At 66.4% G+C, this 359,510-nt stretch carries 314 protein-coding genes and 4 pseudogenes (1 of these 318 cut by a window edge); 168 read left to right on the top strand and 150 right to left on the bottom strand.

What is annotated here, in order from left to right:
- The 9 genes and pseudogenes from AC3FJ6_RS18400 to AC3FJ6_RS18360 all read left to right on the top strand — a co-directional run.
- Positions 1–1,919: pseudogene (locus AC3FJ6_RS18400) on the top strand (type VI secretion system Vgr family protein); the annotation flags it as partial.
- Between the two features lie 64 nt (positions 1,920–1,983).
- On the top strand, positions 1,984–3,249 hold the full coding sequence (locus AC3FJ6_RS18395) for a hypothetical protein (protein ID WP_488773153.1): 1,266 nt from the start codon (positions 1,984–1,986) through the stop codon (positions 3,247–3,249).
- A complete protein-coding gene (locus tag AC3FJ6_RS18390) occupies positions 3,246–6,761 on the top strand; it encodes an ImcF-related family protein (protein WP_488773152.1) in 3,516 nt (1,171 codons plus the stop codon). Before AC3FJ6_RS18395 ends, AC3FJ6_RS18390 begins: the two co-directional genes overlap by 4 nt.
- Positions 6,762–6,779: 18 nt before the next feature.
- Positions 6,780–8,348 carry a type VI secretion system protein TssA gene (gene tssA / locus AC3FJ6_RS18385; protein WP_488773151.1) on the top strand — a complete coding sequence of 523 codons (1,569 nt, stop codon included), beginning with the start codon at positions 6,780–6,782 and terminating at the stop codon, positions 8,346–8,348.
- A 16-nt stretch (positions 8,349–8,364) separates the two neighbouring features.
- Positions 8,365–10,185 (top strand): type VI secretion system baseplate subunit TssF, encoded by a 1,821-nt coding sequence (gene tssF, locus AC3FJ6_RS18380; protein ID WP_488773150.1) that lies wholly within the window; start codon positions 8,365–8,367, stop codon positions 10,183–10,185.
- Positions 10,186–10,253: 68 nt separating this feature from the next.
- Positions 10,254–11,270, top strand: a complete 1,017-nt coding sequence (gene tssG, locus AC3FJ6_RS18375; RefSeq protein ID WP_488773168.1) for a type VI secretion system baseplate subunit TssG — start codon at positions 10,254–10,256, stop codon at positions 11,268–11,270.
- Positions 11,271–11,295: 25 nt separating this feature from the next.
- The gene (gene tssJ / locus AC3FJ6_RS18370; RefSeq protein WP_488773149.1) at positions 11,296–11,802 is read left to right on the top strand and encodes a type VI secretion system lipoprotein TssJ; all 507 of its coding nucleotides are present in this window, start codon (positions 11,296–11,298) and stop codon (positions 11,800–11,802) included.
- Between the two features lie 54 nt (positions 11,803–11,856).
- A complete protein-coding gene (locus AC3FJ6_RS18365; protein WP_488773148.1) occupies positions 11,857–12,603 on the top strand; it encodes an interleukin-6 family cytokine in 747 nt (248 codons plus the stop codon).
- Between the two features lie 140 nt (positions 12,604–12,743).
- Entirely contained in the window at positions 12,744–13,844 is a 1,101-nt protein-coding gene (locus AC3FJ6_RS18360) for a M14 family metallopeptidase (protein WP_488773147.1), read from the top strand.
- A gap of 58 nt (positions 13,845–13,902) precedes the next feature.
- Here AC3FJ6_RS18360 and AC3FJ6_RS18355 read toward each other — a convergent pair whose 3' ends face one another.
- From AC3FJ6_RS18355 to AC3FJ6_RS18295, 13 genes are all read right to left on the bottom strand, one after another.
- Entirely contained in the window at positions 13,903–14,805 is a 903-nt protein-coding gene (locus AC3FJ6_RS18355; RefSeq protein ID WP_488773146.1) for a LysR substrate-binding domain-containing protein, read from the bottom strand.
- Between the two features lie 214 nt (positions 14,806–15,019).
- The gene (locus tag AC3FJ6_RS18350) at positions 15,020–16,246 is read right to left on the bottom strand and encodes a metal-dependent hydrolase family protein (protein ID WP_488773145.1); all 1,227 of its coding nucleotides are present in this window, start codon (positions 16,244–16,246) and stop codon (positions 15,020–15,022) included.
- A 6-nt stretch (positions 16,247–16,252) separates the two neighbouring features.
- On the bottom strand, positions 16,253–17,557 hold the full coding sequence (locus tag AC3FJ6_RS18345) for an MFS transporter (protein ID WP_488773144.1): 1,305 nt from the start codon (positions 17,555–17,557) through the stop codon (positions 16,253–16,255).
- A gap of 148 nt (positions 17,558–17,705) precedes the next feature.
- Entirely contained in the window at positions 17,706–19,241 is a 1,536-nt protein-coding gene (locus tag AC3FJ6_RS18340) for a mannitol dehydrogenase family protein (protein ID WP_488773143.1), read from the bottom strand.
- A 51-nt stretch (positions 19,242–19,292) separates the two neighbouring features.
- The gene (gene manD / locus AC3FJ6_RS18335) at positions 19,293–20,504 is read right to left on the bottom strand and encodes a D-mannonate dehydratase ManD (protein WP_488773142.1); all 1,212 of its coding nucleotides are present in this window, start codon (positions 20,502–20,504) and stop codon (positions 19,293–19,295) included.
- A gap of 28 nt (positions 20,505–20,532) precedes the next feature.
- Entirely contained in the window at positions 20,533–22,071 is a 1,539-nt protein-coding gene (locus tag AC3FJ6_RS18330; RefSeq protein ID WP_488773141.1) for a UxaA family hydrolase, read from the bottom strand.
- Positions 22,072–22,087: 16 nt separating this feature from the next.
- Positions 22,088–22,843: an SDR family oxidoreductase gene (locus AC3FJ6_RS18325; protein ID WP_488773140.1), complete on the bottom strand. Its 756-nt coding sequence runs from the start codon at positions 22,841–22,843 to the stop codon at positions 22,088–22,090.
- Positions 22,844–22,897: 54 nt separating this feature from the next.
- The gene (locus AC3FJ6_RS18320) at positions 22,898–24,001 is read right to left on the bottom strand and encodes a mandelate racemase/muconate lactonizing enzyme family protein (protein ID WP_488773139.1); all 1,104 of its coding nucleotides are present in this window, start codon (positions 23,999–24,001) and stop codon (positions 22,898–22,900) included.
- Positions 23,998–25,401, bottom strand: coding sequence for a TRAP transporter large permease (locus AC3FJ6_RS18315; RefSeq protein WP_488773138.1), 1,404 nt, complete (start codon positions 25,399–25,401; stop codon positions 23,998–24,000). The genes AC3FJ6_RS18320 and AC3FJ6_RS18315 overlap by 4 nt, the downstream gene beginning before the upstream one ends.
- Positions 25,402–25,412: 11 nt before the next feature.
- Positions 25,413–26,036 carry a TRAP transporter small permease gene (locus AC3FJ6_RS18310; protein ID WP_488773137.1) on the bottom strand — a complete coding sequence of 208 codons (624 nt, stop codon included), beginning with the start codon at positions 26,034–26,036 and terminating at the stop codon, positions 25,413–25,415.
- A 78-nt stretch (positions 26,037–26,114) separates the two neighbouring features.
- Positions 26,115–27,113: a sialic acid TRAP transporter substrate-binding protein SiaP gene (locus AC3FJ6_RS18305; protein ID WP_488773136.1), complete on the bottom strand. Its 999-nt coding sequence runs from the start codon at positions 27,111–27,113 to the stop codon at positions 26,115–26,117.
- A gap of 70 nt (positions 27,114–27,183) precedes the next feature.
- Positions 27,184–28,209: an L-idonate 5-dehydrogenase gene (locus AC3FJ6_RS18300; protein WP_488773135.1), complete on the bottom strand. Its 1,026-nt coding sequence runs from the start codon at positions 28,207–28,209 to the stop codon at positions 27,184–27,186.
- On the bottom strand, positions 28,209–28,946 hold the full coding sequence (locus tag AC3FJ6_RS18295) for a FadR/GntR family transcriptional regulator (protein WP_488773134.1): 738 nt from the start codon (positions 28,944–28,946) through the stop codon (positions 28,209–28,211). The genes AC3FJ6_RS18300 and AC3FJ6_RS18295 overlap by 1 nt, the downstream gene beginning before the upstream one ends.
- Positions 28,947–29,665: 719 nt before the next feature.
- Between AC3FJ6_RS18295 and AC3FJ6_RS18290 the strand changes: the two genes are divergently transcribed.
- Positions 29,666–29,905: an RcnB family protein gene (locus AC3FJ6_RS18290; protein WP_488773133.1), complete on the top strand. Its 240-nt coding sequence runs from the start codon at positions 29,666–29,668 to the stop codon at positions 29,903–29,905.
- Positions 29,906–30,411: 506 nt separating this feature from the next.
- On the opposite strand, the gene prmB is transcribed toward AC3FJ6_RS18290, so the two are convergent.
- The 7 genes from prmB to AC3FJ6_RS18255 form a co-directional block, all read right to left on the bottom strand.
- Positions 30,412–31,305: a 50S ribosomal protein L3 N(5)-glutamine methyltransferase gene (prmB, locus tag AC3FJ6_RS18285; RefSeq protein ID WP_488773132.1), complete on the bottom strand. Its 894-nt coding sequence runs from the start codon at positions 31,303–31,305 to the stop codon at positions 30,412–30,414.
- 37 nt (positions 31,306–31,342) lie between these two features.
- Entirely contained in the window at positions 31,343–32,494 is a 1,152-nt protein-coding gene (gene dapE / locus AC3FJ6_RS18280) for a succinyl-diaminopimelate desuccinylase (RefSeq protein WP_488773131.1), read from the bottom strand.
- A gap of 40 nt (positions 32,495–32,534) precedes the next feature.
- The gene (locus AC3FJ6_RS18275; RefSeq protein ID WP_488773130.1) at positions 32,535–32,882 is read right to left on the bottom strand and encodes an arsenate reductase; all 348 of its coding nucleotides are present in this window, start codon (positions 32,880–32,882) and stop codon (positions 32,535–32,537) included.
- Between the two features lie 22 nt (positions 32,883–32,904).
- A complete protein-coding gene (locus tag AC3FJ6_RS18270) occupies positions 32,905–33,294 on the bottom strand; it encodes a hypothetical protein (RefSeq protein ID WP_488773129.1) in 390 nt (129 codons plus the stop codon).
- A gap of 66 nt (positions 33,295–33,360) precedes the next feature.
- The gene (dapD, locus tag AC3FJ6_RS18265) at positions 33,361–34,185 is read right to left on the bottom strand and encodes a 2,3,4,5-tetrahydropyridine-2,6-dicarboxylate N-succinyltransferase (RefSeq protein ID WP_101684181.1); all 825 of its coding nucleotides are present in this window, start codon (positions 34,183–34,185) and stop codon (positions 33,361–33,363) included.
- 106 nt (positions 34,186–34,291) lie between these two features.
- A complete protein-coding gene (gene dapC / locus AC3FJ6_RS18260) occupies positions 34,292–35,491 on the bottom strand; it encodes a succinyldiaminopimelate transaminase (RefSeq protein ID WP_488773128.1) in 1,200 nt (399 codons plus the stop codon).
- A gap of 99 nt (positions 35,492–35,590) precedes the next feature.
- Positions 35,591–36,430 (bottom strand): ferritin-like domain-containing protein, encoded by an 840-nt coding sequence (locus AC3FJ6_RS18255; RefSeq protein ID WP_488773127.1) that lies wholly within the window; start codon positions 36,428–36,430, stop codon positions 35,591–35,593.
- 461 nt (positions 36,431–36,891) lie between these two features.
- Between AC3FJ6_RS18255 and smc the strand changes: the two genes are divergently transcribed.
- Genes smc through def form a run of 4 tightly spaced genes read left to right on the top strand, consistent with a single transcriptional unit; the run spans position 36,892 to position 44,491 of the window.
- Complete coding sequence (gene smc / locus AC3FJ6_RS18250) at positions 36,892–40,407, top strand: chromosome segregation protein SMC (RefSeq protein ID WP_488773126.1); 3,516 nt, start codon at positions 36,892–36,894, stop codon at positions 40,405–40,407.
- 1 nt (position 40,408) lies between these two features.
- On the top strand, positions 40,409–41,791 hold the full coding sequence (locus AC3FJ6_RS18245) for a cell division protein ZipA C-terminal FtsZ-binding domain-containing protein (RefSeq protein ID WP_488773125.1): 1,383 nt from the start codon (positions 40,409–40,411) through the stop codon (positions 41,789–41,791).
- Between the two features lie 13 nt (positions 41,792–41,804).
- Positions 41,805–43,961, top strand: a complete 2,157-nt coding sequence (gene ligA / locus AC3FJ6_RS18240; protein ID WP_488773124.1) for an NAD-dependent DNA ligase LigA — start codon at positions 41,805–41,807, stop codon at positions 43,959–43,961.
- The gene (gene def / locus AC3FJ6_RS18235; protein ID WP_153947798.1) at positions 43,958–44,491 is read left to right on the top strand and encodes a peptide deformylase; all 534 of its coding nucleotides are present in this window, start codon (positions 43,958–43,960) and stop codon (positions 44,489–44,491) included. The genes ligA and def overlap by 4 nt, the downstream gene beginning before the upstream one ends.
- Positions 44,492–44,512: 21 nt before the next feature.
- Here def and AC3FJ6_RS18230 read toward each other — a convergent pair whose 3' ends face one another.
- Positions 44,513–45,973, bottom strand: coding sequence for an MFS transporter (locus AC3FJ6_RS18230; RefSeq protein ID WP_488773123.1), 1,461 nt, complete (start codon positions 45,971–45,973; stop codon positions 44,513–44,515).
- Between the two features lie 115 nt (positions 45,974–46,088).
- Between AC3FJ6_RS18230 and AC3FJ6_RS18225 the strand changes: the two genes are divergently transcribed.
- Entirely contained in the window at positions 46,089–47,015 is a 927-nt protein-coding gene (locus tag AC3FJ6_RS18225; protein ID WP_488773122.1) for a helix-turn-helix transcriptional regulator, read from the top strand.
- Positions 47,016–47,077: 62 nt separating this feature from the next.
- Here AC3FJ6_RS18225 and AC3FJ6_RS18220 read toward each other — a convergent pair whose 3' ends face one another.
- The 3 genes from AC3FJ6_RS18220 to map form a co-directional block, all read right to left on the bottom strand.
- A complete protein-coding gene (locus AC3FJ6_RS18220) occupies positions 47,078–48,967 on the bottom strand; it encodes a pseudouridine synthase (protein WP_488773121.1) in 1,890 nt (629 codons plus the stop codon).
- A gap of 36 nt (positions 48,968–49,003) precedes the next feature.
- A complete protein-coding gene (locus AC3FJ6_RS18215) occupies positions 49,004–51,577 on the bottom strand; it encodes a [protein-PII] uridylyltransferase (protein WP_400393335.1) in 2,574 nt (857 codons plus the stop codon).
- A gap of 82 nt (positions 51,578–51,659) precedes the next feature.
- Positions 51,660–52,478, bottom strand: a complete 819-nt coding sequence (map, locus tag AC3FJ6_RS18210; RefSeq protein WP_488773120.1) for a type I methionyl aminopeptidase — start codon at positions 52,476–52,478, stop codon at positions 51,660–51,662.
- Positions 52,479–52,817: 339 nt separating this feature from the next.
- Here map and rpsB point away from each other — a divergent pair, with 339 nt between their 5' ends.
- The 16 genes from rpsB to AC3FJ6_RS18130 all read left to right on the top strand — a co-directional run bounded on the left by rpsB (position 52,818) and on the right by AC3FJ6_RS18130 (position 68,824).
- Complete coding sequence (gene rpsB / locus AC3FJ6_RS18205) at positions 52,818–53,561, top strand: 30S ribosomal protein S2 (RefSeq protein WP_092600039.1); 744 nt, start codon at positions 52,818–52,820, stop codon at positions 53,559–53,561.
- 167 nt (positions 53,562–53,728) lie between these two features.
- The gene (tsf, locus tag AC3FJ6_RS18200) at positions 53,729–54,607 is read left to right on the top strand and encodes a translation elongation factor Ts (protein ID WP_092600036.1); all 879 of its coding nucleotides are present in this window, start codon (positions 53,729–53,731) and stop codon (positions 54,605–54,607) included.
- A gap of 304 nt (positions 54,608–54,911) precedes the next feature.
- Positions 54,912–55,622 carry a UMP kinase gene (gene pyrH / locus AC3FJ6_RS18195; protein WP_066735314.1) on the top strand — a complete coding sequence of 237 codons (711 nt, stop codon included), beginning with the start codon at positions 54,912–54,914 and terminating at the stop codon, positions 55,620–55,622.
- A 108-nt stretch (positions 55,623–55,730) separates the two neighbouring features.
- A complete protein-coding gene (gene frr / locus AC3FJ6_RS18190; protein WP_153947791.1) occupies positions 55,731–56,291 on the top strand; it encodes a ribosome recycling factor in 561 nt (186 codons plus the stop codon).
- Positions 56,292–56,343: 52 nt separating this feature from the next.
- Complete coding sequence (uppS, locus tag AC3FJ6_RS18185; protein ID WP_400393329.1) at positions 56,344–57,114, top strand: undecaprenyl pyrophosphate synthase; 771 nt, start codon at positions 56,344–56,346, stop codon at positions 57,112–57,114.
- A 39-nt stretch (positions 57,115–57,153) separates the two neighbouring features.
- Positions 57,154–57,975, top strand: a complete 822-nt coding sequence (locus AC3FJ6_RS18180; RefSeq protein ID WP_400393328.1) for a phosphatidate cytidylyltransferase — start codon at positions 57,154–57,156, stop codon at positions 57,973–57,975.
- A 24-nt stretch (positions 57,976–57,999) separates the two neighbouring features.
- Positions 58,000–59,178 (top strand): 1-deoxy-D-xylulose-5-phosphate reductoisomerase, encoded by a 1,179-nt coding sequence (ispC, locus tag AC3FJ6_RS18175; RefSeq protein ID WP_488773119.1) that lies wholly within the window; start codon positions 58,000–58,002, stop codon positions 59,176–59,178.
- A 49-nt stretch (positions 59,179–59,227) separates the two neighbouring features.
- Positions 59,228–60,625, top strand: coding sequence for an RIP metalloprotease RseP (gene rseP, locus AC3FJ6_RS18170; RefSeq protein WP_488773118.1), 1,398 nt, complete (start codon positions 59,228–59,230; stop codon positions 60,623–60,625).
- 138 nt (positions 60,626–60,763) lie between these two features.
- Positions 60,764–63,094 carry an outer membrane protein assembly factor BamA gene (bamA, locus tag AC3FJ6_RS18165; protein WP_368086169.1) on the top strand — a complete coding sequence of 777 codons (2,331 nt, stop codon included), beginning with the start codon at positions 60,764–60,766 and terminating at the stop codon, positions 63,092–63,094.
- 20 nt (positions 63,095–63,114) lie between these two features.
- A complete protein-coding gene (locus AC3FJ6_RS18160) occupies positions 63,115–63,645 on the top strand; it encodes an OmpH/Skp family outer membrane protein (RefSeq protein ID WP_092600018.1) in 531 nt (176 codons plus the stop codon).
- Between the two features lie 49 nt (positions 63,646–63,694).
- Positions 63,695–64,801, top strand: coding sequence for a UDP-3-O-(3-hydroxymyristoyl)glucosamine N-acyltransferase (gene lpxD, locus AC3FJ6_RS18155; protein ID WP_488773117.1), 1,107 nt, complete (start codon positions 63,695–63,697; stop codon positions 64,799–64,801).
- Positions 64,798–65,250 carry a 3-hydroxyacyl-ACP dehydratase FabZ gene (fabZ, locus tag AC3FJ6_RS18150; RefSeq protein WP_061958372.1) on the top strand — a complete coding sequence of 151 codons (453 nt, stop codon included), beginning with the start codon at positions 64,798–64,800 and terminating at the stop codon, positions 65,248–65,250. The genes lpxD and fabZ overlap by 4 nt, the downstream gene beginning before the upstream one ends.
- A gap of 43 nt (positions 65,251–65,293) precedes the next feature.
- A complete protein-coding gene (gene lpxA / locus AC3FJ6_RS18145) occupies positions 65,294–66,097 on the top strand; it encodes an acyl-ACP--UDP-N-acetylglucosamine O-acyltransferase (protein ID WP_153947785.1) in 804 nt (267 codons plus the stop codon).
- A 28-nt stretch (positions 66,098–66,125) separates the two neighbouring features.
- Entirely contained in the window at positions 66,126–67,319 is a 1,194-nt protein-coding gene (gene lpxB / locus AC3FJ6_RS18140; protein WP_488773167.1) for a lipid-A-disaccharide synthase, read from the top strand.
- Complete coding sequence (gene rnhB / locus AC3FJ6_RS18135) at positions 67,319–67,981, top strand: ribonuclease HII (RefSeq protein ID WP_488773116.1); 663 nt, start codon at positions 67,319–67,321, stop codon at positions 67,979–67,981. The genes lpxB and rnhB overlap by 1 nt, the downstream gene beginning before the upstream one ends.
- A gap of 60 nt (positions 67,982–68,041) precedes the next feature.
- Positions 68,042–68,824, top strand: coding sequence for a TrmH family RNA methyltransferase (locus AC3FJ6_RS18130; protein WP_488773115.1), 783 nt, complete (start codon positions 68,042–68,044; stop codon positions 68,822–68,824).
- A gap of 10 nt (positions 68,825–68,834) precedes the next feature.
- Here AC3FJ6_RS18130 and AC3FJ6_RS18125 read toward each other — a convergent pair whose 3' ends face one another.
- On the bottom strand, positions 68,835–69,443 hold the full coding sequence (locus AC3FJ6_RS18125) for a hypothetical protein (protein WP_488773114.1): 609 nt from the start codon (positions 69,441–69,443) through the stop codon (positions 68,835–68,837).
- Between the two features lie 86 nt (positions 69,444–69,529).
- Complete coding sequence (gene ppsR, locus AC3FJ6_RS18120) at positions 69,530–70,342, bottom strand: posphoenolpyruvate synthetase regulatory kinase/phosphorylase PpsR (protein WP_092600258.1); 813 nt, start codon at positions 70,340–70,342, stop codon at positions 69,530–69,532.
- Positions 70,343–70,720: 378 nt separating this feature from the next.
- Between ppsR and ppsA the strand changes: the two genes are divergently transcribed.
- From ppsA to AC3FJ6_RS18105, 3 genes are all read left to right on the top strand, one after another.
- On the top strand, positions 70,721–73,105 hold the full coding sequence (gene ppsA / locus AC3FJ6_RS18115; RefSeq protein ID WP_488773113.1) for a phosphoenolpyruvate synthase: 2,385 nt from the start codon (positions 70,721–70,723) through the stop codon (positions 73,103–73,105).
- 179 nt (positions 73,106–73,284) lie between these two features.
- Entirely contained in the window at positions 73,285–73,710 is a 426-nt protein-coding gene (locus AC3FJ6_RS18110) for an NfeD family protein (RefSeq protein ID WP_488773112.1), read from the top strand.
- Between the two features lie 51 nt (positions 73,711–73,761).
- Complete coding sequence (locus AC3FJ6_RS18105; protein WP_153947777.1) at positions 73,762–74,700, top strand: SPFH domain-containing protein; 939 nt, start codon at positions 73,762–73,764, stop codon at positions 74,698–74,700.
- Positions 74,701–74,774: 74 nt separating this feature from the next.
- Here the strand turns inward: AC3FJ6_RS18105 and smpB are convergent, their stop codons facing one another.
- Positions 74,775–75,224: an SsrA-binding protein SmpB gene (gene smpB / locus AC3FJ6_RS18100; protein WP_092599990.1), complete on the bottom strand. Its 450-nt coding sequence runs from the start codon at positions 75,222–75,224 to the stop codon at positions 74,775–74,777.
- Positions 75,225–75,409: 185 nt separating this feature from the next.
- Here smpB and AC3FJ6_RS18095 point away from each other — a divergent pair, with 185 nt between their 5' ends.
- On the top strand, positions 75,410–75,850 hold the full coding sequence (locus tag AC3FJ6_RS18095; protein WP_066735285.1) for a type II toxin-antitoxin system RatA family toxin: 441 nt from the start codon (positions 75,410–75,412) through the stop codon (positions 75,848–75,850).
- On the top strand, positions 75,834–76,193 hold the full coding sequence (locus AC3FJ6_RS18090) for an RnfH family protein (RefSeq protein WP_488773111.1): 360 nt from the start codon (positions 75,834–75,836) through the stop codon (positions 76,191–76,193). The genes AC3FJ6_RS18095 and AC3FJ6_RS18090 overlap by 17 nt, the downstream gene beginning before the upstream one ends.
- A 32-nt stretch (positions 76,194–76,225) precedes the next feature.
- Here the strand turns inward: AC3FJ6_RS18090 and AC3FJ6_RS18085 are convergent, their stop codons facing one another.
- On the bottom strand, positions 76,226–76,768 hold the full coding sequence (locus AC3FJ6_RS18085) for a DUF4124 domain-containing protein (protein WP_488773110.1): 543 nt from the start codon (positions 76,766–76,768) through the stop codon (positions 76,226–76,228).
- A 92-nt stretch (positions 76,769–76,860) separates the two neighbouring features.
- Positions 76,861–77,832 carry a DMT family transporter gene (locus tag AC3FJ6_RS18080; protein WP_488773109.1) on the bottom strand — a complete coding sequence of 324 codons (972 nt, stop codon included), beginning with the start codon at positions 77,830–77,832 and terminating at the stop codon, positions 76,861–76,863.
- A gap of 115 nt (positions 77,833–77,947) precedes the next feature.
- Between AC3FJ6_RS18080 and guaB the strand changes: the two genes are divergently transcribed.
- From guaB to guaA, 3 genes are all read left to right on the top strand, one after another.
- A complete protein-coding gene (guaB, locus tag AC3FJ6_RS18075; protein WP_400395062.1) occupies positions 77,948–79,411 on the top strand; it encodes an IMP dehydrogenase in 1,464 nt (487 codons plus the stop codon).
- Positions 79,412–79,505: 94 nt separating this feature from the next.
- Positions 79,506–80,171 carry a hypothetical protein gene (locus AC3FJ6_RS18070; RefSeq protein ID WP_488773108.1) on the top strand — a complete coding sequence of 222 codons (666 nt, stop codon included), beginning with the start codon at positions 79,506–79,508 and terminating at the stop codon, positions 80,169–80,171.
- On the top strand, positions 80,146–81,765 hold the full coding sequence (guaA, locus tag AC3FJ6_RS18065; protein WP_488773107.1) for a glutamine-hydrolyzing GMP synthase: 1,620 nt from the start codon (positions 80,146–80,148) through the stop codon (positions 81,763–81,765). Before AC3FJ6_RS18070 ends, guaA begins: the two co-directional genes overlap by 26 nt.
- Before the next feature lie 125 nt (positions 81,766–81,890).
- Here the strand turns inward: guaA and AC3FJ6_RS18060 are convergent, their stop codons facing one another.
- From AC3FJ6_RS18060 to AC3FJ6_RS18050, 3 genes are all read right to left on the bottom strand, one after another.
- The gene (locus AC3FJ6_RS18060) at positions 81,891–83,066 is read right to left on the bottom strand and encodes a GGDEF domain-containing protein (protein ID WP_488773106.1); all 1,176 of its coding nucleotides are present in this window, start codon (positions 83,064–83,066) and stop codon (positions 81,891–81,893) included.
- 129 nt (positions 83,067–83,195) lie between these two features.
- On the bottom strand, positions 83,196–84,428 hold the full coding sequence (locus AC3FJ6_RS18055; RefSeq protein ID WP_488773105.1) for an amidohydrolase family protein: 1,233 nt from the start codon (positions 84,426–84,428) through the stop codon (positions 83,196–83,198).
- Positions 84,429–84,513: 85 nt separating this feature from the next.
- On the bottom strand, positions 84,514–86,037 hold the full coding sequence (locus AC3FJ6_RS18050; protein WP_488773104.1) for an MFS transporter: 1,524 nt from the start codon (positions 86,035–86,037) through the stop codon (positions 84,514–84,516).
- Positions 86,038–86,247: 210 nt separating this feature from the next.
- On the opposite strand from AC3FJ6_RS18050, the gene AC3FJ6_RS18045 reads away from it, so the two are divergent.
- The 3 genes from AC3FJ6_RS18045 (at position 86,248) to AC3FJ6_RS18035 (ending at position 87,941) form a co-directional block, all read left to right on the top strand.
- Positions 86,248–86,757, top strand: a complete 510-nt coding sequence (locus tag AC3FJ6_RS18045; RefSeq protein WP_488773103.1) for an endonuclease/exonuclease/phosphatase family protein — start codon at positions 86,248–86,250, stop codon at positions 86,755–86,757.
- A gap of 137 nt (positions 86,758–86,894) precedes the next feature.
- Positions 86,895–87,293, top strand: coding sequence for an exonuclease/endonuclease/phosphatase family protein (locus tag AC3FJ6_RS18040; protein WP_488773102.1), 399 nt, complete (start codon positions 86,895–86,897; stop codon positions 87,291–87,293).
- Positions 87,294–87,431: 138 nt separating this feature from the next.
- A complete protein-coding gene (locus AC3FJ6_RS18035; RefSeq protein ID WP_153947767.1) occupies positions 87,432–87,941 on the top strand; it encodes a DUF1993 domain-containing protein in 510 nt (169 codons plus the stop codon).
- Between the two features lie 92 nt (positions 87,942–88,033).
- On the opposite strand, the gene AC3FJ6_RS18030 is transcribed toward AC3FJ6_RS18035, so the two are convergent.
- Complete coding sequence (locus AC3FJ6_RS18030; protein ID WP_488773101.1) at positions 88,034–89,242, bottom strand: MFS transporter; 1,209 nt, start codon at positions 89,240–89,242, stop codon at positions 88,034–88,036.
- A 256-nt stretch (positions 89,243–89,498) separates the two neighbouring features.
- Here AC3FJ6_RS18030 and queE point away from each other — a divergent pair, with 256 nt between their 5' ends.
- From queE to creD, 9 genes and pseudogenes are all read left to right on the top strand, one after another.
- Complete coding sequence (gene queE / locus AC3FJ6_RS18025; protein WP_488773100.1) at positions 89,499–90,134, top strand: 7-carboxy-7-deazaguanine synthase; 636 nt, start codon at positions 89,499–89,501, stop codon at positions 90,132–90,134.
- Positions 90,135–90,137: 3 nt separating this feature from the next.
- The gene (locus tag AC3FJ6_RS18020) at positions 90,138–90,614 is read left to right on the top strand and encodes a 6-pyruvoyl trahydropterin synthase family protein (RefSeq protein ID WP_092599951.1); all 477 of its coding nucleotides are present in this window, start codon (positions 90,138–90,140) and stop codon (positions 90,612–90,614) included.
- A 7-nt stretch (positions 90,615–90,621) separates the two neighbouring features.
- Positions 90,622–91,230: a tRNA adenosine(34) deaminase TadA gene (tadA, locus tag AC3FJ6_RS18015; RefSeq protein WP_488773099.1), complete on the top strand. Its 609-nt coding sequence runs from the start codon at positions 90,622–90,624 to the stop codon at positions 91,228–91,230.
- A gap of 45 nt (positions 91,231–91,275) precedes the next feature.
- A complete protein-coding gene (gene ldcA / locus AC3FJ6_RS18010) occupies positions 91,276–92,196 on the top strand; it encodes a muramoyltetrapeptide carboxypeptidase (protein WP_488773098.1) in 921 nt (306 codons plus the stop codon).
- Positions 92,197–92,395: 199 nt separating this feature from the next.
- Positions 92,396–94,018 (top strand): ABC-F family ATPase, encoded by a 1,623-nt coding sequence (locus AC3FJ6_RS18005; protein ID WP_249641082.1) that lies wholly within the window; start codon positions 92,396–92,398, stop codon positions 94,016–94,018.
- Between the two features lie 206 nt (positions 94,019–94,224).
- Positions 94,225–94,653 carry a hypothetical protein gene (locus tag AC3FJ6_RS18000; RefSeq protein WP_488773097.1) on the top strand — a complete coding sequence of 143 codons (429 nt, stop codon included), beginning with the start codon at positions 94,225–94,227 and terminating at the stop codon, positions 94,651–94,653.
- Between the two features lie 297 nt (positions 94,654–94,950).
- Positions 94,951–95,700, top strand: a complete 750-nt coding sequence (creB, locus tag AC3FJ6_RS17995; RefSeq protein ID WP_488773096.1) for a two-component system response regulator CreB — start codon at positions 94,951–94,953, stop codon at positions 95,698–95,700.
- Positions 95,701–95,716: 16 nt separating this feature from the next.
- Positions 95,717–97,160, top strand: a pseudogene (gene creC, locus AC3FJ6_RS17990) (two-component system sensor histidine kinase CreC).
- Positions 97,161–97,323: 163 nt separating this feature from the next.
- Entirely contained in the window at positions 97,324–98,694 is a 1,371-nt protein-coding gene (creD, locus tag AC3FJ6_RS17985; RefSeq protein WP_488773095.1) for a cell envelope integrity protein CreD, read from the top strand.
- Between the two features lie 72 nt (positions 98,695–98,766).
- On the opposite strand, the gene AC3FJ6_RS17980 is transcribed toward creD, so the two are convergent.
- A complete protein-coding gene (locus AC3FJ6_RS17980; RefSeq protein WP_488773094.1) occupies positions 98,767–99,474 on the bottom strand; it encodes a hypothetical protein in 708 nt (235 codons plus the stop codon).
- 203 nt (positions 99,475–99,677) lie between these two features.
- On the opposite strand from AC3FJ6_RS17980, the gene AC3FJ6_RS17975 reads away from it, so the two are divergent.
- The 4 genes from AC3FJ6_RS17975 (at position 99,678) to AC3FJ6_RS17960 (ending at position 105,190) form a co-directional block, all read left to right on the top strand.
- A complete protein-coding gene (locus AC3FJ6_RS17975) occupies positions 99,678–101,108 on the top strand; it encodes an aldehyde dehydrogenase family protein (protein ID WP_488773093.1) in 1,431 nt (476 codons plus the stop codon).
- A 103-nt stretch (positions 101,109–101,211) separates the two neighbouring features.
- Complete coding sequence (locus tag AC3FJ6_RS17970; RefSeq protein WP_488773092.1) at positions 101,212–103,677, top strand: penicillin acylase family protein; 2,466 nt, start codon at positions 101,212–101,214, stop codon at positions 103,675–103,677.
- A gap of 65 nt (positions 103,678–103,742) precedes the next feature.
- Positions 103,743–104,462 carry a glutamine amidotransferase gene (locus tag AC3FJ6_RS17965; protein ID WP_488773091.1) on the top strand — a complete coding sequence of 240 codons (720 nt, stop codon included), beginning with the start codon at positions 103,743–103,745 and terminating at the stop codon, positions 104,460–104,462.
- On the top strand, positions 104,459–105,190 hold the full coding sequence (locus tag AC3FJ6_RS17960) for an MOSC domain-containing protein (RefSeq protein WP_488773090.1): 732 nt from the start codon (positions 104,459–104,461) through the stop codon (positions 105,188–105,190). The genes AC3FJ6_RS17965 and AC3FJ6_RS17960 overlap by 4 nt, the downstream gene beginning before the upstream one ends.
- Positions 105,191–105,239: 49 nt before the next feature.
- Here AC3FJ6_RS17960 and AC3FJ6_RS17955 read toward each other — a convergent pair whose 3' ends face one another.
- Together AC3FJ6_RS17955 and AC3FJ6_RS17950 are read right to left on the bottom strand one after the other, a co-directional pair.
- Positions 105,240–107,624, bottom strand: coding sequence for a hypothetical protein (locus AC3FJ6_RS17955; RefSeq protein WP_488773089.1), 2,385 nt, complete (start codon positions 107,622–107,624; stop codon positions 105,240–105,242).
- Positions 107,625–107,761: 137 nt separating this feature from the next.
- The gene (locus tag AC3FJ6_RS17950) at positions 107,762–108,016 is read right to left on the bottom strand and encodes a DUF1289 domain-containing protein (RefSeq protein ID WP_487523741.1); all 255 of its coding nucleotides are present in this window, start codon (positions 108,014–108,016) and stop codon (positions 107,762–107,764) included.
- Between the two features lie 173 nt (positions 108,017–108,189).
- Between AC3FJ6_RS17950 and AC3FJ6_RS17945 the strand changes: the two genes are divergently transcribed.
- Entirely contained in the window at positions 108,190–108,624 is a 435-nt protein-coding gene (locus AC3FJ6_RS17945; RefSeq protein WP_228770891.1) for a PaaI family thioesterase, read from the top strand.
- Positions 108,625–108,678: 54 nt separating this feature from the next.
- Here the strand turns inward: AC3FJ6_RS17945 and AC3FJ6_RS17940 are convergent, their stop codons facing one another.
- The 5 genes from AC3FJ6_RS17940 to prpB form a co-directional block, all read right to left on the bottom strand.
- Positions 108,679–109,800: an asparaginase gene (locus AC3FJ6_RS17940; protein ID WP_153947753.1), complete on the bottom strand. Its 1,122-nt coding sequence runs from the start codon at positions 109,798–109,800 to the stop codon at positions 108,679–108,681.
- A gap of 290 nt (positions 109,801–110,090) precedes the next feature.
- Complete coding sequence (prpF, locus tag AC3FJ6_RS17935) at positions 110,091–111,284, bottom strand: 2-methylaconitate cis-trans isomerase PrpF (protein WP_488773088.1); 1,194 nt, start codon at positions 111,282–111,284, stop codon at positions 110,091–110,093.
- Positions 111,285–111,304: 20 nt separating this feature from the next.
- Positions 111,305–113,902 carry a Fe/S-dependent 2-methylisocitrate dehydratase AcnD gene (acnD, locus tag AC3FJ6_RS17930; RefSeq protein WP_488773087.1) on the bottom strand — a complete coding sequence of 866 codons (2,598 nt, stop codon included), beginning with the start codon at positions 113,900–113,902 and terminating at the stop codon, positions 111,305–111,307.
- A gap of 81 nt (positions 113,903–113,983) precedes the next feature.
- On the bottom strand, positions 113,984–115,141 hold the full coding sequence (prpC, locus tag AC3FJ6_RS17925) for a bifunctional 2-methylcitrate synthase/citrate synthase (RefSeq protein WP_153947750.1): 1,158 nt from the start codon (positions 115,139–115,141) through the stop codon (positions 113,984–113,986).
- Between the two features lie 115 nt (positions 115,142–115,256).
- A complete protein-coding gene (gene prpB / locus AC3FJ6_RS17920) occupies positions 115,257–116,165 on the bottom strand; it encodes a methylisocitrate lyase (protein WP_488773086.1) in 909 nt (302 codons plus the stop codon).
- Between the two features lie 380 nt (positions 116,166–116,545).
- Between prpB and prpR the strand changes: the two genes are divergently transcribed.
- Positions 116,546–118,486, top strand: a complete 1,941-nt coding sequence (prpR, locus tag AC3FJ6_RS17915; RefSeq protein WP_488773166.1) for a propionate catabolism operon regulatory protein PrpR — start codon at positions 116,546–116,548, stop codon at positions 118,484–118,486.
- 240 nt (positions 118,487–118,726) lie between these two features.
- Complete coding sequence (locus AC3FJ6_RS17910) at positions 118,727–119,875, top strand: Fic family protein (RefSeq protein WP_488773085.1); 1,149 nt, start codon at positions 118,727–118,729, stop codon at positions 119,873–119,875.
- Positions 119,876–119,892: 17 nt separating this feature from the next.
- Here AC3FJ6_RS17910 and egtB read toward each other — a convergent pair whose 3' ends face one another.
- Together egtB and AC3FJ6_RS17900 are read right to left on the bottom strand one after the other, a co-directional pair.
- Positions 119,893–121,191: an ergothioneine biosynthesis protein EgtB gene (egtB, locus tag AC3FJ6_RS17905; RefSeq protein WP_488773084.1), complete on the bottom strand. Its 1,299-nt coding sequence runs from the start codon at positions 121,189–121,191 to the stop codon at positions 119,893–119,895.
- 287 nt (positions 121,192–121,478) lie between these two features.
- Positions 121,479–122,099: an FMN-dependent NADH-azoreductase gene (locus tag AC3FJ6_RS17900; RefSeq protein WP_153947746.1), complete on the bottom strand. Its 621-nt coding sequence runs from the start codon at positions 122,097–122,099 to the stop codon at positions 121,479–121,481.
- A gap of 113 nt (positions 122,100–122,212) precedes the next feature.
- Between AC3FJ6_RS17900 and AC3FJ6_RS17895 the strand changes: the two genes are divergently transcribed.
- From AC3FJ6_RS17895 to AC3FJ6_RS17860, 8 genes are all read left to right on the top strand, one after another.
- On the top strand, positions 122,213–123,211 hold the full coding sequence (locus tag AC3FJ6_RS17895) for a LysR substrate-binding domain-containing protein (RefSeq protein WP_488773083.1): 999 nt from the start codon (positions 122,213–122,215) through the stop codon (positions 123,209–123,211).
- A 111-nt stretch (positions 123,212–123,322) separates the two neighbouring features.
- The gene (locus AC3FJ6_RS17890) at positions 123,323–123,736 is read left to right on the top strand and encodes a DoxX family protein (protein ID WP_153947744.1); all 414 of its coding nucleotides are present in this window, start codon (positions 123,323–123,325) and stop codon (positions 123,734–123,736) included.
- Between the two features lie 38 nt (positions 123,737–123,774).
- Entirely contained in the window at positions 123,775–124,377 is a 603-nt protein-coding gene (locus AC3FJ6_RS17885) for a DUF4136 domain-containing protein (RefSeq protein ID WP_488773082.1), read from the top strand.
- 89 nt (positions 124,378–124,466) lie between these two features.
- A complete protein-coding gene (locus AC3FJ6_RS17880) occupies positions 124,467–127,811 on the top strand; it encodes an FtsK/SpoIIIE family DNA translocase (protein ID WP_488773165.1) in 3,345 nt (1,114 codons plus the stop codon).
- A gap of 29 nt (positions 127,812–127,840) precedes the next feature.
- Positions 127,841–128,188 (top strand): cupin domain-containing protein, encoded by a 348-nt coding sequence (locus AC3FJ6_RS17875; protein ID WP_153947742.1) that lies wholly within the window; start codon positions 127,841–127,843, stop codon positions 128,186–128,188.
- A gap of 101 nt (positions 128,189–128,289) precedes the next feature.
- Positions 128,290–129,816, top strand: a complete 1,527-nt coding sequence (locus AC3FJ6_RS17870) for a glycine betaine ABC transporter substrate-binding protein (RefSeq protein ID WP_488773081.1) — start codon at positions 128,290–128,292, stop codon at positions 129,814–129,816.
- A gap of 16 nt (positions 129,817–129,832) precedes the next feature.
- Positions 129,833–131,137 carry a c-type cytochrome gene (locus AC3FJ6_RS17865; protein ID WP_488773080.1) on the top strand — a complete coding sequence of 435 codons (1,305 nt, stop codon included), beginning with the start codon at positions 129,833–129,835 and terminating at the stop codon, positions 131,135–131,137.
- Between the two features lie 4 nt (positions 131,138–131,141).
- Complete coding sequence (locus AC3FJ6_RS17860; protein ID WP_488773079.1) at positions 131,142–132,998, top strand: flavin monoamine oxidase family protein; 1,857 nt, start codon at positions 131,142–131,144, stop codon at positions 132,996–132,998.
- Between the two features lie 111 nt (positions 132,999–133,109).
- Here AC3FJ6_RS17860 and AC3FJ6_RS17855 read toward each other — a convergent pair whose 3' ends face one another.
- Complete coding sequence (locus AC3FJ6_RS17855; RefSeq protein WP_249641081.1) at positions 133,110–133,550, bottom strand: MarR family winged helix-turn-helix transcriptional regulator; 441 nt, start codon at positions 133,548–133,550, stop codon at positions 133,110–133,112.
- Between the two features lie 500 nt (positions 133,551–134,050).
- On the opposite strand from AC3FJ6_RS17855, the gene AC3FJ6_RS17850 reads away from it, so the two are divergent.
- Complete coding sequence (locus tag AC3FJ6_RS17850; RefSeq protein WP_488773078.1) at positions 134,051–134,833, top strand: hypothetical protein; 783 nt, start codon at positions 134,051–134,053, stop codon at positions 134,831–134,833.
- Positions 134,830–136,065 (top strand): BamA/TamA family outer membrane protein, encoded by a 1,236-nt coding sequence (locus AC3FJ6_RS17845; RefSeq protein ID WP_488773077.1) that lies wholly within the window; start codon positions 134,830–134,832, stop codon positions 136,063–136,065. The genes AC3FJ6_RS17850 and AC3FJ6_RS17845 overlap by 4 nt, the downstream gene beginning before the upstream one ends.
- A 37-nt stretch (positions 136,066–136,102) precedes the next feature.
- On the opposite strand, the gene AC3FJ6_RS17840 is transcribed toward AC3FJ6_RS17845, so the two are convergent.
- Positions 136,103–136,645, bottom strand: a complete 543-nt coding sequence (locus AC3FJ6_RS17840; RefSeq protein WP_488773076.1) for a carboxymuconolactone decarboxylase family protein — start codon at positions 136,643–136,645, stop codon at positions 136,103–136,105.
- A gap of 173 nt (positions 136,646–136,818) precedes the next feature.
- Here AC3FJ6_RS17840 and AC3FJ6_RS17835 point away from each other — a divergent pair, with 173 nt between their 5' ends.
- The 4 genes from AC3FJ6_RS17835 (at position 136,819) to AC3FJ6_RS17820 (ending at position 141,397) form a co-directional block, all read left to right on the top strand.
- Positions 136,819–137,811 (top strand): AraC family transcriptional regulator, encoded by a 993-nt coding sequence (locus tag AC3FJ6_RS17835; protein WP_488773075.1) that lies wholly within the window; start codon positions 136,819–136,821, stop codon positions 137,809–137,811.
- Between the two features lie 95 nt (positions 137,812–137,906).
- A complete protein-coding gene (gene ku, locus AC3FJ6_RS17830) occupies positions 137,907–138,821 on the top strand; it encodes a non-homologous end joining protein Ku (protein WP_488773074.1) in 915 nt (304 codons plus the stop codon).
- Between the two features lie 16 nt (positions 138,822–138,837).
- Positions 138,838–139,683: a tetratricopeptide repeat protein gene (locus AC3FJ6_RS17825; RefSeq protein ID WP_488773073.1), complete on the top strand. Its 846-nt coding sequence runs from the start codon at positions 138,838–138,840 to the stop codon at positions 139,681–139,683.
- Between the two features lie 112 nt (positions 139,684–139,795).
- The gene (locus tag AC3FJ6_RS17820; RefSeq protein ID WP_488773072.1) at positions 139,796–141,397 is read left to right on the top strand and encodes an EAL domain-containing protein; all 1,602 of its coding nucleotides are present in this window, start codon (positions 139,796–139,798) and stop codon (positions 141,395–141,397) included.
- An 18-nt stretch (positions 141,398–141,415) separates the two neighbouring features.
- Here the strand turns inward: AC3FJ6_RS17820 and AC3FJ6_RS17815 are convergent, their stop codons facing one another.
- A complete protein-coding gene (locus tag AC3FJ6_RS17815; protein WP_488773071.1) occupies positions 141,416–142,714 on the bottom strand; it encodes an Nramp family divalent metal transporter in 1,299 nt (432 codons plus the stop codon).
- Positions 142,715–142,965: 251 nt separating this feature from the next.
- On the opposite strand from AC3FJ6_RS17815, the gene AC3FJ6_RS17810 reads away from it, so the two are divergent.
- Together AC3FJ6_RS17810 and AC3FJ6_RS17805 are read left to right on the top strand one after the other, a co-directional pair.
- Positions 142,966–143,316 carry a toxin gene (locus AC3FJ6_RS17810; RefSeq protein WP_487523754.1) on the top strand — a complete coding sequence of 117 codons (351 nt, stop codon included), beginning with the start codon at positions 142,966–142,968 and terminating at the stop codon, positions 143,314–143,316.
- A complete protein-coding gene (locus tag AC3FJ6_RS17805) occupies positions 143,306–143,620 on the top strand; it encodes a helix-turn-helix domain-containing protein (protein WP_487523755.1) in 315 nt (104 codons plus the stop codon). The genes AC3FJ6_RS17810 and AC3FJ6_RS17805 overlap by 11 nt, the downstream gene beginning before the upstream one ends.
- Before the next feature lie 35 nt (positions 143,621–143,655).
- Here AC3FJ6_RS17805 and AC3FJ6_RS17800 read toward each other — a convergent pair whose 3' ends face one another.
- Entirely contained in the window at positions 143,656–143,901 is a 246-nt protein-coding gene (locus AC3FJ6_RS17800) for an FmdB family zinc ribbon protein (protein WP_488773070.1), read from the bottom strand.
- Between the two features lie 224 nt (positions 143,902–144,125).
- On the opposite strand from AC3FJ6_RS17800, the gene AC3FJ6_RS17795 reads away from it, so the two are divergent.
- Complete coding sequence (locus AC3FJ6_RS17795; RefSeq protein ID WP_153947730.1) at positions 144,126–144,569, top strand: MarR family winged helix-turn-helix transcriptional regulator; 444 nt, start codon at positions 144,126–144,128, stop codon at positions 144,567–144,569.
- A gap of 12 nt (positions 144,570–144,581) precedes the next feature.
- Here AC3FJ6_RS17795 and AC3FJ6_RS17790 read toward each other — a convergent pair whose 3' ends face one another.
- Positions 144,582–145,958: a sensor histidine kinase gene (locus AC3FJ6_RS17790; RefSeq protein ID WP_488773069.1), complete on the bottom strand. Its 1,377-nt coding sequence runs from the start codon at positions 145,956–145,958 to the stop codon at positions 144,582–144,584.
- Complete coding sequence (locus AC3FJ6_RS17785) at positions 145,955–146,656, bottom strand: response regulator (RefSeq protein ID WP_153947728.1); 702 nt, start codon at positions 146,654–146,656, stop codon at positions 145,955–145,957. Before AC3FJ6_RS17785 ends, AC3FJ6_RS17790 begins: the two co-directional genes overlap by 4 nt.
- A gap of 201 nt (positions 146,657–146,857) precedes the next feature.
- On the opposite strand from AC3FJ6_RS17785, the gene AC3FJ6_RS17780 reads away from it, so the two are divergent.
- The 6 genes from AC3FJ6_RS17780 to AC3FJ6_RS17755 all read left to right on the top strand — a co-directional run bounded on the left by AC3FJ6_RS17780 (position 146,858) and on the right by AC3FJ6_RS17755 (position 152,328).
- Positions 146,858–147,922, top strand: coding sequence for a porin (locus AC3FJ6_RS17780; RefSeq protein WP_488773068.1), 1,065 nt, complete (start codon positions 146,858–146,860; stop codon positions 147,920–147,922).
- Between the two features lie 205 nt (positions 147,923–148,127).
- Positions 148,128–149,174 (top strand): porin, encoded by a 1,047-nt coding sequence (locus AC3FJ6_RS17775; protein WP_488773067.1) that lies wholly within the window; start codon positions 148,128–148,130, stop codon positions 149,172–149,174.
- 245 nt (positions 149,175–149,419) lie between these two features.
- Entirely contained in the window at positions 149,420–150,247 is an 828-nt protein-coding gene (locus AC3FJ6_RS17770) for a methyltransferase domain-containing protein (protein ID WP_488773066.1), read from the top strand.
- The gene (locus AC3FJ6_RS17765; protein ID WP_488773065.1) at positions 150,247–150,624 is read left to right on the top strand and encodes an OsmC family protein; all 378 of its coding nucleotides are present in this window, start codon (positions 150,247–150,249) and stop codon (positions 150,622–150,624) included. The genes AC3FJ6_RS17770 and AC3FJ6_RS17765 overlap by 1 nt, the downstream gene beginning before the upstream one ends.
- A 39-nt stretch (positions 150,625–150,663) precedes the next feature.
- Positions 150,664–151,854, top strand: a complete 1,191-nt coding sequence (locus AC3FJ6_RS17760) for an NAD(P)/FAD-dependent oxidoreductase (protein ID WP_488773064.1) — start codon at positions 150,664–150,666, stop codon at positions 151,852–151,854.
- Positions 151,855–151,899: 45 nt separating this feature from the next.
- Positions 151,900–152,328 carry a DUF1641 domain-containing protein gene (locus tag AC3FJ6_RS17755; protein WP_488773063.1) on the top strand — a complete coding sequence of 143 codons (429 nt, stop codon included), beginning with the start codon at positions 151,900–151,902 and terminating at the stop codon, positions 152,326–152,328.
- Between the two features lie 76 nt (positions 152,329–152,404).
- Here the strand turns inward: AC3FJ6_RS17755 and AC3FJ6_RS17750 are convergent, their stop codons facing one another.
- Both AC3FJ6_RS17750 and AC3FJ6_RS17745 read right to left on the bottom strand, forming a co-directional pair.
- Complete coding sequence (locus tag AC3FJ6_RS17750) at positions 152,405–153,709, bottom strand: PQQ-dependent sugar dehydrogenase (protein ID WP_488773164.1); 1,305 nt, start codon at positions 153,707–153,709, stop codon at positions 152,405–152,407.
- Positions 153,710–153,895: 186 nt separating this feature from the next.
- Positions 153,896–154,381 carry a GFA family protein gene (locus AC3FJ6_RS17745; RefSeq protein ID WP_488773062.1) on the bottom strand — a complete coding sequence of 162 codons (486 nt, stop codon included), beginning with the start codon at positions 154,379–154,381 and terminating at the stop codon, positions 153,896–153,898.
- A gap of 251 nt (positions 154,382–154,632) precedes the next feature.
- Here AC3FJ6_RS17745 and AC3FJ6_RS17740 point away from each other — a divergent pair, with 251 nt between their 5' ends.
- Positions 154,633–154,980, top strand: a complete 348-nt coding sequence (locus AC3FJ6_RS17740; RefSeq protein WP_153947721.1) for a hypothetical protein — start codon at positions 154,633–154,635, stop codon at positions 154,978–154,980.
- Positions 154,981–155,056: 76 nt separating this feature from the next.
- Here the strand turns inward: AC3FJ6_RS17740 and AC3FJ6_RS17735 are convergent, their stop codons facing one another.
- From AC3FJ6_RS17735 to AC3FJ6_RS17715, 5 genes are read right to left on the bottom strand one after another with little or no spacing between them, the layout of a single operon-like run.
- Positions 155,057–155,995, bottom strand: a complete 939-nt coding sequence (locus AC3FJ6_RS17735; protein ID WP_153947720.1) for a LysR family transcriptional regulator — start codon at positions 155,993–155,995, stop codon at positions 155,057–155,059.
- A 5-nt stretch (positions 155,996–156,000) separates the two neighbouring features.
- Entirely contained in the window at positions 156,001–156,903 is a 903-nt protein-coding gene (locus AC3FJ6_RS17730; protein WP_488773061.1) for a 2-hydroxy-3-oxopropionate reductase, read from the bottom strand.
- A gap of 24 nt (positions 156,904–156,927) precedes the next feature.
- Positions 156,928–157,719: a 2-dehydro-3-deoxyglucarate aldolase gene (garL, locus tag AC3FJ6_RS17725; RefSeq protein WP_488773060.1), complete on the bottom strand. Its 792-nt coding sequence runs from the start codon at positions 157,717–157,719 to the stop codon at positions 156,928–156,930.
- A gap of 15 nt (positions 157,720–157,734) precedes the next feature.
- Positions 157,735–158,829: a malate/lactate/ureidoglycolate dehydrogenase gene (locus AC3FJ6_RS17720; protein WP_488773059.1), complete on the bottom strand. Its 1,095-nt coding sequence runs from the start codon at positions 158,827–158,829 to the stop codon at positions 157,735–157,737.
- Between the two features lie 2 nt (positions 158,830–158,831).
- On the bottom strand, positions 158,832–159,827 hold the full coding sequence (locus AC3FJ6_RS17715) for a Bug family tripartite tricarboxylate transporter substrate binding protein (RefSeq protein ID WP_488773058.1): 996 nt from the start codon (positions 159,825–159,827) through the stop codon (positions 158,832–158,834).
- A 276-nt stretch (positions 159,828–160,103) separates the two neighbouring features.
- Between AC3FJ6_RS17715 and AC3FJ6_RS17710 the strand changes: the two genes are divergently transcribed.
- Positions 160,104–161,780, top strand: a complete 1,677-nt coding sequence (locus AC3FJ6_RS17710) for a thiamine pyrophosphate-binding protein (protein ID WP_488773057.1) — start codon at positions 160,104–160,106, stop codon at positions 161,778–161,780.
- A 116-nt stretch (positions 161,781–161,896) separates the two neighbouring features.
- Here AC3FJ6_RS17710 and AC3FJ6_RS17705 read toward each other — a convergent pair whose 3' ends face one another.
- The gene (locus AC3FJ6_RS17705; protein WP_488773056.1) at positions 161,897–162,220 is read right to left on the bottom strand and encodes a CppA family protein; all 324 of its coding nucleotides are present in this window, start codon (positions 162,218–162,220) and stop codon (positions 161,897–161,899) included.
- Between the two features lie 184 nt (positions 162,221–162,404).
- On the opposite strand from AC3FJ6_RS17705, the gene AC3FJ6_RS17700 reads away from it, so the two are divergent.
- From AC3FJ6_RS17700 to hglS, 3 genes are all read left to right on the top strand, one after another.
- Positions 162,405–163,295 carry an RNA polymerase sigma-70 factor gene (locus tag AC3FJ6_RS17700; protein ID WP_488773055.1) on the top strand — a complete coding sequence of 297 codons (891 nt, stop codon included), beginning with the start codon at positions 162,405–162,407 and terminating at the stop codon, positions 163,293–163,295.
- Between the two features lie 46 nt (positions 163,296–163,341).
- Positions 163,342–164,253, top strand: coding sequence for a LysR substrate-binding domain-containing protein (locus tag AC3FJ6_RS17695; protein WP_488773054.1), 912 nt, complete (start codon positions 163,342–163,344; stop codon positions 164,251–164,253).
- A 138-nt stretch (positions 164,254–164,391) separates the two neighbouring features.
- A complete protein-coding gene (hglS, locus tag AC3FJ6_RS17690) occupies positions 164,392–165,756 on the top strand; it encodes a 2-oxoadipate dioxygenase/decarboxylase HglS (protein ID WP_488773053.1) in 1,365 nt (454 codons plus the stop codon).
- 213 nt (positions 165,757–165,969) lie between these two features.
- On the opposite strand, the gene AC3FJ6_RS17685 is transcribed toward hglS, so the two are convergent.
- Positions 165,970–167,076 carry a porin gene (locus tag AC3FJ6_RS17685; protein WP_488773052.1) on the bottom strand — a complete coding sequence of 369 codons (1,107 nt, stop codon included), beginning with the start codon at positions 167,074–167,076 and terminating at the stop codon, positions 165,970–165,972.
- Between the two features lie 239 nt (positions 167,077–167,315).
- Between AC3FJ6_RS17685 and AC3FJ6_RS17680 the strand changes: the two genes are divergently transcribed.
- Genes AC3FJ6_RS17680 through AC3FJ6_RS17670 form a run of 3 tightly spaced genes read left to right on the top strand, consistent with a single transcriptional unit; the run spans position 167,316 to position 168,812 of the window.
- A complete protein-coding gene (locus AC3FJ6_RS17680; protein ID WP_488773051.1) occupies positions 167,316–167,882 on the top strand; it encodes a PAAR domain-containing protein in 567 nt (188 codons plus the stop codon).
- Positions 167,879–168,478 (top strand): hypothetical protein, encoded by a 600-nt coding sequence (locus tag AC3FJ6_RS17675; RefSeq protein WP_488773050.1) that lies wholly within the window; start codon positions 167,879–167,881, stop codon positions 168,476–168,478. The genes AC3FJ6_RS17680 and AC3FJ6_RS17675 overlap by 4 nt, the downstream gene beginning before the upstream one ends.
- Positions 168,453–168,812, top strand: coding sequence for a hypothetical protein (locus AC3FJ6_RS17670; RefSeq protein ID WP_488773049.1), 360 nt, complete (start codon positions 168,453–168,455; stop codon positions 168,810–168,812). Before AC3FJ6_RS17675 ends, AC3FJ6_RS17670 begins: the two co-directional genes overlap by 26 nt.
- A 36-nt stretch (positions 168,813–168,848) precedes the next feature.
- Here AC3FJ6_RS17670 and AC3FJ6_RS17665 read toward each other — a convergent pair whose 3' ends face one another.
- The 6 genes from AC3FJ6_RS17665 to AC3FJ6_RS17640 all read right to left on the bottom strand — a co-directional run bounded on the left by AC3FJ6_RS17665 (position 168,849) and on the right by AC3FJ6_RS17640 (position 175,650).
- Complete coding sequence (locus tag AC3FJ6_RS17665; protein WP_488773048.1) at positions 168,849–170,936, bottom strand: acetate--CoA ligase family protein; 2,088 nt, start codon at positions 170,934–170,936, stop codon at positions 168,849–168,851.
- Between the two features lie 30 nt (positions 170,937–170,966).
- A complete protein-coding gene (locus tag AC3FJ6_RS17660; protein ID WP_488773047.1) occupies positions 170,967–171,335 on the bottom strand; it encodes a Zn-ribbon domain-containing OB-fold protein in 369 nt (122 codons plus the stop codon).
- Positions 171,332–172,501 (bottom strand): thiolase family protein, encoded by a 1,170-nt coding sequence (locus AC3FJ6_RS17655; RefSeq protein ID WP_488773046.1) that lies wholly within the window; start codon positions 172,499–172,501, stop codon positions 171,332–171,334. The genes AC3FJ6_RS17660 and AC3FJ6_RS17655 overlap by 4 nt, the downstream gene beginning before the upstream one ends.
- On the bottom strand, positions 172,498–173,721 hold the full coding sequence (locus tag AC3FJ6_RS17650; protein ID WP_488773045.1) for an ABC transporter substrate-binding protein: 1,224 nt from the start codon (positions 173,719–173,721) through the stop codon (positions 172,498–172,500). Before AC3FJ6_RS17650 ends, AC3FJ6_RS17655 begins: the two co-directional genes overlap by 4 nt.
- Before the next feature lie 81 nt (positions 173,722–173,802).
- Positions 173,803–174,861 (bottom strand): cyclase family protein, encoded by a 1,059-nt coding sequence (locus tag AC3FJ6_RS17645; RefSeq protein WP_488773044.1) that lies wholly within the window; start codon positions 174,859–174,861, stop codon positions 173,803–173,805.
- A 3-nt stretch (positions 174,862–174,864) separates the two neighbouring features.
- Positions 174,865–175,650: an IclR family transcriptional regulator gene (locus tag AC3FJ6_RS17640; RefSeq protein WP_488773043.1), complete on the bottom strand. Its 786-nt coding sequence runs from the start codon at positions 175,648–175,650 to the stop codon at positions 174,865–174,867.
- 304 nt (positions 175,651–175,954) lie between these two features.
- Between AC3FJ6_RS17640 and AC3FJ6_RS17635 the strand changes: the two genes are divergently transcribed.
- Positions 175,955–176,485 (top strand): riboflavin biosynthesis protein RibA, encoded by a 531-nt coding sequence (locus AC3FJ6_RS17635; protein WP_488773042.1) that lies wholly within the window; start codon positions 175,955–175,957, stop codon positions 176,483–176,485.
- Positions 176,486–176,533: 48 nt separating this feature from the next.
- Here AC3FJ6_RS17635 and AC3FJ6_RS17630 read toward each other — a convergent pair whose 3' ends face one another.
- The 10 genes and pseudogenes from AC3FJ6_RS17630 to AC3FJ6_RS17585 form a co-directional block, all read right to left on the bottom strand.
- Positions 176,534–177,691 carry an AI-2E family transporter gene (locus AC3FJ6_RS17630; RefSeq protein ID WP_488773041.1) on the bottom strand — a complete coding sequence of 386 codons (1,158 nt, stop codon included), beginning with the start codon at positions 177,689–177,691 and terminating at the stop codon, positions 176,534–176,536.
- A 359-nt stretch (positions 177,692–178,050) separates the two neighbouring features.
- Positions 178,051–178,203: a hypothetical protein gene (locus AC3FJ6_RS17625; protein WP_194946509.1), complete on the bottom strand. Its 153-nt coding sequence runs from the start codon at positions 178,201–178,203 to the stop codon at positions 178,051–178,053.
- 212 nt (positions 178,204–178,415) lie between these two features.
- Positions 178,416–178,853, bottom strand: a complete 438-nt coding sequence (locus tag AC3FJ6_RS17620) for a hypothetical protein (RefSeq protein WP_400397530.1) — start codon at positions 178,851–178,853, stop codon at positions 178,416–178,418.
- Positions 178,854–179,154: 301 nt separating this feature from the next.
- On the bottom strand, positions 179,155–180,792 hold the full coding sequence (locus tag AC3FJ6_RS17615; RefSeq protein WP_488773040.1) for an MBL fold metallo-hydrolase: 1,638 nt from the start codon (positions 180,790–180,792) through the stop codon (positions 179,155–179,157).
- Positions 180,793–180,964: 172 nt separating this feature from the next.
- Entirely contained in the window at positions 180,965–183,334 is a 2,370-nt protein-coding gene (locus tag AC3FJ6_RS17610) for a DNA polymerase II (protein ID WP_488773039.1), read from the bottom strand.
- A 92-nt stretch (positions 183,335–183,426) separates the two neighbouring features.
- Positions 183,427–183,656: pseudogene (locus AC3FJ6_RS17605) on the bottom strand (anti-sigma factor domain-containing protein); the annotation flags it as partial.
- Between the two features lie 47 nt (positions 183,657–183,703).
- Positions 183,704–185,479, bottom strand: coding sequence for an efflux transporter outer membrane subunit (locus AC3FJ6_RS17600; RefSeq protein ID WP_488773038.1), 1,776 nt, complete (start codon positions 185,477–185,479; stop codon positions 183,704–183,706).
- Between the two features lie 22 nt (positions 185,480–185,501).
- A complete protein-coding gene (locus AC3FJ6_RS17595) occupies positions 185,502–187,490 on the bottom strand; it encodes a glycosyltransferase (protein ID WP_488773037.1) in 1,989 nt (662 codons plus the stop codon).
- Between the two features lie 2 nt (positions 187,491–187,492).
- On the bottom strand, positions 187,493–188,830 hold the full coding sequence (locus AC3FJ6_RS17590; protein WP_488773163.1) for a hypothetical protein: 1,338 nt from the start codon (positions 188,828–188,830) through the stop codon (positions 187,493–187,495).
- Between the two features lie 73 nt (positions 188,831–188,903).
- On the bottom strand, positions 188,904–190,244 hold the full coding sequence (locus AC3FJ6_RS17585) for an HlyD family secretion protein (RefSeq protein ID WP_488773036.1): 1,341 nt from the start codon (positions 190,242–190,244) through the stop codon (positions 188,904–188,906).
- A 1,136-nt stretch (positions 190,245–191,380) separates the two neighbouring features.
- On the opposite strand from AC3FJ6_RS17585, the gene AC3FJ6_RS17580 reads away from it, so the two are divergent.
- Positions 191,381–192,613: an MFS transporter gene (locus tag AC3FJ6_RS17580; RefSeq protein ID WP_488773035.1), complete on the top strand. Its 1,233-nt coding sequence runs from the start codon at positions 191,381–191,383 to the stop codon at positions 192,611–192,613.
- Positions 192,614–192,810: 197 nt separating this feature from the next.
- Complete coding sequence (locus tag AC3FJ6_RS17575; RefSeq protein WP_488773034.1) at positions 192,811–193,092, top strand: hypothetical protein; 282 nt, start codon at positions 192,811–192,813, stop codon at positions 193,090–193,092.
- Here the strand turns inward: AC3FJ6_RS17575 and AC3FJ6_RS17570 are convergent.
- From AC3FJ6_RS17570 to AC3FJ6_RS17515, 12 genes are all read right to left on the bottom strand, one after another.
- Positions 193,082–193,960 carry a carbohydrate ABC transporter permease gene (locus tag AC3FJ6_RS17570; protein WP_092599712.1) on the bottom strand — a complete coding sequence of 293 codons (879 nt, stop codon included), beginning with the start codon at positions 193,958–193,960 and terminating at the stop codon, positions 193,082–193,084. The two genes, AC3FJ6_RS17575 and AC3FJ6_RS17570, sit on opposite strands and share 11 nt — an antisense overlap.
- Positions 193,957–194,856, bottom strand: a complete 900-nt coding sequence (locus AC3FJ6_RS17565) for a carbohydrate ABC transporter permease (protein ID WP_153947834.1) — start codon at positions 194,854–194,856, stop codon at positions 193,957–193,959. The genes AC3FJ6_RS17570 and AC3FJ6_RS17565 overlap by 4 nt, the downstream gene beginning before the upstream one ends.
- Positions 194,857–194,926: 70 nt before the next feature.
- The gene (locus tag AC3FJ6_RS17560) at positions 194,927–196,249 is read right to left on the bottom strand and encodes an ABC transporter substrate-binding protein (protein ID WP_488773033.1); all 1,323 of its coding nucleotides are present in this window, start codon (positions 196,247–196,249) and stop codon (positions 194,927–194,929) included.
- Between the two features lie 34 nt (positions 196,250–196,283).
- On the bottom strand, positions 196,284–197,384 hold the full coding sequence (locus AC3FJ6_RS17555) for an ABC transporter ATP-binding protein (protein WP_153947695.1): 1,101 nt from the start codon (positions 197,382–197,384) through the stop codon (positions 196,284–196,286).
- 64 nt (positions 197,385–197,448) lie between these two features.
- Positions 197,449–199,185 (bottom strand): IlvD/Edd family dehydratase, encoded by a 1,737-nt coding sequence (locus AC3FJ6_RS17550; RefSeq protein ID WP_488773032.1) that lies wholly within the window; start codon positions 199,183–199,185, stop codon positions 197,449–197,451.
- Between the two features lie 219 nt (positions 199,186–199,404).
- Positions 199,405–200,712: a DUF445 domain-containing protein gene (locus tag AC3FJ6_RS17545; protein WP_488773031.1), complete on the bottom strand. Its 1,308-nt coding sequence runs from the start codon at positions 200,710–200,712 to the stop codon at positions 199,405–199,407.
- Between the two features lie 7 nt (positions 200,713–200,719).
- A complete protein-coding gene (phaZ, locus tag AC3FJ6_RS17540) occupies positions 200,720–201,562 on the bottom strand; it encodes a poly(3-hydroxyalkanoate) depolymerase (RefSeq protein ID WP_488773030.1) in 843 nt (280 codons plus the stop codon).
- Positions 201,563–201,624: 62 nt separating this feature from the next.
- Entirely contained in the window at positions 201,625–202,071 is a 447-nt protein-coding gene (phaP, locus tag AC3FJ6_RS17535) for a TIGR01841 family phasin (RefSeq protein ID WP_488773029.1), read from the bottom strand.
- A 61-nt stretch (positions 202,072–202,132) separates the two neighbouring features.
- Positions 202,133–203,854, bottom strand: a complete 1,722-nt coding sequence (locus AC3FJ6_RS17530; RefSeq protein ID WP_488773028.1) for an alpha/beta fold hydrolase — start codon at positions 203,852–203,854, stop codon at positions 202,133–202,135.
- Between the two features lie 14 nt (positions 203,855–203,868).
- The gene (locus tag AC3FJ6_RS17525; protein WP_487523782.1) at positions 203,869–204,339 is read right to left on the bottom strand and encodes a MaoC family dehydratase; all 471 of its coding nucleotides are present in this window, start codon (positions 204,337–204,339) and stop codon (positions 203,869–203,871) included.
- A gap of 254 nt (positions 204,340–204,593) precedes the next feature.
- Entirely contained in the window at positions 204,594–207,326 is a 2,733-nt protein-coding gene (locus AC3FJ6_RS17520) for a winged helix-turn-helix domain-containing protein (RefSeq protein ID WP_488773027.1), read from the bottom strand.
- Positions 207,327–207,771: 445 nt separating this feature from the next.
- Positions 207,772–208,761 (bottom strand): zinc-dependent alcohol dehydrogenase family protein, encoded by a 990-nt coding sequence (locus AC3FJ6_RS17515; RefSeq protein ID WP_488773026.1) that lies wholly within the window; start codon positions 208,759–208,761, stop codon positions 207,772–207,774.
- Between the two features lie 107 nt (positions 208,762–208,868).
- Here AC3FJ6_RS17515 and AC3FJ6_RS17510 point away from each other — a divergent pair, with 107 nt between their 5' ends.
- The 4 genes from AC3FJ6_RS17510 (at position 208,869) to AC3FJ6_RS17495 (ending at position 213,010) form a co-directional block, all read left to right on the top strand.
- Positions 208,869–209,768 (top strand): LysR family transcriptional regulator, encoded by a 900-nt coding sequence (locus AC3FJ6_RS17510; protein WP_488773025.1) that lies wholly within the window; start codon positions 208,869–208,871, stop codon positions 209,766–209,768.
- A gap of 209 nt (positions 209,769–209,977) precedes the next feature.
- Entirely contained in the window at positions 209,978–211,471 is a 1,494-nt protein-coding gene (locus AC3FJ6_RS17505) for an alpha/beta hydrolase (RefSeq protein WP_488773024.1), read from the top strand.
- 215 nt (positions 211,472–211,686) lie between these two features.
- Positions 211,687–212,364, top strand: a complete 678-nt coding sequence (locus tag AC3FJ6_RS17500; RefSeq protein WP_488773023.1) for a VIT1/CCC1 transporter family protein — start codon at positions 211,687–211,689, stop codon at positions 212,362–212,364.
- Positions 212,365–212,506: 142 nt separating this feature from the next.
- Positions 212,507–213,010, top strand: coding sequence for a hypothetical protein (locus AC3FJ6_RS17495; RefSeq protein WP_488773022.1), 504 nt, complete (start codon positions 212,507–212,509; stop codon positions 213,008–213,010).
- A 95-nt stretch (positions 213,011–213,105) separates the two neighbouring features.
- Here the strand turns inward: AC3FJ6_RS17495 and AC3FJ6_RS17490 are convergent, their stop codons facing one another.
- Complete coding sequence (locus AC3FJ6_RS17490; RefSeq protein WP_488773021.1) at positions 213,106–213,588, bottom strand: aminoacyl-tRNA deacylase; 483 nt, start codon at positions 213,586–213,588, stop codon at positions 213,106–213,108.
- 274 nt (positions 213,589–213,862) lie between these two features.
- On the opposite strand from AC3FJ6_RS17490, the gene katG reads away from it, so the two are divergent.
- A complete protein-coding gene (gene katG / locus AC3FJ6_RS17485; RefSeq protein WP_488773020.1) occupies positions 213,863–216,118 on the top strand; it encodes a catalase/peroxidase HPI in 2,256 nt (751 codons plus the stop codon).
- A gap of 116 nt (positions 216,119–216,234) precedes the next feature.
- Here katG and AC3FJ6_RS17480 read toward each other — a convergent pair whose 3' ends face one another.
- From AC3FJ6_RS17480 to AC3FJ6_RS17470, 3 genes are all read right to left on the bottom strand, one after another.
- Positions 216,235–216,933, bottom strand: coding sequence for a TetR/AcrR family transcriptional regulator (locus AC3FJ6_RS17480; protein WP_488773019.1), 699 nt, complete (start codon positions 216,931–216,933; stop codon positions 216,235–216,237).
- A 61-nt stretch (positions 216,934–216,994) separates the two neighbouring features.
- Positions 216,995–217,585 (bottom strand): septation protein IspZ, encoded by a 591-nt coding sequence (locus AC3FJ6_RS17475; protein WP_488773018.1) that lies wholly within the window; start codon positions 217,583–217,585, stop codon positions 216,995–216,997.
- Positions 217,582–219,048, bottom strand: coding sequence for a carotenoid oxygenase family protein (locus tag AC3FJ6_RS17470; RefSeq protein ID WP_488773017.1), 1,467 nt, complete (start codon positions 219,046–219,048; stop codon positions 217,582–217,584). Before AC3FJ6_RS17470 ends, AC3FJ6_RS17475 begins: the two co-directional genes overlap by 4 nt.
- Positions 219,049–219,247: 199 nt before the next feature.
- Between AC3FJ6_RS17470 and AC3FJ6_RS17465 the strand changes: the two genes are divergently transcribed.
- Complete coding sequence (locus AC3FJ6_RS17465; RefSeq protein WP_488773016.1) at positions 219,248–219,814, top strand: GNAT family N-acetyltransferase; 567 nt, start codon at positions 219,248–219,250, stop codon at positions 219,812–219,814.
- Between the two features lie 66 nt (positions 219,815–219,880).
- On the opposite strand, the gene AC3FJ6_RS17460 is transcribed toward AC3FJ6_RS17465, so the two are convergent.
- Positions 219,881–220,315: a nuclear transport factor 2 family protein gene (locus AC3FJ6_RS17460; protein ID WP_488773015.1), complete on the bottom strand. Its 435-nt coding sequence runs from the start codon at positions 220,313–220,315 to the stop codon at positions 219,881–219,883.
- A 332-nt stretch (positions 220,316–220,647) separates the two neighbouring features.
- Entirely contained in the window at positions 220,648–221,874 is a 1,227-nt protein-coding gene (gene ampC, locus AC3FJ6_RS17455) for a class C beta-lactamase (protein ID WP_488773014.1), read from the bottom strand.
- A gap of 174 nt (positions 221,875–222,048) precedes the next feature.
- Between ampC and AC3FJ6_RS17450 the strand changes: the two genes are divergently transcribed.
- Together AC3FJ6_RS17450 and AC3FJ6_RS17445 are read left to right on the top strand one after the other, a co-directional pair.
- The gene (locus AC3FJ6_RS17450) at positions 222,049–223,797 is read left to right on the top strand and encodes a Na/Pi cotransporter family protein (RefSeq protein ID WP_488773013.1); all 1,749 of its coding nucleotides are present in this window, start codon (positions 222,049–222,051) and stop codon (positions 223,795–223,797) included.
- On the top strand, positions 223,794–224,216 hold the full coding sequence (locus AC3FJ6_RS17445; RefSeq protein ID WP_488773012.1) for a VOC family protein: 423 nt from the start codon (positions 223,794–223,796) through the stop codon (positions 224,214–224,216). The genes AC3FJ6_RS17450 and AC3FJ6_RS17445 overlap by 4 nt, the downstream gene beginning before the upstream one ends.
- Before the next feature lie 6 nt (positions 224,217–224,222).
- Here the strand turns inward: AC3FJ6_RS17445 and AC3FJ6_RS17440 are convergent, their stop codons facing one another.
- On the bottom strand, positions 224,223–224,585 hold the full coding sequence (locus tag AC3FJ6_RS17440) for a glyoxalase superfamily protein (protein WP_488773011.1): 363 nt from the start codon (positions 224,583–224,585) through the stop codon (positions 224,223–224,225).
- Positions 224,586–224,748: 163 nt separating this feature from the next.
- Here AC3FJ6_RS17440 and AC3FJ6_RS17435 point away from each other — a divergent pair, with 163 nt between their 5' ends.
- The 8 genes from AC3FJ6_RS17435 to AC3FJ6_RS17400 all read left to right on the top strand — a co-directional run bounded on the left by AC3FJ6_RS17435 (position 224,749) and on the right by AC3FJ6_RS17400 (position 233,204).
- Positions 224,749–225,912, top strand: a complete 1,164-nt coding sequence (locus AC3FJ6_RS17435) for an ATP-binding protein (protein WP_488773010.1) — start codon at positions 224,749–224,751, stop codon at positions 225,910–225,912.
- A gap of 144 nt (positions 225,913–226,056) precedes the next feature.
- Positions 226,057–226,515 (top strand): carboxymuconolactone decarboxylase family protein, encoded by a 459-nt coding sequence (locus AC3FJ6_RS17430; protein WP_488773009.1) that lies wholly within the window; start codon positions 226,057–226,059, stop codon positions 226,513–226,515.
- Positions 226,516–226,681: 166 nt separating this feature from the next.
- A complete protein-coding gene (locus tag AC3FJ6_RS17425; RefSeq protein ID WP_153950151.1) occupies positions 226,682–227,377 on the top strand; it encodes a FadR/GntR family transcriptional regulator in 696 nt (231 codons plus the stop codon).
- A gap of 28 nt (positions 227,378–227,405) precedes the next feature.
- Positions 227,406–228,818, top strand: coding sequence for an FAD-binding oxidoreductase (locus AC3FJ6_RS17420; protein ID WP_488773008.1), 1,413 nt, complete (start codon positions 227,406–227,408; stop codon positions 228,816–228,818).
- Between the two features lie 97 nt (positions 228,819–228,915).
- Positions 228,916–230,124, top strand: a complete 1,209-nt coding sequence (locus AC3FJ6_RS17415; RefSeq protein WP_488773007.1) for an efflux RND transporter periplasmic adaptor subunit — start codon at positions 228,916–228,918, stop codon at positions 230,122–230,124.
- 3 nt (positions 230,125–230,127) lie between these two features.
- A complete protein-coding gene (locus tag AC3FJ6_RS17410; protein ID WP_488773006.1) occupies positions 230,128–230,856 on the top strand; it encodes an ABC transporter ATP-binding protein in 729 nt (242 codons plus the stop codon).
- Positions 230,857–230,867: 11 nt separating this feature from the next.
- On the top strand, positions 230,868–232,022 hold the full coding sequence (locus tag AC3FJ6_RS17405) for an ABC transporter permease (RefSeq protein ID WP_488773005.1): 1,155 nt from the start codon (positions 230,868–230,870) through the stop codon (positions 232,020–232,022).
- 15 nt (positions 232,023–232,037) lie between these two features.
- Positions 232,038–233,204 (top strand): ABC transporter permease, encoded by a 1,167-nt coding sequence (locus tag AC3FJ6_RS17400; protein ID WP_400394300.1) that lies wholly within the window; start codon positions 232,038–232,040, stop codon positions 233,202–233,204.
- A 39-nt stretch (positions 233,205–233,243) separates the two neighbouring features.
- Here the strand turns inward: AC3FJ6_RS17400 and AC3FJ6_RS17395 are convergent, their stop codons facing one another.
- Together AC3FJ6_RS17395 and AC3FJ6_RS17390 are read right to left on the bottom strand one after the other, a co-directional pair.
- Entirely contained in the window at positions 233,244–234,188 is a 945-nt protein-coding gene (locus AC3FJ6_RS17395; protein WP_488773004.1) for a YihY/virulence factor BrkB family protein, read from the bottom strand.
- Positions 234,189–234,267: 79 nt separating this feature from the next.
- The gene (locus tag AC3FJ6_RS17390; protein ID WP_488773003.1) at positions 234,268–235,158 is read right to left on the bottom strand and encodes a LysR family transcriptional regulator; all 891 of its coding nucleotides are present in this window, start codon (positions 235,156–235,158) and stop codon (positions 234,268–234,270) included.
- 124 nt (positions 235,159–235,282) lie between these two features.
- Here AC3FJ6_RS17390 and AC3FJ6_RS17385 point away from each other — a divergent pair, with 124 nt between their 5' ends.
- Entirely contained in the window at positions 235,283–237,193 is a 1,911-nt protein-coding gene (locus tag AC3FJ6_RS17385) for an FUSC family protein (RefSeq protein WP_488773002.1), read from the top strand.
- A 158-nt stretch (positions 237,194–237,351) separates the two neighbouring features.
- Positions 237,352–237,654 carry a hypothetical protein gene (locus AC3FJ6_RS17380; protein ID WP_488773001.1) on the top strand — a complete coding sequence of 101 codons (303 nt, stop codon included), beginning with the start codon at positions 237,352–237,354 and terminating at the stop codon, positions 237,652–237,654.
- Positions 237,655–237,741: 87 nt separating this feature from the next.
- Here AC3FJ6_RS17380 and AC3FJ6_RS17375 read toward each other — a convergent pair whose 3' ends face one another.
- On the bottom strand, positions 237,742–238,323 hold the full coding sequence (locus AC3FJ6_RS17375) for a J domain-containing protein (RefSeq protein WP_488773000.1): 582 nt from the start codon (positions 238,321–238,323) through the stop codon (positions 237,742–237,744).
- A 391-nt stretch (positions 238,324–238,714) separates the two neighbouring features.
- Here AC3FJ6_RS17375 and gdhA point away from each other — a divergent pair, with 391 nt between their 5' ends.
- Positions 238,715–240,058, top strand: coding sequence for an NADP-specific glutamate dehydrogenase (gdhA, locus tag AC3FJ6_RS17370; RefSeq protein WP_092599559.1), 1,344 nt, complete (start codon positions 238,715–238,717; stop codon positions 240,056–240,058).
- A gap of 201 nt (positions 240,059–240,259) precedes the next feature.
- The gene (locus tag AC3FJ6_RS17365) at positions 240,260–241,075 is read left to right on the top strand and encodes a hypothetical protein (RefSeq protein ID WP_488772999.1); all 816 of its coding nucleotides are present in this window, start codon (positions 240,260–240,262) and stop codon (positions 241,073–241,075) included.
- Between the two features lie 56 nt (positions 241,076–241,131).
- Here the strand turns inward: AC3FJ6_RS17365 and AC3FJ6_RS17360 are convergent, their stop codons facing one another.
- The 3 genes from AC3FJ6_RS17360 to AC3FJ6_RS17350 form a co-directional block, all read right to left on the bottom strand.
- Positions 241,132–243,147, bottom strand: coding sequence for an alkaline phosphatase D family protein (locus AC3FJ6_RS17360; protein ID WP_488772998.1), 2,016 nt, complete (start codon positions 243,145–243,147; stop codon positions 241,132–241,134).
- Between the two features lie 242 nt (positions 243,148–243,389).
- A complete protein-coding gene (locus AC3FJ6_RS17355) occupies positions 243,390–245,030 on the bottom strand; it encodes a hypothetical protein (RefSeq protein WP_488772997.1) in 1,641 nt (546 codons plus the stop codon).
- Entirely contained in the window at positions 245,014–245,718 is a 705-nt protein-coding gene (locus AC3FJ6_RS17350) for a glycoside hydrolase family 25 protein (RefSeq protein WP_487523807.1), read from the bottom strand. The genes AC3FJ6_RS17355 and AC3FJ6_RS17350 overlap by 17 nt, the downstream gene beginning before the upstream one ends.
- Positions 245,719–246,224: 506 nt before the next feature.
- On the opposite strand from AC3FJ6_RS17350, the gene hpnI reads away from it, so the two are divergent.
- The 4 genes from hpnI to AC3FJ6_RS17330 are packed head-to-tail and all read left to right on the top strand — an operon-like array spanning position 246,225 to position 250,657.
- On the top strand, positions 246,225–247,430 hold the full coding sequence (gene hpnI, locus AC3FJ6_RS17345) for a bacteriohopanetetrol glucosamine biosynthesis glycosyltransferase HpnI (RefSeq protein ID WP_488772996.1): 1,206 nt from the start codon (positions 246,225–246,227) through the stop codon (positions 247,428–247,430).
- Positions 247,427–248,848 (top strand): hopanoid biosynthesis associated radical SAM protein HpnJ, encoded by a 1,422-nt coding sequence (hpnJ, locus tag AC3FJ6_RS17340; protein ID WP_488772995.1) that lies wholly within the window; start codon positions 247,427–247,429, stop codon positions 248,846–248,848. Before hpnI ends, hpnJ begins: the two co-directional genes overlap by 4 nt.
- Before the next feature lie 19 nt (positions 248,849–248,867).
- Positions 248,868–249,674: a hopanoid biosynthesis-associated protein HpnK gene (gene hpnK, locus AC3FJ6_RS17335; protein ID WP_488773162.1), complete on the top strand. Its 807-nt coding sequence runs from the start codon at positions 248,868–248,870 to the stop codon at positions 249,672–249,674.
- Entirely contained in the window at positions 249,671–250,657 is a 987-nt protein-coding gene (locus tag AC3FJ6_RS17330) for a lysylphosphatidylglycerol synthase domain-containing protein (RefSeq protein ID WP_488772994.1), read from the top strand. The genes hpnK and AC3FJ6_RS17330 overlap by 4 nt, the downstream gene beginning before the upstream one ends.
- 65 nt (positions 250,658–250,722) lie before the next feature.
- Here the strand turns inward: AC3FJ6_RS17330 and AC3FJ6_RS17325 are convergent, their stop codons facing one another.
- Together AC3FJ6_RS17325 and AC3FJ6_RS17320 are read right to left on the bottom strand one after the other, a co-directional pair.
- Positions 250,723–251,697: an SRPBCC family protein gene (locus tag AC3FJ6_RS17325; RefSeq protein ID WP_488772993.1), complete on the bottom strand. Its 975-nt coding sequence runs from the start codon at positions 251,695–251,697 to the stop codon at positions 250,723–250,725.
- A complete protein-coding gene (locus AC3FJ6_RS17320; RefSeq protein WP_092595571.1) occupies positions 251,663–252,037 on the bottom strand; it encodes an ArsR/SmtB family transcription factor in 375 nt (124 codons plus the stop codon). Before AC3FJ6_RS17320 ends, AC3FJ6_RS17325 begins: the two co-directional genes overlap by 35 nt.
- A 234-nt stretch (positions 252,038–252,271) precedes the next feature.
- On the opposite strand from AC3FJ6_RS17320, the gene AC3FJ6_RS17315 reads away from it, so the two are divergent.
- The 7 genes from AC3FJ6_RS17315 to AC3FJ6_RS17285 are packed head-to-tail and all read left to right on the top strand — an operon-like array spanning position 252,272 to position 259,620.
- On the top strand, positions 252,272–252,952 hold the full coding sequence (locus AC3FJ6_RS17315) for a CDP-alcohol phosphatidyltransferase family protein (RefSeq protein ID WP_488772992.1): 681 nt from the start codon (positions 252,272–252,274) through the stop codon (positions 252,950–252,952).
- 8 nt (positions 252,953–252,960) lie between these two features.
- Positions 252,961–253,782: a HalD/BesD family halogenase gene (locus AC3FJ6_RS17310; RefSeq protein WP_488772991.1), complete on the top strand. Its 822-nt coding sequence runs from the start codon at positions 252,961–252,963 to the stop codon at positions 253,780–253,782.
- A gap of 8 nt (positions 253,783–253,790) precedes the next feature.
- On the top strand, positions 253,791–254,852 hold the full coding sequence (locus AC3FJ6_RS17305) for a lysylphosphatidylglycerol synthase domain-containing protein (RefSeq protein ID WP_488772990.1): 1,062 nt from the start codon (positions 253,791–253,793) through the stop codon (positions 254,850–254,852).
- Between the two features lie 34 nt (positions 254,853–254,886).
- A complete protein-coding gene (locus tag AC3FJ6_RS17300) occupies positions 254,887–255,642 on the top strand; it encodes a phosphocholine cytidylyltransferase family protein (protein ID WP_488772989.1) in 756 nt (251 codons plus the stop codon).
- Positions 255,639–257,345, top strand: a complete 1,707-nt coding sequence (gene aepX, locus AC3FJ6_RS17295) for a phosphoenolpyruvate mutase (RefSeq protein WP_153950136.1) — start codon at positions 255,639–255,641, stop codon at positions 257,343–257,345. The genes AC3FJ6_RS17300 and aepX overlap by 4 nt, the downstream gene beginning before the upstream one ends.
- Positions 257,342–258,529, top strand: coding sequence for a phosphonopyruvate decarboxylase (gene aepY, locus AC3FJ6_RS17290; protein ID WP_488772988.1), 1,188 nt, complete (start codon positions 257,342–257,344; stop codon positions 258,527–258,529). The genes aepX and aepY overlap by 4 nt, the downstream gene beginning before the upstream one ends.
- Positions 258,530–258,552: 23 nt before the next feature.
- The gene (locus AC3FJ6_RS17285; protein WP_488772987.1) at positions 258,553–259,620 is read left to right on the top strand and encodes a 2-aminoethylphosphonate aminotransferase; all 1,068 of its coding nucleotides are present in this window, start codon (positions 258,553–258,555) and stop codon (positions 259,618–259,620) included.
- A gap of 108 nt (positions 259,621–259,728) precedes the next feature.
- Here AC3FJ6_RS17285 and AC3FJ6_RS17280 read toward each other — a convergent pair whose 3' ends face one another.
- A complete protein-coding gene (locus tag AC3FJ6_RS17280) occupies positions 259,729–261,312 on the bottom strand; it encodes a phospholipase D family protein (protein ID WP_488772986.1) in 1,584 nt (527 codons plus the stop codon).
- A gap of 129 nt (positions 261,313–261,441) precedes the next feature.
- Here AC3FJ6_RS17280 and AC3FJ6_RS17275 point away from each other — a divergent pair, with 129 nt between their 5' ends.
- Entirely contained in the window at positions 261,442–262,521 is a 1,080-nt protein-coding gene (locus AC3FJ6_RS17275) for an alkene reductase (RefSeq protein WP_488772985.1), read from the top strand.
- Positions 262,522–262,599: 78 nt separating this feature from the next.
- Here AC3FJ6_RS17275 and AC3FJ6_RS17270 read toward each other — a convergent pair whose 3' ends face one another.
- The gene (locus AC3FJ6_RS17270; RefSeq protein WP_153950131.1) at positions 262,600–263,751 is read right to left on the bottom strand and encodes an aromatic ring-hydroxylating oxygenase subunit alpha; all 1,152 of its coding nucleotides are present in this window, start codon (positions 263,749–263,751) and stop codon (positions 262,600–262,602) included.
- Between the two features lie 324 nt (positions 263,752–264,075).
- On the opposite strand from AC3FJ6_RS17270, the pseudogene AC3FJ6_RS17265 reads away from it, so the two are divergent.
- Positions 264,076–265,978: pseudogene (locus tag AC3FJ6_RS17265) on the top strand (PAS domain-containing hybrid sensor histidine kinase/response regulator).
- Between the two features lie 355 nt (positions 265,979–266,333).
- Here the strand turns inward: AC3FJ6_RS17265 and pdeM are convergent.
- The 5 genes from pdeM to AC3FJ6_RS17240 are packed head-to-tail and all read right to left on the bottom strand — an operon-like array spanning position 266,334 to position 272,789.
- A complete protein-coding gene (pdeM, locus tag AC3FJ6_RS17260) occupies positions 266,334–267,026 on the bottom strand; it encodes a ligase-associated DNA damage response endonuclease PdeM (protein ID WP_488772984.1) in 693 nt (230 codons plus the stop codon).
- On the bottom strand, positions 267,023–269,719 hold the full coding sequence (locus AC3FJ6_RS17255) for a ligase-associated DNA damage response DEXH box helicase (RefSeq protein ID WP_488772983.1): 2,697 nt from the start codon (positions 269,717–269,719) through the stop codon (positions 267,023–267,025). Before AC3FJ6_RS17255 ends, pdeM begins: the two co-directional genes overlap by 4 nt.
- A complete protein-coding gene (locus AC3FJ6_RS17250) occupies positions 269,716–271,407 on the bottom strand; it encodes an ATP-dependent DNA ligase (protein WP_488772982.1) in 1,692 nt (563 codons plus the stop codon). Before AC3FJ6_RS17250 ends, AC3FJ6_RS17255 begins: the two co-directional genes overlap by 4 nt.
- Positions 271,404–272,498: a ligase-associated DNA damage response exonuclease gene (locus AC3FJ6_RS17245; RefSeq protein WP_488772981.1), complete on the bottom strand. Its 1,095-nt coding sequence runs from the start codon at positions 272,496–272,498 to the stop codon at positions 271,404–271,406. Before AC3FJ6_RS17245 ends, AC3FJ6_RS17250 begins: the two co-directional genes overlap by 4 nt.
- An 18-nt stretch (positions 272,499–272,516) precedes the next feature.
- Positions 272,517–272,789 (bottom strand): hypothetical protein, encoded by a 273-nt coding sequence (locus tag AC3FJ6_RS17240; protein ID WP_488772980.1) that lies wholly within the window; start codon positions 272,787–272,789, stop codon positions 272,517–272,519.
- A 285-nt stretch (positions 272,790–273,074) separates the two neighbouring features.
- On the opposite strand from AC3FJ6_RS17240, the gene AC3FJ6_RS17235 reads away from it, so the two are divergent.
- From AC3FJ6_RS17235 to AC3FJ6_RS17210, 6 genes are read left to right on the top strand one after another with little or no spacing between them, the layout of a single operon-like run.
- Positions 273,075–273,926 (top strand): STAS domain-containing protein, encoded by an 852-nt coding sequence (locus tag AC3FJ6_RS17235; protein WP_488772979.1) that lies wholly within the window; start codon positions 273,075–273,077, stop codon positions 273,924–273,926.
- Positions 273,927–273,940: 14 nt separating this feature from the next.
- Positions 273,941–274,300 carry an STAS domain-containing protein gene (locus AC3FJ6_RS17230; RefSeq protein WP_153948243.1) on the top strand — a complete coding sequence of 120 codons (360 nt, stop codon included), beginning with the start codon at positions 273,941–273,943 and terminating at the stop codon, positions 274,298–274,300.
- 1 nt (position 274,301) lies between these two features.
- The gene (locus AC3FJ6_RS17225) at positions 274,302–274,712 is read left to right on the top strand and encodes an anti-sigma regulatory factor (RefSeq protein ID WP_249640873.1); all 411 of its coding nucleotides are present in this window, start codon (positions 274,302–274,304) and stop codon (positions 274,710–274,712) included.
- A 28-nt stretch (positions 274,713–274,740) separates the two neighbouring features.
- A complete protein-coding gene (locus AC3FJ6_RS17220) occupies positions 274,741–275,733 on the top strand; it encodes an ATP-binding protein (RefSeq protein ID WP_488772978.1) in 993 nt (330 codons plus the stop codon).
- A gap of 34 nt (positions 275,734–275,767) precedes the next feature.
- Entirely contained in the window at positions 275,768–276,733 is a 966-nt protein-coding gene (locus tag AC3FJ6_RS17215) for a sensor histidine kinase (RefSeq protein WP_488773161.1), read from the top strand.
- On the top strand, positions 276,723–278,693 hold the full coding sequence (locus tag AC3FJ6_RS17210) for a hybrid sensor histidine kinase/response regulator (RefSeq protein WP_488772977.1): 1,971 nt from the start codon (positions 276,723–276,725) through the stop codon (positions 278,691–278,693). The genes AC3FJ6_RS17215 and AC3FJ6_RS17210 overlap by 11 nt, the downstream gene beginning before the upstream one ends.
- 42 nt (positions 278,694–278,735) lie before the next feature.
- On the opposite strand, the gene AC3FJ6_RS17205 is transcribed toward AC3FJ6_RS17210, so the two are convergent.
- From AC3FJ6_RS17205 to AC3FJ6_RS17190, 4 genes are all read right to left on the bottom strand, one after another.
- The gene (locus AC3FJ6_RS17205) at positions 278,736–278,963 is read right to left on the bottom strand and encodes a hypothetical protein (RefSeq protein ID WP_488772976.1); all 228 of its coding nucleotides are present in this window, start codon (positions 278,961–278,963) and stop codon (positions 278,736–278,738) included.
- A 227-nt stretch (positions 278,964–279,190) separates the two neighbouring features.
- Positions 279,191–280,231 (bottom strand): lipase family protein, encoded by a 1,041-nt coding sequence (locus AC3FJ6_RS17200; RefSeq protein WP_488772975.1) that lies wholly within the window; start codon positions 280,229–280,231, stop codon positions 279,191–279,193.
- Between the two features lie 37 nt (positions 280,232–280,268).
- Positions 280,269–281,540: an LssY C-terminal domain-containing protein gene (locus tag AC3FJ6_RS17195; RefSeq protein WP_488772974.1), complete on the bottom strand. Its 1,272-nt coding sequence runs from the start codon at positions 281,538–281,540 to the stop codon at positions 280,269–280,271.
- Positions 281,537–282,829 carry an LssY C-terminal domain-containing protein gene (locus tag AC3FJ6_RS17190; RefSeq protein ID WP_488772973.1) on the bottom strand — a complete coding sequence of 431 codons (1,293 nt, stop codon included), beginning with the start codon at positions 282,827–282,829 and terminating at the stop codon, positions 281,537–281,539. The genes AC3FJ6_RS17195 and AC3FJ6_RS17190 overlap by 4 nt, the downstream gene beginning before the upstream one ends.
- A 259-nt stretch (positions 282,830–283,088) precedes the next feature.
- Between AC3FJ6_RS17190 and AC3FJ6_RS17185 the strand changes: the two genes are divergently transcribed.
- From AC3FJ6_RS17185 to AC3FJ6_RS17160, 6 genes are all read left to right on the top strand, one after another.
- Positions 283,089–283,649, top strand: a complete 561-nt coding sequence (locus AC3FJ6_RS17185) for a lipid-binding SYLF domain-containing protein (RefSeq protein WP_153948238.1) — start codon at positions 283,089–283,091, stop codon at positions 283,647–283,649.
- 434 nt (positions 283,650–284,083) lie between these two features.
- Positions 284,084–284,998: a dihydrodipicolinate synthase family protein gene (locus AC3FJ6_RS17180; RefSeq protein WP_488772972.1), complete on the top strand. Its 915-nt coding sequence runs from the start codon at positions 284,084–284,086 to the stop codon at positions 284,996–284,998.
- 97 nt (positions 284,999–285,095) lie between these two features.
- Positions 285,096–285,740 carry a TRAP transporter small permease gene (locus AC3FJ6_RS17175; RefSeq protein WP_488772971.1) on the top strand — a complete coding sequence of 215 codons (645 nt, stop codon included), beginning with the start codon at positions 285,096–285,098 and terminating at the stop codon, positions 285,738–285,740.
- A gap of 4 nt (positions 285,741–285,744) precedes the next feature.
- On the top strand, positions 285,745–287,010 hold the full coding sequence (locus AC3FJ6_RS17170; RefSeq protein WP_488772970.1) for a TRAP transporter large permease: 1,266 nt from the start codon (positions 285,745–285,747) through the stop codon (positions 287,008–287,010).
- Between the two features lie 56 nt (positions 287,011–287,066).
- Positions 287,067–288,068 (top strand): TRAP transporter substrate-binding protein, encoded by a 1,002-nt coding sequence (locus AC3FJ6_RS17165; RefSeq protein ID WP_488772969.1) that lies wholly within the window; start codon positions 287,067–287,069, stop codon positions 288,066–288,068.
- A gap of 74 nt (positions 288,069–288,142) precedes the next feature.
- Complete coding sequence (locus AC3FJ6_RS17160; RefSeq protein ID WP_488772968.1) at positions 288,143–288,829, top strand: GntR family transcriptional regulator; 687 nt, start codon at positions 288,143–288,145, stop codon at positions 288,827–288,829.
- A gap of 35 nt (positions 288,830–288,864) precedes the next feature.
- Here the strand turns inward: AC3FJ6_RS17160 and AC3FJ6_RS17155 are convergent, their stop codons facing one another.
- The 3 genes from AC3FJ6_RS17155 to AC3FJ6_RS17145 all read right to left on the bottom strand — a co-directional run bounded on the left by AC3FJ6_RS17155 (position 288,865) and on the right by AC3FJ6_RS17145 (position 292,309).
- On the bottom strand, positions 288,865–290,028 hold the full coding sequence (locus AC3FJ6_RS17155) for a CaiB/BaiF CoA transferase family protein (RefSeq protein ID WP_488773160.1): 1,164 nt from the start codon (positions 290,026–290,028) through the stop codon (positions 288,865–288,867).
- 98 nt (positions 290,029–290,126) lie between these two features.
- Positions 290,127–291,116, bottom strand: a complete 990-nt coding sequence (locus AC3FJ6_RS17150; RefSeq protein ID WP_488772967.1) for a Bug family tripartite tricarboxylate transporter substrate binding protein — start codon at positions 291,114–291,116, stop codon at positions 290,127–290,129.
- Between the two features lie 35 nt (positions 291,117–291,151).
- Entirely contained in the window at positions 291,152–292,309 is a 1,158-nt protein-coding gene (locus AC3FJ6_RS17145; RefSeq protein ID WP_488772966.1) for an acyl-CoA dehydrogenase family protein, read from the bottom strand.
- A gap of 136 nt (positions 292,310–292,445) precedes the next feature.
- Between AC3FJ6_RS17145 and AC3FJ6_RS17140 the strand changes: the two genes are divergently transcribed.
- From AC3FJ6_RS17140 to purT, 4 genes are all read left to right on the top strand, one after another.
- Positions 292,446–293,231, top strand: coding sequence for an IclR family transcriptional regulator (locus tag AC3FJ6_RS17140; protein ID WP_488772965.1), 786 nt, complete (start codon positions 292,446–292,448; stop codon positions 293,229–293,231).
- Positions 293,228–294,052 (top strand): IclR family transcriptional regulator, encoded by an 825-nt coding sequence (locus tag AC3FJ6_RS17135; protein ID WP_488772964.1) that lies wholly within the window; start codon positions 293,228–293,230, stop codon positions 294,050–294,052. The genes AC3FJ6_RS17140 and AC3FJ6_RS17135 overlap by 4 nt, the downstream gene beginning before the upstream one ends.
- 218 nt (positions 294,053–294,270) lie before the next feature.
- Entirely contained in the window at positions 294,271–296,451 is a 2,181-nt protein-coding gene (locus AC3FJ6_RS17130; RefSeq protein WP_488772963.1) for a TonB-dependent siderophore receptor, read from the top strand.
- A 41-nt stretch (positions 296,452–296,492) separates the two neighbouring features.
- The gene (gene purT / locus AC3FJ6_RS17125; RefSeq protein ID WP_488772962.1) at positions 296,493–297,695 is read left to right on the top strand and encodes a formate-dependent phosphoribosylglycinamide formyltransferase; all 1,203 of its coding nucleotides are present in this window, start codon (positions 296,493–296,495) and stop codon (positions 297,693–297,695) included.
- 36 nt (positions 297,696–297,731) lie between these two features.
- Here purT and AC3FJ6_RS17120 read toward each other — a convergent pair whose 3' ends face one another.
- Both AC3FJ6_RS17120 and AC3FJ6_RS17115 read right to left on the bottom strand, forming a co-directional pair.
- Positions 297,732–299,069, bottom strand: a complete 1,338-nt coding sequence (locus AC3FJ6_RS17120) for a mechanosensitive ion channel family protein (RefSeq protein WP_488772961.1) — start codon at positions 299,067–299,069, stop codon at positions 297,732–297,734.
- 104 nt (positions 299,070–299,173) lie between these two features.
- A complete protein-coding gene (locus AC3FJ6_RS17115; RefSeq protein ID WP_153948225.1) occupies positions 299,174–299,491 on the bottom strand; it encodes a DMT family transporter in 318 nt (105 codons plus the stop codon).
- A 108-nt stretch (positions 299,492–299,599) separates the two neighbouring features.
- Between AC3FJ6_RS17115 and AC3FJ6_RS17110 the strand changes: the two genes are divergently transcribed.
- Complete coding sequence (locus AC3FJ6_RS17110; RefSeq protein ID WP_488772960.1) at positions 299,600–300,493, top strand: LysR family transcriptional regulator; 894 nt, start codon at positions 299,600–299,602, stop codon at positions 300,491–300,493.
- Positions 300,494–300,511: 18 nt separating this feature from the next.
- Here AC3FJ6_RS17110 and AC3FJ6_RS17105 read toward each other — a convergent pair whose 3' ends face one another.
- Positions 300,512–301,702 (bottom strand): HD-GYP domain-containing protein, encoded by a 1,191-nt coding sequence (locus AC3FJ6_RS17105; RefSeq protein WP_488772959.1) that lies wholly within the window; start codon positions 301,700–301,702, stop codon positions 300,512–300,514.
- A 433-nt stretch (positions 301,703–302,135) separates the two neighbouring features.
- Here AC3FJ6_RS17105 and AC3FJ6_RS17100 point away from each other — a divergent pair, with 433 nt between their 5' ends.
- The gene (locus tag AC3FJ6_RS17100; protein ID WP_488772958.1) at positions 302,136–303,212 is read left to right on the top strand and encodes a J domain-containing protein; all 1,077 of its coding nucleotides are present in this window, start codon (positions 302,136–302,138) and stop codon (positions 303,210–303,212) included.
- Positions 303,213–303,264: 52 nt separating this feature from the next.
- Here AC3FJ6_RS17100 and AC3FJ6_RS17095 read toward each other — a convergent pair whose 3' ends face one another.
- The 7 genes from AC3FJ6_RS17095 to mltG form a co-directional block, all read right to left on the bottom strand.
- Entirely contained in the window at positions 303,265–304,008 is a 744-nt protein-coding gene (locus AC3FJ6_RS17095) for an ankyrin repeat domain-containing protein (RefSeq protein ID WP_488772957.1), read from the bottom strand.
- Entirely contained in the window at positions 304,001–304,798 is a 798-nt protein-coding gene (locus AC3FJ6_RS17090; RefSeq protein WP_153948220.1) for a TatD family hydrolase, read from the bottom strand. Before AC3FJ6_RS17090 ends, AC3FJ6_RS17095 begins: the two co-directional genes overlap by 8 nt.
- Before the next feature lie 17 nt (positions 304,799–304,815).
- Positions 304,816–305,325 (bottom strand): GNAT family N-acetyltransferase, encoded by a 510-nt coding sequence (locus AC3FJ6_RS17085; protein ID WP_488772956.1) that lies wholly within the window; start codon positions 305,323–305,325, stop codon positions 304,816–304,818.
- A 43-nt stretch (positions 305,326–305,368) separates the two neighbouring features.
- On the bottom strand, positions 305,369–305,770 hold the full coding sequence (locus tag AC3FJ6_RS17080) for a PilZ domain-containing protein (protein ID WP_488773159.1): 402 nt from the start codon (positions 305,768–305,770) through the stop codon (positions 305,369–305,371).
- 147 nt (positions 305,771–305,917) lie between these two features.
- Positions 305,918–306,937, bottom strand: a complete 1,020-nt coding sequence (locus tag AC3FJ6_RS17075) for a DNA polymerase III subunit delta' (protein ID WP_488772955.1) — start codon at positions 306,935–306,937, stop codon at positions 305,918–305,920.
- 86 nt (positions 306,938–307,023) lie between these two features.
- Complete coding sequence (tmk, locus tag AC3FJ6_RS17070; RefSeq protein WP_488772954.1) at positions 307,024–307,626, bottom strand: dTMP kinase; 603 nt, start codon at positions 307,624–307,626, stop codon at positions 307,024–307,026.
- 4 nt (positions 307,627–307,630) lie between these two features.
- The gene (mltG, locus tag AC3FJ6_RS17065; RefSeq protein ID WP_488772953.1) at positions 307,631–308,629 is read right to left on the bottom strand and encodes an endolytic transglycosylase MltG; all 999 of its coding nucleotides are present in this window, start codon (positions 308,627–308,629) and stop codon (positions 307,631–307,633) included.
- A 266-nt stretch (positions 308,630–308,895) separates the two neighbouring features.
- Between mltG and ygfZ the strand changes: the two genes are divergently transcribed.
- From ygfZ to AC3FJ6_RS17050, 3 genes are read left to right on the top strand one after another with little or no spacing between them, the layout of a single operon-like run.
- Positions 308,896–309,906 carry a CAF17-like 4Fe-4S cluster assembly/insertion protein YgfZ gene (gene ygfZ, locus AC3FJ6_RS17060; protein WP_488772952.1) on the top strand — a complete coding sequence of 337 codons (1,011 nt, stop codon included), beginning with the start codon at positions 308,896–308,898 and terminating at the stop codon, positions 309,904–309,906.
- A 19-nt stretch (positions 309,907–309,925) separates the two neighbouring features.
- Positions 309,926–310,216 carry a DUF4936 family protein gene (locus AC3FJ6_RS17055; protein ID WP_153948213.1) on the top strand — a complete coding sequence of 97 codons (291 nt, stop codon included), beginning with the start codon at positions 309,926–309,928 and terminating at the stop codon, positions 310,214–310,216.
- A 33-nt stretch (positions 310,217–310,249) separates the two neighbouring features.
- Positions 310,250–311,107, top strand: coding sequence for an NRDE family protein (locus tag AC3FJ6_RS17050; RefSeq protein ID WP_488772951.1), 858 nt, complete (start codon positions 310,250–310,252; stop codon positions 311,105–311,107).
- 105 nt (positions 311,108–311,212) lie between these two features.
- Here AC3FJ6_RS17050 and AC3FJ6_RS17045 read toward each other — a convergent pair whose 3' ends face one another.
- Positions 311,213–311,683: a DUF3597 domain-containing protein gene (locus AC3FJ6_RS17045; protein WP_488772950.1), complete on the bottom strand. Its 471-nt coding sequence runs from the start codon at positions 311,681–311,683 to the stop codon at positions 311,213–311,215.
- Positions 311,684–311,776: 93 nt separating this feature from the next.
- Positions 311,777–312,433, bottom strand: coding sequence for a GntR family transcriptional regulator (locus AC3FJ6_RS17040; protein ID WP_488772949.1), 657 nt, complete (start codon positions 312,431–312,433; stop codon positions 311,777–311,779).
- A gap of 78 nt (positions 312,434–312,511) precedes the next feature.
- Between AC3FJ6_RS17040 and AC3FJ6_RS17035 the strand changes: the two genes are divergently transcribed.
- The 3 genes from AC3FJ6_RS17035 to AC3FJ6_RS17025 all read left to right on the top strand — a co-directional run bounded on the left by AC3FJ6_RS17035 (position 312,512) and on the right by AC3FJ6_RS17025 (position 315,532).
- Complete coding sequence (locus AC3FJ6_RS17035) at positions 312,512–313,273, top strand: enoyl-CoA hydratase/isomerase family protein (RefSeq protein WP_488772948.1); 762 nt, start codon at positions 312,512–312,514, stop codon at positions 313,271–313,273.
- A gap of 64 nt (positions 313,274–313,337) precedes the next feature.
- The gene (locus AC3FJ6_RS17030) at positions 313,338–314,342 is read left to right on the top strand and encodes a tripartite tricarboxylate transporter substrate binding protein (RefSeq protein ID WP_488772947.1); all 1,005 of its coding nucleotides are present in this window, start codon (positions 313,338–313,340) and stop codon (positions 314,340–314,342) included.
- 35 nt (positions 314,343–314,377) lie between these two features.
- Complete coding sequence (locus tag AC3FJ6_RS17025; RefSeq protein WP_488772946.1) at positions 314,378–315,532, top strand: CaiB/BaiF CoA transferase family protein; 1,155 nt, start codon at positions 314,378–314,380, stop codon at positions 315,530–315,532.
- Positions 315,533–315,556: 24 nt separating this feature from the next.
- On the opposite strand, the gene AC3FJ6_RS17020 is transcribed toward AC3FJ6_RS17025, so the two are convergent.
- Entirely contained in the window at positions 315,557–315,991 is a 435-nt protein-coding gene (locus AC3FJ6_RS17020; protein ID WP_488772945.1) for a GNAT family N-acetyltransferase, read from the bottom strand.
- 188 nt (positions 315,992–316,179) lie between these two features.
- Between AC3FJ6_RS17020 and AC3FJ6_RS17015 the strand changes: the two genes are divergently transcribed.
- From AC3FJ6_RS17015 to denD, 7 genes are all read left to right on the top strand, one after another.
- Positions 316,180–316,923: a FadR/GntR family transcriptional regulator gene (locus tag AC3FJ6_RS17015; RefSeq protein ID WP_400395460.1), complete on the top strand. Its 744-nt coding sequence runs from the start codon at positions 316,180–316,182 to the stop codon at positions 316,921–316,923.
- Positions 316,924–316,944: 21 nt separating this feature from the next.
- Complete coding sequence (gene ltnD / locus AC3FJ6_RS17010; protein WP_488772944.1) at positions 316,945–317,844, top strand: L-threonate dehydrogenase; 900 nt, start codon at positions 316,945–316,947, stop codon at positions 317,842–317,844.
- Between the two features lie 4 nt (positions 317,845–317,848).
- Complete coding sequence (gene otnK / locus AC3FJ6_RS17005) at positions 317,849–319,159, top strand: 3-oxo-tetronate kinase (protein ID WP_488772943.1); 1,311 nt, start codon at positions 317,849–317,851, stop codon at positions 319,157–319,159.
- Between the two features lie 8 nt (positions 319,160–319,167).
- Positions 319,168–319,809 carry a 3-oxo-tetronate 4-phosphate decarboxylase gene (otnC, locus tag AC3FJ6_RS17000; RefSeq protein ID WP_153948202.1) on the top strand — a complete coding sequence of 214 codons (642 nt, stop codon included), beginning with the start codon at positions 319,168–319,170 and terminating at the stop codon, positions 319,807–319,809.
- Positions 319,810–320,000: 191 nt separating this feature from the next.
- Positions 320,001–321,359: an MFS transporter gene (locus AC3FJ6_RS16995; protein ID WP_488772942.1), complete on the top strand. Its 1,359-nt coding sequence runs from the start codon at positions 320,001–320,003 to the stop codon at positions 321,357–321,359.
- Between the two features lie 28 nt (positions 321,360–321,387).
- Positions 321,388–322,170 carry a 2-oxo-tetronate isomerase gene (otnI, locus tag AC3FJ6_RS16990; RefSeq protein WP_488772941.1) on the top strand — a complete coding sequence of 261 codons (783 nt, stop codon included), beginning with the start codon at positions 321,388–321,390 and terminating at the stop codon, positions 322,168–322,170.
- A gap of 30 nt (positions 322,171–322,200) precedes the next feature.
- Entirely contained in the window at positions 322,201–323,172 is a 972-nt protein-coding gene (gene denD, locus AC3FJ6_RS16985) for a D-erythronate dehydrogenase (RefSeq protein ID WP_488772940.1), read from the top strand.
- Between the two features lie 169 nt (positions 323,173–323,341).
- On the opposite strand, the gene AC3FJ6_RS16980 is transcribed toward denD, so the two are convergent.
- From AC3FJ6_RS16980 to AC3FJ6_RS16970, 3 genes are all read right to left on the bottom strand, one after another.
- Positions 323,342–323,779, bottom strand: coding sequence for a YbgC/FadM family acyl-CoA thioesterase (locus AC3FJ6_RS16980; RefSeq protein ID WP_488772939.1), 438 nt, complete (start codon positions 323,777–323,779; stop codon positions 323,342–323,344).
- A 61-nt stretch (positions 323,780–323,840) separates the two neighbouring features.
- The gene (locus AC3FJ6_RS16975; protein ID WP_400391915.1) at positions 323,841–324,824 is read right to left on the bottom strand and encodes a tripartite tricarboxylate transporter substrate binding protein; all 984 of its coding nucleotides are present in this window, start codon (positions 324,822–324,824) and stop codon (positions 323,841–323,843) included.
- A gap of 117 nt (positions 324,825–324,941) precedes the next feature.
- On the bottom strand, positions 324,942–325,940 hold the full coding sequence (locus AC3FJ6_RS16970) for an alpha/beta hydrolase (RefSeq protein ID WP_488772938.1): 999 nt from the start codon (positions 325,938–325,940) through the stop codon (positions 324,942–324,944).
- Positions 325,941–326,226: 286 nt separating this feature from the next.
- Here AC3FJ6_RS16970 and AC3FJ6_RS16965 point away from each other — a divergent pair, with 286 nt between their 5' ends.
- On the top strand, positions 326,227–326,748 hold the full coding sequence (locus AC3FJ6_RS16965; protein WP_488772937.1) for an O-acetyl-ADP-ribose deacetylase: 522 nt from the start codon (positions 326,227–326,229) through the stop codon (positions 326,746–326,748).
- Between the two features lie 63 nt (positions 326,749–326,811).
- Here the strand turns inward: AC3FJ6_RS16965 and AC3FJ6_RS16960 are convergent, their stop codons facing one another.
- From AC3FJ6_RS16960 to AC3FJ6_RS16910, 11 genes are all read right to left on the bottom strand, one after another.
- Complete coding sequence (locus AC3FJ6_RS16960; RefSeq protein WP_488772936.1) at positions 326,812–327,732, bottom strand: alpha/beta fold hydrolase; 921 nt, start codon at positions 327,730–327,732, stop codon at positions 326,812–326,814.
- Between the two features lie 66 nt (positions 327,733–327,798).
- A complete protein-coding gene (locus AC3FJ6_RS16955) occupies positions 327,799–328,701 on the bottom strand; it encodes an SDR family oxidoreductase (RefSeq protein WP_488772935.1) in 903 nt (300 codons plus the stop codon).
- Between the two features lie 117 nt (positions 328,702–328,818).
- Positions 328,819–329,754 (bottom strand): glutathione S-transferase family protein, encoded by a 936-nt coding sequence (locus AC3FJ6_RS16950; protein ID WP_488772934.1) that lies wholly within the window; start codon positions 329,752–329,754, stop codon positions 328,819–328,821.
- A 45-nt stretch (positions 329,755–329,799) separates the two neighbouring features.
- Positions 329,800–330,642 (bottom strand): class II aldolase/adducin family protein, encoded by an 843-nt coding sequence (locus tag AC3FJ6_RS16945; protein WP_488772933.1) that lies wholly within the window; start codon positions 330,640–330,642, stop codon positions 329,800–329,802.
- Between the two features lie 32 nt (positions 330,643–330,674).
- A complete protein-coding gene (locus AC3FJ6_RS16940) occupies positions 330,675–331,688 on the bottom strand; it encodes an NADP-dependent oxidoreductase (protein ID WP_488772932.1) in 1,014 nt (337 codons plus the stop codon).
- A gap of 84 nt (positions 331,689–331,772) precedes the next feature.
- Entirely contained in the window at positions 331,773–332,204 is a 432-nt protein-coding gene (locus tag AC3FJ6_RS16935) for a PaaI family thioesterase (protein WP_488772931.1), read from the bottom strand.
- A gap of 119 nt (positions 332,205–332,323) precedes the next feature.
- The gene (locus tag AC3FJ6_RS16930) at positions 332,324–333,106 is read right to left on the bottom strand and encodes an SDR family oxidoreductase (protein WP_153948188.1); all 783 of its coding nucleotides are present in this window, start codon (positions 333,104–333,106) and stop codon (positions 332,324–332,326) included.
- 39 nt (positions 333,107–333,145) lie between these two features.
- Positions 333,146–335,005 carry an acyl-CoA dehydrogenase gene (locus AC3FJ6_RS16925; protein WP_488772930.1) on the bottom strand — a complete coding sequence of 620 codons (1,860 nt, stop codon included), beginning with the start codon at positions 335,003–335,005 and terminating at the stop codon, positions 333,146–333,148.
- Between the two features lie 182 nt (positions 335,006–335,187).
- The gene (locus AC3FJ6_RS16920; protein WP_153948186.1) at positions 335,188–336,366 is read right to left on the bottom strand and encodes an acetyl-CoA C-acyltransferase; all 1,179 of its coding nucleotides are present in this window, start codon (positions 336,364–336,366) and stop codon (positions 335,188–335,190) included.
- Positions 336,367–336,447: 81 nt separating this feature from the next.
- Positions 336,448–337,113 carry a bifunctional nicotinamidase/pyrazinamidase gene (pncA, locus tag AC3FJ6_RS16915; protein WP_488772929.1) on the bottom strand — a complete coding sequence of 222 codons (666 nt, stop codon included), beginning with the start codon at positions 337,111–337,113 and terminating at the stop codon, positions 336,448–336,450.
- A 50-nt stretch (positions 337,114–337,163) separates the two neighbouring features.
- Complete coding sequence (locus tag AC3FJ6_RS16910; RefSeq protein ID WP_488772928.1) at positions 337,164–339,245, bottom strand: 3-hydroxyacyl-CoA dehydrogenase NAD-binding domain-containing protein; 2,082 nt, start codon at positions 339,243–339,245, stop codon at positions 337,164–337,166.
- Positions 339,246–339,799: 554 nt separating this feature from the next.
- Here AC3FJ6_RS16910 and AC3FJ6_RS16905 point away from each other — a divergent pair.
- From AC3FJ6_RS16905 to AC3FJ6_RS16895, 3 genes are read left to right on the top strand one after another with little or no spacing between them, the layout of a single operon-like run.
- The gene (locus tag AC3FJ6_RS16905) at positions 339,800–340,444 is read left to right on the top strand and encodes a 4Fe-4S dicluster domain-containing protein (protein ID WP_488772927.1); all 645 of its coding nucleotides are present in this window, start codon (positions 339,800–339,802) and stop codon (positions 340,442–340,444) included.
- Between the two features lie 12 nt (positions 340,445–340,456).
- Positions 340,457–342,106, top strand: coding sequence for an FAD-binding protein (locus AC3FJ6_RS16900; RefSeq protein ID WP_488772926.1), 1,650 nt, complete (start codon positions 340,457–340,459; stop codon positions 342,104–342,106).
- Positions 342,103–343,359 carry a complex I 51 kDa subunit family protein gene (locus tag AC3FJ6_RS16895; protein ID WP_488772925.1) on the top strand — a complete coding sequence of 419 codons (1,257 nt, stop codon included), beginning with the start codon at positions 342,103–342,105 and terminating at the stop codon, positions 343,357–343,359. The genes AC3FJ6_RS16900 and AC3FJ6_RS16895 overlap by 4 nt, the downstream gene beginning before the upstream one ends.
- A gap of 43 nt (positions 343,360–343,402) precedes the next feature.
- Here the strand turns inward: AC3FJ6_RS16895 and AC3FJ6_RS16890 are convergent, their stop codons facing one another.
- Positions 343,403–344,908 (bottom strand): DASS family sodium-coupled anion symporter, encoded by a 1,506-nt coding sequence (locus tag AC3FJ6_RS16890; RefSeq protein WP_153948181.1) that lies wholly within the window; start codon positions 344,906–344,908, stop codon positions 343,403–343,405.
- Between the two features lie 379 nt (positions 344,909–345,287).
- Here AC3FJ6_RS16890 and AC3FJ6_RS16885 point away from each other — a divergent pair, with 379 nt between their 5' ends.
- Positions 345,288–346,637, top strand: a complete 1,350-nt coding sequence (locus AC3FJ6_RS16885; RefSeq protein WP_487523831.1) for a dicarboxylate/amino acid:cation symporter — start codon at positions 345,288–345,290, stop codon at positions 346,635–346,637.
- A gap of 43 nt (positions 346,638–346,680) precedes the next feature.
- On the opposite strand, the gene AC3FJ6_RS16880 is transcribed toward AC3FJ6_RS16885, so the two are convergent.
- The 6 genes from AC3FJ6_RS16880 to AC3FJ6_RS16855 all read right to left on the bottom strand — a co-directional run bounded on the left by AC3FJ6_RS16880 (position 346,681) and on the right by AC3FJ6_RS16855 (position 353,581).
- The gene (locus AC3FJ6_RS16880; protein WP_153948179.1) at positions 346,681–347,394 is read right to left on the bottom strand and encodes an ABC transporter ATP-binding protein; all 714 of its coding nucleotides are present in this window, start codon (positions 347,392–347,394) and stop codon (positions 346,681–346,683) included.
- The gene (locus AC3FJ6_RS16875) at positions 347,391–348,167 is read right to left on the bottom strand and encodes an ABC transporter ATP-binding protein (RefSeq protein ID WP_153948178.1); all 777 of its coding nucleotides are present in this window, start codon (positions 348,165–348,167) and stop codon (positions 347,391–347,393) included. Before AC3FJ6_RS16875 ends, AC3FJ6_RS16880 begins: the two co-directional genes overlap by 4 nt.
- Complete coding sequence (locus AC3FJ6_RS16870; protein WP_488772924.1) at positions 348,164–349,477, bottom strand: branched-chain amino acid ABC transporter permease; 1,314 nt, start codon at positions 349,475–349,477, stop codon at positions 348,164–348,166. Before AC3FJ6_RS16870 ends, AC3FJ6_RS16875 begins: the two co-directional genes overlap by 4 nt.
- Before the next feature lie 3 nt (positions 349,478–349,480).
- Positions 349,481–350,428 carry a branched-chain amino acid ABC transporter permease gene (locus tag AC3FJ6_RS16865; RefSeq protein WP_249640875.1) on the bottom strand — a complete coding sequence of 316 codons (948 nt, stop codon included), beginning with the start codon at positions 350,426–350,428 and terminating at the stop codon, positions 349,481–349,483.
- A gap of 105 nt (positions 350,429–350,533) precedes the next feature.
- Positions 350,534–351,793, bottom strand: a complete 1,260-nt coding sequence (locus AC3FJ6_RS16860) for a branched-chain amino acid ABC transporter substrate-binding protein (protein WP_488772923.1) — start codon at positions 351,791–351,793, stop codon at positions 350,534–350,536.
- Positions 351,794–351,955: 162 nt separating this feature from the next.
- Entirely contained in the window at positions 351,956–353,581 is a 1,626-nt protein-coding gene (locus tag AC3FJ6_RS16855) for a 3-(methylthio)propionyl-CoA ligase (protein ID WP_488772922.1), read from the bottom strand.
- 322 nt (positions 353,582–353,903) lie between these two features.
- Here AC3FJ6_RS16855 and AC3FJ6_RS16850 point away from each other — a divergent pair, with 322 nt between their 5' ends.
- The 7 genes from AC3FJ6_RS16850 to AC3FJ6_RS16820 all read left to right on the top strand — a co-directional run bounded on the left by AC3FJ6_RS16850 (position 353,904) and on the right by AC3FJ6_RS16820 (position 358,624).
- Complete coding sequence (locus AC3FJ6_RS16850; protein WP_488772921.1) at positions 353,904–355,454, top strand: protein adenylyltransferase SelO; 1,551 nt, start codon at positions 353,904–353,906, stop codon at positions 355,452–355,454.
- A 38-nt stretch (positions 355,455–355,492) separates the two neighbouring features.
- On the top strand, positions 355,493–355,900 hold the full coding sequence (gene msrB / locus AC3FJ6_RS16845; RefSeq protein WP_153948173.1) for a peptide-methionine (R)-S-oxide reductase MsrB: 408 nt from the start codon (positions 355,493–355,495) through the stop codon (positions 355,898–355,900).
- 94 nt (positions 355,901–355,994) lie between these two features.
- Positions 355,995–356,549 carry a septation protein A gene (locus tag AC3FJ6_RS16840; RefSeq protein WP_153948172.1) on the top strand — a complete coding sequence of 185 codons (555 nt, stop codon included), beginning with the start codon at positions 355,995–355,997 and terminating at the stop codon, positions 356,547–356,549.
- Positions 356,550–356,596: 47 nt separating this feature from the next.
- A complete protein-coding gene (locus AC3FJ6_RS16835; protein ID WP_092595714.1) occupies positions 356,597–356,881 on the top strand; it encodes a BolA family protein in 285 nt (94 codons plus the stop codon).
- Positions 356,882–356,916: 35 nt separating this feature from the next.
- A complete protein-coding gene (locus tag AC3FJ6_RS16830) occupies positions 356,917–357,711 on the top strand; it encodes a peptidylprolyl isomerase (protein ID WP_092595716.1) in 795 nt (264 codons plus the stop codon).
- A 201-nt stretch (positions 357,712–357,912) separates the two neighbouring features.
- Positions 357,913–358,254, top strand: a complete 342-nt coding sequence (locus AC3FJ6_RS16825; protein ID WP_488772920.1) for a hypothetical protein — start codon at positions 357,913–357,915, stop codon at positions 358,252–358,254.
- Between the two features lie 229 nt (positions 358,255–358,483).
- Positions 358,484–358,624: a hypothetical protein gene (locus tag AC3FJ6_RS16820; protein WP_487523835.1), complete on the top strand. Its 141-nt coding sequence runs from the start codon at positions 358,484–358,486 to the stop codon at positions 358,622–358,624.
- A 66-nt stretch (positions 358,625–358,690) separates the two neighbouring features.
- Here the strand turns inward: AC3FJ6_RS16820 and purL are convergent, their stop codons facing one another.
- Positions 358,691–359,510 carry the end of a phosphoribosylformylglycinamidine synthase gene (gene purL / locus AC3FJ6_RS16815; protein ID WP_488773158.1) on the bottom strand. 3,155 nt of this gene lie beyond the right edge of the window, so the window shows 820 of its 3,975 coding nt (coding positions 3,156–3,975); its start codon lies beyond the right edge, outside the window; its stop codon occupies positions 358,691–358,693.

The raw sequence follows: 359,510 nt of genomic DNA, 5'->3' as shown, positions 1-359,510 counted from the left end.
ATCCTGCGCAGCCACGACCTTGAAGGCCATCAATTCGCTTTCCGGCTACGGCGCGAGTATCCCGAGCACAAGTTCCGCCTGCAGTACCAGATGTCCGATTGGGACTACGTGCGCCTGCTAATGGAGCAGGAAGGCATGTACTGCTACTTCGCGCCCGGGAAATTTGGCGAAATTGTGGTGTTCGGGGACGACATCGATCACTACATCTATCAGCCGGAACTGCGAGTGCCCTATCGGGAGACGGCCGGGCTGGAGTCGGGCACCGAAGCCGTCTTTGCGATTCGTACCCATACGAGAACCGTCGCCAGATCGGTCCTGGCATCGGACTACAACCCCGCGCACGCCTACGAGCGGCTCAAGGCCGACGCCAACATTGCATACAAGGATCGGACGACTTATGGCGAGCCATACATCCATGGCACCCATCACCTGGATATGGCTGGCGCGAAGTGGGAGGCGCTGCTGCGCCACGAGGCGCCATCGCCGCGCAGGTTGTCTATCAGGGTGAAAGCAACGTGCTGGCGTTGCGCCCGGCGCGCATCCTGCGCATGGATGCGACGCTGCCCGATGCGCCGAACGGCCAGGTCATCACCGAAGTCATCCACACGGGCGCCCGCGATCAGGCTTATCGGAATACCTATCAGGCGATTCCGTCGGACCGGCGCTTCCGTCTGCCGGTCGACGACACGAAATGGCCACGCATCGCTGGCACGCTGAGCGGTCGCGTCACCTCGCCCGGCCAATACAAGTATGCCTACCTGACGCAGGACGGCCATTACACCGTCCGCTTCGACCTCGACTTCGATGAATGGCCGAATGGCCAGGAAAGCGTACCGCTGCGGCTGGCCAAGCCGTTCGCCGGCGCCGTGCAGACCGGCTTCCACTTCCCGCTGCTGGAAGGCACCGAGGTCGCCATCGCCTTCCACGACGGCAACCCGAACCGGCCCTATATCGCCCACGCGCTACACAACAGCCACAAGCCCGACCTGATCATCGGCCGGGACGGCTGGCAATCGCGCAACGTGATCCGGACGCAGCGCAACAACAAGCTGCGCTTCGAGGACTGGGAGGGGCATGAGGGGATCAAGCTGTCGACCCCTTACGGATGGCGGACGCAACTGAATCTTGGCTATTTGGTCGACCGGGAAAGACAGAAAAGAGGATCCGGCTTCGAACTAAGGACGTCCGAGTTCGGGGCGTTGCGTGGTGGCAAGGGTCTATATCTGACCGCTGCAGACCAGCCGAATGCGGAAGGCAAGCAACTCGACATGGACGATGTGGCGGAAACCTTCAGGCAGGCCACGGAGGTCCTGCAATCGCTTTCGAAATCCGCAAACGCTGCAAAGGCTTGGGCAGCTGAAGTAGACAGGCAGCGTGCTCTGGTCGAAAAACGGCTGCTAGGCCTGCAGAAGGCCTGTCTGGTTGCGACAGCTCCACATGGGGTAGGCCTGGCAACCGGTAGCGATCTGCAAATTGCCGCGCGTGCACACGTCTTCTTGACAGCAGGTGGCGGTTTCGACGTAGGTGTCCTAAAGCGGATGTCTGTCGCCGCAGGCGAAGCGATATCTCTATTTGCTGCAAAGCTGGGTATTCGAATATTCGCATCGAAAGGAAAGGTGGAAATACAAGCCCAAGGCGATGGTTTGGACCTGATGGCGTTGAAGGATATTGCTATCACTTCGTCGGAGGGAAAGTTGACCCTTGCCGCGTCGCAGGGCATCCGGCTATCGGATGGCACTGGCGCGTACATCGAGGTTCGCAACGGCAGAGTCATCTTGGCCAGTCCCGCGGGCGCGGTAGAGGTGAAAGGACAGTTGCGTATTGAAGGCGCGGCAGGAGGCGCCGTTTCGTTCCCGAGTTGGTCAAGCACTCCGCCGGAAGGCGTCAAATACAGTGGGCGGTTCGGATTTTCGGAATAGGAAAGGATGCCACACGAGCTTTGCTGCTCGGCCATTTGTTCGCAGGCTTATCGTCTGAACCTTAATGAGAGATTTTGAAGCTGTTGGTGAGTTGATGCCTATTGATTTCGCTAGGGTACCGCCACGTGTCGTTGTTCCGAAGCCGCCCCGAATATGTGCTTTGCGATGGGGAGCCTTGCTTGTCATATTTGTCGCCGTTGGTACTAGTATTGCCGGCATTCTTTGGTGGCAAGCAGAGTCCGAGCAGTGGATGCTATGGGTAGGGGGCATCGGGTACGCGGTCGCCTGCTGGCTGTTGGCCTTGGCCCTGCGACTCGGCCTAGGGCATCTTGCCTGCAGCCAGGCGATTGTGGAAAACGAAGTGCGAGACCAAATTGAGGAGGCTTGCCATGATCGAGCCAGCAGACCCCTCGCGGTGATCGGTCATGCCCAGCGCACCGCCACGGAGGAGATGGCGCGCGCCGTTCGCATCGATCTCGGTGCCGATCCACATGATCATGCACCCGGCCCTGATACGACGGACCGAGCGGTTCCCGCGCCACGCGCACTGAGGATACCGAATCGTCCGTTCTACCCTAGTAACGTACTGGGTGAACACGTACGCCATCGGGAAATCTGCGCCTGGCTCCTTGTAGACCTGGTCCGTGAAATCGCATGTGGTCTTTGCGCATTGCCTTCGGGATGCGTACTGGATGTTCGGCTTCGGCTCGCTGCACGTGTTGATCCTGAAGAGACTTGCCGAGAGCTGGAAGCGCTATTGTCGTCAAATGCCCGTGGCTTGATAGTGCGTGTGACACCCTGTGCGGGCAGCTTTGGCATATCGGAGCTGGAGCAATGGCTCGACAGCATGGCAGTGAATGAAGCGAAACTCGTTGTTGTGGTTCAACTTCGAGACGCCATAAGCGACGGTATGGAATGTGCGCATTCAGAAGGGGCCGCAGCGATGCTGCTTCGCCGCATGGATGCATCGGACCGATCAGCGGACCTTAAGTCAGCGTTGCGCATTCATCGACCAGGACGTGGAACGGTGGATTCGATGCCTCGGACTGTGGAACTGGCCGCGAAGTGGGGACAAACTGCCGTGGACCAAGTCGAGACGATATGGATGCAAGGACTTTCGACAGAAGCATGCCATCAGCTCAATAAGATGCTTGGGGACGGCGTAAGGCTAAGGGATCTCGACGCGATGCTGGGGGATTGCGGTGACGCTAGTCCCTGGCTCGCCGCCATTCATGCATTGGAAAACGCTGGGCGCCTGGCGCTACCGCAACTTATCGTTGCTCAACATGGGAGCGGCATTATCTCCCTCGTTTGCAGGAATCAAAAATGAGGGAGAAACCGCAAGGGAAGCTCGCGATGCTATATCTCGGCATCGCTTTATTCATTCTGTATATCGTTGTAGCGTTCACGGCTGGGGCGGTCTTGCTGCGTTATGAAAAACCAGCTGAACAGATAGCGATCATCGAGCTATGCCTATTCAGTGGTTTTCTGGTCGGGCTGATTTTCTTGAAGCATCTGCAAGCGGTCGTCCTTCTGATAGCCAGATTGAAGTCAACGGTATTGTCGCCCAGGCCAGAAATTTTGACGTCGTCGAAAACGAAAGGGGGCGAAGCTTCGGGGCCGACACCGTGGACGGAACTTCGATCCGTGCAAAGGGCCTTGCGAAGGAGGCACGGAAGAGGTTGGCGACGTCGCGCGCCTTGGTTACTCGTGTGTGGCGACGACAAGACCATCAACACAATTGCGCCGGGACTAGATGCAGTCGGCATTGTCGATGCAAAGGAAACGGTTCTAGTCCATGCAACGCCAATCGGTGTTGATGCGATCCTGTGGCGGAAGGAGATCCTGACGGCGCGCCCGCGTCGGCCGATCGATGCACTGGTATATGTGGTTGCCGAGGGTGACGGTCTAGACAAAGAGAGTGATGTGCTACGCAGGTTGGCTGCGATGGAGGAAGAATTTCGTTGGAGCTTCCCGGTTGTTCTGTTATGTCCGTCGGTAGCGCCGGGTCAGTCGGGGCAATGGGAGCTTGCCGGCGTCTATTTTCGCGGGCGGTTGCAAGATAGTACCGAGGAGGCCAATCATCTGGTTGTCGGTGCGCTGGATTCGCTGGAACGTCGGCAGGCACTTGACGCCATCTATGCGCGGCGCATCATCGACCGATGGGGGGCTGTCAAGCTTTCGGCTGTCGTCGGCTCGATGCGCGGAATGCTTGGGCACGTTTCCAAAGTATGGCAAACGTCAGACTGGATGAAAGGGCGTTTGAGCGGTGCGGTGTTCACCCTGGCTCGGCCGCCTGGGTCGAGTCATGCGGATTCCGATAACGGCTGGAGGTGTTCGTCTTCCTTGTCACCGGTATGGCGGGAGATTAGTGCGCAGTCAAGGGCATTTTGTGTTCGCCCAATAGGCGTACGTCGAGCAGACGTTTTTCTTGCGATTGCGATCGCAGGTATTTGTGCCTGGACTTCTGTGATGATTGTCTCAGGCATGCAAAGTTCAAGAAGTTTGAGTATGGCCTCAGGTGCGATGCAAGGCATTCATCGCTCCACAAGCCCTGCGGACAAGCTCAGATCTTTGGTTTTGCTCCAACAACAAATTGATCTTTACGAGCAGCGGATATCGAAGCACTCGAGTTGGTTGGCCCGCGCCACCCTCAACCGCGACGCCGAAATCCTTGGTGCGCTACGGAAGCCATACAGCCAAGCCGCTCGCCAGCTTCTGATCACTCCCATCCAGCACGACCTCGAGGCCTCTCTCGCGGACCTGTCCCAACTTCGGACTACACAACTCGACGACCAGACCACTCGCTGGGCGATGGGGGGTCGCGACACGCTCAAGGCGTATCTGATGATGGCGAATCCCGCTCGCGTCGAACCCGATTTCCTTGCGGCGCAGATGGCGGCACACTGGACCACCGGTGCGCGCCTGACGCCGGGTGAAAGGATGGACATGGCCGAGCGCATGGCCAACTTCTATGCGCGGCACCTGAAAACGAATGAAGCCTGGAAGATTGACGCGCGAGAGGATCTGGTCGCCGGCGCCCGCAGGACCTTGCTGGCCGTCATCGGGCAGACCAATGCGCAGGACACGCTCTACCGGGGCATCCTCGATGGTGTCGGCAGCAAGTATCCGGACCTGACGTTGGCGCAGCTTGCCGCCGGCACCGATACGCGTGGACTGTTGCGATCGTCGGCGGTGGTGCCGGGGGTCTTTACGCGACAGGCGTATGAAGGTTATGTCGCGGACGCGATCGATGCGGCCGCCAAGCGGCGGGATATTGCCGCGGACTGGGTGTTGTCCGACGATGGGGCAGACGGTCAGGCTGGCTTCGGCAAGACGGAGGGGCGGGACTCCGCCGATGCGATGCGTGTCGCGCTGACTGCGCAATACTTCTCCAACTATGCCGAGCACTGGCAGGCCTTCATGAACGCGTTGCAATGGGAGGCGGCCCCGACGTTGCCGGCCTCGATTGCCCAACTCAAGCAGATGACCGATGCGCGTCAGTCGCCCGTGGTTGCGTTGATGAAGTCGCTGGCGTACCAGGGCGGGGCCGGGGTGCAGAAGGCTTCGTTGGCCGAAGCGCTGGTGGACAAGACCAAGGCCATCCTTGGCGGGAAGGCAGAGGGGGCGAGCGCCGAGGGAGCGAACGGGCCGCTTGATGCGGCGTTTGGACCGGTGTTGCGACTTGCCGGTCAGCCGGGGCCGGGTGGGCCGAGTATGTCCGTGGGCAGTGGCGATCTGAGCCTGCAGCGATACTTCGATCGTGCGACGGCGTTGCGCCTGCGCCTGCAGCAGATCACGCAAAGCGGCGATGGCGATGGCCAGGCGCGGCAGCTGGCGCAGGCGCTATTTCAGGGCAAGGGGTCGGAACTGGGTGACACGCAGGCCTATGCGCAGTTGATGGCCGCCAGCCTTGGCGCCGAATGGGCCGGCATGGGCGAGGCGCTGTTCGTGCGGCCGGTTGCGCAGGCCGCACAGGCTGTCCTGCGGCCGGCCCAGGCCAGTTTGAACGAGGCCTGGCGTCAACACATCGCGATGGCCTGGGGGAGGGCGTTCGCAGGGCGCTATCCATTTGCGTCGACCGAGAATGACGCTTCGCTGCCTGAACTAGCGCGCTTTCTGCGGCCGCGGGACGGGTTGATCCATGCCTTCCTGGGCAGTCAGCTTGCCGGCGTGCTGGAACTGCAGGGCGACCAATGGGTGCCGGTCGCGGCGGCTGCGGAAGGGCTGAAATTCGATCCGAATTTCCTCAAGGGGATCAACGCTCTGCAGCGGATTGGGGCCCGACTGCTGGTGCAAGGCGAACCGCAGTTTCAGTTTGCGCTCAAGCCGATCCCGACGCCGGGCCTGACTGACACCCTGATGACCGTGGATGGCCAGACGCTTCACTATTTCAACCAGCGCGAAGCGTGGCATGCCACACGGTGGCCGGCCAACGATCTTCAGGCGCCGGGCACGCGCCTGCAGTGGCAGACCGAGACGGCCGGGACGAACAAGCACTATGAATTCGACGGGCGCTGGGGATGGATCAGGATGCTGGAGCGCGCGGATGTCGAGCCCATCGACAGCGCAACGTTCCAGCTGACATGGCAGGGGGCGCCAGATACTGGCGCTGCCGGCAAGCAGGCAGTGACTGCCGACCCGGATAGCCTGACCGCGCGCGAAGCCCATACGCCGGTGCCGGCCGCGATGGCGTATCCCATCCGCTACCAGATGCGGACCGAGGCGGGTCATGGGCCGCTTGAGTTGCTGGCCTTGCGAGGCTTTGTACTGCCGTCTCGGATCTTTGCCGATTCCGGGCGGCATTCGCTGGCGCAGGCCAGTGCGACGGCATCCCACTGACGAATCCGACTCCCCGTAATGTTCAATCAACTACTCAAGGCGCTGTTTGGCGCCGACACGCCCTTGGCGCTCGTATCCTCCACGCAGGCGGAATGGGGGCCATGGCTGCAGGACATTCGCCCGGAGATGCCGGTTGGCGACGACCCAGGCTATGAGGACGAATTCCTTGCGATCAAGGACGAGGTGGCCAAGCTGTCCGGCGTCGACGACGCCCTGATCGTGGAGTTGTCCGAGCGGTTGCTGAAAACCCATGCCAAGGATGTACGGCTGGCGGTCTACTACCTGTACGGTCGCATGCGTCGCGATGGCGCGGAGGGCGTAGCGGCAGGATTCGAGCTGTTGTCGGCGCTGATCGATCGCTTTGGCAACCAGCTGCTGCCCACCCGCGAGGAATCGCGCAAGGCGGCGCTCGAATGGCTGGCGGGCACGACGTTCGCCGACAGGCTGGATCGCGTGCATGGACTGAACGGAGACACCCTGGCGCGTACGCTTTCTGCGCTGGCCTTGATCCAGGCGCGGACCGCGCAATGGTCCGATGCCGGCCGTCCGGCGCTGGACGGTCTGTGCCGGCGCTTCGAGAGCCGGATTGAAAACCCGCTACCGGCGGCAAGCGACGACCGGCTGGTCAAGCCAGTGGAGGCACCCGAGTCGCTGACATACGGCGCGGTGACGTCGGCACGGGAACTGTTGGACCGTGCTCGCCAGATGGCGCGTTTCCTGCGCGAGCAGCCCGATGGATATCTGGCCGCTTACCGGCTCATACGGTGTGTGCGCTGGGATGTCCTGGTCGAGGTGCCCCCTCACGATGCCGGCGGTCGCACCCGGCTGGCAGCACCGCGCGCGGAGTTGCGCGCGCACCTGAAGCGGCTGTCCCTGCAGAAGCAATGGCCGGAATTGCTCGAACGCGTGGAGCAGGCCTTCGCGGAAGGCGCGAACCATTGCTGGCTGGATCTGCAGTGCTACGCGTTTGTTGCCCAGGAGCAGGCCGCCGGGCCATACGCGGCCGTGCGAGACCTGCTGGCCACGGACTGTGCCTTGTTGCTGGAGCGGCTGCCGGGGCTGGACCAGCTGTCTTTCGCCGATGGCACGCCGTTCGCGGACGATGCCACGCTGGAATGGATCGGTCGCCATGCCACGGTACGTGACCTGGAGCGCGGTGGGCCGATCGCACCCGCCGTGGTGTCCGAGGCCAGGACCGACTGGACCGAAATGGAGGCCCAGGCCATCGACATGGCTGGGGAGCGGGGCATCGAAGCGGCCTTGTCATGGTTGCAGGGGTTGCCGGCGCGCAGCGGCGAGCGTGAACGCTTTGTCCGGCAGTTGGTCATGGCAAGGGTTGCCGAACGGGCTGACCGGGCCGATATCGCCGCGCACCTGCTGACCGTACTGGACCAGGACGCGCAGCGGTTCCAGCTGGCGGCCTGGGAACCGGCGCTGGCCTTCGACGTCAAGCAGCAGCGGCTACGGCTGCTCAAGTCGCGCATTCTGCGCAAGGACGCGAACAAGCCCGTGCTGGCGCATCGCATCGACGTGCTGCTGGGCGAGCTGACCGCCATCGACCCGGCACGGACCCTGACCCTGGCATGACGACTACGCTGACACGATGAGCCATTCCCCCCAAGACAATGACATCCTGCGTTACTACGAAGCCGAGATGCGCTATCTGCGTGATGCCGGCAAGGAGTTCGCGCAGGCGTTTCCGGACCGCGCCCGCATGCTCAACATCGATCGCGTCGGGGAGCGCGATCCCCATGTCGAGCGCCTGTTCGAGGGATTCGCGTTCCTGATGGGGCGGCTGCGGCAAAAGCTCGACGACGAATTGCCCGAGATGACGGAGGGCCTGGTCAGCATGCTGTGGCCGCATTACCTGCGGATGATCCCGTCGCTTTCGATCCTGGAACTGGCGCCAGAGCCGGCCGGGCTGCATCGCCACGAAGTGCTGCCTGCCGGGCTGGAGGTGCTGTCCGATCCGATTGCCGTGGAGGACGGCCGCGACGGCACGGGCCAGGTCGAGTGCATCTACCGGACCACGCAGGCCGTCGATCTGTATCCGCTGCGGCTGACCGATGCCGGGATCGATACGCGCGAGGACGGCCGCTCGGTCGTGCGGTTGCGGATGGCGTTTGAGGGGCCGGCCACGCGGGAGCCGTTCGCGGTGCCGCGCCTGCGGATATACCTGCATGCCGACCGGCCGCTGGCGTTGGCGATGCGGGCCGCGCTGACGGCGCCGCCGGTAGCGGTCCAGGTACGCGTCCCGGGGTTTCCTGCAGACCGGCCCGGAGCCGCGCAGCCCATGGCGCGGCTGCGCATCGAACCGGCGGGATTGGGTGCCGGCGAACGGCTCTGGCCGAAGCCGGACAATGCGTTCGGCGGCTACCAGCTGCTGCTGGAGTATTTCACGTTTCCCGAGAAGTTCATGTTCGTGGATCTGGTCGGCCTGGACATGACGGCGATCCCGCCCGGTGTCGATCACTTCGACGTCGAGGTCGTCCTGGAGAAGGCGTTGCCCGCCGATCTGCGGGTATCGGCCGACAACTTCCGGCTGTACTGCACGCCGGTCATCAACCTGTTCGAACTGGAGGCGGACCCCGTTTCCGTGACCCACCGGGAATCCGAGTATCGCGTGCGGGCCACCGAGCGGCATGGCTGGCATGTCGAAGTCTATTCGGTGGACACCGTGCGGGGCTTCGAGGCGGCGACGGGCGGGCGATTCGAGTATGCGCCGTTCGCTGCGTTCCGTCATCGCGGCGGCATGTTGCGTCACGAGATGCCGGAACGGTACTTCCACACCCGCGTGCGACGCGGGCCATCGGGCCGCTTCGATACGTGGCTCGTGCTGGGCGGCCATGCGTGGGAACAGCACGACAGCCTGCCCGAGGAGACGCTGTCGCTGTCGGTGACGGGCACCAATGGCATGCTGCCGCGCAAGGCGCTTGGACAGGCTGGCATCCGCCGCATGCGCAGCGGCTTCGCCCACGTCAGCGCGGTCCGGAACCTGACCGCCCCGACCTTGCCGGTCTATCCGCCGACGCGCGACAGGTTCCACTGGCGCGTGCTGTCGCATCTGGCGCCGAACTACCTGTCGCTGCTCGATGCCGAGATGCTGCGCGGGTCGCTGGCGCTCTATGACTGGACCGATGGCGAAATGAACCGGCGCCGGATCGGCGCGATCACCGCCGTGCAACACCGGCCGCTGCGCAAGCTGGTCAAGGGCGGTTTGCTGCGTGGCGTCGAAATCGCGGTCACGGTTGACCGGACCCGCTTTGCGGGCGATGGCGATCTGGCGCTGTTTGGCGACATGCTGAATGCGTTCCTGTCGCTCTACGCCACGCTGAACCTGTATACGCGCCTGGCAATCATCGCCCAGCCGGATGGCGCTCGGCTGGTTTGGCCCGATAGCAAGGCCGAAGGAGCGCCATTTTGAGGGAGGTCGAATCCCACGCGAAGGCCGGTGGACGGCTGCTGGCTGCGTTGCTGGCCAATGCGCCCCGGATGAATTTTCTACGCTTTTGCGAACTGATCGAGCTGGCGGCCCCCGATCATCCCCCTTTGGGCTCCACGAACCGGCTTGCCGATGATCCGGTGCGGTTCCGGTCTGCGGCGCAGCTTGGCTTTCCGGGGCGCGAGATGGCGGCGGTCGAGCAGGGTGCCGGCGGGCTCGGTGACGTGCCGACAGTGCGAACGACTTTTATCGGGCTATACGGCGTGGATGCGTTCATGCCATCGTATTTCGTCGATGAAATCGCGCAGCGTCGCGATGGCGCCGAGCCGCTGGCCGCGTTTCTGGACCTGTTCCATCACCGGATGGTCACCCAGTTCTACCGTGTGGCAAGCAAGTACCGGTATCCGGTTGGTTTCCGGCGCGAGGGGCGCGACAAGATTTCGCAATGTCTGTTGAGCCTGGTGGGCCTTGGCATCGGCGAGCCGGACGTACGACGCATAGTAGAAACGCCAAAGCTGTTGTCGATGCTCGGCCTCGCCGGCCAGCGCACACGCACGGCCGAGGGGTTGGCCGGCGTATTGCGGCACGCGGTGCCGGATGCCTGTATCAAGGTGGAGGAGTTTCACCCGGTGTGGGTTCGCCTCGATGACCCGCGCGACCAGGACGCGCAGCGCGCCCAGCCGCTTGGCGACCACTGCGTGCTCGGGCGCGGCTTCGTGGATCGGACCAATACCGTCCGCGTCGTACTGGTGCCGCAGACCGGCGAGGCGGTGCTCGGGCTGTTGCCGGGCGGGGCGATGCATCGCGCGGTGCTGGCGTTGCTGGGCTTCTATCTTGGATACACGGTCCAGGCGTGCCTGGAAATGCACGTGCGGCCCGCACTGATGCCCGCGCCCCGGCTCAATGCCGGAGATGCCAGGCTGGGCTACTCGATACAGCTTGAGCCCGTCAAAGACGCGCAGCGGCCCGCTACGGCTGCAGGCAGGCTGACTCGTGTGCAGCTTGGAACGTGGACGGGTCACCAAACCACGCACCATGGCATGCGCCCCGCGCAAGCCATTTCTTAACGTATGGGATAGGAGGCAGGGCACGATGCGATGTCTGAAGCGCAGTGCAATGGTCGCGCTGGCCAGCGCCGGGCTGGTTGGATGCGGCGTGGGGCAGGCGGTCAAGGACGGCACCGTGGACGCGGCGAAATGGGCGTTCACGAGCCAGGTGAAGACCATGAACATCGACCTCGCCGGCCGGGCGTCCGTGAATCCCGATGCCGCCGGCAAGTCGCTGTCGACGGTCGTGCGGTTCTATCAGCTCAAGGACGCGCAGCGGTTCGAGCAATCGAGCTACGAGCAACTGCAGGCCAATGACCTGGAATGGCTGAAGCCGGACCTGCTGGCCACGGGGGACGTGGTGCTGCGCCCGGGCGCAGCCGCCAGCATCAGCGAGCCGATGAAGGACGGCAGCGAATACGTTGGCGTGGTGGCGTTCTTCCGGGACACCGGCGGCGATGCGGTGTGGAAACTCGTCATCCCGCGAAAACAATGGAAGAAAAGCGATCCGGTCAGGATCGAGGTGCGCGGCAATACGCTCGAAATGACTTAGCAGCCGCTGAAACAGTGGGACAATAGCGGCCGATTTCCCCACCCGCACTGCCTCATGACCCTACCCCTGCCCGGGAGCTGGATTCCCGTCCGCAAGGATTTTGTCGATCCGTCCGCCACCCGCTGCCACGCGCGCAGCGCCCTGGGTGGCCGGCACCATGGCTTTCCGGAAGGCCATGCCTGGATCCTGCGCGGTCCCGATGGCCATGAATACCCGTTTGGTCTGGAATGCGCGCGCGCCGCGCTTGCCGTGCCGGGCATGCTCGACCAGGTGCCGGACTACACCGAACGCGACGCGGTCAAGCGCGTGGACGCCGCGTTTGCCGATCTGCCGCGCCGCAAGCCCACGGCGGCCGAACTGGAGCTGCAGCGCCGCAACTTCGCTACGCGATATGTGGTGCTGCGGATGGAAAAGGTGGCCGGCGTGCCGCGCGTGCAGCCGACCGTGCGGTTTCCTGCGCTGGAAGACCTGTACCAGCAGATCATGGCCGGCCGGCCGCTGACGCATCCCCAGGTGCAGCGCGTGCTGGCGATCGAGCGCAGCGCCGCCACGCCGCCCAAGCTCAAGGCGCTGAACCTGCTCGATGTCTACACCGCGCACACCAAGCTGGAATGGCTGACGGCCAGCGCCAATCGCGAGGATCGCATACGTTTTCTGCGCAGCCTGCATGACTGGCTGGCCAGACATCTGGTGCTGTCCGCCGCGCAGATCGAGGCGGCCGGCATTGTCATGCATCCGCATGCGTTCCGTTCCGCCTGGCCGAAGGAAGGCGAGCCCGGCGGGCCGGGCGAACTGTTCTGAATCGCTCCTGAATCGGTCCGGAATCCGTCCTGAAGCCGTTCCAAGGCCGTTCCAGACCCAATATGCAAGACGCTGGCATCGGACGGCCGATTGGCGTTACATTGGGCGTACCTTCACCCGGCCTAGGCCAACTCCCCGCCATGCCTGCCAGTCCGATGTCGCCCGTTGCGCGCCAGTTCGCGCGCAGCTATGCCGAAGCCCGCCAGAAGTTTCTAGATGCCGCCCATGGTTGCGGCGCCACGCTGACCGAGTTCCCCCATCCGACCGAAGTCGGTCGTGACGGCGAGACGTTGGCCATGGACGTCGCCTGGCTGGGCGCATCCGACGCGACCCACGTGCTGCTGGTGACATCGGGCACGCACGGCGCCGAAGGCTACTGCGGATCGGGCGCCCAGGTGGCCATGCTGCACGATACCGCCCTGCATGCCGATTGCCGCCGCGCGGGCTGGGCGCTGATGTTCGTGCATGCCGTGAACCCCTATGGGTTCTCGCACCTGCGCCGCGTCAACGAGGACAACGTCGATCTGAATCGCAATTTCATGGATTTCGACCGGCCGCTGCCGCTGAACCCGGCCTATGCCGAGGTGGCGCCGCTGCTGCTGCCGGCACAATGGCCGCCGTCCTGCGAGGCACAAACGGCGTTGATGACGACCGTGGCCCAGAAGGGGATGGACTGGTATCAGGCTGCGGTCAGCGCGGGCCAGTACCAGGACGCCGCCGGCATGTTCTTCGGCGGCCACAAAGCCACGTGGAGCAATTACACGCTGCGGCGCATCCTGGCCCGGTTTGGCGCGGGCCGCACGGTGCTGCGCTGGATCGACGTGCATACCGGCCTGGGCCCGTGGGGCTATGGTGAACCGATCTACATGGGGCCGGACGCGCCCGAGCCGCTGGCCAGGACGCGTGCCATCTGGGGCCGCAGCGTCACATCGATCTACGACGGTTCCTCGACCTCGGCCAACCTGACGGGCCTGGCGTGGCAGGCGGTGCCACAGACCCTGCCGTCCATCGACTATGCCGGCATTGCGCTCGAATTCGGCACGCTGCCGCTGGCCGAAGTGCTGGACGCTCTGCGGGGCGATCACTGGCTGTACTTGCATCCAGAGGCTGACGAGAACCAGCGTGCCCTGATCAAGCAGACGGTATGGAACGCGTTCTATGGCGATACCGACGACTGGCGCGAGGGCGTGGTGGCGCAGGTGACCGACGCCGTGCGCAAGGCGCTCGCTTCCGCCCCGTAGCCGCCCCCGTCAGGCGCGTCGTTCGTCCGTCCCCCGACATGCCGAGGCCCGGCCGGACCTAGGCCCCGGCGTCGCTTTCCTCGATCAGCCATTGACGGAACGCACGCGCCGCCGCCGGTTCGGCCCGGTCGCGCGGCCAGACCACGTAGTACCCGCCGCCCAGCGACGCACTGGCGTCGCAGGCGCGCACCAGCAGGCCCGCCGCCAGGCATCGGTCGATCATATGGCGCCACGCCAGCACGATGCCCTGGCCTTCGATGGCCATCTGCACGAGCACGGGGTAGGTATTGGCCACCAGCTCGCGCTCGAAGCGGGTTTCACGCAAGCCGTTGCGCGCGAACCAGGCCGGCCACGACATCCAGATGCGCTGGGCATCCTCCAGCACCAGCAGCGATTCCCTGGGCAGGTCCGGCACCTTCAGCGCCCGGCCGCCCAGGTACGACGGCGCGCAGACCGGAAACACTTCCTCGTCGTAGAGACGCTGCGCGGCAATGCCGCTGGGCGCGCCTTCGCGCAGGTAATACAGGCCGACATCGAAATCGGTGCCCGACAACGACGCCAGGCTGTCGTTGACCACCAGCCGCACATGAAAATCCGGATGCCGCGCCCGGAAGGCTGCCAGGCGCGGCGTGAGCCAGAGCACGGCCACGCCGGAGGAGCAGGCCACGGTCAGCTCGACCTGGCCCTTGCGTTTCATCACGTCTTCGGTGGCTTCGGCGCAGCGCACCAGCAGCCGCTGCACCTGCTCGGCGTACTGCTGGCCGCTGACGGTCAGCCGCAACGCACGCGGCTCGCGCACGAACAGCTTCTTGCCCAGGAATCGCTCAAGCTGGGCCACCTGGCGGCTGATGGCACTTTGCGTGAGATGAAGTTCGGCCGCGGCCTTGGTGAAACTGCCGTGCCGCATCGCGGATTCGAACGCGACCAGGCAGGGCAATGGGGGAAGGGGGGTGATGCGCATCGGGGGCTTGTCATGGGCAGGTGACGATGCCAATGATAGTCGCAAGCCTTGTGCCAGAGGGTGGCAGGACGGGGGTGTCTCGAGAGGCGAGGGGCTTGATTTGCAATGCCGTGCCCTCTCCCCCGGCCCCTCTCCCGCAAGGGAGAGGGGAGCAAACCGTTGGGGCTATCGATGCCTGCGGGTTGTCCGGGGAGAGGGCTAGCCTGCCGTGGCCTCAAGCGTGATGGATCTTGCCCGCCTGCATCACCAGTTCGATGCGCGACGCCGGGCCGGCCAGTACCTCGATGTCCTGCAGCGGGTCGCCATCGACCACCAGCACGTCGGCGATCGCGCCGGCCTTGACCACGCCAAGCTCGCCGTCGCGCTGCAGGATCTCGGCGGCGATCGACGTGGCCGAGCGTACCGCCTCGGCGTTGCCCAGGAGTTCGGCGCGGATGCGGAATTCCTCGGACTGGTACTGGTGCATTTCGCCCAGCAGGTCGGAGCCGAAGCCCATCGGTACGCCGGCTTCGGCGTAGATGGCCAGCGAATCGCGGCCGGCCTGGCGCACGGTTTCGATCTTGGCCACGGAGTCGGCTGGCAGGCCCAGGCGCGCGCCGTCGCGGGCCAGGGCGTCGTAGGTGATCAGCGTCGGCACCACGTAGGCGCCGTGCTCGCGCATCACGCGGGCGGCCGCCGCATCGACAAGGTTGCCGTGCTCGATGGTGCGCACGCCGCAGCGAATCGCGCGGGTGATCGCCCGGCCCGTGTAGGCGTGGGCCATCACATACGTCTGCGCGGCCTCGGCCTCGGCCACGATGGCGCGGATCTCGTCTTCGCTGTACTGGGTGTTGCCGATGGGGTCGGTGGGCGATGCCACGCCGCCCGACGCCATGATCTTGATCTGCGTGGCGCCTTTCTGGATTTCCTCGCGCACGGCCAGCCGCACGGCGTCCACGCCGTCGGCCACGCGGGCGATGGCGCCGGCCCGGAACGCGCACGAGCACGGCTCCAGCGTGTCCGAGCGCGGGCGGAAGTCGCCGTGGCCGCCCGTCTGCGACAGCGCCTTGCCAGACGGGAAGATGCGCGGGCCGGGGATCAGCCCCGTGGCCACGGCCTGCGACAGGCCCCAGTCGGCGCCGCCGGCATCGCGCACGCTGGTGAAGCCGCGTTCCAGCATGCCGCGCATGATCGGCATGGCGCGGAACGCCACCAGCACGTTCGGCTGCACCGCATTCAGGCCCAGGTTGGCCAGCGACGCCAGCACGTGCACGTGCAGGTCGATCAGGCCCGGCATCACGGTCTTGCCGGTGACGTCGATCACGCGGGCCTGGGGCGCGTGGATCGGCGTGGCGCTGACGTCGACGATGCGTTCGCCGTCGATCAGCACATCATGGCGCGGCAGCAGCGCGCCGTGCACGGGGTCGAGGACGTTGCCGCCCTGAAGCAGGATGTGGGTCATCTTCAATTACTTCGATTGCAGGTAGGCGGGCTCGCGCACCAGGCGCGTGCCGCAGAAGCTGATGGCCGCCGCGATCATCACGTAGATGGCCGGGGCCATGGTGCTGCCCGTGCTGGCGATCAGCCATGTGATGAAGAACGAGGCGAAGCCCCCGAAGATCGTCACGGCCAGGTTGTAGGCCACCGACAGGCCGGTGGACAGCACCTTGGCCGGGAACAGTTCGGCAAACGCGGCCAGGATCGGGCCCGTGTAGGCGGCAATCAGCACGCCGAAGACAATCTGGAACACCAGCAGCGAAGCCAGCCCCGGCGCGTGGTTGATGTAGGCGAACATCGGCCAGGCCAGTACGAAGATCAGCGCGGCGGCGCCCGACAGCAGGCCGCGGCGGCCCAGCCGGTCGGCCATCATGCCGACGATGGGCGCGAACACCATGATCGCCATGCCCCCGGCCATGCCGGCGATGAAGCCGGTCGATTGCGGCACCTTGAGCACCTTGATGGCGTAGGTCGGCATGTAGAACAGCAGCACGTAGGTGCATACCGTCCACAGGATCACCATCGAGAAGCTGGCGGCGGTCTGGCGCGGATAGTCGCGCAGCACTTCCTTCAGCGGCGAATCGGTCTTGTCGGTGGTCGCCTGGAACGTGGGCGTCTCTTCAAGGTTGTGACGGATATAGAAGCCGACCGGGCCGATGATCATGCCGATCAGGAACGGCAGGCGCCAGCCCCAGCTGTTGAGCGCCTCGGGGCTCAGCGACGCGGTGACGAAGGTGCCCACGGCGGCACCCAGCAGCACGGCCACGCCGATGCTGGCCTGGATCCAGCTCGAATAGTAGGCACGCTGGCGCTCGGGCGCGTACTCGGTCAGGAACGCCGTGGCGCCACCCATCTCGCCGCCGGCCGAGAAACCCTGCATCAGGCGCGCGATGACGATGAGCAGCGGGGCGAACACGCCGATCTGGTCATAGGTGGGCGCGATGCCGATCAGCGTGGTGCCGGCGGCCATCAGCAGGATGGTCAGCGACAGCGCCGCCTTGCGGCCCACACGATCGGCGTAGACGCCCAGGATGATGCCGCCCACGGGCCGCATGAAGAACCCTACGCCGAACGTGGCCACGGCCAGCAGCAGCGATGACAGGTCGTTTCCGGTGGGGAAGAACAGTTTGGCGATGATCACGGCGAAGAAGCTGTACACCGTGAAGTCGAACCATTCGAGGCCGTTGCCGATCACCGTGGCGATGATGGCGCGGCGGCGTTGACTGGCCCCGATCTGGGGCGCGGTCTCCGCAAAGGCGGGGGCGCTGGCTTGCATGTCTCTCTCTCCCTGTTTGGCAGAACGCTGGGAAGCCCTTTTATGACAGGCTCTGGCCGATGGTAGGGGCGCCCCGGCAAGAGAGAGAAACGATATCTGCGCATGCTGGCATGACGCCAGCGCATGCGTGGCCTGCGCTGGCGTCGGGCTAGGCGGTGCTGTTGACGCGCGTGAGAGCACCCGTCACGCCGTGCGCGCACAGCAGTTCCAGCTGCGTGGCCACGCTGTCTACAAACACCGCCGACTGCCCCAGGTCGCCAAACACGGGCGCAAAGCCGGCGATGGTCCGCACGCGCGTCTGCTCGCGTGTGCGGGCATCGAACAGTTTTTCGGTCTGGCGCGCGGCGTCGGCCATCGCGGCGGCCAGCGGCTGCGCCAGCGGGTCTTCGATCGGGAAGGCGTTGCCGGCCTCGTCGTACCCGCGCAGGAAGTGCAGCCACGCGGCCACACCCAGCGCCAGGCGCGGAAACGGCTGGCCGGCGGCAATGCGGTCGCGGATCGGCGCCAGCAGCCGCTGCGGGATCTTCTGCGACCCGTCCATGGCGATCTGGCGGGTGCGATGCCCCAGCGCCGGGTTCGTGAAGCGCGGCAGCAGGCTGGCGCGATAGGCGTCCACATCGAGCCCCGGCAGCGGCGGCAGCGTGGGCTGGGTTTCGCGCGCCATGGTGTCCGAAATGAACGCATGCACGGGAGGCTGGGCGATCACGCGGTCGGTGGTGGCCCAGCCGGCCAGCACGCCCAGGTACGCCATCATCGACTGGCTGCCGTTGACCAGCCGGTGCTTGAGTACCTCGAACGGGCGCGCCTCGGCGACGAACTGGGCGCCGCCGGCTTCCCATGCGGGGCGGCCCGCCGCGAAGCGGTCCTCGATCACCCACTGGAAGAACGGCTCGCCCACCACGGGCCACGCGTCGTACAGGCCCAGCGCCGACGAGACGTGCGCCACGTCGTCGATGGTGGTCTTGGGCACGATGCGGTCCACCATCGTGTTGGGGAACGTGCAGCGCGCCGCCACCCAGTCGTGCAGCGCCGGGTCGATCTCGGCGCAGAAGGCCAGCAGCACGCGGCGCAGCGTATCGCCATTGCTGGCCAGGTTGTCGCACGACAGCAGCGTGACCGGGCCCAGGCCGCGCTGCATGCGCCGCTGCAGGCCCAGCGCCAGGTAGCCGATGGCGGTCACGGGGTGCGATACGGCGGACAGATCCTCGACGATATCGCGGTCGGCCCGGTTCAACTCGCCGGTGGCGGGATCGTGGCAATAGCCTTTCTCGGTGACGGTCAGGCTGACGATGCGGGTGTCGCGATGGGCGATGCGGTCCAGCACGATCTCGGGGTCTTCCTCGGCCACCAGCACGCCAAGCACGGCCCCGATGACCTGCAGCGTTTCGGCGGTGGCGCTGCGCAGGGCCAGCGTGTACAGGCCTTCCTGCGGCTTGAGCGCGTCGCGCGTGTCGGGCCGGCGCAGCGACACGCCGATGATGCCCCAGCGCAGTCCGTCTTCCCCCATGGCCGCGATGGCGGCTTCAGTGATCTCGGCCTGGTGGCCGCGATGGAAGGCGCCGATCCCCAGGTGAACGATGCCCGCCCGCAGGGCGTCGCGCGCATAGCCGGGACGCCGCACGTCGGGCGGCAGCGCGCCGAGCCGGGCAGGATGCAGACGCGGCAGCTGTTCGATATCGCTCATCGTGGTCTCCTTGTCAGGCCTTGCGCTCAACGCCGATCGCCACCCGCCGCGCTACCAGTGCCACAGCGTGCCGTCGTGCGCCAGCCGGTTCACCGGCAGGTAGGCGCGCTGGTACGGGTACTTCGCGGCCAGCGTCTCGTCGATGTCCACGCCGTGGCCCGGTACGTCGCCGGGGTACATCATGCCGTCCTGAAACGTGTATGCGTGCGGGAAGACGGCATCGGTCTCCTCGGTATGGCGCATGTATTCCTGGATGCCGAAGTTGGGCACCCAGATATCGAAATGCAGTGCCGCGCCCATGCAGGCCGGGGACAGGTCCGTCGCGCCGTGGCAGCCCGTGCGCACCTGGTGCAGTGCCGCGAAGTCGGCAATACGGCGCAAATGGGTGATGCCGCCGGCATGCACGACCGTGGCTCGAATATAGTCGATCAGCTGTTCCTCCAGCAGGGCCTTGCAGTCCCAGATGCTGTTGAAAATCTCGCCCACGGCCAGCGGCGTGACCGTGTGCTGGCGGATCAGCCGGAACGCGCGCTGGTCCTCGGCGGGCGTTGCGTCTTCCATCCAGAACAGCCGGAACGGCTCCAGCGACTTGCCCAGCCGGCCCGCTTCGATCGGCGTCAGCCGGTGGTGCACGTCGTGCAGCAGGTGGATGTCGGGGCCCACCGCTTCGCGCACCTTGTCGAACAGCTTCGGCGTGTGATCCAGGTAGCGTTCGGTGCTCCAGTCGTGTTCGGAGGGCAGGTTGGCATCGGCCGGCTCGTAGAACAGCCGGTCGCGCGACACCCCGTACACCTTGTTCAGCCCCGGCACGCCAGATTGCGCGCGAATCGCCTTGTAGCCCATTTCCTTGTAGCGCAGCACCTCTTCCACGGTGTGGCCGATGTCACTGCCGTTGGCGTGGCCGTAGACCATCACCCCGGTCCGGCTCTTGCCGCCCAGCAGCTGGTACAGCGGCAGATTGGCGGCCTTGGCCTTGATGTCCCACAGCGCCGTGTCCACGGCGGCAATCGCACTCATCGTCACCGGGCCGCGCCGCCAGTAGGCGCCGCGGTACAGGTATTGCCAGATGTCCTCGATCTGGTGCGCGTCGCGCCCGATCAGGCACGGGACGACGTGGTCTTCCAGATAGCTGGCCACGGCCAGTTCGCGCCCGTTGAGCGTGGCGTCGCCGATGCCGGTCAGCCCCTCGTCGGTTTCGATCTTGAGCGTGACGAAGTTGCGTCCCGGGCAGCAGACGATAACGCGTGCGTTGGTGATCTTCATGCAGGTCTCCGGCAATGCGGGGGGGTGGTTACATCACGGCGCCAAGCGCCCAGGGCACGAATTCGTTCTGGCCGTAGCCGTGCTGCTCGCTGCGGGTGCGGCGGCCCGAGGCGGTTTCCAGCATCAGCCGGAAGATGGCCGCGCCCTTGTCGGCGATGGTGGATTCGCCGTCCAGGATGTCGCCGCAGTTGATGTCGATATCCTCCGACTGGCGCTGCCACAGCGCAGTGTTGGTGGACAGCTTCAGTGACGGCGACGGCGCGCAACCATAGGCCGACCCCCGGCCCGTGGTGAAGCAGATCAGGTTGGCGCCGCCCGCCACCTGGCCCGTGGCCGACACGGGGTCGTAGCCCGGGGTGTCCATGAAGACCAGCCCGTGCGCGCGCACCGGTTCGGCAAATTCGTAGACATCCACCAGATTGGTGGTGCCGCTCTTGGCCACGGCGCCCAGCGACTTTTCCAGGATGGTGGTCAGGCCGCCTGCCTTGTTGCCGGCGGACGGGTTGTTGTCCATGCTGCCGGCGTTGCGGGCGGTATAGGCCTCCCACCAGCGGATGCGGGCAATCAGCCGGTCGGCCACCGCCGCCGACACCGCGCGGCGCGTCAGCAGGTGCTCGGCGCCGTAGATTTCGGGCGTTTCCGACAGGATCGCCGTGCCGCCCTGCGCCACGAGCAGGTCCACGGCCGCCCCAAGCGCCGGGTTGGCGGTAATGCCCGAATAGCCGTCGGAGCCGCCGCACTGCAGCCCCACGATCAGGTGGCTGGCCGGTACCGGCTGGCGCGTGACGCGGTTGGCGTCTTCCAGCAGCGCCTGCACCACGCCCACGCCGCGCGCCACGGTCCTGGCCGTGCCGCCGGTGTCCTGGATGTTGAAGCTGTGAAAGCGCGGCCCCTCGGCCAGCGCCGACAGGCCTGGCTCGGCCAGCAGCGCATCGATCTGGTTGGTCTCGCAGCCCAGGCCCACCACCAGCACCGCCGCAAAGTTCGGATGCCGGGCGTAGCCGGCCAGGGTGCGGCGCAGCACGCGCAGGTTTTCGCCGTCGCTGTCGGTGGCGCAGCCCGCGCCGTGCGTCAGCGCCACCACGCCGTCCACATTGGGGTAGGGCGCCAGCGCCTCGGGGTGGATTTCGCGCCGGAAATGGTCCGCAATGGCACGTGCCACCGTGGCCGAGCAGTTCACCGAGGTCAGGATGCCGATGTAGTTGCGCGTGGCGATGCGGCCATCGACCCGCACGATGCCGTCGAACGTGGCCGGGGCGGTGGCCTTCGCCGTGTCGTGGACGTCGGTGCCGGCCGCGTAGTCGCGCGCGAAGTCGCCCATGGCCAGGTTGTGGGTATGCACATGCTGGCCCGGCGCGATGGCCTGCCGCGCGAAGCCGATGATCTGGTTGTAGCGCCGCACGGGCGCGCCTTCGGCAATGGCGCGCACGGCCACCTTGTGGCCTGGCGGCACCAGGCTGGCGACGGTGACGCCCTCCTGGTGCAGCACCGTGCCGGGCAACAGCTGGCGGCACGCGATGACGATATCGTCGGCGGGATGGATCCGGATGACAGCCGGTGCGGACATGCGCGCCTCCCGTGGGTCAGTTGGACCAGCCGCCGTCGATCACCTGGGCGGTGCCGGTGGTGAAGGCCGATTCGTCCGATGCCAGATACACGGCCAGCGCGGCGATCTCGGCAGCCGTGCCGATGCGGCCCATCGGCTGGCGGGCAATGAAATCGGCTTCCACCTGCGCCAGCGTGCGGCCGCTGGCGGTGGCCTGGTTGCCGATGCGCTGGCGTAGCGACGGCGATTCCACGGTGCCAGGACAGATCGCATTGCAGCGGATGCCGCGCGTGATGTAGTCGGCCGCCACGGCCTTGGTCATGCCGATCACGGCAGCCTTCGAGGCGCCGTAGACAAAGCGGTTGGGCGCGCCCTTGATGCTGCCGGCCACCGAGGCCATGTTGATGATCGACCCGCCGCCCGCGTCGAGCATGGCCGGCAGGAACGCGCGCATCATGCGATACATGGCGCGGACGTTCAGGTTCATCGAAAAGTCAAAGGCGGCCTCGTCGCAGTCCAGGATGGTGCCGTGGTGGACAAAGCCGGCGCCATTGAACAGCACGTGGATGCGGCCGATCTCGCGTGCGGCGGCGTCCACGGCCGCGCCATCGGTGACGTCGAGCCGCAGCGTCCGGCAGCCGGGCAGGGCAGCCAGCGCCGCCAGCGGTTCGGGATTGATGTCGGCGGCGATGACCTGGGCGCCTTCGCGCAGGAACGCTTCGGCCGTGGCCCGGCCGATGCCCTGGCCGGCGGCCGTGACCAGCGCGATCTTGCCGGTGAGTCGTTGCGACATGGATGGCTCCTTATCGGTTCAAGCGGGTTTGTGTTCTCAGTCCTGTCAGCCAGGTCAGGAAACGGTGGCGCGCGCCATGGCGCGGCGGTCGATGGCGGCCCAGTCCCAGTCGATGCCAAGCCCCGGCGACGCAGGCGGCACGGCGTGGCCATCGGCAAACGCCACGCGGCTGTGCGTGATGGCATCGAGCTGCGGGATGTACTCGACCCACGGGGCGTTCGGCACCGCCGCGCAGAGCGACACATGCAGCTCCATCAGGAAGTGCGGGCAGATCGGGACGTTGCAGGCCTCGGCCAGGTGCGCCACCTTGAGCCACGGCGTGATGCCGCCCACGCGCGCCACATCGGCCTGCACGACCGAACAGGCGCCCTGGCGCAGGTAGTCGGCAAACTGGCCGGCGGAATAGAGCGATTCGCCCACGGCAATCGGCAGGGGGGTGGCGGCGGCAAGCCGGACGTGGCCGGACAGGTCGTCGGCGGGCAGCGGTTCCTCGAACCATGACAGGCCCAGGCCTTCATAGTGGGGCGCGCGCCGGATGGCCTCGGCCGACGTGAAGCACTGGTTGGCGTCGATCATCAGCGCGAAATGGTTGCCCACGGCTTCGCGCACCGCGTAAAGACGGTCGAGATCCTCGGCCAGATGCGGCTTGCCAACCTTGAGCTTGACCCCCTGGAAGCCCGCCTGCCTTGCCGCCAGCGTGGCCTGGACCAGTTCGGCAGGCGACAGGTGCAGCCAGCCGCCTTCGGTGGAGTACATCGGCACGCGCTGCTGCGCACCGCCGGCGGCGAGCCACAGCGGCTGGCCGTCGCGGCGGCAGCGCCAGTCCCACAGCGCCGTGTCGATGGCCGCCAGTGCCAGGCTGGTGATGGCGCCCACCGAGGTGGCGTGGGTGCTGAACAGCAGGTCGCGCCAGATCTGCTCGATGCGGGCCGGGTCGCGGCCGATCAGCCGCGGCGCCAGGTGGTCGCGCAGCAGCGCCATGACCGACGAGCCGCCTGTGCCGATCGTATAGCTGTAGCCCGTGCCTTCGCTGCCGTCGTCGCAGCGCACGCGCACCATCGGCGTTTCCTGGGTAACGAACGACTGGATCGCATCGGAGCGCGCAACGGGGGGTGGCAGATCGACCTGCAGCAGTTCAACGTGCGTGATCGTCGTCATTTGCTGCCTACCAGGTTGGGCAGCCACAACGTGATCTCGGGCACGTAGGTGATGGCGATCAGGGTCAGGAACAGCGGGATCAGCCACGGCAGGATGGCCACCGTGGTGCGCTCCACCGACAGCCTGGCCACGCGCGCCAGCACGAACAGCACCATGCCCAGCGGCGGGTGCAGCAGGCCGATCATCAGGTTCAGCGTCATGATCAGGCCGAAGTGGATCGGGTCGATGCCGAGCTTGAGCACGATGGGCAGCAGGATCGGCACCAGGATCGTGATGGCCGCCGTGGTGTCGATAAAGCAGCCGACGATCAGGATCAGCACGTTGGCCAGCAGCAGGAATACCCACTTGTTGTGCGTGAAGCCCAGGATGGCGTCCGTCAGCGCCTGCGCGGCCTGGCTCGTGGTCAGCAGCCAGGCGAAGATCGACGCCGCCGTGACGATGAACAGCACCGACGCGGTGGTTTCCACCGTATCGAGCGTGGCGCGGGCCAGCGCCCGCATCGTCATCGACCGGTAGCGCACCAGGCCCAGGAACAGGGCCCAGATGACCGCGGCCACGGCTGCCTCGGTGGGCGTGAACCAGCCCAGCGTCATGCCGCCGATCAGGATCACGGGCGCCATCAGCGCCATCACGGCCGAGAAGTCGAAGTACCAGTCCAGCGCCAGCAGCACCACCAGGGCAATCATCGCCGCCATGTTGGTCGACATGCCGGCCGACACGGCCAGCCAGATCGCCATCGGGAAGGCCAGCACCACGATGATCTCCACCGTGGCCGAGCCGAGCAGCTTCCACGAGAACGCCGTGTCGCCGCCCCAGCCGCGCCGGTGCGCGATCCACGCCACGGTGGCCATCATGAACAGCGTCAGCACCAGCCCAGGGACGATGCCGGCCAGGAACAGCGAGCCGATGGACACGTTGGCCATCATGCCGTAGATCACGAACGGCAGCGACGGCGGGATGATCGGGCCCAGCGTGGCCGATGCCGCCGTCACGCCCACGGCGAATTCGGTCTCGTAGCCGTGGTCCTTCATCGCCTTGATCTCGATGGTGCCCAGGCCGGCCGCATCGGCAATGGCCGTGCCGCTCATGCCCGAGAAGATCACCGAGCCGATGATGTTGACGTGGCCCAGGCCGCCGCGCATCCAGCCCACCAGCGCCACCGCGAAGTTGTAGATGCGGCCCGTGATGCCGGCCACGTTCATCAGGTTGCCGGCCAGGATGAAGAACGGCACGGCCAGCAGCGGAAAACTCTCCACGCCGGCGATCATGCGCTGGGCCAGGATCACGTCGGGCACTGTGCCGCTGGCCCAGATATAGAACAGCGACGCCAGCGCCATCGACACGGCCACCGGCATGCCCACCAGCATCAGCAGCAAGAACGAAGCAATCAGGATCCACATGCCCGGGCTCCTTAGTCGTCAAACGATTCGAAGGCTTCCGGGCGTTCCAGAATCGAATAGCCGTTTCGCCAGTTTTGCCAGGTCACCTGGATCGAGCGTCCCAGCATCAGCACAAAGCCGAGCAGCGCCGCCCAGTACACATGGTTCTTGTTCCAGTCGATGGTGGTCATCGGCTCGTCGCCCACGATGCCGATGTACTTCCAGACCAGCCACGCGGCGTAGCCCAGGAACGCCGTGCGCAGCACGTCGACCAGCGTGGACAGCACGCGCGCCGCGCCATGCGGCAGGTAGCGATAGATCAGGTCCACCTGGATATGCCGGCTCTTGCGCACGCACATCGACGCGCCGATGAAGACCACGCCGATCAGGCAGTAGGTGGCCAGTTCCTCGGTCCAGGCCAGCGAATCGTTCATCACGTAGCGCGTGAAGAACTGCATGAAGACCAGCAGCGTCATGATCCAGAACAGGCCCACGGTGAACCAGTCCTCGGCGGCGTAGCCGGACAGGTCCACCGGCTGCGCATCGGCGGCCTCGAACGTGTGGACGATTTCCTCGACCGAAGTCATGTGCGGGGCGCCGTCGGCGGGCGGGGTGTCCGTGGACCGGTCGGGCAAGGCCTGGGAGCGCAGTTCCATTGGAAGTCTCCGGTTCGTGTGGTGGTTTTTCTCCGCTCTCCCGTGTACGGGAGAGGGGAGCGGGATTGCGAGTCGGGCTTACTTCACCGCCTGGATCTTTTCCCAGTCCGCCTTGCGATAGCCCTGCGACTCGACGCTGACGTTCTTGAGCACGGCGTCGCGATACTCGGGGATGCTGACCTCTGTCACCGTGATGCCCTTTTGCTTGAACACCGCCACGAGTTCCTTTTCGCGCGCCACCACGTCGGCCGTGGCCCTGGCAGCGGCTTCCTGCGCCACGTCGAGGAACATCTTGCGCTCGGGCTCGGACAGCTTCTTCCAGAGCGCGCCCGAGACAATCGTGTTCAGGTGATCGACGATATGGCCGGTCAGCACGATGTACTTCTGCACCTCGTAGAACTTCTTCGCCTCGATGGTGGTCAGCGGATTTTCCTGGGCTTCCACGGTGCCGTTCTGCAGCGCCAGGTAGACCTCGGCAAACGCGATCGGCGACGTATTCACGCCGCAAGCCCGGGGCATGGCCAGGTAGGCCGGCACGTCAGGCACGCGCATCTTCAGGCCCTTCATCTCGGCGCAGTGCGAGAACGGCTTGTTCGACGTGGACTGGCGCGTGCCGTAATACGTGGTGGCCACGATATGGTTGCCGGTCTTTTGCTCGTAGCCCGCCGTCAGTTCCTTGTAGATGTCGCTCTTCGTGTAGGCCAGCAGGTGGTCGGGGCCCCGGAAGATGTATGGGTAGTACGTCACGCCGATGCGCGGGAACGACTTGGCCGCGAAGCTGGAGCCCGAGATGATGATGTCCACCGTGCCCATCGCCAGGCCCTGGTTGATATCGTTCTCCTTGCCCAGTTGCGACGCCGGGAACACGTCGATCTGATACTTGCCGTTGGTGCGCTTCCTGATCTCGTCGGCGGCCCAGACCGACCATTTGTGGAACGGCTCCGAGGTTTCATAGACGTGCGCCCATTTGAGCTTGATCGGGGAAGCCTGCTGGGCCAGCGCGGGGGTGGTCAGGGTGGCGGCGAACAGCAGGGCCGCACCGAGCGTGGACGAGAACTGCCGGCGACGTAGCATCATGGGTCTCCTTTTTCGGTGAAAGATCCGCCGGTCTTATAGAGGTGACCAGTCGGCATGCGAGGGCAAAACCTTATCCGGTCAACTGCACCTTGGTACTGCGGGATTTGTCGGCGGCCAGCTGGAAGGCCTCGACCGCCTGTGCCAGCGGCAACTGGGCGGACAGCAGCGGCCGCACGTCGAGCCGCCGGCTGGTCAGGTACTGCACCGCCCAGTCGAATTCGCGGCCGAAGCGGAACGCGCCCACGTAATCGAGTTCGCGCGCCATGATGCTGTTGGCGGGAAAGTGCAGCCCTTCGGCCGGCAGGGTGCCAACCTGTACGATGCGGCCGCCCCGGCGCGTGGCCGTCAGGCACGTGCTCAGCGCGGCGACGCTGCCGGCGGCCTCCAGGCTCACGTCGGCAATGTCCTGCAGTTCGCTGGCGTGCACCTGCGTGGTCAGGATGGTGCGGTCTGCGCCCACCGCCGCCGCCACGTCGAGCGGCCGCTGGGCGATATCGCACACGATGATCTGCGCCGCGCCGGCCAGTCGCGCGGCCATTACGGTCAGGCTGCCGATGGTGCCCCCGCCGGTCACCAGCACGGTCTTGCCGAGCAGTTCGCCGGCCCGGTTCACGCCGTGCAGCGCCACCGACAGCGGTTCGGCAAAGGCCAGTTCGCCCAGCGAGATATCGGCGTGCACTGGCGTCAACTGCCGCTCATGCATCGGGAAGTGCTGGCGGAACATGCCCTGCACATGCGGAAACACGCTGGCGCTGCCCAGGAAGCGCATGTTGCGGCACAGGTTGTCGCGGCCGGCGCGGCAGTAGTCGCACTGGCCGCACGCGTGCGACGGATTGATCGCCACCTTCATGCCCGGCGCCACGCGCGTGACGGCGCTGCCCACCGCCTCGACGATGCCGGACGCTTCGTGCCCCGGCGTCAGCGGTTCCTGGATGACGAACGCGCCGACCTTGCCGTGGAAGTAGTAGTGCAGGTCCGACCCGCAGATGCCGGCCGCGCCCAGGCGCACCAGCACATCGTGCGGGCCGGGGGCGGCCGGTTCCACTTCGGTAAAGCGCAGGTCTTCGCTGGCGTGGATATGGCAGGTCAGGGACATCACGACTCCTCGCTGTGGGCTTTCACGTCTTTGCCATGGCCCGGCCACGCCGCATAGAAGCGGTGATGCGACAGTTCCAGGTGGTCGCACATCGCGGCCCGCGCCGCATCGGGCGAGCCGGAATCGATGGCGTTCACCACGGCACGGTGTTCGGCAATGGCGGCGGCCCAGCTTTCGGCATTCTCGAAATGGTTGCCAAACTGCGCGAACAGCGGGTTATGGCGCTCGTCGAAGAGCTCGGCCACCAGGCGCAGCAGCACGGCGTTTTCCGATACCTCGGCAATGCGCAGATGAAACATGCGGTCGCCGCGCACGGGGATATGGCCGCCGCCGGCTTCCTCTTCCATCAGCGCGATCGATTCGGCCAGCGCCTCCAGCAGTGCCGGCGTGCAGTGGCGCGCGGCGCCGGCGGCCATTTCGCCTTCGATCACCTGGCGGGCGCGGATCACGTCCAGCGGCGTCGCCGCCACGATGCCGCCCCCGTGCACGGTGGGGGGCGTGGCATCGGCCGCGCAGGCATAGATGCCCGATCCCATGCGGACCTCGACCAGGCCTTCCACCTCCAGCGCAATCAGCGCCTCACGTACCGACGGACGCGACACGCCCAGTTGCACCGCCAGGTCGCGCTCGGGCGGCAGCCGCGCGCCAACGGGGAACTCCCCGCTTTCGATCAACCGGCGCAGCTGGTCGGCAATCTGGCGGTACAGGCGACGCGGTTCGATCTGCTGAAGCGGCATGGGGTATCCCGGGCAGGCAGCGGACAAATGGTCAAGCGGTCTGACCAATTTCTAGGAGACTTTGCGCGCCGCTTCAAGAAAATGTTATGGCGCGGCGCAGCAGGGCATCGCACCGGTGAAGCGGGGACCACGAGGAGGGCCGCGCGGGAAGATATGACACGGCTGCATGCCAAAACTACCGGCGATCGACGCCCCTCTGCGCGTTTTCTTCAGTCCGGGCATCCGCCGCACGCGCGTCCCAAATCGTTGAAATCATTGGAGAAAGCCAGCCCGGGAGACGCCCGGTCGACATCGGGCCGTCATGCGGGCCCTGCATTTGCTACTAAGCTTTCTTGGGACTGCCCTGGTTCTGGGACAGTCTGCCGTGTTCCGTCTGTGAGGAGATCACGATGCAAACAAAGACGTTAATACCCGCTGTACTGGTCGCCGCCGGCCTGCTGTCCGTGCCGCTCGCCCAGGCCCAGCAACAACAACCGATGCCCGGCCAGACCCAGCCGTCGGGTCCCACCCCCATGCCATCCCCGGGCCAGGCAGGCGCGATGCCACCCAATGCGACTCCGATGCCGCCAGCCACCAGCGGCAGGCAGCCCCAAGGCATGTCGAACAAGGGACAGAGCTCTGGTTCCCAAGGCGGCATGTCTCAGGGCGGCATGTCCTCGGGCGGGTCCCAAGGCGGTATGTCCTCGGGCGGGTCCCAAGGCGGCATGTCGCAGGGTGGCATGTCCTCCGGCCAGTCTGGCTCGGCGCCGATGGGCGCCCAGTCGCCTTACTCGCCCAAGAAGTGGAACAAGGGCGAAAAGCTGCCGGCAGAATTCCGCGACCGGCAGTACGTGATCGACAAGTACAAGGACTACAACCTGCCCGCGCCCAAGAAGGGGTATCACTGGGTAGGCGTCGGCGCCGACTACTATCAGGTGTCGTCGAACGGCACGATCTATTCGGTCGGGCCGGGAAGCTGATCCGGGTAGGAGTTTTCCTAAGAAAAACGCCGCGGGGTCGCGGCGTTTTTTTGTTTAGCGGTGCGTATCGGCGTCGTCGGCCTCAGCAAAAAACACCGCCTGGACGGCATGTTCGATGGCGTCGAACGTTTCGGGCCGGACCCGTGTGCCAAGCTGCGGGAAGTGGATACTTTCATCGCCACGATGGGCAAAGACCTACCTGGTCGCGCGGTGAAGTGGGCCTACCTCAGCTGTTCACGCAGCCGGGCATATCCAACCAATCGCATACTGTGCATGGCGACCCCTTAAAGTGATGTTTGGGGCGCAAATTTTTATTAGGCAGGCGAAGGATTTTTATGTTTTTCGGGCTACTCGTCTACTTTTTATTAGGCGATGCTGTTTACGTCACTCAAAACGCACAGTGCACCGCCATACGCCACACCAAATTGGCGCTGGCCGAACTTTTTATATATTTCGACCCCAAACCACCCACCAAATCTTGGTGGGTTTGGGGCCCTGGCTTGCACTCAATCCGGCAACGCGTCGTACGTCACCAAAAACACCTGGTCATCGCCCGCGCTAACGGACAGCCAGACGATATCGAGATCGGGGAAGGCCGCTTCCACGTTGTCGTGTTCGTTGCCGATTTCCACCACCAGCACGCCGCCCGGGTTCAGGCGCTTTTTGGCGCCAGCGACGATACGGCGCACCACGTCCATGCCGTCGTCGCCGCCGGCCAGTGCCAGGCGCGGCTCGGCCAGGTACTCGGCCGGCAGTTCGCGCATCGACTGCTCGTTGACATAGGGCGGATTGGTCAGAATCACGTCGTACGTGGCGCCCGAAGGCAGCGGCGCGTACAGGTCGCCCTCGAACAGCGCGATGCGGTGTTCCATCTTGTAGTCCGCCACGTTGCGGCGGGCCACGGCCAGTGCGTCCGGCGAAATGTCCACGGCGTCGATGCGCGCATTGGGCCAGACATGCGCGGCGATGATCGGCAGGCAGCCCGAGCCGGTGCAAAGTTCCAGCACCGGGCCGATCTGCCCGATGTCGCCCAGCCATGGCTCCAGGCCGTCCTGTAGCAATTCGCCGATAAAGCTGCGCGGCACGATCACGCGCGAATCCACGTAGAAGCGCAGGCCGTGCATGAACGCTTCGTGCGTGATGTACGCGGCCGGCACGCGTTCCGTGACGCGGCGGTCTATCACCTTGAGCACGGCGTCGACTTCCTCGGGCAGCAGGCGCGCGTCGAGGAACGGATCGAGCGTGTCCAGCGGCAGGTTCAGCGTGTGCAGCACCAGGTAGGCCGCTTCGTCATAGGCGTTGGCGCTGCCGTGGCCGAACGACAGCCGGGCGGCCGTAAATCGGGAAACGGCCAGGCGCAGCAGGTCGCGGACCGTCTTCAGGGGGGAGGGGGTAGCCATGGCGGTGGGTCGTTCCAATGGTAAGTCGATCAGCCGATCAGGCGATCAGGCGTTCCAGCACGCCACGGTAAACGTTCTTGAGCGGCTCGATGAAGCGCACTTCCACGTGTTCGTCGATCTTGTGGATGCTGGCGTTCGGCGGGCCGAATTCAATGACCTGCGGGCAGATCTTGGCGATGAAGCGGCCGTCGGACGTGCCGCCCGTGGTCGACAGCTCGGTCGTCACCCCGCACTGGGCGGCAATGGCGGCCGCCAGCGCGTCGGAAAGATCGCCGCGCGGCGTCAGGAACGGCTCGCCGCCCAGTGTCCAGTCCAGCGTGTATTCCAGGCCGTGCTGGTCCAGGATCGCATGCACGCGCTGCTTCAGGCCGTCCGGCGTACTGGCCGTCGAGAAGCGGAAATTGAAGTCGATGGTCACGTGGCCCGGAATCACGTTGGTGGCGCCGGTGCCCGCATGGATATTCGACATCTGCCACGTGGTGGGCGGGAAATACTCGTTGCCCTGGTCCCACGTCTCGGCCACCAGCGCGGTCAGCGCCGGCGCGGCCAGGTGGATCGGGTTGCGTGCCAGGTGCGGGTAGGCGATGTGGCCCTGCACGCCCTTGACCGTGAGCTTGCCCGACAGCGACCCGCGGCGGCCGTTCTTGACCATGTCGCCCAGCGTATCGACCGAGGTCGGTTCGCCCACCACGCAGTAGTCCAGCCGTTCGCCACGTGCCTTCAGGGCTTCCACCACCTTCACGGTGCCGTCGTGCGCGGGGCCTTCCTCGTCGCTGGTGATCAGGAACGCGATGGAACCGGCGTGGTCGGGGTGCCGGGCGACGAATTCCTCGCAGGCCACCACGAAGCCGGCAATCGACGTCTTCATGTCGGCCGCGCCACGGCCGTAGAGCTTGCCGTCGCGCTGGGTCGGTTCGAACGGGTCGGACGACCACTGGTCGAGCGGGCCGGTCGGCACCACGTCGGTGTGGCCGGCAAAGGCCAGCAGCTTGCCCGCCGTGCCCTGCGTGCCGCGCCTGACCGCCCACAGGTTGGTCACGCGGAAGCTGTCAGGGCCGCTGACGATGTTCTCGCAGGTAAAGCCAAGCGCGCTCAGGCGCGCTTCCAGCACGGACTGGCAGCCTTCGTCGGCGGGGGTGACCGAGCGGCGGCGCATCAGGTCTTCGGTCAGGGCAAGGGTCGGATTCATGGTGCGGGCAGGTGCGACGAATGGTGCGAAATGCGGGTCTTCAGAACAGCGAGGCGTACGTGTCGGCGGAAAACCCCACGCTGACCTGGCCATCGCGATCCAGTACCGGGCGCTTGATCAGCGACGGGCTGGTCTGCATCAGGGCCACGGCGCCGGCTTCGTTGTCCGCCTTGGCCTTGTCGGCGTCGGACAGCGCGCGGTACGTCGTGCCTTTCTTGTTCAGCAGCGTGGCCAGCGGCACGTGCTTGAGCCAGGCGCGCAACATCTTCTCGTCGACGCCTTGCTTCTTGAAATCGTGGAACGTGTAATCGACACCGTTCGATTCCAGCCAGGTGCGGGCCTTCTTGACGGTGTCGCAGTTGGGAATGCCGTAGAGCAAGACGGTCATGGTGCGCGGAATCGGGGTGAAATTAACGGAACAGCAGGTTGATCGCGATGATCAGCCCGCCCAGGCCAAATGCCACGCCAGCCATGGCCACGGCTGTCATCAGGCGCAGCCGGCGGTCCAGCCGCGCGGCCTCGCGGCGCAGCGCCTCGATCGTGATCGCGTGCTGCTCGGCCAGCAGCTTGACCGCCTCGGCCTGCTGCATGGCGGCCGCTTCCAGTTCCGCGATGCGCGCGGCCGGGTCGCGCGGCGGCTCGGCGTCGGGCTGCGTGGTTTCGCTGCCGTCCTTGCGCTTGCCCTTCTTGAGCTTCTCGATGGTCTTGTTGGCCTGTTCGAGGATGGTGGGCAGCAGGGATAGCACGGTACTGACGGTGGCGGGGTCGAGGGCCATGAATCGCTTGGCAGAGGATGGCATCGGCGGGGCTGTGATCCGCCGCCGGGACGGGCCCGGCGGCTGGGTGCGGCTCGACAGATCCGTGGATCAGTCGCGCAGCAGGTCGTTCAGGCTGGTCTTGGCGCGGGTTTGCGCGTCCACCTTCTTCACGATCACGGCGCAGTACAGGCTGTACTTGCCATCCTTGGACGGCAGGTTGCCCGCCACCACCACCGAACCGGCCGGCACGCGGCCATAGTGGATCTCGCCCGTTTCGCGGTCGTAGATCTTGGTCGACTGGCCCAGGTACACGCCCATCGAGATCACCGAATTTTCTTCAACGATCACGCCTTCCACCACTTCCGAACGGGCGCCGATGAAGCAGTTGTCCTCGATGATGACCGGGTTGGCCTGCAGCGGCTCCAGCACGCCGCCAATGCCCACGCCACCCGACAGGTGAACGTTCTTGCCGATCTGGGCGCACGAACCGACGGTGGCCCAGGTGTCGACCATCGTGCCTTCGTCCACGTAGGCGCCGATGTTCACGTACGACGGCATCAGCACGGCGTTCCTGGCGATGAACGAGCCACGGCGGGCCACGGCCGGCGGCACCACGCGGAAGCCGGCCTTGGCGAAGTCGTCCTGGCTCCAGTTGGCGAACTTGGTCGGCACCTTGTCGTAGAACTGGGCAAAGCCGCCGGCGCTCATCGGCGCGTTGTCTTCCAGACGGAACGACAGCAGCACGGCCTTCTTGACCCACTGGTTGACGATCCAGTCCTGGCCTTGCTTCTCGGCCACGCGCAGCGTGCCGGCGTCCAGCTGCGAGATCACGTTGGCCACGGCTTCGCGGATATCGTTCGGCGCGGACTTCGGCGACAGGCTGGTGCGGTCTTCCCAGGCCTGGTCGATCAGGGCTTGCAGAGCTTGCGTCATGATGGTGTTCTCAGTGGTGATTTGTGTAAGAGGCGGCGCCGGTGGCAGGTGCCCCGGCGCCAGGGCATTCGATCGGTGAAGCAGGTGAAGCGTGGCGCCGGGTCTGTCAGCCCAGCGACTTGCAGAATTCGACAATCCGGCGCGCACCTTCCAGGCACTCGTCGGGCGTGGCCACCAGCGCCATGCGCACGCGGTTCTTGCCGGGGTTGGCACCGTGCGCGTCGCGCGCCAGGTAGCTGCCCGGCAGCACGGCCACGTTCTGCTCGGCCAGCAGGCGAACGGCGAACTCGGTGTCGCTCAGGCCCGTGCGCGACACATCGGCCCACAGGTAGAACGCCGCGTCGGGCAGCGCCACGTCCAGCACCTGGGCCAGCAGCGGCGTGACCTCGGCAAACTTGCGCACATAGGCGGCGCGGTTGTCGCGCACGTGCGCCTCGTCGCCCCAGGCGGCCACGCTGGCGGCCTGCACGGCCGGGTTCAGCGCGGCACCGTGGTAGGTCCGGTACAGCAGGAATTTCTTCAGGATGGCCGCATCGCCGGCCACGAAGCCCGAGCGCAGGCCCGGCACGTTAGATCGCTTGGACAGGCTCGAGAACATCACCAGGCGCTCGAAGCCTCGACCCAGCTTGTGGGCGGCCTCCAGCGCGCCCAGCGGCGGCGTGGCTTCGTCGAAATAGATCTCGGAATAGCACTCGTCCGACGCAATCACGAACCCGTAGCGGTCCGACAGTTCGAACAGCTGCTTCCAGTCATCCAGCGACAGCACGGCGCCCGTGGGGTTGCCCGGGGAGCATACGTAAAGCAGCTGCACCTTCGGCCAGACATCGGCGTCGATCTGGTCGAACGCGGGGGCGAAATTGCGCGCCGGATCGCTGTTGGCGAAAACCGGGCGGGCGCCGGCCAGCAGGGCCGCGCCTTCATAGATCTGATAGAACGGGTTCGGGCACAGCACCAGCGGATCGGGCCGGCTGGCATCGATCACGGTCTGCGCGAAGGCAAACAGCGCCTCGCGCGATCCGCTGACCGGCAGCACCTCGGTGGCGGCATCGACGTTCGGCAGGTGGTAGCGGCGCTCCAGCCAGCCGGCGATGGTCTGGCGCAGCGCGTCGGTACCGGCCGTGGCAGGGTATGTGGCCAGCCCGGACAGCGACGCGGTCATCGCGTCCTTGATGAACTGCGGCGTCGGATGCTTGGGCTCGCCAATGCCGAAACTGATGGCCGGCTTGTCGGCCGGTTTCACATCGGCCACCAGCACGCGCAGTTTCTCGAAAGGGTAGGTCTGGAGCAGGTCGAGGCGCGGATTCACGGTGGCAGGGCGGCGGGGCGGTTGAAACGCAGCAGTATATCGCGCCGGGCACATGACCGGAAAGCGCGGGCGGGCGCAGGTACCTCGTACAGGCGCCCGTCAATACAGCATCACCCGCGACACCATTGCGACGATGGGCCGACGCACCAGGTCTTCCAGGCGCGCATGCAGGTGCAGGGGGCGCAACAGCATCTTGACCGTCATCTCGATCGGCAGGTGGCGCCGGATCACGGCGCTGCAACGCGAATTCAGGGCGCGCACCTCGCGATCCGGCACGTCTTCGCGGTTCTGCTCGATGCGCAGCACGTTCCGGAGGGCGATTTCGGCGTCCTCGTTCTTGATTTCCAGCAGCCGGCGCGCCAGGGCGGCCAGTACCTTGGCCCGGCCAAGCCGCTCGTCGCTGCTCAAGTCATTGAAATAACGGAAGAAATGCTTGTAGTGACGCACTTCGTCATTGGCGATGCGGCGCGTCAGGTTGCGCAGCACGGGCTCGTCGCTGGCTTGTTCCAGTGCCCGGTAATAGGTGGCAGTGCCGGTTTCCACCACGCAGCGCGCGGCCATTTCCAGTGCCGGCGTCCGCTCGAAATTGTCGACGGAACAGGTCTTGCTGTACTCGTCAAAGAACCGCCGGTACCCGCGTTCCCAGTCGAATTCGGGCCAGACATGCTCGACATAGCGGCGCAGCGCCAGGCCGTGCTGCAGTTCCTCGGATTCCCAGTGCTGCGACAGCCACTCGGCCGCGTCGGGCACGTCGGCGTAGTACTGCGCCAGATTGCCGGCGTAGGTGTCGGACCCGCTCTCGATGAACGAGGCGCCGGTCAGCAGATAGAAGAGCGTGCGATCGTCTCGGACCTTTGCGACGTCGATGGCGTTGTAGTTGATCTCCGCGATGGACCACGGCAGGTCACCCGGCGTCTCGACCGGTGGGGTTGGGGTCATGCTCAGTCCTCCAAAACTGCTGCGCTGCAGGCAATCAAGCTTCAGACTGGCCGCGCGCGCCATGAGGACAGCGGCAGGCATGGCGGAGCGGCGGGCCCGGCGCATGGGGAGTGGGACCCCGGGATCACGCCGGCATCTCCAGAGACTAGCACTAACCCTAAGAAGTTTCCGGGGGCTTTGCCAGCGTGACGTTTTCATGAAACAACGGCAGGGGCTAGAAAGTGCATGCAGCATCGCCCGCAAGTCTCGGAAGTACAACGATTTTTCAAGTCAGGCAACGACCGCTTCGTGGGGGCCGCAACGGTGGCGAAAACGGCCGGTCAATGGATTGGCGATGGTATGATGAGCGCCAATCTATCGGGCACCGGGGGCAGTTTGCGGCGCAGGCGTCACGTCTTGCCGTGTGCTCCGGCGTGGGCCCGGCATTTCCCATTTCGTATCGCCCAAACCACACGACAACCGTGCGACTGTCCTCGATCAAACTGGCGGGCTTCAAGTCCTTCGTCGACCCCACCAATTTTCAAGTGCCGGGCCAACTGGTCGGCATCGTAGGTCCTAACGGCTGCGGTAAATCCAACATCATCGACGCGGTGCGCTGGGTGCTCGGCGAATCACGCGCGTCGGAACTGCGTGGCGAATCCATGCAGGACGTGATCTTCAACGGCTCCACCGCACGCAAGCAGGCGGGCCGGGCCAGCGTGGAACTGGTGTTCGACAACGCCGAGGGGCGTGCCGCCGGGCAGTGGAGCCAGTACGCCGAAGTGGCGGTCAAGCGTGTGCTGACCCGCGACGGCACGTCTTCGTACTACATCAACAACCAGCCGGTGCGCCGCAAGGACATCCAGGACATCTTCCTGGGCACCGGCCTGGGGCCGCGCGCCTACGCCATCATCGGGCAGGGCATGATCTCGCGCATCATCGAGGCCAAGCCCGACGACATGCGGATCTTCCTGGAAGAAGCCGCCGGCGTGTCCAAGTACAAGGAGCGCCGCCGCGAGACCGAAAACCGGCTGGGCGACACGCGCGAGAACCTGACCCGCGTGGAAGACATCCTGCGCGAACTGGGCAACAACCTCGACAAGCTGGAAGGCCAGGCCGAGGTGGCACAACGCTTCCGGCAACTGCAGTCCGAAGGCGAGGAAAAGCAGCACCTGCTGTGGCTGTTGCGCAAGCGCGAAGCCCAGGCAGAGCAGGAACGCCATGCCCGCGCCATCGAGCAGGCGCAGATCGACCTGGAAGCCCAGACCGCGCAATTGCGCCATGTCGAGGCCGAACTCGAAACCATGCGCGCGGCGCACTATGCCGCATCCGATGGCATGCACGCCGCGCAGGGCGCCCTGTACGAGGCCAACGCGGAAGTCAGCAAGCTCGAAGCCGAAATCCGCTATGTGGTGGAGTCGCGCAACCGGCTGCAGGCGCAGATTGCCGCGCTGACCGCCCAGCGCGAGCAGTGGCAGGGCAAGGCCGACCAGGCCAATGACGACATTGCGCAGGCCGAGGAAGACCTGGCGCTGGCCGAGGCCCGCACGGTCGAGGCCCAGGACGCCGTGGCCCAGAAGAGCGAAGAGCTGCCCACCCTGGAAGCCCAGTGGCGCGACGCCCAGCAGAAGCTCAACGACCAGCGCAGCGCCATCATGCAGGCCGAGCAGGCACTGAAGCTCGAAGCCGCGCACCAGCGCAACGCCAACCAGATGCTGCAGCAGCTGGAGCAGCGCAAGGAACGCCTGAAGGCCGAGGAGCAAGGGCTCGACCGTCCCGACGAAGTGCGGCTTGAAGAGCTGCGCATGGACCTGGCCGAGCAGGAAGCCACGCTTGACGAAGCCCAGGCGTCGCTGATGGATGCCGAGGAAGCGGTGCCGCGCCTGGACGCCGAGCGCCGCGCGGCGCAGGAGCGCGTGCAGCGCGAGACGGCCGCGATTGCATCGCTGGACGCCCGCCTGGCCGCGCTGCGCCAGCTGCAGGAAAGCGTGCAGACCGATGGCAAGGTCCAGCCCTGGCTGGAGCGCCATGGCCTGGCCGAACTGCCACGCCTGTGGAAGAAGGTCCATATCGAGCCGGGCTGGGAAAACGCGCTCGAATCGGTGCTGCGCGAAAAGCTCGCGGCACTGGAAGTGTCGAACCTGGACTGGGTCAAGGGTTTCCTGTCCGACGCCCCGCCGTCCAAGCTTGCGTTCTACACGCCGCCGCCCGCCGCGCGTCCGGTGGAAGCCCCGGCCGGGCTGCGTCCACTGATGTCGCTGGTGCAGATCACCGAGCCGGGCATCCGCGCGGTGATGCAGGACTGGCTGGCCGACATCTATACGGCCACCGACATGTCGCAGGCCCTGGCGGCACGCGGCACGCTGCCCGAAGGCGCCCAGTTCGTGGTGGCCGAAGGCCATCTGGTGGGCCGCAACGCGATCCAGATCTACGCGGCCGATTCCGAGCAGGCCGGCATGCTGGCCCGCGAGCAGGAGATCGAGAACCTGCAGAAGCAGTCGCGCGCGCAGATGCTGCTGTCCGACGAGGCCAGGTCCAATGCCGTGCGCGCCGAGACCGCGTACACGCATGCCAGCACGACGCTGATCGAGGCGCGTGCGCGCGCCGAGCAGGCCACGCGCCGCGTGCATGCGTTGCAGATGGACGTGCTGAAGCTGTCGCAGGCCATGGAGCGGTTTTCGGCGCGTAGCAACCAGATCCGCGAGGAACTTGGTGAAATCGACGCGCAGATCGACGAGCAGCGCGCCATCCGTGCCGAATCCGAAGCCAGCTTCGAGCAGCACGATACAAGCCTGGCCGAACTGCAGGCGGCGCACGAAGACCAGCAGATGGCCTTCGATGCCCTGGATACCCAGCTGACCCACGCGCGGCAACAGTTGCGCGACCTGGAGCGCGGCGCGCAGGAAGCGGTGTTTGCGGAGCGCAATCTGGCCGGCCGGATCGACGAACTGCGCCGCAATATCCAGATGGCCGCCGACCAGCGCGAGCGCGTGGCGGAATCGCTGGAAAACGCCCGCGCCGAGCTTGAAACGATCAACGAGCAGACTGCCAATACCGGCCTGCAGGAAGCGCTGGAAGTGCGCGCCGAGAAGGAGCAGAAGCTGTCCGCCGCGCGCATCGAGCTCGATGCCCTGTCGGCACAGCTGCGCCAGTTCGACGAACAGCGCCTGGCGGCCGAACGCAGCCTGCAGCCGCTGCGCGACCGCATCACCGAATGCCAGCTCAAGGAACAGGCCGCCCGCCTGAACCAGGAGCAGTTCACCGAGCAGCTGGCCACGGCCGAGGTGGACGAAGTGGCGCTTGCCGAAAAGCTGACCGGCGACCTCAAGCCGTCGTACCTGCAGGGCGAGGTGACGCGCCTGAACAATGCCATCAACGCACTGGGCCCGGTCAACATGGCCGCGCTGGACGAGCTGGCCGCCGCCCGCGAACGCAAGACGTTCCTCGATGCGCAGTCGGCCGACCTGACCGACGCCATCAACACGCTCGAAGACGCGATCAACAAGATCGACCAGGAAACGCGGGCGCTGCTGCAGGGCACGTTCGACCAGGTCAACCATCACTTCGGCGAGCTGTTCCCGGCGCTGTTTGGGGGTGGCCAGGCCAGGCTGATCATGACGGGCGAGGAAATCCTGGATGCCGGCGTGCAGGTGATGGCGCAGCCGCCGGGCAAGAAGAACTCGACGATTCACCTGCTGTCCGGTGGCGAAAAGGCCCTGACGGCGATTGCGCTGGTGTTCGCGATGTTCCAGCTGAACCCGGCCCCGTTCTGCTTGCTGGACGAGGTGGACGCGCCGCTGGACGACGCCAACACCGAGCGTTACGCCAACATGGTGGCGCGTATGTCCGACAAGACACAGTTCGTATTTATTTCCCACAACAAGATTGCGATGGAGATGGCCCACCAACTGATTGGCGTGACGATGCAGGAGCAGGGTGTCTCGCGGATCGTGGCAGTGGACATGGATGCAGCCGTATCGATGGCGGAGGCCGCTTAAGATGGAACTGCAGAACGCACTGATCATCGCGGGTGTTGTATTGCTGCTGTTGCTGGTGGCCTATAACCGCTGGCAGATCCACAAGGCGCGCCGCGTGCGGCCGCTGATGCCCGAGGACGACCTGCCACCGATGCGCGAGCCGGTGGTGGGCAAGACCACGCAGCCCGAAACGCAGGCCAAGCTCAAGGAAGCGCCGCCCGAGCACGTGAGCCGGCGCGAGCCGACGCTGGGCGAGGCCGGCAAGGGCCTGAAGCGTGACGCGCCGGCCGACGTTGCCATGGCCACCGCCGCCGCCCATGCCGCCGCCAGTTCGGCAGATGCCGACGACATCGTGGCCGACGAGGTGGCCGTGGCAGCTGCCCCGGCTGCCGGGCATGCCGATGCTGACGCCGAAACCCACGCCGAAGCGCACGCGGAAGCCCATGCCGGGACCCATGCCGACGCACTGGCGGACGCCGGGCGCGAAGCCGGCGGCCAGGTCGCCGATGAACCCGTCGCAAAGGCGGCCCCGGCGGCCCCCGCCACCGTATCCGTCCCGGACGGCCAGCCCGCCGCCGCCGTCATCGATCCGCTGATCGACTGCATCGTGCCGATGCACCTGGAGCGCAAGGCGTCCGGTGATCGCATCCTGCCGCTGACGGGCCGTCTGCGCCGCGCTGGCACGAAGCAGGTGCATATCGAAGGGCTGCGCGTCGAAGCCAATGCCTGGGAGCCGGTCACCGCCGGTCACCAGTACGAAGACCTGCAGGTGGCCGTGCAGCTGGCCAACCGCAGCGGCCCGCTCAATGCGCTGGAATTCTCCGAATTCGTCAACGCGGTGGAAGCACTGGCCGAGGCGCTGGATGCATCGGCCGACCTGCCCGACATGACCGAGACCGTGGCCAACGCACGCGAACTGGACGGCTTTGCGGCCGGTGCCGACGTGCAGCTGGGCGTCAACGTGATTTCGGACGGCGCGCCTTGGTCGGCGGCCTATGTGCAGACCGTGGCCACGCAGGACGGCCTGGTGCTGTCGCGCGACGGCACGCGGTTCATCCGCTACGAACCGGGCGCCGATGGCGTGCAGAAGCCGCTGTTCACGCTGCAGTTCGGCGACACGAACTTCCTGCGCGACGACCTGACGCTGAACGCGGGCCGCCAGATCACGCTGCTGCTCGACGTGCCGCAGGCCGCGCAGACGATCAAGCCGTTCAAGACGGTTTGCGAGTACGGCTACAGCCTGGCGCAGCGGATGGGCGCCCAGCTGGTGGACGACAATATGCGTCCGCTGACAGAAGCGTCGTTCGTGGCGATCTTCAACCAGCTCGAAAAGCTCTACGAAAAGCTCGAAGCGCGCGGCATGCCGGCCGGATCGCCGGTGGCCCAGCGCCTGTTCAGCGTATAACGACGGAGCCCCCATGACCGCCAAGCATCCAGGCGCGCGGGCTCCGGCCCCCGCGCCCGCCGCCCCGTTGCCGGCCCATGCGTCCCCCGCCGAGCGCGTGCAGTGGCTGCGCGCCGAACTGGAGCGCCACAGCTACCAGTATTACGTGCTCGATGCGCCGACCATTCCCGATGCGGAATATGACGCGCTGTTCAGCGAGCTGCAGGCGCTGGAAACCGAGCATCCCGACCTGCTGACCGATGACTCGCCGACGCAACGCGTGGGCGGGGCGCCGCTGGCCGCGTTCGACACGGTGCGCCACCGCGTGCCCATGCTGTCTCTGAACAACGGCTTCGAGGACGAGGACGTGGTCAGTTTCGACCGCCGCTGCGCACAGGGGCTGGGCAAGGCCGCCGTGGCGGCGCCGGCCGATGACCTGTTCGGTGCCGCCGAAGCGGCCGAAAGCGCCGTCGAATACGCGTGCGAACTGAAGTTCGACGGCCTGGCCATGTCGCTGCGCTACGAGGACGGCAAACTCGTGCAGGCCGCCACGCGCGGCGATGGCGAGACCGGCGAGGATGTGACCGCCAATGTGCGCACCATCAAGGCCATTCCGCTGAAGCTGCGCGGCAAGGCCCCGGCCGTGCTCGAAGTGCGCGGCGAGGTGTTCATGTACCGCGCCGATTTCGACCGTCTCAACGCGCGCCAGGCCGAGGCCGGCGAAAAGACGTTCGTCAATCCGCGCAATGCGGCGGCAGGCAGCCTGCGCCAGCTGGACCCGCGGATCACGGCCAGGCGGCCGCTGTCTTTCTTCGCCTACGGCCTGGGCGAGCTGCAGGGCGCCGACCGTCCGGCCACGCACAGCGTGATGATGGACGGCTTCGCCGCGCTGGGTTTGCCGGTCTGCGACGAACGCCGCGTGGTCAAGGGCGCGCAGGGGCTGCTGTCGTTCTATCGCGATATCGGCGCGCGCCGCGACCAGTTGCCGTACGACATCGACGGCGTGGTCTACAAGGTCAATGCCATCGCCGAGCAGGAACAGCTGGGCTTTGTCTCGCGCGCCCCGCGCTTTGCACTGGCGCACAAGTTTCCGGCGCAGGAGATGACCACCACGGTCGAGGACATCGAGGTGCAGGTGGGCCGGACCGGCGCCATCACCCCCGTGGCGCGGCTGGCGCCAGTGTTCGTCGGCGGGGTGACCGTCACCAATGCCACGCTGCATAACGAGGACGAGATCCGCCGCAAGGATGTGCATATTGGCGATACGGTGATTGTTCGCCGTGCCGGCGACGTGATTCCCGAGGTGGTGGCCGTGGTGCTGGAGCGCCGGCCTGCCGACGCCCGCGCCTTCGTGATGCCCACCGCGTGCCCGGTATGCGGGTCGCATGTGGAAAAGCTCGAGGGCGAGGCCATCGCCCGTTGCACGGGCGGCCTGATCTGCGCGGCGCAGCGCAAGCAGGCGCTGATCCACTTTGCCCAACGGCGCGCGATGGATGTGGATGGCCTGGGCGACAAGATCGTCGAACAGCTGGTGGATATGGGCATCGTCCGCACGCCGGCCGATCTCTACAAGCTCGGCGTGGCCAAGCTGGCCGCGCTGGACCGCATGGCCGACAAGTCCGCCACGAACCTGGTGGCGGCCATCGACAAGTCGCGCGAGACCACGCTGAACCGGTTTATCTTTGCGCTGGGCATCCGCCACGTGGGCGAGGCCACGGCCAAGGACCTGGCCAAGCACTTCGGCAAGCTCGACAACCTGCTGGCCGCCGACGAGGCCGCGCTGCTGGAAGTCAACGATGTGGGGCCGGTGGTGGCGCAATCGATTGCCAATTTCTTCGCCGAGCCGCACAACGTCGAGGTGATCGAGCAGTTGCGTGCCGCAGGCGTACACTGGGTCGAATCGGAACCCACGGCACGGGCGCCGCTGCCGCTGGCCGGCAAGACCATCGTGCTGACCGGCACGCTGCCGACGCTGTCGCGCGAGGACGCCAAGGAAAAGCTCGAAGCCGCCGGCGCCAAGGTGGCGGGCTCGGTATCGAAGAAAACCGATTACGTCGTGGCTGGCGCCGAAGCCGGCAGCAAGCTGGAAAAGGCGCAGGCGCTGGGTGTGCCGGTGCTGGACGAGGACGGCATGCTCAAGCTGCTGGCCGACGCCGGGGCCGAGGCCCCCGACAACGGAGAACCGCAATGATCCGCGAGATTCTGAAGATGGGCGATGCGCGGCTGCTGCAGAAGGCGCGGCCGGTGATCGAGTTCAACACGCCGGAACTGCGGCTGCTGGTCGACGACATGTTCGACACGATGGAGCATGCCAACGGCGCCGGCCTGGCTGCGCCGCAGATCGGCGTGGACCTCCAGGTGGTGATCTTCGGCTTCGATCGCAACCCGCGCTATCCCGATGCGCCGACGGTGCCCAAGACCGTGCTGATCAATCCGGTGCTGGAGCCGCTGTCCGACGACATGGAAGACGGCTGGGAGGGTTGCCTGTCGGTGCCCGGCCTGCGCGGCGTGGTGCCGCGCCACACCCGCCTGAAATACTCGGGCTTCGACATGCTCGGCAACCCGATCGAGCGCGTGGCGGATGGCTTTCACGCGCGCGTGGTGCAGCACGAGTGCGATCACCTGATCGGCGTGCTGTATCCGATGCGGGTCAAGGATTTCACGCGCTTCGGCTTCACGGAAGTCCTGTTCCCCGAACTGCCGCCCAACTACGACGACTGAGCGGGGCGGCGGGCGGGGCCGTCATGCGGCACCAGTGGCCAGCACCGGCTGGCCGTGGCGGGCGTGATAGATCGCGGCCGCCGCCACCAGCATCGTCATCAGGATCAGCTCGGCCGCCAGGCTCGTGAGCGTGGCATCGAGGTAGCTGCCGCCGTGGTGGATGCGCTGGGCGAACACCGTGCCCAGCAGCGCCGAACCGAGGCCCAGCGACGCCTGCTGTACCGTGGCCAGCGCCGCGCTGCCTGCGCCGGCGTGATCGGGCGGAATATCGGCCAGCCCGATGCGATAGAAGCAGCCCACCACCAGCGCGTTGCCAATGCCGATCAGCATGGTTGGCGCGGCCAGCGTGAGCAGGTCGGGATGCGGCCAGACATGGCGCAGCGTCCAGGCCAGCGCCGCCATGCCTGCCATCTGGATCAGGCAGCCGATCAGCAGCACGCGCGTACGGCCCCACAGCCCCACCACACCCGGACTCAGCAGCGAGGCCACCGAGAACGCCACGCCCAGCGGAATGAACGCGTTGCCGGCCATCGTCGGCGTCATGCCGCCACCGCCCTGCAGGGCCAGCGCCAGCACGAACATGAAGCCGCTCCAGCACGCGTAGAACAGGATGGCCACCACAAAGCCGAAGCGCACGCTCGGCAGCCGTAACAGCGACGGCGGCAGCAGCGGATGCACGCCGCGCCGTTCCTGGCGCTTTTCAACCTGCCACAGCCACAGCGTCAGCGGGCCCGCCGCCGCCAGCGTGGCCAGCACGGGCCAGGACCAGTGGAACATCGGCCCCATCGCCACGGGCAGCAGCACGGCCAGGATCACCATCGCCAGCAGCGCCGTGCCGGGGACATCCACACCGGCCGGATTGTCCCGCCGCGTTTCCGGGATCACGCGCGGCGACAGCCACAGGATGGCCGCGCAAACGGGCAGGTTGATCAGGAACGCATTGCGCCAGCCCAGGCCGCCGATATCGGCATCCACCAGGAAGCCGCCCAGCACCTGCCCGATGATGAAGGCCACACCGCCCACCGACGCGAACAGCGCCAGCGCGCGGGAGTGCGCGTGCCCGCGCAGGCCCACGTGGATGGTGGCCAGGATCTGCGGCACCAGCAGCGCGGCGGCCGCGCCCTGCAGCAACCGGGCGCCCAGCAGCACCAGCATCGACCCGGCCACGCCGCACAGCAACGAGGCAATGCCGAACAGCAGCACGCCGGCGTTGAATACGCGGCGGCGCCCGAAGTTGTCGCCCAGCCGGCCGCCCATGGCCAGGCAAACGGCGAATGCCACGCCGTAGACGGCCACCATCAGTTCCAGTTCGGCCGGCGAGGCGCCCAGCGAATGTTCAATGGGGTGCAGCGCCACGTTGACGATGGAAAAGTCGATCTGCGGCAGCAACTGACCGGCCAGCAGCACGTACAGGCCGGTACGGCCCAGTGACGGTGTGGAATCCGGTGCGGAAGTATGGATGGAAGGTGCGGGGGCTTTCATGGCATGCGGACCTCGACAAGGCGTGAGGCTGGGAGTATGGTCATGCATCCAGACTGGTACAAGAGTCCAGTTAGACTGGTATAAACAGTGTCAGGCTACGCAGGAGTGATCGATCATGAACGCCCGTCAGGAACCGAGTGCGCTGTGGAACCCGGGAACCGGCCTGCCCACGGACAACGACGCGCCTGAGTTCGCAGCCCATGCCGGCACCGGCAGGGAGGCCGAATTAGGCGCCTTCCTGCGCGCCCGCCGCGAAAATCTCGATCCGGCACGGATCGGCCTGTCGCGTGCCGGCCGACGCCGCACGCCGGGCCTGCGGCGCGAGGAAGTGGCCGCGATGGCCGATATCGGCATCACCTGGTACACCAAGCTGGAGCAGGGCAGGCCGATCCGCGTGTCGCCGAAGGTGCTCAATGCGGTGGCCGCCGCGCTGCAATGCTCGCCGACCGAGACCGAGCACCTGTTCACGCTTGCCGGCCTGCAGCGGCCCGCCGCCCTGGCCGGCACGTCGGTTTGCGAAACGGTGTCGGTGACCACGCAGCGCATGCTTGACCAGCTCGACCCGATCCCGGCGCTGGTGCAGAACGCCCGCTTCGACATCGTGGCGCACAACGACGCCTATTGCCGGCTGCTGGGGATGAATGTCCCGAGCCTGCCGCCGGAAGACCGCAACTGCATCTATCTGGCACTGACGCACCCGGGCTGGCGCAAGGCCGTGCCCGACTGGGAAAGCATGGTCTGCAACATGGTGGCGATGTATCGGGCGGCGATGGCCGAGCATGTCGACGATCCGCTGTGGGAAGCGCAGCTGGCGCGCTATATGGCGGTGTCCGAGACCTTCCAGCAGCTCTGGCAGAGATACCAGGTGCGCGGCATCCAGAACCACGTCAAGCGTTTCACCCATCCGGAAACCGGGGATTTCCAGCTGACGCAGACCAATTTCTGGACCGCGCCGCGCAATGGCGCGCGGCTGCTGGTCTATGTGCCGGCCGACGAGCAGGCCGAGGCCGCGCTAAGGAAGCTGCCGGCGGTGCATGGGTGAGGGGTGTAGCCCCCACCCGCTTGCGGGATAGGGGCCGGCGAATCAAGGCTGCCCGAGCCGCCTCAGAACTTCTCGAACTGCCCCAGGAAGCGCCACTGGCCCGGCGGCAGGTCGCCCAGCGCGATACGGCCCATGCGCACGCGCTTGAGGCCCACCACCTTCAGTCCCACCTGTTCGCACATCCGGCGGATCTGGCGCTTGCGGCCTTCGCGCAGCACGAAGCGCAACTGCTCTTCGTTCTGCCAGCTTACCTTGGCGGGCTTCAGCGCCACGCCGTCCAGCGACAGGCCAAAGCGCAGGCGCTCAAGCTGGTCTTCGGGGAAGACGGCGCTGATGTTGCGGTCGACCAGACCCTGTGGCGATTCCCACTCCACGCGCACCAGGTATTCCTTTTCGACGGTGGAATCGTCGCCAATCAGCGCCCGCGCCACGCGGCCGTCCTGCGTGAGCACCAGCAGGCCGGTGGAGTCGATATCGAGCCGGCCCGCCGGGGCCAGGTTCTTGCGCTGCCACGGCGCGAAACGCTTGCGCGTGGGGTCTTGCTCCCACTGGTTCTCGGCCGTGAACAGTACGGCGGCCGGCTCGTAGCCATCTTCGGCCTGGCCGGAGACATAGCCGACCGGCTTGTTCAGCAGCACCGTCACGCGCTCGCCTTGCTCAGAGCGCGCTTCCTGCCGGATTTCGATTTCGGCGTCCGGGCGGATGCGGGAGCCGAGTTCGGTCACGGGCTCGCCATCGACCAGCACCCAGCCCAGCGGAATCCATTCGTCGGCTTCACGGCGCGAGCACAGGCCCAGTTCGGACATGCGCTTGGACAGACGGACCAGGCCGTCTTCACGCGGCTCGGCCGGGGCCTGCGGGGCCGGGCGTTCCGAGCGTTCGAACCGTTCGCCGCGGTCGCCGCGCACCGGGCGGGCGCGGTCCGACGTGTCGCTGAAACGGCGTGCCGGTGCATCGCCACGGCGCGGCGCACCATCATCGCGGCGCGGACGGTCCGTCCGCGCATCGTCGCCAAAGCGGCGCGGGCGCTGGCCACCTTCGCCTTCGAAGCGACGCGGACGATCCGTGCCCTGTCCTTCGAAGCGACGCGGGCGATTCGAGCCCTGGCCTTCGAAGCGACGCGGACGATCCGAGCCCTGGCCTTCGAAGCGGCGCGGACGATCGGACCCTTCGCCTTCGAAGCGACGCGGGCGATCCGAGCCCTGGCCTTCGAAGCGACGCGGACGATCCGAGCCCTGGCCTTCGAAGCGACGCGGACGGTCCGAGCCTTCGCCTTCAAAACGGCGCGGGCGGTCGGAGCCCTGGCCTTCGAAGCGACGCGGGCGATCCGAGCCCTGGCCTTCGAAGCGACGGGGACGGTCCGAGCCTTCGCCTTCAAAACGGCGCGGACGATCGGAGCCTTGGCCTTCGAAGCGACGCGGGCGATCCGAGCCCTGACCTTCGAAGCGACGGGGACGGTCCGAGCCTTCGCCTTCAAAACGGCGCGGGCGGTCGGAGCCCTGGCCTTCGAAACGACGCGGGCGGTCGGAGCCCTGGCCTTCGAAACGACGCGGGCGGTCGGAGCCTTCGCCTTCGAAGCGACGCGGGCGATCCGAGCCCTGGCCTTCAAAGCGGCGCGGACGATCCGACCCATGGCCTTCGAAGCGACGGGGGCGGTCCGAGCCTTCGCCTTCAAACCGACGCGGGCGGTCGGAGCCTTGCCCCTCGAAGCGGCGCGGACGCTCGGTACGCTCGCCCTCGAACCGGCGCGGTGCACCTTCGGCCGGCGCCGGCTTGCGCTTGTCTTTCTCGGCCGCGCGATCCTTGGCCTGCTTGATGCCGGTCACGACATCCTGCACGCGCTTGCGGTTCAGGTCCGACACACGCACCGGGCGGTTCGCCTTGCGCGGTGCGCCCGTCGTGGAGGTCTTGATGCCCAGCGTCTTGCGGCCGGGGTTGTTGCTATCTGTCATATCTTTCCAAGCGCCCGCGCGCCGGCCATCGGGGAGTCAGATGGCCAGTGCGTCGAGCAAATCCTGTTCCACTTGAATCTGCAATCGGTTGTCGGCGGCCAGCGGCGAGCCGTCGACCAGGAACACGTCTTCCACGCGTTCGCCGAGCGTGTTGATGCGCGCCGAATGCACGGACACGCGATATTTGGCCAGTACGCGGGCCAGCGCGTAGAGCAGGCCGGTGCGGTCGTTGGCCGACACCGACAGCAGGTAATACTGGCCCCGTTCGTCGGGACGCAAGTCCACGCGCGGCTTGATCGGGAAGCTGCGCGACTGGCGCGACAGCCGGCCCTGCGTCGGCTCGGGCAGCGGGCACTCCAGCCGCACGCGCTCGGCCAGTTCATGCTCCACCAGCGCCAGAATGTCGCGGTAGCCGCCGTCCAGGCCGGGGTCCGTGATCTGGAAGGTGTCCAGCGCGTAGCCGTCGCGCGTGGTCTCGATCTTGGCGTCCTGGATCGAGAACGCCTTGCGCTCGAAATAGCCGCAGATGCGCGCAAACAGATCGGGCTGGTCCTTCACGTAGACCACCACCTGCAGCCCTTCGCCCGCGGGCGACACGCGGGCCTTGACCACCGGATCGACGCTGTTCACCTTGTTGAACAGGTGCCGCGTCACCCAGGCGATGTCGCGCGCATCGTGCCGCATGAAGAACGACATGTCCAGCCGGCTCCACAGCGGCTTGGCCAGTTCGGGATCGAACGCCTTCAGGCGCAACTGCGCGATGGTGTCGTCGCGCTTCTGCGCCCAGAGGGAATGCTGGTCGATCTTGGCGCCGCCCAGTACGCGCAGCGTGATGCGGTACAGGTCTTCCAGCAGCTTGCCCTTCCAGGCATTCCACACCTTCGGGCTGGTGCCGCGGATATCGGCAACGGTCAGCAGGTAGAGCGCCGTCAGGTAACGCTCGCTGCCCACCACCTGGGCGAACCCCTTCACCACGTCGGGGTCGGTCAGGTCCTGCTTCTGGGCCACATGGCTCATGGTCAGGTGGTTTTCCACCAGCCAGGCGATCAGGTCGGTGTCCTCGCGCGCAATGCCGTGCTGCTTGCAGAAGCGGCGCGCGTCGACGGTGCCGAGCTTCGAGTGGTCGCCACCGCGCCCCTTGGCGATATCGTGGAACAGCGCCGCCACCCACAGCACCCACGGCCGCTCGAAGCCGGCCATCAGCTGGCTGCAGAACGGGAATTCGTGCGTGTGCTCGACAATCGCGAAGCGGCGCATGTTGCGCACCACCATCAGGATGTGCTGGTCCACGGTGTACACGTGGAACAGGTCGTGCTGCATCTGGCCGACGATACGGCGGAAGTTGATCAGGTAGCGGCCCAGCACGCTGGTCTGGTTCATCAGCCGCAGCGCGTGCGTGATGCCCTGCGGTTCCTGCACGATGGCCAGAAACAGCTTGCGGTTGACGGGGTCGTTGCGCCAGCTGGCATCCATCACCGTGCGCGCGTTGTACAGCCCGCGCAGCGTGCGCGGCGACAGGCCCTTCACGCCCGGCGTGCGCTCGTACAGCAGGAACGTTTCCAGGATGGCGTGCGGGTTCTGCTCGTACAGGTCGTCGCTGGTGATCTCCAGCATGCCCTGGCGCTCCACGAAACGGTCGTTGATCACGCGCGTGACCTTGGACTCGCTCGGGAACAGCATCGCCTCGATGTTCAGCAGCAGCACGCTGTTGAGCTGCGTGACCGCCTTGGCGGCCCAGTAGTAGCGCCGCATCAGCTGTTCGCTGGCGCGCTTGTGGGCCGTCTGGCGATAGCCGAAGGACTCGGCCAGCGCGGTCTGCAGGTCGAAGACCAGCACGTCCTGCCGGCGGCCCGCCAGCAGGTGCAGGCGCGCACGGATGGTGCGCAGCAGACGTTCGTTGCGGGCCAGTTCCTGTGATTCGCGCTCGGTCAGCAGGCCGCGTTCGAACAGTTCCTTCCAGCTGTCGCCCAGGTTCGCCGCCTTGGTCATCCACAGGATGACCTGCAGGTCGCGCAAACCGCCGGGGCTTTCCTTGCAGTTCGGCTCCAGCGCGTAGGGCGTGTCCTGGTACTTGGCATGGCGCTGGCGCAATTCCAGCAGCTTGGCCTGGAAGAAGTCGGCCGCGTCCATGTCGGCCTGGTAGCGTGCCAGCAGCGACGCGAGCAGCGTCTTGCTGCCGGTCAGCAGGCGCGCCTCAAGCAGCGACGTGCGGATGGTGATGTCGGCGGCCGATTCGCGGATGCAGTCGTCCACGGTACGCACCGACGAGCCGATTTCCAGCCCCAGGTCCCAGCACAGGCCGATGAAGCGTTCCAGTTTGGCGGCCGTCTCGCTGTCGGGCTCGGCCGGCAGCAGCAACAGCACATCGACATCGGAATACGGGAACAACTCGCCACGGCCATACCCGCCCACGGCCACCAGCGCGGCGGAGGCCGGCAGTTCCAGGGCGGTCCAGGCCTCGATCAGCGCGGCATCGACGGCGCGACGCAGCTTCGTCACCAGAGGCGTGACCAGATTGTTGGCGTCGAACTCGGCAAACAGCGCCTGCTTGTCGGCCTTGAGCCTGTCGCGAATGCGCTGGCAGAGCAGCAGTTCCGGCGTGGTGTCCATGGGCGGCGGTTCGAGGGTGGGCGTGGGCACGGCTGGAAGAAGAAAGGGCGCCTTGGTGGGCGCCCTGGCGTTCGGTGCGGGATCAGGCCGCCACGGTGTCGGTGATGAACGCGGGCGGTACGGGCGAACCTTCCGACAGCGTCAGCACTTCGTAGCCGGTGTCCGTCACCAGCACCGTGTGCTCCCACTGGGCCGACAGGCTGCGGTCGCGCGTCTTGACCGTCCAGTGATCGGGCATCGTGCGGATATCGCGCTTGCCGGCGTTGATCATCGGCTCGACCGTGAAAATCATGCCCGACTTGATTTCCATGCCGGTGTTCGGGCGGCCGTAATGCAGGATCTGCGGGTCCGAGTGGAACACCTTGCCGATGCCGTGGCCGCAGTATTCGCGCACCACGGTGTAGCCGGCGGCTTCGGCGTGGGTCTGGATGGCGTGGCCGATATCGCCCAGACGTGCGCCATTGCGCACTTGCTGGATGCCCTTCCACATGCACTCGTAGGTGATTTGCGCGAGGCGCTTGGCCAGGATCGATGCCTCGCCCACCACGAACATGCGGCTGGTATCGCCGTAGTAGCCTTCCTTGGTGATGACGGTGATGTCAAGGTTGACCACGTCGCCGGCCTTGAGCACGCGGTCGCCCGGGATGCCATGGCAGATCACGTCGTTGACCGACGTGCAGATGGCGCCGGGGAAGGGCGGGTAGCCCGGCGGCGCGTAGTTCAGCGGGGCGGGCACGGTGCCTTGTACATCACGCATGTAGGCGTGGCACAGGCGGTCGAGTTCGCCGGTGGTGACGCCAACCTTGACGAAAGGGGTGATGTAGTCGAGGACCTCGGAGGCAAGGCGGCAAGCCACGCGCATTTGGGCGATGTCTTCGGCGGTATTGATATGGATGCTCATGCTGCTTCGCCTGAAATGTGATGGCCCAGCCGCAGCTGCGCCTTTACTGTTCGCAAAGCGGGATTATCTCACCTTCGTGACGAGAAAGCAGGGAAATACGGTAGCAGGCCGGGCCGGCGCCGCCGGGCGGTTCGTTCGCATGCCTTTGCGAAGGGGCTTGAGGGAAGGGCTGCTTTGTTGCTACAATCGCGGGCTGACTTGCTGATGGGCCGGAAACGGGCCGCTGCGGGTCGGGAATGATCGCTGTTTTTTGTAAATCGCTGGTCCGCTCATCCGGGGTGTTCCTTTTCAGGAATGTCGGGGCGGACTTCAGAACCTAACCCTTTTGGAGTTATTCACATGTCCGTGACCATGCGCGAAATGCTGGAAGCCGGTTGCCACTTTGGCCACCAGACCCGCTTCTGGAACCCGAAGATGGCCCCCTTCATCTTCGGTCATCGCAACAAGATCCACATTATCAACCTCGAAAAGACCCTGCCGATGTTCCAGGACGCGCTGAAGTACGTGCGTCAGCTGGCAGCAAACCGCGGCACCGTGCTTTTCGTGGGTACCAAGCGTCAATCGCGCGAGATCCTGGCTGAGGAAGCCGGCCGCGCTGGCATGCCGTACGTCGACGCCCGCTGGCTCGGCGGCATGATGACGAACTTCAAGACCGTCAAGATCTCGATCAAGCGCCTGAAGGACATGGAAGCCGCCAAGGAAGCCGGCGCGCTGGAAACCATGAGCAAGAAGGAAGCGCTGATGTTCGAGCGCGAGATGGAAAAGCTGGAAAAGTCCATCGGCGGCATCAAGGACATGGGCGGCGTTCCTGACGCCATCTTCGTGGTGGACGTCGGCTACCACAAGATTGCCGTGACCGAAGCCAACAAGCTGGGCATCCCCGTGATCGGCGTGGTCGACACGAACCACTCGCCGGAAGGCATCGACTACGTGATCCCGGGCAACGACGACTCGAGCAAGGCCGTTGCCCTGTACGTGCGCGGCGTGGCCGACGCCATCCTGGAAGGCCGTGCGAACGCGGTGCAGGAAGTGGTGGAAGCCGTGCGTGGCGACGACGAATTCGTCGAAGTCCAGGAAGGCTGATTGCCCGCTGGCGCCTGAGGCCGGGACACACCGGCCGCCGGCGCCCGCCTGACGGCAACCAAGAAAAGGGGGCACATCTGGCGCCCCCTTTTTGCAAACAGATTCAGTTGTCATCCGCCGTGGATATGATTCGCCGCGGATGAAGCCAACCAATCAAGGAGTGACAAATGGCGGCAATTACCGCAAGCATGGTTGCAGAACTGCGCGCGAAGACCGACGCGCCGATGATGGAATGCAAGAAGGCCCTGACCGAGGCCGACGGCGACCTGGACAAGGCTGAAGAACTGCTGCGCGTCAAGCTGGGCAACAAGGCCAGCAAGGCCGCTTCGCGCGTGACCGCCGAAGGCATCGTGGCCACGTACATCGACGGCACCACGGGCTCGCTGGTCGAACTGAACTGCGAAACCGACTTCGTGTCGAAGAACGACGACTTCCTGGGCTTTGCCGCCAAGGTTGCCGAACTGATCGCCAAGCAGGCTCCGGCCGACGTGGCAGCCCTGTCGGCCCTGGAAATGGACGGTTCGACGGTTGACGCCGTGCGCTCGGCCCTGATCGGCAAGATCGGCGAGAACATGACGATCCGCCGCTTCGTGCGCTACGCCAACGGTGGCAAGCTGGCTTCGTACCTGCACGGCACCCGCATCGGCGTGATGGTCGAGTTCGACGGCGACGAAACCGCCGCCAAGGACGTTGCCATGCACGTGGCCGCCATGAAGCCGGTGTCGCTGTCGTCGGAACAGGTGCCGGCCGAGCTGATCGCGAAGGAGCGCAGCATTGCCGAGCAGAAGGCTGCCGAATCGGGCAAGCCGGCCGAAATCGCCGCCAAGATGGTGGAAGGTTCGGTCCAGAAGTACCTGAAGGAAGTGTCGCTGCTGAATCAGCCGTTCGTGAAGAACGACAAGCAGACGGTCGAGCAGATGCTGAAGGCTGCAAACACCAATGTGAAGGGTTTCACCCTGTACGTGGTGGGCGAAGGCATCGAGAAGAAGCAGGACGACTTCGCTGCTGAAGTGGCTGCCCAGGTGGCTGCCGCCCAGAAGGGCTGATGTCCGGGTGGCCGGGCGGGTTTCCCTGGCGGGATGCCCGGTCTGCCACCGTATAATGCCGAGGGGCGCCGCAAGGTGCCCCTCTGCACAAGTACGGTTGCCATGTGCGCCGTGCCAGTCAGTTTTCGCAGTCACCTGCAAAAAGCGCGCCTTTAGCGGCGTGATGCCGGCAGATGACGGCGAAAACCGGCTTTCCAGCTGTCAAGCAGTCCAAATTCATGCGCGGCCGGTGCGCAGTTGCGTCGTGCCGCCCGCGCCCATCCATCCGTTCAAACGAGCGACTAGAACCTGCCCGAGGGTGAACATGCCAGCCTACAAGCGCGTCCTTCTGAAACTGTCCGGTGAAGCCCTGATGGGCGACGATGCCTTCGGCATCAACCGGGCCACTATCGAAGGCATGGTCAATGACATAGCCGAAATCGTGAAGCTGGGCGTCCAGGTGGCGGTTGTCATCGGCGGCGGCAACATTTTCCGCGGCGTTGCCGGCGGTGCGGCCGGCATGGACCGTGCCACGGCCGACTACATGGGCATGCTGGCCACGATGATGAACGCCCTGGCGCTGCAGGACGCCATGCGCCACGCCAATATCGAAGGCCGCGTGCAATCGGCGCTGCGCATGGACCAGGTGGTGGAACCGTATATCCGCCCGCGTGCCATCCGCCAGCTGGAGGAAGGCAAGGTCGTCATCTTTGCCGCCGGCACCGGCAACCCGTTCTTCACCACCGATACGGCCGCCGCGCTGCGCGGTTCGGAAATCGGCGCGGAAATCGTGCTCAAGGCCACCAAGGTGGACGGCGTCTACACGGCCGATCCCAAGAAGGACCCGAGCGCCACCCGCTACACGACGATCACGTTCGACGAAGCCATTTCGCGCAACCTGCAGGTCATGGATGCCACCGCGTTCGCGCTGTGCCGCGACCAGAAGCTGCCGATCAAGGTGTTCTCGATCGTCAAGCCGGGTGCCCTGAAGCGTGTGATCCTGGGCGAGGACGAAGGTACGCTAGTGCACGTTTAAGCAGTCCGGACCGCATCAAAATGCGGATTCGGTCTGGCCTGAGAGTAGAATGTTCCATTTTCGATCCCGCCTGACGGGATCCTGTCTGGCTGTTTTCCGGAGGTAATCATGACCGTCGCCGACACTAAGAAGAGCGCCGAGCAGAAGATGCAGAAGTCGATCGAAGCCTTCAGGGCCGATCTGGCGAAAATTCGTACCGGCCGTGCGCACACCGGCCTGCTCGACCACGTCCAGGTGGATTACTACGGCTCGCCGGTGCCGATCAGCCAGGTGGCCAACATTGGCCTGGGCGACGCCCGGACGATTACCGTGCAACCGTGGGAAAAGAAGATGGTGCAGGCCGTGGAAAAGGCAATCCGCGACGCCGACCTGGGCCTGAACCCCGCCACGATGGGCGACGTGATCCGCGTGCCGATGCCTCCGCTGACCGAAGAGCGCCGCAAGGAGCTGATCAAGGTGGTGAAGAGCGAGGCCGAGGGCGCCAAGGTAGCCGTGCGCAACCTGCGCCGCGACGCCAACGAGCAGTTCAAGAAGCTCGTCAAGGACAAGACCATTTCGGAAGACGACGAGCGCCGCGGTACGGACGACGTCCAGAAGCTGACGGACAAGTATGTCGGCGAGATCGACAGGCTCGTCGCCGAGAAAGAGAAGGAGATCTTGACGGTGTAAGGCCGTCCCGGCGGCGCGTCCGCCGGGGTTGTCCCAGCCCGTCCGCGAATCCATGCAGCATATCAGTTCGACGCTCGGCGTTCCCGATACCACCTATGTGCCACGACACGTTGCCATCATCATGGATGGCAACGGCCGCTGGGCGACCAAGCGTCACCTGCCGCGCGTGGCTGGCCACACTCGGGGTCTGGATACCGTGCGCGAGATCGTGCAGGCCTGCGCCGCACGCGGCGTCCAGTACCTGACCCTGTTCGCATTCAGTTCCGAGAACTGGCGCCGGCCTGCGGACGAAGTCTCGTTCCTGATGCGCCTGTTCATGACCGCCTTGCGCCGCGAGGTGGTCCGGATGCACGCGAACAACATCCGCCTGCGCGTGGTGGGCGACCTGGCGCGCTTCAGCCCGCGTATCCAGCAGATGATCAAGGACGCCGAGGCGCGTACGGCAGGCAACACGGGCCTGACCGTGACCATCGCCGCCAACTACGGCGGCCGCTGGGATCTGCTGCAGGCCATGCGCAAGATGCTGGCGCGCGCGCCGATGCTCGATGCGGAATCGATCGACGAATCGTTGCTGGCGCCGCACCTGGCGATGGCCTATGCGCCGGAACCGGACCTGTTCATCCGTACCGGCGGCGAGCAGCGCATCAGCAATTTCCTGCTTTGGCAGCTCGCCTATACCGAGCTCTATTTCACCGATACGTTCTGGCCCGATTTTGACGCCGCGGAACTCGACAAGGCCTTTGCGTCGTACCGCCAGCGAGAGCGCCGATTCGGCCGGACCAGTGCCCAGGTCGTGGCGCCGGGCCTGTCGGGAACGGCCTGAGGCCGGTCGTACCTTCATATCAACGGGAATCGCAGCCGCATGCTTCTGACCCGCGTTATCACCGCCGTATGCCTGTTGCTGTTGATCCTGCCGATCCTGTTCCTGGCGCCCCCCACGGCGCTGGCGGTGCTGGTGGCAGTCATCGTGCTGCTGGGCGGCTGGGAATTCGGTCGCCTGATCGGCCTGCCGCGCCAGTGGCCATATGTCTATGCCGTGGCATGCCTGGTGGCGTTGCTGGCGTGGCACCTTGCGCCGTCCGGATTCGCCATCGACTGGCTGCTCGAGGCTTCGCTGGTGGCTTGGGGCGTGGCGCTGGTGTTGCTGGCGCGCGGCGTACGGAAGGCAACGCCCGGATTCACCGTACTGGGCGTCGTGCTCGGACTGATCATGCTGCCGGCGTTCGGCCATGCGGTCATGGCGCTGCGCGTGGCCGGGGTGGGTGTGCTGCTGACCGCCGCCGTGCTGGTCTGGGCCGCTGACATCGGTGCCTATTTCGTCGGCAAGGCCATCGGCAAGCGCAAGCTGGCGCCGACCATCAGCCCGGGCAAGTCCTGGGAAGGTGCGATCGGCGGCTGGTTGCTGGCGATGATCGTCGCGCTGGGGCTGGCGGCTAGCCATGCCTTCGCGCCTACCTGGTATTCGCTGATCGCCGACAAGGTAGGCCTGGGCGTGCTGGCCATGCTGACCACGCTGCTGGTGGCGGCCAGCGTGGTGGGCGACCTGTTCGAGTCCTTGCTCAAGCGCCAGGTCGGCATCAAGGACAGCAGCCGGCTGCTGCCGGGCCACGGGGGCGTTCTCGACCGCATCGACGCGCTGATCCCGGTATTTCCGCTGGCGGCGCTGCTGCTGTCCTGGGTCTGATCACAACTGAATTCGTCTGGTTATATGCAACGCATTACGATTCTGGGCGCCACGGGTTCCATCGGCGAAAGCACGCTGGACGTGGTGCGCCGACATCCCGACCGCTACACGGTGCACGCGCTCAGCGCCCATCGTCAGGTGGACAAGCTGGCCGCTGCGTGCGCCGAGTTCCGTCCGGCACGGGCGGTGGTGGGTTCGGCCGAGGCGGCGCGCGAGCTCGAAGGCAAGCTGCGTGCGGCCGGCATTGCGACCGAAGTCGGCTACGGCCCGGAATCGCTCGAATCGATCGCCGCGGATGCACAGACCGATGCCGTGATGGCTGCCATTGTCGGCGCCGCGGGCCTGCGCTCGTCGCTGGCCGCGGCGCGGGCGGGCAAGCGCGTGCTGCTGGCCAACAAGGAATCGCTGGTGATGTCGGGCAGCATCTTCATGGATGCGGTGCAGCATCACGGCGCCACGCTGCTGCCGATCGACAGCGAACACAATGCCATCTTCCAGTGCCTGCCGACCAGCGACCCGCGCTATGGCGCAGGGGTATCGAAGGTGCTGCTGACGGCATCGGGCGGCCCGTTCCGCACCCGCGACCCGTCGACGCTGCACGACATCACGCCCGACCAGGCCTGCGCGCACCCGAAGTGGGTGATGGGTCGCAAGATTTCGGTGGATTCGGCCACGATGATGAACAAGGGGCTCGAGGTCATCGAAGCCCACTGGCTGTTTGGCGCGCCGGCGGACAAAATCGAGGTGCTGATTCACCCGCAGAGCATTGTCCATTCGATGGTGGCCTATGCCGACGGTTCGGTGCTGGCGCAGCTTGGCAACCCAGACATGCGTACGCCGATTGCCTACGGCATGGCCTATCCGGAACGGATCGACTCGGGCGTGACCCCGCTGGACCTGACCGTGGCTGGCGGGCTTCATTTCGAGACGCCGGACCTGGGGCGCTTTCCGTGCCTGGGCCTGGCTTTTGACGCACTGCGCGCCGGTGATGTGGCCCCGGCCGTGCTCAATGCCGCAAATGAGGTGGCCGTGGACGCGTTCCTGGCCGGCGGCATCCGGTTCACGGACATCGCGCGGGTCGTGGCCGGTGTGCTGGAACAGCCCGCCGAAGGTGAAGCCGGGTCGCTCGACGGCGTGCTGGCCGCCGATGCCGCGGCACGCAAGGCCGCCCTGGCGCTGCTGAAACAACTGGCCGGCCGCTGATCGTCATCACGATCGCGGTGAGGCCCGGATCTGGAAAGAGGTGATTGCCATGCAAACCGTTATCGCGTTCGTTGTCGCCCTCTGCATCCTGATCTTCGTTCACGAGATGGGCCATTACCTGGCCGCGCGTGCGTGCGGGGTCAAGGTTTTGCGATTCTCGATCGGTTTCGGCCGTCCGCTCGCCCGCTGGGTCAGCAAGGGGCGTGACCGCACGGAATGGACGCTGGCTGCCATCCCGCTGGGCGGCTACGTCAAGATGCTTGACGAGCGGGAGCGCGACCCGGACGCGGATCCGGCCATCGATGCGGCCGACTTGCCGCGTGCATTCAACCGCCAGCCCGTGGGCAAGCGGTTTGTCATCGTGGCCGCTGGCCCGCTGGCGAATTTCGCGCTGGCCATCGCCCTCTATCTGGTGCTGTTTGCCGGCGGCATGCGCGAGCCCGCCCCCGTGCTGGCCGCGCCGGCGTCCAATACGGCGGCGGCGCAGGCCGGCGTCCGGGACGGCGACCGCGTGCTGTCGCTGAGCGCGAATGGCCAGACCGAGCCTGTCCGGTCCTGGAACGATCTGCGCATGGCCGTGTTTGCCCAGGGTTTTGGCGAGGCGCGTGCCGTCATGCACGTCCGTGGTGCCGATGGTGCCGAGCGGGACGTCGCACTGGGCCGGCTTCCCGATACCGGCGGGAACCCCGATCAGGACCCGCTGGCCACACTGGGCCTGGCCCTGAAGGGCGGGCCGGTCACCATTACCGAGATCGTCGCCGAGTCGGCGGCACAACGGGCGGGTCTGCGCGCCGGCGACAAGGTGGTGGCCTGGCAGGGCCAGCCGCTGACCCAGGCCGGCGAACTGATTCGCGGGGTTCGGGCGCGCCCGGGCCAGGACGTCACGCTTGGGATCGAGCGCGCCGGCCAGCGCATTGACGTGACGGTCAAGCTCGATGCCGCACCGGGCGGCAAGGCTGGTGCCGATGGCGAGCCCGCGCCGCTGGTTGGCAAGCTGGGCGCCGCGCTGAACCAGGCCGTGCAGACCGAAATCGTGCGCTACCCGTTTACCCAGGCCCTGGCCCGTGCGGCCGATCAGGTCTGGAACACCAGCACGCTGTCCTTGAAGCTGCTTGGCAAGATGCTCGTCGGCCAGGCATCGCTGCAGAATCTGAGCGGTCCGCTGACCGTTGCAGACTATGCCGGCCGGGCCGCCAACATGGGCTGGCAGCCGTTCGTGAGCTTCCTCGCATTGGTTAGCGTCAGCCTCGGTGTACTGAATTTGTTACCTATTCCGGTGCTGGATGGGGGGCATTTGCTGTATTATTGCGTGGAATTTTTGACTGGCAGGCCTGTACCAGACCACTGGCAAGCGATGCTGCAGAAGGTCGGCATCGCATGCATCTTGCTCCTGACCTCACTCGCTTTGTTCAATGACGTCAGCCGACTGTTTCTTGCGCGCGGCTAGTTTCGCGCAGCCGGAAGCGCCAGTCGGACGGGGGCGGTCGTATCCCGGGGGGATTTTCTCCGTCGGGAAGGATCGGTCGTGCCGGTATTGTCAGGCGCAGCGGCAATCGGCGCTGGAGCCACACCCTGCATGAAATCGATGAGGAAGAGGGGATCGACTTTGATCAGAAATAAGCGCATCTCGCTGGGCTTGCTGACGAGTGCCATTATTGCGGCCTGGAGCCCGGCGGGCTGGGCCGCAGATCCGTTTGTGGTCAAGGATATTCGCGTGGAAGGCCTGCAGCGTGTGGAGCCGGGTACCGTCTTCGGTTACCTGCCCGTGCGCGTCGGTGAAACCTTCACCGATGACAAGGGCGCCGACGCCATCCGTGCGCTCTACAATACCGGGTTTTTCAAGGACGTGCAGATCCGCGCCGAAGACGGCGTGCTGGTGGTGCAGGTCGAGGAACGCCCGGCGATTTCCCAGCTTGAATTCGTCGGCATCAAGGAATTCGACAAGGACACGCTGCGCCGGTCCCTGCGGGCCGTGGGCGTGGCCGAAGCGCGTTACTACGACAAGGCGCTGATCGACAAGGCAGAGCAGGAGCTGAAGCGCCAGTACGTGGCCCGCGGCTACTACGCCGCCGAAGTCCAGACCACCGTGACGCCGGTGGACCGCAATCGCGTGTCCGTGGTGTTCAACGTGGAAGAAGGTCCGGTCGCGAAGATCCGCCAGATCAATATCGTTGGCAACAAGGCGTTCAAGGAAAGCACGCTGCGCGACGAAATGCAGCTGTCCACGCCCAACTGGCTGTCGTGGTACACCAAGAACGACCTGTATTCGAAGCAGAAGCTCACGGCCGACCTGGAAGCGCTGCGCTCGTTCTACCTGAATCGCGGCTATCTGGAATTCCAGATCGAGTCGACGCAGGTCTCGATCACGCCTGACAAGAAGGATATCTACCTGACGCTGAATATCGCCGAAGGCGAGCAGTTCAAGGTGTCGGATATCCACCTGGCCGGCGAACTGCTGGGCAAGCAGGAAGAAATGCAGAAGCTGCTGCAGCTGAAGAAGGGCGATATTTTCTCGTCCGAAAAGCTGACGGCCAGCACCAAGGCCATCACCGATCTGCTCGGTACGTACGGCTATGCGTTCACCACGATCAACCCGCAGCCGCAGATCGACAAGGAAAAGCGCGAAGTGGCGCTGACCCTGATGGTCGATCCGGGTCGCCGCGTCTATGTGCGTCGCGTGAACGTGGTGGGCAACAGCAAGACGCGCGACGAAGTGGTGCGCCGCGAAATGCGCCAGATGGAAAGCTCGTGGTTCGATAGCGAGAAACTCCAGCAATCGCAGGCCCGTATCAACCGTACCGGCTATTTCACGGATACGAACATCACGACCGAGGACGTGCCCGGCGCGCCCGACCAGGTGGATGTGAACGTAAATGTGACGGAAAAGCCTACCGGCCAGATCAGCCTGGGTCTCGGCTTCTCGTCGACCGACAAGCTCGTGCTGCAGGCCGGCCTGCGCCAGGACAACGTGTTCGGCTCCGGTACCAGCCTTGGCCTCGATGTGAACACGGCCAAGTCGTTCCGTACGATCGCGCTGACCCAGTACGATCCGTACTTCACGGTGGACGGCATCAGCCGCTCGACCGATATCTACTACCGTACGTCCCGCCCGCTGTACTACACGGGTGACCAGGACTACAAGATCGTGTCGGCCGGTGGCGGCTTCAAGTTCGGCGTGCCGTTCTCCGAGAACGACACGGTGTTCTTCGGCATTGGCTACGAGCGTACCCAGGTCTATACCTCGGTCAATACGCCTAGCCAGTACACAGCCTGGCTGCAGAAGATCGGCAAGGCAAGCGGCGACCCGATCAACAACTTCCCGTTTACGGTCGGCTGGGCGCGTGACCGCCGGGATAGTGCGCTGATCCCGACCAAGGGTCCGTACACTCAGGCCAACCTGGAAATCGGTGTGCCGGGCGGCGATACGCAGTACTATCGCGCCAGCTTCCAGCAGCAGTACTTCTATCCGATCTCGAAGGCCTTCACGCTGGCCTTCAACGGTGAGGTGGCCTACGGCCACGGCTACGGCAATACGCCGTTCCCGGTGTTCAAGTACTTCTACGCCGGTGGTATCGGTTCGGTCCGCGGCTACCAGACCAGCACGCTGGGTCCGAAGGACCAGAACGGCAACCCGGTGGGTGGTGCCTCGAAGATGATCGGTAACGTGGAATTCGTGTTCCCGCTGCCGGGTTCGGGTGTTGACCGCACGCTGCGTCTGTTTACGTTCTTCGACTTCGGTAACGTCTATCAGGAAGGTGCGCCGATCACGGTTAGCGACCTGAAGTACTCGACCGGCTTTGGTATGTCGTGGCTGTCGCCGATCGGCCCGCTGAAGGTCAGCATGGGCTTCCCGCTGAAGAAGGACGAGAACGACAAGGTTCAGCGGTTCCAGTTCCAGATTGGTACCGCGTTCTGATCCCCAAAAGGATTTGTTTGATGAAACTCCACACTCCACTGATCAAATCCCTGAGCGCGGCCGCGCTGGCCGCTGCGGCCCTTTGCGCGGCGGCCCCGGCGATGGCTCAGGAGGCGCGCATTGCCGCGGTGAACTCGGAGCGTATCCTGCGTGACTCGCAGCCCGCCAAGGCCGCCCAGGTCAAGCTCGAGCAGGAATTCTCCAAGCGCGACCGCGAACTGCAGGACATGGCCCAGAAGATCAAGGCCATGGCCGACAAGCTCGACAAGGACACCGCCGTGCTGGCCGACGCCGACCGCCAGCGCCGTCAGCGCGAAGTGGCCGACCTCGACCGTGAATTCCAGCGCAAGCAGCGCGAATTCCGCGAAGACCTGAACCAGCGTCGTAACGAAGAACTGGCCCAGGTGCTGGAGCGCGCCAACCGCGTGATCCGTCAACTGGCCGAGCAGCGCAAGTACGACCTGATCGTGCAGGAAGCGGTCTACGTCAATCCGCGCATCGACATCACGGACGACGTGATGAAGGCGCTGAACGCCAGCTCCGGCAAGTAAGCGGCGGGCGCTCGCGCGCCGCTTTACGATTTTTCAAGGAAGTACCGCCATGCAGACACCCACACTGGGTCAGCTCGCCACCGAGAACGGCGCGCAGGTTGTGGGTGATCCCGACCTGGCCGTGGGCGGTCTGGCACCGCTCGACCAGGCCGGTCCCGGCGATCTGTCGTTTCTTTCCAATCCGCTCTACCTGGCGCAGGCGCTGGCTTCGAAGGCCGGTGCCGTGATCGTGTCGCCCGCGGATCTGGAGCGCATTCGCGCGGATGGGCAGGCTGACGGCCGAAACTGGTTGGTGGCGCGCAATCCGTACGTCTGCTTTGCGCGCGTGGCCCAGCGTTTCGATCGCGTCGCCAATGCCGATCCGCGTACCGGCATCGACCCGCGTGCCACGGTAGCGCCCGACGCGGTCGTGCCTGCGTCGTGCTTTATCGGTCCGAACGTGGTCATCGAGGCCGGAGCGCGGCTGGGCGAGAGGGTCCGCGTCCTGGCAAATGCCTTTATCGGCGCAGGCGCGCAGATCGGCGAAGATACGCTCATCTACGCCAATGTTTCTGTCTATCATCGTTGCGTGGTGGGCGCGCGCAACATCCTGCACAGCGGTGCGGTGATCGGGGCCGATGGCTTTGGCTTTGCGCCCGATATCGGGCCGGGCGGGGTCCAGTACGTCAAGATCCCCCAGGTGGGGCGGGCCGTGCTGGGCAACGATGTGGAGATTGGCGCCAACACCTGCGTGGACCGCGGGGCCATGGCCGATACCGTCATCGAGGACGGTTGCAAGATCGACAACCAGGTGCAGATCGCCCATAACGTCCATGTTGGCGCGCACACCGTGATTGCCGGCACGGCCGCGATTTCGGGCAGTACGAAGATCGGCAGGTTCTGCGTGATTGGCGGCGCGGCCAATTTTTCCGGACATTTGAATATCGCCGACCGGACCACAGTGTCCGGCGGTACCTCGATTACCAAATCGATTACAAAACCCGGTGGGCATTTCACCAGCGTGTTCCCATTCACATCGCATGGCGAGTGGGAACGCAACGCGGCCATCGTGCGCGGCCTGTCGAAGCTGCGCGAGCGTGTGGTGCAACTGGAGCGCCGGCTGCGCGGCACGTCCGCCGGGGTTAATAGCAAACAAGACGAAGAGAAATCATCATGACAGCCTCCGATATCGACATCCGCAAGATCCTGAAGCTGCTGCCGCATCGGTATCCGATCCTGCTGGTCGACCGCGTGCTCGAGTTTGAACCGCAGAAGCGGATCAAGACCCTGAAGAACGTGACGATCAACGAGCCGTACTTCATGGGCCACTTTCCGGAACAACCGGTGATGCCGGGTGTCATGATTCTGGAGGCGCTGGCGCAATCGGCCGGCCTGCTGACCTTTGGCGCCGACATGGAGCGCAAGGAAGGCGCGCTGTACTACTTCGTCGGCATCGACGGCGCCCGCTTCAAGCGCGTGGTGTATCCCGGCGATCAGTTGCACCTGAACGTGACCGTGGAACGCTACATTCGCGGCATCTGGAAGTTCAAGGCCAGCGCCACCGTGGATGGCGAGGTTGCCTGCGAAGCCGAGCTGATGTGCACGGTCAAGCAGGCCGAGGCCTGATCTTCCCGTTACCGAGCAGAACTGACAGCACAGGACAGTACGTATGACGCAAATCCATCCCACCGCACTGATCGACCCGAAGGCTGAACTCGCCGCCGATGTGGAAGTCGGCCCGTTCTCGATCGTCGGTCCGAATGTGCGGATCGGCAGCGGCACGCGGATCGGCTCGCATACCACGGTCGAGGGGCATACCACGATCGGCGAGGGGAACCGCATCGGGCCATATGCCTCGGTGGGCGGAGTGCCGCAGGACATGAAGTATGCCAACGAGCCCACCCGGCTCGAGATTGGCGATCGCAACACGATTCGCGAATTCACGACAATCCACACGGGCACCGTGCAGGATCGCGGCCTGACCCGCATCGGCAGCGATAACTGGATCATGGCGTACGTGCATATCGCGCACGACTGCAGCGTGGGCAACCACACGGTGTTTTCGAGCAATGCGCAGATTGCCGGCCACGTGGAAGTGGGCGACTGGGCGATTCTTGGCGGTATGAGCGGCGTGCATCAGTACGTGCGTATTGGCGCGCATGCCATGCTGGGTGGGGCTTCGGCACTGGTCCAGGACGTGCCGCCGTTCGTGATTGCCGCGAGCGACAAGAGCGGCAACAAGGCGACGCCGCATGGCATCAACGTCGAGGGCCTGCGTCGGCGCGGCTTCGATGCGGCCCAGATCGCGGCGTTGCGTCAGGCTTACAAGCTGCTGTACAAGTCGGATCTCAGCTTCGACGATGCCCGCAACGAGATTTCGACCATGCTGGGCCAGTCGGATGCCACCACGGCAGCGCCGCTAAAGGCCTTCGTCGAGTTCCTCGCCGCGACCCAACGCGGCATCGTGCGCTAGACGTCAGCCGGACATGGTCGAGGCAGCCATGCAGGCCGTGCTTCCCGCTGATGCGGAAGCTCATGAAAACAAGCGTGGCACGATTGCCATGGTTGCTGGCGAGGCATCTGGCGATCTGCTGGCTTCGCTGTTGCTGGAAGGATTGCACGCACGGCTGGGCGAGTCGGTTGACTATGCCGGGATCGGTGGCCGCCGCATGATGGCGCAAGGGTTTGTCTCGCATTGGCCGATGGAAACACTCTCCGTCAACGGCTATGTGGAAGTCCTGGGGTCGCTGCGCGAGATTCTGGCCACGCGTCGGGCCATTCGGGACCAGCTGCTGGCCCAGCCGCCACTGTGCTTTATTGGTGTCGACGCTCCGGATTTCAACTTCGGTCTCGAAGTTCCGCTGCGGCGCGCCGGCATACCGGTCGTCCATTTCGTCAGTCCGTCGATCTGGGCGTGGCGGGGCGGTCGCATTCGTACCATCGCGCGTGCGGTAGACCATATTCTCTGTCTGTTTCCGTTCGAGCCGGAGATCTACGCCAAGGCGGGTATCCCGGCAACATACGTCGGTCATCCCCTTGCCGATGTGATTCCGATGGTGCCCGATGTGGCCGGCGCCCGCACCAAGCTGGGCCTCCCGGAAAACAAGCGTATCGTGGCCGTGCTGCCGGGCAGCCGACAGTCCGAAGTCCGGAATCTCGGCGCCACTTTCTTCGAGGCCATGGCGCGCATGCACCGTATGGACGGGAATCTGGCATTCGTGTTGCCCGCCGCCTCGCCGGCACTCCATGCCATTGTGGAAGGTCTGCACGCGCAGCATCCCGAGATCGATCTGACAATTGTGGATGGTCAGTCACATCTGGCGATGGAGTCAGCCGATGTGATCCTGTTGGCGAGCGGTACGGCAACGCTGGAGGCTGCGCTGTACAAAAAGCCGATGGTGATCTCGTACAAGGTGCCCTGGCTGACTGCACAAATCATGAAACGACAGGGCTATCTGCCGTACGTCGGACTGCCTAATATTCTGTCGGGACGCTTTGTCGTGCCCGAACTGTTGCAGGACGATGCCACGCCAGAGGCGCTGGCGCGCGAAACGCTGTTGCAGCTCAATGACGAAGGCAATATTGCATTCCTGCGTGAACATTTCACGACCATGCATGAAACGCTAAAGCGCGATACGTCGAAGCTGGCGGCCGGTGTGGTGGCGGATCTGCTCCACACTCGGGGGGCTGTGTGATGCCGCGCATCAAGGCAGTCAATGTCGGCCAGATGGGGCTTGCACTGACGCAGACGGTCGCCGTGGTCCAGCGCCTTTGTGGCGTGGACGAAGCAGGCCGTGGCCCGCTGGCGGGGCCCGTTTACGCGGCGGCTGTTGTGCTGAATCCGGACCGCCAGATCCGCGGGCTCGCCGATTCGAAGATCCTGACCGCGGAAAAGCGGGAGGTCTTGTTCGACAGGATCTGCGAGCGGGCGTTGGGCTGGCACATCGCCTTTGCAACGGTCGAGGAAATCGATTCGATCAATATCCTCCATGCCTCGATGCTGGCCATGCAGCGCGCCGTTCAAGGGCTTGCCGCCAATGGCGTGATTCCCGATCTGGTCCAGGTGGACGGCAATCGTTGCCCGCAGGTGGCTTTTCCTGTGGAAGCGATCGTCAAGGGCGACGCCAAGGTGCGTGCCATTTCGGCCGCGTCGATCCTGGCAAAGGTTGCGCGTGACCGCAATCTCCGGGAATTGCACGCGCAGTATCCCGATTACGGCTTCGATTCGCATTTTGGCTATCCGACGCCTCAGCATTTTGCTGCGCTGGATCGGCATGGTCCCACCCCGCATCATCGGCGGTCGTTCGCGCCGGTCCGCCTGGCGCTGGAACGCGTCAACGGCATGACCCAGGCCTAGGCCCAGGCCCAGGCCCAGGCCCAGGCCCAGGAAGCGCCGCCTTTCTAAGACACCACCCCCTTGAAGCACGTCACTTCGCGCGATAACGCGCTGTTCAAGCACCTGAAGGCCCTGATCGGGTCTACGCATCAACGTCGCAAGGCCGGGCAATCGGTGCTGGACGGCGTGCATCTGGCGCAGGCCTACGTTGCCGCATTGGGTCAGCCGGTCTCTTGCGTCGTAGGCGAACGTCATGTTGACCATGCCGAAGTACGGCGCCTGCTCGACCAGGTCGAGCCCGAACGCGTCGTCGTGCTGGCCGATGCGCTCTTCAGCCAGATCAGCAATGTGGCGAACGGCATCGACCTGCTGTTCGTGATCGAGACGCCGGCGGGTCATCTGCCAGCGCAGATTGCGACAGACTGCATCATCCTCGATGGCGTCCAGGATGCGGGCAACGTCGGCTCGATCCTGCGCAGTGCCGCGGCGGCTGGCATTCCTCACGCGTTCCTGACCACCGGCTGTGCATTCGCCTGGTCGGTCAAGACACTGCGTGCCGGCATGGGTGCGAATTTCCATCTCAATATCGTCGAGCACTGCACACTCGACATGCTCGCGTCCCGGCTGGCCGTGCCGCTGCTTGCGACGTCCTCGCATGCCGACGCCACCGTGTTCGATACCGACCTGCGCCAGCCGGTAGGTTGGGTCGTCGGCAACGAGGGCGCGGGCGTGAGCCAGGAGTGGATGGCACGCGTCTCGCGCAAGGTCGGCATTCCGCAACCCGGTGGCCTGGAATCGCTGAACGTCGCCGCAGCGACCGCCATCTGCCTGTTTGAAGCGGTACGCCAGCGGCGGACAGGCTGAGCGAGCGCTGTTAGCGAGGGCGGCTGCCCAGTTTTTGGCTGGGTTCCGTGGCGCCTGAAGTGGCCTTCTGTTCGACCAGGAGGTGCAGGAGGTCCGCGATCTGACCGATCTTCCCGTCGATCTGGTCGAACTTCCCGTCAATCTGGTCGAACTTCCCGTCAATCTGGGCGAATTTCCGGTCGATCTGGTCGAACTTCCTGCCGAGCCCGACTTCGAGGTTGTTGAAGCGCTCGTCCATCTTGTCGAAGCGTTCGTCCATCTTATCGAGGCGCCGGTCGACCTTGGCGAAGCCTTCGTCAACCTTCACTTCAAGCCTGTCGATCCGGCGGTCGATGCCATCCAATCGCTTGTCGGTTGCCTGGGATTGGCGGTCCATCACGCCGAGCCGCTCATCCACCATATCGAAGCGGTAATAGATGTTGTCGGTCGTCTTGTCGGATTGGCGCCCGGAGTAATCGAGGATGGCGAAGATCCCGCCGAGGGCGACGAAGACTGCAGTGAAGATGGTGGCGGCCATGCGCCAGTCGTGGCGCGGCGGGTAGCGGTGCTGGCGAGCGCGGGTGGGATCGGCCGCGTCGGGGAGGCTGGAAAGCGGATCAGCTGACATGGTGATGGACATGGTTCATGAAAGAAAACGTTCGATGACGTCATCTTTCCCCTCCAGCCATCACCCGCCAAGAAGACGATTCTCAAAAATCGTGTGTTTCAATAGTTATCGCGGTCGACCTTGATTTCCTGCAGGATCGTCGTCGCGATTTCCTCAATCGACTTGTGGGTCGACGACAGCCACTTGATCCCTTCGCGGCGCATCATCGCCTCGGCCTCGTTGACCTCGTAGCGACAATTCTCAACCGCCGCGTACTTGCTGCCCGGCCGGCGCTCGTTGCGGATCTCGGTCAGCCGCTGCGGGTCGATCGACAACCCGAAAATCTTGGACTTGAACGCGTAGAGCGCCGAAGGCAGACGTCCGCGCTCGAAATCGTCGGGGATCAGCGGATAGTTGGCCGCCTTGAGGCCGTACTGCATGGCCAGATACAGGCTGGTAGGCGTCTTGCCGCTGCGCGACACGCCCACCAGGATCACATCGGCGTCCTCGAGGTTCTTGTGTGACTGACCGTCATCATGCGCCAGCGAGAAGTTGATTGCCTCGATGCGGTTCTTGTACGCCTCGGTATCGGCGTTCTGGTGAAACCGGCCGATCGCATGCGTGGACTTCAGTCCCAGTTCTTTTTCCAGCGGTTCGATGAACGTCTGGAACATGTCCAGAATCATGCCCTTGGCGCGGCGCATCGCCTTGTTGGACTCGGCGTTGACAAGCGTGGTGAACACGATGGGCGGCACGCCCTCGTTGTAGAACGCCTCGTTGATCTTGCTGACGGCCACATGCGCCTTCTCGGGCGTGTCGACGAACGGCATGCGCACCTTGCGGAAGCGCATCTCGAACTGGGCCAGGATCGAGTGGCTGAACGTCTCGGCCGTGATGCCTGTGCCATCCGACACAATGAAAACCGTACGCACGGCAGGGCGATCCACAGGTGCCGTCGCAGCCCCAGGCTGGGCGCCGGCAGCGGATGAAGAAGACTGGGAAGTCAGGGCTGGCGCGGGTTGCGACGCGTCAGGCGCTTCGGGCAGGGACATGTCTGAACAATTATTTTGGAGCAGCCGCCGAGCGAAAGTGCGGTGCGGCACGGTAGAATAGCGGCGATCTTTTGGCTAAGCAATTCCGCCAATCCCAGCCAGGCAACGATTTGGCGCCGAATTGTCGACAATGTGCATTGCAGCATCGGAAGCGTCCGATGTCACACGGAATTGCTCAGCCAAGCGATCCGCCGGGGCCAGAACTCCAACAACATACCGGTCGGTGCAAAAGATTTCTTACTTTGTTTTGAGGCTTTTATGACCAACCAGGTAAATAACGGCGCCTACGTGCTGCCGTTCGAAGAACTGCGCATGCAGGACGTGGAGACCGTCGGCGGCAAGAATTCGTCGCTTGGCGAGATGATCTCGCAGCTGGCCGGTGCCGGTGTGCGCGTCCCCGGCGGTTTTGCCACCACCGCGCTGGCATTCCGCGACTTCCTCGAACACAACAACCTGACCGCTCGCATTTCGGAACGCCTGAAGACGCTTGACGTCGACGACGTGAAGGCCCTGGCAGAAGCCGGTGCCGAGATCCGCAACTGGGTGGCCTCGGCGCCGTTCCAGCCGCGTCTCGAGACCGAAATCCGCGAGCACTATGCACGCGTGTCGGCGCGCGAAGGCGCCGAGGCATCGTTCGCCGTGCGTTCGTCGGCCACCGCCGAAGATCTGCCCGACGCTTCGTTCGCAGGCCAGCAGGAGTCGTACCTCAACGTCAGCGGTATCGACGACGTGCTCGACAAGATCAAGCACGTGTTCGCGTCGCTGTACAACGACCGCGCCATTTCCTACCGCGTGCACAAGGGCTTTGCCCACGACGTGGTGGCCCTGTCGGCCGGCGTCCAGCGCATGGTCCGTTCGGACCTGGCTGCCTCGGGCGTGATGTTCACGATCGATACCGAGTCGGGCTTCCCGGACGTGGTGTTCATCACGTCGAGCTATGGTCTTGGCGAAACGGTGGTGCAGGGTGCCGTGAACCCGGACGAGTTCTACGTTTTCAAGCCGACGCTGCAAGCCGGCAAGTACCCCATCATCCGCCGTTCGATCGGCTCGAAGCTGATCAAGATGGAATTCACCAAGCCAGGCGAAGCCGGCCGTGTGAAGACCGTGGACGTGCCGCCCGAGCTGCGCAACCGTTATTCGATCAGCGATGACGATGTGAACGAGCTGGCCCGCTACGCGATGATCATCGAGAAGCACTATGGCCGCCCGATGGACATCGAATGGGGCAAGGACGGCAAGGACGGCAAGATCTATATCCTCCAGGCGCGTCCGGAAACCGTGAAGAGCCAGTCGGCCGGCAAGGCCGAGCAGCGATTCAAGCTGAAAGGCACGTCCGCGGTGCTGACCAGCGGCCGTGCAATCGGCCAGAAGATCGGCACGGGCCCGGTCCGCGTGATCAACGATCCGTCCGAGATGGAACGTGTGCAGCCTGGCGACGTGCTGGTGGCCGACATGACCGACCCGAACTGGGAGCCGGTGATGAAGCGTGCCGCGGCGATCGTCACGAACCGTGGCGGCCGTACCTGCCACGCCGCGATCATCGCGCGTGAACTGGGTGTGCCGGCCGTGGTCGGTTGCGGCGATGCCACCGACGTGCTGAAGGACGGCACGCTGGTGACGGTGTCGTGTGCCGAGGGCGACGAAGGGCGCATCTACGACGGTCTGCTCGAAACCGAGGTCACCGAGGTCATGCGCGGCGAAATGCCGGAGATCGAGACCAAGATCATGATGAACGTCGGCAATCCGCAGCTGGCGTTTGATTTTGCGCAGATCCCGAACCACGGTGTTGGCCTGGCTCGCCTGGAATTCATCATCAACAACAACATCGGCGTTCACCCGAAGGCAATTCTCGACTATCCGCAGGTCGATGCCGACCTGAAGAAGGCCGTGGAATCGGTGGCCCGTGGCCACGCCAGCCCGCGTGCCTTCTACGTGGACAAGCTGGCCGAAGGCATGGCCACGATCGGTGCCGCGTTCTATCCGAAGCCTGTGATCGTGCGTCTGTCGGACTTCAAGTCGAACGAGTACAAGAAGCTGATCGGCGGTTCGCGCTACGAGCCGGACGAGGAAAACCCGATGCTGGGCTTCCGTGGTGCTTCGCGCTACATCGCCGACGACTTCGCCGAAGCGTTCGAGATGGAATGCAAGGCCATGAAGCGCGTGCGCGACGAGATGGGCCTGACCAACGTCGAGATCATGGTGCCGTTCGTGCGGACGCTGGGCCAGGCCGAGCGCGTGATCGAACTGCTGGCCAAGCACGGCCTGAAGCGTGGCGAGAATGGTCTGCGCATCATCATGATGTGCGAGGTGCCGTCCAACGCGATTCTGGCCGAAGAGTTCCTGCAATTCTTCGACGGTTTCTCGATCGGCTCGAACGACCTGACCCAGCTGACGCTGGGCCTGGACCGCGATTCGGGCATGGAACTGCTGGCCAAGGACTTCGACGAGCGCGATCCGGCCGTGCGTTTCATGCTGCAGCGCGCCATTTCCACGGCGCTGCGCCTGGACAAGTACGTCGGCATTTGCGGCCAGGGCCCCTCGGACCATCCGGACTTTGCAGCCTGGCTGGCCAAGGAAGGGATCAAGTCGATCTCGCTGAATCCTGATTCGGTGGTGGAAACCTGGCAGCAACTGGCTTCCTGAGGCATTTCGCGTCACAATAGCGACGTACCCGAACAAGCGGCGTCCGGCCTGATGGGCCGGCGCGCCGTGTGGCACCGGCCCTGCGGTCAGGTGTTCCAACTGCCCCCGCAGACGCCGCAGGCGTTTGGCGGGGGTTTTGTTTTTTCGGGCTGGTGTCTGGCTGGCTGGAAAGGAACGGGATGACGTCGTACTACTTTTGGTTTGCCGCGTCCGTGGTGCTGTTGATCGCGGAAATGGCCACCGGCACGTTTTATCTGTTGATGGTCGCCTGCGGCGTGACAGCCGGCGGCATTGCCGCGCTGCTGGGTGCCGAGGTACCCGTGCAGACGGTTACCGCGGCAGTGGTTGCCATCGTGGCCATCGTGGCGATGCGGCGCACACGCTTCGGCCGGCTGCGCCGTAGCGATGCCGCGACCAACCCTGACGTGAACATCGATATCGGACAGGAAGTCGAAGTCTCCGCCTGGGATGCCTTCCGTCGCGCCCGCGTGCCATATCGCGGCGCCGACTGGACCGTGGAGCTGGCTCCCGGGACCGACCCCTCCCCGGGGCGCTACACAATCATCGAAGTTCGCGGCGCCACGCTTATCGTGTCGCCACGCTAGCCTGGCGCTTGCCTCTGCCTTGCAGTCTTTTCTTTTTGACGGGAGTCGTACATGCTTGCCTATCAGCTCGGTCTGTTTCCGCTGATTCTGCTCATTGCCGCCATCGTACTGATTGCGAAGTCCATCAAGATCGTGCCACAGCAGCACGCCTGGGTACTGGAGCGGCTGGGGCGCTACCACGCGACGCTGACGCCGGGCCTGTCGATTGTCGTGCCGTTTATCGACCGCGTGGCCTACAAGCACATCCTCAAGGAAATCCCGCTCGATGTGCCGAGCCAGGTCTGTATCACGAAGGACAACACGCAGTTGCAGGTCGATGGGGTGCTGTACTTCCAGGTGACTGACCCGATGAAGGCTTCGTACGGATCGAGCAATTTCGTGGTGGCTATCACGCAGTTGTCGCAGACCACGCTGCGGTCAGTCATCGGCAAGCTGGAACTGGACAAGACGTTCGAGGAGCGCGAATTCATCAATCACAGCGTGGTCAACGCCCTCGACGAGGCGGCGGCCAACTGGGGGGTGAAGGTGCTGCGCTACGAGATCAAGGACCTGACGCCGCCGAAGGAAATCCTGCACGCGATGCAGGCCCAGATCACGGCGGAGCGCGAGAAGCGGGCGCTGATCGCCGCGTCCGAGGGCAAGCGCCAGGAGCAGATCAACCTGGCCTCGGGCGCGCGTGAAGCCGCCATCCAGAAGTCCGAAGGGGAAAGGCAGGCCGCCATCAACAAGGCGCAGGGCGAGGCCGCAGCCATTCTGGCCGTGGCGGAAGCCAATGCGCAGGCCATCGAGAAAATCGGCCACGCCATTCGCGGGGAGGGCGGTACGGAGGCAGTCAACCTGAAGGTGGCGGAGGAATACGTTGCCGCCTTTGGCAACCTGGCCAAGCAGGGTAATACGCTGATCGTGCCAGGCAATCTCGGCGAGATGAGCTCGATGATTGCTTCTGCGCTGCAGATCGTGAAGGGCCAGAAGGTCGAGAAGGTGCTCTGACGCCATCTGGCATCGCTGAAAAACGAAAACGAAAACGAAAACGAAACGAAAACGGAGGCCGAGGCCTCCGTTCTTCATTCCTTCTCGCTTTTCATCAGGCGCGCCTTTTCGCGCTGCCAGTCGCGGTTCTTTTCGGTCTCCCGCTTGTCGAACTGCTTCTTGCCCTTGCCTAGGCCGATTTCGCACTTGATGCGGCCGCGCGTGTAGTGCAGGTTCAGCGGCACCAGCGTATAGCCGCGCTGCTCCACCTTGCCGATCAGTTTTCTGATCTCGTCGGCCTTGAGCAGCAGCTTCCGGGTGCGTACCGGATCGGGCGTGACGTGCGTGGAGGCGCTTTGCAGCGGGCTGATGTGGGCGCCGATCAGGAACATCTCGGCGTTGCGCACCACAACATAACCTTCCTTGATCTGCACGCGGTTCGCCCGGATCGCCTTGACTTCCCAGCCTTCCAGCACGATCCCGGCTTCATAGCGTTCTTCGATGAAGTAGTCGAAAAAGGCCTTCTTGTTGTCAGCGATCGTCATGCGGGAGGTGATTTCCTAAATTTGACCGGCGCGGCCTGGCAGGGCGGCGGCAGTGAGGGTGCGCAGCAACATGACTGCGGCCGAGCGCGCCAAGGCGTGCCGTGTTCGCGGCTGTCGGCTAAAATCCTGATTTTAGCAAACCGCTCCGGCCCGGCCCAGTCCCGAGGTGCCCGCAACCCGTATACATGGCAGACGTCCATAAATCCGTCCTGCTCGGCTTCTCGGCCGAACAGATGTACGACCTGGTCACGCGCGTGGAGGACTATCCCAAGTTCCTGCCATGGTGCGGTGGCGTGGAGGTCTTCGAGCAAACCGACACGCTGCTCGATGCCAAGATCCATATCCATTTCAGCGGCATCAAGCAGTATTTCCACACGCGCAATACCCAGGAGCGTCCAACTCGTATCGATATGACGTTCGCGGACGGTCCTTTCAAGACCTTCAACGGTTCCTGGCGATTCACGCCGTTGCGCGCCGATGCCTGCAAGATCGAATTTCACCTGCATTACGAATTTTCGAGCGTCATTCTCGAAAAAATCATCGGTCCGGCGTTCAGCGTGATCGCCAACACGTTTGTGGATGCCTTTGTCAAACGGGCCGAGGTGGTCTATGCCAAGCAAGGCTGAAGCATCGGCGACCGTCCGCGTTTCGGTCTGCTATGCCCGTCCGGATGCGGTGTTCCTGAAGGAAGTTGCCGTCCCGGAGGGCACGACCATCGTCGGCGCCATTCAATCCAGCGGGCTGACCGAGGCGCACCCGGAAGTGGATCCCACGACGATGCGCGTGGGAATCTACGGCAAGCTGAAATCGCTGGATACCGTGGTGCGCCAGGGTGATCGGGTGGAAATCTACCGTGTCCTGACGGCGGATCCCAAGACCGCCCGGCGCAAGCGCGTGCAGAAAACCCGGGCCTCCGGGATGCGCGAGGGCCAGAAATGGCTGCGCGGCGGAGGCGGGCAGGGCGCCTGAACAGGGCCTCCTGCCTTCAAGGCATCAGCCCGTCAGCCGCTGCACTGCTGGTTGATCGAATCGTTGGTGCGCGCCAGTTCGGCCGTGCGCTCGTCGTCGTTGAGGCGCATCGGGGCGCCGTCGGCGCCGGATCGGGACACCCGCACGCCGGCACTCAGCCCGGTGGCGTAGTTACGCAACTGCTGGCACCGTTCGTCGCGCGCCAGCTGGCTGCGTTCCTTGGCGGCAGCTTCCAGGTCGGCCTTGATGCGGGCATCGCGGCGCTCGCGGAATGCCTCGTCGGCATCGACGGGTTTGTCGGCCTTGGCCTTGGCGCTGACCTGCTGCATGCGCGCGCTGCCCGTCGGCGCCGGGTTGCCGTCAGCCTTGGCGGTTTCCGTTTCCAGCGGGCGATAGGCGCCGGCTACCCGGCCCGGCGCGGCCAGGATGGCCCGTTCAGGCACCGATGGCGACGGCGGAACATCGCTGTAGACCGTGCGGCCGTTGGCGTCCTTCCATTGCCACTGGGAGAAGGCGGTGCCGGGAATGGCCAGGCTTGCGGCAATCAGCAGGTACAGCGCGGACGATCGTTTCATGGCGAAATCGTGAGCGGGTCGAGCAGGTTGTGTTGGCATCAGTCGCCAGTGGGGTTGACTTTCGTGTGACCCACCCGGCATTGGCCGCTAGTCTACTGAGACTTGTCCGTCGCATGCAAGCGGACCGACCACGCTACGCCAGCCATCAGCAACACAATGGCGGCGATTTCCAGCGGCCGCGGCCAGCGGTGATCGAACACGAACCCGTATGCCAGCGCGAACAGCGTCTCGAAGACGATCATCTGACCGGACAGCGTAAGCGGCAACCGGCGGCTCGAAATGTTCCAGAGATTGTTGCCAATTAGCGACGCTCCCAGCGCAACCGCCGCGTTGACGGTCCAGAACCACTGCCAGTCCCGGGCGCTGCCTGGGGCCGTCAGCGTGTCACCGAACGCGAGCCAGCCGGCGATTGCCAGGATCAGCGACACCAGCCCGGTGGACAGCCCATAGAGCGCGGACCACTCGTTGCCGCTGAAGTGCGGGTGCCGCTGCAGGTAGCGCGCGTTGTCCACGGCATAGAGCGTCCAGCAGGCCAGCGCCCCAGCCGCACAGAGCACGCCGGCGATTTTCTGCCACACGGGGCGGATCGTTGCGTCCGCCACGGCCGCGCCGTGGGCACCGCCACCACCGCCACCACCGCCGAACAGGTCCACGTTGATGCAGGCGATGCCGGCCGCCACGACCAGCAGCGGCAGCGTCAGGCGGCGCAGCGGCACGGCGCCATGGTCGCGCCGGCCCATCAGCGTGACCGAGATCGGCAGGATGCCGATGATCAGCGACGTGGGGCCCACGCCCGCCAGTTGCACGCCGAACGCCAGCAGCACGTAGTAAAGCAGGTTGCCGGTAAAGGCCTGCCGTAACAGGGCCACGCAGTCGGGGCGTGTCAGCTTGCGCGCAATGCGGCGCATCAGCGGCAGGGCGGCGACCAGGGCCACCAGGCCGTACGCCAGATAGCGGCCGATTGCCAGTTCCCAGGGGGGAAATGCCGGCAGCAGCTTTGGGGCGATGAATACCATTCCCCAGAACGCGCCGGCCAGCAGCCCGCACAGTACGCCGATTCCCATGGTCTCCCGATGCCTTGTTTGAAAAAGGTGGCCGAGAATAGCAAACGGCTTGCAACAACGCATCAGCAAATCCTGCATTCCTGTATAATCTGCTTTTGCGCCTAGAGGATTCGCTATGCGTCTTGTCCAGAAAGCACTCACATTCGATGACGTGCTGCTCGTCCCGGCCTATTCGGCCGTCCTGCCCCGGGATGTTTCCCTCCGCACCCGACTGACCCGTTCGATCGAACTCAATATTCCGCTGCTGTCCGCCGCCATGGATACGGTGACGGAAGCGCGCCTGGCCATTGCCATGGCGCAGGCCGGCGGTATCGGTATCGTTCACAAGAACCTGAAGCCCGCCGACCAGGCCCGTGAAGTGGCGCGTGTAAAACGCTACGAATCGGGTGTGCTGCGTGATCCGATCACCATTTCGCCGGACATGAAGGTTCGCGATGTGATTGCGCTGTCGCAACAGCACGGCATTTCGGGTTTCCCGGTGCTCGAGGGCAAGACCGTCGTCGGCATCATCACCAACCGCGACCTGCGTTTCGAAGAAGAACTGGACGCACCCGTGCGTGCCAAGATGACCCCGCGCGACAAGCTCGTGACGGTGGCCGAAGGCGCGCCGCTGGAAGAAGCCAAGCGCCTGATGAACCGCCACCGCCTTGAGCGCGTGCTGGTGGTCAACGCGGCGTTCGAGCTGCGCGGCCTGATCACGGTAAAGGACATCCAGAAGGCCGTGGACAATCCGCTGGCCAGCAAGGATGCGCACGGCCAGCTGCGCGTAGGCGCCGCAGTGGGCGTGGGCCCGGACAACGATGAACGCGTGGAACTGCTGGTCAAGGCCGGCGTCGACGTGATCGTGGTGGATACCGCGCACGGCCACAGCCAGGGCGTGCTGGACCGCGTGCGGTGGGTCAAGCAGAACTTCCCGCAGGTGCAGGTGGTGGGCGGCAATATCGCCACCGGCGCCGCCGCGCTGGCGCTGGTCGAGCATGGCGCCGATGGCGTCAAGGTCGGTATCGGCCCTGGCTCGATCTGCACCACACGTATCGTGGCCGGTGTCGGTGTGCCGCAGATCACGGCCGTGTCGAACGTGGCCGAGGCGCTCAAGGGCACGGGCGTGCCGCTGATCGCCGATGGCGGCGTGCGCTATTCCGGCGACGTGGCCAAGGCCCTGGCGGCCGGTGCCCACACCGTGATGATGGGCGGCATGTTCTCGGGTACCGAGGAAGCTCCGGGCGAGGTATTCCTGTTCCAGGGCCGCTCGTTCAAGAGCTACCGTGGCATGGGTTCGGTTGGCGCGATGAAGGACGGCGCGGCTGACCGCTACTTCCAGGAAGACAACACCGCCAACGTCGACAAGCTGGTGCCGGAAGGCATCGAAGGCCGAGTCGCGTACAAGGGACCGGTGCAGGCGATCATCCACCAGCTGACTGGCGGCATCCGCGCGTCGATGGGTTACTGCGGCGCCAGCTCGATTCCGCAGTGGCACGAATCGGCCGAGTTCGTGCAGATCACGGCAGCGGGCATGCGCGAATCGCATGTCCATGACGTGCAGATCACCAAGGAAGCGCCGAACTACCATATCGATTGATGTCGATCTGGCCTGCCCTGACGGGCACCACGGCCGCGCCGGTTCTGTCGAGGTTGACGGGGCCTGCGCGGCCGCGCCGCAATAAGGAGCGACCATGAAGGTATTGCTGCGAGCCGTGCTGTTTTTCGATGCGGTGCTCGACTTGCTGCTTGGCCTGCTGCTGCTGATGTCGCCGTTCACCACGCTGTACGCCGCGCTGCAACTGCCGGTGCCGGAGCCGGCCCTGTTCGGGCAGCTGCTGGGCGTGGCCACGCTCGGCATGTCATGGCTGCTGTTCACGGCCACATTCAATGGACATATGACGGTGCCCGTGGCGCGCGTCGCCGGGTTGATCAACCTGGCCAGCGCGATACTGGTGGCCGCCTGGACGCTGTTCCTGGACATGCCCGTCCAGCCGGCCGGCAAGGTCTGGCTGCTGACGATGGCGGCCATGCTGCTGTTCTTCGCCATCGTGCTGATTCCGTCGGCCAAGAAGGTGCGGCTGCGCGAACGCGCGCTGGCCGACCAGGCCAAGGCCGACCGCGACGCGCGTGCCGCCGGCGTTCCCTATCCGACCGACGTTACCGACGTGACCGATGTCGCCGACAGCGGCATTGGCCGCCCGGCGCGCCCGGCGACGTCCCCCGCATCCCCCGAATACCGGCGCGAGCCGGTCATCACGCCGCCGCCCGGCTATGGCCCGGGCACCGAAGTCATGACCGAACCCGATCCGGATGCACTGCCCACTGCCAATCATGCACGACAAAATCCTCATTCTTGATTTCGGTTCGCAAGTCACGCAGCTGATCGCCCGCCGCGTTCGCGAAGCGCACGTCTACTGCGAAATCCATCCGAACGACGTGACCGATGAATTCGTCCGCGAGTTCGCGCCAAAGGGCGTGATCCTGTCGGGCAGCCACGCCAGCACCTACGAAGACCACCAGCTGCGCGCACCGCAGGCCGTGTGGGATCTGGGCGTGCCGGTACTGGGCATCTGCTACGGCATGCAGACCATGGCCGTGCAGCTGGGCGGCAAGGTCGAATGGAGCGATTCGCGCGAGTTTGGCTACGCGGAAGTCCGCGCCCATGGCCATACGAACCTGCTCAAGGGCATCGAGGATTTCAGCACGCCCGAAGGCCACGGCATGCTGAAGGTCTGGATGAGCCACGGCGACAAGGTGACCGCGCTGCCCGACGGCTTCAAGCTGATGGCATCGACGCCGAGCTGCCCGATCGCCGGCATGGCCGACGAGGCCCGCGGCTACTACGCAGTGCAGTTCCACCCGGAAGTCACGCACACGTCGAAGGGCCGCGAGATGCTCGATCGATTCGTGCTGCAGATCTGCGGCGCGAACCCGGATTGGGTGATGGGGGACCACATCGCCGAGGCCGTGGCCAAGATCCGCGAGCAGGTGGGCGACGAAGAGGTGATCCTGGGCCTGTCCGGCGGCGTCGATTCGTCGGTGGCGGCTGCGCTGATCCATCGCGCGATCGGCGACCAGCTGACCTGCGTGTTTGTCGATCACGGTCTGCTGCGCCTGGACGAAGGCAAGATGGTGATGGACATGTTCGCGGGCCGCCTGCATGCCAAGGTCATCCATGTCGACGCATCGGACCAGTTCCTGGGCCACTTGGCCGGCGTGACCGATCCGGAGCAGAAGCGCAAGATCATCGGCCGCGAGTTCGTGGAAGTGTTCCAGGCCGAAGCAAAGAAGCTGACCAACGCCAAGTGGCTGGCGCAGGGCACGATCTACCCGGATGTGGTGGAATCGGGCGGCACCAAGACCAAGAAGGCAACCACGATCAAGAGTCACCACAATGTGGGCGGACTGCCCGAAACGCTGGGGCTGAAGCTGCTGGAACCGCTGCGCGACCTGTTCAAGGACGAAGTGCGCGAACTGGGCGTGGCGCTGGGCCTGCCGCCAGAAATGGTCTACCGCCATCCGTTCCCGGGTCCGGGCCTCGGTGTGCGTATCCTGGGCGAGGTCAAGCGCGAGTACGCCGATCTGCTGCGCCGCGCCGACGCGATCTTCATCGAGGAACTGCGCAAGACCATCGCCACCGAGCAGGATGCCGCCGCCGGCCTGTGCGAACCGCATCAGGTGGGCAAAAGCTGGTACGACCTGACCAGCCAGGCATTCGCCGTGTTCCTGCCGGTGAAGTCGGTTGGCGTGATGGGCGATGGCCGCACGTACGACTACGTGGTGGCGCTGCGCGCCGTGCAGACCACGGACTTCATGACCGCGCACTGGGCGCATCTGCCGTACGCGCTGCTGGGCCGCTGCTCGAACCGCATCATCAACGAGGTGCGCGGCCTGAATCGCGTGGTGTACGACGTTTCGGGCAAGCCGCCTGCAACGATCGAATGGGAATAATCCCCCGGCCTTAGGCCATCCGGCGCCTGGCAGGGCCGGATGCGCCGGTGCCGATCCCGCATCGGGCGGATGCCAGCAGGTATCCGCCTGCCGGACCCCGCCTCACATGGCCTTCCCCGGCCGCGTCACACCGTCGCCGACTGGTCCTCGGTTTGCGCGATTTCCAGACGATTCCCACCCAGCGCCTTGGCCCGGTACAACGCCTGGTCAGCGGCGACCAATGCGTCACTCAGCACTGGCGTTTCCCGCTCGAATTGCGCCAGCCCGATGCTGACTGTGGCCGGAATGCCGACGCCCCCGATACGGCCGGCGATATTCTCGGCGAACTGCGCCGCCACGGTCGCGCCGAGCGTGCCGGCGCGCTGCGCGTCTGCGCCATATAGCAATGCAGCGAATTCCTCGCCGCCGATGCGTGCGAACAGGATGTCCGGGCCCATCACGCCCCGGGCGATCTCCGCGAACGATTTCAGCACTTCGTCGCCGGCCTGGTGGCCGTAGCGGTCGTTGATGGCCTTGAACTGATCGAGGTCGAAAGCCAGGACGGCTACCGGTCGGCGGTGGTCTTCGGCCGCCAGAATGCGTTGGCCCTGTTCGAAAAACCACCGGCGGTTGCCCAGGCGGGTCAGGTAGTCAGTCTGGGATTCTTTGAGCAACTGCATGTGGCTGTCTTCGCGGATCAGCTTCAGGATCGTCATCGGCAGGATCACCGAATACAGGACCCCCTCGTACATGGTGATCTTGCTCGCGATGCCTTGCATGGCAGGCCCGTACGCCGACACGAGCCAGGGCAGCGCAAACGCACGGCCGGCGTAAAGCAGGGCGTGGATGCCCGCCACGGCCACGACGATGTGACGCGCCAAAAATGGCTTCAGCGCCTCACACCGCAGCATTTCGCGTGCAGTCATGGCGCTGATGATGGCAATGGGGAACGCGCTGACGTAGTTCCACACAGCATCCAGCCATCGTGTGCCGGATACTGCCCAAACGGCTGCCATGCCACACAGCACGACGCCGACGGTGATGTGGTAGCGCCGGCTACTGAGCGCCGCCACGCCATTGAGGATCAGCAGGTAGCCGCACAGCATTACCAGGTTGGCGAGTGCCGATCCCAGCACACCGGGCACGGCGCGCCGGAAGAGCACCGTCACGCAGCCGACGGCAAGCGTCGCAAATGCCGCGGACAGAATGCGCAGGGCCTTGCCGTGCCGGGGATTGGCCAGGTGTTCCCAGAACATCATGCCCGCACTGGCGAGCAGCGTTCCGATAGCCAGAAGGTAAAGGGTAAGGAGATCGACGTACATCCAGATGACATGACATTGCGCCGGGGCTGTGCGCCGGCTTGCGAATTCTACGTTGGAATGACGGCATGTCGTGGATGCTTCCGAAGATCTCCGGCAGGTGTTTCGACGATTCCGGGGCTGTGGGCGTTTTCAACCCGGCAGGTCGAGATCACCAAATCGGTAAATGCGTCCGCCGCGCATGACAAAGTCCACCTGCGCGGTGGCCGCGATGTCGGCCAGCGGATCGCCTGGCATCGCCACGATGTCGGCCTGGCGTCCGACTTCGAGCACGCCGATGTCGGAGCGTTGGAGCAGGGCCGCGGCCACGCTGGTGCCCGCGCGCAGCGCCCGGGCCGGCGACAGGCCGGCCGCCACCATCGCCTGGAATTCCAGAATGCCGCGCGAGAACGGGAACATGCCGCAGTCGGTGCCCAGTGCGATGTGGGCGCGGCTGCCGGCCATGCGCCGCTGGGCCCGCTCGATTTCGGGCAGGTCGCGCGAAAACTTCCAGACCGCCTGCGGCGGCAACGTGTTGGCCGCCAGCATGTCCTTGTCTTCCAGCGTCATCTGCATGGTTGGCACCAGGAAGGCGCCCGACGCTTCGGCCAGCGCAATGCCCTCGTCGTCGATCAGGTAGCAATGTTCCAGGCTGCGCGCGCCGGCACGCAGGGCCTGCTTGCAGCCTTCGGCGGCGCCCGTGTGCACGGAAACCGGAAGGCCCAGCTGATGGGCGGCGGCTGCTGCGGCCTCCATTTCTTCGTCGAACCACGTCACGCGCGCAGGGTCGTCGCCAAAGCTCATATAGCCGCCGGTGTTCATGGTCTTGATCCAGTCGGCGCCATGCGCGGCCTGGCAACGCACCTGCTTGCGGATATCGGTGGGCGAGTCGGCCGTTTTCGACAGCCCCAGATGGCAGCGGCACGGCAGCGCGCCCTGCATGTCGCCATGGCCGCCCGATCCGCTGATCATATGCGGCGCCACGAACAGGCGGGGACCGGTCAGGCGGCCCGCGTTGATTGCGTTGCGCAGTTCCAGCCCCGGCCAGCCATCGTCGAACGTGCCGAGGTCGCGCAGGGTGGTGAAGCCATAGCGCATGTACTGGCGGGCCAGGCTCAGGCCAGCCAGCGCCTTGCCGGCGCTGGACTGCAGGATCTGCTGCTTCAGGTTCATCCCATCCAGGAACAGGTGAACGTGCGTGTCGATAAAGCCCGGCGCGATCGTGCGATGGGACAGATCGATCACGCGGGCATTGCGCGGCCGCGCCACCGACGGCCCGATGGCGGCAATCGTGTCGTGTTCGATCAGGATTTCGGTGGGTCCCTGCAGGGTGTCGCCGAGACCGTCGAACAGGTTGCCGCAGATGAGAACGATGGATGCAGACATGGAACAGGCCTCCTTGATGAGGACATCAGTACGGAAGACATAAAAGGCGCAGTTGCAGGCGTCACCGTGCGCGGATGCCGGCCCATCACCGGGCAGGCACACCGGGTTTGGCGCGCGGGATGGTTGCCATGATCGAAATGGCCGCCACGACGACCATGCAGAGGTTGAATGCCAGCGCCAGGATGGCCGCCGTACGCACGGCCACCTGGTCCTGGGCGCCCTGGAAGTCGATCAGCCCGTCGAGCATCTGCGCGCCTTCGGCATGGGTGCGCACGGCCGTGAAGATCGTGGCCGAGATGGCCACGCCGAACGCGCCGCCCAGCGACGACGCCATCTTGTAGATGCCGGCGCCGGAACCCGCCTGGTCCGGCGGCAACGCGGACAGCGCGGCATCGGTGGACGGGGTGGCATAGAACGCCAGGCCGATACCCTGCAGGGCAAAGCCGATGGTGGCGACGATCTTGTAGTCGGCCAGCGTCAGCTGCGTCATCGCCAGGCAGATCACCGACGCGGCCGTCAGCGCGCAGCCCCACAGCATCGGCTTGCGGGCGCCAAACCGCTGCAACAGCTTTTCGCCGACGCGGATAAACGCAATGATCGTGATGGCGAAGCCGATGGTCAGCACGCCGGCCTGCTGGGCGGTCATGTTGCCGCCCAGCTGCGCCAGCTGCATGACCACGATCAGCGTGCCGGCCACGCCGTTGAGCATGAAGTTGGAAATCGTCGCGCCGGTGTAGGTGCTGCTGCGGAACAGGCGGAAGTCGATGAACGGGTCCGCGGCGCGGGCCTCGTGGCGCAGGAACACGAAACCGAAGATCACCACGGCTGCCACCAGCAACAGCGTGCTGACGCTGGTCCAGCCGAACCGGGCACCCTGCGTGACCACCACCTGCAGCGCGATCATCGCAACCATGAAGGTGAAGATACCCTTGCGGTCGATCTTCGCGTCGTGCCGGTCCTCGGCCCGGCTTTCGGGCGTGCCCCGGATCATCAGCAGGCCGGCCACGGCCGCCGCGATCGACAGGAAGAAGATCGAGCGCCAGCCGAACTGGGCCGCGATGGTTCCGCCAAAGATCGCGCACACGCCCGAGCCGCCCCACGATCCGATCGACCAGATGCTGATGGCCCGCTGGCGTGCCTTGCCGGGCCAGTATGTCTTGATCAGCGCGAGGCTCGACGGCATGATGCATGCCGCCGACAGGCCTTGCAGCGCGCGGCCCGCCAGCAGGCAAGGTATGGCCAGCGGGCCGGCCGGCGCGATCGCCACCAGCAGCGACCCCGCGATGCTCAGGCAAAAGCCGAGCTGCAGGATGCGGTAGCGCCCCACGCGGTCGGCGATGCCGCCCATGAAGACGATGAAGATGCCGGAGAACAACGCGGTGATGGCCACGGCGATGTTCATCGTGGTGGGCGACAGGCCCAGCGTGGCGCCCATGTCCGGCGCAATGTTCAGCGTGGTCTGCGCGAACAGCCAGAACGTCAGCACACCCAGCACGATGCCGAACAACACCCGGTCGTTCCCGGCGAAGTTCGGCGGCTGCGCGCGCTCGGATGCTGGCGAAAGGCCAGCTTCAGGATTCCCTGCGGTGGTACCTGTAGCGTGATTCATGGCGTCTATCCCTTGATGGCCGTTGTGTTGTCAACGATGCGAGCCATCGTATTTCCGGGGGGAGCCGTGGGCGTTGACGCGGATCATGGGAGGCGGCGCGGCATCGTAGTCCGCTGGAATTGGCGTTATCCAGCCGCGCGCTTGATGCAGACCAATGCAGCCGCCAGGGGCGGCCCCGACGATGGCCGGCTTTCAACGTGGCGCCCTCCAATGACCCACTACGACTTCCTTGCCGATATCGCCGACGCGCATGCGCGTGCCCGCACCATCGAAGGCCTGACACGCTTGCGCCAGGCGCTGGCGAGCCAGATCCCGGCGCGCACGGCCACCGATACGCTGCTGCTGGCCACATGGAATATCCGCGAGTTCGACAGCGGCAAGTACGGCTACCGTTCGGAAGAGTCCTACCTTTACATCGCCGAGGTGCTGAGCCGCTTCGACCTGATCGCCATCCAGGAAGTCAGGGACGGCCTGTACCCGTTGCAGCGGCTGCAGCGCATGCTCGGGCCGTGGTGGGGCTATCTGGTGACCGATGTCACGCTGGGCACGTCCGGCAATGCCGAGCGCATGGCCTATCTGTACGACCGCCGCAAGGTGCGCTTTACCGGGCTGGCTGCGGAACTGGTGCTGCCCAGGGCGGGCAGGGCGGGGCCGGCCCCCGTGCAGCTGGCGCGCTCGCCATACCTGGCGCCGGCTTCCAGGCCGGATGGGCGTACCTGACGCTGGCCACGGTCCATATTTACTACGGCACCGGCAAGCCCGACGACGCGCGGCGGCTGGCGGAGATCACCGCCTTCAGCAAGACCGTCGCCAGGGCGGCCGGAAAGCTGTCGGCCGCGCCGCAGCCGGCGCCCGGCGTGAAGGCCGACCCGGGCAACCTGATCCTGCTGGGCGACTTCAATATCTTCAACCGGCGCGACGTGACGATGGAGGCGATCACCCGGGCGGGGTTCGTCGTGCCTGAGCCGCTTCAATCCTTGCCGGGCTCGAATGTGGACAAGAACCGGCACTACGACCAGATTGCCTACTTCCGGCGGCTGTCGCGCATGGCGCCGACCGGCCACGCCGGCGTGTTCGACGTGTACGAGCACGTCTACCGGCTGGCCGACGCCGATGCCTACGCGTCCGAACGCCAGACCCGGCCGGGGCGAAGCTTCAAGGACTGGCGCACCTATCGCATGAGCGATCATCTGCCGATGTGGATCGAGTTCGGCATCGACGATGCGGATGCGTGGCTGGCCGGGCTCGGCGGCTAGCCAGCGGCTCCGGCGGTTCCGGTCTATGCTCTGGCCTGCGACACCGGCAGGCGTCAGCCCGCGGCACACCGCGCGCCACGCGCCGCCGGACCACGCAGTGACACGACAACATCCCACGACCCATGCAAGGAGCCCCCCATGGCCCTCTCGATGTACGACGTATCGATCCCGGTGTTTGTCCGGGCCCTGACGAACCTGTCCGCCATCCTTGAAAAAGGCGCTGCCCACGCGCAGGCACAGGGCATGGACGCCGCCGAGCTGCTTCAGACGCGTCTGATTGCCGACATGGACGCGCTGCCGGCGCAGGTGCAGCGGGCCAGCGACTCGGCCAAGGGCTGCGCGGCACGGCTGGCCGGGATCGACATCCCGTCGTATCCGGACAACGAGACCACGTTCCCCGAACTGCAGGAGCGTATCGCCCGGACGGTGGGCTTCCTGAAGTCGATCCGCCCCGAGCAGCTTGAGGGCAGCGAAACGCGCGTGGTGGAGCTGAAGTTGCGCAACGGCCCGGTGACGTTCGATGGCAAGAGCTACACGCTCGGGTTTGCGCTGCCGAACTTCTACTTCCATGTGACCACGGCCTACGACCTCCTGCGTCACAAGGGCGTGCAGATCGGCAAGATGGATTTCCTGGGCGCGCCGCGCTAAACGGCAATGCCATCGGAAAACGGGCCTGCGAGGCCCGTTCTGCTTTGGATGCGCAGGCTACCGGGCCCGATGGTGGTAATCGAGGGTGGAGATCAGTGCTGCAGGGCCCCGGCCGGCATGCCACCGGCGCGCACGTCGATGCCTGCGGCACGGTCAAGCCGGCCGCTCAGCTCGGTCAGGGCCCAGGCCACCAGCACCACCATCGCGCCGATCCACGGCGTATGCATCAGGCCGAAGTGCTCGACGACCAGCCCGCCCGCCCATGCCGCGCCGGCGATGCCCAGGTTGAAAGCGGCGATATTGAGTCCCGACGCCACGTCCACGGCCTGCGGCGTGTGGTGCTCCGCCTGCTTGACCACATAGACCTGCAGTCCCGGCACGTTGCCGAAGGCCACCGCGCCCCAGGCCAGTACCGTGGCGAGCACCAGCCACCGATGCGGGGCGGTGAAGGTCAGCACGAACAGCACGGCCGCCAATAGTAGAAATACGATGCGCAGCGCCGCGATCGGGCCATGGCGGTCGGCCAGGCGGCCACCCCAGATATTGCCGATGGCGACCGAGACGCCATACACCAGCATCACCAGGCCCACGGCGCTGGCGCTGAAGCCCGACACATCCTGCAGGATCGACGCCAGGAACGTGAAGGGGATAAACGATCCGCCATAGCCGATGGCTGTCTTGGCATAGACCAGCAACAGGCGCGGCTCGGCCAGAACGCGTGCCTGTTGCAGCAGCGAGGCCGGCGCGGCGTGGCGGATCGTCGATGGCACGAACAACAGGCTGCCCACAAACGCGATCACACCGAGCGCGGAGACCGCCAGGAACGTCTCGCGCCATCCGAAGTGCTGCCCGATGAACGTACCCAGCGGCACGCCGGTGACCAGTGCGACCGTCAGGCCCGTAAACATGATGGCGATGGCGCTGGCTGCCTTTTCGCGCGGCACCAGGCTGGTGGCGATGGTCGATCCGATCGAAAAGAACACGCCGTGCGCCAGGCCCGTCAGCACGCGCGCGGCCACCAGCGATTCATAGCTCGGCGCCTGCCAGGCCAGCAGGTTGCCGGCGGTGAACAGCGCCATCAGCGACAGCAGCAGCGCCTTGCGCGGCAGGCGGCCGGTCAGCGCGGTCAGCACCGGGGCGCCCACGGCCACGCCCAGCGCATAGAGGCTGACCAGCAGTCCCGCCGATGGCACGCTGATGTGCAGGTCGGCGGCGATGGTCGGGATCAGGCCGACAATCACGAATTCGGTGGTTCCGATGGCAAAGGCACTGATTGTCAGCGCCAGCAAGGCAACGGGCATGGCAAGCTCCGGTATTCAAGGGTGGAGCGCAGTGTGCCAGCGCCTTTGTTGCCGAAAAAGCCGTCGATCTGCAGAAGATATTTGATTTGAAATCAAGAAAGGTGGCAGGTGCCTGCAAGGCAGGCGCTGGTTCGGCGGATTTCGATGGACTTAGCAGAAACCCTAGGTTCTTGATACAATCGCCGGTTGCTCGCGCCTCGGCTTTTGCCTAATTTTTGAGCAGGAACTCCCCACGCACCCCAACCGTCGCATACGCATGACATACGCCGTCAAGGAAATCTTCTATACGCTGCAGGGCGAGGGCGCCAACGCCGGCCGCGCCGCGGTGTTTTGCCGCTTCTCGGGGTGCAACCTGTGGACCGGCCGCGAGGAAGATCGCGCCCGCGCCGTGTGCCAGTTCTGCGATACCGATTTCGTGGGCACCGACGGCACGCGTGGCGGCAAGTACAAGACGGCCGAGGAACTGGCCGCGGTAGTGGCATCGGAATGGCCGCAGGGCGCCGGCGGCACGCCGCTGGTGGTCTGCACGGGCGGCGAGCCGCTGCTGCAGCTTGACGCGCCGCTGATCGACGCACTGCACGCGCAGGGCTTCGAGATTGCCATCGAGACCAATGGCACGATCGAAGTGCCCGATGGCATCGACTGGGTTTGCGTGAGCCCCAAGATGGGTTCGGAACTGGTCGTGAAGAAGGGCGACGAACTGAAGGTGGTGATGCCGCAGGCGGGTCAGGACTTCGCGGCATACGAGCAACTGGATTTCCGCTATTTCCTGGTGCAGGCCATGGATGGCCCGCTGGCCCGGCAGAATACGGCCGCCGCGGTCGACTTCTGCCAGCGTCATCCACGCTGGCGCCTGTCGCTGCAGACCCACAAGCTGCTGGGCATTCGCTGACACATGAGCAAACAAGTTTCCATCACCCGCCGGCTCGAATTCGATGCCGGCCACCGCATCCCGAGCCACGGCGGCCAGTGCCGCAATATCCACGGCCATCGCTATCGGCTGGACCTGACGCTGTCCGGCGAGGTGCTGCGCCAGGAAGGCGCGTCCGACGACGGGATGATCCTGGATTTCGGCGATATCAAGACGCTGGCCAACGAGCACCTGGTGTCGAAGTGGGACCATGCGTTCCTGATCTATCGCGGCGACACCGCGCTGCTGAACTTCCTGCAGTCGATGGACAACCACAAGACCGTGGTGATCGACAGCATCCCGACCGTCGAGAACCTGGCGCAGGAAGCGTTCGATATCCTGGCGCCCGTGTTCAAGGACTGCTTCGGCCATCATCTGCAGCTGACGAAGCTGGTGCTGTTCGAAACGCCGAACTGCTGGGCCGAAGTCAGCGCGCCGTTCGCGCTGCCGGCGCAGGACTGAGCTGCCCATGTCCGGCGCGCCCCAGTTCCAGGACGAAGCCACGCGGGACCGTTTCTATATGACGGCTGCGCTGGAAGAGGCGCGCCTGGCCGAGGCGGCCGGCGAGGTGCCGGTGGGCGCCGTGGTGGTGTGGAACGACCAGATCATCGCGCGCGGCCATAACCTGCCGATCCGTTCGGTCGATCCGTCCGCCCATGCCGAAATGCAGGCGCTGCGCGCGGCGGCCAAGGTGCTGGGCAACTACCGCATGCCCGAGTGCGAGCTGTACGTGACGCTGGAGCCCTGCGCGATGTGCAGTGGCGCCATTCTCCATGCGCGGCTCAAGCACGTGGTGTTTGGCGCCACCGATCCCAAGACCGGTGCGGCGGGCAGTGTCGTCGACCTGTTCGCGCAGGCCACGCTGAACCACCAGACCACGCTGGCACGCGGCGTGATGGCCGATGAGTGTGGCCAGATGCTGCGCGATTTCTTTGGCGCACGGCGCCGGGCCCAGAAGGCGGCCCAGAAGGCAGCGCAGCAGGCAGCGCAGCAGGCAGCGCGGGCCGCCGGGGAGCAGCCGCTTGCCGAAGGGCAGGTCGCACCACCTTCGCCACCCTCGCCAGCGGCAGCCGATTAGGCGAGAATTCCTGCTTCCGAGCGTCGTACCCTCAACATCCGAAGCATGCGCCAACCCATCGAAGTCCGACTGATCGCCTCATCCGGCTACCCGCACGACGTGGCCATTGCCGCGCGCGGCTGCGCCTGGCTCAAGCAACACGGGTACCACGTCAACAATCCCGATATCCTCGCGCGCCGCTACCTGCGCTTTGGCGGCACGGACGCCGAACGGCTTGCCGACCTGCACGCCATCGGCACCGGCGGGCGCGGTGAACTGACGCTGGCGGTCCGTGGCGGCTACGGCCTGGCGCGGCTGCTGGACAAGATCGATTTTGCGCGCATTGCCGAGCAGGCCCGCGTCAGCGGCACGCCGATCGTCGGCCATAGCGATTTCACGGCTTTCCAGCTGGCCTACCTGGCTGCCACCGGCGGCGTCACGTTTGCCGGGCCGATGCTGCTGGCCGATTTTGGCGAGGAACACGTCGATCCGTTCATGTGGCGGCACTTCGAGGCCATCCTGCGCGACCCGGCCTGCAAGATCGAGGTGGCCGCGCCGCAGGTGGTGACGGCAGCGACGGCGGAGGGCACGCTGTGGGGCGGCAACCTGGCGATGCTGTGCAGCCTGCTGGGCACGCCCTACATGCCGAAGATGCCTGGCGGCATCCTGTTCCTGGAGGACATCAACGAGCCGCCGTACCGGGTGGAGCGCATGCTGCTGCAACTGCTGCAGGCTGGCGTACTGGCGGGGCAGCAGGCCATCGTGCTGGGGGATTTCTCGAACTACCGCACCACCGATTACGACAACGGCTACAACATGGATGCCGTATTCGACTATCTGCGCGAACAGCTCGATATCCCGGTGCTGACCGGCCTGCCGTTCGGCCACTGCCCGCGCAAGCTGACGCTGCCGGTGGGCGCCCAGGCGCGGCTGGAAGCCCGTGGCGATGGCTTCAGCCTGGCCCTGGCCGGGTACCCGACGTTGTAACAAACATCGGGCAGGCCACGGCAGGTCGATGCCGGAGCCGTGGCCATGGCTGACGAATGCCCCCCGCAAGTGGTAAAATCACGGGTTATTTCCTCATTTTCGCTGCGCCGGGCACGCCAATCGGGTGCGTGCCGCCACAATCCGGCTGCCAGCAGGTGGTGCCCACAGGGCACACCCATATTCCAGACAAGGTTCAGACGTGCTTTCTACCGCAAACATCACCATGCAGTTCGGCCCCAAGCCGTTGTTCGAGAACATCTCGGTCAAGTTCGGCGAGGGCAACCGCTACGGCCTGATTGGCGCGAACGGTTGCGGCAAGTCCACCTTCATGAAGATCCTCGGCGGCGACCTTGAGCCGTCGGCGGGCACCGTCATGCTGGAACCGGGCATCCGCCTGGGCAAGCTGCGCCAGGACCAGTTCGCGTATGAAGACAACCGCGTGCTCGACGTGGTGATGATGGGCCACGTGGAAATGTGGGCCGCCGCCAGCGAGCGCGACGCCATCTACGCCAACCCCGAGGCTACCGACGAAGACTACATGCGCGCCGCCGAACTGGAAGCCAAGTACGCCGAGTACGACGGCTATACGGCCGAGGCGCGCGCCGGCGAACTGCTGCTGGGCGTGGGCATCCCGACCGACCAGCACCAGGGCCCGATGAGCGACATCGCCCCGGGCTGGAAGCTGCGCGTGCTGCTGGCCCAGGCGCTGTTCTCGAACCCCGATGTCCTGCTGCTGGACGAACCGACCAACAACCTAGACATCAACACGATCCGCTGGCTGGAAGACGTGCTCAACGAGCGCAACTCCACCATGATCATCATTTCGCACGATCGCCACTTCCTGAACTCGGTGTGCACGCACATGGCCGACATGGACTACGGCACGCTGAAGGTCTACCCGGGCAACTACGACGACTACATGCAGGCGTCGATGCAGGCGCGCGAGCGCCAGGTGGCCGCCAATGCGCGCGCCAAGGAACGCATCACCGAACTGCAGGATTTCGTGCGCCGCTTCTCGGCCAACAAGTCGAAGGCCCGCCAGGCCACGTCGCGCGCGAAGCAGATCGAGAAGATCAAGGTCGAGGACATCAAGCCGTCGTCGCGCCAGAATCCGTTCGTGCGCTTCGAGTTCGAGAAGAAGCTGCACAACCTGGCCGTGGAAGTCGAGGACATCACCAAGACGTACGACCGCAAGATCATCAACAACCTGTCGATGGCCGTCCAGGCCGGCGAGCGCGTGGCCATCATCGGCGAAAACGGCGCGGGCAAGACCACGCTGCTGCGCAGCCTGCTGAACAACGTCGTGCAAACCGGCGTGCAGCGCGGCGTGGAAGTGGATCGTGGCACGGTCAAGTGGGCCGAGAACGCCAACGTGGGCTACATGCCGCAGGACACGTACGAGGAATTCCCGAACGACGTGACCGTGATGGACTGGATGAGCCAGTGGACGCAGGCAGGCGACGACGACCAGTCGCTGCGCGGCACGCTGGGCCGCCTGCTGTTTTCGGCCGACGACATCAAGAAGAACGTCAAGGTGCTGTCTGGTGGCGAAAAGGGCCGCATGATCTGGGGCAAGCTGATGCTGGGCCGCCACAACGTGCTGGCCATGGACGAGCCGACCAACCACATGGACATGGAGTCGATCGAATCGCTGCAGATCGCACTGGACAAGTTCGCGGGCACGCTGATCTTCGTGTCGCACGACCGCGAACTGATCAATGGCCTGGCCACGCGCGTGATCGAGGTGCGCCCCGACGGCACGATCACCGACTACCTGGGTACGTACGACGAGTACCTGCAGTCGCAAGGCATCGAGGCGTAATTCCGGCGGCATCGCCGCATCGTCATTTCGCCAGAAAAGCCGGCCCGCCATCAGGCGCGCCGGCTTTTTTCATCGCGACGTCTTGCCGGCTCGCTGACAGACACTGTATATTTATACAGTTGTCGCCGCCTTCCGGAGACGCTGCGTCCCGCAGTCAGGCCGGTGCGGCGCCCGCGTTTTCCATCCCTCCACCTCGAAAGGCAATCATGTTCGTGGATCGCACCGAAATCATCAACGCCGCCAAGGCACTGCGCGCCAGTCAGGAAGAATCCCGGTACAGCAAGCTCGTCGCGCTCGCGAACAAGCAGCTCAAGGCCATGCACACGGCGATCCAGAAGGGCAAGGAAGAATTCGAGACCACACTGGTGCTCGACATCAATGAAGAGAATCCGCAGGCGGCGCTGGAACCGCGCGCGCAGCGGCTGGCCGACGACCTCAGGGCGCAGGGCTACACCGCGACCGTGACCACGTTTGCCGAGGTCAGCACCGACCGCCAGAACTGGACACCGAATATCACGGTCGCCATCGGTCTGGGCGACATCGCTTCCGAAGCCGACAGCGCGATGGCGAAAAGCCCCGTGGCCGAAGCGCCGGCAGTCGCACTGGCCGGCGAAGCGGCGTGTGAAATGGCCTGACGAACAGGCACACGCCGAAGGCACGCGTCGAGCTTGGCGGCGGCGCGAGTGTGGTGGTGAAGCACGTCGGTGAAGCACGTCGGGCGACCGCTTCACTTCGGCCTCACCGTCCCTTCACCGTTCGCCACGACACTGGCTGCTCCATCTTTTCCGGAGCCAGCCATGCATCGCCGCCGCCCGATCGACATTCCCGCTTTTCTCGGCCGACTCCGCCAGTTGCTGGGCGTGCCGGAGCAATCGACCACCGCGCAGCGCGATGGCGGATAATACACACCGTCCATCCTGCCGCGCCCACCCATGAAACAACCGTCAATCCTGGTGGTGGAAGACGAATCCGCCATTGCCGATACCATCCTGTACGCGCTGCGGACGGAAGGCATGCTGGCGGAGCATTGCACGCTGGGCGGCGACGCGCTGGCCCGGTTGCGCGCGGATCGGCCCGATCTGGTCGTGCTCGACATCGGCCTGCCGGACATCAACGGCTTCGAGGTCTGCCGCACGCTGCGTACGTTTTCCGATGTGCCGGTGATCTTCCTGACCGCGCGCCATGAGGAAATCGACCGCATCGTGGGGCTGGAGATTGGCGCGGATGACTATGTGGTCAAGCCGTTCTCGCCCCGCGAGCTGGCGGCGAGGGTGCGCGTGATTCTACGTCGCGCCCGGCCTCAGGCCGAACCGGCAGCCTCGGCAGCCCCGATGGTGACCATCCCGGTGCCCGACAGAGCCGGGCGGTCCAGCGGCTTCCGGCACGACGCGGAAGGCGCGCGGGTGGCCTACCAAGGCCAGTGGCTCGATCTCACGCGATACGAATACCGGCTGCTTGCGCTGCTGGTGCAGCATCCTGGGCGCATCTATGCGCGTTCCCAGTTGATGGACCTGGTCTGGCACGACGCGCTCGACACGGTCGATCGCACCGTCGATACCCATATCAAGACGCTGCGCGCCAAATTGCGCGACGTGGACCCGGCAGGCGACCCGATCCGCACCCATCGCGGCATGGGCTATTCGCTCGAAGCGCCGGACGTGCGCCAGGCGCCCGGCGTCTAGATCCCGCTCCCCGTCCATGCACATCGGTCTGCGGATATTCTTCGGCTTTTTCCTGGTGGTCGGCCTGGCGACGTTCCTGACGCTGCGGGTGTTCGTCCAGGAGGTCAAGCCCGGGGTGCGCCAGGCGATGGAGGACACGCTGGTCGATACCGCCCATGTGCTGGCCGTGCTGGCGGCCGACGACCTGAAAGCCGGCCAGATGGCCGATGGGGCGTTCGCCCAACGTCTGGCGCAACTGCGCCAGCAGCCGGTGGATGCCAGCGTCTGGGGCATGCACAAGGACGCGGTGGGCTACCGCATCTACATCACCGACGACCTCGGCATCGTGCGCTTCGATACGGCGGGCCAGGCGGTGGGCGCCGACTATTCGCGCTGGAACGACGTCTACCTGACCCTGCAGGGCAAGTACGGCGCGCGCAGTACCCGCTCGGACCCTGCCGATGAAAGCAGTTCGGTGATGTATGTGGCGGCGCCCATCCGCGATGGCACGCGCATTATCGGCGTGCTGACCGTGGCCAAGCCAAACCAGGCCGTGGCGCCGTTTATCGCGCGCAGCCAGGGTGTGATCCTGACCTATGGCCTGCTGCTGATTGGCGGCGCGGCCGCGATTGGCGTGCTGTGTACGCTCTGGCTGGTGTTCGGCCTGCGCAAGCTGCAGCGCTATGCCCGCGCGGTGGCCGCCGGCGAGCGTGCCGAGATGCCGCTGCGCGGTGCCAGTGAGCTTGCCGAACTGGGCCGCGCCGTGGAGACCATGCGCCTGCGGCTGGAAGACAAGCAGTATGTGGAGCACTACATCCACACGCTGACCCACGAAATGAAGAGCCCGCTGGCGGCCATCGGCGGCGCGGCCGAGCTGTTGCAGGAGGACATGCCGGCCGCCGACCGTCAGCGTTTTAGTCAGCAATATCCTAGGCCAGGCGCAGCGGCTGGACCTGTTGATCCGCAAGCTGCTGACGCTGGCCGAAGTGGAGCAGCGCCAGCACCTGGAAAAGCCCGAGCCGGTGATGCTGGGGCTGGAAATCGGGCAGATCGTGCAGTCGCTGGAGCCCAGGGCACGGCAACGGGCCGTGCAGTTGCGATGGCAGCCGCCCGACGCCGTGCCGGCGATCACGGGCGATGTGTTCCTGCTGCGCCAGGCCATCGTCAATCTGCTGGAAAACGCGCTCGATTTCGCGCCTGCGGGTTCCGCCATCGATATATCGCTGGCGCCCGGGTCCGGGCCCGGGCAAATCGTCGTGCTCCGGATCGACGATCGCGGGCCGGGCATTCCCGACTATGCCATGCCACGGCTGTTCGAACGCTTCTATTCTCTGCCGCGTCCCGATGGCCGCGAGCGCGGTACCGGTCTGGGCCTGTGCCTGGTGCGGGAGGTGGCCCTGCTGCACCGGGGAACGGTTGCCGTGATCAACCGCGAGGGCGGCGGGGCGCGCGCCGAACTGGCGCTGCCGGTGGCGGTCTGAGTTGCCGGCCGGCACGCGGTGCTCGCGGCCGGCCGCGCCAGATCCCCCCGATACCGGGCGACTTCACACGCTTGGGGCCCACTTCACGCCGGCTACCCACCGGCCCCATCTTGCGCCCACATGCGCTGGCTAGTCTTGCGGCATCTCCACTCGCAAGGCTCCCATGAACAAGGCCCTGTTTTACCGAATCGCGATCATTACTGGCGTCATCCTGCTGTTGTGGTTCGCGCTGCAGATGGTGCTTGGCATCGTGCGCGAACGCAGCCAGTACCGCGACGCCGCCGAGCAAAGCATCTGGCAGAGCTATGCCGGCCCCCAGACCCTGACGGGCCCCATCATCGTCGTGCCCTACAAGGAGGTGGTGGCCGTGGCGGTGGCCGGCAACGCGCCGCAGCAGAATCGTGAGGAAAGCCGGCGGCTGCTGGTGTTTCCCAAGACGCTGCAGGTGCGTGCCGACGTGACGCCGGGCGAGCGATATCGCGGCATTCACAAGACGATCGTCCATGAGACGGCCACGCAATGGCAGGGCACGATCGCGTTGCCGGACCTGACGTCGGACGAAGACCTGGCGAAATCCGTCGGCCATGTCCGCTTCGAGATGGGCCAGCCCTATGTGGTGCTTGGCGTTGGCGACATGCGCGGCCTGGTGTCGCAGCCTGTCCTGCAACTCGACGGCAAGCCCGTTCCGCTGCAGCAGGGCGCGCGGCTCGAAAGCCTGCCGCAGGGCCTGCACGCGCGGATCGACGTGGACGGCGCCGCGGGTAAGCCGCTCGATGCCCGCACCGTGCCGTTCAGCCTGACGCTGGCCGTGCTTGGCGCGCGGTCGATGGCGCTGGTGCCCGTGGCCGACCATAACCAGTTCACGATGCGCTCCGCGTGGCCGCATCCCAGCTTCGACGGCGATTTCCTCCCACGCCAGCGTACGGTGAGAGACGACGGCTTCACCGCCGAATGGTCCGTCACGGCATTCAATACCCATGTGCGCGACCAGCTGGCCGGCAATCCCGGGGCGGGCAGCCGGATGTCGCTGGAGGCGGCCTCGGTCACGCTGATGGAGCCCGTGAACATCTACGTCAAGGCCGAGCGGGCCGTGAAATACGGGCTGCTGTTCGTGCTGCTGACCTTTGCCGGCCTGTATCTGTTCGAACTGGTCAAGACGCTCCGCATCCACCCGATCCAGTACCTGCTGGCCGGGCTGGCCCTGGCGATGTTCTTCCTGCTGCTGGTCAGCCTGTCGGAGCACGCGCCGTTCCTGATGGCCTATCTGGCGGCAAGCGCAGCCTGCATCGGCCTGCTGGGCTTTTATCTCACCTTCGTACTGCGCAGCTGGCAACGCGGCGCGGGCTTCGCGGGGCTGCTGACCGCGCTGTACGGGGCGCTGTATGGGCTGCTGGTGTCGGAGGACAACGCGCTGGTACTGGGCTCGCTGCTGCTGTTCGTGATACTGGCCGGCATCATGGCGATCACGCGCAAGGTGGATTGGTACTCGGTGGGCAGCCCGGCGCAGGCATCGAGCCAGGAGGGCGGCGCGTAGCCGGGGCACTGCCGCGCCGAGCGAGGCCGGATCGATCGGGGCCATATCGATCGGTCCAGCGATATTGCCGGGTCAGCGAGATCGCCTTGGCGCCGCCGGTGCCACGCCCATTTCCGCCAGCAGATCGTCGAGCTGGTCGATGATCGCGTGCGCGGTGATCTCGCCCTTGGACTTTTGCAGCGCCGCGCCCAGCGTGTCGCGCAGCGCCGCCAGTTCCACCACGGTGGATGCCTTTTCCACCTTCACCTGCAGCACGTAGCCGCGCAGTCCCAGGTGGTTGCCGATCACGTCGGTATAGAAGTGGTAAAGGCGCTGGTAGCCACTGGCGCCGGCCGGGGTGCCGGCGGCGACGGGCGCCATCGCGGGCGCGATCGTGGTGTCGGCCAGCACGTCGCGCTCATCCACGCGGTCGTCGATCCCCTTGCCGGCCGCCGAATTAAAGCCAGAATAGGCGGCGAACAGATTGGTGTCGGCGGGTTTGCGGGCGCTGGCCTGCCTGCCGGACCGCGAGGCAGACGTCCCCGACGCCCCCGACGCCCCGGACGAAGCCGATGCCTGGCCGGCGGGGTCGGACATCGGCGCGATCAGCCCCAGCGCCAGCAGGGTGTCGAATGCCTCCTCGGCCACCCCCATGCCGGCAACTTGCGCCATCAGCGTCGATTTGCTGCGTTCTCCGTTCACGATCAGCAGCAGCGCCCGCAGTTTCTGGTCCAGCTTGCGGGCGCGGGTGCGGATTTCCTCCTGACCAGCCTCCGTCTTCTGATAGATCGGGTCGACCATGTCTCGCTCCTTTTGTTCTGGATCGGCCGCCCGCGGCGAGAGCCCTCGGATCGATTGCCTGCACGGCCGATTATCGCCATCTTGTTGTCCGGACCAGCCCGCGTCGATAAAAATCCGAATCCGCAAACCGGCCTACAATGTGGTGCTCCATAAAAGTAACAAAAATTTTGCAATTGCCGATCCACCTGATGAGGGCTGTGGCCATGCAACAACGAGACAAACTGTTTATCAACGGCAAGTGGGTGGCACCCCACGGCACTGGCAGCATTGAAGTGATCCATTCCGCCACCGAGGCGGTGATGGGCAAGATCCCCGAGGGACACGCGCGTGACGCCGAGGACGCCATCGCGGCCGCCCGGGCCGCATTCGATGGCTGGGCCGCCACGCCGCCGGCCGAGCGTGCGCGCTATATCCGCAAGATTGCCGAAGGCCTGAAAGACCGCACCGAGGAACTGGCGCAGCTGATCGCGGGCGAAGTGGGCATGCCGATCAAGCTGGCGCGCGCCATCCAGGTGGGCGGCCCGGTCTACAACTGGGGCCAGGCCGCCACGCTGCTGGAAGGCTTTACCTTCGAGGAGCAGGTAGGCAATTCGCTGGTGGTGCGCGAGCCCGTGGGCGTGGTCGCGGCCATTACCCCGTGGAACTACCCATTGAACCAGATCACCCTGAAGGTGGCGCCGGCGCTGGCGGCGGGCTGTACCGTGGTGCTCAAGCCGTCGGAAGTGGCACCGCTCAATGCCTTCGTGCTGGCCGAGGTGATCGAGGCGGCCGGGCTGCCGCCGGGCGTGTTCAACCTGGTGACCGGCTACGGGCCGGTGGTGGGCGAGGTGCTGGCCAGCCATCCGGAGGTGGACATGGTGTCGTTTACCGGCTCCACCCGGGCCGGCAAGCGGGTGTCCGAACTGGCTGCGCACACGGTCAAGCGCGTGGCACTGGAACTGGGCGGCAAGTCGGCATCGGTGATCCTGGACGACGCGGACCTGCCGGCGGCCGTCAAGGGCACCATCAGCGCGTGCTTCCTGAATTCGGGCCAGACCTGCTCGGCGCATACGCGCATGCTGGTGCCGCGCAGCCGCTATGACGAGGTCAAGGCCATCGCCGCCAAGGTGGTGGAAGGCTTTACCGTGGGCGACCCGCTGGCCGATACCACGCGGCTGGGACCGCTGATTTCCGCGGTGCAGAAGGAACGCGTGACCGGCTATATCCGTCGCGGGCTGGAAGAGGGCGCCGAACTGGTGGCGGGCGGCCCCGAAGCCCCGGCCGGCTTCGAGCGCGGCTTTTTCGTCAAGCCCACCGTGCTGGGCAATGTCGATCCGAAGGCGACCGTCGCCCAGGAAGAGATTTTCGGGCCGGTGCTGTCGGTGATCTGCTATGACACCGAGGAAGATGCGATCCGCATCGCCAACGACAGCGTCTATGGGCTGGGCGGCGGTGTCTGGTCCGGCGACGAGGCGCGGGCGATCAAGGTGGCACGCCGCATCCGTACCGGCCAGGTGGATATCAACGGCGGCCCGTTCAATATGAACGCGCCGTTCGGGGGCTTCAAGCAGTCGGGCAATGGCCGCGAAGGCGGCAAGTTCGGGCTGGAGGAATTCCTCGAATACAAATCGCTGCAACTGAAGAAGCCCGCCTGACGGGGCCTTCCAGCGACGCCACTGCAATGCCCGGCCAGTCCGGGCATTCTTGTCTGCGCGGAAATCTGCGATGCTTGCGTCTTTCCACGGGGAGATACGTCGAATGCGCTGGTTCAAACGGGTGGGCTGGATACTGGCGGGCGTGCTGCTGATCGGGCTGACGGGCGCCATCGGCGGCTATATCTGGTATCGCCAGGCCTCGCAGCCCGATACCGCCGGGACGATGCACCTGCCCGCACTGCGCGACCGCGTGGTGGTGGTGCGCGACCGCAACGCCGTGCCCCATATCCAGGCCGCCAACGCGCTGGACGCCTACTACGCGCTGGGCTATGTCCATGCGCAGGACCGGCTCTGGCAGATGCAGATGAACAAGCGCATCGTGGCCGGCCGGCTGGCCGAGATCCTGGGCCCGAGCGCGCTCGATACCGACCGCTTCCTGCGCACCATGGGCGTGCGCCGCAACGCCGAAGCCGTGCTGGCCCAGACCCCGCCGGAGACACGCGCGGTGCTGCAGGCCTATGCCGATGGCGTCAATGCCTATATCGATACCCGCAAGGCGGCGCTGCCACCCGAGTTCCTGATTTTGGGCACGAAGCCTGAGCACTGGGAGCCGGCCGACACGCTGGGCTGGCAGACCATGATGGCCTGGGACCTGGGCGGCAACTGGCGGCAGGAGGTGCTGCGCATGGGCCTGGCCCAGCAACTGCCCACGTCGCGTATTGCCGAGATCCTGGCGCCGTACCCCGGTGACAAGCCGCTGCGGACGATGGACTACGCCAGCTTCTATCGCAAGCTGGCGCCCGTGGCCACGGCCATGGCGCAACTGTCCGAGCGCGCGCCGGCCGGCTATGTCGATGGCATGGGATCGAACAACTGGGTGGTGTCCGGTGCGCACACCCGCAGCGGCAAGCCGTTGCTGGCGAACGATCCGCACCTGGGGCTGCAGGCGCCCGGGCTCTGGTACTTCGCGCACCTGCAGGCCCCGGGGATGGATCTTACCGGCGCCACGCTGCCTGGCGCGCCGCTTGTGGTGCTGGGCCATAACCGACGCATCGCCTGGGGATTCACCAATACCGCGCCCGATGTGCAGGACCTGTATATCGAGCGGATCGACCCGGCGAACCCGAATCGCTACCAGACGCCCGATGGCTGGGCCGAGTTCGAGACGCGCCAGGAGGTCATCCGCATCAAGGGGCAGCCCGACCTGACGCTCAATGTCCGGACAACGCGACATGGCCCGGTGATGTCGGACGTGGCCGAGCCGATCAGCGCGGCGGCCAGGCCGCTGGGCGCGCAGTATGTGGTGTCGTTCCAGTGGACGGCGCTGCGGCCGGACGACCGGACCTTCCAGGCCAGCCTGAAGATGGGCATGGCCACCGACTGGAAGAGCTTTGTCGGCGCGCTGCGTGAGTTCCATTCGCCGCAGCAGAACATCGTGTACGCCGATGTGGACGGCAATATCGGCTATATCGCGCCGGGACTGGTGCCGATCCGCCGGCCCGACAACGACCTGATGGGGCTGGCGCCCGCGCCGGGCTGGGACGCGCGCTACGACTGGCAGGGCTTCATTCCGTTCGACCAGCTGCCACGGCGCTTCAATCCGCCGTCGGGGACGATCGTGACGGCCAACCAGAAGATCGTCGACAACGACTACCCGTTCTACATCACCAGCGAATGGAGCGTGCCGTACCGCGCCCAGCGCATCCAGACGCTGCTGGACGCCGAGCCGCACCATACGCCGGAGACCTTCGGCACGATCCAGAAGGACGTGGTGTCGCTGGCCGTGCGCGACGCCTTGCCGCTGCTGCTGGCCGCACCCGTGGCCAGCGATGCCGCCCGTCCGGAACGCGAGCGCCGGCTGTTCGATGCGTTGCGCAAGTGGGATGGCACGATGGCCGCCGATCGCGCGGAGCCGCTGGTGGTGACGGCCTGGCTGCGTGAACTGTCGCGGCTGCTGTTCGAGGACAAGGTCGGCGATCCGATGTTCAACAGCCTCTGGGACCAGCGCAACGTACAGTTGCCGATGCTCAATGCCATGCGCGATCCCAAGGGTCTCGGCGCATTCTGGTGCGACAACTCGCGCACCACGGCGCGCGAGACGTGCGCGGTCACCATTGGCCTGGCCTGGCAACGCGCCATTGCCGACCTGGATCAGCGTTATGGCGACGACCCGGCCAAATGGCGCTGGGGCAAGGCCCATGCGGCGCGTTCGGAGCACAAGCCGTTCGGCAAGGTGCCGTACCTGGCCAACCTGTTCAATATCCGCGTCCGCACCGGCGGCGACACCTATACGGTGGACGTGGGCCGGCACAACCTGCGCGATGAAGCGGCGCCGTTCGAGAATACCCATGCGGCCAGCCTGCGCGCGATCTACGACCTTGCCGACCTGTCCGACTCCCGGTTCATGTCATCGACCGGGCAATCGGGCAATGCGCTGTCGCCGCACTATCGCGACTGGACCGATAAATGGGCGGCGGTGCAGTTCATCACGATTGGCGGGCACCGGCGCAACCCGGGTGGTGACAGCTTCGACACACTCGTGTTGCAACCTGTGAAAGACAAGCGATGATGCGGTGCGGTATCGTATGGGGCCGCATTGAAATCCAAGCCATTTTCCAGCAGGAGTGTCAGTCGATGAGCGAATCCAGGCGCCAGTTGCGTACCGATGTCATCCAGCATGTTGCCTTCGAGCATGCGGGCGTGATTGCCGAGGTGGCGCGCGACCGCGGCCATGACATCCGTATCTACCAGGCGGGCGTGGACGACCTGACGCTGGTGCAGACCGACCCGGCCGATCTGCTGGTTGTGCTTGGGGGCCCCATCGGCGTTTACGAGACCGAAGCCTACCCGTGGCTGGAGGCCGAGATCGGCGTGATCCGCCAGCGCCTGGCAGACGAACTGCCGATCATCGGCGCCTGCCTGGGCGCGCAGCTGATTGCCGCCGCATCGGGCGCGCGCGTCTATCCGGGTACGCGCGAAATCGGCTGGGGCCAGATCCAGCCGACCGACGCCGGGCGCCGTTCGCCGCTGGCGGTGCTGGCCAACGCCGACTGGGAAGTCCTGCACTGGCACGGCGACACCTTCGACCTGCCGGAAGGCGCCGAACTGCTGGCATCGACGGCGGCCACGCCGAACCAGGCCTACGCCATCGGCAAGCATGTGCTGGCGCTGCAGTTCCACCCCGAGGTGAAGCCCGGCGATATCGAGACGTGGCTGATCGGCCATACCGTTGAACTGGCCAGGGCCGGCATCGATCCGCGCACGATCCGCCGCCGTACGGCCGAGATTGGTGCCACGGTGGCCAGTGCCGGCGAACTGATGTTTGCGCGGTGGATGGAGGAAGCGGGGCTGTGAGCAGAGGGCGTCCCCACGATATCGACGAGCGGATCGATGTCCGCATCGATGCGCTGCTGGCAGGCCGCGTCCGGCCGTTCGGGCCCAAGGGCGTGCCCAGCGGCATCGACAAGACGGCAATCGACGGGCCGGTACGTGTGACCACCATCGGGCTGGACATCGACGAACAGGGCGATCCGAAACACCATGGCGGGCCCGAAAAGGCGATCCACCACTATCCGCACGACCACTATGCTGGCTGGCGCGGCGAACTGGCCGGGCACGGTAGCAACATCGACGTACTCGAACGCGCCGGCGCATTTGGCGAAAATCTGAGTACAACGGGTTTGACGGAGGCCGATGTCTGCATCGGCGACCGCTTCCGGCTGGGCACGGCACTGGTGGAGGTCTCGCAGGCCCGCCAGCCATGCTGGAAGCTCAATCATCGCTTCGGGTTTGCAGGCATGTCGCGCGCCGTGCAGGGTAGCGGCCGTACGGGCTGGTACTACCGTGTGATCGAGGAGGGCGATCTGGCCGCCGGCGATCGCCTGGTGCTGGTGGCGCGGCCCTGTCCGGACTGGAGCCTGCAACGGCTGCTGCACGTGCTCTACGTCGACCGGCTCAATATCGCCGCGCTGGCCGAGATGGCGGAGCTGCCGGTCCTGGCAGAAAGCTGGCGCAAGCTGGCCCGCCAGCGCGTGGCGAACCACGCAGTCGAGGATATGGAGAAACGGCTGGCGGGTGGGTAAGGCCGGCTGGCATTGCCTGCCGCCAGCCTTCCTGTGTCAGGGCCGCGGCCTAGCGGCGGCGCCTTCTGTCATCGTCCGAGCCGGCGCTTTCGTCGTCCATGGGCTCGATCAGCCTGAACCCCGCGCGTTGCTTGACCAGCGCCGACGGTGTCGTGATGGCCGACGTGAATACATCGGTCACCCCCCGGCCGCTCAAATAGTTCAGGTACACCTGCAATCCAAAGCTTGCCGCGCCGCGTACGCCGTTCTGGCGATAGAGAACATTCTGCGGCACGCTGACCACGGTGCCGACATCCGCCTGGGTGGGATCGTCCTCGTCGATGCTGCCTAGCAGGACCGAGACGGGGAAGCCCTGATATAGCACCAGTACATAGATGGCAGGTTCGCCTTCCGCGATGGAGGTGACCATGCTGTCCGCCATCCTGCGCCCGGTATGCGCAAGGGAAGCCTGGCCGGGGGACATGGCGTTGTCGCTGGCGAAACGGCGGTAGTCATCGCGCCAGCGTTGCAGCACGCTCGACAGGCGCAGCATGACCGGAATGTTGTCCCAGTTGTGAATCTCGAAGGTGAACGGGTTCCGCGCGTCCTGTTCCCAGCGCCCGTTCCTGAGGACTCTTGGCAAGACGGTCTGCGGCTGGAAGTTTCGCAAATCGATCTGATACCGACCCAGCGGCGCGGTCTGCGCCTCGGCCAGCGTAGCCGGCGCCGTATTGGACTGCACGAGTTGGCCGTTGCCCGCTGCGTGCATGCGGGCTGCCGCCACCTCCATGTCCATGGTGCCATTGCGCGACACCTGGAAGACCTGGTCGGCAGCGCGATACGCAGCCATCGCGGTCTCGCGGCGATTGTCGCGCGTTGTCGAGCCGTCCCGCTCCCGTACCGCCGCGATCAGTTCATTCTCAAGCTCTGGGTTCGAGGATGCATAGCCGGTGGTGCCGTGGGCCAGAATGCTGGAGACGACCTGTTCGAATCTTTCCGAATCCCACTGGGGCCCGAACAGCGCCTGGAACAGCGCGATGATCGTCATCGTCCGGCTGACGCAATCGGCTGGATCGTCCACGCCGCGTCGCATGCGGGGTGTCACGATATGCTCGACCTCCGTGCGGCAGACGCGCGAGGCTGCATAGACTGCCATGGGATTGCGCCCCATGGCCGTATAGGACACCAGCCTGGTTTCGGGCACTGCGGTTCTGGGCCTCGCAGGTGTCACTGCGTTGAAACCCGTGTGGGCCGGAGCCCCTGCCGAGTAACGGACCGCATTCGGGTCCTGCGTGGCCTTGCCCGGGGACGGGGCGCTGCACTGACCGAGGAAGAACGTGGCGACGGCGAGCATCTCGTTGCGCCAGCACGCGGTCGGCGGCTGCAGCCGCGCTTCCGGCTTGACCTGTGCGAATGACAGTGCGGCAATTCGCACTGCCTCGCCGGTTTCGTTCTCGATCGCGAGTGTCGTGCCGAGCGGGGCGGCCGGGCGCTGCACGGTAGCAATTGGCGATGTCCGCAGCACTTTTCGCATCCGGTCGGACGACACGAGCTGGACATCGATGTGCGTTGGGTCTTCGTAGGCCAGGGCGATGGAAACGAATGCCGCCTCGGCATCGAGGTCGAACTTGGCGACGTTGCGAAACGTATACGCATCCTCGATGTCGGCAGTATGCCCGCTGAACTTGATGCGCAGGGCGTTGCCAACGTAGACGTGAAAGTACTGCCGCGAGCTGGTCTCGACGGTCATTACCACCTGACTCAACGGGTAATGCTTGCCGTCCGGGGTGTTGCCGACGATATCGGCAAGGTTGTATCCCTCCGAAAATCCAACGGGACAGTCAATGCTGCAATTCAGCCGCGTTCTGACGACCTGGAGCGACCGCGTCTTGTCGTTGAACGCGTTGAAGAAGTTGGCGCCGTAATACCGGACGTAAGACTCGCCTTTTCCTAATTGTTCAGAGAACGCGTAGAAGGCGAGGTCCTTCGCCATCAGCAACGACGACGCATTACTGTCGACACTGTCGGATAGTGTCCACTCCAGCGCCCCCGGGGCAAAGCAATTCTCCCGACCCTGGAACCGGGCGTGCTTGTAGACGCACGCCCGGGGCACCGCAAGGAAGCTGCTGAAGGTCATGGCGGAAGCGTCCACCGTCCGGGCATAGTCCCCGGTGAAGCGCCGAAGCTGACCTCTGAACTTCGGACCGGATGAGACGACGAGCTCGGTATCCCAATCGAGCTTGACCGACTTGAAGGCCAGGCCATCTGGCACATCGACCTGCGTGTCGATGTTGAAGCAGCGTTTGTCGCCCTGGTAATCCGCCTCTGTATAGACGCACGCCTGGCCGGCCAGGGCTTGCCCGCTGGCAGCCACAGATAGCCAGAGCAGTAACGATCCGACGTGGCGCGACCATCCTGTGCGCCATGGTCGGCGCTGCAATGCACGTGTTGCCATGCTCAATCTCCCGATGCCGCGGAACTTTCCGCCCGCGCATTCTGGGGAGATCAAAAATGGCCGACCTTGGCTCGTATCAATCCATCAACACTATCGTGAAAGTGCGACAGGAAACGTACAAATCGCGTTCTTCCGGCCTATTCCTGGCGGAATCGCCATGCCGTGGCTTCGCGCGTGATCCGCTCCCAGATCCCCTGTTTTTCCTCTTCGCTATAGAACACCCAGTTGCTGACTTCGGCTGCGGTGCGGCCGCAGCCCTGGCATACCTCGTCGAACAATGTCGAGCAGATGCCGATGCAGGGGCTGTCCGGGCGGTCGCTCAGGCGCGTCTGGGCCTCGTCCTGGTCGGAAGTGGCGGGCGAATGGAGCGGATCGGGGGTATTGGCGGACATGAAGCGGGGCGCTGCGGAAAAGGCCGTATGGCGGCTGGCCGCACATTATAAACGCCCGGCCCCGGCGCCTTCGGCACTTGGGAATTACCCCTGAGGTCATTGTGGACCGCTTGACGGCCATCTACCCTTGACGGGTCATGATTCCAGTCCAGTTGATGCCAGGGAGGCCGTCCATGTCCGCAAAGTCAGTCGAACCCCGCAATGCCGCCATGCTCGAATCGGTGCTGGGCGGATCGCCCGTGGCGCGCGCGCTCGGGATTCGCTTCGATGTAGTAGCGCCAGATCATGTGGAGCTGCTGCTGCCATTCAGCATGCAAAACATCACCGTGGGCGACATGGTCCACGGCGGCGTCATCGCCACGCTGATCGATGTGGCCGGCGCGGCGGCGGCGTTTACTGCCGTGGATCTGGAGGTCGTGAAGGGCGGGGCGACCGGATCGCTGTCGATCCAGTATCTGGCACCGGCAAAATCCGCGACGCTGCGTGCCGTGGCGGACGTGGTACGCCGGGGCAAGCGCCAGGTGGTGACCGAGGTGTCGGTGTTTGCCGAGAGCGAGGCAGAAGCCGTGCTCGCCGCCAAGGCGCTGATGAGCACGGCACTGCTGTAGGCAGTCAGGCGGCCCCGGCGGGGCCGGGGCCTTGCTCGTCAACCGAGCCGGCGATCAGTACTTCCAGAAGATCTGCTGCAGGGCCTTCGGGTCGTTGGTCTTGGTCAGCGCCAGCGCCATCAGGATGCGCGCCTTCTGCGGCAGCTGGTCGTCGGTGACGATCCAGTTGTACTTGTCGTCCGGCTGCTCGGCGTTGCGCACGACGATGCCGCTGCCCGTGCGCGAGGCCCGCACCACCTGCACGCCCTTGGCCTGCGCGGCCTTGAGCGGCTCCACCATGTAGTCGCCCACGCTGCCGTTGCCGGTCGCGGCATAGACGATGGCCTTGGCGCCGTTCTTGACGGCCGCGTCGATGCTGGCCGGATTCACGTTGCCGTAGGCGTAGACCACGGCCACTTCAGGCAGCTTGTCGATCTTGTCGATATCGAACTCGGTCTGCAGCGTGTGCGGGCGGGCCAGGGTGCGGTAGTACAGCGTGCGGCCTTCCACCACGTAGCCCAGCGGGCCGAACGGCGAGCGGAACGTCTCGGTCTTGAACGTGTTGGTCTTGGTCACGTCCCGGCCGGTGTGGATTTCGTCGTTGAGCACCACCAGCGCGCCCTTGCCCTTGGAGGCCGGGCTCGAAGCCACCAGCACGGCATCGTAGAGGTTCAGCGCGCCGTCGGCGCCCAGCGCCGTGCCCGGACGCATCGAGCCAACCACCACCACGGGCTTGTCGCTCTTGAGCGTCAGGTTCAGGAAGTACGCGGTTTCCTCGATCGTGTCGGTGCCGTGCGTGATGACGATGCCGTCCACGTCAGGCTGCTTGAGCAGTTCCGACACGCGCTTGCCCAGCTTCAGCAGGCGTTCGTTGTTGAAGCTCTCGGAGCCGATCTGGAAAATCTGCTCGCCCTTGACGTTGGCGACCTTCGAGATTTCGGGGACCGAGGCAATGATCTTGTCCACGGGCACCACGGCGGACTGGTACGCCGCGGTGTTGGTGGCCGATGCACCCGCGCCGGCGATGGTGCCGCCGGTGCCGATGATGACGATGTTGGCCTTGCGCGCTTCGGCCGTGGTGCCGGCGGGCGCGGAGGCGCTGGCCGACGGGGCCAGTTGCGCATGCGCGGTGCCGGTCAGCAGCGCGGCGGACAGCAGCAGGGTGGCAAGGGTGGTGAGCTTGGCAGGTCGTTGCATGATTCTCCTCTTTCCCGGCCTGGTGCGTGATTCTTGTGGAAACAGCAGGGGCCGCTTTTGATTGGTTCGTTGAACCGCCGCAAGCCGCAATGGTTCGCGAACGGAGCCAGAACTATAACCACGCCACGGCGTTGCGTCGACAACTTCAACAGAATCCTTGCACCCGCGCAAAACGTATGCTGGATAAGACAAAGCGGCATTCTCCTGTCAGGAAGAATGCCGCCCGGTGACGACAATTTCAGAAAAGTCCGAGAGCCACGTCAGATCTATCGCATGGAACAAGGGATCGGCTAGAACGCGTCTCCCGGCACGCGCACCCAGCCTTCCATCAGCACGCGTGCGCTGCGGCTCATGATGGCCTTCTGCACGGTCCACTGGCCGTCCACCAGCGCGGCCTGCGCGCCCACGCGCAGCGTGCCCGACGGATGGCCGAAGCGCACGGCCTCGCGCTCGCCGCCGCCGGCCGCCAGGTTCACCAGCGTGCCCGGCACGGCAGCCGCCGTGCCGATCGCCACGGCCGCGGTGCCCATCATCGCGTGGTGCAGCTTGCCCATCGACAGCGCACGCACCAGCAGGTCCACGCTGCCGGCTTCCACCGTCTTGCCGCTCGACGCGGTATAGGTGGCAGGCCGGGCCACGAACGCCACCTTGGGCGTGTGCTGGCGCTTCTTCGCTTCGTCGATATCCTGGATCAGGCCCATGCGCCTGGCGCCGTAGGCCCGGATCGTCTCGAACATCGCCAGCGCCTTCGGGTCGCCGTTGATGGCGTCCTGCAACTCGGTGCCGGTGTAGCCGATGGCTTCCGCCTCGACGAAGATCGTCGGGATGCCGGCGTTGATCATCGTGGCCCGGAGCGTGCCCACGCCGGGCACGTCCAGGTCGTCGATCAGGTTGCCGGTCGGAAACATCGCACCGCCGCCGTCGTCGCCTTCCTCGGCGGCCGGGTCCATGAACTCGAGCTGGACTTCGGCTGCCGGGAAGGTCACGCCATCGAGCTCGAAATCGCCGGTTTCCTGCACCGCGCCGTTGGTGATCGGCACATGCGCGATGATCGTCTTGCCGATATTGGCCTGCCAGATCCTCACGGTCACGGTTCCATTTTCAGGAATCCGCGAGGCCTCGATAAATCCGTTGCTGACCGCGAACGGGCCCACGGCCGCCGACAGGTTGCCGCAGTTGCCGCTCCAGTCCACGAACGGCTGGTCGATCGACACCTGGCCGAACAGGTAGTCCACGTCGTGGTCCGGACGCGAACTCTTTGCGATGATCACCGTCTTGCTGGTGCTGGACGTGGCGGCGCCCATGCCATCGATCTGCTTGCCGTACGGATCGGGGCTGCCGATCACGCGCATCAGCAGGCGGTCGCGTGCTTCGCCGGGCTTCTGCGCCGATTCGGGCAGGTCCTGCAGCCGGAAAAACACACCCTTGCTGGTGCCGCCACGCAGGTACGTGGCGGGAATCCTGATTTGAGGTACGTGAGACATCGTAGTTTTCCTAATACCGATCAGGCTGCGGCGCGCGACGATTCCAGGAAATCCTGGGCAAATCGCTGCAGCACGCCGCCGGCTTCATAGATCGACACTTCCTCGTCGCTGTCCAGCCGGCACAGCACCGGCACTTCCACCTTTTCGCCGTTCCTGCGATGGATCACCAGCGTCAGCTCGGCGCGCGGGCGGCGTGCGCCTACCACGTCGAACGTCTCGGTGCCGTCGATCCCCAGCGTCAGACGGTTGGTGCCGGGCAGGAATTCCACCGGCAGCACGCCCATGCCGATCAGGTTGGTGCGGTGGATGCGCTCGAAGCCTTCGGCCACGATGGCTTCCACGCCGGCCAGCCGCACGCCCTTGGCAGCCCAGTCGCGCGACGAGCCCTGGCCGTAGTCGGCCCCGGCCACCACGATCAGCGGCTGCTTGCGATCCATATAGGTCTCGATGGCTTCCCACATGCGCACGACCTTGCCTTCGGGCTCGATGCGGGCCAGCGATCCCTTCTTGACCGCGCCATCGACCACGGCCATCTCGTTGATCAGCGTCGGGTTGGCGAACGTGGCGCGCTGGGCGGTCAGGTGGTCGCCGCGGTGCGTGGCGTACGAGTTGAAGTCTTCTTCCGGCAGGCCCATCTTTGCCAGGTACTCGCCGGCCGCGCTGTTGCGCAGGATGGCGTTGGACGGCGACAGGTGGTCGGTGGTGATGTTGTCGCCCAGCACCGCCAGCGCGCGCATGCCGCGCAGCGTGCGCTCGCCGGCCAGCGCGCCTTCCCAGTAAGGCGGGCGGCGGATGTACGTGCTTTGCGGGCGCCAGTCGTACAGCGGATCGATCGACGTGTCGTTCTCGGCGTGCAGCGCGAACATCGGCTCGTAGACCTTGCGGAACTGCTCGGGCTTCACGCTCTGCTTCACGATTGCGTCGATTTCCTCGTCGCTCGGCCAGATGTCCTTCAGGTAGACCGGCTTGCCGCTCGCGTCGGTGCCCAGGGCATCCTGCTCGATATCGAAGCGGATCGTGCCGGCGATGGCGTAGGCCACCACCAGCGGCGGCGACGCCAGGAACGCCTGCCTGGCGTACGGGTGGATACGGCCGTCGAAGTTGCGGTTGCCGGACAGCACGGCCGTGGCGTACAGGTCGCGGTCGATGATCTCCTGCTGGATCTTCGGGTCGAGCGCGCCCGACATGCCGTTGCAGGTCGTGCAGGCAAACGCCACGATGCCGAAGCCGAGCTTTTCCAGGTCCGGCAGCAGGTTGGCTTCCTGCAGGTACAGTTCCACCGCCTTCGAGCCCGGCGCCAGCGACGACTTGACCCACGGCTTGCGCGTCAGGCCGCGCGCGTTGGCGTTGCGGGCCAGCAGCGCGGCGGCAATCACGTTGCGCGGGTTGCTGGTGTTGGTGCAGCTCGTGATGGCGGCGATGATGACCGCGCCGTCGGGCATCTGGCCCGGCGTTTCCTCCCACTTGCCGGCAATGCCGCGCGCGGCCAGGTCGGACGTCGGCAGGCGCTTGTGCGGGTTCGACGGGCCGGCCATGTTGCGGACCACGGTGGACAGGTCGAAATGCAGAACGCGCTCGTATTCGGCCGTCTTCAGCGCATCGGCCCACAGCCCGGCGGTTTTGGCGTAGGTCTCCACGAGCTGGACCTGCGCTTCGTCGCGGCCGGTCAGGCGCAGGTATTCGGTGGTCTGCCCGTCGATGAAGAACATCGCGGCGGTGGCGCCGTATTCGGGCGCCATGTTCGAGATCGTGGCGCGGTCGCCCAGCGTCAGACTCGACGCACCTTCGCCACGGAATTCCAGATAGGCGCCGACGACCTTTTCCTTGCGCAGGAATTCGGTCAGCGCCAGCACGATGTCGGTGGCGGTGATGCCGGGCTGGCGGCGGCCGCTCAGTTCCACGCCGACGATGTCGGGCAGGCGCATCCACGACGCGCGGCCCAGCATCACGTTCTCGGCCTCCAGGCCGCCCACGCCGATAGCGATCACGCCCAGCGCGTCAACGTGCGGCGTGTGGCTGTCGGTGCCCACGCAGGTGTCGGGGTAGGCCACGCCGTGGTCGGCATGGATCACGGGCGACATCTTTTCCAGATTGATCTGGTGCATGATGCCGTTGCCCGGCGGGATCACGTCGACGTTGCGGAACGCCTTCTTGGTCCAGTTGATGAAATCGAAGCGGTCTTCGTTGCGGCGATCCTCGATGGCGCGGTTCTTCGCGAACGCGTCGGGATCAAAGCCGCCACATTCCACGGCCAGCGAGTGATCGACGATCAGCTGCACCGGCACCACGGGGTTGACCTTGGCCGGGTCGCCGCCCTGGTCGGCGATGGCATCGCGCAGGCCGGCCAGGTCCACCAGCGCAGTCTGGCCCAGGATGTCGTGGCAGACCACGCGGGCCGGGAACCACGGGAAATCGAGGTCACGCTTGCGCTCGACAAGCTGCCTGAGCGAATCGGTCAGCGTGGCGGGGTCGCAGCGGCGCACCAGGTTTTCGGCCAGCACGCGCGACGTGTACGGCAGTTTGTCCCAGGCGCCCGGGGAGATGTCATTGACGGCAGCGCGGGCGTCGAAATAATCGAGACGGGTCCCGGGCAGCGGTTTGCGGTAGGCAGTGTTCATGGCGACGTGAGGACTGTGCGTGCCTGCCACCGCCCGGCGGGTGGCCGGGCCGGGTGGCGGCACTGTTGTTGTTGCAATGGATCAGGCGCGCTTCTCGATCGGCACGAACTTCAGGTCTTCCGGGCCGGTGTAGTTGGCCGTCGGACGGATGATCTTGTTGTCGATCCGTTGCTCGATCACGTGCGCGGCCCAGCCCGACGTCCGGGCGATCACGAACAGCGGGGTGAACATCGCGGTGGGCACGCCCATCATGTGGTAGCTCACGGCGCTGAACCAGTCCAGGTTCGGGAACATCTTCTTGGCGTCGGCCATGACCGTTTCCAGGCGCTCGGCGATGTTGAACATCTTCATCGAACCGGCGTCCTTCGACAGCTTGCGTGCCACTTCCTTGATCACGACGTTGCGCGGGTCGGCGATCGTGTACACCGGGTGGCCGAAACCGATCACCACTTCCTTGTTTTCCACGCGGCGGCGGATGTCGGCCTCGGCCTCGTCCGGGGTGTCGTAGCGTTTCTGGATCTCGAACGCCACTTCGTTCGCACCGCCGTGCTTCGGGCCGCGCAGCGCGCCGATGCCGCCGCAGATGGCCGAATACATGTCGGAGCCGGTGCCGGCCACCACGCGGCAGGCAAACGTCGAGGCGTTGAACTCGTGCTCCGCGTACAGGATCAGCGACGTCTGCATCGCGCGCTCCCACAGCTTGCTGGGGGGCTCGCCGTGCAGCAGGTGCAGGAAGTGCGCGGCAATCGATTCGTCGTCGGTTTCCACCTCGATGCGGCGGCCGTTGTGGCTGTAGTGGTACCAATACAGCAGCATCGATCCCAGGCTGGCCATCAGGCGGTCGGCGATGTCGCGCGCGCCCGGCGTGTTGTGGTCGTCCTTTTCCGGCAGCACGGTGCCCAGCACCGACACGCCGGTGCGCATCACGTCCATCGGGTGGGCGCTGGCCGGCACCCATTCCAGGGCGGCCTTCACGTTGGCGGGCAGGCCGCGCAGGGCCTTCAGCTTGGTCTTGTAGGCGGCCAATTCGGCCTTGTTCGGCAGCTTGCCGTGCACCAGCAGATGGGCGATTTCCTCGAATTCGCACGTATCGGCGATGTCGAGGATGTCGTAGCCGCGGTAGTGGAGATCGTTCCCGCTACGGCCAACGGTGCACAGGGCGGTGTTGCCGGCGGCAACGCCCGACAGGGCAACGGATTTCTTGGGCTTCGGCGTGGCCAGCGGTTGGGCTTCGGACATCTGGGTCTCCTTGATTCGATTTCGAGTGTTTGGGGTGCGTGCGGTCATGGTGGGGTGTCCTATTGCAGCGCAACAGACCGCATCGCAAAGAATAACGCGTACGTGTGCGGGGGCGTTACCGGGCCTTGCCTTGCGCGAACAGTGCGTCGAGCTTCTGCTCGTAGGCATGGTAGTCGATCCGCTCGTAGAGTTCGGCGCGCGTTTGCATGGTGTCCACGACGTTCTTCTGCGTGCCGTCGCGGCGGATGGCCGCAAAGACGTTTTCGGCGGCCTTGTTGGCGGCGCGGAACGCCGACAGCGGGTACAGCGCCATGGCCACGCCCACGCCGCGCAGATCGTCGAGCGTGAAATACGGGGTGGCGCCGAATTCGGTCAGGTTGGCCAGCACGGGCACCTTCACGGCGTCCACGAACCTGGCGTACATCGCCAGGTCGGTCATGGCTTCCGGGAAGATGGCATCGGCGCCGGCTTCGGCGCAGGCCACGGCGCGCTCGATGGCGGCGTCCAGGCCTTCGACGGCCAGCGCGTCGGTGCGGGCCATGATGACGAAGTGCTCATCGGTACGGGCATCCACGGCGGCCTTGATGCGGTCCACCATTTCGTCCTTGCCGACGATCTCCTTGTTCGGGCGATGGCCGCAGCGCTTGGCGCCGACCTGGTCTTCGATATGCATGGCCGCGGCGCCAAACTTGATCAGCGACCGCGTGGTGCGCGCCACGTTGAAGGCCGACGAGCCGAAGCCGGTGTCAACATCCACCAGCAGCGGCGTGTCGCAGACATCGGTGATGCGGCGGATGTCGGTCAGCACATCATCGAGATTGGAGATGCCCAGGTCCGGCAGGCCCAGCGAGCCCGCGGCCACGCCGCCGCCCGACAGGTAGATCGCGCGATACCCGGCGCGCTTGGCCAGCAGCGCATGGTTGGCGTTGATCGTGCCCGGAATCTGCAGCGGGGTCTCGTCGATCAGGGCCTGGCGGAAGCGGGCACCCGCGGAGCGGGCAAGTTCGTTGGCGGAAAAAGTCATGGCTTGGATCTCTGGGTTGGTTCAATCCTGCTTCGGAGGCAGGGCGGCTCTTTAGCGCAAGGGGTGTGCCAGCCCGCTGAAACGCGAGCCCCGCGCCGCCCGGGCGGCATTCCGGTAGGCAGAAACCCTTATGCGTCAGTGGCTTAGGTGATGTCGACGGCCAGTCATCGCCCACATGAAAGGCCGCTTGCATCACAATAATGCGCTTGTGCATTGCAGGCATGCAATCTTTGGATTTCAAAGTTGAAATGCTTTGCGATGGCGCGCACAATCGGCAAACCGATCTCTTGCGTCCTGCCGCCATGTCGTCGCTGCCTGCCCCGATCCCGCTGAACCCGGCTTCCCCGGCCGTTCCCGGTGCGCGTCCGCGCATCTGGGCGATGGGGATCAGCCGCCTGTCGCGCGCCTTCGCCGACCTGATTCCGGCGTACGCCGCCCGCGCGGAATTCCGCATCGTCGGGCGGGCGTTCGAGTCGGCGGCCAGCGCCATCAACCGCGAGGCGCGCGAGAACCGCGTCGATGTGGTGGTGGCCGGGGGCTCCAACGGCGCCTACCTGCGCCAGCACGTGGACGTGCCCGTGGTGCTGGTCAAGGTCACCGGCTTCGACGTCATGAGTGCGCTGGCCACCGCGCGACGCATTTCGCCCAAGGTGGCCCTGGTCACGCATGCGTCCACGTACGCCGAAGTGGACGACTTCGTGGGTGCGTTCGGGCTCGATATTCCCCGCTATACCTACCTGACCGAAGACGATGCCACGGCGCGCGTGCGGGCGCTGAAGGAAGAAGGCATCCGCGTGGTGGTGGGGCCCGGCATGGTGACCGACCTGGCCGACAAGTACGGGCTGATGGGCGTGTTCCTGTATTCCGGCAACGCCGTGCGGCTGGCGCTGGAGGATGCGATCGAGGCCGCGCGGCTGCGGCGTATCGAATCCACGCGGCGCGATTACGTCAATGCCATCCTGGCCCACCTGAACGAAGGCGTGGCGGCCGTGGACGCCGAAGGGCGCGTGCAGGCGTTCAATCCGGCGATGGAGCGATTCCTGGGCACGCCGGCCGGCGCGGCCGTGGGGCGCAAGCTGTCCACGCTGGCACCGGGCCTGTCGCTCGATGGCGTGATGCAGAGCGGCGCGCGCGAGCTGGAGGCGATCCACCGGCTGGGCGACCGGATGGTGGTGGTCAACCGCATTCCGATCGTCGGCGAGTCTGGCGCTTCGGGGGCGGTGCTGACGATCCAGGACGCCAATGCGATCCATCGCGCCGACCGCAACCTGCGCTCGCGTACGCGGGCCCGCGCGGCGGGCGTGCGCTACAGCCTCGACGACCTGGCCGGCGATTCCCCCGCCATGAGCGACCTGCGGGCGCTGGCGCGGCGCTACGCGGTGGTCGATTCGACGGTGCTGGTCAGCGGGGAAAGCGGCACCGGCAAGGAGGTGCTGGCACAGGGCATGCACGATGCCAGCCCGCGCCGCGCGTTTCCGTTCGTTGCCGTCAACTGCGCGGCATTTCCGGAGGCACTGCTCGAATCCGAACTGTTCGGCTACGAGGAAGGGGCGTTCACGGGCGCCCGGCGCGGCGGCAAGGCCGGCCTGTTCGAATCGGCCCACAACGGCACGCTGTTCCTGGACGAAGTGGGCGACATGCCGCCAGCCTTGCAAACGCGGCTGCTGCGCGTGCTGCAGGAAAAGCAGGTGCTGCCGATTGGCGGTCTGGAAGCCGTGCCGGTCAACGTCCGCGTGATCGCCGCCACCCACCGCGACCTGGCCGCGCTGGTGCGCGAAGGGACGTTCCGCCAGGATCTTTACTACCGGCTCAATATCCTGCGGATCGAAATGCCGCCGCTGCGCGAGCGCGCGGCCGACCTGCCGGCGCTGGCCGCGCTGCTGTACCGGCGTGCCCAGGAACGGCTGGGCATCGACACGCCCGAGCCGCTGCCCGACGTAGTGCGCGGGCGGCTGGCCCGCTATATCTGGCCGGGCAACATCCGCGAACTCGAAAACGTGACAGAACGCATCGCCGTGCTCGTCGCCGGGACGGACCTGGCCCCGGCCGCGCTGCAGCGTGAACTGCAGGCGGCTGTCCCGGAACTGTTTTCGGGGCACGACATGGCCGTCCTGCAGCCGCCGGCAACGGACATGCCCGAGCCGGGCGGAGCAGGGCTGGCGGGTGTTGCCGGGACGCAATCGCTGGCCGGCGTCGCCAGGGCAAGCCAGGCCGAACACATCCGCCGCGTGCTGGCCGAGTGCGGCGGCAACCGTGCCGCCGCCTGCGCCCAGCTGGGCATCAGCGCCACCACGCTTTGGCGGAGGCTGCGGGAGGGATGAAGGGCATCGGCTGTGCTTGGCACATAAACGCAATTAACGGCCACCATGGATCGCAATGCTCGAAGGCCGTTCCGGCCCTGTGCATGCATACTCAGGGGCCGACATAGACGCAGAAAATCGTGGTCGTTCAGCTCACAAACTGCAGCGAATAAAGCACTTACGGCGATCGCGGCCCCTAATCACCGCAAATTCTGCGGTGATTAGCTTGTTCTTGCGGGGAATAGCCACCATAATCTCCGCATGAATCGCGGCGAATACACCTACATCTGGCAGGCACCCGACTGGCCCACTTGGCGATACGACGCCGGTGCGCTGGCGACGCCGATGGCCGAAGCCAGCCACGCGCAGGGGCTGCTGCTGGGACGGCTGTCCGATGTCGGCATGGGCCTGCGCGACCAGGCCTGTCTTGCCGCACTGACCGATGACGTGGTCAAGACGAGTGAAATCGAGGGCGAGCATCTCAGCGTGCATTCCGTTCGCTCGTCGATCGCGCGCAGACTCGGCGTCGACATCGGCGCGCTGGCGCCGGTAGATCGCCACGTCGAGGGCGTGGTCGAACTGGTGCTCGATGCCACGGCCAATTGCCGGACCCCCGTCAGCCAGGCGCGTTTGTTTGGCTGGCACGCGGCGCTTTTCCCTACCGGCTACTCCGGGCTGTCCTCGATCAACGTCGCCCAATGGCGCGACGACGCTGCGGGCCCGATGCAAGTGGTCTCGGGACCGCTGCACCGGCAGCGCGTCCATTTCGAAGCGCCGCCGGCCGGGCGTCTGGCGGCGGAGACCGCGCGATTCCTGGATTGGGTCAATGGCCCGCCTGTCGAGCCGCCGCTGGTCCGGGCCGGCCTGGCCCATCTTTGGTTTGTGACGCTGCACCCGTTCGACGACGGCAATGGGCGTATCGCGCGCGCCATTGGCGACTTGATGCTGGCCCGTGCCGATGGCAGTTTGCAGCGGTTCTACAGCCTGTCAGCGCAGATCCAGCGTGAGCGCAATGCGTACTACGACATCCTCGAGCGGACCCAGAAGGATTCGATGGATGTCACCCCGTGGCTCGCGTGGTTCTTCGAAACGTTGCTGCGTGCCGTGCAGCAGGCCCACGCCACGCTCGACGACGTATTGGCCAAGGCACGATTCTGGCGTCATTGGGGCATGCAGGCGCTCAACGCCCGGCAGGTCAAGGTGCTGAACCGGCTGCTGGACGGCTTCGAGGGCAAGCTCACCAGCAGCAAGTGGGCGGCCATTGCCAAATGCTCCGCAGATACGGCGCTGCGCGACATCAACGATCTGGTGGCGCGCGGGGCGCTGCGCAAGGCGGTTGGCGGCGGACGCAGCACGAGCTACGCGTTGAACGACGCGCCGCCGGACGCCCATGGCCACGCAGGCCATTGAGTGCGTGGCGTCAGCCCTCAAACATCGTCCGCCAGCCGCACCCCGGTGAATTGCCAACGCTGGTGCGGGTAGAAGAAGTTGCGATAGGTGGCGCGGATGTGCGATTCGGGGGTGACGCACGACCCGCCGCGCAGCACCATCTGGCTGCTCATGAACTTGCCGTTGTATTCGCCCACCGCGCCAGCACTGGGCCGGAAGCCCGGGTAGGGCAAGAAGGCGCTGGCCGTCCATTCCCAGACATCGCCGAACATCTGCCGCAGCACGCCCGACGTGTTCTGCCGGTCCGGCAGCGGCCGCAGCGAGCGGCCTTCGATGAAATTGCCGGTCGCGGGCAGGTTGCGGGCCGCGTGTTCCCATTCGGCTTCGGTCGGCAGGCGGCGTTCGGCCCAGCGCGCGAAGGCGTCGGCCTCGAAGAAGCTCACATGCGTGACCGGGCTTTCCGGGTCAACCGGCTGCATGCCGCGCAGCGTCATGTGCCACCAGGTGCCCTCACGGTCTTCCCAGTACAGCGGCGCCTCGATGCGGTTGTCGCAGACCCAGCGCCAGCCATCGGACAACCACAGCCCGGCGGTCTGGTAGCCGCCGTCCTCGATGAATTCGAACCACTGGCGGTTGCTCACGGGGTGCGAGCACAGCGCATACGGCTGCAGCAGCACCTGGTGGCGCGGCGTTTCACAGTCGAACGCAAAGTCGTCGTCGCCATGGCCCACCGTGACGATGCCGCCGGGCAGCGTGATCCAGTCGGGCGCGGGGCGGGGATCGGCCACCACCGGCACCGCCAAGGCCGGCGCGTACGCCGGGCGCAGCGGATTCTGGGCAAACAGATGAAGGATGTCGGTCAGCAGCAGTTCCTGGTGCTGCTGCTCGTGATGCAGGCCCAGCGTGATCAGCGCGGCTTCGTCGTCGGTCTGGGCCGACATCAGCAGCGTGAACATGCTGTCGTCCACGGCCTCGCGGTAGGCCAGCACCTCGTCCAGCGACGGTCGGGTCAGCAGCCCGCGCCGTGGCCGGGGATGGCGCGCGCCGACCGCTTCGTAATAGGAATTGAACAGGTAGCGATACTGCGGGTCCACCGGCTCGTAGTCGGGGATGCGTGCGCCAAGCACGAACTCCTCGAAGAACCACGTGGTATGGGCCAGGTGCCATTTGGCGGGGCTGGCGTCGTCCATCGACTGCACGGTGGCGTCGGCATCGGACAGGTCAGCCACCAGCGCCTCGGTGGCGGCGCGCACATGGCGATACTGGCTCAGCAGGGCGGGTTCGTGCGGCGGATGACTGGCGGTGGCAGGCAGCAGGGCTGAGGCGGCGGCGGTCATGCAGACTCCCGGATGACGGCGGATGCAGGGCTGGCTGGCAGGTTGTCCAGACAGTCGAACCATCATAGACCCATCTGCGCCGGGGGGCGAGCCGGGTGACTTCCGCGATCCCTGTAGGTCGATGCCTACAGCGGCCCGCACGCTGCGTACAGGCAAAAAAATGACAGGTACCCCTGATGGGGATACCTGTCTCAGACAGCAGCCGGCGCCACGGGGATCAGCGCCGGTACTTCACGGAGGCGGGGTGACGGCTCCAGTCGACAACCGGCTGGAACCAATCAGGCAGTTCAGGCGGCGGCGCGCAGCGCGTCGTTCAGGGCGGCGATTTCGGTCTTGGCCGTGCTCAGGCCAGCCTCGCGGGCTTCCGGACCCATGGCCAGGCCGTGGGCGCGGACGAACGAGATATCGGTAATGCCCAGGAAGCGCAGCACCACGTCGACAGTCACTTCATGCAGGTCCAGCGCCGCGCCGTCCTGGCGCACGCCGCCGCGCGACGACACCACGATGGCCTTCTTGCCCTTGGCCAGGCCTTCCGGACCATTCTCGGTGTAGCGGAACGTACGGCCGGCTTGCGCGATGCGGTCGATCCAGGCCTTGAGCTGGCTCGGGATACCGAAGTTGTATTGCGGTGCGCCAATCACGAGCACGTCGGCGGCCAGGAATTCGGCCAGGTATGCCTCGGTGATGTCCAGTTCGGCCTGCTGGGCGGCATTCAGGCCGTCCTTCGGGCCGCCCAGCACGGGCAGCAGGTGGTTGCCGAGGTGGGCCGGCGCTTCACGGTCCAGGTCGCGCACGGTGACCTTGGCGCTGGGGTTCTGGGCCACGAGGTCGGCCACGATGCTGGCGGTCAGGTTGCGCGAGACGGAGTTGTCGCCCAGTACGCTCGAATCGATCTGCAGGATGTTCATTGTCTGGCTCCACTAGTTCGGTTGGGATGGCTGAAAGATATAGTCTGGCCATTGATGCCGGTAGTGAGGCAAAATGCAAATGATTGTTCTATCGATGCAACGGAGCGCCCACCATGCAGGATCTCAACGATTTGTCGCTGTTTGCCCAGGTGGTGCAGCACGGCAGCTTTTCCGCAGCCAGTCGCGCCACGGGGGTGCCTAAATCGCGCCTGTCCCGGCGCATCGCCCAGCTGGAGCGGGATCTGGGCGTCCAGCTGCTGCGCCGGACCACGCGTCAGGTGCGTGTGACGCCGCTTGGCGAGTCTTACTACGCCCATTGCCGCGACATGCTGCAGGCCGCAGAGGCGGCGCGTGAAGTGATCGATCAGGCGCGCGAGCAGCCGGGCGGTCATCTGCGGATCAGTTGTCCCGTGGCCATCGTCCAGATCCTGTTGGCGCCCAATATCGGCCACTTCATGCGCGCCAATCCTGGTGTCCAGCTGGAGATCGATGCCACGAACCGCCGGGTTGACGTGATCGGCGAGGGCTATGACCTGGCCCTGCGCGTGCGCAATGTGCTGGACGATTCCAGCCTGGCCGTGCGCACCTTTGGCCGGAGCGACATGAAGCTGGTGGCCAGCCCCGCGCTGCTGGACAGCATTGGCCGCCCGCGCACGCCGCAGGCGCTGGAAGGCATGCCCGGGGTGGCGCAGAAACCGCACGAAGGGCGCCATGTCTGGACGTTGTTCGACAAGGCGGGCGAGCCCGTCCATATCGGATACGACCCGCGTCTGGTGTCCGACGAGTTCGCGATCCTGCGCGAGGCGGCCATCGCCGGCGTGGGCGTCGCCATGCTCCCGCGCATGTACTGCCGCGACGATGTCGAGCGCGGCGACCTCGAAGTGGTGCTGCCCCAGTGGGACCTGCCGATGGGCGTGCTGCACGCGGTGTTTCCGTCCCGGCAGGGCGTTACGCCGGCACTGCGCCGTTTCCTCGATTTCCTGGCCGAAGTGCTGCCGGAACACGCGCGCAAGGTGGGCATGATGACGACGACCGGTGTGCCGATGCATGCGGCGCCGCCCACCGCGCCGCCGCCCGCGCGATCGGGCACCCAGAAGGCGGACGCGGACTGAGTCCAGGCCGGCGCTTCCCGTTGGCGCTGCGCCTTTACCTTCACGCTGGCACGATCTAAGGTAGTTGTGCAGGTCACATGCGCCTGCATCAAACCGCAAGGAGCCATCGCGATGAGTCGCACGCAAGGAACGCAAGACCTGGGCAAAGCCATTCTCCGTATCGTGCTGGGCGTGCTGATCCTCTTGCACGGCATTTCGAAGCTGATGTCCGGTCCTGGCTTTGTCACGCAGGTGGTGACGCAAGCCGGCCTGCCCGCTGCGCTGGCCTACGGCGTCTACATCGGCGAGATCATTGCCCCCATCCTGCTGATCATCGGGCTCTGGACGCGCCTGGCCGGCCTGATCGTGGCCGTCAACATGCTGTTCGCGTTCGCCCTTGTCCATGCAAAGCAGCTTGGCGAGATGGCGCCCACCGGGGGCTGGGCGCTGGAACTCCAGGCGATGTACCTGGCCGCGGCGCTGGCGGTGGCCCTGCTCGGGGCGGGACGGTTCAGCGTCGGCGGTATCGACGGCAAGTGGAACTAGCCAGCGGGATCTGGTAACCCGGAAATAGGGAGACTGCCATGTCAGGCCTGATGATGTCTCGCGTACCGGCCGCCCTTGGCACGGTGCTGGCCGCCGCGCTGGCAGGCTGTGCCACCGGCCCCGACATCCGTACCGACTACAACCACAGCACCGACTTTTCCCAATACCGCACCTTTGCCTTCCTGCCGCGCCTGGGCACGGACCGGCAGGGCTACGAAAGCCTGACGACGCAATATCTGAAGGACGCGGTGCACAAGGAGATGACGGCGCGCGGCTATGAATATGCGCCGCGCCAGCCCGACCTGCTGGTCAACTTCAACATGCAGTTCCAGCAGAAGATCGTCAGCAGCCCGGCGCCGATGCCGCCGCCCGGCTACATGGGCTATTACGCCTACCGGGGCGGGCTCTACGCGCCGTGGCCCGGCTACGGTTTCTATAGCGATACCTACACCTATACCGAGGGCACGCTGAACATCGACCTGGTCGATGCCAGACGGAACCAGCTCGTCTGGGAAGGCGTGGCCCAGGGCGATGCCAGCCAGCCGGAGCGCCAGACCAGCCAGCTGATGATCGAGCAGGTGGTGGGGCAGATCTTCGCCAGGTATCCGTTCCGCGCGGGCATCGGGGCGCCGGGTCAATAAGGCGTGGCAAAGTCGTAAGTTTTTCCGCGCCGGGCCAGTCCCGCACAGCCAGACCCGCTACAATCGCTGCCCGTGGTTTTGAAGCTGTCATATCAAAAATGGGTCTGGGCTGGTTCGGATTGTCGACCTTCTGGCTGTTGCCGCTTGTCTGGCGAACGGTGGGGCGCGTGCTCGCCGGCGATCGCCGCCTGTTCGGCCGTGGCTCGCTGCGTATATGGATGGGTACGGTGCTGGTGCTGGGCGCCAGTGCCACGCTGGAGGCGTTGACCGGCGGCGAGGGCGAAGGCGCTACCGCCGGGGGTGCCGTCGGCCATGCGCTGGCCGGCACGGTGTCCGGCATGCTGGGCTGGACCGGCGCGCTGCTGATGATGCTGGCCGTGCTGGGCCTGGCCGCGCCGATGGTGTTCGGCGAAACCTGGCGCAGCCTGTTCCTGCTGCGCCGCCCGCGCGTGGATGCCGACGAGGCACCGGCTGCGGCGGCCGCGCGCCACGAATCACGCCACGAATCGCGCCACGAATCGCGCGCCGATCTGCGCGTGGATGCGCGTTCCGACTTCCGCACGGATTTCCGCTCCGAATTCCGCTCCGATCCGCGCTCCGAGGCCGCGCCCGCGCCGGCCGCGCCGCGCGAATCCGGCGATCGCTGGGAAACGACGTCGATGCCCGGTCAGAGCCGGCCGGCGCCGCGTCACAAGGGTATCGAAGCCGTATCCGCACGCCGCCAGCCAGCCTGGCAACCGCCGCCGCGCACGCGCCAGTCGCCCCCGCAGCCGGGCGAGATCTGGCTGCATCAGGCTGGCGCCCCGGGCGCCGTGAAGGCCGACCCGGTGGCCACACCGGCCCGCGCGGCATTGAGGCCCGACGTGCCCACGCCGCCGTCGCCGCAAGCCCGGCCGCAACCGAAGCCGCAACCGCAAGCCCGGCCCGACGCCAGACCCTCCGCACCACAGGCCACTGTGGTCAGCAGCCCGTTCCGCAATCCGCAACTCGGCCTTCGCTCGGCCATCACGACGCTGCCGGAGGCCATGGCTAAGCCCGCCGCGGTGGCGGCAAGCCCCGCTGCGGCCGTGGCGGCACCCGCTGAATCGGACGTGGCCGTCGCCGAAGCGCCGACCGTGGCCGACACGCAGGCGGCCGCGCAAGCCGATACCCCCGTCGCGCGCGCCACCGAGATCGCGGCTGATATCGCGACCGATATCGCGGCTGATATCGCGATGATCGCGGCTGCCACCGACTTGGCGGAGGAGGCTGTCGCACCGGCGCAGGCCGACGAACCCGTCACGCTGGCGTCCCTTCGCGATGAAGCGATGACGCTGCTGGCCGAATTGCGCGCGCTGGCTGGCAAGCCAATCGAAGCGCCCGCCGTCGAAGTGCCGGCTGAGGCCGGGCCGCTGGAAGCGGCGGCAGACCCGGCGCCGATCCAGGCGGCTGTCAAGCCGTTGGCGGCCGAGGCGGCTGTCGCGTTCGACCCGGCCGTTGAAGCCGAAGCCGAGCCGGTCGCTGCGGAGTGGATCGAGCCGGGCGCGCCGCAATCCCAGGCGCTGGAATCCCAGGCGCCGACAGCCCCGGCGCAAACGGCATCGGAAGCCATCGACGCCGCCGTTGCCGCGTCGATCTCGGAAGCCGAGGCCGAACCGGCCCCCGGGGCCGAAGTGGATACGGCCCTCGATGCGGCGGCCGACCCGCAAGTCGCCACCGTCGTGACGGCACCCATCGACGTGACGGAAGCGTTGCAGCCGGCCGATACCGTGCCGGCGCCGGAGCCTGCGCCGGTAGAGGATGCCAACGCCTTCGTCCAGCCCACGCCAAAGCCGCGCATCGTGCTGCCGGCCGTGGTGGGCAATACGGTGGCGCTGACCCCGGCCCAGCCCGCTGCGACCCAGACGTCGTTCACGGTGGCGCCTGCGCCACTTCCGGTGCCTGCAGCCCCCCGCGTGCCGGTTGACTACCGGCTGCCCGGCACCGACCTGCTGGAACCCGCCGCCGAGACCGGCGAGAGCGCGGAACAGATTTCCGAGGAACGGCTGCAGCAGACCGGCGAACTGATCGCGCAGCGGCTGGCCGAGTTCAAGGTGCCGGTGTCGGTGGTGGGCGCCAGCGCCGGTCCAGTCATCACGCGTTTCGAGGTCGATCCGGCTGTCGGCGTGCGCGGCGCGCAGGTGGTGGGCCTGATGAAGGACCTGGCGCGCGCGCTGGGCGTGACGTCGATCCGCGTGGTCGAGACGATTCCGGGCAAGACCTGCATGGGGCTGGAACTGCCCAATGCAAAGCGCCAGATGATCCGCCTGTCGGAGATCGTCAGCGGCAGCGCGTTCGATGCCCATGCGTCGAAGCTGGTGCTGGCAATGGGCAAGGACATCACGGGCAATCCCGTGGTGACGGACCTGGCCCGAGCGCCGCACCTGCTGGTGGCCGGCACGACCGGTTCGGGCAAGTCGGTGGCGGTGAACGCCATGATCCTGTCGATGCTCTACAAGGCCACGCCGGAAGACGTGCGCCTGATCATGATCGACCCGAAGATGCTGGAATTGTCGGTCTACGAGGGCATCCCCCACCTGCTGGCGCCCGTGGTGACCGACATGAAGCAGGCCGCGCACGCGCTGAACTGGTGCGTGGGCGAGATGGAAAAACGCTACCGGCTGATGTCGGCGCTGGGCGTGCGCAACCTGGCCGGCTACAACCAGAAGATCCGCGCGGCCGAAGCGGCCGGGCAGAAGGTGCCGAATCCGTTCTCGCTGACCCCCGACGCGCCGGAGTCGCTATCGACGCTGCCGCTGATCGTGGTGGTGATCGACGAACTGGCCGACCTGATGATGGTGGCGGGCAAGAAGATCGAGGAACTGATCGCCCGCCTGGCGCAGAAAGCGCGGGCAGCGGGCATCCACCTGATCCTGGCCACGCAGCGGCCGTCGGTGGACGTGATCACCGGCCTGATCAAGGCCAATATCCCGACGCGCGTGGCGTTCCAGGTGTCGTCGAAGATCGACTCGCGGACCATCCTGGACCAGATGGGCGCCGAAAGCCTGCTGGGGCAGGGCGACATGCTGTTCCTGCCGCCGGGCACCGGCTATCCGCAGCGCGTGCATGGCGCCTTCGTGGCCGACGAGGAAGTGCACCGCGTGGTGGAGCACTGGAAGCAGTTCGGCGAGCCGGACTATGACGAAGCCATCCTGGCGGGCGATGTGCCCGAAGGCGCTGCCGATCTGTTTGGCGAAGGCGGCGGCGATGGCGAGGCCGACCCGCTCTACGACGAGGCCGCGCAATTCGTGCTGACGTCACGCCGGGCGTCGATCTCGGCCGTGCAGCGGCAACTGCGCATCGGCTACAACCGCGCGGCGCGCCTGATCGAGCAGATGGAAGCCGCCGGCCTGGTGTCGCCGATGGGCCGCAACGGCACGCGCGAGGTCATCGCGCCCGGCGGCCCGGGCGACTGACCGGCACGCACCGGAACAAGGCCATCGCCATGCGCGCCATCCAGGGCAACCTGCTGCACGACATCCCGGTCCATACCGATGGCGAGGTCTTTACGGACCTGCTGTCGTGGCAAGCCACGGGCCGGGTCCGGATCGAGCGGATCGTCTCGAACGGCCAGGCCAGTCCGCCGGACTTCTGGTACGACAGCGCCGACGACGAGTGGGTGCTGGTGATCAGCGGCAGCGCCAGCGTGGAAATCGACGATGGCACCCGCCACAGGCTCGGCGCCGGCGACTGGCTGCAGTTGCCGGCCCATTGCCGCCATCGGGTGGCCTGGACCGACGCGGCGCAGCCCACGGTCTGGCTGGCCGTCCATGTGAGCCCGGAAGCAAAGTAACCGCCCGGGGCTGCGAGGGGGAAATGGGCGCACGCCGGGATGTCTTGTATGGCCCTCGTATGGCTTTATGATGTCGGGACAACTCACCCGGAGACTCCGGCTTGTCCCCCACGCCCCGGCTGCTCGTCGTCTGGTTCTCGCTTGCCTGTTTGTTCGGCCCGGCCGCCGTCCACGCTGCCCAGCCCGACACCCTGCGCATTGGCTCCAAGCGATTCACCGAGTCGTACATCCTGGGCGAAATCCTGGCGCAGGCCGCGGCGCCCCATGTCGGCACGCGGCACCTGCAGGGTCTTGGCAACACGGCCATCGTGTTCGAGGCGCTCAAGGCCGGCAATATCGATGCTTACCCCGACTACACCGGCACGCTGGCCAGCGAGGTGCTGAAGTTGCCCGGCCGCGCCACGCTGGCGCAGATCAACGCCGCGCTGGCGCCGATGGGGCTGGGCGCGGCCATTCCGCTGGGATTCGAGAATACCTATGCCATCGCGGTTGCCGATGCCCGTGCGGGCAGCCTGCATACGCTGGCAGACCTGGCGCGCCAGCCGAACATGCGACTGGGCCTGTCGCATGAATTCCTGGGGCGGGCCGACGGCTGGCCGTCGCTGGTACGGGCCTATGGCCTGCCGCACAAGCCGGTCGGCATCGACCATGGCATTGCCTACGAGGCGCTGCGCAATGGCCAGATCGACGGCACCGACATCTACTCGACCGACGCCAAGATCCATCGATTCCACCTGCGCGTACTGGAAGACAACCTGCACGTATTTCCCGGCTACGAGGCCGTGATCGTGTACCGGCTGGACGTGCCGCAGCGATTTCCGGCCGCCTGGCAGGCGTTGCGGCAGCTGGCCGGGCGTATCACCGTGACCGACATGATCGACATGAATGCAGCGGCGGAGATCGGCGGGGAATCGTTCACGGCCATTGCGCGGCGATTTCTGTCGGGCCGGCCGGTCGCTGCGGGCGGTGGCGGGGAAGGCCGGGCCGTTGGCCATCGCCTGCTCCCGGTGCTGGTGAGTGCCGATACCTGGCGGCTGACGCTGCGCCACCTGGCGCTGGTGGGCGGCGCGGTGGGCGCGGCTACGCTGGTGGGGTTGCCACTGGGCATCGTGGCGGCGCGCCGGCGCCGGCTGGGGCAGGTGCTGCTGGCGCTGGTGGGCATGCTGCAGACGGTGCCGTCGCTGGCGCTGCTGGCCATGCTGATTCCGTTGCTCGGGCAGATCGGCGTCTGGCCGGCGATGATCGCGCTCTTCCTCTATGCGCTGCTGCCCATCGTGCGCAATGCGTGCACGGGCCTGCAGGAAATTTCCCATGGCATGCGCGACGCGGCGCGGGCGCTTGGGTTCCGGCCGCTGCAGGTACTGCGCTACGTGGAAATCCCGTTGGCCATGCCGGTGGTGCTGGCCGGGGTCAAGACTGCCGCCATCATCAGCGTGGGCACGGCGACCATCGCCGCCTTCGTGGGGGCTGGCGGCTACGGCGAGCGCATCGTCACCGGACTGGCGCTCAATGATTCGACGTTGCTGCTGGCGGGCGCCATCCCGGCCGCGCTGCTGGCGCTGCTGGTGCAGGGCGCGTTCGGCGGCGTGGAATGGTGGATACGCCGCCAGCGTGTGTCCCGAGGCTAACCCATCCGTGATGCCCATGCGTGGATTCAAGATATTCCGATACTGGTGGCTGGCGATGGCGCTGATACCGATGGCCGGCGCCGCGCTTGGCGCCGGGCCAGCGCCGGCTGCCGCCGCCGATCAGGTTGCACGCGGGCGCTACCTGGCCCGCATCGCCAACTGCGTGGCCTGCCACACGGCCGCAGGCGGCGCGCCCATGGCCGGCGGGCTGCCGTTGCAGACCGGCGTCGGCACGGTGTATTCGACCAATATCACGCCCGACGCCGAAACCGGGCTCGGGCGCTATTCGCTCGACGATTTCGACCGCGCGGTGCGCCACGGCCAGGCGCGCGATGGCAAACGGCTGTACCCGGCCATGCCCTATACGTCCTACGCGAAGATGACGCGCGACGACGTGGCGGCGCTCTACGCCTGGATGCGCAGCGAGGTAAAGCCGGTGCGACAGGCCAATCGCGAGACAACGCTGCAGTGGCCGTACAGCATGCGCTGGCTGCTCGTGCCCTGGAACTGGCTGAACCTGCGCGGCGATCCGGTGCGGGCCGATGCGAAGCAGGGCCAGGCCTGGCAACGCGGCGCCTATATCGTGCAGGCCGTGGCCCACTGCGGCGCATGCCACACGCCGCGCGGCATGCTGTATGGCGAGAAGGGCATCGACGAACGGAGCCGCCACTTCCTGTCAGGCGCCACCGTCGAGGGGTGGTCGGCCACCAATCTCACCGGGGATGTCCTGACCGGGCTGGGGGCTTGGTCCAAAGCGGACCTGGTGGAGTACCTGCACACGGGCCGCAACGCCCACGCCACGTCGTTCGGGCCGATGTCCACGGTGATTGCCTCGTCCACGCAGTATATGAGCGCCGCCGATCTCGATGCGGTCGCCACGTACCTGAAATCCATTGCCGGCGCCCGGGGCGAGACGCAGCCATTCCGCTTCGACGCGACGGCGCAGCAGCAACTTGACCAGGGCCGCTTCGACACGCCCGGCGCGCGCCAGTACGCCACCTTCTGCATGCCTTGCCACCAGAGCAGCGGCAAGGGCTTTGCGCGGGTGTTTCCGCCGCTGGCCGGCAATCCGACCGTGGTCGATCCGAATCCGGCATCGCTGGTCAACCTGCTGCTCGACGGCGCCGTGACGGCACGCGTGGACACGGCCCCCACCGACTACCACATGCCCGGCTACGGCTGGACGCTGGACGACCAGGCGCTGGCCAATCTGCTGACCTTCATCCGGGGCAGCTGGGGCAATCGCGCCGCGCCCGTGACCCCGGAAGCCGTGGCCGAGCGCCGCCGCGCGATGGGCGTGCGCGCCCCCGAGACCCCATGACGCCATGACGATCACCCGCAGAGACTTTCTGAACGGCACCGCCATGACCGTGGCAGCGGGTCTGGCCCCGGCGCAGCTGCTGGCGGCCCCTGGGCCGGCCCCGGGCATCTATCCGCCCGCGTTGACGGGCCTGCGCGGCAACCATGCCGGCACCTACACGCTGGCGCACAGCCTGGCGCGCGAAGGCGCCACGTATCCCGGCGTGCTGGCCAGGGAAGCCTACGATCTGGTGGTGGTGGGCGGCGGCATCAGCGGCCTGGCGGCGGCGTGGTTCTATCAGCGCCGGTTTGGCGCCCGGCGTCGCATCCTGATTCTCGACAATCACGACGATTTCGGCGGCCATGCCAAGCGCAACGAGTTCACGGTGCGTGGGCGCACGCTGGTCACGTACGGCGGCAGCGCCGAGATGCCGCCGTCGGCCAACGACAATGCCGCAGTGCGCGCGCTGCTGGCGGGGCTGGGGCTGGCGCCCACCGCGCAGGCGCAGGCCTTGCCCGGCGAAGACTATGAACGCCGCGGCCTCGGGCGTGCCGTGTTCTTCGACGCCGGGCATTTTGGTCGGGACCAGTGGGTGGCCGGCGATCCGTATGCCGGCATTGTCGATGCGCGCCTGCGTGGCGCCGCGGTATCGACCGATGCCATCGACAAGCTGCGTGGTTTTCTGGAGAAAGCGCCATTACCCGCAGCGGATCGCGAGGCGCTGCTGCGGCTGGCGCAGGGTGCCACCGATTTTCTGGCGGGGATGCCAGCCGAGACCCGGCGCACGTATCTGCAATCCACGCGCTACGCCACGTTCTTGCGCGACAAGGCCGGGCTGGGGCTGGGCGCGCTGCGTTTCCTGCGCAGCCGCAGCCAGGACGCCTACGCGCTGGATGCCGACGGGATCTCCGTGGCACAAGCCATCGCCATCGGGTTGCCTGCCGGCGCCGGCATGCCCGACCCGGGTGTGGATGCCCGGCTGGGCAAGTCACCGGCGTCGCGCCAGTGGTTTGCGGATGGCAACGCCACGCTCGCCCGGGCGCTGGTAGCACAACTGGTGCCCGACGTGCTGCCAGCCGGCAGTCTGGCGGCCGGCGTTGCGGGCACGTCCCGCATCGGCTACGGCAAGCTCGACCAGGACGGCAGCGCCGTGCGCATCCGGCTGAACAGCACGGCGATCGCGGTCGAGCCCGATGTGCGCATCACGCGCGTGACCTACGGCTGGCAGGGCAATCTGCAACGCGTCGAGGCACAGCACGTGATTGTGGCCGGCTACGGCATGATGGTGCCGTTCATCGTGCCGACCCTGCCGGCGCCGGCCAAGGCCGCGCTGCGCGCGGAGGTCAAGGCGCCGCTTGTCTACGCGAAGGTGGCACTCGACAACTGGCGCGCCTTTGACGCGCTGAAGGCGTGGCGCGTCCATGCGCCGGCCATGGTCTATTCCGATCTCTGGCTGGAGCCTACGGCTGGCGGGCGGGATGATCCGGTGGTGCTGCACATGCTGTATGTGCCGACCGTGCCCGACAGCGGCATGCAGGCACGCGAACGCTTCCGCGCGGGGCGGGCGTTCCTGCTGGGCACGCCCTTCGATGTGCTGGAGCGCGATATCCGCGCGCAGCTGGACCGCATGCTGGCCGCCGGCGGCTTCCAGTCGGCCCGCGATATTCGCGCCATCACCGTCAACCGCTGGGCGCATGGCTACAGCTATATGCCTTCCACGCTGGTGCCTGACGACGCAGGTCTGCAAGGCGCGCTGGATCAGGCGGGCCTGGGCGTCGGCAATGTCCGTATTGCCGGGGCCGATGTGGCCGGAAGTCCTTCGGTCACCGCAGCCATCGACCAGGCGCAGCGCGCTGTGTCGTCGTTGCGGGCGGACAGTTAAGAAAGGGTGTCGGGCGGTGTCTCGCGGCAGGATGGCGTCGGGTTGGAGATGCCCGGCCGGACTCAGGGTGGTCGCGCGGTGTTCCCCCGCACGTACCGCGCATAACCGGATTCAACCGCCATTCACGAATTTGTACAGCAGTCGGCGAAATTCCTCGAATTCCTCAACAGTAAATCCCTGCAAGCGCTGATTCAATACTTCCGGCGCAATAGTCGGGATTTCGGAGGCAATACTCCGGCCTTTGGGTGTCAGGGTCAAATTCACCACGCGCCGGTCGTCAATGCTGCGGCTGCGTTCGAGCAGGCCTTTTTCCTCGAGCTTGTCGAGCATGCGGGTCATCAGGCCGCTGTCGATGCCAAGGAGCTTGCTGATCTCGAACGGGGTGCTCGCCATTCCTCGCGTGAGGGCAAGCAGAATACCCATTTGTTGGCCGTTGATGTCCAGTGGGCGCAGCGCCGAGTCCATTTCCATCAGAAGGCTGTTGCGGGCCTTGTTCAGGTGAAAGCCAATGCTTTGCGTCAGCTGGAAATTGTCAGGTGTGTAGTGCTTCACGACGGTTTCCTTTTGCGTTGCACTGATCGAAAGTTGATCGGTCAGTAACCGATCCACGCCCCGAACGAATGCTGTGTTGCGGGCATTCGTCGGACCGTAGTCTGGCAAAACCGCTGAGAAAGGGGAATTCAATTTTATTGTGTCTCGAATTAGATGAAATGAAATGCGCGAAACTGTGTCGATGAGATTTTCTGTGGCGCAATTGAAGGCAATTGGATAATCCCCCGTACGGGTTATTGAATGACTCGACATTATGTCAATGTGTGACGCCAGTAATGCTTTCGCCTGCAATATCACGAAGACGCGATGCGAAACTGCTTAAGGCGGGGTGCAAGAAAGTTCATCACGGCGCGGCGTCTATCCGGCGGGGCACTCCGGTACATTGCCCGGCAGGGGCTTGATATGCCACACAGGCCCATGTCGATCATTGCTCTGGAGTTCACCCGATGCGAGTGCCAGCTGGAGGAAAATCCGCCCGTAAATCGCTACGCAAATTCGTAGTGCAGGTTGCCGGCGGCCTATGCGTCGCCGTCGGCGCGTTTCCAGGTGGGGCCGGGGCGCAATCGAGCGCCGAGCTGGCCAACAAGAGCAACAACCCGCTGAACCTGGCGCCGTCATTCAATATCCAGAATTTCTATTCGCCGCGGCTGTATGGCAGCAATGCCCATACCAACGACCTGCTATTGCGCCCGACCCTCCCGGTGGCGCCGGGCAGCCTGATCGGCGTGCCCCAGATATTCCGTGGCACGGTGCCCATCAGTACCCGGCCCAAGGCCGACGGCTCGTACGAAACCGGCCTGGGCGACATCAACCTGTTCGATATCTTCCTGTTGCGCAGTGAAGGCATGCAGATCGGCGCCGGCCCGTTGCTGACGATGCCGACCGCCACCGATCCCAGCCTGGGGACCGGCAAGTGGCAGGCCGGCGTGGCCGCCGTGGTGGTGGACCCCACGCCCGCGCGGCTGCTGGGCATGCTGGTGCAGTGGCAGCATTCGTTCGCCGGGCAAAGCAGCCGGCCCGACGTGCAGTCGCTGACGGCCCAGCCGTTCATGATCTTCAACCTGCCGCATGGGTGGTACGTGCGATCCACGGGGACGTGGACCTTCGACCTGCAGCATGGCACCTACTACGTGCCGATTGGCCTGGGCGCGGGCAAGGCGTGGAAAGACGGGCACACCATCTTCAACGCGTTTGTCGAGCCGCAGTATTCCGTGCTGCATGACGGCAGTGGCGTTCCGCAATGGACGATATTTGCCGGCCTCAACATGACCTTCGGCAAATGAAGCGTACCTGGGCAGTGTTCGCGGTGATGGCATCGGCGTGGCTGGCCAGCGCGCCGGCGCCGGTGCGCGCCGAGCCCGATCTGCCGGACGGTGCAGCCGCGGCGTTGCCGGTTCCGTCAGCCGTGCCATCCGAAGCCCCGTCGGCGGGGGGCAATGCGCCGGCACCCAAGCCGAAGCTGTCGCTGTTCGACCCCGAGGACGGGATGTTCGACATGAGCGACTTCCTGCTTCACCACAAGGGCGCACTGCCGGTGCCGACGATCATCACCGAGCCGGCCGTGGGCTATGGCTTTGGGCTGGCGCTGGCGTTCTTCTCGGAATCGATGGCCGATGCCGCGGCAGAGGCCCGGGCATCGGGCAAGGGGCCGGCGCCGCCCAATATCACGGCCGTGGGCGGGGCCTATACGGAAAACGGCACCTGGGCAGCCGGCGCCGCGCACTTCCATACCTGGGGCGGCGACCGCATCCGCTATCTGGGTGCCATCGGCAAGGTCAACGCCAACCTGGAATACTTTGGCGTGCAGAACCAGCCGCGCGCCTATTCGCTCGATGGCTTCGCGCTGGTGCAGCAGTTGCTGTTCCGCGTGGCCGATTCCCATTGGTATATTGGGCCGCGCTACGTCTATGCGGACACCACGGCGAGCTTCAAGTTTGGCGCTTCGGCCAATGAACTGGGACCGATCGACAAAAGCCAGCGCATCGGCAAGGGCGGCCTGGTGGTCGACTACGATTCGCGCGACAACATCTTCTTCCCGAACAAGGGCAGCTACGCGGAATTCGAGGCCCAGTTTGCCCGCGGCGGCCTGGGCAGCACGCAAGACTTCAATATGTTCAACGCGCGTGGCTTTACCTGGCTGCCGCTGGCGCGCACGTGGATCCTGGGCCTGCGGGCCGATACCAGATTCTCGTCCGGCGACGTGCCGTTCTACGCGCAGCCGTATGTGGACCTGCGCGGCGTGCAGAAGGGCCGCTATCAGGACCGCAACGCGCTGGTGGCCGAGGCCGAGCTGCGCTGGGACGTGACGCCGCGCTGGTCGGTGCTGGCGTTTTCTGGCATGGGCAGGGCCTACGGCCGCTGGAACGACTTTTCGGACGCCTCCAACGTCGTCAGCGTCGGCGGCGGCTTCCGCTACATGATCGCGCGCAAGCTGGGGCTGTCGATGGGCATCGACGTGGCCCACAGCAAGAACCAGAACGCGTTCTACCTGCAGGTGGGCAGCGCCTGGCACTAGGCCCCGGGCGCCGCCGCTGCCTCGACGCCTTGCTGTGTCAGACCACGGCCGGGAAGTCCAGCGTGGTGTCGTTGACGCGATTGATCATGTTCGTGAACAGGATCGCGCTGATGGCCTGGATGGCTTCCACGATCTGCGCATCGCTGTAGCCGGCGGCGCGCACCGCCGCCACGCTGGCGGCCGGTACGGTGCCGCGGGTGCCCACCAGTTCCACGGCGAAACGCGTCAGCGCATCGATCTTCGCGTCTTCGGGGAACGTGCCCCGGCGCAACTGCTGCGTCTGTTCCACGCTGAAGCCGGCAATCTTTGTCGCAGTCAGCGTATGGGCAGCCAGACAGTAATCACAACCGCTGTGCTCGCTGACGGACAGGTTGATCGCTTCCAGTTCCCTGGCAGACAGGCTGCCTTGCTTGAGCACGGCGTTGGTCTGCAGCGCCTGGGCCAGCACGGCCGGCGCGTTGCTGCCGATGGTGGCGTAGGCGTTAGGCACCTTGCCGACGGCCTTGCGGATGGCGCCGAACAGTTCGGCGGTCTGGCCCGTGGCGTCCTGGGCGGCGATGGTATGGAGGCGGGTGGTCATGGTGTTGACTCCTTCAGATCGGATTGGATTGCGGGTTGCATGTCGGGGTTCGGGTGCCGCATCCGGCTTGGTAGCAGCACTGCCTTGGACTCAATGGTAGAGGCGACGACGATCCGGATGGATTAGAATCAAATCAAATTTTTGCTCAATCGTCTCACCACCCGAATGTATCCATGGACAGCCTGAGCGAACTGGTGCGCCTGCTGGCGCCATCCGGAACCGTCGACCTGCATTGCCGGGTGGCAGGTGCCTGGTCTGCCCACAACGCGCAGGCAGCGCCCGGGCACGTGCCGTACCACGCCATCCTCCACGGGCACGCCGATGTATCGATGGGCAGCGAGCCGCTGCGCGTGGCGGCAGGCGATGTGCTGCTGTTCCCGCACGGGGCGGCGCATACGTTGTCGGGCGTGCACGGCGGCACGACACGCCAGGCGGATTCCGGGCCGGAATCGCGCCATTTCAACGGGGTGGTGACCGAGGTGACAGTGCCGGGCGCGGCCGAGCCGCTGGACATCCTCTGCGGCACCTTCGTGCTGGGCAGTTCGGCGGGCGTGCTGCTGCGCGCGCTGCCCGAGATGCTGTGTGTCAAGACCGGCGCCAAGGGTGACGCCGGCCTGGGCTGGCTGCGCGGCCTGATCGGCATGATGCATGGGGAAGCCGAGGCGCCGGGGCCCGGCAGCGCGGCGATCATCGCCGATCTGTCAACCGCGCTGTTCACGGTGCTGCTGCGCACGCTGATCGCGCAGGGGGCGGTGTCGCATGGCGTGATGGCGCTGATGGCCGATGCGCGCCTGGCGCGGGCCGCGGATGCCGTGGTACGCCATCCCGAACGGCCGTGGACGGTCGACAGCCTCGCGCAAGTCTGCAGCATGTCGCGGGCCACGCTGGCCCGGCGCTTTGCACAGCTTGGCATGACGCCGCTGGAACTGGTGACCACGCTGCGCATGGAACGCGCCGCGCGGCTGCTGCGGCGGGACGGACTGTCGGCGGCGGCAGTGGCCGAACAGTGCGGCTACGCCTCGCAGGCCGCCTTCGGCCGGGTATTCAGCCAGCATTTCGGTCTGGGGCCGGGCGCGTACCGCCGCCAGCATCGCGCGCTTCGCCATGCAAGCGGTAGCGCGACCATTGTCCCGCAGCAACACGCCGGGCACGTAGGACGCGTCTGACACTGCACACCGCCCGCGCGCACTGGCAGGGCCCGTGTCTCGCGGACTAGACTGGCTGGACGATGACCTGTTCCTTCTTGCGGGAGGATGTCGCCATGGCCGCACGTTCCATCGCTTCGCTGTCGATCAGCTTCGGGCTGGTTTCCATTCCGGTGAAGGTCTATTCGGCCACCGAAAGCAAGTCGGCCATCAGCTTCAACCTGCTGCACAAGGGGTGCGGGTCGAGGCTGCGCCAGCAATACATCTGCCTGAAGGAAGACGTGGTGGTGGAGCGCGCCGACATGGTCAAGGGCTACGAATTCGAGAAGGACCGTTATGTGACCTTTACGCCCGACGAGCTGAAGGCGCTGGAGGATGCCGCCGAGCAGACCATCGACATCGTGTCGTTCATGCCGCTGGGCGCCATCGACCCGATCTACTACGACAAGGCCTATTACCTGGGCCCCGACAAGCGCGGCGGCAAGCCCTACAACCTGCTGGCCGAGGCCATGCGGGAAACCGGCACCTGCGCGCTGGCCAAGTGGGCCTGGAAGGGCAAGCAGTACATGGTGCAGATCCGCGTGGGCCAGGACGGCCTGATCCTGCAGCAACTGCTTTATGCCGACGAGGTACGCGACATGTCCGACCTGCATGTGGAGCGCATCGACGTGGCGCCCGCCGAACTCAAGCTGGCGCAGCAGCTGATCGAGCAGAATGCGGTGGACGGCTACGACGCCAGCGCCTATGTGGACGAGGAAAAACAGCGCATCCTGGAACAGATCGACAAGAAGATCGCCGGCAAGAAGATCACGGTGGCCGCCGAGACGCCTGCGCCGGCCGGTGGCGAGGTGATCGACCTGATGGAGGCGCTGCGCAAGAGCATCGGCAACAACAAGCGCCAGCCGGCAGCGAAGTCGGCCGGCAAGGCCGCCGCCGTCAAGGCGGCCGCGCCCGAAGCCCCGGCGCGCAAGACCGCCCGCCGGGCCACCGCGGCCCCGGCCGAAGCGCCGAAGCGCGCGGCGCGCAAGTAGGGCGCCTGGGGCGGCAATGCAAGCCTATTCGATGCGCGACGTGCAGGGGCTGCTGGGCATCTCGCGCAGCGTCATCACGGCGTTGATGACGGCCGGCGTGATTTCGCCCAGACGCGGCGCGCGCCAGGAATACCGCTTCACCTTCCAGGATGTGGTGCTGCTGCGCACGGCGCAATCACTGCGCGAGGCGGGCGTGCCCACGCGCCATGTCACACGGTCGCTACGGCACCTGCAGGGACTTGGCGAGGACGGCCGTCCGCCCACCGGCCTGCGCGTGACGGCTGTGGGCGGCGATGTGGCCGTGCAGGATCGCCGGGGGCGTTGGCATGTCGATTCGGGGCAGTTCGTGCTGGACCTGGACGATGCCGACCACCGGCGCGCCGGCGCCGAAGTCGTCGAGATGCGACGTCGCGCCACGCGGCAGGCACCGGGCCCCATGCAGGACGAGATCGGCCCGTCGGACTGGTTCGAACGCGGCGTTTCCCTCGAACATGTGGCGCCACGTGATGCCGAAGCCGCGTATCGGCATGCCCTGGCGCTGGCCCCCGATTATCTCGATGCTTGGCTCAACCTCGGCTGTCTGCTGTGCGACCAGGACCGGTTTGCCGACGCCGCCGCCGAATACCGCAAGGCCCTAAGTTATCTGCCATATCAACCGTTAATCCATTTCAATCTTGGCGTCGCCCTCGAGGATGCCGGTGCGAAGCGTGAGGCACTGGAAAGCTATCACGCGTGTATCGAACTGGCGCCCGACTTTGCCGACGCCCATTACAACGCCGCGCGACTGCACGAGGCGCTCGGCGACCCGCATCGGGCCATCCGCCATTACAACCAGTATCGCAAGCTGGAGCCGGTGGTATAGCCGGCAACATGCCGTGGTCACATCCTCCGTGTAGGCGCGCCGCCGACAGCATTGACACGCCCATCCGCTCCACAATCGGCGGAATCGGGCACAAGACGACAACAAGGGGACCTTGGCTTTGAATTTCTGGCAGGAGCGATTTGGCGGCTGGCATGTGTCGCCGCTGGCGCTGCTGGGGTGGCTTGGTACGTGCCTGTGCTTTGTTGCGGTGGCGGTCTGGCTTGGCCGGCAACGTGCCGATCATCTCGTCACGCAGCGCGAGGCCAGCATCGGCGCCGAGATCGTGGCAGCCCTGGAGCGCGTGGCGGAGACCGTCGATACGCTGGGCCGCCAGCACGTGGCGCCGCTGGCCGGCAAACCGTGCGCGCAAGCCGACCGTGCGCTGGCCACCGCACACAGCTTCATTCCTTATATCCGCACCGCCGCGCTGGTCGAACGCGGCGTCATCTATTGCTCGGGCACGCGGGGCCCCATAAATGTGCCGCTGGCCTACTACTTTGCCGATCCGCAACCGGGCGTGTCGCACCGGCTGATGCTGGTGCAGGGCACGCCGTTCCGCGAGTATGCGCCGGCGCTGGCGATGTTCCTGCCGCAGCCGGGCCAGCCCGACCGGGGCAGCTTCCTGCTGATCGAGGGGCGCTATGTCACCGATGCGCTGTCGCAAGGACTGGGCTTTGGCGCATCGGAAATCGTACTGACGGTGGGCCAGGCGTCGATCTATCACGATGGGACATATCTGCCCGCCCCGGCCAGGACGGCGGACGGCGTGACCACGCTGTCGAAGGCATGGCCGATGCAGGTCAAGGTGCTGGCATCCTTCGAATACGTCAACGCAATGCACCGCAAGTACGACCTGCTGTATGGTGCCATCGGCCTGCTCGCCGGGCTGCTTGTGGTGGCACTGTTCCTGCTTGTGGCTGCACCGCGCCGCCTGTTGCTGCAGGCGGTGCGACAGGCACTGAAGCGCAGCGAGTTTCATCTGGTGTACCAGCCCATCGTCGAGGTGCACTCGCGGCAATGGATCGGTGCCGAGGCTTTGCTGCGCTGGCAGCATCCGCGCTGGGGCAGTATTCCGCCAGGGTCGTATATCGAGACAGTGGAGTCGACGCCGTTGATCGACGACATCACGCATTTCGTGCTGCGCCGGGTGGTGGAGGACATCAACCATTACGGCCCCTCGGCACCGCTGCACGTGGCGGTCAACGCCGCGCCGCTCAGCCTGCGCCGGCGCACCTTCCTGGGCGACCTGGCTGCCTTGCAGCGGGCCATGCCGGACGGGTCGGGGCTGGTGCTGGAAATCACCGAGCGTCACCTGCTGGCGGACAGCGGCGCCACCCGCGAGGCCTTCGACCGGCTGCACCAGGCCGGCATCCGCCTGGCCGTGGACGACTTCGGCACCCGCAACAGCAACCTGGACCTGATCAAGAGCTTTCCGTTCGACTACCTGAAGATCGACCGCCAGTTCACGCAGGACGTGGACGCCAATGCGCAGGCGCTGCTGCGCAGCATCGTCAACATGGCGCATCACTTTCATCTGGTGGTGATCGCCGAGGGGATCGAGACCGAAGCCCAGCACGCACTGATCGTCGAAGCCGGGGTGGACTGGGCGCAGGGCTACCTGTACCAGCGGCCCGCCGCGCCGGCCAGCATCCTGGGGCGGCGCGGAATCTGGGTCAAGGAACGCGACGACGTTGGCGAGACAGCGATGGTGTAGGAAGCCGCAGATCCGCGCCTACGCCAGCGCCGCCTGCCACAACAGCGCCACGTTGAGCAGAATGATGATCACCGCGGAAGCGCCCGCCAGCGCCAGCGGCACGCCACGCACGCGCCAGGCCCCCATCAGGTGGCGGTCGGCGCCAAACAGGATCAGCGGCACCACGGCCAGCGGCAGTGTCAGGCTGAGCACGACCTGGCTGGCCACCAGCAGGCTGGCGGAGCCGTGTTCGCCGAATACCCAGACGGCGGCCAGCGCCGGCACGATGGCCGCGGCACGGGTCAGCAGCGCGCGGCGCATGCGCGACATGCGCAGGTCGAGAAAGCCTTCCATGACGGCCTGTCCCGCCAGCGTGCCCGTCAGCGTCGAATTCAGGCCGCATGCCAGCAGTGCCACAGCAAACAGCAGGCTGGCAAGATTGGAGTGCAGCAGCGGCGCCAGCAGGCGATGCGCGTCGGCCAGGTCTTCCACATCGGTCAGCCCATTGGCGTGGAACACCGAGGCCGCCAGGATCAGCAGCGCCGCGTTGATCAGGAAGGCAAAGCCGAGCGAGCCGAACGTATCGAGGCTCATGCCGCGCAGGATTTCGGCAAAGGACCGGCGCCGTGCCACGCGACTGCCCGGGGGCGGTGTGAAGCGGCGCACCAGCGAGGAATGCAGATAAAGGTTATGCGGCATCACCGTGGCGCCGACGATGCCGGCCGCCAGCCACAGCATGCCCGCATCGCGCACCAGATCGGCGGAGGGCGCCATGCCGCCCAGCACGTCGGCCCACTCGGGCTGGGCCATTGCCAGTTGGGCGACGAAGCAAAGGGCCACCAGCAGGATCAGCCCGGCGACCATGGCTTCCATGGTGCGCTGGCCGTAGCGTTGCACGGCCAGCATGGCCAGCGTCACAACGGCCGCAATCAGCACGCCGACCCAGAGCTTGACGTGGAACAGCAATTGAAGCGCCACCGCGCTGCCGACCACCTCTGCCACATCGCAGGCAATGATCGCGATCTCGCTGGCCACCCACAGGCCAAGGGTCACGCGGCGCGGAAATCGCTCGCGGCACAGCTGGGCGAGGTCGCGCCCGGTCACCACGCCAACCCGGGCGGCAATCCACTGCAACAGCATCGCCACCAGGCTCGACAGCGCAATCACGATCAGCAGGCTGTAGCCGTACTTGGCGCCGCCCGCGATGGCCGTGGCCCAGTTGCCAGGGTCCATGTAGCCCACGGCCACGAGCGCGCCGGCGCCCAGGAAAGCCAGGCGCGACCGCTGCGGCGGCCGTGCGGCGGGCAAGGTGGCGGAGTCGATTGGCGGCGGCGGCATGGTGTGGTGGGTCGGTCATGTGGAGTCGACTGACCCCATGGTGCATTCTAGGACGTTGTTGAGAATTATTCCCAATTGGCTTTGCCTAGTTGGGGGATTGCTTTCGCCTTCGCCCGGCGGACACAACGTTTAACGTTTTCGGCACAACCGGACACGTTCTCGGATGCCCGGGGCGCCTACAGTTTGGCTTCCCGGGTTTTGCCTTCCATGCCCGTTCCCTCTTTCCAAACTATACGTAAATAACGTACACTTTGTACGCCACCTTTGTTGAGCTTCCGCCATTCGAGCGGTGCCGGGCCGATTACCTGGACGATGACGCATTCCGCCGCCTGCAGGCGCTGCTGCTGACCAATCCCCATGCAGGCGACGTGATCCCCGGGACGGGAGGCTTGCGCAAAGTGCGCTTTGTCGACGGGTGGCGACAGAAAGGGAAGCGCGGTGGGTTGCGAGTGATCTACTACTACTGGCTCGGCGGTGCCCAGTTCTGGCTATTTACGGTCTACAACAAGGACACCGCCGACGATATGACGCATCGACAGCGACAACAGCTTGCTGCGTTGCTTGAAAGGGAACGGAATGTCAGGAACCGATATGACGCGTGACATCTTCGCTGAACTGATGGAGGGATTCGACGCCCTCGCTGCCGAACGGCAGGGAAAGGCTACGCTGCGTTCGCACAAGGTGCGAATCGACGAATTGCAGGCGATTGCCGCGGAAGAACTGGTCGAGCTTCGCGAACGGTTGAATATGTCGCGCCCGGTGTTCGCGATGTATCTGAGAATCAACCCCCGCACCCTGGAGAACTGGGAGCAGGGGCGCGCCAAACCGAACGCCCAGGCGACGCTGCTTATCCGGCTCGTGCAAAAGTACCCCGAGACAATCCAGCGATTGGCATCGCTTGGCTAAGCGTCAGATCCTTGCTCGCGCGGATCGAAGGGGTGTCAGCGGCTCCAGCCGCCGCCGCTGGCGCGTCCCGCCAGCTTGACCGGACCGCAGCAGGCGCAGGACGCGCCGTGGCTGGAGGCGGCGCCTTCCGTGCTGCCGCCGGCAAGGCCCGGGGCGGCCACCAGGGCGCGTGTGGCAGCTTCGCCGCAGTCGGGGCAGATGGCGGGATCGTCGCGGCGGGCCATGGGCCGGATTTCAGAAAAGTCGCCGCAGATAGGGCATCGGTAGTCGTAGGTCGGCATTGCCGCTCCAGGGACGGGGCCAGTTTCAAGCTGGCCAGGGCCAGCAAGTGTCGGATTGCCGACCAGCTTAGCGTAATCCATGGCGGCGTGTGCAAGCTTGTGGTCGTCGGCAAGCTGCACACCTATCAGACTCCCGCACGAAGCCGGGCATCCCCGGGGGCAAAGCGTGCCATTCAGGGTTTTCGACACCAAACCGAATCCTGCGACTCCCTATAATCCCGCGCATGGAAAAGAATCTTGAAAAGCGCTTCGGCTTTCTGGTGTCGGACGTGGGCCGCTTGTCCGGCAAGCGGTTCGACGACCTGTCGCGCTCCACACTGGACCTCACGCGTGCCCAGTTCCGGGCGCTGGCCTACCTGTCGTATCACGGCGAAATGAACCAGGCCGGGCTGGCCGACCTGATGGAAGTGGCGCCGATTTCGGCCGGCCGGCTGCTCGATCGCATGGAAGAGGGCGGCTGGATCGCGCGTCGTCCCAACCCCGAAGACCGTCGCGAGCGCATGGTGCGCATGACAGACAAAGCCGATCAGGCGCTGGACGCCGCGCAGCATGTGGGTGACGTCGTGACCGCCCAGGCCCTCGATGGCTTTTCCGAAGCCGAGGCCGATCAATTCGTCGAATTCCTGCGGCGCGCCCGCGCCAATCTGTCCCGGCCCCAGCAGGGGTAACGCGCACCCGGTCTACCCCGGAAAGTCCACCACCACCGTCAACCCGCCGCCCGGTGTGTCGGCCAGTGCGACGGTGGCGCCGTGCAGCCGCGCGATCTCACGCACGATGGACAGGCCCAGGCCGCTGCCTTCTCGGCTGGCACTGGCCTCGCCGCGATAAAAGCGTTTGAACACCGATTCTCGCTCGAACGGCGCCACGCCGGGGCCGTTGTCCTCCACCAGCAGCCGGCGCCCGGCCACGCGCACCGTGACCATGGCGCCCGGGCCCGCGTAACGCACGGCGTTGTCGATCAGGTTGCCGATCAGTTCCTGCAGCAGTTCCGGCTGGCCGTTGATATCCGCGTGGGTCTCCGCATCGCCGTCGAAGCCCAGGTCCACCCCTTGCTGGCGCGCCGTGGGGGCCCAGTCCAGCGCCACCTGTTGCGCCAGCGGCCCCAGCCCCAGCAGCCGCAGCGTCGGGGCGTAGCCGCTGTCGGTTTCGAGCCGCGACAGCGATAGCAATTGCGCCACTTCCTTTGCCGCCTGCCGGACCGATCCATTGAGCCGGGCCACGTGGCCGCGCACGCCGGCCAGGTCAGTTTCGCGCAGCGCCAGTTCCGATTCGGCCTGGATGACCGCCAGCGGCGTCTTCAACTGGTGGGCGGCATCGGCAAAGAAACGCTTGCGCCCCTGCACCATGCGGTGCAGCCGCGCCACGTACTGGTTCACGGCGGTGACCAGCGGCCGGATTTCGACCGGCAGCGTGGTGTCGCCGATGGGCGCAAGGTCATCGGGCCCGCGCGCGGCCACGGTGTCCGACAGCCGCTGAAGCGGCCGCAGCCCGCGCCGTACGCCGAACCAGACGATGACCAGCGCCAGGCTTACCAGCATCAGTTCCTGCAGCAGCGACCCGATCAGGATTTCGTTGGCCAGCCGCTCGCGCGGCTCGGTGGATTCGGCCACCAGCACCCAGACCATCTGCGTACGCGCGGAACGCACATCGTGCAGCGGAAGCGCCATGGCGGCCATGCGGACGGGCGTGCCGCGGAAGTCAGCGTCGTAGAACTGCGTCCGATACAGCGAGCGCACCGGACCGGGCGGCATCGGCAGATCGTCGTAGCCGGTGATCGTGGTGCCGTGCTCGTCGCGGATCTTGTAGTAGACGCGCGAATCCGCCTCGGCATCGAACACCTCCAGCGCCAGATAGGGCACCTCCACCTCCACGCGGCCATCGCGCAGCTTGATGCCTTCGCGCATGGCTTTCAGCGATGCGGCCAGGGTGCGGTCGAACGCCTGGTCGGCGGCGGCCATGGCGCGGCGGTCGGTCAGCCACGCGTCCAGCGCCAGTAATACCAGCAGGGGCAGCAGCAGCCAGAGTGTCAGTTGCAGCCGCAGGCTGCCGGCCTTCATGCGCGCGGGCCCGCGCCGGCGGCCGCAGCGGTGTCCTGTGCTTCGAGCAGATAGCCCAGGCCGCGCAGCGTGACGATGCTGACGCCGGAGCCTTCCAGCTTCTTGCGTAGCCGGTATACGTAGATTTCGATGGCGTCGGCGTTGACCGACTCGTCAATGCCGAAAATCTTCTCGGACAGCGCGGCCTTGTTGACCGCGCGGCCGTCGCGCAATAGCAGAATCTCCAGTACGGCCCGTTCGCGGCCGGTCAGTTGCAGCAGTTCGCCGTTGAGCGTGAAAGCGCGGCTCACGCTGTCGTAGTGCAGCGGGCCGCAGGCCAGTTCGGTGCGGTCATGGCCATGGCTGCGCCGGATCAGCGCGCGGGCGCGGGCTTCGAGTTCGGTCAGCGCGAACGGCTTGGCCAGGTAGTCGTCGGCGCCCAGGTTGAGGCCGCGTACGCGGTCGTCCACCGATCCGTGGGCGGTCAGGATCAGCACCGGCAGCGGGTTGCGGCGTGCGCGCAGGCGGCGCAGCACTTCCAGGCCGTCCAGGCGCGGCATGCCGATGTCGAGGATGGCCAGCGCGTAGTCTTGCGTCGTCAACAGGTGATCGGCGCTGGCCCCGTCATGCATGCAGTCGACCGTGAAGCCGCTCTGGCTCAGCGATTCCGTCAGGGAGGCGGCCAGTTTCAGGTTGTCTTCGGCAAGCAGGATACGCATGGGGCTACGGCAAACGGGGTCTACGGGGAATCGCGCTGGAGTGATACCCGTTACCGGCGCCGGCGCCTAGATGGGGAAAGTCCCAATCGTGGTGCATCCCCCACGGCAAAAATCGCAGGCGTATCGAAAGCGAACTGAAAGTGAGGCCCCCATACCATCCGCTCCGTTCACGACAGACCAGAACAACAAAGGAGACTGAGGATGAAACGGAAGGCAGTGGCCCTGGCCGCGTTGGGTTGCGTGGTATCGGGCGGCGCGGCGGCGCAATCGAGTGTGACGCTGTATGGGCTGGTGGATTCGGGTATCGAATACGTGAACCATGCCAGCGCCAACGGCAATTCCCTGGTGAAAATGACCTCGGGCGGCAAGAACACGTCGCGCTGGGGCCTGCGCGGCACCGAAGATCTGGGCGGCGGCCTGAAGGCCATCTTCACGCTGGAATCGGGCATCGCCGTCGATACCGGCAGGCTGGATACCGACAACACGCTGTTCGACCGCCGCGCATGGGTCGGCCTGCAGGACAAGAACCTCGGCAGCATCCGCCTGGGCCGTGACTTCACCACGACCTATGACTTCATGCTGCCGTTCGACCCGATGGGCTACGCGCCGAACTATTCGTGGGCCACGTCCTCGACGGCCACGGGCGGCCGCAAGGACGGCATGTTCTCGCGTTCGACCAACATCGTGCGCTACGACGGCCAGTTCGGGCCGTTCAAGGTGGGCGGCACGATGGCGTTCGGCGAAGTGCCGGGCAGCTACAAGAGTTCGTCGAAATACGATCTGGGACTGGGCTACAACGCGGGCAACTTTGCCGCGGCCGTGACCTGGGATCGCCAGATGGGCGCGGGCGCCAGCACCACGCCAGCCGATTCCACCGACTACATCCAGGGCATCCACGCCGGCGCCAGCTACGACTTCGGCCCGCTGTCGGTGTACGCCGGTTATCGCAATTACCGCAAGACGTTCACCACGACGGCCGCCAAGCAGCTGAGCGACATGTACTGGGTGGGCGCCGCTTACGACTTCACGCCGGCCTTCACGCTGTACGGCGCGGTGTACAAGCAGAACATCAAGGGCGACACGGATGGGGATCCGATCATGATCTCGATGCGCGCCCAATACAATCTTTCCAAACGCACCTCAGCGTACCTGTCCGCAGCGTATGCCAAGGCGCGCAACGGCCAGAACGTGAGTGTCTCGCGCGATTTCGTTGGCTATGCCAACAATCAGGTCGGTGTGACGGCGGGCCTGCAGCACCGCTTCTGATCGTTGTTTTCAGGCTGCCGTGGTGGGCGGCCTTCCGGCGGTGCGAGGGGCTCGCGCCGCCGGTTTTTCATTTCTGGCCCCGGCTTTGCGGCCTTGCGGTGATGCACGCCTGCCGTGGATCAAAAGGACCTGCAAAAGCGCGGCCTGGCGCCGGCACCGGACCTCACGCCGTACGTCCAAACAGGAACGTGCAAGGAGGTCTGATATGAAACGCAAGGCAGTGGTACTGGCCGCAACCGGCCTGGTCTCGACAGCAGCAGAAGCGCAGTCCAACATCACGCTCTACGGGCTGCTCGACGTCGGCGTCGAGTACCTCAGCAACGCCGGTCCCGATGGTAAATCGACGGTGGGGATGGTCTCGGGCGGCAAGAACATTTCCCGCTGGGGCCTGCGCGGCGCCGAGCCGCTCGGCGGCGGAATGATCGCCATTTTCAGGCTGGAATCGGGCGTCCAGGCCGACACCGGCAAGTTCTACGGCGACCGCGGGCTGTTCAACCGGCGCGCGTGGGTGGGCCTGGAGCACGAAACGCTGGGCAGCATCCGGATGGGCGCGGACTATTCCACGACGTTCGACTACATGGCGCCGTTCGAGCCCATGGACTACGCACAAAACTATTCCTGGGCCATGGCCTCGACAGGCTCGGGAGACCGGCAGGACAGCATGTTCGTGCGATCGTCGAACGTGGTGCGCTATGACGGGCAGTTCGGTCCCGTGAAGGTGGGCGGGACGCTGGGCTTCGGCGAAACGCCCGGCAGCTTCAAATCATCGTCGAAATACGACCTGGCGGTTGGCTACACGGCAGGCGGTTTCTCGGCGATGCTCACGTGGGACCGCGTGAATGGGGTCGCCGGCGACCCGACAGACTATGCCCAGGGTATCCATGCCGGTGCCAGGTACGACGTTGGCGCGCTGAAACTCTTTGCCGGCTATCGAAATTACCGCAAGACCTTCACCACGGCGGCCCCCAACCAGCTGAGCGACATGTACTGGCTGGGCGCGGCGTACGACTTCACGCCCGCCTTCGCGCTCTACGGCGCGGTCTACAAGCAGAACATCAAGGGCGACACCAACGCCGATCCGGTCATGGTCTCGCTGCGCGCCCAGTACAGCTTCTCCAAACGCACCCTGGCGTACGTGTCCGCCGCCTATGCCAAGGCGCGCAATGGCCAGCCCGTGAGTGTCTCGCGGGATTTCGCTGGTTATGCGGACAACCAGGTTGGTGTGCTGGCGGGCCTGCAGCACCGCTTCTGACGTTGCTCCGGGCTGCAGGGCCAGCTTTCCGGCGGTGCGAGGGGATCGCACCGCCGGTTTTCATTTTGGCAGCCGTTGTGCGGCCGTTCCCGCGCACATGTCACCCGTTCGCGTGAGAAGCGCGGACTTGTCATTTAAACCGTGCCAGTACTGACATAAAGATTCTTCAGTAGCGTCGCGACATCGAATGCATATGCTAATGAGCATTCCCGATGCCCCCGGCATCGCGCCATGGAGCGCCAACCATGCGATTGATGTCGATGAACGTGAGCGAAGGCCGGCCGGATGCGCGCTGGAATCCAACGTTGTATCTGCAGTTTTCCGATTTGCGGCTGCGGCCCGCGCTGGAACTGCTGCAGCGGGTGCCGCTCGATGCGCCGCACACGGTGTACGACATCGGATGCGGACCCGGCCATGTCACCCGCGTCTTGCAGGACAAATGGCCGCACGCCAGCGTGTACGGCGTGGACAGCTCCCCCGAAATGCTGGCTGCCGCAGCGAGTGAAAGCGGTGCCATCCACTGGGAGCAGGCTGACATCGAGCACTGGACGCCCCAGGCGCACGCGGACCTGATCTTCGCCAGCGCGGTGCTCCACTTCCTGGGCGATCACGAAACGCTGCTGCCAAGGTTGCTGGGCTTTCTGCGGCCCGGTGGCTGCCTGGCGCTGCATATGCCCGACTGGTGCGAGACCCCCTGGTACGGTCTGATGCGCGAGGTGCTGGCCACCGCCGGCCCGGGCGGCAGTGTGCTGGGCACGCCGATGTTGCGGGGAGCACTGGCGCGCAACCACGTGCAGCCCGCGGCGTTCTACTACCAGCTGCTGGTGGATCGCACCGCGCATCTGGACATCTGGAAGACAGACTACCTGCAGGTGGTGGAAGGCGACGACCCCGTCTACGACTGGATCAAGGCGTCGGGCTTGCGCGCGGTGACCGATCATCTCGACGACGGCGAGCGCGGCCGCTTTCTGGCGCAATACGTGCCACGGCTGCGCAAGCTCTATCCAAATGGCGCCGACGGCCGCACGCTGTTTCCGTTTCGACGGCTGTTCGTGGTGGCGCAGGTCCACTGATGACGCCGCTGCAGGTTTCCGCGTCGCGCCAAGGCCCGTCGTACGCCGTGACGATCCGCAGCGGGCATCACGTGGTGCTTGCCGACGCGGCCGCCGACGGCCTGCGCGGCGGAACCGCCATGCGGCCGCACGAACTGCTGGCGGGCGCCTTGGCAGCCTGCGTCTGCATCACCATCGACATGGCCCACCGCGACGCGCAACTGCCGCCGTACCGCGTGGATGTCCGCCTGAACCGCCAGGGCGACATCACCGCCTTCGAGATCGACGTATTTTTCCTGGCCGCCATATCGGCCGACCTGCACGCGCGCGTGCTGAAGACGGCGCGCGAGTGCCCGGTCTGCCAGACACTTTCCCGCCCCGTGCGGATTCGCGTCTGAGCGGCATGTTCTCTCGATGATCCTGACCAGGTGGGGACGATGACACAACGCATACTGATCGTAGGGGGTGGCGTGGGGGGCACGATGTTGGCCAACCAGTTGGCCGGCAAGCTGTTCCGGGAGATCGTCGACGGCGACGTCGCCGTGACCGTGCTGTCCGATACAGCCGATCACTTCTACAAGCCGGCGTTCATGTATGTGGCGTTCGGCGCGTTCTTCCGCGAGGAACTGGTACGGCGCGAGCGGTCGCTGCTGCGGCCGGAGATCGATTTCGTGGTGGATGCGGCCGAGCAGTTCCATCTGGGCCGCCAGGAGGTGCAGGCCCGCAGCGGCAGGCGCTATGGCTACGACTATCTGGTGATCGCCACCGGTTGCGTGCCGGCCCCGGAGCGCATCGAGGGGCTGGGCGAGGCGGGCGACCATTTCTACCAGTACGCGCCGGCCCGTCAGCTGGCCGAGAAGCTCGCGCGCATCCAGCGGGGGCGAATCTTCGTCACGGTGTCGTTCCCGAAGACGCACAACGTGCCACATCAGTGCGGCATCGCGCCGCTGGAAACCACGTTGATGCTCGACGACTACCTGCGCCGGCGCGGGGTGCGCGAGCGGGTGGAGATCGTCTACACCTACCCGACCGTCTCGCAGTTGCTGCGCAATTGCCTGTTCCTGCAGAAGCCTACCTGCGATGTCGTGCCGGCCCTGTTCGAGCAGCGCGGCATCCGCTATCAGCGCGGCTTTACCCTCGCGCGCGTGGACCCCGCCAGGCGGGTGGCGTATTCGGAAGAGGGCGCCGAGCAGCCGTTCGACATCCTGATGGCCACGCCGCCCATCCGCGCCGTCGATGTGGTGCGCCAGAGCGGCCTGTCCGAAGCCGCCGACGACGAGGGCTGGCTGCCCACCGACCATGAGACCTTGCAGGTGCGCGGGCATGAGCGGGTGTACGTGATTGGCGATACCGTGGATCTGCCGGTCAGCAAGGCCGGCGGCTCATGCCACAACCAGGCGCCGGTGATCGCCGACAACATCGCGGCGTCGATACGCCTGGGGCGTCCGGTCGCGGCCTACGACGGCAAGGTCCAGGCCGTTGCCCAGCTTGGGCTATCGGCGGGCATGCCGCTCTGGTACGACTACCAGCGGGACGTGCAACCGATGCCGCCCACCAGGCTGGGTGGCCTGCTGCGCCAGGGCTTCAATCGCGGCGCCTACTGGGCGGTTGCCCGGGGCATGCTCTGACCGCCGCGCCTGCCATCACCCGATGTGATCCACTGTGGAGTCCCCATGGCATCCATTCCCGAGGCTTCCGGGCCAGGCCTTGCGCCGCACGTTGCCCACCATCTGGCCGACAGCCAGCCGGTTGACCCGGCGCCGGCAGCCTGGGCAGAACTGTCTCCAAGGCTGGCCCCGCTGCTGCTCGGCGCGCGGCTGGACAACCTGGTCGACATACTGGCGCTGATGGCCGATCTTGTCGATTTTCTCGATCCGGCGATGATCGAGAAAGTCAGCAGCGTGTTCGAGGAAGGCGTGGCGGCCCATGGCGCGTTAAGCGGCGCGCTGCGGCTGGCCGCTGCCCAGACCCGGCGGGACGCCGAGCCGCCAGGTACGCGGGCCCTGTGGGCGCTGGCGCGCGATGCCGATACGCGGCGCGGTCTGGCGTTATTGCTACGGACGTTGCAGATCGTCGGACGCGCGCAGCGCCCGGTGGCATGACGGCGCAGGCGCCAAACGCGGGCAGCATGTCGGGGGGCGACTTCGCGACAGCACTTCGCGGCACGACTTCGCGCCATTACTTCGCCGCGCTCACGCGCCAGACCACGTTGCCCACGTCGTCGGCCACCAGCAGCCCGCCGGTCTTGTCGATCACGACGCCTACCGGGCGTCCCTGCGCCTTGCCGTCCTGATCCAGGAAGCCGGTCAGCACGTCGAACGGCGCGCCGCGCGGCTTGCCCTGGTCGAACGGGACAAAGATGACCTTGTAGCCCGACCGCGGCTTGCGGTTCCATGAGCCGTGCTGGCTCACGAACATGCCGTCATGGAACTGGGGCAGCAGGCTGTTGCCCGATGCGCCGGTCATGCCCAGCGACGCCGTGTGCGCGCCCACCGCGTAGTCGGGCACGATGGCCTTGGCCACCATGTCGGGGGCGGGCGGCTTCACGCGGTCGTCCACGTGCTGGCCGTAATAGCTGTAAGGCCATCCGTAGAAGCCGCCGTCGCGCACGGAGGTGATGTAGTCGGGCACCAGGTCGCTGCCGATTTCGTCGCGCTCATTGACGGATGTCCAGAGCGCCTTGGTGGTCGGCTCCCAGACCATGCCGTTCGGATTGCGCAAGCCGCTGGCGAAAATACGATGCTGGCCGGTCTGTCGATCGACTTCCCAGATGGCGGCGCGGCCGGCTTCCTTGTCGATGCCGTTCTCGCCCGCGTTGCTGTTCGATCCCACCGTGACATACAGCTTGCTGCCGTCGAGGCTGGCGATGATGTTCTTGGTCCAGTGGTGGTTGATCGAGCCAGCGGGCAAGTCCACCAGTTTCTGGCCCGGCGCCGAGATGCTGGTCTGTCCCGGCGTGTACGGGAAGCGCAGCACGGCATCGGTATCGGCGACGTAGAAATCATTGCCGACCAGCACCATGCCGAACGGCGAGTGCAGGTTTTGAAGAAAAACCGATCTCTGGTCGGCCACGCCGTCGCCATTGGTGTCGCGCAGCAGCGTGATGCGGTTGGCGCTGGGTGTGCCGGCGCCGGCGCGCTCCTGCGTCTTCTTCATGATCCAGCCCCGGATGCCCTTGTGGTCGTCAGGCTTCGGCGGCGCGTTGGTTTCGGCCACCAGCACATCGCCGTTCGGCAGCACGTACAGCCAGCGCGGATGGTCCAGCTTGTCGGCATAGGCCGCCACCCGCATGCCATCGGCCGCCACGGGCATCTTGCCGTCTTTCCAGCCCTCGGCTGGGGCGATATGGATGGTCGGAAGCACCGTCTTGTGCGGCGCCGGCAATTGCGGGTTCGGACCGATGCCCGCCGTATCGGGTAACTTGGCCGATTCGCCGCAGCCGACCAGCAGCGTGACCGCCACGATCGCAAACAGCGATGCCATCGGATAAATCAGATACTGGCGATAGTCGCGCATGGCGGGCTCCCAGATGCCTTGTCTGATTCGAGCATAGGAGTGCACTTGCGCGATGTATGTCAGCGCCGGTGCAAGACCCTGTCAGGAGCCGTCCGACCCGCTGGCGCGCCTGGGGCAAGGCGTTTTGGGCCGCATTCGGCGCGGTTCTGGCGTCTACCTCAGCAGGCCATGCCGCGCGTGCCATTCGCGCAACGATTCGTCGGGCCAGGTGCCCACATGGCGATGGCCCTTGCCGCGCGGCACATCGACCCATGGCGCGACGTAATCGAGACCGGCCTCCACCACATCGGGCGGCCTGGGCAGCGGCGTGTTGATGGCGCCCGCATACGGATGGACCAGGTCCGGCCAGCGCGGGTCCCACATCCAGAGCGGGCTACCGCACAGCTTGCAGAAGTGGCGGTATCCCTTGGACCGCACCGGCCGCTTGCCGGGCTCGCGGATCACGGCGTGGAAATGCGCCACGTGCTGCTGGCCGGCCACGCGCAGCGTATGGGCATCGCCGCCCAGGTTGATGCCATAGCCGCCGCTGCCGCCGGTCTTGCGGCAGATCGAGCAATGGCAATGCAGGTAGGGGTAGGGCGAATCGGACTCAAGGCTGAACTGCACCGCGCCGCACTGGCACGATCCGTCGAGATGCATGGCAACTCCCCTGGAATCGATGGTCGATGCGGTTCAGTGTGGGCCACGCGCCTGCCTCGATCAAGCCAAAAACATTGCAAATATCGTCAGAAACTGTGGCGTTGTCGGGCGTTGTCTGTCAGTGCGGGCGAGGTTTTGTAAGGAGATGTGTGAATGCGGCACACGGGGCACCGTGCGGCTTCTAAACTGGGCACGCGGTGGGAAACAACGCACCCGTCGTTTTCGATAACAACCACCTGAGAGGTCTCAACATGTCCAAGCAACGAACCATTCGCACCACGTCCCTGATTGGCGCCCTGGCAGCCGGCATGATCTCTGTCACCGCCTTTGCACAGACCACGCAGGCGCCGGCCGCCCCGGCCGACATCACGACTGCGGCCCCGCCGGTCACGACCCAGGTCCAGCCGCCGAAGGACCCGCTCGTGGAACGCCGCGAGGCCCGCAAGGCCGCCAATGACCAGTACAAGGCCGAGAAGAAGGCGGCCAAGGGCGAGTACAAGCAGGATGTGAATGCGGCCAAGTCCGAGCGCAAGGACGCCAAGAAGGCCGCCGACGAGACGGCCAAGGCCGAACTGCAGAACGGTACGACGAAGCAGTAAGGCTTGATGTCCGCGATGTCTGTTTCCCCCTCTTCCATTCCCGGGAGAGGGGGCAAAACCACCGGACATCGGCGATCTACACCAGCCGCGCCCCCGGCCAGGCGCCCGACATCACGATATTGCGCACGGACTGCCGCACCGTCTGCATGATGTCCCACAACTCCGGCACCACCGGCCGGTTGCGCGCCGTGGCCATCGCCACCTGACGCGTCACCACCGGGTCCACCAGCCGCGCCGAATGCAGCCGGCCCTGGGCCACGCGATCGGCCACAGCCGCGAACGGCAGCAGCGTGGCGCCGCAGCCGTCTTCCACCAGCCGCATGGCCACCGTGTTCGAGGCATCGCACTCCATCGCCATGTTCAGCGAGGTGCCCACGCGCGCCGCCAGCGATTCGGCCAGCACGCGCAGCCCGTGCGACGTGCTGGGCAGGATCAGCGGCACTTCGCCCAGGCGGCGCGCCTGGAACGTGGGGCCGAGGTGGCTCCATGACGTGGGCGTGACCAGCGTCAGGTCTTCTTCCAGCAGCACGTCCACCTTGAGCGCGCCCTGCTGTTCGGGCAGGTAGAGCAGGGCCACATCGATATCGCCGGCCGCCAGCCACGCCAGCACCGGGTTGGCCAGACCTTCCACAAAGCGGATCTTCGTCGCCGGAAAGCGCGCCTTCAGCGCCGTGCCGATGGCCGCGAACGCGGTATTGGCGATGGTCGGCTGCGCCGCGATGACCAGCTGCGCCGGCCCCTGTGCGGTGGATGCCCGCACCGCCGCGCGCGCCTCGGCCAGCGTGGCGGCCACCTGTCGCGCGTAACCCAGCAGCGTGGTACCGGCCTCGGTCAGCACCACGCCCCGGCCGCTGCGATGAAACAGCCGGGTGTCGAGCGCGGCCTCCAGCCGGGCAATCTGCCGGCTGACGGTTGACTGGTCGGCGCCAAGTTCCAGCGCGGCACGCGAAATGCTCTGCGTGTTGGCCACGCAGACAAAGCACGCCAGATCGTCGGAATTCAGCGCGGCCGACATGGTTGTCATCCGGCCGATTTTGGCGTATCGCCGATGGCGAACGACGACAGGTGCTCGATGGCCTTGACCAGCCCCGAGTGATCCCAGCCCGCGCCGCCCTGGGCCACGCACACATTGAACAACTGCTGCGTCGATGCCGTATTCGGCATGCCCAGGCCCAGTTGCTTCGCCGTGGACAACGCCAGGTTCAGATCCTTCTGATGCAGTTCGATGCGGAAACCCGGATTGAACGTGCGCTTGATCATCCGTTCGCCGTGGACTTCAAGAATTTTCGAGCTGGCAAAGCCGCCCATCAACGCCTGGCGCACGCGCGCCGGGTCGGCGCCGGCCTTGGCAGCCAGCACCAGCGCCTCGCTGACGGCCTCGATCGTCAGCGCCACGATCACCTGATTGGCCACCTTGGCCACCTGGCCGTCACCGACATTGCCCACCAGCGTGATGTTCTTGCCCATCAATTGCAGCAGCGGCAGCACCTTGTCGAAGACATCCTGCTTGCCGCCGGCCATGATCGACAGCGTGGCCGCCTTGGCGCCCACTTCGCCGCCCGACACCGGCGCATCCACATAGTCGCAGCCGAGCTTTTCGACCCTGGCGGCGAACTCGCGCGTGTCGATCGGCGAGATCGAGCTCATGTCCACGACGATCTTGCCCTGGCTCAGCCCGGCGGCCACGCCGTTGTCACCGAACAGCACCCGCGCCACGTCGGGCGTATCGGGCAGCATCAGGAAGATGATGTCGGCCTGTCTGGCCACCTCGGTGGCGTTGGCGCATGGCTGCACGCCGCGGTCGAGCAGGTCCTGCGGCACGCCGCTGCGCGTGTGCGCGTAGACGGTATGGCCGCCGGCCTGCAAGTGTTCCGCCATGGGCTTGCCCATGACGCCCAATCCGATAAATCCGAGCTTGCTCATGATTCCTTCCTGTTCAAAATGGCTTCAGGACGCAAAGCGGTCGCGCAGCGCGCGGGCCGCATCGCGCAGCAATACATGGTCGATGCCCACCGCCACGAAGTGCGCGCCCATATCCAGGTAGCGCCGCGCGTCGGCTTCGACCGGCGTCAGCGTGCCGATGGCCTTGCCGGCGTGGTTGGCGGCATCGTAGATCTGTTTCACCGCCGCCTGGACATCGGGGTGGTTCGGATTGCCCAGATGCCCGTAGGCCGCGGCCAGGTCGTTCGGGCCGATGAAAATGCCGTCCACCCCGGGTTCCGCACAAATCTCGGCGGCTGCTTCCACGCCCTTGCGGCTTTCGATCTGCACCAGCACGCAGATGTTGTCGTTGATGGTCTTGAAGAAGTCCGGCAGCGTGCCATAGCGGTTCTGCCGCTGGGCACCCGACACGCCCCGGATGCCGTCGGGCGGATACCGCGTGGCACGCACCGCGCGGCGGGCTTCCTCGGCCGATTCCACGAACGGAATCAGGAAGTTGTAGAAGCCGATATCGAGCAGGCGCTTGAGCATCACCGGGTCGTTCCACGGCGGCCGTACAACGGGGGCGCTGACGCTGTCCTTGAGCGCCATCAACTGGGGCGCGAAGGTCAGCACGTCGTTGGGCGAATGCTCGCCATCGAGCAGCATCCAGTCAAAGCCGGCCAGGCCGACAATCTCGCTGGTCACGGGCTGGCCGAGCGAACTCCACAGGCCAATCAGCCGCTTGCGCGCCAGCACATCGGCCCGGAACCTGTTGGGCAGCGGGTGGATCTGGGGCAGGTGAGGGGTGTTGGACATCGTCGATCTCCTGGATCAGTCGGCGGCCAGCGCGGAAAGCGGGCCCGGCGATTTGCCACGGGCCTGCAGCACGCGGGCGGCGGCATCGTCAAGCTGGGCCAGCGTGCTGCTGTCCACGGGAATGTATTCGGCGCGGGCGCGGCGCCAGGCGCGTTCGGGGTCGCCGGGCAGGCGGACGGCGTCGTTGCCCGGTTGCAGGCGTGACGCCTTCATCCATTCCACGAACGACTCCATCTCGTGGCCGAACGTGGTGCTGCTGCCCAGCCGCCCCGGATCGAAGATGATCGCCAGCATGTTGTTCCACACCGCGTGCTCGTGCGTGAGCGTTTCGGGGCGGATCGTATGGCCGCCGGTCACGGCGGCGCCCAGCAGTTCGCACATCACGGCCAGCACGTAGCCCTTGTGCTCGCCGAACGTGCGCAGCGCGCCCTGTGGCGTGCCGGGGTGCGGGAACATCACGGCGGGGTCGTCGGTGGGGTGGCCCTGCGGGTCCATCAGGCAGCCCGGCGGCACCGGCACGCCCTTGTTGTGGGCCACGCGCACCTTGCCCAGCGCGATGGCGCTGGTGGCGAAGTCCAGCACCAGCGGCGGCTGGCCGGCCACCGGCACGCCAATCGTGAACGGATTGGTACCAAAGCGCGGATCGTAGCCGCCATGCGGGGCCACGATCGGCTTGGATAGCACATTGACGAAGTGGATCGAGATCATGCCGGCCGCCGTGGCCTGTTCGGCCCAGTGGCCCACACGGCCCAGATGGTGCGACCGGCGCAGGCCCAGCACGCACACGCCATGTTCCTTCGCGCGTTCGATGCCCAGGCCCATGGCCTGTTCGGTCACGGCCTGGCCCATGCCACGGTTGCCGTCCAGGCTCAGGATGCCGCCCGATTCATGCACCACGCTGACCTGCTGGTTCAGCTGGAGCTGGTCGGCCTGCCACGACATCACGTACTTGGGAATCATGCCCACGCCATGCGAATCGTGGCCGGACAGGTTGGCCCCCACCAGATGATCGGCGGTCAGCCGGGCCTCGCGGGCGTCGGAGCCCGCCGCCAGCCAAAGGTCTGCCACCCATTGGTGCAGGCCGGCAGTCGGGATACGGTGATCACTCATGCTTACTCCAGGTGAATATTGGCCACCTTGATCAGGTTTGCCCATTTGGCGACTTCGCTCTTCTGGAAATTGCCCAGTTCGGTGGGGCCGGCGCCCGACGGCTCCACCCCCATCGACGCCAGCCTGGCGCGCACGTCCGGCTGGCGGATGATCTTGCCGATCTCGCTCGACAGCTTGTCGACGATGGGCCTGGGCGTGCCGGCCGGCGCGAAGATGGCCTGCCACGACACGATCTCGTAGCCGTTCAGGCCCGACTCCGCCATGGTCGGTACGTCGGGCAGCTCGGCCGCGCGTTTGGCGCCGGTAGTGGCCAGCGCGCGGAACTTGCCCGACTGGATCATCGGCATGGCGGCCACGCTGTTCTCGAACACCAGGTCCACCTGGTTGCCCAGCAGCGCCTGCACCGCCTGGCTGCTGCCCTTGTAAGGCACATGGGTCATGCGCAACCCGGCCATGTTGGCAAACAGTTCGGCAGCCAGGTGCTGCGACGTGCCATTGCCCGACGAACCGAAATTGACCGTACCCGGCTTGGCCTTGGCGGCGGCGATCACGTCCTGCACACTTTTCCACGGGCTGTTGGCATTGACCACCAGCACGTTCGGCAACGTGCCGATCAGCGCGATGGGCTGGAAGTTCTTGACCGGGTCATACGGCATCTTCGGGTACAGGCTCACGTTGATGGCGTGCGAGCTGATCGTGCCGCCCAGCAGCGTGTAGCCGTCAGCGGGGGCCTTGGCCACGTAGTCGGAACCGATATTGCCGCCCGCGCCGGCGCGGTTTTCCACCACCACCGATTGCCCCAGCACCTGCGACAGCCGCTGGCCGATCAGCCGGCCCAGCAGGTCGGTGGTGCCCCCGGCGGCAAACGGCACCACGTAGGTGATGGGCTTGCTCGGGTAGTGATCGGCACCCTGGGCGCGGGCCTGCGTGGCGACCGCCATGCATCCGGTACAAAGCACGGCCAGCATCGGCCGCATCAGGCGATGGGGAAAATTCATATCATGTCTCCTGTAGCGCGAACGTTCGTGTGCGGCAGTCCCGGTCCGGGCTGCCGTTCTGCCTGACGGTTTCCGCAACGGAAACGTGGGTCAGGCGGGGCGTCTTGTGCTGCGCCTCGCCCGCAAATCTACACGGGCCCGGGCGGTGGCGACTTGCAGAATTTGCATAACAGAAATGCACGATAGGCCGCGCAGCCGCGCACGTCAAACGGAACAATTGCAGACATTGCGATCCTGCCGCCGATCTTTCACGTCGATAACGCGACCACACCCGACATGACCTCCCACGCCTCCCAGACGGCCCGCACCGGCGGCCGTGTCCTTGTAGACCAACTACGCATCCATGGCACCGAACGCATTTTCTGCGTGCCGGGCGAGAGCTTTCTCGACGTGCTGGACGCGCTGCACGACCAGCCGGCCATCGACCTTGTGGTCTGCAAGCACGAAGGCGCCGCCGCCAACATGGCCGAGGCCGACGGCAAGCTGACGGGGCGTCCCGGCATCTGCTTCGTGACGCGCGGCCCCGGTGCCACGCATGGCAGCATCGGCGTGCATATCGCCCAGCAGGACTCCACGCCGATGATCCTGTTCGTTGGCCAGATCGCCCGCGAGCACAAGGGGCGCGAGGCATTCCAGGAGGTGGACTACGCGGCCGTGTTCGGGTCGATGTGCAAGTGGGCGGCCGAGATCGACGATCCGGCACGCATTCCGGAGATGGTGGCGCGCGCGTTCCAGGTGGCCACGTCGGGCCGCCCGGGCCCGGTGGTGCTGGCGCTGCCCGAGGACGTGCTCGATGGTCTGGTGGAAGTGGCCGATGCCGCGCCGTACCGCGCCGTGGCCGCCGCACCGCGCCCCGAAGATGCCCAGGCGCTGGCGGCCGCGCTGGCCGGTGCCCAGCGTCCGCTGGTGATTGCCGGCGGCGCCAACTGGACCGGCCAGACCGTGCGCGACTTCGCCGCGTTCGTCAACGCCTGGGATCTGCCCGTGGCCTGCGCCTTCCGCCGCCAGGACGTGATCGACAACCGCGACCCGCACTACGTGGGCCACCTGAGCCTGGGCGTCAGCCCCAAGCTGGCCGAACGCGTGAAGTCGGCCGACCTGATCGTGGCCTTTGGCACGCGGCTTGGCGATATCGCCACCGATAGCTATTCGCTACTGGAAGTCCCGCAGCCGAAGCAGAAGCTCGTGCATATCCATGCCGACAGCTTCGAGCTGGGCCGCGTCTATCAGGCCACGCTGCCGATCCACGCCGGCGTCGAGCCGGGCGCCGCCATGCTGGCATCGCTGGACGCGCCCGCTTCGGTGGCCTGGACGGACTGGACCGCCGGCGCGCGCGCCGACCACGAGGCCTTTGTCACGCCGCCGAAGCCTCACGCCGAACTGACCGGCGTGGACATGGGCGCCGCCATGGCGCACCTGAACCGGGTGCTGCCCGAGGACGCCATGCTGTCCAACGGCGCTGGCAACTACACGGTCTGGCTGCACCGCTTCTATGCCTACAAGCGTTCGCGTACCCAACTGGCCCCGACGTGCGGCGCGATGGGCTACGGCCTGCCGGCCGCCATTGCCGCCAAGCTGCGCTTTCCGGAAAAAACCGTGGTGTGCTTTGCCGGCGACGGCTGTTTTCTGATGTATCCGCAGGAAATCGCCACGGCCGCCGCCCACGGCGTGAACCTGATCGTGATCGTGGTGAACAACCGCATGTACGGCACGATCCGGATGCACCAGGAGCGCCGCTATCCGGGCCGCCAGAGCGGCACGCGCATCGTCAATCCCGACTTTGTGCAAATGGCCAAGGCTTGCGGCGCCTGGGCCGAGCGCGTGGAGCGGACCGAGGACTTCGCCGCCGCCTTCGAACGGGCGCAGCAGGCCGGCAAGCCGGCCGTGCTGGAACTGGTGACCGATCCGCGGCAGATCACGCCGGCGATGCGCGTGACCGATCTGCCGCAATGATAGGGCGGTGAACAGGTCAGCAAAAAGTGATCTGAAAGCAGGATCTGCCAGCGGTTTAGTCCAAATTATAGGATTTCAATAATTCGGACTAAACCTCGGCGGCGTCCGAACGGTGCCTAGAAGAGGGAACCCTGCGGCCGGGCCTCATGCCCGGTTTCGCGCTGTGCGTGCGGGGCGCCCGGCTTGGCCAGGATCTGGCGGATCTGCGCCAGATAACGTTCACCCACCGCCCGGTGGGTCTTGCGGGCCTCGTCGGCAAAGCTGCGGCGCGACGGCGGCCGGATGTTCAGCAGGCGGCAAATCGTTGAGAGATAAGGCTTTTTCCCGTCCGCGGCGGTGCGGCGCGCGGCCGACACCAAGGCTGCGTCGCCAATCCGTCCACGCAGCCAGACCAGTACCTGGCGGTCATATTCATTCTGCACACGGATCAGGTGTTCCATTTCAGGGCTCCGAAGGTTCCGACACTGTTTAATCCATCTCACGACGTTGGTACTGTCTATCCATACAGTACACTGTAAATATATACAGTGGTTCGGAAATTTCAAGGGCGCAGTCAGACACGATGCGAGACGGCGAGGGGGCGCCAATGCCACAATGGCAGCCCACCGCAAGGACACTTGTGCCATGGCCGCGCCTGCCCCCGATCACAGCCAGACCTTTGACCAGCTTCGCCCCCGCCTGCAGGGCATTGCGTACCGCATGCTGGGCGCCGTGGCCGAGGCCGAGGATGTCGTGCAGGACGCCTGGCTGCGCTGGCACGGCACCGATCGCAACGCCATCGACAACCCCGAGGCGTGGCTGGTATCGGTGACCACGCGGCTGGCCATCGATCATCTGCGCGCGGCCAGGCTGCAGCGCGAGCACTACGCCGGTATCTGGCTGCCTGAGCCGCTAATGTCCGAAGGCGCCGATACGCCCGAAGCCCTCTACGAGCGTGCCGACGACGTGTCGGTGGCGTTCCTGTTCCTGCTGGAACGCCTGACGCCCGAAGCGCGCGCGGCCTTTCTGCTGCGTGAAGTGTTCGACGCCGACTACAGCCAGGTGGCCGAGGTCATCGGCAAGAGCGAGGCGGCCTGCCGCCAGCTGGTGAGCCGCGCCAAGACCCAGTTGCGCGATGCCCGACCGCAATCCCCCGTACGCAAGGACGCGCACCTGACCCTGGTGCGGCGCTTTGCCCAGGCGCTGGAGCAGGGCACATTCGACGCGATCCGGGACCTGCTGGCCGACGAAGCCACGCTGATTGGCGACGGCGGCGGCAAGGTGTCGAGCTTTCCGAAGCCGCTGGTCGGCGGCGGCAAGATCGCGCAAGTCCTCTTCGCGGCGCAGCGGCGCGGCCTGGCGGTGCATGTGCAAATGGTGGTGCTCAACGGCCAGTGGGCGCTGCTGCGCTTTGTCGATGGCCAGCTCGAATCGGCCCAGAGCATCGAGACCGATGGCGAGCGCATTGTCAGCATCCACGCACAACGCAACCCCGACAAGCTCAGGCGCATCCTGTCAGCCATCGCGCGCCCGTGAATTCCGCATCCGCCGTGTTTTTTGCTCATTGCCAGCCCCCTGAACCATGCGCCTGCCCAGCCTGATCGCACTCCAGATGCTTGAGTGCGCTGCCCGACTTGGCAGCTTCACGCGCGCCGCGGCCGAACTGAACGTCACCGAAAGCGCGATTTCCCGGCAGATCCAGGCCATGGAGGAACGGCTAGGCGTGCGTTTCTTCGAACGGGTGCGCCAGCGCGTGGTGCTGACGCCCGACGGCGACCGCTATGTGCGCGACATCCGCGCCGAACTGAAGGCCATCGAGCGCGCCACCAAGGATCTGGCGTCGCGCGCTGGCGGCATGGAGGTGCTGGAACTCGCCGTCGTGCCCACTTTCGCCACGCAATGGCTGATTCCGCGCCTGGCCGGCTTCCGGGCCGAGCATCCACGCATCGTCGTCAATATCCACGCGCGGCCCGAGCCGTTCCACTTTGCCGATTCGCTGTTCGATGCGGCCATCTATTTTGGCAACGACGCCTGGGACGGGCATCCGTCGGCCACGCTGCTGGAAGAGGGGCCGTCGATCCCGGTGTGCAGCCCGCGACTGCTGCAGGGCGCGGCCCTGCGCCAACGCGAAGACCTGCTGAGCATGCCGCTGCTGCATCTGGCCAGCCGCCCCGATGCATGGCCCGACTGGTTCGGCGGCGACGACGAGGCGATCCGGCGCCGCGCGCGCCTGGGGCCGCGCTACGACCTGTTCACGATGGTCACGGGCGCAGCGATCTGCGGGCTTGGCATCGCCGTTTTGCCAGAAATGATGGTGCGCACGGAGATCGAAAGCGGCCAGCTGGCGGCGCTGCCGTTCGCCGGGGCGCCGGCGTCCGGTCGGCACGGCGCCTATTTCCTGACCTACCGGCAGGCCAAACCCGGCGACGGCACGGATCGGGACAAGGCGGCGCTGTTTGCCGACTGGCTGCTGCGCCAGTGCGAGGGCACCTGAATTCCGATCGCCCATCCGGCCGGGCATCAAGTTAATGCGTAAAGCGCATCAAGTCGCCCGGAAATATCACTTGCCGCCCGAAAGCCGCCCGACCACACTTGGCGGCTCTTTTTGTGATCCCGTCGTCCCCGGAATAACATGTCTGCCGCTTTCACGTCCCCCAGCCAGATCCGCGCCCAGTTCTCGCGCGCCATGTCCGATATGTACCGTGCCGAGGTGCCGCAGTACGGCACGCTGATGGCGCTGGTATCCGATGTCAATGCCGAAGTGCTGGCCAGCGTCGGTGCCGTGGCCGCCGGTGCGGCCGGCCAGGAATCGCGCATCGAGGTGGAGCGCCACGGCGCCATCCGCGTGGGTACACCTGAGGAATTGGCCACGATCCGTCGCCTGTTCGCCGTGATGGGCATGTTCCCGGTGGGTTACTACGATTTGTCCGTGGCCGGCGTGCCGGTCCACTCCACGGCGTTCCGGCCGAAGGACACCGCCGGCCTGGCCGAGAACCCGTTCCGCGTCTTCACGTCGCTACTGCGCCTGGACCTGATCCAGGACGCCGCGCTGCGCGACGCCGCCGCGGCAGTGCTGGCCACGCGGTCGATCTTCACGCCGGGCTGCCTGGCACTGATCGAGCGCGCCGAGCAGCAGGGCGGCCTGGCTGCCGACGACGCCGCCCGCTTCGTGGCCGAGGCGCTGGAGACATTCCGCTGGCACGGCAAGTCCACCGTCGAAGCCGACCTGTACTGGAAGCTGCGCAAGACGCATCCGCTGATCGCGGACATCGTGTGCTTCCCCGGCCCGCACATCAACCACCTGACCCCGCGCACGCTGGACATCGATATCGTCCAGACGCAGATGCCGGCACGCGGCATCAGCCCGAAGGCCGTGGTGGAAGGCCCGCCGACGCGCCGCTGCCCGATCCTGTTGCGTCAGACCAGTTTCCTGGCCCTGAGCGAGCCGGTCACCTTCCGAGATGGCGGCGAAGCCGGCACCCATACGGCGCGCTTTGGCGAGATCGAGCAACGCGGCGTGGCGCTGACCGCCAAGGGCCGCAAGCTCTACGACGAACTGCTGAACGAAGTACGCAAGGTCATCACCCCGGCTGGCGACGGTTCGAACGCCGACGCCTATCGCAAGACGCTTGGCGACGTCTTCCGGGCGTTCCCGGACGACCACCAGTCGCTGCGCCAGCAGGGCCTGGCGTATTACCGCTACGCGGTGGGCAATGCGGCGGCCGATGGTGGCGATCTGGAAGCACTGATTGCCGCCGGCGCGCTGGTGGCTGAGCCGATCACCTACGAAGACTTCCTGCCGGTCAGCGCCGCCGGCATCTTCCAGTCGAACCTGGGCGACGAAAACCGCGACGACCTGCAGGCATCGCCCAACCGCGCGGCTTTCGAGCAGGCGCTGGGCGCGACGGTCAGCGATGAACTGGCGCTGTACGCCGCAGAGCAACAGGCGTCGCTGGACGCGGCGCTGAAGACGCTGGGGTTGGCCGCAAGCGTTTAATGCACCCTCGGTTTGCTTCCCTCTTCCGCCTGCGGGAGAGGGGAGCAAACCAGACCGCCAGCCGCCACAAAAGAAAGAGGCCCGCCAGGCAGTGACCTGTGCGGGCCCATAGAAAGACGAAGGGAAAGTCTTCGCCGTGGAGTCTGGACGCTTTACGATCCGATGAAGCTCAATCGTTGGTCAGACGTGGATCAGACGTGGATCAGACGTGGATCAGAAGCGGTGGCGCACGCCGATGATGGCGCCGAACTGGCTCTGGCCGGCACGTACCTGCTCGCTGGTGGCGGTCAGCGTGGTGGCGCTGCCGTTCAGCGACGGGCCAAAGCCCGACAGGCCCATCGACGAACCGCTGCGGTTCTGCGCGTAGGCGGTGATCGCGTAGAGGTCGGTGCGCTTGGACAGCGCATAGGTACCCGACAGCACGAAGCTGTACGGATCGCCGTTGCTGTTGCGCACGTCGGTGTAGTAGGCGGCGCCGGTCACGGCGATGGCCGGGGTCACCTGGTAGGTGGCGCCGACCCAGTACAGGTTGGTGCGCAGCGAGCTGCTGGCGAAGTCGCCGTAGTACCAGCGATAGCCGGCAAACGCGCGGCCACGGCCAAAGTTGTAGCTGGCACCGATGGTGGCGCGGCGCTCGCGGTTGTCGTCGGTGGCGACGGTGCTGCCACGCACTTCGTCATAGACCACGCGTGCCGACACCGGACCGGCATCGTAGCCACCGGCCACCGACCAGTTGCGGCCAGCCTTGTAGTCGCCCGGCACTTCGCCGCCGGCGCTGCTGTCGTAGCCGGTGCTGTAGAACAGGCCGTAGTAGAACGCGCCGGTCTGGCCGGTGAACTTCAGCGAATTGTCCGCACGGCCCGACATCCACTTGTCATGCATCAACACCGAATAGCGCGTGGCGATGGCCATCGGGTCGTAGGCCAGCGAAAAGTCGTACAGCACCGTCTGGTGACGACCCAGCGACAGCGTGCCGTACTGATTCTGCAGACCCACGAAGGCCTGCCGGCCGAACAGGCGGCCGCCCTGGTTCAGGCTGCCGGTATCCAGATCAAAACCGCTCTCCAGCGTGAAGACCGCCTTCAGGCCACCGCCCAGGTCTTCGGCGCCACGCAGGCCCCAACGCGACGTCGACAGGTTGCCGGCCGACATCCGCACCAGATTGTTGCTGCCGCCGGTAGTGGTGTTCGGGGCGTGGGTCAGGAACTCCACGCCGGCATCCACCACGCCATACAGCGTGATGCTCGATTGAGCCTGCGCCGTGGCGGGCAGGGCAGGCAGGACGGCCATGGCGGCCAGGCAGGCGAGACGGGTCTTCATGCTTCGTTATCCTTGTAGTGAGACGCGCGCACGCGCGCCTCCGTAAGGGCTCAGGCGCGATGCGGCGCCTGAAATGTAACGATTAGCGACAAAGCAAAGAAGAGCGAATCGTCTGACAGTTTGTCTTGAGATGTGAACAATCGGGGCGGGGGTTCGATGCTGTGCCCGGTTTCAGCGTTCGGCGATTGCGTGTCCATCGGGGCCTATCAAGAATGGGCGCCATTCTTGATGGAGACGACATGGCTGATATCAGGTATGCACTGCGGGACGGCGACGCCACGACAACGGGCGGCGTCCTGATCGCCGACAAACGTTTCTTCTTCACGCATCACGGCAAGACCGTCGCCTTGGAAGGCGACACGGCCACTTGCCCGGCCTGCAAGGCCCAGGGTCGCGTCTATAACGACTGCACCCCAAATTTCGATGTCATGGGAATGCGGCTCCTGGTGAGCGGCGCGCGCGTGTACTGCAAGTGCGCCGAGCCGCCCCGCGTTATCCATTCGCAGCAAGATTTTTCCATCGAGGTCGTTGATCGAGCGGTGGCTGCGCCATTCGCGGCAACTGCGGGCGCCACGGCTTCCGCACCAAGCCCCGATGTTCCGGCTTCGGCGGGTCCCATGTTCAACGAGCGATTCGTATTGCGGGATAGCCGTTCCAAGGCGCCCTTGACTCGTGTTGCGTATGCCCTGCAAAGAGCGGATGGCAGTCTTGAGTTCGGGACAACGGACGCCGAAGGCAAAACCCACATGCTGTCCGCCACCGTCGAGTCTGAACACATCACCATCTACGTGGAGGGGGAAGCATGACCGTGTTCGTAACGAATGCCGAGGGAAAACGATTTAAGCGAATTGCGACGCGTACGACAACCAGCATGAAGGATGACGCCATCAAGAACGTGGAAGTCGAGCGCGAATTCGTTGAAGTGCTAGTGCTGGATGGCGCGATTATATCGGCCGGGTCCCAATGGGGCCATGTTGCCATCGAGATCGATGGGATTGTCTACAGTCGGGTACTTAGCCAATACGAAACCGGATCGTATCGGGACTATGTCATCGGACAGACCCGGCCGCCTTGGGTAGATTTTGATGGGCACCGTCGAGGGGCGCATCGTGATGGAATCGGCTTTCTGCTCTGGGTGACCCCGGACGAAAAGGAACGCATGCGAGCCGAACTCGAAAGGCGGGTGTCGGCGGGCAAACGCTACAACCTGTTGACCAACTCGTGCAGTTCCAACGTTGCCGAAGTCCTGGCGATCGCGGGCGTGGTGTCGAAGGATCCCCGCTTCTTTGACCTCCCCGTGTCGCCGAAGGAGATGCTCAAGATGCTGGGGCGTTCCTCTCGGTTAGTGGAGACGCGCAATTACCCGAAGGGATGGCATGGCGGTGCATCTGGTAACTGGTAAGCGATTGGCGGTGGCGCTGCTGTCGGCGTTGGTCGTGTGCGGCTTTCTGATGACGTTCGGTGGATACCGGCTTCTCGACTGGAAAACATATACGGCCGTGAGACCGGTAAAGCTCTACGTCGACATGGTAGACGTTCGTCCCAGTAGCACGGACAAGCACCCCGAGCGTTTTCCGGTACTGGCGGTTCTCCCGCCAGGCACGAAATGCAGCGTTGTCCAGCAAGCCGCCAAAGACTTCCCCACATGGCGCATGCGATGCGACGGCGGCTTAAATGGTTGGATCAATCAGCCTGGGCACTTTTCTCCGATGGTGCCTGACGACGCCCTTTGGTAGCTATCCTTTGGTAGCTGGAAGCCATATCCGGACCGGCTACGCCACCTCCATCAACCCATCCACCACCAGCGCCCCCTCTGACCCGAGCATGACCGGGTTCAGATCCACAGAGCGGATCTGGCCTTGCGCCTGATGCACGAGGTTGCCGACCCTGGCGGCCACGTCGCACAGGGCGGCAACATCGAGGGCGGCCTCGCCGCGTACGCCGTCGAGCAGTGGGGCCATGCGCAGGCTGCGTATCGCGCGTTCGATGGCGGCTGGGCTGGCGGGGGCCAGCAGTACCGCCGTGTCGCGCACCACTTCTACGTACTTGCCGCCGTCGCCCACCAGCAGCACTGCGCCAAAGACCGGGTCCCAGTGGGCGCCGACCATGCATTCGCGCTGGCCGCGCGACATGCGCGCGACGATCACGCCTTCGCATGGGGCGTGCATGGCGTCGAGTGTCTGCGTTTGCTTGTGGAAGGCGTCGACAATTGCATCGCGGCTGTTGCAGTTCAGGGCCACCAGGCCGTGTTCGCTCTTGTGCGGCACAGCCGGGGAACTGGCCTTGACCGCGACCGGCGCGCCAATCCGCTGCCACGCCGCCACGGCGTCGTCGGCGCTCTGGCACAGGTAGTGCTCGACCACCGGCACGCCGGCTTCTGCCAGCCGGGCCAGGCTGGCGGCCTCGCTGAGCGTGCGGGAAGGCGTGGCGATGTTGAACGGAACGATCGGCGGCATGGCGGGCTCGCCCGCCACGTCGCGCAGCAGTTGCTGGTGGGCGGTCAGCTGATGGAAGGCGGCCAGCGCATCGGCGGCGTGCACGAACGTCGGCACGTTGGCCGCGCGGAATTGGCTGACCACCGTGTCCTGCCACGCGGCCACGGCGATCGGCTTGCCAGCCTGGTCGGCAAACCGTGCGGCATCGCGGGCAAAGCGTGGGACGTCGTAGCCCATGCCGGCCACCGGAATGTCGAGCAGGACCAGATCGGCGGAGGGGTCGGCGCCGACCACCGGCAGGACATCGCCAAACAGGCCGCTGTTGGTCAGCAGGGCAGCGGTGACGTCCACCGGATTGGCCGTGGCCGCAAAGCCGGGCAGGCGTTCGGCCAGCGCGGATTGCGTGGCGGCGGACAGCGGCGCCATCGACATGCCGAGGGTATCGGCGGTATCGGTGGCCATCACGCAGCTGGCGCCCGAGTTGCTGACGACGACCAGCCGGCGGCCGGCCGGCTGCCAGCCGCGCAGGTAGAGCGGGGCGCAGCGTGCCAGCGCGTGGGCGTCTTCGACGCGCCAGATGCCATGGCGCGCCAGAAAGGCATCGACGGCGCGGTCTTCGTTGGCCATGGCGCCGGTGTGCGATGCGGCGGCGCGGGCGCCCGCCTGCGAGCGGCCTGATTTGACGGCCACCACGGGGATGCCGCGCGCGCGGGCCACGGCAGCGGCTTCGGCCAGCATCTGCGGGTCAGTCAACGTTTCCAGATACAACAAGAGCAGGCGCACATCGGGGTCCTGCGCGACGCCCAGCGCGATTTCGCTGACGGTCACATCGGCCTGGTTGCCGGTGGCATGCACATGCCGTACGCCGATCCCCTGGTTGCGCAACAGGCCGTAGACCAGCGCCGCCGTGCCGCCGCTCTGGCTGACCACTGCCACCGGGCCATCCTGCGGCGGAATCTCGATAAACATCGTCGAAAAACTGGCGATCGTGCCATTGCCAAAGTTGGCCAGCCCCTGGCTGTTGGGGCCGACGATGCGCAGCCCGCCTTCCCGCGCGATGCGTACCATGTCGTCCTGCTGGCGCCTGCCTGCCTCGCCCGCCTCACCGAATCCCGACGCGATCACGATGGCGGCACCCACGCCCAGCCGCGCGCAGTCGGCCACGGCCTGTACGGCCGCGTCACCGGCGACCACGATCACCGCCAGTTCGGGCGCCTCGGGGAGCGCATCGAGCGACGGGTACGCGGGCAGCCCCTGCAGCGATGCGCGCTGCGGGTTGACCGGATAGATGGCGCCGGTATAGCCCATGGTCTGCATGTAGTGGATCGGGCGGCCGCCGATCTTGTGGATGTTGTCGGAGGCGCCGACGATGGCGACCGAACGGGGCGAGAGCAGGGTGGCGAGGGTGGAGAGGGCGGAGGACATTGTTTTGAGGTCTGCCGATGGCTGTTCAGATCAAATCCGGGAAAAACGCAGCAGCGGCTGCCCGGCGTGGTGGAACACCGCGGCGCGCACGCGGTCGCCAATGGCGATGCCCGGGTCGGCGTGGCCCATCACGCGCGGGCCTTCATCGAGGGTAGCCAGCACCAGCGTGTAAGGCACCAGCGGCTGGAAAGCTTCGGTGGGGGCCCGGAACACCTCGGTCACTGCGTAGACGTTGGCCTGGCCGTTGCCATCGCGCCAGGCCAGTTGCCGGCTGCCGCAGGTGCGGCAGGCATGGCGCTGCAGCGGCTGCCAGGCGCCGCAGATCTCGCAGGTCTGGTAGCGCACCACGCCAGCGGCCAGGCCTTCGGTGTAGGGGGATTGGGATGGCGGTTCGCTCATGCGGTCTCCAGGATCAGGCTCACATGCGACGACAGCACGCCGCCATCGGCATGAAACAAGGCGCGCTTCCGAGATTGCGGCAATTGCCGGGCGCCGGCCCGGCCGGCCAGCTGGCGCGCCGCTTCGGCAAGGTGCATCAATCCGCCCGCCACGCCCGAATGGCCAAATGCCAGCAGCCCGCCATGCGTGTTGAGGGGCAACGCACCATCTGTGTCGAAATCGCCGGCACGCAGCCGGGCGACGGCCTGGCCGCGCGGGGCGATGCCGATTTCCTCCAGCAGCATGACCAGCGTGATCGTGAACGAGTCGTAGATCGCCAGATAGTCGATATCGGCCAGCGCGCAGCCGGCTTCGGCCAAGGCGCGCCCGGCGGCGTCGGATGCGCCGCTGCGCATCACGTCGTCGAGCGCGCCAAGGTGCTGGTGCCGATGCGCCTGGCCGGCGCCTGCGATGCGTACTGGCGTGCCGGTGCCCGGTTCGGCCGATACCACCAGCGCCACGGCGCCGTCCGAGATCGGGCAGCAGTCCGACAGCCGCAGCGGCGACGCGATCGGCCGTGCCTGGCGGGCGGCCTGCAGCGACAGCGGATCGCGCAGGTGCGCGTCGGGGTGCCCGGCGGCATGGCGCCGCATCAGCACCGCGAAGTCAGACAGCGCATCGGCATCCAGGCCCACCTCGTGCAGGTAGCGCGAGGCCAGCAGCGCGTAGTAGGCCGGCACCGACGCGCCGTTCGGCACTTCGATCTCGGGCTCGCCCACCTGCGCCAGCGTCTGTACCGACTGATCTCGGCTCTGGCCGCTGAGGCGGTTCTCGCCAGCCACCACCAGCACGTTGCGGCAACGGCCAGCGCGCACCAGATCATGCGCCAGCATCGCCATCAGCCCGCCCGTGGCGCCGCCCCCAGCCATGCCGTGGGCATAGGCCGGCTGCAGCGACGCGAATTCGCAGAAACGGTCGGCCAGCATCAGGTGCGGCAGCGTGGTGGCGTAGCCGCACAACACGCCGTCCACCTCGGCGCGCGCCAGCCGCGCGGCATCGAGCGCGGCATCGGCGGCCTGTGCCATCAGCGTCAGCGGGGAGCTGCCGGGCAGGCGTCCGAAGCGGGTGTTGCCCGCCCCGCGCACGTAGCTGGGTATCGCCAATGCAGCCGTCGCGGCAGCGTTCATTTCCTGAGCAGCGGGCACTGCGACCTGGCCACCGGCATGAAGGCCTGGTCGCCGGGCACCGTGGCCAGCAACTTGTAGTAGTCCCACGGGTACTTCGATTCTTCGGGCTTCTTGACCTCGAACAGGTACATGTCGTGGATCATGCGGCCGTCCTCGCGGATGCGGCCGTTTTTGGCGAAAAAGTCCTGGATTGGCAGCGCCTTCATCTGCTTCATCACGGCGGCGGTCTCGTCGGTGCCGGCGGCCTGCACGGCCTTCAGATAGTGCGTGACCGACGAATAGACGCCGGCCTGGCTCATGTTCGGCATCTTCCTGACCTTGTCGAAGTACTTGCGCGACCAGGCCCGCGTGGCGTCGTTCATGTCCCAGTAGAACGCCTCGGTCAGCACCAGCCCCTGCGCCGTCTTCAGGCCGATGGCGTGGATATCGTTGATATAGAGCAGCAGGCCGGCCATCTTCTGGGTGCCGTTCTTCGTCAGCCCGAATTCCGACGCGGCCTTGATGGCATTGACGGTGTCGCCGCCCGCGTTGGCCAGGCCCACCACCTGCGCCTTGCTGGCCTGGGCCTGCAGCAGGTACGAGGCAAAGTCGCTGGTGTTGATCGGATGCCGGGCCGCACCCAGCACCTGGCCGCCGGCCTCTTGCACCACCGTCGTGGCCGATTGCTGCAGCGTGTGGCCGAACGCGTAGTCGGCCGTCAGGAAGAACCAGGTCTTGCCGCCGCGCTGCACCATCGCGCGGGCCGTGGTGTTGGCCAGCGCGTAGGTGTCATAGGCGTAGTGGACCGAAACCGGCGTGCAGAGATCGTTGGTAATGCGCTCGGTGCCCGGGCCAGAGAACACCACGATCCTGTTCTTCTGCCGGGCCACGTCCAGCACGGCCAGCGCCGGCGCCGACGCGGCCACGTCCAGGATGGCATCGACCTTGTCCTGGTCGAACCATTCGCGCGCCTTGTTGGCGGCGACGTCGGCCTTGTTCTGGTGATCCACCACCACCAGCTCCACCTTCTTGCCCAGCACCTTGCCGCCGTAGTCGTCGATGGCCATCTGGGCCGCCGTGGCGCTGCCCCGGCCCGTGACATCGGCATAGAGCCCGCTCATGTCCAGCAGCAGGCCGATCTTGACCACATCGTCGGAAATGCCGGCCTTGGGCTGGGCGTGGGCGGCTAGCGATGCCACGGCCAGCGCGGCGGCGGCGATCCGTTTCAAGGTTGATGTCATAGTCTCCTCCGTCTTGTTATGTCATTTGTTTTCTCCCCTCTCACACAATGTGGGAGAGGGGAGCCTGGTATCCGCTCCGTGCTATACGGTTGCGATCGGCGTGGTCGGCGACCCGACGGCCCCGGGCAGGCGCAGCGGCGGCGCGGTCAGCATGAAGCGGGTACGCCGATGGGCCCGCAGCCAGTCGGCCAGTTCGCGCAGGTACCAGAGTTCGCCCAGCGGCAGCCCCAGCTTGAACAGGCAGTGGTGGTGCAGCGGCAGCAGCGGATGGGCCCTGGTGTCGTCGGGCGGGGGCAACGCCGGGAAGCGTTCGACGGCGTAGTTGTCGGCGATCAGGGCGGCAATGCCGGCGTCGGTGATCCAGTTCAGCAGCCGGTTGTCGCGGCCGTTCAGGGCGGCGCAGCTGTGGTGCAGCACGGCCTCGTCGGGATTGCGCTGCATCGACAGCACCACCTCGGCAAAGCCGGTGCGCAACAGCAGCATGTCGCCGCGCTCCACTTCCACGCGGTGGGCCTCCATGGCGCGCATCAGGTCGTCGTAGCCGACATTGCGGAAGTCCGTGCCGAAGACATCGGCCAGGTCCACCACCACGCCCCGGCCCTGCATGCCCTTGACGGCGAAGTTCTCGATACCGAGCGCGTCGGCGTGGCTGGCGTGGCCGTGGCCGCAGTCGTGCGCCTCGAAGTGGTCATCGTCGGCGTAGTCCACCGGGCCCACGATATCGGCGTTGGCGCGGTAGCCGTTGTAGTAGACGCGTTCGGGCCGGCCGTCGCCGTCGGCATCGAACAGCGCGCCCACGTGCGCCAGCGAATCCCATTGCGTCGAATACTGCAGGCACAGAAGCACCTGGTCGTCGCTGATCACGTCGGTGGCGGCCGGGTTGACCTTGGCCAGCGGAAAATTCAGGTACGGGATGTCATCGCGGAAGGTGGGCCGTAGCTGCGGCGGATGCCGGCGCGGGTTGAGCTTGTTGCCGCCCGGATAGTCCAGCGGCATCGACAGGCAGAAGCTGATGCCGGCCTGGATCTCGCGGGCGCCCTTGACCACCTGTTCCGGGCCGATCAGGTTGACGCGGCCCAGTTGATCGTCGGGCCCGAAATCGCCCCAGTTTGAGCCTTCTGGACGTTGCTTCCAGCGCATGCTTCAAGCCTCCTTCGGTTGTGCCTGTGGTTGGCGGGTGGGATGGCGCCAGGTGGCGGCGATGGCGTCGGCCTCGCGGCGCAGCGCGCGCGCCAGTGCGGCCTCGCGTTCGGTAATGCGTTCGTTGAGGGCGGCAATGCTGATGGCGCCCAGTGGATAGCCGTCTGGGCCGGGCAGGGCGATGCCGATGCCGCCCATGCGCTCGACCACGACATCGAGCAGCACGGCATAGCCGCGCGCGCGCGTGGTTTCCACGTGGCGGCGCAGCATGTCGGCATCGATCCGGGGATAGCGTTTCAGCGACGGGGCGATGCACGCCAGCACCGCGTCGATCTCGTCGTCGGGCAGCGCGGCCAGCAGCGCCAGGCTGCCCGCCCCCACGCCGAGCGGGCGGCGGCTGCCGACATCGAGGTAATTGGCACGGATCGGGAATGTGCCCAGGCGCAAATCCAGGCACACGGATTCCCAGCCGCCAGGCACCGAGAGAATCGCCGAATCTTCAAATGTATGGGCCAACCGGATCAGGGCTGGGCGCGCCAGCGGCCGTATGTCGAGCCGGCGCTGCGCGGCCGCCTGCAGGGTCAGCCATTCGCGTCCCGGCGAAAACGCCTTGGTGGCCGGGTCGCGCTCGACCATGCCTTCGGCAATCAGCGTATCGAGCAGCCGCAGGGCCGACGCCTTGTCGACCTGCGCGGCGGCAGCCAGATCGGTCAGCCGGGCATTGCGGGTGTCCGACAGCGCGCGCAGCAGCCGGCAGGCCTTCTGCAGCGATGTGCTCTGGACGGTCACGTATGCGTCTCCTCCGGGTCGGGTTTTGTGTCATGAAACCTCGGTACGCGCGACAGCCGTTGATTTATAGGCGACGGGAGCGGGCGCGTCATTCTGCGATGCATCAAAATTTTGTCGGCCGAAACTCGGACATCGGCCAGTTTCGGCGTCGTCCTACAGACCCGTGCGGCCGCATGCCGACGTGGCGAAAGCGGCGCGAACGCTACGATGGAACGGGGAACACAGAAGAAATATGAGAAATCTGGAAGGGGGGGGCCATCCAGGAATCGTCCGGTCGATGCGTCCGGCACAAAGGAGCCCAGACATGACAGGCAATCTGATTTCAGGCGAGGCGGCCAATACCCGTATCGCCGCACTCTACGACACCGAGGCCGACGCCACGCAGGCGGTCGATCTGGTCTGCAACACCGCCGGATTGAGCGCGAAACAGGTCAAGCTGGTCCACCCGCACGAAGCGCACTTTGGCCGCAAGCTCGAGCCCGACGAACAGGGGATGGCGCGTACGGCCGTCCGGTCGCACCTGACGCTGGGCGCCTGCGGGCTGATCCTGGGGCTGCTGGTGGTGGCCGTGCTGTATCTGCAGCAAGTCGCGTGGGTCACGCAGAATCCGTGGCCATCGGCGGCCGCAGGGGCGTTTATCGGCGCCATGCTGGGCATGATGGGCGGCGGCCTGATCACGGCGCGGCCCGATCATCAGGCAGTCATCACCCCGGTGCGCGAGGCGGTGAAGCACGGTCGCTGGGCAGTGCTGGTAAATCCCGAGTCGCCGGAGCAATGCGACGATGCCATGCGCACGCTGCGCGGCACCCATGCCGAAGTGATGCGGTCGGTATGACGTCAGCGGCCGGCGGGCGGCCCTTGAGGGGCTCAGGCGCCTCGTCGCTTATTCGCCAAGAAATTCGGCAATGACTTCGAGGCCTTCGACGTGATCGGCGACCACCTTGGCGATGACGGCCAGCGGTATCGCCAGCAGCATGCCCCAGGTGCCCCAGAGCCACGTGAACAGCAGTAGCGACACAAAGACGGCGACCGGATTCATGCGCGCCAGGCGGCCTGTCATCCACGTGGTCATGCCGTTGCCGATCAGCGTGGCGATCACCATCGAGCCGCCCGCCGCCGCTGCCGCCACGGCCAGGGTGCCGGATTGCATGAACCCGGCCACGCCCAGGCACACGGCCACCACCAGCGAACCGAAGTAGGGCACCAGGTGCAGCACGGCCGCAACCAGCGCCCAGGTGCCGGCATTGTCGATCGACAGATACTTCAACAGCAGATAAATGCAGAAGCCCAGCGAGGCGTTGGTGACCAGGAGCATGATCATGTACCGCTGCACCTGCCGGTTGATCTCGTCCAGCATATGCACGTTGATCTTCTTCTGGCTCAATGTCTTGCCGGCCATCTTGATGAACTTGCGCTTGAACATGTCGCCCGTCAGCAGCAGGAACCACGTCAGGAACAGCACCACCACCGACTGGGCCATCAGCGCAAAGGCACTGACCCAGCCCGCCCACACCATGTTGCTGAAGTTGTCGGCGGTGCGCTCCACCACCACCGGGGCGCCCTTGGGGGCGGGAAGCTGCCCGGTGCCGCTGAGGATGGTGGCGGCGCGGCGCACCTTCTGCACCACGGAGTCGTCGCCGCTCATCAGTGCCCCCACCGAACGCGACAGCTTGCTGGCGATCTCCGGCAGGCGGTCGACGATCGACGACACCTGCCCCTGTAGCAGATAGGCACAGCTCAACGCCAGCGCCATCAGGCTCAGCAGCACCAGCGTGGCGCCGATGGCGCGAGGAATGTGACGGCGCTGAAGCAGGTCCACGAGGGGATCGAGCAGATAGGCAAGGATGATGGCCAGCACCACCGGGACGATGAACGCGGTGGCGACATGCAGCGCGTACAGCGACGCCAGCGTGGCCAGCACGATCAGCGCCGAACTGGCGCGCCCGAGTGACTGGGTCCAGCTCGGGGGCGTGTAATCGGAAGTGGTGACGGGTGCCGCCGCGGCACCTGGCATCGGCCCCGTCAGGGCTGCGTCCGGCATGGCGCTCACCGTGTCGCCAGCAGGATCGACGTCAGGTGTCAGCGCGCTGGCCTCTGGCGGCCGCGCGGACCGCAGGGCGGGAGAAGGCGGGACGGTCGACATGGGGGCACGATATGGAGGTCATTATTCTCGGAGGATAGCCCCGGGCCGCATCGCGGGGTGTCGGCGCGCGGCGGGTCGCGGTGTAGGACGGATACACGTAACGGTTGCAGCACCGGGGCGGAGGCACTGGGGCGCAGTACCGTTGCCCCAAAACAAAACGCCGGTCTTGTGGACCGGCGTTTCGGGGAAAGCAATGATTCGATGGGATTGCCCGGAGGTATTTTCGTGGGCTTGCGTGGGCTTGCGTCTGTGTTTGCCTAGCGCGGTGAATCGTCACGGGGGCCGGAAGAGGCATCCAGGAACGGTTGCTGCTTGAGCAGGGGGTCGTTCTTGACCATCCAGCGGACACCGAAAGCCAGTGCAACGATGCAGGCCAGCATATACGCAACGATCGCAGTGAGAGTCAGCATGTTTCTGTCACAGGAGGAGGTTGCGACCGCAGTTGCCACGTCGGTGATCCGGGACGATGCAGGGACAGCGCGTGGCGGGCCGGATGGGAACGGATTGTATGTGACAGCAGACGTGATTCCGGCCCCATTTCGCCTGAAATTTTCTGTATGCCGATCTAAGCGCAACTAATATCGGCAGGTTCTGCTATGTCCGAACATCGGACCCATGACGGTCAGAAATAGCACCCCATGCTGTACTGCTCGGTGCGCAGTGCCTGGGCGGCGTGGCGATAGCGGTCCGCGTAGCTCCAGTATTCGGTGTGCTGCATGGCGCGTTCGGCGGCGCGCGCCTGGTACTCCAGTGCCCGGCACTGGTTCCAGAACGCGTTCTGGCTGCGCCAATCGGCCTCGTCCTCGCGCGCGTCCCAGTTCTGGATCTGCGCGGACATGCGGGCGCGGTTCTGCAGGTACGCCTGTTCGTCCTGGCGGATCTTGGCCGTCTTGGTGACGGTGGTCACGTTGCCGCGCATCGATCCGGTGACGTTCTGGTAGCCGGCCGGACATGACCCGTTCGTGTAGAGCGTGTCACGCGGGCTCTCGCACTTGGTCACGGCCTGCGCCGCGCCCGAGGCGGCCAGGGACAGCAGGAAGGCGCATAGGAGTCTGGACATGGCGCGGCTCGCGGCGGGTTTCGATCCGATCACTGTAGGCAGTGCGAGTGAGGCCCGCCAAGGCCGTCAAGGTATCCAGATATTTCACAGGGTGTCGATGGCGTGGCGGAGTGTGCTGCGGGTAGGGGGGCGCGGTGGCAAGCTGAGACGCTGGCCCTCTCCCCCGGCCCCTCTCCCGCAAAGCGGGAGAGGGGAGAAAACCAGGGGCAAGGAGGGGTGCGCAGCGGCATGCTGGGACGCTGGTCCTCTCCCACGGCCCCTCTCTCGCAACGCGGGAGAGGGGAGACAACCGCTTCCAGTCCTAGAGCAGCTTCCAGACGCCCTCGGCCTCGCTGGCGACGCCATCGGCTTCCAGCTTGCGCAGGTGGGCCATCAGCGAGCGCAGCGCAATCGGATGCTTGGTGACAGGAACGTCGTCGTAGACGCTGGCCACCAGCGTGCCGGCGTCGGCCGGCGCCAGCGCCCGCAGGGCGTTCATCACCTTGGCTTCGCGCTGCATGCGGTGGCGGATCAGCAGCCGGATCGCGTCGTGCGGGCGCGGCATCAGGAAGCCGTGTCCCGGGGCGATCCATTCGATATCCTCGTCCAGCAACGCCTGCAGCGATGCCAGGTACGCGCGCATGTCGCCATCGGGCGGGTTGATGACCACCGTGGACCCCTGCATCACGTGGTCGCCCGTGAACAGCGTCTTTTCCTCTTCCAGCAGGAAACACAGGTGGTTCGACGCATGCCCCGGCGTGTGAATCACGCGCAGCGTGGTCTGCGGACCCAGGGCGATGCGGTCGCCGTGCGTGGGCTGATGGTCAGGCCGGAAGGTCTGGTCCTGGCGATCCACCACGTCGGTGGTGCGGCCCCAGACCGGCGCGGCGGTGGCCTCGCGCAGGCGCACCGACCCCGGCGAGTGGTCCAGGTGGGTATGCGTGACCAGAATCCATTTCACGGGCCCGGGCGCGGCGGCCATCACGGCGTCGAAGTGGGCGGCGTCATCGGGGCCGGGGTCGATCACGGCCCACTGGTTGTCAGCGCCGGCCACGAAGTAGGTGTTGGTGCCAGGCCCGGTCATCACATTGCCGTTGTTGGCCGTCACGCGCCAGACCCGTTCCGACAGCTTGACGGCGAGGCCCGGTTCCAGCGTGTAGCGTCCATGGCCTGCGCCATCCGGGTCGATGCGGGCGATCTCGGCGTAGCTGGGCTCCTCCGGCATCACGGGGCGCTGGCCCTTGGGGCCATGGGCCAGGCGCGGCATCACCAGCGCGATATTGCGCTGCTGCCGCGCGTAGTCGAAACACGCCTGTGCCGTCCCGAAATGCGCGATGGACTGCAGGATCTTGCGCGTGGCATTGACCAGCGTGAGGTTGTTGGCCGGGTCCACCACATCGGCCGGCCGCATCCAGCGGTGCTCCACGGCCTCCACGCCATCGTGGATCGCGGTCTGCCCGGCGGGCAGCACGGCCATGAAGAAGCGCGTGTCGAACCGCTTGGGCAGGCCCGGCGGCGTCAGCCAGTAGGCGCAGTAGGCCAGCTGGTCGACCGCCAGCCGCAGGCCCAGCATTTCGCACACATGGGCCAGGCCCTTGCCGCCGTAGCTGGCCGCCTCGCGCAACTGCTGGTGGACGTCGGGGCCCAGGTCGTCCAGCCGCACGATCTGCCCGCTGGCGTCGTAGGCAAACAGCAGGTTGGCTTCCTCGAACGCCTCGCGCACGGCGCACAGGTAGTAGTCCAGCCCGTTGGCCGGCACCTGCAGCCGCGCGCTGGCCGCCGCGTCGTCCAGGCCGGCGCACAACGGATGCAGCGTGGCGTCCTGGGGATCGAGCACGCCACCCGGAAATACGAAGGCGCCGGCGCTGCGGTCGTCGTCGCGCTGCGGGCGGCGCATCATCAGGATTTCCATGCCTTGGGGCCCGTCGCGCAGCACGAGCATGCTGGCGGCGAAGCGCATGGCCTTGGCGTGGAGGGCGTAGGCGGATTGGGAGGGCGTCTGATTTGGGGAGGTCGGGGCGGCGGACATGTGCGGCGGGCGAAGTCTCTTCGGATTCTCTTATCGGCAGATTCGGCCCATTCTAGCGGGTCGGGCGGTGCCGCGACGCAGCAATTGTCCCGGCCGTGCGCGACTACTGGGGAAACAGGGCCATCTGGCCGGTCAGCAATGTCTCGAAATCGTCGTCCAGGAACGGCAGGATGGCGTCGGCGATCGGCTGCAGCTGGCGGGTGACATAGTGGTCATAGTCGATAGGGGCGGCGCGCGTTTCCAGCGGCTCGGGGCCGGCCATGGTCATCAGGTAGCTGATCCAGCCGCCGTTCTGGTACTGCCTGGGGCGCCCGTGGCGTTCGTTGTAGTCGTCCGCGATGCGTGCGGCGCGGACGTGCGGCGGCACGTTACGCTGGTATTCGTCGAGCTGCCGGCGCAGGCGCTTGCGGTAGACGAGCTGGTCGTCGAGTTCGCCCGCCAGCGTGCGCCGTACCGTTTCGCGCACGTAGTCCTGATACGGCTCGCGGTTGAAGATTTTCTCGTACAGCGTCTGCTGGAACTGCTGGGCCAGCGGCGACCAGTCGGTGCGCACCGTTTCCAGGCCCTTGTACACCATTTCGGGCCGGCCGTCGGCACGCACCACCTGGCCCGCGTAGCGCTTCTTGCTGCCCTGGTCCGTGCCGCGGATGGTCGGCATCAGGAAGCGCCGGAAGTGCGTTTCAAATTGCAGTTCGAGCGCGCTTTCCAGCCCGTAGGTCTGCCAGAGATGGTCGCGCCACCAGTCGTTGACATACGCCACCAGGCTGCGGCCGATCTGCGCCGCGTCGTCCTCGGTGCGGGCGCGGCGCAGCCACACGAAGGTGGAGTCGGTGTCGCCGTAGATCACCTCGTAGCCGCGCGCTTCGACCAGTTCCCGGGTCTGGCGCATGATCTCGTGCCCGCGCATTGTGATCGACGACGCCAGCCGCGGGTCGAAGAACCGGCAGCCGCTGGACCCCAGCACGCCGTAGAACGCGTTCATGATGATCTTCAGCGCCTGCGACAACGGCTTGTTCCTGTCGCGCTTGGCTGCCTCGCGGCCCTGCCACACGCGGGCGACGATGGCCGGCAGGCAGTGCTTCGTGCGCGAGAACCGCGCGCCCCGGAAGCCGGGCACGGAATCGGCATCGTCGGGATGCGCCAGGCCTTCGACCAGCCCGATCGGATCGATCAGGAAGGTGCGGATGATCGACGGATACAGGCTCTTGTAGTCGAGCACCAGCACCGATTCGTAGAGTCCCGGCCGCGAATCCATCACAAAGCCGCCGGGGCTGGCCTCGGGTGCCTTGTCGCCGAGGCTAGGCGCGACATAGCCCTGCCGGTGCATCAGCGGCATGTACAGGTGCGTGAATGCCGCCACCGACCCGCCGCTGCGGTCGGCGGGCAGGCCCGTGACCGTGGCGCGCTCCAGCAGGAAGTGCAGCAGTTCGGTAGCCTCGAAGATCCGCGTCACCAGTTCGCAGTCGCGCAGGTTGTAGCGCGCAAGCGCCGGCTTGTCTTCGGCGAACATCCGGTCGATCTCGTCCATGCGGTCGTACGGATTGTCGATGGCCTTGCCTTCGCCCAGCAGCGTGCGCGCCACCGCTTCGAGGCTGAACGACGGAAAGCTCCACGTGGCCGAGCGCAGCGCCTCGATGCCGTCGATCACCAGCCGGCCGGCCGCGCCCGCAAAGTAGTGCTGCTGCCGGTTGTGCTCGCGCCATTCCATCTCGGCGCCGCCCCGGCCCAGCCGCAACGGGATCTGGTACTGCTTCGCATGTTCGCGCAACACGCGCAGGTCGAACTGCACCAGGTTCCAGCCGATGATGGCGTCGGGATCATGGCGGGCCAGCCAGTCGTTGAGCCGTTCGATCAGTTGCTGGCGCGTGGCGCAGTATTCGAGCGCAAAGTCCATCTCTGCGGCGGCGTTCTGCGGGGCAGGCCCCAGCATGTACACCTGCCGCTGGCCGCAACCTTCCAGGGCAATCGAATACAGGTCGCCGAACGCGTTGGTCTCGATGTCGAGCGAGACCAGCCGCAGCGTGGGCCGATAGTCGGCGGCCGGCTTCATCTGCGCGTTGCGCAGCACACCGTCGGCGCCGGCATCGCCGTCGAACCAGACCGGTGCGGTGATGAACCGCTCCATCAGGTAGCGTTCCGGCGGCCGGACATCGGCTTCGTAGACGTCCACGCCGGCGTCGCGCAGCGACCGCTCCAGCTGCATCAGCTGCCGGTGCTGCGGGCAGTAGAGCCCCAGCACCGGGCGGCGCTGGAAGTCCTGCAGGGCCAGCGGGCGCAGTGACACATCGCGCTCACCCTGCAGCAGGGCTTCGGCGACGGCACGCTGTTCTTCGGGGATAAAGGCCGTGGAGGGCTGCCACGGCAGGCGCAGCCGGCGCGGCCCGTCGTCCGTGGCAAGCCAGAACTCGACCTCGGTGCCGGCCGGAGTGTCGCGCCAGTGTCGGGTCAGGATAAAACCCTGCTGAAGAGCCACGCTGCAAAACCTTGGGGATTGTTTCTGGCGTGGATTTTAGCGGAGTCGGGCCCAAGGGGCGGAACCGCTTCGCCGGGCGGCGCTGCCGCGTGTCAGGCAGGCGCCTTGATCAACGGACCCTGGAATACCACCGGCCCGCTGGGTGCGTCGCGCTGGGGCGATCCGCCGGGCGGCTCCACGCTGACGGCCAGTGCGGCGATATTGGCGGGTAGCGCGTCGAGCGGCAGGCGCACTTCGCGCGCATGGCCAGCACGCCCAGCGATATCGGCTTGCCGCCCTGAGGCAGGGCCCATAGCTGCAGCGCCTGCTGGGGCGTCAGCGGCAGATGTTGTCTCCCCTCTCCCATTGATGAGAGGGGCGGCTGCCTTGTTACGATCCCGAACCTGCCACCGCGGCTGCGGGCCCCGGTGTGGCGGGTTTCGCGGTGACGTCGGGCGCCGACCTCAGGTCCGCGGGGATCGCCGGATCTGGCGTCTTGCGTAGCGGCTGCGGCTGCGGCTGAGGGGCTGGCGCGGCCTGCGCGAGGGGGACTGGCGCCGGCTGGGGCGCACGGGTCTGTGCAACTGGCGCGGCCGGTGCTGGCGCCGGAGCCGGAGTCGGAGCCGGAGCCGAAACTGGCACTGGCGCGGCCGCCTGTGGCGCAACGGCCCGCGCAGGCGCCGGCTTGCCCGCCACCGGCGGCTGGGTGTTGACGGTCTGCTGCGACCATCCGCCGCCCAGCGCCTTGTACAGCTGCGCCCGGCTGGTCAGCCGCGCGAGCTGGATCGTCACCAGCTTCTTTTGCGCCTCGTACTGCTGGCGCTGGGCGTCGAAGACCGGGAAATAGTCGTCCACGCCGTTCTTGAAGCGCATCTCGGCCAGCCGCCGCGTCTCGGCCACTTCCTTCTCCAGCGACTGTTGCGCGGCGGTCTGCCGGTCGTACGTGCCACGGGCGGCCAGGCCGTCGGCCACCTCGCGGAAGGCGCCCTGGATGGTGCGCTCGTACTGCGCCACGTTGATGTCCTTGCGGACCTTCGATGCGTCCAGGTTGGCCTGGTTGGCGCCGGCATTGAAGATCGGCAGCGTGATCTGCGGCGCAACCGCCCACGCCGCGCCTCCCGTGAACAGCCCCGCCAGCGTGGTGCTGGCCAGGCCGACTCCCGCGGTCAGCGAAATCCGTGGGAAGAACGCCGCCCGCGCGGCCCCGATATTGGCATTGGCGGCCTTCAGCCGGTGCTCGGCGGCCATGATGTCCGGCCGCTGCTCCAGCAACTGCGAGGGCAGGCCGGCTGGCAGCTCCGCCACGAACGAGTTGTCGCCGAACGGCTGTGGGGGCGGCAGGTCGGCCGGAATCGGGCCGCCGATCAGCAGCGACAGCGCGTTTTCGTCCTGCGCCACCTGGCGCGTGAACTGTTCCACGTCCACGCGAGCCGTTTCCACCTGGGTCTGGGTGCGGTGCTGGTCGATGGCGGCCATGCCGCCGGCCGCCTTGCTCTTGCGGACCATTTCCGACGCATCTTCCTGGATCTTGAGCGTGTCTTGCGACAGCTTCAGCAGTCGCTGGTCGGCCTGCCAGGTCAGATAGGCGTTGGCAATTTCGCCAACCAGGCTGATTTGCGTGCTGCGCCGCACTTCTTCGATGGACAAGTACTGCTCCAGGGCTTCGTGCTTGAGGCTGCGGATGCGGCCGAACACGTCAAGCTCGAACGACGAGAAGCCCACGCCGGCGCCCCAGGCGTTGATCACCGGGTCCTGGCCCGGTGGGCGCAAGTCGCCGGTCAGACGCGTGCTGCTGAAGCCCAGGCTGGCATCGACGGCCGGGAACTGCGCCGCGCGCCGGATGCGGTAGTACGCGCGGGCCTCGTCGATCGACAGCGTAGCCACGCGCAGGTCGCGGTTGTTGGCCAGGCCGAGTTCGATCAGCCGGCGCAGCCGCGCATCGGTGAAGAAATCCTGCCAGCCAAGGTTGGCGGCCTGCACCTGCGACTGCGGCGCACCGTTGGCGCCCTGCGTGGTCTGGTAGGCCGGGCCGTCGGGGTAGGCGTTGGGCACGGGCGAATCCGGGCGCTCGTACTTCGGTTCGAGCGTGCAGGCGGCCAGTGCCAGCGGCAGCAGGATGCCGGCGCTCCAGCGCAGAGACGGCAGGCGTGCGGGGGAAAGGCGCATTGTTATCGTCTTCATATGTGAATCAACCTGTGAACGCGCGGCGCAGCAATTGCACGATGGCCGTGCCAGGCAGGCCGCGATGCGCGATGTTGTGAGGGGGCTCGCTGAACAGCAGGCGGATCAGCCGGTGCCGCGCCGCCATGTCGGGAACCAGCGCGATGCCGATCAGCTGGCCGTCGGTGCGTGCCACGCGGCACGGCACCCAGCCAAGCGGCGCGAGCCAGAAGGCCCCTACGGCACCGGGTTCCACCCGTGTGCCGCTATGCGATTCGAGCGCGACGCCGTTGCATGACAGGTCGCGCGTGACGCCCTCGACCTCGCGTGAAATACCATCGGCGCCGTAGAACTGCAGCCGCCCGGCCGCGCGGAACGGGAACCGCTCCTCCTTGCGCGGACGCGGCAGTTCGAAGCAGACCAGCATCGACGCCAGGTAGAGCATCATCGACACCAGGGTCCAGACGACGTTGAACAGGGTGCCGGGCGCGTTGCCGTCGGCGGCCACGGCGCGCGCCAGGCCCATCGCAGACAGGAAGAACAGGCTGCCGTAGAGCAGCGCGAACTTGCCGTGCACCGTCAGCCTGGAGCGGTCCAGCCCCTTGTTCGTCACCTTGAACGGGCGGCCGAACGGCTTGAACATGGCGCTGGCCAGCGTGGCCGTGACCGCCATCGACGCCACGATCTGCGTGACCTCGGTGAAGATCGGCATCGCGCGCGACCCGGTGATCCAGATGCTGTACGCCCAGTACAGCAGCAGCGCCGGCACGCCGTAGGCCAGGAACTGCATCGGGTCGCCATAAAGTGTGGGCACGTTGAAGAACCAGTAGAGCAGCGGTCCGAGCAGCAGCATGATCGTGAACGGACGGCTGACCCAGTGCAGCAGGCCGTGCACATAGTGCAGGCGCTGGCGCAGCGTGAAGCCGCGGCCGCGCATGGGCCCATCGGCGGTCAGGGCCACCTGGATCGTGCCCAGCCCCCAGCGGCTGCGCTGGCTGATGTACTCGGGCAGGCCTTCGGCGGACAGGCCCACGCTGAGGCGCTCGTTGAGCCAGCGCGTGACGTAGCCGAACGGCATCAGCTTGTAGGTCAGGTGGATGTCCTCGGTCACCGTGCCGGTGGGAAAGCCGCCGATATGGGCCAGCGCCTCGCGCCGCACCACGAACGACGTGCCGATGCAGAACGCGGTGTCCCAGGCGTCCTTGGCCGGCTGCATCACATCGAAGAACGCGCGCTGCTCGTCCACCCAGCATTCGGTGGAGCGCAGGTTGTACTGGATCGGGTCGGCGTTGTAATAGAACTGGGGCGTCTGTACCACGCCGACGCGCGGATCGTCGAACAGGCCGATGATGCGCAGCAGGATGTTGCGGTTGGGCGCGAAGTCGGCGTCGAGCACCATGATGTAGGGCGCGCCGCCATCGCCCTGGGCGCTGTGGTACAGCCCGTTGTTCAGGTTGCCGGCCTTGGCGTGGGTGTTGTCGGGCCGGGTCACGTAGTTCACGCCGACCGTACGGCAGAAATCGCGGAGCCAGTCGCGGCGGGTGTCGTCGAGCACCCAGACGCGGAAGTTCGGGTAGTCGATGGCCTTGGCCGCGACGATGGTCTTTTCCAGGACGTCCAGGCCTTCGTTGTAGGTGGCGATGAAGATGTCCACGGCCGGCGCATCGCGGTCACCGCGCAGGCGGGCCTCGCTGGCATCGGCCTCGGCCGAGTGGTCGGTGGTGCGTGTGAGCGTGACGATCGAGATCAGCGTGTAGAGGATCGTCAGCGTTTCGAAACCCAGGAATACATGGGCCCAGATGCTAGGGAACTCCATGCGCCATTCCGGCAGCGTCTCGGTGACGCGCCAGATGTAATACACGATCAGCAGGACCGCCGCCGCCAGGCCGAAAAGCCAACGGTCCGCGGCGCGTTGCCGGTTGCCGCGCAGACACAGCACGGCCACCAGCAGCGCGCCCGCATTGATCTGCACGAGCATGCTGCTATCGAGGAAACTTGCAAAACTCGCGGCGAGCATCGTTACTCCTTGGGTGGATTGTCGGGGGGTGCCGCGGCCTGGTTGGCCGTGGCACAGCTCGCGCCCCGGCAGCCGCCTGGCTGGAACGGATTCCAGCCGGTGGCGGCAAGCACGGCCCAGGCCGTGGCGCCCAGGTGGGGCAGGTGAAAGTAGTAGAAGTCGTCGGTCTTCGAGTCGGGGCCGATCTGCAGCCCCGTGCGCACGCGCTGCTCGGGCGTGGCGAACAGGTAGCCGGACGGCGCGCGCTGCGACACCAGCAGCGGCCAGAGTGGCGCGGCCTCGCTGTCGCGCCCGGTGGCGCGCAGCACCAGCGCGGCCTGCCCGGTGCCTTCGGTCCAGATGCCGTCGGGGTTGGCATTGAAGCCGTAGCCGCCCTTGACGCCGTGTTTGGCCCGCGCCCAGCCGAGCGCCCGCTGCCAGGTGCCGGCGGCATCGGGCATGGCAATCAGCGGCCAGAGCGAGGCATCGAGCGCCGAAGGGCCGCCGTTGAGCGAGCGGCCGTCGTCACGCGTGCCGATCGCAAAGCGGCCTTCGCCGGGCTGCCACATGGTCTCGACGAACTTGCGCGAGCGATCGGCGCCGGTCTTCCAGCGCGGGTCGCTGTCATAGCGCGACAGCCAGCGGAACACCGCGTAAGTGTCGACGTTGTGCTCGGTGGACTTCCAGCCCTGACGCTGCGGCGACGGTTCGTGGCCAAAGTACCCGCCGATGAAGGCGGCGGGCGCGTCGGCGTTGTACGTCTCCTTGTCGACCCAGCCCATCATCGTTTTGGCCGTGTCGAGATAGCGCGTCGAGCGCGTGGCGTCGTAGGCGGCCAGCAGCAACAGCGCGGCCCAGGCCACGTTGCCGGTGGCGGTGCCCACCTGGTAGCGGTCCTCGAACCACTTGTTGGCCTTGGCGTCCCACCAGCCCGGCATCGGCACGGGGCCGTCCGCGGGCATCGCGCCGGCACGATAGGCGTTACGGATGCGCCCGTCGTGATAATGACGATCGCGCGTGACGCCGGCCACGACGCCATCGGCAATACGGCGCGCGGCATCCTTCTGGCCGCACGCGATCAGCGCGATGCCAGCCAGCGCGTTGTCATAGACGAACGCCGACTCCTTGAGCGGGCCGGGCAGCGGATCGCCGCCCGGCGCGGCTTCGTAGCTGGCCAGCATGACCGGCCCGTTGCCCGGGATGGCAGCCACGCGTTGCGTCAGCGTCTGGCAGCCTGCATCGCGCATCTGGTCGCGCGCGACATCGCCCGAGGCGGGCGCCGCGGACAGTGCCAGCGGGGTGGTGAGCACGGCTGTCATCAGTGCTTCGGTCAGCCGCTTGCGGGCGGCCCGGTATGGCATTCCTGCGGTCGTACGCTGCACGGTAGTCTCCTTCCTGCGGGCGTTGGGTGAATGACTGTGCGATCGGCTCCGATCAGATCAGCCGGCGAAACCACGGGCGGTCAAGGCTGACCTTGGCCCAGTGGCCGAGCGCGCAGCGGTCCGTCTTGCCTGCGCCGGGCAGGTCAGGCAGCGGCTTGTTCAGCTTTGCGATCAGGTACAGCTCGTTCTTCTCGATGGGCGGGAAGGGCACGAAATAGCGCGCCTGGTCGCCATCCGGCGCCCGCGGCAGGATTTCGGCTACCTTGCCGGGCAGCGGCGTGGCCACGCCATCGACCATCACCGTGACCGGGGCGCCCGGCAGCAGGTCCTTGCTCAGGCTGCGCGGGAACACGGCCACCACGCTGGGTGTGGTGCAGTTGGTGGCGCGCATCAGCGTGGCGCCGGCGGCCACATGCGTGCCCGGCGGCGCGAGCACGTCTTCGACGATGCCGCCGGCATAGGCCTTGATGTCGAGGTTGGATATGCGGTCCAGGCGCTGCTGCTCGGTGTTGACCAGCTTGTCGACTTCGGCGCCGTATTCCTCCAGCTGCTTGATCTCGGCCTGCAACTGGGCGTTTTCGGCCTTCAGCTCGTCGGACCGCTGCGCGAGCGCGCCCGCGGCGCCGTCGGTGTTCGAGGCATAGACGCGGTTGCGCGTGGCGGCACTGGCGCTGCGCGCACCGTTGAGTTCCGCCTCGATCGCATCCTTCTGACCAGCCAGCACGGCAAGCTGGTTGCGCGATGCCTCGGTGAACGCCTGGCTGACGGCGCCTGCCTGCTGCATGGCTTCGTTGCGCGTGACGACATTGACCTGCGCTTCCATCTGCTGCTGGGCTGCGGCCAGGCGGGCCTCGATGCCCCGGATGCGAGCGTCGTTCTGCTGCTGCGCCACCGATACATAGCGTTTGACATCGCCATTGGTGGCGGCCAGGCGGGCCTGGTTGACTTCCAGTTTCGATCTGGCCGCTTCCAGCCGTTTGTCGTTATCGAGCTTCTTGCCGGTCAGTTCCATCAGCAATGCCCGGTCCATGTTCGGATTCTGCAGCGTCATCAAGGACTGGCCGGCGGTGAAGGCCGTGCCCACCGGCAACAACTGCTTTGTGACCACACCTTCGACAGGCGTAGTGATCAGGCTGACCGGGCTGTTGACGATCGCGCGTTCCGACGAGCGTACGAAGATGTACGGGAACATCACGGAGAGGATGATCCAGATGATGAACCCCACCATCCCGTAACTGGCCAGGCGCGGAATGGCCTGCCATACCGGCCGCAGGCTCAGCGGGCTGCCTTGCTTCGCGACGGCGTCGCGCGGCGGGGTCTGTTGCGGCCGATGCGGCGGCGAGGGCGGTAGCCGCGTTGGCACGGTCGGCTTTTGGTCTGAATTGTTGTCCATGCGAGCTCCCGGATGAAAAAAGGTGGCCACCCACGATCGCCAACGTCGATCGCGGTTGTTAAATTCGCAGACAGCACTATCCCGCCGCACGAGCGCATGCCCGTTCGGTTGGTGCGATGCTGTACGTCCCCCAACAATTGTTATGCGCCGTTTGCCCCGGGCCGTTGCTACGCCGCCGGGACAGGCGAGTGGACCGTGTGTGCCGATCCATTGAACTGTCCGCACACGCCCAGGACGGGCCATATGCAGACAGGCACTACGAGACGCGACGCGCCATGGAAGCCCACAGCACAGCATCGCCGATTGATGCGATGCAACGCTGGAGCGATTCAAAGTTAGTCAGTTTGGCCTGGGCTTGCTGTAAGAATGTGTAAGGGCTGTATATCGGACCACTTACATCTATCGATCGTAGAACCACGAAACCGCCTGCATGCAGGAAACCGCTGATGCAGACGCCGTGCCGGTTAACGCGACGTTAAGGCAACGGCGCAGTGAGCAGGTAGATCTTGCAAGCATTCCCCCGGCGCGGAAGTTTTTGCCTGGCGAGAAGTACAAAGCATGACGGTGTGGTCGCATCGCTGCAATGCAACGAAGCAGGGATCGACGACTGTGTATCAGAGTGTGACGGCGGCCCGTCGAGCGGGGGCCGAGAGCTCCCGCGCCCGCATTCGAGCCGCTTAGCGTAGCGATGCCTTGCATCACGGCGTGATGCAATTAGTACCGAGCGTGGGCCGTGGGAAGCAAGCATGGCCAAGCGGGTGCGGGCATCGGCCTCGGCTCCGGCCTGTTTCCTGGTCATCGGTTTGATCATCACACCAACTCATTGCGATAAGAAAACTTATCGCAATGACAACATTAAACATCCGGAAATACAGCGTGTTCGCTGGATGGTTCGGAGCAGGGAAGGGCATGCCGCTGGAAGGCAGCTGGGGAATTCGTTGCAGCGCAACTCCCTCCCGCACCCTGAGCGCAAGCAAAGTGACCGATCCGCGCTACCGGCTGCGTCGGCGGCACGCCATCTTCTGCAGGGCAGTGCCTTCTCAGTATTCCCGAGCATACAAAATCCTTGACGATTCAACGAAAATGGCTGGAGCGGTGGCGCCTCCGGCATGCCGCCCCATAACAAGAGCCCACGCATGTCCCGCCTATCCTCGCTGCGCCCCGTCATGCCGATCCTGATCGGCGCTTCCGTCATGCTGTCGCTGGCCATGGGCTTGCGGCAGAGCCTCGGCATCTTCGTGCCGCCGCTGACCCGTGATATCGGGATTTCCGTGGGCGACTTCACGATTGCCGTGGCGGTGCAGAACCTGACCTGGGGGCTGCTGCAGCCGTTTGCCGGGGCACTGGCGGTGCGGAGCGGATTCCGGCCGCTGATGGTGGGCGGCGCGCTGCTGTATCTGGTCGGGCTGGTGCTGCTGGCCACGGCCCACGGCATGTGGGCGGTGGTGCTGGGTGGCGGGCTGCTGATCGGCATGGCGATGGCCAGCACCGGCACGGCGATGGCCATGGCGGCCGCGTCGAACGCGGTCAGCACGCAGGTGCGCAGTCTCGTGCTGGGCTGCGTCTCGGCGTCCGGCTCGCTGGGCGCGATGATCGCCGCGCCGCTTGGCCAGAGCATCGCGGGCGAATGGGGCTGGCGCATGGGCCTGGCGTCGTTCGTGATCCTGGCGCTGATCATGCTGCCGGCCGCGTGGTTCGGTGGCCGGGTCGACCAGGTGCGGCAGATCCCCACCCACGCGCAGGCAGAGCAGAGCGGCCGGCAGGCGCTGATGACCGCGTTGCGGCATCCGCCGTTCGTGGTCATGGCGCTGGCTTACACCGTGTGCGGCATGCAGCTGGTGTTCCTGACCACGCATCTGCCAGCCTATCTCGATATCTGCGGCATGGATCCGATGCTGTCAGCCAAGGCCCTGGGCCTGATTGGCGGATTCAACGTGCTGGGCAGCCTGTTCTTCGGCTGGGCCGGCGGGCGGGTCAACAAATTGCTGCTGCTCGGCGGCATCTATATATGCCGGTCGATGGGCTTCATCTGGTTCTTTCATGTCTCGCCGACCCCGGAAACCACGATGGTGTTTTCGGCGGTCATGGGCTTTCTGTGGCTAGGCGTCTCGCCGCTGGTGCAGGGCTGGATTGCCCAGACCTTCGGGCTGCGCTGGCAGGCCATGATTGCAGGCGTGGCGTTTTTCAGTCACCAGATCGGCAGCTTTATCGGTGCCTTTGGCGGCGGCTGGCTCTATGACCTGTTGCACGACTATGCGATGGCCTGGAAAATCGGCGCCACGCTCGGCCTGGCCGTCGGGCTGATCCAGATCGCGTTTGCCTTCCTGGGCAAGACGCAAACGCCGCGGCTGGTGCCACAGGCGGAATAGGGTCCTTGTCCGGACATGTCACATCGTGATGGTTGGTTCGGGGAATGTCCGAAATGTGCGGATTACGTGCAGTGCCCTGCGATTCATCGACGGGCATAATCGGCCGTTAATGCGAAATCGCTTCGAAACCCGCAGCGATTTCACATGCGGGCAACGGCTTCCCGCACGTTGCCCGCATCTTTCTGACCGCAGGATTCATGGCACTGTCCCCACAACAAAAGCGCCTCGTCCAGTTATTGAACGAAGGTTATACACTGCGTATCGTCCGATCCCTGATTAATCATTCGCCAGTTCACGCGGAACTGTTTTGCCCAGAAAACTTCTGCGTCGAAACGGTGCAATGGTGGCGGATCGCCAAGATGCTGAAGACGCGCTGCGTCAGGCTCGATACCGGAAATATGGCCGACGCCACGCAAATCGTGGCCGCCGAGACTGACGCGCCGGATCGGCCCGAGCAGGCCACCGCGGTTATTCCTTGACCGCCCCGGTCATGCCGGACACGTAATACTCGACGAAGAACGAATAGACCACGGCCACTGGCAGCGATCCGAGCAGGGCGCCTGCCATCAGTGCGCCCCAGTGGTAGACGTCGCCTTCCACCAGTTCGGTAACGATACCCACGGGCACGGTTTTGACTTCCGACGACGAGATAAACGTCAGCGCGTAGATAAACTCGTTCCACGACAGCGTGAACGCGAAAATGCCTGCCGAAATCAGCCCCGGCACCGCCAGCGGCAAGATAATCTTGACCAGGATTTCCCAGCGGGTGGCGCCGTCGATCAACGCGCATTCCTCCAGTTCGTACGGAATCGAGCGGAAATACCCCATCAGCAGCCAGGTGCAAAACGGAATCAGGAAGGTCGGGTAGGTCAGGATCAACGCCCAGCGCGTATCGAACAGGCCAAGCTGGAAAACGATCGAGGCCAGCGGGATAAACAGGATCGAAGGCGGAATCAGGTAGGCCAGGAAAATCGCCAGCCCCACCTGCTTGGCGCCCTGGAACCGCAGCCGCTCGATGGCATAGGCGGCCAGCACGCTTGCCGCCAGCGACGCGAATGTGGACACCGTCGAGACGATGACCGTATTGAGCAGCCAGGCCGGGTAGGGCGTGTTGAATAGTAGTTTCTTGAAATGAGCCAGCGTCGGCGCCATCACGAAGAACGGGTTGGCGCTTTGCATCAGCAGTTCGCCATCGGGCTTGAAGGCCGTGATGCCCATCCAGTAGAACGGGAACAGCAGCACGAACAGGAACACGCCGATCGGGATATACAGCGTCACCCAGCGGCGCGGCACGGATTGCAGGTACTCCATGCCTTGCGATTCGTTTTCCACCGCCTTCGCCTTCATTTGTCGCCCCCCTGTTGCCATGCGCGCCGTTGCAGGCCGAAATACGAGAACAGGATGGCGGCCAGCAGGAAGGGCACCATCATCGTGGCCAGCGCCGCGCCTTCGCCCAGCGATCCGCCCGGAATCGCGCGCTGGAACGACAGGGTGGCCATCAGGTGCGTGGCGTTGAGCGGCCCGCCGCGCGTGAGCACGTAGATCAGCTGGAAATCGGTGAAGGTGAACAGCACCGAGAACGTCATCACCACGGCGATGATCGGCGTGAGCAGCGGCAGGGTCACGTAGCGGAACTGCTGCCAGGGCGTGACGCCGTCGATGGACGCCGCCTCGTACAGCGTCGGGGAGATGGTCTGCAGCCCGGCCAGCAGCGAGATGGCCACGAACGGGATGCCGCGCCAGACGTTGGCCGCGATGGTCGAGAACCGCGCCAGCCACGGGTCGCCCAGGAAGTCGATATAGCGGTCGATCAGCCCCAGCTTGACCAGCGTCCAGCTGATGACCGAAAACTGCGCATCGTAGATCCACCAGAACGCGAGTGCCGACAATGCCGTGGGAACGATCCACGGCAGCAGCACCACCGCCCGGAAGAACGACTTGAACGGCAGGTTGCGGTTCAGCAGCAGCGCCAGCCACAGCCCCAGCGCAAACTTCAGCACGCTGGCGATCAGCGTGTAGAAGATGGTGTTGAAGAGCGCCAGCTGCGTGACCGAGTCGCTGGCCAGGTAGCTGAAGTTGTCCAGCCCGATCCACGCGCCGGGCCGTCCGATCTTGGTGTCGGTAAAGCCCAGCCAGACGCCCAGGCCCAGCGGGTAGGTCAGGAAGAGCAGCAGCAGCACGGCCGTGGGCAGCATGAACAGCAGCCCCAGCGCGTGACGGTTGTCGGACAGCCGGGACAGCATCGAGCGCGGAGCCGGCTGGGCAGGGGGCCGCTGCGAGGCAGGCGGCGTCGCAGCGGTATTCTGCATCGCGTCAGGCCTTGTAGTAACGTTCGGCGCGCTGTGCCGCGCGGGCCGCGGCTTCCTTGGGCGTCTTCGCCCCGCTGGCCGCCTCGGCCACCATGTCGAGCACGATGTAGTCGGCCATGGCCGCCGCAGAGGCCGTGCCCAGCGGGCCCGCATGGCCGTTATCGAGCATCAGCGATGCGGCGTCGCGGTACACGGTGTGCTTCGGGTCGGCCGTCCAGATCGGGTTCGCCTCGTATTCCTTGAGCGGCTGGCTCACATAGCCGATGGCAGCCTCCATCCAGGGGTTGTACTGCTCGGGCTCCATCATGAACTGCAGGAAGGCCTTGGCCGCGTTGGGATACTTGCAGTACTTGAAGATCATCATCTGCGTGATCTGCATCAGCTCGGTCGGCTTGCCGCTCTTGCCGATGGGGAAGTGCGCGTGCTGGATATCCTTCGCCATCTCCTGCAGCTTGGGCTCCTTCGAGTTCTTGGCCGCGTAGTAGACCGAAATACCGTTGGCCGTCAGGCTGACCTGCCCGTCCAGGAACGCCTTGTTGTTCGACGGGTCCTGCCAGGACAGCGTGCCCGGCACGAAGGTGGGATAGAGCTGCTTGGCGTACTCCAGCGCGGCCCAGGTCTCGGGCGAATTCACCACCACCTTGCCCTTGGTATCGACCAGCATGCCGCCGTGCGACCACAGCAGCCAGTGTGCCCAGTTGTTGCCGTCGCCCACGGCCTTGCCCAGCGCGAAGCCGGGCGGCGTGCCCTTGGCCTTCAGCGCCTGGCACAGCTTCAGGAAGCCGGCCGTGTCCTTGGGGATGCTGTCGAAGCCGGCGGCCTTGACGTGGCTCTCGCGGTAGACCAGCGCGTTGCCCACCACGCCCAGCGGCACCGCGATCCACTTGCCGTTGTGCATGCCGTACTTCTTGCACACGTCGTACCAGCCGCCATGCTTGTTGCCCAGGTAGGTGGCCACGTCGGTCACATCGACAAGCTTGTCGGGGTACTGCTGCGGATCGTCGAACCAGCCCAGCACGATGTCCGGCCCCGTCCCCACGCTGGCCGCCACGGCCGCCTTGGGCCGCACGTCTTCCCAGCCCTCGTTGTCGATGCGCACTTCCACCCCGGTCAGCTCGCTGAACTTCTTTGCGTTGGCATTCCACAGGTCTTCATCGCCCTGCACGAAGCGCTTCCAGCGCAGCACCCGGAGCTTGGCGCCGGCCTCGGGCTTGTACTGCAGCTGGGTGGCGGCGTTTGCCTGGGTGGTGCCCAGTGCCGTGGTGGCAGCCACGGCCGCCGTCGATACCAGGAAATCGCGCCTTGTGAAGTTTCCGGAATGGCTCATTGCTGTGTCTCCTCCATGGTCATGCCAAGGGTGGTTATTGCCGTGCGGCCTGGCGGGGCAGCGCCTGGCCCGATTCGGCGTCAAACAGGTGCGTGTGGTGATGGTCGGGCACCAGATGCAGCGCCTGGCCAGCAGCAAAGTCGTGGCGTTCGCGGAACACGGAAATGAAATCGGTCTCACCGAAGCGCGAGTACACCTCGGTATTGGCGCCGGTCGGTTCCACCACCGACACCGTGGTCGGAAAGCCCTGGCCCGGCGCGCCGTAGGCCAGGTGCTCGGGCCGCACACCGTAGATCACGCGCTGGCCGTCGGCGCCGGCGCCGTTTTCCAGGCGCGCGGGGGCGGGCAGCAGCGTGCCGTCCGGGAATTCGACCCGCGCTTCGCCGTTCTGCCGGCGCAGCACGCCGGGCACGAAGTTCATCGCCGGCGATCCGATAAAGCCAGCGACGAACAGGTTGTCGGGATGGTCGTAGAGCGCCAGCGGGCGCCCGCGCTGTTCCACGCGGCCATCGCGCATCACCACGATCTGGTCGGCCATGGTCATGGCCTCGATCTGGTCGTGCGTGACATAGACCGATGTGGTGCGCAGCCGCTGGTGCAGTTCCTTGATCTCGGCGCGCATCTGCACGCGCAGCTTGGCATCGAGGTTGGACAACGGCTCGTCGAACAGGAACACCTGCGGATCGCGCACGATGGCGCGCCCCATGGCCACGCGCTGCCGCTGGCCGCCGGACAGCTGGCGCGGGTAGCGGTCCAGCAGCTGGCCCAGGCCCAGGATGCCCGATGCCTTGTCCACCTTGTCCTTGATGGTCTGCCTGGCCACGCCCGCCAGCTTCAGCGAGAACGCCATGTTGTCGTAGACCGACATGTGCGGGTAGAGCGCGTAATTCTGGAACACCATGGCGATGTCGCGTTCCTTGGGCGGCAGACGGTTTACCACGCGGTCGCCGATGGCAATCTCGCCGCCCGATATTTCCTCCAGGCCGGCCAGCATGCGCAGCAGCGTGGACTTGCCGCAGCCGGACGGCCCCACCAGCACCGTGAACTCGCCGTCGGGGATGTCGATGCTGACGCCCCGTATGACCTGCGTCCCGCCAAAGGACTTCTGCACATCGCGGATCTGAACCGATGCCATGCGTTGCGTCTCCTTGTCCGGCGCCGCGCCGCCCTGTGGTGGCGGCCGCGCCCGGGGTGGTGCGTCAGTGGTTGTCTTTCGGCACGGCCGCGCCGCTCTTGCCAACCAGGAAGTCCATGTCGGCGCCCAGATTGGCCTGCTGCACGTGTTCGAAGTACAACCGTGTCCAGCCGCGCTCCATGGGCGGCGCTGGCGGCTGCCAGGCCGCGCGCCGTCTTGCCAGTTCCTCGTCCGATACATGGAGGTGCAGCTTGCGGGCTTCCACGTCCAGCTCCACCATGTCGCCGTTCTGCACCAGCGCCAGCGGGCCGCCGGCGGCGGCCTCCGGCGTGACGTGCAGCACCACGGTGCCGTAGGCGGTGCCGCTCATGCGGGCGTCCGAGATCCGCACCATGTCGGTAATGCCGCGCCGCAATAACTTTGGCGGCAGCGGCATGTTGCCGGCCTCGGCCATGCCCGGATAGCCGCGCGGGCCGCAGTTCTTCAGCACCAGCACGCAGTGTTCATCGACGTCCAGCGATTCGTCGTCGAGCCGGCGGTGCATGTCTTCGCTGTCCTCGAACACCACCGCGCGGCCCGTGTGCTTGAGCAATGCCGGTGTGGCCGCCGACGGCTTGATGACCGCGCCATCGGGGCTCAGGTTGCCGCGCAGCACCGCAATGCCAGCGTGGGGCTTGAAGGGCGCGTCGAAGGCGTGGATGACCTCGCGGTTCCAGTTCGGCGCGTCCTTGCAGTTGTCCCACAGTGTGTTGCCGTTGACGGTCAGCGCGTCGCGGTTCAGTAGCGGGCCCAGTTCGCGGATCACGGCCGGCAGGCCCCCGGCGTAGTAGAAGTCCTCCATCAGATGCCGGCCCGATGGCTGCAGGTCGACCAGGCAGGGCAGGGCGTGGCCCAGCGCATCCCAGTCGTCCAGGTTCAGCTTCACGCCGATGCGCCCGGCAATGGCCAGCAAATGGATCACCGCGTTGGTGGACCCACCAATGGCGGCGTTGACCTTGATGGCATTCTCGAAGGCCTGGCGCGTCAGCACCTTCGACATGACCAGGTTGTCCTTGACCATCTGCACGATGCGCCGGCCCGAGGCGCGCGCCAGGATGTTGCGGCGCCCGTCCACGGCGGGAATCGCCGCGTTGCCCGGCAGGGCCATGCCCAGCGATTCGACCATGCAGGCCATCGTCGATGCCGTGCCCATCGTCATGCAGTGACCGTGAGACCGGTGCATGCAGCCTTCGGCCTCGAAGAAATCCTCCTGCGACATATGGCCCGCGCGCACTTCCTCGGACATCTTCCACACGTCGGTGCCCGAACCGAGCTCCTGCCCGCGAAACTTGCCGCTGAGCATCGGGCCGCCCGAAATGCCGATGGTGGGCAGGTCCACCGAGGCCGCGCCCATCATCAGCGCCGGCGTGGTCTTGTCGCACCCCATCAGCAGCACCACGCCGTCGATCGGGTTGCCGCGGATCGACTCCTCGACGTCCATGCTGGCCAGGTTGCGGAACAGCATGGCGGTGGGACGCAGCATGGTTTCGCCCAGCGACATCACGGGGAATTCGAGCGGAAAGCCGCCAGCTTCCCACACCCCGGTCTTGACCTGGTCGGCCAGCGTCCGGAAATGCGAGTTGCAGGGCGTGAGTTCGGAATAGGTATTGCAGATGCCGATGACCGGCCGGCCATCGAACTGGTCATGGGGAATGCCACGGTTCTTCAGCCAGGACCGATAGATGAAACCATCGCGATCCAGTCGGCCGAACCAGGCCTGGCTGCGCCTTTTGGGCGGCCCCGGCGGCTTGTCGTCGTTCACTCGGGTCTCCTGCGTTCTGCTTCTTGTAGGGGGTGCAGATCCGGATGCCCGCGACCCAATCCCGCGCCGCACGCATGCCGAGTTGAACCGAGTCTAGGTCAGGGTATTGGACAGGTAAAGTGGTATTACCAATATGCGGTATGGGGCTTTCCCGGATGCCGGCGGGCCGCCAGCCATGACGCGCCGCAACAGCCCGGGGCCTTCGCCGGGCCGGCTGGATCAGCCGGAGACCAGCCGCATTGCCGCGTGCAGCAGCACGCCGACCATGCCGCCGACAAAGGTGCCATTGATGCGGATGTATTGCAGGTCGCTGCCGATTTCCGACTCGATCTTGCGGCTGATCTCGGCGGCGTCCCAGCCCTTGACCACCTCCGTGATGAGCATCGGCGCCAGATGCCGGTAGCGGCTCACCGTGAGCTGGACGCAGTGCAGCCACCAGCCGTTCATCCTGGCCTGCAAGGCCGGGTCATCGCGCACACTGGCGCCCAGCGAGGCCACCAGATCGGCCAGCATGGCGCGCGCCAGCGAATCCTGGCGTGCGGCGTCGGCGCTGATCCAGTCGCGCAGCCGTTGCCAAAGCGCGCGGTAGCTGTTCTCGCGCTCCAGGTGACGCAGCAAATCGCGCATCCATAGGTGGCCGATGCGCCGGTAGCGGTCCGACGTGCGCAGCCTGTCGATCATCGCCTGCACCGCTTCATCGAACTGCTGGCGCAGCGGATGGCCGGGCTCGGTGCGCACCTCATGCAGCAGCGCAATCACGCCTTCGACGAACTTGTTGACGATGTAGGCATCGAGCCGCACCGGCGTGTAGCGCGACGCCTCGCTGAACTTGGCCTGGAGCAGCCCGGCGTTGTCGGCCAGCCATGCCTCCAGCGCCGTCAGGGCGCGTTCCAGCAGCGGCTGGTGACGCTGGGTGTCGGTCAGGATCTGCAACAGATGGCCGGCGATGTCCGAGACATCGAGCGTACGCAGGCCGGGCAGCGCGCCACGCTGGATCAGGCGGGCTACCTCGTCGTCGTCAAAGACGCGCAGCAGGGCGGGCAGCGTGTCCACGGCCTGGTCCGCCAGCGCGCGGCTATTGCCGGGCGTCGCCAGCCACGTGGCCACCGCCTGCGCGGTGTTGTGCGCGCGCAGCTGGCCGACGATGACTTCGGGCGCCAGGAAATTGCGCTCCACAAAGATGCCCAGGCTTTCGGCAATGCGTTGCTGGTTGCGCGGGATCACCGCCGTATGGGGCACGGGCAGTCCGAACGGATGCCGGAACAGCGCCACCACCGCGTACCAGTCGGCCACGGCGCCCACCGTGCCGGCCTCGGCAAAGGCACGTACCCAGGCCAGCCACGGATAGTAGGGTTGGCCCAGCACGCTGGCCACCAGCAGCGCCAGCATCGCCACCAGGATGCCAGTGGCGATCGCGCGCATGCGGCGCAGGTCGCGGTCGCCGCGGTTGACAGCCTGGCCGGCATCGGCAGGCAGGGCGCCGGACGTCTCCGACCTGGTGGGGGGAAGTCCGGCGCGGTCGCTCATACGCGGCTCACAGCAGGTCCTGCCGCAGGAACCTGCGGATCACGGGCGCTACCTCCGCCGCCCGCGACACCAGGAACAGGTGACCATCGTCGATCACATGCAGCGTTGCGTGACGAATGCGAGCGACCAGGATCTTGGCGTTGGCCAGCGGCACGATCGGGTCGTCGTTGCCATGCATGACCAGCGTGGGCTGGCGCAGTCCGCCCAGCCACGGCAGGCTGCTCCAGCCCCACGCGGCCAGCAGCTGGTAGACATAGCCGCGTCCGCGCGGCGGCTCGATATGGCGGCTGTGCTCGCGCAACAGACCAAGGTCATGGCGATAGGCGCCGCCGTACAGATCCCCGCCAATCTTTTCCAGATAGGCGGGATCGGTATAGCGGCGCGGCCCCAACATCCTGGCCAGCACCGACGGCCTGGCCGGCACCATGATCACGCCGGGCGATGTCGCGGCCAGGATCAGCCGCCGGCAACGCCGGGGATACAGGTGCGCGAACTCCTGGGCAAGCGCGCCGCCCCAGGACACGCCCAGCACGTCCACCTGTCCGGTATAGCCCAGGTGGGTCAGCAGCTTGTCGGCCAGCAGGCACAAGGTGGAGAATCGATACGGCATGACCGGCGTGGGCGACCCGCCTACGCCGGGAATGTCGAAGATGACGACTTCCACGTCGCCAAGCGCCGCGATCAGCGGCTCGACCAGCTCCAGATTGGCGCCGATGCCGTTGAATAGCAGCAGGGGCGGGCTGTCGGTGGTGCCGCGGCGGATGCCGACGCGCAGCGTCCGGCCGTCCACGTCAATGGTGCGAATATCCAGTTTGCCGCCGGTCTTGGCCTGGCACGCTGCCTGATTCATCGGGTTGTCCTTGTCGCGGGCGCCCCGCAAGCCGCCCGCCGGCATTTCATGAGGATCCGCGATCACTGCGCGGGCTTGAACAGCGCCTTCAGTTCCTCCACATTCTCGGCGATTCGCTTGCTGGCTGCCGACACGCTGTCGGCCTGCGTCTTATGGGCGATGTCGGCCAGGTCGCGCAGGTTGGCCAGCGACTTCTGCAGCGCGCCCTGCGTCAGTTCCACCGCGCCCGTGGCGGCGGCGCCATCGGCGTCGCCCGACTGGAGCAGGCGGTCCTGCAGGCCGGACAGCGTGCCGCGCACGACTTCCGCCTGCTTCTGGCTGAACGCCTGCACGCCGTCAAGCAGTGCGAGGTGGATGGCGGCCAGCGCGGCCAGGTCCTTGCGGCGCGCTTCGGCCATGGCGCTCACGTCGAGGCCGGGCAGGCCCAGGCGCTGCAGCACGCCGGTGTAGGCGGAGAACAGGGCGGCGGCGGGGTGGGCCGAGGAGGATTTCGATGCAGTAGTTTCCATGGTCTTCATGCTAAGGGTGCGGTTGAGAAAAGAAACGCTCGGCTACGGCGGTCGCGCGCGATCACGCGCCGGTGACGTAGGTGCCCGGTGCGTCGCACAGGGCGGGGTGGCTAGCACTGCCCACCTGGGCCGGTGCATCGCGCCGGTCGCCGGATCGCTCGGCCAGCCACGTGCGCCAGTTGTCCCACCACGAATCGGGTTGCGCGGTGGCGCCGCCCAGCCAGGCCTCTGGATCTTCCGGCAGGGCCGCCTCGGCATTGACGAAGAACCTGGCCTTCGGGTTGCCCGGCGGGTTGATCAGGCTCTGGATGTGGCCGCTGGAACTCAGCACGAAGCGCGTATTGCCGCCGAACATGCGCGCCGTGTTGTAGACGCCCTTCCACGGGGTGATGTGGTCGGTGATGCCGCCCACCACGTACGTGTCGCAGGCCACCTTGGACAGATCCACCGGCGTGCCCAGCACGGTCAGCGCGCCGGGCCGGGCAAACACGTTGCCGGCGAAGATGTCGAGCAGCTGGCCGTGGAACTTGCCGGGCAGGCGCGTGGTGTCGTTGTTCCAGTACAGGATGTCGAACACTGGCGGGGCATTGCCCAGCAGGTAATTGTTGATCCAGTAGTTCCACACCAGGTCGTTCGGCCGCATCCATGCGAACACGCGGCCCATCTCGTTGCCTTCCAGCACGCCCTTCATGATGCTGTTCTGTTTGGCCGCCGAGATGCTCTCGGGCGTGGCAAACAGGCCGATCTGGGACTCCTCGCTGCTGTCCAGCACGGCCACCATCAGCGTGGCCGCATGGACCAGGCGTTCGCCGCGCGCTTCCAGATGGCCCATCAGCGCCGACATGGTCATGGCCCCGGAACAGGCGCCGTGCAAGTTCACATCGTCGCTGCCGGTGATCTCGCGCACCGCGTGGATGGCTTCGATCAGCGCCGACACGTAGGTGTCCATGTCCCAGTCGCGATGCTCGATGGTCGGATTGCGCCAGCTCACGGCAAACACCTGGAATTCGCTCTGCAGCAGATAGCCGACGATGCTCTTGCCCTTCGACAGGTCGAACACGTAGTACTTGTTGATCTGCGGCGGCACGATCAGCTGCGGGCGCCCGTGCACCTTCGCCGTCGCCGGCTTGTACTGGATCAGTTCCAGCACCTCGTTGCGGAACACCACGGCACCGGGCGACGTGGCCAGGTTCTTGCCCACCTCGAAGGCCGACGTATCGACCTGCGACGGCATGCCCTGGTTGCGCACGGCGTCCATGATGGCGTTCTTGATGCCGGAGACCAGGCTGGTGCCGCCCGATTCGACGATCTTGCGCAGCGCGGCCGGATTGCCGAGCAGCGTGTTGGTCGGCGCCAGCGCGTCGGTCATCAGCTGCAGGACGAACTGCGCGCGCTCCTTGCTGCGGTCGTCCAGCGCGGACCGATCCACAAAGCCGCCCAGCGCGTTGCACCAGGCCAGATAGCTCTGCATTGCCACCCGATAGAACGGGTTGCTCTGCCAGGCGCTGTCGATAAATCGCTTGTCGCCTTTCTGCGGCGCGGGGCCGCCCTTGCCGGCCAGCGCCGCCACCAGTTCGCGCGTCAGCGCGGCGCCTTGTTCGACCAGCAGCCCGGGCTGGCGCACGGTCTGCGCGCCCACCTGGCGCACGGTGTCCAGCACGTCGCACGGGCGCAGTCCGATGAAGGGGTTGAGCTTCGGCCGGTTTGTGCCGGCGTGGCCTTCCTCTTTCAGGCCTTCCGACGCGGCCAGGGCGCGCACGGGGGATTCCACGTTGGCTTGCATGTCTTCGGCTCCTGTCAGCGCGCGGCCATCAGCATGGCCAGCGATTCCGCCAGCAGCGCCGGTCTGGTTTCGCCTTCGATTTCCAGCGTATTGATCAGCCGGGCGATCACCCGGCCGTCGCCCTTGTCTTCCACCGCCGCCAGCGTCACGCGGTTGCGCACCCGAGCGCCGGCCTTGACCGGCGACAGGAAGCGCACCTTGTCGAGCCCGTAGTTCAGGCCCGCGCTGGCATCGTGGGGCACCACGCCCACTTCCATCGACAGCGACGCCAGCAGCGACAGGCTCAGGTAGCCGTGCGCGATGGTGCCGCCGAACGGGCTCTCGCGCTGTGCGCGGTCCACGTCCACGTGGATCCACTGGCGGTCGCCCGTGCAGTCGGCAAAGGCATCGACGCGGGCCTGATCGACGATCAGCCAGCCCGATACGCCAAGCTCGCGCCCGACGAAGTCGCCCAGGGTGTTCATGCTGTAGCCAGCAATGGTCATGGTGTTGTCTCCTCGCACGCATTCCCTCGTGCATTCGTTTTGGCCTGTGGTGCGCCGGAGCCGTCACCCCAGGCGGGATTCAGGCGGCGCGCTGTATGGATGCCATGTTGGCCGTGCAGCCGGGATGGCCGTATCCCCCAAAGAGGGGACCGGAAAGGGGAGCGCGGGGAGAGGAGACCGGGGAGGGGGGGAGGGCGGGGAGGGCGGGGAGGGCGGGGAGGGCGGGGAGGGCGGGGAGGGCGCCGGCGCGGGTGTCAGTGCCCGGTCACCAGCCCCAGCGATTGCGCACGTGCGACGGCGTGCGCACGTTTTTCCACTGACAGCTTGACGAAGATGCTCTTGATATGGGTCTTGACGGTCTCGGGCGCGATGCCCAGCGTCCGCGCGATTTCCTTGTTCGACTGGCCAGCCGCGATCAGCGCCAGGATGCCGCCTTCGCGCGCGCTCAACGCCTCGCGCACCGACGCCGACGACGCCTTTTGCCGCATCTGGTAGCGTTCGTTGCAACGTTCGCGCAGTTCGTCGATGCAGGCCAGCCGTTGCGCGCCGCCGCTGGCGGCGACGGTAGCCTGTCTGACCAGCTCCAGTAGGGCCCCGACGCCGGGCCCCTGGTCCAGGATGATCCGGTACGCACGCGCGGATTCGATGGAAGCCAGCACCCGGCTGCATTCCTCGACGGCCCGCTCCGCCGCACCGCTGGCCTGGCAAGCCAGTGCCAGCAGGGTGCGGGCGCGTAGCGCGAGGTAGTTGGGGTGCCGCTGCGGAAGGCGCCGGAGCAGGGCATCCAGCAGGCGCACGGCGTCATCCGGCCGTGCCCCGGCCATGGCCAGGCTGGCAGCACCCAGCGTCCGATAACGGTCGAGTTCGCTGGCGCAGGCCTCGCAATCGGGCGCATCGACGGTGTTCACCAGTCTGTCGATCTGTTCGACGCACGCAGCGGCCTCCCGGGCGCGGCCCTCGGCAAGCAGCAGCCGGACACGCTCCAGGAGGATGGCCGCCACCAGCCGGTGCCACGCGCGTTGATGGCCAATCGTCAACGCCTGTTCGACCCACGCGTGGGCCTGGTCCAGGTGCCCGCGCGCCGCCGCAATGCGGACCAGCAACGTATAGGCCACCAGCACGCTGTCCAGCAGGACCGCCGCGTCGATGACCGGCATGCGTTCCACCAGCAGCGTTTCGGCGTCTTCGAGCCGGTCCTGCTCGTAGCGCAGCTGGGCCAGCGCGGGCGCGCACAGCGCGGCGGCCGTCGAGGCAGGCCCGGCGTTGTCTTCGGCAAACCGCATCGCCTGCAGAAAGTACCGCTCGGCCACGTCGAAACGCATCTGCTGCAATTCCGCAAGGCCCAGCAGGCAAAGCCGGTAGACCGAAGACAGCGGGTAGCGCCGGTTTTCGTCGGGCGAGTAGGGGATCCATGGCGTGGCATACAGCCGTTCCAGATCGCCGGACTTCCAGTGCGCGAACCGCACGACGTTGCTGAGCACGTTGATCATCCACGGGTCGTCCGACAGCGGGCGGCTCAGGCAGTCTTCCGCCAGCCGCAGCGCGCCTTGGGCATCGTCGCGCAAGGCGGCAAGCAGGGCGCGTATCGCCCTGCATTCCCACAGGTGGCGTTCGCGATCGGCCTCGGGCCCTTGTGCGGCATCCTGCTCGATGGCTTCCACCATCGCGGACGCCTCTTCGAAACGCATGGCCAGCGCCATGCCCCGTGCCAGCGCCAGGCGCACGTCAACCTGCCCACGCATGATGTCAGGCGGCAAACGCCGCTGCCAGCCAAGCAGCGTCTTCAGATCACCCTGGCGGACCAGCGACATCGCACATTGGCCAATCAGCGCAACGGCATCGGCGGCATCGCCGGCTTCCAGCGCATGCCAGACGGCGTCGGTCCACAGTGCCTGCGCGGCATACCAGCGCGACGCGCGCCGATGCAGGTCTGCAATGTCGATGTCGGCGGCGGTCTCCAGCCGCTGGCGCAGGTAGTCGCGCAGCAACTGGTGGTAGCGAAACCAGCGGCCCTCGACGTCCAGCGGATCGAGCAACAACTGACGCGCGGCCAGCGCCTGGAGCATGTTCTGGCTGTGCGCCGCGCCCGTAACGGCCATGCAGAGCGGCGCGGAAAGCCGGTCCAGGATGGCGGTGCGCACCATGAAATCGACCAGTTCCGAGGTCTGGCAGGCCAGCATCTCTTCCAGATAGGCCGCGATAGGCCGCGCCGTGCCCGATGGCGCCACCCAGGCGCCCGACTGGCTGCGGGCCAGCATCGGCGCGGACAGGCGCAACGCGGCTGCCCAGCCTTCGGTCGAGGCGTGCAAGGCGTCTACCGAGGCCTGCGGCAGACCCCCCGCGCATTCGCGCTGCACGAACCGCCCGGTTTCGTCGGCACTGAAGCGCAACATCGTGGCGTCGATCTCAAGCAGCGCATTGCCGGCCCGCAACCGTGCCAGCGGCAAGGGCGGGTCCGCACGCGTGCCCAGCACCAGATGGAAGTTCGACGGCGCGTGGGCCAGTAGCAGCGCCACGGCTTCATGAATCGATTCAGTACCGATCAGGTGATAGTCGTCCACGAACAGGAACAACTCGTCGTCGATCTCGGCCAGCGCGTTGACCAGCGTGGCAATCACCGCGCGCGGGACAAGCAGCGAAACCTCACCGGCAAGCCCCGGCGGCGCGCCTTCAGCGACACAGGCACCGTACAGCGACTGCGCCAGATGACTCAGAAAATGTGCAGGCTCGTCATCTTCCTGATCCACCGACAACCAGGCAACACGAGCGCCATCGGCGCGCAGCCGGTCAAGCCACGCAATGCAAAGCGATGTCTTGCCGAAACCTGCCGGCGCCTTGATAACGGTCAGCCGCTTGTCCCGACCCTGGCCAAGCACGTCCAGCAGGCGCGGACGTTCGATCAATCCGGCCGGCAGACGCGGCGCAAGGATCTTGGTCGCCAGCAGAAACGGAACGGACGGCGCGGACGGGTCCGCAGGAACAGACACCGATGCTTCCGCGACGCGCCGACCGGAAGCACGATTGCGGGCCGCCGGCCTTTTCCCAGGCGGCGCCGATGGAAAGAGTGGGCCTTCGCGCATGAAGTTGATTCTAGGCGCGACAACTCCCGATTCAAGCCGGGCCAGCGCGTGGGCAAGAGGCGGTTGGGCGGCGCCGTGCTGGCCGAAGTGTTCTCGAAATGGCGCGCATCTTATTTAACATAAGATAGATTATTGCTATAACGCATGTTGGGGCTAAATTGCCCAGGTCGGCCTCAATCTCGCCGACGCAACCCCAGCAGTCACCGCCACAGTTCATCGACAAGGGGTCGTCGAACAGATCGAGTGCTGGCCCAAAATTGTCAGGGATCTACGTCGGTATGTCGAACGGCCGCTTCCACAACCAGCAAGCCGCCAGATGGTCCCGGAATTCCACTTAACGTGCCGCAGCACATCAAACCGTCACCACGATCTTGCCGAACTGCTCGTTCGACTCAAGAAAGCGGTGCGCATCGACGATCTGGTCAAAGGCGAAGGTCCTCGCAATCACCGGCCGAAACGCCCCCGATTCCAGTCCGTCGATGATGAATGCCTTGGCCGCCTCAAGTTTCACCGGGTCGCCGGTGATCTCGTGCACGAGGTAACCGCGCAGCGTCAGGGTCTTGCTCAGTACGTCAAACAAGGGAAAAGGCGTCGGCTCCGTACTGAGGCCTCCATATTCGATGAGTATTCCGCCGCGCGACATCGCTGCCGTCAGCGGCTGGAAGATCGGGCCGCCGATTGCGTCCAGCACGACCCGCACGCCAGCTGAGCCCGTTATCTCCTGCAACCGGGTGGCGAGATCGACGTTGGCAGTGGCAATCACGTGGGCGGCGCCTGCGGTCAGCAGGTCGCGCGCCTTGGCGGAAGTCCGCGTGATCGCGATCGGCGTCGCCCCTACCCTGTTCGCGATCTGAATCGCGGCCAACCCGACGCTGCTGGACGCCGCCGTCACGGCCACAAAGTCTCCCGGGCCGAGCTTGGCGATGTCGATCAACGCACCATAGGCGGTGAGATACGGCATCCACACTGCAGCGGCCTCCTCCCAACCCAGCGTTCGCGGATGCCTGACGACAAGTGGGGCGGGAAACGTCACCAACTCGCCGTACGCGGGCCAGCGAACCATCGACTGCGGCGGCACAACGCTGACGGCATCGCCCGGCGCAATCGCCGTGACACCGGTGCCCACCGCCTCGACAACGCCCGCGGCCTCAAGCCCGAGCCCGGACGGAAATGTCGGCCGCTCGATATACGTCCCGGCACGCAGCAGCGCCTCGGCACGATTGAGCCCCAGCGCCTTGACTCGAATCTGTACCTCGCCCGGCCCCGGCGGCGGAACTTCGACGTGCTCGATGCGCAGGACCTCGGGTCCCCCATGCTGATGAAACCGGACAACGCGTGCCATGAATTCCCTCCCAGTCGAAACTTGTTGAAGTGAATCCACTGTAGTCCCGCACGTTTCGCGGATAAACGGCGGATAATCGACGACAGTCGAAACCAATGGTTTTTAATATGGACCGTCTGACCAGCATGGCCGTCTTTGTAAAAGCCGTCGATCTGGGCTCGTTTGCGGCCGCCGCTGATGTGCTGGGCCTATCCGCCCCCATGGTCGGCAAACATGTTCACGCATTGGAAACCCGCCTTGGCGTGCGCTTGCTGATTCGCACCACGAGGCGCCAGAGCCTGACGGACTTCGGGCAGGCCTACTACGATCGCTGCAAGGTCGTGCTGGCGGAGGCTGAGGCCGCAGATGCGCTTGCGGCCGATCAGTTCGGCGAACCGCGCGGGAGGTTGCGTGTCACCATGCCCGTGCACTTTGGCCGGCTTTGCGTGGCCCCGGTGCTACTGCGATTTGCGCAGACGTATCCGGCGCTGGAGCTCGATCTGTCATTCAATGACCGTTTCGTCGATCTGGGCGAAGGCGACTTCGACATCGCCATCCGTACCGGCGATCTGGACGACAAGGCTGGCGTGATCGCGCGTCGTGTCGCACGCCAACCGATGATCGTCTGCGCTTCGCCCGCCTATCTCAAGGCGCACGGCCAGCCCGCCACCGTCGACGCGCTCCAGCGGCACCAAGCCATCGTGTACAGACGCTCAGGCCGGGTCAGCCCGTGGCTGTTTCCCAGGGAAGGGCTTCCGCCGGAAGAGATGATTCCGCTCAACCGGGTCCGGATGGATGATCTCGACGCCATTGCCGAGGCCGCGACGCGCGGCATGGGACTCGCCTGGCTTCCCTATTGGCTTGTCAGCGATCGCATCCGGTCGGGGGTGTTGGTCGCTCTATTGCCGGACCGGCCGGCATTTCTTTACGACGCCTACGCGTTGTGGCTGCAGGCGCCTCACTTGCCGCGCAAAGTCCGCATGGCCGTCGACGCGCTCGTTGAGGCTTTGCCCGCGCTGATGACGTAAGTGGCAGGTTCAGGAAGTCGAACGCGCATGTTGCACCGCGCAACGCCCCAGTCGGACACCCGTTTGAACATTGGCGTGACGTATCGCCGCGGTTACATTGGCCGGGCGTTGCGTCACGCGGGGGAAGCATGTCGTGAAAGCATGATGGCGGTCGAGGACGCGTGCCGACGCACTCCCACACGCACGATAAAGAAGACAGAGGAGACATCATGCATCGCGTATTCCAGAGCACTGCCCTGGCGTTGGCGGCCGGCTTCCTGCTGTACGGCTGTGGTGGCGGCGACGACAACGGTTCGGCCACCACCGCATCCACACCCGCTCCCACAGCGCCGACGGTCCAGCCCGAAGAGGTACGTCCGCAAGACAGCCGGACCTTCACCGTCGATACCAACGCGCTGGCAGCAAAACTGGCGCCGCTGGCCGGCGCGCCTGCGTCCGACCGCTGGTCCGGTCAGCTCGGCAATGCCGGTTATGTCGTGGAAGTGCCCGCCGCCTGGAACGGCAAGCTCGTGATGTATGCCCACGGCTACGCCGGGATGGGTTCCGCGCTGTCCGTCACCATTCCGGGCATCCGCCGGCATCTGCTGGAAGCCGGCTACGCGTGGGCCGCGTCCACCTATTCCACCAACTACTACGACGTCCGCGCCGGCCTGGAGGACACCAACGCGCTGGCGCTGGCGTTTACCGATATTGCGAAGAAGAATGGCCGCACGCTGGCCGCGCCCACCCGCACATATATCGTTGGCCATTCGATGGGCGGGCATGTGGCGGCTGCCGCCGTGGATGCCGAGAATATCCAGACCGCCGTGCACAAGGTGTCGTACAACGGCTCGGTGCCGATGTGCGCCGTGCTGGGCGACACCGAACTCTTCAATTACTTCGGTGGCTATCAGACTGCCGCGCAGCAGTTGGCTGGCATGCCGGCCACATCGTGGCCGGTCACGAACTGGGCGCAGATCGTGGCGCCGTTGATGTCGGCGTTGTTCACCACCTACCCCTCGGCGACGACCGCCGCGGGCGACAAGCTCAAGGCCGTGGTCAAGAACCTGACCGGCGGCGAGCGCCCGCTGTTCGAGCTCGGCTTCGGGCAAAGCCCCGCGTCGAAGGCTTACCAGGACGCGGTGTGGAGCACGTTCGGCTCCGACGGCACCGTCAACGGCATCCTGACGCAAAACGTGGTGGACACCACCGCCCTGCTCTACCAGTTCGACAACGACCCGGCCCAGTCCGCCGAGGAACAGGCGTTCAATGCGGCGATTTTCCGGGTGCGCCCGGTCGCCGATGCCAACCGGCTGCGCCGCGACGGCCTGCGCTGGATTCCGCAGAACGCCGCGAAAATCAGCGTGCCGGTGCTGACGCTGCATACGCTGGGCGACATGTACGTGCCGTTCAGCATGGAGCAGATCTACAAGCGCCGCGCCGACGCCAACGGCACGGCGTCCTGGCTGGTGCAGCGCGCGATCCGCGGCATCGCGCACTGCGATTTCACGGTGGCGGAGCAGACCAGGGCCTTCGACGACATGGTGACGTGGGAGCAGACCCACACGCGACCCGCCGGCGACGATGTACTGACGGCGTCCGTCGTGGCCGATGCCAGGTATGGCTGCACGTTCACCGACAATACCGTGGGTGCCGACGACGACCCCGTGACGAAGAACCTGCGACTGGTGATCGCAGCGACGCCCGGCACCAGCTGCCAGTAGCAAGGCGGCCGCCGCTCGGCGGCTTCCGTCACGCGCAGGCGGATGCCGCCGTCCGCCCGGTCTGCCAGCCCCGGGCAATCCCTGCCGTTGCCGCCCCCCCATTGCCCCAATGAGCGCCGCCCACGCTGCACGCTAGGACGTTGGTCCAATGGCAGCACCGTCCGGATCGGTCTACCGTGTCCTGACCCGTTGCTGGCACATGGGGAGGAACCAGCATGTCGGCTATCAATCCGTCACAGAGCGACAGCGTCGAGGATCGGGCTCCGGCCCTGGACGTGGTCGATCGCGTATCCGAAATGTGTTTCGGGCTGTACATGGCGCTGACGTTCGTGGGCGCCGTGTCGTCCGCCACGGCCGGGCCCGATGCCGCCCAGACCATGCTGCGTGCCGCTCTCGGCTGCAATCTCGCCTGGGGGCTGGTCGACGCGATCATGTATCTGGTGCGGACGCTGGCCGGGCGCGGCATGCTGCAGAAGCTTGCCCTGACGGCCAAGCATGGCGACGCGCCCTCGGGCATCGCGGCGATCCGCGACGCGCTGCCGCCCGCCATGAATCCGCACATTGCCAACGAGGATCTCGAACCGGTACGGCTACGGCTGGTGTCCGGCGCCACCGTGCCGGACCGCCCGACGCTGCATGGCGGCGACTTTCTTGCCGCGATCCGCATCTTCTTTATCGTCGTGCTGTCCACGTTCCCGGTGGCCCTGCCCTTCGTGCTGCTGCACGACCTGTCCACGGCGCTGCTGGTGTCCCGGGTGCTGACGCTGATCATGCTGTTCGTCGGCGGTGCGGCGCTGGGCCACTACGGCGGGATCAACCCCTGGCGGGCCGGATTCTGGATGATGGCGCTCGGCGTGGCCGTCACCATCGCCGTCATCGCGCTGGGGGGATAAGATGCGCGCGCCCCTGGTGGCAGCTGCGATCTGGCTCGCGGCAAATGGCGTGCAGGCCCAGGAGGTCGCCGTTATCCCGCCGGCGCCCGCTGCGGATACCCCGCCGCCCGCCTGGAGTTTCCTGGCGACCGGCTTCTGGAACATGCCACGACACGAAGACAGCTACGCTTCGGGCATTTTCGGGGCCGATCATGGCCAGTTGCATCTCGAAGCGCGCGTCAACTACGAGGCCAGGCATGCCCAGTCGGGTTTCGTCGGCTGGTCGTTCTCGGGCGGGGAAACGTTCCAGTACAAGGTCACGCCCATCGTGGGCGTCGTGGTGGGCAGCGCGCACGGGCCCATTGCCGGCGTGGAGGCCAGCCTCGCGGTCAGCAAGTTCGATTACTACATCGAAGCCGAGTATCTGCCCGGCACGGGTTCCACCACGCCCTATACCTATGCGTGGAGCGAACTGGGATTCCGCCCCGTCCAGTGGCTGCGTGTGGGTCTGGTCGCCCAGCGCACGCGGATCTACGGCGGCGATCGCGAGTTCCAGCGCGGCGGCCTGGTACAGCTCACGTTGGGCAAGGTCACCGGCAGCGTCTACTGGTTCAATCCGGCATCGCACGATCAGGTGGTCATCGCCGCCATGACGCTCGCGTTCTAGCGCGTGCGCCGGCCTGCCGGAACCCGCCCGGCTACCGGCATACCGGCAGGGGGCCAGATCGTCACGTATGCCGTGGGAGCGGCCGCGCGCCGTGCCTACATGACCCGATGCGCAAAATGGCCGCGCCGCGCTTCGGACATCAGCTGCGCGAAATCGTCCACGTTCATATGGACCAGCGCCTCGCGGTCGCCGGCCTCGAAGTAGACGTCATCGTGGGTCAGCAGGCTGTCGTCGATCCAGGTCAGCGTGCCGTAGGCCATGCCGACCGGCGGCAATGCCTGCCGATCGCAGTCGCGGAACACCTCGCGCACGCCGTCGGCACGGGCGTAGGCCACCTTGCGCCCGGTCTGCTCGCGCAGTTCGGCCAGCTTCAGGTGATGGCTGGCAGGAATCACGGCGGCCAGGTAGCCCTTGTCGTCCTCCAGCAGCACCGTGCGGGCCAGCCGGTCGGCGGGGATGCTGCGGGCCGCGTCGTCGCCGGGGTGGGCCAACTGTCCGGGCCGCCCGGGGCGACGCACGGTTTCGAACCGGGCCTCGGTCCTGCTCAGGCATCGCGCCAGCTTCGTCGCCATGGTCATGATTGCCGCCTCCCGGCGTCACGCGCCGCAGTGGTCTGGTGTACCGGAACTATAGGTCAGGCGCCGCCCCCAATGGTCGGTGCTAACCCGAATCGTCATGGCGCCACCCCCATAGCAATGCCCTATCGCGCCGATTGCAAAGCTCTCATGTTGTTGGCATGCGCTCTCGCCTATATTTCTCGTGCGACAGGGTCTGCCCAGGCAGAGCCTCGTGGAAGTGTTGACGCGTGAAGACAGACAAGAACTACCGTTTGGATCCCCCAAAGGAGAGAGCATGTCTAACGAAAAGTGTCCCTTCAACCATGCCGCCGGCGGCGGGACCACCAATGCGGACTGGTGGCCGAAACAGCTGCGGCTCGACCTGCTGGCCCAGCATTCGGACAAGAGCAACCCGCTGGGCGAGACATTCGACTACGCCGCGGCCTTCAAGAGTCTCGACTACGCCGCGCTGAAGCAGGACCTGGCCCACCTGATGACCGATTCGCAAGACTGGTGGCCGGCCGACTTTGGCCACTACGGTCCGCTGTTCATCCGCATGGCCTGGCACAGCGCCGGCACGTACCGCATCGGTGACGGCCGGGGGGGTGGCGGACGCGGCCAGCAACGTTTTGCGCCGCTCAACAGCTGGCCCGACAACGTCAGCCTGGACAAGGCCCGCCGGCTGCTATGGCCCGTCAAGCAGAAATACGGCCAGAAGATTTCGTGGGCCGACCTGATGATCCTGGCCGGCAACGTCGCGCTGGAATCCATGGGCTTCAAGACCTTCGGCTTTGGCGCGGGCCGCGAAGACACCTGGGAACCCGACCAGGACGTCTACTGGGGCGATGAAAAGACCTGGCTCGGCGGCGATATCCGCTACGGCAAGGGCGCGGCCGGCAGGCAGGACGATGGCGGCGTGCTGGTGGCCGATGTGGAAAAACACGGCGAGGAAGTCAGCCGCACCGACCCGGGCCGCAATCTGGAAAATCCGCTGGGCGCGGTGCAGATGGGCCTGATCTACGTGAACCCGGAAGGCCCGGACGGCAATCCCGACCCCCTTGCCGCGGCCTACGACATCCGCGACACGTTCGGCCGCATGGCCATGGACGACGAGGAAACCGTGGCGCTGATTGCCGGCGGCCATACCTTCGGCAAGACGCACGGCGCGGGCCCGGCCAGCAACGTCGGGCCGGAACCCGAGGCGGCCGCGCTGGAACTCCAGGGGCTGGGCTGGCAGAACAAGTACGGCACCGGCAAGGGCGCGGACACCATCACCAGCGGCCTGGAAGTGACGTGGAGCAGCACGCCGACCCAATGGGGCCAGGGTTTCTGGGAAAACCTGTTCAACTTCGAGTACGAGTTGACCAAGAGCCCGGCCGGCGCCAACCAATGGGTGGCCAAGGATGCACCCGAGACGGTGCCGCACGCGCACGATCCGTCGAAGAAGCTCAAGCCGACCATGTTGACCACCGACCTGTCGCTGCGCTTCGACCCGGTCTACGAGAAGATCTCGCGCCGCTTCAAGGACGATCCGAAGGCCTTTGCCGATGCCTTCGCCCGTGCCTGGTTCAAGCTGACCCACCGCGACATGGGCCCGGTGGCGCGCTACCTGGGCCCCGAAGTGCCCACCGAGGAACTGCTCTGGCAAGACCCGATCCCGAAGGTGGACCACCCGCTGGTGGACGACAAGGACATCGCCGCGCTCAAGCAGCAGGTGCTGGCGTCGGGGCTGTCGATCTCCGAGCTGGTCAAGACGGCGTGGGCGTCGGCCTCGACCTTCCGCGGCTCCGACAAGCGCGGCGGCGCCAACGGTGCCCGTATCCGCCTGGCCCCGCAGAAGGACTGGGCGATCAACGAGCCCGATCAGCTTGGCAAGGTACTGTCCAGGCTCGAAGCCATCCAGAAGGACTTCAACGGCGCGGCGTCGGGCGGCAAGAAGGTCTCGCTGGCTGACCTGATCGTCCTGGCGGGCAATGCGGCCATCGAGAAGGCAGCGGAAAAGGCCGGCAAGACGCTGACCGTGCCGTTCTCGCCGGGCCGCATGGATGCGTCGCAGGACCAGACCGACGTGAAGTCGATGAACGCCATGGAGCAGACCGCCGACGCGTTCCGCAACTACATCAACCCGCGCGTGCGCGTGCCGGCCGAGCACATGATGATCGACAAGGCGCAGCTGCTGACGCTGACCGCGCCAGAGATGACGGTGCTGATTGGCGGCCTGCGCGTGCTGAACGTCCATCATGGCAAGGATGCGCACGGGGTGCTGACGGACCGGCCCGAGACGCTGACCAACGACTTCTTCCGCAACCTGCTCGACATGAGCCTGGAGTGGACGCCGCTGTCGCGCGACGTGTTCGAGGGCGCCGATCGCAAGACCGGCGCGGTCAAGTGGACCGGCTCGCGGGTCGACCTGGTGTTCGGCTCGCACGCGCAGTTGCGGGCGCTGTCCGAGGTGTACGCCAGTGCCGACGGCGCAGACAGGTTCTACACGGACTTTGTCGCCGCCTGGGCCAAGGTGATGGACCTCGACCGCTTCGACCTGCGCAAGTGATGTAGCCTGTGGCATGCGGGGCGCCGATCGGTATCGGCGCCCCTTTTCCTTGGCTTTTCCTTGGCTTTTCCTTGGCTATTCTTTGGCTTTTCTTTGGCTTTTGACGCCGGGGCCGTTCAGGCGGTGCACGCCCTCAATGCCTGCAGGCAAAATTCCGCCACCACACCGGCCATCTGGTCGATGTCGAGCGGTTCGGCCGATAGCGCCGATAGCGCCGACAGGCGCGCGTTGCTGGCGGTAGCCGTGGCCAGGCCGTGGGCGGCGATCCAGACGGCGAAGGCCAGTTGTTCTTCGGTCAGGTGGGCAGGCGCCTTGCCGTCCAGGCACGCGGCCACGGCCTCGCGCACGCGCGAGAACGAGTCGCCGGCGGCCTGCGTCAGTTCCGGGTAGTCGCTGCGGCGCGCGACGCCGGGGCCGAACATCAGGTGGAAGCGCGCCGGATAGGTGTGGGCGAATTCCGCATAGCCCACCAGCAGGCCGCGCAGGCGGTCGGCCGGGGTGGCGTTGGGCAGCCGGGCGGCGCGTTCGCTCCTGAAATGCTTGAGTTCGCGGAACGCCTGCGCGGCAATGGCCGCCAGCAGGCCGTTGCGGTCTTGGAAGTGGTGCGATGGCGCGCCGGCCGACACGCCAGCAAGCCGGGCGGCGGTGCGCATGCTCATGGCGGCCACGCCTTCGGTATCGATCAGATGCAGGCCCCAGGCGATCAGCGACGCGCGCAGATCGCCGTGGTGCCACTGCCCTTCCGGCTTGGTGGCCGCCCCCGTGGGCGTCTTGCGGGGCCGGGGCGCACGGGTCGCCTTGGATGGCTCGGTCATGCCGGGTTGCTGCCTGGTGTCGCGGGGTTCCATGCTACCGCGGCCGTCGCGCATCCGGCGGTTACAGAGCCGCCTGGCTGTCCAGCGCGGCCTCGGCGTCGGCGACCGGGGCCGGGCGCCGGCGCAACGCGGCTTTCACCACGCCGTACTGCACGCAGAACAGCACGCCCTTGGACACCGCCGGATAGATCGCGATAAAGGCCGGCCACGACGCCGGGTGCCAGATCGCCACCGCTGCGTTCAGCGCGGCGGACACCAGCATCAGCACCGCCCAGGCGTAGCCGAAGAACGTCATCTCGGGCTCCACGCGCGGCGCGATGGCGGTCGGCACATAGCGGTTCATCCAGCCGCCGCGCAGCATGACCACGCCGATCACCAGGAACAGGATGCTCGGTTTGGCCATCACGAAGCGCGGATCGGACGTGACCCAGGTGGCGATCGACGACACCACGACCGACGCCAGGCTGATCCACTGCAGCACTGCCACGCGGCGCCGGTGGACGATTTCCCGGCCGACCACGGCCAGTGCCACGACCAGCCCCGCCAGCGTGGCGATGCGGACATCCACGTTCAGCGCCATCAGCACGGCAAACACCAGCACACCCAGCGTGTCGAGCATGACGGGCCACGCCACCCGCAGGAGCCGGCTCATGCGTTGGCTCCTTCCACCCAGTTGCCGTGGAAGCCGAACGGCACGCGCTGCGGCAGCTCCACCGTGGCCACCGGCCCGGCCTCGATATCCAGGGCATCAAGCACCAGCAGTTCACTGGTATGCGATGCAGCGCGCCACACCACGGCCAGCAGCCAGCCGTCGCCCTCGGCGCGGCCACGCGGCGCGAACACCGGCTCGGAGGTCGCGTCGCCCGGCGGCAGCCACAACGTGGCCTGGGCGCCGGTCACGGCGTCGAGATGCACGATGCCCTGCCGTTCCGCCTCGTCCGATGGCCCCTGGCGCGCGGCTTCCCCGGGCACCGACGCGGCGAACCAGCCATGCCGGTGCTGGCGACCGGCAAGCCGGTCGTCGATGCGCGGAAATTCGCCCGGGATGTCGCACAGGCGCTGGCTGGTGAAGGTGTCGCGGCCATTGGCCAGATCGAAGGTCCAGCGGGTCAGGTAGGCCAGCTGGCGCGACCGGTCGCCCGGCGACCCGTCCGGGCGCGGAAACAGCGGCGCCTCGTCGTAGACCATGACGTCGGCGTGTATCGTGTCGCCCTCTTCCCACGCGTTCATCGCGTGGAACACATAGCACGGCGGGCCCTGGAACCAGCGCGGCACGCCGGACGGTGCATCGCGCCGCATGATGCCGATCATCGACGGCCGGTCTGCCTCGAATGCATACGGCGGCAGGCCTTTGTCCAGCCGCTCGCGGCTGCCTGTCAGCGGCAGGACCGGAAACAGCAGATGCCGCGTGGTCATCATGAAGTCATGGACCATGCTGCAGTACGGCGTGTCGAACTTGAGATGCCGGGTCAGCCGCGCATCGGGGCCAATGGTGCCGGTGGTGATGGCAGCCGTCAGCGGGCCATCGGCGTTGTATCCGAAGAAGAACATTTCGCCGGTCAGCGGATCAATCTTCGGATGGGCCGTGAACGGACCCTGCAGCGGACCATAGTCGGCGTAGCCCAGCGTTTCGAGCGTGCCGGGCGTCATACACGTCGGCCGGTGCGCCTCCTCCAGCGCCAGCAGCCGCTGGCCGTGCCACACGATATGGGTGTTGGCCACGCCCCGGTCGTCGCCCGCCCATTCAGGGGCATCGGGCAGCTTGCCCGCAAACGCGCGGAACAGCGCGCGGCCGGCCCGATCTTCGTCGCGCCATTTCGGCGTGCGGACCCAGCGGTTGCGATAGCTGGCCGCGCCATCGGCCAGCGCAATGGCGTGGATCATGCCGTCCCCGCCGAACCAGTGCGTGGCCGCCGTCGGAAAACGCGGATTCGGACCATTCCGATACAAGGTGCCGGCCAGTTCCCGGGGCAGCTCGCCCCGCACCCTGAGCCCGGCGGCGGCGATTTCCCGGGTCACCGGCGCAAAGTTGCCCTTCGACCAGATGCCGTCCGGCGCTGGCTGGGCTGCCTTGCCATGCGCCTCTTCCTGCACGCGTTGCTGCGCTGTTTCCACGCTGTCTCCCCGATCCGAACTGATCACTGTTCAGTTTGCGTATTCAAGGCGGCGTGCAAGGGGAAGTCAAGGATATCTGGCTTGGGGATTTCGCCAATGCGGCCCGGTGGAAGCACTGCGGGGCCGGCGCCCTTGGCGGCTTCGCGCCGGGTTGCCTACCATGACATCACCGTCCATCCCCCATCTTCCCGGACCCTCCATGCCGACCGACGCCAGTCCGACGACAGCCGCCCTGCCCCAACTGCCCCTGCACGCCAGCCTGCGCAACGGCCAGCCGGTGGTGGTGCGCAAGATCCGCGAAGACGACAAGGCGGGCATTGTCGAAGCGTTCTCGCTGCTGTCCGACGATTCCCGCTACACACGCTTCATGGCCGCCATGCACGACCTGCCCGAGGCGCTGCTCGACGATGTGGTTCACCCGGTGCCGGGGCAAGACTGCACGCTGACCGCCGTGGCGGGCACCGCCGAGAGCGGGCATCTGGTGGGCGGTGCGCGCTACGTGGCGCTGCCGGGGCGCGATGCGTGCGAGTTCGCCGTGACCGTGCTCGACGGCTGGCAATCCTCGGGCCTGGGCAGCCTGTTGATGCAGACGCTGATCGCACTGGCGCGGGCGGCCGGGTTCGGCACGATGGAGGGCTATGTGCTGTCGGCCAATCGCGGCATGCGGGGGCTGGCGCACCGTCTTGGCTTCGCGGATACGGTCTGCCCCGACGACGCCACGCTGCGCGTGGTCACGCTCGACCTCCGCCATCCGCCATCTTCCTGACCAAGGGCGCGGCCGGACGGAAGGTGGCGGGCTGAGGGCTGAGGGCTGTGGGCTGTGGGCTGAAGACTACTCCGCGCCGGCCAGCACGGCCTTCTGGGCGGCCAGCCGGGCGCCCATGGCTTCGGCCAGCGCATGCAGGCCGGACATCGGCCGCACCATGACCTCGAACTCCTCGATCTTGCCGGCCTCGTCAAACCGCAGCATGTCGATGCCTTTCAGCGCCTTGCCATCGACCTCGGCACTGAATTCCAGCACGGCGCTCTTGCCATCGTCCGTGGCAAACATGCGGTGGTAGGTGAAGTTGTGGAACACCGTGTTCACCGTCTTCAGCACCAGCTTGATCGCCGCACGCCCCGGATATGGCGTATGCGCCACAGGCGAGCGAAATACGATGCGGTCCGACAGCAGCGGGTCCAGTTCTTCCATGGCATTGCGCGCCAGCAACGCGTGCCAGGCAGCCAGCGTCTGTTGCGCGGCGGGGTTCAGGCCTTGAACGTCCATGCAGGTCTCCTTGGGTGGCAAAGATGGGGATGGGCAATCTTCGGATAACTTATGCAACTGGTTGCATAAAAACGCATCGTAGCGTGTGGCCCGCCAAATTGCCAGCGCGATACCGCGATGCGGGGGAAGCCATGCACGGCCTGCATTCCGGGCCTGAACGCGGGGCCAAACTGCCAGAAATGCAAAATCAGACAAACGCCTACAGCTTGTGCATGTGCCTCACTCTAAGCTTCATCGCAGGACCTGACCCGTCCTGTTTAACCTCCCCCTGCAAGCCCGCCTGATTCGCGTCAGGCGGGTTCTTTTTTTGACGGCCAGCCGCCAGCCCCGACTTACCGGCCCTGCGGCGCGGACCCGATCCCGGCCGCTCCGGCTCCGTCCAGCGCCTGCAGGATCGCGTAGGCGGCCTGTACTCGCGCGGGGATCGGCAGATTGCGGTTGGCCAGCATCACCACGCCGATCCGCCGCCCCGGCACGAATGCCACATAGGCGCCAAACCCATTGGTCGAGCCAGTCTTGTTGATCAGGACGTCGGCCGGCGCCGGTTGCGGCGGATCGATGCGCTGCACGGCCTGGGCGTCGCGCACCATGCGCGCGTCGTTGCCGGCCTGCAGCACATCCAGCGATACCGGCCAGCCATAGCGTTCCCAGCCCAGTCCCTGCGTCATCCCGCCCACCCGGAAGTAGCCCGCATGGGTGGCGGCCAGCGCCTGGCGCAGGGCGGCGTCGGAGACAGCCTGCCCATCGATGTTCAGCTCCACGTAGCGGATCATGTCGGCGGCGGTGGTCTTGATGCCGTAGGCCTGCCCATCGAACACGCCGGCCGACGCGCGCACGGGCTTGTCGTCGCGGTAGCCCCATGCGTAGTGGACCATCTGCGCGCGGGGCACCTGCACCCACGAATGGGTCAGGCCGAGCTTCGGAATCAGTTGCCGCGCCATCGCGCTGTCGAACGAGGCGTCCAGCGCCTGGGCGGCCGCCAGGCCGAACAGGCCGACGCTGACGTTCGAATAGCGCCGCTGCGTGCCCGGTGCGGCGTCGGGCTGCCAGCGGCGCAGCCATTCGATCATCTGCGGCATGGTATTGACGGCGTCCGGCACCTGCAGTGGCAGCCCGCCCGCCGTGTACGTGCCCAGTTCCAGCAGGCTGATACGGTCGAACGCGCTGCCGGCAAGCCTTGGCAGGTAGCGGGTGGCCTTGTCATCGAGCGAGAGCACGCCGCGCGCTTGCGCCCAGGCTGCCAGCGTGGCCGTAAAGGTCTTGCTGACCGATCCGATCTCGAAAAGCGTGTCGTCGGTAACGGGCCGGTTGCCCTGCCGCGAGGCCACGCCATAGTTGAAGATCCGGTGCTGGCCGCCGGCGGTAATCGCCACAGCCATGCCCGGCACCTGGTACTGGGCCATGACCGGCTGCACCGCCGCATCGACAGCCCGTTGGATGGCATCGGCATCGGCCGCCTGTGCCGCCTGTGCCGACCCGGCAATCGCCAGCGCGGACAGTCCGGCCCACAGCGGAGGAAGGATGGCAAGGCAACGCAAAGTGCGAGCGGCTGGAGGCATGGGCGGACATAAGGTGGCTGGGGCGAGGACGCATTGTAGCCGTGGCGATGGCGCGCAACGAGGGCCGGCGACCCGGGTTCGGCCCCGCTGCGGCGTGGCCGGCAGATTCAGCCGATAGCGGCCTACAATAGCGGCCAACTACGGCGGCTTCGCCGTCCCGATAGGTCTATCGCCATGCAGCCTGGTGCGTCGCTGAACCTGCTTGAAATCGTCGGCCTGCTGGTGGGCGGGCTGGCCCTGTTCCTGTACGGACTCGATTGCATGACAGGCGGCCTCAAGGCTATTGCCGGGGCGCGGCTGCAGTCGCTGCTTGGCACGCTGACGGCCAGCCGCTGGCGCGGCGTGCTGGCCGGAGCGGGCATCACCGCGCTGCTCAATTCGTCCACCATCACCACGGTCCTGCTGGTCGGCTTTGTCTCGGCGGGGCTGATGACGCTGGCGCAGTCGATCCCGGTCATCATGGGCGCCAATATCGGCTCCACGCTGACCGCCCAGATCATCGCCTTCAATATTTCCGCGATCACGCCGTTCCTGCTGGCGCTGGGCTTCCTGCTGCATGGTTTTGCAAAGCGCGAACTGTTGCGCCAGCTGGGCGGCGTGCTGCTGGGCCTGGGGCTGCTGTTCCTGGGCATCGAGTTCATGGGCAACGCCACCCGGCCGCTGCGCAATTTCGAGCCATTCATCGCCGCGATGCAGGACATGCGCAACCCGCTGCTGGGCATCGTGATCGGCGCGGTATTCACGGCCATCGTGCAGAGTTCGGCCGCCACGCTGGCCATTGTGATCGCGCTGGGCAGCCAGGGGCTGATTCCGCTGGAATCGGGCATCGCGCTGATCCTGGGCGCCAATGTCGGCACCTGCGGCACGGCACTGCTGGCGGCCATCGGCAAGAATGCCGAGGCCACGCAGGTGGGCATCGTCCATCTGCTGTTCAATGTGCTCGGCGTGCTGTTCTTTGCGTTCATCATTCCGCAGTTCGCGGAGCTGGTGCGGATGGTGTCGCCGAGCGCGCCCGCGCTGACCGGGGCGGCGCGGCTGGCCGCCGAAACGCCGCGCCAGGCCGCCAATGCCCATACCATCTTCAGCCTGTTCAGCACGGCCATCCTGATCTGGTTCACGGGGCCCATCGGCCGGCTGGCCCAGCGCATCGCGCCGGCCACGCGCAAGACGCTGCACGACCCGGGCGTGCCGCGCTACCTCGATGACACGCTGCTCGACATGCCCGCGCTGGGTATCGCGCGCGTGCAACTGGAACTGGCCAGCCTGGGCCGGCAGGTGCAGGGGCTGGTGGAGCGTGGCGCCGATATCGCCGTACGCGGCACGGCGCAGGACGCGGTGGCCATCGCCGGGCAGGACCAGTCAGCGGAATCGCTGAGCACGGCCATTCTCGGCTATATCGGCCAGTTGTCCGATGGCAACGACAGCGAGGACGAAAGCCACCAGATGGTGGGTCTGACCCGCATCGCGGCCACGCTCGATGCCATCCGCGAAGTGGCTACCACGAGCATGCTGGCGCTGAGCCAGCGCCGGCTGTCGCAGGGCGCCGCCACCGAGCGCCTGGACCGCCTGCGCAATGCCGATGCCATGGCATTTGCGTCGGCCGTCATCGCCCAGCTGGAAAGCGCGGTGAATACGGTGGTGCATCCCGATATCGACGCCGTGGCCCGCATCGTGGCGGCCAAGCCGGCGCTGGAATCCATGGCCGCCACCGCCCGGCAGGCCATCATGGCCGAACTGCATCTGCGCAGCCCCGAAGACGTGGCCAACTTCCGGCTGGCCAACGACATGATCGAACATCTGAACGAAATCGCGCGGCTGTCGCGCGCCATCGCCAAGGCCACCGCATCGCTGCGCGACATACGCCTGGACGATGTCGCCGCCGTGCCATCGCCCGTGCCATCGCCCATCAAGGAGACCCCATGAAACCCCGCATCTCGGTGCTGACGCTCGGCGTGACCGACCTCGAACGCGCGGTGGGCTTCTATCGCGATGGCCTTGGCCTGGCCACGCCGGGCATTGTCGGCAAGGAATTCGAACACGGCGCGGTGGCCTTTTTCGACCTGCAGGCCGGCCTGAAGCTGGCGCTCTGGGCACGCGACAATCTGGCCTGGGATACCGGGCTGCCCCCCAGCGCGCCCTGCCCCACCGGCTTCTCGATCGGCCACAACGTGTCCAGCAAGGGCGAGGTGGACCAGGTGATGGCGCAGGTGGAACGCGCGGGCGGGACCATCGTCAAGCCGGCCCAGGATACGTTCTATGGCGGCTACGCCGGCTACTTCCAGGACCCGGACGGCAATCTCTGGGAAGTGGTGTGGAATCCGTCGATCCTGCCGGCCGATTGATGCCTGCTACGCCGTCTGCTGGCAGAAGCAGAGCCGGTTGCCGAACGGGTCCTTGACCTGCAGCTGGCGGCCCCAACCGGCGTCTTCCACGCCGGGCCTGGCATAGCGGTACTGCCGCGCGGTCAGTTCCCGGTGGAGCGCATCCACGTCGTCGATCGGCACGAAGATGGCTGACCCCGGCGTGGCGTCGCCGTGGTGCTCGCTGAGATGCAGCGTCAGCCCGGACCGCGAGACCTGGGCATAGAGCGGGAAGTCGTCGCCAAACCGGTGTTCCCAGTCCAGCGTGAAGCCAAGGAAGTCGAGATAGAACTCTTTCGCCTTGTCGACCGAGAAGATGCGCAGGATTGGGATAGCGGGTGAAAGTTGCATGGGAGGCCCCGGGATCGCGGCAAAGTGCCATTCTGCCACCGGAAGCACGTGCGCAAATGCCTTCTTGTCCACTTCAAACACGCAGATCCCGGTCTTAAGCTTTTATTTCGATTTATAAAAACCCTATAATTATGGGAATCCAATAATTCAGACCAAACCCGCCATGACCTACGTCTTCAAGCGTCCAGAGCTTGCCCGCCAGATGGCGCGGCAGTTGCTGCATCCGAGCGTGCTGGACGAAGGGCTACGTTCCGGCCTGTTCCTGTCGGGCCTGCGGCGCATCGGCAAGACCACGTTCCTGGTCAACGACCTGATACCGGCGCTGGAAGACTTGGGCGCCATCGTGATCTACGTCGATCTGTGGAGCGATACCCAGCGCAGCCCCGCCACCCTGATCCGCGACGCCATCCGCGAAAAGCTGTCCGAACTGGAATCGCTGCCCGCCGCCGCCGTGCGCAAGCTACGGCGGCTGGCCGGCGCCGATATCGGGGCGCTCGGCTTCAAGTTCGGGTTCAAGCTGGACACGCTGGGCGAGCCCGGCGGCGCCACGCTGGCCCAGGCGCTGAAAGAGGTGGTGGACCAGGGCCGAACCGATGTGGTGCTGATTGTCGATGAAGTGCAGCACGCCATCACGTCCGAGGAAGGCAACCAGATGCTGCTGGCGCTGAAAGCCGCGCGTGACGCCATCAATCCCCGGCCGAACACGTCCGGGCACTTCCTGTTCGTCGGCACGGGGTCGCACCGCGCGCTGGTCGGGGAGCTGACGGCGCGCCGCAACCAGGCGTTCACGGGCGCCACGTCGGTGGCCTATCCGGTGCTGGACAAGGAATACGTGGCCTACCTGCTGGAACGGCTGTCCGCCGAGGGCTTTACCGCCCAGCCTTCGTTGGAGGTGGCCGTCAAGGCGTTCCAGACGCTGGGCAACCGGCCCGAGGAAATGATCAAGGCGCTGCGCCAGCTGCATTTCCACCTGCCGCCCGGCAGCGATCCCGACGAACACCTGCCCGTGATTGCCAACACGCTGCGCTCGACCGCCGCCGATATCGAACTGATGAAGCTGGAACAACTGGGCGGCCTGGCCACGGCCATCTTCGACCGGATTGCCTCGGCCGACGGCGATGCGCGCGGGCTGTTCTCGGCCGATGCCGCCGCGGCCTACTCGAAGGCCATCGGCCGGGAGGTCAAGGTGGAAGAGGCGCAGCCGGTGGTCAATGAACTGATGGCCACCAACCTGATCATGCGCAAGGGCCACGGGCTGTATGGCATCACCGACCCGTTCGTGCAGGAGATGTGGCGCGAGCGCAAGGCGATCGAAGGCAAGCTCTGACCGCCGGCCGACGCGCCGGCAACAGAAAGATTTTCGGAAAACCTGTCACAACTGCGCCTCGCCGTTCGTCTTATGGACAAACGGATGCGAATTGCCGCGTCCGTCTTCCTGAATCCGACAAATTCTGACGAATTGGAGAACCGCATGTCTGCACGCCTCAACTTCTTCCCCCTTGCCCAGGCCAGCCAGAAGGCCTTGATCGCACTGTCGCAATCGTGCAAGAAAAGTTCGCTTGGCGAACGGTTGGTCGAAATGGTCCAGTTGCGCGTATCGCAACTGAACGGCTGCGGCCTCTGCATCGATATGCACTGGCGCGACCTGATCAAGCAAGGCGTTGACCCCCGCCATCTGAACGCCATCGCCGGCTGGCGCGAGGCCCCGTTCTTCGATGCCCGCGAGCGCGCCGCGCTGGGCTGGGCCGAGGCCATGAACGCCCTGCCCCTTCGCGACGATACGGACGCCGCCTATCTGGCACTGCGCGAACACTTCAGCGAGGAAGACATCGCCCAGCTTTGCTATACCGTGGCCGCCATCCGCGCCTGGAACGTGATGAACCTGAGCCTGCGCAACCAGATTCCGCTGAACCCGCCGCCGGGGATGTAAATCCCCGGGTTGTCTCTCGCTCTCCCGGCCTGTACATGCCCATGCGGGAGAGAGGAGAAAGCTTCAGGCCGCCCCTCGCCCGCCCGCTGCCGCCGCACCTCGACGCGCCCACATAAGGGTAAATACCTGGTTTTCATATAACCAGAAGAGCGTAAGGTGCTGGCCTATGCAGACACGGCCCATCACCTTGACCGAGCGCGTCATCCAGCAGTTGCGCGGCGAGATCGCCGACGGGACATTTCCCGTCGGGGCGCGGCTGCCCACGGGCAAGCAGCTATCGGAGCGTTATGGCGTCAGCGCCGCCGTCATCCGCGAGGTCACTGAACACTTGCGTTCGCAAGGGATGATCGAGAGCCGCCAGGGCCTGGGCAGCACCGTGCGATCGCGTGTCAGCGACAGCGGATTCCGCCTGGCTGGCAGTGCCGACGCCACCGACCTGGCCGCGATTTTCGAGTTGCGGATCGACCTGGAAAGCGCGGCGGCGGCCATGGCCGCCCGGCATCGCACCGAGGCGGACGTGACGCGGATGGGCGCCCTGCTCCAGACAATCGCCGCGCATATCGACGATCCCGACCATGGCGTGGAACCCGACATCCAGTTCCATATCGCCATCGCCACCGCCACGCACAACCCGTATTACCTTCAATTGCTGCAGTACATGAACCTGCAGCTTCACCACGCCGTGCGCGCCGCCCGCGTCAATTCCAGCCGCCAGCCGGGCCTGCCGCGGCAGGTGCACGGCGAACACGTGGCGATCTTCGACGCCATCCGCGCGCGCGACGCCGAACTGGCCCGCCAGCGCGCCACCGAACACCTGCGCAATGCCGCGGGCCGCCTGGGCCTGCCGCTGCGCCAATCGTAATTTCTCCATTTCGCTTCCATTGCCGATCATGTTCGATACCGCATTCGCCCAACGCCTGACCGAAGCCCTTGGCCCAGAGGTGGTTGCCACCGCGCCCGATGACGTGGCGCCCTGGCTGTCCGATTGGCGCGGCCTGTACAAGGGCCACGCGCAGGCCGTGGTGCGGCCGCGCACGACCGAACAGGTGGCGCAGGCGGTGGCGCTGTGCCAGCAGTCGGGCGTGCCGGTGGTGCCGCGCGGCGGCAACACCGGCCTGTGCGGCGGCGCGGCGCCCGGCAACAGTCCCGCCAACGTGGTGATCAGCCTGGATCGCATGGACAAGATCCGCTCGATCGACACCATCGCCAACACCATGGTGGCCGAAGCGGGCTGCATCCTGGGCAACCTGCGCCGCGCCGCCGAGGAAAACGACCGCCTGTTCCCGCTGTCGCTGGCGGCCGAGGATTCGTGCCAGATCGGCGGCAACCTGGCCACCAACGCCGGCGGCGTCAACGTGGTGCGCTATGGCATGACGCGCGAACTGGTGCTGGGCGTGGAAGCGGTGCTGCCCAGCGGCGAAGTCTTTCACGGCCTGCGCACGTTGCGCAAGGACAACACCGGCTACGACCTCAAGCAGCTGCTGATTGGATCGGAGGGCACGCTCGGCATCATCACGGCCGCCGCGCTGCGTCTGTCGCCCCGCGCCGATTCGCGCGCCGTGGTGCTGGCCGCCGTGGAATCGTCGCAACAGGCGCTGGAACTGTATGCGCTGCTGTTCGCCCGCTGCGGTGCCCGGCTGCAGGCTTACGAGTTCTTCACCGGCGCCTGCCTGGACCTGGTGCTGACCCACGCCGAAAACGTCCAGGCGCCATTTGCCGAGCGCCATCCGGCCTATGTGCTGCTGGAAATTGCCGATACGGCGTCCGAAGACGTGCTGAACGCGCTACTGGAATCGGTCATTGGCGATGCGCTGGAACAGGGCCTGTGCCGGGACGCGGCCGTTTCCGCGTCGCTGGCCCAGCTGCAGGGCCTGTGGCGCCTGCGCGAGGAAATCTCCGAGGCGCAGCGCGCCGACGGCCTGCACCTGAAGCACGACGTATCGCTGCCGATCGAAAGCATTCCGGCCTTCATGGCATCGATGGAAGCCCGCCTGCTGGCGCGGTACCCGGGCATCCGGCCGTTCATCTTCGGCCATTTCGGGGATGGCAACCTGCACTACAACCTGTCGCGCCCGCTTGGCGCGGACCCGAAATGGGCACTCGGCGACGGCAAGGCCGTCAGCGACGAGGTGATGGAGGAAGTGGCACGCTACAACGGCAGCATCAGCGCCGAGCACGGCATTGGCCAGCTCAAGCGCGACGCCTTCCTGGCCCTGAAAGATCCGCTGGAACTGCGGCTGATGCGCGCCATCAAGCAGGTGTTCGACCCCAGCGGCATCATGAATCCGGGCAAGCTGCTGTAACGGCGTCCGGTGGACGTTCTTTCAGGCGCTTTACCCCCTTGCACAATCGCTATACTGGGAGCCTTTTTCTGCATACCGCAACCAAACGGTTCCCAAATTGGCTGATCAAGACCTGAGCAAGCTGAAAATCGACCGCAGTGCCATGGCGCCCGCGCCACGCCGGCGCCGCCGCTGGGTGCGCTACGCGATCATCGCGGCGATCCTGCTGGTGGTGATTGGCGTGGGCGCCCGGCTGGCGGGCCCGCAGCCTGTGGAGACCACCACGATCACGGCGGCCTACCCTTCCCAGAACTACACGCTGCTGAACGCCACGGGTTACGTCGTACCCCAGCGCAAGGCCGCGGTGGCCTCCAAGGCTCAGGGCCGGCTCGAATGGCTGGGCGTGCTGGAAGGCTCGCGCGTCAAGAAAGACGAGATCATCGCCCGTGTGGAAAGCCGCGACGTGGCGGCTTCGGCCGCCCAGGCGCGCGCGCAGGTGCAGGTGGCCGAAGCCAACCTGCAGTTGCAGCAGGCCGAACTGCGCGATGCCGAGGTCAACCTGAAGCGGTCGGAGATGCTGCTGGAGCCGAAGGCCATCTCGAAGCAGCAGTACGACGCCGACCTGGCCCGCTACAACAAGGCACGCGCGTCGATCAGCAATGCCCAGGCATCGATCACGTCGGCCAGGGCCAACGCCCGCGCGGCCGAGGTCTCGGTCGAGCAGACCGTGATCCGCGCCCCGTTCGACGGGGTGGTGCTGATCAAGCACGCCAACGTCGGCGACAACATCACGCCGTTCTCGGCCGCCGCCGACACCAAGGGCGCGATCGTGACCATCGCGGACATGGACACGCTCGAAGTGGAAGCCGACGTCGCAGAATCGAACATCGCGAAGATCACGGTGGAGCAGCCCTGCGAGATCCTGCTCGATGCGCTGCCCAACCTGCGCATGGCCGGGCGCGTGTCGCGCATCGTGCCGACCGTGGACCGGTCCAAGGCCACAGTGCTGGTCAAGATCCGCTTTGTCGACCGCGACCAGCGCGTGCTGCCCGACATGAGCGCCAAGATCGCCTTCCTGTCCAGGCCGGTGCCGCCCGAAGACAGCAAGCCGCTGACCGCGGTGCAGCCATCGGCCGTGGTGGAGCGTGACGGCAAGGCCGTGGTGTTCGTGGTGGCCGACGGCAAGGTCAGGCAGGTGCCGGTGACCCGGGGCGCAAAGATTGGCGAACTGCAGGCCGTCCAGGGCGTGAAGGCCGGCGAGACCGTGGTGCTGGCACCGGCCGACAAGCTGTCGGACGGCGCCCGCGTCACCGTCACAAAGAAGTAAGCCATGGCCACGCCGCTCGACCCTTCCGCCCCAGCAACCGCCGGCGCCCCGCTGGTTTCGATCCGCCACCTGGCCAAGTCGTACCAGCGTGGCGCGCAGACCGTGCCGGTGCTGTCGGACATCTCGCTGGACATCGCGGCCGGCGACTTTATCGCGCTGATGGGTCCGTCCGGGTCCGGTAAGAGCACGTTGCTGAACCTGATTGCCGGCATCGACCGGCCCGACAGTGGCGAACTGCTGGTGGGCGGTGTCGATATTTCGGAGCTGCCCGAGGCCTCGCTGGCCGACTGGCGCGCCGCGCACGTGGGTTTCATCTTCCAGTTCTACAACCTCATGCCGGTGCTGACCGCTTTCGAGAACGTGGAACTGCCGCTGATGCTGACGCGGCTGGGCCGCGCCGAGCGGCGCGAGCGTGTGGAAATGGTGCTGGGCATGGTCGGGCTGGCCGGCCGCATGGACCACTATCCCACCGAACTGTCTGGCGGGCAGCAGCAGCGTGTGGCCATCGCCCGGGCGCTGATTACCGATCCGACGCTGATCGTGGCCGACGAGCCCACGGGCGACCTGGATCGTAGTTCGGCCACAGATATCCTTGCCATGCTGCAGCGGCTCAATAGTGACCTGGGCAAGACCATCATCATGGTCACGCACGACGCCCATGCGGCCGAGGCCGCCCGGTCGCTGGTCCATCTGGAAAAAGGCGAACTGCTCCAGAGCGAGCGGCGCGCCTGAGGCATCGGTCCATGTTCCTGCCCAAGCTGATCGCCCGCAACGCCATGCGCCACAAGCTGCGCACGGCGCTGACCGTGCTGGGCCTGGTGATCGCGGTGCTGGCCTACGGCCTGTTGCAGACCGTGGTCGATGCCTGGTATGCGGGCGCGTCGGCGGCTTCCAACGCACGACTGGTGACCCGCAACGCCATCTCGCTGACGTTTGCATTGCCGCTCAACTACGAGTACCGGATCAAGGGCGTCGATGGCGTGACCCAGGTGGCGCGCTCGAACTGGTTCGGCGGCGTCTACCGCGACCCCAAGAACTTCTTTGCCCAGTTCGCCGTCTCGGATAACTACCTGGACCTGTACCCCGAGTTCATCGTCCCGCCCGCACAGCGCGCCGACTACCAGCGCGACCGCCGCGGGGCGCTGGTGGGCCGGCAGCTGGCCGACCTGTACGGCTTCAAGATTGGCGACGTCATCCCGATCAAGGGCACGATCTACGCCGGCACGTGGGATTTCGTCGTGCGCGGCATCATGGACGGCCGTGACGACAGCACGATCACGCGCCAGATGGTGTTCCACTGGGACTACCTGAACGAAACCGTGCGCAAGAAGAATCCCAGGCAGGCCGACCAGGTGGGCGTCTTTATCCTGGGCGTCGATAACCCGGACAATGCCGCCGCGATCTCGCGCAACGTCGACAACGTGTTCAGGAATTCGCTGGCCGAGACGCTGACCGAGACCGAACAGGCCTTCCAGCTTGGCTTTGTGGCGATGTCGAACCAGATCATCGCGGCGATCCGCGTGGTGTCCTATGTGGTGATCGTCATCGTGATGGCCGTGATGGCCAATGCCATGGCCATGAGCGCACGCGAGCGCATCACCGAGTACGCCACGCTGAAGGCGCTGGGCTTCGGGCCGGGCTTTCTGTCACTGCTGGTTTTTGGCGAATCGATGATCATCAGCGCGTTTGGCGGGGCGCTTGGCATGGTATTGACGCCGCCCGCGGCCCGCTTCTTCAAGCAGGCGGTGGGCGGGGTGTTCCCGGTGTTCACCGTGTCGCACGAGACCATGGCGATGCAGGCCGGCTGTGCGCTGGTGGTGGGGCTGGCCGCCGCCATCGTGCCGGCGGTGCAGGCGGCCCGGGTGCGCATCGTCGAGGGCCTGCGGGCCATCGGCTGACCGGATCGCGCGCCAATGGTCATCCCGCTCCATTACATCGCCCGCAACGTCTGGGCCCGGCGTCTGACCACGGCGCTGACGGCCGGCGGCCTCGCGCTGGTGGTCTTTGTGTTCGCGACGATGCTGATGCTCGATGCCGGGCTGAAGCAGACGCTGGTGACCACGGGCGAGCGCGACAACGTGGTGGTGATCCGCAAGGGCGCCGAGACCGAGATCCAGAGCGCGATCACGCGCGACCAGGCCGCCGCGCTGGAGATGTATCCGTCCATCGCCATGACGCCCGAAGGCCGCCCGATGGCCTCGCGCGAAGCCGTGGTGCTGATTTCGCTGACCAAGACTGGCTACACCACGCCGTCGAACGTGGTGATCCGGGGCGTATCGCCGCTGGGCGTGCCGCTGCGGCCGCAGGTGCGGCTGACCGAGGGGCGCGTATTCAAGCCGGGGTCGTCGGAGATCATCGTCGGCAGCAGCATCGCCAAGGGCTACGGCAACGTGCGCATTGGCGATCACTTGCGCTTTGCCCAGCGCGACTGGACCGTGGTGGGCCATTTCGATGCCGGCGGCAGCGGTTTTGATTCCGAGATCTGGGGCGATGTGGACCAGCTCATGCAGTCGTTCCGCCGCGCCAGCTATTCGTCGATGGTGCTGCGGCTGGCCAACACCGACGCCTTCGACAAGTTCCGCGCCGACATCGACGTCGACCCGCGCCTGGCGAACGAGGCCAAGCGCGAGCAGCAGTTCTACAGCGACCAGTCCAAGGCGCTGTCGGCGTTCATCAATATCCTGGGGCTCACGCTGACGACCATCTTCTCGGTGGCGGCCATGATCGGCGCCATGATCACGATGTACGCATCGGTGGCCAACCGCGTGGGCGAGATCGGCACGCTGCGTGCGCTGGGCTTCCAGCGCGCCAACGTGCTGATGGCCTTCCTGATCGAGGCGGTGCTGCTGGGGCTGGTGGGCGGCATCGCCGGTCTGCTCTGCGCGTCGCTGATGCAGTTCGCATCGTTTTCCACCACCAACTTCCAGACCTTTGCCGACCTGTCGTTCCGCTTTGTGCTGACGCCGGCCATCATCGTCAAGACGCTGCTGTTCTCGATGGCGATGGGCCTGATTGGCGGATTCCTGCCGGCGCTGCGGGCGTCGCGGCTCAATATCGTGGATGCGCTGCGGGCCCGGTAAGCCGCGCGGCCAACGAGCAAGCCCCCCTTTCGAAGCGATTCAGGGCGGCGCCTCGCCGTGCCGCCGGGGAGCCTGACGCTCGCGCGATTCCGGTTTGGCGCGCAGCGACCCGAAGCGGTTGGCATAGAGCCACGTGAATTCCGCCCCCAGCAGGAAGATTTGCGCGGAGTAGTACACCCAGACCAGCACCACCACCAGGGACCCGGCCGCGCCGTAGCCGGTGGCCACGCCCGTCTTGCCGATATACAGGCCGATCAGCAGCTTGCCCACCGTGAACAGCACCGACGTGACCACGGCACCCAGCCAGACGTCGGGCCATTTCACGGCCGCGTGCGGCATGATCTTGTAGATCATCGCGAATACCACGGTCACCAGCACAAAACTCAGGCTCATGTCGAGCAGGTGCCCCAGCAGCTCACCCTCGCCCAGCATCGGCGTCCAGTACCGGCCGATGGCCGCCAGCGCCGCGCTGGCCACCAGCGAGACGATCAGCAGAAAGCCGATGCCCAGGATCATGCCGAACGACAGCACCCGCGCGCGCAGCAGTTCCCAGATGCCGGAAGGCTTCTTGCGCTCGGGCACGCGCCAGATGCGGTCCAGGGCATCCTGCAGTTCGGCAAAGACCGTGGTGGCGCCGACGAACAGCGTGACGGTACTGAGCACCGCCGTGAGCGATCCCTTGGCGGGCGAACTGAGCGAGATCAGCATGCTTTCGATGGCCTTGGCGCCCTCCACGCCCACCAGGCCGCCAAACTGCTCGACCACCGCGCCGCGCGCCGCCTCGTCGCCATACACCAGCCCGGCAATGGCAATCACGATCAGCAGCAGCGGCGCCACGGAAAAGACCGTGTAGTACGCGAGCGCCGCGCCCATGCTGGGCGCATAGTCGTCCAGCCATGCCGAGACGGTGTCGCGCAGCAATCGCGCAAAGCTCCGGACCGATCGTCTTTCCGCCACCTTCTGCTGCATCGTCAGGACTCCCATGCGGCTCCTGACTGAAGCCTAGAGGCTGTGCGGCAGGCCAGGTATCGGTCGGGGTCTGACAGATTCCGCCGCCAGCGGCCTACCCCATCACCTCCTCGCAGACCTGCAGCCACGCCCGGGCCGCGTGGGACAGGTAGCGCCCCGGCGACCAGATATGGGCCAGGGCCCAGTCCATGGTGGGTTCGGTCAGGCGCGCCACGGCGAGTTTGTCGCGGGTCTCCAGCCGCTTGAGCAGCGGCTCGGGCAGGAAGGTCGTGCCCAGGCCGGCGGCGGCCATCGATGCCAGGAAGTCCCAGTGCCCGCTTTGCGCCACCACTTGCGGCTCGATGCGGGCTTCCAGAAACGCCTGCCGCAACTTGCGCGTCAGCGAGAACTCGTCGGTCAGCATCACCAGCGGTTCGTCGCGCAGGGCCTCCAGCGTCACCGTACGGCTGCTGGCCCAGGCGGCGCGATGCGGGCCGACGGCCCAAATTGGATATTTTGCGAACTGGCGCGTCTCCAGCGCCAGGCCGGTATCGCCGGGCAGGACCGTGGCACCCACTTCAAGTTCACCATTCGCCACTTGTTGTTCGACGACTTGGCCCCCGTGCTCGGACAGGGTCAGTTGCAGGTTGGGATATCGCTTGCGAAACGCACTGACGGCTGGCGAGAAGAACAGGTTGACCATCGGCGGGATGCCGACGGTGAGCTGACCGCGCCCCAGCGATGACAGATCCGCCACTTCGAGCGTGAGCCGATGCACCACCCCGAGCGCCTCCTGGCCCCGGTCGTACACCACCCGGCCCACGTCGGTCAGCCGCACCGACTTGCCCTCTCGAATCAGCAGCGGCTGGCCGACCTCGTCCTCCAGTTGCTTGACCATCTTGCTGATGGTCGATTGCGTGACGTAGAGCGACGATGCCGCCTGGGTGAAGCTTTTCAGGCGCGCGGTCTCCACGAAATAACGCAGCGCGCGGATGTCGATGGGCATGTCAGGCCTTTCATGAAAATTCCGACTGAAGCCGCGAATTTTAAATCATGGATGGAATTTCTGTGAGCCGACTACACTGCCGCTCCTACGCCCCCAATTGCCGGACCCCCGGCGCATCCCCATCATGGCTAGCTGGCCGCATGCCCGACAGTGGCTGTTTTCGCTGAAGGCATTCGCTGCCGCGATGCTGGCGCTCTACATCGCCCTGTCTTTCGGCCTGCCGCGCCCGTACTGGGCCATGGCCACGGTCTATTTCGTGTCGAACCCGCTCACGGGCGCCACGCGCTCCAAGGCCGCCTATCGCGTGGCCGGCACGATACTCGGCGCGATGGCGGCCGTGATCACCGTGCCGCAACTGGTGAGCATGCCGATCGTGCTGATGGGCGCCATCGCGCTGTGGATCATGGCGCTGGTCTACCTGTCGCTGCTGCAGCGCACGCCGCGCAGCTATGTGTTCCTGCTGGCGGCCTATACCTTGCCGATCGTCGCGCTGCCCGCCGTCATGCAACCGGCCGACATCTTCGATATCGCCGTGGCGCGCATCGAGGAGATCGTGATCGGCATCGTTTGCGCGAGCCTGGTCGGCGCCATCGTGTTTCCGGCCAAGGTGGCGCCCGCGCTGCGCGAACGGGCGCGCATCTGGCTGGACGATGCGGCGGCGTGGGCCAGCGATATCGTGGCCGCCAACCCGCGCGCCGCCGCCAGCCGGCACCGCCTGGCGGCCGATATGCTGGCGCTGGACCAGCTGATCGTCCATCTGTCGTTCGATATCGAGAGCCGACAGGCCGTGGATCACGCACGCGCGCTGCGTGGCCGCATGTCGCGGCTGATGCCGGTATTGTCCAGCCTGGAAAGCGTGCTGCAGGCGCTGCGCGAAACGCCCGATGCCAGGGCGCCCCGGCTGCCGCGCGCGGCGCTGGAACAGGCGGCCGCCCTGCTGCACACCCGCCACACGGTGCTGATGGGCGTCTGCGCCGACCTGCGGCAACGCATCGTGGACCGGCCAGACACGCCGCCGGGCCATCCAGCGGGCACCGGTACGGCTGGCAGGGACGCCGGGCGCGATCCCGAGCCCGAAGGCGACACGCTCCACCACGACCACGCCATGCTGGTCTTCGGCGCGGTATCGGCCGGGCTGGCCGTGTTCTGCGCCGGCCTGCTGTGGATCTTCTCCGGCTGGGAAGATGGCGGCGGGCCGGTGGCGGTGTCGGCCATCGCCTGCTGCTTTTTCGCCACCATCGACGAGCCGCGCCCCGTGGCGCGATCGTTCATCCGCTGGGCCGCGATCTGCCTGCTGATCTCGTCGTTCTACCTGTTCATCGTCGTGCCGCATGCGCAGACGTTCGAGACGCTGGCCGGCATGCTGTCAGTGCCGTACCTGGGCATTGGGCTGCTGATCCAGCGCCCCGGCTTCAACCTGATCGCCATGCTGCTGTCGGTCAATACCGCGTCGTTTGCCAACGTGCAGGCCGTCTATGACGCCAACTTCATCGGCCTGTTCAATACCAACCTGGCAAATGCCGGCGCGATGCTGTTCGCGCCGCTGTGGGCCATGCTCGCGCGGCCGTTCGGTGCGCACGTGGCGGCGCAGCGGCTGATCCGCGCAAGCTGGCAGGATCTGGCGCGGGCGGCCACCTGGCGAGGCGCCGACGCCCACACGCGCGTGGGTGCGCGGATGCTGGACCGCCTGGGGCAACTGATGCCACGGCTCGGCGCGGGCGGTGGCCGCCTGGCTTCGGATGGCTTCACCGAACTGCAGATCGGCTACTGCACGGTGACGCTGCAGCGCGCGCTGCCGTCGCTGCCCGGTGCGGCCCGCAAGCCGGTGCGTCGCGTGCTGGGTATCGTGGCGCGCCATTTCCGCGCGCAGATCCGGTCCGGCCACGGCGTTGCAGTGCCAGATACCCTACATCCGTGGATCGAAGCGTCGCTCGGGCCGCTGGCCGCGCTGCAGGATCGCGCCCTGGCCGCCGACGTTCAGTGCGCGCTCGTGGTGCTTGGCGTCACGATGCGCGCACATGAAAAAACCGACTGATCCATGATTTTTTAAATCATCACAGGAATGCTCTGGGCGACCTACACTTCGTCCCGTGCCGCACCACTCCGATGCGACATCGCTCACAAGGCGTTCCGGACGGCGCGTCCTCCCCACCCCCGCCGACGCACCGTCCCCCAATCAGTTGAAGACAAGAGATGCACAACAACACGATCAAATCCCTGCTTGCCACCACGATGCTCTGCGCCTGCACGCTGGCTGCCGCGCAATCGGGCCACGGCATGCAAGACCGCGGCGTCGATGCCGACCGCTACGGCTATACGATGCACAACGGCCCCCGCGACGTCTTTACCGAAGGCGCCAATGTCCTGGAAAAGCGCGATGTCTACAGCCAGGGTGCCTATGGCACGCGCAAACCCGACCCGTACACCGACGGCGCCCACACCCTCGCCGGACGCGACCGCACCGGCGTGTCGGCGCCGCCGGCCCACAGCGCCTGATCGGCCTGCGCCCTGCTTCTTTTCTGCTTTGTTCTCAGCGAGATGAGACCTTGTACCGCGTCCTTCGGGACGCGGTTTTTTTTATGTTCAGCGGAACCTGAACAGGCCTTCCCAGAACGATTCGAAGGCACTGGCGGGCTTGTGCGCCCGGACCGAATCGGCCGACGGCTGCGGGGCGGCCTCGGTGGCCGGCGTGTCGTCGGGCTCGACGGCCGCCTTGCGCGACTCGTGCAGGGCCCAGACGCTGTCGGCGATACGGCCAGCGAGGTCCGGCTCGCAGTCCCGGCCCAGCAACACGCCAAACAGCACGTCGCGGCCGTGGCCGTCGTCGGCAAAGCGCATGGCGATGGCGACCATCTTCTCGTAGTGTTCCTGCGCGATGCGGCGGGCGGCTTCCTGGGCTTCCTGCTCCTGGGCTGCTTGCTCGGCGTGCTCGGCCTCCCAGCGGCGCATTTCCCGTTCGAAGACGTCGTCGTAGACCTGCCGCTGCTCGGCATCGGACAGGATCGAATAGGCATCGCGAATCTGCTGGAACGCGGCATGGGCCTCTGCCTCGCGACCCGGATTGCGGTCCGGATGCCACTTCATGGCGGCGCGGCGATAGGCGCGCTTGATCTCTTCGAGGGTGGCGTCGGACTCGACGCCAAGCGTCGCGTAGAGCGTGGTCATGGGGATGGGGCGGATATGGCGGCAGCGGCAAACGCGGTCATGCTAGCACGGCGTCGGGACGCCAATTTCCGCCAGCTTTGGCCTGCGACGAACCGTCCACTTTCCGGAGCGGGCGACGGCTGCCAACGTCGCTCCACATGACGGCGGCATCATGTTCCAGATGAATTTGGCCCCATTCTGGTGCTAAGCTTCGTGCCTGTTCGAGACATCCAGCCATAAGCCTCAATGTTCGGACATTGACGGCATCTGTCGACCTCCGCGCCCGGGTTTCCCACCAGGACGCATGCCACGGCGCCAACCCGACGCGCCATTCCAGGACGGCCCTGTTTCCCCCGCCGCTACGGCCAGGATGCCGGCGCCACAACAGCCCAGAAGACAAGACTGAGACATCGTGACTTTCCAATCCATCGATTCCTTCCTGGCCGGCGTTGCCCGGCGTGACCCCAACCAGCCCGAGTTCTTCCAGGCCGTGAAGGAGGTCATGATGACCTTGTGGCCGTTCGTCGAGCGCAACACGCGCTACCGCGAACAGGCGCTGCTGGAGCGATTGGTGGAGCCCGAGCGCGTGATCCAGTTTCGCGTGGCCTGGACCGACGACCGCAACCAGGTACAGGTGAATCGGGCGTTCCGGGTTCAGCACAGCTCGGCGATCGGCCCGTACAAGGGCGGCATGCGTTTCCACCCGACCGTGAACCTGTCGGTGCTGAAGTTCCTGGGCTTCGAACAGACCTTCAAGAATGCGCTGACCACGCTGCCCATGGGCGGCGGCAAGGGCGGCTCGGACTTCGACCCCAAGGGCAAGTCCGACGCCGAAGTGATGCGCTTCTGCCAGGCGCTGATCGCCGAACTGCACCGCCACCTGGGGCCCGATACCGACGTCCCGGCGGGCGACATCGGCGTTGGCGCGCGCGAAGTCGGCTTTATGGCCGGCATGATGAAAAAGCTGTCGAACCAGTCCGCCTGCGTCTTCACGGGCAAGGGCCTGGCCTTTGGCGGCAGCCTGATGCGCCCCGAAGCGACCGGCTACGGCACCGTGTACTTCGCGCAGGAAATGCTGCATCGGCGTGGCCGCGACTTCAACGGCCTGCGCGTGCTGCTGTCCGGTTCGGGCAACGTGGCGCAGTACGCGGCCGAGAAGGCCATCGAACTGGGGGCCAAGGTGCTGACGGTGTCGGACTCCGGCGGCGTGCTGCACTTTCCGCAAGGCATGGACAGCGAACAGCTTGCGGCGCTGATGACGTTCAAGAACGAGACACGCGGCCGCCTGGCCGACTTCGCCGCGCAGCACGACCTGCGCTTCGAGGCCGGCAAGACGCCGTGGCATGTGCCTGCCGACGTGGCGCTGCCGTGCGCCACCCAGAACGAACTGGACGGCCACGACGCCGAGCGACTGCTGTCGAACGGCGTATTTTGCGTGGCCGAGGGCGCCAACATGCCATCGACGCTCGACGCCGTGGACCGCTTCGTGGCCGCGCGCATCCTGTACGCCCCGGGCAAGGCCAGCAATGCCGGCGGCGTGGCCACGTCGGGCCTGGAAATGTCGCAGAATGCCATGCGCATGGCCTGGCATCACGCCGACATCGACGAAAAGCTGCACGCGATCATGAAAGACATTCACGGCAACTGCATCCACTACGGCCAGAAAGACGATGGCTACATCAATTACGTGGAAGGCGCCAACATCGCCGGCTTCGTCAAGGTGGCTGACGCCATGCTGGCGCAGGGCGTGATCTGACGGGCAAGCCGGCGGCCCGGGGCGCGGATCGGGCCCGTTGGCTTCACAAAACTGGAGAAAATGCGACGAGAATGGCCTCGTCGCTTTTTTTTCACACCGTGACATTGCGCAAAAAGCACGCCCCTCTTTCTTGGGGTCTGGATTCCATCCTGCACGGCCGTTAACCGACCCGTATCTATCCCACCATAAGGAGAGAGCTTCATGGGTCGTCGTTATCTGGTCGCGCTGGTGCTGGGCGCGAGTGTTCTGGCAGGCTGCGCCACGGTGCAAAAGCCGATTCCCGCCACCCGCGCCTTGTTCGACAACAAGGAGCGCGTGGTGGCCGTTGCCATCGAGAAAATGCCCGAGCCGGGTCAGGTCATGCTGGGCAACCAGGGTTTGCTGGACATCGCGATCAACCGCGCCAACGCCAAGGCCATCGTCGATCGGCTGCAGAAGCAAGACTTCACGGTGGTGAGCGGCCTGCCCGAAGCGTTCCGCAAGGGCCTGGAGTCGCGCCAGATCCCGGTTGTCATGATCGCGGAGCCGATCGATACGGCAACCATCCCCAAATTTACCGAAGGGTCCGGCGAAGGCATGGCCCTGCGCGACTATCGCCCGCTGGCAAAAAAATACAAGGCCGACAAGCTGCTGCTCGTGACGGCACGCTCGCTGGGCACCGTCCGGTCCTACTACGCCTTCATGCCGCTGAGCGCACCGGAGGGCTACGTCGCCTTGACCGGACAGCTGATCGACCTGTCGACCAATCGTCTCGAATGGTATGAGCGCGTGGAGACCTATGCGAGTGCCAAGGGCGACTGGGACCAGGCACCCGAGTACGACAACCTGATGCACGCGGTGGATGAAAGCACGCGCGCGGCGGCGGCGAAGCTGCGCGGCGCGTTCTTCATGGAACGGATCAGCCCGACAGCCCCCGTGGCGCCGGCCGCCCCGGTCGCAACGGCCGCGCCCGCCGTACCGACGGCGTCCGCCGTGCCGCCGGTGGCCGGTTCGGCCGCCAACGCTTCGGCCCAGTAACACCGCCCAGCGCGGGGCGAAGGCAGGTCAGCCTGCCCCGTCCCGCCAGCCAGACGCTAGCGCACGGTTACGTCGGCCGTATTCGCCGCAACCTCCAGCACCTTGGTGCTTGCCGTCGCCGGCGACGGTGCCGTGCCCCCGGAAAGCCGCTGCATCACGTGGAATGTGCAAGTGAGCTTGTCGGGCGTCAGCGTCACGACTGCGTACCCCTCCGCGTTGGTGTTCACATGCCGCAGCCACGGGTTGAACGTGCGCAGCGTGCTGTCCAGCGTGTCGGTCACCGTGCCGCCCACATTGCTATAGATCAAATCGCGCAGGGCCGCGAACGCCTGGTCGTTATCGACGAGCTTGCGCACGGAATTGAGCAGCGTGTTGCTCGACAGCCCGGCAGTGACCAGATCGACCATCACGGGCGCAGGGCTGGCGGCGTCGTAGTCGTCCATCACCTGGCCGGCAAAGAACGCGTGGATGTCGCCGCTCAGCGTCACGACGTTGCGCACGTTGTGGGTCTTCAGGAACGCCATCAGGTTCTTGCGCTCGGCATTGAAACCGTCCCACTGGTCGGCATTGAAAATCATCTTGCCCAGCAGCGAAACGGGCGGCAGGCGCGATTCGACGAATGGCTTGACGTTCGCATCGAAGGTGGCCGTGTTGATGCCGGCCTGCGACAGGACGTTGCGCAGCGCCGTATAGGCCAGGCCCGCATAGGTGCCGGCCGTTCGCGCCGCCGCGAGATCGCCGGCCAGCGCCGTGGCCAGCGCGTTTTCGACCGAGGCCAGCGCGCCGTTGGACGATACCAGCGCCCGAGCGATCAGGGTCGATATGGCTTGCGTGATATCCACCTGCATCCGCAGCATCGCCAGCTCGTTGCCCCAGAGCTTCCAGGTGGTGTTGGCGCCGCCGACCCGGTCCTGCCACCAGGCGCGCTGCGTGTCGCCCAGCATCGACACGGGTGTCAGTGCCCCGCCAGCGGCCGAGATCTTGGCGGCTTCGGCCGAGGCCAGCTTGTCGGCCGCCACCAGGTACCGGCTGCCGACCGCACTGCCCACCGATTCCTCGGTAATGACATGGTCCGCACGATACAGGCGTTCGTCCGTCATCATCAGCGTGGCCAGATTGCCAAACGTGAACGAGCGGTAGATCTGGATGTCCTGGAACGACGGATTGGCCGGATCGAAGCTGACATCGGCCGGCATGTATTCGAACCAGGCCTGGTTGGCGGCACGCCGGCGCGCGGTACGCGGCGTGAGGTCGTCATCGGCGGCGTAGGTCTGGCGGTCCTGCCAGCAGTTGTCGGAAAACTCGTGGTCATCCCAGATCGCGATCATCGGCGCCGCCGCGTGCAGTGCCTGCAGCCGGGCATCGTTCCGATAGCTGCGGTACAGGTAGCGATAGTCGTCGAGCGTGGTGGCATAGACACTGCCATCGGGCAGGACCGTGCCGTTGGGCAACTTCAGCGCGGTGTGCCGGTCCTCGACGTTGCCGGCGCGCGAGCCGCCGGGCACCGCTTCGTAGACGTAGTCGCCCACGTGGACGATGAAGTCCAGGTCCTGCTGCGCCAGCTCTTCCATGCCGGCCCAGTGGTTGACGTTCCAGTCCTGGCAGCTCACGAAGGCAAAGTGCAGCTGCGCCAGCGCGGTGCCGGCCGGCGCCGCCGTGCGGGTGCGGCCAACGGTGCTGGCCCGGTTGCCGAGCAGAAAGCGGTAGTAGTACCGCGTACCGGCCGTCAGCCCCGTGACCTTGTTGCGGATCGTATAGTCCCATTCGGGGCGTGCCATCAGGGGCTGGTTCACAAGCAGGCTCTGCGGCGGAAAATCCGCCTGCGTGGACACCTGCAGCCGCACCACCACGGGCCGTTTGCCGTTGCTGCCCTCGACGCGTGTCCACACGATCACGCTGTCCGGTCGCGGATCGCCTGAGGCCACGCCGTGGACGAAGTTGAAGTTTTCGGGATTGCCGGTATCGGACGGTTGTTCGTCCCCGCCTCCGCCACCGCCGCAGGCGGCAAGCCCGCCAGCGGCAACGGAAACGGTAAGAAAACCTCCCAGCTTGAGAAAATGACGACGGTCCATGACTGGTTCCTGTATGTGGGGACACGGACAGCCAGGGACGGGATGCCACGCAAGTCGCATCGGGGCTGTCTCGCGTGGCAGGTCGCATCTGGATACTAGTGCGGGGGCGTGCGATGCGCCGTCAGCAAATCGCGGACAACGGTATCGGTGAAAAGATGACTTGGGGCACGCATGGCCCCGGTAAGCCGATGCTTAAGTCCGGCCCCGGCGGCGCCCGACGCGTTGCGCGCCGGGCCAGGGCATCACGGATGCGTCGACACGTCGCCGTAAAGCTGCCGCATGAATGCCCGGAACACCGGGTTCATCACGTCGTCGTGGTTTCGGATCACATCGCCGTCCACCTGGATATTCCAGACCATCGTATTGGCCCGCATGGCCCCGCCGCCGCCGTCGGCCATCGTCAGGTAGCTGCCACCGCAGAACGTGCGCGCCCAGTCGGGCTTCAGCAGATGGTCCGCCCCCAGGTTCTGCTGGAAGAATGCGGCGGCGTTCTGCGCTTCGAGTGTCTTGTTCAGGCGCACCGCCTGGCCCAGCGCATCGCCATGCAGGGCCTTCAGTTCGGCCTCGGACTTCCATCCCGGGCAAGCGTCGTCCGCCCCAGCCGCGGCGCCGGCTTGCCCGGCCCCTTCCGCCGCCGGGACCGGGCCCGGCGCGTGTGCGCGGAGCTGGTGCGTCAGGTACTGGTCGATATGGCCGGGGGTCTTCTTCATGGCCGTGCCCTGCTCCGGCGTGGTCTCGCGCTCGAACAGCGTATTGACGGAACGCCCGATCGGAAACGCGATGCCCGTCGCCCAGTCCTTGGTCGACGTCACCGACACCAGCAGCGGCGGCTGGAAGGTGGGCGGGGCGTAGCGCCTGGAAACATGGTCGAGCGCCTCGTAGCGCGACGCTTCGAAGGCGGGATTGATCAGCACGATCATGTCCGCCGGCCGCTCGGGGGGCGCCGGCTTGACGCCCGGGCGGGCCAGGTCGCGCTGGGCGCTGAGCGATTCGATCAGCGGTCCCGACATGGCCGCATAGAGGATCAGCCCGCCGAAGCTATGGCCGATCATCAGTGTGCGGATACGCGGGCGCCGCGCGCCCTGCTCGGACGCTGCGCCGGTCTGTTCGGCCACAGGTGGCCTGACTGCCGCCGCCGCAGGCGCGGGGGGCGCGGGGGGCGCCGAGGACGCGTCCGGGTCTTCGTCCGGCGGCAGCTGGTTGTAGTACGTCCGCAGCGAGCGCAGTCGGGCGAACAGTTCGCGCGCCGATCCGATCGACACGCGCCGCGCGGCCTCCTTGCGCGCCCAGAACGTCAGGCTCAGCACGGGGTCCGGTATCGCCCAGGACTTGCCGCGCCATGCCACATAGACGCCCACCACCGTTCTCGGATTGCCGCCGGGCCCCGCGCGGTCGCGCTCTTCGGCACCGGCCGCTTCCAGCAGGGCACGGAATTCCTGCACATTGGCGTCATCGGCCTGCGCGTTGTGCTTCCAGCCGTGCACGAACACCACGATGCTCAAGTCCTTGCGCTGCGCCAGCAGCGACCGCAGCCGCGCCATCAGGTGCTCGATCTGGTCCGATGGCGCGAGCGAAAGCGCGTCCGCCGCCAGCGGCGTCGGCGCCGCATCAGGAAACAGCCAGCCCTGGTCGTCGAACTCGACAAAATGCAGTTCGTACAGGCCCTCCACCGCTTCGGGCGAAACCTGCGCGCATCCCTCGGGCATGGGCGGCGGGGCGCCGGCCGTGCCGATGCCGGGCCGCTCGCAGCGACGGTCCTGGCCCGGATCCACCAGATGGGTGCGATAAGCGCGGTTGGGCGCGCAGGCGCAGAGTGCCAGCAGGGCCAGGCCGCAGGCGATCCGGGCCGGCCGCGCGCCGCGCCGGCTATCCGTTCTGGTCATTCGCGCCGGGTGCCGTCTTGAAATATTCGGCAAACGGCCATGCGTTCTTCAGCGTGGATTCGGTCCCGAGGTAGCAGTCGCGATCGGTCGCGGCCATTCCGGCAAACGCATGCGGCGCCGGCCCCAGCCTGCCGTCGGTGTATTGCCAGAGCGTGAAGTGCGGCCAGGTGTCCGTAGGTATCCCGATCGGCTCGCTTCTGTACCGCGCGTACCAGAGCGGACAGTTCTTGAGGATGGGGTCGGCGCCATGGGCCTGCACGGCGTCGCGCAGCATGTTGCCGCCGTAGATCATTGGCCAGCGGCCGGTCTTGTCCCGCACCCGGGCCACGAAGTCCTGGGCCTGCGCCAGCGTCATGTCCGGGCCGCTCGAACTGGGTTCGAAATCGAGGCAGAACAGCGTGGCGCTATTGTCCACGTCGGGATCGCCGGCCTGGGTGATGTCGAGAAAGTTCTTCGCCTGATCGGCTGCCGGGCGGGCGCTGGAAAAGTGGTAGGCGCCCCACAGCAGCCCGGCGGCCAATGCTTGCTGGCGACGCTCCCGGTAGAACGGGTCCTGGAACGTAGCGCCCTCGCTTGCCTTGTGGATCACCGCCCTGACCCCTGCATTCCTGAGCTTGACGGCATCGAAGTGGTTGTCATGGTGGATATCGATGATCACATCGATCGATCCTGGCAGGGTCTCTGGCATCGCAAGCCTCCCGATTCGGTGCAGTCAAGCTACGGCGCAGCCGGTGGCCCGCCACCTGGCCGGCCGTACGCGCCCGCGCACACCCGGGCCGTACGAGGCCGCGCCGACGGACGTTTGGCAAACAGGCCTCGCTTGCCCGTTGGGAAGCATAGGCAACGGGTCGGGCAAACCTTCTCAGCCAGGTGGATGACTTCGTGCTGCCGATTTTTCAAGGCTGAGTTACACGCGATTTTTCTCGCGCGGCCGACAACATGCCACGCCAGTTGCTTCAGCATGCGCCAGCGCCACTTCCGGAACGCAGTCGACAATGATTTGCATTGCCCGGCGAAGGTTCGGCCGGCCACACACCAATTTGCCAGGGCTTAATGTCCTCTTAACGGTCTGGTGACACAGTGGCCTCCACAAGGCGAGGCAGGTTGATGCCAACCGCATGACGGGCGGCAGCATGTCATGGGCCCTCGCGGCAGGAACGGGTCGAGATCATCTCGCATGCGAGGGGGCAAGCCATGAGCGCCGTCTGGACAGATACCGTGGGCCGATTGCTGGTCGAGTCCGCCACGGTGTATGCGATCGTCGCGGCAAGCCTCAGCCGGCGTCATCCCGATCCCAGCGCCCTGCCCCGGCACTACGCGCCGGTCTCGGTGCTCAAGCCGCTGTGCGGCACCGAGCCACGCCTGTATGAAAACCTGGCCGGGCTCTGCCGTCAGCAGCATCCATGTTTCCAGCTGGTTTTTGGGGTCTGTAGCGCCGACGATCCGGCCATCGCCGTCGTGCATCGGCTACAGGCCGAGTTTCGCGATTGCGATATCGCGCTGGTCGTCGATTCGCGCATCCATGGCCGGAATCCGAAGGTCAGCAACCTGATCAACCTGTACCGGGCCGCCCGCCACGATCACCTGGTGATCGCCGACAGCGACATCGCGGTGCCACCCGACTATCTGCAGCGCCTGGCCGGCCCGCTGGGCGATCCGCACGTCGGCGTGGTGACATGCCTGTATCGGGGCCGGCCGGTCCACAACCTGTGGTCGCGGCTGGGTGCCGCGTTCATTGACGACTGGTTTGCGCCATCGGTGCGCGTGGCCCATGCCGGTGGTTCGCGGCGCTTCGGATTTGGCGCGACCATCGCCTTGCGGCGCGACACGCTCAATGCCATCGGCGGCTTCCACGCCCTGGCCAACCGCCTGGCCGACGACTTCTGGCTTGCCGAGCTCACGCGCCAGTCGGGATGGCAAACCGTGCTGTCCGAAGTGGTGGTGCAGACCGACGTGGTCGAAACCAGCCTGTCCGCGCTGTGGCGCCACGAACTGCGGTGGCTGCGCACGATCCGGTCGCTGAGTGCCCCGGGCTTCTACTTCATGTTCGTGACGTTCACCTGGCCGATGCTGCTGCTGGGTGGCCTGCTGGCCCCGCTGCCGATGGTGCTGGTCATCGCCATGGCCGGTGCGCTGGCCCGTTGCGCCGCGGCGGGCAGCCCCGGCAAGGCCCTGATGGCCCCGCTGCGCGACGCCCTGCTGCTGGTCGAATGGGTGGCCGCGCTGGGCAACGGGCACGTGCATTGGCGTGGCCACGTGATGGCCACCGCCGACAGCCCCGGCCTGCCCGGCACAGCCCCGGACAGCCGTCCCGGCATCGCACCCGCGGCGATGCCGCATGCCCTGGGCGGCGGTCTGGCGGCGTCCGCTCATCCCCATCCACAGGATAAAACCCGATGAAAACGCTGTTCCTGCAGGCGCCCTCCTACGATGGGTTCGACGGCGGCGCCGGGTCGCGCTACCAGGCCAAGCGCGAGATCAAGTCGTTCTGGTACCCGACGTGGCTGGCGCAGCCGGCGGCGCTGGTGCCGAACAGCCGCGTGCTCGATGCCCCGGCCGACGGGCTGGGCGTGGAGCAGACGCTGAATATCGCCGTCGACTATGACCTCGTCATCATCCATACCAGTACGCCGTCGTTCCCCACCGACGCCAGGTTTGCCGAGCAGCTCAAGGCGCGGCGCCCCGGCCTGTTGATCGGCATGGTCGGCGCGAAGGCCGCCGTGGACCCCGGCGGCACGCTGTCGGCCACCACGGCCATCGACTTCGTATGCCGCGAGGAATTCGACTACACCTGCCAGGACGTGGCGGCCGGCAAGCCGCTGCGGGACATCGCCGGCCTCAGCTACCGCTTGCCGGACGGATCGATCGAGCACAACGCGCCGCGCCCGATGATCGAGAATATGGACGAACTGCCATTCGTTGCGCCGATCTACAAGCGTGACCTGAAGATCCGGAACTACTTTATCGGCTATCTGCTGCATCCCTATGTGTCGATCTACACCGGGCGCGGCTGCCGGTCGCGCTGTACGTTCTGCCTCTGGCCGCAGACGGTGGGCGGGCATCGGTACCGTACCCGGTCCGCGCAAAGCGTGATCGAGGAAGTCAGGTGGATCAAGGAGAACATGCCCGAGGTGCGCGAGATCATGTTCGATGACGACACGTTCACCGACTTCAGGCCGCGCGTGGAAGAGATCGCCCGGGGGCTGGGCCAGATCGGGCTGCCGTGGTCGTGCAACGCCAAGGCCAACGTGCCTTACAGCACGCTCAAGATCATGAAGGACAACGGCCTGCGGTTGCTGCTGGTGGGCTACGAGTCCGGTGACGATCAGATTCTTCTGAATATAAAGAAAGGGCTACGCACCGACATCGCACGGCGCTTTACGGACGACTGCCGCAAGCTCGGCATCCAGATCCACGGCACGTTCATCCTCGGGTTGCCCGGCGAGACGCGCGAGACCATCGAGAAGACCATCGCCTACGCCAAGGAGATCAATCCGCATACGATCCAGGTGTCGCTGGCGGCCCCGTATCCGGGCACGACCCTGTACCGGCAGGCCGTGGACAACGGCTGGCTCGAAGACAACAAGGTGATCCATCTGGTCAACAACCAGGGGGTGCAACTGGCCGCCATCAGCTACCCGCACCTGAGCCGCGAGGAGATCTATCACGGCGTGGAAACGTTCTACCGGCGCTTTTATTTCCGGCCGGGCAAGATCTGGGAAATCGTCAGGGAGATGATGGGCAGCTGGAGCATGACGCGGCGGCGCCTGCGCGAAGGCGTGGAGTTTTTCCGATTCCTGCATTCGCACGAGGCCTGAGGCCATGGCTCGCCGCCGGATGCTGATCGTGACCGCCGATGACTTCGGCCTGCACGGGGACGTCAACGAGGCCGTGGAACGCGCGCATTGCGAGGGCATCCTCAATGCTGCCAGCCTGATGGTCGGGGCCCCGGCCACCGCCGATGCCGTGGCGCGCGCGCGCCGGCTGCCCGGGCTGCGCGTGGGGCTGCACCTGGTGCTGGCCGATGGGTGGTCGACGCTGCCCTGGGAGTCGATTCCGGACCTGGTCGATATCGACGGGCGCTTTGGCGATGCCATGGTGCGCGATGGCGTGCGCTTCGCGCTGTATCCCACGTTGCGCGCGCAGCTGGCCGCCGAGATCCGCGCCCAGTTCGAAGCGTTCGCGCGTACCGGCCTGCCGCTCGACCACGTGAACGCGCACAAGCACTTCCACCTGCATCCCACCGTGCTGGGGCTGATCCTGCGCATCGGGCGCGACTATGGCCTGCGCGCCATGCGGCTGCCACGCGAGGCCCGTGGCCCGCTGTTCCTGCGCCCTTGGCTGGCGTTGCTGCACCGGCGGATGGACCGCGCCGGCATTGCCCACAACGATTTCGTGCTCGGGCTGTCTTCCAGCGGGGCGATGGACGAAGCCGCGCTGCTTGCCGCGCTTGATCGGCTGCCGGACGGCGTGGTGGAGATCTATTGCCATCCGGCTGTCAGCTCGGGCGCGCGGATCGGCGCGTCGATGACCGGCTATCGGCATGCCGACGAACTGGCGGCGCTGCTGTCGCCCCGGGTACGCGCGGCGGCCGAACGCGTGGCCCCGCGGCGCGGCGGCTTTGCCGACCTGATCGCCGCATGAGGCTCAAACGCCTGGCGCTGGCGGGCGCGCTGGCGGGCTTGCTGATCCTCACCGCCGTGGTCACCCAGGCGGGCCTGGCCGAAGTGGGCGACATCCTGCGGCGCGCCGGCTGGCCATTGCTGTGGCTGGTGCCCATCCACCTGGCCGCGTTATGGCTCGATGCACGCGGATGGCGCACGCTGCTGGCGCCGGCCGATCCCGCGGCCCGGGCCGATACCGGTTTCCTGCTGTGGGTTGCCACCGTGCGCGAGGCCGTCACGCGGCTGCTGCCAAGCGCCGGCATTGGGGGCGAAATCGTCGGTATCCGCCTGGCGTGGCGCCGCGTGCCCGACGGCAGCGCCGTCACGGCCAGCGTGGTGATCGAAGTCATGGTGACGATGTTCGCGCAATACCTGTTCGCGCTGGCCGGCGTGCTGCTGCTGGTCTCGACCACCCCGCTGACCGGGCATGGCATGCTGATTGCGATCGGGCTGCTGCTGTCGCTGCCGGTCCCCGCGCTGTTCGCCTGGGCGCTGCGGCACGGCGCATGGTTCACGCGACTGGAAGGGGCGGCGCGCCGCATCCTGGGCCATGAGCACTGGCTGGCATCGCACATCGATGGCAAGCGGCTGGATGCGCAGATTCGCGCACTCTGTGGGCGCGCACGCGCGCTGTTCAGCACGCTGGCATGGCAGTTGGCCGGCCTGTCCGTGGGCACGGTGGAAGTCTGGTGGGGCCTGTCACTGCTGGGCCATCCCGTGAGCTTTGGCGCCGCGCTGGCCATCGAAGCCCTGACGCTGGCGGCGCGCCAGGTCGTCTTTTTCATCCCCGCCGGCCTGGGCGTGCAGGAGGCCGTGCTGATGGTACTGGGCACCGGCCTGGGCATTGCACCGCAGACCTCGCTGGCACTGGCCCTGGTCAAGCGCGCGCGGGAACTGGCGTTCGGCGTGCCGGCGCTGCTGTCGTGGCAGTGGGCCGAATGGCGCAGCCTGCGCAAGGCCTAGCGTTGCGCCCTGCTGCCCCATCCCGCCCCTTTGCGGTTTGTCGATTGACCTGGCGTGCCGGCGTTTCAGCGCGCCGCCTGCTCCACCCATTCACCGATGGCATCGAGCAGCAGCCGCGAGCCGTGTTCGCGCGAGCCCGCATCGTCATAGCCGTCCAGAAATGCGCCATGCTCGGTCAGCGTCAGTTGCGTGCCCTGCCCCACGGCTTTCAGCTCGAACACGGCCAGCGACACCGAGATCTTGCGGTCGCCCATGTGCATTTCGTAGCTGTACACCAGCCGCTCGTTCGGAATCACGTCGAAATAGACCGCGTCGAACGTCGACACCAGGCCGTTTTCCCATTTGCCCTGCAGATGCTCGCGGCCGCCGGGCCGCACGTCCATGGCGCGTGACACGGTCTGGTAGCCCGGCCCGCCGCGGAACCACTCGGCCTTGGCCGCCGGGTCGGTGAGCGCGCGGAACAGGAGCGCCGGCGGGGCATCGAACGTGCGCGAAATCGAGAAGGTGCCGTGGGCCACCGAGCGCGGCGGCGCTTCGGCGACGATACGGGCCACTTCCTGCTCCAGACGGTCCAGCGTCTGCTTCCAGCCGGCCTCGGCGCCACGGGTGAAGTCGCCGGCCGACGGATCGAGCAAGGTGTAGTCCTGCGTCACGCGCATCTCGGTGCCGCCGCAGACGGTTTCGAAGCCGACTGTCGTCAGGGCATTGAACAGCGGCTTGCCATCGACGGTGACCACGGTCATGTCGATCACCAGCCGCGCGTGCGGCATGACCTCGACAAAGTGGCCCCGGATCCAGTGCTCGAATTCGCCGCCCTGCGAGCGCATGCACAGGTCGAACTTGCCGCCCGGATGGAATTCGACCTCGCAGGCCGGCACGGTGAAGCCCTGTGGGCAGAACCAGTGCTTCAGGTGATCGGCCGTGCTCCAGGCCTTGAAAACAAGGTCGCGCGGGGCGTTGAAGGCGCGCGATACGGTCAGCCGGTGCTGGGCGTGCTGCGGCGTATCAGTCTTCGTTGCGGTTGCGGTCGCGGGTGCCATCGGATGCTGCCTCCTTTTTCATGGTTTCTAGATATTCGCCCAGGCGGTCGAAATGGCCTTCCCATTCGGCGCGGCGGGCGCTGATCCACTGCTCTGCCTCGCTCAGCGCATTGGGCGCCATGCGGCAGGTGCGTACCCGACCGACCTTCTCGGTACTGACCAGCCCGGCCTGTTCCAGCACCGAAAGGTGCTGCATCACCGCCGGCAACGACATCGCCAGCGGCTTGGCCAGGTCCGAGACCGACAGCGGTCCGCGTGCCAGTTGCACAAGCATCGTGCGCCGCGTGGTGTCGGCCAGGGCCTGGAACGTGGCGTCGAGAGGATCGGAATAGTTAAGCATGTCCTTTAGTATAGAGACTTCCGATAGTTAAGCAAGGACTTTAGTGATTGGTTTCACGCCGTGCGTTGGTGCGCCCCGGGGCCCGTCATGGCGTCGCCTTGACCGCCCCTGCTGCAGGGGTGCGGGAAAGGGCGTATTCTCGTGAACTTGTCTTTCGGGCGTCGTAGGCGTAGTGTTCCGCATCGCCTGGCGCGCCGAAGTGCCGGAGCCGCCCCTCCAGACCAGTTTTGACGGATGAACCAGAAATCCCCTAAATACCCGGATGAACCGCCCTTGCCGTCCACCTGGGATGCCCGCCTTGCCCGCCATCTGGTGCGGCCCCTCAAGAACACCCGTGTCTCCCCGAACCACCTGACCACGCTGCGGCTGCTGATCGGCGTCGCCGGCATCGCCTGCATTGCGCAGGGTGGCTACGCGTGGAGCAACTGGGGCGCACTGCTCGTCGTCATTTCCAACTTCGTCGATCACACCGACGGTGAGTTGGCCCGGATTAGCGGCAAATCGAGCAAGATCGGTCACTTTTACGACCTGGCCAGCGATGCGCTGATTACGGTGCTGCTGTTTGTCAGCTTTGGCATGGCCGTGGCCAATACGACCGCGCCCGGCGGCACGCCGGAGGTTTTCGGGCCGGTGCTGCGCGGCACGATCGCGGGCCTTGCCGTGGCGCTGATCTTCTTCCTGCGCATGCGTATAGAATCGCGGGTTGGCAAAAGTGGAACCAAACAGGCATCGGCGGGCGGATTCGAGACCGAAGACGTGCTGTACCTGCTGCCGCTGGTGACGCTGACGGACGGTATCGGTCCTTTCCTGACCGCCGCCTCGATCGGCGCCCCGCTTTTTGCCCTGTTGGTCATCATCGATTACTGGCGAGTCATGCGGCGCCCCCAGCCAGTCGCAACCTCCACCGAACACTGAGGCAGCCCATGCCAGAGCAAGTTACCGGCGACATCGCCATCGCCCCGCAGTTGGCGCGCGAAGCCGAAGCCGTGGCCGGACGTCCGGCCACGCGCCGCCCGGACGCCGCCGTGGCCAGCGTGGTGTCGCAACTGGACACCCCCGCCCTGCGCCAGGACTTCGACCGCCAGGGCGCGTTCCTGTACCTGGACAAGTTCCTGGGCCCGGACGAGACCGCCCAGCTGGTGACGCTGGCCCGCGCGCTGCAGTCCGGCCTGAACCGCAACTACCTGCCCGGCCACAAGCAGGGCGGCAGCGTCAGCCGCCACACGATCGACGAAAAGGCCCCGTTCATTGCCGAGCTGTATCGCTCGAAGGCGCTGATCGGCTGGCTGGAAGCCGTGACCGGCGACAAGCTCCAGGTCTGCCCGGAAACCGATCCGCACGCCTACGCGCTCTATTACTACACGCGCCAGGGCGACCACATCGGCTGGCACTACGACACGTCCTATTACGACGGCCGGCGCTACACGTTGCTGATCGGCGTGCTGGACGAATCGACCTGCCGGCTCGACTACGAACTCCACACGCGCAACCCCGACATCGCGGACGAACCGGGCTCGGTGCAGATTCCGCCGGGCGGCATCGTGCTGTTCGACGGCGACAAGCTGCGCCACCGCATCACGCCGGCCGGCCCGAACGAGATCCGCGTGTCGCTGACTTTCGAATATGTGACCGATCCGGGCATGCGCCCGTGGCTGCGCTTCATCTCGAACATGAAGGACGCCGTGGCGTACTTCGGGTTCCGCCAGGTGTTCCGGCGCCTGCTGGGCGGGAAGTCAGCGAGGTAGTTGGCAGCGTGAATCGTGCAGCTTTCATTTTTCTGTCGGTAGGCGCGGCGCTGTTCGTGGGGCTGCTGGCCTGGCAGGGCTTTGGCGCGGTGACCACCACGCTGATGTCGGCCGGCTGGGGCCTGGCCGTGGTGGCCGCGTTCCATCTGGTGCCGCTGGCGCTCGATGCCGGCGCCATTGCCGTGCTGATGGACCGCAAGACCCGCCACGGGTCGTTCTGCAGCGCCCTCAAGGCGCGCTGGACCGGCGAATCGGTCAACAGCCTGCTGCCGGCCGGCCAGATCGGCGGGCCGGTGCTGATGGTGCGCTACCTGTCGCAGCGCGGCGCGCGCATGCGCGACGCGGCGGCCGCCATCACCGTCAGCACCACCACCCAGGCGCTGTCGCAGATGCTGTTCGCGCTGCTGGGCATTGCCGTGTTCGGCGCCAACGGCGACATGTCCGAGTACCGTACCCCGATCATCGCCGTGACCGTGGTGCTGGGCGCCTGCGTGCTGGCGTTCTGCGTGCTGCAGCGGCGCGGGATGTTCGGCCGCATGATGCGCATCGGGCAGAAACTGTTCGGCAAGCGCGCCGATGCGACGCAAGCCGCAGCCAACGACGGCAGCGACGGCAGCGACGCCAGGCCGGGCCGCTGGGCCGGGCTGGCCCTGCGTGCAGACGCCGTGGACAGTGCGATTCGGGAACTGTATCGCGACCGCAAGAAGGTTGCGGCCAGCTTCGGGCTTAACCTGCTGGGCTGGATCGCCGGCACCGGCGAGGTCTGGCTGATTCTTTATTTCCTGGGGCATCCGGTGGACTGGCACGAGGCGTTGCTGCTCGAAAGCGTGGGCCAGGCCATCCGGGGTGCCGCGTTTGCCATTCCGGGGTCGCTCGGTGCGCAGGAAGGCGGCTACCTGCTGCTGGCGCCGCTGGTGGGCCTGCCGCCCGACGCCGCGCTGGCGCTGTCGCTGGCCAAGCGCGTGCGCGAGCTGGTGCTCGGCATTCCCGGACTGGTGTATCTGCATTTCAGCGAACGGAAGTTCCAGCGCCGTCGCGCCGCGCACGCCCTGGCGGCGGATCGAGGCTAGCGCGGCCACATTCATTTCTCATGAGAACAACGTGATGCGAGCAATCATTCTTGCCGCGGGCCTTGGCCTGCGACTTCAGCAACAGCCGGGCAAGCAGTTCCCGAAATGCCTGTTGCGCTTTGACGGGCTCACGCTGCTCGAACGTCACCTGCGCCTGCTCGATGCGGCCGGCGTGACCGAAGTGGTGCTGGCGCTCGGCTTCGAGCCGGACCAGGTCAAGGAAGAGCTGGCCCGAATCGGCCGCGACCTCGAAATCGTGATCAACACGCGCTACGACCTGGGCAGCGTGCTGACCGTGCATACCGTGGCCGACGCCATGACGCGCGGCGACGACGTGCTGCTGATGGACGCCGACGTGCTCTACGACGAGCGCATCATGGCCAAGCTGGTGGCCGGCGACACCGTGAACCGCCTGCTGATCGACCGCGACTTCGAAGCCGGCGACGAGCCCGTGAAGCTGTGCCTGAAGGACGGCGTGCCCGTGGAACTGCGCAAGCAGCTCATGGCCGACCTGCAGTACGACACCATCGGCGAGTCGGTCGGCTTCTTCCGCTTCAAGGAAGACTGCGCGCGCCGCCTGGCCGACATCGTCAAGGGCTACGTCGACTCGGGCCGCGCCAACATGCCGCACGAGGAAGCCGTGCGCGACCTGCTGCTGGAACAGTCCCACGTATTCGACACTGCCGACGTGACCGGCGCCCCGTGGATCGAAATCGATTTTCCCGGCGACGTCTCGCGCGCAGCCGTTGAAGTCCTGCCCCAACTTCTGCCTGTAGGAATCGCCCAATGAACGCCATCGACCCGAACCTGCTCGCCAACTCCGGAACTTCGGTGCCCCTGTCGCGCGCCGCGCGACTGCGCCAGATGCTGCTCTCGAACGAGCTCGAATTCATCATGGAAGCCCATAACGGCCTGTCCGCACGCATCGTGCGCGAGGCCGGCTTCAAGGGCATCTGGGCGTCCGGCCTGGCCATTTCGGCCCAGTTCGGCGTGCGCGACAACAACGAGGCCAGCTGGACCCAGGTGGTGGACAACCTGGAGTTCATGGCCGACGCCAGCGACCTGCCCATCCTGCTGGATGGCGACACCGGCTACGGCAACTTCAACAACGTGCGCCGCCTGGTACGCAAGCTGGAGCAGCGCGGCATTGCCGGCGTCTGCATCGAGGACAAGATCTTCCCGAAGACAAACAGCTTCATCGGCGGCGAGCAGCAGCCGCTGGCCGATATTGACGAGTTCTGCGGCAAGATCAAGGCCGGCAAGGATTCGCAGGCCGACGACAACTTCTCGATCGTGGCCCGCGTGGAGGCCCTGATCGCGGGCTGGGGCATGGAAGAAGCGCTGCGCCGCGCCGAGGCCTACCGCCAGGCTGGCGCGGACGCCATCCTGATCCACAGCAAGCTGTCGAAGGCCGACGAGATCGTGACGTTCGCCCGCGAATGGGGCAACCGCGCCCCGCTGGTGATCGTGCCGACCAAGTACTACAGCACGCCGACCGACGTGTTCCGCAAGGCTGGCATCAGCCTGATCATCTGGGCCAACCACCTGATCCGCGTGGCCGCATCGGGCATGCAGGCCGTGGCGAAGGATATCTACGAGAACCAGACGCTGGTCAATGTGGAAGACCGCATCGCCACCGTCAACGAGATCTTCCGCCTGCAGGATGCCGACGAATACTCGGCCGCCGAGAAGATCTACCTGACCGGCGGCCAGGCGCCGGGCTCGGCCGTGGTGCTGGCCGCAGGCCGTGGCAAGGGCCTGGAGGCGCTGACCGAGGACAAGCCCAAGGTCATGCTGCCGGTGGCCGGCAAGCCGCTGCTGCGCTGGCTGGTGGACGGCTTCAAGAACCAGGGCATCAACGACATCACAGTGGTGGGCGGCTACAAGGCCGAGGCCATCGACGCGGCCGGCATCAACCTGGTGCGCAACGACCGCTATGCCGAAACCGGCGAGCTGGCGTCGCTGGCGGCCGCCGCCGACACGCTGCAGAACGACACCGTGATCGCCTATGGCGACCTGCTGTTCCGCAGCTACATCCTGCGCGACCTGGTGGACACCGATGCGCCGTTCAGCGTGGTGATCGATTCGTCGGAATCGGCGCCGTCCAACCAGAGCGTGCGTGACTTTGCCTGGTGCTCGGCATCGGACGACCGCGACCTGTTCGGCCAGAAGGTGCTGCTCAAGAAGATCTCGGACGACGTGCCGGCCGGCGACGCCCCGCACGGCCGCTGGATCGGCCTGATGAACGTGCGTGGCGAAGGCCGCGCTCGCCTGCAGACGCTGCTGGGCGAACTGCGCCAGCGCCCGGACTTCGACAAGCTGGACCTGCCCGACCTGCTCAACGCGCTGGTCGCCGCCGGCGAACAGGTGGAGGTCAAGTACGTGCACGGCCACTGGCGTGGCGTGAACGACCTGGAAGACTTCCGCCGCGCCGGCGATTTCGCGCACGGCCAGACGCCGTTCGCGGTGGGCAACGGCGAGGCCGCTCAATGATCGAGGCGGTCCAGTTCGTGGAAGCCGCGCGCGAGCGCGGCTTCGAGTGGTATGCGGGCGTGCCCTGCTCGTACCTGACGCCGTTCATCAACTACGTGGTGCAGGACCCGTCGCTGCACTACGTGTCGGCCGCCAACGAAGGCGATGCCGTGGCGTTTATCGCCGGGGTGACGCAGGGGGCGCGCGATGGCGTGCGCGGCATCACGATGATGCAGAACTCGGGCCTCGGCAACGCGGTGAGCCCGCTGACGTCGCTGACCTGGACGTTCCGCCTGCCGCAGCTGCTGATCGTCACGTGGCGCGGCCAGCCCGGCGGCGCGGCGGACGAACCGCAGCACGCGCTGATGGGTCCGGTAACGCCCCAGATGCTCGACACGATGGACATCCCGTGGGAGCTGTTCCCCACCGAGCCGCAGGCCGTGGGCCCGGCGCTGGATCGGGCCATCGCCCATATGGACGCCACGGGCCGCCCGTACGCGCTGATCATGCAGAAGGGCAGCGTCGCACCCTACCCGCTCAAGTCGCAGAAGGGGCCCATCGCACGTGACAGGGCGCTGCCGGAAGTGTCCCGCACCGGCGCCGCCACGCTGCCGAGCCGCACGGATGCGCTGCAGCGCGTGATTGCCCATACGCCAGTCGATTCGACCGTGGTACTGGCATCGACCGGCTTTTGCGGCCGCGAGCTTTACGCGCTGGACGACCGGCCAAACCAGCTTTACATGGTGGGATCGATGGGCTGCCTGACGCCGTTCGCGCTCGGCCTGGCCCTCGCACGCCCGGACCTGAAGGTGGTGGCGGTCGATGGCGACGGCGCCGCGCTGATGCGCATGGGTGTGTTTGCCACGCTGGGCGCCTATGGCCCGGCCAACCTGACGCACGTGCTGCTGGACAACAACGCCCACGATTCCACGGGCGGACAGGCCACGGTGTCGCACAACGTGTCGTTTGCCGGTGTGGCGGCGGCGTGTGGCTACGCGTCGGCCATCGAGGGCGACAACCTGGCCATGCTGGACGCCGTGCTGGCCCGTGCGGCCACGGCCACGGCGGGCCCGAACTTTGTGTGCCTGCAGACGCGCCCCGGCTCGCCGGACGACCTGCCGCGCCCCTCGGTGACGCCCGTGCAGGTGTCCACGCGCCTGGGCCGCCAGATTGGCGCCAACCAGGGCAACGCCAGCCACGCCTGACTCCAACCCGCTTGAGAGAACACATGCTGCTTCTGAATCCCGGCCCGGTAACGCTGTCCGAACGCGTCCGCAAGAGCCTGCTGCAAACAGACCTGTGCCACCGTGAAAGCGAGTTCTTCGACTTGCAGGACGAAGCGCGCCAACGGTTGCTGGACATCTACGGGCTCGACCCGGCCGCCTGGACGGCGGTGCTGATGACCGGTTCCGGCACGGCGGCGCTGGAAAGCATGATCGCCGGGCTGGTCCCGGCGCAAGGCAAGCTGCTGATCGTGCAGAACGGCGTCTATGGCGAGCGCATCGCGCAGATCGCCACGCAGTACCAGATCCCGCACACGGTGGTGAAGCACGAGTGGATGGAAGCCCCGGACCTGGCCCGCATCGACGCGGCGCTGGCGGCTGACAAGGCCATCACCCACCTGGCCGTGATCCATCATGAGACCACCACGGGCCGCCTGAACGACCTGCCGGCCATCGATGCGCTGTGCCAGGCGCGCGGCGTGCGCCTGCTGGCCGATACGGTCAGCAGCTTCGGCGCCGAGGCGATCCACTTCAGCGGCAATATCGACGCCGTGGCAGCCACCGCCAACAAGTGCCTGCACGGCGTGCCCGGCGCGGCCTTCGTGATCGTGCGCCGCGCGGCGCTGGCCCATGCGGTGAGCCGCACCTACTACCTCGATATCGCCCGGTACGCGAAGCAGCAGGACCAGCGCAACACGCCGTTCACGCCGTCCGTCCATGCGTTCTATGCGCTGGTCGAGGCGCTGCGCGAGCACAGCGACGAAGGCGGCTGGCAAGCGCGCCACCAACGCTATGCCGCGCTGGCCGAGGAAGTGCGCAGCGGGCTGGCGGCGCTGGGCATCGAGGCCCTGTGGCCGGCAGCGCAGTCGTCGGTGGTGCTGCGCGCGTACAAGCTGCCGCAAGGTGTCACGTACGAGCAACTGCACGACGGCCTCAAGGCGCGCGGGTTCGTCATCTATGCCGGCCAGGGCGGCCTGTCTTCGCAACTGTTCCGGATCTCGACCATGGGCGCGCTGACGGCGGCCGACATGCACCGGCTGATCGCCGGCTTCCGCGAACTGCTGCATCGTTGATGTCCACGGGCGCCATCGGCGTGCGGGCTTGCCCGCCCCCAGCGCCTCTCGCTGCACTCTCCCGCCCGCTCCCCTGCATGGGAGCGCGGCGACCACCCCGTCAAATGTTCAAAGCTGCTCTTCCACCGGCAGCAGCCGCAGCACGCCCTGCTTGAACTTGTCCCACCCGTTCATATCCGGTTCGCTGGTGTAGGTGCGCACCACCCCGCCCTCGCGCGTCACCCACTGCAGCGATTCTCCGTCGTCGCTCAGCACGACCTGGTACGCCGCGTCGAGCATCGCATCGTCAACGCCCTGGGACAGCATGTCGCATAGTTCCTTGCTGTCGACGACGATGCCCATCTCCGTGTTGAGCCGTGCCGAGCGCGGGTCCAGGTTCAGCGATCCAATAAACAGTTCGTGGCGGTCGACCATATAGGTCTTGGCGTGCAGACTGGCGCGGCTGCTTCCGCCCGGGCCCCGGTGACGCTTCTGCTTGGCCATCTCGGCATAGGCGGTCGGTTTCAGCTCGTACAGGATGACGCCGGCCTTGAGCAGCGCCTTGCGCTTGGGCGCATAGCCGGCATGGACCGCGGACACATCGGTGGCGCCGTAGGAATTGGTCAGGATGCGCACCTGCACGCCGCGCTTCTGCATGTCGGTCAGCCAGGTCATGGCGGCGTCCGGCGGCACGAAGTACGGCGAGATCAGCGTCAGGTCGTGTTGCGCGCCTTCCAGGAATTTCACCAGCTTCGGAATCGCGTGGGTGGAGTCGTCCTCGGGCGGCAGCAGCACCTTGGCCGCGCGGTCGGCAATCACGGTGGCCTGGCCCCAGTACTCCGGCAGCTTGTTGTCGCGCAGCAGCTGCACGATGCCGGTTTCCAGCAGAGACTGCCCGTAGGGCGTGGCCCGCATGTTCACGGCGTGCTCGTCCAGGTAGGTGCGCAGCTTCTGCTGCTGGGTGGCCGCCTCGTCGCCGCTCAGCGGCTTGGCCATCGCCGATAGCGGATACACGGCCTCGCTGTTCCAGAAGTCGTCGAACACGGCCGACACCTCGGGCACCACCGGCCCGGCGGTCAGCAGGTCGAGATCGGTGAAATCGGTGTCGGCCGCGCCATAGTACTGGTCGCCGATATTGCGCCCCCCCACGATGGTCAGCTGGTTGTCGGCCGTCAGTGACTTGTTGTGCATGCGGCGGTTGATGCGCCGAAAGTCGGTCACGTACTCGAACAGCCGCACATTGCGACTGGCGAACGGGTTGAATACCCGCACTTCGACGTTGGGATGGGCATCCACGGCGGACAGCGCGTGGTCCTGCCGTGCCAGGTGGATATCGTCCAGCAGCACCCGCACCCGCACGCCCCGGTCGGCGGCGGCCATGATCTCGGCCAGCAGCGTCAGGCCGGTGTTGTCGGCATCGAAAATGTAGTACTGGACGTCGAGACTGCGTTGCGCGGTGCGCGCCAGGGCGATCCGCATTGCCAGGGCATCGGTACCGGACAGCAGCGGATAGAAGGCCGACTGGCCCGGATGTTCCGCCAGCCTGGGCGCCATGCCGCGCGCCAGCATGGTGTCGCCGGTGTCCTGCAGTGCCATCTCGGGCGCCAGCGGCGGTCGTTGCGGCAACCCGGCGCAGGCGCCCATCAGTAGCGCCAGCATCACCATCAGCGGCCGGCTCACCTGCCTGAGCGCAGCGTGCGTGACATGCATCATGCCCCCTCCCGTGATTGTTCCAGCATGAACAACGGACATGTACGGAAACAACGATAGCGATCTTACCGCGCGCTGCTATGCTTTCGATACTTTCATTTTGAAAGCCTTATAGCCCAGCCGCATAAGCATATGACTACCCTTTTCGATCCGCTCCAGATTGGTGACCTGCACCTGCCCAACCGTATCGTGATGGCGCCGCTGACGCGTCTGCGCGCCGCCGATCCGGTACATGTTCCCAACGCGCTGATGGCCGAGTACTACGCCCAGCGCGCCAGCGCCGGCCTGCTGATTTCCGAAGGCGTGCCCGTGTCGCCCGATGGCGTGGGCTACCCGAACGTGCCGGGCCTGTGGTCCGACGAACAGGTTGCCGGCTGGAAACAGGTGACCGATGCCGTGCACCGTGCCGGCGGCCGAATCGTGGCCCAGCTGTGGCACGTCGGCCGCATTTCGGACCCGAGCCTGCTTGATGGCCGCACGCCGGTGGCGCCCAGCGCCATCGCGGCCGGCGGCAACGTCAGCCTGCTGCGTCCGCAGCGTCCGTTCGTGGTGCCGCGCGCGCTGACCGTGGCGGAAATCGCCGATGTCGTGGCCGATTTCGGGCGTGCCGCGGCCAATGCCAAGGCCGCCGGCTTCGACGGCGTGACGATCCATGCCGCCAACGGCTACCTGCTGGACCAGTTCCTGCAGGACGGCAGCAATGTCCGCACCGATGCCTATGGCGGATCGGTCGAAAACCGCGCCCGCATCCTGCTGGAAGTGGCAGACGCCGTCACGGCGGTCTGGAACCCCAGCCGTGTGGGCGTGCACCTGGCCCCGCGTTCGCCGAGCCATTCGATGAGCGAGACCCAGCCGGCGCAAACGTTCGGCTACGTGGCCAAGGCGCTGGGACAGCGTGGGCTGGGCTTCCTGTTCGTGCGCGAAACGCAGGGGGAAGGTGCGCTGCTGCCGCAGATCAAACAGGCGTTTGGCGGCGCGATCATCGCCAATGACGGGTTCGACCAGGATGCCGCCCAGGCGGTGCTGGCGAGTGGCGACGCCGACGCGGTGGCATTTGGCCGCGCCTATATCGCCAACCCGGATCTGGTGGATCGCCTGAAGCAGCGTGCCGCGCTGAACGCTGTGGACCCGACCACGCTGTATGGCAGCGCGGGCGAGCCGGCCCAGGGCTACACCGACTATCCGACGCTGTCCCAGGCCATCCAGGCCTGACTTTGCCCGCGTATCCCGGACGCCCCGGCATTCCGGCCGGCCCGGGGCACCCCGGGCGCCCGGAACACCCGGCTTGGCTCAGCCTGGCCCGGCCGGTACGGGGTGGATGGGGATCACCGTGCGGGCGCCGCACTGGCGCAGCAGATCGCGCAGTTCCTTGATGACCGGAAACACCTCGTGGTTCCAGTCCTCGCCCTGGCGGTCATGGGCCGCCTGCTCCATCTCCACGATCTCGCGGTCTTCCTTGAAGATCCGCTCGGTGAACCACACCAGCAGCGGCCACGCGGCATCCAGCAGCAGCGGAATGCCCGGCCGGCGGATCGACAGCATGCCGAACGTGCGATTGGTGCGCTGCGCGGCGTCCAGCGGCACGTAGACGATCCACAGGTCCATGACCAGCGTGCCGGACCCCGAACGGATCTGCAGCGTCTGGTACGGATAGCCGGTGCGCACCGTCATCACGTCCTTGTTGTTCTGGCCGCCGTCCTTGCCGAAGACCAGCGCCTCGCCCACGGGCTGCTTGCCGCCCTCGCGCTCGAACACATAGTCCACCTCGACAAAGTCGTCGCCACGGCGCCGGCCCAGCGAACGCGCCCGCATCATGCCCATCTGCTTGCGGTGCAGGAACTGATGGTTCATGTCCATCAGGTTCTCGTGCATGAACGAATAGTGGCAGTTGACCGCGCGGCCCAGGCGGCGCGTCTTGTACTTGGGGTCCGACACCGACGCGAACTCGGGCAGCGGTTTCTGCTCGGCCAGCCCCGGATCGCCCGGAAACACGAAGATCAGCCCCGCCCGCTCCTGGCACGGGTACGCGCGCACGCCGTTGGGCAGGCGTTCCTTGCCCAGGTACGGCACGTCGATGCAGCGGCCGGTGCAGTCGTAGGTCCAGCCGTGGTAGCAGCAGCGGATCGACTCGCCGTCCACCACGCCGGCATGCAGCGGCACCTGACGGTGCGCGCAGCGGTCTTCCAGCGCGAACACCTTGCCGGTGGCCGTGCGCACCAGCACGATGGGGTCGCCGGCGAATGTCACGCCATGGGCGCGGCCCGCCTTCACCTCGCGCGACCAGGCCAGCGGATACCAGAAATCGGGATGGATGGGGACACGGCGCAGGTCGCGCGGCGGCGCTTCGGGCAACGCAGGGGGTACGGCCGACGCGGAGCCGGCTGCGGCCGGGTCGGAGCCGTGATCGGGGGTACGGCGGTCTAGCGCAGACTCTGCATACATGCGGGACGTCTCCTTGGGTCCAGGCACTCGATCTCCGGCGCCTGCCATGGCGCGGCGGGAGACATCGGGGCAGGAAGTTTTCGAGTCTAACCCAACGGCGGCGTCCGGTCTGTCAGCTTTTATCCGACTGGCGGCCCACGCGCGGCAGCCGATCGATGGCCCCGCCGGCGCCGGCGCGCGTCACCCGTCTGGAGGGTGAGAAGCATTCGGTCCATGCCCCAGACGGCTGATTTGCAACACATTTGCCGCGCCTTCGAGCGAACGGCCTGTCTCGGGTTATCCTTTCAGACGATCAAACCAGAGACATGCAAGACCCCCCAGATCATGTCCCGTTCTGCCCCCGATCCGGTGCCGCCCCGCGACACCGGCGACGACGCCTCCTACCGCCTCCTGGTCGAGTCGATCTACGACTACGCCATCTTCCGGCTCGACGCCACCGGACGCGTCATGAGCTGGAATGCCGGCGCCGCCCGCATCAAGGGCTATAGCCGCGACGAAATCATCGGCCAGCATTTTTCGCGCTTCTATACCGAAGAGGCCAAGGCGCGCCACTGGCCGGACACGGAGCTGGAAGCCGCCGCACGGCTGGGCCGCTTCGAGGACGAAGGCTGGCGCGTGCGCAAGGACGGCACGCAGTTCTGGGCCAACGTGATCATCACCGCCCTGTACGACGATCACGGCAAGCTGACCGGCTTTGGCAAGGTCACGCGCGACATGACCGCGCAGCGCGCCACCGCCGAGGCGCTGCGCCAGAGCGAGGAAACCCTCCGGCTGCTGGTCGACAGCGTCAAGGACTACGCGATCTTCATGCTCGACCCTTCCGGGCATGTCATCAGCTGGAACGCCGGCGCGTCGTACATCAAGGGCTATCGCCGCGACGAAATCCTCGGCAAGCACTTCTCGGTGTTCTACCCGCACGACGACGTGGCCGCGGACAAGCCCGGCCGCGAGCTGCTCATCGCCCGCGAGAAGGGCCGCGTGGAGGATGAAGGCTGGCGCGTGCGCAAGGACGGCTCGCTGTTCTGGGCCAGCGTGACCATCACGGCGGTCTACGACGATACGCGCGCCCTGCGCGGCTTTGCCAAGATCACGCGCGACATGAGCGAGCGCAAGCGGCTGGAGGAACTGGAGCAATCGGAACGACGCATGAACGAATTCCTGGCGACACTTTCCCATGAACTGCGCAACCCGCTGGCGCCCATCCGCAACGCGCTGACCGTCATGCAGATGCGCCCGGAGGACCCGCAGGCCATGCAGAAGAGCGTGGGCCTGGTCGAGCGTCAGATGTCGCACCTGACGCGGCTGGTGGACGACCTGCTCGACGTGGGCCGCATCGCCGCCGGCAAGATCGACCTGCGGCTGGAGCCCGTTGACGCCCGGGACATCATCGCCCTGGGTATCGAGGCCGCCGATCCGGCCCTGGCGGCCAAGGCGCAGACCGTGACGGTGACCGCCGACACCGTGCCGCTGCCGCTGTACGCCGACCGTACCCGGCTGAGCCAGGTCATGCAGAACCTGCTGCTCAATGCATCGAAATTCTCGTCTCCGGGCGCGCAGATCGCCATCTCGGCGTCGGTGCGCTCGCACGCTGGTGATCCAGGTCATCGACCACGGCCGGGGCATTGCGCGCGAATCGCTGGAATCGATCTTCAACCTGTTCGCGCAGGAAGACCGGCCCGGCAGCAGCGCGCAGGGCGGGCTGGGCATCGGCCTGTCGCTGTGCCGCTCGCTGGTGGAAATGCATGGCGGATCGATTGCCGCCACCAGCGAAGGCCCAGGGCTGGGCGCCACGTTCACCGTGCAGCTGCCGCTGGCGCCTGCGGCCGAAACGCCCCGGAGCGACGACGGCCCCGGCCATGGCGGCGGCCACGGGCGCCGCGTACTGCTGGTGGACGACAACCGCGACGCGGCCGACAGCATGTCGATCCTGCTGGAAATGTCGGGCCACCAAGTGACCATTGCCTACGACGGCATGGAAGCCATCCACGCCGCCGCGCGGGTACGGCCCGACGTGGCGCTGATCGACCTGGCCATGCCCGGCATGGACGGTTTCGCGGTCATCCACGCGCTGCGCGGCATGCCGGCGCTGTCCGGCACGCGCTACGTGGCATTGACCGGCTTCGGCCAGGCGTCGGACCGGGATCAGACCGCCGCCGCGGGCTTCGATGTGCATCTGGTCAAGCCGGTGGAACTCGACGTGCTGCTGAAGGTGATTGCCGGAGACTGACGCGGCGCGTGCTCCCGGGGGGCGAGGCGGTTCAATTCGAGGCAGTCGCGGGTTGAGCTGCTTGCCCTCTCCCCCGACCCCTCTCCCATACATGGGAGAGGGGAGACAACCAGCAGGCATGGCAGTCTCCAACGGTTTGCTCCCCGCTCCCGCACGGCGGGAGCGGGGACCGCGCGAGGCGGTTCAATTCGAGGCAGTCGCGGGTTGAGCTGCTTGCCTCTCCCCCCGCCCCTCTCCCATACATGGGAGAGGGGAGACAACCAGCAGGCATGGCAGTCTCCAACGGTTTGCTCCCCTCTCCCGCCCGGCGGGAGAGGGGCCGGGGGAGAGGGCACGGCGCATCCGGCACGAGGCGTCATCCGCCGGGCAGCGCCCACACCCGCCCGTCGCCCACCGGATAGAGCCGCTCGCCCTGCCCCGCCCGCACCGTGGCGTGGCCGGTAAACGCGCCGAACGCCGGCAAGATCATCCCCCGCTCTCCCACCACGAAGCACGGCAGCCGCAGCGCGTCGGCGCCCGTGCCGCGCAACACGCAGGCTGGATGCAGGTGCCCGGCCAGCGCGTAGCCTTCGGCACGCGCGCCCGGTTCGTGGCACAGCGCGAATGGCGGCGCCACCAGCGGTTCCGTCGCCACGGCAAAGCCCAGCTCGGCTGGCGGATCGCCCGCGTGCGTGTCGTGATTGCCCCGCACGAGCGTGCAGCGCACGCGCGACGGCATGGCGCGCCGCCAATCGTGCAGCGCCACCAGCACCGCCGCCGTGCGCGCGGCCCGCGCGTGCAGGAAATCGCCCAGGAACGCCAGCTCCCGCGCCGGATAGCGCCGCGCCAGGCTCAGCAGCCGGGCCAGGTTGTCGGCCGTGGTGCCATGGGGCACAGGCTGGCCCAGCGCGCGGAACGCGGCCGCCTTGCCGATATGGACATCCGCCACCATCAGCATGGACGCCGATGGCCACCAGACCGCGTGCTCGGGCAGCAGCCAGACGGTCTCCCCGGCCAGCGTCACGGCCTGGGCCCCGGCCTCCTCCGGTGTCAGGGCAGCCAGGTTCATAACAGCGGCAGCGGCTTCGACGGCTTGCGTGGCCGCCGGGGCTTGCGCGGGCCGGCCGGCCCTGCGTGGTCAGCCATGCCGAAGCGCGCCAGTTCGGCCACGCGCCCGGCGTCCACGGCGGGCGGGTTGTCGTGCATCGGTCCGCGGTAGGCATGGCCCTTGCCGGGTTCGTCCTCTGGCTGCGCGGCCGCCTGCTCCAGTTCGGCCAGCATTCGCGCGATGCGGTCGGCCAGCTTCTCGGTGCTGAGCTTTTCGCGCAGGAACTCCACGATCAAGGGGAAGGCCAGCGGCGATGGCCGCTGCAGCACGCGCAGGTCGAGCCGCCGCGTCGCCATGCGCTGCAGCGTGTCGGCCAGCCGGTGGGCGTCCAATTCCTGCATCAGCACCTCGCGCTCGGCCTGGCCCAGCAGCAGGTTGCCCGGGTCGTGCTTGCGAAACACCTCGTAGAACAGGCTCGACGATGCCTGCAGCTGCCGCGCGCTGTGATGCGCGCCGGGATAGCCCTGGAAGATCAGGCCGGCCACGCGCGCGATCTCGCGAAAGCGCCGCAGCGACAGTTCGCCGGCGTTGAGGCTCCCCAGCACGTCGGCAGCCAGGTCGCGCTGGCGCTCTTCGGCCAGCACCCGTGGCAGCCAGTGCGCCCAGTCCACCGGCGCCGACGCCAGCAGTTCCAGCCCGTAGTCGTTCACCGCCACCGAGAACGTGGCGGGCACCTTCTGGCCCAGCCGCCACGCCAGCAGGCTGCCCAGCCCCAGATGCACCGAGCGCCCCGCGAACGGATACAGGAACAGGTGCCAGCCTTCGCGCGAATGCAGGCTTTCGGCCAGCAGCGTCTGTGGCGTCGGCAGCGCCGACCAGCGCGCCTGCAACGCCACGATCGGCGTGATCAGCGGCAGTTCGGGTGTGGTGGCCGGGTCCAGCCGGCCGGCCTGCACGGCGTCGAGCGTGGTCACCACCGCGTCGGCCAGTTCCGTCGACAGCGGCATCTTGCCGCCGTTCCAGCGCGGCACCGACGGCCGCTTGCCCGTGGCGCGCCGCACGTAGGCCGTCATCTCCTGCACGCGCACCAGTTCCAGCAGCCGGCCGCCGAACAGGAAGCAGTCGCCCGGTGCCAGGCGCGCGATAAACCCCTCCTCCACGGTGCCCAGCGATGCCCCGCCGCTACCCGCGCGCGTCCAGAAGCGGACCTGCATCGATGCGTCGCTGACGATGGTCCCCACGCTCATGCGATGCCGCCGCGCCAGCCGGGCATCGGGCACGCGCCAGACGCCCGCATCGTCCGGCATGGCCCGCCGGTAGTCCGGATACGCGGTCAGCGTGGGGCCGCCCTGCCGCACGAACTCCAGGCACCAGCGCCATTCGTCGTCGGTCAGGTTGCGATAGGCCCACGTCTGGCGCACCTCGGCCAGCAGCGCGTCGGCCCGGAAGCCGCCGCCCAGCGCCACGGTCACCAGATGCTGCGCCAGCACGTCGAGCGGCTTGTCGGGCGATTCGCGGGCCTCGATGCGGCCGGCCTGGATCGCCAGGCGCGCCGCCACCGATTCCACCAGTTCCAGGCTATGCGCGGGCACCACGGTCACGCGCGATGCGCGCCCCGGCGCATGCCCCGACCGCCCGGCCCGCTGCAGTAGCCGCGCCACGCCCTTGGGCGAGCCGATCTGCAGCACGCGTTCGACAGGCAGGAAATCCACGCCAAGGTCCAGGCTTGACGTGCAGACCACGGCACGCAGCGCGCCATTCTTGAGGTTCACTTCCACCCATTCGCGCACGGCACGGTCCAGCGAGCCGTGATGCAGCGCGATCTGCCCGGCCCAGTCCGGCCGCGCATCGAGCATGGCCTGATACCAGATTTCGGCCTGCGAGCGCGTATTCAGGAAGACCAGCGACGTGCTGCTGGACTCCAGTTCGCGCAGCACATGCGGCAGCATCGACAGGCCCAGATGGCCGGCCCACGGGAATCGCCCGGCGGCATCGGGCAGCAGCGTATCCACGATCAGCGTCTTCGGCGTATGGCCGTGCACCAGTACGCGGCGGCGCCCGGGGACACCGGCCAGCAGCACGTCGCGCGCATGGTCGAGGTTGCCCAGCGTGGCCGACAGGCCCCAGACGCACAGATCCGGCTGCCATCCATGCAGCCGTGCCAGCGCCAGTTGCACCTGCACGCCGCGCTTGCTGCCGATCAGCTCGTGCCATTCGTCGACCACCACCAGCCGCACGCGGCCCAGCGCATCGCGGGCATCGGCCCGGGTCAGCAGCAGCGACAGGCTTTCGGGCGTGGTGACCAGCGCAGTCGGCAGGCGCCTGGCCTGGGCCGCGCGTTCGCTGCTGCCGGTGTCGCCAGTGCGCAGCGCCACAGTCCAGTCCAGCCCCAGCTCCGCCAGCGGGGCCTGCAGCGCCCGCGTGGTATCGGCGGCCAGCGCCCGCATCGGCGTCAGCCACAGCACGGTGAGCGGCGGCGGCAGCGCGCCCGCCCGCGCCGGCGGCACCGCGTAGGCCAGCAACGCGCCCAGCCACGCCGCATAGGTCTTGCCGGTGCCCGTGGTGGCGTGCAGCAGCCCGCTCTTGCCTTCGCCGATGGCCTGCCAGACGGCGCGCTGGAAATCGAACGGCTGCCAGTGCCGTGCCGCGAACAGCGCCGGCAGCGATTGCGCCACCGGCGGGGCCTGGACGAACGGGGCGTCGTCGGCGCTCATGCGGCGTCCTTCGCCACGGCCGCCGGCAGCATCGCTTCCAGCGTCTGGAGCGTGTCGGCTTCTTCCACCGGCTTGTCGGTGCGCCAGCGCAGCATGCGCGGAAAACGCACCGCGATGCCGCTCTTGTGGCGGCCGCTGCGCCCGATGCCCTCGAAGCCCAGTTCGAACACCTGGCTCGGCGTGACACTGCGCACCGGGCCGAACTGTTCCACGGTGGTGCGCCGCACGATGGCGTCCACGGCGCGCATTTCGGCATCGGTCAGCCCCGAATAGGCCTTGGCGAACGGCACCAGCGCGCGGTCGGGCGTGCCGGGCGGCGCGTTCCAGACCGCGAACGTGAAATCGGTATAGAGGCTGGCGCGGCGCCCATGGCCGCGCTGCGCGTAGACCAGCACGGCGTCCACGGTGTAGGGGTCGATCTTCCACTTCCACCAGAGGCCCACGTCGCGTGTGCGTCCGGCCCCGTAGGCGGCGTCTGCCCCCTTGAGCATGAAGCCCTCCACGCCCAGGGCGCGCGATGTGTCGCGCAGCCGGGCAAAGTGCGGCCAGTCGTCGGCCTCGACCAGCGGGCTCAGTTCCAGCGCCGGGTGGATGTGGTCGGCCACCACGCGGGCCAGTTGGGCGCGGCGTTCGGCCTGCGGCCGGGCGCGCCAGTCCTGCCCCTGCCATTCCAGCAGGTCATACGCCATCAGGATGGCCGGCGCGTCGCGCAGCAGTTTCGCGCCCACGGTCTTGCGGCCGATGCGCTGCTGCAGCAACGCGAACGGCTGCACGCGGCCATCGATCCAGACGATGATCTCGCCGTCGAGCACCGTGCCGTCCGGCAGCCGCTGCGCCGCGTCGGTCAGCTCCGGAAACCGCTCGGTGATCAGCTCTTCGCCGCGCGACCACAGCCACGTCTGGCCCGCGCGGCGCACCAGCTGGGCGCGAATGCCGTCCCACTTCCATTCCACCTGCCAGCGCGACGGGGCGCCGAGCAAGGCGTCGAATTCCTCGACCGGCGCCTGTAGCGGATGGGCCAGAAAAAACGGGTACGGCTGACCGCCGCGCACCGGGCTGCCGCCGCCCGCTTCGCCTTCGGCCCGCGCCGGCTCGATCAGGGCCAGGAACCGCGCTGGCGTGGGCAGCGTGCGGATGTCGGTGTAGCCGACCAGGCGCTCGGCCACGCGTTTCGGATCGATACCGGCCACCTCGCCCAGCGCCCGGGTGACCAGCAGCTTCGACACCCCCACGCGGAAGCTGCCCGTGATGAGCTTGAACAGCACCAGCCGGCCGCGCGCATCGAGCGGCCGCCACAGCGCGTCCAGCGCATCGTTGAGCACCTCGGGCGGCTGGCTGCGCGCCAGCTCGCGCAGCGGCAGCACGCGTTGCTCGACCCATTCGGCCAGCCCGGCCGTGTCGACGTGATCGGCATCGGGCAGCAGCAAGGCGATGGTCTCGGCCAGGTCGCCCACGGCCTGATAGCTTTCCTCGAACAGCCATTCGGGCAGCCCGGCCGCCCGCTGCGCCAGCGCGCGCAGTGCGGCCACCGGCACGATCTGGCGCGGCTTGCCGCCCGACAGGAAGTAGACCGCCCAGGCGGCGTCGGCCGGGGCGGCGTTGCCGAAGTAGCGCGCCAGCGCCGCGAGCTTGGCCTTGCTCGACGTGGTGCCGTCGAGTTCGCTGTAGAGGTCGGCAAACGCCTTCATGCGGCGCCCTCCCCGGCCAGTGCGTCCGCTGTCGCGGCGTCGGAAGCCGGCTCGGCGGCGGCGCCCGTGGCATCGTCGTCATCGCCGAACTCGGTGCGGAAGCCCTGCGCGTCAAGGCCCTGCTCGCACAGGTAGCGCACCATCACGGGCACGTTGCCATGGGTGACGATCACGCGCGCGGCGCCCGTGGCGGCAATGGCCGACAGCAGTCCTGGCCAGTCCGCGTGGTCGGACAGCGCAAAGCCGCGGTCCACGCCGCGCCGCCGGCGCGTGCCGCGCAATTGCATCCAGCCGCTGGCAAAGGCGTCGGACGCCTCGCCAAAGCGCCGCAGCCAGGTGGATCGCTGCGCCGGTGGGGGCGCCAGCACCAGCGCCCGGCGCAGAGCCGGGCTGCGCGCGGGCAGATCCGCAGTGGCCATGGTCGGCGGCAAGGCCACGCCGGCTGCTGCGTAAGCGTGATTCAGCGCGGCCATCGCGCCATGGACGACAATCGGGCCCGGCATCGCCAGCGCCGCGCCGGCATGGCGCATCAGCCCGTTCAGGATGCGCTGGGCCTTGCCGAATGCGTAGCAGTACAGCACGCTGGCCCGGCCCGCCGCCGCGTTGTCCTGCCACCAGCCGAAGATCTCGGCCATCAGCGCGGCCTCGCGCGGCCAGCGGTAGATCGGCAGGCCAAACGTGCTTTCGGTGATGAACGTGTCACAGCGCACCGGCTCAAATGGCGCGCAGGTGCCTTCGGGCTCCACCTTGTAGTCGCCCGAGGCCACCCAGACCTGGCCGCCGTGTTCCAGCCGCACCTGGGCCGACCCCAGCACGTGCCCGGCCGGATGCAGGCTCAGCGTCACGCCGTGGTGCGTGATGCGCTGGCCGTATGGCAGCGTATCGAGCGATATCCCCGGCAGGCGTGCCAGCAGCACGCCCCGGCCCGGTTCGGCGCACAGGTAATGGCCATTGCCGGGGCGGGCATGGTCCGCATGGGCGTGGGTAATGACGGCCCGCGCCACCGGCCGCCAGGGGTCGATATGGAAGTCGCCGGCCGGGCAGTACAGCCCCTGCGGCGTTGCCACGATCAGGTCCGATGTCCTGTCCATCCCGATATCCATCCGGATTCAGCCGGGGGCGCCTTCCTGGCCGGACTTGCCGGCATGCTGGGCGCGGTCGGCCTTGGCCTGGCCGCGGATATTGAGCACGGCCAGCGCGAACTGCAGCAACACCAGCGCCCAGGCGCCCGTATGCCATCCCCAGCCGACCCACATCGCGTTGCTGACCAGGAAGCCCCAGAACCCCGCCTTGCGGCGGCGTGCCGATTCGCTGCCCACCAGCCAGGTGGCCAGCACGGTCACAGCCATGGCGGGCCATTGCAGCGCGTCAAGCCAGTCCACAGTCACCCCTCCTTTGTCCGATGCTACAGACTAGACAGGGGCGTGCGGCGCCGTCAGCCGGGGCGGTCCCGTTCCCGTGTCGGCGCATTCTCACAAGGGCGGCGACCATGTTACCGATAAGGCGTCTGCGCCGCACCGCTGCCGGTAACGCCGATTTCGGTTGTGCCGTCAATCAGCCGGACGCCGATAGTGTGAGCTATCAATCTCTCCTAGAATGGGTTGGGATCACCATTCCGCCGCCACAGCCTTGCGGCCGGGCCTCCCCAACCCCATCATAGCCACGCCATGCGGACCCAAAACCTGCGACTTGCCGACTTCCTGCGCACCGAACACGAAGACATCCTGCGCGGCTGGACGGCGGAATACCATAACTATGCCGAGGGCCGCGGCCTGACGCAGAACGTGGCGGCCGAACAGACGGCCATCCTGCAAGGCCTGGAAGCGGGCCTGCGCGCCGACGGCGACGCCAGCAACTTCAATAACGGCCCGTGGGGCACGTTGCGCGACGCCCTGACGCACCTGTCCCGCAACCGCGCCGCCCAGGGCGAGACGGCCGACGTGACCAGCGGCTTCGTGCTGGCGCTGAAACGCCCGATCTTCGATGCGCTGCAGCGCCAGACCGGCGGCGTGGACGGTCAAATCGAAGTGATCTGGACCACCTCGGCCATCGTCGACCGCATGGCGCAGTGGACCGTTTCCGCGTACCAGAAGACGCGCGAGGACATCATCGTGCGCCAGCAGCACGAACTGATGGAGCTGTCCACGCCGGTCATCAAGCTGTGGGACGGCGTGCTGGCCGTGCCCGTGATCGGCACGCTGGACAGCAGCCGCGCGCAGATGGTCATGGAATCGCTGCTCGAACGGCTGGTGGAAACCGGCTCCCCACTGGCCATCATCGACATTACCGGGGTGCCCACCGTGGATACGCTGGTCGCGCAGCACCTGATGAAGACCGTGACCGCCATCCGCCTGATGGGCGCCGAAAGCATCATCAGCGGCATCCGGCCGCAGATTGCGCAGACCATCGTGCATCTGGGTATCGACCTGCAGGGCATCATCACCAAGTCGACGCTGGCCGACGCGCTGGCCACGGCCATGCGCATGACGGGGCACACGGTGACCCGCGACGCCAACTGAACCGCGAGCCAGCCATGGAACGAATTCCAATCCTGCGGATGGGCAAGCACCTGCTCGTCACCATCCAGATCGACATGCAGGACCAGACCGCCCTGCTGCTGCAGGAAGACCTGGCCACGATGGTCGAGAAAACCGGCGCGCACGGCGTGCTGATCGATGTGTCGGCGCTGGAAATGGTCGATTCCTTCATCGGCCGCATGCTGGTCAGCATCTCCGACATCAGCCGCATCCTGGGCGCCATGACCGTGGTGGTGGGTATCCGCCCGGCCGTGGCCATCACGCTGGTGGAACTGGGGCTGTCGCTGGGCGGGGTGAAGACCGCGCTCAACGTGGAACGCGGCATGGCGATGCTCGACGCCGCCCGGGTGCTCTGACGTGACGACCGAACTTGCCCAGGCGGGCAGCGCCCCGATCCGCGACGAGCGCGACATCGTGCACGCACGCGCCGTGGTGCGCACACTGACGGCCCAGCTGAAGTTTTCGCTGGTGGAGCAGACTAAGATGATTACGGCGGCCAGCGAGCTGGCACGCAACACGATGGTGTACGGCGGCGGCGGCGAGATGCGCTGGGAAATCCTGGCCGAAGGCATCCGGCGCGGGCTGCGCCTGCACTTCGAGGACCACGGGCCCGGCATTCCCGATGTCGAGCAGGCGCTGGTCGACGGCTGGACCACCGGCAGCGGCCTGGGCATGGGCCTGTCGGGCACGCGCCGGCTGGTGAACGAGTTCGAAATCCGCACGCAAGTTGGCGAGGGAACCTGTGTCAGCATCACTCGGTGGAAGTAAGGGCCACGGCCCGCATCACGCGGTGCCGATGAGCGACCCCAGCCGCGTGGGCGAAGCCCGGCGCCACGTCGCCGAGATGTCCGCACGGCTGGGGTTCGACGCCATCCAGTGCGGCCGCCTGGCGGTGGCCGTCAACGAGCTGGGCAACAACCTTGTGCGCCACGCGCAGGGTGGCCGGCTGTTGCTGGCCGCGTGCGAAGTGGACGGCAGCCTGGCCATCGAACTGATGTCGATCGACGACGGCCCCGGCATGGCCAACCTGCAGGCCTGCATGCACGACGGCTACTCCACGGCCGGCAGCGCCGGCCAGGGCCTGGGCGCTGTCAGCCGGCTGGCCGACGATTTCGATGTGCATACCCAGCCCGGCGCGGGCAGCCTGATCCTGGCGCGCTTCTATCGCGACCGCGACGCGACCGGCAATCCCCGCCGGCTGAACGGTGGCTTCGCCGTGGGCGCGATCTGCCTGGCCGCCCCCGGCGAGCAGGTCAGCGGCGATGGCTGGGGCGTGGCCGTACACGATCATCGTGCCGACGTGGTGCTGGTGGACGGGCTGGGCCACGGGCCCGATGCCGCCGCCGCCGCCACGGCGGCGCTGACGGTGTTCGACCCGCAGCGCGGCGGCAGCCCGGGGCAATACATCGAGCGCGCCCATGCCGCGCTGCGCGGCACGCGCGGCGCCGCCATCGGGGCCTACCGCATCGACGGCGGCACCCAGCGCATCCGCTTTGCCGGGGCGGGCAACATCCTGGGCCGCGTGATTTCCGGCATCGCCGACCGCACGCTGGTCAGCCAGAACGGCACGGCCGGCATCCAGATGCGCTCGGTGCAGGAACAGGAACTGGACTGGCCTGCCCATGCGCTGGTGATCCTGCATTCCGACGGCATCCAGTCGCGCTGGCAGCTCGACGACGCCACCGTGCTGCAGCGCGACCCGGCCATCGTGGCCGCCTTCGTACTCTGGAAATTCGCCCGCGGGCGGGACGACGCCACCGTGGTGGTGATCCGCCGCGCGGAGTTTTGAGATGACTGCCCCGGACGCGATCCCGGACGACGCCATGCCCAATCCATCCGAGCCATCCCCCACCGCCACCTTCGATGCACCCGACGACGTGGCCACGTTGCGCGCCGCGCTGCAAGCCCGCACGCAGGAAGTGGAAGCCTTGCGCGCCGAAATCGAGGAAACCAACCGCGGCGTGGTGGCGCTCTATTCCGAACTGGACATCCAGGCCGAACAGCTGCGCCACGCCACCGAGCTCAAGAGCCGCTTCCTGGCCTACATGAGCCACGAGTTCCGGACGCCCATCGTGGCCATCCAGAGCATCACGCGGCTGCTGATGGACCGCGTGGACGGCCCGCTCACGCCCGAGCAGGAAAAGCAGGTCGGCTTCGTGCGCGACACGGCCGCGGAGTTTTCGGAGATGGTCAATGACCTGCTGGATCTGGCGCGGCTGGAAGCCGGCCGTGTCGAGGTGTCGCCCGCCTGGTTCGACATGGTGGCGCTGTTCGACGCCCTGCGCGGCATGTTCAAGCCCGTGCTGACCAACCCCGACGTGTCGCTGATCTTCGAGGAACCGCACGGTGTCTCGAAGCTGTTCAGCGACAACCGCAAGGTGTCGCAGATCCTGCGCAACTACATCTCGAACGCGCTGAAGTTCACGCCCAGCGGCGAGGTGCGCGTGTCGGCCACCTGCGACACGCCGGACACGATCACGTTTTCGGTGCGCGATACCGGCATCGGCATCCCGCCCGCATCGCACGGCGAGGTGTTCCAGGATTTCGTGCAGATCGATTCGCCGCTGCAACGCCGCTATCGGGGCTCCGGCCTGGGCCTGGCGCTCTCGAAGCGGCTGGCCGAACTGCTGGGCGGCTACGTGGGCTTCGAGAGCGAGGTCGGCGTCGGTTCGCGGTTCTACGTGACGCTGCCCACGACCTACCCCAGCCCGGCCACCGCGCCCAATGCCAGTCCACCGGCAGCCCCTGCAGCCCCGGCCACCGGCTCCGGAGACGACCATGCCGGATGAAACCCGCAATGCACGCCTGCCCGGCGCTTCGGACTCGCTGGTGCTGGTGGTCGACGACAACCCGGTGACGCGCTACGCCACGGTACGCGTGCTGACCGCGGCAGGCTACCGGACGATCGAAGCCGAAAGCGGGCAGGAAGCGCTACAACTGGCCGACACCAGCGTGTCGGCCGTGGTGCTGGACGTCAACCTGCCCGATATCGACGGCTTCCAGGTCTGCCGCATGCTGCGCGACCGGCCCCAGACCGCGACCGTGCCCGTGGTGCACCTGTCCGCCACCTACGTGGCCGACTACGACAAGGTGCGCGGCCTCGATGCCGGTGCCAGCGCCTACCTGGTCCACCCGGCCGAGCCTGGCGTGCTGGTGGCCACCATTGCGTCGCTGCTGCGTGCCAGCGCCGCCGAGCGGTCGATGCGCGAGAGCGAGGCACGCTTCCGCGCGATCTATCACCAGGCCATCGGCGGCATCTGCACGCTGGACCTGGCCGGCCGCTTTGTCGACGTGAACCCGGCCATGCTGACGATGCTCAAGCGCACCGACGCCGAACTGGTGGGCCAGCCCGTGGCGGCCTTCGCCCCGGCGGCGTACCGCGACAAGATTGCCGAGGCCACCGGCCACGCGCGGGTGGACGGCTGGCAGGGCACGTTCCCGCTGGAGGACGCGCTCGGCGAGACCATGCACCTGGAGTGGAGCATCTCGCCCGTGCTGGAAACGGGGGTCAAGGTGGCCGTGGTGTCGAACATCACCGACCACATCAACCTGGAACGACAGCGCGAGCAGCTGATCGAGCGCGAGCAGGCCGCGCGGGCCGCCGTGGAGCGGCTGAACCGCATGAAGGACGACTTCATCGCCATCCTGTCGCACGAGTTGCGCAACCCGCTCAACGTGATTTCGGTGTGGACCCACGTGCTGGCGCGCCATATCGATACCGAGGAAGGCCGGCGCGGACTGGCCGCCGTGGAGCGCAACGTGGCCATCCAGCGCCGGCTGGTGGCCGACCTGGTAGACGTGTCGATGCTCAATGTCGGCAAGATGAAGCTCGAACGCGAGCGCGCCAACGTGGCCGAGGTGGTGCGCGGCGCGCTGGACACCATGCAGGCGCAGGCTGCCGAACGGCAGATCAAGCTGGAATTGCATCTGGCGCCGGCCACGGCGGAGTCGGCCTGGCTGGACGCGGCCCGCTTCCAGCAGATCCTGTGGAACCTGGTGTCCAACGCGATCAAGTTCTCGCCCGAGGACGGCACGGTGCGGATCGACGTGTCGTCCGACACCGACTACCTGCACGTGCGCGTGATCGACAACGGCCGCGGCATCCCGGCCGACTTCCTGCCGCTGCTGTTCGACCGTTTCACCCAGAGCGAGGACACCAACCGCCGCAAGCACGGCGGACTGGGCCTGGGCCTGGCCATCGTCAAGCACCTGTCTGAAATGCATGGCGGCACGGTGCGGGCGTTCAGCGCCGGGGCGGGACTGGGCGCCACCTTCGAGGTGATCATTCCGCTCGCCGATGCCGGCGCGCCGGAAGTGCCCGCCGCCACCGAAGCGGTGCCGGCGCTGCAGCAATCGGTGCCGCTGACGGCGCTGGACGTGCTCGTGGTGGAGGATGATGCCGACGCGGCGGCGGCGCTGTCCGCGATCCTGACGGAGTACGGCGCCCGGGTGCGTACGGCGCGCGATTGCGAAGAGGCACTGGACGAAGTGGCGCGCGTCACGCCGGATCTGGTCATCAGCGATATCGGCCTGCCCGGCCGCGACGGCAATGACCTGATCCGCGAGATCCGCGTACGCGAGGCCGTGGAGGCGCTGCAGCGCGTGCCCGCCGTCGCCCTGACCGCGTTCACGCGCCAGCAGGACCGCCGCGCCGCCATCGAATCGGGCTTCGACGCGGTGTGCGGCAAGCCGCTGCGGCTTCAGGAACTGATGGATGCCATCGAGACGGCGATGGCCCCGGCGCCATAGCGGCCGGCGCCGCGGCGCATCGCCAGTCGCACCTTGCGTGACTCAGACCAGCGCAAGCGCCGGCCTTGGCCGGGCCCTGAGCTGGGCGAGCTGGCGCGCCAATGCCTCGGCGGCGCCCTCCAGATTCTCCAGGACGACCTGATCTTCGTGCGGGTCCAGCCCGCATTCCCTAAGCTGCGCGACAACAGCCTGCTGCTTGGCGACCCGGGTCTGCAGATACTTGACGTACTGCTCCAGCATCGCCGCGTCGCGTAAGGCATTGCGTACCATCGCGATCTCCTGATCTGTGACATGGCTCACATCACGGTGTGAGCTATCCCCTCTGCCGCGACAAAGATACCGGACCTGAGCCGATTTTGCATGTCCATAAAGATATCTATACGGACATAATCGGTCGCACGTTCGATCCGCTAGATTGGCGACGCGCCCGGACACATCCCGGTTGCGGGTGCTTGACGGCCGCGCCGCCCTGGGCGCGGCATTTTTTTTGGACGTGGTCACCTGGAGGCCCCGCTCGCCAGATCCTCCTCGATGAACCGCAGCAACGCTTCCGTGAGGGCTTCGCGCGGATAGGCGTTGCGGGTCACGAACATGGCGCCGATGGTCGGGCGCGAGCGCGCGACCGGCACGGCCAGCGCCCAATGGTCGGCGTTGACGTACCCCACCAGCGCACTGCCCGGCACGATCTGGTCGTAGAAGATCACCTGGCTGTCGTTGCGGCCGTCGATGCGCGCCAGCTTTTCGTAGCTCGATTCAAGGATCGACGAAATGCGATCCGGGGCCGGGAACGTCACCAGCGAGTAATAGCGCGGCCAGCCGGGCAGCGTGTGGCCAGCCAGCCACGCCTTGCGAACCGCCGGCCGCAGGCTTTCCACGCCCCGGCCATCGCCGGCCTCGCACTTCGACCCGGGGAAGTGCTGCAGCAGGTTGGCCTGGTACTGCTCGGCGTCGTTGGCCAGCGGCGAGCCACCCACGGCACCGGCCGCGCTGACGACTGCCACCACACGGCTGCCGATTTCCGGATACCCGGCCACGGCCTCCAGGATGTCGGGAGCGCCCTTGGAATAGCCGATCAGCACGACATAGGGCCCGTCGGGGCCCGCTGGCAGCGCCAGGACGGCATCGCGCACCTGGCGCGCGTTGTGCGCCGAGCCGGACAGGGCATCCACCCGCAGCAGCACGGCATCGTAGCCAAACTGCCGCACATGGGTGGCCACCGTGCCGGGCGGATCGAGCCACGGCTCGAAGCACTCGTAGCCGATGCCGGGCACGATCATCGCCACCAGATGCCGCCGCGACGGACCCAGATCGACCGGCTTGCCGGTGCCGGCCGGCTCGGTCCCGACCCGCGTCAGCGCGTCTTCGCAAGGCCGGTGGTCAGGCAGGTCCTGCTGGCGCGCATTCAGGACGGCGCAATAGATCTCCCGGAAGCGCCCGCGTGCGTCGCGCACCCCCGCACTGGCGGCCGGCACCAGCGCCAGCGGCGGCGTGTCCGCGGAATACGGAACCAGTGGCTTCGATGCGCAGCCGGCCAGCATCAGGCAGGCACAGGCCAGTGCCCCGCCCCGCGGCAGCCTAGCGCGCCTGCGCGGTGTCCTCGGCGGCATGCTGATCCTTTTCGGTGGCGTCGGTCTTCGCGGGCTGGCCCAGGGGCACCCAGTCCAGGATCTCAAGATCCGCAATGCTGAGCGGCCGGGTCACGAAGAACATGACCGCGCGCAGACCGTCGGTAAAGTACCGCGCCCCGTTCAGGCTGCTGCGCTCCTGCTGCCGGATGACCGGCCCCACCCCGGTCACAAAACCGAGCTTCTCCAGGCCTTCGGAGTAGATGCAGTCCTGAACCACCATGTTCCGGGCCTCGTCCGCGTCTTCGTGCAACATGGACTGCGCCGGCGCAGCGCCGAGACGGCCACCGGCTGGCCGGCCAATCTGCAAGACGTAGACCGATTGCCCCCGATAGCGAAACGGCGCCAGCCAGGCACGCATCCAATTTGGTGACACCGACCCGGCAGGCCCCTGCTTGCGCAGGACGGCGTCCGGGACGCGGCCGAACACATACTGCGTGTCGTCGAGCGGCTGGTGGTTGCGGCGGTAGTTCCGGCGCACCATGGCCGCCCCGAAATCCTCCAGCCCGCCGATGGCCACCCCGTTCAGCGGATCGCCGCCGTGCTGGCCGCTGGCGTCGGTGGCGCAGCATGGCAGGCGTTCCAGCGCGGCACGCAGCGTCGCCATGTCCTGATAGTCAGTCACCTGCGGATCGGGGTACGTGAACAGCGACCGCGAGAAATTCGGGTCATCGGCGTCATCGGGCACCCTGAGGAACAGCGTGAAGACCACCAGGTGCTGATTGCCGAGCAGATCCACATTGAGCAGCTTGGTGCCGCGCGCGGCGTTGGTGAACACGATGCCCGAGCGGGTTTCACCGGGCGGCACGGGATTGTGGAATCCCGCCTGGTTGAACCAGTCGTCGATCTCGGCATTCCGGCTGCCGCTGAACCACCCGTGCAGCGACCACGCGACTTCGAGCGGCGAGAAGTAGTCGGGATCGGTGCCGGTACGCAGCAGCGCCAGCGACTGCGGGGTGTCGTTGCGCACCTCGATCCAGACCGGCTGCACCCCCAATGCACCGATATTCGCACCCAGCAGGCGGTGGCTTTCCATCTTGCCCAATACGACGGCGCGCAGCGTGATGCTTTCCTTCGTGACACTGACCGCCCGGGCTCGCAGCGGCGCGTCGCCGTCCGGGGCGGGCCGTTGCCAGGTGGTGCATCCCGCCAGCAGTAACGCCAGGCAGGCCATCAGCGCCAGGGCAGCCGCCCGATGCCGGACACCCGGAGCGGCCATCATCGCCCCACCCCGACACCCGTGGCACGGCGCCCGTCCGGCCCGTTTTCGTCATGCCAACTGAAGCGGCGGATCGCCGACAGCGACACGGGGCGCTGGTAGAACACCATGACCAGGCGGTCGCCGTCCGTGTAATACGGGTCGGTGGTCAGGTTCTGGCGCGGCGCCCGCTGCGGCGCCGGACCGACGCCGCCCACGTACCCGACCACGGCCAGGCTCTGGGAGTACGCCATGTCTTCGGCCAGCGCCGTGCGCGCCTCGTCGACATCGGGGTCGATCTTGTGGGTCGTCAGCGTTGGGGAATGGATCGTCATGCGGCTGCCGATATCGCGGCTGATCTGGCCCACCCATACCGGCTTGCCCTGATAGCGCATGGGGCTGAGCCAGAGCCGCAGGTGGTTGCGCTGGTGAACCGAATCGCGGGCCTTCTGCAGCGCCAGGTCCTGCGGACGGCCGAACAGGTAGAGATCGCTGACCGGCGCGTTCAGGTAGCGATCGCCCGACAGCGCCGATGTCACCACGCGCATGATGGCCCCCGACCATTTCGTCTCGGTCGGACGCCAGCCGCGCCGTACCAGGGCCGGGAAGGCGTCATCGAGGCCGCCCACGATGATCAGGTTCAACGGATCGCCGTTGCGCGAGCCGTCGCCATTGGTGGCGCAGCATGGCAGCGACTCCAGGGCGGCCCGGAATGCGGCATCGTCGTCGAAGTCACGGATGGCCTCGGGCGGATAGATCTCGCGCGTGAAGACCTTGCTGGCGTGATAGTCGCCCCGGAAGCCGGGCACCACGGTGAAGACCGAGAACGTGCGCGTGCGGCCATCGGCAGCCAGGTCGATCTGCACCAGCTTGACGCCTTCCTCCAGGCTGGTCAGCACCATGCCCGATACGGTCTGGCCGGGCGGCACCGGATTGCGGAAGGCCAGCGCCGCAAAGCGATCGTGCAGCTGGCGTTTCACATCGGCGGGCTCGTTCTCGGCGAACGCGTCGGCGGCCTCGGAGGCCGGGACAAAGTTGGGATCGAGCCCGGGGAACAGCAGGTAGTACGGCCGGTCGTCGTCATTGCGAACCTGCACCCAGACCGGCTGCGTGGCCTTGTGGGCCAACGGCACGCCATAGACGTCCGCGCTCTCGCGCGCCGACAGGACCGAGACGGCCACGCTGACGCCGCCGTCGGCACGCGTGACGGCCCGCGAGCGGAAGTCGCCCACGGCTTGCTGGCGCTCCGGCGCGGCACAAGCCGCCAACGCCAGCAACGCCATCGACGCACAAACCATAGCGGCAGATTTCATGGCTGCCCCGGCGAACGCGGAACCGACTGTCACGGGTTCGGAGCAGGCCGAAAGCTGGCCGCATCCGGGCCAGATTGCCGCACTGCCTTCCATCGTCTAGTCTGGGATACGTTCCCGCGTTTCACAAGAAAGAGCTGCCCCCTGGGCGCACGACAGTACGGTGAACCGGCGATCGAACGAGGCAACCGGCGTGTTGCACACTGGCCGGCGCTGCAAAAGCAAGGGGCCTGGCGCCCCGTTACGAAGAAAGGGGGCAGCAATGCATCGACGAATCGCCATCCTGGCACTCCCCACCCTGATCGCAGTCCCGGCGATCGCACTGGGCGCAAGCAAATCCGAAAAGCAGGCCGAGGTGCGCACGGCTGCGCAGAAGGCGCTGGATGCGCTCTACAAGGCGCAGCCATCGGCCCGCAGCGCCGTGGCTTCGGCGGCCGGGTATGCGGCTTTCAGCAATTTCGGCATGAAGATCCTGCTGGCCGGCAGCGGCACGGGTGAAGGCATCGCGGTCAATAACAAGACCAAGGCCATGACCTACATGAAGATGGTCGAGCTGCAGGCGGGCCTTGGCATCGGGGTCAAGAAGTTCCAGCTGGTCTGGGTGTTCGAGAAGGAATCCGCGCTGAACGACTTCATCCAGTCAGGCTGGACCTTCGGCGGACAATCGACCGCCGCGGCCAAGGCCGGCGACAGCGGCTCTTCCTACCAGGGCGCACTGGCCGTCGGGCCGGGAATCTGGCTCTACCAGATCACGGACAAGGGCCTGGCGCTGGAACTGACTGCCAAAGGCACCAAGTACTACAAGGATGACGAACTGAATTAAGTCGCTACAAAAAAGCCGCAGGCCCTGGGGCGGCAAGACCGGCCCCGGGGGATGACTTGCCTGTTGAACGGCCCCCGCGACGTCGCCGTGCCTGATCCAACCGATGCCCGCCCACGCGAGCCGTCTCGGTGCACGCCCCCGCCTGCGGTGCATGACGGCGTGCATGCGTGCCCCGCGATGTCCCATCGAGCCCCTTCCAGACCCCAGCCCTGCCCGCCCTGACCCGCGCCTGACCCGGCGTGCCCCCCGCCAATCCGCCGCCTGACGCCCTTTTCCGGCCCGCCGCCTATTCGGGTTTCCACTGGCATGGATCGTGCTGGATTATTTCGCAAAGATATCCTTAATATATTTAGAAGATATTTTCACGCGGCGCACCGGGGCGGCCGACAGACCGCCGGGTGCGCAGCCTCACCTTCCCGACCGAGGAGTTCCTCATGAGCAATCCGCGCTGGACCGGCATCTTCCCGGCCATCACGACCAAGTTCCACGCCGACGAGCGCATCGATGCCGAAGGCACCATCCGCCATATCGACTTCCAGATCCGCAACGGCATCCACGGCCTGGTCACGTGCGGATCGCTCGGCGAGGCCAGCACGCTGTCGCTGGAAGAAAAGCTCGACGTGGCGCGCATTGCGCTGGAGGCCGCCGACGGCCGCATTCCCGTGCTGGCCAATGTGTCCGAAACCAGCACGCGCGACGCGCTGCGCTACATCGACGGCGCCAACAAGCTCGGCGTGGCCGGCTTCATGGTCATGCCGTCGGTGATCTACGTGGCCGACGCCCGCGAGGCCATGCAGAACGTGCGCGCCATGGCCGAGGCGGCCCAGAAGCCGGTGATGGTCTACAACAACCCGGTGGCCTACCGGGTCGATCTCAAGCCCGAGCACATGGCCGAGCTGGCCGACTGCAAGTGGATCGCGGCCGTCAAGGAAAGCACCGGCGACATCCGCCGCGTGACCGACCTGCGCAACACCGTGGGCGACCGCTACCAGATCTTCATGGGCGTGGACGACCTGGCCTACGAAGGGCTGGCGCTCGGCTGCGACGGCCTGCTGGCCGGCGTGGGCTGTGCCTTCCCCCGCGAGACCGTGGCGCTGTTCGACCTCATGCGCGCCGGCAATTTCGCCGAGGCACTGAAGCTCTACCGCTGGATGACGCCGATGCTCCATCTCGACGTGTCGAACAAGCTCGTGCAGAACCTGAAGCTGATCGACGCCATCGTGGGCGTGGGCACCGAACACATGCGCCGCCCGCGTCTGCCGCTGATCGGCGAGGAACGCGCCTTCGTCGAAAAGGTCGTGCGCCAGGCGCTGGCCACGCGGCCGGCCCAGTACCAGTCGGTGGCCTGACGCGCGCGATGCCGGCCGGCGCCCTCCAGCGCGCCGACTGGCATCCAACTTGCACGACCCGGCCCGTCCGATATCCACGCACAGGAGCTTGACAGCCATGCCCGACCTCTCCTCGATCACGGCGGACGCAGCGCCCGCCAGCCCGCCCGTGGCCCGCCCGGTGCGCTGGGTGCTGCGCGCCTCCGACGCCGTGCTGGCCGTGGAGCGCCTGGCGCTTGGCGGGCTGATGACGCTGCTGGTGCTGCTGATCCTGCTGAACGTGGCCACGCGCTACGCCGGCCTGCCGCTGTACTGGGTGGACGAGGCGTCGGTCTATTCCGTGGTGTGGCTGACCTTCGTCGGCGCATCGGTCATGACGCGCCTGCGCCTGGATTTCGCGGTGGGGCTGCTGACCGAGCAACTGCCGCCCCGGCTGCAAAGGGCCGCCAAGGTCATCGCCACGGGCGGCGTGCTGGTGTTCGGCCTGGCCATGATCGCCATGTGCTGGCTGTGGATGGACCCGGTCGGCATCGCCAATTTCCACTTCGACGCAAAGGAATACGCGGCCCAGTCGTTCAACTTCCTCTACACCGAGCACACACAGACACTGGAATGGCCGATGTGGGCGCTGCAGTTGATCATGCCGCTGTTCGCCTGCACGCTGAGCCTGCATGCGCTGGCCAACCTGCTCGAAGACCTGGACCTGGCGCCGCGCCGGGCGTACCCCGAGTTCTACGTCGGCGATGCCGAATCGGTGAACTGAAGCCATGACCACCACCTTCTTCTTCTGCGCCGTGATGCTGGCCGGCGTGCCCATCGGCATCTGCCTGTGCCTGTCCGGGCTGGCCTTTATCTTCAGCACCGGCGACACCGTGCTGCTGCAGTCGTTTCCCACGCAGATGTTCGCCGGCGTGGACAGCTACGGCCTGATCGCCATCCCGCTGTTCATCCTGATCGGCGAGATCATGAACAGCGGCGGCATCACGCGCCGGCTGGTGGACCTGTCGATGGCCTTCGTCGGCTCGGTCAAGGGCGGCCTGGCCTACGTGAACATCCTGGCCAACATGCTGGTGTCGTCGATCATCGGCTCGGCCACCGCGCAGGTGGCCATCATGGCGCAGGTCATGGTGCCCGAGATGGAAAAGCAGGGCTACGACAAGACCTTCGCGGCGGGTCTGACCGTCTACGGCGGCATGCTCGGCCCCATCATTCCGCCGTCGGTGATGTTCGTGGTCTACAGCGTGCTGGCCCAGGTGGCGGTGGGCGACATGCTGATCGCCGGCATCCTGCCCGGCGTGCTGCTGACACTGCTGTTCTTCGTGATCATCGCCATCATGGGGATGTTCTACAACTACCCGCGCAGCGCCCGCCAGACGCTGCGCGAGCGGGCGACGACCGTGCTGCAGGCCAGCCCCACGCTGCTGATCCCGATCGTCATCGTCGGCTCGATCCTGGCCGGCCTGGCCAATCCCACCGAGGCCGCCGCCGTGGGCGCGCTGGCCGCGGCGCTGGTGGGGCGCTATGTGACGAAGGAATTCGACATGCGCACGCTGCCGGCCATCCTGCTGCGCTCGGCCATCTACTCGGCCATCGTGCTGTTCCTGGTGGCGGCGGCGGCCGTGTTCTCATGGCTGCTGATCTACGGGAAGATCCCGCAGATGGTCGCCACCTGGATCCAGACCGTGGCGCACAGCCCGATCGCGTTCCTGCTGCTGGCCAACGTCATCCTGCTGATCATCGGCACGGTCATCGACGGCATTCCGGGCCTGATCATGACCGTGCCGATCCTGCTGCCCGTGGCCACCGAGGTCTATCACATCGACCCGCGCCACTTTGGCGTGGTCATCGTGATCAACCTGGTGCTGGGGCTGATGTCCCCGCCCGTGGGGCTCAGCTTCTTCGTGGCGTCTGCCGTCACCGGCGCCAAGCCCGGCAAGATGTTCATGGTCACCCTGCCCTTCTTCCTGATCAGCTGCGTTGGACTGGTGCTGCTGTCGCTGTTCCCCAGCCTGTCCATCGGACTGCTGAAGTAGCCGCTTCCCCTTCCCTCTCCCCCCTCGACATCCCCCGAAACGTACAGGAGCCTGCCATGTCCCACTTCACCCGACGCCGCTTTCTGAAGACCACCGCGCTGGCCACCGCCGCCGCGCCGCTGGTGATCACGTCCACCACGCGCGCCGCTACCACGAAGGAATTCCGCCTGGGCCTGATCACGCCGGCCGGGCATTCCTGGAACCGCGCCGCCGTGGCGTTTGGCGAATTGCTGAAGAAGGAAACCGACGGCCGGCTCAGCGTCACGGTGTTCCACTCGGGCCAGCTTGGCAACGAATCGGCCATGATGCAGCAGTTGCAGTCGGGCGCGCTCGACATGGGCTGGATCCAGGCCGCCGAACTGGGCTCGCGCGTATCGAGCGTGGCCGCCATCAACGCGCCCTACCTGGTGCGCTCCACGGCCAGCGTGGCCAGGCTGGTGCGCACGCCGGCCGCGCTGAAGCTGCTCGATGCGCTGCCGCGCGAGACCGGCACCATCGGCCTGGGCTGGGGCATCACGGGCATGCGCGTGGTGTTCGCCACCAGGGACATCGGCTCGCCCGACGACCTCAAGGGCATGAAGCTGCGGATCAACCCCACGCCGGTCTACCGCGACTTCTACTCGATGCTGGGCGCCGCCCCCACGCCCATCCCCACCCCGGCCGTGTTCGACGCCATGACCAACGGCCAGGTGGACGGGCTGGAAGCCGACATCGAACTGTCCTGGAACCAGCGGTACGACAAGATCTCGAAGGCGCTGCTGCCGATGAACGCGCTGTTCATGCCGTTCGCGCCGCTGGTGTCGGGCCGCATCTGGGCCGGGCTCGATGCCAGGGACCGCGACCTGGTGCGGCAACTGGTCAACCAGGCGCTGACGGCGCAGATCAATGACATCGTGACCACCGAAGCCGGCCTGGTGGACAAGCTCAAGCGGTCGTCGGTGGCCTTCAAGAGCGCATCGAGCTACGACCCGCAGCCGGTCGTGAAGAAGTTCGACGAACTCTGGGTGGCCAAGGCCCCGGCCATCCCCGAGCTGCGCAAGATCGGCGCCACGCTCTGACGCACCGTCCGCCTGCGGCATAATGACGGCCACCGCCAGCCCGCCGGCTGGCGGGCCCCGCTCCTTCGTTCGAGATGCCTAACGCTTCCAGTTCCCTGGGTACGACCGCACACGCGCCGGAAACCGGCAAGCGCCGCGCCGCCGATATCGCCTATGACCGGATCGAGACCATGATCTCGAAGCTGGAGATTGCGCCCGGCAGCCCCGTGGTGGAGGCCGAACTGGCCGAGATGACCGAACTGGGGCGCACGCCGGTGCGCGAGGCGCTGATGCGCATGGTGTCGATGGGCCTGATCGTGCAGCAGCCGCGGCGCGGGCTGATGGTGTCGACCATCGACGTGATGGACCACCTGGACGTGATTGCCACCCGCCGCGTGCTGGAACGGCTGATCGCCGCCAGCGCCGCGCGGCGCGCCACCGACGCCCAGCGCAAGGCGCTGATGGCCAGCGCCCAGAAGATGGTCAAGGCGGCCCAGCGCGGCAACCTGGACGAATACATGGCCGCCGACCAGGCGCTGGACCACGTCAACCATGCCGCCTGCCGCAACCGGTCGGCCGTGAAGGCCGTGATCCCGCTGATCGTGCAGTGCCGCCGCTTCTGGTACGCCTACCAGCACGAAGGCGAGATTGCCGAGGGCGCCCAGGCGCACCAGGCGATGGCCAGCGCCATCGCCAGCGGCAACGAGGCCGAAGCCGCGCGCGGCGCCGACCTGCTGATGGACTATCTGGAACGGTTCGCGCGGCGGGTGATCGACGCCTGACCGCCGCGCTTCCCCACCCCCCCCCGCAGCCTCCCTCAGACCGCCCCGTCGCGCTTCAGCCCGTCGATATCGTCGGCGGTCAGCCCCAGCCCGCCATACACCTCGGCATTGTGTTCGCCCACGCCCGGCCCGCTGCGCGCCGGGGCCGGCGCATGCCGGGAAAACCTTGGCACCACGCAGGGCGCCGGAATCGTGCCCAGATCCGGATCGGGCAGCCGCACGATGGCCTGGCGCGCCTGGAAGTGCGGATCGTCGACGATATCGGCAATCGAGAAGATCTTGCTGAACGGAATCTCGTGCGCGGCTAGCGCCTGTGCCACGGCCGCGTAGGCATGCGCCGCGAACCAGTCCTTGATGGCCGCGTCCAGGGCGTCCAGATGCCGCACCCGCGACGGATTGGTGGCAAAGCGCGCATCGTCGGCCATGGCCGGCTGGCCGATGGCCTGGCACAGCCGCCGGAAGATCGGTCCCGACGAGGCCACCAGCGACACCCACTGGCCGTCAGCCGTCGCGTACATGTTCGACGGCGCCGTGTACGTGGCCCGGTTGCCGGCACGCTCGCGCACCTGGCCCAGTTGCTCGTATTCGACGGCCAGCGGTTCCAGCACGCGGAACAGCGCCTCGGTGGCCGCCAGGTCGATCTCCTGGCCCGGCATGGTCTCGTTGCCCGCGCGGCGGCGCTCGGCCATGGCGCTGGCGATGGCAAACGCGCCAAACAGGCCGGCCACCATGTCGCCCATCGGATAGTTCATGTGCAGCGGCGCGCCGCCGGCTTCGCCGGTCAGGTTCGTGAATCCGCTCATCGCCTCGAAGATCCGCGCAAACCCGGCGCGCTGCGCGTAGGGGCCGGTCTGGCCGAAGCCGGTCAGGCGCAGCACCGTCAGCCGGGGATTGGCGCGATGCAGCGTGGCCAGATCCAGGCCCCAGCGGTCGAGCGTGCCGGTGCGGAAGTTCTCGACCAGCACGTCGAAGTCGGGCAGCAGCTTCAGGAACAGTGCACGGCCGGCCGGCTTGCGCACGTCGAGCGTGATGCCGCGCTTGCCCCGGTTCGTGACCTTCCAGTACAGCGCCAGATCGCCCTTGACCGGCGCCAGGCCGCGCAGCGGATCGCTGCCGTCGGGCAGTTCCAGCTTGACCACCTCGGCGCCCATGTCGGCGCACAGCGCGCTGGAAAACGGCGCGGCCAGCACCGTGGCCATGTCGAGGATGCGGATGCCGGCCAGCGGGCCCTGGCCTGCGTGCCCGGATGCCTGCGCGGATGCGTGCGGGGTTGCGTGAGTGGATGCGCGCGTCATCGTCAGTCCAGCGTAGTGCCGGTGGATTTCACCAAGGCCGCCCACCAGGCGGTATCGGTCCGGATCTGCTGCGCGAACTGCTCGGGCGAATTGCCTACCGGCTCGGCACCCTGTTCGACCAGCCGCTTGCTGATCTCGGGCCGCGCCAGTACCTTGACCATGGCCTGGTTCAGGCGATCGACGATGGGGCGCGGCGTATGGGCCGGCACCATCAGCCCCTTCCACGCCGTCACCATGTAGCCCTTGAGCCCGGCTTCCTCGGCGGTGGGCACGTCTGGCGCACCCGAGGCGCGCTTCTCGCTGGTCACCGCCAGTGCCCGTAGCTTGCCCGATTGCACGTGCGGCCAGATCGCCGGCATGTTGTCGATCATCAGCGTGATATGGCCGGCGATCAGGTCGGCCACGGCCGGGCCGCTGCCCTTGTACGGCACATGCTGCATCTTCAGGCCGGCGGTCTGGTTCAGCAGTTCGCCCGCCAGTTGCGCAGGGCTGCCGTTGCCGGGCGACCCGAAGGTGATCCGGTTCGGATGCGCGCGGGCATAGGCGACGAACTCCTTGACGTTCCTGACCGGCAGCGACGCGTTGACCGCCATCATGTTGTGGTCGCGGGCAATCATCGTGACGGCCGCCAGGTCGCGCGCGGGGTCGTAGCTCATCTTCGCGTACAGGCTCGGGTTGATGGCGATCTGCCCGGCGGCGGCCATCAGCAGCGTGTAGCCGTCCGGCGCAGCCTTGGCCACGATATCGCCGCCGATATTGCCGCCTGCGCCGGGCCGGTTCTCGACGATCACGGTCTGGCCCAGTTCCTCGCGCAGCGGCTCTGAAATCAGCCGCGCGACGATGTCGGTGGACCCGCCCGGCGCGAATGGCACCACCAGGCGGATTACCTTGCTCGGATATTTCGCATCGGCGTCGGCCGCGTGGGCCGGCATCATCGGCATCACGGCCATGCCGCACGCCAGGCCGGCGGCAATCAGGATGGGCTTGAACATGTTGTCTCCGTCTTTCTCTGTGCTACGGCAGCCGCTCAGCGGGTGCCGGCCTGCGCGAACGTGCGTTTGGCAATATTGAGCTGGTGGATCTGGCTGGTGCCCTCGTACAGCCGGAACAGTCGCACATCGCGGTAGAAGCGCTCGATGCCGTAGTCGGCGATATAGCCGTAGCCGCCAAACAGCTGCACGCAGCGGTCGGCCACGCGGCCGCACATCTCCGACGCGAAATACTTGCAGATCGACGCCTCCATCGTCACGTCCTGCCCGTCGTCGCGCTTGCGCGCCGTGTCCAGGATCAGCGCGCGGGCTGCGTGGATGTCGGTCTGGCAGTCGGCAATCATCGCCTGCACCAGCTGGAAGTCGGCCAGCACCTGCCCGAACTGCTTACGCTCGGTGACGAACCGCACCGCATCGTCGAGCATGCGGATGGCCGGTCCGGTGCACAGCGCGGCCAGGTGGATGCGCTGCTTGTTCAGCACCTTCATCGCCGTCCTGAAGCCCTGACCTTCCTCGCCGCCGATCAGGTTGGCGGCCGGCACGCGGCAATCGTTGAAATAGACCTCGGACACCGGCGATCCGGCCTGCCCCATCTTCTGGTACGGCTGCCCGGTGCCAAGCCCCGGCGTGCCGCGCGGCACGATGAACGCCGAGATGCCGCCCGCGCCGGCCTTGTCCGGATCGGTGCGCGCCATCACCGTGAAGAGCCCGGCAATGGGCGCATTGGTGATGAAGCACTTGGTGCCGTTCAGGATGTAGTGATCGCCATCGCGCACGGCCGTGGTCTTGAGCGCCGTGGCGTCGGAGCCTGCATCGGGCTCGGTCAGCGCGAACGACCCGGTCAACTCGCCACTGGCCAGCAGCGGCAGGTAGCGCGCCTTCTGCTCGGGCGTGCCGTCGGCCACCAGGGCCTCGGAGCCGATCCCGGTATTGGTGCCCACACGGGCCCGGAACGCCACCGAACACTGCGACAGTTCCATCGCGGCCAGCACCAGTTCCTCGGTGGTCATGCCCGCGCCGCCGTATTCCTCCGGAATCGAATAGCCGAACATGCCCTGCGCGGCCATGGCGTCCACCACGTCCTCGGGCACCAGGTCGCGCGCGGCCACCTCGGCTTCGCGCGGCACCAGCCGCTCGCGCACGAAACGGCGCAGCGACTGCAGGAACGGCTGGAATACGTCCGGATCACGAATCATCGTCTCGCTCCCTCGATCTCTTGTCTTGTGATGGGCCCAAGCGTACCGCCCGCTTCGATATGCCGGCATCATTGTTTCGCTATCTTGAACACTCGACGGTCCGGCGCCATACTGGCTTCGGTAGGATGACAACCCGATGCCCGCACCCAAATCTCCCCGCCACCATCCCGATCCGGCCTTCGCCACCACGCTGGCGCACGGCCTGGCGCTGCTGCAGTGCTTCCGGGTGGGCGAAACGGTGCTCAGCAACAAGGAGCTGGCCGAACGCACGGGGCTGTCCAAGGCCACCATCAGCCGGCTGACCTACACGCTGGCCGTGCGCGGGCTGCTGCTCTATGACGACCGGCTGCGCCGCTACCGGCTGGGATCGACGGCGCTGTCGCTCGGGTATCCGCTGCTGGCCAGCCTGCGCGTGCGCCAGGTGGCGCGCCCGCTGATGAAGACGCTGGCCGACCGCATGGGCGGGTCGGTGTCGCTGGGCCTGCGCGACCGCCTGCGCATGGTCTATGTGGAAACCAGCCGGGGCCACGACGCCATCGCGTTCCGGCCCGATATTGGCGCGTCGCTGCCGATGCTGGCGTCGGCCATCGGCCGCGCCTGGCTGGCCCAGGCACCTGCCGACCTGCGCGCCACCGTGCTGGCGGGCCTGCGCGAGGCCGAGCCCGACGACTGGCAGCGCCATGCGGGCGCCATCCCGGCTGCCATCGACGATCTGGCGACGCTTGGCTTCACGCGCTCGGCCGGCGACTGGCTGCCCGATGTCCACGCCGTAGCCGTGCCCATGCGGCAGCCGACCGATGGCGAAACGCTGGTGTTCAACTGCGGCGTGCCCGCCACCCGCATGAGGCCCGGAAAACTCGAACGCGAGATGGGACCGCGCCTGATCGAACTGGTGGCAGACGTCGAGGCGCTGCTGGCATGACACGCGAGATCCTCCCCGGCAACTCCGCCCCGCCTTTGCCAGCCACGGACGACGACCCGGCCGACCGCCAGTTCGCCCGCACGCTGGCCAACGGCATCGACATCCTGCTGGCCTACCGCCCCGGCGAAGCGCTGCTGGGCAACCGCGATTTCGTGCAGCGCACTGGGCTGTCGAAATCCACGGTGGCGCGGCTGACACACACGCTGGCCGTGCTGGGCTACCTGCGCCATGAGGCGGCGCTGGGCAAGTACCGCCTGGGGGCGCCGGTGCTGGCGCCCGGCTACCCGCTGCTGGCCAGCATGCAGATCCGCCAGGTGGCGCGCCCGCTGATGAAGGCGCTGGCCGATGAAACAGGCGGCGCCGTGTCGCTGGGCATCCGCGACCGCACCCAGATGATCTACGTGGAAACGGCGCGCTCGACCGACAACCTGGTGATGCCGCCCGATATCGGCGCGGCACTGCCCATGCTGACCACCGCCATCGGCAAGGCATGGCTGTGGCGCGTGCCGGCCGCATTGCGCGATCCGGTATTGAACCGCCTGCGGCTGGCGTCGCCCGACGCCTGGCGCCGCGCCGAACCGGCCCTGGCCCAGGCGCGGCACGACCTGGACGTGCTCGGCTATTGCTCGAACCGGGCCGAATGGCGACACGACGTGTTCGGCTTCGCCGTGCCGCTGTGCAAGCCCGTCGATTCCCAATGGTTCGTGGTCAATGGCGGCGTCCCGGCGCGGCCGGGCACGTTCGATACCGTGCAGAAGCGCGTCGGGCCACGCCTGGTCGCCCTGGCGCGCACGCTGGAAGACCTGCTCGGACTGCGCTGACCGCCTGCCGGCCCCCCGGCCATCAACGGACCGGCGCGCCTGTCTTGTCCGGATTGCATGCCCGCTGCGACGTGTTGGAAATATGACGAAGCCCCTGGGCAAGCCACGGCTTTCCCTTGACGGTGCAACGGTTCAATGGGCATCATTCGCCCCTCGATATCGTAATGCGAGTCGTTCGTATTACGGTTTACGTTTTCATTGACGAGCCCACCCGCACCATGACGTCCTGTCCGTCGCCGGCATCCCCCCGCCAGCACGCGCCCTCGCGCATCCGCCCTCTCGCCGCCTTTGCCCGCATGGCTGTCCTGGCCGGTTTTCCGCTTTGCGGAACGGCCGTGGCCCAGACCACCCCGGCCGAACAGGCCCTGCCGTCGGTGACCGTGAGCGCCACGCAGGAGATCGATCTGGGTCCGCAGCTTCAGAAAAAGGCTTCCGGCGGTGCGCTGGGCAGCCGTTCGCAGTTGGACACGCCGTTTTCCACCACGGTCGTCAGCGGCGAAGACCTGGCTGACCGCCAGGTGACCAAGGTCGGCGACGTGTTCTTCAACGACGCCTCGGTATCGGACAACAGCAACGGCAACAACGCCTGGGCGTCGTACACCACCGTGCGCGGCCTGCAGCTGGACTGGCGCAACGCGTTCAAGATCAACGGCATGCCGTTCATTGCCTACGGCATTACGCTGCCCTACGAACAGCTGGAACAGGTGGAACTGCTCAAGGGCGCGTCCGGCTTCATGTACGGCTTTGGCAACCCGGGCGGCACGGTCAACTACGTGACGAAGAAGCCGACCGACCAGTTCACGGCCAGCGTGGAACTGGGCTACCGGTCGTCGCATGTCTGGACCGAGCACGTGGACGTGGGCGGCCGGGCCGGCCCGGACAACATGTTCGGCTATCGCCTGAACGTGACTCACGAGGAAGGCAAGCCGGCCAATGCCGTGGGCATCAACCGCAATTCGGTGTCGCTGGGCCTGGACGCCCGCCTGACGCGCGACCTGACCTGGACGTTCGACAGCCTCTACCAGGACCGCAATACCTGGGGCGCCACGCCGTCGTTCTACTTTGGCAGCCTCGCCGGCAACCAGCTGCCCGGCGTGATCAGCGGCCGCGGCGGTCTCTACGCCGGCCCGGACACGCATTTCTACTCCAACCTCCAGGTCTACCAGACCGGCCTGCGCTACACCTTGAACCCCGACTGGACGGTCAGCACGACCTACAGTTTCAGCAAGCAGGCGCGCAGCCGTAACGAAAGCACGTTCTTCGTGTCGGACGCTGCCGGCAACTACACCAGCTCGCGCTACGACGGGGCCGAGAACCAGCAGTTCAGCAACTGGACGACGATGGTCGAGGGCAAGTTCCGCACGGGCCAGTTCCGCCACGAGCTGGTGGCCGGCGTGAGCTGGCAGCAGCAGATCGACCGCTATACGAGCAACTTCTTCAACGACCCGTTGCTGGCATCCGGCAACCTGTATGGTCCGTACACGGGCGTGCACTACAGCAACACGGCGTTCCAGAAGTACCGCGCCGGCGATACCAGCCAGAAGGCCGCCTTTGTCAGCGACACGATGCACCTGACCGACAAGTGGTCGGTGCTGGCCGGCCTGCGCGTGACCAACTACGAGCAGAACAGCTTCACCGGCACGGGTTCGGGCGACACCAGCTTCACCAGGAACGGCCTGCTGACGCCCACCGCGGCGATCATGTTCAAGCCGATGCCAAGCACCACGCTGTACGCCAGCTACGTGGAGTCGTTCGACGGTGGCGGCGTGGTGGCCTCCAACTACGCGAACGCCGGCCAGGGCCTGACGCCGGCCCGGAGCCGCCAGTACGAGGTGGGCGCCAAGACCGACCAGGGCATCTGGACGGGTACCGCGGCACTGTTCCGCATCGAACGCCGCAGCGAATTCGCGCGCGACAACGGCGCGGGCGCGCTGCCGACCTTCGTGCAGGATGGCCAGTCGGTCTATCAGGGCCTGGAACTGGCCGGCTCGTCGCGGATCGGCTCGCAGTGGGAAGTGGGCGGCAGCGCGATGTTCCTGCACACCGAGTACACCGAAGGCGATACCAACATCGGCAACCGCGTGGCGGGCGCCCCGAACTTCATGCTGACCGGGCGCGTGGCTTACCGCATCCCGTTCGTGCCGGGCCTGAAGGTGGGCGTGGACGGCAAGTACACCGGCCCGATGAAGGCCGACGCCGCCAACAACCTGAACCTGGGTGGCTACACGGTGTTCAATCTCGGCGCCACGTACAACACGCGCGTGTCCGGCAAGGAGCTGACGCTGCGCGCGGCGCTGACCAACCTGACCAACAAGCGATACTGGGGCTTCCAGTACGAAAACTACGCCCAGCCGGCCGACCCGCGCGCCATCAGCCTGAGCGCGAAGATCGCGTACTAGGATATACAATCGCGGTTTTTCCTTCCCGCCGAGCCCCCGCCATGACCACCCTTGGAACCCCCCTCTCCCCGTCCGCCACCAAAGTCATGCTGCTGGGCTCCGGCGAGCTTGGCAAGGAAGTGCTGATCGCGCTGCAGCGTCTGGGCGTGGAGACCATTGCGGTGGACCGCTACGAGAACGCGCCGGGGCAGCAGGTGGCACACCACGCGCGCACCATCACGATGAGCGATGGCGACCAGCTCAAGGCGCTGATCGAGGCCGAGCGCCCCGACCTGGTGGTGCCCGAGATCGAAGCCATCGCCACGCCGATGCTCGAAGCCCTGGAAGCCGCCGGCGTGGTCCGCGTGATCCCCACCGCCCGCGCCGCACGCCTGACGATGGACCGCGAAGGCATCCGCCGCCTGGCCGCCGAAACGCTGGGCCTGCCCACCAGCCCGTACAAGTTCTGCGATTCGCTCGAAGAACTGCAGGCCGCCATCGACGGCGGCATTGGCTACCCGTGCGTGGCCAAACCGGTCATGAGCAGTTCTGGCAAGGGCCAGAGCAAGATCGACGGCCCCGAGGGTGTCAAGGCGGCGTGGGACTACGCCATGGCCGGCGGCCGCGTCAGCCACGGCCGCGTCATCGTCGAAGGCTTCATCGATTTCGACTATGAAATCACGCTGCTGACCGTACGCGCGGTGGGTGCCAACGGCCAGGTGGAAACGCAATTCTGCGAGCCGATCGGCCACGTACAGGTGGCGGGCGACTACGTGGAAAGCTGGCAGCCGCACCCGATGCACCCGAAGGCGCTGGAATCGGCCCGGCATATCGCCCGTGCTGTGACGGCGGACCTGGGCGGCCAGGGTCTGTTCGGCGTGGAATTGTTCGTCAAGGGCGAGCAGGTCTGGTTCAGCGAAGTCAGCCCGCGTCCGCATGACACCGGCATGGTGACGATGATCTCGCAGTGGCAGAACGAATTCGAATTGCACGCCCGCGCCATTCTGGGCCTGCCGGTGGACACCAGCCTGCGCGCCCCGGGTGCCAGCGCGGTGATCTACGGCGGCGTCGACGCCGAAGGCATCGTGTTCGACGGCGTGGACGAGGCTCTGCGCGTGCCGCAGACCGAGCTGCGCCTGTTCGGCAAGCCCGAGTCGTTCACCAAGCGCCGCATGGGCGTGGCGCTGGCCTACGCCGCCGATGTCGAAACCGCCCGCGATCGGGCCAAGGAAGCCGCCGGCAAGGTCAAGCCGCGCAAGGCCTGAGCCCCGCCTGAGCACGGCCTTAGGGGTTTTCTCCCCTCACATCACCTGGTCTGCCCGATCCGTCGGCGCCGCCATCGGCTCGCGCGCGCCCGGGTCGGCCGCCGCCGCGGCCAGCGCCGCATGCGCGCCGCGCGGAGAATCGCGCAGGCCGCTCAGGTCTGCGCCCGACGGCGACTGGTACAGCCGTAGCCCCAGCTCCGGCAGGATCGCAAACAGGTGGTCGAAGATGTCGCCCTGGATGCGCTCGTAGTCCATCCAGCCCGTACGCGTGCTGAAGCAGTAGACCTCGATCGGAATCCCCTGCGAGTCCGGTTCCATCATGCGCAGGTTCAGCAGCAAGTCGTGATGGATATCGGGATGCGCGCGCAGGAACGCGATGCCATAGGCGCGGAACGTGCCCAGGTTGGTCAGACGGCGCCGGTTGACCGGGTCGGCGTCCGGGCCCTGCAGCGCCCGGTTCGTTTGCTCCACCTCCTGCTGCTTGACCTCCAGGTAGTCGTGCAGCAGCCGGAAGCGCATCAGCGCGCGCACTTCGGCATCGTCCAGAAAGCGTACCGACGTGGCGTCGATGCGCAGCGTACGCTTGATGCGCCGCGCGCCGGACTCGAACATGTGCCGGTAGTTGCGGTAGCTCTCCGAGAACAGCTTGTAGGTCGGCACCGTGGTCACGGTGTTGTCCCAGTTCTTCACCTTGACCGTGTGCAGCGCGATGTCCATGACGAAGCCGTCGGCATTGGACTGCGGCATCTCGATCCAGTCGCCGATGCGCAGCATGTCGTTCGACGTCAGCTGCGTACTGGCCACCAGCGACAGCAGCGTGTCCTTGAACACCAGCAGCAGCACCGCCGAGATCGCGCCAATGCCGGACAGCATCCACAGCGGCGAGCGGTCGATCAGGATCGACAGCACTAGCACGCCGCAGACCAGCCACAGCGCCAGCTGGGCAATCTGCACGTACCCCTTGATCGAGCGCGTCTGCGCGCGGCGGCTGTTGGCGAACACGGTCTGCCAGGCGCCAAGCACGCCCGACAGCATCAGGAACACGCTGACCCACGTGCCGGCATGCGCCAGCCGCTCGATCAGGATCGAAAACTTGCCCAGGTCGGGCACCTGGCTGATGCCAACCGTGATCACGGCCAGGAACACCGCATAGCCCAGCCGGCGGTAGGTGCGGTGGCGCATCAGCGCGGCCGCCCAGTCACGGTTGCCCGACAGGCTCAGCACGCGATACACCACACGGCCCACCACACGGGCCACCAGCCACTGCGCGATGGCGGCAATCATCAGCAGCGCGAGCACATACAGCGAGATCTGCGCCCAAGGATGGGCGGGAATACGTTGCTGGAACAGGTCCAGCAGGGCATCAAATGTCATCAGGGCAATGCAAAGGCAATCGGTTCGGAACAGGCGACAAGTCTACTAGCCATGCGCCCGGGCGCCACACTTTGCATGCCTGATCCGGCAAATTCGGACTTGTCTCACGCCGGAAGCAGCTTCAGGCCGCCGATCCCGACAAAGATCAGCGCGATCAGCGCCAGCCGGGCCGGCGACGCGCTTTCGCCAAGAAACAGGATGCCCACCAGCGTCACGCCGATGGCCCCGATGCCGGTCCAGATCGCATAGGCGGTGCCCACCGGCAGTTGCCGCAACGCCGCGCTGAGCAGGTAGATGCTGGCCAGCGCCGCGCCAATGCCCAGCAGCGTCGGCCCGGGCCGCGTCCAGCCATCGGTGTGCTTCAGCGCCAGCGCCATCACGATCTCGATCAGTCCCGCCACGACCAGCAGCGTCCACGCCATGGTGTTCTCCTCAAATCGGGCAACCCCGGTTGCCCTTCCTTCCGCCACACTGTAGGCTCTGCAAATCGGCATAACAATTCGCGTAAATCGCGGAAAGGCAATGCAAAAATGCAGGAGGCAGACTGGGACGACCTGCGCGTCTTTCTGGCCGTCAGCCGGCACGGGTCGCTGGCGGCGGCGGCGCGGGCGCTGCGGGTCAATCATTCGACCGTGCTGCGCCGGCTGAACCATCTGGAGGAAGACCTGGGCACGCGGCTGTTCTCGCGAGACCTGGGCGGCTATGTGATGACGCCGGCCGGCGAAACGCTGGCCGGGCAGCTTGACGGCGTGGGCGAACAGATCGACGCCGCCCAGCGCGTGCTGGCCGGGCGCGACACCGAACTGGGCGGCCCGCTGCGCGTGACGACCACCGATACGCTCGCCTATGGGCTGCTGATGCCGATCCTGGCCGATTTCCGGGCCCGGCATCCGCGTATCGAACTGCAGGTGGTGATCCACAACAACTTCCTGAACCTGACCCGCCGCGAGGCCGACGTGGCCGTGCGGCCGGCCTCGGCGCCGCCCGAACACCTGCTGGGCCGGCACGTGGGTCGGCTGCAGACCGCGCCCTATGCGTCGCGCGCTTATCTGGACCGGATGGAAGCGCCCGCCCAGGCGCACTGGGCGGGCCACTGGTGGGTGGTGCCGGACGACAGCCTCGCGCATCTGGCGCAGGCCCGCTGGGCACTGGCCAACGTGTCCCCGGACCGCTGCGCCGTGCGCGCGGACAGCCTGGTGGCCATGGCGCAGGCCGTCCGGCTTGGCATGGGCGCCGGCATGCTGCTATGCATGCTCGGCGATGCCGACGCGTCGCTGGTGCGGCTGGCCGACCCCGACCCCGCGCTGGACACCCCGCTGTGGCTGCTGACCCATCCGGACCTGCGCCACAGCGCGCGCGTGCGCGCCTTCAACGACTTCGTCACCGACGCGCTGCGGCTGTCGCCCTGGGTGCTGCAGGACTGACCCGCCCTGCGCGCCGCCCTACTTGGCGTGCGGCGCGTACATCGCCATGAGCTGCTCGTCGCTGAAGCCCCACTGGCGGGCGTCCTCGAACGCGATCACGGTGTCGTCCGCCTGGGTCAGGTCCAGCACCTCGGGCGGCAACGGCCTGGCGTCGGTCACCGAGTAGAACACCATCACACGCGGGCGCAGCGGTTCGCCTTCGTTCTGGCCGCAGACTACCGCCAGCCGGCCCGAACGCAGGCGCAGCACGGTGCCCAGCGGGTAGATGCCGATGGTGCGCGTAAACGCCTTGAATACGCGGCGGTCGAACAGCGTGTCCACACGCACCGCGATGTATTCCATGGCGCGCGCCGGCGACCACGCCGGGTGGTTCGGGCGCGGCGAGGTCAGCGAATCGTAGGTGTCGCAGATGGCCGCGATCTTGGCGTGGACGCTGATCTCGTGTTCCAGCAGCCCGAACGGGTAGCCGCGCCCGTCCACCCGTTCATGGTGGTGCACGCAGACATCGAGCGGAATGTTGGTGTAGAGCCGAGCCTCGTTCAGGATGCGGTAGCCGGCCGACGGATGGCGACGCATCTGCTCCTCTTCCGACGGCGACAGGTCGCCACCCTTCATCAGCAGGGATTCGGGCAGCGTCAGCTTGCCGATATCGTGCACCAGCCCGGCCAGGCCTAGTTCGCGCACCTCGCCGTCGGGCAGCTTGAGATTGCGGCCCACGGCAATCATCAGCGCGCAGACCGAGAACGAATGCAGGTACGTGTAGTCGTCCTTGACCTTGAGCCGGGCCATGGCCAGCAGCGCCTGCGAATGGCGCGACAGCGATGTCGACGCCGAATCCACCAGCAGCAGCGCGCCGTGGGTTTCGAGCGCGCGGCCCATGCGGACGTCGTTGAACAGGTTGCCGACCAGCACGCGGCCGGTCTTGATCAGTTCGCGCGCACGCTCCAGTTCGTCCTCGAAGCTCGACTCGGGATCGTCGCTGGCGTCGTCGGCCTCCATCATTTCCGGGGCTGCCGGTGTCGGCAGGTTCCGGCCCTTGAGGATGTCGATCCAGACGTCCTGCACGTTGGCGGACTGGATCTGCTCCACCTGCTCGTCGCTCGTCACCAGAAAACGCGACCGCCAGAACGGGTGGTTGATCCACGGCCCGCCCAGCCTTGCCACGAACATGCCAATCTGCAGCTGTTCCGCCTTGATTCTTCTCAGCATGCAATCGCCCCTATCAAATGGCCCACGAAGCCCATGCCCCGCGTACCCGTTCAGGCGGGGCTCTGGTCAGGCCGGCCCCTCGCGCTGATTCTTATCATTGGCCGCCATTATCGGCAGGCGGCCGGATTTCTTTAGTGTTTTTTAGTGTTTTCGTGGCACGCCGATCCGGCGGCGTCTGCATCCCGCAGCATGCCAAAGCCAAGCTCGCTCAGACCATACTGCCGCCAAAAAACAACACCACCGGCAACGGCGCAGCCCGGCGTCGGGCGCTGCGCCCGGTGGCCCGGCGGGGCTTTGTTCGCCACCCCGCAGACCCCATCCGCCGGTTGCGCCAGACTTGTCCGCGCCAGGCCCGGCCCGCGCGTTCAGCTTGATATTCGCGGCGACTTGCCGTTATCTGTTGTCGACCACCGCCATTGCGTCTTCCTGCTTGATGCACACCCACTACGACAACCTCAAGGTTTCACGCGACGCCCCGACCGAAGTGATTCGGGCCGCCTACAAGTCCTTGAGCCAGAAATATCATCCTGACCGGCACGCCGACAGCGAGGAAGCGAACCGCATCATGCGGCTGCTGAACGCCGCCTATGAAGTGCTGCGCGACCCGGAGCGCCGCGCCGAGCACGACCAGTGGATCCTTGCCGAGGAAAGACGCGAGGCCGAGCGGATGCAGCGCCAGGCGCAGGCCCAGCGGGCGGCGGCGGCCCAGGCCCAGCGCCAGGCCGCACAACGCCAGCAGGCCGCGCGTCAGGCCGCCTCCCGCCCCGCGCAGCAGGCGCGTGCCGCCGATCCGGAGCCCACGGATGCGCCGCCCTTCCGTTCACGCAAGGCGCGTCCGGACCGCCAGGAGCGCACCCGCCGCGCCGCCCGCGAGCGTGCCCCCGATGGACCCGCCGTCCCGCTGCCAAAGTACGGATCGGCCGCACTCTACGCGGCCATCGGTGCCATCATCGTGATCATGCTGGGAGACTGGTCGGGCTCCGGCGACGCCACGGCGGGCAGCCACGACGCGCGGGCCGTGCCGGCCAGCGCCCCCCAGGCCTTGGTCAGATCGGTGTTACCGGGCGTGCAGCGGGTTGCCGGCGAGCGTGGCTATACCCGGCCGTCGTTGACGCCGCGCGGCATGCCCTGGCCCGATCATTCGGGCTATCTGCCGGGCTATCCGGTACTCAACGGGAATGGGTTGTCCACGCTAACGGTCGACAACTCCGGTAGCGCGTCCGACGTGATCCTGAAACTGGTGGCCGTCGACGGCAATGCGCCGCTGCCGGTGCGCACCAGCTTCGTGCGCAGCGGATCGTCGTTCACGATGGAAAATATCTCGCCCGGCGCCTATGACCTGCGCTACCAGAGCCTCGACACCGGCGAGATCTTCCGCTCGGAACGCTTCGATCTATCGGAAATCCGCGAGGCGGCCGGCACCAGCGCCAACCGCAATGTCTTCAAGCTGTACGCGGTACCTGGCGGCACATCGCGCTCGGTGACCATCTCGGAGCGCGAATTTCCCTGAGCCGGCGACGGGACGCCGTCCGCCGCAGGCGCGGGAATGCGATTAGCAGGGCTCAATAGGCCTTGGGCTGCGGCTGGCCGTTGGGCGCGACGTAGGGCTTCGGCTTGGGTGCCGGTGCCGGCACATTCCCGTAGAGCTTTTGCCAGCGCGACTTCAGGCCGTCGGCGATTTCCTTCTGGTTGTACTGCTCGGCGAAGTCGATCACCGTCATGCCCTGCTGGTTCTTCAGGCGCATGTCGGCGCCTTCGTCCAGCAGCAGCTTGACCGTCTCGATGTGCCCGCCGCGCGCCGCCATCATCAGCGGCGTGGTGCCGTTCGGGCTTTCGGCGTCCAGATAGGCGGCATGGTCCACCAGGTACTTGACCACGTCGTTGTGCCCGTTCGTCGCGGCGTAGTGCAGCGGCGCCCAGCCCTTCTTGTTGACCTCGGCCTCCTCGCCATCGACCATCAGCTTGATCATGTCAAGGTCGCCGTTCAGCGCCGCCATCATCAGCGCGTTCTCGCCGGCCGGGTTGGTCTTGTCGAAGTCGATGTTCTTGGCCTTGATCAGCGCCGTGGCCGCCTTCTTCGACTTTTCGCGCAGCGCCACCACCAGCATCGGGTTGCCGCGGTTGTCCACCAGGTTGGGGTCCACGCCCTTGGCCAGCAGCTTCTGCACGGTGTTGCCGTCGTCGAATTCCACGGCCTTGCGCATGTCGTCGGCCGGTGCGGCCTGCACCAGCGCGCAACCCGACATCGCGGTCAGGCCCACCAGGGCCATGGTCGATGCCAGGCGTCGAATCTTGATGTCAAGCATGAGCATTCCTGTCTATGTGCTTGAAAAGACGGAAGAAGTTTTCCGTCGTCTGTTCCGCCACCGCCTCCACGGGCACATCGCGCAGGCGGGCGATGAACTCGCCCACATGGCGTACCCAGGCGGGTTCATTGGTCTTGCCACGATACGGCACCGGCGCCAGGTACGGCGAATCGGTCTCGATCAGCATGCGGTCCAGCGGCACCTTCTTCGCGGTTTCCTGCAGGTCGGCCGCGCTCTTGAACGTGACGATGCCCGAGAACGAGATATGGAAGCCTTCGTCGAGCGCCTGCTTCGCGATGTCCCAGGTCTCGGTAAAGCAGTGCATGACGCCGCCGGCCTCGCGCGCATTCTCTTCGCGCATCAGCCGGATCGTGTCGTCGGCCGACGACCGCGTATGGATGATCAGCGGCTTGCCGGTCTGGCGGGCAGCGCGGATATGGGTACGGAAACGCTCGCGCTGCCATTCCATGTCATCGACGCTGCGGCCATTGAGCCGATAGTAGTCCAGGCCGGTCTCGCCGGTGCCCACCACGCGCGGATGGGCGGACAGCGTCACCAGCCGCTCCAGCGTCGGCTCCTCGGCGTCTTCCTCGTAGTCGGGGTGCACCCCCACCGACGCGTAGAGGTTGGGATGCTGTTCGGCCAGCGCCAGCACGCGCGGAAAATCCTCCAGCGTCACGGAGATGCACAGCGCATGCGTGACCTGGTTGGCCTTCATGTTTTCCAGCAACTGGGGCAGGCGCTGCGCCAGTTCCGGAAAATCGATATGGCAATGGGAATCGACAAACATGGTGTATTCCTTCGCGCTCAGCCGAGGCGGCGGCCCAGGATCACGAGATCTCGCTCGACGCCATCGAGCACGGCCACGCGCGGGAGGTCGCCCCAGCGCGAGAAGCCATGGCGCTCGAACAGGGCCAGGCTCGGCGCGTTATGGCCAAAGATAAAGCCCAGCAGCGTGTTGACGCCCACCCGGGGCGCATGCGCAATGGCCTGCTCCAGCAGGAAGCGGCCCAGGCCCTGGCCCCGAAAGTTTTCGTGCAGGTAGATCGAGACTTCGGCTGTGGCGCCGTACGCAGGACGGCCATAGAAGTCGGAGAAGCTGACCCAGCCGGCCATGCGGCCATCGGCGGCTTCGCACACCCAGAGCGGGCGGCGTTCGGGCAGGTGCGCCGCGAACCAGGCCTCGCGCGAAGCCACCGATACCGGCTCCGTATCGGCAGTCACCATGCGCGACGGCACCGTGCTGTTGTAGATCTCGACGATGCCAGCCAGGTCGTCACGCGTCGCCAGACGCACCGAAAAACCACTATGACTCATAAAAACAGATACTTGCGAAGCAGGCTTCGCATTTCACATGAAGTTAGAGGGTCTGCGTGGGGCGGCCCGATTCGATGGTCTTGCCCAGCAGCTCTTCCACCGCACGCCTGAGCATGCGGCCATTGTCATCATCCGGCAGATGCACGCCCACGCCGGGCGTCTTCATCGGCGTGCCGGCCGGGGTGATCCAGGCCACAGTGCCCTGCACCTGGTATTTCTGCGGCCGGTCCAGCAATGAAAGCACCAGGTAGACCTGCTCGCCCAGCCGGAACGGCCGGTTCGACGGTACAAAGATTCCACCGCGCGCCAGGAACGGCATGTAGGCCGCGTAGAGCCCCGCCTGATCCTTGATCGACAGCGACAGCACATTCGGCCGCTGCGGTGCGCCGCCGGTGATGGGCCCGACCGGATTGACGGGCGCAGCCGTCGCCGGACGCGGCGGCATCGTGACTGGTGCATTCATGTTTGACCCCTGCTGTGATTTGCCCGCTTGGGCGGGCTATGGAATATGGGAACTGCGTGGCTCGACTTTTACCACGCGTGCCCATCGATGCCTATGCTTTTGGCCGCTTCGGTCCTTTTTTTGTCGCTTTCAGCGGAACAACTGCCGGTAATCGAGAAAAACCGACTCCAGGACCAGCCGCGCCGCCAGCGGATGGTTCTCGCTACGCCGGTGATTGACCAGCCGGGCGGCAAACCCCTGCAGCCGATGGGCATCGGTGGCCCCGGCGCAGCGCCCCAGCGCGGCCTGCTCCTTCGGGAAATAACGCACGGCGCCGGTGCCCAGGCACAGCGCCAGCAGATCGTACGTCCAGCGCTGCAGCACGCCCAACACGGCCGGCACGGGCAGCTTCTGCAATTGATCGGCCGCCGCCAGCGGATCGAACGCGGCGCCGGCACCCAGCTGCCCCACCAGCAAACGCTGCAGCGGCTGTTCCTCGGCCTCCGCGGCATGCAGGGCCGTCAGCGGCGCCCCGCCCGACAGCGCCAGTTGGGCCTCGACATCGGCCACGCCCTGGCTGCGCAACCATTCCAGCGCGGCGGCGTGGGTGGGACGCGCCACCGAAAACTGCCGGCAGCGCGACAGGATCGTCGGCAGCACGCGGTCGATCCGGTCGGTCACCAACAGGAACACGGTGGACGGCGGCGGCTCTTCCAGCGTCTTGAGCAGCGCGTTGGCGCCCTCGGTCTGCAGCGCGTCGAGCGGGTAGATCACCACCACGCGCAGGCCCGCGCGATGCGTGCCCACGCCCACGGCCTCGATCAGCCCACGCACCTGCTCCATGCGGATGATCTTGCTGGGCGCCTTCTTCTTGCTGCTACCGCCGCCTTCGCCGTCACCATCGGCATCGCCCGTGCCGGCTTCCAGCGCCTCGGGGCGTACCACGGTGAAATCGGGGTGATTGCCCTGGCTGAACCAGTGGCAGGCGCCGCAGGTGTTGCACGGCTGGCCATCGGCCACGGGGGATTCGCACAGCAGGCCCTGGGCGAAATGCAGCGCCAGGTCGCGCTTGCCGATGCCCTGCTGCCCATGCAGCAGCAGCGCGTGCGGCAGCCGGTCGCGTAGCGCGGCCAGCCGTTGCCAGTCTTCTCGTTGCCAGGGATAAAGCATGCCGGATCAGTCAGTTAGCGCGATCGTCTCATGTATTGTCCGAGCTGTGCCCGTCCACATCAGCGTGCGCGTATATACCCAATAAATCAGAGACTTGAGATGATTTGCTCAAGCGTCACGCGAATCTCGTCGATCGAACGCGTGGCGTCGATCACGCGGAACCGGCCCGGCGCTTCGGCCGCGCGGCGCAGGTATTCGGCCCGGGTGCGTTCGAAGAACGCGCCCGATTCGGCCTCGAACTTGTCCGGCTCGCGGGCACTGGCCAGGCGCTGGGCCGCCGTCTCCAGCGGCACGTCGAACAGCAGCGTCAGGTCGGGCTGCAGATCGCCCTGCACCCATTGCTCCAGCACTTCCAGCCGCTCGCGCGGCAGCCCACGGCCGCCGCCCTGGTACGCAAAGGTAGCGTCGGTGAAGCGGTCGGAGATGACCCAGTCGCCGCGCGCCAGCGCCGGTTCGATGACCTCGGCAATATGCTCGCGGCGTGCCGCGAACATCAGCAGCGCCTCGGTCTCCAGGTCCATCTTCCGGTGCAGCAACAGGCCGCGCAGGTCTTCGCCCAGCGGCGTGCCGCCCGGCTCGCGGGTGGTCACAACGGTTGCGCGTTCGCGCAGGCGACCGGCGACCCATTCGATATGGGTGCTCTTGCCGGCGCCGTCGATGCCTTCAAAGGTGATGAATCTGCCGCGCATGAATTCAGGGCTTTCCGCGCTGGTACTTGTCGACCGCGCGATTATGTTCGGGGAGTGAGCTGGAAAAATGGCTGCTGCCGTCGCCTCGGGCCACGAAGTACAGCGCATCGGACGGCGCCGGCGTGGTGGCTGCGGCCAGCGAGGCCAGGCCTGGCAGCGCGATCGGGGTCGGCGGCAGGCCGGTCCGGGTGTACGTATTGTACGGGGTGTCGGTCTGCAGATCCTTCTTGCGCAGGTTGCCGTCGAAGGCGGGGCCGATGCCGTAGATCACGGTCGGGTCGGTCTGCAGCATCATGTTCTTGCGCAGCCGGTTCACGAACACGGCGGCAATCAGCGGCCGCTCGGCCGCCTGGCCCGTTTCCTTCTCGACAATCGATGCCATGACCAGCGCCTCGTACGGCGTCTTGTATGGCAGGTTGGGCGAGCGAGCGTTCCAGGCGTCGTTCAGGCGCTTCTGCATGGCCCGGTAGGCGTGCTTGTAGAGGTCCACGTCGCTGCTGCCGCGTGCGAACAGGTAGGTATCGGGAAAGAACAGGCCTTCCGGCGATGTCTCGGCCGCGCCGATGGCCTTCATCAGGTCGGCATCGGACAGGTTCTGCGTGTCGTGCTTCAGGGCCGGATTGGCATCCACGGCCGCGCGCATCTTGCGGAATTCCCAGCCCTCGATCACGGTGACCACATAGTGCGTGACCTCGCCCTTGGCCAGCTTTTCGATCACATCGAGCGGCGTCACGCCGGTCTCGAACTGATATCCGCCAGCCTTGAGTTCGGCGGCATGCCCGGTCACGCGGGCCAGCAACTGGAACAGGCGCGGGTCCATGCCCACGCCGCCGCGCTGGATCTGGCGGCCAACGCTGGCCACGCCGGAATTCGGCTTGATGATGACTTCGACGGGGGATGCGGACAGGGCCAGCGGCTGGCGGGCCCACCAGGCAAAGCCGCCGGCGGCGGCCATGGCAAAGACCAGCAATACCCCGACCAGGCGCAGGAACAGACGTTTCATGGCGTGAGAATAAACACCGGCCGCCATGTCCCCGCCGGCGGGTCGGGATCATTGGGGCGGCCGGTCGGAATGGCGACAGGCCCATATAATACCGGGAGCCTTGTGGCCAATGTGTCACCGAGCGTTACCTGACGGGCATCACCTGAAGGCCCGCAGTGATCCGTAACGCCGATCGCGTGCCGCCGGACACGCCGGCGTCGCCGTACGTTGTGTTCCGCACTTGCGCCCCCAATTTACCCATCCATCCGATTTTCAGGACCGTCCGCATGTCCGCCACTGAATTCCCGACCCTCGCCGACAGCTTCGCCGCCCTGCCCGCCGCCGGTATCGTGACCGCGCCCGCCGGCCTGGGCCTGATCCGCGTGGCCGGCGACGACGCCGCTGCCTTCCTGCACACCCAGCTGACCAATGCCGTGGAAGACCTGCCCGCCGATACGGCGCGGCTGGCCGGCTACTGCTCGCCCAAGGGGCGCCTGATGGCCAGCTTCCTGATGTGGCGCGATGCCGAAGGCGTCGTACTGCAGTTGTCGGCCGACATCCAGCCCGCCATCCAGAAGCGCCTGACCATGTTCGTGCTGCGCGCAAAGGCCAAACTGTCGGACCTGTCGGCCACGCACCGCGTGCTGGGCGTGGCCGGCGCCGGTGCCGAGGCCGCGCTGCGCCAGGCCGGGCTGCCCGCGCCGCAAGGCCCGCTGGCCGTGGCCCACGCCGATGGCGTCACGGTGATCCGCCTGGCCGATGCCGAAGGCGAGGCGCGCTGGCAGCTGGTTGCCGCCGCCGACCGCGCCGATGCCCTGCAGCAGACGCTGGGTGCCACGCTGGCGGCTGCCGACCCGGCATTCTGGGACTGGCTCGAGGTTGGCGCCGGCATCCCGCGCATCACGGCCCCGACGCAAGAGCAATTCGTGCCGCAGATGATCAACTTCGAGCTGGTGGGCGGCGTCAATTTCCGCAAGGGCTGCTATCCCGGCCAGGAAGTGGTGGCGCGCAGCCAGTATCGCGGCACGCTCAAGCGGCGCATGTGGCGCGTACAGGGCGAAGGCCCCGTGCCGGCCGCCGCCGCCGAGATCTTCCGTCCGGAAGACCCCGAACAGCCGTGCGGCATGGTCGTCAACGCCGCCGCGTCGCCGCTGGGCGGCTGGGACGGCCTGGCCGAACTCAAGATCGACGCCGCCGCCGGTGCGTTGCACCTGGGCGCCGCCAACGGACCGGCACTGTCCACGCGTGCGCTGCCGTACGAAGTGCCGCTGCCAAACGAGGCCGAATCGGCCAGCTGAACGCCCGGGGAACGCCGCCATGAGCGATCATCTCTACGTCTATTTCAAGATACCCGATGCGCACGCGGCTGACGCGCTGCCGCACTGGCACCGCTGGATGGAAACGGTCGCCGAGGCGACCGGGATTGGTGGTACGCTGATGCGCAGGCCCGAGACCCGAGCGGGCCTGCAGACGTGGATGGAGAGTTACGCCGATGTGCCGCCCGCGTTCGATGCCACGCTCGACGGGCTGTGGCGCCAGAGCGGGCTGGCGCAATGGATCAGCGGCGACCGGATGAGCGAGCGGTTCATCGATCTGGACGTGCTCTGACCGCGCGAGAGAAGCCGTAGAAAGGAAGCCCCCATGTGTCTGATACTGGTGGCCTGGCAATCGCACCCGGACTATGCCCTGGTGGTAGCTGGCAACCGCGACGAATTCTATGCCCGCCCGGCGGCGGCCGCGCACTGGTGGCAGGATGCCCACGAAGTGCTGGGCGGCCGCGACCTGGCGGAGGTGATTGGCGATGCCGGTACGTGGATGGGCGTCGCCAACGCCGAATCGCCCGAATGGCCCAATGATTCGCGCGCCCGCTTTGCGGCGCTGACCAATTACCGCGCCCCTTCCGAAAAACGTACCGATGCCCGCTCGCGCGGGGAACTGGTGTCGCATTTCCTGCGCGGCAACCAGACCGCCGACGAGTATCTGCACGACCTGGCCCGCGCACCCGGGGCGTACAACGGCTTCAACCTGCTGGCGAGCGATCTGCACGATCTCTGGTGGTACAGCAACCGGTCCAAGTCGCGCCAGCCGCAGAAGCTCAAGCCGGGCCTGTATGGCCTGTCGAACGCCCTGCTCGATACGCCCTGGCCCAAGGTGCGCAGCCGCGTGGGCGCCATGTGCGAGGTACTGGCCGCCGACCGCGGACAGCCCGGATCGGACCCCGAGCCCTACCTGCAGCTGCTGGCCGATGAAAAGCAGGCGCCCGACTGGGAACTGCCAAGTACCGGCGTGGCACCCGAATGGGAAAAGCTGCTGTCGTCGGCATTTATCCGTTCGCCCAGCTATGGCACGCGCGCCAGCACCGTGCTGCGCGTGCGGCACGATGGCCGCTTCGATTTTGTCGAGCGCAGCTTCGACGCCGATGGCAAGACTGGCGAGGTGTCGTACCAGGGCCGCCTGAAGGTGGCACGCGATACCGGGACCGTCCCGGCACCCCGGTAATCGTCATCGCAGCCGGGCCGCCCCCGGCCCGGGCTCGCGCCGCCGTTTGCAAAGCTGGCGTGCAAACTTTCACGGCGCGAGCAGAACCGCCAGTCCATCCTTCGGTCAGTCGGTCAGGTCCTTCGGCAGCTTGCCGCCATTGGCGGCCAGTTCCTGCATGACGCGCTTGTGCAGCCACATGTTCATCGCCGCGGAATCGTTCATGTCGCCGGTGTAGTTCAGCTCCTTGGCCAGCGCCTTGCGATGTTCGAGGCTGCTGTCGATGCCGAGCGCCTTCAGCGTATCGACGATCGATGTGCGCCAGTTGAGCGGTTGGCCGGCCTCGCTGGCCGCCTTGTCCATGACCGCTTCCACATCGACCTGTGACAACGATGGCTGCGCCTGTGCGGCGGCCGGCGCGGGCGCGCTGCCCGGCGGCGGCACGGCGCCCGGCGACGGCGCGTTCGGGCTGGCCGACGGCGACGTGGTGCCGGTCGTGGCGCTCGGCGTCGTGCCCGGCGTGGCGCTGGCGGTTGCGGACCCGCCCGACTGGCTGCGGTGCAGCAGCTTGTTGAGGATGTCCTTGAAGATGCTCATGATGGCCTCCGGTTTCAGGTAGACGGCCACGCCATCCCGCAAAATCCGTTCCTCCGCAGCCCTCTGCGACCGAATCCCCCCATTCCGCGAACGCTATGCCGACGCCGCGTCGGCCAGCAGCACCAGGTCCGCCAGCGCCTTGCCGCCCGCCGAGATATGCGTGCGCATGGCCTCGGCCGCAGCATCGGCCTGCCCGCTCAGAATGGCCTCGACCACCTGGCCGTGCTCGCGGTACGACGTCGCCACGCGTGCCTCGTTGATCAGGTCCTTGCGCTGCCAGTAGATCGCCAGCCGGCGCCGCAACTGCACGATCTGCTCCGACAGAAACGGATTGGCCGCCGCCTGGTACAGCACCTCGTGGAAGACCCGGTTCGCGTCGGCGTACGCCAGCGCATCGCGTTGGCGCGCCGGGACGCCGGCGGCCTCGTGCGAATCGGCCAGCGCACGGCGCCCTTCGGCCGAAATACGCCGGGTGGCCAGGCGGGCCACCACCCCTTCCATCTCGGCCAGCGTCTCGAACATCGCCACCAGCTCTGCCGCGGTGGGCTTGTGGACGAACATGCCCGCGCGCGGCGCGATCGACACCAGCCCCTGGGCGGCCAGCATCAGCAGCGCCTCACGCACCGGCGTGCGTGAACTGTCGAACTGCTCGGCCAGCCTCTTCTCGTCAATCTGCGCGCCGGGCCGCAGATCGCCCGCCTGGATGGCGGCGATCACGCTTTCGCGAATCCGATCTTGTAGCGATTGCATGGGTTTACCCTCTACCTTCCGCATAAAAATATCTGTAGCCTTTTTTAATATATCAAATCGGCTATGAGATATAACAAGATGGATGATACCTCACCCTCGCTGGCCATCGAAGGCCGCGTTGCCACCATCACGCTGCGCCGGCCCCATGTGGCCAACCGGCTCAGCCCGGCCGACCTGATTGCCCTGCGCGACCACGTTGCCGCCGTCAATGCCATGCCCGACGTGCTGGTGCTGTGCTTCGCCGCCACGGGCAAGTACTTCTGCAGCGGCTACGACATCGGATCGCTGGGCGGCAAGCCCGAGGAAGGCGCGGCCAGTTTCGGCGACGTGATCGACGCCATCGAGGCCGCGCGGCCCGCCACGATTGCCGCCATCCAGGGGGGCGTCTATGGCGGCGCCACCGACCTGTGCCTGGCGTGCGATTTCCGGATCGGCGTGCCCGGATGCGACATGTTCATGCCGGCCGCCCGGCTGGGCCTGCACTTCTATCGCGGCGGCATGGAACGCTATGTCTCGCGCCTGGGCCTGAACGCCGCCAAGCGGCTGTTCCTGACCGCCGACCGCATCGAGGCCGACGAGATGCTGCGCATCGGCTTCCTGACCGAGATGGTGAGCGCCGATGCGCTGGCCGCCCGCGTGGCGGCATTGAGCGCCCAGCTGGCCGGCATGGCGCCGATCGCACTGACCAGCATGAAGCGCCACCTCAACGACATCGCCTGTGGCCGGCTTGACGCCGACGCGCTGCAACGCGACATCCACCGCTCAGAAACCTCGGAAGACCTGCGCGAGGGCGCGGCGGCATGGAAGGAGAAACGAACCCCTGCGTTCCGCGGCCGATAGCCACGCCAGGCACAGCCGCGTCCATTCACTCAAGTGGCGAAACAGCTACGGAGGAGACATCATCATGACGACCACCCTGACCACCCTGACCACCCTGCCCCATCGCGCCGCGCTGGCCATCCTTGGCACGCTGTTCGCGGCGCTGCCCGTTGCCGCATCGGCGCAGACTTCTTACCCCAACAAGCCGATCCGGCTCGTGATCGGATTTCCGGCCGGGGGCGGCGCGGACAACACCGCGCGGCTCTATGGCGATGCGCTGAGCCGCGAGCTGGGGCAGCCGGTGGTGGTCGACAACCGGCCCGGCGCCGGCACCACGATTGCCGCCGAGTACGTCGCCAAGTCGGCGCCCGATGGCTACACGCTCTACATCGCCACGGCCAGCCTGATGGGCGGCGACAAGGTGCTGTACAAGAACATCCGCTACGAACCGTCCGACTTCGCGCCGATCACGAAACTGTCGGCCGCACCGCTGATCCTGGCGGTCAACAAGGACACAGGCATCCGGAACGTGCAGGACCTGATCGCGCAGGCCAAGGCGCACCCGGGCGCCATCAACTATTCGTCGTCGGGCAATGGCGTGATCACGCACCTGGCTGGCGTCTATTTCACCAAGCTGGCCGGCGTGCGCATGACGCACGTGCCGTACAAGGGCGGCGCGCCGTCGGCGCAGGCCGTGGCCGCCGGCGACGTGCAGGTGACGTTCGGCACGGCGCCATCGGTCAAGCCGATGATCGACACCCACAAGGTCGTACCGATCGCGGTCACATCGGCCCAACGCTCGAACGCCAACCCGCAGCTGCCGACCATCGCCGAAAGCGGGCTCAAGGGCTACGACCTGTCGGCCTGGTACGGGCTGTTCGCCCCCGCGAAAACGCCGCCCGAGATCATCGACAAGCTGTTCGCAGCCACCGCCCGCGTCATGGCCGACCCCGAACTGCGCAAGCGATTCCTGGCGCAGGGCGACGAGGTGTCGGTGTCGGCATCGGTGGCTGAATTCCGCGAATTTGCGGCCCGCGAAGGCAAGATCGGCGTGGACCTGGCGCAGTCCAGCGGCGCGAAGATCGACTGATGCCGGCCCGCGCACCGAACCTGAAGGAGTCAAGCATGACAACGCCAAACGGCCCCCTCCACGGCATCACCGTCGTCGACCTCACGCGCGTGCTGGCCGGCCCGTACTGCACGATGATGCTGGCCGACCTGGGCGCCCGCGTCATCAAGATCGAGAATCCCGACCGGGGCGACGATTCGCGCCAGGTGGGGCCGTTCGTCGATGGCGAGTCGGCCTATTTTGCGTCGGTGAACCGCAACAAGTCGTCGATCGCGCTCGACCTCAAGGACGCGTCGGACCGCGCGGTGCTGGAAAGGATGCTGGAAGGCGCCGACGTGCTGGTGGAAAACTTCCGCGCCGGCGTGATGGACAAGCTCGGCTACACATGGGAGATGCTGCGCGCCCGCTATCCGCGCCTGGTGTATGCGTCGATCTCGGGCTTCGGCCAGACCGGCCCCTACCGCAACCGGCCCGCCTACGACATGGTGGTGCAGGCCATGGGCGGCCTGATGAGCGTGACCGGCGAGCCCGGCGGCAATCCGGCGCGCGTGGGCGTGTCGATTGGCGATATCGGCGCGGGCCTGTATGCCACCATCGGCATCCAGGCCGCGCTGCTGCGCCGCGCCGCTACCGGGCTGGGCGAACGGGTCGATATCTCGATGCTCGATTGCCAGGTGGCGCTGCTGGAAAATCCCATCGCCCGTTTTTCGGCCACCGGCAACGTGCCGAAGCCGCTGGGCACGCGGCACCCGTCGATCACGCCGTTCGACATGTTTGCCACGCAGGACGGCTTTATCGTGATTGCGGTGGGCAACGACGCCTTGTTCGACCGGCTCTGCCGCGCCCTGGCGCGGCCGGAATGGGCCGACGACCGCCGGTTCGCGTCGGTCCCGGCCCGCAACGAACACCATGCCGACCTGAAGCAATGCCTGGAAACGCGTCTGCGCGAGGCACCGACCGCCGAATGGGAAGCCATCCTGGAGGCCGCCGGCGTGCCGCATGGTCCATTGAACGGGGTGCCGCAGATCATGGAGAACGCCCACGTCGAGGCCCGGCAGATGCTGCTCGACGTTGGCATCGGCGCCGACAAGTCGCTGCGCGTGGCAGGCAATCCGATCAAGATCGGCGACGCCTGGCAGACCGGCGCGGTGCGGCCGGCCCCCCGGCTCGACGAGGACCGCGAGGCGCTGCTGCGCGAGTTCGGCGCGTAGCCGAAAACCGAGGAACCGGCAGACTCAGCCGATGCGCTTGCGCATCTCGACGTGCGGAATGCCGGCTTCCTCGAATTCCTCACCGACCTGCTCGAAGCCCACGCGCGCGTAGAACGGCGCGGCGTGGGTCTGGGCATTGAGAATCAGTGCCGGGTAGCCCAGTTCGGCGGCCTTGGCCATCAGCGCGTCCAGCACCCTGGCGCCCACGCCGGTGCCGCGCGCCACCTTGAGCACGGCCATGCGGCCGATATGGCCATCCGACAGCAGCCGGCCCGTGGCCACCGGCGTGCCATCGGCGGCAAACGCCAGCGCGTGCCAGCTTGGGGCGTCCATGTCATCCCACTCCAGTTCCACCGGCACGCCCTGCTCCTCCACAAACACGCTGTAGCGGATGGCGCGCGCACGTTCGCGGGCTTCATCCCAGGGGCAGACCAGTACGGAATCGGCGGAAACGGACATGATGTTCGAGGGGCGGGGAAGTCTGGAAAGACGCAATCATACGACGGCAGGCCCGTGACGGCGGTCAAGGTGATGCAGCAGGGCCGTGCGATTATCGGCCATCGGCCGCACCATCCTAGGGATTACCCCCTCTGCCAACCCTTGGCGAAATTTGTATGATGACCTGACTACCCGATGACGTGACGATGATGTTCCAGAAGATTCCCGCCCGTGCGCTGACCGACAGCGTGGCCGAACAGCTACTCGAAAAGATCGAAGGCGGCGCTTTTCCGCGTGGCGCCAAGCTACCCACGGAGGCCGTGCTGTCGGAGGAGTTCGGCGTCAGCCGCACCGTAATCCGCGAGGCCATTGCGCGGCTGAAATACGAAGGGCTGGTGGAATCGCGCCAGGGCAGCGGCGTTTTCGTCACGGAACAGGCCGGCATCCGGCCGCTACGCATCGACTACACCGACGTCGGCACCCTTGAATCGGTGCTGCAGATCGTCGAACTGCGACGTTCCATCGAAGCCGAGGTGGCCGCGCAGGCCGCCCGCCGCCGCACCGATGCCGCCATGGCCGGCATCGACGCCGCGCTGGCCCGTCTGGATGCCGAGGTGGCCGCCGGCGGCGACGGCGTGGACGCCGACGTGGGCTTTCACCGCGCCATCGCCGAAGCCACCGGCAACCCCTACTTTCTCAAGACACTGGCGTTCCTGAGCCAGTACCTGGAAACCGCCACCCGCGTGACCCGTACCAACGAGGCGCGCCGCGAGGACTTCTCGCGCCAGGTGCGCGAGGAACACCAGGCCATCGTCGCCGCCATTCGTGCCGGCGACCCCGACGCCGCGCGCAATGCCGCGCAGAACCACATGTACAACGCGGCGCGCCGCCTGTCGCAACTGGGCGACGACGATGCTGCCGCCGGCGACCTGCCGCAAGGCCCGTCGCATTAATCCCGCTTTCAGGAGATTTCCATGTCCAGGAATATTGGTGTCATCGGCTTGGGCGCGATGGGCTATGGCGTGGCGCAGTCGCTGCTGCGCGCCGGCTTCAAGGTCCATGCGTTCGATCTGCGCGATGAAGTGCTGCGCCGCTTTGCCGACGCCGGCGGCGTGCCCTGCGGCAGCCCGGCCGAACTGGGCGAACGCTGCGACGTGGTGATCACGCTGGTGGTCAACGCCGCGCAGACCGAAGCGGTGCTGTTCGGCGAACGGGGTGCCGTGCCGGCCATGGCCGCGGGCAAGCTCGTGATCGCCAGCGCCACCGTGCCCCCCGGTTTTGCCGAGGCGCTGGGCAAGCGCCTGGCCGAAAAGGGCCTGCTGCTGATCGACGCGCCGGTCTCGGGCGGCGCCGCCCGCGCGGCCACTGGCGAAATGACGATGATGACGTCAGGACCGGCCGAAGCCTACGCGCTGGCCGAAGACGTGCTGGGCGCCATCGCCGGCAAGGTCTATCGCCTGGGCGACGCCCATGGTGCCGGCTCGAAGGTCAAGATCATCAACCAGCTGCTGGCTGGCGTGCATATCGCCGCCGCGGCCGAAGCCATGGCGCTGGGCCTGCGCGAAGGCGTGGACCCGGACGCGCTCTACGACGTGATCACGCACAGCGCCGGCAATTCGTGGATGTTCGAAAACCGCGTGCCGCACATCCTGGCCGGCGACTACACGCCGCTGTCCGCCGTCGATATCTTCGTCAAGGATCTGGGCATGGTGCTCGATACCGCGCGCACCAGCAAATTCCCGCTGCCACTGTCGGCCGCCGCGCACCAGATGTTCATGATGGCGTCCACCGCCGGCCACGGCGGCGAGGATGATTCGGCCGTCATCAAGATCTTCCCGGGCATCGAACTGCCGGCCGGCAAAGGCAAGGAGTAAGGCGATGACGACCGATCGCCAGAACCGCCCGAATGGCCCCAATGGCCCGAATACGCCGCTGCTGGGCTGCATCGCCGACGACTTTACCGGCGCCACCGACCTGGCCAACACGCTCGTGCGCAACGGCATGCGCACCGTACAGACCATTGGCGTGCCCACGTCGACCGTGGAAGCCGACGCCATCGTCGTCGCGCTGAAGTCGCGCACGATTCCGGCGGCCGACGCCGTGGCGCAATCGCTGGCGGCGCTGGCCTGGCTGCGTGAACAGGGCTGCCGCCAGTTCGTGTTCAAGTATTGCTCGACGTTCGATTCGACTGACACCGGCAATATCGGCCCGGTGGCCGAGGCCCTGCTCGACGCGCTGGGCAGCGATTTCACGATCGCCTGCCCGGCCTTCCCCGAAAACGGCCGCACGATCTTCCGTGGCCACCTGTTCGTGGGCGACGCGCTGCTCAACGAATCGGGCATGGAGCACCATCCGCTCACGCCGATGACCGATGCCAACCTGGTGCGCGTGCTGCAGCGCCAGAGCCGGGCCAAGGCCGGCCTGCTGCGCTATGACACCGTGGCCAAGGGGCCCGAGGCCGTGCGCGCCCGCATCGACGCCCTGCGCGCCGAGGGCGTGAAGCTGGCCATTGCCGATGCGATCTCCGACGCCGATCTGTTCACGCTGGGCGAAGGCTGCGCGGCGCTGCCGCTGATCACGGGCGGGTCGGGCATTGCGCTGGGCCTGCCGCAGAACTTCCGCCGCGCCGGGCTGCTGCCCGTGCGCACCGACGCCGCCGATGTGCCGGCCGTCAATGGCCACGGCGTGGTGCTGGCCGGCAGCGCATCACGCGCCACGAACGGCCAGGTGGCGCACTGGATCGCCCAGAAACGCCCCGCCTTGCGGATCGATCCGCTGCGCCTGGCGCGTGGCGAGGCCGTGGCCGACGAGGCCCTGGCCTTTGCCCGCGATCATGACGAGCCGGTGCTGATCTACGCCACCGCGCAACCCGAACAGGTCAAGGCCGTGCAGGCCGAACTGGGCGTGGCGCGCGCGGGCGAACTGGTCGAGCACGCGCTGGCCTGCATTGCGGCCACGCTCAAGGCGCGCGGCACGCGCCGCTTCGTGGTGGCTGGCGGCGAAACGTCGGGCGCGGTGGTGCAGGCGCTGGGCGTGCAGTCGCTGCGCATCGGCCGCCAGATTGCGCCCGGCGTGCCGGCCACGGTCACGCTCGATGCCGAACCGCTGGCGCTGGCCCTGAAATCGGGCAACTTCGGCGGCGAGAACTTCTTCGACGAAGCCTTGCAGGCGCTGGGAGCCGCGCGATGAGCCTGACCATGAGCCAGAACGAAAGCGCGCTGCGCGAAGAGATCTGCCGCGTCGGCGCCAGCCTGTTCCAGCGCGGCTACACGGTCGGCACGGCCGGCAACATCAGCGCCCGCCTGGAAGACGGCTGGCTGATCACGCCCACCGATGCCTGCCTGGGCACGCTCGACCCGGCCAGGGTGGCCAAGGTGGCCACCGACGGCACCTGGGTATCGGGCGACAAGCCGTCGAAGACGCTGACGCTGCACCGCTGCGTCTACGACAACAACCCGAACGCCCACGGCGTGGTGCATACCCATTCGACGCATCTGGTGGCCCTGACGCTGGCCGGCGTCTGGCAGCCCGACGACGTGCTGCCGCCGATCACGCCGTACTACGTGATGAAGGTCGGCCATATCCCGCTGATTCCGTACCACCGGCCCGGCGACCCCGCTGTGGCCGCCCGCGTGGCGCAGCTGGCCCGCGAGGTACGCGGCGTGCTGCTGGCGCGCCTGGGCCCGGTGGTGTGGGAAGACAGCGTGTCGCGCGCGGCCTGGGCGCTGGAGGAGCTGGAAGAAACCGCCCGGCTCTGGATGATGCTGCGGGACAAGCCCGCCCCGCTCGATGAAGCCGCGCTGGCGGAACTGCGCGACACGTTCAAGGCGAGGTGGTGAACCTGTAATACCTACCGACTGATTGTTTCTCCCCTCTCCCGCCTGGCGGGAGAGGGGCCGGGGGAGAGGGCCAGCGCATCCCCCAGGCGACGCCACAAAACAAACGCCCCTGCCCTTTCCCCAACCCTCTCCCGCCCTGCGGGAGAGGAAGCAAACCGGCTGAATTTTCAATACACGTGGAGACCTTCCAGATGACCGCTTCCAACCCCGCGGTGGGGACCCCTGCCGCCGACGCACGGCTCGACGCCGACGCCGCCACCGAAAAGACTGCCTACACCAAGGTGTTCTGGCGCATCATGCCGTTCCTGATGCTGTGCTACGTGATCGCCTATCTCGATCGCGTCAACGTGGGCTTCGCCAAGCTGCAGATGGCGCAGGACCTGCAGTTCTCGGAGACCGTGTTCGGCCTGGGCGCCGGCCTGTTCTTTATCGGCTACTTCCTGTTCGAGGTGCCCAGCAACCTGCTGATGCACCGCATCGGCGCGCGCGTCTGGATCGCGCGGATCATGATCACGTGGGGCATCATCTCGGCCGCGTTCGTGTTCGTGCAGACGCCCACGCAGTTCTACGTCATGCGCTTCCTGCTGGGCCTGGCGGAGGCGGGCTTCTATCCGGGTGTGATCCTGTACCTGACGTACTGGTATCCCTCGCACCGCCGCGCCAAGATGATCGCGCTGTTCATGTCGGGCATCCCGGTGGCCGGCATGTTCGGCAACCCGCTGTCGGGCTGGATCATGGACGCGTTCCACGACACCCACGGCTGGGCCGGCTGGCAATGGATGTTCTTTATCGAGGCGCTGCCCGCGTTTGCCATCGGCATCGTGACGATCTTCGTGCTGCGCGACGGCATCGACAAGGCGCCGTGGCTCAGCCATGACGAAAAGCGCGTGCTCAAGCGCAATATCGAGGAAGACGAGCGCGCCGCATCGGCCGCCGCCGCGGCCAATGGCCAGCGCGACATGCATTCGCTGGGCGCCGTGTTCAGCGACCGCCGCGTCTGGTGGATGTGCCTGATCTACTTCTGCTTCGTGACCGGCCAGTATGCGCTGACGTTCTGGATGCCGACCCTGGTCAAGGCCAGCGGCGTGACCGGCAACCTCAACATCGGCCTGCTGTCCGCCATCCCGTTCATCTGCGCGATCGTCGTCATGAACATCCTGGGCCACAGCGCCGATGCCCGCCGCGAACGCCGCTGGCACCTGATCGTGCCGGCGCTGATGGGTGCCACGGGCTTTGCGATTGCGGCGTCCTTCACCCACAATACCCCGGTGGCCATTGCGGCGCTGTCGCTGGCCGCGGCCGGTGTGCTGACCTGCGCGCCGCTGTTCTGGTCGCTGCCGACCGCGTTCCTGAGCGGCATTGCCGCCGCGTCGGGCATCGCCGTGGTCAACTCGGTGGGCAACCTGGCAGGCTTTGTGTCGCCGTACATGGTGGGCGCGCTCAAGGACCTGACGCAGAGCACGCAATTGCCGATGTATGTGCTGTCTGCCATCCTGATCGTGGGCGCCCTGCTGGTGTGGCTGACCCCGGCCCGGCTGGTCAACCGCTGATCGAACCTGAAGTTCAAGGAGACCTGACATGCCGCGCTTTGCCGCGAACCTCTCGATGATGTACACGGAACACGACTTCCTGGACCGCTTTGCCGCTGCGGCAAAGGACGGCTTCCAGGCCGTGGAGTACCTGTTCCCGTACGACCATCCGGCCGCCGAGATCCGCCAGCGGCTGGACGCGCACGGCCTGACCCAGGCCCTGTTCAACGCGCCGCCGGGCGACTGGGCCGCCGGCGAGCGCGGCATCGCCGCCCTGCCCGGGCGCGAGACCGAGTTCCGCAACGCGTTTTCCAAGGCGCTGGAATACGCGGCCGTGATCGGCAACGACCGCGTGCACGTGATGGCCGGCCTGGTGCCGGCCGACGCCGACCGCGCCCGCTGCCGCGCCGTCTATCTGGAAAACCTGGCCTACGCCGCCGCGTCGGCCGCCGCGCACGGCATCACGGTGCTGATCGAGCCGATCAACACGCGCGACATGCCGGGCTACTTCCTGAACCGTCAGGACGACGGGCAGGCCATCTGCCAGCAGGTGGGCGCCGCCAACCTGAAGGTGCAGTTCGACTGCTACCACTGCCAGATCGTGGAAGGCGACATCGCCAAGAAGCTGGCACGCGATGTTGCCGGCATCGGCCATATCCAGATTGCCGGCGTGCCCGAGCGACACGAGCCGGACATCGGCGAACTGAACTACCCGTACCTGTTCGACGTGATCGACCGGCTCGGCTACACGGGCTGGATTGGCTGCGAGTACCGGCCGCGTGCCGGCACGTCCGAGGGCCTGGGCTGGCTCAAGCCGTACCTGAAGCGTTGATCCTCTGAAACCCACAGGATTGTTGCAACCATGAACGTACTGATTACCGGCGGTGCCGGATTCCTGGGCCTGCAACTGGCCCGCCTGCTGCTCAAGCGCGGCACGCTGAACCTGGACGGCCGCGCCGTCACGATCGACAGGCTCACGCTGCTCGACGTGGTGGCGCCCCAGATCGACGATGCCCGCGTGCGCGTGGTGACGGGCGACCTGTCCGACCCGGCCGTGCTGGCGCAGGCCATCGACCGGGATACCGGCGCGATCTTCCACCTGGCCGCCGTGGTCAGCGGCCAGGCCGAGGCCGATTTCGACCTGGGCATGCGCGTAAACCTGGACGCCTCGCGGGCACTGCTGGAAACGTGCCGCCAGGTCGGCCACGTGCCGCGCGTGGTGTTCACGAGTTCGGTGGCCGTCTATGGCGGCAAGCTGCCGGCCGTGGTACGGGACGATACCGCGCTGAATCCGCAGTCTTCGTACGGCGCGCAGAAGGCCATCGGCGAGCTGCTGCTGTCCGATTACAGCCGCAAGGGCTTTGTCGATGGCCGCGTGCTGCGCCTGCCGACGATCAGCGTGCGGCCCGGCAAGCCCAATGCCGCCGCGTCGTCGTTTGCCAGCGGCATCATCCGCGAACCGCTGTCGGGCGTGGCGGCCAACTGCCCGGTACACCCGGACACCGCGCTGTGGCTGCTGTCGCCGCGCGGCGCGATCCAGGCGCTGGTCAATGGCATCGAACTGGACGGCGCGCGCTTTGGCAACCGTCGCGTGGTGAACCTGCCGGGCCTGTCGGTGACGGCCGCGCAAATGGTGGACGCCCTGCGCCGCGTGGCCGGCGATGCGGTGGCAGACCGCGTGACCTGGCAGCGCGAGGAGCGCATCGAGAAGATTGTGGGTACCTGGCCGGCGGCTTGGGACCCTTCCCGCGCGCTGGAACTGGGCTTTGTCAGCGACGCCAGCTTTGACGATGTGATTCGGGCTTATGCGGAGGATGCGGGGATCTCGCTTTGAGTGAGCCGTATCGCTATTGAGCCGCTGGCCCTCTCCCCCGCCCCTCTCCCGCCTTGCGGGAGAGGGGAGAGAACAAGAAGCACGGCAACCGCTGTTGGTGTGCTCCCCTCTCCCGCTCTGCGGGAGAGGGCCGGGGGAGAGGGCGAGCGCCTCAAACCCTCCCCCCGCTTTACGCAGCGGGCCTGGTTACCTCCCACGCCTCGATCTGCTCCCTCACCTGCGCCGGAATCGGCGCCGACTTCTGGGTGTTCGGGTCCGCGCACACGTAGACGATCTCGCCGGTGATCAGGTGTTCGTCGCCGCGGTACATCTCCACGCGGAACAGCAGGCTCGACCGGCCCAGCCGCGCCATGCGGCCGCGGATATCGAGCATGTCGTCGAAGCGTGCCGAGGCGTGGTATTCGAGCGTCGACTTGACCACGAAGATGTCCACGCCATGCGCGTGCAGCACGTCTTCGGGGTAGCGGATGCCCACCGCGCGCCAGTATTCGGTCACGCAGATATCGCAGTAGGTCAGGTAGTGCGCGTTGAAGACGATCGACTGCGGATCGACCTCGGCCCAGCGCACGCGCAGCGGCATGCTGTGGCGGAAATCCTCTTTGGCCATCTGGCACAGGCTCCCAATGAAAAACGGGGCGCTCCGTGGAACGCCCCGCCCGATGACAGGCTTATTGCGGCTTGTTCAGCCCGAGCTTCTCGATGATCGCGCGCTCGCGCTTGACCGTGTCTGCCGCAAATGCCGCGTACTGGGTGGAGCTCATGTAGTACGGCTCCATGTCGAACTTGGCCAGCGATTCGCGGTAGTTCGGCATTTCCATGGCCTGCTTGAACGCGTCATGCAGCTTCTTGACGATGGCCGGATCGGTGCCCTTGGGCGCCACCAGGCCAAATGGCGAGGTCTGCACGATGCCCATGCCCAGTTCCTTCAGCGTCGGCACGTTCGGGAAGCGTGCCGACCGCTTGTCGCCCCAGGTGGACAGCAGGCGCAGCTTGCCCGATTCCACGTACTGGGCCCAGGCCGGCGTATCGGCCACCGACATCACATGGCCGCCCAGCAGCGCCTGCATCGACTCCGAGTTGCCCTTGTACGGGATGTGCGAGAACTGCACGCCCTGGCGCATGGCCAGGTCTTCCATGGTCAGGTGCAGCGTGGTCATCGATCCCGGCGAACCGTAGGTCAGCTTGCCCGGATTGGCCTTGGCGTAGGCGATGTAGTCCTGCATCGTCTTGATCGGCGAATCGGCCGGCACCACCAGGCCAAACGAATAGCCGGCCAGGTTGATGATGTAGCTCAGGTCCTTGACCGGGTCCCAGTTGATCTTGGTGGTGTACGGCAGGCGGTACACGGGCATGGCCACCTGGGCCAGCGTGTAGCCGTCCGGGGCCGTGGACTGCATCATCTGCGCGGGCAGCACGCCGCCGGCGCCGGGCTTGTTCTCGACGATCACGGGCTGGCCCAGGATCTTCGAGGCGTTTTCCGCCAGCACGCGGAACGGGATGTCGGTGGAACCGCCGGCCGTGTAGCCGATGATCAGGCGAATCGGGCGATTCGGGAATTTGTCCGCCTGGGCGTGTGCCGGCATGGCGGCCAGTCCAACTGCGGCCGAAGCGGCGATCAGGCCCACCTGGGCCATAAAGTGGCGGCGTTGCATGAGTGTTGTCTCCTTCTGCTGCAAAAATGCACTGTTGCGACTTCGATAAACCGTGAAACAGATGCAGGCCCGCCCCGGTTGTTATGGGCAGGGGTCAGGCCAGAATTCGTTGATTGACTATGTCTGGAACGCCTCCCGCAGCGCAGCGATGGCGTCGGCATGGGCGCCTGCCACGGCATGGATAAAGCGTCCCATCTTGAAGAAATCGTGAATCATCGTCGGGTAGTCGGCCAGCGTGGCGGCCACACCGGCCCCTTGCAGCTTGGCGGCGTAGGCCACGCCTTCGTCGTGCAGCGGGTCGTAGCCGGCCACGGCGATCCATGCCGGGCATACGCCTCGGACGTCGGCCCCGTGCCCGCCACCGTCGAGCGGCGCAAAGCGCCAGTCGTCGCGGCTGGCATCCTGGTCCAGATACTGGCCAAAGAACCACTGGATCATGTCGGCCGTCAGCAGGTAGCCATCGGCCAGCGCATGGTGCGACGGGGTGTCCTGGCGCGCACTGGTGCCGGGATAGATCAGCATCTGCAGCACGGGCTTCAGACCGGTATCGCGCGCCTCGACGGCACAGGCCGCCGCCAGCGTACCGCCCGCGCTGTCGCCGCCGATGGCGATCCGGGCGGGGTCGGCGCCTAGCCGGGCCGCTTCGTCGAATACCCAATGCAGCACGTCGAACGCGTCGTTGGCGGCGGTCGGGAATTTCCACGCCGGACCGAGCCGATAGTCCACGGACAGCACCAGGCAATCGGCGCCATTGCAGAACACGCGGCACAGCGAGTCATGCGAATGAATGCTGCCGACCGTGAACCCGCCGCCGTGGAAGTAGACCAGCAGCGGCAGCGGGTCGGCCCAGCTGGCTTCGCGCGGCGCATAGAGCCGCACCGGAATCGCATACCCATCGCGGGCCGTGACCGCGAAATCCTCGACGCTGTGTACCGCTGCCGGCGACAGATCCAGAATCGGCGCGCTCTTTTCGTAGCCGATCTTGGCGTCCGCCGGGTCCATCGTATGGATCGCCGGACGCTTGGCCCGCGCAATCAGTTCCAGCAGCTGCGCGACCTGGGGGTCGAGCGGCTGGGCAGGCAAGCCGGGAACGGACGGAGAAAGCTGAGCGGACATAGGAACAGTCGAAATCGGACAATCGGCCATGTTAGACCGATACCGACCGGGGGCACACCGGGATCACAGGCTCAACAACAATTCGAATTGTGAACGGTCGTTCGATTTCCGTATCATGCCAGCCTTTCCGGCCTGCAGCATTACGAAATAACCCTCAAGACAACTCCTGAAGCACCTTTTGCGCGATCACCGGCCATGCTTGCGATGCTGCCGGGCGCACGTTCCGCGCCTATGCTTGTAGGGGCGTGCAACGCCAGCACGGCACCCCCACTAAACAGGAGACACCATGACAGGCGAACACTTGCAGGTTGTGCATGGGGATATCACGAGGATGGAGGTCGATGCCATCGTCAACGCGGCCAATAGCGGGCTGCAGGGCGGAGGCGGCGTGGACGGCGCCATTCACGGCGCGGGCGGGCCGGCCATCGGGGCCGCTTGCCGGGCGATTCGCGATGCCCAGGGCGGGTGTCCGACTGGCGAGGCGGTGATCACCACGGGCGGGCTGCTGCCGGCCCCCTATGTCATCCACGCCGTGGGGCCTGTGTGGAAAGGCGGCAGCGCGAATGAAGATGCCCTGCTGGCCAGCGCCTATCGGAACAGCATCCGGCTGGCGGGCGAACATCATCTGCGCACGGTGGCGTTTCCGAACATCAGCACGGGCATCTACGGCTTCCCGCGCGAGCGCGCCGTCGATATCGCCATCGCGGCGGTGCGCGAGGCATTAGGCCGCGCCCCGTCGATCGAGCAGGTGACCTTTGTCTGCTTCGACGACGAGAACTACAAGCTGTATCGCGAGCGGCTCAAATAGGCGGCAGCGCGCTGGCGGCTACGGTTCGAGCCGCCTGTGCGCGCCCTTCCTTCCCGCGTGCCACTACGGCAGCGCGCTGCGGATCAGCAGATTGATCCGCTCGGGCTGCTCGTGGATGACCCAGTGCGTGCCTTCGGGAATGCGTTCCAGGCGCAGGTCCGGCACGAAATCTTCGAGCCCGTCCACCAGCGACTTTGGCAGCGCGCGGTCGTTTTCGCCCCAGATCACCAGGGTAGGCACCCGGATCACGAACATCGCGGGGTCCAGCCGCGAGATATCCGGCGCGGTCTCGCCCGGCGCCGGCGGGTGCATCGGCGTGGCCCGGTAGTAGTTGACGCCGCCGGTCAGCGGGTGCGAATCGTCGTCGCCGGGCGCCGACCATGCCGCGTGATACTTCGCGCGGGTCTCGCCCGTGAACCAGGCCGGCACGGCGCCCGCCTCGCCCGTCAGCATCTTTTCCAGCAAGGCAAAGTCGTTGGCCGCCAGCGCCTGCTCCGAACCGGGCTTGCGCAGCCAGTTCATGTAGGCCGACGCCTGCTGCTGCGCCGGATCGGCCGACAGCGCCCGGGCGAACAGGTATGGGTGGGGCGAGTTGATGATGACAAAGCGTTCGACCAGCTGCGGAAACTGCGCCACCAGATTCCAGCAGACCGCCCCGCCCCAGTCGTGCGCCACGATCGTGCATCGCTCGTAGCCCAGCACCCGGATGAACTGCACCAGGTCTTCGACCAGCAGCTTCGGCTTGTAGGCGTCGGGCGACGCCGGTTTGCTCGACAGGTTGAAGCCGCGCAGGTCGGGCGCCACCGCGAAGTGGGTCTGCCCGAATTCCGCCAGTTGCCGCTCCCACGCGTACCAGAACTCGGGGAAGCCATGCACGAACAGGATCAGCGGCTTGCCCTGCTCGCCCGCACTGCCGTAATGCAGCCGCGTGCCATTGGGCAGGTTGGCGAACTGCAAATGATGGATCACGGCGGGTGCGGTCATCGTTGTCTCCCTGGCTATGTCTGCCATCACAGGTCTCCCGATCGACGATGCAAGAAAGTGGCCAGGTCAGCCGCGCAGCGCGGCAACCAGGCCGGCGCGGACTTCGGGCTTGTCGCCGAACGGATCGCCAGGATTACGCTGGTTGACGATGTCCTCCATGCGGTTGCGCACCGTGGCCAGGGCCTGCGGGTGGGAATAAATATAGAAGCTTTCGTCGCGAATGGCATCGAACGTCATCTGCGCGACGTCCGCCGCGGTGACCTTGCCCGAATTGACTGCCTTGTCCGACAGCGCCTGCGACACCATCTGCGAGCGCGTCGGCGGCGCGTCGTTGGCCAGGCCGGCAGGCCGGTTGCGCTGCGACTGGCTGATGCCGGTCGGCACGAAGTATGGGCACAGTACCGAGCAGCGCACCTGTTCGGTGACCAGGCTCAGGTCCTGGTAGAGCGTTTCGGTGAGCGACACCACCGCGTGCTTGGACACGTTGTAGACGCCCATCGCTGGCGGGTTCAGCAGGCCGGCCATCGACGCCGTATTGACGATGTGGCCCTGGAAGCCGGGGTCCTTCTTCGCGGCTTCGAGCATCAGCGGCGTGAAGATGCGCACGCCGTGGATCACCCCGTACAGGTTGACGCCGAGCACCCACTCCCAGTCCTTCTCGGAGTTTTCCCACAGCAGGCCGCCCGCACCGACGCCGGCGTTGTTGAAAACCAGGTTGACCTCGCCGAAGGCCGTCATGGCCGCATCGGCCAGCGCCTGAACCTGTTCGGCTTTCGAGACATCCGTGCGCAGCCCGATCACCTGGGCGCCCTGCGCCTTGAACTCGGCCACCGCGGCGTCGAGCGCATCTTCCTGGACATCGGCCAGCACAAGCTTCATGCCCGACTGGGCGCCAATCCGCGCGAACTCCTTGCCGAATCCCGATGCGCCGCCGGTAATGACGGCGACCTTGCCTTCGAACTGCTTCATGGGTGTCTCCTCCGTTTTCGGATATGCCCGGATATGTCCGGATACGTCTTGTATTGATGTTCTTTGCTCCCCTCTCCCGCAAGGGGGTGAGGGGCAAACACTGCACCACTGCGTGCCTTAGCCCGCCGCCTGCACGTGATAGCCCTGACGCGGGAAATGCACGTTGACCGCGCCTGCACGCGGGTCCTGCCGGCGAATGGTGACCACGTGCTCGGTCAGCGTCAGCAGTACACCGGCCACCGGGTCCTTCGCGTAGTCGGTGGGGGTGACCGTGACTGCGTCACCGGCCGCAAAGCCGGCGCCGGGCAGGATGGTCGTGTCGTGTGGCAGCGGGTCGTGATCATAGGCATCGGCAATGGCGGATTCGGCAGGAATCACGCGCAGCTTGCCGTGCCCATACGCCTGCATGCGCGCGAACCAAGTCTTGACCAGCGGATAGCCGTCGAGCAATGCCGCCAGCGTCGGGGCCCGCCGGATAAACCAGATGCAGTGAAACAGCGAGAAATCGGCAATCGACAGCTCCGGACCGGCCACATGCTGCAGGCCGGTGGACAACTGCTCCTGCAGCTGCGCGAAGGTCTCGTGCAGCATCGCCGCCGCCTCCGGCAACGGCATGCGCAGCGCGTTGGAGTCGCCGCGCATGGCCTTGCGGTCCGCCATGAAGGCCTGGATCTGCCCCGGCGACAGGTGCGACAGCATCGCCTGCACGCCGGCCGGCTGCATGGCGTAGGTCACGGTGGCCGTAAACAACGCGCTGTCGATCCAGGCCGCCATGATGCGCGACGGCGCGGCCTGCGCCACCGGATACAGCGGCGGATTGGGCGCCATGCGGTCCAGCACCGCGCAAATCAATGCCGTATCGCAATAGATATCGGCGCCGATCTGCATGACCGGCGTGCGGCGGTAGCCGCCGGTCAGCGCCGTGACATCGGGCTTGGGCATGATGGGCGGAATTTCCACCGCGCACCAGGTCAAGCCCTTGGCGCCCAGCACGAGCCGGATTTTCTCGGAAAACGGCGATGTTGCGTATTGATGAAGGATGATGTCGGGCATCTTGGCCTTTCAGGAGGAGAGAGATCGCGAAAGATCGACTCCTGCTTAATCGAGCAGATCCGGCTGTTCTTTAACGATACGTGCGTATAACGGCTGGAACTGGAACCAGCCGGCCTGCGCCGTACCGACGATCGCGTAGGCCTGGCTGGCCGCCGCATCGCTGATCACCTTCGGTGCCTGGCCCGTCCGGGCGGCCGCCGATTCGGCCAGGATCTGTACCTGGCACGACCGCTCCATCGTGATGAACCACCAGGCGGCCTCGTCCACGGTCTTGCCCACCGTCAGCAGGCCATGGTTCTGCAGGATGGCCGCCTTGTTCGGGCCCAGCGCGTTGGCGATACGCTGGCCTTCGTCCAGTTCGACCACCACGCCGCCAAAGTCGTCGTACAACGCATGGTCGTTGTAGAACGCGCAGACGTCCTGGGTCAGCGGATCGAGCTTGCGCCCCAGCGTGGACCACGCCCGGCCGTACGTGCTGTGCGAATGGGCCGCGGCCACGGCGTCTTCACGCGTCTGGTGCACACGCGAGTGAATGGCAAAGGCCGCCGCGTTCACCGGATAGTCACCCTCCACCACGTTGCCGTGGTGGTCGCAGCGGATCAGATTCGACACCTTGACGTGGCTGAAATGCACGCCAAACGGGTTGACCCAGAACGTGTCGGTGAACTCGGGGTCGCGCGCCGTGATATGGCCGGCCACGCCTTCGTCGAACCCGAATTTGGAGAACAGCCGGAACGCCGCCGCCAGCCGCTGCTTGCGGTGCAGCCGCTCCTGGGCCGGCGTATCGAACTTCGGCGGGCGCGGCAGGTTGCGGTAGCGGGCCTTGACCTCCTCGGACAGGCCAGCGGCCATGTCATCCTTGTCATTGGCGGTTTGCGGGGCGTTCATGGCTGTCTCCTTTTTTGTGGGTGGGGTGCCGCTCAGACCATCTTCACCAGCTGCTTGCCGAAGTTCTTGCCCTTCAGGAGGCCGATAAAGGCCTCCGGCGCGCTGGCCAGGCCTTCGGCGATGCTCTCGCGGAACTTGATCTTGCCCTGCGCCACAAAGCCGCCCAGTTCCTTGAGCGCCTGCGGCCAGACGTCCATGTGCTCGGACACGATAAAGCCCTCGATCTTGCAGCGCGACACCAGGATGGCGCGCGGGTTGCGGATCGGCATGTCCTGGCCGTCGTAGCCGGCGATCAGGCCGCACACGGCGATGCGCGCGAACGGGTTCAGGCGGGCCAGCACCACGTCGAGGATGTCGCCGCCGACGTTCTCGAAGTAGCCATCGACACCCTTGGGCGTCACGGCCTTGACCATCGCGTACAACTCCTTGGCGTCCTTGGCCGCCTTGTAGTCCACGCAGGCGTCGAAGCCCAGTTCATTGGTCACGTAGTCGCACTTGTCCTTGCCGCCGGCCACGCCCACCACGTAGCAGCCGGCCAGCTTGGCCAGCTGGCCAACCACGCTGCCCACGGCGCCCGAGGCCGCACTGACCACGATGGTCTCGCCGGCCTTGGGGGCGATGATCTTGTTCAGGCCATACCAGGCGGTCACGCCGGGCATGCCGACCGAGCCCAGGTAGGCCGACAGCGGGATATGCGTGGTGTCCACCTTCTGCATGCCGCCGCCGTCGGTCACGCCGATTTCCTGCCAGCCGAACATGCCGACGACCTTGTCGCCGACGTTCCACTTGGGGTTCTTGCTGGCGATGACCTCGCCCACGGTGCCGCCGATCATCACTTCGCCCAGCGGCTGCGGATCGGCGTACGACTTGCTGTCGCTCATGCGGCCGCGCATGTACGGGTCCAGCGACAGGAAATGATTGCGCACCATGACCTGGCCGTCGGCCAGATCCGGCACGGCCACCTCTTCCAGGCGGAAATTCTCGGGCGTGACGGCTGCGGCCGGACGCGAGGCCAGTACGATGCGCTTGTAGGTTTGCTTCGACATGTGTGGATTCCTTCGCTCGGTTTGCGCGTGGCTTGCGCGGTGTTGCGCGGTTTTTGGGATGGAAGCACTGCTGGCGCGACGGGATCAGCCGTCGGCACCCGAATCCGCCGCCCCGGTTTCCCGCTTGGGCGGCATGCGCTTGATGTACTTGAACGTGCCGGAGGCCTTCGACACGATCTTGCCGTCGACGTCGACGATCTCGCCTTCGCAGAACACCATCGTCGACGTACGATGCACGGTCTGCCCGCGCGCGGTCAGCTTGCCCCGCCCAGGCGCCATGAAGCTGGTCTTCATCTCGATGGTCACCACGCCCCGCCCTTCGGCGTCGGACGAGCGGCCGGCGATGGCCATCGCCACGTCGAGCAGGGTCATGATCACGCCGCCGTGCGCCATGTCCCAGCTGTTCTGGTGGCGCGTCTGCAGATCCAGCTCGATCTCGCTGCGGCCGCCTTCCATGGTGTTGCACAGCACGCCGAGATCGGCAAGGAACGGGATATTGAGTTGGCGTTGGGTCATGTTTGGGGGCAATGGAAAAACCTTCGGCCTGAATTATGCGCCGGCTTCGCGCCCCGCTCCCGTGTCCCGGAGAGGGTTGGGAGAGCGGGCGCGGCACTTACACGACACTTACATCGCACTTACACCGCGCTGACCCCACCATCGACCGCCAGGATCTGCCCGGTGATGTGCTTGCCGGCGTCCGACGCAAACAGCAGCGCGGCGCCCTTCAGGTCTTCGTCGTCGCCCAGCCGGTGCAGCGGCACGCCTTCGCACATCTTGTCCACGCCCAGGCGGTCCAGCGACCCCTTGGTCATCTTCGACGGGAAGAAGCCCGGGGCCAGCGCGTTGACCGTGATGTTGTGCTCGCCCCATTCGCCAGCCAGCGTGCGCGTGAAATTGATCACCGCGCCCTTCGACGTGTTGTAGGCAATGGTCTCCATCGAGCCCGGCGGGTTGCCGCCCAGGCCGGCAATCGACGCCACATTGATGATGCGGCCATGGCGGCGCGGGATCATCGACAGCTTGCCGATCTTCTGCGACAGCAGAAACAGACCGCGGATGTTCAGGTTCATCACCTTGTCCCAGGCCTCGATCGGGTGATCCTCGGCCGGGGCGCCCCAGGTGGCCCCCGCGTTGTTGACGAGAATGTCGACGTGGCCCAGCCTGGCCAGTGCCTCGTCCGCCAGGCGTGCGATCTCGTCGTCGCGCGAGCCATCGGCCGCGATCCAGTCGGCCTCGATGCCGCGCGCCTTCAGGTGGGCCTGCGCCGACTGCAGTTCGTCGGCCTTGCGCGCCGACAGCACCAGACGCGCGCCCTGCTCGCCCAGCGCCTCGGCAATCTGCAGGCCCAGGCCGCGCGAGCCGCCCGTGATCAGTGCGGTGCGCCCCTTCAGGTCGAACAATTGCTGGATGGTTCTCATGTTGTCTCCGTTTCTTTATGGTGCATGGTGGCTTGCGATCTAGAACCAGGCGTCCTGCATGTCGAGCGTGGTCCGGTCCAGCGAGGCCAGCAGGTCGAGCTGCGGATACACCTTGGGCAGCTCGAACCGGAAGAAGTACGCCGCCGCGGCGAGCTTGCCGCGATAAAAATCGGCATCCTCGCCGTTCGCGCCGGCCAGCGCCGCCTGCGCCACCAGGGCCTGCTCCAGCCAGATCCACGCCACCACGACGTGGCCAAACGCTTCCAGGTAGACCGATGCGTTGGCCAGCGTCACATTCGGATCGCCGGCCGACCACAGCGTCTGCGTGACCTCGGCCAGCCGCGCGGCCGCCGCGCCCAGCGCACGCGCCTGCTCGCCCAGAACCTTGTGGCCACTGGCTGCGGCGCGCTGGCAGGTTGCCTGTACGCGCTGGCCCAGCAACTGGAAGGCCGCCCCGTCCTGCATGACCACCTTGCGGCCCAGCAGATCCAGACCCTGGATGCCGTGCGTGCCCTCATGGATCGGGTTCAGGCGGTTGTCACGATAGAACTGCTCGACGTTGTATTCGCGCGTATAGCCGTAACCGCCATGCACCTGGATAGCCAGGCTGTTGGCTTCCAGGCACCACTGCGACGGCCAGCTCTTGGCGATCGGCGTCAGGATATCGAGCAGCAGCGACAGCTCGCGGTGCCGTGCCGTCTCGCCGGCCGCCTTTGCGGCGTGCTCGTCGTCCACCAGCCGCGCGCAGTACAGGTTCAGCGCCAGGCCGCCTTCGGCATAGCTCTTCTGCGCCAGCAGCATGCGGCGCACGTCGGCGTGTTCAACGAGCTTGACCTGCGGGCTGGCCGGGTCCTTTCCCTGCGGCCCGACCGGCCGGCCCTGCGGACGGTTGCGGGCGTAGTCGAGCGCGTGCAGGTAGCCCGTATAGCCCAGCGCCACCGCGCCCAGGCCCACGCCGATCCGCGCCTCGTTCATCATGTGGAACATGCAGGCCAGACCCTTGTGCGGCTCGCCCACCAGATACCCGATGGCGCCGGCCTTGCCGCCCGGCTTGTACTTCATGCCCTCGCCGAAGTTCAGCAGGCAGTTGGTGGTGCCCCGGTATCCCATCTTGTGGTTAAGGCCGGCCAGCACGACGTCGTTGTGCTCGCCCAGCGAGCCATCCGCGTTGACCAGGTACTTCGGCACGATAAACAGCGAAATACCCTTCACGCCCGGAATCAGCTTGCCATCCGGGCCCGGAATCTTGGCCAGCACCAGGTGCACGATGTTGTCGGACAGCTCATGCTCGCCGGCCGAGATCCACATCTTGTTGCCGCGCAGCCGGTATTGCTGGCCCAGCGGCGATTCGCCTTCGTACTCGGCCCGCGTGGTGACGTCCGACAACGACGACCCGGCCTGCGGTTCCGACAGGCACATCGTGCCGAAAAAGCGCCCTTCGAGCTCCGGCCGCACGAAGGTGTCGATCTGCGCCGGCGTGCCATGGGTCAGCAGCAGGTTGGCATTGCCGATGGTCAGGAACGGGTACGAACTGGTGCCGACGTTGGCCGCCTTGAAATATGCGAACGCGGCCTTCTCCAGCGTGACCGGCAATTGCATGCCGCCGTACTCGTAGTCCTGCCCGGCCGCCATCAGGCCGGCTTCGCAGAACGCCTTCAGCGCGGTCTTGACTTCGGGGATGATCGTAACGGTCTCGCCGTCGAAGTGCGGTTCCTGGGCATCGCTCTTCTTGTTATGCGGCGCGAACAGGTCCGTGGCGATCTTTTCGCAGGTATCGAGCGCGGCGTCGAAGGTTTCGCGCGAATGGTCTGCAAAACGGGGAATCTGGGTCAGTGACTCGGCATCGAGCCATTCGTACAGGACGAAATTGAGATCACGACGGGAGAGAATCAGCGACATGGAAAGCGAAGCTCCGGGCTGAAATAAGGGAAGGAAAAGCGCCCCCCTCCCGCATGCGGGAGGGGGTGGGGGGAGAGGGAATCGCGTTTCAACTTGCGATATCGCAAATCGATGCGCCCGCCCTCTCCCCTGCCCCCTCTCCCGCACGCGAGAGAGGGGAAACAACATGCACCCGGGAAGCCTTACAGCACCTCGAACAGGCCGGCGGCACCCTGGCCACCGCCGATGCACATCGTCACCACGACGTACTTGACGCCGCGGCGCTTGCCTTCGATCAGCGCATGACCAACCAGGCGGGCGCCGGACACACCGTACGGATGGCCCACGGCGATGGCACCGCCGTTCACGTTCAGGCGATCCATCGGAATGCCCAGCTTGTCGGCGCAGTACAGCACCTGTACGGCAAACGCCTCGTTCAGCTCCCACAGGCCGATGTCCTCGACCTTCAGGCCCGTCTTCTTCAGCAGCTTCGGCACCGCGAACACCGGACCGATACCCATTTCATCGGGCTCGCAGCCGGCCACGGCAAAGCCGCGGAACACGCCCAGCGGCTGCAGGCCCTTGGCGGCCGCCACGCGGGCGTTCATCACCACCGCAGCCGAAGCGCCGTCCGAGAACTGCGACGCGTTGCCGGCCGTGATCACGCCGCCGGGCATGGCCGTGCGGATCTTCGACACGCCTTCCAGCGTGGTGTCGGCACGGATGCCTTCGTCAGCGTCGATGGTGACTTCCTTGGTCATCAGCTGACCCGTGGCCTTGTCGGCCACGCCGGCGAGCACCGTCATCGGCACGATCTCGTCCTTGAACTTGCCGGCTTCCAGGGCAGCGGCGGCACGTAGCTGGCTCTGCACGCCATACTCGTCCTGGCGCTCCTTCGAGATGTTGTAGCGTTTGGCCACGTTCTCGGCGGTCTGCAGCATGCTCCAGTAGATTTCCGGCTTGTTCTTGTTCAGCCAGCTTTCCTGGATCATGTGGCGGTTCATCTCCTGCTGCACGCACGAGATCGATTCCACGCCGCCGGCCACGAAGATATCGCCTTCGTCGGCGATCACGCGCTGCGCGGCCATGGCGATGGTCTGCAGGCCCGACGAGCAGAAGCGGTTCACGGTGGCGCCGGGCACGGTCACCGGGCAGCCTGCGCGCAGGGCGATCTGGCGCGCGATGTTGGCGCCGGTGGCGCCTTCGGGGTTGGCACAACCCATCAGCACGTCTTCCACTTCACCGGCCTCGATCTTGGCCCGCGCAATAGCGTGCTGGACGGCGTGGCCGCCCAGGGTGGCGCCGTGGGTCATGTTGAAAGCGCCCTTCCAGCTCTTGGCCAGCCCGGTACGGGCGGTGGATACGATGACTGCCTCGTTCATGTGTTGCTCCTCGGTATCTTGGTGTCTCTGGCTAATCTCTAGCCAACTTGCGACGAATATTCGGTGTGTCGACGTGAATCGTCAGGACTCGGGAAGCCAGGGGTTGTGGTTCGCACTGCCGGCCAGCAACGCCGCGGACGTCGTACGCTGGACGCCGGCCGCGGCAAGCTCCTGCCAGGCTCGGGCCAGCGATCCGTCCAGGTCGATCGCCCGGCAGGCATCTTCCACGACCACCGCCTCGAAGCCCGCCGCGCGCGCATCGAGCGCGCTCCAGGCCACGCAGTAGTCGGTCGCCAGCCCGACGCAGACCACGCGCCGGACGCCCTGCTCGCGCAGGTAGCCGCCCAGGCCGGTCCTTGTCGTGCGATCCGCTTCCAGGAAGGCGCTATAGCTGTCCACGCCGGCATGGTGGCCCTTGCGGATCAGCAGCCGCGCATGCGGAACACGCAGGTCCGCATGCAGCGCGGCGCCCGGGGTGTCCTGCACGCAGTGGTCCGGCCACAGCACCTGCTCGCCATACGGCAGCGTGGCGGTCTGGAACGGCGCGCGCCCGGCATGGCTGGTGGCAAACGACGCATGCCCGGCCGGATGCCAGTCCTGCGTCAGCACCACATGCTCGAATGCCGGCGCCAGCCCGTTGATCACGGCCACGACCTCGTCGCCCTGCGGCACGGCCAGCGCGCCACCGGGCATGAAGTCGTTCTGCACGTCGATCACCAGCAGGCAGTCCTGCGCGCCGTAGGCCATGGTTCCGTGTCCCCTGTTTCCCTGTTCCTGTCGATTCAGGCCGTCGTGTCTCAGCCGTTGAAGCCCTTGCCCTCGTCGGCCAGCTTCTGCAGCAGCGGGGCCACCTTCCAGGCTTCGCCGTGGTACCCCTTGGCGTAACGCTTCATCGACTGGGCCACGTTGAACAGGCCAACCTGGTCGGCGTAGAGCATCGGGCCGCCGCGGAACAGCGGGAAGCCGTAGCCGGTCAGGTAGACCATGTCGATGTCCGACGCCTTCGACGCGATACCCTCTTCCAGGATCTTGGCGCCTTCGTTCACCAGTGCGAACACCAGGCGTTCGACGATTTCCTCATCGGAAATCTTGCGGCGCGTGATACCGAGTTCCTTCGAATGCTCGACGATCATCTCGTTGACCTGCGCGTTCGGGTACGGCTTGCGGTCGCCCGCCTTGTAGTCGTACCAGCCGGCGCCCGTCTTCTGGCCGAAGCGGCCCATTTCGCAAAGCTTGTCGGCGGTCTTCGAATACTGGATGTCCGGCTTGTCCACGGCGCGGCGCTTGCGGATGGCCCAGCCGATGTCGTTGCCGGCCAGGTCGCCCATGCGGAACGGGCCCATGGCGAAGCCGAACTTTTCGATGGCGCGGTCCACCTGCTCCGGCAGCGCGCCTTCGTCCAGCAGATAACCCGCCTGGCGGCTGTACTGCTCGATCATGCGGTTGCCGATGAAGCCGTCGCAGACGCCCGAGACCACGGCCGTCTTCTTGATCTTCTTGGCGATCTGCATGACGGTGGCCAGCACGTCCTTGCCGGTCTTCTCGCCGCGCACCACCTCCAGCAGCTTCATGACGTTGGCCGGGCTGAAGAAATGCATGCCGACCACGTCCTGCGGGCGCTTGGTGAACGAGGCAATCTTGTTCACGTCGAGCGTGGACGTGTTGGAGGCCAGGATCGCGCCAGCCTTCATCACTTCGTCCAGCTTCCTGAAGACGATTTCCTTGACGCCCATTTCCTCGAACACGGCCTCGATGACCATGTCGGCGTCCTTGATGTCGTCATAGGACAGCGTGGTGGTCAGCAGGCCCATGCGCTGTTCGACCTTTTCCTGCGTGAGCTTGCCCTTCTTGGCGCTGTTCTCGTAGTTCTTGCGGATCGTGCCCACGCCACGGTCCAGCGCCTCCTGCTTGGTCTCCAGCATCGTCACGGGGATGCCGGCATTCAGGAAGTTCATCGTGATGCCGCCGCCCATGGTGCCCGCGCCGATCACGGCAACGCGCTCGATCTTGCGGACCGGGGTGTCGCTGGGCACATCGGGGATCTTGCTGGCAGCACGCTCGCCGAAGAAGGCATGGCGCAGCGCGCGCGATTCCGGCGTACCGACCAGGTACATGAAGCCTTCGCGCTCTTCCTTCAGGCCGGCTTCGAACGGCTTGAGCGAGGCTGCCACGGCCTCCACGCACTTCGACGGTGCCGGGAAGTTCTTGGCCACGGCCGCCACGGTGTTCCTGGCAAAAGCCAGGAAGCCTTCGGCGTTTTCGTGACGCACCTTCAGGTCGCGCACCTTCGGGTACGGGCCGGGGGCAGCGGCCACGTTCTGGGCGAACTTGACGGCGGCAGGCAGCACGTCGCCATCGACGAGTTCATCGAACAGCTTCGAGCCGGCGAATTTCTCCGAGGGGATGGCCGTGCCGGACACGATCATGTTCAGCGCGTGCTCCAGGCCGATCAGGCGCGGCAGGCGCTGCGTGCCGCCCGCGCCCGGCAGCAGGCCGAGCTTGACTTCGGGCAGCGCGATCTGCGCGCCCTTGGCGGCCACGCGGTAGTTGCAGCCCAGGGCCAGTTCCAGGCCGCCGCCCATGGCGACGGAGTGGATGGCGGCCACGACCGGCTTGGTCGAAGCTTCCAGCGCACGGATCACCGAATGCAGCGTCGGCTCCTGCGTGGCCTTGGGGGTATTGAATTCACGGATGTCGGCGCCGCCCGAGAACGCCTTGCCAGCGCCGGTAATGACGACGGCCTTGACGGCGGCATCGTCCAGCGCACGGGTCAAGCCTTCGACGATGCCCAGGCGGGTGCTGTGACCGAGGCCGTTGACCGGGGGATTGTCGAGCGTGATAACGGCTACGCCGTCCTGTACCTGATACTGCGCTGTCATACGCGTTCCTTTGGTATTGGCGAGCCCTTCGTCTTCCTAGGGGCTCATGGGTTGTCTCGGGATTCGAATTCTCGAATGCAGTCTTGCTCTGATCCTGCCGGAACGTCGGGCCGGCTGCGCGATGGCCCGCAATCCCTTGTGCCACAGGCCATACGGCTCGAGGGCGGGACAAGCATACACAAAATAGCACGGTCGTTCAATTTCAATTTTCGGCCGCGGAAATACCGTCATGCGCGCCTTTCATGGCAGCTTTTTCCGGCGTTCATGTTGAGCCTGCCGAGGGGTTCAAACCCTCAGGGGGAACCCGTAGGGCGTGCGACGAAATCGTGCCATTTATGCCTCATGAATCACCCATCGACAGGCAGCCGGCCGTAGCCCGCGAATTTTTGACAGAGCCCTCCAATCGGAAAAAAGCGTCGCCACACGAAACGGATCGATGCCTCCGGCAACACGCGATCCGTTTGGCAATAACCTTCCCTGTGCTATGGTTTATACGGCCTGTTGAAAGGCAGGCAGGGTCAGGCCACCACCGCAAAACAGGAGGCGCGGGAAGCATGGCACGTCTGAACATAGAAGGACGGGAAATCGCGGCGCCTGCCGGCTGTTCGATCCTGCAGGCGTTCATCCACGCGGGCGAGACGCTCGTGGAAGGTGTCGGCTGCATGGGCCAGGGGGTGTGCGGCTCCTGCCGGGTCATGGTCCGGCGCCAGGGGGAGCCGGAGGTCAAGACGGCGTTGGCCTGCGAGACGATGGTCGAAGACGGCATGCAGGTGGCCTTCCTTGACTACTTCACCTCGTCATCGCGCCATGTTTATCGGATCGAGGATATCGGCGACAGCTGGCGGATCCTGGGCACCATTGCCGAGACCTTTCCGGAGGCGGCCCACTGCCGGCACTGCAGCGGCTGTGACCGTGCCTGCCCCAAGCAGCTCGATGTCCAGCGTGGCGTCAATCTTGCCGTGGCGGGCGAACTGGCGGCGTCGGCGCAGGTCTTCGACGAATGTGTCATGTGCAACCTCTGCACGCTGGCCTGCCCGGAACTGATCCAGCCCAACCATCTTGGCCTGTTCGTGCGGCGCATGATCGCTTCGCTGTCGCTGCGGCCGGCGAACCTGATGCAGCGGTTGCAGCAGATCGAGCGTGGCGAGATGACGATCGATCTGGATGCGCCGGGCGCGCAGCCTCCACACCAGGGTTGAGAGCCGACACCCATGCCAGCCAGCATCCCCTACCAGGCGGCATGCCAACGCTACAAGCGTGGCGCGACGCCCGCCATGCGCGACGACACGACGTCCGTCGAGGCGCTCCTCAAGGCCTATCACCCCGATCATGGGCCGAATGCCAGGGTCGCCCTGTCCGTCGGGCCGAACCGTGGCGACCCGTGCCAGCCTGACCTGGCGCGCAGCCTTCAGGCCAACGCGCTGATCGACGACGTCGATATCGCTGGCGCGCAACTGGTCACGACCGACGTCCTGGTCATTGGCGGCGGCGGCGGCGGTTGCGCGGCGGCACTGACCGCTGCGGCACAGGGCGCCCAGGTCGTCCTTGCCACCAAACTACGCCTGGGCGACAGCAACACCGTGATGGCCGAAGGGGGCATCCAGGCGGCCATCGGCGAGGACGACAGCCTGCAAATGCATTTCGAGGACACGCTGCGTGCCGGGCACTACTGCGCAGACCGTGAACTTGTCGCGCAGATGGTCTCGGACGGTCCCGACGTGATCCGGTGGCTGATCCGGCTGGGCATGATGTTCGACCAGACCGAGGATCGGGCCATCGGCGGCAACCTGCTGCGCAAGAAGCCCGGTGGGGCATCCGCGGCGCGCATCCTGTCCTATCGTGACTACACCGGCCTGGAAATGATGCGCGTGCTGCGCGAGGCGGTGGACCTTGATCCGGGTGTTGCCGTCTGGAACCGCTGCCCGGTGGTCGAACTGCTGTCCGACGAGCGCGGACGCTGCGCCGGGGCCGTGATCTACAACCTCGAATGGGGGGCCTTCGTACTGGTGCGCGCCCGTGCGGTCATCCTCGCCACGGGCGGCGCTGGCCGGCTGCATCTGAATGCGTTCCCGACGTCCAACCACTATGGCGCCACCGCGGACGGCCTGGTGCTGGCCTATCGCATGGGGGCGCGGCTGCGGGAACTCGACTCGTTCCAGTACCACCCCACGGGCATCGCCTATCCGCCCCACCTGGCAGGCGGCCTGATCTCGGAGGCCGCGCGGTCGGCCGGGGCGAAGCTGATCAATGGCGAAGGGGAGCGATTCGTGGACGAACTCAAGCCGCGCGACGTCGTGGCCTCGGCCATCCTGCGCGAATGCGCGGAAGGCCGCGGTATCAGCCGTGACGGACAGGTGGGCGTGTTTCTGGACACGCCCACGCTGGAGCTGGAAAATCCTGGCATCCTCGCCAAACGCCTGGTCACCCTGACCCATCTGGCGCACAAGTGCGGGCACGACGCGGCCCAGGTGCCCTTCCTGGTCTACCCGACGCTGCACTACCAGAACGGCGGCATGGCCATCGACAAGGACGGGGCGACCAACGTGCCGGGCCTGTTTGGCGTGGGCGAAGTCACCGGCGGCATCCACGGACGCAACCGGCTGATGGGCAATGCCCTGCTGGACATCCTGAGCATGGGACGCCGGGCCGGCGCAAAGGCGGCGGAATCGATGCGCGGTGCCCTGCCCAGCCGCGCCGGAATCGGCCACGTACACGCATGGCAGCGCGAACTGACGCTGGCCGGCCTGCCATTGCACGTCCAGGCGCCCCAGCTTTTTCCGGGCTACGCGCATTTCGATCTGCGTGTCGATGCCGGGCTGCGTGCCGGTGCGCGAGGCCGTACGGTGGGGAGCCTGCGATGAGCCACGCCGTGGAACGCCCGAACAAGGTCCTGCTCAATGACGATATCCAGGTCGGTGCCGACCTGGCCGCGTGGCTGGCACACGGCGGCGGCGAAGGGCTGGCCAGGGCCCTCGACGATCCGGCCGCGATCATCGGCGAAATCGAACGGGCGGAACTGCGTGGCATGGGCGGTGCCGGGTTCATGACACATCGAAAATGGGCACCGGTCGCGGCGGCGCCTGCCGGGGACAAGTACGTCGTCTGCAATGGCAACGAAGACGAACCGGGCACCTTCAAGGATCGCTTCCTGCTGGAGCACACGCCACACCAGGTGATCGAGGGCGCGCTGATCGCGGCGGCGGCCACGCGGGCCAACCACGTCGTCCTGTATGTCAATCCGCATCAGTTGCAATCGCTTGCGGTCACGCGGCTGGCTGTGCAGCAGTGGCAGACCCATACACTGTTCGAACGGCTGGCGGCCGTGGTCGGCGGCGCCGTCTCGCTGCAAGTCATGCCGAGTTCGGGCCTGTACATCGGCGGCGAGGAGACGGCGGTGATTGCCAGTGTCGAAGGCGGTTTTCCGTTCCCGCGCCGCAAGCCGCCCTACCCGGCCGAGCACGGCGTCCATGGCGCGCCGACCATCGTCAACAACACCGAGACGCTGGCCCACGTGCCGGGCATCCTGCGCCATGGCGCACAGTGGTATCGCGATCTCGGTCTCGGCAAGGCGGTGGGCACGAAACTCTACTCCCTGTCAGGCGACGTACTGCGCCCGGGCCTGTATGAACTTCCGATGGGGACGAGCCTGGAATCGCTGGTGTTCGGGCACGGCGGCGGCATGCTGCAGGGCAAGGAGTTCAAGGCGGTCTTTACGGGAGGCCCTTCCAACACCCTGCTGACCAAGCGCGACCTGGACGTCGCGCTCGATTTCGATTCGGTGCGTCAGCGGCGTTCCAGCCTGGGCACAGGGGCCATGATCGTCGTCTCGGAAGGCACCAGCATCGTCCGCAAGGTTGCGGAGTACGTGAGCTTCTTTGCCCAGGGGTCGTGCGGCCAGTGCCCGTCGTGCAAGGGCGGCACCTTTCAGCTGATGCGGCTGCTCAACCGGATCGACACCGGCCGTGGGGTGCGGGCAGACCTCGATGCGCTGGAAAACCTCTGCAGCATCCTGCCGGGCAGCGGCCGCTGCGGACTGATCGACGGTGCGGTGACGGTGGTGGAAAGCTCCATGCACCAGTTTCGCGAGGAATACGAAACCCTGCTGATGACCTGACGGCGCCGGACGGCCACGCAAGCCGCCCGACGACCGGCCGGTTTCACCAGAAGCCCAGCACCTTCCACCAAAGGCCCCCGACCACGGCGAAGACCACCAGCTCGAACACGCACATCACCGCGCCGGTCCGCCACCACTGGCCCAGCGTGACGTAGCCGCTGCCAAAGATGATCGGCGACGTGCCAGTCGCGTAGTGGGTCAGCGTCATCATGATCGCCGACCCGGCGGTCATCATCAGCATGAACGGGGGGATGTACTCCGGCGGGATCAGATGCGCGCCGACCGTCAGGAATGCCAGCATCATGGCGCTGATATGGGCCGTGGTACTGGCGAACAGGTAGTGCGAGAACACGAACGCCAGCACCAGCACGGCCGCAATCCCCTTCCATTCCATACCGCTGGCGGAGATGGCGTCGCGCATGTCGGCCGAGAACCAGGCGATCACACCCAGCTTGTTGAGTTGCTCGGCCAGCATCACCAGGGCACCGAACCAGACCAGCGTGTCCCAGGCGCTCTTTTCGGACAGCACATCGTCCCAGTCGATCGTCCCGGTGATGATCAGCGCAAAGAGGCCAAGAAAGGCCACGACGGTCGGGTCAAGCGTGTAGGCGGACCCGAAGATCATGGCGGGCAGATTGGCCCACAGGATCAGCATCATCGCGAATACGCCCATCATGACGCGTTCCTTGCCGCTCAGCGGCCCCATGCGCGCAAGCTCGCCGCGGGCGTAGTCGACCGCATTGGGCGTGACCTTCAGTTCCGGTGGCGATAGCAGGTAGATGATCAGCGGCATGACAAGCAGGCAGAGCAAGCCCGGCAGCAGCATGCACAGCGCCCAGGTGGTCCAGGTCAGGTGCAGCGCCTGGCCGCTGGCCTTGGCCACGTAGTCCACCACCAGCGGGTTCGGCGCCGTGGCCGTCAGGAACATGGCCGAGGTAATCGGGTTGGCGTGGTAGTTCACCAGCGCCAGGTATGTGCCGACCTTGCCCTGCGTCCCCTTGGCGGGGTCGGAGTCGAAGGCGCCGGCGATCGATCGCATGATCGGATGGACGATGCCGCCTCCGCGCGCCGTATTGCTGGGGGTGAATGGCGCCAGCACCAGTTCGCAGATGGTGAGTCCGTATCCGATGCCAACCGTGCGCTTGCCCAGCAGGGCAATGAACATCAGGCCGATCCGGTTGCCCAGCCCCGTCTTCTTCAGTCCGCGCGAGATCAGGATCGCCACGACGATCAGCCAGATCAGCGGATTCGAGAAACTGCTCAGTGCGTCGGCAATGGCGCCCTTCGACGTCGGCGACGTCACCTGTGCGAGCGACACGATCACGATCGCCATCATGGCCATCACGCCAATTGGCATGACCTTGAGGATGATGGCGACAATCGTGGTCAGGAAGATCGCCACCAGATGCCAGGCCTCGGGTTTCAGCCCTTCGGGCGCCGGGAGCAGCAGCAGCGTGACCAGAACAGCCGTGGCGATGATGGCGGGCGTCAGCCGAAACGGCACGACTGACATGAAGTAGCGATACATCGCTATCACCTTGGACAGCATTGCTTGGACCTCCCTGCTTGAAATGCGGCAAATATCAGTGTCTCGATGGCCGATTACCGGCCTGTGCGCTCTTCAATATGTGGCGTCCACGCGCTTCCCACAATGGACTTTGGTCCACATCCCGCCCTGGAGTTGACGCAAGTCATCAACTGATCACGCTCCAAGTGTCTTTTTGTACACACGCGTGGATCAGCGGGCCGGGTCCTGTCCCGGGGCCCAGTTGCGGACCTAGGTCTTTCGGTCCATACCCAAGCCCAACTGCGCGGCACTAAGCTCGCCTTAGCGTGTTTCCGGAATACGGCCCGAGGCTCGAGCGAGATGGCCAAGACGACGCGGTCGATGTCCGGCTTCCGACACTGAACCAGCAATGGAGACGAACATGGAAAAAGCCGAACATTCAAAGCCGCTCTACAAGTCTCTCTACTTTCAGGTCATTACCGCCATTATTCTTGGCGTCATTCTGGGACACTTCTTTCCCCAAACCGGCGAGGCCATGAAGCCGCTGGGCGACGGCTTCATCAAGCTGATCAAGATGATCATCGCGCCGATCATCTTCTGCACGGTCGTGGTGGGCATCGCCGGCATGGAGGACATGAAGAAGGTCGGCAAGACCGGCGGCCTGGCGCTGCTCTATTTCGAGGTGGTCAGCAGCATTGCGCTGCTGGTCGGCCTGTTGATCATCAATATCGTCAAACCAGGGGCAGGCATGAACGTCGACCCTGCCACCCTCGACACCAAGGGCATCGCCGCCTATACCGGCCCTGGAAAGATGCAGGGCACCGTGGAGTTCCTGATGAACGTCATCCCGAATACGGTGGTGGATGCGTTCGCCAAGGGAGAAATCCTTCAGGTACTGCTATTTGCCGTGATGTTCGGCTTTGCGCTGCACAGGTTCGGGGGGCGCGGCACGCTGGTTTTCGACTTCATCGAAAAATTCTCGCACGTGTTGTTCGCCATCGTCGGGTACATCATGAAGGTCGCGCCGATCGGGGCGTTCGGCGCCATGGCATTCACCATCGGCAAATACGGCGTGAGTTCGCTGCTCCAGCTTGGCCAGCTGATGGCCACGTTCTACGCTACCTGCCTGCTTTTCATCTTCGTCGTGCTCGGGTCCATCGCACGATTCCATGGGTTCTCGATCTGGAAGTTCATCAAGTACATCAAGGAAGAGCTGCTGATCGTGCTCGGCACGTCGTCCTCGGAATCGGTGTTGCCCCGGATGATGGCCAAGCTCGAAAACCTGGGCGCCCGCAAGTCAGTAGTCGGCCTGGTGATCCCGACTGGCTATTCCTTCAATCTGGATGGCACCTCGATCTACCTGACCATGGCAGCGGTCTTCATCGCTCAGGCCACCAATACCGACATGACCTTCACCCAGCAGATCACCTTGCTGTTGGTGCTGCTCCTGACCTCGAAGGGCGCCGCGGGCGTGACCGGCAGCGGCTTCATCGTACTGGCGGCCACGCTTTCCGCGGTGGGACATGTGCCGGTCGCGGGGCTTGCCCTGATTCTTGGCATCGACCGGTTCATGTCCGAGGCACGCGCCCTGACCAACCTGATCGGCAACGGCGTCGCCACGGTCGTCGTGGCAAAGTGGACCGGCGACCTGGACGTCGAGCGGATGCACAGCCGGCTTGACGGCGAGACCGATATCGAAGCGGATGAGCCGGAAGTCGTACTCGATCAGGTCGCGGCGCGCGTGCCGGCCGCTGACACCCGGCACAGATAGGCCAGGCGGCAGCCAGGGCTCCCGATATCTTGCGTGAAACTGTTCACACTTCCAGCCATTCCTTCCGGATCTGGGCATTGGCCTTCAGTGCCGCGGGCGTGCCCTCGAACACGATATGCCCGTGGCCCATCACGTAGACGCGCTGCGAGATGTCCAGCGCAATGGCCAGTTTCTGCTCGATCAGCAGCACCGACACGCCGCGCTCCTTGAGCGTCTTGAGGAAGTCGCCCACCAGCGTGACGATCATCGGTGCCAGGCCCTCGGTGGGCTCGTCGATCAGGATCAGGTCGGGATCGCCCATCAGCGTGCGGCATAGCGTCAGCATCTGCTGCTCGCCGCCGGACAGCACGCCCGCCGACGTGTTCTCGCGCTCCTTGAGCCGCGGGAACATGCGGTACATGTCCTCCACACTCCAGCGCGGCTTCTGCTGGCGCGGATTGCGCTTCTCGCCCAGCAGCAGGTTCTGCCGCACGGTCAGCGTCGGGAAGATGTCGCGGTTCTCGGGCACATAGCCGATGCCGGCATGGGCGATCTCGAATGTACGCCGTCCCAGGATTTCGTCGCCACGAAAGCGCACGGACCCTTCCGCCTTGACCATGCCCAGGATGGCCTTGGCCATGGTCGAGCGTCCCACGCCGTTGCGGCCCAGCAGCGCCACGATCTCGCCTTCGTCGACACGGGCATCCACGCCGTGCAGGATATGGCTCTTGCCGTAATAGGCGTGCAGCCCGGTGACTTCCAGCATGGGCTTGCTCATTCGTGGGCTCCTGCCAGCGCGGGTTCATCGAGCGACGTGCCCAGATAGGCTTCCTTGACGCGGCGGTTGTTGCGGATGGCCTCCGGCGTATCGGTAGCGATGACCTCGCCGTACACCAGCACCGAAATCCGGTCGGCCAGGCCGAACACCACGCTCATGTCGTGCTCCACCATGACCAGCGTCTTGCCTACCGTCACCTTGCGGATCAACTCCACGGCATGGTCCGATTCGGAGCGACTCATGCCGGCGGTGGGCTCGTCCAGCAGGATGACCTCGGCGCCGCCGGCGATGGTGATGCCGATCTCCAGCGCCCGCTGCTCCGCATAGGTCAGCAGACCGGCCTGCGTGTTGCGGCGGTGCTGCATGCCGATCAGTTCCAGCACCTCGTCGGCGCGCGCCTTGGCATCGCGCAACGCCGACAGCCGGTGCCAGAACGAATACTTGTAGCCCAGCGACCACAGCACCGCGCAGCGCAGGTTTTCGAACACCGACAGCCGGTGGAAGATGTTCGTGATCTGGAAACTGCGCGACAGCCCCATGCGGTTGATCTCGAATGGCCGCAGTCCGGCAATGCTCTGGCCGTTCAGCTTCACCGCCCCGGACGTGGGCGCGAACCGGCCCGAGATCAGGTTGAAGGTGGTGGACTTGCCGGCCCCGTTCGGGCCAATCAGCGCATGCCGCTCGCCCTTGCCGATGGTCAGCGTCACCCCCCGGATAATCTCGGTCTGCCCGAACCGCTTGCGGACGTCCGAAAGTTCGAGTGCGGCGTTCATGCCAGACCTCCCGTTCCCGCCTGGATGGCGTCCAGTTCGGCGCGCACCTTCGCCGTCGCCCAGCGCCAGGCCGCGTAACCCAGCCCCCACAGCGCCGCCGCCACGATCCACGGCGGCAGCGTGCCGGCATCGAACCCGATGCCGAGCAACGACATCGCCGTGCCATTGGCACTGTCGACCTGCACCTTGTAGACCATTTCCACGGTCAGGATCACGGCCGCCAGCAGCACCAGTCCGGCCACGCCGGCCCGTGCGTATGACGGCAGCATGCGGCCAAACTGCTTCTTCGCCAGCAGCGGCATCTGCATCAGCAGCAGGCTGGCGATGCCGCCCGGCACGAACATCACCATCGTCACGAAGAACAGGCCAAGGTACAGCAACCAGGCCTTGGTCAGGTCCGACAGCGCCACCGCGAACAGCGTGAAGACGATGGCGCCGATGACCGGCCCGAAAAACACGCCCGCGCCGCCGATAAACGCGGCCAGCAACACGCCGCCGGAACGTACCGCACTGACGTTTTCGGCCGACACGATTTCGAAATTGATGGCCGACAGCGCCCCGGCAATGCCCGCGAAGAACGCCGACAGGATCAGCACCAGGTAACGCACGCGCTGGGTGTTGTAGCCGATGAATTCGACCCGCTCGGGATTGTCCCGTACCGCGTTGGCGATGCGGCCCAGCGGCGTCTGGGTCCAGGCGTACATGGCCACCATCGACAGGAAGCACCAGACCGCGATCAGGTAGTAGACCTGCCGGCCCGGACCGAAGGTGATGCCCAGGAAGGGATCGCCGACCACGCGGTTGGTGGAGATCCCGCCTTCGCCGCCGAAGAAATCGGGGAACATCAGCGAACTGGCAAACACCATCTCGCCGATGCCCATCGTGATCATGGCGAACGTGGTGCCGGACTTCTTCGTCGTCACGTAGCCGAACAGCACGCCGAAGAACGCGCCGGCCAGCCCGCCCACCAGCGGCAGCATCGACACCGGCAGCCAGACCTTGCCCGCGCCGATCATGTTCAGCACGTGTACCGCGATGAACGCGCCCAGGCCCGAGTACACGGCATGCCCGAACGACAGCATGCCGGTCTGGCCCAGCAGCATGTTGTACGACAGCGCGAAGATGATCATGATGCCCATCTGGGACATCAGCGTCACCGCGAACCCGCCCGTGAAGGCCAGCGGCGCCACCAGCATCAGCAGCGCCGTGGTGGTCCAGATGATCCAGCGCGCCAGATTCAGCGGGCGGTACCGCAGGGTGCGTCCGGTCACGACCGGGTTGGAGCTAGGTTGCATCGTCGTCGACTCCATCGCTCAGCTCTCCCGGGTGCCCATCAGCCCACGCGGGCGGAATATCAGCATGACCACCAGCAGCAGGTACGGCAGCACGGGCGCCACCTGCGCCACGGTGAGCTTCCAGACCGAACTGAGCGGCGTGGCATCGTTGACGGCCATGCCGAAGCTGCCGAACAGGCCGGCCAGCGATGCATCGATGGTCACGGCGAACGTCTGCAGCACGCCGATCAGGATCGATGCGATAAACGCCCCGACCAGCGAGCCCATGCCCCCCACCACCGCCACGACAAAGACGATGGACCCGACGGCCGCCGCCATCGACGGCTCGGTGACAAACGCGTTGCCGCCGATCACGCCGGCCAGGCCAGCCAGCGCCGCACCGCCGCCGAACACCAGCATGAATACGCGCGGCACGTTATGGCCCAATGCCTCGACCATCTCCGGATGGGTCAGCGCCGCCTGGATGACCAGGCCAATGCGGGTGCGCGTCAGTACCAGGTAGATCGCCACCAGCATGCCCAACGACACCAGCATCATGAATGCGCGGTATTTGGGGAAAGACGAGGTAAAGACCGTGAACAGCGGCCCATCGAGCTCGGCCGGGATGCGGTACGGCACGGCGGCCAGGCCCCAGACCAGCTTGACGCCTTCCTCGATCAGGTAGGCCAGGCCGAAGGTAAATAGCAGTTCGGCCACATGGCCGTACTTGTGGACCGTGCGCAGCCCGAACCGCTCCACTAGCGCCCCGGCGCCGGCCACCAGCAGCGGCGCCAGGATCAGCGCCGGCCAGAAGCCGACCTTGGTGGCGATGGTGTAGGCAAAGTAGGCGCCCAGCATGTAGAAGCTGGCATGGGCGAAGTTGAGCACGCCCATCATGCTGAAGATCAGCGTCAGCCCCGATGACAGCATGAACAGCAGCAAGCCGTAGCTGACGCCGTTCAGTAGCGAGATGATGAAGAATTCCACGGCAAGTCCTCAGGGCCTGCTCCCGGAGCCGGAGCCTGACCCGACAAAAGCCATATTGTCAGGGGTTCCCGCGTGGTGGGGAACCCCTTCCCACCCGTCGCGGTGTCAGCTACCGCTGCCCGGCCGCTTCATCTGGCACGAGGTGGGCTGCGCCGCCACGAACTGGTCAAGCGTCGCATTGGTCTTCCAGCCATAGCCGGTGTTTTCCTGGTCGTACTTGATGTCCTTGCCGTTGACCTTGGTCCAGGTGGCCACCACCAGCGGCTGCTGGGCCTGGTGGTCGCTGGCACGCATCTCCACCGTGCCATTCATGCTTTCCACCTTCAGGCCCTCCATCGCCTTGGCCACCTTGACCGGATCGGTGGATCCGGTGTCCTTGATGGCCTTGGCCAGCATGGCGACGCCCGTGTACGACGCCATCACGTAGAAGTCGTCGTTGTACTTCTTCTTGTAGCCCTCGACGATGTCTCCGCCCCGGAAGGTGGCGTTGTTCGGGTTGTAGTAGCCCACGTACTTGACGTGCTCGGCGCCGGCCGCGCCCATGGCGGTGGGCACGCCCGTCGTGGCGGCGTAGTACGTGTAGTAGTTGACCGGCAGGCCGGCATCCTTGCCCGCCTTGATCAGCAGGGCCAGGTCGCTGCCCCAGTTGCCGGTGATCACCGTATCGGCGCCCGACGCCTTGATCTTGGCCGCGTACGGCGCGAAGTCCTTGACCTGCGCCAGCGGGTGCAGGTCTTCGCCAACGATCTGGATGTCAGGCCGCTTGCGCTTCAGGTAGTCCTTGGCCGCCCGTGCCACCTGGTGGCCGAACGAATAGTTCTGGTTGATCAGATAGACCTTCTTGACGCTGGGGTCCTTGGCCAGGTAGGTGGTCAGGGCCTCCATCTTCATGTCGGAATTGGCATCGAGCCGGAAATGCCAGTAGCTGCATTTGCTGTTGGTCATGTCCGGGTCTACCGCGGCGTAGTTCAGGTAGACGATTTCCTTGCCCGGGTTGCGCTCGTTGTGCTTGGCCACTGCGTCTTCCAGCGCCAGGCCCACCGACGAGCCGTTGCCCTGCACGATGTAGCGGATATTCTGGTCCACCACCTGCTTGAGGATGGTCAGGCTTTCCTGCGGGCTCAGCTTGTTGTCGAAGCCCACCACCTCGAACTTGTGCGCCCCGCCCCAGCCCTTCTGGTTGGCCACCTCGGCCACGTACTGCCAGCTCTTGAGCTGGTTCTGCCCCACCGGGGCCATCAGCCCCGACAACGGATCGATGAAGGCGATCTTCACCGTATCGGCCGCCGCGGCGCCCGATGCCAGCACGGAACCCAGAGCAACAACTGCAGCCACACCTCGTACCAGCGGACGCAACCTTGTCATACCTGTCTCCTTCACTTGTTGTCATTGGCGATGGGCGGCGGCCCGTGCCCTCCTCGCGCCAGGCCGCCGCGTCTGCGCTGTGACCGCCATCCGATTGCCATGGCGGGACACCGCAAATGCCTGTTGCTGCCCTGCCGGTCCGGAAATGCCGGGGTCCGGCCTTCAGACGCCGGGCAGCCTGTATTCCTTGAACTGCTCGCGCAGCCGGAGCTTCTGCATCTTGCCGGTGGCCGTCAGCGGAATCTCGGTCACGAATGCCACGTCATCGGGAATCCACCACTTGGCGACCTTGCCTTCGAAGAGGCCCAGCAGTTCCTCGCGGGTGACGTCCATGCCGGGCCGCTTGACCACCACCAGCAGCGGCCGTTCGTCCCACTTGGGGTGGTACGCGGAGATGCAGGCGGCCATATGCACGGCCGGGTGCGCCGCCGCCACGTTCTCGACGTCGATCGACGAAATCCACTCGCCGCCGGACTTGATCACGTCCTTGCTGCGGTCCGTGATCTGCATGTAGCCGTCTTCGTCGATGGTGGCCACGTCGCCGGTGGGGAACCAGCCATCCACCAGCGGGTTGCTGTCGTTGCGGAAGTAATGGTCGATCACCCACGGGCCGCGTACCAGCAGGTCGCCGAAGGCCTTGCCGTCCCACGGCAGTTCCAGGCCTTCGCCGTCCACGATCTTCATGTCCACGCCGTAGATCACCCGGCCCTGCTTTTCCAGGATCTTGTGCCGGGCGTCCTCGGGCAGGTCCTTGTGGCGCGCCAGCAGCTTGCAGGACGTGCCCAGCGGCGACATCTCGGTCATGCCCCAGGCGTGGATGACCTCCACGTCGAAGGCCTCGAGCGTGCGGATCATGGCGGGCGGCGCGGCCGAGCCGCCGATCACCGTGCGGCGGAAGGTGGAGAACTTCAGCTTGTTGGCCTGCACGTATTGCAGCAGGCCCAGCCAGACGGTCGGCACGCCCGCGGAGAACGTCACGCCCTCCTGCTCGAACAGCTCGTAGAGCGATGCGCCGTCGAGCTTGGCGCCCGGAAACACGAGCTTGGCGCCCACCAGCGGCACCGAATACGGCAGGCCCCAGGCGTTGACGTGGAACATCGGCACTACCGGCAGGATCACGTCCTTGGCCGAGCAGCCCAGGGCATCGGGCAGGGCCGACGCATAGGAATGCAGCACAGTCGAGCGGTGCGAATACAGCGCGCCCTTCGGATTGCCGGTCGTGCCCGACGTGTAGCACAGGCTCGACGCCAGGTTCTCGTCGAATTCCGGCCATTCGTAGGCGCCGTCGTGGGCGTCGATCAGGTCTTCGTAGCACAGCAGGTCGACCTTCGATTCCGCCGGCATATGCGCGCGGTCCGTCATCATGACCCAGCCCTTCACGTTCGGGCAGTGCGGCGCCACGCCTTCCACCAGCGGCAGGAACGTGGCATCGAAGAAGATGAACTGGTCGTCGGCGTGATTGACGATGTAGGCGATCTGCTCCGGGAACAGGCGCGGATTGATCGTGTGGCAGACGGCGCCCATGCCCGACACGCCGTAGTAGATCTCCAGGTGCCGGTAACCGTTCCAGGCCAGCGTACCCACACGCTCGCCCTGCGCCACGCCCAACGTCGCCAGCGCCTGGGCCAACTTGCGGGCACGCAGTTCGCAGTCGCGGTAGGTATATCGGTGAAGGTCGCCTTCGGTTCGCCGCGAGACGATTTCGGTGCTGCCGTAGTAGCGCGCAGCGTGCTTGATGATGGAGGAAATGAGCAGCGGCGCGCTCATCATTTGACCCATCAATGCCATGAAACGGTCTCCTTGGTTCGGAAAAAACGAACAACCGTTCTTATTTTTGGCCGACTATCCCACACCCTGCAAAAGCATCGACAAAAAATGAAGAAACTTGTTGGTGTTGTTGGTGGACTGACACGTAGTGGGCGCGCTCCTGGCACCCATACGCAGACCCTGCCATGCACCGGATTGATGTCCGATATTTGCGTCGCTTTTTGAATGGTCTGCGAGCAGCGGACAACCCTTGGCCGGCAGGAGAAAACCGGTGCAAGTACAATACTGCGAGCCCTGAAGCGCCTCAATATGTCGTTTTCCCCTAGCGTCATGCACGCCGTCTATGCCTACTGAATCCAACGACGCCCTGCCGCGTATTGCATTGCCCGTGCCGTTCAAGACCGCATCCGGCATGGCGGCCCTCGGCGATCGGTTTTTTACGCGGCTGGCGCCGACCGCCCTGCCTTCGCCTTATGTAGTCAGCGTAGCCCCCGCGGCTGCGGCCCTGCTCGGATGGGATGAAGCAGGCTTGCGCGCCGCCACGCACGACCCGAAGTTCGTCGACACCTTCGCCGGCAACGCCGTGCCGGACTGGGCAGACCCACTGGCCACGGTCTACTCCGGCCATCAGTTCGGCGTCTGGGCCGGGCAGCTTGGCGATGGCCGCGCCATCCGGCTGGCCGAGGCCGCGATGCCCGACGGTCCGTGGGAGATCCAGCTCAAGGGCGCCGGCCTGACCCCCTACTCGCGCATGGCAGATGGCCGCGCGGTGCTGCGCTCGTCGATCCGTGAATACCTCTGCTCGGAAGCCATGCATGCGCTGGACGTGCCCACCACGCGGGCACTGGCGATCATGGGCTCCGACGCACCGGTACGGCGCGAAACCATCGAGACATCGGCCGTGGTCACGCGGCTGGCGCCGAGCTTCATCCGCTTTGGTCATTTCGAGCATTTCGCCGCCCGCGAGGACCACGCCTCGCTGAAGCAGCTTGCCGATTTCGTGATCGACCGTTTTTATCCGGCCTGCCGCGACGCGGCCAGCCCGTACCAGGCGCTGCTGCGCGAGGTATCGCTGCTCACGGCGGACATGGTGGCGCACTGGCAGGCCGTGGGCTTCTGTCATGGCGTGATGAACACCGACAACATGTCGATCCTGGGCCTGACCATCGACTATGGACCGTTCGGGTTCCTCGACGCCTTCGACGCGAACCACATCTGCAACCATTCCGACCAGCAGGGCCGCTACGCGTACAGCCAGCAGCCCCAGATCGCGTTCTGGAACCTGCATTGCCTGGCCCAGGCGCTGCTGCCGCTGTGGCGCAACGCGGATGCCAGCGATGCCGAAGCGGCCAAGAACGAAGCCGTGGAAGCCGCTCGCGAGGCGCTCGACCCGTTCCGGGACCGCTATGCCGAGGCCTTCTTCCGCCATTACCGCGCCAAGCTTGGCCTGCGCACCGCGCATGACCAGGACGAGACGCTGATGACGAACCTGTTCCGTGTGATGCACGCCAATCGCGTGGACTACACGCTGTTCTGGCGCAACCTGGCCCAGGTGGGGTCGCAGGACGGATCACGCGATGCGCCCGTGCGCGACCTGTTCCTGGACCGCGCGGCGTGGGACGCGTGGGCCGCCGAATACCGCGCCCGCCTGCAGTCGGAACAGTCCGACGATGCCGCCCGCGGGGTTGCAATGCGGCAAGTCAACCCGAAATACGTGCTCCGGAATCATTTGGCCGAAACCGCGATCCGTGCCGCGCGCGACAAGGACTTCTCCGAGGTGGACCGCCTGCTGGCCGTGCTGTCGCGGCCCTTCGACGAGCAGCCCGATGCGGAACACTATGCCGCCCTGCCACCCGACTGGGCGTCGGGGCTCGAAGTCAGCTGTTCGTCGTAAGCCTGGCAGCCTGCCCGGGATCGCAACAAGGAAACGAGATGACCACCACTAAGACCGACGCCGAATGGCGTGACCAGCTGTCCGACATCGAGTACCGCGTGACGCGCGAGGCCGCCACCGAGCGTCCGTTCACGGGCCGCTACTGGGACCACTGGGACCAGGGCATCTACCACTGCGTAGGCTGCGGCACCCCGCTGTTCGAGTCGGCCACCAAGTTCGACGCCGGCTGCGGCTGGCCCAGCTATTTCCGTCCGATCAACGGCGAGGTGATTGCCGAGCACGTGGACCACAGCCACGGCATGACGCGGGTGGAAGTCCGTTGCAAGGAATGCGGCAGCCATCTGGGCCATGTCTTCGAGGATGGCCCGGCCCCAACCGGTCTGCGCTATTGCATCAACTCGGCTGCGCTAAAATTCGACGATCGCGATCCGGCTGATCGCGGGTGACGCCACCCGCACACCGGACGCCACGTCCGATCCGCCTCGCGGATTCCCAGCGGGCCCGGCCGCATGCCTGGCTCGCCAACCTGATTTGGTCCGCATGAAATTCCTGTTCGACCTGTTCCCAGTCATCCTGTTTTTTGTCGCCTTCAAGCTGTTCGGCATCTATCCGGCCACCGCGGTGGCCATCGTGGCCACGGTGCTGCAGATCGCGTGGGTGCGCATCCGTCATGGCAAGGTGGAGCCGATGCAATGGGTCAGCCTGCTGATCATCGGCGTTTTCGGCGGCGCGACGATTGTTCTGCACAACGAAACCTTCATCAAGTGGAAGCCCACGGTGCTCTACTGGCTGTTCGCGGTCACGCTGATCGGCTCGGTCATCGGCTGGCGCAAGAACCTGATCCGCGCCATGATGGAAAAGCAGGTCACGATGCCGGACGCGATGTGGGGCCGGCTCAACGTTGCATGGGCCGCGTTCTTCGCCGTGATGGGCGTGCTGAACCTCTACGTGGCGTATCAGTTTTCCACCGATACCTGGGTCAATTTCAAGCTGTTCGGCAGCATGGGCCTGATGGTCGTCTTCATTGTCGCGCAGAGCATCTGGCTGTCGCGCCACATCGAGGAAACCCCGTCGCGGGAAGGCCGCTCCGAATAAGCGCAGCCGCCCTGCCGCTCCCGATGACACTCCCGAAGGACTAACCGATGGCCGCCGATCCCGCCACCATCGACGCGCTGCTGCGTGCGGCGCTCGAACCCTCCCACCTGCACGTCCACGACGACAGCGCGGCCCATGCGGGCCATGCCGGCGCGGCGTCGGGTGGGGGTCATTACAACGTTCTGATCGTCAGCAACCGCTTCGCTGGCCATTCGCGCGTGACCCGCCACCGTATGGTGTATGATGCGCTGCGCGAACTATTCCCCGCGCAGATCCATGCGCTGGCCGTCAGCGCGTACACCGACCAAGAATATCAATCCCGCGAAGCATGACGCGACGCGCTCTCGCTACTCTCAGACCTGACTCCATGAAGACCACCGTCCTCTCGTTCAGCCTGGCGGCTGTGCTCGCTGCTGGCAGCCTGCCCGTGTTCGCCCAGAACGCCGCCGTTGTGAATGGCAAGCCCATCCCGTCGGCCAAGGTGGACAAGCTGATCGCCGGCACCGGCCAGCCCGCCTCGCCCGAACTGCGCGACCGTGCCCGCACCATGCTGATCGACCGGGAACTGCTGGTGCAGGAAGCCTCCAAGCGCGGCATCCTGCAACGCGACGACGTTCAGGACCAGCTCGAACAGGCCCGCCTGAACGTGCTGGCCGGTGCGGTGTTCGAGGACTACGTCAAGACCCATGGCGCCAGCGACGACGAACTGCGCAAGCAATACGAGAAGATCAAGGGCCAGTTCGGCAATGGCAAGGAATACCACGCCCGCCACATCCTGGTGGAAAAGGAAGCGGACGCCAAGGCACTGATCGCCAAGATCAAGGGCGGCGCCAAGTTCGAAGACGTAGCCAAGGCATCGTCGAAGGACACCGGCTCGGCAGCCAATGGCGGCGACCTGGACTGGGCCAACAGCGGCAGCTACGTGCCGGAATTCTCGGCGGCCATGACCGGCCTGAAGAAGGGCCAGATGACCGATACGCCGGTCAAGACCCAGTTCGGCTGGCACATCATTGAACTCGTGGACGTGCGCGACCAGAAGATTCCGACGTTCGAGGAAGTGAAGCCTCAGCTCCAGCAGATGCTGATGGGCGACCAGGCCTGGCAGCGCGAGCAGTTCCAGGCGATGATGAAGTCGCTCAAGGACAAGGCCAAGATCCAGTAATCCCCTTGCTTGCTGCATACAAAAACCGGCGCCTGTGCGCCGGTTTTCGTTTTTTGGGGCGCACCTTGGCGCGCTCGGTAACATTCTAGTGCAGTTGGCGGGTTCCATCGCTCCTCCGGCCCCAGTAATATCGAAGGGCTCGACGAAGCCGGACACCCGTCCCGCCAAGGTATCGAGCGCCAGGATCGAGGGCATATTGCTATGGGCATGATGAGCGGCTACTGGTACATGTGGCATCTCTATTCCAGCGGCATGGTCTACTGCGCGCTAGGCATGCCCCACATCGAATGCACCGGCCGCCGATGGCGCGACCTTCATCCTCACCTGCCGACGCGTGACCGCTACGCCCAGTCAAAGCTGCTGCAAGCGACCGTCGCGTTCATGGAAGTACGCGGCGAAATCCCCGTACCGCCCGGCGCAGACCGTATGCGCCTGCTCTATTCCCGCTACCTGCCATGGAGCGAACGCCTGCGCGCGCAGCAAGCCCAGGCCCCGCAAACTGGCGAACACCCCGTCGACCTCCCCGCTCCTGTCACAGTCTGAGACCTTTCTCATGACCTGAAGCAAGCGCCGGTTTTCTGGACACACAAGTTCACAAAACCCCTCTTGGCGCACCCATTCTCGAGGCCTAGGATCACTGCGTTGCGAACGTGAAGGCATGCATTGCCCCACACGCAGTCCTGTCCAATGGGCATCGGCCCGTCTGGCGCTGACTTCGACTGCCAGTTGACCTTCGTCAAGGGGCTTCCGCAAATCGTACGAGGAGAAATAGATGAGCAAGTTTCTGACCCGGTTTTTCGAAGATGACGAGTTTCAATTCAAGGTCTTGAAGCGCGCCGAGTGGGGCATCATCGCCTACGCGACGTTCACCTTTATCTTCTTTTTCGCATGGCTCTATCTGGTCAGGCGATGACACCGCAGCCTAGGCCATAAAAAACGCCCGCTTGCGCGGGCGTTTCGTTCGAAGCAGCAGGTTCTATCAGCCGACCCACTTGCGCGCATTGCGGAACATGCGCATCCACGGGCTGCCACCATCGGGGATGTCCTTCCAGGCGTCAGGTGCCCAGCTCATGGTCGCGGTTCGGAACACGCGCTCCGGGTGCGGCATCAGCGCGGTGAAGCGGCCGTCCACCGTCGTCACCGACGTGATGCCCTGCGGCGAGCCGTTCGGGTTCAGCGGATAGGTCTGCGTCACGACACCGCGGTTGTCGACGAAGCGCAGCGCCACGGCCACCTTCGCCATATCGCCCTGCTGCGAGAAATCGGCGAAACCTTCGCCGTGCGCCACGGCGATGGGGATGCGGCTGCCTTCCATGCCCGCGAAGAAGATCGACGGCGATTGCTGCACTTCCACCGTAACGAAGCGTGCTTCGTACTGCTCGGACTGGTTGCGCGTGAACTTCGGCCATGCGCCGGCGCCCGGGATGATCGGGGCCAGGTTGCTCAGCATCTGGCAGCCATTGCAAACACCCAGCGCGAAAGTGTCCTGGCGGTTGAAGAACGCCGCAAACTGCTCCGCCATCTGGCCGTTGAACAGGATCGTCTTGGCCCAGCCTTCGCCCGCGCCAAGCACGTCGCCGTAGCTGAAGCCGCCGCAAGCCACGAAACCCTTGAAATCGGCCAATGTGGCGCGACCGGCGATCAGGTCGCTCATATGGACGTCGACCGTGTCGAAACCGGCCAGGTCCATGCTGTAGGCCATCTCGATCTGCGAATTGACGCCCTGCTCACGCAGGATCGCCACACGCGGACGGTTACCGGTGGCGATGAACGGCGCAGCAATGTCTTGCGCCGGATCG

The sequence above is a fragment of the Cupriavidus sp. 94F1 genome (assembly GCF_057798875.1).
This window is presented reverse-complemented; position numbering and strand designations above follow the sequence as displayed.

What these genes read in the sequence shown, in the direction of transcription:
- AC3FJ6_RS18395 (WP_488773153.1), top strand. Translation starts at nt 1,984, where the DNA reads ATGAGAGATTTTGAAGCTGTTGGTGAGTTGATGCCTATTGATTTCGCT.
- AC3FJ6_RS18390 (WP_488773152.1), top strand. Translation starts at nt 3,246, where the DNA reads ATGAGGGAGAAACCGCAAGGGAAGCTCGCGATGCTATATCTCGGCATC.
- tssA (WP_488773151.1), top strand. Translation starts at nt 6,780, where the DNA reads ATGTTCAATCAACTACTCAAGGCGCTGTTTGGCGCCGACACGCCCTTG.
- tssF (WP_488773150.1), top strand. Translation starts at nt 8,365, where the DNA reads ATGAGCCATTCCCCCCAAGACAATGACATCCTGCGTTACTACGAAGCC.
- tssG (WP_488773168.1), top strand. Translation starts at nt 10,254, where the DNA reads ATGAATTTTCTACGCTTTTGCGAACTGATCGAGCTGGCGGCCCCCGAT.
- tssJ (WP_488773149.1), top strand. Translation starts at nt 11,296, where the DNA reads ATGCGATGTCTGAAGCGCAGTGCAATGGTCGCGCTGGCCAGCGCCGGG.
- AC3FJ6_RS18365 (WP_488773148.1), top strand. Translation starts at nt 11,857, where the DNA reads ATGACCCTACCCCTGCCCGGGAGCTGGATTCCCGTCCGCAAGGATTTT.
- AC3FJ6_RS18360 (WP_488773147.1), top strand. Translation starts at nt 12,744, where the DNA reads ATGCCTGCCAGTCCGATGTCGCCCGTTGCGCGCCAGTTCGCGCGCAGC.
- AC3FJ6_RS18355 (WP_488773146.1), bottom strand. Translation starts at nt 14,805, where the DNA reads ATGCGCATCACCCCCCTTCCCCCATTGCCCTGCCTGGTCGCGTTCGAA.
- AC3FJ6_RS18350 (WP_488773145.1), bottom strand. Translation starts at nt 16,246, where the DNA reads ATGACCCACATCCTGCTTCAGGGCGGCAACGTCCTCGACCCCGTGCAC.
- AC3FJ6_RS18345 (WP_488773144.1), bottom strand. Translation starts at nt 17,557, where the DNA reads ATGCAAGCCAGCGCCCCCGCCTTTGCGGAGACCGCGCCCCAGATCGGG.
- AC3FJ6_RS18340 (WP_488773143.1), bottom strand. Translation starts at nt 19,241, where the DNA reads ATGAGCGATATCGAACAGCTGCCGCGTCTGCATCCTGCCCGGCTCGGC.
- manD (WP_488773142.1), bottom strand. Translation starts at nt 20,504, where the DNA reads ATGAAGATCACCAACGCACGCGTTATCGTCTGCTGCCCGGGACGCAAC.
- AC3FJ6_RS18330 (WP_488773141.1), bottom strand. Translation starts at nt 22,071, where the DNA reads ATGTCCGCACCGGCTGTCATCCGGATCCATCCCGCCGACGATATCGTC.
- AC3FJ6_RS18325 (WP_488773140.1), bottom strand. Translation starts at nt 22,843, where the DNA reads ATGTCGCAACGACTCACCGGCAAGATCGCGCTGGTCACGGCCGCCGGC.
- AC3FJ6_RS18320 (WP_488773139.1), bottom strand. Translation starts at nt 24,001, where the DNA reads ATGACGACGATCACGCACGTTGAACTGCTGCAGGTCGATCTGCCACCC.
- AC3FJ6_RS18315 (WP_488773138.1), bottom strand. Translation starts at nt 25,401, where the DNA reads ATGTGGATCCTGATTGCTTCGTTCTTGCTGCTGATGCTGGTGGGCATG.
- AC3FJ6_RS18310 (WP_488773137.1), bottom strand. Translation starts at nt 26,036, where the DNA reads ATGGAACTGCGCTCCCAGGCCTTGCCCGACCGGTCCACGGACACCCCG.
- AC3FJ6_RS18305 (WP_488773136.1), bottom strand. Translation starts at nt 27,113, where the DNA reads ATGATGCTACGTCGCCGGCAGTTCTCGTCCACGCTCGGTGCGGCCCTG.
- AC3FJ6_RS18300 (WP_488773135.1), bottom strand. Translation starts at nt 28,209, where the DNA reads ATGTCCCTGACCTGCCATATCCACGCCAGCGAAGACCTGCGCTTTACC.
- AC3FJ6_RS18295 (WP_488773134.1), bottom strand. Translation starts at nt 28,946, where the DNA reads ATGCCGCTTCAGCAGATCGAACCGCGTCGCCTGTACCGCCAGATTGCC.
- AC3FJ6_RS18290 (WP_488773133.1), top strand. Translation starts at nt 29,666, where the DNA reads ATGTCCTCCGGCCAGTCTGGCTCGGCGCCGATGGGCGCCCAGTCGCCT.
- prmB (WP_488773132.1), bottom strand. Translation starts at nt 31,305, where the DNA reads ATGGCTACCCCCTCCCCCCTGAAGACGGTCCGCGACCTGCTGCGCCTG.
- dapE (WP_488773131.1), bottom strand. Translation starts at nt 32,494, where the DNA reads ATGAATCCGACCCTTGCCCTGACCGAAGACCTGATGCGCCGCCGCTCG.
- AC3FJ6_RS18275 (WP_488773130.1), bottom strand. Translation starts at nt 32,882, where the DNA reads ATGACCGTCTTGCTCTACGGCATTCCCAACTGCGACACCGTCAAGAAG.
- AC3FJ6_RS18270 (WP_488773129.1), bottom strand. Translation starts at nt 33,294, where the DNA reads ATGCCATCCTCTGCCAAGCGATTCATGGCCCTCGACCCCGCCACCGTC.
- dapD (WP_101684181.1), bottom strand. Translation starts at nt 34,185, where the DNA reads ATGACGCAAGCTCTGCAAGCCCTGATCGACCAGGCCTGGGAAGACCGC.
- AC3FJ6_RS18255 (WP_488773127.1), bottom strand. Translation starts at nt 36,430, where the DNA reads ATGACCCCAACCCCACCGGTCGAGACGCCGGGTGACCTGCCGTGGTCC.
- AC3FJ6_RS18245 (WP_488773125.1), top strand. Translation starts at nt 40,409, where the DNA reads ATGGAACTGCAGAACGCACTGATCATCGCGGGTGTTGTATTGCTGCTG.
- ligA (WP_488773124.1), top strand. Translation starts at nt 41,805, where the DNA reads ATGACCGCCAAGCATCCAGGCGCGCGGGCTCCGGCCCCCGCGCCCGCC.
- def (WP_153947798.1), top strand. Translation starts at nt 43,958, where the DNA reads ATGATCCGCGAGATTCTGAAGATGGGCGATGCGCGGCTGCTGCAGAAG.
- AC3FJ6_RS18230 (WP_488773123.1), bottom strand. Translation starts at nt 45,973, where the DNA reads ATGAAAGCCCCCGCACCTTCCATCCATACTTCCGCACCGGATTCCACA.
- AC3FJ6_RS18225 (WP_488773122.1), top strand. Translation starts at nt 46,089, where the DNA reads ATGAACGCCCGTCAGGAACCGAGTGCGCTGTGGAACCCGGGAACCGGC.
- AC3FJ6_RS18220 (WP_488773121.1), bottom strand. Translation starts at nt 48,967, where the DNA reads ATGACAGATAGCAACAACCCCGGCCGCAAGACGCTGGGCATCAAGACC.
- AC3FJ6_RS18215 (WP_400393335.1), bottom strand. Translation starts at nt 51,577, where the DNA reads ATGGACACCACGCCGGAACTGCTGCTCTGCCAGCGCATTCGCGACAGG.
- map (WP_488773120.1), bottom strand. Translation starts at nt 52,478, where the DNA reads ATGAGCATCCATATCAATACCGCCGAAGACATCGCCCAAATGCGCGTG.
- rpsB (WP_092600039.1), top strand. Translation starts at nt 52,818, where the DNA reads ATGTCCGTGACCATGCGCGAAATGCTGGAAGCCGGTTGCCACTTTGGC.
- tsf (WP_092600036.1), top strand. Translation starts at nt 53,729, where the DNA reads ATGGCGGCAATTACCGCAAGCATGGTTGCAGAACTGCGCGCGAAGACC.
- pyrH (WP_066735314.1), top strand. Translation starts at nt 54,912, where the DNA reads ATGCCAGCCTACAAGCGCGTCCTTCTGAAACTGTCCGGTGAAGCCCTG.
- frr (WP_153947791.1), top strand. Translation starts at nt 55,731, where the DNA reads ATGACCGTCGCCGACACTAAGAAGAGCGCCGAGCAGAAGATGCAGAAG.
- uppS (WP_400393329.1), top strand. Translation starts at nt 56,344, where the DNA reads ATGCAGCATATCAGTTCGACGCTCGGCGTTCCCGATACCACCTATGTG.
- AC3FJ6_RS18180 (WP_400393328.1), top strand. Translation starts at nt 57,154, where the DNA reads ATGCTTCTGACCCGCGTTATCACCGCCGTATGCCTGTTGCTGTTGATC.
- ispC (WP_488773119.1), top strand. Translation starts at nt 58,000, where the DNA reads ATGCAACGCATTACGATTCTGGGCGCCACGGGTTCCATCGGCGAAAGC.
- rseP (WP_488773118.1), top strand. Translation starts at nt 59,228, where the DNA reads ATGCAAACCGTTATCGCGTTCGTTGTCGCCCTCTGCATCCTGATCTTC.
- bamA (WP_368086169.1), top strand. Translation starts at nt 60,764, where the DNA reads ATGAGGAAGAGGGGATCGACTTTGATCAGAAATAAGCGCATCTCGCTG.
- AC3FJ6_RS18160 (WP_092600018.1), top strand. Translation starts at nt 63,115, where the DNA reads ATGAAACTCCACACTCCACTGATCAAATCCCTGAGCGCGGCCGCGCTG.
- lpxD (WP_488773117.1), top strand. Translation starts at nt 63,695, where the DNA reads ATGCAGACACCCACACTGGGTCAGCTCGCCACCGAGAACGGCGCGCAG.
- fabZ (WP_061958372.1), top strand. Translation starts at nt 64,798, where the DNA reads ATGACAGCCTCCGATATCGACATCCGCAAGATCCTGAAGCTGCTGCCG.
- lpxA (WP_153947785.1), top strand. Translation starts at nt 65,294, where the DNA reads ATGACGCAAATCCATCCCACCGCACTGATCGACCCGAAGGCTGAACTC.
- lpxB (WP_488773167.1), top strand. Translation starts at nt 66,126, where the DNA reads ATGCAGGCCGTGCTTCCCGCTGATGCGGAAGCTCATGAAAACAAGCGT.
- rnhB (WP_488773116.1), top strand. Translation starts at nt 67,319, where the DNA reads ATGCCGCGCATCAAGGCAGTCAATGTCGGCCAGATGGGGCTTGCACTG.
- AC3FJ6_RS18125 (WP_488773114.1), bottom strand. Translation starts at nt 69,443, where the DNA reads ATGTCCATCACCATGTCAGCTGATCCGCTTTCCAGCCTCCCCGACGCG.
- ppsA (WP_488773113.1), top strand. Translation starts at nt 70,721, where the DNA reads ATGACCAACCAGGTAAATAACGGCGCCTACGTGCTGCCGTTCGAAGAA.
- AC3FJ6_RS18110 (WP_488773112.1), top strand. Translation starts at nt 73,285, where the DNA reads ATGACGTCGTACTACTTTTGGTTTGCCGCGTCCGTGGTGCTGTTGATC.
- AC3FJ6_RS18105 (WP_153947777.1), top strand. Translation starts at nt 73,762, where the DNA reads ATGCTTGCCTATCAGCTCGGTCTGTTTCCGCTGATTCTGCTCATTGCC.
- smpB (WP_092599990.1), bottom strand. Translation starts at nt 75,224, where the DNA reads ATGACGATCGCTGACAACAAGAAGGCCTTTTTCGACTACTTCATCGAA.
- AC3FJ6_RS18095 (WP_066735285.1), top strand. Translation starts at nt 75,410, where the DNA reads ATGGCAGACGTCCATAAATCCGTCCTGCTCGGCTTCTCGGCCGAACAG.
- AC3FJ6_RS18090 (WP_488773111.1), top strand. Translation starts at nt 75,834, where the DNA reads ATGCCAAGCAAGGCTGAAGCATCGGCGACCGTCCGCGTTTCGGTCTGC.
- AC3FJ6_RS18085 (WP_488773110.1), bottom strand. Translation starts at nt 76,768, where the DNA reads ATGAAACGATCGTCCGCGCTGTACCTGCTGATTGCCGCAAGCCTGGCC.
- AC3FJ6_RS18080 (WP_488773109.1), bottom strand. Translation starts at nt 77,832, where the DNA reads ATGGGAATCGGCGTACTGTGCGGGCTGCTGGCCGGCGCGTTCTGGGGA.
- guaB (WP_400395062.1), top strand. Translation starts at nt 77,948, where the DNA reads ATGCGTCTTGTCCAGAAAGCACTCACATTCGATGACGTGCTGCTCGTC.
- AC3FJ6_RS18070 (WP_488773108.1), top strand. Translation starts at nt 79,506, where the DNA reads ATGAAGGTATTGCTGCGAGCCGTGCTGTTTTTCGATGCGGTGCTCGAC.
- guaA (WP_488773107.1), top strand. Translation starts at nt 80,146, where the DNA reads ATGCACGACAAAATCCTCATTCTTGATTTCGGTTCGCAAGTCACGCAG.
- AC3FJ6_RS18060 (WP_488773106.1), bottom strand. Translation starts at nt 83,066, where the DNA reads ATGTACGTCGATCTCCTTACCCTTTACCTTCTGGCTATCGGAACGCTG.
- AC3FJ6_RS18055 (WP_488773105.1), bottom strand. Translation starts at nt 84,428, where the DNA reads ATGTCTGCATCCATCGTTCTCATCTGCGGCAACCTGTTCGACGGTCTC.
- AC3FJ6_RS18050 (WP_488773104.1), bottom strand. Translation starts at nt 86,037, where the DNA reads ATGAATCACGCTACAGGTACCACCGCAGGGAATCCTGAAGCTGGCCTT.
- AC3FJ6_RS18045 (WP_488773103.1), top strand. Translation starts at nt 86,248, where the DNA reads ATGACCCACTACGACTTCCTTGCCGATATCGCCGACGCGCATGCGCGT.
- AC3FJ6_RS18035 (WP_153947767.1), top strand. Translation starts at nt 87,432, where the DNA reads ATGGCCCTCTCGATGTACGACGTATCGATCCCGGTGTTTGTCCGGGCC.
- AC3FJ6_RS18030 (WP_488773101.1), bottom strand. Translation starts at nt 89,242, where the DNA reads ATGCCCGTTGCCTTGCTGGCGCTGACAATCAGTGCCTTTGCCATCGGA.
- queE (WP_488773100.1), top strand. Translation starts at nt 89,499, where the DNA reads ATGACATACGCCGTCAAGGAAATCTTCTATACGCTGCAGGGCGAGGGC.
- AC3FJ6_RS18020 (WP_092599951.1), top strand. Translation starts at nt 90,138, where the DNA reads ATGAGCAAACAAGTTTCCATCACCCGCCGGCTCGAATTCGATGCCGGC.
- tadA (WP_488773099.1), top strand. Translation starts at nt 90,622, where the DNA reads ATGTCCGGCGCGCCCCAGTTCCAGGACGAAGCCACGCGGGACCGTTTC.
- ldcA (WP_488773098.1), top strand. Translation starts at nt 91,276, where the DNA reads ATGCGCCAACCCATCGAAGTCCGACTGATCGCCTCATCCGGCTACCCG.
- AC3FJ6_RS18000 (WP_488773097.1), top strand. Translation starts at nt 94,225, where the DNA reads ATGTTCGTGGATCGCACCGAAATCATCAACGCCGCCAAGGCACTGCGC.
- creB (WP_488773096.1), top strand. Translation starts at nt 94,951, where the DNA reads ATGAAACAACCGTCAATCCTGGTGGTGGAAGACGAATCCGCCATTGCC.
- creD (WP_488773095.1), top strand. Translation starts at nt 97,324, where the DNA reads ATGAACAAGGCCCTGTTTTACCGAATCGCGATCATTACTGGCGTCATC.
- AC3FJ6_RS17980 (WP_488773094.1), bottom strand. Translation starts at nt 99,474, where the DNA reads ATGGTCGACCCGATCTATCAGAAGACGGAGGCTGGTCAGGAGGAAATC.
- AC3FJ6_RS17975 (WP_488773093.1), top strand. Translation starts at nt 99,678, where the DNA reads ATGCAACAACGAGACAAACTGTTTATCAACGGCAAGTGGGTGGCACCC.
- AC3FJ6_RS17970 (WP_488773092.1), top strand. Translation starts at nt 101,212, where the DNA reads ATGCGCTGGTTCAAACGGGTGGGCTGGATACTGGCGGGCGTGCTGCTG.
- AC3FJ6_RS17965 (WP_488773091.1), top strand. Translation starts at nt 103,743, where the DNA reads ATGAGCGAATCCAGGCGCCAGTTGCGTACCGATGTCATCCAGCATGTT.
- AC3FJ6_RS17955 (WP_488773089.1), bottom strand. Translation starts at nt 107,624, where the DNA reads ATGGCAACACGTGCATTGCAGCGCCGACCATGGCGCACAGGATGGTCG.
- AC3FJ6_RS17950 (WP_487523741.1), bottom strand. Translation starts at nt 108,016, where the DNA reads ATGTCCGCCAATACCCCCGATCCGCTCCATTCGCCCGCCACTTCCGAC.
- AC3FJ6_RS17945 (WP_228770891.1), top strand. Translation starts at nt 108,190, where the DNA reads ATGTCCGCAAAGTCAGTCGAACCCCGCAATGCCGCCATGCTCGAATCG.
- AC3FJ6_RS17940 (WP_153947753.1), bottom strand. Translation starts at nt 109,800, where the DNA reads ATGCAACGACCTGCCAAGCTCACCACCCTTGCCACCCTGCTGCTGTCC.
- prpF (WP_488773088.1), bottom strand. Translation starts at nt 111,284, where the DNA reads ATGTCTCACGTACCTCAAATCAGGATTCCCGCCACGTACCTGCGTGGC.
- acnD (WP_488773087.1), bottom strand. Translation starts at nt 113,902, where the DNA reads ATGAACACTGCCTACCGCAAACCGCTGCCCGGGACCCGTCTCGATTAT.
- prpC (WP_153947750.1), bottom strand. Translation starts at nt 115,141, where the DNA reads ATGTCCGAAGCCCAACCGCTGGCCACGCCGAAGCCCAAGAAATCCGTT.
- prpB (WP_488773086.1), bottom strand. Translation starts at nt 116,165, where the DNA reads ATGACTTTTTCCGCCAACGAACTTGCCCGCTCCGCGGGTGCCCGCTTC.
- prpR (WP_488773166.1), top strand. Translation starts at nt 116,546, where the DNA reads ATGGGGATCAGCCGCCTGTCGCGCGCCTTCGCCGACCTGATTCCGGCG.
- AC3FJ6_RS17910 (WP_488773085.1), top strand. Translation starts at nt 118,727, where the DNA reads ATGAATCGCGGCGAATACACCTACATCTGGCAGGCACCCGACTGGCCC.
- egtB (WP_488773084.1), bottom strand. Translation starts at nt 121,191, where the DNA reads ATGACCGCCGCCGCCTCAGCCCTGCTGCCTGCCACCGCCAGTCATCCG.
- AC3FJ6_RS17900 (WP_153947746.1), bottom strand. Translation starts at nt 122,099, where the DNA reads ATGAACATCCTGCAGATCGATTCGAGCGTACTGGGCGACAACTCCGTC.
- AC3FJ6_RS17895 (WP_488773083.1), top strand. Translation starts at nt 122,213, where the DNA reads ATGCAGGATCTCAACGATTTGTCGCTGTTTGCCCAGGTGGTGCAGCAC.
- AC3FJ6_RS17890 (WP_153947744.1), top strand. Translation starts at nt 123,323, where the DNA reads ATGAGTCGCACGCAAGGAACGCAAGACCTGGGCAAAGCCATTCTCCGT.
- AC3FJ6_RS17885 (WP_488773082.1), top strand. Translation starts at nt 123,775, where the DNA reads ATGTCAGGCCTGATGATGTCTCGCGTACCGGCCGCCCTTGGCACGGTG.
- AC3FJ6_RS17875 (WP_153947742.1), top strand. Translation starts at nt 127,841, where the DNA reads ATGCGCGCCATCCAGGGCAACCTGCTGCACGACATCCCGGTCCATACC.
- AC3FJ6_RS17865 (WP_488773080.1), top strand. Translation starts at nt 129,833, where the DNA reads ATGCGTGGATTCAAGATATTCCGATACTGGTGGCTGGCGATGGCGCTG.
- AC3FJ6_RS17860 (WP_488773079.1), top strand. Translation starts at nt 131,142, where the DNA reads ATGACGATCACCCGCAGAGACTTTCTGAACGGCACCGCCATGACCGTG.
- AC3FJ6_RS17845 (WP_488773077.1), top strand. Translation starts at nt 134,830, where the DNA reads ATGAAGCGTACCTGGGCAGTGTTCGCGGTGATGGCATCGGCGTGGCTG.
- AC3FJ6_RS17840 (WP_488773076.1), bottom strand. Translation starts at nt 136,645, where the DNA reads ATGACCACCCGCCTCCATACCATCGCCGCCCAGGACGCCACGGGCCAG.
- AC3FJ6_RS17835 (WP_488773075.1), top strand. Translation starts at nt 136,819, where the DNA reads ATGGACAGCCTGAGCGAACTGGTGCGCCTGCTGGCGCCATCCGGAACC.
- ku (WP_488773074.1), top strand. Translation starts at nt 137,907, where the DNA reads ATGGCCGCACGTTCCATCGCTTCGCTGTCGATCAGCTTCGGGCTGGTT.
- AC3FJ6_RS17825 (WP_488773073.1), top strand. Translation starts at nt 138,838, where the DNA reads ATGCAAGCCTATTCGATGCGCGACGTGCAGGGGCTGCTGGGCATCTCG.
- AC3FJ6_RS17815 (WP_488773071.1), bottom strand. Translation starts at nt 142,714, where the DNA reads ATGCCGCCGCCGCCAATCGACTCCGCCACCTTGCCCGCCGCACGGCCG.
- AC3FJ6_RS17805 (WP_487523755.1), top strand. Translation starts at nt 143,306, where the DNA reads ATGACGCGTGACATCTTCGCTGAACTGATGGAGGGATTCGACGCCCTC.
- AC3FJ6_RS17800 (WP_488773070.1), bottom strand. Translation starts at nt 143,901, where the DNA reads ATGCCGACCTACGACTACCGATGCCCTATCTGCGGCGACTTTTCTGAA.
- AC3FJ6_RS17795 (WP_153947730.1), top strand. Translation starts at nt 144,126, where the DNA reads ATGGAAAAGAATCTTGAAAAGCGCTTCGGCTTTCTGGTGTCGGACGTG.
- AC3FJ6_RS17790 (WP_488773069.1), bottom strand. Translation starts at nt 145,958, where the DNA reads ATGAAGGCCGGCAGCCTGCGGCTGCAACTGACACTCTGGCTGCTGCTG.
- AC3FJ6_RS17785 (WP_153947728.1), bottom strand. Translation starts at nt 146,656, where the DNA reads ATGCGTATCCTGCTTGCCGAAGACAACCTGAAACTGGCCGCCTCCCTG.
- AC3FJ6_RS17780 (WP_488773068.1), top strand. Translation starts at nt 146,858, where the DNA reads ATGAAACGGAAGGCAGTGGCCCTGGCCGCGTTGGGTTGCGTGGTATCG.
- AC3FJ6_RS17775 (WP_488773067.1), top strand. Translation starts at nt 148,128, where the DNA reads ATGAAACGCAAGGCAGTGGTACTGGCCGCAACCGGCCTGGTCTCGACA.
- AC3FJ6_RS17770 (WP_488773066.1), top strand. Translation starts at nt 149,420, where the DNA reads ATGCGATTGATGTCGATGAACGTGAGCGAAGGCCGGCCGGATGCGCGC.
- AC3FJ6_RS17765 (WP_488773065.1), top strand. Translation starts at nt 150,247, where the DNA reads ATGACGCCGCTGCAGGTTTCCGCGTCGCGCCAAGGCCCGTCGTACGCC.
- AC3FJ6_RS17760 (WP_488773064.1), top strand. Translation starts at nt 150,664, where the DNA reads ATGACACAACGCATACTGATCGTAGGGGGTGGCGTGGGGGGCACGATG.
- AC3FJ6_RS17755 (WP_488773063.1), top strand. Translation starts at nt 151,900, where the DNA reads ATGGCATCCATTCCCGAGGCTTCCGGGCCAGGCCTTGCGCCGCACGTT.
- AC3FJ6_RS17750 (WP_488773164.1), bottom strand. Translation starts at nt 153,709, where the DNA reads ATGGCATCGCTGTTTGCGATCGTGGCGGTCACGCTGCTGGTCGGCTGC.
- AC3FJ6_RS17745 (WP_488773062.1), bottom strand. Translation starts at nt 154,381, where the DNA reads ATGCATCTCGACGGATCGTGCCAGTGCGGCGCGGTGCAGTTCAGCCTT.
- AC3FJ6_RS17740 (WP_153947721.1), top strand. Translation starts at nt 154,633, where the DNA reads ATGTCCAAGCAACGAACCATTCGCACCACGTCCCTGATTGGCGCCCTG.
- AC3FJ6_RS17735 (WP_153947720.1), bottom strand. Translation starts at nt 155,995, where the DNA reads ATGTCGGCCGCGCTGAATTCCGACGATCTGGCGTGCTTTGTCTGCGTG.
- AC3FJ6_RS17730 (WP_488773061.1), bottom strand. Translation starts at nt 156,903, where the DNA reads ATGAGCAAGCTCGGATTTATCGGATTGGGCGTCATGGGCAAGCCCATG.
- garL (WP_488773060.1), bottom strand. Translation starts at nt 157,719, where the DNA reads ATGTCCAACACCCCTCACCTGCCCCAGATCCACCCGCTGCCCAACAGG.
- AC3FJ6_RS17720 (WP_488773059.1), bottom strand. Translation starts at nt 158,829, where the DNA reads ATGAGTGATCACCGTATCCCGACTGCCGGCCTGCACCAATGGGTGGCA.
- AC3FJ6_RS17715 (WP_488773058.1), bottom strand. Translation starts at nt 159,827, where the DNA reads ATGAATTTTCCCCATCGCCTGATGCGGCCGATGCTGGCCGTGCTTTGT.
- AC3FJ6_RS17710 (WP_488773057.1), top strand. Translation starts at nt 160,104, where the DNA reads ATGACCTCCCACGCCTCCCAGACGGCCCGCACCGGCGGCCGTGTCCTT.
- AC3FJ6_RS17705 (WP_488773056.1), bottom strand. Translation starts at nt 162,220, where the DNA reads ATGGAACACCTGATCCGTGTGCAGAATGAATATGACCGCCAGGTACTG.
- AC3FJ6_RS17700 (WP_488773055.1), top strand. Translation starts at nt 162,405, where the DNA reads ATGGCCGCGCCTGCCCCCGATCACAGCCAGACCTTTGACCAGCTTCGC.
- AC3FJ6_RS17695 (WP_488773054.1), top strand. Translation starts at nt 163,342, where the DNA reads ATGCGCCTGCCCAGCCTGATCGCACTCCAGATGCTTGAGTGCGCTGCC.
- hglS (WP_488773053.1), top strand. Translation starts at nt 164,392, where the DNA reads ATGTCTGCCGCTTTCACGTCCCCCAGCCAGATCCGCGCCCAGTTCTCG.
- AC3FJ6_RS17685 (WP_488773052.1), bottom strand. Translation starts at nt 167,076, where the DNA reads ATGAAGACCCGTCTCGCCTGCCTGGCCGCCATGGCCGTCCTGCCTGCC.
- AC3FJ6_RS17680 (WP_488773051.1), top strand. Translation starts at nt 167,316, where the DNA reads ATGGCTGATATCAGGTATGCACTGCGGGACGGCGACGCCACGACAACG.
- AC3FJ6_RS17675 (WP_488773050.1), top strand. Translation starts at nt 167,879, where the DNA reads ATGACCGTGTTCGTAACGAATGCCGAGGGAAAACGATTTAAGCGAATT.
- AC3FJ6_RS17670 (WP_488773049.1), top strand. Translation starts at nt 168,453, where the DNA reads ATGGCGGTGCATCTGGTAACTGGTAAGCGATTGGCGGTGGCGCTGCTG.
- AC3FJ6_RS17665 (WP_488773048.1), bottom strand. Translation starts at nt 170,936, where the DNA reads ATGTCCTCCGCCCTCTCCACCCTCGCCACCCTGCTCTCGCCCCGTTCG.
- AC3FJ6_RS17660 (WP_488773047.1), bottom strand. Translation starts at nt 171,335, where the DNA reads ATGAGCGAACCGCCATCCCAATCCCCCTACACCGAAGGCCTGGCCGCT.
- AC3FJ6_RS17655 (WP_488773046.1), bottom strand. Translation starts at nt 172,501, where the DNA reads ATGAACGCTGCCGCGACGGCTGCATTGGCGATACCCAGCTACGTGCGC.
- AC3FJ6_RS17650 (WP_488773045.1), bottom strand. Translation starts at nt 173,721, where the DNA reads ATGACATCAACCTTGAAACGGATCGCCGCCGCCGCGCTGGCCGTGGCA.
- AC3FJ6_RS17645 (WP_488773044.1), bottom strand. Translation starts at nt 174,861, where the DNA reads ATGCGCTGGAAGCAACGTCCAGAAGGCTCAAACTGGGGCGATTTCGGG.
- AC3FJ6_RS17635 (WP_488773042.1), top strand. Translation starts at nt 175,955, where the DNA reads ATGACAGGCAATCTGATTTCAGGCGAGGCGGCCAATACCCGTATCGCC.
- AC3FJ6_RS17630 (WP_488773041.1), bottom strand. Translation starts at nt 177,691, where the DNA reads ATGCCGGACGCAGCCCTGACGGGGCCGATGCCAGGTGCCGCGGCGGCA.
- AC3FJ6_RS17625 (WP_194946509.1), bottom strand. Translation starts at nt 178,203, where the DNA reads ATGCTGACTCTCACTGCGATCGTTGCGTATATGCTGGCCTGCATCGTT.
- AC3FJ6_RS17620 (WP_400397530.1), bottom strand. Translation starts at nt 178,853, where the DNA reads ATGTCCAGACTCCTATGCGCCTTCCTGCTGTCCCTGGCCGCCTCGGGC.
- AC3FJ6_RS17615 (WP_488773040.1), bottom strand. Translation starts at nt 180,792, where the DNA reads ATGCGCTTCGCCGCCAGCATGCTCGTGCTGCGCGACGGGCCCCAAGGC.
- AC3FJ6_RS17600 (WP_488773038.1), bottom strand. Translation starts at nt 185,479, where the DNA reads ATGCGCCTTTCCCCCGCACGCCTGCCGTCTCTGCGCTGGAGCGCCGGC.
- AC3FJ6_RS17595 (WP_488773037.1), bottom strand. Translation starts at nt 187,490, where the DNA reads ATGCTCGCCGCGAGTTTTGCAAGTTTCCTCGATAGCAGCATGCTCGTG.
- AC3FJ6_RS17590 (WP_488773163.1), bottom strand. Translation starts at nt 188,830, where the DNA reads ATGCCATACCGGGCCGCCCGCAAGCGGCTGACCGAAGCACTGATGACA.
- AC3FJ6_RS17585 (WP_488773036.1), bottom strand. Translation starts at nt 190,244, where the DNA reads ATGGACAACAATTCAGACCAAAAGCCGACCGTGCCAACGCGGCTACCG.
- AC3FJ6_RS17580 (WP_488773035.1), top strand. Translation starts at nt 191,381, where the DNA reads ATGTCCCGCCTATCCTCGCTGCGCCCCGTCATGCCGATCCTGATCGGC.
- AC3FJ6_RS17575 (WP_488773034.1), top strand. Translation starts at nt 192,811, where the DNA reads ATGGCACTGTCCCCACAACAAAAGCGCCTCGTCCAGTTATTGAACGAA.
- AC3FJ6_RS17570 (WP_092599712.1), bottom strand. Translation starts at nt 193,960, where the DNA reads ATGAAGGCGAAGGCGGTGGAAAACGAATCGCAAGGCATGGAGTACCTG.
- AC3FJ6_RS17565 (WP_153947834.1), bottom strand. Translation starts at nt 194,856, where the DNA reads ATGCTGTCCCGGCTGTCCGACAACCGTCACGCGCTGGGGCTGCTGTTC.
- AC3FJ6_RS17560 (WP_488773033.1), bottom strand. Translation starts at nt 196,249, where the DNA reads ATGAGCCATTCCGGAAACTTCACAAGGCGCGATTTCCTGGTATCGACG.
- AC3FJ6_RS17555 (WP_153947695.1), bottom strand. Translation starts at nt 197,384, where the DNA reads ATGGCATCGGTTCAGATCCGCGATGTGCAGAAGTCCTTTGGCGGGACG.
- AC3FJ6_RS17545 (WP_488773031.1), bottom strand. Translation starts at nt 200,712, where the DNA reads ATGAGCGACCGCGCCGGACTTCCCCCCACCAGGTCGGAGACGTCCGGC.
- phaZ (WP_488773030.1), bottom strand. Translation starts at nt 201,562, where the DNA reads ATGAATCAGGCAGCGTGCCAGGCCAAGACCGGCGGCAAACTGGATATT.
- phaP (WP_488773029.1), bottom strand. Translation starts at nt 202,071, where the DNA reads ATGGAAACTACTGCATCGAAATCCTCCTCGGCCCACCCCGCCGCCGCC.
- AC3FJ6_RS17530 (WP_488773028.1), bottom strand. Translation starts at nt 203,854, where the DNA reads ATGCAAGCCAACGTGGAATCCCCCGTGCGCGCCCTGGCCGCGTCGGAA.
- AC3FJ6_RS17525 (WP_487523782.1), bottom strand. Translation starts at nt 204,339, where the DNA reads ATGACCATTGCTGGCTACAGCATGAACACCCTGGGCGACTTCGTCGGG.
- AC3FJ6_RS17515 (WP_488773026.1), bottom strand. Translation starts at nt 208,761, where the DNA reads ATGGCACGCGTTGTCCGGTTTCATCAGCATGGGGGACCCGAGGTCCTG.
- AC3FJ6_RS17510 (WP_488773025.1), top strand. Translation starts at nt 208,869, where the DNA reads ATGGACCGTCTGACCAGCATGGCCGTCTTTGTAAAAGCCGTCGATCTG.
- AC3FJ6_RS17505 (WP_488773024.1), top strand. Translation starts at nt 209,978, where the DNA reads ATGCATCGCGTATTCCAGAGCACTGCCCTGGCGTTGGCGGCCGGCTTC.
- AC3FJ6_RS17500 (WP_488773023.1), top strand. Translation starts at nt 211,687, where the DNA reads ATGTCGGCTATCAATCCGTCACAGAGCGACAGCGTCGAGGATCGGGCT.
- AC3FJ6_RS17495 (WP_488773022.1), top strand. Translation starts at nt 212,507, where the DNA reads ATGCCACGACACGAAGACAGCTACGCTTCGGGCATTTTCGGGGCCGAT.
- AC3FJ6_RS17490 (WP_488773021.1), bottom strand. Translation starts at nt 213,588, where the DNA reads ATGACCATGGCGACGAAGCTGGCGCGATGCCTGAGCAGGACCGAGGCC.
- katG (WP_488773020.1), top strand. Translation starts at nt 213,863, where the DNA reads ATGTCTAACGAAAAGTGTCCCTTCAACCATGCCGCCGGCGGCGGGACC.
- AC3FJ6_RS17480 (WP_488773019.1), bottom strand. Translation starts at nt 216,933, where the DNA reads ATGACCGAGCCATCCAAGGCGACCCGTGCGCCCCGGCCCCGCAAGACG.
- AC3FJ6_RS17475 (WP_488773018.1), bottom strand. Translation starts at nt 217,585, where the DNA reads ATGAGCCGGCTCCTGCGGGTGGCGTGGCCCGTCATGCTCGACACGCTG.
- AC3FJ6_RS17465 (WP_488773016.1), top strand. Translation starts at nt 219,248, where the DNA reads ATGCCGACCGACGCCAGTCCGACGACAGCCGCCCTGCCCCAACTGCCC.
- AC3FJ6_RS17460 (WP_488773015.1), bottom strand. Translation starts at nt 220,315, where the DNA reads ATGGACGTTCAAGGCCTGAACCCCGCCGCGCAACAGACGCTGGCTGCC.
- ampC (WP_488773014.1), bottom strand. Translation starts at nt 221,874, where the DNA reads ATGCCTCCAGCCGCTCGCACTTTGCGTTGCCTTGCCATCCTTCCTCCG.
- AC3FJ6_RS17450 (WP_488773013.1), top strand. Translation starts at nt 222,049, where the DNA reads ATGCAGCCTGGTGCGTCGCTGAACCTGCTTGAAATCGTCGGCCTGCTG.
- AC3FJ6_RS17445 (WP_488773012.1), top strand. Translation starts at nt 223,794, where the DNA reads ATGAAACCCCGCATCTCGGTGCTGACGCTCGGCGTGACCGACCTCGAA.
- AC3FJ6_RS17440 (WP_488773011.1), bottom strand. Translation starts at nt 224,585, where the DNA reads ATGCAACTTTCACCCGCTATCCCAATCCTGCGCATCTTCTCGGTCGAC.
- AC3FJ6_RS17435 (WP_488773010.1), top strand. Translation starts at nt 224,749, where the DNA reads ATGACCTACGTCTTCAAGCGTCCAGAGCTTGCCCGCCAGATGGCGCGG.
- AC3FJ6_RS17430 (WP_488773009.1), top strand. Translation starts at nt 226,057, where the DNA reads ATGTCTGCACGCCTCAACTTCTTCCCCCTTGCCCAGGCCAGCCAGAAG.
- AC3FJ6_RS17425 (WP_153950151.1), top strand. Translation starts at nt 226,682, where the DNA reads ATGCAGACACGGCCCATCACCTTGACCGAGCGCGTCATCCAGCAGTTG.
- AC3FJ6_RS17420 (WP_488773008.1), top strand. Translation starts at nt 227,406, where the DNA reads ATGTTCGATACCGCATTCGCCCAACGCCTGACCGAAGCCCTTGGCCCA.
- AC3FJ6_RS17410 (WP_488773006.1), top strand. Translation starts at nt 230,128, where the DNA reads ATGGCCACGCCGCTCGACCCTTCCGCCCCAGCAACCGCCGGCGCCCCG.
- AC3FJ6_RS17405 (WP_488773005.1), top strand. Translation starts at nt 230,868, where the DNA reads ATGTTCCTGCCCAAGCTGATCGCCCGCAACGCCATGCGCCACAAGCTG.
- AC3FJ6_RS17400 (WP_400394300.1), top strand. Translation starts at nt 232,038, where the DNA reads ATGGTCATCCCGCTCCATTACATCGCCCGCAACGTCTGGGCCCGGCGT.
- AC3FJ6_RS17395 (WP_488773004.1), bottom strand. Translation starts at nt 234,188, where the DNA reads ATGGGAGTCCTGACGATGCAGCAGAAGGTGGCGGAAAGACGATCGGTC.
- AC3FJ6_RS17390 (WP_488773003.1), bottom strand. Translation starts at nt 235,158, where the DNA reads ATGCCCATCGACATCCGCGCGCTGCGTTATTTCGTGGAGACCGCGCGC.
- AC3FJ6_RS17385 (WP_488773002.1), top strand. Translation starts at nt 235,283, where the DNA reads ATGGCTAGCTGGCCGCATGCCCGACAGTGGCTGTTTTCGCTGAAGGCA.
- AC3FJ6_RS17380 (WP_488773001.1), top strand. Translation starts at nt 237,352, where the DNA reads ATGCACAACAACACGATCAAATCCCTGCTTGCCACCACGATGCTCTGC.
- AC3FJ6_RS17375 (WP_488773000.1), bottom strand. Translation starts at nt 238,323, where the DNA reads ATGACCACGCTCTACGCGACGCTTGGCGTCGAGTCCGACGCCACCCTC.
- AC3FJ6_RS17365 (WP_488772999.1), top strand. Translation starts at nt 240,260, where the DNA reads ATGGGTCGTCGTTATCTGGTCGCGCTGGTGCTGGGCGCGAGTGTTCTG.
- AC3FJ6_RS17360 (WP_488772998.1), bottom strand. Translation starts at nt 243,147, where the DNA reads ATGGACCGTCGTCATTTTCTCAAGCTGGGAGGTTTTCTTACCGTTTCC.
- AC3FJ6_RS17355 (WP_488772997.1), bottom strand. Translation starts at nt 245,030, where the DNA reads ATGACCAGAACGGATAGCCGGCGCGGCGCGCGGCCGGCCCGGATCGCC.
- AC3FJ6_RS17350 (WP_487523807.1), bottom strand. Translation starts at nt 245,718, where the DNA reads ATGCCAGAGACCCTGCCAGGATCGATCGATGTGATCATCGATATCCAC.
- hpnI (WP_488772996.1), top strand. Translation starts at nt 246,225, where the DNA reads ATGAGCGCCGTCTGGACAGATACCGTGGGCCGATTGCTGGTCGAGTCC.
- hpnJ (WP_488772995.1), top strand. Translation starts at nt 247,427, where the DNA reads ATGAAAACGCTGTTCCTGCAGGCGCCCTCCTACGATGGGTTCGACGGC.
- hpnK (WP_488773162.1), top strand. Translation starts at nt 248,868, where the DNA reads ATGCTGATCGTGACCGCCGATGACTTCGGCCTGCACGGGGACGTCAAC.
- AC3FJ6_RS17330 (WP_488772994.1), top strand. Translation starts at nt 249,671, where the DNA reads ATGAGGCTCAAACGCCTGGCGCTGGCGGGCGCGCTGGCGGGCTTGCTG.
- AC3FJ6_RS17325 (WP_488772993.1), bottom strand. Translation starts at nt 251,697, where the DNA reads ATGGCACCCGCGACCGCAACCGCAACGAAGACTGATACGCCGCAGCAC.
- AC3FJ6_RS17320 (WP_092595571.1), bottom strand. Translation starts at nt 252,037, where the DNA reads ATGCTTAACTATTCCGATCCTCTCGACGCCACGTTCCAGGCCCTGGCC.
- AC3FJ6_RS17315 (WP_488772992.1), top strand. Translation starts at nt 252,272, where the DNA reads ATGAACCAGAAATCCCCTAAATACCCGGATGAACCGCCCTTGCCGTCC.
- AC3FJ6_RS17310 (WP_488772991.1), top strand. Translation starts at nt 252,961, where the DNA reads ATGCCAGAGCAAGTTACCGGCGACATCGCCATCGCCCCGCAGTTGGCG.
- AC3FJ6_RS17300 (WP_488772989.1), top strand. Translation starts at nt 254,887, where the DNA reads ATGCGAGCAATCATTCTTGCCGCGGGCCTTGGCCTGCGACTTCAGCAA.
- aepX (WP_153950136.1), top strand. Translation starts at nt 255,639, where the DNA reads ATGAACGCCATCGACCCGAACCTGCTCGCCAACTCCGGAACTTCGGTG.
- aepY (WP_488772988.1), top strand. Translation starts at nt 257,342, where the DNA reads ATGATCGAGGCGGTCCAGTTCGTGGAAGCCGCGCGCGAGCGCGGCTTC.
- AC3FJ6_RS17285 (WP_488772987.1), top strand. Translation starts at nt 258,553, where the DNA reads ATGCTGCTTCTGAATCCCGGCCCGGTAACGCTGTCCGAACGCGTCCGC.
- AC3FJ6_RS17280 (WP_488772986.1), bottom strand. Translation starts at nt 261,312, where the DNA reads ATGATGCATGTCACGCACGCTGCGCTCAGGCAGGTGAGCCGGCCGCTG.
- AC3FJ6_RS17275 (WP_488772985.1), top strand. Translation starts at nt 261,442, where the DNA reads ATGACTACCCTTTTCGATCCGCTCCAGATTGGTGACCTGCACCTGCCC.
- AC3FJ6_RS17270 (WP_153950131.1), bottom strand. Translation starts at nt 263,751, where the DNA reads ATGTATGCAGAGTCTGCGCTAGACCGCCGTACCCCCGATCACGGCTCC.
- pdeM (WP_488772984.1), bottom strand. Translation starts at nt 267,026, where the DNA reads ATGAACCTGGCTGCCCTGACACCGGAGGAGGCCGGGGCCCAGGCCGTG.
- AC3FJ6_RS17255 (WP_488772983.1), bottom strand. Translation starts at nt 269,719, where the DNA reads ATGAGCGCCGACGACGCCCCGTTCGTCCAGGCCCCGCCGGTGGCGCAA.
- AC3FJ6_RS17250 (WP_488772982.1), bottom strand. Translation starts at nt 271,407, where the DNA reads ATGAAGGCGTTTGCCGACCTCTACAGCGAACTCGACGGCACCACGTCG.
- AC3FJ6_RS17245 (WP_488772981.1), bottom strand. Translation starts at nt 272,498, where the DNA reads ATGGACAGGACATCGGACCTGATCGTGGCAACGCCGCAGGGGCTGTAC.
- AC3FJ6_RS17235 (WP_488772979.1), top strand. Translation starts at nt 273,075, where the DNA reads ATGCGGACCCAAAACCTGCGACTTGCCGACTTCCTGCGCACCGAACAC.
- AC3FJ6_RS17230 (WP_153948243.1), top strand. Translation starts at nt 273,941, where the DNA reads ATGGAACGAATTCCAATCCTGCGGATGGGCAAGCACCTGCTCGTCACC.
- AC3FJ6_RS17220 (WP_488772978.1), top strand. Translation starts at nt 274,741, where the DNA reads ATGAGCGACCCCAGCCGCGTGGGCGAAGCCCGGCGCCACGTCGCCGAG.
- AC3FJ6_RS17215 (WP_488773161.1), top strand. Translation starts at nt 275,768, where the DNA reads ATGCCCAATCCATCCGAGCCATCCCCCACCGCCACCTTCGATGCACCC.
- AC3FJ6_RS17210 (WP_488772977.1), top strand. Translation starts at nt 276,723, where the DNA reads ATGCCGGATGAAACCCGCAATGCACGCCTGCCCGGCGCTTCGGACTCG.
- AC3FJ6_RS17205 (WP_488772976.1), bottom strand. Translation starts at nt 278,963, where the DNA reads ATGGTACGCAATGCCTTACGCGACGCGGCGATGCTGGAGCAGTACGTC.
- AC3FJ6_RS17200 (WP_488772975.1), bottom strand. Translation starts at nt 280,231, where the DNA reads ATGCTGGCCGGCTGCGCATCGAAGCCACTGGTTCCGTATTCCGCGGAC.
- AC3FJ6_RS17195 (WP_488772974.1), bottom strand. Translation starts at nt 281,540, where the DNA reads ATGATGGCCGCTCCGGGTGTCCGGCATCGGGCGGCTGCCCTGGCGCTG.
- AC3FJ6_RS17190 (WP_488772973.1), bottom strand. Translation starts at nt 282,829, where the DNA reads ATGAAATCTGCCGCTATGGTTTGTGCGTCGATGGCGTTGCTGGCGTTG.
- AC3FJ6_RS17185 (WP_153948238.1), top strand. Translation starts at nt 283,089, where the DNA reads ATGCATCGACGAATCGCCATCCTGGCACTCCCCACCCTGATCGCAGTC.
- AC3FJ6_RS17180 (WP_488772972.1), top strand. Translation starts at nt 284,084, where the DNA reads ATGAGCAATCCGCGCTGGACCGGCATCTTCCCGGCCATCACGACCAAG.
- AC3FJ6_RS17175 (WP_488772971.1), top strand. Translation starts at nt 285,096, where the DNA reads ATGCCCGACCTCTCCTCGATCACGGCGGACGCAGCGCCCGCCAGCCCG.
- AC3FJ6_RS17170 (WP_488772970.1), top strand. Translation starts at nt 285,745, where the DNA reads ATGACCACCACCTTCTTCTTCTGCGCCGTGATGCTGGCCGGCGTGCCC.
- AC3FJ6_RS17165 (WP_488772969.1), top strand. Translation starts at nt 287,067, where the DNA reads ATGTCCCACTTCACCCGACGCCGCTTTCTGAAGACCACCGCGCTGGCC.
- AC3FJ6_RS17160 (WP_488772968.1), top strand. Translation starts at nt 288,143, where the DNA reads ATGCCTAACGCTTCCAGTTCCCTGGGTACGACCGCACACGCGCCGGAA.
- AC3FJ6_RS17155 (WP_488773160.1), bottom strand. Translation starts at nt 290,028, where the DNA reads ATGGCCACGGTGCTGGCCGCGCCGTTTTCCAGCGCGCTGTGCGCCGAC.
- AC3FJ6_RS17150 (WP_488772967.1), bottom strand. Translation starts at nt 291,116, where the DNA reads ATGTTCAAGCCCATCCTGATTGCCGCCGGCCTGGCGTGCGGCATGGCC.
- AC3FJ6_RS17145 (WP_488772966.1), bottom strand. Translation starts at nt 292,309, where the DNA reads ATGATTCGTGATCCGGACGTATTCCAGCCGTTCCTGCAGTCGCTGCGC.
- AC3FJ6_RS17140 (WP_488772965.1), top strand. Translation starts at nt 292,446, where the DNA reads ATGCCCGCACCCAAATCTCCCCGCCACCATCCCGATCCGGCCTTCGCC.
- AC3FJ6_RS17135 (WP_488772964.1), top strand. Translation starts at nt 293,228, where the DNA reads ATGACACGCGAGATCCTCCCCGGCAACTCCGCCCCGCCTTTGCCAGCC.
- AC3FJ6_RS17130 (WP_488772963.1), top strand. Translation starts at nt 294,271, where the DNA reads ATGACGTCCTGTCCGTCGCCGGCATCCCCCCGCCAGCACGCGCCCTCG.
- purT (WP_488772962.1), top strand. Translation starts at nt 296,493, where the DNA reads ATGACCACCCTTGGAACCCCCCTCTCCCCGTCCGCCACCAAAGTCATG.
- AC3FJ6_RS17120 (WP_488772961.1), bottom strand. Translation starts at nt 299,069, where the DNA reads ATGACATTTGATGCCCTGCTGGACCTGTTCCAGCAACGTATTCCCGCC.
- AC3FJ6_RS17115 (WP_153948225.1), bottom strand. Translation starts at nt 299,491, where the DNA reads ATGGCGTGGACGCTGCTGGTCGTGGCGGGACTGATCGAGATCGTGATG.
- AC3FJ6_RS17110 (WP_488772960.1), top strand. Translation starts at nt 299,600, where the DNA reads ATGCAGGAGGCAGACTGGGACGACCTGCGCGTCTTTCTGGCCGTCAGC.
- AC3FJ6_RS17105 (WP_488772959.1), bottom strand. Translation starts at nt 301,702, where the DNA reads ATGCTGAGAAGAATCAAGGCGGAACAGCTGCAGATTGGCATGTTCGTG.
- AC3FJ6_RS17100 (WP_488772958.1), top strand. Translation starts at nt 302,136, where the DNA reads ATGCACACCCACTACGACAACCTCAAGGTTTCACGCGACGCCCCGACC.
- AC3FJ6_RS17095 (WP_488772957.1), bottom strand. Translation starts at nt 304,008, where the DNA reads ATGCTTGACATCAAGATTCGACGCCTGGCATCGACCATGGCCCTGGTG.
- AC3FJ6_RS17090 (WP_153948220.1), bottom strand. Translation starts at nt 304,798, where the DNA reads ATGTTTGTCGATTCCCATTGCCATATCGATTTTCCGGAACTGGCGCAG.
- AC3FJ6_RS17085 (WP_488772956.1), bottom strand. Translation starts at nt 305,325, where the DNA reads ATGAGTCATAGTGGTTTTTCGGTGCGTCTGGCGACGCGTGACGACCTG.
- AC3FJ6_RS17080 (WP_488773159.1), bottom strand. Translation starts at nt 305,770, where the DNA reads ATGCCGCCGCGTCCGGCGACGGCTGCGCCCGTCAATCCGGTCGGGCCC.
- AC3FJ6_RS17075 (WP_488772955.1), bottom strand. Translation starts at nt 306,937, where the DNA reads ATGCTTTATCCCTGGCAACGAGAAGACTGGCAACGGCTGGCCGCGCTA.
- tmk (WP_488772954.1), bottom strand. Translation starts at nt 307,626, where the DNA reads ATGCGCGGCAGATTCATCACCTTTGAAGGCATCGACGGCGCCGGCAAG.
- mltG (WP_488772953.1), bottom strand. Translation starts at nt 308,629, where the DNA reads ATGAAACGTCTGTTCCTGCGCCTGGTCGGGGTATTGCTGGTCTTTGCC.
- ygfZ (WP_488772952.1), top strand. Translation starts at nt 308,896, where the DNA reads ATGTCCGCCACTGAATTCCCGACCCTCGCCGACAGCTTCGCCGCCCTG.
- AC3FJ6_RS17055 (WP_153948213.1), top strand. Translation starts at nt 309,926, where the DNA reads ATGAGCGATCATCTCTACGTCTATTTCAAGATACCCGATGCGCACGCG.
- AC3FJ6_RS17050 (WP_488772951.1), top strand. Translation starts at nt 310,250, where the DNA reads ATGTGTCTGATACTGGTGGCCTGGCAATCGCACCCGGACTATGCCCTG.
- AC3FJ6_RS17045 (WP_488772950.1), bottom strand. Translation starts at nt 311,683, where the DNA reads ATGAGCATCTTCAAGGACATCCTCAACAAGCTGCTGCACCGCAGCCAG.
- AC3FJ6_RS17040 (WP_488772949.1), bottom strand. Translation starts at nt 312,433, where the DNA reads ATGCAATCGCTACAAGATCGGATTCGCGAAAGCGTGATCGCCGCCATC.
- AC3FJ6_RS17035 (WP_488772948.1), top strand. Translation starts at nt 312,512, where the DNA reads ATGGATGATACCTCACCCTCGCTGGCCATCGAAGGCCGCGTTGCCACC.
- AC3FJ6_RS17030 (WP_488772947.1), top strand. Translation starts at nt 313,338, where the DNA reads ATGACGACCACCCTGACCACCCTGACCACCCTGCCCCATCGCGCCGCG.
- AC3FJ6_RS17025 (WP_488772946.1), top strand. Translation starts at nt 314,378, where the DNA reads ATGACAACGCCAAACGGCCCCCTCCACGGCATCACCGTCGTCGACCTC.
- AC3FJ6_RS17020 (WP_488772945.1), bottom strand. Translation starts at nt 315,991, where the DNA reads ATGTCCGTTTCCGCCGATTCCGTACTGGTCTGCCCCTGGGATGAAGCC.
- AC3FJ6_RS17015 (WP_400395460.1), top strand. Translation starts at nt 316,180, where the DNA reads ATGTTCCAGAAGATTCCCGCCCGTGCGCTGACCGACAGCGTGGCCGAA.
- ltnD (WP_488772944.1), top strand. Translation starts at nt 316,945, where the DNA reads ATGTCCAGGAATATTGGTGTCATCGGCTTGGGCGCGATGGGCTATGGC.
- otnK (WP_488772943.1), top strand. Translation starts at nt 317,849, where the DNA reads ATGACGACCGATCGCCAGAACCGCCCGAATGGCCCCAATGGCCCGAAT.
- otnC (WP_153948202.1), top strand. Translation starts at nt 319,168, where the DNA reads ATGAGCCAGAACGAAAGCGCGCTGCGCGAAGAGATCTGCCGCGTCGGC.
- AC3FJ6_RS16995 (WP_488772942.1), top strand. Translation starts at nt 320,001, where the DNA reads ATGACCGCTTCCAACCCCGCGGTGGGGACCCCTGCCGCCGACGCACGG.
- otnI (WP_488772941.1), top strand. Translation starts at nt 321,388, where the DNA reads ATGCCGCGCTTTGCCGCGAACCTCTCGATGATGTACACGGAACACGAC.
- denD (WP_488772940.1), top strand. Translation starts at nt 322,201, where the DNA reads ATGAACGTACTGATTACCGGCGGTGCCGGATTCCTGGGCCTGCAACTG.
- AC3FJ6_RS16980 (WP_488772939.1), bottom strand. Translation starts at nt 323,779, where the DNA reads ATGGCCAAAGAGGATTTCCGCCACAGCATGCCGCTGCGCGTGCGCTGG.
- AC3FJ6_RS16975 (WP_400391915.1), bottom strand. Translation starts at nt 324,824, where the DNA reads ATGCAACGCCGCCACTTTATGGCCCAGGTGGGCCTGATCGCCGCTTCG.
- AC3FJ6_RS16970 (WP_488772938.1), bottom strand. Translation starts at nt 325,940, where the DNA reads ATGTCCGCTCAGCTTTCTCCGTCCGTTCCCGGCTTGCCTGCCCAGCCG.
- AC3FJ6_RS16965 (WP_488772937.1), top strand. Translation starts at nt 326,227, where the DNA reads ATGACAGGCGAACACTTGCAGGTTGTGCATGGGGATATCACGAGGATG.
- AC3FJ6_RS16960 (WP_488772936.1), bottom strand. Translation starts at nt 327,732, where the DNA reads ATGACCGCACCCGCCGTGATCCATCATTTGCAGTTCGCCAACCTGCCC.
- AC3FJ6_RS16955 (WP_488772935.1), bottom strand. Translation starts at nt 328,701, where the DNA reads ATGAAGCAGTTCGAAGGCAAGGTCGCCGTCATTACCGGCGGCGCATCG.
- AC3FJ6_RS16950 (WP_488772934.1), bottom strand. Translation starts at nt 329,754, where the DNA reads ATGCCCGACATCATCCTTCATCAATACGCAACATCGCCGTTTTCCGAG.
- AC3FJ6_RS16945 (WP_488772933.1), bottom strand. Translation starts at nt 330,642, where the DNA reads ATGAACGCCCCGCAAACCGCCAATGACAAGGATGACATGGCCGCTGGC.
- AC3FJ6_RS16940 (WP_488772932.1), bottom strand. Translation starts at nt 331,688, where the DNA reads ATGTCGAAGCAAACCTACAAGCGCATCGTACTGGCCTCGCGTCCGGCC.
- AC3FJ6_RS16935 (WP_488772931.1), bottom strand. Translation starts at nt 332,204, where the DNA reads ATGACCCAACGCCAACTCAATATCCCGTTCCTTGCCGATCTCGGCGTG.
- AC3FJ6_RS16930 (WP_153948188.1), bottom strand. Translation starts at nt 333,106, where the DNA reads ATGAGAACCATCCAGCAATTGTTCGACCTGAAGGGGCGCACCGCACTG.
- AC3FJ6_RS16925 (WP_488772930.1), bottom strand. Translation starts at nt 335,005, where the DNA reads ATGTCGCTGATTCTCTCCCGTCGTGATCTCAATTTCGTCCTGTACGAA.
- AC3FJ6_RS16920 (WP_153948186.1), bottom strand. Translation starts at nt 336,366, where the DNA reads ATGAACGAGGCAGTCATCGTATCCACCGCCCGTACCGGGCTGGCCAAG.
- pncA (WP_488772929.1), bottom strand. Translation starts at nt 337,113, where the DNA reads ATGGCCTACGGCGCGCAGGACTGCCTGCTGGTGATCGACGTGCAGAAC.
- AC3FJ6_RS16910 (WP_488772928.1), bottom strand. Translation starts at nt 339,245, where the DNA reads ATGACAGCGCAGTATCAGGTACAGGACGGCGTAGCCGTTATCACGCTC.
- AC3FJ6_RS16905 (WP_488772927.1), top strand. Translation starts at nt 339,800, where the DNA reads ATGGCACGTCTGAACATAGAAGGACGGGAAATCGCGGCGCCTGCCGGC.
- AC3FJ6_RS16900 (WP_488772926.1), top strand. Translation starts at nt 340,457, where the DNA reads ATGCCAGCCAGCATCCCCTACCAGGCGGCATGCCAACGCTACAAGCGT.
- AC3FJ6_RS16895 (WP_488772925.1), top strand. Translation starts at nt 342,103, where the DNA reads ATGAGCCACGCCGTGGAACGCCCGAACAAGGTCCTGCTCAATGACGAT.
- AC3FJ6_RS16890 (WP_153948181.1), bottom strand. Translation starts at nt 344,908, where the DNA reads ATGCTGTCCAAGGTGATAGCGATGTATCGCTACTTCATGTCAGTCGTG.
- AC3FJ6_RS16885 (WP_487523831.1), top strand. Translation starts at nt 345,288, where the DNA reads ATGGAAAAAGCCGAACATTCAAAGCCGCTCTACAAGTCTCTCTACTTT.
- AC3FJ6_RS16880 (WP_153948179.1), bottom strand. Translation starts at nt 347,394, where the DNA reads ATGAGCAAGCCCATGCTGGAAGTCACCGGGCTGCACGCCTATTACGGC.
- AC3FJ6_RS16875 (WP_153948178.1), bottom strand. Translation starts at nt 348,167, where the DNA reads ATGAACGCCGCACTCGAACTTTCGGACGTCCGCAAGCGGTTCGGGCAG.
- AC3FJ6_RS16870 (WP_488772924.1), bottom strand. Translation starts at nt 349,477, where the DNA reads ATGGAGTCGACGACGATGCAACCTAGCTCCAACCCGGTCGTGACCGGA.
- AC3FJ6_RS16860 (WP_488772923.1), bottom strand. Translation starts at nt 351,793, where the DNA reads ATGACAAGGTTGCGTCCGCTGGTACGAGGTGTGGCTGCAGTTGTTGCT.
- AC3FJ6_RS16855 (WP_488772922.1), bottom strand. Translation starts at nt 353,581, where the DNA reads ATGGCATTGATGGGTCAAATGATGAGCGCGCCGCTGCTCATTTCCTCC.
- AC3FJ6_RS16850 (WP_488772921.1), top strand. Translation starts at nt 353,904, where the DNA reads ATGCCTACTGAATCCAACGACGCCCTGCCGCGTATTGCATTGCCCGTG.
- msrB (WP_153948173.1), top strand. Translation starts at nt 355,493, where the DNA reads ATGACCACCACTAAGACCGACGCCGAATGGCGTGACCAGCTGTCCGAC.
- AC3FJ6_RS16840 (WP_153948172.1), top strand. Translation starts at nt 355,995, where the DNA reads ATGAAATTCCTGTTCGACCTGTTCCCAGTCATCCTGTTTTTTGTCGCC.
- AC3FJ6_RS16835 (WP_092595714.1), top strand. Translation starts at nt 356,597, where the DNA reads ATGGCCGCCGATCCCGCCACCATCGACGCGCTGCTGCGTGCGGCGCTC.
- AC3FJ6_RS16830 (WP_092595716.1), top strand. Translation starts at nt 356,917, where the DNA reads ATGAAGACCACCGTCCTCTCGTTCAGCCTGGCGGCTGTGCTCGCTGCT.
- AC3FJ6_RS16825 (WP_488772920.1), top strand. Translation starts at nt 357,913, where the DNA reads ATGGGCATGATGAGCGGCTACTGGTACATGTGGCATCTCTATTCCAGC.
- AC3FJ6_RS16820 (WP_487523835.1), top strand. Translation starts at nt 358,484, where the DNA reads ATGAGCAAGTTTCTGACCCGGTTTTTCGAAGATGACGAGTTTCAATTC.